General features: G+C 41.3%; 453 protein-coding genes, 1 tRNA gene, 11 pseudogenes, 4 riboswitches and 2 other annotated features (2 of these 471 only partly in view). Of the genes and pseudogenes, 133 read left to right on the forward strand and 332 right to left on the reverse strand.

All coding sequences use genetic code 11. The features are described from left to right. The 11 genes from preA to RCG24_RS05340 all read left to right on the forward strand — a co-directional run. Nucleotides 1-936, forward strand: partial view of an NAD-dependent dihydropyrimidine dehydrogenase subunit PreA gene (preA, locus tag RCG24_RS05290; protein ID WP_202651687.1) — the 3' portion only. Its footprint begins 351 nt before the window's first position; the window shows 936 of its 1,287 coding nt (coding positions 352-1,287); the start codon falls outside the window, past its left edge; it ends in the stop codon at nucleotides 934-936. 23 nt (nucleotides 937-959) lie between these two features. Next, complete coding sequence (gene hydA, locus RCG24_RS05295; RefSeq protein WP_202651365.1) at nucleotides 960-2,378, forward strand: dihydropyrimidinase; 1,419 nt, start codon at nucleotides 960-962, stop codon at nucleotides 2,376-2,378. Between the two features lie 126 nt (nucleotides 2,379-2,504). After that, nucleotides 2,505-3,980 carry an NCS1 family transporter gene (locus tag RCG24_RS05300; RefSeq protein ID WP_202651363.1) on the forward strand — a complete coding sequence of 492 codons (1,476 nt, stop codon included), beginning with the start codon at nucleotides 2,505-2,507 and terminating at the stop codon, nucleotides 3,978-3,980. Nucleotides 3,981-4,013: 33 nt separating this feature from the next. Then, complete coding sequence (locus RCG24_RS05305; protein WP_202651361.1) at nucleotides 4,014-4,235, forward strand: hypothetical protein; 222 nt, start codon at nucleotides 4,014-4,016, stop codon at nucleotides 4,233-4,235. A 69-nt stretch (nucleotides 4,236-4,304) separates the two neighbouring features. Continuing rightward, nucleotides 4,305-5,933: a PucR family transcriptional regulator gene (locus RCG24_RS05310; RefSeq protein ID WP_202651359.1), complete on the forward strand. Its 1,629-nt coding sequence runs from the start codon at nucleotides 4,305-4,307 to the stop codon at nucleotides 5,931-5,933. Between the two features lie 117 nt (nucleotides 5,934-6,050). After that, nucleotides 6,051-7,514 carry a CoA-acylating methylmalonate-semialdehyde dehydrogenase gene (locus RCG24_RS05315; RefSeq protein WP_202651357.1) on the forward strand — a complete coding sequence of 488 codons (1,464 nt, stop codon included), beginning with the start codon at nucleotides 6,051-6,053 and terminating at the stop codon, nucleotides 7,512-7,514. Between the two features lie 71 nt (nucleotides 7,515-7,585). Next, the gene (locus RCG24_RS05320; RefSeq protein ID WP_202651355.1) at nucleotides 7,586-8,941 is read left to right on the forward strand and encodes an aspartate aminotransferase family protein; all 1,356 of its coding nucleotides are present in this window, start codon (nucleotides 7,586-7,588) and stop codon (nucleotides 8,939-8,941) included. A gap of 419 nt (nucleotides 8,942-9,360) precedes the next feature. Then, nucleotides 9,361-10,473 (forward strand): glutamate 5-kinase, encoded by a 1,113-nt coding sequence (proB, locus tag RCG24_RS05325; RefSeq protein ID WP_202651353.1) that lies wholly within the window; start codon nucleotides 9,361-9,363, stop codon nucleotides 10,471-10,473. A 4-nt stretch (nucleotides 10,474-10,477) separates the two neighbouring features. Beyond that, a complete protein-coding gene (locus RCG24_RS05330) occupies nucleotides 10,478-11,719 on the forward strand; it encodes a glutamate-5-semialdehyde dehydrogenase (RefSeq protein WP_202651351.1) in 1,242 nt (413 codons plus the stop codon). Between the two features lie 130 nt (nucleotides 11,720-11,849). Beyond that, nucleotides 11,850-12,095, forward strand: coding sequence for a hypothetical protein (locus tag RCG24_RS05335; RefSeq protein WP_308078507.1), 246 nt, complete (start codon nucleotides 11,850-11,852; stop codon nucleotides 12,093-12,095). 167 nt (nucleotides 12,096-12,262) lie between these two features. Further along, nucleotides 12,263-13,204: an MBL fold metallo-hydrolase gene (locus RCG24_RS05340; RefSeq protein WP_308078508.1), complete on the forward strand. Its 942-nt coding sequence runs from the start codon at nucleotides 12,263-12,265 to the stop codon at nucleotides 13,202-13,204. Between the two features lie 37 nt (nucleotides 13,205-13,241). On the opposite strand, the gene RCG24_RS05345 is transcribed toward RCG24_RS05340, so the two are convergent. From RCG24_RS05345 to RCG24_RS05360, 4 genes are all read right to left on the reverse strand, one after another. After that, on the reverse strand, nucleotides 13,242-13,604 hold the full coding sequence (locus tag RCG24_RS05345) for a hypothetical protein (RefSeq protein ID WP_308078509.1): 363 nt from the start codon (nucleotides 13,602-13,604) through the stop codon (nucleotides 13,242-13,244). A 188-nt stretch (nucleotides 13,605-13,792) separates the two neighbouring features. Continuing rightward, nucleotides 13,793-13,954 carry a hypothetical protein gene (locus RCG24_RS05350; protein ID WP_308078510.1) on the reverse strand — a complete coding sequence of 54 codons (162 nt, stop codon included), beginning with the start codon at nucleotides 13,952-13,954 and terminating at the stop codon, nucleotides 13,793-13,795. 582 nt (nucleotides 13,955-14,536) lie between these two features. After that, nucleotides 14,537-15,955, reverse strand: a complete 1,419-nt coding sequence (locus tag RCG24_RS05355) for a LysM peptidoglycan-binding domain-containing protein (RefSeq protein WP_308078511.1) — start codon at nucleotides 15,953-15,955, stop codon at nucleotides 14,537-14,539. A 65-nt stretch (nucleotides 15,956-16,020) separates the two neighbouring features. Then, nucleotides 16,021-17,547: a glycosyltransferase family 2 protein gene (locus RCG24_RS05360; RefSeq protein WP_308078512.1), complete on the reverse strand. Its 1,527-nt coding sequence runs from the start codon at nucleotides 17,545-17,547 to the stop codon at nucleotides 16,021-16,023. 175 nt (nucleotides 17,548-17,722) lie between these two features. Between RCG24_RS05360 and RCG24_RS05365 the strand changes: the two genes are divergently transcribed. From RCG24_RS05365 to RCG24_RS05385, 5 genes are read left to right on the forward strand one after another with little or no spacing between them, the layout of a single operon-like run. Next, a complete protein-coding gene (locus tag RCG24_RS05365; protein ID WP_308078513.1) occupies nucleotides 17,723-18,652 on the forward strand; it encodes a hypothetical protein in 930 nt (309 codons plus the stop codon). Between the two features lie 4 nt (nucleotides 18,653-18,656). Then, on the forward strand, nucleotides 18,657-19,316 hold the full coding sequence (locus RCG24_RS05370) for a DUF4129 domain-containing protein (RefSeq protein ID WP_308078514.1): 660 nt from the start codon (nucleotides 18,657-18,659) through the stop codon (nucleotides 19,314-19,316). Continuing rightward, nucleotides 19,303-20,436 carry a DUF4350 domain-containing protein gene (locus RCG24_RS05375; protein WP_308078515.1) on the forward strand — a complete coding sequence of 378 codons (1,134 nt, stop codon included), beginning with the start codon at nucleotides 19,303-19,305 and terminating at the stop codon, nucleotides 20,434-20,436. Before RCG24_RS05370 ends, RCG24_RS05375 begins: the two co-directional genes overlap by 14 nt. Beyond that, on the forward strand, nucleotides 20,433-21,362 hold the full coding sequence (locus tag RCG24_RS05380) for an AAA family ATPase (RefSeq protein WP_202651333.1): 930 nt from the start codon (nucleotides 20,433-20,435) through the stop codon (nucleotides 21,360-21,362). Before RCG24_RS05375 ends, RCG24_RS05380 begins: the two co-directional genes overlap by 4 nt. Continuing rightward, nucleotides 21,313-22,671 carry a DUF58 domain-containing protein gene (locus RCG24_RS05385; RefSeq protein ID WP_308078516.1) on the forward strand — a complete coding sequence of 453 codons (1,359 nt, stop codon included), beginning with the start codon at nucleotides 21,313-21,315 and terminating at the stop codon, nucleotides 22,669-22,671. The genes RCG24_RS05380 and RCG24_RS05385 overlap by 50 nt, the downstream gene beginning before the upstream one ends. Here the strand turns inward: RCG24_RS05385 and RCG24_RS05390 are convergent. Beyond that, nucleotides 22,622-23,623: a stage II sporulation protein M gene (locus tag RCG24_RS05390; RefSeq protein ID WP_308078517.1), complete on the reverse strand. Its 1,002-nt coding sequence runs from the start codon at nucleotides 23,621-23,623 to the stop codon at nucleotides 22,622-22,624. The genes RCG24_RS05385 and RCG24_RS05390 overlap by 50 nt on opposite strands. Before the next feature lie 104 nt (nucleotides 23,624-23,727). Between RCG24_RS05390 and RCG24_RS05395 the strand changes: the two genes are divergently transcribed. From RCG24_RS05395 to RCG24_RS05405, 3 genes are all read left to right on the forward strand, one after another. Continuing rightward, nucleotides 23,728-24,531, forward strand: a complete 804-nt coding sequence (locus tag RCG24_RS05395) for an RDD family protein (RefSeq protein WP_308078518.1) — start codon at nucleotides 23,728-23,730, stop codon at nucleotides 24,529-24,531. 51 nt (nucleotides 24,532-24,582) lie between these two features. Continuing rightward, the gene (locus RCG24_RS05400) at nucleotides 24,583-25,008 is read left to right on the forward strand and encodes an OsmC family protein (RefSeq protein ID WP_308078519.1); all 426 of its coding nucleotides are present in this window, start codon (nucleotides 24,583-24,585) and stop codon (nucleotides 25,006-25,008) included. A 200-nt stretch (nucleotides 25,009-25,208) separates the two neighbouring features. After that, nucleotides 25,209-26,066, forward strand: coding sequence for an aminoglycoside 6-adenylyltransferase (locus RCG24_RS05405; protein WP_308078520.1), 858 nt, complete (start codon nucleotides 25,209-25,211; stop codon nucleotides 26,064-26,066). Nucleotides 26,067-26,135: 69 nt separating this feature from the next. On the opposite strand, the gene RCG24_RS05410 is transcribed toward RCG24_RS05405, so the two are convergent. The 5 genes from RCG24_RS05410 to RCG24_RS05430 form a co-directional block, all read right to left on the reverse strand. Beyond that, on the reverse strand, nucleotides 26,136-26,351 hold the full coding sequence (locus tag RCG24_RS05410; protein ID WP_308078521.1) for a hypothetical protein: 216 nt from the start codon (nucleotides 26,349-26,351) through the stop codon (nucleotides 26,136-26,138). 96 nt (nucleotides 26,352-26,447) lie between these two features. Then, a complete protein-coding gene (locus RCG24_RS05415) occupies nucleotides 26,448-27,818 on the reverse strand; it encodes an aldehyde dehydrogenase (protein WP_308078522.1) in 1,371 nt (456 codons plus the stop codon). A 47-nt stretch (nucleotides 27,819-27,865) separates the two neighbouring features. After that, a complete protein-coding gene (locus RCG24_RS05420) occupies nucleotides 27,866-29,071 on the reverse strand; it encodes an iron-containing alcohol dehydrogenase (RefSeq protein WP_308078523.1) in 1,206 nt (401 codons plus the stop codon). Between the two features lie 163 nt (nucleotides 29,072-29,234). Then, nucleotides 29,235-29,585: a spore coat protein gene (locus tag RCG24_RS05425; protein WP_308078524.1), complete on the reverse strand. Its 351-nt coding sequence runs from the start codon at nucleotides 29,583-29,585 to the stop codon at nucleotides 29,235-29,237. A gap of 16 nt (nucleotides 29,586-29,601) precedes the next feature. Further along, nucleotides 29,602-29,895, reverse strand: a complete 294-nt coding sequence (locus RCG24_RS05430; RefSeq protein WP_202651318.1) for a ferritin family protein — start codon at nucleotides 29,893-29,895, stop codon at nucleotides 29,602-29,604. A gap of 208 nt (nucleotides 29,896-30,103) precedes the next feature. Here RCG24_RS05430 and RCG24_RS05435 point away from each other — a divergent pair, with 208 nt between their 5' ends. From RCG24_RS05435 to RCG24_RS05460, 6 genes are all read left to right on the forward strand, one after another. After that, entirely contained in the window at nucleotides 30,104-30,457 is a 354-nt protein-coding gene (locus RCG24_RS05435) for a hypothetical protein (protein ID WP_308078525.1), read from the forward strand. Between the two features lie 17 nt (nucleotides 30,458-30,474). Then, nucleotides 30,475-30,972, forward strand: a complete 498-nt coding sequence (locus tag RCG24_RS05440) for an MltG/YceG/YrrL family protein (protein ID WP_202651314.1) — start codon at nucleotides 30,475-30,477, stop codon at nucleotides 30,970-30,972. 206 nt (nucleotides 30,973-31,178) lie between these two features. Beyond that, nucleotides 31,179-33,608, forward strand: coding sequence for a Lon protease family protein (locus RCG24_RS05445; RefSeq protein WP_308078526.1), 2,430 nt, complete (start codon nucleotides 31,179-31,181; stop codon nucleotides 33,606-33,608). A gap of 220 nt (nucleotides 33,609-33,828) precedes the next feature. After that, complete coding sequence (locus RCG24_RS05450) at nucleotides 33,829-34,200, forward strand: GntR family transcriptional regulator (protein WP_202651312.1); 372 nt, start codon at nucleotides 33,829-33,831, stop codon at nucleotides 34,198-34,200. A 6-nt stretch (nucleotides 34,201-34,206) separates the two neighbouring features. After that, nucleotides 34,207-35,085 (forward strand): ABC transporter ATP-binding protein, encoded by an 879-nt coding sequence (locus RCG24_RS05455; protein ID WP_308078527.1) that lies wholly within the window; start codon nucleotides 34,207-34,209, stop codon nucleotides 35,083-35,085. Then, the gene (locus RCG24_RS05460) at nucleotides 35,069-35,725 is read left to right on the forward strand and encodes an ABC-2 transporter permease (protein ID WP_308078528.1); all 657 of its coding nucleotides are present in this window, start codon (nucleotides 35,069-35,071) and stop codon (nucleotides 35,723-35,725) included. The genes RCG24_RS05455 and RCG24_RS05460 overlap by 17 nt, the downstream gene beginning before the upstream one ends. A 106-nt stretch (nucleotides 35,726-35,831) precedes the next feature. Here the strand turns inward: RCG24_RS05460 and RCG24_RS05465 are convergent, their stop codons facing one another. Next, complete coding sequence (locus RCG24_RS05465; protein WP_308078529.1) at nucleotides 35,832-36,815, reverse strand: acyltransferase family protein; 984 nt, start codon at nucleotides 36,813-36,815, stop codon at nucleotides 35,832-35,834. 289 nt (nucleotides 36,816-37,104) lie between these two features. Between RCG24_RS05465 and xerS the strand changes: the two genes are divergently transcribed. Beyond that, a complete protein-coding gene (gene xerS, locus RCG24_RS05470) occupies nucleotides 37,105-38,187 on the forward strand; it encodes a tyrosine recombinase XerS (protein ID WP_308078530.1) in 1,083 nt (360 codons plus the stop codon). Nucleotides 38,188-38,334: 147 nt separating this feature from the next. On the opposite strand, the gene RCG24_RS05475 is transcribed toward xerS, so the two are convergent. From RCG24_RS05475 to RCG24_RS05540, 14 genes are all read right to left on the reverse strand, one after another. Next, a complete protein-coding gene (locus RCG24_RS05475) occupies nucleotides 38,335-38,775 on the reverse strand; it encodes a PH domain-containing protein (RefSeq protein ID WP_308078531.1) in 441 nt (146 codons plus the stop codon). A 118-nt stretch (nucleotides 38,776-38,893) separates the two neighbouring features. After that, complete coding sequence (locus RCG24_RS05480; RefSeq protein ID WP_308078532.1) at nucleotides 38,894-40,843, reverse strand: FtsX-like permease family protein; 1,950 nt, start codon at nucleotides 40,841-40,843, stop codon at nucleotides 38,894-38,896. After that, the gene (locus RCG24_RS05485) at nucleotides 40,833-41,597 is read right to left on the reverse strand and encodes an ABC transporter ATP-binding protein (protein ID WP_308078533.1); all 765 of its coding nucleotides are present in this window, start codon (nucleotides 41,595-41,597) and stop codon (nucleotides 40,833-40,835) included. The genes RCG24_RS05480 and RCG24_RS05485 overlap by 11 nt, the downstream gene beginning before the upstream one ends. A gap of 146 nt (nucleotides 41,598-41,743) precedes the next feature. Continuing rightward, nucleotides 41,744-42,772: a sensor histidine kinase gene (locus RCG24_RS05490; protein ID WP_308078534.1), complete on the reverse strand. Its 1,029-nt coding sequence runs from the start codon at nucleotides 42,770-42,772 to the stop codon at nucleotides 41,744-41,746. Next, on the reverse strand, nucleotides 42,766-43,473 hold the full coding sequence (locus RCG24_RS05495; RefSeq protein WP_308078535.1) for a response regulator transcription factor: 708 nt from the start codon (nucleotides 43,471-43,473) through the stop codon (nucleotides 42,766-42,768). The genes RCG24_RS05490 and RCG24_RS05495 overlap by 7 nt, the downstream gene beginning before the upstream one ends. 158 nt (nucleotides 43,474-43,631) lie before the next feature. Then, the gene (locus tag RCG24_RS05500; protein WP_308078536.1) at nucleotides 43,632-45,521 is read right to left on the reverse strand and encodes an ABC transporter ATP-binding protein; all 1,890 of its coding nucleotides are present in this window, start codon (nucleotides 45,519-45,521) and stop codon (nucleotides 43,632-43,634) included. Continuing rightward, nucleotides 45,518-47,245, reverse strand: a complete 1,728-nt coding sequence (locus RCG24_RS05505) for an ABC transporter ATP-binding protein (protein ID WP_308078537.1) — start codon at nucleotides 47,243-47,245, stop codon at nucleotides 45,518-45,520. The genes RCG24_RS05500 and RCG24_RS05505 overlap by 4 nt, the downstream gene beginning before the upstream one ends. 16 nt (nucleotides 47,246-47,261) lie before the next feature. Beyond that, complete coding sequence (locus RCG24_RS05510; protein ID WP_308078538.1) at nucleotides 47,262-47,711, reverse strand: MarR family winged helix-turn-helix transcriptional regulator; 450 nt, start codon at nucleotides 47,709-47,711, stop codon at nucleotides 47,262-47,264. Nucleotides 47,712-47,850: 139 nt separating this feature from the next. Next, entirely contained in the window at nucleotides 47,851-48,600 is a 750-nt protein-coding gene (locus RCG24_RS05515; RefSeq protein WP_308078539.1) for a hypothetical protein, read from the reverse strand. Between the two features lie 118 nt (nucleotides 48,601-48,718). Continuing rightward, on the reverse strand, nucleotides 48,719-51,178 hold the full coding sequence (gene parC, locus RCG24_RS05520; protein WP_308078540.1) for a DNA topoisomerase IV subunit A: 2,460 nt from the start codon (nucleotides 51,176-51,178) through the stop codon (nucleotides 48,719-48,721). Continuing rightward, nucleotides 51,175-53,061 carry a DNA topoisomerase IV subunit B gene (parE, locus tag RCG24_RS05525; protein ID WP_308078541.1) on the reverse strand — a complete coding sequence of 629 codons (1,887 nt, stop codon included), beginning with the start codon at nucleotides 53,059-53,061 and terminating at the stop codon, nucleotides 51,175-51,177. The genes parC and parE overlap by 4 nt, the downstream gene beginning before the upstream one ends. Beyond that, nucleotides 53,018-53,155 (reverse strand): hypothetical protein, encoded by a 138-nt coding sequence (locus RCG24_RS05530; protein ID WP_308078542.1) that lies wholly within the window; start codon nucleotides 53,153-53,155, stop codon nucleotides 53,018-53,020. Before RCG24_RS05530 ends, parE begins: the two co-directional genes overlap by 44 nt. 227 nt (nucleotides 53,156-53,382) lie before the next feature. Continuing rightward, nucleotides 53,383-53,799, reverse strand: a complete 417-nt coding sequence (locus RCG24_RS05535; protein ID WP_308078543.1) for a CoA-binding protein — start codon at nucleotides 53,797-53,799, stop codon at nucleotides 53,383-53,385. An 85-nt stretch (nucleotides 53,800-53,884) separates the two neighbouring features. Next, entirely contained in the window at nucleotides 53,885-54,700 is an 816-nt protein-coding gene (locus tag RCG24_RS05540; RefSeq protein WP_308078544.1) for a sensor histidine kinase, read from the reverse strand. 299 nt (nucleotides 54,701-54,999) lie between these two features. Between RCG24_RS05540 and plsY the strand changes: the two genes are divergently transcribed. Both plsY and RCG24_RS05550 read left to right on the forward strand, forming a co-directional pair. Next, complete coding sequence (gene plsY, locus RCG24_RS05545; RefSeq protein WP_308078545.1) at nucleotides 55,000-55,599, forward strand: glycerol-3-phosphate 1-O-acyltransferase PlsY; 600 nt, start codon at nucleotides 55,000-55,002, stop codon at nucleotides 55,597-55,599. 109 nt (nucleotides 55,600-55,708) lie between these two features. After that, on the forward strand, nucleotides 55,709-55,876 hold the full coding sequence (locus tag RCG24_RS05550) for a hypothetical protein (protein WP_308078546.1): 168 nt from the start codon (nucleotides 55,709-55,711) through the stop codon (nucleotides 55,874-55,876). Between the two features lie 28 nt (nucleotides 55,877-55,904). Here the strand turns inward: RCG24_RS05550 and RCG24_RS05555 are convergent, their stop codons facing one another. From RCG24_RS05555 to acnA, 6 genes are all read right to left on the reverse strand, one after another. Further along, the gene (locus RCG24_RS05555; protein ID WP_308078547.1) at nucleotides 55,905-56,360 is read right to left on the reverse strand and encodes an acyl-CoA thioesterase; all 456 of its coding nucleotides are present in this window, start codon (nucleotides 56,358-56,360) and stop codon (nucleotides 55,905-55,907) included. A 184-nt stretch (nucleotides 56,361-56,544) separates the two neighbouring features. Beyond that, nucleotides 56,545-56,781 carry a small acid-soluble spore protein Tlp gene (gene tlp / locus RCG24_RS05560; RefSeq protein WP_308078548.1) on the reverse strand — a complete coding sequence of 79 codons (237 nt, stop codon included), beginning with the start codon at nucleotides 56,779-56,781 and terminating at the stop codon, nucleotides 56,545-56,547. Between the two features lie 68 nt (nucleotides 56,782-56,849). After that, nucleotides 56,850-56,990, reverse strand: coding sequence for an acid-soluble spore protein N (locus tag RCG24_RS05565; RefSeq protein WP_202651278.1), 141 nt, complete (start codon nucleotides 56,988-56,990; stop codon nucleotides 56,850-56,852). A 66-nt stretch (nucleotides 56,991-57,056) separates the two neighbouring features. Further along, a complete protein-coding gene (locus tag RCG24_RS05570; protein WP_202651277.1) occupies nucleotides 57,057-57,188 on the reverse strand; it encodes an FbpB family small basic protein in 132 nt (43 codons plus the stop codon). A gap of 202 nt (nucleotides 57,189-57,390) precedes the next feature. After that, on the reverse strand, nucleotides 57,391-57,930 hold the full coding sequence (locus RCG24_RS05575; RefSeq protein ID WP_308078549.1) for a redoxin domain-containing protein: 540 nt from the start codon (nucleotides 57,928-57,930) through the stop codon (nucleotides 57,391-57,393). A 157-nt stretch (nucleotides 57,931-58,087) separates the two neighbouring features. Then, complete coding sequence (acnA, locus tag RCG24_RS05580; RefSeq protein ID WP_308078550.1) at nucleotides 58,088-60,793, reverse strand: aconitate hydratase AcnA; 2,706 nt, start codon at nucleotides 60,791-60,793, stop codon at nucleotides 58,088-58,090. Between the two features lie 318 nt (nucleotides 60,794-61,111). Between acnA and sspO the strand changes: the two genes are divergently transcribed. Continuing rightward, a complete protein-coding gene (gene sspO, locus RCG24_RS05585) occupies nucleotides 61,112-61,261 on the forward strand; it encodes a small acid-soluble spore protein SspO (RefSeq protein ID WP_202651273.1) in 150 nt (49 codons plus the stop codon). A gap of 55 nt (nucleotides 61,262-61,316) precedes the next feature. Here sspO and RCG24_RS05590 read toward each other — a convergent pair whose 3' ends face one another. Continuing rightward, nucleotides 61,317-61,589 carry a hypothetical protein gene (locus RCG24_RS05590; RefSeq protein ID WP_202651271.1) on the reverse strand — a complete coding sequence of 91 codons (273 nt, stop codon included), beginning with the start codon at nucleotides 61,587-61,589 and terminating at the stop codon, nucleotides 61,317-61,319. Between the two features lie 112 nt (nucleotides 61,590-61,701). Here RCG24_RS05590 and RCG24_RS05595 point away from each other — a divergent pair, with 112 nt between their 5' ends. After that, nucleotides 61,702-61,842 (forward strand): small acid-soluble spore protein P, encoded by a 141-nt coding sequence (locus RCG24_RS05595; protein WP_308078551.1) that lies wholly within the window; start codon nucleotides 61,702-61,704, stop codon nucleotides 61,840-61,842. A gap of 24 nt (nucleotides 61,843-61,866) precedes the next feature. Here the strand turns inward: RCG24_RS05595 and selA are convergent, their stop codons facing one another. Beyond that, complete coding sequence (gene selA / locus RCG24_RS05600; RefSeq protein ID WP_308078552.1) at nucleotides 61,867-63,282, reverse strand: L-seryl-tRNA(Sec) selenium transferase; 1,416 nt, start codon at nucleotides 63,280-63,282, stop codon at nucleotides 61,867-61,869. A gap of 100 nt (nucleotides 63,283-63,382) precedes the next feature. Here selA and RCG24_RS05605 point away from each other — a divergent pair, with 100 nt between their 5' ends. Further along, nucleotides 63,383-63,634 carry an Hsp20/alpha crystallin family protein gene (locus RCG24_RS05605; protein ID WP_308078553.1) on the forward strand — a complete coding sequence of 84 codons (252 nt, stop codon included), beginning with the start codon at nucleotides 63,383-63,385 and terminating at the stop codon, nucleotides 63,632-63,634. A gap of 268 nt (nucleotides 63,635-63,902) precedes the next feature. Here RCG24_RS05605 and copZ read toward each other — a convergent pair whose 3' ends face one another. From copZ to RCG24_RS05625, 4 genes are all read right to left on the reverse strand, one after another. Beyond that, entirely contained in the window at nucleotides 63,903-64,112 is a 210-nt protein-coding gene (gene copZ, locus RCG24_RS05610) for a copper chaperone CopZ (protein ID WP_202651263.1), read from the reverse strand. Nucleotides 64,113-64,210: 98 nt separating this feature from the next. Then, nucleotides 64,211-66,601 carry a heavy metal translocating P-type ATPase gene (locus tag RCG24_RS05615; RefSeq protein WP_308078554.1) on the reverse strand — a complete coding sequence of 797 codons (2,391 nt, stop codon included), beginning with the start codon at nucleotides 66,599-66,601 and terminating at the stop codon, nucleotides 64,211-64,213. A 9-nt stretch (nucleotides 66,602-66,610) separates the two neighbouring features. Then, nucleotides 66,611-66,913, reverse strand: coding sequence for a metal-sensing transcriptional repressor (locus tag RCG24_RS05620; protein ID WP_202651259.1), 303 nt, complete (start codon nucleotides 66,911-66,913; stop codon nucleotides 66,611-66,613). Nucleotides 66,914-67,127: 214 nt separating this feature from the next. Continuing rightward, complete coding sequence (locus RCG24_RS05625; RefSeq protein ID WP_374049126.1) at nucleotides 67,128-67,382, reverse strand: Rdx family protein; 255 nt, start codon at nucleotides 67,380-67,382, stop codon at nucleotides 67,128-67,130. A 126-nt stretch (nucleotides 67,383-67,508) separates the two neighbouring features. Between RCG24_RS05625 and selD the strand changes: the two genes are divergently transcribed. Further along, entirely contained in the window at nucleotides 67,509-68,561 is a 1,053-nt protein-coding gene (selD, locus tag RCG24_RS05630) for a selenide, water dikinase SelD (protein WP_374049127.1), read from the forward strand. A 30-nt stretch (nucleotides 68,562-68,591) separates the two neighbouring features. Here selD and RCG24_RS05635 read toward each other — a convergent pair whose 3' ends face one another. The 3 genes from RCG24_RS05635 to RCG24_RS05645 form a co-directional block, all read right to left on the reverse strand. Continuing rightward, on the reverse strand, nucleotides 68,592-69,554 hold the full coding sequence (locus RCG24_RS05635) for an L-threonine 3-dehydrogenase (RefSeq protein ID WP_308078555.1): 963 nt from the start codon (nucleotides 69,552-69,554) through the stop codon (nucleotides 68,592-68,594). A gap of 31 nt (nucleotides 69,555-69,585) precedes the next feature. After that, nucleotides 69,586-70,776 carry a glycine C-acetyltransferase gene (locus RCG24_RS05640; protein ID WP_308078556.1) on the reverse strand — a complete coding sequence of 397 codons (1,191 nt, stop codon included), beginning with the start codon at nucleotides 70,774-70,776 and terminating at the stop codon, nucleotides 69,586-69,588. Nucleotides 70,777-71,139: 363 nt separating this feature from the next. Then, on the reverse strand, nucleotides 71,140-72,147 hold the full coding sequence (locus RCG24_RS05645) for an NAD(P)H-dependent flavin oxidoreductase (protein ID WP_308078557.1): 1,008 nt from the start codon (nucleotides 72,145-72,147) through the stop codon (nucleotides 71,140-71,142). A gap of 214 nt (nucleotides 72,148-72,361) precedes the next feature. Next, a riboswitch (purine riboswitch) is annotated at nucleotides 72,362-72,463 on the forward strand. 185 nt (nucleotides 72,464-72,648) lie between these two features. Here RCG24_RS05645 and RCG24_RS05650 point away from each other — a divergent pair. Together RCG24_RS05650 and RCG24_RS05655 are read left to right on the forward strand one after the other, a co-directional pair. Continuing rightward, a complete protein-coding gene (locus RCG24_RS05650) occupies nucleotides 72,649-73,245 on the forward strand; it encodes a xanthine phosphoribosyltransferase (RefSeq protein ID WP_308079119.1) in 597 nt (198 codons plus the stop codon). Next, on the forward strand, nucleotides 73,242-74,543 hold the full coding sequence (locus tag RCG24_RS05655; RefSeq protein WP_308078558.1) for a nucleobase:cation symporter-2 family protein: 1,302 nt from the start codon (nucleotides 73,242-73,244) through the stop codon (nucleotides 74,541-74,543). Before RCG24_RS05650 ends, RCG24_RS05655 begins: the two co-directional genes overlap by 4 nt. A 50-nt stretch (nucleotides 74,544-74,593) precedes the next feature. Here the strand turns inward: RCG24_RS05655 and RCG24_RS05660 are convergent, their stop codons facing one another. Next, complete coding sequence (locus tag RCG24_RS05660; protein WP_308078559.1) at nucleotides 74,594-74,779, reverse strand: spore germination protein; 186 nt, start codon at nucleotides 74,777-74,779, stop codon at nucleotides 74,594-74,596. Between the two features lie 313 nt (nucleotides 74,780-75,092). On the opposite strand from RCG24_RS05660, the gene RCG24_RS05665 reads away from it, so the two are divergent. The 4 genes from RCG24_RS05665 to RCG24_RS05680 all read left to right on the forward strand — a co-directional run bounded on the left by RCG24_RS05665 (nucleotide 75,093) and on the right by RCG24_RS05680 (nucleotide 78,439). Beyond that, nucleotides 75,093-76,646: an ABC-F family ATP-binding cassette domain-containing protein gene (locus RCG24_RS05665; RefSeq protein ID WP_308078560.1), complete on the forward strand. Its 1,554-nt coding sequence runs from the start codon at nucleotides 75,093-75,095 to the stop codon at nucleotides 76,644-76,646. 229 nt (nucleotides 76,647-76,875) lie between these two features. Beyond that, nucleotides 76,876-78,024 carry an MFS transporter gene (locus RCG24_RS05670; RefSeq protein WP_308078561.1) on the forward strand — a complete coding sequence of 383 codons (1,149 nt, stop codon included), beginning with the start codon at nucleotides 76,876-76,878 and terminating at the stop codon, nucleotides 78,022-78,024. 70 nt (nucleotides 78,025-78,094) lie between these two features. Then, nucleotides 78,095-78,256 (forward strand): hypothetical protein, encoded by a 162-nt coding sequence (locus tag RCG24_RS05675; RefSeq protein WP_308078562.1) that lies wholly within the window; start codon nucleotides 78,095-78,097, stop codon nucleotides 78,254-78,256. 51 nt (nucleotides 78,257-78,307) lie between these two features. Beyond that, the gene (locus RCG24_RS05680) at nucleotides 78,308-78,439 is read left to right on the forward strand and encodes a hypothetical protein (RefSeq protein ID WP_308078563.1); all 132 of its coding nucleotides are present in this window, start codon (nucleotides 78,308-78,310) and stop codon (nucleotides 78,437-78,439) included. Between the two features lie 24 nt (nucleotides 78,440-78,463). Here the strand turns inward: RCG24_RS05680 and RCG24_RS05685 are convergent, their stop codons facing one another. From RCG24_RS05685 to RCG24_RS05730, 10 genes and pseudogenes are all read right to left on the reverse strand, one after another. Then, complete coding sequence (locus tag RCG24_RS05685; RefSeq protein ID WP_308078564.1) at nucleotides 78,464-80,530, reverse strand: thioredoxin domain-containing protein; 2,067 nt, start codon at nucleotides 80,528-80,530, stop codon at nucleotides 78,464-78,466. A gap of 101 nt (nucleotides 80,531-80,631) precedes the next feature. After that, a complete protein-coding gene (locus RCG24_RS05690) occupies nucleotides 80,632-81,198 on the reverse strand; it encodes a peroxiredoxin family protein (protein WP_308078565.1) in 567 nt (188 codons plus the stop codon). Between the two features lie 35 nt (nucleotides 81,199-81,233). Further along, nucleotides 81,234-81,902, reverse strand: coding sequence for a hypothetical protein (locus RCG24_RS05695; protein ID WP_308078566.1), 669 nt, complete (start codon nucleotides 81,900-81,902; stop codon nucleotides 81,234-81,236). 134 nt (nucleotides 81,903-82,036) lie between these two features. Next, complete coding sequence (locus tag RCG24_RS05700; protein WP_308078567.1) at nucleotides 82,037-82,399, reverse strand: rhodanese-like domain-containing protein; 363 nt, start codon at nucleotides 82,397-82,399, stop codon at nucleotides 82,037-82,039. A 486-nt stretch (nucleotides 82,400-82,885) separates the two neighbouring features. Next, a pseudogene (locus RCG24_RS05705) lies at nucleotides 82,886-83,181 on the reverse strand (rhodanese-like domain-containing protein). A gap of 91 nt (nucleotides 83,182-83,272) precedes the next feature. Further along, nucleotides 83,273-83,536 (reverse strand): metal-sensitive transcriptional regulator, encoded by a 264-nt coding sequence (locus RCG24_RS05710; protein WP_202651220.1) that lies wholly within the window; start codon nucleotides 83,534-83,536, stop codon nucleotides 83,273-83,275. 89 nt (nucleotides 83,537-83,625) lie between these two features. After that, on the reverse strand, nucleotides 83,626-85,296 hold the full coding sequence (locus tag RCG24_RS05715) for a CoA-disulfide reductase (protein ID WP_308078568.1): 1,671 nt from the start codon (nucleotides 85,294-85,296) through the stop codon (nucleotides 83,626-83,628). 180 nt (nucleotides 85,297-85,476) lie between these two features. Continuing rightward, complete coding sequence (gene splB / locus RCG24_RS05720; protein ID WP_308078569.1) at nucleotides 85,477-86,505, reverse strand: spore photoproduct lyase; 1,029 nt, start codon at nucleotides 86,503-86,505, stop codon at nucleotides 85,477-85,479. Nucleotides 86,506-86,520: 15 nt separating this feature from the next. Beyond that, entirely contained in the window at nucleotides 86,521-86,754 is a 234-nt protein-coding gene (locus RCG24_RS05725; protein ID WP_374049149.1) for a transcriptional regulator SplA domain-containing protein, read from the reverse strand. Nucleotides 86,755-86,840: 86 nt separating this feature from the next. Beyond that, nucleotides 86,841-87,008, reverse strand: coding sequence for a hypothetical protein (locus RCG24_RS05730; protein ID WP_308078571.1), 168 nt, complete (start codon nucleotides 87,006-87,008; stop codon nucleotides 86,841-86,843). A 313-nt stretch (nucleotides 87,009-87,321) separates the two neighbouring features. On the opposite strand from RCG24_RS05730, the gene RCG24_RS05735 reads away from it, so the two are divergent. The 3 genes from RCG24_RS05735 to dsdA all read left to right on the forward strand — a co-directional run bounded on the left by RCG24_RS05735 (nucleotide 87,322) and on the right by dsdA (nucleotide 89,275). Further along, the gene (locus RCG24_RS05735) at nucleotides 87,322-87,618 is read left to right on the forward strand and encodes a DUF2642 domain-containing protein (protein WP_308078572.1); all 297 of its coding nucleotides are present in this window, start codon (nucleotides 87,322-87,324) and stop codon (nucleotides 87,616-87,618) included. 93 nt (nucleotides 87,619-87,711) lie between these two features. Further along, nucleotides 87,712-87,825, forward strand: coding sequence for a YjcZ family sporulation protein (locus RCG24_RS05740; RefSeq protein ID WP_202651209.1), 114 nt, complete (start codon nucleotides 87,712-87,714; stop codon nucleotides 87,823-87,825). Nucleotides 87,826-87,943: 118 nt separating this feature from the next. Then, the gene (gene dsdA / locus RCG24_RS05745; protein ID WP_308078573.1) at nucleotides 87,944-89,275 is read left to right on the forward strand and encodes a D-serine ammonia-lyase; all 1,332 of its coding nucleotides are present in this window, start codon (nucleotides 87,944-87,946) and stop codon (nucleotides 89,273-89,275) included. A 40-nt stretch (nucleotides 89,276-89,315) separates the two neighbouring features. Here the strand turns inward: dsdA and RCG24_RS05750 are convergent, their stop codons facing one another. The 8 genes from RCG24_RS05750 to RCG24_RS05785 form a co-directional block, all read right to left on the reverse strand. Beyond that, nucleotides 89,316-89,975, reverse strand: a complete 660-nt coding sequence (locus RCG24_RS05750) for an amino acid ABC transporter permease (RefSeq protein ID WP_308079120.1) — start codon at nucleotides 89,973-89,975, stop codon at nucleotides 89,316-89,318. Nucleotides 89,976-90,032: 57 nt separating this feature from the next. After that, nucleotides 90,033-90,785 (reverse strand): ABC transporter substrate-binding protein, encoded by a 753-nt coding sequence (locus RCG24_RS05755; RefSeq protein WP_308079121.1) that lies wholly within the window; start codon nucleotides 90,783-90,785, stop codon nucleotides 90,033-90,035. A gap of 219 nt (nucleotides 90,786-91,004) precedes the next feature. Next, nucleotides 91,005-91,613, reverse strand: coding sequence for a phosphatase PAP2 family protein (locus RCG24_RS05760; RefSeq protein ID WP_374049150.1), 609 nt, complete (start codon nucleotides 91,611-91,613; stop codon nucleotides 91,005-91,007). 105 nt (nucleotides 91,614-91,718) lie between these two features. Continuing rightward, entirely contained in the window at nucleotides 91,719-92,795 is a 1,077-nt protein-coding gene (locus tag RCG24_RS05765; protein WP_308078575.1) for an NAD(P)H-dependent flavin oxidoreductase, read from the reverse strand. Between the two features lie 262 nt (nucleotides 92,796-93,057). Further along, entirely contained in the window at nucleotides 93,058-93,429 is a 372-nt protein-coding gene (locus RCG24_RS05770; protein ID WP_308078576.1) for a DUF2500 domain-containing protein, read from the reverse strand. A gap of 165 nt (nucleotides 93,430-93,594) precedes the next feature. Beyond that, entirely contained in the window at nucleotides 93,595-94,005 is a 411-nt protein-coding gene (locus tag RCG24_RS05775; protein ID WP_308078577.1) for a VOC family protein, read from the reverse strand. 246 nt (nucleotides 94,006-94,251) lie between these two features. Beyond that, the gene (locus tag RCG24_RS05780; protein ID WP_308078578.1) at nucleotides 94,252-94,956 is read right to left on the reverse strand and encodes a B3/B4 domain-containing protein; all 705 of its coding nucleotides are present in this window, start codon (nucleotides 94,954-94,956) and stop codon (nucleotides 94,252-94,254) included. Nucleotides 94,957-95,072: 116 nt separating this feature from the next. Then, a complete protein-coding gene (locus tag RCG24_RS05785; protein ID WP_202651182.1) occupies nucleotides 95,073-95,702 on the reverse strand; it encodes an FMN-binding negative transcriptional regulator in 630 nt (209 codons plus the stop codon). 114 nt (nucleotides 95,703-95,816) lie between these two features. Here RCG24_RS05785 and RCG24_RS05790 point away from each other — a divergent pair, with 114 nt between their 5' ends. Next, nucleotides 95,817-97,202 carry a MocR-like pyridoxine biosynthesis transcription factor PdxR gene (locus RCG24_RS05790; protein ID WP_308078579.1) on the forward strand — a complete coding sequence of 462 codons (1,386 nt, stop codon included), beginning with the start codon at nucleotides 95,817-95,819 and terminating at the stop codon, nucleotides 97,200-97,202. A gap of 124 nt (nucleotides 97,203-97,326) precedes the next feature. Here the strand turns inward: RCG24_RS05790 and RCG24_RS05795 are convergent, their stop codons facing one another. Beyond that, on the reverse strand, nucleotides 97,327-98,043 hold the full coding sequence (locus RCG24_RS05795; RefSeq protein ID WP_374049151.1) for a TerC family protein: 717 nt from the start codon (nucleotides 98,041-98,043) through the stop codon (nucleotides 97,327-97,329). Nucleotides 98,044-98,317: 274 nt separating this feature from the next. On the opposite strand from RCG24_RS05795, the gene RCG24_RS05800 reads away from it, so the two are divergent. From RCG24_RS05800 to RCG24_RS05820, 5 genes are all read left to right on the forward strand, one after another. Continuing rightward, nucleotides 98,318-99,007, forward strand: coding sequence for an SOS response-associated peptidase (locus tag RCG24_RS05800; protein ID WP_202651177.1), 690 nt, complete (start codon nucleotides 98,318-98,320; stop codon nucleotides 99,005-99,007). A gap of 307 nt (nucleotides 99,008-99,314) precedes the next feature. Further along, nucleotides 99,315-99,575, forward strand: coding sequence for a hypothetical protein (locus RCG24_RS05805; RefSeq protein ID WP_202651175.1), 261 nt, complete (start codon nucleotides 99,315-99,317; stop codon nucleotides 99,573-99,575). 11 nt (nucleotides 99,576-99,586) lie between these two features. After that, on the forward strand, nucleotides 99,587-99,805 hold the full coding sequence (locus RCG24_RS05810) for a hypothetical protein (protein ID WP_202651676.1): 219 nt from the start codon (nucleotides 99,587-99,589) through the stop codon (nucleotides 99,803-99,805). 21 nt (nucleotides 99,806-99,826) lie between these two features. Next, nucleotides 99,827-100,063: a hypothetical protein gene (locus RCG24_RS05815; RefSeq protein WP_202651173.1), complete on the forward strand. Its 237-nt coding sequence runs from the start codon at nucleotides 99,827-99,829 to the stop codon at nucleotides 100,061-100,063. A 108-nt stretch (nucleotides 100,064-100,171) separates the two neighbouring features. Further along, a complete protein-coding gene (locus RCG24_RS05820; RefSeq protein WP_202651171.1) occupies nucleotides 100,172-100,789 on the forward strand; it encodes an RraA family protein in 618 nt (205 codons plus the stop codon). Nucleotides 100,790-100,808: 19 nt separating this feature from the next. Here the strand turns inward: RCG24_RS05820 and RCG24_RS05825 are convergent, their stop codons facing one another. Next, nucleotides 100,809-101,048 carry a hypothetical protein gene (locus RCG24_RS05825; protein ID WP_308078580.1) on the reverse strand — a complete coding sequence of 80 codons (240 nt, stop codon included), beginning with the start codon at nucleotides 101,046-101,048 and terminating at the stop codon, nucleotides 100,809-100,811. A gap of 40 nt (nucleotides 101,049-101,088) precedes the next feature. Here RCG24_RS05825 and RCG24_RS05830 point away from each other — a divergent pair, with 40 nt between their 5' ends. The 3 genes from RCG24_RS05830 to RCG24_RS05840 all read left to right on the forward strand — a co-directional run bounded on the left by RCG24_RS05830 (nucleotide 101,089) and on the right by RCG24_RS05840 (nucleotide 103,143). Next, a complete protein-coding gene (locus RCG24_RS05830; protein WP_308078581.1) occupies nucleotides 101,089-102,174 on the forward strand; it encodes a potassium channel family protein in 1,086 nt (361 codons plus the stop codon). A gap of 372 nt (nucleotides 102,175-102,546) precedes the next feature. After that, a tRNA-Pro gene (locus RCG24_RS05835) sits at nucleotides 102,547-102,620 on the forward strand. Between the two features lie 118 nt (nucleotides 102,621-102,738). Continuing rightward, nucleotides 102,739-103,143, forward strand: a complete 405-nt coding sequence (locus tag RCG24_RS05840) for a hypothetical protein (protein ID WP_308078582.1) — start codon at nucleotides 102,739-102,741, stop codon at nucleotides 103,141-103,143. Nucleotides 103,144-103,286: 143 nt separating this feature from the next. Here the strand turns inward: RCG24_RS05840 and RCG24_RS05845 are convergent, their stop codons facing one another. Together RCG24_RS05845 and RCG24_RS05850 are read right to left on the reverse strand one after the other, a co-directional pair. After that, on the reverse strand, nucleotides 103,287-103,742 hold the full coding sequence (locus RCG24_RS05845) for a hypothetical protein (RefSeq protein ID WP_202654302.1): 456 nt from the start codon (nucleotides 103,740-103,742) through the stop codon (nucleotides 103,287-103,289). A gap of 249 nt (nucleotides 103,743-103,991) precedes the next feature. Beyond that, nucleotides 103,992-104,507: a YbaK/EbsC family protein gene (locus tag RCG24_RS05850; protein WP_202654301.1), complete on the reverse strand. Its 516-nt coding sequence runs from the start codon at nucleotides 104,505-104,507 to the stop codon at nucleotides 103,992-103,994. Between the two features lie 259 nt (nucleotides 104,508-104,766). On the opposite strand from RCG24_RS05850, the gene RCG24_RS05855 reads away from it, so the two are divergent. Next, entirely contained in the window at nucleotides 104,767-105,678 is a 912-nt protein-coding gene (locus RCG24_RS05855; protein WP_235888041.1) for a DMT family transporter, read from the forward strand. Nucleotides 105,679-105,705: 27 nt separating this feature from the next. On the opposite strand, the gene RCG24_RS05860 is transcribed toward RCG24_RS05855, so the two are convergent. The 5 genes from RCG24_RS05860 to RCG24_RS05880 all read right to left on the reverse strand — a co-directional run bounded on the left by RCG24_RS05860 (nucleotide 105,706) and on the right by RCG24_RS05880 (nucleotide 109,664). Then, nucleotides 105,706-106,425 (reverse strand): YebC/PmpR family DNA-binding transcriptional regulator, encoded by a 720-nt coding sequence (locus RCG24_RS05860; RefSeq protein ID WP_202654300.1) that lies wholly within the window; start codon nucleotides 106,423-106,425, stop codon nucleotides 105,706-105,708. A 336-nt stretch (nucleotides 106,426-106,761) separates the two neighbouring features. After that, the gene (ilvA, locus tag RCG24_RS05865; RefSeq protein ID WP_202654299.1) at nucleotides 106,762-108,027 is read right to left on the reverse strand and encodes a threonine ammonia-lyase IlvA; all 1,266 of its coding nucleotides are present in this window, start codon (nucleotides 108,025-108,027) and stop codon (nucleotides 106,762-106,764) included. 62 nt (nucleotides 108,028-108,089) lie between these two features. Further along, nucleotides 108,090-108,339: a binding site (T-box leader), on the reverse strand. Nucleotides 108,340-108,771: 432 nt separating this feature from the next. Continuing rightward, a complete protein-coding gene (locus tag RCG24_RS05870) occupies nucleotides 108,772-108,963 on the reverse strand; it encodes a hypothetical protein (RefSeq protein ID WP_308078584.1) in 192 nt (63 codons plus the stop codon). A gap of 19 nt (nucleotides 108,964-108,982) precedes the next feature. Further along, complete coding sequence (locus tag RCG24_RS05875) at nucleotides 108,983-109,459, reverse strand: GNAT family N-acetyltransferase (RefSeq protein WP_202654298.1); 477 nt, start codon at nucleotides 109,457-109,459, stop codon at nucleotides 108,983-108,985. A gap of 67 nt (nucleotides 109,460-109,526) precedes the next feature. Further along, on the reverse strand, nucleotides 109,527-109,664 hold the full coding sequence (locus tag RCG24_RS05880) for a hypothetical protein (RefSeq protein WP_308078585.1): 138 nt from the start codon (nucleotides 109,662-109,664) through the stop codon (nucleotides 109,527-109,529). A 367-nt stretch (nucleotides 109,665-110,031) separates the two neighbouring features. On the opposite strand from RCG24_RS05880, the gene RCG24_RS05885 reads away from it, so the two are divergent. The 3 genes from RCG24_RS05885 to RCG24_RS05895 all read left to right on the forward strand — a co-directional run bounded on the left by RCG24_RS05885 (nucleotide 110,032) and on the right by RCG24_RS05895 (nucleotide 111,578). Further along, nucleotides 110,032-110,529: a hypothetical protein gene (locus tag RCG24_RS05885; protein ID WP_308078586.1), complete on the forward strand. Its 498-nt coding sequence runs from the start codon at nucleotides 110,032-110,034 to the stop codon at nucleotides 110,527-110,529. Continuing rightward, the gene (locus RCG24_RS05890) at nucleotides 110,513-111,046 is read left to right on the forward strand and encodes a hypothetical protein (protein WP_308078587.1); all 534 of its coding nucleotides are present in this window, start codon (nucleotides 110,513-110,515) and stop codon (nucleotides 111,044-111,046) included. Before RCG24_RS05885 ends, RCG24_RS05890 begins: the two co-directional genes overlap by 17 nt. A 169-nt stretch (nucleotides 111,047-111,215) precedes the next feature. Further along, nucleotides 111,216-111,578 carry a hypothetical protein gene (locus tag RCG24_RS05895; protein ID WP_308078588.1) on the forward strand — a complete coding sequence of 121 codons (363 nt, stop codon included), beginning with the start codon at nucleotides 111,216-111,218 and terminating at the stop codon, nucleotides 111,576-111,578. A 124-nt stretch (nucleotides 111,579-111,702) separates the two neighbouring features. Here RCG24_RS05895 and RCG24_RS05900 read toward each other — a convergent pair whose 3' ends face one another. After that, complete coding sequence (locus RCG24_RS05900; RefSeq protein WP_202654297.1) at nucleotides 111,703-113,022, reverse strand: MDR family MFS transporter; 1,320 nt, start codon at nucleotides 113,020-113,022, stop codon at nucleotides 111,703-111,705. Between the two features lie 170 nt (nucleotides 113,023-113,192). Here RCG24_RS05900 and RCG24_RS05905 point away from each other — a divergent pair, with 170 nt between their 5' ends. Further along, nucleotides 113,193-113,336 (forward strand): hypothetical protein, encoded by a 144-nt coding sequence (locus tag RCG24_RS05905; protein WP_202654296.1) that lies wholly within the window; start codon nucleotides 113,193-113,195, stop codon nucleotides 113,334-113,336. Between the two features lie 94 nt (nucleotides 113,337-113,430). Here RCG24_RS05905 and RCG24_RS05910 read toward each other — a convergent pair whose 3' ends face one another. Continuing rightward, the gene (locus tag RCG24_RS05910; RefSeq protein ID WP_202654295.1) at nucleotides 113,431-114,306 is read right to left on the reverse strand and encodes a proline iminopeptidase-family hydrolase; all 876 of its coding nucleotides are present in this window, start codon (nucleotides 114,304-114,306) and stop codon (nucleotides 113,431-113,433) included. A gap of 146 nt (nucleotides 114,307-114,452) precedes the next feature. Between RCG24_RS05910 and RCG24_RS05915 the strand changes: the two genes are divergently transcribed. Beyond that, on the forward strand, nucleotides 114,453-114,845 hold the full coding sequence (locus RCG24_RS05915) for a C40 family peptidase (protein ID WP_202654294.1): 393 nt from the start codon (nucleotides 114,453-114,455) through the stop codon (nucleotides 114,843-114,845). 114 nt (nucleotides 114,846-114,959) lie between these two features. On the opposite strand, the gene RCG24_RS05920 is transcribed toward RCG24_RS05915, so the two are convergent. After that, nucleotides 114,960-115,256, reverse strand: coding sequence for a HesB/YadR/YfhF family protein (locus RCG24_RS05920; RefSeq protein ID WP_308078589.1), 297 nt, complete (start codon nucleotides 115,254-115,256; stop codon nucleotides 114,960-114,962). Nucleotides 115,257-115,499: 243 nt separating this feature from the next. Here RCG24_RS05920 and RCG24_RS05925 point away from each other — a divergent pair, with 243 nt between their 5' ends. Further along, nucleotides 115,500-116,078, forward strand: coding sequence for a diguanylate cyclase domain-containing protein (locus tag RCG24_RS05925; protein ID WP_308078590.1), 579 nt, complete (start codon nucleotides 115,500-115,502; stop codon nucleotides 116,076-116,078). A 69-nt stretch (nucleotides 116,079-116,147) separates the two neighbouring features. Here the strand turns inward: RCG24_RS05925 and ltrA are convergent, their stop codons facing one another. Together ltrA and RCG24_RS05935 are read right to left on the reverse strand one after the other, a co-directional pair. Beyond that, nucleotides 116,148-117,476: a group II intron reverse transcriptase/maturase gene (ltrA, locus tag RCG24_RS05930; RefSeq protein WP_308077871.1), complete on the reverse strand. Its 1,329-nt coding sequence runs from the start codon at nucleotides 117,474-117,476 to the stop codon at nucleotides 116,148-116,150. A 925-nt stretch (nucleotides 117,477-118,401) separates the two neighbouring features. Further along, a complete protein-coding gene (locus RCG24_RS05935) occupies nucleotides 118,402-118,707 on the reverse strand; it encodes a hypothetical protein (RefSeq protein WP_308078591.1) in 306 nt (101 codons plus the stop codon). 441 nt (nucleotides 118,708-119,148) lie between these two features. Here RCG24_RS05935 and RCG24_RS05940 point away from each other — a divergent pair, with 441 nt between their 5' ends. Then, nucleotides 119,149-119,325 (forward strand): hypothetical protein, encoded by a 177-nt coding sequence (locus tag RCG24_RS05940; protein WP_202654290.1) that lies wholly within the window; start codon nucleotides 119,149-119,151, stop codon nucleotides 119,323-119,325. A 52-nt stretch (nucleotides 119,326-119,377) separates the two neighbouring features. On the opposite strand, the gene sstT is transcribed toward RCG24_RS05940, so the two are convergent. The 5 genes from sstT to RCG24_RS05965 all read right to left on the reverse strand — a co-directional run bounded on the left by sstT (nucleotide 119,378) and on the right by RCG24_RS05965 (nucleotide 123,956). Next, nucleotides 119,378-120,616 carry a serine/threonine transporter SstT gene (gene sstT, locus RCG24_RS05945; protein ID WP_202654289.1) on the reverse strand — a complete coding sequence of 413 codons (1,239 nt, stop codon included), beginning with the start codon at nucleotides 120,614-120,616 and terminating at the stop codon, nucleotides 119,378-119,380. A gap of 241 nt (nucleotides 120,617-120,857) precedes the next feature. Then, nucleotides 120,858-121,586 carry a TerC family protein gene (locus tag RCG24_RS05950; protein WP_202654288.1) on the reverse strand — a complete coding sequence of 243 codons (729 nt, stop codon included), beginning with the start codon at nucleotides 121,584-121,586 and terminating at the stop codon, nucleotides 120,858-120,860. A 246-nt stretch (nucleotides 121,587-121,832) separates the two neighbouring features. Then, nucleotides 121,833-122,291, reverse strand: a complete 459-nt coding sequence (locus RCG24_RS05955) for a hypothetical protein (protein WP_308078592.1) — start codon at nucleotides 122,289-122,291, stop codon at nucleotides 121,833-121,835. Nucleotides 122,292-122,296: 5 nt separating this feature from the next. After that, nucleotides 122,297-123,085 (reverse strand): hypothetical protein, encoded by a 789-nt coding sequence (locus RCG24_RS05960; RefSeq protein WP_308078593.1) that lies wholly within the window; start codon nucleotides 123,083-123,085, stop codon nucleotides 122,297-122,299. Between the two features lie 406 nt (nucleotides 123,086-123,491). Next, nucleotides 123,492-123,956 (reverse strand): hypothetical protein, encoded by a 465-nt coding sequence (locus tag RCG24_RS05965; RefSeq protein WP_308078594.1) that lies wholly within the window; start codon nucleotides 123,954-123,956, stop codon nucleotides 123,492-123,494. Between the two features lie 303 nt (nucleotides 123,957-124,259). Between RCG24_RS05965 and RCG24_RS05970 the strand changes: the two genes are divergently transcribed. Beyond that, nucleotides 124,260-124,745 carry a C40 family peptidase gene (locus RCG24_RS05970; protein WP_308078595.1) on the forward strand — a complete coding sequence of 162 codons (486 nt, stop codon included), beginning with the start codon at nucleotides 124,260-124,262 and terminating at the stop codon, nucleotides 124,743-124,745. Between the two features lie 510 nt (nucleotides 124,746-125,255). Here RCG24_RS05970 and RCG24_RS05975 read toward each other — a convergent pair. Further along, nucleotides 125,256-125,414, reverse strand: coding sequence for a YjcZ family sporulation protein (locus RCG24_RS05975; RefSeq protein ID WP_202654285.1), 159 nt, complete (start codon nucleotides 125,412-125,414; stop codon nucleotides 125,256-125,258). 216 nt (nucleotides 125,415-125,630) lie between these two features. Here RCG24_RS05975 and RCG24_RS05980 point away from each other — a divergent pair, with 216 nt between their 5' ends. Then, on the forward strand, nucleotides 125,631-126,626 hold the full coding sequence (locus RCG24_RS05980; RefSeq protein WP_308078596.1) for an NADPH:quinone oxidoreductase family protein: 996 nt from the start codon (nucleotides 125,631-125,633) through the stop codon (nucleotides 126,624-126,626). A 74-nt stretch (nucleotides 126,627-126,700) separates the two neighbouring features. Then, complete coding sequence (locus RCG24_RS05985; RefSeq protein WP_308078597.1) at nucleotides 126,701-127,528, forward strand: GNAT family N-acetyltransferase; 828 nt, start codon at nucleotides 126,701-126,703, stop codon at nucleotides 127,526-127,528. 90 nt (nucleotides 127,529-127,618) lie between these two features. Here the strand turns inward: RCG24_RS05985 and RCG24_RS05990 are convergent, their stop codons facing one another. The 5 genes from RCG24_RS05990 to RCG24_RS06010 all read right to left on the reverse strand — a co-directional run bounded on the left by RCG24_RS05990 (nucleotide 127,619) and on the right by RCG24_RS06010 (nucleotide 130,330). Next, nucleotides 127,619-128,113: a DUF4871 domain-containing protein gene (locus tag RCG24_RS05990; protein WP_308078598.1), complete on the reverse strand. Its 495-nt coding sequence runs from the start codon at nucleotides 128,111-128,113 to the stop codon at nucleotides 127,619-127,621. Nucleotides 128,114-128,312: 199 nt separating this feature from the next. Further along, a complete protein-coding gene (locus RCG24_RS05995) occupies nucleotides 128,313-129,020 on the reverse strand; it encodes a DNA alkylation repair protein (RefSeq protein ID WP_308078599.1) in 708 nt (235 codons plus the stop codon). Between the two features lie 220 nt (nucleotides 129,021-129,240). Beyond that, nucleotides 129,241-129,465, reverse strand: coding sequence for a hypothetical protein (locus RCG24_RS06000; RefSeq protein ID WP_308078600.1), 225 nt, complete (start codon nucleotides 129,463-129,465; stop codon nucleotides 129,241-129,243). Nucleotides 129,466-129,531: 66 nt separating this feature from the next. Further along, a complete protein-coding gene (locus tag RCG24_RS06005) occupies nucleotides 129,532-129,951 on the reverse strand; it encodes an SHOCT-like domain-containing protein (RefSeq protein WP_308078601.1) in 420 nt (139 codons plus the stop codon). Nucleotide 129,952: 1 nt separating this feature from the next. Next, nucleotides 129,953-130,330, reverse strand: a complete 378-nt coding sequence (locus RCG24_RS06010) for a DUF2089 domain-containing protein (protein ID WP_308079122.1) — start codon at nucleotides 130,328-130,330, stop codon at nucleotides 129,953-129,955. 362 nt (nucleotides 130,331-130,692) lie between these two features. On the opposite strand from RCG24_RS06010, the gene RCG24_RS06015 reads away from it, so the two are divergent. From RCG24_RS06015 to RCG24_RS06025, 3 genes are read left to right on the forward strand one after another with little or no spacing between them, the layout of a single operon-like run. After that, nucleotides 130,693-131,781 carry a GerAB/ArcD/ProY family transporter gene (locus RCG24_RS06015; protein WP_308078602.1) on the forward strand — a complete coding sequence of 363 codons (1,089 nt, stop codon included), beginning with the start codon at nucleotides 130,693-130,695 and terminating at the stop codon, nucleotides 131,779-131,781. Then, nucleotides 131,778-133,334 carry a spore germination protein gene (locus RCG24_RS06020; protein WP_308078603.1) on the forward strand — a complete coding sequence of 519 codons (1,557 nt, stop codon included), beginning with the start codon at nucleotides 131,778-131,780 and terminating at the stop codon, nucleotides 133,332-133,334. The genes RCG24_RS06015 and RCG24_RS06020 overlap by 4 nt, the downstream gene beginning before the upstream one ends. Continuing rightward, nucleotides 133,335-134,504: a Ger(x)C family spore germination protein gene (locus tag RCG24_RS06025; protein WP_308078604.1), complete on the forward strand. Its 1,170-nt coding sequence runs from the start codon at nucleotides 133,335-133,337 to the stop codon at nucleotides 134,502-134,504. A gap of 367 nt (nucleotides 134,505-134,871) precedes the next feature. On the opposite strand, the gene RCG24_RS06030 is transcribed toward RCG24_RS06025, so the two are convergent. Next, entirely contained in the window at nucleotides 134,872-136,698 is a 1,827-nt protein-coding gene (locus RCG24_RS06030; RefSeq protein ID WP_308078605.1) for an APC family permease, read from the reverse strand. A gap of 150 nt (nucleotides 136,699-136,848) precedes the next feature. Further along, a riboswitch (cyclic di-AMP (ydaO/yuaA leader) is annotated at nucleotides 136,849-136,991 on the reverse strand. 131 nt (nucleotides 136,992-137,122) lie between these two features. Here RCG24_RS06030 and RCG24_RS06035 point away from each other — a divergent pair. Continuing rightward, nucleotides 137,123-137,251, forward strand: coding sequence for a hypothetical protein (locus tag RCG24_RS06035; RefSeq protein ID WP_202654275.1), 129 nt, complete (start codon nucleotides 137,123-137,125; stop codon nucleotides 137,249-137,251). 124 nt (nucleotides 137,252-137,375) lie between these two features. On the opposite strand, the gene RCG24_RS06040 is transcribed toward RCG24_RS06035, so the two are convergent. The 5 genes from RCG24_RS06040 to RCG24_RS06060 form a co-directional block, all read right to left on the reverse strand. Next, nucleotides 137,376-137,576 (reverse strand): cold-shock protein, encoded by a 201-nt coding sequence (locus RCG24_RS06040; RefSeq protein WP_202654274.1) that lies wholly within the window; start codon nucleotides 137,574-137,576, stop codon nucleotides 137,376-137,378. A gap of 219 nt (nucleotides 137,577-137,795) precedes the next feature. Beyond that, the gene (locus RCG24_RS06045) at nucleotides 137,796-139,271 is read right to left on the reverse strand and encodes a degradosome RNA helicase CshA (protein WP_308078606.1); all 1,476 of its coding nucleotides are present in this window, start codon (nucleotides 139,269-139,271) and stop codon (nucleotides 137,796-137,798) included. Between the two features lie 275 nt (nucleotides 139,272-139,546). Continuing rightward, nucleotides 139,547-140,023 carry a CarD family transcriptional regulator gene (locus RCG24_RS06050; protein ID WP_202654272.1) on the reverse strand — a complete coding sequence of 159 codons (477 nt, stop codon included), beginning with the start codon at nucleotides 140,021-140,023 and terminating at the stop codon, nucleotides 139,547-139,549. Between the two features lie 297 nt (nucleotides 140,024-140,320). Next, a complete protein-coding gene (locus RCG24_RS06055; RefSeq protein ID WP_308078607.1) occupies nucleotides 140,321-141,076 on the reverse strand; it encodes an IclR family transcriptional regulator in 756 nt (251 codons plus the stop codon). A gap of 92 nt (nucleotides 141,077-141,168) precedes the next feature. Further along, nucleotides 141,169-142,602: an aspartate ammonia-lyase gene (locus RCG24_RS06060; protein ID WP_308078608.1), complete on the reverse strand. Its 1,434-nt coding sequence runs from the start codon at nucleotides 142,600-142,602 to the stop codon at nucleotides 141,169-141,171. A 490-nt stretch (nucleotides 142,603-143,092) separates the two neighbouring features. On the opposite strand from RCG24_RS06060, the pseudogene RCG24_RS06065 reads away from it, so the two are divergent. Both RCG24_RS06065 and RCG24_RS06070 read left to right on the forward strand, forming a co-directional pair. After that, nucleotides 143,093-143,643: pseudogene (locus RCG24_RS06065) on the forward strand (recombinase family protein); the annotation flags it as partial. A gap of 43 nt (nucleotides 143,644-143,686) precedes the next feature. Next, nucleotides 143,687-144,058 carry a DUF4158 domain-containing protein gene (locus RCG24_RS06070; protein WP_202654268.1) on the forward strand — a complete coding sequence of 124 codons (372 nt, stop codon included), beginning with the start codon at nucleotides 143,687-143,689 and terminating at the stop codon, nucleotides 144,056-144,058. A gap of 416 nt (nucleotides 144,059-144,474) precedes the next feature. On the opposite strand, the gene RCG24_RS06080 is transcribed toward RCG24_RS06070, so the two are convergent. The 14 genes and pseudogenes from RCG24_RS06080 to RCG24_RS06145 all read right to left on the reverse strand — a co-directional run bounded on the left by RCG24_RS06080 (nucleotide 144,475) and on the right by RCG24_RS06145 (nucleotide 154,286). Further along, nucleotides 144,475-144,819 carry a YolD-like family protein gene (locus RCG24_RS06080; protein WP_202654267.1) on the reverse strand — a complete coding sequence of 115 codons (345 nt, stop codon included), beginning with the start codon at nucleotides 144,817-144,819 and terminating at the stop codon, nucleotides 144,475-144,477. Nucleotides 144,820-144,831: 12 nt separating this feature from the next. Then, nucleotides 144,832-146,061: a DNA polymerase IV gene (locus tag RCG24_RS06085; RefSeq protein ID WP_308078609.1), complete on the reverse strand. Its 1,230-nt coding sequence runs from the start codon at nucleotides 146,059-146,061 to the stop codon at nucleotides 144,832-144,834. 414 nt (nucleotides 146,062-146,475) lie between these two features. Beyond that, nucleotides 146,476-146,745, reverse strand: a pseudogene (locus RCG24_RS06090) (GNAT family N-acetyltransferase); the annotation flags it as partial. A gap of 35 nt (nucleotides 146,746-146,780) precedes the next feature. Continuing rightward, nucleotides 146,781-147,995 carry a translocation protein TolB gene (locus RCG24_RS06095; protein WP_308078610.1) on the reverse strand — a complete coding sequence of 405 codons (1,215 nt, stop codon included), beginning with the start codon at nucleotides 147,993-147,995 and terminating at the stop codon, nucleotides 146,781-146,783. A 259-nt stretch (nucleotides 147,996-148,254) separates the two neighbouring features. Next, nucleotides 148,255-148,482, reverse strand: a pseudogene (locus RCG24_RS06100) (LLM class flavin-dependent oxidoreductase); the annotation flags it as partial. 72 nt (nucleotides 148,483-148,554) lie between these two features. Next, nucleotides 148,555-148,887 (reverse strand): hypothetical protein, encoded by a 333-nt coding sequence (locus RCG24_RS06105; protein ID WP_308078611.1) that lies wholly within the window; start codon nucleotides 148,885-148,887, stop codon nucleotides 148,555-148,557. A 103-nt stretch (nucleotides 148,888-148,990) separates the two neighbouring features. Then, nucleotides 148,991-149,515, reverse strand: a complete 525-nt coding sequence (locus RCG24_RS06110; RefSeq protein WP_308078612.1) for a tRNA lysidine(34) synthetase — start codon at nucleotides 149,513-149,515, stop codon at nucleotides 148,991-148,993. Next, nucleotides 149,490-149,780: a tRNA 2-thiocytidine biosynthesis protein TtcA gene (locus tag RCG24_RS06115; protein ID WP_308078613.1), complete on the reverse strand. Its 291-nt coding sequence runs from the start codon at nucleotides 149,778-149,780 to the stop codon at nucleotides 149,490-149,492. The genes RCG24_RS06110 and RCG24_RS06115 overlap by 26 nt, the downstream gene beginning before the upstream one ends. A 35-nt stretch (nucleotides 149,781-149,815) precedes the next feature. Continuing rightward, nucleotides 149,816-150,844: a uroporphyrinogen decarboxylase family protein gene (locus RCG24_RS06120; RefSeq protein WP_308078614.1), complete on the reverse strand. Its 1,029-nt coding sequence runs from the start codon at nucleotides 150,842-150,844 to the stop codon at nucleotides 149,816-149,818. Further along, complete coding sequence (locus RCG24_RS06125) at nucleotides 150,844-152,232, reverse strand: cobalamin-dependent protein (protein WP_308078615.1); 1,389 nt, start codon at nucleotides 152,230-152,232, stop codon at nucleotides 150,844-150,846. The genes RCG24_RS06120 and RCG24_RS06125 overlap by 1 nt, the downstream gene beginning before the upstream one ends. Further along, entirely contained in the window at nucleotides 152,229-152,363 is a 135-nt protein-coding gene (locus RCG24_RS06130) for a hypothetical protein (RefSeq protein ID WP_308078616.1), read from the reverse strand. Before RCG24_RS06130 ends, RCG24_RS06125 begins: the two co-directional genes overlap by 4 nt. Nucleotides 152,364-152,503: 140 nt before the next feature. After that, a complete protein-coding gene (locus RCG24_RS06135) occupies nucleotides 152,504-152,956 on the reverse strand; it encodes a hypothetical protein (RefSeq protein ID WP_308078617.1) in 453 nt (150 codons plus the stop codon). 100 nt (nucleotides 152,957-153,056) lie between these two features. After that, nucleotides 153,057-153,734: a hypothetical protein gene (locus RCG24_RS06140; protein ID WP_308078618.1), complete on the reverse strand. Its 678-nt coding sequence runs from the start codon at nucleotides 153,732-153,734 to the stop codon at nucleotides 153,057-153,059. A gap of 21 nt (nucleotides 153,735-153,755) precedes the next feature. Further along, nucleotides 153,756-154,286, reverse strand: a complete 531-nt coding sequence (locus tag RCG24_RS06145) for a P-loop NTPase family protein (RefSeq protein ID WP_308078619.1) — start codon at nucleotides 154,284-154,286, stop codon at nucleotides 153,756-153,758. A gap of 266 nt (nucleotides 154,287-154,552) precedes the next feature. On the opposite strand from RCG24_RS06145, the gene RCG24_RS06150 reads away from it, so the two are divergent. Next, nucleotides 154,553-155,062 (forward strand): DUF456 domain-containing protein, encoded by a 510-nt coding sequence (locus tag RCG24_RS06150; RefSeq protein ID WP_308078620.1) that lies wholly within the window; start codon nucleotides 154,553-154,555, stop codon nucleotides 155,060-155,062. Between the two features lie 334 nt (nucleotides 155,063-155,396). Here RCG24_RS06150 and RCG24_RS06155 read toward each other — a convergent pair whose 3' ends face one another. The 4 genes and pseudogenes from RCG24_RS06155 to RCG24_RS06170 form a co-directional block, all read right to left on the reverse strand. Beyond that, a complete protein-coding gene (locus RCG24_RS06155) occupies nucleotides 155,397-155,873 on the reverse strand; it encodes a hypothetical protein (RefSeq protein ID WP_308078621.1) in 477 nt (158 codons plus the stop codon). Nucleotides 155,874-156,163: 290 nt separating this feature from the next. Then, nucleotides 156,164-156,619 (reverse strand): annotated as a pseudogene (locus tag RCG24_RS06160) (DUF1572 family protein); the annotation flags it as partial. An 83-nt stretch (nucleotides 156,620-156,702) separates the two neighbouring features. Then, entirely contained in the window at nucleotides 156,703-157,962 is a 1,260-nt protein-coding gene (locus RCG24_RS06165) for an RNA-guided endonuclease InsQ/TnpB family protein (protein WP_308078622.1), read from the reverse strand. Nucleotides 157,963-158,429: 467 nt separating this feature from the next. Next, nucleotides 158,430-158,573: a hypothetical protein gene (locus RCG24_RS06170; protein ID WP_308078623.1), complete on the reverse strand. Its 144-nt coding sequence runs from the start codon at nucleotides 158,571-158,573 to the stop codon at nucleotides 158,430-158,432. 443 nt (nucleotides 158,574-159,016) lie between these two features. Here RCG24_RS06170 and RCG24_RS06175 point away from each other — a divergent pair, with 443 nt between their 5' ends. Further along, complete coding sequence (locus RCG24_RS06175) at nucleotides 159,017-159,358, forward strand: hypothetical protein (protein WP_308078624.1); 342 nt, start codon at nucleotides 159,017-159,019, stop codon at nucleotides 159,356-159,358. Nucleotides 159,359-159,632: 274 nt separating this feature from the next. Next, nucleotides 159,633-160,178 (forward strand): hypothetical protein, encoded by a 546-nt coding sequence (locus RCG24_RS06180; protein ID WP_308078625.1) that lies wholly within the window; start codon nucleotides 159,633-159,635, stop codon nucleotides 160,176-160,178. 105 nt (nucleotides 160,179-160,283) lie between these two features. Here RCG24_RS06180 and RCG24_RS06185 read toward each other — a convergent pair whose 3' ends face one another. Next, nucleotides 160,284-160,451 (reverse strand): hypothetical protein, encoded by a 168-nt coding sequence (locus RCG24_RS06185; RefSeq protein WP_308078626.1) that lies wholly within the window; start codon nucleotides 160,449-160,451, stop codon nucleotides 160,284-160,286. Nucleotides 160,452-160,586: 135 nt separating this feature from the next. On the opposite strand from RCG24_RS06185, the gene RCG24_RS06190 reads away from it, so the two are divergent. Beyond that, nucleotides 160,587-161,132: an undecaprenyl-diphosphatase gene (locus RCG24_RS06190; RefSeq protein WP_308078627.1), complete on the forward strand. Its 546-nt coding sequence runs from the start codon at nucleotides 160,587-160,589 to the stop codon at nucleotides 161,130-161,132. Between the two features lie 77 nt (nucleotides 161,133-161,209). On the opposite strand, the gene RCG24_RS06195 is transcribed toward RCG24_RS06190, so the two are convergent. Next, entirely contained in the window at nucleotides 161,210-161,980 is a 771-nt protein-coding gene (locus RCG24_RS06195; protein WP_308078628.1) for an alpha/beta fold hydrolase, read from the reverse strand. A gap of 372 nt (nucleotides 161,981-162,352) precedes the next feature. Here RCG24_RS06195 and RCG24_RS06200 point away from each other — a divergent pair, with 372 nt between their 5' ends. Next, nucleotides 162,353-162,805: an ASCH domain-containing protein gene (locus RCG24_RS06200; RefSeq protein WP_308078629.1), complete on the forward strand. Its 453-nt coding sequence runs from the start codon at nucleotides 162,353-162,355 to the stop codon at nucleotides 162,803-162,805. A gap of 912 nt (nucleotides 162,806-163,717) precedes the next feature. Here the strand turns inward: RCG24_RS06200 and RCG24_RS06205 are convergent. From RCG24_RS06205 to RCG24_RS06265, 13 genes are all read right to left on the reverse strand, one after another. Then, nucleotides 163,718-164,173 carry a hypothetical protein gene (locus RCG24_RS06205; protein ID WP_308078630.1) on the reverse strand — a complete coding sequence of 152 codons (456 nt, stop codon included), beginning with the start codon at nucleotides 164,171-164,173 and terminating at the stop codon, nucleotides 163,718-163,720. A gap of 3 nt (nucleotides 164,174-164,176) precedes the next feature. Continuing rightward, entirely contained in the window at nucleotides 164,177-166,204 is a 2,028-nt protein-coding gene (locus tag RCG24_RS06210) for an AAA family ATPase (protein WP_308078631.1), read from the reverse strand. After that, the gene (locus RCG24_RS06215) at nucleotides 166,201-166,374 is read right to left on the reverse strand and encodes a hypothetical protein (protein ID WP_202654246.1); all 174 of its coding nucleotides are present in this window, start codon (nucleotides 166,372-166,374) and stop codon (nucleotides 166,201-166,203) included. The genes RCG24_RS06210 and RCG24_RS06215 overlap by 4 nt, the downstream gene beginning before the upstream one ends. After that, nucleotides 166,374-167,735, reverse strand: coding sequence for a DEAD/DEAH box helicase family protein (locus RCG24_RS06220; RefSeq protein ID WP_308078632.1), 1,362 nt, complete (start codon nucleotides 167,733-167,735; stop codon nucleotides 166,374-166,376). The genes RCG24_RS06215 and RCG24_RS06220 overlap by 1 nt, the downstream gene beginning before the upstream one ends. Next, nucleotides 167,713-171,423, reverse strand: coding sequence for a sigma factor-like helix-turn-helix DNA-binding protein (locus RCG24_RS06225; RefSeq protein WP_308078633.1), 3,711 nt, complete (start codon nucleotides 171,421-171,423; stop codon nucleotides 167,713-167,715). Before RCG24_RS06225 ends, RCG24_RS06220 begins: the two co-directional genes overlap by 23 nt. A gap of 139 nt (nucleotides 171,424-171,562) precedes the next feature. After that, nucleotides 171,563-171,805, reverse strand: a complete 243-nt coding sequence (locus RCG24_RS06230) for a hypothetical protein (RefSeq protein WP_308078634.1) — start codon at nucleotides 171,803-171,805, stop codon at nucleotides 171,563-171,565. Nucleotides 171,806-171,841: 36 nt separating this feature from the next. Beyond that, nucleotides 171,842-173,470, reverse strand: coding sequence for a ribosomal protection-like ABC-F family protein (gene abc-f / locus RCG24_RS06235; RefSeq protein ID WP_308079123.1), 1,629 nt, complete (start codon nucleotides 173,468-173,470; stop codon nucleotides 171,842-171,844). A gap of 334 nt (nucleotides 173,471-173,804) precedes the next feature. Continuing rightward, nucleotides 173,805-175,427, reverse strand: a complete 1,623-nt coding sequence (locus RCG24_RS06240; protein WP_308078635.1) for an ABC1 kinase family protein — start codon at nucleotides 175,425-175,427, stop codon at nucleotides 173,805-173,807. A gap of 277 nt (nucleotides 175,428-175,704) precedes the next feature. After that, nucleotides 175,705-176,406: an ABC transporter ATP-binding protein gene (locus tag RCG24_RS06245; protein ID WP_308078636.1), complete on the reverse strand. Its 702-nt coding sequence runs from the start codon at nucleotides 176,404-176,406 to the stop codon at nucleotides 175,705-175,707. Nucleotides 176,407-176,516: 110 nt separating this feature from the next. Beyond that, the gene (locus RCG24_RS06250) at nucleotides 176,517-177,293 is read right to left on the reverse strand and encodes an ABC transporter ATP-binding protein (RefSeq protein ID WP_308078637.1); all 777 of its coding nucleotides are present in this window, start codon (nucleotides 177,291-177,293) and stop codon (nucleotides 176,517-176,519) included. A gap of 2 nt (nucleotides 177,294-177,295) precedes the next feature. Further along, on the reverse strand, nucleotides 177,296-178,591 hold the full coding sequence (locus RCG24_RS06255; protein ID WP_308078638.1) for a branched-chain amino acid ABC transporter permease: 1,296 nt from the start codon (nucleotides 178,589-178,591) through the stop codon (nucleotides 177,296-177,298). Between the two features lie 9 nt (nucleotides 178,592-178,600). Then, a complete protein-coding gene (locus RCG24_RS06260; protein WP_202654237.1) occupies nucleotides 178,601-179,587 on the reverse strand; it encodes a branched-chain amino acid ABC transporter permease in 987 nt (328 codons plus the stop codon). A 77-nt stretch (nucleotides 179,588-179,664) separates the two neighbouring features. Beyond that, complete coding sequence (locus RCG24_RS06265; RefSeq protein ID WP_308078639.1) at nucleotides 179,665-180,861, reverse strand: branched-chain amino acid ABC transporter substrate-binding protein; 1,197 nt, start codon at nucleotides 180,859-180,861, stop codon at nucleotides 179,665-179,667. A gap of 241 nt (nucleotides 180,862-181,102) precedes the next feature. On the opposite strand from RCG24_RS06265, the gene RCG24_RS06270 reads away from it, so the two are divergent. Then, nucleotides 181,103-181,918, forward strand: a complete 816-nt coding sequence (locus RCG24_RS06270) for an EcsC family protein (RefSeq protein ID WP_308078640.1) — start codon at nucleotides 181,103-181,105, stop codon at nucleotides 181,916-181,918. A 106-nt stretch (nucleotides 181,919-182,024) separates the two neighbouring features. Here the strand turns inward: RCG24_RS06270 and cysI are convergent, their stop codons facing one another. The 10 genes from cysI to RCG24_RS06320 form a co-directional block, all read right to left on the reverse strand. Then, on the reverse strand, nucleotides 182,025-183,746 hold the full coding sequence (gene cysI / locus RCG24_RS06275; protein ID WP_308078641.1) for an assimilatory sulfite reductase (NADPH) hemoprotein subunit: 1,722 nt from the start codon (nucleotides 183,744-183,746) through the stop codon (nucleotides 182,025-182,027). A 50-nt stretch (nucleotides 183,747-183,796) separates the two neighbouring features. Further along, on the reverse strand, nucleotides 183,797-185,617 hold the full coding sequence (locus RCG24_RS06280; RefSeq protein ID WP_374049128.1) for an assimilatory sulfite reductase (NADPH) flavoprotein subunit: 1,821 nt from the start codon (nucleotides 185,615-185,617) through the stop codon (nucleotides 183,797-183,799). A gap of 22 nt (nucleotides 185,618-185,639) precedes the next feature. Next, nucleotides 185,640-186,401 (reverse strand): sirohydrochlorin chelatase, encoded by a 762-nt coding sequence (locus RCG24_RS06285; protein WP_308078642.1) that lies wholly within the window; start codon nucleotides 186,399-186,401, stop codon nucleotides 185,640-185,642. A 128-nt stretch (nucleotides 186,402-186,529) separates the two neighbouring features. Next, nucleotides 186,530-187,300, reverse strand: coding sequence for a uroporphyrinogen-III C-methyltransferase (gene cobA / locus RCG24_RS06290; RefSeq protein WP_308078643.1), 771 nt, complete (start codon nucleotides 187,298-187,300; stop codon nucleotides 186,530-186,532). A 30-nt stretch (nucleotides 187,301-187,330) separates the two neighbouring features. Continuing rightward, nucleotides 187,331-187,930 carry an adenylyl-sulfate kinase gene (gene cysC / locus RCG24_RS06295; protein WP_308078644.1) on the reverse strand — a complete coding sequence of 200 codons (600 nt, stop codon included), beginning with the start codon at nucleotides 187,928-187,930 and terminating at the stop codon, nucleotides 187,331-187,333. A gap of 12 nt (nucleotides 187,931-187,942) precedes the next feature. Beyond that, the gene (gene sat, locus RCG24_RS06300) at nucleotides 187,943-189,091 is read right to left on the reverse strand and encodes a sulfate adenylyltransferase (RefSeq protein ID WP_308079125.1); all 1,149 of its coding nucleotides are present in this window, start codon (nucleotides 189,089-189,091) and stop codon (nucleotides 187,943-187,945) included. Between the two features lie 145 nt (nucleotides 189,092-189,236). Next, nucleotides 189,237-190,289 carry a sulfate permease gene (locus RCG24_RS06305; RefSeq protein ID WP_308078645.1) on the reverse strand — a complete coding sequence of 351 codons (1,053 nt, stop codon included), beginning with the start codon at nucleotides 190,287-190,289 and terminating at the stop codon, nucleotides 189,237-189,239. Nucleotides 190,290-190,303: 14 nt separating this feature from the next. Beyond that, nucleotides 190,304-191,020, reverse strand: coding sequence for a phosphoadenylyl-sulfate reductase (locus tag RCG24_RS06310; protein ID WP_308078646.1), 717 nt, complete (start codon nucleotides 191,018-191,020; stop codon nucleotides 190,304-190,306). Nucleotides 191,021-191,120: 100 nt separating this feature from the next. Further along, the gene (locus RCG24_RS06315; protein WP_202654356.1) at nucleotides 191,121-191,303 is read right to left on the reverse strand and encodes a YezD family protein; all 183 of its coding nucleotides are present in this window, start codon (nucleotides 191,301-191,303) and stop codon (nucleotides 191,121-191,123) included. 191 nt (nucleotides 191,304-191,494) lie between these two features. After that, nucleotides 191,495-192,112 (reverse strand): precorrin-2 dehydrogenase/sirohydrochlorin ferrochelatase family protein, encoded by a 618-nt coding sequence (locus RCG24_RS06320; RefSeq protein WP_308078647.1) that lies wholly within the window; start codon nucleotides 192,110-192,112, stop codon nucleotides 191,495-191,497. Nucleotides 192,113-192,285: 173 nt separating this feature from the next. On the opposite strand from RCG24_RS06320, the gene RCG24_RS06325 reads away from it, so the two are divergent. The 5 genes from RCG24_RS06325 (at nucleotide 192,286) to RCG24_RS06345 (ending at nucleotide 197,895) form a co-directional block, all read left to right on the forward strand. Continuing rightward, nucleotides 192,286-193,209 carry an MBL fold metallo-hydrolase gene (locus RCG24_RS06325; protein ID WP_308078648.1) on the forward strand — a complete coding sequence of 308 codons (924 nt, stop codon included), beginning with the start codon at nucleotides 192,286-192,288 and terminating at the stop codon, nucleotides 193,207-193,209. 188 nt (nucleotides 193,210-193,397) lie between these two features. Next, nucleotides 193,398-194,090, forward strand: coding sequence for a response regulator transcription factor (locus RCG24_RS06330; RefSeq protein ID WP_308078649.1), 693 nt, complete (start codon nucleotides 193,398-193,400; stop codon nucleotides 194,088-194,090). After that, entirely contained in the window at nucleotides 194,087-195,091 is a 1,005-nt protein-coding gene (locus RCG24_RS06335; RefSeq protein WP_308078650.1) for a sensor histidine kinase, read from the forward strand. Before RCG24_RS06330 ends, RCG24_RS06335 begins: the two co-directional genes overlap by 4 nt. Before the next feature lie 106 nt (nucleotides 195,092-195,197). Continuing rightward, entirely contained in the window at nucleotides 195,198-195,962 is a 765-nt protein-coding gene (locus RCG24_RS06340; protein ID WP_308078651.1) for an ABC transporter ATP-binding protein, read from the forward strand. After that, the gene (locus RCG24_RS06345; protein WP_308078652.1) at nucleotides 195,949-197,895 is read left to right on the forward strand and encodes an ABC transporter permease; all 1,947 of its coding nucleotides are present in this window, start codon (nucleotides 195,949-195,951) and stop codon (nucleotides 197,893-197,895) included. The genes RCG24_RS06340 and RCG24_RS06345 overlap by 14 nt, the downstream gene beginning before the upstream one ends. A gap of 353 nt (nucleotides 197,896-198,248) precedes the next feature. On the opposite strand, the gene RCG24_RS06350 is transcribed toward RCG24_RS06345, so the two are convergent. Beyond that, nucleotides 198,249-200,228 carry an acetoacetate--CoA ligase gene (locus RCG24_RS06350; RefSeq protein WP_308078653.1) on the reverse strand — a complete coding sequence of 660 codons (1,980 nt, stop codon included), beginning with the start codon at nucleotides 200,226-200,228 and terminating at the stop codon, nucleotides 198,249-198,251. 501 nt (nucleotides 200,229-200,729) lie between these two features. Between RCG24_RS06350 and RCG24_RS06355 the strand changes: the two genes are divergently transcribed. The 3 genes from RCG24_RS06355 (at nucleotide 200,730) to RCG24_RS06365 (ending at nucleotide 201,950) form a co-directional block, all read left to right on the forward strand. Continuing rightward, nucleotides 200,730-201,080, forward strand: coding sequence for an alpha-helical endospore appendage domain-containing protein (locus RCG24_RS06355; protein ID WP_308078654.1), 351 nt, complete (start codon nucleotides 200,730-200,732; stop codon nucleotides 201,078-201,080). A 24-nt stretch (nucleotides 201,081-201,104) separates the two neighbouring features. Further along, a complete protein-coding gene (locus tag RCG24_RS06360) occupies nucleotides 201,105-201,569 on the forward strand; it encodes a hypothetical protein (protein ID WP_308078655.1) in 465 nt (154 codons plus the stop codon). A gap of 183 nt (nucleotides 201,570-201,752) precedes the next feature. Then, complete coding sequence (locus tag RCG24_RS06365; protein WP_202654218.1) at nucleotides 201,753-201,950, forward strand: hypothetical protein; 198 nt, start codon at nucleotides 201,753-201,755, stop codon at nucleotides 201,948-201,950. Nucleotides 201,951-202,036: 86 nt separating this feature from the next. Here the strand turns inward: RCG24_RS06365 and RCG24_RS06370 are convergent, their stop codons facing one another. From RCG24_RS06370 to RCG24_RS06380, 3 genes are all read right to left on the reverse strand, one after another. Continuing rightward, nucleotides 202,037-203,398: an MATE family efflux transporter gene (locus RCG24_RS06370; RefSeq protein ID WP_308078656.1), complete on the reverse strand. Its 1,362-nt coding sequence runs from the start codon at nucleotides 203,396-203,398 to the stop codon at nucleotides 202,037-202,039. 149 nt (nucleotides 203,399-203,547) lie between these two features. After that, entirely contained in the window at nucleotides 203,548-203,865 is a 318-nt protein-coding gene (locus tag RCG24_RS06375; RefSeq protein ID WP_308078657.1) for a hypothetical protein, read from the reverse strand. 130 nt (nucleotides 203,866-203,995) lie between these two features. Next, nucleotides 203,996-204,790, reverse strand: coding sequence for a hypothetical protein (locus tag RCG24_RS06380; RefSeq protein ID WP_308078658.1), 795 nt, complete (start codon nucleotides 204,788-204,790; stop codon nucleotides 203,996-203,998). Between the two features lie 225 nt (nucleotides 204,791-205,015). Between RCG24_RS06380 and RCG24_RS06385 the strand changes: the two genes are divergently transcribed. After that, on the forward strand, nucleotides 205,016-205,744 hold the full coding sequence (locus RCG24_RS06385; protein WP_308078659.1) for a protein-glutamine gamma-glutamyltransferase: 729 nt from the start codon (nucleotides 205,016-205,018) through the stop codon (nucleotides 205,742-205,744). Between the two features lie 24 nt (nucleotides 205,745-205,768). Here the strand turns inward: RCG24_RS06385 and dcuS are convergent, their stop codons facing one another. Both dcuS and RCG24_RS06395 read right to left on the reverse strand, forming a co-directional pair. Continuing rightward, complete coding sequence (dcuS, locus tag RCG24_RS06390) at nucleotides 205,769-207,367, reverse strand: DcuS/MalK family sensor histidine kinase (protein WP_308079126.1); 1,599 nt, start codon at nucleotides 207,365-207,367, stop codon at nucleotides 205,769-205,771. 51 nt (nucleotides 207,368-207,418) lie between these two features. After that, on the reverse strand, nucleotides 207,419-208,114 hold the full coding sequence (locus RCG24_RS06395; protein ID WP_308078660.1) for a response regulator: 696 nt from the start codon (nucleotides 208,112-208,114) through the stop codon (nucleotides 207,419-207,421). A gap of 216 nt (nucleotides 208,115-208,330) precedes the next feature. Here RCG24_RS06395 and RCG24_RS06400 point away from each other — a divergent pair, with 216 nt between their 5' ends. Then, nucleotides 208,331-209,596, forward strand: coding sequence for a dicarboxylate/amino acid:cation symporter (locus RCG24_RS06400; protein ID WP_308078661.1), 1,266 nt, complete (start codon nucleotides 208,331-208,333; stop codon nucleotides 209,594-209,596). Between the two features lie 71 nt (nucleotides 209,597-209,667). Here the strand turns inward: RCG24_RS06400 and tenA are convergent, their stop codons facing one another. From tenA to RCG24_RS06455, 11 genes are all read right to left on the reverse strand, one after another. Beyond that, nucleotides 209,668-210,339, reverse strand: a complete 672-nt coding sequence (gene tenA, locus RCG24_RS06405) for a thiaminase II (protein WP_308078662.1) — start codon at nucleotides 210,337-210,339, stop codon at nucleotides 209,668-209,670. Then, a complete protein-coding gene (thiE, locus tag RCG24_RS06410; protein ID WP_308078663.1) occupies nucleotides 210,336-210,977 on the reverse strand; it encodes a thiamine phosphate synthase in 642 nt (213 codons plus the stop codon). Before thiE ends, tenA begins: the two co-directional genes overlap by 4 nt. Then, nucleotides 210,974-211,771 (reverse strand): bifunctional hydroxymethylpyrimidine kinase/phosphomethylpyrimidine kinase, encoded by a 798-nt coding sequence (thiD, locus tag RCG24_RS06415; protein ID WP_308079127.1) that lies wholly within the window; start codon nucleotides 211,769-211,771, stop codon nucleotides 210,974-210,976. Before thiD ends, thiE begins: the two co-directional genes overlap by 4 nt. A gap of 30 nt (nucleotides 211,772-211,801) precedes the next feature. Further along, a complete protein-coding gene (gene thiM, locus RCG24_RS06420; RefSeq protein WP_308078664.1) occupies nucleotides 211,802-212,617 on the reverse strand; it encodes a hydroxyethylthiazole kinase in 816 nt (271 codons plus the stop codon). A 75-nt stretch (nucleotides 212,618-212,692) separates the two neighbouring features. Next, nucleotides 212,693-212,802, reverse strand: a riboswitch (TPP riboswitch). A 298-nt stretch (nucleotides 212,803-213,100) separates the two neighbouring features. Beyond that, on the reverse strand, nucleotides 213,101-213,892 hold the full coding sequence (locus tag RCG24_RS06425; protein ID WP_308078665.1) for a HipA family kinase: 792 nt from the start codon (nucleotides 213,890-213,892) through the stop codon (nucleotides 213,101-213,103). Beyond that, on the reverse strand, nucleotides 213,889-215,022 hold the full coding sequence (locus RCG24_RS06430) for a glycosyltransferase family 4 protein (protein ID WP_374049129.1): 1,134 nt from the start codon (nucleotides 215,020-215,022) through the stop codon (nucleotides 213,889-213,891). The genes RCG24_RS06425 and RCG24_RS06430 overlap by 4 nt, the downstream gene beginning before the upstream one ends. Before the next feature lie 35 nt (nucleotides 215,023-215,057). After that, entirely contained in the window at nucleotides 215,058-216,185 is a 1,128-nt protein-coding gene (locus tag RCG24_RS06435; protein WP_308078666.1) for a serine/threonine-protein kinase, read from the reverse strand. A 292-nt stretch (nucleotides 216,186-216,477) separates the two neighbouring features. Further along, nucleotides 216,478-217,470, reverse strand: a complete 993-nt coding sequence (locus RCG24_RS06440; RefSeq protein ID WP_374049152.1) for an agmatinase family protein — start codon at nucleotides 217,468-217,470, stop codon at nucleotides 216,478-216,480. Beyond that, nucleotides 217,451-218,743 carry an imidazolonepropionase gene (hutI, locus tag RCG24_RS06445; protein ID WP_308078668.1) on the reverse strand — a complete coding sequence of 431 codons (1,293 nt, stop codon included), beginning with the start codon at nucleotides 218,741-218,743 and terminating at the stop codon, nucleotides 217,451-217,453. The genes RCG24_RS06440 and hutI overlap by 20 nt, the downstream gene beginning before the upstream one ends. 248 nt (nucleotides 218,744-218,991) lie before the next feature. After that, entirely contained in the window at nucleotides 218,992-220,665 is a 1,674-nt protein-coding gene (gene hutU / locus RCG24_RS06450) for a urocanate hydratase (protein WP_308078669.1), read from the reverse strand. 188 nt (nucleotides 220,666-220,853) lie between these two features. Further along, on the reverse strand, nucleotides 220,854-222,365 hold the full coding sequence (locus tag RCG24_RS06455; protein WP_308078670.1) for a helix-turn-helix domain-containing protein: 1,512 nt from the start codon (nucleotides 222,363-222,365) through the stop codon (nucleotides 220,854-220,856). 213 nt (nucleotides 222,366-222,578) lie between these two features. Between RCG24_RS06455 and RCG24_RS06460 the strand changes: the two genes are divergently transcribed. After that, nucleotides 222,579-223,649: a putative glycoside hydrolase gene (locus tag RCG24_RS06460; RefSeq protein WP_308078671.1), complete on the forward strand. Its 1,071-nt coding sequence runs from the start codon at nucleotides 222,579-222,581 to the stop codon at nucleotides 223,647-223,649. A 234-nt stretch (nucleotides 223,650-223,883) separates the two neighbouring features. Here RCG24_RS06460 and RCG24_RS06465 read toward each other — a convergent pair whose 3' ends face one another. Together RCG24_RS06465 and RCG24_RS06470 are read right to left on the reverse strand one after the other, a co-directional pair. After that, complete coding sequence (locus RCG24_RS06465) at nucleotides 223,884-224,930, reverse strand: ATP-grasp domain-containing protein (protein WP_308078672.1); 1,047 nt, start codon at nucleotides 224,928-224,930, stop codon at nucleotides 223,884-223,886. A 187-nt stretch (nucleotides 224,931-225,117) separates the two neighbouring features. Next, on the reverse strand, nucleotides 225,118-225,615 hold the full coding sequence (locus tag RCG24_RS06470) for a flavodoxin domain-containing protein (protein WP_308078673.1): 498 nt from the start codon (nucleotides 225,613-225,615) through the stop codon (nucleotides 225,118-225,120). A gap of 265 nt (nucleotides 225,616-225,880) precedes the next feature. Here RCG24_RS06470 and RCG24_RS06475 point away from each other — a divergent pair, with 265 nt between their 5' ends. The 3 genes from RCG24_RS06475 to RCG24_RS06485 all read left to right on the forward strand — a co-directional run bounded on the left by RCG24_RS06475 (nucleotide 225,881) and on the right by RCG24_RS06485 (nucleotide 229,399). Beyond that, nucleotides 225,881-227,188, forward strand: coding sequence for an alkaline phosphatase family protein (locus tag RCG24_RS06475; protein WP_308078674.1), 1,308 nt, complete (start codon nucleotides 225,881-225,883; stop codon nucleotides 227,186-227,188). A gap of 150 nt (nucleotides 227,189-227,338) precedes the next feature. Beyond that, nucleotides 227,339-228,604: an MFS transporter gene (locus RCG24_RS06480; RefSeq protein ID WP_374049153.1), complete on the forward strand. Its 1,266-nt coding sequence runs from the start codon at nucleotides 227,339-227,341 to the stop codon at nucleotides 228,602-228,604. Between the two features lie 630 nt (nucleotides 228,605-229,234). Beyond that, nucleotides 229,235-229,399 (forward strand): hypothetical protein, encoded by a 165-nt coding sequence (locus RCG24_RS06485; protein ID WP_202654199.1) that lies wholly within the window; start codon nucleotides 229,235-229,237, stop codon nucleotides 229,397-229,399. 57 nt (nucleotides 229,400-229,456) lie between these two features. On the opposite strand, the gene RCG24_RS06490 is transcribed toward RCG24_RS06485, so the two are convergent. Beyond that, nucleotides 229,457-230,200 (reverse strand): GTP pyrophosphokinase, encoded by a 744-nt coding sequence (locus RCG24_RS06490; protein ID WP_374049130.1) that lies wholly within the window; start codon nucleotides 230,198-230,200, stop codon nucleotides 229,457-229,459. Between the two features lie 24 nt (nucleotides 230,201-230,224). Then, nucleotides 230,225-230,869, reverse strand: coding sequence for a TetR/AcrR family transcriptional regulator (locus tag RCG24_RS06495; protein ID WP_202654198.1), 645 nt, complete (start codon nucleotides 230,867-230,869; stop codon nucleotides 230,225-230,227). Between the two features lie 279 nt (nucleotides 230,870-231,148). On the opposite strand from RCG24_RS06495, the gene RCG24_RS06500 reads away from it, so the two are divergent. Continuing rightward, nucleotides 231,149-231,304, forward strand: coding sequence for a hypothetical protein (locus tag RCG24_RS06500; protein ID WP_202654197.1), 156 nt, complete (start codon nucleotides 231,149-231,151; stop codon nucleotides 231,302-231,304). A 135-nt stretch (nucleotides 231,305-231,439) separates the two neighbouring features. On the opposite strand, the gene RCG24_RS06505 is transcribed toward RCG24_RS06500, so the two are convergent. The 42 genes from RCG24_RS06505 to flaG form a co-directional block, all read right to left on the reverse strand. Then, nucleotides 231,440-232,261: a carbohydrate ABC transporter permease gene (locus RCG24_RS06505; RefSeq protein ID WP_202654196.1), complete on the reverse strand. Its 822-nt coding sequence runs from the start codon at nucleotides 232,259-232,261 to the stop codon at nucleotides 231,440-231,442. Next, the gene (locus tag RCG24_RS06510; RefSeq protein WP_202654195.1) at nucleotides 232,261-233,235 is read right to left on the reverse strand and encodes a carbohydrate ABC transporter permease; all 975 of its coding nucleotides are present in this window, start codon (nucleotides 233,233-233,235) and stop codon (nucleotides 232,261-232,263) included. The genes RCG24_RS06505 and RCG24_RS06510 overlap by 1 nt, the downstream gene beginning before the upstream one ends. A 76-nt stretch (nucleotides 233,236-233,311) precedes the next feature. After that, entirely contained in the window at nucleotides 233,312-234,610 is a 1,299-nt protein-coding gene (locus RCG24_RS06515; RefSeq protein WP_308078676.1) for an ABC transporter substrate-binding protein, read from the reverse strand. A 137-nt stretch (nucleotides 234,611-234,747) separates the two neighbouring features. Further along, nucleotides 234,748-235,575 carry a response regulator transcription factor gene (locus tag RCG24_RS06520; RefSeq protein ID WP_308078677.1) on the reverse strand — a complete coding sequence of 276 codons (828 nt, stop codon included), beginning with the start codon at nucleotides 235,573-235,575 and terminating at the stop codon, nucleotides 234,748-234,750. An 11-nt stretch (nucleotides 235,576-235,586) separates the two neighbouring features. Beyond that, nucleotides 235,587-237,032, reverse strand: a complete 1,446-nt coding sequence (locus RCG24_RS06525) for a sensor histidine kinase (RefSeq protein WP_202654192.1) — start codon at nucleotides 237,030-237,032, stop codon at nucleotides 235,587-235,589. Then, nucleotides 237,029-238,024: a sugar-binding protein gene (locus tag RCG24_RS06530; protein WP_308078678.1), complete on the reverse strand. Its 996-nt coding sequence runs from the start codon at nucleotides 238,022-238,024 to the stop codon at nucleotides 237,029-237,031. Before RCG24_RS06530 ends, RCG24_RS06525 begins: the two co-directional genes overlap by 4 nt. Nucleotides 238,025-238,266: 242 nt before the next feature. Further along, a complete protein-coding gene (locus RCG24_RS06535; protein WP_308078679.1) occupies nucleotides 238,267-238,962 on the reverse strand; it encodes a pirin family protein in 696 nt (231 codons plus the stop codon). A 197-nt stretch (nucleotides 238,963-239,159) separates the two neighbouring features. Further along, nucleotides 239,160-240,098: a manganese-dependent inorganic pyrophosphatase gene (locus RCG24_RS06540; RefSeq protein WP_308078680.1), complete on the reverse strand. Its 939-nt coding sequence runs from the start codon at nucleotides 240,096-240,098 to the stop codon at nucleotides 239,160-239,162. A gap of 246 nt (nucleotides 240,099-240,344) precedes the next feature. Next, nucleotides 240,345-241,148, reverse strand: coding sequence for a sigma-70 family RNA polymerase sigma factor (locus RCG24_RS06545; RefSeq protein WP_308078681.1), 804 nt, complete (start codon nucleotides 241,146-241,148; stop codon nucleotides 240,345-240,347). 46 nt (nucleotides 241,149-241,194) lie between these two features. Continuing rightward, entirely contained in the window at nucleotides 241,195-241,584 is a 390-nt protein-coding gene (locus RCG24_RS06550) for a hypothetical protein (RefSeq protein WP_308078682.1), read from the reverse strand. A 20-nt stretch (nucleotides 241,585-241,604) separates the two neighbouring features. Continuing rightward, a complete protein-coding gene (locus RCG24_RS06555) occupies nucleotides 241,605-242,486 on the reverse strand; it encodes a MinD/ParA family protein (RefSeq protein ID WP_202654185.1) in 882 nt (293 codons plus the stop codon). 1 nt (nucleotide 242,487) lies between these two features. Beyond that, complete coding sequence (gene flhF, locus RCG24_RS06560; protein WP_202654184.1) at nucleotides 242,488-243,915, reverse strand: flagellar biosynthesis GTPase FlhF; 1,428 nt, start codon at nucleotides 243,913-243,915, stop codon at nucleotides 242,488-242,490. Beyond that, a complete protein-coding gene (gene flhA, locus RCG24_RS06565; protein WP_308078683.1) occupies nucleotides 243,912-245,945 on the reverse strand; it encodes a flagellar biosynthesis protein FlhA in 2,034 nt (677 codons plus the stop codon). Before flhA ends, flhF begins: the two co-directional genes overlap by 4 nt. Next, a complete protein-coding gene (gene flhB / locus RCG24_RS06570; protein ID WP_202654182.1) occupies nucleotides 245,942-247,036 on the reverse strand; it encodes a flagellar biosynthesis protein FlhB in 1,095 nt (364 codons plus the stop codon). The genes flhA and flhB overlap by 4 nt, the downstream gene beginning before the upstream one ends. Nucleotides 247,037-247,038: 2 nt before the next feature. Next, nucleotides 247,039-247,809: a flagellar biosynthetic protein FliR gene (gene fliR, locus RCG24_RS06575; RefSeq protein ID WP_308078684.1), complete on the reverse strand. Its 771-nt coding sequence runs from the start codon at nucleotides 247,807-247,809 to the stop codon at nucleotides 247,039-247,041. 9 nt (nucleotides 247,810-247,818) lie between these two features. After that, nucleotides 247,819-248,088 (reverse strand): flagellar biosynthesis protein FliQ, encoded by a 270-nt coding sequence (fliQ, locus tag RCG24_RS06580; RefSeq protein ID WP_308078685.1) that lies wholly within the window; start codon nucleotides 248,086-248,088, stop codon nucleotides 247,819-247,821. Nucleotides 248,089-248,103: 15 nt separating this feature from the next. Next, the gene (gene fliP, locus RCG24_RS06585; protein ID WP_374049131.1) at nucleotides 248,104-248,850 is read right to left on the reverse strand and encodes a flagellar type III secretion system pore protein FliP; all 747 of its coding nucleotides are present in this window, start codon (nucleotides 248,848-248,850) and stop codon (nucleotides 248,104-248,106) included. Nucleotides 248,851-248,854: 4 nt separating this feature from the next. Beyond that, a complete protein-coding gene (locus tag RCG24_RS06590) occupies nucleotides 248,855-249,415 on the reverse strand; it encodes a flagellar biosynthetic protein FliO (RefSeq protein WP_308078686.1) in 561 nt (186 codons plus the stop codon). A gap of 26 nt (nucleotides 249,416-249,441) precedes the next feature. Continuing rightward, nucleotides 249,442-250,305 carry a MotE family protein gene (locus RCG24_RS06595; protein WP_308078687.1) on the reverse strand — a complete coding sequence of 288 codons (864 nt, stop codon included), beginning with the start codon at nucleotides 250,303-250,305 and terminating at the stop codon, nucleotides 249,442-249,444. 14 nt (nucleotides 250,306-250,319) lie between these two features. Next, nucleotides 250,320-250,754 carry a flagellar export protein FliJ gene (locus RCG24_RS06600; protein WP_308078688.1) on the reverse strand — a complete coding sequence of 145 codons (435 nt, stop codon included), beginning with the start codon at nucleotides 250,752-250,754 and terminating at the stop codon, nucleotides 250,320-250,322. Further along, nucleotides 250,754-252,073: a flagellar protein export ATPase FliI gene (gene fliI, locus RCG24_RS06605; RefSeq protein ID WP_308078689.1), complete on the reverse strand. Its 1,320-nt coding sequence runs from the start codon at nucleotides 252,071-252,073 to the stop codon at nucleotides 250,754-250,756. The genes RCG24_RS06600 and fliI overlap by 1 nt, the downstream gene beginning before the upstream one ends. Further along, nucleotides 252,057-252,884 carry a flagellar assembly protein FliH gene (fliH, locus tag RCG24_RS06610; RefSeq protein ID WP_308078690.1) on the reverse strand — a complete coding sequence of 276 codons (828 nt, stop codon included), beginning with the start codon at nucleotides 252,882-252,884 and terminating at the stop codon, nucleotides 252,057-252,059. The genes fliI and fliH overlap by 17 nt, the downstream gene beginning before the upstream one ends. Further along, nucleotides 252,865-253,875, reverse strand: a complete 1,011-nt coding sequence (fliG, locus tag RCG24_RS06615) for a flagellar motor switch protein FliG (protein WP_202654173.1) — start codon at nucleotides 253,873-253,875, stop codon at nucleotides 252,865-252,867. The genes fliH and fliG overlap by 20 nt, the downstream gene beginning before the upstream one ends. A 6-nt stretch (nucleotides 253,876-253,881) precedes the next feature. Further along, on the reverse strand, nucleotides 253,882-255,465 hold the full coding sequence (gene fliF, locus RCG24_RS06620; RefSeq protein ID WP_202654172.1) for a flagellar basal-body MS-ring/collar protein FliF: 1,584 nt from the start codon (nucleotides 255,463-255,465) through the stop codon (nucleotides 253,882-253,884). Nucleotides 255,466-255,655: 190 nt separating this feature from the next. Beyond that, nucleotides 255,656-255,955 (reverse strand): flagellar hook-basal body complex protein FliE, encoded by a 300-nt coding sequence (fliE, locus tag RCG24_RS06625; RefSeq protein ID WP_202654171.1) that lies wholly within the window; start codon nucleotides 255,953-255,955, stop codon nucleotides 255,656-255,658. 11 nt (nucleotides 255,956-255,966) lie between these two features. Further along, a complete protein-coding gene (flgC, locus tag RCG24_RS06630) occupies nucleotides 255,967-256,422 on the reverse strand; it encodes a flagellar basal body rod protein FlgC (RefSeq protein WP_202654170.1) in 456 nt (151 codons plus the stop codon). A gap of 5 nt (nucleotides 256,423-256,427) precedes the next feature. Continuing rightward, nucleotides 256,428-256,829 (reverse strand): flagellar basal body rod protein FlgB, encoded by a 402-nt coding sequence (gene flgB, locus RCG24_RS06635; protein WP_202654169.1) that lies wholly within the window; start codon nucleotides 256,827-256,829, stop codon nucleotides 256,428-256,430. A 158-nt stretch (nucleotides 256,830-256,987) separates the two neighbouring features. Beyond that, nucleotides 256,988-257,671 (reverse strand): glucosaminidase domain-containing protein, encoded by a 684-nt coding sequence (locus RCG24_RS06640; RefSeq protein WP_202654168.1) that lies wholly within the window; start codon nucleotides 257,669-257,671, stop codon nucleotides 256,988-256,990. A gap of 26 nt (nucleotides 257,672-257,697) precedes the next feature. Next, nucleotides 257,698-258,033 (reverse strand): hypothetical protein, encoded by a 336-nt coding sequence (locus RCG24_RS06645; protein ID WP_235888033.1) that lies wholly within the window; start codon nucleotides 258,031-258,033, stop codon nucleotides 257,698-257,700. A 202-nt stretch (nucleotides 258,034-258,235) separates the two neighbouring features. Beyond that, the gene (locus RCG24_RS06650; protein ID WP_308078691.1) at nucleotides 258,236-258,541 is read right to left on the reverse strand and encodes a flagellar protein FliT; all 306 of its coding nucleotides are present in this window, start codon (nucleotides 258,539-258,541) and stop codon (nucleotides 258,236-258,238) included. A gap of 60 nt (nucleotides 258,542-258,601) precedes the next feature. Then, the gene (gene fliS / locus RCG24_RS06655; protein ID WP_202654165.1) at nucleotides 258,602-258,970 is read right to left on the reverse strand and encodes a flagellar export chaperone FliS; all 369 of its coding nucleotides are present in this window, start codon (nucleotides 258,968-258,970) and stop codon (nucleotides 258,602-258,604) included. 285 nt (nucleotides 258,971-259,255) lie between these two features. Then, nucleotides 259,256-260,155: a hypothetical protein gene (locus tag RCG24_RS06660; protein ID WP_202654164.1), complete on the reverse strand. Its 900-nt coding sequence runs from the start codon at nucleotides 260,153-260,155 to the stop codon at nucleotides 259,256-259,258. Nucleotides 260,156-260,436: 281 nt separating this feature from the next. Then, complete coding sequence (locus tag RCG24_RS06665) at nucleotides 260,437-261,042, reverse strand: flagellar brake protein (protein ID WP_202654163.1); 606 nt, start codon at nucleotides 261,040-261,042, stop codon at nucleotides 260,437-260,439. A 253-nt stretch (nucleotides 261,043-261,295) separates the two neighbouring features. Beyond that, entirely contained in the window at nucleotides 261,296-262,186 is an 891-nt protein-coding gene (gene flgL, locus RCG24_RS06670) for a flagellar hook-associated protein FlgL (protein WP_202654162.1), read from the reverse strand. Nucleotides 262,187-262,196: 10 nt separating this feature from the next. Beyond that, entirely contained in the window at nucleotides 262,197-263,708 is a 1,512-nt protein-coding gene (gene flgK, locus RCG24_RS06675; protein WP_202654161.1) for a flagellar hook-associated protein FlgK, read from the reverse strand. A gap of 18 nt (nucleotides 263,709-263,726) precedes the next feature. Then, on the reverse strand, nucleotides 263,727-264,212 hold the full coding sequence (locus tag RCG24_RS06680; protein WP_202654160.1) for a flagellar protein FlgN: 486 nt from the start codon (nucleotides 264,210-264,212) through the stop codon (nucleotides 263,727-263,729). An 11-nt stretch (nucleotides 264,213-264,223) separates the two neighbouring features. Beyond that, on the reverse strand, nucleotides 264,224-264,505 hold the full coding sequence (gene flgM, locus RCG24_RS06685; protein ID WP_202654159.1) for a flagellar biosynthesis anti-sigma factor FlgM: 282 nt from the start codon (nucleotides 264,503-264,505) through the stop codon (nucleotides 264,224-264,226). Nucleotides 264,506-264,627: 122 nt separating this feature from the next. Beyond that, nucleotides 264,628-264,768 (reverse strand): hypothetical protein, encoded by a 141-nt coding sequence (locus RCG24_RS06690; protein WP_308078692.1) that lies wholly within the window; start codon nucleotides 264,766-264,768, stop codon nucleotides 264,628-264,630. Between the two features lies 1 nt (nucleotide 264,769). After that, a complete protein-coding gene (locus RCG24_RS06695; RefSeq protein WP_308078693.1) occupies nucleotides 264,770-266,785 on the reverse strand; it encodes a methyl-accepting chemotaxis protein in 2,016 nt (671 codons plus the stop codon). 246 nt (nucleotides 266,786-267,031) lie between these two features. Further along, entirely contained in the window at nucleotides 267,032-269,056 is a 2,025-nt protein-coding gene (locus tag RCG24_RS06700; protein ID WP_308078694.1) for a methyl-accepting chemotaxis protein, read from the reverse strand. 182 nt (nucleotides 269,057-269,238) lie between these two features. Further along, nucleotides 269,239-269,814, reverse strand: a complete 576-nt coding sequence (locus RCG24_RS06705; RefSeq protein WP_308078695.1) for a DUF6470 family protein — start codon at nucleotides 269,812-269,814, stop codon at nucleotides 269,239-269,241. Between the two features lie 29 nt (nucleotides 269,815-269,843). Then, the gene (flaG, locus tag RCG24_RS06710; protein ID WP_202654155.1) at nucleotides 269,844-270,191 is read right to left on the reverse strand and encodes a flagellar protein FlaG; all 348 of its coding nucleotides are present in this window, start codon (nucleotides 270,189-270,191) and stop codon (nucleotides 269,844-269,846) included. Nucleotides 270,192-270,442: 251 nt separating this feature from the next. Here flaG and RCG24_RS06715 point away from each other — a divergent pair, with 251 nt between their 5' ends. Continuing rightward, nucleotides 270,443-270,892, forward strand: a complete 450-nt coding sequence (locus RCG24_RS06715) for a V4R domain-containing protein (protein ID WP_235888032.1) — start codon at nucleotides 270,443-270,445, stop codon at nucleotides 270,890-270,892. A 316-nt stretch (nucleotides 270,893-271,208) separates the two neighbouring features. On the opposite strand, the pseudogene RCG24_RS21260 reads toward RCG24_RS06715, so the two are convergent. The 22 genes and pseudogenes from RCG24_RS21260 to RCG24_RS06825 form a co-directional block, all read right to left on the reverse strand. Further along, nucleotides 271,209-271,382: pseudogene (locus RCG24_RS21260) on the reverse strand (DapH/DapD/GlmU-related protein); the annotation flags it as partial. A gap of 164 nt (nucleotides 271,383-271,546) precedes the next feature. Beyond that, nucleotides 271,547-274,801, reverse strand: a complete 3,255-nt coding sequence (locus RCG24_RS06725; RefSeq protein ID WP_308078697.1) for a polysaccharide pyruvyl transferase family protein — start codon at nucleotides 274,799-274,801, stop codon at nucleotides 271,547-271,549. Nucleotides 274,802-274,909: 108 nt separating this feature from the next. Then, the gene (gene hag / locus RCG24_RS06730) at nucleotides 274,910-275,737 is read right to left on the reverse strand and encodes a flagellin Hag (RefSeq protein WP_308078698.1); all 828 of its coding nucleotides are present in this window, start codon (nucleotides 275,735-275,737) and stop codon (nucleotides 274,910-274,912) included. Nucleotides 275,738-275,831: 94 nt separating this feature from the next. Further along, nucleotides 275,832-276,164: a carbon storage regulator gene (locus tag RCG24_RS06735; RefSeq protein ID WP_202654152.1), complete on the reverse strand. Its 333-nt coding sequence runs from the start codon at nucleotides 276,162-276,164 to the stop codon at nucleotides 275,832-275,834. Nucleotides 276,165-276,438: 274 nt separating this feature from the next. Then, the gene (gene fliD / locus RCG24_RS06740; protein ID WP_202654151.1) at nucleotides 276,439-278,007 is read right to left on the reverse strand and encodes a flagellar filament capping protein FliD; all 1,569 of its coding nucleotides are present in this window, start codon (nucleotides 278,005-278,007) and stop codon (nucleotides 276,439-276,441) included. Nucleotides 278,008-278,177: 170 nt separating this feature from the next. After that, nucleotides 278,178-279,011: a flagellar hook-basal body protein gene (locus RCG24_RS06745; protein WP_308078699.1), complete on the reverse strand. Its 834-nt coding sequence runs from the start codon at nucleotides 279,009-279,011 to the stop codon at nucleotides 278,178-278,180. A 23-nt stretch (nucleotides 279,012-279,034) separates the two neighbouring features. Next, nucleotides 279,035-279,919, reverse strand: coding sequence for a flagellar hook-basal body protein (locus RCG24_RS06750; protein ID WP_308078700.1), 885 nt, complete (start codon nucleotides 279,917-279,919; stop codon nucleotides 279,035-279,037). A 185-nt stretch (nucleotides 279,920-280,104) separates the two neighbouring features. After that, nucleotides 280,105-280,548, reverse strand: coding sequence for a YaaR family protein (locus RCG24_RS06755; RefSeq protein WP_235888031.1), 444 nt, complete (start codon nucleotides 280,546-280,548; stop codon nucleotides 280,105-280,107). A gap of 281 nt (nucleotides 280,549-280,829) precedes the next feature. Continuing rightward, nucleotides 280,830-282,113 carry a diguanylate cyclase domain-containing protein gene (locus RCG24_RS06760; RefSeq protein WP_202654148.1) on the reverse strand — a complete coding sequence of 428 codons (1,284 nt, stop codon included), beginning with the start codon at nucleotides 282,111-282,113 and terminating at the stop codon, nucleotides 280,830-280,832. 62 nt (nucleotides 282,114-282,175) lie between these two features. Then, nucleotides 282,176-283,216 (reverse strand): putative bifunctional diguanylate cyclase/phosphodiesterase, encoded by a 1,041-nt coding sequence (locus tag RCG24_RS06765; RefSeq protein WP_202654147.1) that lies wholly within the window; start codon nucleotides 283,214-283,216, stop codon nucleotides 282,176-282,178. A 134-nt stretch (nucleotides 283,217-283,350) separates the two neighbouring features. Continuing rightward, entirely contained in the window at nucleotides 283,351-285,516 is a 2,166-nt protein-coding gene (locus tag RCG24_RS06770) for a methyl-accepting chemotaxis protein (protein WP_202654146.1), read from the reverse strand. A gap of 23 nt (nucleotides 285,517-285,539) precedes the next feature. Next, the gene (locus tag RCG24_RS06775) at nucleotides 285,540-286,004 is read right to left on the reverse strand and encodes a chemotaxis protein CheW (protein ID WP_202654145.1); all 465 of its coding nucleotides are present in this window, start codon (nucleotides 286,002-286,004) and stop codon (nucleotides 285,540-285,542) included. A 56-nt stretch (nucleotides 286,005-286,060) separates the two neighbouring features. After that, on the reverse strand, nucleotides 286,061-286,483 hold the full coding sequence (locus tag RCG24_RS06780) for a chemotaxis protein CheW (RefSeq protein WP_202654144.1): 423 nt from the start codon (nucleotides 286,481-286,483) through the stop codon (nucleotides 286,061-286,063). A gap of 21 nt (nucleotides 286,484-286,504) precedes the next feature. Beyond that, entirely contained in the window at nucleotides 286,505-288,514 is a 2,010-nt protein-coding gene (locus tag RCG24_RS06785) for a chemotaxis protein CheA (RefSeq protein WP_308078701.1), read from the reverse strand. A 350-nt stretch (nucleotides 288,515-288,864) separates the two neighbouring features. Then, nucleotides 288,865-289,224, reverse strand: a complete 360-nt coding sequence (locus RCG24_RS06790; protein ID WP_202654142.1) for a response regulator — start codon at nucleotides 289,222-289,224, stop codon at nucleotides 288,865-288,867. A gap of 24 nt (nucleotides 289,225-289,248) precedes the next feature. Further along, the gene (fliY, locus tag RCG24_RS06795; RefSeq protein WP_308078702.1) at nucleotides 289,249-290,415 is read right to left on the reverse strand and encodes a flagellar motor switch phosphatase FliY; all 1,167 of its coding nucleotides are present in this window, start codon (nucleotides 290,413-290,415) and stop codon (nucleotides 289,249-289,251) included. 1 nt (nucleotide 290,416) lies between these two features. After that, on the reverse strand, nucleotides 290,417-291,397 hold the full coding sequence (fliM, locus tag RCG24_RS06800) for a flagellar motor switch protein FliM (protein WP_202654140.1): 981 nt from the start codon (nucleotides 291,395-291,397) through the stop codon (nucleotides 290,417-290,419). A 151-nt stretch (nucleotides 291,398-291,548) separates the two neighbouring features. Beyond that, a complete protein-coding gene (locus RCG24_RS06805; RefSeq protein WP_308078703.1) occupies nucleotides 291,549-292,442 on the reverse strand; it encodes a flagellar hook-basal body complex protein in 894 nt (297 codons plus the stop codon). A 38-nt stretch (nucleotides 292,443-292,480) separates the two neighbouring features. Beyond that, on the reverse strand, nucleotides 292,481-292,918 hold the full coding sequence (flgD, locus tag RCG24_RS06810) for a flagellar hook assembly protein FlgD (protein WP_202654138.1): 438 nt from the start codon (nucleotides 292,916-292,918) through the stop codon (nucleotides 292,481-292,483). A gap of 16 nt (nucleotides 292,919-292,934) precedes the next feature. Next, the gene (locus RCG24_RS06815) at nucleotides 292,935-294,491 is read right to left on the reverse strand and encodes a flagellar hook-length control protein FliK (RefSeq protein WP_308078704.1); all 1,557 of its coding nucleotides are present in this window, start codon (nucleotides 294,489-294,491) and stop codon (nucleotides 292,935-292,937) included. A 177-nt stretch (nucleotides 294,492-294,668) separates the two neighbouring features. Further along, nucleotides 294,669-295,709 carry a protein-glutamate methylesterase/protein-glutamine glutaminase gene (locus RCG24_RS06820; RefSeq protein WP_202654136.1) on the reverse strand — a complete coding sequence of 347 codons (1,041 nt, stop codon included), beginning with the start codon at nucleotides 295,707-295,709 and terminating at the stop codon, nucleotides 294,669-294,671. Next, nucleotides 295,681-296,520: a CheR family methyltransferase gene (locus RCG24_RS06825; RefSeq protein WP_308078705.1), complete on the reverse strand. Its 840-nt coding sequence runs from the start codon at nucleotides 296,518-296,520 to the stop codon at nucleotides 295,681-295,683. The genes RCG24_RS06820 and RCG24_RS06825 overlap by 29 nt, the downstream gene beginning before the upstream one ends. A 277-nt stretch (nucleotides 296,521-296,797) precedes the next feature. Here RCG24_RS06825 and motA point away from each other — a divergent pair, with 277 nt between their 5' ends. The 3 genes from motA (at nucleotide 296,798) to RCG24_RS06840 (ending at nucleotide 298,647) form a co-directional block, all read left to right on the forward strand. Beyond that, nucleotides 296,798-297,595: a flagellar motor stator protein MotA gene (gene motA, locus RCG24_RS06830; RefSeq protein ID WP_308078706.1), complete on the forward strand. Its 798-nt coding sequence runs from the start codon at nucleotides 296,798-296,800 to the stop codon at nucleotides 297,593-297,595. Further along, the gene (locus RCG24_RS06835) at nucleotides 297,579-298,331 is read left to right on the forward strand and encodes an OmpA family protein (protein WP_308078707.1); all 753 of its coding nucleotides are present in this window, start codon (nucleotides 297,579-297,581) and stop codon (nucleotides 298,329-298,331) included. Before motA ends, RCG24_RS06835 begins: the two co-directional genes overlap by 17 nt. A 163-nt stretch (nucleotides 298,332-298,494) precedes the next feature. Then, nucleotides 298,495-298,647, forward strand: coding sequence for a YpzG family protein (locus tag RCG24_RS06840; RefSeq protein WP_308078708.1), 153 nt, complete (start codon nucleotides 298,495-298,497; stop codon nucleotides 298,645-298,647). On the opposite strand, the gene RCG24_RS06845 is transcribed toward RCG24_RS06840, so the two are convergent. Continuing rightward, nucleotides 298,615-298,770, reverse strand: coding sequence for a hypothetical protein (locus tag RCG24_RS06845; RefSeq protein WP_308079240.1), 156 nt, complete (start codon nucleotides 298,768-298,770; stop codon nucleotides 298,615-298,617). The genes RCG24_RS06840 and RCG24_RS06845 overlap by 33 nt on opposite strands. A 55-nt stretch (nucleotides 298,771-298,825) precedes the next feature. Between RCG24_RS06845 and RCG24_RS06850 the strand changes: the two are divergent. Then, nucleotides 298,826-299,324, forward strand: a pseudogene (locus RCG24_RS06850) (N-acetyltransferase family protein). Here the strand turns inward: RCG24_RS06850 and RCG24_RS06855 are convergent. From RCG24_RS06855 to RCG24_RS06865, 3 genes are read right to left on the reverse strand one after another with little or no spacing between them, the layout of a single operon-like run. Then, nucleotides 299,321-300,490, reverse strand: a complete 1,170-nt coding sequence (locus RCG24_RS06855; protein WP_308079131.1) for a GerAB/ArcD/ProY family transporter — start codon at nucleotides 300,488-300,490, stop codon at nucleotides 299,321-299,323. The pseudogene RCG24_RS06850 and the gene RCG24_RS06855 sit on opposite strands and share 4 nt — an antisense overlap. Beyond that, nucleotides 300,462-301,676, reverse strand: coding sequence for a Ger(x)C family spore germination protein (locus RCG24_RS06860; RefSeq protein ID WP_308078709.1), 1,215 nt, complete (start codon nucleotides 301,674-301,676; stop codon nucleotides 300,462-300,464). The genes RCG24_RS06855 and RCG24_RS06860 overlap by 29 nt, the downstream gene beginning before the upstream one ends. Next, a complete protein-coding gene (locus RCG24_RS06865; protein WP_308078710.1) occupies nucleotides 301,673-303,289 on the reverse strand; it encodes a spore germination protein in 1,617 nt (538 codons plus the stop codon). Before RCG24_RS06865 ends, RCG24_RS06860 begins: the two co-directional genes overlap by 4 nt. Before the next feature lie 149 nt (nucleotides 303,290-303,438). On the opposite strand from RCG24_RS06865, the gene RCG24_RS06870 reads away from it, so the two are divergent. After that, on the forward strand, nucleotides 303,439-303,660 hold the full coding sequence (locus RCG24_RS06870) for a YczF family membrane protein (protein WP_202654129.1): 222 nt from the start codon (nucleotides 303,439-303,441) through the stop codon (nucleotides 303,658-303,660). Nucleotides 303,661-303,670: 10 nt separating this feature from the next. On the opposite strand, the gene RCG24_RS06875 is transcribed toward RCG24_RS06870, so the two are convergent. From RCG24_RS06875 to RCG24_RS06885, 3 genes are all read right to left on the reverse strand, one after another. After that, nucleotides 303,671-303,886 (reverse strand): hypothetical protein, encoded by a 216-nt coding sequence (locus RCG24_RS06875; RefSeq protein ID WP_202654128.1) that lies wholly within the window; start codon nucleotides 303,884-303,886, stop codon nucleotides 303,671-303,673. A gap of 139 nt (nucleotides 303,887-304,025) precedes the next feature. After that, nucleotides 304,026-305,372: an ABC transporter permease gene (locus RCG24_RS06880; protein WP_202654127.1), complete on the reverse strand. Its 1,347-nt coding sequence runs from the start codon at nucleotides 305,370-305,372 to the stop codon at nucleotides 304,026-304,028. After that, a complete protein-coding gene (locus tag RCG24_RS06885) occupies nucleotides 305,369-306,061 on the reverse strand; it encodes an ABC transporter ATP-binding protein (protein ID WP_202654126.1) in 693 nt (230 codons plus the stop codon). Before RCG24_RS06885 ends, RCG24_RS06880 begins: the two co-directional genes overlap by 4 nt. A 184-nt stretch (nucleotides 306,062-306,245) precedes the next feature. Between RCG24_RS06885 and RCG24_RS06890 the strand changes: the two genes are divergently transcribed. Then, nucleotides 306,246-308,348: a transglycosylase domain-containing protein gene (locus RCG24_RS06890; RefSeq protein ID WP_308078711.1), complete on the forward strand. Its 2,103-nt coding sequence runs from the start codon at nucleotides 306,246-306,248 to the stop codon at nucleotides 308,346-308,348. A 55-nt stretch (nucleotides 308,349-308,403) separates the two neighbouring features. On the opposite strand, the gene RCG24_RS06895 is transcribed toward RCG24_RS06890, so the two are convergent. The 20 genes and pseudogenes from RCG24_RS06895 to RCG24_RS06990 form a co-directional block, all read right to left on the reverse strand. Continuing rightward, nucleotides 308,404-309,120 (reverse strand): serpin family protein, encoded by a 717-nt coding sequence (locus tag RCG24_RS06895; protein WP_202654124.1) that lies wholly within the window; start codon nucleotides 309,118-309,120, stop codon nucleotides 308,404-308,406. Further along, the gene (locus RCG24_RS06900) at nucleotides 309,117-309,623 is read right to left on the reverse strand and encodes an ECF transporter S component (RefSeq protein WP_202654123.1); all 507 of its coding nucleotides are present in this window, start codon (nucleotides 309,621-309,623) and stop codon (nucleotides 309,117-309,119) included. Before RCG24_RS06900 ends, RCG24_RS06895 begins: the two co-directional genes overlap by 4 nt. 33 nt (nucleotides 309,624-309,656) lie before the next feature. After that, nucleotides 309,657-310,082: a bifunctional adenosylcobinamide kinase/adenosylcobinamide-phosphate guanylyltransferase gene (locus tag RCG24_RS06905; protein WP_308078712.1), complete on the reverse strand. Its 426-nt coding sequence runs from the start codon at nucleotides 310,080-310,082 to the stop codon at nucleotides 309,657-309,659. Further along, nucleotides 310,034-310,645 (reverse strand): histidine phosphatase family protein, encoded by a 612-nt coding sequence (locus tag RCG24_RS06910; RefSeq protein ID WP_308078713.1) that lies wholly within the window; start codon nucleotides 310,643-310,645, stop codon nucleotides 310,034-310,036. The genes RCG24_RS06905 and RCG24_RS06910 overlap by 49 nt, the downstream gene beginning before the upstream one ends. Beyond that, a complete protein-coding gene (gene cobS, locus RCG24_RS06915; protein WP_202654346.1) occupies nucleotides 310,603-311,370 on the reverse strand; it encodes an adenosylcobinamide-GDP ribazoletransferase in 768 nt (255 codons plus the stop codon). Before cobS ends, RCG24_RS06910 begins: the two co-directional genes overlap by 43 nt. Nucleotides 311,371-311,481: 111 nt before the next feature. Beyond that, on the reverse strand, nucleotides 311,482-312,069 hold the full coding sequence (locus tag RCG24_RS06920) for a bifunctional adenosylcobinamide kinase/adenosylcobinamide-phosphate guanylyltransferase (protein ID WP_202654120.1): 588 nt from the start codon (nucleotides 312,067-312,069) through the stop codon (nucleotides 311,482-311,484). Then, entirely contained in the window at nucleotides 312,050-313,009 is a 960-nt protein-coding gene (cbiB, locus tag RCG24_RS06925; protein WP_308078714.1) for an adenosylcobinamide-phosphate synthase CbiB, read from the reverse strand. Before cbiB ends, RCG24_RS06920 begins: the two co-directional genes overlap by 20 nt. Beyond that, a complete protein-coding gene (locus RCG24_RS06930) occupies nucleotides 312,991-314,472 on the reverse strand; it encodes an adenosylcobinamide amidohydrolase (RefSeq protein WP_202654345.1) in 1,482 nt (493 codons plus the stop codon). The genes cbiB and RCG24_RS06930 overlap by 19 nt, the downstream gene beginning before the upstream one ends. Further along, nucleotides 314,465-315,538: a FecCD family ABC transporter permease gene (locus RCG24_RS06935; protein WP_308078715.1), complete on the reverse strand. Its 1,074-nt coding sequence runs from the start codon at nucleotides 315,536-315,538 to the stop codon at nucleotides 314,465-314,467. Before RCG24_RS06935 ends, RCG24_RS06930 begins: the two co-directional genes overlap by 8 nt. Then, entirely contained in the window at nucleotides 315,504-316,469 is a 966-nt protein-coding gene (locus RCG24_RS06940) for an ABC transporter substrate-binding protein (RefSeq protein ID WP_202654117.1), read from the reverse strand. The genes RCG24_RS06935 and RCG24_RS06940 overlap by 35 nt, the downstream gene beginning before the upstream one ends. Before the next feature lie 186 nt (nucleotides 316,470-316,655). Then, a riboswitch (cobalamin riboswitch) is annotated at nucleotides 316,656-316,850 on the reverse strand. 141 nt (nucleotides 316,851-316,991) lie between these two features. After that, a complete protein-coding gene (locus RCG24_RS06945; RefSeq protein ID WP_202654116.1) occupies nucleotides 316,992-317,456 on the reverse strand; it encodes a GyrI-like domain-containing protein in 465 nt (154 codons plus the stop codon). Between the two features lie 241 nt (nucleotides 317,457-317,697). Next, nucleotides 317,698-318,912, reverse strand: a complete 1,215-nt coding sequence (locus tag RCG24_RS06950) for a CapA family protein (RefSeq protein WP_308078716.1) — start codon at nucleotides 318,910-318,912, stop codon at nucleotides 317,698-317,700. 71 nt (nucleotides 318,913-318,983) lie between these two features. After that, on the reverse strand, nucleotides 318,984-319,829 hold the full coding sequence (locus RCG24_RS06955; RefSeq protein WP_308078717.1) for an oxidoreductase: 846 nt from the start codon (nucleotides 319,827-319,829) through the stop codon (nucleotides 318,984-318,986). A gap of 318 nt (nucleotides 319,830-320,147) precedes the next feature. Further along, entirely contained in the window at nucleotides 320,148-320,894 is a 747-nt protein-coding gene (locus RCG24_RS06960; protein ID WP_308078718.1) for a Cof-type HAD-IIB family hydrolase, read from the reverse strand. Nucleotides 320,895-321,028: 134 nt separating this feature from the next. Beyond that, a pseudogene (locus RCG24_RS06965) lies at nucleotides 321,029-321,343 on the reverse strand (ATP-binding cassette domain-containing protein); the annotation flags it as partial. 95 nt (nucleotides 321,344-321,438) lie between these two features. Next, nucleotides 321,439-321,741, reverse strand: a complete 303-nt coding sequence (locus tag RCG24_RS06970) for an iron-sulfur cluster assembly accessory protein (protein ID WP_202654113.1) — start codon at nucleotides 321,739-321,741, stop codon at nucleotides 321,439-321,441. A 46-nt stretch (nucleotides 321,742-321,787) separates the two neighbouring features. After that, a complete protein-coding gene (gene pssA, locus RCG24_RS06975) occupies nucleotides 321,788-322,489 on the reverse strand; it encodes a CDP-diacylglycerol--serine O-phosphatidyltransferase (RefSeq protein ID WP_308078719.1) in 702 nt (233 codons plus the stop codon). A 7-nt stretch (nucleotides 322,490-322,496) separates the two neighbouring features. After that, entirely contained in the window at nucleotides 322,497-323,177 is a 681-nt protein-coding gene (locus RCG24_RS06980; RefSeq protein ID WP_308078720.1) for a phosphatase PAP2 family protein, read from the reverse strand. Nucleotides 323,178-323,451: 274 nt separating this feature from the next. Further along, the gene (locus RCG24_RS06985) at nucleotides 323,452-324,237 is read right to left on the reverse strand and encodes a TerC family protein (protein ID WP_308078721.1); all 786 of its coding nucleotides are present in this window, start codon (nucleotides 324,235-324,237) and stop codon (nucleotides 323,452-323,454) included. 269 nt (nucleotides 324,238-324,506) lie between these two features. After that, on the reverse strand, nucleotides 324,507-326,039 hold the full coding sequence (locus RCG24_RS06990) for a carboxypeptidase M32 (protein ID WP_308078722.1): 1,533 nt from the start codon (nucleotides 326,037-326,039) through the stop codon (nucleotides 324,507-324,509). Between the two features lie 196 nt (nucleotides 326,040-326,235). Between RCG24_RS06990 and RCG24_RS06995 the strand changes: the two genes are divergently transcribed. The 3 genes from RCG24_RS06995 to RCG24_RS07005 are packed head-to-tail and all read left to right on the forward strand — an operon-like array spanning nucleotide 326,236 to nucleotide 329,893. Continuing rightward, a complete protein-coding gene (locus tag RCG24_RS06995; RefSeq protein WP_308078723.1) occupies nucleotides 326,236-328,581 on the forward strand; it encodes a xanthine dehydrogenase family protein molybdopterin-binding subunit in 2,346 nt (781 codons plus the stop codon). Then, nucleotides 328,578-329,417, forward strand: a complete 840-nt coding sequence (locus tag RCG24_RS07000; RefSeq protein WP_308078724.1) for an FAD binding domain-containing protein — start codon at nucleotides 328,578-328,580, stop codon at nucleotides 329,415-329,417. Before RCG24_RS06995 ends, RCG24_RS07000 begins: the two co-directional genes overlap by 4 nt. Then, complete coding sequence (locus tag RCG24_RS07005) at nucleotides 329,414-329,893, forward strand: (2Fe-2S)-binding protein (RefSeq protein WP_308078725.1); 480 nt, start codon at nucleotides 329,414-329,416, stop codon at nucleotides 329,891-329,893. The genes RCG24_RS07000 and RCG24_RS07005 overlap by 4 nt, the downstream gene beginning before the upstream one ends. 65 nt (nucleotides 329,894-329,958) lie before the next feature. Here RCG24_RS07005 and RCG24_RS07010 read toward each other — a convergent pair whose 3' ends face one another. Further along, the gene (locus RCG24_RS07010) at nucleotides 329,959-330,363 is read right to left on the reverse strand and encodes a hypothetical protein (RefSeq protein WP_202654344.1); all 405 of its coding nucleotides are present in this window, start codon (nucleotides 330,361-330,363) and stop codon (nucleotides 329,959-329,961) included. Between the two features lie 114 nt (nucleotides 330,364-330,477). Between RCG24_RS07010 and RCG24_RS07015 the strand changes: the two genes are divergently transcribed. Beyond that, complete coding sequence (locus RCG24_RS07015) at nucleotides 330,478-332,553, forward strand: peptidoglycan D,D-transpeptidase FtsI family protein (protein WP_308079132.1); 2,076 nt, start codon at nucleotides 330,478-330,480, stop codon at nucleotides 332,551-332,553. 414 nt (nucleotides 332,554-332,967) lie between these two features. On the opposite strand, the gene RCG24_RS07020 is transcribed toward RCG24_RS07015, so the two are convergent. From RCG24_RS07020 to RCG24_RS07030, 3 genes are read right to left on the reverse strand one after another with little or no spacing between them, the layout of a single operon-like run. After that, the gene (locus RCG24_RS07020) at nucleotides 332,968-333,417 is read right to left on the reverse strand and encodes a (2Fe-2S)-binding protein (RefSeq protein WP_374049154.1); all 450 of its coding nucleotides are present in this window, start codon (nucleotides 333,415-333,417) and stop codon (nucleotides 332,968-332,970) included. Between the two features lie 37 nt (nucleotides 333,418-333,454). Continuing rightward, on the reverse strand, nucleotides 333,455-334,294 hold the full coding sequence (locus RCG24_RS07025; RefSeq protein ID WP_308078726.1) for an FAD binding domain-containing protein: 840 nt from the start codon (nucleotides 334,292-334,294) through the stop codon (nucleotides 333,455-333,457). Then, nucleotides 334,281-336,611 (reverse strand): xanthine dehydrogenase family protein molybdopterin-binding subunit, encoded by a 2,331-nt coding sequence (locus RCG24_RS07030; protein ID WP_308078727.1) that lies wholly within the window; start codon nucleotides 336,609-336,611, stop codon nucleotides 334,281-334,283. The genes RCG24_RS07025 and RCG24_RS07030 overlap by 14 nt, the downstream gene beginning before the upstream one ends. Nucleotides 336,612-336,974: 363 nt before the next feature. Between RCG24_RS07030 and RCG24_RS07035 the strand changes: the two genes are divergently transcribed. After that, nucleotides 336,975-337,325: a hypothetical protein gene (locus tag RCG24_RS07035; protein WP_202654102.1), complete on the forward strand. Its 351-nt coding sequence runs from the start codon at nucleotides 336,975-336,977 to the stop codon at nucleotides 337,323-337,325. On the opposite strand, the gene RCG24_RS07040 is transcribed toward RCG24_RS07035, so the two are convergent. Then, nucleotides 337,318-337,941, reverse strand: a complete 624-nt coding sequence (locus RCG24_RS07040) for a TVP38/TMEM64 family protein (protein ID WP_202654101.1) — start codon at nucleotides 337,939-337,941, stop codon at nucleotides 337,318-337,320. The genes RCG24_RS07035 and RCG24_RS07040 overlap by 8 nt on opposite strands. Before the next feature lie 145 nt (nucleotides 337,942-338,086). Here RCG24_RS07040 and RCG24_RS07045 point away from each other — a divergent pair, with 145 nt between their 5' ends. Continuing rightward, nucleotides 338,087-339,250 (forward strand): TIGR04053 family radical SAM/SPASM domain-containing protein, encoded by a 1,164-nt coding sequence (locus RCG24_RS07045; protein WP_374049155.1) that lies wholly within the window; start codon nucleotides 338,087-338,089, stop codon nucleotides 339,248-339,250. Between the two features lie 39 nt (nucleotides 339,251-339,289). Here RCG24_RS07045 and RCG24_RS07050 read toward each other — a convergent pair whose 3' ends face one another. Genes RCG24_RS07050 through RCG24_RS07060 form a run of 3 tightly spaced genes read right to left on the reverse strand, consistent with a single transcriptional unit; the run spans nucleotide 339,290 to nucleotide 342,815 of the window. Continuing rightward, nucleotides 339,290-340,390, reverse strand: a complete 1,101-nt coding sequence (locus tag RCG24_RS07050; RefSeq protein ID WP_308078728.1) for a Ger(x)C family spore germination protein — start codon at nucleotides 340,388-340,390, stop codon at nucleotides 339,290-339,292. Further along, the gene (locus RCG24_RS07055) at nucleotides 340,387-341,460 is read right to left on the reverse strand and encodes a GerAB/ArcD/ProY family transporter (RefSeq protein ID WP_308078729.1); all 1,074 of its coding nucleotides are present in this window, start codon (nucleotides 341,458-341,460) and stop codon (nucleotides 340,387-340,389) included. Before RCG24_RS07055 ends, RCG24_RS07050 begins: the two co-directional genes overlap by 4 nt. Before the next feature lie 20 nt (nucleotides 341,461-341,480). Next, nucleotides 341,481-342,815 (reverse strand): spore germination protein, encoded by a 1,335-nt coding sequence (locus RCG24_RS07060; RefSeq protein WP_308078730.1) that lies wholly within the window; start codon nucleotides 342,813-342,815, stop codon nucleotides 341,481-341,483. A gap of 111 nt (nucleotides 342,816-342,926) precedes the next feature. On the opposite strand from RCG24_RS07060, the gene corA reads away from it, so the two are divergent. Beyond that, nucleotides 342,927-343,877, forward strand: a complete 951-nt coding sequence (gene corA / locus RCG24_RS07065) for a magnesium/cobalt transporter CorA (protein ID WP_308078731.1) — start codon at nucleotides 342,927-342,929, stop codon at nucleotides 343,875-343,877. A gap of 44 nt (nucleotides 343,878-343,921) precedes the next feature. Here the strand turns inward: corA and RCG24_RS07070 are convergent, their stop codons facing one another. Next, entirely contained in the window at nucleotides 343,922-344,242 is a 321-nt protein-coding gene (locus RCG24_RS07070) for a hypothetical protein (protein ID WP_202654096.1), read from the reverse strand. A gap of 229 nt (nucleotides 344,243-344,471) precedes the next feature. Here RCG24_RS07070 and RCG24_RS07075 point away from each other — a divergent pair, with 229 nt between their 5' ends. The 7 genes from RCG24_RS07075 to tatA all read left to right on the forward strand — a co-directional run bounded on the left by RCG24_RS07075 (nucleotide 344,472) and on the right by tatA (nucleotide 350,358). Then, nucleotides 344,472-345,521: a M42 family metallopeptidase gene (locus RCG24_RS07075; protein ID WP_308078732.1), complete on the forward strand. Its 1,050-nt coding sequence runs from the start codon at nucleotides 344,472-344,474 to the stop codon at nucleotides 345,519-345,521. A gap of 227 nt (nucleotides 345,522-345,748) precedes the next feature. Further along, a complete protein-coding gene (gene dltX / locus RCG24_RS07080) occupies nucleotides 345,749-345,898 on the forward strand; it encodes a teichoic acid D-Ala incorporation-associated protein DltX (protein WP_202654094.1) in 150 nt (49 codons plus the stop codon). Nucleotides 345,899-345,913: 15 nt separating this feature from the next. Then, entirely contained in the window at nucleotides 345,914-347,431 is a 1,518-nt protein-coding gene (gene dltA, locus RCG24_RS07085) for a D-alanine--poly(phosphoribitol) ligase subunit DltA (RefSeq protein ID WP_308078733.1), read from the forward strand. Continuing rightward, on the forward strand, nucleotides 347,428-348,594 hold the full coding sequence (gene dltB / locus RCG24_RS07090) for a D-alanyl-lipoteichoic acid biosynthesis protein DltB (protein WP_308078734.1): 1,167 nt from the start codon (nucleotides 347,428-347,430) through the stop codon (nucleotides 348,592-348,594). Before dltA ends, dltB begins: the two co-directional genes overlap by 4 nt. A 5-nt stretch (nucleotides 348,595-348,599) precedes the next feature. Then, a complete protein-coding gene (gene dltC / locus RCG24_RS07095) occupies nucleotides 348,600-348,836 on the forward strand; it encodes a D-alanine--poly(phosphoribitol) ligase subunit 2 (protein WP_308078735.1) in 237 nt (78 codons plus the stop codon). Further along, a complete protein-coding gene (gene dltD / locus RCG24_RS07100) occupies nucleotides 348,833-350,059 on the forward strand; it encodes a D-alanyl-lipoteichoic acid biosynthesis protein DltD (protein ID WP_308078736.1) in 1,227 nt (408 codons plus the stop codon). The genes dltC and dltD overlap by 4 nt, the downstream gene beginning before the upstream one ends. An 83-nt stretch (nucleotides 350,060-350,142) precedes the next feature. Next, a complete protein-coding gene (gene tatA, locus RCG24_RS07105) occupies nucleotides 350,143-350,358 on the forward strand; it encodes a twin-arginine translocase TatA/TatE family subunit (protein ID WP_308078737.1) in 216 nt (71 codons plus the stop codon). A gap of 49 nt (nucleotides 350,359-350,407) precedes the next feature. On the opposite strand, the gene RCG24_RS07110 is transcribed toward tatA, so the two are convergent. The 5 genes from RCG24_RS07110 to RCG24_RS07130 form a co-directional block, all read right to left on the reverse strand. Then, a complete protein-coding gene (locus RCG24_RS07110) occupies nucleotides 350,408-350,533 on the reverse strand; it encodes a hypothetical protein (RefSeq protein WP_308078738.1) in 126 nt (41 codons plus the stop codon). A 107-nt stretch (nucleotides 350,534-350,640) separates the two neighbouring features. Continuing rightward, on the reverse strand, nucleotides 350,641-351,162 hold the full coding sequence (locus tag RCG24_RS07115; RefSeq protein WP_308078739.1) for a hypothetical protein: 522 nt from the start codon (nucleotides 351,160-351,162) through the stop codon (nucleotides 350,641-350,643). Nucleotides 351,163-351,294: 132 nt separating this feature from the next. Next, nucleotides 351,295-352,275, reverse strand: a complete 981-nt coding sequence (locus RCG24_RS07120) for an ABC transporter permease (RefSeq protein ID WP_308078740.1) — start codon at nucleotides 352,273-352,275, stop codon at nucleotides 351,295-351,297. Beyond that, nucleotides 352,268-353,182 carry an ABC transporter ATP-binding protein gene (locus RCG24_RS07125; RefSeq protein ID WP_308078741.1) on the reverse strand — a complete coding sequence of 305 codons (915 nt, stop codon included), beginning with the start codon at nucleotides 353,180-353,182 and terminating at the stop codon, nucleotides 352,268-352,270. The genes RCG24_RS07120 and RCG24_RS07125 overlap by 8 nt, the downstream gene beginning before the upstream one ends. Before the next feature lie 13 nt (nucleotides 353,183-353,195). Continuing rightward, a complete protein-coding gene (locus RCG24_RS07130) occupies nucleotides 353,196-353,972 on the reverse strand; it encodes an SGNH/GDSL hydrolase family protein (RefSeq protein ID WP_308078742.1) in 777 nt (258 codons plus the stop codon). A 171-nt stretch (nucleotides 353,973-354,143) separates the two neighbouring features. On the opposite strand from RCG24_RS07130, the pseudogene RCG24_RS07135 reads away from it, so the two are divergent. Then, a pseudogene (locus RCG24_RS07135) lies at nucleotides 354,144-354,727 on the forward strand (YdcF family protein). Between the two features lie 175 nt (nucleotides 354,728-354,902). Here RCG24_RS07135 and proS read toward each other — a convergent pair. Then, a complete protein-coding gene (gene proS, locus RCG24_RS07140) occupies nucleotides 354,903-356,333 on the reverse strand; it encodes a proline--tRNA ligase (protein ID WP_202654083.1) in 1,431 nt (476 codons plus the stop codon). Between the two features lie 91 nt (nucleotides 356,334-356,424). After that, nucleotides 356,425-356,641: a binding site (T-box leader), on the reverse strand. A gap of 204 nt (nucleotides 356,642-356,845) precedes the next feature. On the opposite strand from proS, the gene RCG24_RS07145 reads away from it, so the two are divergent. After that, nucleotides 356,846-357,325 (forward strand): MarR family winged helix-turn-helix transcriptional regulator, encoded by a 480-nt coding sequence (locus RCG24_RS07145; RefSeq protein WP_202654082.1) that lies wholly within the window; start codon nucleotides 356,846-356,848, stop codon nucleotides 357,323-357,325. A gap of 3 nt (nucleotides 357,326-357,328) precedes the next feature. After that, nucleotides 357,329-360,517: an MMPL family transporter gene (locus RCG24_RS07150; RefSeq protein ID WP_308078743.1), complete on the forward strand. Its 3,189-nt coding sequence runs from the start codon at nucleotides 357,329-357,331 to the stop codon at nucleotides 360,515-360,517. 56 nt (nucleotides 360,518-360,573) lie between these two features. Here the strand turns inward: RCG24_RS07150 and RCG24_RS07155 are convergent, their stop codons facing one another. Continuing rightward, nucleotides 360,574-361,494 (reverse strand): S66 peptidase family protein, encoded by a 921-nt coding sequence (locus RCG24_RS07155; RefSeq protein ID WP_308078744.1) that lies wholly within the window; start codon nucleotides 361,492-361,494, stop codon nucleotides 360,574-360,576. Nucleotides 361,495-361,687: 193 nt separating this feature from the next. On the opposite strand from RCG24_RS07155, the gene RCG24_RS07160 reads away from it, so the two are divergent. After that, the gene (locus RCG24_RS07160) at nucleotides 361,688-363,172 is read left to right on the forward strand and encodes a TerD family protein (protein ID WP_308078745.1); all 1,485 of its coding nucleotides are present in this window, start codon (nucleotides 361,688-361,690) and stop codon (nucleotides 363,170-363,172) included. A gap of 48 nt (nucleotides 363,173-363,220) precedes the next feature. On the opposite strand, the gene selB is transcribed toward RCG24_RS07160, so the two are convergent. Continuing rightward, the gene (gene selB, locus RCG24_RS07165; RefSeq protein WP_202654078.1) at nucleotides 363,221-365,101 is read right to left on the reverse strand and encodes a selenocysteine-specific translation elongation factor; all 1,881 of its coding nucleotides are present in this window, start codon (nucleotides 365,099-365,101) and stop codon (nucleotides 363,221-363,223) included. A 220-nt stretch (nucleotides 365,102-365,321) separates the two neighbouring features. Between selB and RCG24_RS07170 the strand changes: the two genes are divergently transcribed. After that, entirely contained in the window at nucleotides 365,322-366,626 is a 1,305-nt protein-coding gene (locus RCG24_RS07170; RefSeq protein ID WP_202654077.1) for an Nramp family divalent metal transporter, read from the forward strand. Between the two features lie 192 nt (nucleotides 366,627-366,818). Here RCG24_RS07170 and RCG24_RS07175 read toward each other — a convergent pair whose 3' ends face one another. The 6 genes from RCG24_RS07175 to RCG24_RS07200 form a co-directional block, all read right to left on the reverse strand. Next, nucleotides 366,819-367,394, reverse strand: a complete 576-nt coding sequence (locus RCG24_RS07175; protein WP_308078746.1) for an SbcC/MukB-like Walker B domain-containing protein — start codon at nucleotides 367,392-367,394, stop codon at nucleotides 366,819-366,821. Next, a complete protein-coding gene (locus tag RCG24_RS07180) occupies nucleotides 367,360-369,957 on the reverse strand; it encodes an AAA family ATPase (RefSeq protein WP_308078747.1) in 2,598 nt (865 codons plus the stop codon). Before RCG24_RS07180 ends, RCG24_RS07175 begins: the two co-directional genes overlap by 35 nt. After that, entirely contained in the window at nucleotides 369,954-371,102 is a 1,149-nt protein-coding gene (locus RCG24_RS07185) for an exonuclease SbcCD subunit D (protein WP_308078748.1), read from the reverse strand. The genes RCG24_RS07180 and RCG24_RS07185 overlap by 4 nt, the downstream gene beginning before the upstream one ends. Nucleotides 371,103-371,256: 154 nt before the next feature. Further along, a complete protein-coding gene (locus tag RCG24_RS07190; protein WP_202654074.1) occupies nucleotides 371,257-371,457 on the reverse strand; it encodes a cold-shock protein in 201 nt (66 codons plus the stop codon). 400 nt (nucleotides 371,458-371,857) lie between these two features. Next, the gene (locus RCG24_RS07195) at nucleotides 371,858-372,211 is read right to left on the reverse strand and encodes an ArsR/SmtB family transcription factor (protein WP_308078749.1); all 354 of its coding nucleotides are present in this window, start codon (nucleotides 372,209-372,211) and stop codon (nucleotides 371,858-371,860) included. A gap of 21 nt (nucleotides 372,212-372,232) precedes the next feature. Further along, nucleotides 372,233-373,981: a SulP family inorganic anion transporter gene (locus RCG24_RS07200; protein WP_202654072.1), complete on the reverse strand. Its 1,749-nt coding sequence runs from the start codon at nucleotides 373,979-373,981 to the stop codon at nucleotides 372,233-372,235. Between the two features lie 364 nt (nucleotides 373,982-374,345). On the opposite strand from RCG24_RS07200, the gene RCG24_RS07205 reads away from it, so the two are divergent. Further along, entirely contained in the window at nucleotides 374,346-375,137 is a 792-nt protein-coding gene (locus RCG24_RS07205; protein WP_202654071.1) for a TIGR00266 family protein, read from the forward strand. 210 nt (nucleotides 375,138-375,347) lie between these two features. Here the strand turns inward: RCG24_RS07205 and RCG24_RS07210 are convergent, their stop codons facing one another. After that, nucleotides 375,348-375,593, reverse strand: coding sequence for a hypothetical protein (locus RCG24_RS07210; RefSeq protein WP_202654362.1), 246 nt, complete (start codon nucleotides 375,591-375,593; stop codon nucleotides 375,348-375,350). A 194-nt stretch (nucleotides 375,594-375,787) separates the two neighbouring features. On the opposite strand from RCG24_RS07210, the gene RCG24_RS07215 reads away from it, so the two are divergent. Both RCG24_RS07215 and RCG24_RS07220 read left to right on the forward strand, forming a co-directional pair. Beyond that, entirely contained in the window at nucleotides 375,788-376,006 is a 219-nt protein-coding gene (locus RCG24_RS07215; protein WP_202654070.1) for a DnaJ-like cysteine-rich domain-containing protein, read from the forward strand. A 121-nt stretch (nucleotides 376,007-376,127) separates the two neighbouring features. Then, nucleotides 376,128-376,460: a hypothetical protein gene (locus RCG24_RS07220; protein ID WP_202654069.1), complete on the forward strand. Its 333-nt coding sequence runs from the start codon at nucleotides 376,128-376,130 to the stop codon at nucleotides 376,458-376,460. Between the two features lie 47 nt (nucleotides 376,461-376,507). On the opposite strand, the gene aspA is transcribed toward RCG24_RS07220, so the two are convergent. Next, on the reverse strand, nucleotides 376,508-377,932 hold the full coding sequence (gene aspA, locus RCG24_RS07225; protein WP_202654068.1) for an aspartate ammonia-lyase: 1,425 nt from the start codon (nucleotides 377,930-377,932) through the stop codon (nucleotides 376,508-376,510). A 264-nt stretch (nucleotides 377,933-378,196) separates the two neighbouring features. Between aspA and RCG24_RS07230 the strand changes: the two genes are divergently transcribed. Beyond that, nucleotides 378,197-378,652 (forward strand): CBS domain-containing protein, encoded by a 456-nt coding sequence (locus RCG24_RS07230; protein ID WP_202654067.1) that lies wholly within the window; start codon nucleotides 378,197-378,199, stop codon nucleotides 378,650-378,652. A 47-nt stretch (nucleotides 378,653-378,699) separates the two neighbouring features. On the opposite strand, the gene RCG24_RS07235 is transcribed toward RCG24_RS07230, so the two are convergent. The 5 genes from RCG24_RS07235 to RCG24_RS07255 form a co-directional block, all read right to left on the reverse strand. Next, nucleotides 378,700-379,584 (reverse strand): YitT family protein, encoded by an 885-nt coding sequence (locus RCG24_RS07235; RefSeq protein ID WP_308078750.1) that lies wholly within the window; start codon nucleotides 379,582-379,584, stop codon nucleotides 378,700-378,702. Nucleotides 379,585-379,704: 120 nt separating this feature from the next. Beyond that, nucleotides 379,705-380,547, reverse strand: a complete 843-nt coding sequence (locus tag RCG24_RS07240) for an aldo/keto reductase (RefSeq protein WP_202654065.1) — start codon at nucleotides 380,545-380,547, stop codon at nucleotides 379,705-379,707. A 312-nt stretch (nucleotides 380,548-380,859) separates the two neighbouring features. After that, the gene (locus RCG24_RS07245) at nucleotides 380,860-382,200 is read right to left on the reverse strand and encodes an aspartate aminotransferase family protein (protein WP_235888069.1); all 1,341 of its coding nucleotides are present in this window, start codon (nucleotides 382,198-382,200) and stop codon (nucleotides 380,860-380,862) included. A gap of 111 nt (nucleotides 382,201-382,311) precedes the next feature. After that, the gene (locus tag RCG24_RS07250) at nucleotides 382,312-383,772 is read right to left on the reverse strand and encodes a CoA-acylating methylmalonate-semialdehyde dehydrogenase (RefSeq protein ID WP_308078751.1); all 1,461 of its coding nucleotides are present in this window, start codon (nucleotides 383,770-383,772) and stop codon (nucleotides 382,312-382,314) included. A gap of 288 nt (nucleotides 383,773-384,060) precedes the next feature. Then, entirely contained in the window at nucleotides 384,061-385,623 is a 1,563-nt protein-coding gene (locus RCG24_RS07255) for a PucR family transcriptional regulator (protein ID WP_308078752.1), read from the reverse strand. Nucleotides 385,624-385,856: 233 nt separating this feature from the next. Between RCG24_RS07255 and RCG24_RS07260 the strand changes: the two genes are divergently transcribed. Continuing rightward, entirely contained in the window at nucleotides 385,857-386,726 is an 870-nt protein-coding gene (locus tag RCG24_RS07260) for a cation diffusion facilitator family transporter (RefSeq protein ID WP_308079134.1), read from the forward strand. Between the two features lie 137 nt (nucleotides 386,727-386,863). Beyond that, nucleotides 386,864-387,721 (forward strand): MBL fold metallo-hydrolase, encoded by an 858-nt coding sequence (locus RCG24_RS07265; RefSeq protein ID WP_308078753.1) that lies wholly within the window; start codon nucleotides 386,864-386,866, stop codon nucleotides 387,719-387,721. A gap of 136 nt (nucleotides 387,722-387,857) precedes the next feature. On the opposite strand, the gene htpG is transcribed toward RCG24_RS07265, so the two are convergent. The 3 genes from htpG to RCG24_RS07280 all read right to left on the reverse strand — a co-directional run bounded on the left by htpG (nucleotide 387,858) and on the right by RCG24_RS07280 (nucleotide 392,389). Then, complete coding sequence (gene htpG, locus RCG24_RS07270; RefSeq protein ID WP_308078754.1) at nucleotides 387,858-389,738, reverse strand: molecular chaperone HtpG; 1,881 nt, start codon at nucleotides 389,736-389,738, stop codon at nucleotides 387,858-387,860. A 138-nt stretch (nucleotides 389,739-389,876) separates the two neighbouring features. Beyond that, entirely contained in the window at nucleotides 389,877-390,728 is an 852-nt protein-coding gene (locus tag RCG24_RS07275) for a 2OG-Fe(II) oxygenase (RefSeq protein WP_308078755.1), read from the reverse strand. Nucleotides 390,729-390,811: 83 nt separating this feature from the next. Beyond that, the gene (locus RCG24_RS07280; protein ID WP_308078756.1) at nucleotides 390,812-392,389 is read right to left on the reverse strand and encodes a PAS domain-containing sensor histidine kinase; all 1,578 of its coding nucleotides are present in this window, start codon (nucleotides 392,387-392,389) and stop codon (nucleotides 390,812-390,814) included. 419 nt (nucleotides 392,390-392,808) lie between these two features. Here RCG24_RS07280 and RCG24_RS07285 point away from each other — a divergent pair, with 419 nt between their 5' ends. Continuing rightward, nucleotides 392,809-393,426: a YitT family protein gene (locus tag RCG24_RS07285; protein ID WP_308078757.1), complete on the forward strand. Its 618-nt coding sequence runs from the start codon at nucleotides 392,809-392,811 to the stop codon at nucleotides 393,424-393,426. Between the two features lie 13 nt (nucleotides 393,427-393,439). On the opposite strand, the gene cysC (RCG24_RS07290) is transcribed toward RCG24_RS07285, so the two are convergent. The 5 genes from cysC (RCG24_RS07290) to RCG24_RS07310 are packed head-to-tail and all read right to left on the reverse strand — an operon-like array spanning nucleotide 393,440 to nucleotide 397,238. After that, entirely contained in the window at nucleotides 393,440-394,033 is a 594-nt protein-coding gene (gene cysC / locus RCG24_RS07290) for an adenylyl-sulfate kinase (protein ID WP_308078758.1), read from the reverse strand. Between the two features lie 13 nt (nucleotides 394,034-394,046). Further along, the gene (gene sat / locus RCG24_RS07295; RefSeq protein WP_308078759.1) at nucleotides 394,047-395,195 is read right to left on the reverse strand and encodes a sulfate adenylyltransferase; all 1,149 of its coding nucleotides are present in this window, start codon (nucleotides 395,193-395,195) and stop codon (nucleotides 394,047-394,049) included. Between the two features lie 30 nt (nucleotides 395,196-395,225). Next, nucleotides 395,226-395,936, reverse strand: coding sequence for a phosphoadenylyl-sulfate reductase (locus RCG24_RS07300; RefSeq protein WP_308078760.1), 711 nt, complete (start codon nucleotides 395,934-395,936; stop codon nucleotides 395,226-395,228). Between the two features lie 13 nt (nucleotides 395,937-395,949). Continuing rightward, on the reverse strand, nucleotides 395,950-396,486 hold the full coding sequence (locus tag RCG24_RS07305) for a histidine phosphatase family protein (protein ID WP_308078761.1): 537 nt from the start codon (nucleotides 396,484-396,486) through the stop codon (nucleotides 395,950-395,952). Beyond that, nucleotides 396,471-397,238, reverse strand: coding sequence for a phosphosulfolactate synthase (locus RCG24_RS07310; RefSeq protein ID WP_308078762.1), 768 nt, complete (start codon nucleotides 397,236-397,238; stop codon nucleotides 396,471-396,473). The genes RCG24_RS07305 and RCG24_RS07310 overlap by 16 nt, the downstream gene beginning before the upstream one ends. Before the next feature lie 168 nt (nucleotides 397,239-397,406). Between RCG24_RS07310 and RCG24_RS07315 the strand changes: the two genes are divergently transcribed. The 4 genes from RCG24_RS07315 to RCG24_RS07330 all read left to right on the forward strand — a co-directional run bounded on the left by RCG24_RS07315 (nucleotide 397,407) and on the right by RCG24_RS07330 (nucleotide 400,416). Continuing rightward, nucleotides 397,407-398,651, forward strand: a complete 1,245-nt coding sequence (locus RCG24_RS07315) for an MFS transporter (protein ID WP_308078763.1) — start codon at nucleotides 397,407-397,409, stop codon at nucleotides 398,649-398,651. 56 nt (nucleotides 398,652-398,707) lie between these two features. Further along, complete coding sequence (locus RCG24_RS07320; RefSeq protein ID WP_308078764.1) at nucleotides 398,708-398,992, forward strand: hypothetical protein; 285 nt, start codon at nucleotides 398,708-398,710, stop codon at nucleotides 398,990-398,992. Between the two features lie 136 nt (nucleotides 398,993-399,128). Then, nucleotides 399,129-399,893 (forward strand): sulfite exporter TauE/SafE family protein, encoded by a 765-nt coding sequence (locus RCG24_RS07325; protein ID WP_308078765.1) that lies wholly within the window; start codon nucleotides 399,129-399,131, stop codon nucleotides 399,891-399,893. Nucleotides 399,894-400,140: 247 nt separating this feature from the next. Then, nucleotides 400,141-400,416, forward strand: a complete 276-nt coding sequence (locus tag RCG24_RS07330) for a YqhV family protein (protein ID WP_308078766.1) — start codon at nucleotides 400,141-400,143, stop codon at nucleotides 400,414-400,416. A 138-nt stretch (nucleotides 400,417-400,554) separates the two neighbouring features. Here RCG24_RS07330 and RCG24_RS07335 read toward each other — a convergent pair whose 3' ends face one another. Next, nucleotides 400,555-401,028, reverse strand: a complete 474-nt coding sequence (locus RCG24_RS07335) for a DUF2680 domain-containing protein (protein ID WP_308078767.1) — start codon at nucleotides 401,026-401,028, stop codon at nucleotides 400,555-400,557. A gap of 66 nt (nucleotides 401,029-401,094) precedes the next feature. Continuing rightward, nucleotides 401,095-401,460 carry a PepSY domain-containing protein gene (locus RCG24_RS07340; protein ID WP_308078768.1) on the reverse strand — a complete coding sequence of 122 codons (366 nt, stop codon included), beginning with the start codon at nucleotides 401,458-401,460 and terminating at the stop codon, nucleotides 401,095-401,097. A gap of 171 nt (nucleotides 401,461-401,631) precedes the next feature. Here RCG24_RS07340 and RCG24_RS07345 point away from each other — a divergent pair, with 171 nt between their 5' ends. Continuing rightward, on the forward strand, nucleotides 401,632-402,120 hold the full coding sequence (locus RCG24_RS07345; protein ID WP_308078769.1) for a hypothetical protein: 489 nt from the start codon (nucleotides 401,632-401,634) through the stop codon (nucleotides 402,118-402,120). A 28-nt stretch (nucleotides 402,121-402,148) separates the two neighbouring features. Then, nucleotides 402,149-403,477: a cation:proton antiporter gene (locus tag RCG24_RS07350; RefSeq protein ID WP_308078770.1), complete on the forward strand. Its 1,329-nt coding sequence runs from the start codon at nucleotides 402,149-402,151 to the stop codon at nucleotides 403,475-403,477. A gap of 117 nt (nucleotides 403,478-403,594) precedes the next feature. On the opposite strand, the gene RCG24_RS07355 is transcribed toward RCG24_RS07350, so the two are convergent. Together RCG24_RS07355 and RCG24_RS07360 are read right to left on the reverse strand one after the other, a co-directional pair. Further along, a complete protein-coding gene (locus tag RCG24_RS07355) occupies nucleotides 403,595-403,813 on the reverse strand; it encodes a spore germination protein (RefSeq protein ID WP_308078771.1) in 219 nt (72 codons plus the stop codon). 154 nt (nucleotides 403,814-403,967) lie between these two features. After that, nucleotides 403,968-404,090, reverse strand: coding sequence for a hypothetical protein (locus RCG24_RS07360; protein ID WP_308078772.1), 123 nt, complete (start codon nucleotides 404,088-404,090; stop codon nucleotides 403,968-403,970). 139 nt (nucleotides 404,091-404,229) lie between these two features. Between RCG24_RS07360 and RCG24_RS07365 the strand changes: the two genes are divergently transcribed. Both RCG24_RS07365 and RCG24_RS07370 read left to right on the forward strand, forming a co-directional pair. Beyond that, nucleotides 404,230-404,448, forward strand: coding sequence for a hypothetical protein (locus RCG24_RS07365; RefSeq protein ID WP_202654043.1), 219 nt, complete (start codon nucleotides 404,230-404,232; stop codon nucleotides 404,446-404,448). A gap of 606 nt (nucleotides 404,449-405,054) precedes the next feature. After that, a complete protein-coding gene (locus RCG24_RS07370; protein WP_202654042.1) occupies nucleotides 405,055-405,249 on the forward strand; it encodes a hypothetical protein in 195 nt (64 codons plus the stop codon). Between the two features lie 199 nt (nucleotides 405,250-405,448). Here the strand turns inward: RCG24_RS07370 and RCG24_RS07375 are convergent, their stop codons facing one another. The 23 genes and pseudogenes from RCG24_RS07375 to RCG24_RS07485 all read right to left on the reverse strand — a co-directional run bounded on the left by RCG24_RS07375 (nucleotide 405,449) and on the right by RCG24_RS07485 (nucleotide 425,657). After that, the gene (locus RCG24_RS07375) at nucleotides 405,449-406,735 is read right to left on the reverse strand and encodes a sensor histidine kinase (protein ID WP_308078773.1); all 1,287 of its coding nucleotides are present in this window, start codon (nucleotides 406,733-406,735) and stop codon (nucleotides 405,449-405,451) included. 68 nt (nucleotides 406,736-406,803) lie between these two features. Continuing rightward, nucleotides 406,804-407,517 (reverse strand): response regulator transcription factor, encoded by a 714-nt coding sequence (locus RCG24_RS07380; protein ID WP_308078774.1) that lies wholly within the window; start codon nucleotides 407,515-407,517, stop codon nucleotides 406,804-406,806. Further along, entirely contained in the window at nucleotides 407,514-409,214 is a 1,701-nt protein-coding gene (locus tag RCG24_RS07385) for a DUF6044 family protein (protein ID WP_202654039.1), read from the reverse strand. Before RCG24_RS07385 ends, RCG24_RS07380 begins: the two co-directional genes overlap by 4 nt. A 39-nt stretch (nucleotides 409,215-409,253) precedes the next feature. Further along, on the reverse strand, nucleotides 409,254-409,673 hold the full coding sequence (locus tag RCG24_RS07390) for a GtrA family protein (RefSeq protein ID WP_202654038.1): 420 nt from the start codon (nucleotides 409,671-409,673) through the stop codon (nucleotides 409,254-409,256). Next, nucleotides 409,670-410,674: a glycosyltransferase family 2 protein gene (locus RCG24_RS07395; RefSeq protein WP_308078775.1), complete on the reverse strand. Its 1,005-nt coding sequence runs from the start codon at nucleotides 410,672-410,674 to the stop codon at nucleotides 409,670-409,672. Before RCG24_RS07395 ends, RCG24_RS07390 begins: the two co-directional genes overlap by 4 nt. Before the next feature lie 48 nt (nucleotides 410,675-410,722). Continuing rightward, a complete protein-coding gene (locus RCG24_RS07400) occupies nucleotides 410,723-411,421 on the reverse strand; it encodes a polysaccharide deacetylase family protein (RefSeq protein ID WP_202654036.1) in 699 nt (232 codons plus the stop codon). A 1-nt stretch (nucleotide 411,422) separates the two neighbouring features. Beyond that, the gene (locus RCG24_RS07405) at nucleotides 411,423-412,625 is read right to left on the reverse strand and encodes an MGDG synthase family glycosyltransferase (protein WP_202654035.1); all 1,203 of its coding nucleotides are present in this window, start codon (nucleotides 412,623-412,625) and stop codon (nucleotides 411,423-411,425) included. 273 nt (nucleotides 412,626-412,898) lie between these two features. Next, nucleotides 412,899-413,972 carry an NAD(P)/FAD-dependent oxidoreductase gene (locus tag RCG24_RS07410; protein ID WP_308078776.1) on the reverse strand — a complete coding sequence of 358 codons (1,074 nt, stop codon included), beginning with the start codon at nucleotides 413,970-413,972 and terminating at the stop codon, nucleotides 412,899-412,901. Then, complete coding sequence (locus RCG24_RS07415; protein ID WP_308078777.1) at nucleotides 413,973-414,311, reverse strand: (2Fe-2S)-binding protein; 339 nt, start codon at nucleotides 414,309-414,311, stop codon at nucleotides 413,973-413,975. It lies immediately after the preceding gene. Between the two features lie 23 nt (nucleotides 414,312-414,334). Further along, a complete protein-coding gene (locus RCG24_RS07420; protein ID WP_308078778.1) occupies nucleotides 414,335-415,423 on the reverse strand; it encodes an NAD(P)/FAD-dependent oxidoreductase in 1,089 nt (362 codons plus the stop codon). Further along, nucleotides 415,413-415,736: a (2Fe-2S)-binding protein gene (locus tag RCG24_RS07425; protein ID WP_308078779.1), complete on the reverse strand. Its 324-nt coding sequence runs from the start codon at nucleotides 415,734-415,736 to the stop codon at nucleotides 415,413-415,415. The genes RCG24_RS07420 and RCG24_RS07425 overlap by 11 nt, the downstream gene beginning before the upstream one ends. Before the next feature lie 15 nt (nucleotides 415,737-415,751). Next, a complete protein-coding gene (locus tag RCG24_RS07430; protein ID WP_202654031.1) occupies nucleotides 415,752-416,552 on the reverse strand; it encodes an ABC transporter permease in 801 nt (266 codons plus the stop codon). After that, nucleotides 416,549-417,472 carry an ABC transporter permease gene (locus tag RCG24_RS07435; RefSeq protein ID WP_308078780.1) on the reverse strand — a complete coding sequence of 308 codons (924 nt, stop codon included), beginning with the start codon at nucleotides 417,470-417,472 and terminating at the stop codon, nucleotides 416,549-416,551. The genes RCG24_RS07430 and RCG24_RS07435 overlap by 4 nt, the downstream gene beginning before the upstream one ends. An 11-nt stretch (nucleotides 417,473-417,483) precedes the next feature. Next, nucleotides 417,484-418,543, reverse strand: a pseudogene (locus tag RCG24_RS07440) (ABC transporter ATP-binding protein). A gap of 15 nt (nucleotides 418,544-418,558) precedes the next feature. Beyond that, nucleotides 418,559-419,647, reverse strand: coding sequence for an ABC transporter substrate-binding protein (locus RCG24_RS07445; protein WP_202654028.1), 1,089 nt, complete (start codon nucleotides 419,645-419,647; stop codon nucleotides 418,559-418,561). A 215-nt stretch (nucleotides 419,648-419,862) separates the two neighbouring features. After that, nucleotides 419,863-420,576, reverse strand: coding sequence for a GntR family transcriptional regulator (locus RCG24_RS07450; protein WP_202654027.1), 714 nt, complete (start codon nucleotides 420,574-420,576; stop codon nucleotides 419,863-419,865). A 426-nt stretch (nucleotides 420,577-421,002) separates the two neighbouring features. Then, on the reverse strand, nucleotides 421,003-422,193 hold the full coding sequence (locus RCG24_RS07455; protein WP_308078781.1) for a macrolide family glycosyltransferase: 1,191 nt from the start codon (nucleotides 422,191-422,193) through the stop codon (nucleotides 421,003-421,005). Between the two features lie 399 nt (nucleotides 422,194-422,592). After that, a complete protein-coding gene (locus tag RCG24_RS07460) occupies nucleotides 422,593-422,988 on the reverse strand; it encodes a VOC family protein (RefSeq protein ID WP_202654025.1) in 396 nt (131 codons plus the stop codon). Between the two features lie 196 nt (nucleotides 422,989-423,184). Further along, entirely contained in the window at nucleotides 423,185-424,099 is a 915-nt protein-coding gene (locus RCG24_RS07465; protein ID WP_308078782.1) for a VOC family protein, read from the reverse strand. A 39-nt stretch (nucleotides 424,100-424,138) separates the two neighbouring features. Continuing rightward, on the reverse strand, nucleotides 424,139-424,315 hold the full coding sequence (locus RCG24_RS07470) for a HepT-like ribonuclease domain-containing protein (protein WP_308078783.1): 177 nt from the start codon (nucleotides 424,313-424,315) through the stop codon (nucleotides 424,139-424,141). Continuing rightward, the gene (locus RCG24_RS07475; RefSeq protein WP_202654022.1) at nucleotides 424,299-424,604 is read right to left on the reverse strand and encodes a nucleotidyltransferase family protein; all 306 of its coding nucleotides are present in this window, start codon (nucleotides 424,602-424,604) and stop codon (nucleotides 424,299-424,301) included. The genes RCG24_RS07470 and RCG24_RS07475 overlap by 17 nt, the downstream gene beginning before the upstream one ends. A gap of 236 nt (nucleotides 424,605-424,840) precedes the next feature. Continuing rightward, complete coding sequence (locus RCG24_RS07480; protein WP_308078784.1) at nucleotides 424,841-425,467, reverse strand: hypothetical protein; 627 nt, start codon at nucleotides 425,465-425,467, stop codon at nucleotides 424,841-424,843. 16 nt (nucleotides 425,468-425,483) lie between these two features. Beyond that, complete coding sequence (locus RCG24_RS07485) at nucleotides 425,484-425,657, reverse strand: SAP domain-containing protein (RefSeq protein WP_308078785.1); 174 nt, start codon at nucleotides 425,655-425,657, stop codon at nucleotides 425,484-425,486. Between the two features lie 156 nt (nucleotides 425,658-425,813). On the opposite strand from RCG24_RS07485, the gene RCG24_RS07490 reads away from it, so the two are divergent. After that, nucleotides 425,814-425,978 carry a hypothetical protein gene (locus tag RCG24_RS07490; RefSeq protein WP_202654020.1) on the forward strand — a complete coding sequence of 55 codons (165 nt, stop codon included), beginning with the start codon at nucleotides 425,814-425,816 and terminating at the stop codon, nucleotides 425,976-425,978. A 490-nt stretch (nucleotides 425,979-426,468) separates the two neighbouring features. Here RCG24_RS07490 and RCG24_RS07495 read toward each other — a convergent pair whose 3' ends face one another. Beyond that, a complete protein-coding gene (locus tag RCG24_RS07495) occupies nucleotides 426,469-428,451 on the reverse strand; it encodes an oxidoreductase (protein WP_308078786.1) in 1,983 nt (660 codons plus the stop codon). Nucleotides 428,452-428,654: 203 nt separating this feature from the next. On the opposite strand from RCG24_RS07495, the gene trmL reads away from it, so the two are divergent. Together trmL and RCG24_RS07505 are read left to right on the forward strand one after the other, a co-directional pair. Then, nucleotides 428,655-429,125, forward strand: coding sequence for a tRNA (uridine(34)/cytosine(34)/5-carboxymethylaminomethyluridine(34)-2'-O)-methyltransferase TrmL (gene trmL / locus RCG24_RS07500; RefSeq protein ID WP_308078787.1), 471 nt, complete (start codon nucleotides 428,655-428,657; stop codon nucleotides 429,123-429,125). A gap of 188 nt (nucleotides 429,126-429,313) precedes the next feature. After that, the gene (locus RCG24_RS07505; RefSeq protein ID WP_308078788.1) at nucleotides 429,314-430,243 is read left to right on the forward strand and encodes an alpha/beta hydrolase; all 930 of its coding nucleotides are present in this window, start codon (nucleotides 429,314-429,316) and stop codon (nucleotides 430,241-430,243) included. A gap of 247 nt (nucleotides 430,244-430,490) precedes the next feature. Here RCG24_RS07505 and RCG24_RS07510 read toward each other — a convergent pair whose 3' ends face one another. The 10 genes from RCG24_RS07510 to RCG24_RS07555 all read right to left on the reverse strand — a co-directional run bounded on the left by RCG24_RS07510 (nucleotide 430,491) and on the right by RCG24_RS07555 (nucleotide 440,520). Then, a complete protein-coding gene (locus RCG24_RS07510) occupies nucleotides 430,491-432,008 on the reverse strand; it encodes an amidase (RefSeq protein ID WP_308078789.1) in 1,518 nt (505 codons plus the stop codon). A gap of 178 nt (nucleotides 432,009-432,186) precedes the next feature. Then, on the reverse strand, nucleotides 432,187-433,155 hold the full coding sequence (locus RCG24_RS07515) for a P1 family peptidase (protein WP_308078790.1): 969 nt from the start codon (nucleotides 433,153-433,155) through the stop codon (nucleotides 432,187-432,189). Nucleotides 433,156-433,158: 3 nt separating this feature from the next. Continuing rightward, nucleotides 433,159-433,710: an ECF transporter S component gene (locus RCG24_RS07520; protein WP_202654014.1), complete on the reverse strand. Its 552-nt coding sequence runs from the start codon at nucleotides 433,708-433,710 to the stop codon at nucleotides 433,159-433,161. A gap of 28 nt (nucleotides 433,711-433,738) precedes the next feature. Next, nucleotides 433,739-434,581: an energy-coupling factor transporter transmembrane component T family protein gene (locus RCG24_RS07525; RefSeq protein ID WP_202654013.1), complete on the reverse strand. Its 843-nt coding sequence runs from the start codon at nucleotides 434,579-434,581 to the stop codon at nucleotides 433,739-433,741. After that, nucleotides 434,565-435,461 (reverse strand): energy-coupling factor transporter ATPase, encoded by an 897-nt coding sequence (locus tag RCG24_RS07530; RefSeq protein ID WP_202654012.1) that lies wholly within the window; start codon nucleotides 435,459-435,461, stop codon nucleotides 434,565-434,567. Before RCG24_RS07530 ends, RCG24_RS07525 begins: the two co-directional genes overlap by 17 nt. Continuing rightward, complete coding sequence (locus tag RCG24_RS07535) at nucleotides 435,458-436,312, reverse strand: energy-coupling factor transporter ATPase (RefSeq protein ID WP_202654011.1); 855 nt, start codon at nucleotides 436,310-436,312, stop codon at nucleotides 435,458-435,460. Before RCG24_RS07535 ends, RCG24_RS07530 begins: the two co-directional genes overlap by 4 nt. A 125-nt stretch (nucleotides 436,313-436,437) precedes the next feature. Continuing rightward, nucleotides 436,438-437,895 (reverse strand): aldehyde dehydrogenase family protein, encoded by a 1,458-nt coding sequence (locus tag RCG24_RS07540; protein WP_202654010.1) that lies wholly within the window; start codon nucleotides 437,893-437,895, stop codon nucleotides 436,438-436,440. 3 nt (nucleotides 437,896-437,898) lie between these two features. Then, nucleotides 437,899-438,639 (reverse strand): SDR family NAD(P)-dependent oxidoreductase, encoded by a 741-nt coding sequence (locus RCG24_RS07545; protein ID WP_308078792.1) that lies wholly within the window; start codon nucleotides 438,637-438,639, stop codon nucleotides 437,899-437,901. Next, a complete protein-coding gene (locus tag RCG24_RS07550; protein WP_202654008.1) occupies nucleotides 438,636-439,724 on the reverse strand; it encodes a tartrate dehydrogenase in 1,089 nt (362 codons plus the stop codon). Before RCG24_RS07550 ends, RCG24_RS07545 begins: the two co-directional genes overlap by 4 nt. Nucleotides 439,725-439,866: 142 nt before the next feature. Continuing rightward, nucleotides 439,867-440,520 carry a FadR/GntR family transcriptional regulator gene (locus RCG24_RS07555; RefSeq protein WP_308078793.1) on the reverse strand — a complete coding sequence of 218 codons (654 nt, stop codon included), beginning with the start codon at nucleotides 440,518-440,520 and terminating at the stop codon, nucleotides 439,867-439,869. Nucleotides 440,521-440,852: 332 nt separating this feature from the next. Between RCG24_RS07555 and RCG24_RS07560 the strand changes: the two genes are divergently transcribed. Then, nucleotides 440,853-442,265 (forward strand): PQQ-dependent sugar dehydrogenase, encoded by a 1,413-nt coding sequence (locus RCG24_RS07560; protein WP_308078794.1) that lies wholly within the window; start codon nucleotides 440,853-440,855, stop codon nucleotides 442,263-442,265. 294 nt (nucleotides 442,266-442,559) lie between these two features. On the opposite strand, the gene RCG24_RS07565 is transcribed toward RCG24_RS07560, so the two are convergent. The 11 genes and pseudogenes from RCG24_RS07565 to RCG24_RS07615 all read right to left on the reverse strand — a co-directional run. Next, complete coding sequence (locus RCG24_RS07565; protein WP_308078795.1) at nucleotides 442,560-445,772, reverse strand: AAA family ATPase; 3,213 nt, start codon at nucleotides 445,770-445,772, stop codon at nucleotides 442,560-442,562. Next, a complete protein-coding gene (locus RCG24_RS07570) occupies nucleotides 445,769-446,437 on the reverse strand; it encodes a hypothetical protein (protein WP_308079135.1) in 669 nt (222 codons plus the stop codon). The genes RCG24_RS07565 and RCG24_RS07570 overlap by 4 nt, the downstream gene beginning before the upstream one ends. After that, complete coding sequence (locus RCG24_RS07575) at nucleotides 446,427-447,860, reverse strand: hypothetical protein (protein ID WP_308078796.1); 1,434 nt, start codon at nucleotides 447,858-447,860, stop codon at nucleotides 446,427-446,429. Before RCG24_RS07575 ends, RCG24_RS07570 begins: the two co-directional genes overlap by 11 nt. Beyond that, nucleotides 447,836-449,203: a DUF7281 domain-containing protein gene (locus RCG24_RS07580; RefSeq protein ID WP_308079136.1), complete on the reverse strand. Its 1,368-nt coding sequence runs from the start codon at nucleotides 449,201-449,203 to the stop codon at nucleotides 447,836-447,838. The genes RCG24_RS07575 and RCG24_RS07580 overlap by 25 nt, the downstream gene beginning before the upstream one ends. Beyond that, nucleotides 449,186-449,374 (reverse strand): annotated as a pseudogene (tnpA, locus tag RCG24_RS07585) (IS200/IS605 family transposase); the annotation flags it as partial. The gene RCG24_RS07580 and the pseudogene tnpA, both read right to left, overlap by 18 nt. A gap of 230 nt (nucleotides 449,375-449,604) precedes the next feature. Then, entirely contained in the window at nucleotides 449,605-452,811 is a 3,207-nt protein-coding gene (locus tag RCG24_RS07590; RefSeq protein WP_308078797.1) for a DEAD/DEAH box helicase, read from the reverse strand. 47 nt (nucleotides 452,812-452,858) lie between these two features. Then, nucleotides 452,859-453,569, reverse strand: a complete 711-nt coding sequence (locus RCG24_RS07595) for a hypothetical protein (protein ID WP_308078798.1) — start codon at nucleotides 453,567-453,569, stop codon at nucleotides 452,859-452,861. 14 nt (nucleotides 453,570-453,583) lie between these two features. Then, a complete protein-coding gene (pglZ, locus tag RCG24_RS07600) occupies nucleotides 453,584-455,521 on the reverse strand; it encodes a BREX-3 system phosphatase PglZ (RefSeq protein WP_308078799.1) in 1,938 nt (645 codons plus the stop codon). A gap of 23 nt (nucleotides 455,522-455,544) precedes the next feature. Then, complete coding sequence (locus RCG24_RS07605) at nucleotides 455,545-458,304, reverse strand: DNA methyltransferase (protein ID WP_308078800.1); 2,760 nt, start codon at nucleotides 458,302-458,304, stop codon at nucleotides 455,545-455,547. Between the two features lie 14 nt (nucleotides 458,305-458,318). Then, nucleotides 458,319-459,059: a DUF6079 domain-containing protein gene (locus RCG24_RS07610; RefSeq protein ID WP_308078801.1), complete on the reverse strand. Its 741-nt coding sequence runs from the start codon at nucleotides 459,057-459,059 to the stop codon at nucleotides 458,319-458,321. A 25-nt stretch (nucleotides 459,060-459,084) separates the two neighbouring features. Next, nucleotides 459,085-461,373: the 3' portion of a DUF6079 family protein gene (locus RCG24_RS07615; protein WP_308078802.1), read on the reverse strand. The gene runs 648 nt beyond the window's last position; the window shows 2,289 of its 2,937 coding nt (coding positions 649-2,937); its start codon lies beyond the right edge, outside the window — the gene reads right to left on this strand; the stop codon is at nucleotides 459,085-459,087.

A 461,373-nucleotide genomic window follows, 5' to 3' on the forward strand; every position in this document is an offset into this window, starting at 1 on the left:
GTAAAAAGAGTGGAGGATGTCGGGGTAGACGGGTTGGAACTAAACTTCGGCTGTCCGCATGGTATGGCCGAACGGGGCATGGGTTCAGCCTCCGGGCAGGTGCCGGCACTCGTAGAAAAGCAAACCTATTGGGTGAAGGAAGTGGCGAAAACACCGGTCATAGTCAAATTAACGCCCAATATTACCGATATCACGGCGACAGCAGAGGCAGCAGCAAACGGTGGTGCTGATGCCATTAGTATGATTAACACGATTAATAGTTTAATGGGCGTCGATCTTGACACGTGGAATACAATTCCCCATGTAGCTGGGAAGGGTGCACATGGCGGTTACTGTGGTCCAGCGGTGAAGCCCATTGCCCTCAATATGGTTGCGGAATGTGCCAGACATCCCAATATCAATGTGCCCATTTCCGGGATCGGCGGAATCTCCAATTGGCAGGATGCCGTTGAGTTCATGCTGATGGGGGCAACAGGGGTACAGGTCTGTACGGCTGCGATGCACCATGGCTTCCGCATTGTCGAGGATATGATTGAGGGGCTGGATCACTACCTTGATAGCAAAGGCATTGCTGCTGTTTCCGACATTATCGGAAAGTCGGTACCGAAATATTCTGACTGGGGCGATTTGGATCTGAATTATAATATCGTTGCCAGAATCAATACCGAAGTCTGCATTAATTGCAATAAATGCCATATTGCCTGTGAGGATACCTCCCATCAATGTATCGAGAGGCTGACAGATGGATCCGGAAAGAGCTATTTGAAGGTAAGGGAAGAGGATTGTGTCGGCTGTAATTTATGTTCGATTGTCTGCCCGGTAGAAGGCGCGATTGACATGATTGAAGTACCGCGAGAACTTGCGCCAATGACTTGGAATGAACGTCAAGCGGCATTAAATGCCGCTGTGGAATGCCAAGCAGATGTGACGAAGTAACTTTTTCAAGGAGGAATGGATCGATGAAAAAAATCGTTAAAAACGGTACGATCGTAACCGCAGCAGATACCTTTCAAGGTGAAATTTTAATTGAGGGTGGAAAAATCACCCAGGTTGGCACAAACCTTAATGCCATCGGGGCAGAGATTATCGATGCCAAGGGGTGCCTTGTTTTTCCGGGCGGGATTGATCCGCATACTCACCTTGATATGCCATTTGGCGGAACTGTCACGAAAGATGACTTTGAAACAGGAACCGTTGCTGCCGCCTTTGGCGGGACGACAACCATCATTGATTTTTGCTTAACGAATAAGGGGGAACCGCTGAAAAACGCGATCCAAACCTGGCATGAAAAATCACGGGATAAAGCAGTCATCGATTACGGCTTCCATTTGATGATTTCGGAAATTAATCAGGATGTCTTAAACGAGCTACCTCAAGTCATTGCTGAGGAAGGGATTACCTCCTTTAAAGTATTTATGGCCTACAAACATGTTTTTCAGGCTGATGATGAAACGTTATTCCGCACACTGGTAACAGCAAAGGATCTCGGTGCTTTAGTTATGGTCCATGCGGAAAATGGTGATGTGATTGATTATTTAACGAAAAAAGCATTGGCGGAAGGGAATACCGCCCCGATTTATCATGCATTGACAAGACCCGCGGAACTGGAAGGAGAAGCGACCGGACGCGCGGCTAGGTTTGCCGGGCTTGCCGGGTCACAGCTTTATGTTGTCCATGTATCCTGTGCCGAAGCAGTTAAACAAATTGCCGAGGCTCGCAGTAAAGGCTTTGACGTCTGGGGCGAAACTTGTCCGCAATATTTGGTGCTTGACCAAAGCTATTTGGAAAAGCCAAATTTCGAGGGTGCTAAATATGTATGGTCGCCGCCGCTCCGTGAAAAATGGAACCAGGATGTCCTATGGAATGCTTTGAAAAGCGGCCAGCTGCAAACGCTTGGCTCTGATCAATGCTCGTTTGATTTTAATGGACAAAAGGACTTAGGCCGAGATGATTTCACGAAAATCCCGAACGGCGGTCCAATCATTGAAGATCGTTTATCCATCTTGTTCTCTGAGGGGGTGAAGAAGGGGCGGATTAGTTTAAACCAATTTGTCGATTTAACCTCTACCCGTGCTGCTAAACTATTCGGATTGTTCCCGAAAAAAGGCACAATTGCTGTTGGTACAGATGCCGACTTGGTTATTTTTGACCCAAATGTGGAACGAGTCCTATCGGCGGAAACCCATCATATGGCCGTTGATTACAATGCTTTTGAAGGGTTGAAAGTGACTGGTGAACCAGTCTCTGTATTAGTTCGCGGCGAATATGTTGTCCGCGATAAACAATTTGTCGGAAAGCCTGGTTCGGGTCAATATTTGAAGAGAGCGAAATACAGCCGAAATACGCAAATCAGCCAAAACGAAACATTATCAATCTAGTGAATCAGTTGCTCTTCATTATTGAACCACTCCGGCAATTGCTTGAACCACAAGCAATTGCTTCTTTTAAACTTTAGTACCATCGGTTATCAAGAATGTTAAATTAAACCGAAATGGAGTGTTCATATGAAAAAAAGCCACTTAAAATCCCCTGACCTGCTGCCGATCACGCAAGAGAACCGGAATATTACAAAACTGGGCTTCTCGTTTATGTGGGTTGGGATGGCCGTTGTTCTTGCAGCGTTTGCGATTGGCGGTTCTGGAGTGATGAGTTTATCCCTGCCTATGGTTATTTTGGCAACCGTGATTGGATGTCTGGCGATTGGTTTCTTCATTTCGCTGATCGCCGATATTGGGATTGAGCATGGGTTATCGTTTCCCGTCTACATGAGGGCTCCGTTTGGAACGATTGGCACCCATATTCCATCAGTAACTCGAGGTGTTACGGCCTCGATGTGGTTTGGGATTAACACGTATTTTGGTGCAACGGCAATGAACGGCATTTTGGATATTTTATTTGACTATAACAATTGGTTTGTTTGCTTTATTCTATTTGCCATTGTCCAATTGGTCAATACTGCATTAGGAATTAAATCAATCGAACGGTTCGCTGACCTGGCTGCACCTATTATTATCATTATCTCGTTATGGATGTTTTCCTCATTATCAGATAAGGCTGAAGCGGCTGGAAGGAATCTTTGGACCTGGGCAGAACACCCGGTGACAGGCGGCGCCGCGTTTACCGCGTTTATGGTTGTTGTGTTCGCCAACATGGGCTTTTGGGCAACTTTGAGTGCGGATATTCCGACGATTTCCCGGTTTATTCAAGCACCCGCCTATGAAAAGAACTGGTTTAAACGAAATAAAAATTCGCTATTGGGAAATATGGTGGCGATGCCGATTACCGAAACATTTATGATTATTATCGGCGCAGCTTCTTATATTGCGGTTTTAAACTATGACCCCGTTGTAGCATTGACAGAGTCAGCAGGCGGTTTTATTCTGGTCGTCCTGTTAGTGATGATTATTCTTGCCCAATGGTCCACGAATACTGCCGCGAATGTCGTACCAGCGGCAACTATTTTCTCTAATGTTGGCGGACCCAAGTTTCCGTTTTGGGCTGGAGTGATTACCGCAGGGATTGTCGGAACCGTTGTCCAGCCATGGAAGTTATTTGGCATCATTATTCCGGTTTTGCTTTTTGTCGGTGGTATTTTATCCGCGATTGTCGGGATCCTGTTTGCCGATTATTATTTACTGAGAAAAAGACGGGTAAATGTGCCCGATTTGTATGAGGATCATGGACAGTTTAGATACCTTGGTGGCGTAAATATGGCTGGTATCATTGCCTGGATTATCGGCGGGGCCGCTTCTTATTTTGTACCAGAATATGGCTTTGTTGTTGGGTTTATAGTCGGAGTAGTTATTTACTACTTTCTTGCAAAATATTGGTGGTTTAAAAAATATCCACAGGCAGAAATAGAAGACCCAAGTGATGAAAAATATTTAGGAATATCTGTTGGCCGAGATTGGATTATTGAGGAAGAAACAGCTATTCAACCAGCTGCCAACAAACTAGCAGATAACTTGGATTTAAATTGATGGAGATTTAGCAAAGAGCGGGGGATGGTCTAAATGTCTGAGTATCAGCAATTTTTAGCGGAACGGGATCAAATTGATTTTCTCATTCAAAAAGGTTTTCAAATCAGTCAGGTGAAAGAACATTTAGACGGGGCGACCGTTGAGTTTGTTCATCCAAAGGAAAATATTACGGAAACCCTCTTGATTGGAAACGCCAATGCCAGAAAATACTTTTCCAGTCTCTTAATCAAGCAAAAGCAAAGGAGAAATGGATGAAGCTAGGGAAAGGATTGGTCGTGGAGCCAATCCTTTTTTAGCAATCGATTTTTTCAAGGAGTGCAATGGATGAAAGATCAATTTCAGTTCAAAGTTTCAGATATTGTTAAACGAAAGCATTTTGAAAAAGCGATGATCCTTGCTGGTCATGAAGGCATCAACCGCATGGTCAAGTGGGTGCATATTGTCGAAGCAACGAGCATTCGCAATCTTCTCAAGGGACATGAGCTCATTTTATCAACCGGGATTGCCTGGAAGGAAGATAAGGAACTGTTTATTTCGTTAGTGGAGGAATTGATCCAACAAAATGCAGCAGGGTTATGCATTGAAATTGACACCTATATATCCGAAATTCCTCAAGAGGTCATCGCACTTGCAAATGAACATCAATTTCCAATTATCCTTTTCCCGGAGGAAGTCCCATTTGTTGAGATTACCCAGGATATTCATACTGACATCATCAATCAGCAGTACCAAAAGATTTCTAATTTGGAAAATTACTCACAGCGGTTGAACAAGCGGCTCTTATCCGTTGAAACGTATGAAGATATTTTACAATTTATCTTCTCGGCATTAGATATGCAAATTGTCTTTTTCCCGAAAAATCAACAGCCTGTGTTTGTACCGGAAAATTCTCCTGAGGAAAATCAAATCATTCTACAAGAAATCGAGGCTGCAAAACAAGAGCCTAACAGCTATATTGCCTCTGCGCCGATTTTCCTGTTTGGACAGGAATTTGCTGAGTTATCTGTTTATTCCAAAGAAATTCCCATCAGCGAATATAATTTATTAATCTTGGACCGGACAGCGACTGCGCTGGCACAGCATTTATTAAGAGATTTGTATGTCGAAGAAAAAAAGCGTGTTGAGGAATTTGAGTGGCTGCAAGGCTGGCTGGAGGGTGATTATTCAGCAGCCGAAATTCAAAATTATTTATGGGACAACAGAAATAAGCTGCGAACCAATGATGGAGTGGTACTGATTACAAAGTTGGTGCACACAGCAGAAAAACCGTTGAGTGACATCACCTATTTTAAACTATTAATCCGCTCTGTTTTCGAACAAAACGGCTTTTCTGTTTTTTCCGTCGAAAAACGAAATGAAATAATCCTCATTTTATTAAACCATCGCGGCAGTAAAAATCTCAAAAATCGGATTAAAAAAGCAATTGAATCGATTCTTGGCTCAGAATTCATCAAGAAACAGACCTCAGCGCAATTTCTCATCGCTGCCGGAAAAGTGGTTGAGCCCCTTACGGAGATTCATCGGAGTTATCAGACGGCAAAGGAGACACTCCGGATTCAACAAAAAATGACAAACAGGCAGACCTTTCAATTTTATGAAGATCTGCATCTCTATCGGCTGATTTCGCAAATGAGCAGCCAAACGGATTTGCAGGAACTGCTTTCCGAATACCTACAGCCAGTCATCCAATATGATTTACAATACAATGCCAAGCTGTTTGAAACCTTAAAGGTGTACTTGGAATGTAACGGCTCCAAGCAAGAAACGGCAAACAGGCTGTTTATTGTCAGACAAACGTTGTATCACCGCTTACAAAAACTAGAAAACCTGTTAGGAGCGGATTTCATGGAGCATGAAAAACGGGTGGCGATTGAATTTATGCTGCTTGTCCATGAATATTTGTATGCCTCTCAGCCGGGCACAGGACTTGACGCCCATTCTTCCATTCGTTAAGCTGTTCAATTCGTGGAAAAAATGAATCGAGCGATTTGACAGAATGTCTAATGAAAGCGGTATAAGGTTTAGTGATAATGAAGATATAAGCGAAATTTAACAAAGGGGGATGAGAAAATGAGCGTAACAAAGAACGATACAGCGATTTTAAAAAACTTTATTAATGGTGAGTGGGTCGATTCCACCAGTGAAAAAACTTTGGATGTCCCAAATCCGGCAACGAATCAACTGTTAACCAAGGTGCCAGTATCGTCGAAAGAAGACGTGGATCTCGCGGTAGCGGCCGCCAAGGAAGCGTTCCAAAAGTGGAAAAACGTACCTGTTCCGAAAAGAGCACGAATCCTCTTCAAATACCATACATTGATTAGCGAAAACCACGAAGAATTGGCCCGCATGATTGTTCAGGAAAATGGCAAGGCCTACAAAGAAGCATATGGCGAGGTCCAGCGCGGGATTGAATGCATTGAATTCGCCTGTGGTGCCCCAACGTTAATGATGGGCGAAACCCTCTCGGGGATCGCCGAGGATATCGATTCGGAAATGTTCCGCTACCCGGTGGGAGTTGTTGGCGGCATTACTCCGTTCAACTTTCCGATGATGGTGCCGTTATGGATGTTCCCGCTCGCGGTTGCCTGCGGAAATACGTTTGTGCTGAAGCCTTCGGAGCGGACGCCGATTTTGGCCAATCGTTTAGCGGAACTGTTCACGGAGGCAGGGGCGCCAAAAGGGGTCTTAAATGTCGTCCATGGCGCCTATGATGTTGTGAATGGATTGCTGGAGCATAAGGATATTGCCGCGATTTCGTTTGTCGGTTCGCAGCCAGTGGCGAAATATGTATATGAACGTGCTGCTGCTGCCGGCAAACGGGTGCAGGCACTATCCGGGGCCAAAAATCATCATATTGTCATGCCGGATGCCAATTTGGAAAAGGCGGTTCAGCATATCATCAGTTCTACCTTCGGAAGTGCCGGTCAGCGCTGTATGGCCTGCAGTGCCGTTGTCATTGTCGGCGACAATCAACGGTTTGTTGCCGAGCTAAAGAAACAAGCTGATGAATTAGTAATCGGCAACGGCATGGATGATGAGGTGTTGTTAACGCCGGTCATTCGCAAAGAACATCGCGAAAAAGTGCTGGGCTATATCGAAAAAGGAATTGCCGAGGGAGCTGACTTAATCCGTGACGGCCGGCGCGAGATGAGTGATCACCCGGAAGGAAATTTCCTTGGCGCCACGATTTTTGACCACGTAACACCGGAAATGACCATTGCCAAGGAGGAAATTTTTGCTCCGGTATTAAGTTTATTGCGCGCCGACAGCTTGGATGAGGGGCTGGATTATATCCGCAAGTCAAGGTATGGGAATGGCGCGACGATTTACACCAATGATGCCAAAGCCATCCGCAAGTTCCGTGAAGAAGCGGACGCCGGGATGCTGGGGATCAATGTTGGGGTTCCGGCAACCATGGCCTTCTTCCCGTTCTCCGGCTGGAAGGATTCCTTCTATGGTGACATGCATGTCAACGGCAAGGATGGCTTGAATTTTTATACCCGGAAGAAAATGATTACTTCCAGGTTTGAATAAGAAATGTAAAAGCTTACGGATTGTGACAGCTATAAGCAGGAGCTGTCAGTAAAAAATAGGAGGGAATGTTGATGGTACAGACAGACCGCTTTCAAGAGACGTTGCTGGAAAAGGATGACCAATATGTTTGGCATGCGATGCGGCCTCATAGCCCAAAGGCTTCCATTGTTGCGGAAAAGGCAGAGGGTTCGTGGGTTACAGACGTTGATGGCAGGCGCTATTTGGATGCCATGGCAGGGCTCTGGTGCGTCAATATCGGCTATGGCAGGACGGAATTGGCGGATGCCGCATATGAACAATTAAAACAAATGGCCTATTTTCCTTTATCCCAAAGCCATGTACCAGCAATAAAACTGGCTGAAAAATTGAACCAGATGCTTGAAGACGAATATGTTATTTTTTATTCCAACAGCGGTTCCGAAGCCAATGAAACCGCCTTTAAAATCGCCCGGCAATATCATCAGCAACGGGGTGAACATAATCGCTACAAAATTGTTTCCCGCTACCGTGCTTACCATGGCAACTCCATGGGAGCTTTAGCAGCAACCGGCCAGGCTCAGAGAAAATTCAAATATGAGCCGCTTGCCCCTGGGTTTATCCATGTTTCACCGCCAGATTCCTATCGGGATGATACAAATGTTGCCGACCCGAGGGAATTGGCCTCTGTCAAAGAAATTGACCAGACGATGACGTGGGAACTGAGTGAAACCATTGCGACGATGATCATGGAGCCGATTATTACCGGCGGCGGGGTGATTGTCCCGCCGGAAGGGTATATGAAAGCAGCGAAGGAAGTGTGTGAGAAGCATGGCGCTCTGCTGATTGTGGATGAAGTGATCTGTGGTTTTGGCCGGACAGGCAAACCATTTGGATTCATGAACTACGGGGTTAAGCCAGATATTATCACGATGGCAAAAGGGATCACCAGTGCCTATCTGCCGCTGTCGGCTACGGCAGTCCGCAAAGAAATTTATGAGGCATTTAAAGGTTCCGAGGAATATGATTATTTCCGGCATGTCAATACATTTGGCGGCAATCCTGCGGCTTGTGCAGTGGCGCTGAAAAATCTTGAGTTAATGGAAAAAGAAAACTTATTTGAGCGTTCGCGGGAATTGGGAGAAAAACTAATCAACGATTTGCAAAACAAGCTTCAAGATCACCCATATGTGGGCAATGTTCGTGGCAAAGGTTTGTTGGTCGGCATTGAATTAGTGAAGGATAAGGCGTCAAAAGAGCCGTTAGCGGTTGGTCTGGTTAACCAGGTAATCGCCAGCTGCAAGGAAAACGGGGTGATTATAGGCAAAAACGGAGCAACAGTGGCCGGTTATAATAACGTCCTTACGTTAGCACCGCCATTAAGTATCGAAGAAAAGGATTTGAACTTTTTGGTTAATACGCTGACGGAGGCATTGAATAAAATTAAATAGGCTGAAGAGACTCGAGCGTGTTCTTGGCGCTCGGGTTTTTGAATCGGTTAAAAAGCAAATATTTACAGCTAAACGATTGCTTTTTTAATTTTCGAAAAATTATATTGACAATTTAGCCATTTCTAAGGATAATCAAAGAAAATAAAAATCTGGAAATGGTTAGGGACTAGTAAATCAAGGGAACGTGCCAGAGAGTGAAACCCGGTGGCTGAAAGGTTTCTCACGGAAAGCTGATTGAACCTGCCCTAAGAAATCTGCTTATGCCAACATAAGCCGGTTAAAGACCCACGTTACGGGATTAAAGCGGGTGCCTGACACCAGGCATCAAAAAAGGTGGTACCGCGGAAACGATTTTTCCGTCCTTTGTTATAGGACAGAAGAGTCGTTTTTTTTATTTTTTCAAAAAGAGGGTTTGAGGAATGAGGAAACAACTGGTGGTCGTGAAAATTGGCAGCAGTTCACTGACAAATAGCTGTGGAACGATATCTGAAGAAAGAATCAAGGATCATGTAGCAGCAATTTCTTATCTTAAGCAGCAGGGGCATGATGTTATCCTGATTTCATCAGGTGCCGTTGCCGCCGGCTTTCATGCCCTTGGATATCCAGCCAGACCGAAGACAGTTGCCGGTAAGCAGGCTGCGGCGGCTGTCGGCCAAGGGTTATTAATGCAGCATTATAACCAGCTTTTTCAACAATATCACATCGTGCCAGCGCAAATATTGTTGACTCGGGAGGATTTTTACAGCCAGACCAGGTTTCAAAATTTATATTCAGCGATGACTGAATTGCTCCACCGAGGGATGGTGCCGATTATCAATGAAAATGATTCTGTTTCTTTAGAGGAATTAACCTTTGGCGACAACGATATGTTGTCAGCGCTTGTCAGCGGGTTTTTACATGCCAATGCCTTAATTATTTTGACAGATGTCAATGGACTGTACGATGGAAACCCAAAAGAGTCGAAGGAGGCCAAGAAATATCATTTCATTCCTGAGGTTTCAGAGCAGCTTCTTGGATTGGCCGATGAAAATGGCTCAGCAGTTGGCACCGGCGGAATGAAATCGAAACTATTGGCCGCAAAGAAGGCTTTATCACTTGGGGTCAGTGTTTTTGTTGGGACCGGAGCAGGCAAGGAAAAACTGGTCGACATTTTAGCTGGCAAAGGGGATGGAACTTATATCGGCGGTCCTTTCCAGTCACAGATGCAAATGCGAAAACAGTGGATTGCCTTCCATTCTCAAGTTGGCGGGATCATTGAAATTGATGAAGGTGCCGAGCAAGCAATAATTCAAAAAGGGAAAAGCCTGCTTCCGGTTGGGGTGACAAATGTGATAGGTGACTTTAATGCTTTAGACGTGGTGGAGGTTCGCAATCAAAAAGGGAAAATCATTGGCAAGGGACAGATTTATTTTTCTGCAAAGGATTTGGTCAGGGTCAAGGGGCTGTCAAGTACTGAAACAAAGCGTTTTTCGATCAATAAAAAAGCAGAGGTCATCCATCGCGATAACTGGGTGAGCTTATGGGAGGGGTAATGTGATGAGTGAATTATTAGAAAAAGCAGGAAAGCTAAAAGCAGCTTCAAAAAAACTGGCCATGCTTTCGACATGGGAAAAAAATGCCGCTTTGGCTTATATGGCTGACAAAATAGCCAATGAAAAAGAATGGATCTTACGTGAAAATGAAAAAGATATGAAAGAAGGCAAAGAAAAAGGGCTGTCAGCCTCTCTTTTGGATCGGCTGCTGTTGACAAGTGACCGGATTAATCAAATGGTTGAAGGTATCCATCAGGTTGTGGCATTGGAAGATCCAATTGGAGAAGTGCTGGAAGCATGGGAGCGTCCAAATGGCTTGTATATTCAAACTGTCCGCGTTCCATTAGGTGTGATTGGCATGGTTTATGAAGCCCGGCCGAATGTAACCGTTGATGCCGCCAGCCTCTGCTTAAAGGCAGGAAATGCAGTGCTGCTCAGAGGCAGTACTTCAGCACTTCATTCTAATAAAGCGCTCGTTGCGATTATGCATGCCGCTTTAGCAGAAACGGCAATTCCCGAAGATGCGGTACAGTTGCTTGAGGATACGAGCAGGGAAACGGCTTCGCAAATGTTTCGGCTGAACCAATTTTTAGATGTATTGATTCCGCGCGGCGGTGCAGGGTTGATTCAAACAGTGGTTCAAAATGCGACAGTTCCCGTGTTGGAAACCGGGGTGGGAAACTGCCATATTTTCATTGATCAATCGGCTGTTGAAAATATGGCCATGGAGATCGCAGTTAATGCCAAGCTGCAGCGTCCATCTGTATGTAACGCGATGGAAACACTGCTGATTCATAAGGAGTGGCCGTATGTTCGCGAGCTTCTTGAAACCCTGCAGGAAAAAGGGGTTGAACTTCGCGGCGATAAGCAATTGGCAGCAGCTTATGAGTTCGTAAATGAGGCCGGGGAAGAGGATTGGTCGCGAGAATATTTAGCGCCGATTTTGGCGGTAAGGCTTGTCGATGACTTAGCGGAGGCAATTGACCATATTGACCGCTATGGAACGAGACATTCGGAAGCAATTATTAGTGAAACAGCTGAAAATGTCCGGTTATTTTTCCAGGCCGTGGATGCCGCGGTGTTGTATCATAATGCCTCCACCCGCTTTACTGATGGTGAACAGTTTGGCTATGGGGCAGAAATCGGCATCAGTACACAAAAGCTGCATGCCCGCGGACCGATGGGACTGAAAGCGATCACTACAACAAAAGCGATTGTCCAAGGAAATGGCCAGATCCGCGGATAAAACTCCTTCAATTTGAAGGGGTTTTTTAATTTTCAGACAGTATGGTGAATGGGCTGGATTTGAAAATTGAAGTATGTTTTTAAATAAACGGGGAATACTGTTTGGAAAAACGAACGAAAGGAGAGACGGAATGTCTATTGAAGCAGGGACAAAGTTTCAAATTTCGCAAAACATTCAAGGCTATTTTAACGCGGCCGAATCGATGACGGTCATTACCAATAACGGGACCACGGTACAATTCACTCTTGGAGATGGTAAAGGGCACGGAGCAATGCCGCTCGACCATTTTCATTATTTACTAAAAAAATCAAACCTAACTATTATTCCAAATAAACGAACCATAATAAATGGCGAAAGCGAAGAGCAAATCAGCTAAATGAACAACGGGGCTTCCGGAACAAATTCGAGGGAAGTCCTATTGTTATGGTGTTCCTGGTGTCGTCGCGAGGTTATTTTTATTTATTTTTTGAAAGCATTATGGCATGATAGTAATAGATTGATAATTTAGAAAAATTGATTGAGTCACGGAAGGAGCTCGGTAGTTTGTTAGAGGATATTGGAGTCACTCAAGTTACAATCCCCTTACCTTTTCGCTTAAATCACGTGAATTGTTTTTTTGCAGAAGGTTCCAAGGGCTGGATCATTATTGATACGGGTTTAAATAATCAGGTTTCAAGGGAAATCTGGAAACCTTATATCGACAAATATGACATTTCGACCATCATTCTTACTCATCTACATCCCGACCATTATGGCTATGGTGGGACATTACAGCAGCTAACGAATGCAGATGTATGGATGACGAAGATAGATGATGAAGCCGCCAGAATATTTTGGGAGCCGGAATCGCTTAAGAAGGTCAAGGATCATTATCATACATGCGGACTGCCGGAAAATGTCGCAGTTGAACTGACCAACGATGAGGGGAGCTTTAATCCCCGGGTAAAACCATACCCAAAGGTGGGACGCCATCTTGAAGAGGGCTCAAAACTGGTATTTGGAAAAAATGAATATGAGGTGATTTTTACACCCGGTCATTCTGATGGATTAATATGTTTGTATAACAAAGCGAACAGCATCCTGTTTTCAACCGACCATATTTTGCCGAAAATCACTCCGAATATTTCCTATTGGTTTCGCGGGAATCCCAATCCATTAGAGGCGTTCTTCGAATCTTTAGGAAAAATTGAATCATTAGAGGCGGAATATGTGATTCCCTCTCACGGAAAACCGTTTCAAAATGCCAATAAGAGAATTACCGAATTAATCTCCCACCATCATGATCGTCTGAATGAAGTGTATGATTACATCCAATCTCCAGCGACGATCTATCAAGTCTGCAAGCAACTGTTTACAAGGCCGTTAACAACCCATGAAACCCGCTTTGCAATAGGAGAAACGATCGCCCATCTGGAGTATTTGTATTACAACAACCAGTGTAAGAAAAGCTTTGAAAATGGCATTTGGTATTATGAGGCAATTTAACAAATTCCCAACCGGAAAAGGTTGGGAATTTGTTTTACTATTCAGGGCTCGTACCTGCAAATACTCCATTAATGAAAACATAAACTAAAACGTTTCCTTGGTTGTTTGTAAATTTTGCCCCAACCATTGTCACTCCTTCAGCAGGAATAACAACTTCCACTTCGTTTGCCCCATTCCAGGTATAGCCATTCTGTTTTGCTTCCTTCTTCACTGCTTTAAAGGCATCACTGCTGATCAATTTTGCGACAATTTTGTTTCGTTCAACCCCTTGAAGTGGAATGAGATCGTGACAGCCACAATCATCACTTGACTCTTCGGCTGCTTTTACCGGGTTGCCGGACCAAGCAAATAATGAGAAGGCAATAATACCCCCACATAATAAAGTTAAAAATTTCCGCATCCTTTTCCCTCCCGAATTAAAAAACTCTATTATTTGATTCTATTTTCTTCGACAATTTCCTGCAATAAAACTTGAAAAACATGTGGCAAATTCCAAAATTGGCGCAGGCAGACAAAATTGCCAGCTTTCCTAATGACCAGATTCATAGTGAAATTTTTACAAAAAAATAACCCGACATATTTGCCAGGCTATCGTTGCAGTGCAGTATAATAGTTGATAGTGTCGTTTTTTAGCTCATTAAAAATCACGGCGGTCAAACCAGCATTCCCTGGGGCATCAAGGCCGGTTTCCCATAACATCATTCCGCCGCCAAAGCCATGCTCAAGCGCAAGCCTTGTCTTTTCCTTCAATATAAACCTTTCTAAAGGGTGACGAACAATATTAAGAGATAACTAGGGGAGACTGTCCCTCATAAGGGAGATGAAGGACAAAACACCAAGTAAACAAGAGCGAACTGTCCTTCATAAGCACGATGAAGGACAAAACACCAGGTAAACAAGAGCGAACTGTCCTTCATAAGCACGATGAAGGACAAAACACTAGGTAAACAAGAGCGAACTGTCCTTCATAAGCACGATGAAGGACAAAACACCAGGTAAACAAGAGCGAACTGTCCTTCATAAGCACGATGAAGGACAAAACACCAGGTAAACAAGAGCGAACTGTCCTTCATAAGCACGATGAAGGACAAAACACTAGGTAAACAAGAGCGAACTGTCTTTCATAAGCACGATGAAGGACAAAACACCAAGTAAACAAGAGCGAACTGTCCTTCATAAGCACGATGAAGGACAAAACACTAGGTAAACAAGAGCGAACTGTCTTTCATAAGCACGATGAAGGACAAAACATCAGAAAAATGCAGGAGAACTGTCCTTCATACCGGTGATGAAGGACAAAACTGCAAACAAACGAAGGAGAACTGTCTTTCATCAAGTCAATTTCTTTATTGTAAAATTATCCTCCAGCAGCGTCCAGTTTTGCGGGTATGGATAACCGAGAACCCAGTAGCTGACACCGCGCAATTTATATTCCTTAATTAGATCAAATTTGGCTTGGGCACTTCGAGCATCTTCAAACCAGACTTCGTGACTGCGTCCCTGTTCATCGGTATATCGGAAATAAGGTGCTGCCGCGACCGGATCATATTGGATTGTGGCGCCATACTTTAGCGCCCGGTTTACCGCTTCTTGTGGACTATAGGTTTCCGCCTCCTGTCCTTGTACATGAGGAACAAGCCAATCTCTGGCGTACAATTGGAAACCCATCAGAATTTTTTCGCGGGGAATCACGGAAACGGCATAATCGAGAACACGACGGATTTCATTGATCGGTGAAACTGCCCGCGGCGGTCCTAAGCGGTAGCCCCATTCGTAAGTCATCAGAACCACGAAATCAGCAATCCTGCCGTGAGCGGGATAATCATGGGCTTCGTACAATAACCCTTTTTGCTCGCCACTAATTTTTGGGGCTAAGGAGGTTGAGACAAAAAATCCTTCCTGATGAAGCCTGTTTACGGTCCACTGCAGAAATTGATTGTACAATTCGCGGTCCGCTGGCAGAACATTTTCAAAATCGATATTAAGACCGCGATAACCTTTTGTCCGCATGATCGTCAAAATATTTTCCAATAGTTTTTCACGGTTCTGTTCACTCGAAAGCACGCTATGGGCAATGTTTTCACCGGCTTTAGTCGCTGTAAAGTTGGTAATCGACATCATTGGCGCGGCCCCTTTACTTCGGCCGGCTTGAATGGCGTCTGAATCATTTTCCATGTATAGAACAAGCGAGCCATCTGGTTGTATCACATAAGCAAATGGGGCAATATACGTCAAGTGTTCCGCGACTTCCCCAACAATCTGAAGAGCCTGCTGGCCGGAATGGTAGGTAAAAGCGTTGCTTTCAATCACCGGCTTACTCCGTGGAATCACCAGCACTGTGCCCGGATATAACTGATTGGGATTCTGGATTTTGTTGGTTTTGATGATCGCATTGATGGTCGTTCCATAATGCTGGGCAATCATCCACAATGTTTCTCCTTGAGCAATCGTATGCGAAATTGCCGGAATTCGTAAAACCGTCCCAGGATAAATTAGCGCCGGATTGGTAAGTTGATTGGCCCGAATAATCGCCTCAACCGTCGTACCATATCGCTGGGCAACGGACCATAAAGCTTCTCCTGATTTAACGGTATGAAAGACGTCCAATGTTGGGACCACCAATGCCTGGCCCACTGCCAACTGACTTGGATTTGTTAGACCGTTCACTTCAATAATATTTCCGAACATTACCTGGTAACGATTGGCGATTTGCCATAATGTTTCACCGCGCTGGACAACATGGATAACCATTATGAAACCTCCCCCCAAAATATCACGATACGTTAAAATATGTAGGGGGAGGCTGTTTTGTGTATTTACTCCTGTTGCTTTTCAATTTTTAAACCAATATTCCCATAAACAGTTTGGAAAAAAGTAAATTGATGCTGGTTCATCAGGTGCCGTACTCGATCACTGGCGGGTTTTCGAATATTAATTTTCAGATAATCCCGGTATCTTAAAAAAATCGAATAAGTGGAGGGGGGAAGGCTGGTTAATAGCACCAAATCAATCTCAACTGTCACATTTCCATTACCATCTGCCACCACCGGGAAGGAAATTTCGTTCAAGGCGTTTTTGGTATCACGAATTAGAACATCTGACAATGAATTTAGATAATCCCCGAATACCGAGAATGTGAGCCGATATGTATCTTGGAAAAAACCGTCATCGAGAAAGATGGCATGCATCGGTACTCGAATATGAGTATCATCGTTAAAAATCATATAGGGCAGACCGTCTTTTATCGTGACTTCCTTTACCTTTTCCTTCTGGTTCCAAGCAATCAGGTTTTCTAAATCGCGATATTTTTTGTTACGAAAAAGCTGATAAACGGTCTTATTCAGCGGCTGCAGAAATTCCTCAGAAAACTCATAATCTAATTGTTTTGTGGTTTTTAATACCTGCTTTAGCTTATAGTAATAGACAGGCTTCAGCTTCGTTTTTTGAAAATGCGGGGTGGAGAAAAACCGGGAAATCGAGTCAAATTCATATAACCGGTTTAGCATCATTTTTTGTTTATTTTTCTCCCAATTATTATTCATTACATGATGGATGACTTTTAAATTGCAATTTGCTTTTTGGATAATGTTGGTTTGATTTGTCAGCCTTGTTTCTTGATTATCGCTTCGATTCAAAAAATAGATCGGTTTCGTCGTCGTTGAAATCTTGGTACTGTGGGCCAAGACTTCCATAAAAAATTGTTTGTCCTCAGCAAATTTCATTTCCGGAAACAGAATTTGATTGTCCCTAACGATGTCAGCTCTCATCATTTTTGCTCTTGGACCTAAATGATGAAAAACATGAGGAATGGAGGAAGGACAAACACTGCGTCGCTCTTTGCAGGATTCATGTTCCCCGATAATCGTATTTCCATTCGCTTTCACTTGGATTGTCTTCCCAACCGCATAGTCATCACCGGTGTCTTCCAGGATGGCTGCCAAAGTTTCAAGACCTTTTGGTTCCAGCCAGTCATCGGCATCCAAAAAGGTGATATACTTTCCGATTGCTAGCTCCATTCCGATATTTCGAGGTCTGCCGGGTGTGCCGCTGTTTTTTTCTAAAAAGACAACAATGATGTTTGGAAATCTAGAGGAATAGTCTAATAAAATATCTCGGGATGAATCGTTTGAACCGTCATCGATCAGTAGGTATTCGATATTGTCTAGTCCGAGTGATTGAACGGTTACCGAATCAATTGTTTTTCTTAAATATTTTTCCGCATTAAATACCGGAGTAATGACGGAAACCAGTTTTGGCTGGCGATTATTAATTGGTTGACCAGCTGCGATGGTATATCCTGTATGGCTGCTTTTTGGTAATTTTAAGATTCGCTTTCTCATCATTTTTTCGATCCACTCTCCGTACCCATTTTCATTCTATTCTTCGACTAATTTTTCAATTTTTATGCGAAATCATTTAAGGTAGTTAATTTTATGTTTTTTCCAAAATTCCCACAATCGGTAATCTAAAAATGATAAAATAATAATTGTGACTATTTTTTCTTAAGGGGGAGAAGCGTTGGATTCTAAATTTACAAAACCAAAAGGATTTGGGGAAATACTCGATCACACCTTTAGTTTGAGTAAAGAAAAGTTTAAGGATTTTTTCACCATTCTTCTTATATTTTATGGACCGATTTATTTGGTGGATGCGATCATTCAATTAGCTTCAGGGACCAACTTCTTTCGGGAAGTCGGCAGTGGCAATACCTGGTATGAGCAAATTTTAACGGGCTTTACGGAATCAGGAACGATTGATTCCAGCAGTCTGGGCGCTGATTTGGGTCTCATTTTAATTGGGCTGGTTACGTTGATTTTCGGACCTGTGGCAGAAGCAGCCATTCTTTTTGGGATTGATCATATTCGTAAAAATGAAGAATTTACCATCAAAGCAGTCATAAAGCAAGCATTTTCACGCTTTTGGCCGATGCTTGGCAGCAGTATTTTATATGGACTGATTATTTTGGGGATCATTCTCGTGCCGATTCTAGCTGTGGCATTCACCGGTGTCTTCGGCTCTATGGCCGCTAATCCGGTTGTCGGTGTGCTGCTGGCAATCGTGTTGTTTTTCGGTTTTGGCGTGTTGATTGTTTATTTATTAACGCGCTGGAGTTTTTATTTTGGTTCGGTGGTACTTGACCGTCAGTCTCCCGGGTTTGGCAGAAGCTGGTTGCTAACCAAAGGACGGACCTGGGTGTTAATCGGACTCTACATTGTTTTTTATTTGATCATTTCGATTATTAGTTTTGCCGTTGAAGCAACCCTTGGGCTGGCTTTGGGAAATAGTGTTCTGCTGTCAATGATCTCAAATCTGGTAACATTGTTTACGACGATGATTTTTTCAATCGGTTATGGTGTGATGTATTTAGATTTAAAAACACGTCATGATGGCGATGACTTAAAGGAATTAATCGATGAATATAATAATCCGCCAATATTAAATAACTAAGGTGATGACCATGCTTGATGCCCATAAGGCACGGGATGAGCTGAAAGAGATATTAAATCAAAAAGAGTATCGTGTATATCACGAATCAAAAGGAATCATTGAGACCTGGTGGGAAAAAGCAAAACAGTGGATTCTTGAGAAATTGGCAAGTATATTTCCGTCAGTCCAGGTTTCCGACAGTGCGGCCGGATCGGTATTAATCATCGTTATGGTCATAGTTCTCCTTCTTTTAGCCTTGTCTGCCTTTCTTCTAATTCGGAACCATAAACGGAATCGCATGCTCCGAAAGCAAAAACCGCTGCAATCGCAGCAAGAGATCAATTGGACCTATAGGCAGCATATTCTGGAAGCCGAAAGACTGGAAGCTTTGGGCAACTTCACACAATCCACGCGTCACTTGTTCTTGGCGCTTCTGCTGTTCTTCCATGACAAGGGCTGGCTCGAGGCAAGAATTTGGAAAACAAACTGGGAGTACTATGAGGAACTTAGAAAAGTAGAGCAAAGAAAGGCACAGCAGTTTTTCAAGCTTGCCCGGTTTTTTGATGAAGTTACCTATGGTGAGCGGAAAGTGAACAGTGAGGAATACCGGCAGTTCCATCAGGATGTCATGAAGGAACTGACAGAAGAGGAGCTTGGAGGAGGGGTAAACGTTGAAAAAGGCTAGAAAAGGGTGGCTAGGGCTGGCTTTTTTACTGGTTGCCTTTAGTGTGATTAGTTATTACGCCTTTTCACCTCAGCCGCGATTCTATCCAAGCTATGTCTCGAATTCTCCTTCTCCGACCGGGGTAAAGGGATTGTATACATACTTGAGTAAAGAAATGAACGTAAATCGCTGGAACCATGCTCCTAAATTTTTACCAAAGGCCTCTGAAAAGCAATTGCTTGTGATCGTCGAGCCGATGAACAATCCTGATTCAGAAGAAATGAAGCAGTATATCGATTTTATCAAAGCGGGTAACACCGTGCTGCTATTGGAAGATAATCCAAAAGGAATGTTTGATGTTCAAACGGTACCAGCTGCTGACGAAGACAATAAGGGTGACCAAGTTTTTAAGGTCTACGATTCCAGTAACCAAGTCTATAAGGCGAAAATCGATTCCTATGTTCGCCTTGAAGCAAACCATGATGATAACATACTGCTTCATGATGATTTAGGAACGGTCGCTTTAAGGCAAACATTGGGCAAGGGACAATTGATTGTGGCCGTCACGCCTGAATGGATGACGAACGGAAATATTTTAACCAATGACAATTTGCCGCTTGTCATCAGTCTACTGAATACCAGCGGTGCCAAATCGATTCTGTTTGATGAGTATCTACATGGAGACGTGACCGCTTCATCAGCGTTATCCGTTTATCCACAGTGGTTTTTGTTGCTGCTGTTTCAAGGAATTGTGCTGTTAATCCTCTGGCTATGGCACCAAGGAAAACGGTTTGGACCCGTGTTCACGCCACGGGAGGATTCTGTTCGTTTTAGTGATGAAGGATTACGGGCGATGGCTGCGTGGCTCCTTCGCGGTCAACGGTATCATGATTCCATCGTGATTCAGGCCGATTATTTGAAACTATTGCTGCAAGAACGCTGGCAAATTCCCTATAGTCGCGAATGGCAGGATCTCTCAAGCAGTTTGGAGCGCAAGTGGCATGGGATAAAACCGGCAGAAATTCGGTCATTCCTGCAGGGATTAACAGCCATACTTGAAAAAGGGACGCTTAATAAACAGGAATATTTACTTTGGTCAGGACGCCTTGACCAATTGCGGAAAGAGGTGGAACAAGGATGAGACAAGAGCTTACATCCTTATTAGAATCGTATGAAAACAGAATTCTCGGACAAAATTTGAACTTGCGGCTGCTTTTATCAGCGGTGCTGGCAGGGGGGCACGTTCTGCTTGAAGGCGTTCCCGGCACCGGCAAAACACAAATGGTACGAACGCTCGCTGGACTCCTTGGCGGCAGTTTCAACCGGATTCAATTCACCCCGGATCTGCTGCCAAGCGATATTACCGGGAGTATGATTTACAATATGAAAGAGGGTAGCTTTGAGACTTTAAAGGGCCCTATTTTTACCAATATATTACTGGCTGATGAAATCAACCGTACACCGGCAAAAACACAGGCTGCGCTGTTGGAGGCAATGGAAGAAAAGCAGGTAACGATTCAGGGGGAAACGTACCCACTTCCTGAAGTGTTTTTTGTTGTGGCTACGCAAAACCCAATCGAATTTGAGGGCACCTATCCACTGCCAGAGGCACAGCAGGACCGCTTCCTATTTAAATTGTACATTGATTTCCCAACTTTTGAGGAAGAAAAACGGGTACTCAAACAAGTGATTGAAAATCAATTTGTTGTCCATTCGATTCAAGAAGTATTGGATTTACCCACTTTTATCGAGATTGCTAAAGAAGTGAATGAAGTCACTGTCGGGGAAAATGTCCTTGACTATACGATGAAAATCGTCCGCAAAACGCGGGAAACGGAGGCAATCAGATTTGGCGCCAGTACCAGGGCCGGGATTTCCATTGGAAAAGCCGCACAGGCGTGGGCCTATCTTGCCGGAAGAGATTATGTGACCCCGGATGATATTAAAATGGTTGCCAAACCGGCATTACGGCACCGGATCCAATTATCTCCGCATATAGAATTGGAGGGAGCAACCGTTGACCAAATTATTGAAGAGCTTGTGGGCTCGGTTCCTGTTCCAAGATAAAGGGATCCTTCCGACGAAACGATTATTATTCGTTTATGTTATCCTTACTGCCGCCCTGGCGATAGCGACGGTAGGAGGGTTGTCATGGTGGTATGTGCTGACAATTAATATTGTTGTTTTTCTCGTAAGCCTGGCCGATTTATTTTTCTCACCGAAAAAATCACAGCTCAAGTTTAACAGGATAGTGCCGGAGGAAATGGAACGAGGGTTAAGCTATGCCGTCACGATTAAGGTAGATAACTCCTCTGCTTACACTGTTTCTTACCGGTTCATCGATAGTCTGCCCCAGTCCTTCGTTCGCCCGTTTCCTGTCCGGGGAACGATTGCCAAGGATTCGTTGGTGAAAATTGACTATGACACCACCGCTGCTGACCGCGGAAAATATGAAGTAAATAAGCTGTATTTCCGCTATCGCAGCCTATTTGGACTATGGGAGAAACAAACAACGGTGGAATTACCACAGACGGTCAAGGTGATTCCTGACTTAACCGAAACGAGGCAGTATTTAGAAAACGCCCAGAAATTTTTATTGTATGAAGGCTTGAAGATTCGTAAACAACTAAGCGGCGTTGGTGAATTCGCCAAAATCCGCAGCTATGTCGTCGGCGACGACCCGCGCAAAATTAACTGGCGGCAAACAGCGAAGCTAAGGGAAGTTATGACGAATGAATATGAGCCAGAGCACGGGAAGTTCATTACGATTTTAATTGATTGCGGCCGGATGATGGGGGCCGAGCTAAAAAAGGGAAATCGCTTGGAAAAAGCAATGGAAGCAGCGATGACAGTTGCTGCTGCAGCACTGCAAAAAGGGGATTACGTTTCTGTTATTGCCTTTTCGAAAGAAATCAAAGTATTTGTTCCAGCGGCCAAAGGGATGGCCCATTTGCAGACAATTTTGCAAGCGATTTACCATGTCCAGGTGGATGCGGCCGAATCCAATTATGCTGCCGTGTTTCAATACCTGGAAATGGTCCAGAAGAAGCGCAGCCTGTTGTTATTATTCAGCGATGTTCGAACATTTTTATACGAGGAATCCGCCCTTGTTTATTTAAAACGGCTTAGGTCACGCCATTTATTTTTCTTGATTGGGGTAGAGGATCAGACGCTGGTGAAACATTCAAAGGCTCCCCCAACGGATATTCAAGCGGCGATGGTAAAGAGTATTGCCCAGCAGCAGCTGTTGTTTAAAAAGCGGGAAAAGAATAAATGGGAGCGTCAGGGCCTGCAAATGATTGAGGCCCCGGAGGAAAAATTGGCGGTCACCGCTGTTTCTCACTATATTGAGATGATGAATCAGAATTTGTTGTAGCTTTGGCGAACTTGAGCTTTCCAATAATCATATATAAAATTAAACCTATGACTGTTAGCAAAGCGACGATGTACTTTGCTTCAAGCGAAATGTCCGCCGGTGTAATGAAGCCTTCAATAATCCCAGCAATAATGAAGAGTGGAATGGTCCCGAGCAGCAGCTGAACCGAGCGTTTGGCCTGCTGCTTTAATTGATAGCCTCTTGAATACAGACCCGGAACAAACAGCCTATAGCCCATTAACAAACCGGCCCCTCCGGCAATAAAGATGGCCGTCAGTTCAATCATCCCATGGGGAACGATATAGGCCCAAAAATCATAGGACTTATCATGATGCCAGAACAAAGCGGCCAGTGCTCCAATGATGATGCCGTTATACACTAGTAAATAGACCGTCAAAATTCCAAATGTAATTCCTCCGGCAAAAGCCAGCATTGCAACCTGAATATTATTTGTCATAATACTTGCTGACATCAGAGAAGAATCAACAGCTCCGGCATTGCTGCCGAGTCTTTCCGGGTCAACTCCCTGAGCGATATTTGCCGGCAGGATCGAATAAATATGGAGCGGATCATTCATGACGGCAAGGAAGCTGCCAAGCGCGCCAATGAGAAATAAAAGCATCGCAGCGACGACAAATTTCCATTGCTCCAGTAATAGGCCAATAAATTTTGTACTGAAAAAATAACGAATTTGTTTAAAGCTTGAGACCTGATCTTTATATAACAAATTATGCGCTTTTGAAACCAGTCCATTTAAATATTGGGTCACTTCTTCGTGTTGAAAATAGGTTTGACTGTATGAAAGATTCTGGGCAGCTTTTTGGTAAAGCCGATAGTATTTCGTCATATTGTCACCGCTAATCACCTTTTTGCCTTTATTTAAAGAGGTCACTAACTGTTCCAGCTGTTTCCAGTCTTCCCGATGCTGCTTGATAAATTGTTTAACGTCCATGATTACACCTTCCCGGAGTTTACATTCTATTCCTTATTATAGTAACATTGTAGAAAAATAGGAACATCTATTGAAAAAAACATCGTTGTGATGGGGGAATCTAAATGAATTCTGAACAAATGGAGGTTAAAACTCCCGAATATGTCTCGCTTCAGTTTCGCGTTGCAGGATTAGGCAGCAGGGCGGCGGCGTTTATCATTGACCAAATTCTTTTAGGGATTATTAATGTAGCCATTGTCATTTTATTAATTGTGGTGATGCAAGGAATTTCATCACTTCCCGCTTTTTTGGAGAATAGTACGGTACCGATAGCAATTGCCATCATTGCTCTGTTTATTATAAATTATGGTTATTTTTTTGTCTGTGAATATTTTTCAGGCGGCAGAACGTTGGGGAAGAAACTTGTTGGAATTCGCGTCATCCAGGATAACGGTCACAGCATTACTCTGCTTTCCAGCTTTATTCGAAATTTGCTGCGCTTAATCGACTCATTGCCAACTGGCTATTTTCTTGGAATCATCATGGTTTTCTTTCATTCGAAACATAAGCGGTTGGGAGATTTGGTCGCAGGAACAATCGTCGTTCACGAGCGTAAAGCAAAGCGGAAGAAGAAACTGTCCGGAATTGAAAAAGAAATACAAGAACGCGGGCTGGCAAAAGAGAATTTGATTATCGATGAATGGACGTTGAAATCGTTCAAGGCAAAGGATTGGAAATTAATTAATACATATGCAGCCCGGTTTATGCAGCTTCCTGAGGCGGAAAGGGATCAAATGACCAGAAAGATTGCTGACCTCCTGCTGCCAAAAATCGGCGTGGAGGTTGTAGGAGAATCGGAAGAGAATTTAGAAAACACATTGCTGGTGCTTTACTTACACCTCAAAGATGAGTGGGAGTTTGAACTCTGAAATGATGGAACAACATAGTTAAAAAAGAAGAACAAAGGAGTTGGAAGGAATATGGAAACAGTAATTAAATGGTTAGGAAAGATGGCATTTTCTGGCGTCACCCCTTCCGGACATGAAATTAAAATGGATGCAGCACCTGATATTGGCGGCGAAAATACCGGTGCCCGGCCAACGGAATTGATTTTAAATGCTGTTGCTGGATGTACCGGAATCGACATTATCTCGATTTTGCATAAAATGAGGCTCAATCCAATTGCCTTTCACATCGATGTGAAGGGTGATCGGGCTGATGACCATCCAAAGCGTTTCACCAACATTCATATTCATTACGCGCTAGAGGGAGAGCTGCCTGAAGATAAGGTAGTCAGAGCGATTCAATTATCAAAGGATAAGTATTGTTCCGTCGCCCATTCGTTAAATGCTGAGATAACCGCGAGCTATTCAATTAATGGGGTTAATGGGGAAAAGAAATTGTAATTAAATAATAAATATTTGGGCTTGGAGAACACCACTAAGCCTAATTGTTTATATGTTGGACTATGAGACAAATCGATAAATAATCTTGAAAAATATCCCATAGCAGCGGTCTATGGGACAAAACAATGCAGACCAGAATAAGTTACCGTTTGTCCTTTAGAAAACTCCAGTCATATTAATACAATAGCGGAGGTCAGACAATGAGATCTGAACAAGAAATGGTCGACCTAATTTTAAGTTTGGCTAAGAGAGACGATCGAATTCGTGCTGTTGCGATGAATGGATCACGAACGAATCCCAACGCACCAAAGGATCTGTTTCAGGATTTCGATATTGTTTACCTTGTAAACGAAATGGATTCTTTTATACAAGACGAGAAATGGATAGATATTTTTGGAGAGCGAATCATTATGCAGACCCCTGAAAAGCGATCGTTATCATGTAATCGATATCCTTACCTTATGCTTTTTTCTGATGGAAACCGCATTGATTTAACATTAATACCATTAAATAAAAAAGACGAGTATCTCCAGGAAGATAAGCTTACCGTCATTTTGCTGGACAAAGATCAGACTCTCCCGGACATTGCCCCGCCAACGGATAAAGATTATTGGGTGAAACGCCCCTCCGAAGAAGATTTCTTAACATGCTGCAATGAGTTTTGGTGGGTTGCTACATATGTGGCGAAAGGTTTGTGGAGAAAAGAAATTCTTTATGCTCAGGAACATTTAAATAATTATGTACAACCCATGCTATTGAAAATGCTGGAATGGCAGGTTGGAATTCAAAACGATTTTGCAGTTAGTATCGGAAAATGTGGGAAATATTTAGAAAAATTTTTACCAGAAGATACCTGGAGAGAGTTGATGACAACCTTTTCCGATGGAAAATATGAAAGTGTTTGGAAGGCATTATTCTCTATGACCAACCTATTTCGAGCCACCGCTAAATCAGTAGCGGAAAGTCTTAATTTTGAATATCATGATGATGATGACAAGCGTGTGACAAATTATTTAAAACAGGTAAAAGAACTGCCATCGAATGCAGTTGAAATATAAAACTTACAAGAATTTGCTGCTTTTGTTATTGTAAAATTTCTTAAAAAAAATTTTACTAATGATGATTTCTTACCATCTATTCTTGTAAGATTTCCGATAAACATACTCTGCATTTTTTGTCTGAGTCCATTGGCTCAGGAATGACGCTAAAGCCATAAAAACTCCAGCTAGTCCAAGTGCGATTTTGTAATGTCCCAGGAAAAATAAAGTAAATGCACCAACAAGACTTATGATCATGATTACCAATAGCCATGTTTTTACTTTTTCTTTCTTATGATCACTCATGAATGAACCTCCAATTTTTAATTATCTACATTTTACCATTACTTCCAGTGAAAATCCTATAAAAAATGGCTCAGGAGGCATACTCCCGGCCATTTTTTATTTCAAAAACATCTTGATTTTTTTCAACCCGTTCTTCACATTCGGATAGCGGAACGGGATATCGAAGCGGGTGGTTTGCTTGAGGATGCTTTTTTTATGAGAAAAGGTATCGAAGCTGCCTTTTCCGTGATAAGACCCAATCCCGCTTGGACCGACGCCTCCAAATGGGAGGTGGAGGGAGGCAAAATGATAAACGGTATCGTTCACACAGCCGCCGCCAAACGACACACTGTTAATAACTTCTTCCTGGATCCGTTCATTTTCGGAAAAAATATAAAGTGAAAGCGGCTTCGGGTGTTGCTGAATCCCGTCGAGAACCTCTGACAATTTCTCATACTTGAGGACTGGAAGAATCGGACCAAAAATCTCATCCTTCATAATCGGATCATCCCACGTAATCTTCGTCAATACCGTCGGCTCAATCATTAATTTTTCTCGATTTGTCTTCCCGCCGTGATAAACCTGACCATTTTTCAAAAAAGAAGAAAGCCGTTCAAAATGCCGCTCGCTGACAATCTGCGTGAAGTTCGGATTATGAAGCGGCTCACTCCCATACAACTCCGCAATTGCCGTTATTAACTGCTGTAAAAATTCGTCATGAACATTTTTATGAAGATAAAGATAATCAGGGGCGATGCAGGTTTGCCCGGCATTGGTACATTTTCCCCAGGCAATCCGTTTGGCTGCCAGTTTTAAATTGGCATCATCATGAACAATACAAGGACTTTTCCCGCCTAGCTCTAATGTAAGTGGAGTCAGATTTTTTGCGGCTGCTTCCATAATGATTTTTCCAACGGCTACACTGCCAGTAAAAAAGATATAATCAAATGGTTCGCTCAGCAGTGCCTGACTTGTTTCCACTCCGCCTTGGATGACAGAAATAAAATCGGCAGAGAAACATTCTTGAATCATGTTCGCGATAATTTCTGAAGTTTTCGGCGTTAATTCCGACGGTTTCATTATCGCGCAGTTTCCAGCAGCAATCGCCCCGATTAATGGCGCCAGCGCCAATTGAAACGGGTAATTCCACGGTGCAATAATCAGCGATACACCGTATGGTTCCGAATAAATATAGCTGTTGGAGCCAATATGGGTGAGCGGTGTCTTGACCTTTTTCGGTTTGACCCATACTGGTAAATGACTGATGATAAAGCGCAATTCTTCAAGGACGAAGCCAATCTCGGTTGAGTAGGCCTCGAATGCTGATTTATTTAAATCGTCCCGTAATGCCTGCATCAGATCTATTTCATAATTTTTAATGGCGCTTCTTAACGTATTTAATGCATTTAAGCGGAAGGAGAGATCCTTAGTTTTGCCCGAGCGGAAAAATGATTTTTGTGAATTGACTAACGAATGATAGTTTTCCAAATGATAATCCCCCAAAATATTTTGTTTCTTTCCATTATACTACTATACTACGTTTCAGCTTTGACCAAATGATAGAGGTATTCCATATCCTTTTTATTGAAAATTTTGGGAACAGGGTAGAGGGGATTGGCTTCGTTTAACGCCCGTTCAACCATTAAGGGAATATCCGCCTCGACAATTCCATTTATCTTTTTCGGAATACCCATGTTATCGTTTAACTGCTTGATGGCTTCAATGAACTTTTTTGCCTTCTCACTGTCTGGATCTGAAGTTTCAGCGATCCCAATCAAATCCGCCAGTTCCGCCAGCGGCCTATGAACAGATTCACCATAATATTCAAGAACATAGGGCAAGATCACGGCATTCGCAAGTCCATGAGGAACTGAGTAAAATCCTCCTAGAGTATGGGCAATAGCGTGGACATTGCCAACATATGCCCGGGTAAAGGCGATTCCTGCTAGGTATGCTGCTCGTTGCATATTTGCCCTGGCAGTGATGTTTTCACCATTGATATAAGCTTCAGATAAATTTTCAAAGATCAGCTTAACAGCCTCTCTGCTGCACCGAATTGTTTCCTGAGTATTACTTTTGCCAATATAAGCCTCCACAGCATGGGTTAAGGCATCGATTCCGGTGGCAGCGGTAATGTGCGGCGGCAGTTTAACCGTCAACAATGGATCCAGAACAGCATAGTGGGGGATGAGGGACGGATCCATGATCGCATACTTTTCATGTGTGTCACTGTTTGAGACGACGGCGGCGAGAGTGGCTTCACTTCCAGTACCTGCTGTTGTCGGAACTGCGAACAATGGCGGAAGCTTTTTGATTACTTTCAAGACACCCTTCATCTCTGGGATTGTTTTCGCTGGTCTTGCCACCCGGGCCCCGACCCCTTTGGCACAATCCATCGGTGATCCGCCGCCAAAGGCGACAATTCCCTGGCACTTGTTTTCTTTGTAGATTGCATAGGCTTCTTCAATATTTACAATCGTTGGGTTGGGAACGGTTTTATCATAGACAATAAAACTTACACCTTCTCTTTGCAGCTCCTTAAGGAAAAGATCCATTAAACCGATCTCAGTGATCCCTTTATCCGTTACAATTAAAACGCTTTTAATATTTTGGCTTTTAATCAACTTCGGCAGTTTGCTTAAACTATTTTCTCCCTCCAATAATTCAGGTTTCCGCCAGGGCAGGAAGATGGATGCCATTCTCATCATCATTTGGTAGGATCTGCAATACAATTCGTACATCTTCTTACCTCCCTTAGAAAGAATTGGTCTTTTACGAAAAGATAAAAGTATTTATTATCTATATAGCTGTAATCATGAATATATGTCAAGGCAATATTTTTAATATTTTATTTATTCAGAAATAAACTTACTGCAAAAAAAGCCAGCCATATTGGCTGACCGTTTAGTGGGTGTAAGGAAATTGAGAAGAATAGTTGCTGAACTGCTGGTAGGCCTGGTCAATTTTTTGCTGGTCTTCTGCTTCCAGCTTGTACCAGCCTTTCTGGAACATTAATAGAAATAAATCCCGGCAGCTCTGCTGCGTTTCCGTTAATATTTGCATGAGATCTGCATGGAGCCGCTGATAGCTTGCTTCCCGTACAGCCGTATTTAAGCTGTCAGTTATATATTTACATGTGCTCAATCCGTCATTTACAAAATCGCGGTCGTTCATTCCAGGACCCTTAACCTTTGGCAATTGACCTGTTTGCGGATTGGCGATTTGATTGGAATTTTGTCCCTGCTGATTTTGCATTATTTTCCCTCCATTCTTATTGTAAATTCTGCTGCTGATTTTGCTGCATATTTTGCATCCCGGCCAGAACCTGATTGTTATTAACCTGAAGATGTGTCAAGAGCCGTTGATAATGGTTTTGATGCATCTTGCCTGCGTTATCCAGTGCCTGTTTAATATCCTCATCTGTGGCTTGCTGAGCGAGAAAATGAAATTTTTTAAACGCAAGCAGCTCCCAAGATAGCGCATCCTTCAGGTATTGTAAGTCTTTTGTCGTGACCGCCGGGGGTGGACTTTGCATCTGCATTTGATTCATTTGCTGATTTTGCATAAGATCGCTCCTTTCCAATATGGCATTTCAAGAATAGAGTGAACAATTATGCTTCCAAATATGTAATATTCTATTGTTTTGAAGGGTAATTTGTTAAATTTCTAAGACTTTTGTTGTATTTCGTAAATTGTGATCGAAAAATTTAAGTTTGCCATGTATAATAATTACTTGTGGTAATCTTTTTCTTAAGAAGGAGTGAATGATAATTATGGAGTGGACATTAGCGCTTTTATTTGTAATATCGATTTTACTGCTGTTTATTTCGCTTGGATCAACTCGAAGAAATGCGAAAAAGGAGCAAAATGAAATTGATATGATCCACATGGCGCTTATGAAAGAAATAAACGACATGCAAGGAGCCATTCGCAATATAGAATTGGATCTTGAAGTGATTGCAAAGGAAGCAGGGGTTCAACTGTCTGACGATGAAAAACTTCTAATGCGTGAAATACTAGATTTATATAAAAGGAAATACTCGATTGAGAGCATCGCTGAGAAAAAACAAGTTTCCGTAAGCAAAATTGAACAGTTGCTAACTCCACATCTGACATCAAAAGAATGAAAGGAGAAAGGCAGCAAATGAAAATTAATGGATTGAGCAGTTTTGCTGCAGGAATTTTGCTTGCTACCAGTATAAGTGGAGCGGTTTACTTGTTTGGCGATCATGGGACTTCCTCGAAAGCGACAGTAAAAACACCCGAAAAGCAAACGACTGTAAAAGCGGAGCTTTCCGAAACGGAGATGAAAGATAAGCTGGCAGCCGCTGGCTTTGTTGTACAGACAAAAGACGAATATGATAAGAATATTGCAACTGCCAAGGCAGATGGACAAAAAGCTGCTGCCGCCGGGCAAAATGGAAAAAAAGTCGTATATCGGGCAGTCATTAGAGTATCAAAAGGCATGACGAGTATCGATGTAGGCAAAATGCTGGTAAAAGCAAAAATCATTAAAGGCAGCGCCTTTCAATTTTCCCAAGTCGTCGAAAAGAAAAAGGTAGAAAACAAACTGCGTCCTGGTACATACACTGTTGACAGTGATATGACAAGGGACCAAGTGATTGCCGCGATTTTTAAATAAGTCTAATATTTTGCTTAAAGGACACTTCCTTTTAAACTAGGAAGTGTCTTTTTATGTAATTTAGTAGATTTTTTGAACAATTTTTAAAATTAAAGGAAGTGACGGTGATAATATCGAAAGAAGAAATAATAGCTGAAATCAGTTCATCAAAGATTTAGCAGTCGAAGAGCTATTGCTAAAATCCAATGATCGAGAGGTATGAGAAAATGATGAAGTTGGAAGAATACGAAAAAGTTGTCTCCACTCATATGGTTCCTGTATCAAGGCTTCAATCGAGATTTGATCCACAGCAGTTCTGTTTTGAAACAACCGAGGAACTCGAGCACCTTCCGAACGGGATGATTGGTCAGCAGCGTGCCGTCAAGGCCATGGAGTTTGGCTTATCAGTGGAACAATCAGGATATAATCTGTTTGTCGTTGGACCAAGTGGTACTGGCAGAATGACACACACCCTCGATAGTGTTACCAAAATCGCAGAAACCCGCACTGTTCCTAATGATTATTGTTATGTTTTTAATTTTGAAAATCCCAATCAGCCATTGGTCATTTCGTTACCTGCCGGAATGGGCATCGAATTTCAACGAAAAATGGAAGCACTATTAATTAATATCGAACGCGATATCCGTTCAACATTTTCCGGAGAATTGTTTGAAAAGAAAAAACAGGCTATTCTAGATACCTACCGGGAAAAGGTTGAAAATTTATGGGAGAATGTGAAAACTTATGCTTTGGAAAAAGGTTACTATCTGGAAAGGACACCGGCAGGAGTTAACACCTTCCCATTGCTCGATGGAAAACCAATTGACAGAGAGGAATTTGGGCTTTTACCTGAAGATGTAAGAGAAGCGTTCAATCAAAAGGAAAAACAAGTGGGCGAAAAAGTTCGGGACACCTTTTATCAAATGCGAAAAATAGACGAACAATTAACGAAGAGCATTGACCAGTTTATGAGACAATCGGCCGCAGATGCCATTGGGGACCTGTTTAAACCATTTCGGGAATACTACCAAGATTTTCCGAAAGTCATTTCCTATCTTGAAGCACTATTTCATGATGTGGTTGTCCATTTTTCGTTATTTTTGGCTGAAAATGAGGGACAAAGTAATAATATCATCAGCGCCCTTGCTGGTTCGAAAGAGCAGCAGCTTTATCGCTATACAGTCAATTTGTTCGTAAATCATAAAAACCTTCGTGGTGCACCGGTTATTTATGAAACGAATCCCACTTACCATAATCTCTTCGGAAAGGTGGAATACCGCGGCTCGCTTGGCAGTTGGGTTACTGATTTTACTCATATCAAGCCCGGAGTTTTGCATTTGGCAAATGGTGGATATCTTATTTTGCAGGCCACTGAATTATTGCAGGAGCCTTACGTCTGGACTCAGCTGAAAAGGTCGTTGCAAACACGAAAAATACAGATTGAGAATTTATCTGAAGAAAGAGGAGTCTTCCCGACAAGCGGAATAAAACCCGAACCAATTCCGTTAAATATTAAAGTTATTATTATCGGTTCCTACTACTTATATGACCTGCTGGCAAACTTCGATGAAGATTTTCATAAATTATTTAAAGTAAAAGTTGAATATGACACCGTCATGGAAAAGAATATCGAAAACAGTCTCAAAATGGCCCGTTATATTAAGAAATACGCTGAAATGGAAGGACTTTTACCGTTTCATCGCCGGGCAGTTGCTAAGGTAATTGATTATAGTTCCCGTCTGGTTGAAGATCAATCCAAGCTGTCTACCCGCTTTCAGGAAATTACCAAAGTGTTGGTTGAATCGAGTTATTGGGCCCAAAAAGACGAGGCTTTGATTGTTGATGACGATCATATAGACAAGGCCATTTCCGAAAAAGTGCAACGGTCGAACCTGATCCCGGAAAGATATCGGGAAATGATTGCAAAAGGGGTCATCATGGTCGATACAGACGGCTATCACATTGGCCAAATCAATGGCCTTGCGGTGATGGGGACTCGCGATTCCAGCTTTGGAATTCCAACCAAAATAACCGCTCAAACTTTCGTTGGCAAAAGCGGAATCATGAATATCGAGAGGGAAAGTTCGTTAAGCGGCCAGATTCATAATAAAGGAATGATGATTTTAACTGGTTTTCTTTCCGGACAATTTGCGAAAAACCGCCCGATCCCGTTGTCAGCTAGTATTACCTTTGAACAAACGTACTCACCGATCGATGGTGACAGTGCCTCGAGCACCGAGTTGTATGTTCTTTTGTCATCCTTGGCTGAAGTCCCCATTTATCAAGGGATAGCGGTTACAGGCTCGGTCAATCAATGGGGCGAGATTCAGCCGATAGGCGGGGTGAATGATAAGATTGAAGGGTTTTATCATGTGTGCAAAACGCAAGAATTGACTGGAAAACAAGGAGTGATCATACCGAAGCAGAATGTCGACAATTTAATGCTTGCTGACGAAGTCGTTGAGGCCGTGAACAATGGCCAGTTTCATATTTGGGAAATCAGTCATATTGCCGAAGGGATTGAAATCTTAACAGGGGTGCCGGCCGGGTATATTCGCGATGAAAATGGCCAATATCCTAAAGAGACGATCTTTGCAAAAGTAGAAGAGCGCTTTACCAAAATGTTTGAGATGATGAAAGAGACAAACAGGAAATGATTGAGGTTTCCTATCCAGCTTTCAGATCACACTCCTTGAGTACCTTCGCAAAATACCAATAAAGACTTAAAGACCTTCAATATCTAGAGGGTCTTTATTTTTTTCAGAAAATCATGAGGTTCACTATATGAAAAATGAATGTTATGGTGATTGACACTAGTGTTATATCTGTATATACTGAACATATACAGATATAACAAGAATAGAGGGATGTCATGCTGTGAATATTATGATCTCAAACACCTCAGATGAACCAATTTATTTACAAATTGTAAATCAAATAAAGGAACAGATCGTACAGGGAGAACTTGAAGAATCACAATTACTCCCGTCGATCAGGAATCTGGCTAAGGAATTAAAAATTAGTGTGATCACAACCAAAAGAGCCTACGATGAACTAGAAAATGAAGGCTTTATTGTGACTGTAGCCGGAAAGGGTTCATATGTGGCCGCTATGAACAAAGAAATGTTCCGCGAAACGAAAGTGAAAATGATCGAAGAAAAAATGACAGAAGCGATCGCTACGGCAAAACTTGTGGGCGTAACGTTAGAAGAACTGCAGGATATGCTCAAAATTATATATGAGGGGTGAAAAAGGGTGGAGAACATTTTAGAAATTAGCAATTTATCAAAAAACTATAAAGATTTTTCTTTAAAAGGGATTGATATCGCCCTTGAAAAAGGCTACATCATGGGCTTTATTGGTCCGAACGGCTCCGGAAAAAGTACGACCATCAAGCTTATGATGAATTTGATTAAAAAGGACAGTGGGACCATCAAAATTTTCGGACTGGATAACGACCAAAATAATCTTGCCATTAAAGAGAGAATTGGCTTTGTTTACGATGAAAATCACTTTTATGAGGAATTAACGGTGAAAGAAATGAAGGATGTCATCAGCCCGTTTTACCGCAGATGGGATGAAAGTGTGTTTAAACAATACGCCAAAGACTTTGAACTTCCTTTAAATAAAGAGATAAAAAATTTGTCAAAAGGGATGAAGATGAAGTTTTCTCTGGCTATTGCACTTTCACATCATGCCGAGCTGTTCATTATGGATGAACCAACTTCCGGGCTCGATCCACTTGTCAGATCAGAGTTATTAGAAGTTTTACAATCATTGCTACAAGACGAAAACAAATCGATTTTCTTTTCAACCCATATTACTTCTGATTTGGACAAAATTGCCGATTTTATCACACTCATTCATAACGGGGAAATCATCTTGAGCAAAACAAAGGATGAACTTTTAGAGGAATATTGCCTTGTAAAAGGCAGCAAAAAGCTATTAAGCGGCCATAGACCGGAAAACTTAATTGGCCTAAAACAAAATGATTATGGATTTGAAGCGTTGTCCAGCAGCAAAAAAGAGATCATAAAGCAATTTGGCGATTCCGTCATGATTGAAAAACCGACATTGGAAGATATTATGGTGTTTTACACAAGAAGGGGAGAACGTCATGTTTCATTTTATTAAAAAGGATATATTGATGCAAAAAAGAGCGTTAAAATTATCTGTTCTTTTAATCATCTTTTTTACGATTACACTTTCAAATATTGGGCCAGCCGGACTGACAGTTGGTATCCTGGCAATAACCTATCAATTAATTTTAGGAGCAAGTGCATTAGAGGATAAGAATAATAGTGATATCATTCTAATTAGCCTGCCGATTAAGAGGACGACGATTGTATTAGCTAAATATGTGTCGATCTATATTTATGCGGCGTATGCAGCCCTTGGATTTTATCTAATCTACTTGATTAGTAACTTAGTAAACCTTCCAATTGATGTCCCATTTCATTCTACAGTGCTAATCGGTGCCTTTTTCGCTGTCACTATGTTTTGTTCGCTCTCTTTACCGCTAATTTTTAAGTACGGCTATTTAAAATCGAAAATGGCCAACTTAGTCATTTTTTTCGTTTTTGTATTCGGTGGAACTGCTGTGGTAGGTTATTTAAATGAACATGATAAAATGAAGCTAAGTCAGAGTATCATTGGATTCTTCAACAATACATCAGATATTGCAGCATTATTGATACTCTTCGTTTTACTGGGAGTAATTCTTGTCTTATCATTTTTTATTTCTTTAACCTTTTATCGCGGGAGAGAATTCTAATGCCATCCATGAAAATTTAACGATTATATAAATGAAGACCCTCATATAATTTTGAAGGTCTTCGTTTCATTGTCACAATTATTTTTTAGCTGTCCTTTGAGTAAACTTAGATTCGTAACTCGATTAACGGGCGGGTATATTTTTGGATGACATAATTACCCAATAATAAACATAACCCAAAAGAAAAGGCCATAAGCATGAAATAGTGATCAGATAAGTCCTTTAATACATCGTCAGAGAAGAATACCTGGATCGTTTTAATAATAAATCCGTGCAAAAGATAAATATATAACGTCCTTTGACCAATGGTTGTCATTTTAAAACGGGTTTTCGGAACGATTGCCAAAAATCCTGCAATCACAATTAATGTTATCACGTATTGGAAAGCACGGATTAATCCATCACTAAGTTCTTCAACCCCCATACCAGCATAGGAAGTATCTCCAAGTAACCAGGGGATTGCATCCTCAGGAAAGTTAGTGCTTATGAAAAGCATTGTCCCCAAAAGAATCACAAAACCAAAAGCAGGAGAGTATTTAATTTGCTTTATTCGCTTTAGATGTCTTGGTTCCAATAAAAACCCTAAAAGAAAATAAGGGAAAAAGACGAAGGTTCTGGATAGCGACAGATAACTGCCAACATCATCCAAATACCCGATTCCTATCCCAATTACAACTGCTATAACAAATCCGGCCCATCTTAGTCTTGCAAAAAAATAAAGTAGAAGATTCCAACAAAACAGGCTTAATAAGAACCATAACGTCCAATGAGGCTGCAAGAGGTCAAATTTAAGAGTAGGCTCATCGCCATTCCAATAATAATAAACGGAATAAAGCACTTGGAAAATAAAATAGGGTAATAGTATCTTCTTAACTGTTTTTAGTAAATAGCCTTTTTTCTTAAAACCTTTAGAAAAATATCCCGAAATAAGGATGAAGGCAGGCATATGAAAGAGAAATATTGCAGAGTAAAAAGCGAATAAAACATTATTGTTATCTTTGATCGGGCTAATCACATGCCCGAAAACCACTAAAAAAATCAAAATGAATTTCGCATTGTCGAAGTAAAAAACCCTTCTTGAGGAAGCCAAGGTAACACCTCCAAATCTAAGAAAAAAACAATATTATTATATTATTTTTGACTTCAAATTCAAGGCAATAGTAAGATTGGTTTTTGGAATTTAAAGTAATTCAAACTATCATTACTATACTAAAAAGATGTTACAAAACGATGAAAATAAGTTAAAAGGATTTTTACTATTTGGATACAGAGCAACATGGAGATTAGGGGAGTTTTTAAGCAGCTTTTATATTATTACGTAAAATATAAATTTGACGAAGTAAAGTAGTTGAGGTAAAATATAGCAGTGAGGTGTTATTATGGTAAATCCGGCAAAGCAGCAAAATTTTAAAAAACTGCAAGCGTTATTAAATGAGCTTCCTTGGTATGTCGAAGAATACATCAATCACAAATTAAGAAAATTATCGACTGCATCATTGTTCAATTACTGTCATGATTACAAAATCTTCTTCAATTGGATGATTACCGAACAGCTTTGGATTGGTAGCATTAAGGATATTCCATTAGAACGCTTGGAGCAATTGACGGTGCTGGAAGTTGAAGGCTTCTTAAACTTTCTTCATTATGAGCTAAATAACAAAGAATTAACGGTTAACCGCAAACTCTCGGCGTTAAAATCACTATTTAATTATCTGCAAAATATTGCGGAAACACCTGATCTCAAGCCCTATATCAACCGTAATGTCATGGCCAAGATTGAACTTAATGAAATCAAGGAAACAATCGAAACGCGGGCGAATAAAATGGAAGGAAAAATCCTCCTTGGCGATGAATATGAGCAGTTCCGCCAATTTGTCGCCCGTGATTACGGTGAATTAAACAAAGATAATAAGAAAATTGCCAACTTCTATCAATTGAATAAGGAACGTGATACAGCAATAATTTCGCTGATTTTGGGCTCAGGGCTGCGGTTATCAGAGTTGGTTGGCCTCGATCTCGATGATATTGATTTCAGTAAGTATTGCGCTAGAGTGATCCGGAAAGGCAATAAAGAACAGTTCGTTTTTTTTAGTCAGATTGCGATGGATGATTTACAGGAATATCTTGCGGTTAGGACAACTAAATACCAGGTTGATAAAAATAATAAAGCCTTGTTTGTAGCGGCACCAATGGGTCCAAAAGGAAAATCTAGACGGTTAACGGCAAGATCCGTTGAAAAATTGGTTGAAAAATATGCGGTGGCATTTGGTAAACCGGCATTATCTGTACATAAATTACGACATTCATTTGCTACCAGATATCATGCGGAAATCAATGATGTCCCAAAATTACGCCGGCAATTAGGTCATTCATCAATTCAAACAACGATGATTTACACACATATTCGAAATGATGATTTGAAGGTTGCTGTTGATAAGATGGATATGCCAAAGGAACAATAGAGAAGCTGCTGGTTAAGAATGGCAGCTTTCCCCCCTCTGTTTTTCCATTTTAATAGTTTACATAATATTATTATATTAAATATTTTTATTTTATCTCAATTGTTAAGTATACTTAAGATAGTGAGACAGAAAACAAAATCTAGTTTATTAGTATGGTTTTAATTTGCCTTGCTTTATTTCAATCTTTGGGTTTATTTTCTGTAACTTTTCGCAAAATTGTTTTTGGTTTTTCGGAGATATCAAGACTATCCCCCATTTGCCATATAGTACTTCCAGCCGATTTATAGATAATGCCGGGCTCGATACGATATTCCGACTTGGTCGTATACTCTTGATCTCCATAATATCTATTTTTGACCTGAATGGTCCGGCAACGATCCTTAAATGATTTCCAATTATTTCATAATATGTGGCGAACCATAGCCAAAGGATAAAAGCAATGGTTAAGCTACAAATAATAACAGCCGTGACGGTCTCCCCCTTCCCTTCTGGTCCGCCCGGTAAAACAAAAAAGGCTCCTATCAAAAAAGCGATCGTTCCCCATAATATTGCGCCAATAAAAAGTCCCTTTTTGGAGTAAAAGCGCATGCTCCTCCCCTCCCCTGTTTCATTTCTTAGTTTCTTTACGAAACATTTTATAAAAAGTTTCAAAAAAGCGTTTAGAGGATCTAACGACCAGCTAAACGCTCATTTTCGGAATATTACATTATATTATATTTGTGCACATCTTCCTCCTTGCATAAAAGAAATATCCCGCTTGAATGCATAGATAACCGCTGGCAATGATAACGAAATGCAACAAAATTTCCGGATTTTTCATAATCCCGCCAACATCCGTAGCCAAAATAGCAACATATAGATAGGCTAACGTCGTTCCGAGAACCAAGGGGATGAAGAACAGAGTTGCCAACTCATTGGAAATGAATCTTTTTACTTCCCTGGCGGTGATGCCAATTTTATAAAGTTTTTGATATTTGGCTTGTTCCAAATCCAGTTCAGAAAAAAGATTTAAGTAAAGCAGAATGAACGTCCCAAAGAAAAAAATGACACTTAAAAAAGAAATGACGTAGAACAATATGCCACTGGAATTTTTATGATATTGATATGAATCGATTTTAGAAGCCATCTGAAAAAATTCCTGTTGAGAAGGGATACCAGCCCGATCAGCAATTTGCGGGGCTGTTTTGCTGTAGTGTTTAACCTTTTTATCCAATATCTCCACAACGTCTGCTGTGTTTTTCCAGTTGGCCACATTAAATAATTGAATTTCAGCCGCAAATCCATCCGCATTCTTTTTCAGCAGCTCAAATTCAGCTTGATTTACGATGATGAATTCATGTAGATAACTTAAATTGTTGATGCTTTTTACAGCAATCATGCCCTTTTGTTGATAGGTGCGTTCCTTACTTCCAATGTTAAAAGCCAGTTCCTGATGATCATCATTACTGTTGCCAACATATTCGGGAGCTTCATTTATATAATTGATATACTCCCTCTCTTGCAGCTGCTTCTGTTGAGACGTTAACTTATTAAAATCATCCACCGATATGACGACATTCGTGAAATACCCTTCTACCCCAGGAAGTGTTTGAATGGAATAAAAGATTGGCATCTTAAGATGTTGTTTGATGGGGTTGTCTTGTTTATTGATGATCGAAGAAATCTCTTCGGACGACAAATTGTTTTTCGTTTTTGCCTGAACAATAGCAATATCGTAAGGATTCCCTTCGATTGCGTCTTTTTCCGATGATTGATAGATTGTCAGTAACAAGGTAGTATAAATAATCGTAACCATAATCATCACAGTCACGAGCATCAGGATGGAGGTCAGTTGTTTAAATTTATAATCTAGACTCGTTAGTAATAAGAGCCTGCGATAATAAAAGGGTTTATTTTTTTTCGCCAGTTCGATTAAGAAACTTACGGACTGATTAAGGCTGATATACAAGCCTATTAACACTCCGATCGTCCAAAGCAGCAGTTCTCCTCCATTTGATTTAGAAAAGGAAAAATACAGCATCAGGATTGACCCAAACATCATTACCAGTCCAAAGCCTCCAAATAAGGGACTTTTCAGCTTTATCGTTTCGGCAGTCCTGTTGCTCCTTAAACTTTGAATGACATCCTTTTTCAGTGTAAAAAAGAGAGATTTCCCTACCGCTGCTAAGAATACAAGGGCAAAGGTAGCAATAGAGTATAAAAACATGCTGCCATTAAAATGGAAAGGAATTTCTTCTAAACCGACACTCTTCATTAACAGCAAAAAGAATAATCTCGAAAAAATGGCACCCCCGATAATACCAGTAACAATCGAACATAGGCCGATGACTCCATTTTCCAGCAATAACAATTTGCTTATGTCACGATGCGACATTCCTAGTGTCATGAACAGTCCAAACTCACTTTTCCTTCTTTTCATAAAAACATTATGAGCATAACTGATAAAAAATACAGTAAAGACAACAAGGGCAACCGCCGGCACAGCTAATGCATCCTGAATCCCGTCTAATTTCTTCGCTTCGATTATTCGTTCATTAAAATAAACGGTTGAAAACATAAAGAAAAACATGACGGCAAAACTGTTGCATAGAAAGTAAATTAGATATTTTTTATATTGAACCTTTGCCATTTTCCAGACGATTTGCTTAAATGTCATAGGTTCTTCCCCCCAGGACAGCAAGATTATCTATAATTTGATTTAAAAATTCCTTCCTGCTTCCTTTTTTAACAATGTAGGAATGGATGTGACCATCTTTAATAAAGATCACCTTTTGACAATAGCTGGCAGCAAATACATCATGAGTGACGAGGAGAACGGTAGTTTTTAGTTCCTGAACAATTTTTTCAAAACATTCCATAATCGCGGTCGACGATTTAGAGTCTAAGTTTCCTGTCGGTTCATCAGCAAAAATAATGCCTGGATTGTTTACCAGGGCACGGCTGACGGCAGTTCGCTGCTGCTGGCCCCCGGAAATATTGTAGGGATATTTTTGTAAGATCGATTCGATCTCAAACAGGCTGGCAAGGGTTTGCACCTTTTCTTCCATTTCAGCTGCACTTTTCTTTTCGAGAACCATTGGCAAAATAATATTTTCTTTTACGGTTAAGCTATCAAGAAGATTAAATTCCTGAAACACGAAGCCTATTTGTTTGCGCCGAAACAGCGCCAATTCATCCCTTTTCATTTTACTTATTGCATGACCAGCGATTGTCATCACACCGGATGTAGGTTTGTCAATTCCGCTTAATATGTTAAGCAGGGTTGTTTTTCCGCTCCCAGACGGACCCATAATCGCAACAAATTCTCCTTGTCTCACGGATAGACTAATTCCAGAAAGAGCTTTCGTGGCACTCTCGCCGCTTGTTTCCCCATAAATTTTTACGATTTTATCAGCTTCTAATATGACCATCGTTTTTCCTCCATTTCATTAAACCGTCGTGGTGGGCCTTTACTCACATTCTAAAGTACACGTGTAGGCACAGCCATCGTGTAAGCTAAAGAAACCTTACATTTTTGTAAGGCAATGGACCGTTAGCCCGGTACTACGGTTTTCTATTAAATGACAGATGGTCCTTTTCCCGTTACATAGTGAATGATGACGGTTGTCCCTGCAGAAACATTCGATTCAATGGAAATAGTTTGACCAAGTTTATCGGCAATTTTTTTGCAAAGATAGAGTCCGATGCCGCTGGAATTGGCAAATTTCCGGCCGTTTTCTCCTGTAAAAAATGGCTGAAATACTCGTTCAAGATCATACGGTGGGATACCCGCACCTTCATCTGTAATCGATAACGTCGTATAGTTTGCATTTTCCTCAATACGGCAAATTATTTTTTTGTTTCCGTTTTTTAAACTGGAGTATTTAATGGCGTTGGAGAGGATTTGATCTAATAAAATCTCGTTCCATTTTGAATCGGTGACAACATAGGCGGCTGTTCCTTCACATTCAAGGGATGGAAAGATAGATTGATAGATACATTCCCTTTTTCGTCCGTTAATAATTTTTCTTAATGAAGCGAGTAAATCAACAGACTTTACTTCCAAGTCAGTTTCAAAGCTCTCCATTCGAATCATCGTCAGTCCTTGTTCGATCGATGTCAGCAGCCGTTTGTTTTCCTGCTGCAGTTTTTCTAAAAATACACCTGTTTCCTTTGTTTCCTCCTCCTTACTAATCATCAGTTCGATAACGGAAACCGGTGTTTTTAAATAGTGCATCCAATGCGATAAAAAATAGAATCTTTCTTTATTCTGTTCTTTCATTTCATTGTATTTACTAGTGTGTTCAGTGATGATTTTATGTAATAATTGCTGAAACCCTTTTTCCTCCTCAGTATGCGGCTGTAATTCGGCATATTGATCCCGCAACAAAAGCTGAATAGCTCGGTTTGTTTGATAGTAGCGAACCCCATCAATCACCAGGTAGACGAGTAATAAAAAGACCCCAATCGACAGCGGATAAAAAAACTCTGTGTTAGCCGGTTCACTCAGGTGAAAAAACGTAATGATGCATGTCATGCTGATTAAATAAAATAGAATGAGAAGGGCTCGGTCTTTTAAAAATTGGATTAAAATAGCTTTTAGCATGGTTCATCTCCGTCAGCTCCCGGAATGTGAAGTAGATATCCCGCTCCTCTTCGGCTTTTTATAGCATCTTTTATCCCTAGTTCAGCAAGCTTTGATTTCATTCTCGTGATATTAACCGTTAACGTATTATCATCGACGAATGTAACCGCATCCCACACCTCTTCAATCAGCTCTTCCCGTGAGACAAAGGCATCGTGATGATCGATTAATTTTTTCATCAATTTATATTCGTTTTTGCTGAGTTCAACTTTTTTCTCAAGGTACGTTAACGTAAGGGTATTCGCATCAAGGCAAAATGCCCCAACACAGGTGTTGTTGGCATCCTTTGCGGCATATTCTCCGTACACTCTCCTGACTGCTGCTTTGACCTTGGATTGCAGCATTTCAAACGTGAACGGCTTTGTTATGTAATCATCCGCCCCCAGCTCGATTGCCATTATTTGATCCAGCTCCTGGCTGCGTGCAGAAATAATCAGAATGGGGACAGTGGATTGGCTGCGAATACTTCGGCATAGATAATAGCCGTCATAATATGGCAGGTTAATATCGAGTAAAACGAGATCCGGTTGTAATCTGGTAAACTCCTCAACTATATTCGTAAAATTCACAGGTTGGTACACCAAATAACCGTAGCGCTCTAAATGATCCTGAATCAGATTGCTTAGCTGTACATCGTCTTCAATCAACAAAATTTTGTACATCGTTGATACCCCTATTAAAATTAGATCTATTGGTCTGTATATCCAGCGTAGAAATACAAGGTTTGGTTTCCTTTCCTTATAGTAACATTTTGGGCAGAACAATGGGTGTAAAAAAAGCTTAGAAAGCAAAATGCCTCCTAAGCTATATGTGCAGTTAACTACCCAGCATTTTTCATCCTGCCGGAAAATTGGCTATTATATAAATCTGCATAGAAACCGCCTTGATCCAGCAGTTCTTCGTGATTTCCTTTCTCAATGACCTTCCCATGGTTCATCACTAAAATGAGATCGGCATCGCGGATGGTCGATAGACGATGGGCAATGATAAAGCTTGTACGGCCTTGCATCAAACGGTCCATCGCCTTTTGAATTTGTACTTCCGTTCGGGTGTCAACGCTGCTTGTTGCCTCATCCAAGATTAACATCGGTGGATTGGCTAATATCGCCCTGGCAATCGTTAACAGCTGTTTTTGGCCCTGTGAAATATTAGACGCTTCCTCGTTCAGAATGGTGTCATAACCATCCGGAAGTGTCCGAATAAAGTGATCAGCATTCGCCGCCCGCGCTGCAGCAACGATTTCCTCCTCCGTCGCCCCTTCACGGCCATAGGCGATATTATCACGAATCGTACTGTTAAATAACCATGTATCCTGCAGCACCATTCCAAACAAACTGCGCAAATCTGCTCTCTTCATATCCCTTGTATCAATGCCGTCAATCAATATTTTACCTGAGTTTACTTCATAGAAACGCATTAATAGATTGATAAGCGTCGTTTTTCCGGCGCCAGTCGGTCCAACAATGGCAATCTTTTGACCGGGTTTCACGGAAATATTCATGTCTTCGATTAACAATTCATCCGCTTTATAGCCGAAGGACACGTGCGCAAATTCAACTTTACCTTTTGGTTCAGCAATGACCTTTGGTGAAGCCGTTTCCGGCACCTCTTCTGTTTCATCAAGGATTTCAAACACCCGCTCCGCACTGGCAATGGTCGATTGGATGATGTTCGTGATTTGCGCTGTTTGCGTGATCGGCTGTGAAAATTGTCGCGCATATTGGATAAATGCTTGAATATCGCCGATTTCTATCGCCTTTTTCGTCACCAAAATACCACCGGCCACCGATACGAGCACATACCCAATATTGTTGATGAATGACATGATGGGCATGATCATCCCAGAAACAAACTGTGCCTTCCAACCAGCGTTGTACAATTGATCATTGATTGCTTCAAATTTTTCGATTGATCTCTTCTCATGACCAAACACTTTGATAATTTTATGACCCGTATACATTTCCTCCACATGACCGTTGAGCTGGCCAAGGGAAACCTGCTGCCCCTTAAAATAACGCTGCGACCTTTTCGCAATGCTGGCCGTGGCCACAAAGCTGAGCGGTAAGGTCACGACAACAATCAGTGTCATCAGCGGGCTGATGGAAAGCATCATCACGATTACCCCAATTAATGTAACAACGGATGTAATCAGCTGGGTTAAGCTTTGCTGCAGGGTCGTACTGATATTATCGACATCGTTGACCGCACGGCTTAAGATTTCCCCGTGTGTCCGAGCATCAAAATACTTTAATGGCAGCTTGTTTAGCTTATCTTCCACTTCTTTACGCAGATTGTACACCGTCTTTTGCGCCACACCGGCCATGATGTATTGCTGGACATAGGCAAAGGCAGCACTTAGAAGATAGAGACCAATCAGTAAGAGGATGATATTGCCGATATAGTCGAAATCAATTTTCGCACCGGGTACCCCTCGAAATTTCATCATCAAGCCTTCAAAAAGTTTGGTCGTAGCCTTCCCCATAATTTTCGGGCTGACGATGGAAAAAATGGTACTGATAATCGCTGCGATAAAAACGGCTAACAGCTGTCCTTTATATGGGTTTAAATAGGTGATTAATCGCTTTAGCGTTCCTTTGAAATCCTTGGCTTTTTGGATAGGCATTCCCATGCCGTGCGGCCCAAAGCCGCCGCCTCTTCCCTGCGGGCCCCCGCGATGCTCAGCTTGTTGTTCTTTTCCATTCTTACTCATGCAATCTCCTCCTCTGACAGCTGTGACATCACAATTTCCCGGTAAACCTCGCTTGTTTCCATCAACTGTTGATGCGTTCCTATCCCTGCAATTTGGCCATTATCCAGGACAATAATTTGGTTTGCATCCATAATCGTGCTGACGCGCTGAGCAACGATTAACACGGCGGCATTCCCGGTTTCCGCTTTTAAGGCAGCACGCAGCTTGGCATCGGTTTTAAAGTCAAGGGCGGAAAAGCTATCGTCAAAAACATAGATTTCCGGTTTTCTTACAAGGGCACGAGCAATTGCAAGCCGCTGTTTTTGTCCGCCGGAAACATTTGTTCCACCCTGGGCAATCATCGTACTGTAGCCCTCCGGCATTTTGGCAATAAAGTCTGCTGCTTGCGCAATTGCAGCCGCATGCCGGACTTCTTCATCGGTCGCCTCCTCTTTGCCGTAACGAATGTTCTCTGCAATGGTCCCGGTAAACAGCACGGCCTGCTGCGGGACAAAGCCTATCTTTTGCCGCAGGCTTTCCTGGGTCATTTCGCGGACATCGGTGCCATCAATAAGAACCTTGCCGGAATCGACATCATAAAAGCGGGGGATCAAATTAATCAGCGTCGATTTGCCTGATCCGGTTCCGCCAATAACCGCGGTCACCTCGCCTGGATTCATTTTAAAAGAAATATTAGAAATCGCCGGCATTTCCGCGCCTGGATAGCTGAAGCTGACATTTTGAAATTCTACTACACCTCGCTCTTGCTTAGGTGCAATTGGATTGATCGGGTCTTTGATATCAGCCGCAGTATCAAGCACCTCGACTATCCTCCCGGCGGATACGGATGCCCGTGGAATCATCACAAACATCATCGCCAGCATTAAGAAAGAAAACATGATTTGCATCGCATATTGGATAAAAGCCATCATATCGCCAACTTCCATATGCCCGTGGTCGATGCGGATGCCGCCGAACCAAATGATAGCGACGGTGGTGAGGTTCAATATAATCATCATCGTCGGCATCATCGCCGCCATGATTTTATTTACCTTGATGGCCGTTGCCGTTAAATCCCAGTTTGCCTGATCAAACCGCTTTTTCTCATGGTCAATTCGGTTGAAAGAGCGAATGACCCGGATTCCCGTTAAATTTTCCCTAAGGACGCGGTTTAGTTTATCCAGTTTGACCTGCATCGCTTTAAACAGCGGAATGGCTTTTTTCTGGACGATTAAAATAATCAACAACAGTATCGGAATCGCCACGGCAAGGACTAGCGTTAATTTTGTATCTTTGGACAAAGCCATGATAATACCGCCAATACACATCATTGGGGCCATTGCCATCATCCGCATCATCATGATTAGCACCTGCTGGATTTGGGTGATATCATTCGTTGTTCTGGTAATGAGCGAAGCCGTACCGAATTGATCAAACTCTTGTAACGAAAAATCACCAACGTGGGAAAAAAGCTTGCTTCGCAATGATTTTCCGAATCCCGAGGCGGCTTTTGCCGAAAAAAAGCTGGCCATGACTGAGCAAATCATCCCACCGGCTGCAACAAGCAGCATGAGTCCGCCAATTTTCCAAATATATTTGGTATCACCGGTTACGACTCCTTTATCAACAATATCAGACATTAACGTCGGCAGATATAATTCGGCTAATGACTGCAGAAGGACAAGGCCGAGGACTAGATAAATCGGCAGTTGAAAGGGTTTCAAATACTTAATCAATTTATTCACTGATCATACCACTCCATTAACGGTTTAATTCTTGAAAATAATGATGTACTTTGGAAAGCAATTCGGCTAATTGTTCGCTTTCTTCCTCACCAAGATAATCGATTAAGTTGAGGAGAATCTCCGTATAGGCCTCCCTAATTCTTTTAGTTGTTTCCACTCCGGCAGTGGTTAATTTGATTTTTACCGCCCGCCGATCTTCCGGGTCTACCGTTCGCTCAACTAAACCGGCTTTTTCCAGGGTATTCATGATTTGAGTAACGGTCGGCGGAGTGACCTGTAATTGCTGGCTAATCTCTGATACTTTCATTTCTGTCTGTTGGTTGTTAGCGCCACGTTCAATCGTTGCCAAAACCTTAAATTCACTGGGCTTATAGCCGGCTATATGACTCATATAACGAGCGGTTTTCCGAAATTGCATAAACGACTGCAGTAATTTCTGAGCGGTTTGACTCTCCATCGTTGCCATGATTGTCACCTCACTGTAAATAGTTAAGTTTACTAATAGTTAAGTTACTTATTAATTAGCACGCTTAATTATATGGCGAAAAAAATGGGCTGTCAATTTTATAGAAAAAAACAACACAGGGTCTCCCTGTGTTGTTCACCTACCGGTCTTTTTCCAATACCTTAACGTTATCCAATTTCCACTTCCCATTCAGATAGGCCCAGGTTGACTCGACATAAGCAATCGTATCAGCATTGGCGATTCCTGCTACTCTCTGCACCCCTTTAAGTCCCAGTTTGCCATCTTTCAAGGTAATAGGTTTGAGGCTGTGATAAGAATTTACCATCAACTCGGTTGGTTCGTTTAATTTCCCTTTATAATATAGGCCCAGCTTTTTATAGTATGATTTCCGATCCTTTAAATGGAAGCGGTAGGTTTTTCCCGTCTGTTTGATTTTAATTTCAGCCTGATAACCATTCAAAAAGTGACTATCGATCTCAACTGGATCAGGCACAGGTAAATCGACAAGAACGTTATCCTTTAAGGAATGTAAATAGCTTAAGACTATTCCGCCGCTTCCGCCTGTTTGTACACTTGAAAACAGATCTTTTACACCATCATCGTTCATATCAACCAATTGGAATGACGCTTTTGCGCCACTTTCCAAAGGAATGGTGTACGTTGTTCCATTAGACGCTGAAACTTCAAGAAAAATTTGCTTTAAATAATCAGTTTCATCCTGGTATGGAACACCCTTTAACAGAATCGTATCCAATTCCCGATCCCCTGTTATATCTGCTTTCTGCTCCGCAATGGTTACCGTTTTTGTCGTTTCTTCCAAGGCATAGACAACACTGGTCAGTGTCAGTAGAAAAAGCGCGACAAAAGCTAAAAATGTTTCTTTTTTCATCTTTTTGCCTCCCGTTCCATCGATACATGCTATTATGCCCAACTTTGGGAAAAAAATGAAAAAAAGACTCTCTAATTTCTAGAGAATCTTTTTTAAGCTGTTGCGAAAAGCAAAAATATCAATCTGTGCGATCCGCTTCACTTGGAGTCAGCGCCGCTTCCACCTTCCAAAGGTCGATAACCTTCCCGTTCTCTGTTTCATCAAGGATAAACGAACCATTGGAATAGCGGTCATTAAAACGAATTTCTCCGGTTTTCACCATTTCCCGATACCCTTTTTCCGTTTGGAGGAAAATCTCATCCTGTTCACGGGCGACAGTAAAGCCGGCAACCCGATGCGGATGCGCTTTTAATTCTCGGAGGATGACAAGGCCGCGCTTAGCCCGGGTGGCTTTTTCAAACTCGGATAATTTCATTCGTTTTACCGCTCCGCGCTGCGTCGCAATGACGATTGATTCAGCTTCAGTGCCGTTAGGAGAAATGAGCTGGCCATCGACGATATAGTCACCATCCTTTAAATTCATTCCCTTAACCCCGGCTGCCCGGACACCGATATTGCTGACTTCTTCCTCGTCGAACCACAAGGCATAGCCGAGATGAGAGACTAAGAACAGCTGTTTCGCACCATTGGTTTGATGGACATTGATCACCTGGTCATCCTCCTTGAGATGAATGGCAACAAGCGGCTTGGAGTAACGCTGCGCTTTATACTGCTTTAATTCCGTTTTCTTGACCATGCCATTTTTCGTGACAAACAGCAGGAAGTCCTCCGTGTCAAAATCCTTAACCGGAATCGCTTTGATAATGACCTCATCACGGTCAATCGGAATGATATTGGCAATGTGCTGTCCAAGGTCTTTCCAACGAATATCCGGAAGTTCATGAACCGGACAATGCAGATAATTGCCCTTATTGGTGAATAGCAGCAAGACGTCCTGTGTATTCATATCAAGCTGAGCTAACAGTCTGTCCGTTTCCTTCATGGCGAAATCCTGGCCGTTCGAAGCAGCAAAAGAACGCTGGCTTGTTCGTTTTACATAGCCTTCTTTTGTAACCGTCACAATCACGTCCTCACTAGGAACCAAGACTTCCAGGTTAATTTTGATCTCTTCAATTTCCGCCTCGATTTTCGAACGGCGCGGATCAGCAAAGCGTTTTTTGACATCCTTTAATTCCTTTTTGATGACGGATAGGAGCTTTTTCTCGCTTTCTAAAATGCTTGTCAATTCGGCAATTTTCTTCTCCAGTTCGGCCGCTTCGTTTCTAAGTGCGGTAATGTCTGTATTGGTCAAACGATACAATTGTAAGGAAACGATAGCTTCGGCCTGGGCCTCAGAAAAAGCAAATTTGGCGATTAAATTGTCCTTGGCATCGCGCTTATCCTTAGATGCCCGAATCGTCGCAATCACTTCATCAAGAATCGATAAGGCCTTCATCAAGCCTTCAACAATATGCTGCCGTTCCTGTGCTTTTTGCAGATCAAATTTCGTTCTTCTGGTGACGACATCCTTTTGATGTTCAATATACGCTTGAAGCAGCTCGCGCAAGCCCATTAGCTTAGGACGTTTGTTGTAAATGGCCACCATATTGAAATTATAGGTAACCTGAAGATCGCTGTTTTTATATAGATAATTTAAAACCCCGGCGGCATCGGCATCTTTTTTCAACTCAACGACGATGCGGAGGCCGGTACGGTCTGTTTCATCGCGGACCTCAGAGATTCCCTCGACTTTACGATCAAGGCGGAATTCATCCATTTTTTTGACGAGATTTGCTTTATTCACTTCGTATGGGATTTCACTGATCACAATTTGCTGCTTGCCGCCGCGCATATCTTCAATTTCAGCCTTACTGCGGACAATGATTTTTCCTTTACCGGTTTCATAAGCCTTTTTAATCCCTTCGATTCCTTGAATGATACCCGCTGTCGGAAAATCTGGACCCTTAATAACCGTCATTAGTTCATCAACGGAAACATCCGGCTTATCCATTTTCATCATCACACCGTCAATAATCTCACCAAGGTTATGCGGCGGGATATCGGTGGCATAACCGGCAGAAATACCGGTTGAACCATTTACCAGCAAGTTTGGAAACGATGCCGGCAGTACCGTCGGTTCCTTTGCTGTATCGTCAAAGTTTGGAATGAAATCGACGGTTTGTTTTTCAATGTCACGCATTAACTCAGCGGCAATCGCTGACAGTCTAGCCTCGGTATACCGCATCGCTGCCGGCGGGTCGCCATCGACGCTGCCGTTATTGCCATGCATTTCAATTAATACATTTCGAACCTTCCAGTCCTGGCTCATCCGCACCATCGCTTCATACACGGATGTATCGCCATGAGGATGATAGTTACCAATCACGTTACCAACCGTTTTGGCTGCTTTTCGGAATCCTTTCTCATGGGTGTTTCCTTCCACATGCATCGCATACAAAATTCTGCGCTGCACCGGTTTCAACCCGTCACGGGCATCCGGCAAGGCCCGTTCTTGAATAATATATTTACTGTACCGTCCGAAGCGGTCGCCGAGAACCTCTTCTAAAGGGAGGACACGGAATTTTTCTGGTGTGCTCATCCTTCGTAACCCCCTTCGGAAACCATAATATTTTCATTTTCTAAAATTGTATCGTCATCTTCTAAGCCAAAAGAAACGTTATTTTCAATCCACTTGCGGCGCGGTTCTACTTTATCACCCATCAGCGTTGTGATTCGCCGCTCCGCCCGGGCGGCATCATCGATTTTCACGCGGATCAGTGTCCGTGTTTCCGGATTCATTGTTGTTTCCCAGAGCTGGTCAGCATTCATTTCGCCAAGCCCTTTGTAGCGCTGGATGATATAGCCTCTGCCGATCTTTTTGATGGCAGCCTGCAATTCTTCTTCATTCCAGGCGTACTCAATTATTTCTTTTTTGCCAGCCCCGCGGCTAACCTTGTAAAGTGGCGGAAGGGCAATATAGACCCTGCCTGCTTCCACGAGCGGCTTCATATAGCGGTAGAAGAAGGTCAACAGCAATACTTGAATATGGGCACCATCCGTATCGGCATCGGTCATGATAATAATTTTGTCATAATTGATATCTTCAATCGTAAAGTCGGAGCCGACCCCGGCACCGATCGTATAGATAATCGTGTTGATTTCTTCATTCTTAAAGATATCGGACAGCTTGGCCTTTTCCGTGTTAATGACTTTACCGCGAAGCGGCAGGACCGCTTGGAAGCGCCGGTCGCGACCTTGTTTCGCCGATCCGCCCGCAGAGTCACCCTCAACCAGGTAAAGTTCATTTTTTTGCGGGTTGCGCGATTGCGCTGGCGTTAGCTTGCCTGAAAGAGAGGTTTCCGAGCGTTTGCGTTTCTTGCCGCTCCGGGCATCTTCCCGGGCCTTTCTTGCCGCCTCCCGCGCCTGCGATGCTTTAATGGACTTTTTAATTAAGAGGGAACTGATATCGGGATTTTCCTCTAAGAAGTAGGATAAATGCTCGGAACAAACTGCGTCGACTGCTGATCGTGCTTCGCTTGTGCCTAATTTCCCCTTCGTTTGTCCTTCGAACTGCAGCAGTTCCTCAGGAATGCGAACGGAAATAATCGCCGATAACCCTTCACGGATATCAGATCCTTCCAGGTTTTTATCCTTTTCTTTTAACAGGCCAACCTTACGGGCATAATCGTTAAACGACCTAGTCAATGCGGTTTTCGCCCCGACCTCATGTGTCCCTCCGTCCTTTGTCCGGACATTGTTTACAAACGAGAGGATGTTTTCTGAATAACCATCATTAAATTGAAAAGCAAACTCCACCTCGATATGATTTTGAATGCCTTCAAAGCTGACAACAGGATGAAGGACATCTTTTTCCTCATTCAAATATTTGACAAACGCCTCGATGCCATTTTCATAATGGAAAACCTCATGCAAATCATTGCGTTCATCAAAAATTTCAATCTTTAAGCCTTTTAACAGGAAAGCGGATTCGCGGAGACGCTCACATAGGATTTCAAAATTAAACGTGATAGTTGAAAAAATCGTCGGGTCCGGTTTAAAGTGAATCGTCGTTCCCGTTTGGTTTGTTTTCCCGATTTTTTCGAGCGTCGTGACCGGCTTTCCACCATGCTCAAAGCGCTGTTGATAAATAAACCCGTCTCGTTTAATCGTAACAGTCAGCCATTCAGATAACGCATTGACGACGGAAGCACCGACACCATGCAAACCACCGCTTGTCTTATAGCCGCCTTGACCAAATTTTCCGCCGGCATGAAGAATGGTGAGGATGACCTCCGTCGTTGGTTTTCCCATTTTATGCATTCCCACCGGCATGCCGCGCCCTTTATCGACGACGCTGATTGAGTTATCTTTGTGTATTTTAACGATAATATGATCGCCATATCCCGCAAGCACTTCATCGACGGAGTTATCGACAATCTCATAAACAAGAATGATGAAGCCCGCGCGAATCGGTGCTGCCAATGTACATCCCGGGACGCTTGCGAACGGCGTCCAGCCCTTCAAGTACTTGGATGGCATCATCATTATAATCAAAAGCTTGTTGAATTCTTGCCACTAAAATTCCCCTTTCATACTTACAAAACCACTATTCCAATTTACATTAAGAACTAATGTTTGCGCTAAGTTCATTTTATCATAACAACTCCAAGAGTCTATGCCTTATTTTAGCGATTTATTTTGATTTAGCAAATAGGTATATGTATCATCGTCTATTTTAAATGGTATTTTTAGTTGTTTTTTAGGGAAAAAAATAGCTGCCAGATGTCTGGCAGCGAAAATTCCTTACGCCTTCGTTAGGGCATGTTCCACTTTTATACAGCGATCCATAATAACAGTATATCCCTTTTCCTTCAGGAACTGATAGGCTTGTTCATTTACGAGGCCTTGCTGTGCCCAAAAAACATCAGCATCAATGTTGACAAATTCCTTGGCCACATCCAATAGCTGCTCCGAGCGGCGAAATACATTCACAATGTCTACATGACCTTCGATATCCTTTAACGAGGCGACAGCTTTGACACCAAGCGCCTCATCAATGGTAGGATTTACCGGAATAATTTCATAACCGGCCTTTTGCATGGCGGTTGAAACTTGATAAGAAGTTCTTTCTGGGTTATTGCTTAATCCCACTACAGCAATCCGTTTTGCTTTTTTTAAAATCTCCTTGATTTCCTCGCGGCTAGGATTTTCAATCGTCATCTATTCCACCTCAATATCAATGAATTAACTATATTTTATCTGATTCTGTAAATATTACACAACTAAATGGCTCATGAGGCTTAGCCTAAAACTGGGGTTTGGGAATGGAAAGTCTAAACTGCGCTCCGTTTCCGACGTTTTCAACGGATACACTGCCATCCATTCGCTCAATTACGGTCTTGGCCATGTACAATCCGAGCCCAGAACCATGTGGTTTAGTCGTGAAATTTGGTTCAAATACCTTTTCAAGAAAAGCCGCATCGATCCCTCCGGCATTATCGGTGAATTCTGCCGTGATAAAATCGGTCGTTTCGTTAATTTTAATCATGATTTTTCGATTCGCGATTTCTTTTTGGATAAAGGCATCACGAGCATTTGCTAAAATGTTCAGCACGATTTGACTGAATTCATTTGGATACCCATAGGCTACCTGTTGCCCTCTATTTTCAAATTCTACTTTAATACCATGATTTTGTAGGTTTAGCGAATAAATTGACAGCGCGTCCTCAATCGCATCTCCGACGGAAAAAGTGGTTTTTTCACTATTTGGTTTATAAAAATTGCGAAAATCTCTAATCGTTTGGGACATATGCTTAATCTGGATCGTGCTTTCCCGGGTAAAACGGTCGATATAAGATTCATTTATTTCTCCATATTCCAACGCATCTCTGACATCTTGAACCAAGAGCAATAGGCTGTTTAACGGCTGCCGCCATTGATGACCGATACTAGCCATCATTTCACCCATGGCCGCCAGCCGGGAATGTTGGATGATAATTTGGTCTTTCTCGTGGTTTTTCCGAATTTCCTCCTCTAGCCGTTTTTCTAGGATACGATTAATAGCCTCATATTTTTCCGCTAATTCACGGTAGTTGATCTCTGTTTCATTACTATTACTCATAAGCTCACCTCATTTTAAAAAAACTTGATATGATCAATCGGTCCATATTATAAACATATAGTTACCAGTTATATATCGACTTCATTAAAATTATTTTAACCTATTTCAACAGCCTAAGATATATGACACGGGGCGAATTAACAAATGGTTTGAAAATTGTCCATATAATTGTAAAAAAAATGACTCTAATCATACAAAATTAGATAAATTATCATGAAAAATAGAAACATATGGTGATTTTCATTATTTCATGGTGTAAAATTAAATAGCTTGATCTTTTTCTAAAGGAGTAATTTTATATGGTTCAGATTATTTCCATATTAGTTCTTGCCTATTTACTCGGATCGATTCCTTCAGGCTTGATTATTGGAAGGGTTTTCTACAATACTGATATTCGTGAACATGGGAGTGGCAATTTGGGGGGCACGAATACATTTCGGACTCTTGGAGTTAAAGCAGGATTGGTCGTGACCAGCGCGGATATTCTAAAAGGTACCCTTGCAACAGCACTACCGTTGATTTTATCGGTTCACTTACATCCATTAATACCAGGAGTTTTAGCTGTTCTTGGTCATACTTACCCGATCTTTGCCAGCTTTCGTGGCGGAAAAGCCGTGGCGACTTCAGGCGGGGTCATCCTATGCTATGCGCCGTTTTTATTTGCTACGCTGATTCTCGCTTTTTTCATTTCTTTATATATCACAAAATATGTATCACTATCGTCGATGGTTGCCGCACTTGTTGCGGTTATTTACGTCATCATTTCCGGAATCATCAGCAAATGGGATTTCCCACTTCTCATTGTTATCATCCTGTTAGCGTCGTTTGTCGTTTACCGACACCGCGCGAATATAAAACGAATAATAAGCAAAACGGAACCAAAAATTAAATGGCTGTAGCTTTACGCTGCAGCCTTTTTTCATAAAATTTTCATTTTTCAACCATTCCATTCATTTGAACTAATGTAAAATAATGATATGAGGATGTTACCAATTGGAGGGTGGAGAGATGCAAAATCGGCAGAAAGAGTATCAGTTTTCAACATTTGTGAATGAAAGTGTGGATCGAAATGAATTTGTTATTGAATTTTTCCCATCTGACCCAAGCAATGACTCTCCCAAAGTGACGCGGAATTTTGATGAATTAATTGATTTTTTTGAACAGTTGCCAGTATAACAAGAAGCGGAGCATCTTAAGGATGCTCCTATGTATTTTTATTATCAATTGTTAATTCTATTTTTTTAATTTCTTCATATTTTAAGAACCATTCGGGAAATGCTTTTTTAAAGGAAGTGGGTCTAAAATTATCTTTCTTTACAATGATGTGAGTAGTTTTTCCCGTGGCGCACAACTCTTCATTCCCATTGATAATGTTGTAGCCATAAATCGTTTTAATACCATCATTATGGTCGACCCATGTTTTAACGAAGGCTTGGTCCCCATAGCGCAGCGGTTTCTTATAAGTTACCTGGACATCGTATACAGGAGCATAAAAACCTGCCTCTTCCATGGCTACATACTGATAACCAAGATCCTCTATTAACCCTGTACGGCCTAACTCAAAAAATTTTAAATAATTGGCGTGATAAATAACACCCATCATGTCAGTGTCGGCATAATAAAGCTGTATTTCTCTAGTCGAAACAAAAAAATCTTCCATCGTTACCATTTCTCCTCTTTCAATAAACTTTTATCAATACTTTCCCTTTTCTTTTCACTTCTCTATCTTATCATAAGAAAATGAGAGATTGTAAATGCGAGGAATGAACGGCAGGATTGGAAAGTGATGTTGCTCATTTTTGCTTAGAAAAAGGACCTGTTCATAGTGAAAGGTCCCGGTAACATTAGCCTTGAGTATTGTTGTGATTGGCTTCATCTTTTACTTCGGAGCGGAATGAATCAATTGCTTGGCGTCTGCGCTCATTTTTTTCCGCAATCTGCTGACGCTGTGCTTCGCTGTCAGTAAACTCTAAAGATTCTTCTGCCGCTTCCATATTCTCAATTGTATGGTGAATCATCGACTGCAGCTTTTCAACATTATCACTTCGATCATCAGGTTTTGGTTTGTTGTTATAAGTCATTGGTTGAATATTCCTCCTAATGAATGTTCTTGTTACTGTGTGTGCCCGAAGGCAATTGCGCTTCTTATTTATTCACCTTTTGTTTGCATAACCTGGGCGTGTTCTCCAGAGTTATCCTGCATTTGTTTTCCTTTATTTCCGCCAAAACTCCGAGGCTGTGTTCCAATATGCGTTGGGCGAAAACGTTTTGTTTGATACCCTTTACCCATTTTTGATCCCCTCCTTAACACTATTTTGTCCAAAAGAAGAGGGACCATGATTGGAAAAAATTATCGTTATTCTGCCTTGCCTAAACGCTTTTGTTCAAGGCGTTTTTCAATTTTCTCCAACGCAGCACTGTCTTTCAAAAGCTGTGATTTATTTTCAGAAACTAGTTCCTCAAAAGAACGTTTTCTTGGTCTTCTCATGTTTTTCACCTTCCTTATGACTCATTATAGCAGTTATTATGTCCTAAAACGCTTGCAATTATTACAACTTTTTGAAAATTAAATCGTTTATTTAATAAATATGAAAATGTTGCAAAGTTGTCATAAATGCATTTCACTTTAATCCCAATGGTTCATACAAAAATAAAAGACGTTGATGAAAATCGATCAACGCCCCAATTGGTTATTTTAATTTACCTGTAAAATTGACCATATCATCCAGTTTCATCGAACCAACCAATTTATTTTGAATGAGGCCATCACTGTCAATAAAATAAGTGGTTGGAATCGAAATCACTTGATAGGTCTTATTTACCTGATCATCCTTGTCGAGCAGGATTGGGAAAGTAATTTTGTACTCATTCGCAAATCCTTTGACATCTAATTGCGGGTCAATATTGACTGCAAGAATCGTGATATCCTTATCCGCTTGTTTAAAAAATTTCTCCATTTCCGGCATTTCCTTCTTACATGGCCCACACCAGGTTGCCCAAAAATTTAAGATAACTTTTTTTCCTTTTAGGTCTGACAGTTTTACCGTTTCCCCGGTCAGTGTCTTCAGCTCAAAATCAGGTGCTTTTGCCCCAATTGTTAATCCAGTCGTTTGTACTGAAGCTTCTTTTGCGGTACCGGACTGCTTTTCTGGCTTTTTATCGACTGCTTGGACAATTGCTACGGTAAGTAAGGTAATTAGGATTACTGCCGCAATGATTTTCTTGACCACCCCAAATCCCCCTTCTTGAAATCATCATCACTATATTTGATTTTACACTATTAACTTAGGTTAAACAAAATTTCAATTTGGCAATAATGTGACAGTTTTATGAACATAACAAACACCATGCGCAAACAACGCATGGTGTTTTAAAAGGGTGTACAAATTAAGCTTGTAATTTTTCACGAAGGACCATTTGTAAGATACCACCGTGACGATAGTAGTCAATTTCTACTTCGGAATCGAAGCGGACCACTACTTCGAATTCTTTCTTATTGCCGTTTTCGTCAGTAGCAGTTACTTTCACAAGATCATGTGGTTTTACGTTTTCGTCTACTTGGACTTCAAACGTTTCTTTACCCGTTAATCCTAATGTTTCGGCATTTTCACCTGCTTTAAATTGAAGCGGTAGAACACCCATTAACACAAGGTTTGAACGGTGGATCCGCTCAAAGCTTTCAGCCAGAACAGTCTTAATGCCTAATAGGTTTGTCCCTTTAGCAGCCCAGTCACGGGATGAACCCATACCATAATCTTTGCCGGCAACAACCATTAAGCCAGTGCCGTCTTCCTTGTACTTCATGCAAGCATCGTAAATCGACATAACCTCGCCTGTAGGCCAGTAAGTCGTGAAGCCGCCTTCTGTACCAGGTGCAATTTGGTTGCGGATGCGGATGTTCGCGAATGTTCCGCGCATCATGACTTCATGGTTACCGCGGCGGGAACCGTAAGAGTTGAAATCACGCGGTTGAACGCCTTTTTCTAATAAATATTTACCTGCTGGAGTAGTCTTGCCGATGGCTCCTGCTGGTGAAATATGGTCAGTTGTGACTGAATCCCCGAACTTACCAACAACACGAAGTCCTGTTAATGGAGCAACAGTACCTGGTTCTTTGGATAAGCCTTCGAAGAATGGTGGATTTTGGATATAAGTTGAATCCGCATCCCAGTTGTATAATGGTTCATTGCTCGTTTTGATTTCGTTCCAGCGCTCGTTGTCACCGAAGACATTTTCGTATTCTTTGCGGAATAGTTCAGGTGTAACGGTGCGTTTTACCACATCATTTACTTCCGCAGTTGATGGCCAAATGTCTTTAAAGAAGACATCATTGCCGTCTTTATCTTTACCGATTGGTTCAGTTGCAAAGTCAACGTTTACTGAACCGGCAAGGGCATAAGCAACAACTAACGGTGGTGAGGCCAGATAGTTTGCTTTGACAAGCGGATGAATCCGACCTTCAAAGTTACGGTTACCGGAAAGCACAGATGTAACTAAAAGATCGTTTTCGGCAATTGTTTTTTCAATTTCTTCTTTTAATGGACCAGAGTTTCCAATACAGGTGGTACAGCCGTAACCTACTAGATTGAAACCGATCTTTTCAAGGTATGGGAGCAGGCCGGAATCACGAAGATAGCCGGTAACAACCTTGGAACCTGGTGCTAAAGATGTTTTCACAAATTTTGGTACTTCCATACCAAGCTCCACGGCTTTTTTGGCAACTAAGCCGGCAGCCACAAGAACATAAGGGTTAGAAGTATTCGTACAGCTTGTGATCGACGCGATCGCAACGGCACCAGTTTTGATTTCGGCTTCGTCACCATTATTAAATTTAACCATTGCTGATTTCTCCAGTTCATCAGCGGTTAGGCCGAACCCTTGGTTTCCTTGTGGAGCAGATACTGCCTTCACAAATTCTTGTTTCATTTTTGAAAGCGGAATTAAATCTTGTGGACGCTTAGGGCCGGAAAGATTTGCTTCGATTTCAGCAAGGTTAATTTCAATCACATCTGTATATACAGGCTCTTCTGCAGGGTTGAAGAATAAGCCATTGGCTTTGCAATATTGTTCAACCACTTGGATGTGCTCTTCATCGCGGCCTGTTAAACGCAAGTAAGCAAGCGATTCTTCATCAATTGGGAAGAAGCCGCAAGTTGCCCCGTATTCAGGAGCCATGTTGGCAATGGTTGCCCGGTCTGCAAGCGGCAGTGTAGATACTCCAGGTCCGAAATATTCCACAAATTTGCCCACTACCCCATGTTTACGAAGAACTTGGGTTACCTTCAATGCCAGGTCGGTAGCAGTTGCCCCGTTTGGCAGCTCACCGATTAATTTAACCCCGACAACTTCAGGAACCGGAAAGTATGAAGGCTGGCCAAGCATGCCTGCTTCTGCTTCAATACCGCCAACGCCCCAGCCAAGAACGCCAAGGCCATTGATCATCGTGGTATGAGAGTCAGTACCTACTAATGTATCAGGATATGTTTCTAAAGTACCGTCAACTTCGGCAACATGAACAACATCTGCTAAATACTCAAGGTTAACTTGGTGTACAATACCAGTTGCAGGCGGTACAGCACGATAGTTATTAAATGCTTTTTGAGCCCAGCTTAAGAACTGATAACGCTCAGCATTACGTTCGAATTCAAAATCCATATTAATTTTTAACGAATCCTGAGAACCGTAAGCATCGACTTGCACTGAGTGGTCAATGACAAGATCGACTTGTTTCTCCGGATTAATTTTATCAGGATCGCCGCCAAGATCAGCCATTGCTTTTCTTAAAGATGCAAGGTCAACAACTGCCGGAACCCCTGTAAAGTCTTGTAGAATAACACGGGATGGCTTAAAGGGAACATCTACTTCCTTCAGCTCATCCGTACCCCATTTTGCTAAATTTTCAACATGCTCTTTCGTAATTACCCGGCCATCGTACTGACGCAGCACTGATTCAAGTAATACTTTCACGGAATATGGCAGCTTTGATACATTGCCAATTCCAGCCTCTTCTAATGCGCTTAAACGGTAAAAATGATAGCTTTTGCCGTTTACATCAAAAGAAGAACGCGCGTTAAATACATCGTTTTTCACCATTTCAAAAAAACCCCCTTTTTCGACATAAAAAAACATCCAATAACAAATACTAAAAAGTTATAATTTTTCCATCCAGCTTCAACCCTATCTTAATACAAGCGATTACATAAGTAAATAACAAGAAAGTTATTGAGTTTGATAAGTTTTTCTTATCAATTTTTATGTAAATTGTTCAGAAAATTTAAAAATTCTTGCCTCTACTTGGGTAATTTTTTAAAAAAACTGAACGGAAAACCACTATCATTATGGCAAAAAAACTTTTATTTGTCATTTATTTTGATTCTCTGGAAATAGTAACGGTAATAGGAGGTGATTGGGATGGCAAAAAATAAGGCGAATCATGTAATTCCGGGAATGAATGCGGCAAAAGCACAAGGAAATGGTGCAGGATTTCATGAGGAAATGGCCAATGAGCCGTTAACGGAAATGGAGAAACGAAATAATAAGAAGCGAAAGAAAAATCAGTGAGGAAAAAATAGCGAAGATTCGTACCTGACAAGGTCCGTTCTTCGCTTTTCTACTATTAATCTGCTTGATTGACTTCTGTCACCATTTGTTGTAAATCACGCTGGAATCGCTCTAATTGTTCGCGTTGTTTTTCAGAAGCTACTTCCAAGGCATTTTCAATTTGCTGGTACGCTTCATTAACTTCATTTTTTAAGTGCTTTAATTGATGACCGTAGCTGGCGGAATCATTGACAATCGTTTCAAACAGGCCTTGGGCATTTTCAAATCCCTGCTGGGCCGCCTGGAACGCCTCTTGTTTATTCTTATTATAAGGATTTCTTTGGGTCACGCTTTTCCCTCCTTCATTTTCGTTTACCCTTTAAACTGCACAAACAATTGAAAAATATTCAGCATAAAAAGGATGATTCCTTGCATCCTAATTTAATGAGGAGGGATTAAAAATGACCAATAAAAAAGATGGCAAAGACATGCGGCGAAACGCTCCAAAAATATCCGGACAGCCGGAACCGTTAAGCGGTTCAAAAAAAGTAAAAAATCGCAACCACACTCGAGCTAAACATAATTCCAGTCATGATATGTAAGAAATCGGCAATCAGCCGATTTCTTTAATGTGTCTCAATATTCGCTAAGGCTTCAAGAATCAGCTCCTCTTCTTCTTTGGAAACCGTTCGTAGATCAAGGAGAAATTCATCCTTTTGGATCCGGCCGATAATCGCTGGTTGGGCCTCGATGCGTAATTTTCTGCTCAGCTGTTCGGCAGTCAAGGACTGATGTCTTAAAGCAATCACCATGGTTGGCAGCTGAACTTCAGGCATCGTTCCACCGCCTACTTGACTGACATCAGGAAAAATATTCGCGTCAAAAATGGCAGTTCTTTGTAATAGTTTTGTAACAAAAGCGTGTGATCGTTCGTCTATTTCATTAACTGACCGCAATAAATCACGAATGGTTGGGATATTGCGAATCGCTTTTTCACCGCGGGCATAATCTAATAATGTACCTTCAAGCGCCGCAAGGGTCATCTTATCGACCCGGACTACTCTTGCCAATTGATGTTTTTTCAACCGATCAATGAATGTCTTTTTCCCGGCAATAATTCCTGCCTGAGGCCCTCCCAGCAATTTATCGCCGCTAAAGGTTACAATATCCGTCCCCATAGCAATAACCTCTTTAACCACCGGCTCCTCACCAATACCATGCTGTCTAAAGTCAAATAAGGCCCCACTGCCCAAATCTTCGTAATAGATCACATCATCAAGCGTTTTGGTAAACTGAACAAGTTCCGCTGTGGGTACCGTTTCGGTAAAACCAATCACCTTAAAATTGCTGGTGTGGACCTTCATGATCATCGCTGTGTCTGGTGTGATCGCGTTTTCGTAATCATATAGATGCGTTTTATTGGTTGTCCCAATTTCCACTAGTCTGGCGCCGCTTTCCTTCATAATAGAAGAAATGCGGAATGAACCGCCAATCTCGACAAGCTGGCCCCTTGAAACGACCACTTCTTTATTTTCAGCCAGCGCCCGCAAGACCAGATACACGGCAGCGGCATTATTGTTCACGACCATCGCAGCTTCTGCACCGGTAATTTTTGTCAATAGGGCTTCAATGTGACTGTGACGGGAACCTCTCTCCCCTTGATCCAGCCGATACTCAAGATTGGAATAATTTTCTGCGGTCTCAACCACATGGCGAATTGCAGTGTTGCTTAAACGGGCTCTGCCCAAATTAGTATGTAAAATCGTCCCGGTTGCATTGATCACTCTTTGTAAAGTAAAAGAAAATTCCTTTGTGGCTGACTTTAGCAGCAATTGGAAAAGTTCCTCGATGAAGCCGGCCGTTCCTGGAAGCGGCCCATTCCAATTACCTTGAAGAATCGCTTTTCGTATCTCTTCTATGACTATTTTTAATTGCTTCGTCAGCTGGACTGTGTCGAGTCTCGTCTGTTTAACAATAACTGCAAATTGTGGATGGTGCTGCAGTTCATGGACAGGCGGGATCATCCGTAAAGTTTCTTTCACAACTAAAACTCCTTTACAAATCCTTCTTTTGACCTATTATACCATCTTTCACGTTTTCCACCTGTTTGAATAGAATGAAACGAGCAAGGGGGAGCTGGCTTTGAATAAGAAAAAATCAACCGAACATCAATCTCCTGATCCCGACTGGATGGAACAGTGGTTAAGGGATTTTTTTCTTGACCCTCATACTGAATATGAAGATAATGCGATTTTTAAAATAGATATATATGAAACCGATGATCATTGGATTGTCGAGGCGGTCCTGCAAGATTATGCAAGCTCAGAAATAAAAGTGAAAGTCGAAAATAGCAAATTAATGATTCTGCACAAAAACAGAACCATTCCCCGCTAACATCATTTCCCAAAAAAGAACGGATCATTGATTTTCCCTTTGTGATTATCCGACATGGTGTAACGGCTGTTTTCCAAAATGGACTGTTAGAGATTTTCATCACCAAAGCAGAAAATGGCTCAGGAAAAAATCGTTATATTCCCTTGCCATGAAGATGTTATCCCGCCTTAACGGGCAGTAAGACCCCCACTGATGGAAGTTTCACTTTATCGAAAAAGGATGAAAAAAGCTGATTTTCCCTTAGAAAACCAGCTTTTTAGTGTTTCATTTAGGCAATAACATCATAGCCTTGTTCTTCAATTGCTTCTTTCATCGCCGCAACTGTAACTTTTCCTTCGTCAAAGGTAACATCAACTTTACCTGTTTCTAAATGAGCTTCAGCTGCTGATACGCCAGCTAATTTTTTCAAAGCGCCTTCTACGGCAGCTTTGCAGTGGCCGCATGACATGCCTTGAACATCTAATGTTTTCTTTTCCATTCCTTTTCACCTCCTTTAAAGGGATCTTTGATCCGGCCTTAACGGGCAGTTTGATCCCCCCAATTGGTTGTGGAATCCCCGCTGATGGAAGTTCCCCTTTAGAGTTTCACCCGTTTTAAGCGGAGTGAGTTAGAGACAACACTTACCGAACTTAAGGCCATGGCAGCACCGGCGATCCATGGTGCCAGCAGGCCAAGCGCGGCAATTGGAATGCCCGCTGTATTGTATCCGAAAGCCCAGAAAAGATTTTGGCGGATATTGCGAATGGTTGCTTTGCTGATTTTAATCGCTTTTGGAATCAGCAATAGCTCACCGCCGAGAATCGTCACGTCAGCGGCTTCAATGGCTACTTCTGTTCCAGTTCCAATCGCAATCCCAATATCAGCGGTTACTAATGCTGGTGCATCATTCACGCCATCACCCACCATGGCCACTTTTTTACCCTGTTGCTGTATTTCTTTTACTTTATCTGCTTTTTCCTCAGGCAGCACTTGAGCAATTACTTGATCGATGCCGGCTTGTTTGGCAATGGCTTGGGCTGTCCGCTCGTTATCACCCGTTAACATGATCACTTCAATGCCCATTTCTTTTAATTGCTTGATCGCTTCTGGGGCGGTGTCTTTAATCGTATCGGCCACCGCAATGATGCCGCGATACTCTCCCTCAATGGCAATCAGCATCGCTGTTTTACCACCGGTTTCAAATTCAATTAATTTCTCTTCAGTCGCACTTTCGATGTCAATTTGGTGATCGTTCATTAATTTTCGATTTCCGACAAGAATCTGCTGACCAGAAATCTCTGCTTCGATCCCGTGACCGGGTATCGCTGCAAAATGATCCACTTCCAAGAAATGAATATTTTTCTCTGCTGCATAGGCCACGATCGCTTCCGCAAGCGGGTGTTCAGAACCTTTTTCGGCACTAGCTAATAATTGCAATGTTTCTGCATCACCTGAAAAATCAGTTACCTCTGGTTTTCCCTTTGTAATGGTTCCCGTCTTATCCAAAACAATCGCATTAATTTCATGGGTTCGTTCTAAGTGTTCGCCGCCTTTAAATAAAATTCCGCTTTCAGCAGCTCTTCCGGTACCAACCATTATCGAAGTAGGAGTTGCCAGCCCCAGTGCACATGGACAAGCAATAACAAGTACGGCAATGGCCGCGACTAATGACGGTTCAAATTGTCCAGGTTGAACAAAAGAAATCCAAATGATAAAGGTTAGGACAGCTATCCCAATGACAATTGGAACGAAATAACCGGAAATTACATCGGCCAACCGTTGGATCGGTGCTTTCGATCCTTGAGCTTCTTCGACTACTTTGATAATCGAGGCAAGTGCGGTATCTTTCCCAACTTTCTTGGCCTCCATTTCAATTAAACCATTTTTATTGATGGTCGACCCGATTAAGTTCGCCCCGGGTTCTTTTTCAATTGGAATCGATTCGCCGGTCAACATCGATTCATCGACGGATGTTCTTCCTTTAATAACCATACCGTCTACGGGTATTTTTTCTCCTGGTTTGACGATTAAATGATCGCCAACGACGACATCTTCGACAGGAATCATCACTTCGTTCTCATCTCTAATCACCCGGGCTTCCTTAGCTTGTAAATTAAGCAATTCGGATATCGCATTGGTTGTTTGGCTCTTCGCTCTTGCCTCTAAATATTTGCCAAATAAAATCAAGGTGATTAAAACCGCACTTGTTTCATAGTATAAATGCGGCATATAAGCAGGATCGCCAATCGTCTTTAATGCTTCATATAAACTATAGAAATAGGCAGCGCTTGTTCCTAATGCGACCAGCACATCCATATTTGCGCCGCCATTCTTTAGGTTCTTATAAGCACCTTCATAGAATTGCCAGCCAATGATAAATTGAACCGGGGTCGCCAAAGCAAATTGGAACCATGGATTCATGAAAATTTCTGGCAGCGTCATGCCGAATAAATGAACGAGCATGGTGATTAATAATGGTGCAGATAGAACTGCGGAAATCATTAACTTTGTTTTCTTATGCTGCAGCTCTTTCTCTTTATACGTTTGTTTTTCTTCTGCCTCTGCCTTTGGTTTGGCGTCATAGCCGATATGTTGGATTTTTTCAATTAAGGTTTTTTCATTTATTAATCCAGGTGTATATTCAATGGTTGCACTTTCCGTTGTTAGGTTTACTGTTGCCTGCTTAACGCCAGCTTGTTTGTTGAGTACTTTTTCAATCCGGCTGGAACAAGCGGCACACGTCATCCCGAAGACATCGAATTCCGCTTTTTCCGTCAGAACACCATAACCGATATTTTCAATTTTATTGGTAATCTCGGCGATCGAGGTTTTTTCCGGATCGTAATGAACGGATGCCTTTTCTGTTGTTAAATTCACTTGTGCTTCCACACCGGCCATTTTATTTAATGTTTTTTCTATCCGGTTAGAGCAGGCGGCACAGGTCATTCCTGTAACTCCAAGTGTTGCATGCTTTAATTCACTCACCATAACCACCCCTTACTTAGAAAATTGCTTCATGACAGTCATTAATTCTTCAATCGTTTCATTCCCCTCACCAGCTTTGATTGCATCGCTGACACAATGTTTGATGTGCCGTTCGGTAATTGAGAAACCTACTTGTTTTAATGCTGATTGGATCGAGCTGATTTGGACTAAAATATCGATACAATATCGATCGTCCTCTACCATTTTTTGTATGCCGCGAACTTGACCCTCTATTCGTTTTAAACGGTTGATGATCGCTTGCTTTTCGTCTTTGCTCCTAGGGGTACTCGGGTGATCGTGTAAGAATTTCTCCATTAAAATCACTTCCCTTTTGTTTGTACTATTACTATACCCCCCTATCCTATATTTAGTCAACAAAAAAATATCCTCAAAATTCATTTTTTAATTAGCACCGGGAAAAAATCTAAAATTGTAACTTTTAAATTATATTTAGTCAAAAAAAGCAGATCAAGAAGTTTTGTTCTCAATCTGCTAGGTTTCGGAGCCTGCTGAACATTGGACCCCTCCGTTATTCTGCTTCCATTATTTTAATTATTTCCTCGGTGTCTGGGAAAAGACCTGTTTCATCCTTTGAATAGATCTTTTCTCCGTTGACCGTTACTTCGAAAACCCCGCCGGAACTAGGAATTAATTCCACTTTTTCAATGTCTCTTCTAAAATGGGTAATTAACTCTTCCGCGAAACTCGCGGCTTTAGGCGCGTAATTTCACATCATGCAAAATTCAACGATGACCTGATACTTTTTCAAGATAAAGACCTCCATTTTAAAACAATATCTATTTGGTTTAAAATATTCTATCTCAGCCAATTTTGGTTTGCAAATCCTTTGCTTGACTCGTGCGGTTTTAAACTGAAAAAGGTATACTACTAAGTATTGGAGGTGTACAAAATGAGTGAACAAGAGAAAATCCGCCTAACCTCGTTATCAACAAAAGCCGGTTGAGGCTGCAAAATTGGTCCTGAGGACTTGACGCAAGTTTTGCGTCAGTTACCAAAACAAGATCCAGTTCCGGAATTGCTTGTTGGCAACGAGACAAGTGATGACGCCGGGGTATACCAATTAACTGATGACATTGCTCTCATCCAAACGGTTGATTATTTTACACCAGTGGTGGATGATCCCTATATGTTTGGACAAATTGCGGCTGCCAATGCCTTGAGTGATGTATATGCCATGGGCGGTGAGCCAAAAACTGTTCTCAACATTGTCGGATATCCGATTCAAAAGCTCGGTCCAGACATGCTGGTGGAAATATTACGCGGGGCTGCTGATAAAGTCAAAGAAGCAGGAGCCGTGACGGTCGGCGGACATTCAGTCGACGACCAGGAACCAAAGTTTGGCCTCTCCGTCACAGGTATTGTTCATCCGGAAAAAGTATGGAAAAATGTTGGTGCCAAACCAGGTGATGCTCTTGTGTTAACAAAGCCGATTGGAGTCGGCATCTTGACTACCGGAATAAAGCGAGGTGCGGTTACAGCCGAGCAGGAGCAACTCGTTACCGAAACGATGGCGATGCTCAATAAAATAGCTGCCGAAACCTTATCAGCCTTCCAGCCGCATGCTGTTACCGATGTAACCGGATTTGGCCTGCTCGGTCATGGCAGCGAAATGGCCCGCGGGAGTGATGTTAGTTTCGAAATTTCATTCTCTCAGGTACCGCTCCTTAACGGTACGGTGGAATTAGCGAAAAATGGTGTTGTTCCCGGCGGTTCGAAATCCAACCACAAATGGCTCCAAAATGATATCGTTTATGAGGACATCTTGCCTGAGGAGCAATTAGTCTTATGTGACGCCGTTACATCAGGCGGGCTGCTGGTTGCGCTTCCGGAAGCAGAAGCTGAACAATATGTGCAGCAACTTCGGTCAAAGGGAATTGCCCAAGCGGCTATTGTCGGGCGCGTTTTGGAAAAACAAGATAAATGGATCTATGTTAAAAGATAACAGCGAAGCGTCAGTGGCTTCGCTGTTTTTTTAGCCCGATATTCGATAGTGGAATTTCTGGCGCAGTTTATCAATCATATCCTCAGTCATTTTATCTAAATCATACTCGTAATGAAATCCCCATTCCTCTTTAGCAGCAGTGGTATCAAGGGAATTAGGCCAGCTATCGGCAATTTTCTGCCGTGCCGGGTCGACATCATAGGAAATCTTAAATCCAGGAATATACTTGGCGATACTAGCGGCAATTTCCTCAGGATCAAAACTCATCGCGCTGACATTGAAGGAATTACGATGAACCAACTTGGCTGGGTCAGCTTCCATTAGGTCAACTATGGCATTTAAGGCATCAGGCATGTACATCATGTCCATGTAGGTACCTTTGTCAATATAACAAGTATAGCGGCGATGTTTTACTGCTTCATAATATATTTCGACTGCATAATCGGTTGTTCCGCCCCCCGGCAGGGCAACATAAGAAATTAACCCGGGAAAACGGACGCCTCTCGTGTCGACAGCAAATTTATGATAGTAATAATCAGCCAACAGCTCACCGGCTACTTTGTTTACCCCGTACATCGTTGTCGGGCGCATGATCGTATCCTGCGGTGTCCCGTCCTTTGGTGTCGATGGGCCAAATGCCCCAATCGAGCTTGGCGTGAAAAATTGGGCCTTTACCTCTCGGGCGGTTTCAAGAGCATTTAATAACCCGCCCATGTTTAAATTCCAGGCAAACACCGGCTTGGCTTCAGCCGTAGCCGATAAAAGCGCCGCCAGATGCATAATCGTATCAACCCGATATTTTTTGGCGATCTCCACCATTTTTTTGCCATCGGTTACGTCTAAAGTTTCAAACGGACCGCCTAAGGCTGCTTCGCTGTCATTTTTTTTAATATCGCTGGCAATGACATTGTCAGTGCCGTATAGCTCTCTAAGCTTTAAGGTCAGCTCCGAGCCAATTTGGCCCAAAGCCCCGGTGATTAATATACGCTTCATCGCTGTTCCCCGTCCTTATCTGAATTTCTGTTTAAATAATGTTCATTTCCTTGCCGACCTTTTCGTAAATAGAAATCGCTTTGTCGAGCATTGCTTTTGTATGGGCAGCAGTCGGCATGTTGCGAACACGGCCTGTTCCTTTAGGAACTGTTGGGAAAACGATGGCTTTTGCATATACCCCTTCTTCTATTAAGCGTTGACTGAATTGCTGGGCCATCTTTTCTTCGCCAATAATGCATGGTGTAATTGGGGTTTCACTATTGCCAATGTTAAATCCTAGCTGCTTAAGTCCCTTCTTCAAATAATCACCGTTTTCCCATAGTTTTTGATTGAGCTCTGTACTTTCCATCAGGATTTCAATCGCCCGTTTGCTTGCAGCGACATCAGCCGGTGTTAAAGAGGTAGAAAATAGGAAGGGACGACTGCGTACTTTTAACCAATCAATCAAATTCTTCTTACCGGCTACATAACCGCCGACGACACCAATAGCTTTTGAGAGTGTTCCAATTTGAAAATCAATTTTGTCGGAAAGGCCGAAATGTTTGACCGTCCCCGCTCCATCGCCAAGAACACCAGAGCCATGGGCATCGTCGACATATGTAATCAGGTCAAATTCCTCGGCAATTTTAACAATTTCCGGCAAATGGGCAATGTCTCCGTCCATCGAAAAAACACCATCAGTAATGACCATCAGTTTGTTGTACTGCCCTGACTCTTTGGCTGCCTTTGCCTTGGCACGAAGATCTTCCATATCGGAGTGGTTAAAGCGGATGATTTTCGCTTTGGAAAGCCGGCAACCGTCGATAATGGAGGCATGGTTTAATTCATCGGATAAAATCGCATCGTTTTGGTCCATGACGGCTGAAATCGCTGCCATATTACAGTTAAATCCAGATTGATAGGCGATGGCTGCCTCGGTATGTTTAAACTCGGCCAATTTTTCTTCAAGTTCGAGGTGGATTTTTAGCGTGCCGTTAATGGTGCGTACGGCGCCAGCACCAACCCCAAATTTTTGCAGCGCTTCAGCTGCTGCTTTTTTCAAGCGTTCATCGGTAGCTAAACCGAGATAGTTATTCGATGAAAGGTTGATCAGTTCTTTGCCGTTAATGGTGATCACGGGACCATTCGGGCTTTCAAGTGGATCAATCACGTTATACAGGCCTTTTCTTTTTAAATCCTCGAGGTTTTCATTTAAAAATTTCTCCAAAATATGGCTTGACATCGTCAAACCCTCCTTTTTATCAAAATAGATGCCATTGTCGTTATAGAAAATACATTTGTCCATCTGGAGTGGACAGTGAAAATTAGTCTATACCGCATTATAAAAGGATTTTCTACTTATACTTTATCATATTATTCGAAAAATGTTCGTGTCAAGAGGACAAATTTGCCTATTTTCTTTTCGATTTAGAGTACCCAATTTGAATCTGATCTATTTTGAGGATTTACCCGCCTAAATTTTGAGTTTACCCGTCTGAAGGGAAGATTTACCCGTCAAAAATTTAACTTTACCCGTCTCCACCATCCGGTCATTTTAGAACGCATTAAAAAAGCAGCCTAATCTCTTAGACTGCTTTCACAATACTTATTTCGCAGGAATGCCAGTGAAACTCGCGGCACTTGCATTTATTCTTTTAAGAGCCTCATTATACTCAATCTCCAGCCGCTGAATAATCTCCGCGACCGATTCGATCCGGTCAATCGCGCCTACCCCGTGTCCTGCCGACCAAATATCGCGCCACGCCTTAACATTCTTCACCGCCGATTCTTTTTGCATATCATCAAAATCGACCTTCTCTTTTCGTACCAGCTTCTCAGGGTCAAGTCCTGCCTTTTCGATACTTGGCTTAAGCATATTTGCATGGACCCCGGAAAAAGCATCTGTCAAAATAATATCTTCCTGTGTCGATTCAACCAGCATTTGCCGGTATTCGTCATTAGCCATACTCTCTGTTGCAACAATAAACCGCGTCCCCATATAAGCCAAGTCGGCCCCAGCCGCTTGTGCCGCCAAAATCCCTTTCCCGGTTGAAATTGAACCTGCGAGCACAATAATACCATCCCAGAAGGAACGAACCATATCAACAAAAGCGAAGCTATTAATTTGCCCGGCATGACCGCCAGCACCGCTGGCAACGAGGATCAAGCCGTCGACTCCTGCTTCTGCTGCTTTCCGGGCAAACTTCACATCACTGACATCAGAAAATACCAGCCCGCCATATTCATGGACAATCTCGACCACTTGCTTTGGTCTGCCTAATGAGGTAATGACCAATTGCGGTTTATGCTTCTTGACTAGGGCCAGCTCGTCCTGTAAGCGGCTGTAGGAGCTATGTACGACCATATTCATCGCCCAAGGTGCAATTTTACGTTCCGGGTCTTTTTCTTGCTCCAGCTTCAATTCTGCATTCAACGTTCCCATCCATTGATCAAGCACCTCAATCGGGCGCGCATTCGGAGCCGGAAAAGAACCGATTACTCCATTAAGACAGCAGTTTTTTACCAATTCGGTGCCTGACACCAAAAACATTGGCGCCGAAATTACCGGCAACCTTAATCTGTTCCACCATGTTTCAGGAATTGCTTTTGCCACATTAATTCACCTCTAAGTTTGGAATTTTCAGAACATATATACAGATTAATCTTACCCTAAAATGAATGGTGATTCAATCTTTCGTTGAACTGTTGAATTAAATGAATGAAAAGGCTTCCAAATTCCGAACGAAAACGATAATTTTTAAGTCAGTATTCGGTTTTTACGAAAAAATGATTGATTTAACGATTTCTTCTGTTTATAATGTCATTATTCAATTTAATATTGTTTCACTCATATAATCGCGGGGATAGGGCCCGCAAGTTTCTACCGGATTGCCGTAAACGATCCGACTATGAGTGGGTAATGAGATTATTTTCCGCATGATTTTTTTGCGGACTTCCTTCCTAACCTTTATGATAAAACTCAAAGGCCATTGCCTCACTCATTTTTTGATGTGAAGCATTGGCCTTTGAGTTTTTTATTTTACAAATGAGAGAATGGCAAGAAGCTTACGATCAATTAAACAGAACGAATAGAATGACACTTTGGGAGGTTCATATGAAACTGCTGGAAGAAAGAATTAAACAAGATGGACAGGTATTATCAGACCATGTATTAAAGGTTGATTCATTTTTAAATCACCAAATCGACCCGGGCTTAATGCAGGAGATTGGCAAGGAATTTGCTCAACGATTTGCGGCTGATGGCATAACCAAAATCGTAACGATTGAATCATCGGGGATTGCTCCGGCGGTAATGGCCGGACTCTCTTTACATGTTCCCGTTGTGTTTGCCAGGAAGCGGAAATCTCTTACACTGTCAGAAGATTTACTGACGGCTTCCGTTTATTCTTTTACCAAAAAAGAAACAAATGAAATATCCATTTCCAAAAAATACGTGAATGAGCATGATCGGGTATTAATCATCGATGATTTTCTTGCCAATGGGGAAGCGGCCCTTGGTTTGCTACATATTGTCCAACAAAGCGGCGCTGAAGTCGCGGGAATTGGGATTGTGATCGAAAAATCCTTCCAGGATGGGGCCGCAAAACTGAAACAGCTTGGGATACGGGTGGAATCGCTGGCCCAAATTGCTGCTCTTGCCAATGGGGAAGTAACATTTTTGAATCAAGAAACGGAGGAACTTGTAAAATGAAACAACATCCCTTTCAAACCGTCTCGCTTGGAATTCAACACGTTTTGGCGATGTATGCCGGGGCTGTTATTGTCCCCTTGATTATCGGGAATGCCCTTCATTTTTCAACGGAGCAATTGGCCTATTTAGTTTCACTTGATATATTAACAAGCGGCATTGCAACGATTTTGCAGGTGTGGCAAAATCGTTTCTTCGGTATCGGACTCCCGATCGTACTTGGATGCACGTTTACGGCGGTCACCCCGATTATTTCAATTGGCAGCAAGTATGGGCTCTCGTCTATCTACGGAGCTATTTTAGCTTCCGGTCTCATTGTCATCGTCATCGCCAAGTATTTCGGTAAGTTAATTCGCTTTTTTCCTCCTGTCGTTACGGGTTCGGTTGTAACGATCATCGGAACGACACTGATACCTGTCGCGATGAATAATGTTGCCGGTGGTCAAGGAAGTCCGGACTTTGGTTCCGCATCTAACATAGCTCTGGCTTTTGGGACGCTGTTATTTATTATTTTCCTATATCGCTTCTTTCATGGGTTTGTTCGCGCGATTTCCATCCTGTTAGGGTTAATCGCCGGTACCATTGCTGCAGCACTGATGGGAAAAGTCAATTTCTCAGCCGTTAGTGACGCTTCATGGTTTCATATGATTACACCACTGCATTTTGCTGCTCCGACTTTTGAAGTGGCACCAATCATTACGATGACGCTTGTTGCAATCGTCAGTCTCGTGGAATCATCCGGCGTTTACTTCGCTCTGGCTGATATTACCGGCCGGAAATTAACAGAAGCCGATTTAGTAAAAGGATATCGGGCCGAGGGATTGGCAAGCGTGATCGGGGCCTTTTTCAATTCCTTTCCCTACACAACCTACTCGCAAAATGTCGGCCTTGTCCAATTTTCCGGGGTAAAAAGTAAAAACGTCATTTATCTTATGGGCGGCATTCTCGTGTTTTTAGGCTTTTTGCCTAAAGTGGCCGCCTTAACGACAGTGGTGCCAACCTCTGTTTTAGGAGGAGCAATGGTAGCAATGTTTGGCATGGTCATTGCCTCAGGGATTAAGATGCTTAGTAAAGTGGATTTTTCATCGCAAGAAAACCTGTTAATCATTGCTTGCTCAGTTGGCGTTGGCCTAGGAGTTACAACGGTACCGAATTTATTTGATGCCCTTCCGGAAGGCATAAAAATTTTAACCAACAGTGGGATCGTCGCCGGCAGTTTAACAGCGATTGGATTGAATATGATCTTTAATGCGGCGAAACCATTGAAACAAAAACAAATGAAAAGGTTAAAGGCATCTTAACCAACCCAAGTAAATTAGACGGAGTCTCATTTTGCTCCGTCTATTTAAATCTATGGCCTTGTCCCAGTAGAAAGACTAAAACCGGTATTCGTAGTAATAATCGAACCAGTATTACCTCCACCGGCACCTGAGATTGTTCTGGTAACCGAAATCGGTGCAATCGTGACGGCACCGCCAAAATTGACAATTCCGCCGGAAACCGTACCAATGTTAGCCCCAAATGGGTTTTTCGTCACCTCGATTTTCCTCCCCCTCTTTTCTTTATTATCCTATGTACAAGCTTTCCAGTCCGCTAATGATAACAACACAGGTGGTTTTACGTTTTCGTGAAACGGGCTGTTTTCTCTAAGCGGAAAATCCAGCGATAGTAAGATTAGGAACAAAATAGGCTTAATAATCGCCGCATTGGATAAGAACTATACACCTATTTTGGATAAAAAACAGCATAAAAATGAGAAATTTCCGCTGAAAAATCTGGTCGTATGTTGGAAATTTTAGTATGATGAAAGAATGATTGATTTTATGAACAAAGCGAGGATAAAAGCAAAAATGAGTTTATTAAATGTAGAAAATTTATCACATACATTTGGGGATCGGACCTTATTTAAAAATGTTTCTTTTCGCTTGTTAGCCGAGGATCATATCGGTCTTGTCGGGGTAAACGGCGTCGGCAAATCGACATTAATGAACATTATAACCGGCCAATTAATTCATGACAGCGGGCGGGTCGAATGGACACCAGGAATTCAATACGGCTACCTGGACCAGCACACGGTATTGACACCGGGAAAAACGATGCGCAATGTGCTCCGCGATGCCTTCCTACCCCTGTTTGAAAAAGAAAAAGAATTAACCGAAGTAACGATGAAAATGGCCGAGGCCTCACCGGAGGAACTCGAGGCTTTGTTGGAAAAAATGGGAGAAATTCAAGACGTACTTGATGCCGGTGGTTTTTATTCATTGGATATTAAAATCGAAGAGGCAGCAAGAGGATTAGGACTGGATGCTATTGGGCTGGAACGTGATGTCGCCACCCTAAGCGGCGGACAGCGCACCAAGGTGCTGTTAGCCAAGCTGCTGTTGGAGCAGCCAAAAGTTCTGCTGCTCGACGAGCCGACCAACTATCTTGATGTGGAGCATATCCAGTGGCTTGCTTCTTATTTAAAGGATTACCCGTATGCCTTTATTTTAATTTCCCATGATACCGAGTTTATGAATCAGGTCTCCAATGTTATTTTTCACTTGGAGTTTTCCAAGCTGACCCGTTATACAGCAAGCTATGAAAAATTCCTCGAACTTGCGGAAATCACAAAAAATCAACATATAAATGCGTACGAAAAGCAACAGGAATTTATTAAAAAGCAAGAGGATTTCATCGCCAGGAATAAAGCTCGTTATTCAACCACCGGACGGGCCAAGAGCCGGCAAAAACAATTGGAGCGTTTGGAGCGGATTGACCGTCCGGAGACCGCGGTGAAACCGACGTTTGAATTCAAGGAATCCCGCAGCAGCGGCCGGTTTGTTTTTGAGGCGGAAAGCCTAGAAATTGGCTATTCTTACCCACTGCTGCCAAAAATGGATCTATCCTTGGAGCGTGGCGAAAAGGTGGCCATCATCGGCTGCAACGGTGTCGGTAAATCGACGTTGTTAAAGACCATGCTTGGAAAAATTAATCCTCTTGGCGGCAAAATAGAACGCGGTGACTTCCTCTTCCCTTCTTATTTTGAACAGGAAGTCAAAGCCGGCCATGTAACTCCGATTGAAGATGTCTGGAACGCGTTCCCGCATATGGACCAGCATCAGGTCCGCGCTGCCCTTGCCCGCTGCGGCTTGAAAAATGAACACATCTCCCGTCCGTTAAATCAGTTAAGCGGCGGTGAGCAGGCAAAGGTCCGTCTCTGTAAATTGATGATGACGGAAAGCAACTGGATTTTATTCGACGAGCCAACCAACCATCTCGATGTCGATGCTAAAGCGGAATTGAAACGGGCACTAAAGGCCTACAAGGGAACGGTGGTTTTGGTCTGCCACGAACCGGACTTTTATACAGATTGGGTTACAAAAGTATGGAATGTCGAAGAATGGGCACAGCAATCAAGTTAATCAAGGCTCCCCCTACCGGGAGTCTTTTCTCATTTCGATAAATACACCGAATGTAAGATTATTATTGAAGCGGTTTAGTTTACCCTCAGGCAAAAATCTATCTTTAAACTACCCGCATCGTTTAAAATTTTCATATCAGGTTGCATTGTCATCCCCTGCTGAGTGATAATTGTAAGTGTTCTCATATAATATCAACATTAATTTGGAGTTTTAAAGGAGTGAGTATCCTTTGCAAATAAAGTCTGCTTTACCGATTCTGTTTATTGTGATGTTTTTGGTCATGGTGGGATTTGGCATCATTATCCCAGTCCTGCCGTTTTATGCTCAAGAAATTGGCGCAAACCCTACGGAACTGGGACTGCTGATGTCCGTCTATTCGCTGATGCAGTTTATATTCGCCCCGTTGTGGGGACATGTTTCCGACCGCATTGGCCGCAAACCGGTGATGATGATCGGAATTGCCGGACTGGCCCTGTCTTTCTTTATCCAAGCGATCTCCACTGCACTGTGGATGCTATTTGTGGCCCGAATTTTGGGCGGGATCCTCTCAGCAGCGAACATGCCAACAGCGATGGCCTATGTTGCTGACATCACCACGGAAGAAAACCGCGGCAAAGGCATGGGAATTGTCGGGGCGGCAACCGGATTAGGCTTCGTTTTCGGGCCGGCGATTGGCGGAATTTTTTCAAAAATCAGCTTAAGTATGCCGTTTTATATTGCCTGTGGTTCATCGTTGATTACCTTATTTCTTGTTCTCATCCTATTAAAGGAATCAAAACAGAAGAACCATGAATCGGAACCTGAAAAACCGTCATTCTTGAGTGCCTTTAATAGTCATGTTACGGTCTTATTCATTGTGCAATTATTTATTTCCTTATCTCTTTCCGGACTGGAAGCTACGTTTGCTTACTTTGCAGCAAAAAAAGCAGGGTTGGGCACGGTGCAACTGGGCTATATTTTCATGATTATGGGCTTTGGCAGTGCCATGGTCCAAGGCGGATTAGTCGGAAGATGGACGCGAAAATACGGAGAAAACGCCGTCATTCAAGGCGGGATGATTGTCTCGGCAATCGGCTTTGGGTTGATTTTGCTGGTGAACAATTTTGCCACTGCGGCCATTTATTTAACCATCTTCGGGCTCGGAAATGGTGTGATCCGCCCCAGTGTCTCGGCACTGCTGACGAAAACCTCCGCTGCCGGGCACGGGAGTTCGACAGGGCTTTTGTCTTCATTTGATTCATTAGGGCGGATTATTGGACCGACTCTTGGCGGCTGGCTGTATTCTATTGCAATGGGACTACCGTATATTTCCGGCGTGATCATTACCATCTTAGCTTTTGGGCTATTTCTCGTTTTCCGGCCAAAAGTAAGTGCCTAAAACGTGTAATCTTTGGGCGCGGACGAGCATAGAATGAGTACGAAGATTCAATGGAAAAGGAGCCGGAACCATGAAATTAACCACTTTCATAAGTGCATTAGGCCTGTTACTGACGTTAGGGGCCGCTGCCTATTTGGATTCACCGTACTCATTCTTAAATATTAACTATACCTATACAGCCGATCAGCCGGTAGTCGCTAAACCGGCAGCCATCCAGCCTTCCGAAGATTAACCGGAGCTGGTAGAAAAACTGGAAAAATCCGAAAAAGATGGCGGCTATATTGTGGAAACGTATCAGGAATATGAAATTTATAAGGATAAAGAGGGCAATATTAAAGAAGAAATCCCTACCTCCAGAACAGATACATTAAAATACTGGGATTACAGTGGAGCCTCTCATGCAATTGAGCAATAACCTTGAAAAAATGACGTGTATCTTTTACACGTCATTTTTTGCTGTGGCAATCATTTTTATTGCTTCATTGATATCGGTTGTAGGTTTGTTGCAAACGAAATTTTCGCAAACATAGATGGTCGTCTGCTCATTGATCGTTTGATATTCCTTCGTGAACGGAGCGATTTCTGCTAATTTACCACGGTCGGAACTGATCAAATAGGTAATTTCAGGATGGAATCCCTGCTGCAGTTCTTTGACTAGTGTCGACGATCGTTCATCACGCTCCAGTACAATGACCTCTTTCATTCCCATCTGTGTCAACAAATAGCTTTGCAACAGGAATGTTTGCCCTGCTGGATATTGCGTTAATTCAACGCTAAAGGTGTTAAACAACTGCTGCACTTTTTCCTCTAATTGAAAATTGCCTGTAAGCCGCGCCAAACGGATCATTTGCATCGCCGCGACACTATTTCCCGAAGGAATAGCTCCATCATAGACCTCCTTTTGCCGGACTAACAATTCCTCGTTATCGTTGCCGTAAAAGAAAAATCCACCCGCCTCATCATCCCAAAACAGTTCTAGCATTTGCTCGGTTACTTGAACGGCCCTTTGTAAATAGCGCAGTTCTAATGTACTTTCATACATTTCTATATAGGCCCATACCATGAAAGCATAATCATCAATAAAGCCCTTCTGTTTTACTTCTCCGTCACGATAACGGACCATTAAGCGATTTTTCAAAACAAGGTTTGTTTCAATAAAGCGGATTGCTTTTTCCCCGGCCAAAATAAACTCCTTCTGGTTAAAAACCCGGCCGGCCTTTGCGAGCGCCGCAATCATCAGTCCATTCCATGACGTGAGGATTTTGTCATCTTTGTGAGGATGAACCCTTTGATTACGAACTTTAAATAGCTTTTCCCGCGCCGCTTCCAATTGGCCAAGCAGCTTTTCATCTTCAAGCCCATTTTGCGACGCAAATTGCTGTACATCCTGGTGAATTAAATTCGGAATGTTTTTTCCCTCGAAATTCCCCTGGGTTGTAATATCATAAACATGGCAAAATAATGCTCCCGTTTCCTCGCCAAGGACCTTAATGATTTCTTTAGGAGTCCATACGTAAAATTTGCCTTCTTCCCCTTCGGAATCAGCATCTTCAGCAGAATAAAATCCCCCTTGCGTGTGCTGCATGTCACGGAGGACATAGGTGAGAATCTGCTCGGCTATTGTTTTAAAAAGTCCCTCCTGCGTAACTTGGTAGGTTTCAGTATAGGCGATGGCAAGCAAGGCATTATCATAGAGCATTTTTTCAAAATGGGGAACCAAAAATTGATCGTCTACCGAATAGCGGGAAAAACCGTAGCCAATGTGATCATAAATACCGCCCTTGGCCAGGCCCTTTAAAGTCTTGACAACCATGTCCAGGGCATAGCGCTCACCGCTGTATTGATAATAGCGCAGCAGAAATGTCAACGAGTGTGGCATCGGGAATTTGGGGGCCTGTCCAAAACCTCCATACTTCCCGTCAAATGTTCTGACAAACTGCTTGTATCCCGCTTCAATCAGCTGTTTCGTTATTGGGGCGGTGGCTTTGCTTTTACCGGGCTGTAAGGCCTCTAACACGCTGCCGGCAACTTCGTTTATATGGTCGGGATCGTTTTGGTATTTCGAGGATAAGCCCGCGATGATCTCTTTAAACCCAGGATAACCGTAACGGGCTTCTTTTGGAAAATAAGTGCCCGCATAAAACGGAACTTTATCCGGCGTCATAAATATACTCATCGGCCAGCCGCCATGTCCGGTCATCATTTGACAGACGTTCATATAAATGGAATCGATATCGGGACGTTCCTCGCGGTCGACTTTAATGGAAACAAATCGTTCATTTAAAAGCCTTGCGACCTCTTCGTCCTCAAAGCTTTCACGCTCCATCACATGACACCAGTGGCAAGTCGAATAACCAATACTGACGAAAACGGGCTTGTTCTCCTGCTTGGCTTTTTCAAAAGCTTCAGGTCCCCAAGGAAACCAATCGACCGGATTGTAAGCATGCTGCAGCAAATAGGGAGATTTCTCGGTAATTAAGCGATTGGGCTTTTTATTTATTGCCATGAATTCACCTACTTTTTTAAAAATCACTACGCTTTCCTAAGTTTACCCTAAAAATAGAAATACTTCCAAATTGCTAACAGCCTAAAGTCTTGTTGTAAAAATTAGTCAATGCTCTTGATAAGCTCGGTCATCATTTCCTTATCCATTGGGCCGATTATTTTCTTTTTGATGATTCCATGAGAATCAATAATATAGCTGGTCGGAATCGTGAAGGCTTGATAAGCCTCACCTATTTCTCCTGAGCTGTCGAGTAGGATTGGAAAGGTCAAACCGTAATCCTTGACAAATTTCGCAACATCTTTTGGATTTTTCTCTCCTGTTGTTAAATTAACGGCCAGGATTTCGATATTGTTGCCCTTCTGTTCCTGATAAAATTTCTGCATATGCGGCATTTCCGCTTTACATGGCGGGCACCAGGTCGCCCAGAAATTGAGAATCAGCCTCTTCCCTTTCATATCAGAGAGGCTTATTTGTTTTCCGTCTAGAGTCTGCAATTCAAAATTAGGTGCTCTGTTTCCTTCTTGAAAGCCAATTTTTGTTGATCTTTGCTGAGATGGCCGAGCTTCCTGCACCGTTTTTTCAGCTTCTGTTGGTTTTGAGGTATGATCATAAATGGCCCAGCCAACCAGTCCAAGCAAAAGGATGATGGCAATGATTTTTTTAAACATGAGGTCACTCCTTCTGACGGAAAAATAGTTATAAATTAAGATTTCGACTTTTTATCCCAAAAAATTAATGAAACAATTATCAGGGCAACGAAAAACCACTGTTGTGCTGAAAAAAACCATATTTTCCGTTCAACGCTCAGCTGTAAGAACGATAGGCTAAGGCTAAGAAACGAAAATAGGATGAGACTGGAAAAAATTCGCTGTTGGGTAACCATCTGATGTTTCCAAAATGCGAAAATGACGATTGCAAATGTGTATAAACCTAAAATAATATGATTCAACTTCTGCTCCTCAAGCAAAAGCGTGGCCAAGAGGTGATAAACGCCTATCACGGTGAAACTGTATAAGAATCCGGATTGTAAAGTAAGCCTATCTGTTATGTTGGATTTATTTGCTTTAAAAAAATAGAAAATGATCGAGCCGACAACGGCGAGAACGAGCCCTGTCGTTCCCCCGGTAAAATATAATAATGACAAGGGGCTTTTAATTACTAGTACTGGATCAATAATAAATAAACTCCCTTTCCAGCAAATAAAACCGAAAAATAAGCTATTAAAAAATAAATCGATAACTTGTTTATGTAGTATTTTTTCTTGTGTTCGCCTCAACCACAGCTTCAAAATCGCCAGCCCAATAAATAGTGCCGCCCCAAGCAGCAGCCATTTAAGCAAAATAGCGATAGAACCCATTTGGATAACCTGCATCTGGTTCCCCCTAATGAAGATGGCATAGCTCTTTACCTGTTATACCTTAAGGGAGTATAACAGGCAAAGAATATTCAATACGTAATTTTAACATTATAATAGATGATATGATAAAAATTAGATTCTCATTTTGTTTAGTACCAGGCACTCATGCCGCCTTTTACATTAATTACATTTGAGTATCCTAGTTTTTTCAACAATTTACTGGCCTGTTTGCTTCTCATTCCGCTTTGACAAATGACGACTACTTCTTTTTCCTTGGACAGTTCCTTTGCAGCCTTTTGTCCAAGCTGCTGGAGCGGGATATTTTTGAACCCTCTTATATGATTTCCTTTATATTCCCCAGGTGTACGGACATCGACAAATTGTTTGTTCTTGTCATTTAGAATGGTTTTTAATTCAGCAGTAGAAATATTGGTGATCCCTTTTACAGGCAAGAACCGCTTAACGATCAGAAAAATAAGTAAGGCAATAATAAGATAATTTAGATATTGCATTTTGCAACCTCCTATACCGGTATGGGTATTGAAAAATATAAAATTAGATTCATCAAAGTTTAGAATTCATTCTTATTTTCAGAAAAGAAGGCAGCTTAAACCGCTGCCTATTCCTTATACCCGGAGCAGCTTAAATTCTCCGCCTCCAAATAAAGATTTAACATAATCCAGTTTTGTTTGATTAAAATATACTTGGTCTCGTTCATTGACCAAAAATTGAATGCCGTCCTGTTCCGTGATTTCATCACTATCTAAAGCTGACTCTTCCAGAGTCAGACGAAGCTGCGGACCCCCTCAGCCAATTCCCATAGATAAGCGGATTAGCGGTTTTTTCCCTTCATCAATCACATCTTGAACCTCTTTGGTAATCGCTGTGATGGCAGCAGGCGTAACTTTTAGCATGATGTTTTTCCTCCATTTTCATTTAAGATAGAATCAGTTTTCCCGGTTCTGAAAAACGTATTTGATCTAGATTTTACCTATGGTTTATTCTACTCGGCCAGTCCAGGCAAGCATTCCACCATTCATGTTAGTGACATTATATCCATAGCTTTCAAGGAATTGGGCCGCTCGGAAGCTCCTCCCCCCGAATGGCAAACAATGATATATTCCTTTGATTTGTCCAATTCTTGCATGCGAAATTCTAACAGTCCTAGTGGGATGTTCACTGCACCTGGAATTTTGCCTGTCGCTACTTCACTTACTTCACGAACATCGATAATATTTAATCGTTTATTTTGGTTCAGTAAGGCCTCAACTTCTTTTGCCGTGATTTGTTTCATTTAACATTTTCCCCTTTCCTTTTGATACCTCTTTAGCGTTTTACCCATATGGGTATACTGGATTGCTAAATAAAAAGGGTATTCACCCTTTTTATCGACTTCTAACCAATAAATTCACCGCTTCTTTTACTAAATCTTCCATATTCTGCTCTCCTTGATCGTTGGCTTTTTTTACACAATCAACCAAATTGGAGCTGACTATCACCCCAATGGCGCGATCAATCGCCGTTCTGGAGGCGGATAGCTGTGTAATGACTTCTTTACAATCTTTATTTTCTTCCATCATTTTTAAGATTCCTCTTAATTGTCCTTCAATCCGCTTGACGCGATTTTTTATTTGATCATTATATTCCATGATGCTCCTCCCTTCGATGGGACTTACTAATAAGCAAAATATTATACGTATGAGGGTATATTGTCAACATTTCTGAAATGTTAATATTATTAATTCGCATTTTTGTTTACATTGCTTCCATAAACTGCTGAATAGGTTTTCCAGCCACCGTCAACATTTTTCACCCGAAAGCCGTGGTTTTTTAGAATTCGGCTGGCCAAATAACCTCTTAGGCCAACTTGGCAGCTGACATAAATGGTCTCGTCTTTTGGCAGTTCTGATAACCGCTTCCGCAAATCATTTAATGAAATATTGATGGAACCCTTAATATAACCAGCTTCCCGTTCCATAGGTTCGCGCACGTCAATTAACAGTCCGCCATTCGCAACAATTTGGTCGACTTCATGCCATTGAATATGCTCCAATTCGCCATCCATGATATTTGTTGCCACATAGCCGGCCATATTTACCGGATCTTTTGCAGAAGAAAATGGAGGTGCGTACGATAATTCCAGGTTGGTTAAATCCTCCACTGTCAACCCGCCTTTAATCGCCGTGGCAATAACGTCCATCCGTTTATCGACCCCATCCGCTCCAACTGCCTGGGCCCCATAGATTTTGCCCGTTTCCTTATCAAAAATCAGCTTTAAGGCAATTGGCGCCGCTCCAGGATAATAACCGGCATGGGAGCTTGGATGAATATGGACCACTTCATAAGAAACACCTAAACGTTTTAATGTTTTTTCGTTATTCCCCGTAGTCGCAACGGCCAGATCAAACACTTTCGCAATCGAAGTACCCATCGTGCCTTGATACTTCTCGGCTTTTCCCATGATATTATTGGCGGCAATCCGACCTTGACGGTTTGCCGGTCCGGCAAGCGGAATCATCACCTTTGTTTCGTTTATATAATCGACGACCTCGATGGCATCGCCTACAGCATAAATGTCAGCGTTTGAGGTTTGCAGGTATTCGTTAACAATGATTCCTCCCCGCTCGCCTAATTCAAGACCGGCATTTTTCGCTAATTCATTTTCCGGTCTGACGCCGATCGCAAGAATCGTTAACTCTGTTTCAATTTCTGTGCCATCTGTCAAAATCACTTTCTTTCCAGCATCGGAAAAGGCTTCAACGCCGTTTTCAAGAATTAACTTGACCCCTTTTTCTGTTAAATGAGTGTGCAAAATACTGGCCATTTCTAAATCAAGTGGAGCCATAATCTGATTGCCACGTTCGATTATGGTTACCTCAATTCCTCTAGCGGCAAGGTTTTCAGCCATTTCGATGCCAATGAATCCCCCGCCGATAATAACCGCCTGTTTCGGCTGGGCAGTATCGACATAATGTTTAATGTTATCAGTGTTTGGAATATTTCTCAAGGTGAATAAAGATTGATTCTCTTGTAACCCGGGAATAGGTGGAACAATCGGTCTGGCTCCGGGAGATAATAGTAATTTGTCGTATGTTTCTTCGTATATTTCACCTGTTTGTAAATTCTTAATTGAGACCGTTTTATTTTCCGGATGGATGCTTACCGCTTCACTTAATGTACGAATGTCCAAGTTGAAGCGGTCTGACATTCCTTTGACCGTTTGTACCAGCAATTTGTTGCGTTCTTTAATGGTTTCGCCAATGTAATAAGGCAGCCCGCAATTTGCGAAGGAAATATGCTCCCCGCGTTCAATTAAAATAATTTCAGCATCTTCACTTAATCTTCTTAACCGTGCAGCAGCGGTAGCACCGCCGGCCACCCCGCCAATAATAATAATTTTTTTGGTCATTTCAAAACCCTCCGTTTATTAAAAATACCCCATGGGGTTTATACCTATATGGGTATTATAACTCACAAAAAAATTTTGTAAAGAGTTTTTACTCACTATTCAATATTTCTTCAAAATCTGCAATTATAAAAAACACACAATGTTTCGCATCGAAAAATCGTGTGCTTCCTGCAAATCATTTTAAGTAAAGTATTCCAATTTCGCCTTGGGGAAAAATTTCTCCATGTAGGAATAAAGATGACTTTTAATATCTTCTTCTTGTTCCTTTTGATAGACATACTTGCCAATCCCGTATTTGCCCCATTTATATCTTCGTGCCGCTTCATCCAATTCTAATTTAGTCATTGGGTAGTTCTTTTCAATAATCCGCTTGGCGGGTTTGGTAAATCGGTGTTGAATAAATTCAAAGGTGATATCATCCCTTGCATCCATTGGCAGCTCGGCATCGAGCCGCTCGAACAAATGATGGTAGCCTTCCTCCCAGCCTTCATGCAGGTAAATCGGTGCGACGATAAATCCAAGCGGATAACCGGCTCTCGCAACTTTTCCGGCTGCTTCAATTCGTTTGGCCAATGGTGAGGTCCCCGGCTCGAAATTTTTAATCACATAATCGGCATTCACACTAAAGCGAAACCGTGTTTTTCCATTATGTTTTGCATCAAGCAAATGATCGACATGATGAAATTTCGTCACAAACCGCAGTTTGCCCAGATCTCGTTGGCCAAAATGTTCAATCGCCCGTTTTAATGTATGAGTTAAATGATCGATTCCAACAATATCCGATGTACAGGAAGCTTCAAATCTGGTAATTTCGGGAGCCCGTTCCTCCATGTACTGATCAGCCGCATCTAAAATCTCATCAACATTCACATAAGTGCGGATGTACGGCTTCGTTCCCATTGTCGTTTGTAAATAACAGTAATGACAATGCCCCATACAGCCGGTGGCAAACGGAATCGCGTATTCTGCTGAAGGCTTTGATGTATCAAACTTAAGAGTCTTGCGAATCCCCACTACAAGCGTTGATTTTGCGATTCGGTACTTTTGAAAATCGTTGTCACCCGGAAGGTTTCTGACTTGGTTATGGGAGGTTGTATAGCGAATCTCGATATTCATCTTTTCAAATTTTTCTTTTAGCTGTGCCCCAAGCGGGTATTCTAATGCTTTCGGTTCAAAGTAGACGAGATGAGGCGTAAATGGTTTGATCATGCCAGGCCCTCCAGTTTAAAAATCTCCGAAATACTGCTCATAGGCTTGAATTGCTTCCGCTTCACTTCGATAAACCGCTATTTCATTCGTTAACGGATAATAGGTTTCATAAAGAAATAATGCCAATTGGTCGGGATTGTCGGGATGATTTACAACTGCCGCTGCTTGGACGTTGGCGACATCCTGTGTATGAGGATTTCGATAAAATACATAGACGAGATCTCCTGGATTATAGGCTTGATTATCCATAGTTACTTCCACATTGTTCACCTTCCTAGCGGATATTTAGAAAAATCAAATGCTGCAAAGAAAAAACGCCGCGGTAAGGCGTTCATTTAAGACGTTGAATTAGGCTGGTCCGACATATTGCTTCCTCCCTCAGCAACTGGGTCCATTTCCCCATAGCCAGTTACATTGCCGGCGTGCTCTTCGTGATATTGCGAGCCTGAATTTTGTTGCGTAGCTGTCATTCCCTTATGGTTGCTGCGATTATTTTGCTTCATGAAACATCACCCCCTGTTACCATTAGAGTTTGTAATCGGTATGCAGTTATTCAGCTGTTCAAGCATGAAATTATTCCAGTCCTGGCTATTTTTTCTGAGTTCTAGCACCATTTCAAAAAATGAATTTTGTCCAATATAGGTATTATCTTCAATTATTTGTCATTTCATAATGAAATCGTTGAATCCTGTTAGCAAGAGCAAAAGAAAAAACGCTCTTGCTTTTTATTAGGAAATTTTTTATAAAAATCCGATTAAGACAATCCCATTTTTATTGGTTTTGCATTAACTATTTCTGAGAGGAGGAGTTGGTTAAATGATGAGCGAGAAAACATTCCATCAAGTTGCCGGTGAGCTTCTACATCATGAAGTCATTGTCATTACCAGACAAGGTAATTTTGAAGGAAAGCTTCTTAGTGTTGGCAACGATGTAATCGTCCTGGAATCACGCCAAATGGGGGGACGCCCTGTCAAACTATTCATTCGGATTGAAGAAGTAGTAGCAATTTATCGGGCAGAACGCAGACCTCCAATGGGTCCATTCGGGTTTATGCCGATGGGTGAGGAGTTTGAGGAATCCAGCGAAAAACACGAAATACACGAAAGTAATTAGAGCCGAAAAAAATAGCCGAAAAAACTGCATGTTTGTCTATACGCCCTTTCAAATCCAACATACGCTGTAGTAAACGTGTTGGAGGTGAAGGATATGAGTGGCGGCGGATATTCAGGCGGAGCAGGATTTGCTCTTATTGTTGTACTCTTTATTCTGCTGATCATCGTGGGCGCAAGCTTCATGGGCGGCTATGGTTTCTATTATTAAGAAATAACCATAAGGTGTTTATTGAAAACAGTCATGGATAAAAACATGACTGTTTTCTCTTTTCTCTCTTTTTTGATGTGGTACACTTGTTTTATCATTTGATGTAAGGAGGGCTAAAATGGAGAGATTCAATAGCCAAGCATGGCTGCAAAACCACACAAATCCTTTCATTCAGAAACTCATTTCCTTAGAAGAAGTCATTTGGTTTAATCCCAAGCTTGAAGCGTTCCAAGCCGGTATCGAAAAATGTCCGCTTTCCTTCAGCGATGTGCTGGAAGCCGAGAAAAGATTAAATCGCTTTGTCCCTTATCTCACTAAGGTGTTTCCGGAAACACAGGCGACAAATGGGATCATCGAATCTCCCTTGGTAAAAATACCGCAGATACAGGCAAAACTGGAAGATGATTACGAGCAGCAGATTTTTGGCGATTTATATTTGAAATGTGATAGTCACTTGCCTATCTCAGGATCGATTAAAGCTAGAGGCGGGATTTATGAAGTGCTCAAGATTGCCGAGGATTTGGCCCTAAGTAAGGGGATGTTATCCATAGAGGATGATTACTCCATCTTGGCTAGCGATAAGTTCCGCTCCTTCTTCTCGAAATATTCCATCGCCGTCGGTTCCACCGGTAATTTAGGCTTAAGCATTGGCATCATGAGTGCCAAATTAGGTTTTTCCGTTACTGTCCATATGTCGGCAGATGCCAAGCAATGGAAGAAAGGCCTTTTACGTAGTAAAAACGTTAAGGTGATCGAATATACCGCAGATTATAGTAAAGCTGTCGAGGAAGGAAGACGGTTGGCCGAAGCTGATCCAACATGCCATTTTATTGATGATGAAAATTCCCGTGACTTATTTTTAGGCTATGCGGTAGCCGCCCTCCGCTTACAAAAACAACTGGAGCTTGCGGGAATCACTGTTGATGAGAATCATCCCTTATTTGTCTATTTACCATGCGGAGTGGGCGGCGGTCCCGGTGGCGTCGCCTTTGGACTAAAGCTTATATTTCAGGACCATGTTCACTGTTTCTTTGCCGAACCCACCCACTCCCCATGCATGCTGCTTGGACTTATCAGTGGACTTCATGACAAAATTGCCGTTCAGGATATCGGGATTGATAACCAAACAGCCGCAGATGGCCTTGCGGTTGGAAGACCTTCGGGATTTGTCGGCAGGGTAATTGAACCCTTCTTAAGCGGCAGCTATACGATCAGTGACCAACAGATGTTTAAGCTGCTAAAAGATCTCGCCGATACTGAGGGAATTTATTTGGAACCGTCCGCCCTTGCCGGAATGATTGGACCGGTGAAACTAGCCGCAGAAGGGCAGCATTATCTTGAAAACCACGATTTATCGACTAAAATCAATCAGGCCGCCCATATTGTCTGGGCCACCGGCGGCAGCATGGTCCCGAAGGAAGAGATGGAACAATATTACCGCAAAGGCTGATGCCAAAAAGGACAGAGTGAATGAAACGGCTCCGTCCTTTTTAGGCTGTTTTGGAATCTAAGCTCATCCTTTTCTCCAACTGCTTTAACAAAAAGGAAAACAGCATCACGAGTGCTAAGTAATAAATACCTACAACGATATAGGATTCCAGCTGGCGGAAATTAGAGGCGGCTTCGCTTAAACCGGATCCCCAAAGCTCCGCCATCCCGACATAAGCTACTAAGGATGAATCCTTTAGTCCGATGATAAATTGATTGCCAAGAGGTGGGATCGAGAATTTAAAAGCCTGTGGCAAAATGATCTTGTGCATGGCCAGCGGATAACTCATCCCCAGCGAACGAGCTGCTTCCATTTGTCCTTTGTCAATCGATTGAATCGCTCCACGGAAGATTTCAGCAATATAGGCACCATTATGCACAGCCAGTGCCAAAGCTCCAGCCCAAAACTGTGAAAATGTCACAATCGAGGCCATCCCGAAATATAGGATGGCAATTTGCACGATTAACGGTGTACCGCGGATCAGACCAATGTAGATTGTTGCAAGATAGTTTAACAGCTTACTGCTGGAAATTCTAAAAAACGCGAAAATAAGTCCAATTATGCAGCCTAGGATTAACGATGTGACCGTTAATTGCAAGGTCAACAAAGCAGCGCGGGGGAACACATCTAACGTGTTAAGAAAAATATCAAAGATTATCATCACCTTCTTTTGAATCAAAGGGTGCCTGTCCGCTGGAAGCAACACCCTTTGAAACTCTTACTCTCCTAAAATATTACGGCCGAACCACTTTTTACTGATGTCTTCATAGGTTCCGTCTTTTATAATTTCCGCAAGTGCTTTATTCAACTTATCCAACAACTCTTGATCTTCTTTACGGACGGCAATCCCTTGGTCATCCTGGGTCATGGTTTCACCGACATCTTTAATCTTGATGGCACCTTCCTTTATAATCGGCAGTCCAACCATTTGGTCGGTGATCACCGCATCGAGTCTTCCTGTCGGCAAATCCATTAATGCGGTAATATCGCTGTCATATTCAACAATCTTCTTTTTATCGGTATATTTTAAGGCCAGTTCCTTATATGTGCTTGCCTTTACCGCACCGATTTTCTTACCTTTTAAATCTGCTGGTCCGGAAATGTCTTGGTTGTTTTCAGCAACAAACACCTGTGCACCGGAGCGGTAATATGGATCGGTGAAATTAACCGACTTGAGCCGCTCCTCGGTAATCGTCATACTGCCTATAATCGCATCATATTTTTTCGCCTGTAAGCCCTGGATTAAAGTTTCCCAAGGATTGGTAACGGCAACCGGCTTCATTCCCATTTTTTTCGCCAGCGCTTCGCCAATTTCGACATCGAATCCCTGTAATTTTCCATCCTCTTTGAAATTAAACGGTTTGTATAAGCCGCTCATCGCATAATGAAATTCCTTTTGCTCCCTCCCTTTTCCTGAATCTTTTTCCTTCGCCTTATCCTGTCCGCAGGCACTAACCACCAGGATTACCATCAGCACGATTAGGAATAATCCTGACTTCCCTAATTTTTTCAAACTACCACTCCCTTGTCATCGTCACCTACTAAATCGTATTAAACAAAATTCTGTTTTATTCGCATCTTTGATTAGGTTCCCGATTAAAGCCCGGTATTTTACCGTTTCCTGGACAGCAAAAAGGCACATGCTGTAGAGCTTGTGCCTTAATGCCCGGACAAAAATTGTTTGCCCATTTTATTTGTTTTTCACATATACGGCTTTCGATTTACTGGGAACACGAAGTGAGAATAATTCAAACGTAAATCCATAGATAAAGGCTACCAGAAACATCGAGCCAACCATGTCAAAAATCACATGCTGCTTGACAAACAGCGTCGAAACAATAATCAGACCGCCGCCGATATGAAGCAGAATATTGTTGATCACATGCTTATTTTTAATATGCAGCGAGGCCAGCATGATTGAAAAAGTCGTTTGAACATGAATGCTCGGGAAGCAGTTGTACGGCTGGTCAATGGTGTAAATCCATTTCACCAAAATCGTTAGGATATCGTTTCCTTCAACAGGCGGTCTCGGCACCGTCGTTTGAAAGAAGAAATAAATGACAAAGCAAGCCAGTTCCCCAAGACTCAGCAATAATAAAGTTTTCAAATAGACCTTGGTATCCTTAAAGCAAAAATAGACTAAAAAACCAGCAAAATAGGCATACCAAAGGATATATGGAATGATAAAAATTGGCATATACGGGATCATTTTATCAATTGGTGTGATTAAATCCGTTGCATTTTGCGCATTGGCATTTAATAATCGATATACTAATCCAAGTAATGGTATGACTGACATCAACAACAAATAGGGGGCCTTTTTTAAAAAAAACTTCAAACTCTCCCCTCCCCAATATAAAATCAATATAATATTACTAGCTTACCCGAATTTTGTCGAACATTATTATATTCCAATTTTCGCTTTCTCTATCTCGCTTATAAAGTTTTTAATCAGCTCGTTAACGGTTTGTCCCTTTGCTAATCTTGGACTCTGCCCCGACCAAAGCGAGATATATTCGCGATTTTCGTTAGCTGCCGCGGCTTTTCTAATCGCTTTTGTTAAGTCATTTTGCAGCGGATAATCGGGAAGCTCCGCTTCGACATGCTGAAGTTTTTCAATAAAACGATTATTTATCCCCTGCGCCATTTTTCCAGAGAATGCCTTAGTGAGAACCACTTGGTCCTCTGTCGCTTCGAGGATCGCACTCTTATGGAGCGGATTGGCCCCGCTTTCCTTACAAACTAGAAATGCTGTTCCCATTTGGACGCCTTGGGCCCCTAAGCATTGCGCCGCCAGCAAACCTCTGGCATCCATGATTCCACCTGCGGCAATAATCGGAATCGAAATTTGGTCGGCCGTTTGCGGTATCAAAGACATCAGTCCTATTAAACTATGACGCGCGTCCCCGGCAAAAGTTCCCCGATGCCCGCCAGCTTCCGAACCTTGAACAACGACAGCATCCATGCCGGCTTCTTGATTTAAAATGGCTTCCTGAACAGTTGTCGCCGTTCCCATTATAATAGACGCATTTTCCTTTAATTTGGTTCTAATTTTTTTCGAAGGAATTCCAAAAGTAAAGGAACAAACCGGAATATGTTCCTCGAGCATGATCTCAACCATTTCTTGAAATGTTTCGACATCCTGCATGTAATTTGAAAGAGCCGGGGCATGATCCTCAATCCCTAATTCCTGTTCCATCGGCCGAAGGTAGGCTTTTGACTGATTGATCTTTTGTTCGTCGACCGAATACTCACTCGGGACAAATAGATTCACGCCAAATTTTCGCTTCGTTAACCCTCTCACATGATGAATTTCTGCCTTTAATTGTTCCGGACTTAAATAACCCGCCCCAATCATTCCAAGCCCGCCGGCATTGGAAACTGCCGCCACTAATTCAGCAGAGGTTACACCCCCTGCCATTGGCGCCTGAATAATCGGATAATCTATTTTCAATAGCTTCGTTAATTCGTTGCTTAACATATTTTCAACCTCCCTACCTGTATTAAATTCTATGTTTGATTGAATTCCCCTTTATTTTGACAACAATTTTCCATAAATATGGTACAGGGGGCAGATAGACAAGCTCTACCAGCCTCATGATTGGGAAAAATAACATCAGAGGGTAGAATAGATCTACTATCCCTCTGAAAACGAAAATATGATGTAGAAGTCAGATAGCTTTGGTCGATTAGCCCTTTGACTGGAAAAAATGACATCAAAGGGTGGATCAAGCAGATGGCTGTTAGATTTGTGCTTGTTGGCGAACAAATCCAAGATACCTTGTGCCTTGAAATTGAAGTTCACCCGCATCCCCTTCTGCCAGCTGCCCATATTCACGGCCATTGACGGTGAACTCCATTCGGTCACCGCTTTCGACCTGAAAGGTGACATAATACCAGGTGCTGGAATGGTGGTCGGGGCCGCCGCCGCTAACGTTTGTCCGTTTCGAAACAACCACCGCCTCCACATTCAATCTTGGCTGTTGATTATTATAACTCCATTCTTTTATCCCGCGAAAAATAACAAAAAGTATAATTCCCGCTACAAGAATAAAAAATATTGGAAAAATTATTTCCATTATGGAAAACAGGTCAAACCCTTGATCGAAATCCATTAACTGCCCCCCTAATCTTAATCTATTAAACTCTCTCAAATAATCATACGATATATTTTACATTTTGTATCAATCTATTTCCTTTGAAAATGAAAAAGACGAGATAAAAAGCGATTTAAAGCCTAAAAAAAACAGCAGCCATTCACAATAGGCTGCCGCTTATTATTAGGCCTTTTGGTAATTCAAATCCCAAATCACGCCAAACGGATCCTTCACTTTGGCATATTTGGCACCCCAAAAGGTGTCCTGTAATTCCATATGAACAGTACCTTTTTCAGATAATGCGTTGTAAATAGCTTGAATTTCCTCCTCGCTTTCAAAATCCAGCACTAATGAAATATTACTGCCGATCACCACGGATGAGCCGGGGAAGCAATCCGAAACCATGAAAAATAAATCATCCTTTTTCAACCGGCCATGAATCAATCGGTCTTTTGCTTCCGGCGGTGTTTGATAGCCCGCTTCCGCAAACGTCTTTAAATCCGATTGTTCCCCGCCAAATACTTGTTGATAAAAATCCAGCGCTTCTTTGGCATTTCCATCAAACATCAAATAGGGTGTCGCTTGTCCTTTCATATAAAAAGCTCCTTTCATTTTCAAAATATATTATTTACCAATCTATCCTTAATAAACCAATCATTAAGCAAAAAGAACCTTTGAACAAGTTCAAAGGTTAATTGGGATCCTGCCTATACGCCAAAATCCCACTTTAGGAGGTCTAAATTCAGAAGAATTTAAACAATCTTTATTTTATCAGTTTTAGAAAAACATTTCAATAGATTAAAGCGGTAAAGAAAAAGGTTCCTTCAAATCATCCTCTTCTTAGATTGTCATTTCCTTATTATGAAGATCTAACACTTCTATTTTAACGGTACCACCAAGATGCTCCGACACTAAATCCGCCAATGTTTTAAGCGCCATATGAAATTCATCGCTTCTGGTTTCATTTACTAATTCGATACAGAGGAAGGCATTTTTCGTATTTTCTGTCAGCATCGTCCTCTGAGCTTCCCGCCAATTCCAGCATCTGCAGATCGCACCGGCATCGTCTTTATAAACAATTTCACCTTCATATGGCGAAGCATTTTCATCACTTCCCAATGGGAGAAATGGTTCACTGCCATTTGCCTGTGTTAGCCGAATATCGCCAACAAAAGTGTCGATATCCTCTCCACCACAGGGAAGCCCGTAGCGTAAGGAAATGGAATTATAGATATCAACAAGCGGGTTGATTGTTCCGATATGATTGCCATTTTTTACTCTTTTTAATAAGGCTTCAATCGAGCACCTTGCCCCTTTCTTTGTCTTGAATTTCTTAAAAGCCTCTCTCCAGACGGAAATGACCGGATTACTACTGAATTCCTCAAGACCGAGAAACTTATGCGATTCCTTTTCTGCTTCCTGTAGCAGCTTCTCGTAGGTTTCAACGTCCCTAATGGAATTATCAATCCCTTGGCAAACAACGATCCCTATTTTTGCTTGAGGGAACAACGTCCAAAAATCTTCTTCAATAATAAATTTAGGCATAAAATATCTCTCCATTTCTATCTTGGTAGCATTTTTTAAATATATCCGCAGTTTTTTAATTTATCTGCAGTTTTCCTGATATATCTGCAATTTTTCAATTATATCTGCAGTTTTTCCTATTTTTCAAACAACTCTTTCCGTTTCTCGCGCATCCACTTGGCAACCTGAATTTCATCTTGATCCTTTGATTTTTCAAGCTCTGTCACAATCGATTTGTAATCAATATCATGACGATTTTGGCTCATTTTAGCTGCTGCTTGAATAGATGTCATTTCAATTTCAAAGCCAACTATTCCTTTCAGTTCACGCTTAAGCAGCTCAGGATCAAATGTATCCCAGAGCCGGCCATTTTCGCGGTCGGACTCATAATGTGCAAGCATTGTAGCCAAAGCCGATTTCAGTTCATCTTCCGTAATGATACGTGCTGTTCCATAGGCATGTACAGCTAGATAGTCCCAAGTAGGAACCTCTTCGACCTGATACCAACTTGATGAAATATAAGCGTGCGGCCCTTGAAAAATTAGTAACACATCGCTATGATTGTCTAAAGTTCTTTTCTGCTTGTTACCATAGGCAATGTGCCCAGTCCCATAGATTTTCCCTTCTGCTTCGCGAATTTCCACAGGAATATGCGTTGCCAGGGGACGTTGTTGTTCGTCGACCGTCACTAATAAGGCAAACGGGTTAGACTTCATAAATTGAACGGCCTCATCATGATCCATTCGATATTGCTTAGGAATGTACACAAAAATCCTCCTTTCGACCAGTTATTGAATATTCTAATAAAAAAATAATATTATACAAACTGACATAAAAAAAGGTACAATAATAAACAAATATACATGTCAGAAGGAATGCAAATGAATAATACCATTTTTACTTTTACAAATGACTCTCCAAAATACAAACAAATCTACGAGAAATTTAAAACATATATTGAACAGGGAACTATTTTAGCGAATGAACAATTACCCTCCATTCGGCAGCTTGCCGATTCCTTACATGTAAGCCGCAATACAACGTTATTGGCCTATGAACAACTGGTTGCTGAAGGGTATATTCGTGGTGAGGGCCGAAAAGGCTACTTTGCAAATGAGTTGGAACCGCTAATAGTTCAGAAGGACAGCATCTCCGAAAACAAAAAACAAACAGGGTCCAAGAAATCTCCGGTCGTTACTTTCAGGGCTGATGCCGTTGATCAAACGCATTTCCCGCTGAAAATTTGGCGGAGAGTGGCCAATCAAGTACTAACCTTACAGGATAGCTTTCGGTACGGAGAACCATTTGGGGAGGAAGCCTTGCGCGAGCAAATTTCCACATACTTACTTCAATCACGCGGCGTGAAAACAAATCCTGATGCCATCATAATCGGGAGTAGCACCCAGCAAATGCTTGTATACCTAGGGCATATACTTAAGGAGGAATTCCAGAGCATTATCGTGGAAGACCCTGGTTACGACGGTGCCAGGGAAGCTTTTCTGTTCCACCAATTTAGGTTAGAAGCGTTGCCGGTTTATGAAACAGGTGCTGATCTTTCACATTTAGACGTAATGAAATCTCGGTTGATCTATGTTACCCCTTCCCACCAAAGTCCACTTGGCGTAAGCATGTCGATACAACAGCGGCAAATGCTGATTCATTGGGTAAACAAGGTACAGGGATATATTATCGAAGACGATTATGATAGTGAATTCCGCTATACTCAAAAACCATTCCCTGCCCTGGCCTCGATTGATTCAGCGAGAGTCATTTATTTAGGGAATTTTTCAAAATCATTCCTTCCAGGAATCCGTTTAGCTTATATGGTCCTGCCAGAGCCAGTTTTGAATCAATATAAAAACTATTTTTCTCAGTTTGAGAGTCCCGCATCGCTTTTCAGCCAACTCACAATGGCAAAATTTATGGAATTGGGAGAATGGAACCGCCATGTGAAACGAATGCGGCTTGTTTATAAACGAAAAATGCAACACCTGGTATCTGAACTAAGAAAACAATTCGGCGATAATATTTCTATTATTGGCGAGCAGTCAGGTTTATACTTATTAATCAAATTACAGCTGAACCATTCCGAAGAATGGTTCATCGAACGCGCTGCTTCATTTGGTGTAAAAGTGTGTCCCACCTCGCTGTATTTTGTTAACAATAAAGCCGATGACCCAATCATTAAACTTGGATTTAGTCATCTTTCTTGTGATGAGATTGGACGTGGGGTCGAGCTCTTAAAAAGGGCTTGGATTGAGCAGTGAAACAGGGATCAGAAACAGCTCCGGTTCCATCTTTTCGTGGTGGAACCGGTTTTTTCATGGTTGTAACTCTCCAAAAAAAATCCGCCAATTAGAAAGAATTAGCGGATTGAGCTATTTTCAATTGTTATTTTTCCTTGGTTGCAGCTATTTCAGCAGCTGACTTTTTCTTATTTATATTATGAACAATAAAGGTTGCCACAAAAGCAAGAACCAGAATACCAAAAAAGACGAAGTGGTGCAATTCAAATCCGAGAACACTGGCAAACATCTTTGCTGCAATAATAGCGATTAAAATGAATGCCGTATTTTCCAGTTCCGGAATTCGATCAATTAACACCAAGAAAAACTTGGCCACCGTCCGCATCATCAAGATTCCCAGCATTCCGCCAATCAAAAGCACCCAAACTTTTTCGGAAACGGCGAAGGCAGCTAAAATACTGTCCGCTGAGAAAGCAATGTCCATCAGTTCAACAGAAATAACCGTTCCCCAGAAGACGCCAAAAGTACGGACAAGCCAGCCTTCCTTTTTCATTCCCTCCACTTCTTCTTCTTGTTCGCCCAACCAGAAATGCTTGATCACAAGCCAGGCCAGGTAAGCAGCGCCGAGAACCTTCACCCACCAGAACTTGATCAACAGCATTCCCAGCCCAATAAACACAAATCGGAAAAAATAGGCCCCAAATAACCCATATGTCAACGCTTTTTTTCGCTGTTTCGGCGGTAAATGCTTCACCATTACGGCCAGCACTAAAGCGTTATCTGCCGAAAGCAGCCCCTCAAGAATCACCAGTGTGCCTATGTAACCCCAGGAAACAGGATCGGTCAGAACTTCAACCCACATATCCCATTCAAAAAAAGAGGCGTAGGTTGCTAAGATTTCATTTATAATTTCCAATCAAATACTCCTTTCTTTACCAAACCGGCAAATGAAAATAAGCTAATGTAATATTTTTAAAATTCAATTATAGAGAACCATTCTCATTTTACCAAATGTTTATATAAAAGGTAAAATTATATCCAGTAGGAAAATGATATAATTTTCGACATATCCACTTTCAGGTAATTCGATGAGTTTTTTCAACAGGTCTGTTACAATAGGATGGAGGTGAATATGTATGTGTGGCCGGTTTACATTAACTGCTTCCATTGAGCAAATAATAGATCGCTTCGAAATCCAAGCGTTCCTGGATGCTAAAAATTTTTCTCCCAGTTATAACATTGCACCTTCTCAGATGGTTTTAGCTGTCATCAATGACGGAAAGTCAAACCGTATGGGATTTCTAAAATGGGGACTCATTCCCCCATGGGCAAAGGATCCTTCCATCGGCAACAAGTTGATTAACGCCCGGGCGGAAACGCTTGCTGAAAAACCAAGTTTTCGCAAGGCTTTCCAAAAGAAGCGATGTTTAATCATCGCTGATAGTTTTTACGAATGGAAGCGACATGGAGGTCAAACAAAAACACCAATGAGGATAAAGCTAAAGTCAAATGAGCTATTTGCAATGGCCGGTATTTGGGAACAATGGAAATCACCGGAGGGAAAATCTGTCTTCAGCTGCTCCGTCATAACGACTGCAGCTAATCCGCTGATGAAGGAAATACATGACCGGATGCCTGTTATTTTAAAACAAGAGGATGAAAAAACATGGTTGTCCCCTGACATTTCCGATATCAATTTTTTGCAGCAATTCCTGGTGCCATATGACGACGAACTGATGGAAGCTTATGAGGTATCTCCATTAGTCAATTCACCGAAAAACAATTCGATCGAGCTGATTCAAAAAATAGGTTGGAGCACATTTTAAAAAATTGGACAAGAGCACTACATTCACGTACAAGCTCTCACATAGATTAAAGTAACCCATTTAATTTTTCCTTCTTTTAAAGTGGCTTTTTGGCCACTTTTTTTTGGTCGATAGGAAAAACTTTCCCATCAGGCATAAGTGTAACTACGCCTCTGTCTTCACTTTAAAGGCTCGTCAATCTATAAATATACGACCTGTTTCAGGCGAAGAGTTTCCTCGTTTCCCTGGTCTGTTGGAAGACTGCTCCGAATATACATAATAAAACATCGAGTTTCGAGGTCTTTTTTAAAAGAAAGGAGCCTTCTAGATGTTTTTTATTCCAACTAAACTGAACATTGGCGATGTTAAAGTGAATACTCCCGACAATCGCAGCACGATTAATTTTGGTTCAACAATGCAAGTAAACATCCATGTAGCGGGCAAGAAAAATCAGGCCTATGGCCAACAATTTGCTGATATTTCTTCTACTCTTATCCCGCTTGGCATAGTATTGGATGATGACATCATTGATTTGCCCTCGTTTAACAGTAAAAGGGTGTCAACAACGCATAGGAGTGGTGAATATTGAATATCGCACCAATGGCCTTTAATTTTTTAGGTTTTAAGGTAAATTCCTTGGATAATGGCGCGTTCCTGAATTTGGGGCCCAATCAATTTATCGATCAATTTGTTTCCTATAAGCGTAATCAAGGCGTTGGCGAACAGAACGGTGACATCTCTCCAGTGAACATTCCCATTTCATGGATCGGTGACACTGATGTAACTGATAGCAACACGGCGAAAAATAGCATAGTATAACGTGATAAAGGAGTGTATAGGTTGATCTTCGCACCAATGGTGGTAAACTTTGGTAACCTCAAAGTCAATGTTTTTGATCATGCCTCTCTATTAGTTATGGGACCAAATCAGTTAATGGACCAGTATGTTTCTTATAAACGAAATCAGGCCTATGGCGAACAAAATGGCGACTTCGTTCCCTACTTGATTCCGATCGGCTATATTTTTGATTCAGATGTTAGTGACAGCTGGACAGGAAAAAATAATTCTATCTTCTAAAATAGCTGGAAAAATTCCTCCAGCTATTTTTCGTCTCTGAAATCTCCTAATTTTATAAAAATTCGTTATAATAAAAAAGTAGTTTTCATATAGAGAGGAGATTTTTTAATGGATCAGCTTGTACTAGACTTTGTGAACATTCCGACCACATGCGTTTCGGATGCGACGGATGGATTAAATAACCTCCACCCTTCGATCAAACCGTTAAAGGAGGAATATAAGGTTGTGGGCAGGGCCTTCACGGTTAAAATTCCTGTCGGTGATAATCTTGCTGTTTTAAAAGCGATCCGTGAGGCAAAACCAGGAGATGTTTTAGTTGTCGATGCCAAGGGCGACGAATACCGCGCGATTGCTGGCGATTTCGTTGTCGGGATGATGCAGACAATGGGAATTGCTGGTCTTGTCGTGGATGGAGTGATTCGCGATATTGCCGGAATAAAGGCACTGAACTTCCCTGTTTTCAGCAAGGGAACAACAGTCGCTGCCAGCGGAAAGGCTGGTGTGGGCGAGGTGAACGTGCCAATATCCTGCGGCGGTATGGCTGTGAAGCCGGGTGACATCATCATTGGTGATGCCGATGGTGTCGTTGTTGTTCCACAGGAAATCGAACAGGCCGTCTTAGAAAAAGCCTTAGCCAAACTAAAAAAAGATCAAATCCGTGAAGAACAAATTTCCGGAAATCGTGAAGCGATCATTACACATTTGGACAAGCTTCTCTCCAAATAATGCCCAATCCCCCTTCTGCTCAGGGGGATTTTTTTTGTTGCATAAATTCCAACTGCGCCTCATGAATCGTCCATAAGGATGCACCAGTCGGCGAGTTTTCATTTATAGGATAAGAAAGCATAAATTTTCGACTTTGAGAATTGTCTAGCTCCACAAGGAAGGCTTCGACAGCATTTGCATCGCACGAAGGAAAAGCGATAGCTTTTTCAAGGAGGCCATACGCCGCTGGCCAAGGCGCTTGCGCTTTTCTAATTCGCAAACATACTTTCAGGAGGAATTTGGAAAGATAAGGCTTAACAATGAATCATAAGGGTAGGATGACGGTTGTGGGGATGTTTTTTAAAAAATGGCTCTATTATTTAATCAAACTTCGGAATATTATCTTTTTCCCGTTTGTCATCATCTACATATTGCTAGCTGGTTTGGGCATCTATCTTATCGAGCCGCAAACATTTCCTTCCTTTCTGACCGCGATTTACTGGGTATTCACAACGCTGGCAACCGTAGGCTTTGGCGATTACGCTCCTGTCACGGAAGCGGGGAAAGCCTACACGATTGTCCTGTACATCACCGGGATCGGCCTGCTTAGTGTATTTTTAGGGAGAGTTTTCAAATATGTTTATCTGATTGATAAATTAAAGGTTGGAGGAAAAATGAAATATACCGGGAAAGATCATATTATCCTAATCGGCTGGAGCACGAAATCGCAGTTAGCGATTCAGGAAATATTTAAATCAGATATAAAAACCGATATCGTGATAATCGACGATTTGGAAAAAGCACCCATGCTGGAGGAGCGGTTGTTCTATATTCGCGGCAATGCGACGGATGAAAAAACACTGCTGGATGCCAATTTACCAAAAGCAAAAGGGGTGATCATTTTTGCCGACCAAGCTACTCAGGATCAGTTTGCCGGAAAAGATCCGCTGCTTGTAGACGGAAAAACACTATTGATAGCCACGGCGATTACTTTAATTGAAAAAAAATTTAATAGAGATATCCATATTACCGCGGAGGTTATCAATCAGCAGCATATCCCCCTATTTGAACAAGTGAAGGTCGACGAGTTCATTCCAACACAGGAAATGATCTCTCATGCGGCCGTGCGCTCGTTATTTTCCCACGGTGTGACTCACATGTATACAGAATTAATGAGCACCCAGTACGGGGATTCGATGTATGAGATCGAGAAACAGGCAGAATGGCGGACATACCGCGATGCCTTTATCGATTTGCTTGACAAAGGTGCCACCTTAGTTGCCGATGGCGGCGATATGCACATCAATCAAAAATTGGATTATCTCATACCGGAAGATGCCCAATTATTTGTCATTTGTGATAAACAAACCTTTGAACAACTAAATCCTAAGGCAAAACAGTCATAATTATGGAAGTTTTTTGGACTTCGGACGGTTACAGCCAGCCTGCTTGACCGAATGCCGCGCTGTTCACCCATTTGGGGCAGCAAGAGCCCGGATAGTTGACCGAATGCCTGGCTGCTCACCCATTTCGGGTAGCTAGAACCCTGATAGTTGACCGAATGCCGCGCTGCCGATCCATTTCGGGCAGCTAAAGCCTGGATAGTTGACCGAATGCCTCGCTGTTCACCCATTTCGGGCAGCAAGAACCCGGATAGTTGACCGAATGCCTCGCTGCCCATCCATTTGGGGCAGTAACCGACTCATCCTTTTTTTACTGTAAAATATCTTGAAACTGACAGATAATTTTTCTATAATAAAGAGGAATAAAGCTTCATTCGGGAAGTAGCTCAGCTTGGTAGAGCACCAGTATGGGGTACTGGGGGTCGCAGGTTCAAGTCCTGTCTTTCCGATTACTCAAAAAGCCAATCCAAAGCGGATTGGCTTTTTTTGTCCTTTGCTTCCAATAACAGTACTAAAATCCAAAAAGTTTCATAGAATGGAATATACGTTCGTAAGGAGGCGAGGACTGTGCTCAAAAGTAGTGATTCCCAGATCACTGGAGAAATGTTAGTCAAATATTATGAGTTGAATAAACAAAAAAAGGAAATTGAACTGGAAATGAGCGAATTAAAAGAAGTGTTTCAGCAATATTTTAACCAATTATTCGGTGCCGACCAAAAAGCTGAAATCACCATGAATGGCTACAAACTGCAACGGCAAGTAAGAAAAACGGAAAAATATAATGAGGAAGAAACCATCAGAAAACTGGAAGGCTTACAACTGCATGATCTGATTCAGGTCGTTAAAAAGCCGGATGACAAAAAAATTAAGGCAGCGATCAATTTAGGTTTATTAAACCCGGAACAATTAGAAGGCTGCCTGACAACGACCTGTTCTGCAGCGATCACAGTCAAACCGATAACACCAAGGTAAGTTTTAAATTTGCAATTCACCACTTTAATAACCACAAAGATTTTGCGAGGAAGCCACTGTTTCCTTCGAGCAGCCGAATATTAAATTCCTAATGATTCATTTCTTGAAAACACAAACGACTGCCGTTCTTCAAGCAGTCGTTTTTATCTGGCAATTCTTTTTTGCAGGACTTTCTGTATCAATAAACCGACTGCAACGCCAGGAATCACAAACAGTATCGGTAGCCAAACCGGACCTAACAAGATGCCAAAGATCTTTAGTTCCGTCGAATAAATCAAACCAACTGTCACAAAATAGGCTGCAAAGACAAACGGAAGAAAAGCATAAGGTTGTTTTTCCCCACCTACATCCTTAAACGCATCCCACATCGCAAAAAAATATAAACATGGATAAAACATTAGCCATTGAAAATCAGTCAGCTGAATTGCCAAATCAATGTTACCACGGAAACTGGCGATAATCGCCTCATTAAACTTGGCTTGAATATTGATTAAGTATTCCAATACAACAAACAAAATTCCTTTAACCCATTTTCCATTTAGTAATTGACCAAAGCCTGGAAGGGCAATACTCCAAAACAAGGCCTCTTTTTCATTCATAGATTTATCCATTGTTTGAGACAAAATGTTGATGATGGTTTTTCAACGGATACAAACGTTTCACTGCTTCCACCTTTAACACCAGAACCAAAAAATGACAATCACCCATGATTGTTCCTCCTGAGAATATTCCTTTATCGTTAATATCTCCGCTTTCTAAAAATTCTATCGTGCTTATATTCAGAAGCGGCAAAAAATATAAAAAAGCAATCGTCGTTGTGACAATTGCTTCATATGTATAAATGGAGGTTACTTACTGATATTTGTCAGTCCCTCTTCCTCACCAACATCTGCGTGTTCCCAGCCTTTGCAGACATCAACCCAGCCTTCAGCCCCCGAGTATTCCAAAATTTCCTCACAGGATAGCTCAATTGCCGAGTTCGTACTGCCGCATGCAGGAAAAAGGGTTGCAAATCTTTTCATCGATATATCAAGATAAATATCCAGCGTGTTTCTCAAGCCAAACGGACAAACACCGCCAATTGCATGCCCCGTTTGCTCTAGTACCTCTTCCGAAGAAAGCATCCGAGCCTTAAAGCCAAATGTGTGGCGGAATTTCTTGTTATCAATCTTGGCATCACCTGCTGCTACCACTAAGATGGCATTTTCTTCACCCCGAAAGGACAGTGTCTTAGCAATCCGAGCCGGCTCCACTCCAATCGCTTCAGCTGCAAGTTCTACCGTCGCGCTCGAGGTATTGAATTCCATAATATCATTTTCCCGATTCCATTGCTTAAAATGCGCTTTGACGCTTTCTAATGACATATTTTTCATCCTTTCCATACCGTATATGTTGTATAATAATACACAATTTCCCACAATTATACAACAATAATGCTTTAATACTTTTTAGAATTAAAGTATATTAGGTTGATATTACGTTTGTGCAGTGCCGATATTTCCCGATTTCTGGTAAAGGGCAATCATTATAATTTAGAAAATTATATATTTTACTACAATTACGATGAAAAAAATATTATAATCTTTGTTATATGTAATCATTGCTTCTTAGGGGGGATACAGATTGCAATCACAAGGGGCTGTTTTACCTTATCCACGAACAAAAGGGATTGTGTTAGTGTTAATTGCCGCAATCCTATGGGGCGTTTCCGGTACGGTTGCCCAATTTTTATTTCACCAGCAAGGCTTTAGCACAAGCTGGCTGGTGGTTATTCGCTTGCTTTTTTCCGGTTTAGGCTTACTGTTTTTCGCCCAAACCGTTGGAAAACAAAACATTTGGGCGGTTTGGAAAAATAAACAGGACGCCCTGCATTTGGTACTCTTCGGCATCATCGGGATGTTAGGGGTTCAATATACGTATTTTGCGGCAATTGAGGAAGGAAATGCGGCAACGGCAACCGTTCTCCAATACTTGGCACCGGTGATTATCGCTTGTTATCTATGTATGAGAGCGAACTCACTGCCGGTCAAGCACGAAACAATGGCGATCTTTTTAGCGTTAACCGGGACGTTTTTGCTGGTGACCAAAGGGAATATTCAGGCCCTTTCAATTTCGCTTCCGGCCTTTGTCTGGGGAATTTTATCAGCGTTTGCCCTTGCCTTCTATACCTTATACCCAAGCGGACTGCTGGCTAAATGGGGTTCACTAGTAACCGTTGGCTGGGGGATGTTGATTGGGGGAATCGGTTTTAGTTTTATTCAACCGCCGTGGAAGTTTCAAGGAACTTGGTCCTTCTCCGCTTTTATTGCTGTCGTTTTCGTCGTTATATTTGGGACCTTAATCGCCTTTTTCTGTTATATGGAGAGTATGAAATATATTCGGGCATCGGAAGCAAGCCTGCTTGCCTGTGCCGAGCCATTATCGGCCACGTTGTTAGCCGTTTCCTGGCTTCATGTTTCATTTGGTCTAGCTGAATGGATCGGAACGTTGGCGATTATTGCAACCATTTTCATCCTATCAGCGGTAAAAAAATAGGGTGTCCAAATGGGCACCCTTAAATCTTTATTCACCTAAATCCACGTTATGGTAGACATGTTGCACATCTTCCAAGTCTTCCAAAACATCAATCAGTTTTTCAAATTTAGGAACAACATCCTCTGGGAGCGTGACTTCATTTTGTGGAATCATCGACAGTTCAGCGACGGTAAATTCTGTGATTCCGGCATTTTTGAATGCTTCTTGAACGGCATGAAATTGATCAGGCTCAGCATAAACGATGACCTGATCATCTTCGGCGATGATATCGCGCACGTCAACATCCGCTTCCATCAAGAGCTCAAGTACTTCTTCCTCGTTCTTCCCTTCGACACCGATAACCGCTGTTTCGTCAAACATATAAGAAACAGAACCGCTGACTCCCATATTGCCACCATTCTTACCAAAGGCAGCGCGTACTTCTGAAGCCGTCCGATTAACGTTATTGGTTAAAGCATCGACAATAATCATCGAACCATTGGGACCAAAACCTTCATAACGAAGCTCATCATAGCTTTCATCGGAACCGCCTTTAGCTTTGTCAATGGCCCGGTCAATAATATGACGCGGAACATTATAGGTCTTTGCCCGCTCAAGAACAAATTTCAACCCTTGATTGGCGTCCGGATCCGGCACACCGCGTCTCGCGGCCACATAAATTTCGCGGCCAAATTTGGCATAAATTCGACTCGTGTTTGCGTCCTTTGCCGCCTTTTTATCCTTAATATTATTCCATTTACGTCCCATATTAACACTCGCTTTCTAAATTGAATCGCTACAAAAAACCCACCCTCGATTCGGTGGGATGAGACCATTTAATATTATACATGAAAACAACCATTTGTTAAGTCCCTATCGAAAAAATGAACATTCGTTCGACTTAACACACCTTATGACAAGCTAATTCCTACAGGGAATTTTTCAAACCAAAACCTCACCTGCCACCGCAAAAAAGTCAAAAGCGGACTTTTTGGAGAGAAGAACATTTGCTTGTTGGGGCTGATCACTAAAGAAAGCTACTGAGAGAATAAGCTTCGCAGGAACAAGCTGTGCTTGTTTCGAAGGCGCTTCCGCCTTTCAAGGTTATACAAGCATTTGAAACAAGGTGCTGTCCTTATTGACTTCCCGATATAAAAACCCTTTTGCTTTGATCCGGTCTACTAACGGGCCGTAATCAGCTTTATCTTTCAATTCAACCCCAACCAAGGCCGGGCCGGTTTCCCGATTATTCTTTTTCGTGTATTCAAAATGGCTGATATCATCATTTGGACCAAGAACGTCCATTAAAAATTCCCGCAATGCCCCGGGCCGCTGTGGAAATTGGACGATAAAATAATGCTGCAGCCCTTCATAAATCATCGAGCGCTCTTTAATTTCTTGCATCCGGCCGATGTCATTATTTCCGCCGCTGACGATACAAACGACCGTTTTGCCCTTTATTTCCTCGGCGTATGTATCGAGAGCGGCAATCGACAGGGCCCCGGTCGGCTCAACGACAATCGCATTTTCATTGTAAAGGGATAACAGTGTGGTGCAAACTTTTCCTTCCGGGACCACAATAATATCGTCAACAATCTGTTTACAAATTTCAAATGTCTTGGTTCCCACCGTTTTGACTGCGGCACCATCGACAAATGGGTCAATTTTTTCGAGACAAGTGACCTCGCCTTTTAACATCGATGTCTTCATCCCGGGAGCCCCTTCTGGCTCAACGCCGATTAACTTCGTTTCCGGTGAGAAATGCCGTAAATACGTTCCGGTTCCCGCCATCAGGCCGCCGCCGCCAATCGCCGCAAACAAATAATCGATTTTTTCCGGACAATCATTGAGCAATTCCACCCCGACCGTTCCTTGACCGGCAATCACCTCATAATCATCGAAGGGATGGATAAACGTTCGCTTTTCAGCCATACTGCATTCCATGGCTTTTTCGTACGCATCATCAAACGTGTCGCCGACCAGGACAATTTCGACATCCTCCCTGCCCCAAAATTTCACTTGGTTGACCTTTTGTTTTGGGGTTGTGTTCGGCATAAAGATTTTTCCATGAATCTTTAATAAATGGCAGGAATAGGCCACCCCTTGGGCATGATTTCCGGCGCTGGCACAAATAATCCCGTGCTTCATTTCTTCCACACTTAATTTTTTTATCCGGTTATAGGCACCGCGAATTTTAAAGGAGCGGACACTTTGCAGATCCTCTCGTTTTAAATAAACATGACAGTTGTAACGTTCTGATAATAAGTGATTGTATTGCAGCGGTGTTGGCGTAATCACATCCTTTATCGTGTGGCTGGCAATGATGATATCCTCCACATTAAACGTTTTGTTATCCACCTTTTGACTCATCGTCAGGGTACCTCCTTTATTTTACACTGTCTTTTAGAACAACAAAAAACCCGTCCCCTTTGTATAGGGACGAGTTAGCTCGCGTTACCACCCTACTTCCGCAATAAGTCTTTTGACCCGTGCGGCTCTCGATCGTCGTACATTTATTCAGTACGAGTTCCATTAACGGCGGACTCACCCGGCGCAGCTTACTGATTATGTTCAGCTGGGCATCTCAGAGATGATCTTCAGATAGTCCCGCCATCGACTCGCACCAACCGTCGACTCTCTTTTGACCAAAACCTATCCTACTCTTCTCATCATCGATTGATGATTAATTTTTAATTAGGGTACCACTGAAAAAAATCTCTGTCAATATTTTTTGAACATTTACTATATTTAAAAAATATGTGAAGCGCTTTCATTTTCACTTTAAAAAAGGCCGGGACACATAAGAATTTAGGAAAATGAGCAGTCTGACAGGATAGCTGTTTTTTTATGTTTCAATATTTGTTTTTAAAGTCTTTTATCTAGGGGAACGTCTATACACAAATCCCCATGGACACATACACTATCTTGTATTTGAATCATGAGGAGAGATGAACATGGAAAATAATCTGTACCCAAGTGCCAATGCCCTGTTAAATCAGCCGTATATGGGAGCCAATGTGATGCCAAACCAACCAATGATGCCAGCAAATTTGATACCGGACAACGTGATGCCGTCTAATGTGATGCCTTCAAACGTGATGCCCATGCCTATGCCTACTGCAGCCCCGCAGCCTTGTTATCCAATGTATGACCCTTGTTGTTACCCAATGTATGATCCATGTTGTTGCCCGCCAATGCACAATCCCTGCTGTTATCCAATGCAGAACCCCTGTTGTTTCCCAATGATGCACCCATGTTGTTAAAGCTCATTAAATGATCCATGTATCTATCTGGTAACGAATCCAAGCAGCCAAAAAAACCACCGTCATGGTGGTTTTCGCCTTATATTTTTCTCATATTCAATTAAAGTCAAACGATTATTAACTTTAAACTCTCCAGTTTGTTGATAGCCAAACTTTTCGTAGAAGCGGCGGTTGCGTGCATGATCCTTCGGTGTATCCAAGCTCCATTTAGTCACTTCTGGATACTGTTTTTCCAGCATTTTCAGGATTCTTGTGCCCAGGCCCTTGTTTTGAAACTCAGGGCTGAGAAAGACACGAAACAGACGAAAATGGTCATCCGATATCTTCACCAGACATATTCCTCCAGCCATTTTCCCATCTAGGTAAACAGTGTAATGAAGGGAATGGCCCATTCGATAAATGAAAAAATCTAAAGATTCTGCGGCAGGGCTTGAATCATAATCCCTATACTTTTTCAAATCCGCTTGAAATGCCTGCTTTTGGATTTTTAACAACGGTGCGGCTTCCTTCATTTTCGTTCTGGCAATCTTAATATCCATCCACTCACCTCGGAGAATGTTTGAAATAGTATATGAATGGAAATTGATGAATGCCCGCCCTTTTTAATCACTCTACGTCAATCACAATCGAACCATAAAAATGCTCCTGGACATAGCAATCCAATTTCCAAACTCCCTTTTTCGGCAAAATTAAATAACCTACCGACTCGGCATATTCAAAAGGTGGTTTCTCCTGTCCTGCCACTCATGCCCAGTTTCTAAATATAAATTTACCCAAAAAAACCATTCTGTGCCATTACCCGATTATTTACATAACTATAAGCAAGTTTTGTCGGCCTTTTACCGTATTCATCCAAAGCACATTCTAACCCAGCAGTTTATTAAAATATAAACGAAAAAAATTTAATCAGGTTGTTCCAAAACAATTATGAAGTTTGAGATGATTTATGCGAAATAATAGGTGATTTTTTGTATCGAATTTTATTATTATACTCTGGAAAATATACCCATATTATGTTAGAATTAATATTGAAAAAGAAAATGAAAAAGTACCTCAGAGAAAAGCAATAAAATCTTATAAGGAAATTAATGATTATGAAGTGCTGTATGATATGGCGAAAAAAGGAGTCGGAAATGATATTACCGAAAAAGTTAATTTACAAATAGATTCTCAACTAACAAAAGCACCAACTGATTCTCTCTCGGAAACTAGCAATCAATCCACCCTGCTATCTCCTTTCCAGACAGACTCCATTTATACCACACAAAAAATTGAAACCTTTATAAATGAAACAGGCAAAGAAGTAACCTTATATAAAACAACAGTGTTCTCAGATTTATATCTAAATGAAAATAAAGACCCAAATGAAGTGGGGATACTTAAAGATGAAGCAGACCCCACAGGTAGTGCGAAGCATACACTAAATATTTATTACTATACAACTTTAAATTATGGATATACTTTTGCGCAACTATATAAAGTTGAAGGGAAATGGACAAAATTAGATTCTAGAACTCAAATATATAATGCCTCCATGAGTGGTTATGCAGTTGGGACTCAATATGATAGTAAGCTTATTGGAGCTCCTAGATTTGATAAATGGAAGTAATAAAATATCCAAAATGACACCAAATGAAAGTAAAAACACAAAAGAAAGAATCATTGAAAGAAAAAGTACTTATAAACAATTGCACAGAAAGTTAATAGATAAAGAAAGTGGGGAACAAGCTCAAGAGTATATTACTTATGATATTACGCAACTAGGCACGATTAATGTAGATGAACCAACAGATAATATTAAAATACAAGATAACAATGACCAGTATTCCCCCACATGGGATTTAACAGTTTATCTAAGGACCGATGCAGTAACAAAGGCAGGAACAGGGTCAAATCCAACCAGCGTTTCAGTCACAAAATATGATCATATGTATAAAATTGGGAGCAGTCAGTTTTCGGTTACTGGAACAATGTTTGTGACATCTGCAAGTGACACAAAACATGCCCCTAAGACATACACTGGCAAAGTATATAACTCCTGGTATACACAGCAAGCACCTTATCCTGGCGAATATATGCTATTAAATACGGGATGGAGATGTGGAAAAGCAGATGTAAATGTTTAAAAGAACTGTATCTGGTGCAACAGGTACTGTAACTGCAATCAATCAATATGGGAGTTGTGGTTTCTAAAAAAATACTTTTAAAATTATCGATGTTTCATTTACTTTAAGGGGGAAATAGTTAAAAATGAGGAAATATACCACTATTGTTGTTTTAATACTCTTTTTATATATGACCTTTGCGATGTATATTCAAACAGAATTATTAAATTATCAAAAGAATACGTATGGATTATCCCCCTTTATTTTCTTATTAGGATTCATTTATGTGCCTGGAGGGATAATATTAGGTTTTCTTCGACTTTTTGGTGAATTGCAGAAAAAGGGGAAATGGTCATTTAATCTATATTATTGCTTACTTCTTGGTTTACCTTCTCTTTATTTTTTGTTTTACGAGATCATTCATTATAAAACATTTGCGGGACTTCCAACATTTTTTGCTACATTAATATTAATGACCAAGCCTTACCCCATTTTTGGGGTAATTTTAGGATATGGAGTAGTCACGAGCTTTTATAAATCTAAAGAATATTAAATGCAAAAAATCCCGGCTCCTAACAAAAAATGTCAGGCACTATGTGAAGTTTCACATGTTGCCTGACATTTTTTTGTTCACATAATAATGTTATGATCAATTGTAAATATAACAGCTGTGATGATTAGCTCACGGCTGTTGTTTTGGCTGGAATGAGAAAGCTTAAGAAGATCGCTACAAAACTAAAAATTAAAGCAAACAGGAATACGTTTTGCATCCCGACCACGATGTTGGCTGCATGGTTGATCAACACACCCATGATCGTAACCCCAATGGAAGCGCCAATATTTCTTAAAAACATTTGCAACGAAGTCGAGATTCCCTTAATTTCAGCCTCGGCAAACTCTTGCGAGGCGATCGTCGCAACCGCAAACAATAAACCAAAGGCAAAGCCTTGCACGGTCAGAACGAGAAACAAGGCAGCATAAGAAATATTCTCTACAAAAAGATAGAGAAGCAGACCCGAAAGTGCGGTAACGAAGCTGCCTAAAATAAATAAATTCTTGTAGCCAAAACGGATGATCCAGTTCCCCGCAGGTGTACTGCCAAACATCCAGCCAACCGCAATACTTAACAAAATCAATCCGCTCTTATAGATACTCATATGGTTGCCTTCTTGCAGGAATAAGGGAATAAAGTTCGATGTACCATAAAAAGAAAGGCAATACACTAACATAAAAAGATTCGTCCGAAAAATCCCCTTATTTTTAAACAGAGCAACAGGCAGAAATGGGTATGTTTCCTTCCTTTCAACCATGACAAAAATAAGGAACACAACGATTCCGGCGATCACATACCAAAGCGGATGACTTACATTGGTTGCCAACAGCAGCAGCGTAATGGCGATACCAAATAAGAAAAATCCTTTATAATCAATGTAACTCTTTTTAAAATCAACCTGTTCCTTATAAGGAATTAAACAAAGTACAGTAAGAATCCCGATAGGAATATTGATAAAAAAGATCCATCTCCAGGTTAATGTTTTAACAAAAAAAGAACCTAAAACCGGTCCAACAATCGATGATAAGGCCCAAATGGAGCTGAAGACTGCCTGAATTCGGCCGCGTTTTTCAATTGTAAATAAATCCCCAACAATAATCATCGACAGAGGGATCATCCCGCCAGCACCAAGCCCCTGGATTCCACGATAAATCACCAATGTAACCATCGAATTAGCAATCCCGCAAAGAATCGAACCAATCGTAAAAATACCGACAGCAATCATTAGCAGCTTTTTTCGGCCATATCGATCGGCCAATTTTCCGTACAACGGAACCGTCACCGTGCTAGCTAACATATAAACGACAAAGATCCAAGCAAACAGTTCCATTCCCCCAAGCTGCTTGACAATCGTCGGGCTTGCCGTTTGCATGATATTGGCGTCAAGTGCAGAAATCAGTGTGGTAATCACTAACCCCCAAAATACATATCTATTCTTCCCCATAAATTCCTCCTACGTATAGATCTTGATGTGAGGTTCCTTTTTTTAGAAGCCATCAAACTATCTTTCCTATTATAGCAAAGAATTTCCTAACAGCTAAAACATTTTATCCGCTTTTGGGTAATAAAAGATTCAAACTAAACAAACGCTAAGGACAAGCGGAGGTGAAATATATGGAAAGGGAACCAAACCAACAAAGCGGTGTCAATAACGAAGACATCATGAATCGAGTCAATCAAACCTTTGATAAAATTTCTCAAGATGTGAAAGAAATGATTCAACAAAATGATCAGCAAGACGATAACCAATTCTCCTAACGCCTTTATGGCGTTATTTTTTCATAAAAAGGATAAAGGCTGTCCATAAAGAAAGACCAGGTCAAAGCCAACAGGACAGCCTCTGTGCAAAAAATTATTGAATGGATGTTAAGAAGTCGCCAACTACTTGTAAGTATTCTTTTTCCTCTTCAATATAGGCCATATGGGCGCTGTTTTCATACACATGGAATTTTGCATTTGGGGTCAAGCTGCTGTAGTACTCGGTTGTTTCCGGAGTCGCCTCATCATAGCGTCCGCAAGTAAACAGTGTTGGACAGGATATTTCCTTTAACTGTGCGGTACAATCGAAGCTTTTCAAGTTCCCCTTTACAGTAAATTCCGAAGGTCCCCACATGATGTTGTATACCTCCGGATTACGGTAGTGTTTCGGTCTTTGTTCGATCCATTCCGGATTACACTCCAATCGGTTCACAAAATGTTTATCAAACACCTCGATTGCTGCGGCAAATTCAGGCGAATCCGTGGTCCCTTTTTTTTCACAGCGTTCGATCGTTTCCTGGACGTCTAACGGCAGCTTTTTCAAATTTCGTCTTTGATCCTGTTCCCACATCGGTGCGCTTAAGCACGGGCTGGAAAAAATCACGCTCTTCACGCCGTGCGGCTTTGGTTCCGTTAAGCAATAGGCTGCGGCCAGAGTGGTCCCCCAGGAATGACCAAGAATATGTACTTCATCAAGGTGTAGTGCTTCTCGAATCTGACCAAGTTCCTCCACAAATCGTTCAACTCGCCAAAGTGATGGATCCGTTGGCCGGTCTGAGCGCCCGCAGCCAAGTTGATCATATAAAATGACCGGCCGATCCTTTGCCAACGCCTTTAACACCTGCAACGAATAGCACGAGGATCCCGGGCCACCGTGTAAAACAATCAACGGGGTTCCGCCCGCTCCTTCATCAAACCGCTGGTACCAAACTCTTCCACCGGTTACCTCTACAAAACCCTCATCATACATTAAAATTTCTCCTTTCACCTTTGGTGCCAGGCACCAGTGTCTGTGATTCTCTCTAAAAATTGTACGCTCTCCGGTAAAGTTTGTACAAGCATTTCACACATAGAGTTCATATGCTAGAATATTATGAATGTATGGTGAGGAGAAAAATGTTAGCACATCATGTGATCCAAACCGGGTTACAACAGCTGGGAAAGCCCTATGTTTTTAATGCCTCTCCATTTCAAACCGATTCCTTTGATTGCAGCTCGTTTATCCAATATATCTTCAGAGTCAATGGCCGAATCCTTCCAAGGAATTCCCGGCAGCAATTTCTTATAGGCAAACCAATTCCGTTTCAAAAAATTAAAAAGGGGGATTTGTTGTTTTTTACGACAAAAAGCCGAAAACATAAGCGTGGAATAGCCCGAATTGGACATGTTGCCCTATACCTCGGGAACGGGAAAATGCTTCACACCTATCCTAAAGGAAGGAAAGTAACAATCTCGCCATTATCACCCTATTGGAGAAAAGTTTGGATGGGTGCTAAAAGAATTCATTAACAAATCCCCCCTTTAGCTATTTCCATATCGGGTTCGCCCAAGCTCCTTCCTTAAACTGTAACAAGGCCCAAATGCCTTCATAAAGATGACAAAAATAATTGACGGCAATACTTTTTAGGATTTTGTATAGCTATACTCCAATTCCTCTTTTTTTTCATTATAATCGACATGTAAATCATGACCATTGAAGAACCATAAATCAGAACTTTCTATGTAAAAGGTAACTCCATCGATTTCTGTTTTGACTGCCATATCGATCGGCTCATTATCAACCGTAAAAGCAAGTGCATAGTTTTTCTGCACCGGGCTTGTCCCATAAATTTGGGAGTAAAACTTAATTTTTCCCCCATCGTCTAAGCCAACTTCCTCCTTGAACCATTTTACTGCTGCCTCAATAATGCTTATTTTCATCACTTTTCTCACCTTTTTGGTAAAATAATAGTAGAGTTATACACTATATTATTTCCCATCAATCGGCAACAAATGAATGATTTTGGTTTCCATTTTTCTAAAAAATGGAATATTAAATAATAAGGCAATTTTGTCAACTTTTTGACGTTTTTATTGGAATTCGTCAGTTCACAAATCCTATAGTAGAATAATGATAATCAGTATTTTTAGATTGATTATTAGCTTCCAGTCGGAGGAATGAATATGAAGAGAACAGGCAGGTTTGTCACCTTCACTCTTGTTTTATGTATTAATTCAATTTATATGTATTTTTACTATTTGCGGGATGGTTTTTTGAGCAAGATGGAGATTTTTGGTTTACCCATTATGCTCCTGACTGCCTGGTATTTTGGCAAACAATATGATAAAGCCAAATACTATTCGGAAAAGGATCCTTTGACCGGAGTGTACAATCGAAGAATTATTGAGCCGTTTTTCTTAAGAATAACCTCGCTTGCGGAACGGAATAGGCAGACAGTGGGGTTTTTTCTCATCGATGTCGATAATTTTAAACAAATTAACGATAATTTTGGCCATCAAAAGGGAGATGAATTGTTAAAGCTCCTTGCCAATCTTTTAGTAAATTGCTTGCGAAAATCCGATATTGTGGCCCGCTGGGGCGGGGATGAGTTTATCCTGATTTGCCCTAATTTGAAAAACTACGAAGGGATTGATGAAATCATCAACAGAATTTACGCCAATCTTAAAACGATTTCTTTATCCGAGGTAGAAGTCAGCATTTCCATCGGTGCTGCGATTTATCCGACTGAAGGAATAGAGTAGGCGCATGAATTACTCATGCGCCTCTCACAGATCCGTACGTGCGGGTCATCGCATACGGCTCCTCCATGATTATCCCCGTTGGGGATGATGTTCATTGTAAATATCCACAAGAGAAACAAGACCTTTCTCTTTATAAAACCATTCATTTGGAAGGGCTACGTTTACGGGTTTGCACTTTGAACTTCTCCATGCATACATCCGAAGCTGTGGAAGTTCCCCTTTCCATTTTCTTCTGCGTAACTCCCTATGTAGTTTCCTTATTTTCCTCCAACTTCTTAATTGAACAGACCGTAATCTTCTTCTAATCCATTTATCAAACTTAACCATTAGTGTCTTTGAGTGCCAATATCCAAAATAATTTCCCCATCCTCTTAAATATGGGTTGAGTCTTTCTTTAATCAGTTTTTCAATGTTCACCGTTTGGTTTCGCTTTGTTATCTCCTTGACTTTACTTTTAAACTTCTTTATAGATTTCTTAGAAGGTTTAACCCAGAAAGCTTGTTTAAATTCATACCCCAGAAAAACAAATGATTCATTCATATTATTAACAATCTTAGTCTTTTCGGGATGGATGATTAATCCGAGTTTTTGTTCAAGGAATCGAGTGACTGATTTAAGTACCCTTTCGGCACCCTTTTGTGATTTACAACAAATAACGAAGTCATTTGCATATCGTGTAATGCGATGCCCTCTTTCTGTCATAAGTTCATCCAATGGATGCAAATATATGTTCGCAAGTAACGGACTGATGACACCGCCCTGTGGAGTACCTTTTTCATTTAGATGGAAACTGCCACCCTCCATAATTCCTGCTTGGAGAAAACTTTCAAGCAATCTAATGACACTTCCGTCCACTATTTCTTCCCTAACTAAAGTCATAAGTTTGTCATGCGGAATTGTATCAAAATATGATTTCAGGTCTGCATCAATTACGTACACATACCCATCCAGTAAATCCTTTCGGATTTTCTCTAATGCCATATGTGCACTTCGATTCGGTCGAAAACCAAAACTACAATCAAGAAATTTAGCTTCAAATATTGGTTCTATTATTCTACGTACAGAAGCTTGTACTACTCGGTCTCTCACGGTTGGGATACCTAAAGGTCTTTTTGAACCGTCAGCCTTTGGAATATATACACGCTTCACAGGTCTCGGCTTGTATGTCTTTTCTCGTAACTCACGTTGAAGGATTTGTACATTATCCTCCACACCAAATTCAAATGCTTTAATGGTTACTCCGTCTACCCCTGCGGCTCCACGATTCCTTTTTACCTCTTTAAAGGCTTCCTCCATGTTAGGCATTGCCCATATTTTATCTATGAGACTATACCATTTCTTCTTTTGTGGAGTCTTTACTCCCTCACGAAAACCTTGTTTGTCTTCTTTTCCGTTCATGTTCCGTTTCTTTCCTTTCAGTCTGATGATTAACTAGCCCAACCTCGGCAATATCAACAGATCCATAAAGTACTACGCCCCATACGGTCTACCCTTCTGTTCGACCCCGATTCTATGGATTTGTCCTCTCGGTTTCTGTATGGACATGACGTATTCTAAGCTAACTCAGTTTCTCTTCCATGGACAGACGGGCTTCGCATAGAGTCCATACCTTTTGGGTTATGGCTCCTCTCAATAACTAGGTATTGAGTCACTTACCTTTGCGACCTTTCCGGTAAGTTTGTTCACTACTATCCCCTGCTCTGACTTCTCACCACCCATAGCCTTAACTTGCCAATCACTGACTTGTTTAAGGTTTACCATAGTATGTATGGAGACGATGAGACCTCCTTGGGTCACGTCATCGGGCTTTCCCCTGAATCCAGTCCTCCTAACTAACAGAGCCTTCTTGTGGTTTTGGACACTCCCTTATTTTGCAGGGTTATCCGACTCAGCCAGCCAACATGGTTAAATAGTCGCCTGTTCCAGGTTTTGCCTTCAAGTCCTCTGCACATTTCCTCACGGCAATGCACTACCTGTCAGCTATACACTTCCGCCACTTCGGTGTGTTCGGGACTTTCACCCTCTAGTCCGATGCGCTGCCAAGCGCACAAAACCATTGATAAATTATTATCAATGGCTGATAAAAAAATGTATAACATGAAAATTCAACACTTGGCTGAATAAAAAAGATGGGACTGGCTTTTATTGAATAGCTTAAATTATCATGGAAGCAATGCAGAGGGTGCATTGCTTCATTTGTTAATATTCTATTTTTCCCTAATTACAAATTCTTCCTTTTTTTCCTCCCCATTGAATTTGAATTGGAATACTGTCAGGAAGGTCATCGCATGCCCCGCTACAAGTTTCATCAATTTCAAATTTATTATCGTTTTTTTAATTCACCATCTCCAGAATTAGGGTTAGATGAAAATGCCTTTATATTATATTTAAAATTTAATGGTTGATTTCCTTTTCCGATATAAGAGATAGTGTAATGCCTGTAACTATCCGTTTTGCTTTCAATTTTCACAGACCAATTATCACTTTTTCCTTCAAAATATTGTTTTTTAAATTCTGGCCCACTTGAGCTTTTTGCACCTGTACAAGCACCTAGTATCATCAATACTATTAGAAATCCATTCAGTAATAAAATATTCTTAATGTTATTTTTAAGAGGATAATGATTCATAATCGGCCTCCATTTATAAAATAAAAGATTTGAGTAAACATAAAGTTATCTGAATAATGTATTTTCATTCATAACAATATATTACCATAAAAATTACAAATGTTGGTTGATTTTTTCAAATATAGGTAAATTAGACCAATTTTATTAATGTAAATTACCAAAATACTAACTAGTAAGCATGTAATTATTGTTTTCCATCCTCTTGTACAAGTAATGAGTAAAAATACAAAATATAGTCTCGTTAATATAGTCTCATTGATGACCCATTAGTCCACCTTTTCGGGAGGATGGGCAAAACACCCGATTAGCGCCTGACTTTGTCTACTGCCGCCTCTTTCTTCTCATCAAGAAAAATTGGCCATGTTCGTTACTCAAATTGTAATTTTTATCACAGCAAAAACAATGCCAATTTTCTATAGTTAACAGTGGAGGTGTATTTCAATGAAAGTATTTTATCCGGTAAAAGAAAATGTTGATGTAAAAGAAATCAAAGAAGCTTTAAAACCATTTGGTGGGCGCTGTGCTAAAATTGTTGAGGGACAGCTGGAATATCAAATTAAAGAGGAAAAAGAAAGCGAAGCCCATGCTTGTTTAAAGGAAAAAGGTTACATTGATTAATGTTAAAAAGGCACAACCAGCGCCGTGTGAGCGATGGTTGTGCCTTTTTGCATTAAGCCGATTTTTTCACTGCGAAAGCTTTTCTTTCCTTTCGTCTTTGGCGGTATTCAGCTGTAGCAGTGAAAAGCACATCTGTTGATGAATTCAATGCGGTTTCACAGGAGTCCTGCAGCACTCCGACAATAAAGCCGACACCGACCACCTGCATTGCCACATCACTGGAAATTCCAAACAGACTGCATGCCAGCGGAATTAATAATAACGAACCGCCGGCGACCCCGGAAGCCCCACAGGCACAAACTGCAGACAAGACGCTAAGGATAATGGCTGTCGGGATATCCACGTGAATCCCGAGTGTATGAACCGCTGCCAGGGTCAAGACAGAAATCGTCACCGCGGCACCCGCCATATTGATCGTAGCACCTAACGGAATCGAGACAGAATAGGTATCCCGATTCAGGCCCAGTTTTTCACATAATTTCATATTCACCGGAATGTTGGCGGCTGAGCTGCGCGTAAAAAAGGCCGTAATCCCGCTTTCTCTTAAGCACTGGAAGACCAATGGGAATGGGTTTTTCCGGATTCCCGCATAGACAATGATTGGATTGATAACCAGTGCGACGAAAACCATGCAGCCAATCAACACAGTCAGTAATCTTCCATAGCCTAATAGTGCTTCAAGTCCGTTAGTCGTGATCGATTCAAAAACCAACCCCATGATGCCGAGCGGCGCAAATTTGATCACCCAGGTTACCACTTTGGAAATGGCATCGGAGAAATTGACAAGTACCGTTTTTGTCGTATCCGGCACATTTCTTAACGCGAAGCCAAGAACGACAGCCCATGCTAAAATACCGATATAGTTGGCATTATAAATTGCTTTTACCGGGTTATCGACAAGGTTCATCAGCAATGTTTTGAGAACCTCGGCAACTCCGCCCGGAGCGGTTACATCTCCAGCACCTGCCCCCAGTTTTAAGCTTACTGGGAAAATAAAGCTGGCAATAACGGCAAACAGTCCAGCTAAAAAAGTGCCTAATAAATAAAGAACAATGATCGATTTCATATTCGTTTGGTGACCGCTTTTATGCTGGGCGATCGCCGACATCACTAAAAACAGGACCAAAATTGGCGCCACAGCTTTCAATGCACCGACAAATAAAGAACCAAATATGACAATCGGTTGTGCTGTTTTCGGAATCGTTAAAGCCAAGGTAATTCCAATTATCAAACCGACGATAATCTGTTTCACAAGACTGATTTGATTCCATTTTTTCAAAAGATTTTTCACGAAGTTTCTCCCCCACTAGTAAAATATCACTGCCAATCATGATCTGATTCAAAACTAATAAATAGTATTATAATGAATATTTAGATATCTTACAATAATATTTTTTGAATTTCAAACGTTTGAATAGTTTCAAGATTCAGAATACAAGTGGGTATGATGATTATCTTTTTATCGTGAGTTTCCAAATAATTATTATTCTAAAATAAAAATGACGGAAATACCTTTCCGCCACATTGATATTTTATGTCGGTTCATTCCCTGATTTTCCTCCAAGTGCATGAACAATGAATGTCCCCAAGAAAATCGCGATTAAAATACTAAAGAACAGCACTTGACTCATGTGGAACCCAAATGCCGCGACAATCATTTTTACGCCAATAATCGCAATCAAGATAAAGCCGGTGATTTCAAATTCTGGGACTTTTTCAATCAATTTCAAGAAAATCTGGGCGACGCCGCGCATCATTAAAATGCCCAGCACACCGCCAAGGAACAACACCCAAACCTGATTGGAAACTCCAAAAGCGGCAATCACGCTGTCAATACTAAAGGCAATATCCATCAGCTCGACCGTTAGAACCGTTCGCCAGAAGCCAATTTTCTTTTTGGCAATGACATCATCCTCATCACTTTTCAGGAACAGGTTTTGGAGGACAATCAGCAGCAAATAGTGGCCGCAGACAATTTTGATCCACGGGATATTGATCAGAGTAACCCCCAGCCCAATCGCGACGATGCGAAAGAAATAGGCACCGAAAATTCCATAGAAAAGGGCCTTCTTGCGCTGCTCGCGCGGCAGATGCTTGACCATCACAGCTAAAACGAGAGCATTATCTGCGGACAATAACCCTTCGAGGATAATCAGCGTCCCAATAACTCCCCAGCTGGCTGGATTGGTGACGACTTGTTCGAATGTTTCTAATGAAAAAAAAGTACTATACGTTCTGATCATTTCAGATAAGATTTCCATCCGCTCATTCTAAATCCCTTCATTTAGTTTTATCGTGACAGGAACAATTGGCGCAGCTTGTCCGCTTTCGTTTCGTTTTCATTTTCCATACTTATTCTAAATGTATGTAAAGCTTGTAAATATATGAATGGAAACAAGTACAAATACCACCAACCTATCAAACAAATACAATTAAACCTATATTTTTATAATTTTGTCATATTCAATACAATCTTTGTTATATACGCTTCAACTAATGTGGGTTCATCATTTTACTTTTGCTACTCCTAAGGCCAAATGACTCCAAAGTATATCCTCAATTAATCCAGCCTGTGATTCTTCGCACTCAACTATTAGAATGATTTCAGAGATTTTACCTTTAAACACTCTCTTGTTTTTCTTTACAACCAATTCGATAAAAAGGCGAATCGCAAAGCCAATCACAAATCCAACAAATGCCCCTATCAATCCCCAATAAATGGGACCCCAGGATAGTTTAAATCCGATACTTGCTCCAATAACCGATAAAGCCGTAGCAAGACCCATACCTATATCGATAAGGGATGTACCATCTGAGCGATGCAGAGTATCAAAAATTTTTCGGTCATCTTTTCTGTTATCCAAAGGAACAGCAAATATACTTTCCTTTGGAATTCCTCGCTTTTCTATGGTTGAAATGGCCATTTCTAAAAGCTCGGTTGTTTCAAATGTTGAAAAAAGCTGCAAATGTATCACTTCACTTTTTGTCCTTTTAGGATTTGGAACCCTTTTGATTGATAATTTTCCATCAAATAGCTTCGTAATTCTTCCTCGAAAAGCTTGTTATTTTCGACCGTATTCATGTAAGAGTCATAAGTAGCAAAACCGTAATGTGAAGGGATAAAAAGAAGCCATTCCGGCTTTAAAACGGAGGTAGCTTCTTTGATTTTACCCAAAAACAAGAGTCCGATTGCCTCTTGAACATGTGAATAATAATAAAATACAACTAACCAAATGATCACAAATATAGCTGTTAGAATCCTATGAATATACAGCTGCCCTAGACCCGGAATAAACAATGACCACATAACTGAAAGGACGGGATTTCGCTTATCCAGGTAGTTAATCTCTAACGCTCCTAATGAAAATACATTAAAACGGTGTGCCTCTCGATCGGCTAAAAGATAGACCTTATTCATATCAACAGTTGTCCGATAACTGTCCCAAATACCAAAAAGATAAACAGGAATATACATTAGCAGCCAATTTGTATCTAACACTTCCTTTGCCATGTCTATATTCCCTTGAAAGGAATAAATCATGGCAGCATTAACATGAGCGTTCACATTAACGACCACTTCCCAAATAAACAACGCATACCCCCTAAGGTATTTAGATAGCAACATATGCCCAAATCCCGGAAACGCTGCTGACCACCAAGCAATAATATAGGGATTTCTCAAATGCAGTTGTGTTGTTCCAAAAATACTAACATGGGCCTTATATCTTCTGGAGGTGTTATCATTTGTGTAATTGTTCATTTCATCCACCTTCAGGAATTATTTATAGTATTTTTCCAAAGTTGGATATATTTATTCTTGGATACCGTCAGGAAAATGCAGATTTACAACGTTAAGGAAATCTAAATACAAAAAACCTAATTTCTCGATGCTTTAAGTGAAAAATTAGGCTTGAGTTAGTTCATTAAAGCGCCCGATTGTGAAGAGCAATGACTAAATTCAATTCGAGATACGCTTGTTATAGGCAATAACAGATTGATGCCCCATTTGGTGAATTTGTTCGTAAATCGGTTCTACGCTCACGTTTCTTAGGTTCCAGTTTTTGGTTTTCCTTCTTTTGGAGGTGCTTGATCTTTTGCCAGCGAAGATTGGTTTAGTTACGTTTAATACCATGATTACAAACAATAGTAAAATGGATTAAAAAGCTTTAAATATATAGCGTACTTGTTTTCAGCTTCCTCTTAATAAATTCAAATGCATATAAAAGGAGTGTTCTTGAAAAGTGATAACCCAGATATTGAATTTTAGATAATTTAACATTTAGTATTTTATACCGCTTCATATATTTTAATCCTAAGAAAATGTACACTATATGAAGAAGAGCATTATAAATTAAAAAACGAGAAAACTTTCCATAAGACCATTTTAACATCCATAAACTGGTGATAAAATAAGGACCAAACATAAAAAAATCCATACTATTTAAAGGCGGTATTCCTTCATAAAGCCCCCACCATTTTTTTCTTTCACCGATTACAGACACAACTTTTGAAAAAATATACATAAATAATGAGGCTGGAAAAAATGTCCTGAAAGACCTTCGACCTAATAATGGTAGGGTTAACCAAGGAATAACCGCTATAGCTATTAACAATAATTTTGAGTTTTTCATTCAAACACCTCCAATACTTATAGAGTGTGTAATTTTTTGCAAATTATCCAAAATATTCGACTATGCCCTTTCGCTCCACAGGCGTTACTCTATTTTCCATCAAGTTTCATGCTTAAACTAACCTACATCCATGATTTGAATAAATCGTGAATAAGTCAATACTCTCATTTTAGGTATTTTTATAGCATTTTTTTCAAGGTAAATAAATTGCACAAAAATCTTCCATGTTTTTGAAACTAAATGAATCCTCTAACGTCTATCTATTTGTGCGCATAATAAAATTACTAAAATGGAGGAATTTTCATGTCAATGTCAGTCCGTTTGCCAAAGAATCTTTTGCTGCTTTTAACGTCGGTGCTTGTTGGAATTACACTGATATTTACGCCGCTTTTTAAAGCGGAAGCATCAGTTTCTTGGGGGCAGGAAGTAGTGGAAGTTGGGAAACGTTCACTTGGCGCAAAATTTAAATGGGGCGGCAACAACCCTAGAACCGGGTTCGATGCCTCAGGCTACACGCAGTATGTGTTCAAAACATCGGCTGCCAAGATCAAATTGCCGCGTTCTTCAAAGGGACAATTCAAATTAGGAAAAAAAGTACAAAAGGCGAAATTAAAACAAGGCGATTTAGTCTTTTTCAAAACAAATGGGAAAGATTTAACCTGTGTTGGGATTTATGACGGAAACGGTCAATTCTTGGTTGCAACTGCATCAGGTGTGAAATATCAGTCCATTAACACAAAGTACTGGAACGATCGCTATGCCGGAGCAAAGCGAGTATTAAAAGAATAGACTTTATAACCAAAAGGGCCCACAGGGGGCCCTTTTGACTTGTATGCACAAAAATATTACTCATATGCCCATACTTCAAAACAGAATATGTACGGGCTATTCCTTCATCATTTTACTAAACATGACCGAAGACGCGACCATGGCGGCTAAAAACAAACCTAAAAGAACGAAAAGTCCGTAATCCATTTCCTTCACTCCCTAAAGAATTCTACAACTTTGATTATATCATTATTTTATTATAATGTTCCATTAACATATTGGTAAACTTATTTTTATAGTCTTGTGAAAAAAATAAGTTTAGTACTAAAAACAAGCAAATCTGCAAAAAGCGGCTCCCTATATCCAATTTGAAATCGTTTTCTGTATTTAGGCGCGAAGTTACTATAAGGCCATTTTTCGCTAAAAATTTTATAGCTGGTTAACGTATGTATTGCTGGCGAACCCGAACAATGTCGGGCCACCACCAGAAACGAGTTTTTAAGAGATTGACATTTTTGTCTACCGATACGACTACCAAAAGAAGAACGGGAAGAATGGAAAGAAACCAATGAATACTGGATCTCCTCCTCCACCGCCTTGGTTTACATAGGCTGCCCCAACAATAATTAATAAGATGAACAGAACGACAATTAAAGCAAAGCTATTTCCTGTACCTTCTGTCTTGCTCATTCTGTTACCCCCCTTCAACCTGCCGTATATATAGACAAAATATGTCCATTTAATAATTTTGCTTGGACATGCACCTGTTAATGGTGGAAAAATTTCAAGTCATTAAATTGTCGCAGGTTTGACTATTTTTTCGTACCACCAACACGATATAATGAACAAAGGAAATTTTTTATCTAGAGGAGAGAACTTTCTTCTAGGATTCAAGGAGGAATAACCATGGCGCAGCCTTTTAAAGCATTGATCGTCAATAAACAGGACGATCTATTTTCAGTAGAGATCCAAAACCACCTTACATTGAATGACTTACCGGAAGGAGACGTTGTCATCCGTGTCCACTATTCCGGGGTGAATTATAAAGACAGTCTTACAGCGATCCCTGATGGTAACATTGTCAGAACCTATCCGATGATTCCGGGAATTGACTTGGCCGGTGCTGTTGTTTCGTCAACCGACCCCCGTTTTAAGGAAGGCGACGAAGTCATTGCAACGAGCTATGAAATCGGGGTTTCCCATTTCGGCGGTTACAGTGAATATGCACGAATCCCGGCAGAATGGGTTGTCCCCCTTCCTAAGGAGCTATCCCTGAAAGAAGCGATGACGATCGGAACTGCCGGATTTACGGCCGCCTTATCCGTGCAGCGATTGATCGAAAATCATGTTTCGCCAGAAAAAGGACCGGTCCTCGTTACCGGAGCAACTGGCGGCGTCGGCAGTTTTGCCGTTTCGATACTTGCAAAACTCGGATACAAGGTCGTCGCCAGTACTGGCAAAAGCTCGCAGCATGACTTTTTGAAAAAACTAGGAGCCAACACGATCGTTCCTCGCGAAGATGTTTTTGATGGAAAAATAAGATCATTAGGGAAACAAAAATGGGCAGCTGCTGTCGACCCTGTTGGCGGTGAGCAGTTAGCAGCCATGTTAAGCCAAATCCAATATGGCGGGTCGGTAGCGGTAAGCGGCTTGACCGGGGGAACAAAGGTTCCGACGACTGTCTTTCCATTCATCCTAAGAGGCGTCAATTTACTTGGGATTGACTCCGTCTATTGTCCAATGGAGACGCGGCTAAAAATCTGGGAGCGCCTGGCAACTGATTTTAAACCAATCCATTTAGAAGCGCTGATCCAGCAGGAAATCAGATTGGAACAACTCCCAGAGGTCCTCCCTACTCTTCTAAAAGGCGAAGCAATTGGCAGAACCATCGTACAAGTTTAATTTTCGAAAAGACTGTCTTAGATTTTCCTGATTTAAGACAGTCCCGTGCTCTAATTGACAAAGGGGTGAAGTGATTGCTGACAAAGAAAGAGTTAGCAGATATTAAAGCACTGCAACAGGTTTGTGAACAGGACGGTGGATTTCAGTTAAAGCTGAATTTCGACATGCTCGAAAACCGAACCGGGAACCGCCAAGAGGATTTCTTCCATTTTGAAAACGGCCAGCTTGTCGGCTTTCTAGGAAGCTATGGTTTTGGTAAAAAAATTGAGCTTTGCGGCATGGTCCATCCGAACTACCGCCGAAGGGGCATCTTTTCACGTCTGCTGAAAATGGGAATTGACGAGGCGAAGAAACATCAGGCTGAAACCATTTTATTAAATGCTCCAAAAAGTTCATTTTCTGCCCAAGAGTTTTTAAAGACCATTCCCTGCTCTTTTTCGTTTGCCGAATATCAAATGAAATGGCATCCGACAAAGTTAGTCGAGGATGAGGGCATTACCGTAAGACCAGCGGTAACAAAGGAAGATGAGGAAGCCGAAATCCAACTCGATATCCACAGCTTTGGCTTTAGCGAGCAACAAGCTCGGGATTTTGCCGACATGATCAGGGAATACAGCAGTGACCAAAGGCTGATCATTGAAGCAAATGGAAAAACAGCCGGTAAAATGCGCGTCTCCGAATTGAATGGGGAAGCATGGATCTATGGATTTGCTGTTTATCCCGAACTCCAAGGAAAAGGTATCGGCAGAAAGGCCCTATCTAAAGTGGTAAAAATGGAACAGCAAAAAGGACTGTCAATTTTCCTCGAAGTCGAAGCCAAGAACGCCCACGCCCTAAGACTCTATGAATCTTGCGGGTTTAAGAGCTACCAGGCCCAGGATTATTATCTATACACGAAATAGTTAACCTGGACCTTACTAAAGGCCAACCGTATTATCTTAATTAAAAAATTGTCCCCTAAACTATATAAGTCTAGGGGGTATTTTAGTCATTTATTCATTGATTTCGTAAACTAATATATCAAAAAGTTTTTCATCCGTATAAAGCAGGATCGCCCATTCTCCTGGCTTTGGAATCTTGACATTGGATGGTGCGTGGGCATCTGCTCCATTATTTGGACCGCCAAGTTCAATTGTCCAACCTGTTTTTAATATTTGATGGACGGTTTTTGTTTCTTTATGATATCCTACAACCGTTAAATTTTTAGGACTTTCAATGCCCCACAAATGCCACATCCATTTTTGTGGGCTTAAACTTGGCATATCCGCACCAATGACACCTGATTTATTTTTATTCCCGATTATATTGTTTTTTAAAGCAATTGCCTTTTTATCCCAATTAATCCCCTTAAAATCACTTTCTTGAACAAAATCAGGAATCCCTTCTGGTAACTTCATATCCTTTTCTGTTTCTTTTGATGTGCAGCCCATTAACAGTGAAATCCCAATCAGAAATAAAAATACTGAAAACCTTTTTATAACAATCAATTTGTAAATAACCTCCTCTTCATTTTTAGACGAAAAATAAGAGGTTGGGTTTCAAAATATTCTGACTTGCCTGTTTACTTTTGTCATTTTATAGATGATAATTTGCGTCATTTGCGGACTAGTGAGCAGATATAGAAGGGGTCCAAACCAAATCGATCGTCAGATTATGTTTATCGAACTCGCTGATGCCCAGCTGATTTTAGCATCTAACATACTTTCGCTTAAAACCAAGCCTCCCTCTATCCTTTTCTTTTTGAATACTTGTGTAAGCATTTAGAAGGCTGGGTTTTTTCTTGTCCCGTTTGACTTCTACTGTACCTACTTCCTTCGCGGTCTTAACTGCCTTTTCATGTAGCGGCAAATAGGAAATTCCCACGGTGTATAGAAAGTTATTCATCGAGGACTTTGTTCGTTCTGGCGAATCATGAATCGTATTTTTCACCCTATCAAGCATAGTAGAAATCTTGCTTTCGGAAAATTCATGATCTGGGCGATTCCCTAATAGCCAGCAGTAGCAGCTCCAGCCCGCTGACATTCTCAGTTCATCATGGCTTGCAATCCATTTATCAGCGACGTCTTGTGCAATATCTGACTCCGATAACGTGACGGCCACTACATAATCAGACAGCATATAAAAATACGCTCCATCCATCCAACGATCAAAATCCGACTCAGACATGGCTTTAGGGTCTGCAATAATGCCTGCAAAGTACATGGCATCATAGTTACCTGTGGCATAAAGCTCTTCCGCTAAAGGTTGATTTATTTTTATTTTCTTTGCGATTGGTTTCATAGCACCTGTAGCCACACCAAAAAGCGGCTCATGTGCACCATTGGATATGTACATTCTTTTCGTTCGTTCCTTGCCGAGGGCTTTGAGCTCCTGCATCACTGTTTCGAAATCCATCGTTGTGTACTTCCTTCCGTCATATTAATAATTATTCACTTCCTTGGCTTTAAAGAATCTTTTTACCTTTTTACAGAAGTTTCCGGGATTGCTCATACTTCTTCCTCTCACTATAAATATTGATTTACCAGCGTTTTGATCCGTTGGTTAGATACCAAAGTATTTTTCGACATGTTTGCTAACAAATTTTAAATAATAGGACAAGTTTTGAAAATTGGAACTAAAGCCTGATCTTGACTTCAGTTCCATCCTTTGCTTTAATATCGACCAACACAATCCCTTTATGATTTTTAAGTTCATCGACGATCCTTTTTAAAGCCGATTTATCAAGTGGGGGGATGACAAAAGGGATTTTACTTTTTTCGATATATGCCTTTGACCATTCGTTCACATGCTGCTGCAGCATTTTTGAACAAAGAATGGAAATGCCTAAATTCAAAATCATAGATGGAATAGGAACTGAGAAACTTACATCTTTTGATTTTACTCTAACATGCAGCATCTGCGTCCTCTATTCGATGATGACTGAAACAGTATCGCCATTTGCCGCTTTAATGTCAACAATTTGACCATCCAGTTCGTTTTCAATCGCTTCAAGAATCATGTTAATATCAATATCCTTCAAATATTTCTCTGACTCGGGTATACTTGAGGCAATGCTGTGTCCGGCCATGAGAACAACCTTGACAAGTTTGATTGGCAAATTGATCTTAACATTGTCATTTTCTGATGACTCAACACGGATCTTTAGCATTTTGTCCAAATATTTCGATGTCCGCGGCCCGTCATCCTTTGAGAAATTCGTTTTTTTTGTAAGTATATTGCCGCTTTCTTCCTTTTCCTTCAAGACTTCAATTAGCTCTGAGCCCTTTTCTGCATCAATTTTACCTTCCTGTACCATGGCCAAAACCTTTGCAATTTCTTCTTTCATGTCATTCTCCTCCTCCTTCGTCTTTTAGAAGCTTAATTGCTTCTTCCGGAGTGATCTCTTCATTTTCCAGCATAGCAACAATCTTTTTCTCATCCACTTCATTTTTCTTTTTTGGCTCATAGCCTAATGATGTGATAATATCTGTTAGCTTGCCACGAACCGTTGGATATGAAATCCCAAGTTCTTTTTCAACTTCTTTGATGTTTCCTCTGCATACTAAAAATACTTCGACAAAGTCCAGCTGATCCTTGGACAGCGATGCTAATTTCGACATTTCAAACTCATTTTCAATTGTTGTGCTACAGTGTTCGCAGCGCAGCTTCGTAACCTTCAACTTATGACTGCATACCGGACAATTTGTAATCACTGGATAGGTCATAATCAAATCCTTTCTGTAGTTTAATTTAATTTGATTATAATTCAATAAAATTAATATGTAAATAAATAATTTTAATTTTATTTATTTTTATATTAATATTTTTAACGTATTTATTTATTTTTTTAATTTTAAGCAGGTGATATTGGTCTGTTCTCCGGTGGCATGATGGAATCATGTTCTCCGGCCCTGATTTAACGGATTGCATTCATTATTCAAACTAAACCGTCTTAAGTTAAGGTGTTCTTAAAAAGTAGAAAATGCCCATTTCCTCCCAGGTTAAACTTAACCGAAGGGTATTTTTGTTCATAATCAAGCGTTATCGGTAGTTAAAAAATTTCCTGTTTTTTAAGGGAGTTCGTGGTATGAAAAAGACTGAAACGATTAGTATCCTTCAAGCCTCTATGATCATAATTACCGCCATAGGAATACTAGATCACGTAATCGTCATTCCAATATTGCTTCAAACAGCAGGACGGGATTCGTGGATTTCTGTGTTGTTCTCGGGGATTTTGTTGCTAGCTTGGATTCCACTCATTTTTTTCATCATGAAGGGAAGCGGACAGCAGCACCTTTTCCTTTGGCTAAAGCAACTTTTAGGGCCTATATTTGCCTATTTAATTATCCTGATTATCCTTATAGAAATGTTTCTCATGTGTGCCACGACTATTCGGGATGTTACCTACTGGACTAATATTACATACCTGCCTAACACACCAAATTTGGTCCTTGTTTTCTGTTTTTCGTTGGTCTCCTTTTATATTGTTCATTCTGGATTGCGTTCCATTGCGATTGTGAATGGGATACTGCTTCCCCTTGTAATCGTGTTTGGCTTCATTGTTATGGCTTCAAATTTTCCCCATAAAGATTATTCCATGCTGTTTCCTCTTTTTGAGCACGGATCTGAATCTGTCCTAAAAGGAATGATGTACGCAGGGTCAGGGTTTGTTGGAATATTCTATTTTGTTTTTATGCAGCATCGAATTCAATCAAAAATAAGGTTTTTTCCCCTTCTAATAACAGGAATGATGTTGGTGGAATTGACACTTGGTCCTCTAACAGGGGCGATTGCGATTTTTGGGCCGTATGAAGCTGCAAGAATGCGTTTTCCAGCATTTGAACAATGGAGGTTGGTCACGTTCAAACATTTTATTGAACATGTTGACTTTTTATCTATTTATCAATGGATCGTCGGATCTTTTATAAGGGTATCGTTCGGAATGTTTTTAATCCCGGAACTTTTGAACATACCGAAGAGTAAAAAACGAACCGGTTACTTGATTGTGTTGTTTGTTCTTCTGATTGCGATATCCCAAGTCCCCATTAGCGATAAAACGTTCATGATATTGTTATCGAAGGTATACCTGCCTTATATACTGCTATTAATTTTACTCTTATCTGCTTTACTTGCCTCAACAGCATGGATACAAACAAAAAAGAAGGTGGAGTCATGAAAACTTGGCAGTTTATCACTAACCTTTTTCAAAAGGAACAACAAGCAAAAAGTAATCAGGAATCGTCTGCCGGAGCGAAACCCCAATATGTGGATTCCTCTTTGGTGAAAAATGAGACATGGGCTAAGGAAACTTTCAAAGATTGCCAAGATGTTAAAGTTGAGAAAATAAGCTTTCACGAGGGACCGGTGGTTTGCGTCCTGATGATCTATTGTGAAGGGTTATCCGATACGAAACGGGTTAATGAAACCATCATTCCAAGCTTAAGCAAATGTCTTGATGAGATTGGGTCCCAGTTTTTAAATGAAGATGCGCTGCTCTCTCAGTGGTCCATATCCTCGTTACAAAAGGAAGTGCTGCTGAATAACCTTGAACAGAAAGTCTTTAACGGGGAAATGATCTTGTTTTTTGATGGGCTGGCATCCGCTTTTACCCTCAACATTTCAAACCCCCCCAACAGAAAACCTGAGGAGACTAATACGGAGGTTTCCATACGCGGGCCAAGAGACGGGTTTATTGAAGATCTTTCCGCAAACGTTGCGTTGGTTCGGAAAAGATTACGGACCCATTCTATGTCTTATGAACAATATACATTAGGGAAGCGCAGCCAAACGAAGGCAGGGCTCCTATATATAAAGGATGTCATTCGTCCAGAAGTAGTGGAAGAAGTTAAATATCGGCTTTCTGAAATTGACATGGATGCTATATATAGCTGCAATGAACTGGAGGAATGGCTGGCCGAATCAAAATGGAGTTTGTTTCCGCTTTTCGATTACACAGGCCGGCCGGATTATTTGGTCTCCGCCTTACTGCGAGGTCGCTTTGCCATTCTTCTTGACGGTGTTCCAACAGCAATCATTGCTCCGGTCAATTTAACGTTCCTATTTAAGTCTGCTGAGGATCTTCATAATCCATATTCAGGTGTTGCATTCAGTAGATTTTTAAGAGCACTAGGCTTGTGCATCGCCTTATTCCTGCCGGGTTTTTTTATCGGTATCGCTACATATCATCAGGATCAACTTCCCTTGACACTGCTGGCCACCATTGTAATGTCAAGAAAAGGGGTGCCACTTCCCACTCCTATAGAAGGCATTTTCATGTTACTTGCCTTCGAACTGTTTAAGGAAGCGGGGGTTCGCCTTCCAAGTGTTATCGGGCAAACGCTTGCCGTAGTGGGCGGTTTGATCATTGGAGACGCCGCCATTCGCGCAGGGCTCACGAGCCCAACGTTATTGGTAGTAATTGCGACAACTGCAGTGGCCACGGATACTCTTGTGAATCAGTCTTTGATCGGAGCCGTAAGTATTCTTAGGATTTTAATCCTAATCGTCACTTCTTTTTTAGGGATATTCGGACTTCTCCTTTCCGTTATCGTAATTCTGATTAGCCTTGCCAATCTGCGTTCTTTCGGGGTTCCTTACCTTTCCCCCATTTCCCCCATTTCCTTTCGTGATATTGTTCATGCAGTATTTCGTGCTCCGGCTGTCTATATGAAAAAGCGTCCGAAAATGCTGAACACCGTCGATACAACAAGAAGAAGGGATCAGAAATAAATGAAAAGAAATGATTGGAGAAAAGCAATATTTGCTATTTTGTTTCTTCCCCTTCTATCGGGTTGTTGGAATGCCAAGGAAGTGGAACATATGTTTTATGCACATGCAGTGGGAATCGACTATTTGGATGGAAAATATAATGTTTATGTGCAAATTTTGGATTTTTCTACATTGGGTAAACAGGAAAGCAGCGGAGGGAAAAGTGAGACTACAGAAGGAGCTTGGGTAGGAAAAGGGCAAGGAAATACTATCGAGGCAGCTCTTCATAATTTGTATAAAACTTCACAACGAAGAATTTATTGGGGCCATCTTAATACCGTGATCCTAAGTGAATCAGTATTGAAGCTTGGCATCCATGAAGGCATAGACCTATTAACTCGTTTTAACGAATTCCGGTATACGCTGTGGATATTCGGAACCCGGGCACCGGTCAAAGATATACTTCTTGCCTCGCCCATTTTGGAAGCTTCGCCTGTCTATTCACAACTTGGTGATCCAGGTGATGCATATAAACAAAGTTCTTTTATACTTCCCAAACAGTTATACCGGCTCATTGCCGAGATGAAGGAACATGCTAAAACCCCGTTGCTTCCCATGATCAACACAGTTAAGGGATATTGGGTTGACAAAAAGCAGGAGTATAGTGCTCTTGAAGTAGAAGGTTATGGACTCATTAAAAATGGAAAGTGGAACGGTTGGCTACCTAGGACAAAAGCGAAGGGGCTCCGCTGGATCGAACGGAGAACGGCCCGTGCCCCGCTTGTAATAGGTTCGGAAAAACAGCCTGTTGCCAGTATAATATTCGAGCATCCAAAACATGAGATTGTTCCGGTAGTTCGTAACGGTAAGATTTATTTCAACCTTACTATTAGAGTAAAAGGCAACATTATTGAAATAGGAAAGGGAGCCTCCGAGTCATTATTAAAAAGCAAATCTGAAAAGTTGATCCGTGAAGAGATTAGGCAGACATATATGGAAGGGCTCAAGCAGAACACGGATGTTCTTAATCTGCTGGATTCCCTTTATCGAAAACAACTGCCGGAATGGCAAAGACTTGGACAATCTGGCAAGGTTCCTTTAGATGGTTCATCGCTTCAGAAAATCAATGTAAAGGTGAATATTACGAACAGTGGAAGGACGGTAGATAGGTTTTTCGATAACAGTAACTAATAAGGGTCCTCAACAAAGTTATTTTCGCACGTTAAAATCCACGAGGGATGCTGCGTATGTAAGTTCAAAGAATTGAGGGAAGCCACTAATGTATCTTAAATTCTTTACACCCTAATTCTCTTATCGAATAAAATTAAGCCGATGAATCCTTAGCGTAGGAAAAATCGGCTTTCTGTATGTCGAAATTTGCTTAGCGTATGTTTTCCGCTTTTTGTTGGTGGAGCCCCAAATATGAATCATTACAACCGGTTATTTCTCCCATAGTTCAACCAGTCTACCTTCTGGATCTGTAATCCATATAAAAACAAATTCCTTCTTCAATCAGCCTGCTCTTTTGTTAACATAATGCATAAACATATGTTGTTTCTTATTTTTTCAAGTGGTACGGAACCGTTGTAACGACTACATTTCTCCGATACAGCAGGAATGTCCGAATCAGTAAGCTTGATTGGTTGTGAAGAATATTTTGCCAGCCTTTCTTAGGAATAAATTGGGGAATGACCACCGTTACCCGGTAATTTCCTTCCCTTGCTTTATGCTCCACGGTATCAACAAATTTCGTCAGCGGGTTGATAATACTGCGGTAATAAGAGTACAGTGTCACCAGTCTTACGTCAGGCTGCCATTTCTTCCATCTCTCTTCAAACTGTTTCTCATCGTCTCTGTCAAATGATACATAGACCGCAATAATTTGGTCAGGAGAAAGGGATTTAACATAATTTAAGGTATTCTCGACAACATGCGTCATCCCAGCAACAGGTACGATCATCACATTACCCTCAATAGGGAAAGATGGTTCGCACGTTTTAAGGCTAAGCTGGTCTCCAACCGCTTCATAATGCTTTCTAATTCGATGAAAGTGGTAAACAATGGCAGGTAAGAAAATTAAGATGGGCCATACCTGCGTGAATTTTGTTACCAAGAAAATAATCGTGACGGTAAAGCTAATCAAGGCACCAGTTGTGTTGATGAAAAATTTTGGAACCCACCCTTGCGGCTTTTCTCTCAACCATTTCACCATCATGCCGGACTGGGACAAAGTGAAAGGCAAAAAGACACCAATGGCATAAAGCGGGATCAGATGCTCTGTTTTTGCATGAAAAGCTATGATTAAAAGGATAGAGGAAATTCCTAGTATGATAATGCCGTTTGAATATCCTAATCGATCCCCTCTAATCAGAAACATTCTTGGGATAAACTTATCCTTCGCCAGATTAACGGCCAACAGCGGGAAAGCAGAAAATCCAGTGTTCGCAGCAAGAATTAAGATCAACGCGGTCGTTCCTTGAATAAAGAAATAGACAAAATTCCGCCCAAAGGTATCTTCCGCAATTTGCGAAACAACGGTCACCTTTTCACTTGGGGCAATTCCATAGTAATAGGCTAAAAACACAATTCCAGAAAACAGGATAGCTAGCAGCGCTCCCATTGCCATTAATGTTTTCGCAGCATTTTTTGGAGCAGGGGCTTTAAAGTTCGGGATGGCATTCGATATCGCTTCCACCCCTGTTAAGGCAGAACTTCCTGATGCAAACGCCCTTAAAAGGATAAACAAACTGATCCCTGCCACTGGTGTGCCAATGGGCGTGTGTAAATGCGGAGGAACCCCTCCCGATGCAATCTTATAAATCCCTACACCAATTAAGATAAACAAGGCAAAAACAAATAAGTAAACAGGATAGGCTAATACGGAAGCCGACTCCGTTACTCCTCTTAAGTTTAAAATGGTGATAAACAGGACAAATACAATGGCAATTTCCACATTATAGCCATGTAAAGCAGGAAAAGCAGATGTGATTGCATCCGTCCCGGAAGACACACTTACCGCAACAGTTAAGATATAGTCCACCAATAAGGAACCTCCAGCAACCAAACCTGCATTGATACCTAAATTGCTCTTTGAAACGACGTAAGCCCCACCGCCATGAGGATAAGCAAAGATAATTTGCCGATAAGACAATATCAGGGCTGTTAAAAGAATGAGTACACCCACTGCGATCGGAATGGAGTACCAAAATGCTGCTGAACTGATCGTAAATAAGACGATCAAAATTTGCTCAGGGCCATAGGCCACAGATGATAGGGCATCTGATGAAAGAATGGCTAAAGCCTTCGTTTTGTTTAGTTTCTGTTCCCCTAATTCATAGGATTTTAATGGCCGTCCAATTAAAAGCCTTTTTATAGATGTAAACATTCAATCCTCACCACCATAAAATGTGTATCAATAAGATATTTGCCCTTGTTAAGGATAGACTCTTAACAGGAGAGAAATAAAAAAGTGCCTACAAGTCAAATGAAATAGACCTGTAGACACATCAATTTACGATTGTCACAAGCTCCACCTTCCTTCTCAATATAACGCTTACGAGGTTAGCTGTCGGATTCGGACCTTTGAGTAGCCCTACCATGAAAGGATTCACCCCTAGGGTCAGTCACAACCCACAAAAATGGTTCCCCCGTACCTAATGGTTTCAGCGATTTAAGAAAATTGAAACTGTGATTATCTTACTCCCATGTTCAGAAAATGTAAATATTTTTTTAAAATGATTAAAACCGAGAATGAACGGAAAGGTTAGATACGTGGATAGATCATTTCACTCGTGCCAAAGGAGGATAGCATGTTCAAAGAAAAGAATCCCATTTTATCTGATGAATTTTTAGATCACTTAGTGAAAGAAATCAACCAGCTATATGGTGAGCCAACCAAAGAACAAATGACGGAACCCATAGACCATGATGAAGAGTAAGTTGACAAAAAGGTTTTCGCATTACTGACTTCAAACCGCATAATGCGGTTTTTTGTATTCCTCTTCATTTTTTAGCTCAATAAAAAAAGACTCTAAAAGAGTCTTTTAATATTTGTTCTTATCATTAAGCTTTGTGAACGTTTGAAGCTTGGGGACCACGTTGGCCTTGCTCTACGTCAAAAGTCACTGCTTGACCTTCTTCAAGAGTTTTATACCCTTCGCCTTGGATCGCTGAGAAATGAACAAATACATCGTCTCCACCTTCACGTTCGATGAATCCGAAGCCTTTTTCGCTGTTGAACCATTTTACTTTACCTTTTTCCATTTGTGTTGCCTCCTAATGTGTAAATAAACACAATTTAATACTATCCTTGCTCTCAGTGATGATCAAGACGAAAAGCTTAACTGATACTATCCCTTACACCGAACAAAAATAATTCTTCTAAAGAATAGCATTTTTTGAATGTTTTTGCAAGGATGTTTACTATTAACTGTTGAATTTGGGGTACGAGTACAAAAAAAGAGCGATGAGATACAGAATATCCTACTTATTTTTTCCAGATAAAGGTATTCTTTCTTTTTTTCGTGAGGACTTGGAAGTTTTTTTACGTTTACCATTGCCTCCTTTTACGCCAAATTCCCTATTCCCCTTATAGTTTCTCCTTTGTTTTTCTTGTCCTTTTCCTTTAGACTTATTGGCATATCTCGGTGCCTCGGAAGTTAGCTCCACAGGAATATCCTTCTGTTCCTTCGACAACAATTTCAAGGCAATGGAAACTAACGCGATCGAGTCGTATTGTTCGAGCAATTCACTTGCTGCTTGTTTAAACTGTTTGTAATCCGCCTCTTCAACCAATTGAATCATTCTTTCGATTGCGGCTCTCTGTATTGACTCCCTTGCCTCTGCTATAGTCGGTATGGATTTGCGCTGGATATGCCCTTTTGACGCTTTTTCAATACTGTGAATCTGTCCGATTTCCCTCGGTGTAGCAAATGTAATGGCTAACCCTGTCTTACCTGCCCGCCCCGTTCTGCCAATTCGGTGAACATAACTTTCCGGGTCTTGGGGGATGTCAAAATTGTAAACGTGGGTAACCCCCGATACATCAATTCCTCTTGCAGCCACATCGGTTGCCACTAAAATATCAATGTTTCCCTCACGAAATTTATTCATCACCACATCTCGCTGTCGTTGATTTAAATCTCCGTGCAACCCATCGGCAAGATACCCTCTTTTATTCAAGGCATCACTTAATTCATCCACGCGTCTTTTTGTTCTTCCAAAAATTACGGCTAATTCTGGATTATCCACGTCTAGTAGACGGCAAAGGACTTCAAATTTATCCCGTTCTTTAACCTCATAATAAATTTGCTTAACTGTTGGAGAGGTAACTTCCTTCGCTTTAATCTTTATTAACTCCGGATTGTTCATAAACCTTTCAGCAAGATTTTGAATCAGTTTGGGCATGGTTGCAGAGAATAGCAAAGTTTGTTTTTCATCAGGGGTCTCTTTGAGGATTCGTTCGATATCCTCCAGAAAACCCATATCTAACATTTCATCAGCTTCATCCAATACCACCGCTGAGATGCGATCTAACTTCAATGTTTTACGTTGAATGTGATCCAAAAGTCTCCCAGGTGTTCCCGTAATAATGTGTGGGACCTTTTTTAATGCTTTAATTTGGCGATCTATAGACTGTCCTCCATAAATAGGAAGTGAGGATATGCCCATGTATTTCGCAAGCCGATTGATCTCTTCTGAAACCTGAATCGCTAATTCTCTTGTCGGGGCGATGGCAATCGCCTGAACAAATTTTTTACTCGTATCCACTTTCTCCAAGATAGGTATGGCGAAGGCAGCTGTCTTACCTGTACCTGTTTGTGCCTGACCAATAATGTCCTTCCCTGCCAAAGCAATGGGGATGGCTTTTTCTTGAATAGGAGATGCTTCTTCAAACCCCATATCCGTAATCGCTCGTTGAATGGGTTCACTAATGCCCATTTCCTGAAATGTAGTCATACCTCAATCCCCTTTTATTTGTTTACTCTTTTTTATATTGGACTTAACCTCTTGTTAGAATGCACATATTTATTAATTTTTACAAGCTAATTAGGAAAGACCCTGTTTACACGATTATCATAAACAAAGTTCATAATATGATGATTTATTTTTAAATATGTTTCTCTCCTAATAAAAAAGCACCCATTTATTCGGATGCATACTGACATATTGATTGTTGATGTTACCAAAAATTTTTTAACAATAAAGCATTTTAGGATATTTTAAAAAGGCACTCATCCAACCTTTTTATTTAATAAATCTATTGCCTGATTTTCAGTGATCCCTCTAATGATGCTTAGTTCACTAATGAAAATCTTCCGTGCACTCTCAAGCATTTGCTTTTCGCTTGAATTGAGAGTTTTCTTTTTGTTTAAGCGCATTAAATCACGGACAACTTCCGCACCCTCCTGAATATTGCCTGTTCTCAACTTTTCTGTATTAATCTTGTATCTTTCTTTCATTGAGAGTGTTGTATCTGTTTGCCCGTATTGAAAAATGTCCAATACGTGTTCAAGTGTAGGTATATCGGCAACTAAGCGAATTCGTGATTTTTTTACTTTGTCAGTAGGAATCATTACTTGCATGTCCCTGATTGGCATTTTTATCAAATAATACCGATGTTTCTCACCTAGAATTTCTTTTTCTTCTATTGCTTCAATCACACCGGCACCCTGCATTGGATAAACAATGGAATCACCAACATGAAACATTTGAACACCTCCAAATTTGAAACCTTATTAAGCATAACACATAGGACATTTTTAAGCAAATAAATTATTATACCACCATTTATCATTATATATCAACACTTTTATTTTAGAATTTCTTTTTCGGCTAATGAAAAGTCAAAAAAAAATACAAAAGAATGAAGCAACCTTTGTATTTTTTAGTTCTTGAAATTCTTCATTTGACATTGCCATACCATCATCCCTAAGGAAAATATAATTACTGAATAACATTTCATTAATTTTAATTATATCAATAATTCAAAAGATATTTAAAGGGTATCAACTCCCGCCGATTAAAGCTCCAATCGATTTCGCCTTACATTTTAGCAATTCTGCGTACTCGGCAATTTTTTCATCGTTAAGCCGAACTTCCGGAGTGGCTATTCCGAGGGAGCCTTCTACACCCCGTGGCCCCAAAATAGGGACTGCCACGCCTGCTGTACCTAAGGTTGTTTCCCCAAAGCTAACGGCATAACCTCGCTCACGGATCAGACTTAACTCTTCAACCAAAGCCTCTTTGCTGTGTATCGTTTTGGGGGTTCTTAATTCAATTTTGAAGTGACTAAGATACGCTTCCTGCTCACCCGGCTCCATAAAAGCAAGAATCGCTCTCCTGGTGGCAGCGATATGAAGCGGAAGCCGCAGGCCAATGGGTTCATATACTCTCAACTGATGGTCGCTGTCAACAGAATCAATCAGCATAGCTTCGTATGAATGAACCAAAATATTCAAATAGACCGATTCCCCTGTCTTATTCTGTATCTCCTCCATGAAGGGGCGCGCCACATCTTTGATGGAATAAAGCGATTGGGCTTGAAAACCCAATTCAATCAAAGCCGGTCCGAGGAAAAACTTTTTGCTTTCCTGATTTTGACTGACAAAACCATACTGCTGCAAGTCCTGCAAAATACGGTGGGTGGTTGCCGGATTAAAGCCTGCCAGACGGGCTAATTCCGCTGCTCCCCATTCTTTTTTTCCCTCACGCGGCTTTAATAGGGATAATAACGTAAAGGCCTTATTTAACAGTTCTGACATTACATTGGTCCTTTCCTTAAACACTATTTGAATTCAATTCATTGTATCATTTACTGAGACTATCCCCCCTCTTTCAAGGGGCAGGTGGAAGACTATTTTTCCATCCTATGCCCGGCTAAATAATCGGTAAATAACTGGCTGCTTTTTTCCGGCTCCGTTAAGACGAACGGGTCAAGCAGCAAATGGGCCTCCTGCTCTGACAGAATTCCTTTTTCTACCACGATTTCTTTAATGGTGCTTCCTTTTATATAGGCTTCTTTTGCCAAACCAGATGCTTTTTCATAGCCGAATAGAGCGGCAATGACGGTTGATAGAGCTAATGATGAACGGGCATTTTCTTCACAAATTTTTTCATTGGCTTTAATATCCTTGATACATTTTTCAATAAAGATGCGAATTCCGTTGGTTAACCATTCAAACGACTCGGAAAGATTCTTTATGATTAACGGTTCCCACACATTTAAATCTAATTCGCCGCGGTCCGCAGCCAGCATGATAGCCGTATCATTTCCGTATACTTGGAAACAGATCTGCATCACCATCTCCGGGATGACGGGATTGATTTTTCCCGGCATGATCGATGAACCCGGCTGGACGGCCGGAAGAGAAATTTCGGAAAGACCCGCGCGCGGTCCCGATGATAGCAGACGAAGATCAGAGGCCATTTTTGATAATCCCGAGGCTAACCCTCTCAAGACAGCTGACACTTTTAAGTAAAAATCACCATTTTGCATCCCGTCAAAAAGATTTCTGTCTTGATGAAAAGGAACGCCCGTGATTGATGATAAATGCTCATAAACTGCTTCTACATAACCCGGATAAACGCCAATTCCCGTTCCAATGGCTGTTCCTCCCAGTGGCAGGGACAAGCAATGTTTTTGAACCTCTCTTAACTCAAGGATATTCCTTTCAACAAATCCTTTATACCCGCTGAATTCCTGTCCTAATGTGATCGGTACAGCATCCTGCATGCAGGTTCTGCCAATTTTGACCACATGCTCAAACTCTTTGATTTTCCTTTCCAATATTCGTTCTAACTGCTCCAAGATTGGAATTAGATCCTCTATATAATCATAACAAGCTATATGTATCGCACTGGGTATGACGTCGTTTGTTGATTGTGCCATGTTCACATGGGTATTCGGATGGACGCTGGTATAGCCTTTTTCTCCGGTTAGCCATTCATTGGCCCTGTTGGCAATGACTTCATTTACATTCATATTTAACGAAGTCCCGCCCCCTCCTTGAAAAATATCAACCGGAAATTGGTCATCCATTTTTCCTTCCAAAATTTCGTCTGCCGCTCTCCCAATTGCCTTGGCTGTTTCAGCGTCTAGCCGGCCAATTTGATGATTCGCCATCGCAGCCGCCTTTTTAATGCAAGTAACGGCATGAATGACTTTTGGATAAGTACTTTCCTTAATGCCCGAAACAGGAAAGTTGGTACGAGCTCTCTCCGTCTGGATTCCATAATACCTTTCATCTTCCAGATCCATTTCGCCAAGAGAATCTTTTTCTTTTCTCATTTTCTGGCCCTCCATTTTTAACCGTCCAACACTGAGGTAGGAAAAATTAATTTTAGTATATCTCATATTATGATATTAAATCATAAATAATGAGATCACTATCATTATATTCCTTGTCTAAATTGTTCTCAAGTTAATTTGGAAGGTTTTTTCAAGAAAATTTGGGAAAACCGAACCGTTTAATTGAAGTTTTTGTGGAATTTTATGTTAAACTAAACATAATGGATTTGCGAAATTTTACATATAAAACTTACGGTTAAATGTTAGTGGATTAAATGTTTTAAGATAGCAGGGCCTATTAATTAATGGAAATTTAAATTTTAGATGTGACAATAATAAAATCTCAAAAACGATTGTTTTTGAGATTTTTTATTTTGAACAAATTTTGTTCGATTTAATAACCTTTCGATGTTTCAAAACATTACTTAAAATCTATATATCTATTACCACCGTTTATGATACTATTTTACATAGAGGTGAATGATTTTAAATGAGTTCATATGTTTATGGTTACGCTCGGGTAAGTACCCGGCAACAAGAATTAGCTCGACAACTTGATTTATTGGAAAAACATAATTGCAATGAAATATTGACTGAAAAAATGACAGGAACAAAGGCTGATCGCCCTGAACTAGGCCGGCTGAAGGATAAATTAAGACCGGGTGATATTGTAGTAGTTGAGAGTTTTTCACGTTTAGGTAGAAGTACGAAAGATTTAATTGATTTAGTCAATTATTTTGAGAACACGATGTAAAATTAATCAGTTTAAAAGAAAACTTCGACACATCAACACCACAAGGAAGATTAATGATGACAGTGTTCCAAGCATTTAGTCAATTTGAACGTGACTTAATTGTTGAACGGACCAAAGAGGGATTAAAAAGTGCCAGAGCGCGTGGTAGGCAAGGAGGACGACCAAAAGTTAATTCAAGAGAGATTACAAAAGCAATCAAACTTTATAATACCGAGCAATATAGTGTGAAGGAAATTGTTGAAATGACTGGAATTAGTAGGGCCACTCTTTACCGATATTTACAAAAATAAACGTTCAAAATATCTTAGAAAAAATCAAGGGAGTTATGTTATGGCATCGATTGAGAGAACAGCGTATCCTCGATTTAAACGAAACCTAACGAAAAAAGAACTACATCAAATCTATACTCCAACAATAGAGGAAATCCAATTTGTTTATTCCTTTGCGCGGGGATCAGAATTTTTGCTGAAGGCTATGGTGCTGCTGAAAGCGTTTCAGAAATTGGGGTACTTCCCAAAGGGGAGCTCCATCCCGAAAGGGATCATTGAACATATTCGAGATTGCTTAAGCTTATCACAGGATACTCCACTTGATATCCAACCATCTCGAGTTACCCGTAAATATCAACAAAAGATCCGAAATCGGCGAAAATGCTGTTATTGGTATGGGAGCTGTTGTGTTAAAAAGTGTTGGGGATGGTGAGACAGTTGTGGGGAATCCAGCCAGACTTCTTACCTAAGAAATTCCCCTTTGATTCAATTAGAAAAAAGCAGCGGAGCAATACTTATTGTTTCAAGAAGAAACCTTAATGCTCTGTCTATTTAATATCTATCATTAAGTTCCACAAATTTGTTTTCTACCTTTTAATTTTTAATATGCTATATTGGGGTAATTCACTTTGGAGTAATGTGAGGTCAGACCCCTTAATAGACAGCCCCTTCCTCCGACAAATAACCGTATTTTACTCATGCATTAAATAAATCATAGGGTGAAGGAGCGCTATCAACAATTGTTCCTTCATAACCTTCGTATACTTCGAAAACTTCACCTTCATGGTATAGATATAGTTGATCTCAGCTTAGAAGGCACCGATTAGAAATTGGTGTCTTCTTACACTATTAGCAGATTTCAGCTTGTAAAATGCGCTCAAAGGAAAGCCTTAGAATATCTTTATCGTTGATAATTTTTAACCATCCTTCAATTATATTTACTTTTTGAATCCATCCCCAAAATTTTGCGGTTCCATATTTTTCTGCATAGGTTATCGTAACTGCTCGCTCTTGTTCAATTGATTTAGCAATCACACGGTTAATTTCTTGAAGCTGGTCATCGTCTAATATAGGCGGGTTAAATTTTTGTTCTTTACGCTTCTCCTCTAATAGTTGCTCTCTATGTTCAGGTAGCATCATCCGACTCGATTCCCACCGTAAATTATAACCTTTGCTTAACTTATTCACTACCATTTAGAATCACCTCTATTTATAATGTCCACCTATTTTTCTTGCACGTTCAGAAGCTTGACCTGCTTTAGTTAATGAAGAAGCCCTATATATTGCTGTACGTCCATATTTATCCCAAATAGCATCAAATACTGAATTTAGCTTTTCTTTTCGTAAATAATTTTCAAATAAATCAATTTGATAATTATCAGATGGTTGCAAATTAGATAATGAAACACCTAGACTCCTGATCGGCTGTTTATCCCAAAATTGTTTTAGTAATTGATAAGCAGCATTAAAAATATCTAAATCGTAATTAGAAGCCACTGGTAAAGTTGTTTGACGATGAAATCCTGTTGGGAAATCAAAACTAGCACCACGTACTCCACATGACACTGTAACACCCATGTATCCTTTTTTTCTACATCTCCTTGCTACTTCAGTACATAATTCAAGAAGAACTATTTTTATCTCATCCAAATTAGTGTAATCTCTGGGCAACGTCATATGGTGCCCTATTGCCTTTTGTTGATTATGTGTTTTAACTGTGACAGGTGAGTAATCAATACCGTTAGCAGTCTGCCATAGTACTTCTCCATTAATTCCCCAACGCTTTTTAAGTAAACCAACTGGAAATTTAGCTAACTGTCCAATCGTAAAGATGCCCATACCTTGCAAATGCTTCTCCATTTTTTGTCCAACACCAAACATCTTTCCAATAGGTAGTTTCCAAAGTTGCTCCATATTTGTCTCATTCAGCTTAAATATTCCCGTCTCATTTTTTTTTGCAAAATTATCACATGCCATTTTTGCAAGAATCTTATTTTTACCAATACCTACCCTTGCATATACCCCTGTATCATTCATTATCTTCTGTTGAACCTTTTTAGCGATTTCAAACTCATTCCCAAATAACTTTTGACTACCCGTGACATCCATAAACTGTTCATCAATTGAAAATGGTTCGACCAAATCAGTAAATTGCTCCATGATCTTGCTAATTGCTAACGAGACATCTATATAAGTTTGCATATGTGGTCTAACTACAACTAGATCTGGACATTTATTTTGAGCTTCCCATAATGTCTCTGCGGTTTTAATACCATACTTTTTCGCAAGTGGACATGCAGCAAGTATAATACCTGATCTGCGTTCAGGATCACCGGCTACAACTAGAGGTTTATCTTTGTATTCACTATTTCTAATTTTTTCAACTGATGCATAAAATGATTGGATATCTGCAAGGAAAATCACTTTATCCCCCATCACATTATCTCCTCCCATAAAAAAAGAACATACTTTCGCATTTATTATATGCGAAAGTATGTTCGTTTAATACTGGTAAATAGTTCAAACTTATAAAATATAAGAAATTACTAATTTATGTAATAAAAACCTGATTTTAACAACTTCATCCAAAATGCTTTTTTGAACATGGTCAAATTTCTTCTTAACAATTTGTTTTGAAAGAGTATAAAGTAAAATTCATTCAGTTTAAACCATATCTGAATGGTCATGTTTGAATTGGAAAGAAAGCACATGCTAAAATTACTCTTTATCACAAAGCTCTCTTTGAATTGCTGTTTTTTTACCATGTGCTACATACAAATTCACAAATCAGTTTAATAAGAAAATGGCTTTACCCTATGTTGAAGAAATGCACTTTTTGAGGAGAACACACTAACTTTTATCTAAAACCAAATCGCTGATTTTGATCCTCCAAATCATATGATCGTGCCCTTTGCCCCAATAATCCTTTAACAAATAATTAGGGTCTCCGAATTTCTTTTTCCAGATTTTTTGAGCACTTGTATATCCACTATCTAAACAAAATTCTTCGATGCCTTTACTCTTTAAAGTAAAAATCATCGTATTCAACAGCAAATTCCCTACCCCCATCTTCTGGTAATCCGGCAGAACAAATACTGTACCTACCTCCATCAGCTCTTTGAAAATGTTGTTTTCTAGTTTTTTCTTATGATTGGTCACTTTTTAAATAAAACAGGTGTGGAATCTACCTCTTTTATCCATATCCTCGCTTGTTTCTGCTTATCATTCTTTATCCATACATCACCTTTGTCCGTTTTATCCTGCCTGCGTACCCATGTAAGAGTAGAGCCAACAGCCTGGGGATCCGCATCTAACTCATTTTCTTTTGGATGTGTAATTTGTTTCTGAGTGCCTGATCCTATATCGATCTCATATAAAGAAGTGAACATAGTGGGAACTGGCCCCTGTTTCCACGCTTTGTTTTCCTGTGACCGCGCAACAATCACTTTAGAAGGTGTCATCCACTCCAAATCTAGGTCTACATATCCTTTCGGGGTATATGCTGCCTGCTTGACGGATACCTCTAAATCGGCCATTTTCATTATTTTATTTTCAACCAAAAACCGTCCTTCTCCTGAAATATAAGCTAACTGGTTGGCTTTGGGTGCCCATTTATACCAGTCACTAAATCCTAACATCCTGCCGATGTCTTTGAACACTTTTCCATCTGAAGATACAACACATAAAGGATTACTATCCATTGCCCAAGAAGGTGTTGGGGTGCCGAGAAAGCTGGCCCATTTGCCGTCATAGCTCCATTTAAAATCACCAACAGTAACGGCAAATAGATCATTTTCATCGATGGGAATGGAGTACAATCGCTTCGCTTTGGTCTCATTTAGATTCATGTCCTTTGGAATACGATACAATTTAATCGGCTCCCAGCCTGTGGGAAGACGGTTGGACGCAGCAGACACAATAAACTCTTTCCCATTTGGATACCATTCAAACCCACTAACACCTAACGACACATTTTCAAATCCATAAGGCCTGCCATCCTTCGTCTTTGTAACATTTAGGACCCACCCGGATACATAAGCCAGCTCATTTGCCATAGGGGACCAGGTAAAAGAAGAAGTCGCAATGCTATGGTATGGTTCATAGTTTTCTTTCTTCTTCGTATCATAAATCCACAGGTTAGACTTCTCCCCCTGCTGATCCCCATCGATGTAAGCAATAAATCTACCATCATAGGACCACTGGGGTGAATGGACATATTTATTTTTGGTAAGCTGAATTTCACAGTCTCCGTCTTTCATCCATAACTGGTGGTCACGAACAAACGCAGCCTTCAATGGCACTTCTGCCTTCGTCACCGAAATGGGCTGAAAGAAGAAAGGTATCAACAGGAACAAAATTTTTATATGCACGGCATTCCCTCCTGCTCATTAGACTTACCAAATAAATTCAAGTTGATGCCTTTTTTAACTAAGCAGCACTTCAAAGTGAACGGTAGAAAAGCTTAATAACCCTTACACAATAGGAAAAAAAGGAGAGAAATGAAAAATAACCCAATAAGGCTTTTGAGTCAAAATTTATAAGTATTTACCACAGAACAGACAGATCGACCAGTAAACGAAACTAAGGTATCAGTCTTAACATGACTATATTTAGTGCAATAGAGCGTTCTATTTTTATCCTTTTGGTGTTTGGTGAAATGGCTGCTAAGATGACCTGAGGTAAAGAAACGGCATAATCTAAACGATGATGCTCCCCTACCCCAAACACATCGAGTCCAGCCTCATCCGCCATTTTGGCGGCTTTGACCACTTCTTCGATCCGCTGCTTTGCCCCGATCGTTTTCCCTGTTTCTGGTTCTGGGTATAAATCTGCTAATGAATAAATTCCAATTTCCATACCGTTTTGACCTTCCCCCCCTCAAAATGCTCTTCCCCAGCAATGATGTAAAAGGCTCTTGTTAAAGATTATTCAATTCATTCGAAAAGAGGAGTCAACTACCCCCACTGAGGTGAATCTTTTCAGTGGGGGCTCGAGTTTGAACTCCTGATGCTCTTGAATTAGCCCTTCTTCTTCTGAGATTAAAGAAACTAGGTTCGCCACGTCGATATCCTCTCGCGCTTTTCCGATCTCCTCCATGCAGCTATGGATGACGGTTCCAAAAACAGGGCCCTTGCCTTTCTTTGATCTGGTTACGACCGTTTCAGCTTCCCCTTTTACAATCGATGTTACATTGCTCTTTTTGAAGGACAGATTCTTTGCATTTTCCAGCCAATGGTTCCAGTCTGACAACAAAGCCGGCAAATCAGGGGCCTCCTTCCCCTCTTTTTAGAAGCTAAAAACCTATCACCGTTCGTCATTTCCATTGATCCATTTCTCAAATAAGTCCCAATGTCGGATCGTTCCGTCATTGTTTAATATCTGTAGAGTCACACCATCCCCGTTCCCTTCTTGAAACACGACTTACCTTCCAAAAATCCTCTTCTTGAACAGTAATTGCTCCATTCATAAAATTTTGCCGCAAATGAGGGTATTTTGCACTTAATATCTTGACAAGCTCTTTCATTTCTTGACGTTTGGTATGTTTATCAGCCGGACAAGGATTATCGATAACGGGTATACCTTTTGCTTTGACAAAATTTATGATCGTCTTTTCTTCGATAGCAAGCATCGGACGGATTAAGCTAATGTTAGCGCGATCCAAATAGGTTATCGGCTTAAAAACAGCTAATTTGCCTCCATAAAAAAGGTTCATAAAAAAGGTCTCAATCCCATCATCCAAATGGTGACCGTAAGCCAATTTATTACAATTTAAGGAGGCGGCATAGTCAAAAAGAATCCCTCGCCTTAAGTTAGCACATAAGGAACAAGGGTTTTTTTCTTTTTTAACATCAGAGACAATTTGACTAATGTTTGTTTCCTTTGAGTTCATGCCCAAGATCTTGAACGAATTCTTTTAAAGGCAGAATGTCTAAATCCTTAAACCCAAGTGAAAGTGTAATTGGAATAAGATCGAAATGAAACGGCAGCTGTTCTCTTAAAATCGTTAATACATACAATAAAGTGGAACTATCTTTTCCACCGGATAAGCCTATCGCTACCCGATCCCCCTCTTCGATCATTTGGTATTGCAAAATAGTTTTCTTAATGGGGGTTAATAGTCGTTTTCTATCAGAATTAGATAATCTTAACATCATTTCTACTACCCCTAAGTATTTTAAATGTTTAAAAGCTATTTATATTTTCCAAACTCTTTCGTAGCGTTAACCATTGTTTCAATCACTTCAAATGGCACATTGTAAGGGATTTCGGGACCTTGAGATGAAACAACATATCCATATCCATTGGCAGCTTTATTGATTGCTTTTTTTACCTCTAATTGCGTTTTGATTGCATTCCAATTGAGCATCTCGATATTATTAAAATTCCCCATAATAGCAATTTTACCATTTGCTATCTTTTTGCATTCCTTTAAATCATCGTTATAATCAAGAATCGTCACAACCGCGCCTGTTGTAGCAATTAAATCTATGATTCCTTGAGCACTTCCAACCGCTTCATAAACCACTGGCACCGGGATTTCTTTAATGGTTTCTTTGACTAATAAGAGTACATGATTCTCGAATAATCTCCTGCTAATAACCGTCTGAGACGCAATACCATCTGCCATGACAATGATGTCTGCCCCAGCCTCCACCATTTTTTTTGCCCATGAAATGACAAATTGTTTACATTTATGCAATAACAGCTTTAAATATTGATCTCCGTTTCTATCTTCCTCTAAGAGCAACCTCATAAACGCACCGGTTCCCATCAGCATACTCGGTAAACTAAAAGGAGCAATTAGTCCACCAATGACAGCTGTATGTTGACCCACTTTTTTGGCTAAGATGCTAATCGCTTTTAGTGTTTCTTTCGTTTCCATCGAATTAGTAGGATCCGGTACCTTTAAGTCCAGAATATCTTCAACATTTCTGATAATCATTTTTCCAACGGTAGGCGAGCCGTTTTGATGATAGGTTAACGGAACCCCCCAAGGAGTCAAATCCTCAACCACATGCGGCATACCAAAAACCGCATCAGGTTCTAGCAGTTCCAGTAATTTTAATTGTCCATTCGCTATGTATTCCCCATTTTTTTGATAGGTCGGTAAATCAAGGTTCAAAAGTTTCGCCCCTTGTGTTAAAGCAACAGGTACAACAGGAACCCTGTCTACTGCCTGAAACGTTACCGCTTTTACTAAACGCTCTTTTGAATTCATTATTTAACCACCCTCTTATGTAGTAAACCTAACAATTCTTTTGCTGTTTTAATCGCTTCAATCCCGTTTTGAGCCATGGCATCTGCCTTTACACGTTGAACGAGACGAGGATCAAAGTTAAAAGGTGCACCCCCGACCAGTATTTTGACATGTCTTAATCCTTTTTTATCGAGAAGTTCTCTTAAATGTATGACTTCCTCTGCGGTATGCAGGATTAATGCCGAAACACAGATTAAGTTTGCTTTTTCTTTTCTTACAACTTCAACGAATGTTTCATTCGATACCGACAGTCCCAAATCGACTACATCGAATCCAGCCATCCTTAAAAACGTTGAGATAATTTGTCTTCCTAGTGCATGATAATCTCCGAAAGCATTCCCGATAATAATTTTTCCTAATTTTTTCCCCTTCTGGTCTTTCTCTAATAAAGGAAGTAACACATCTAAACAAGCTTCGATAATTCTCCCGTTCACATAAATCTCACTTAAAGGAACAAGTCGATCAATTTGTTCCCTTCCTATTGATTCAACGGTTCGTTCCAATATTTGCGTTGTAATAAATTCAGCATCCTCACCATTATCAAGGGCATGGTGAATAACAGCAAGGCAATGTTCCAAGTTTTCATTTTTAAAATTTTTATAGAATTCCTGGTACAAATCGATTGCACCTTTATAACTCGTAAAGTTTGCTGAAACCCCTAATTCTTGATTGATATCGTCTATCATTTCCTTCGTTAACTCTACTTGTTGCAGAAGGATTCTTTTCACATTGCCATAACTCATTTTGTTATACTCCACCATGGTATAAACCTTTTGAATTAGATCATAAATAGTTTTTAGCGTGTCATCCAAAACCATAGACTCCGTGACAATGTTTTCACTATCTGTATACATAGAAATAAAGCTTTCTTTGCCTTTTTCTAATTCCTGTACCACTTGAAATAAAGTTTGATTGTTCTCATTTAAGATTTGTGTCATTTCAGAGGTTTGCTTTGTTAATTTGCTTGTGGTGTTGGTCATATTCACGGAAGCATTACTAGTGATATCTGATAGTTTTCTTACTTCCGTTGCAATAATTTTAAAAACATCTCCTTTTGGGCCCAGGCGGTACGCCTCAATATTAGCATTTATGGCTAGAATATTCGTTTGTGCAGACACTTCTCGCAGTAATTTAAGGGTTTGTTCCATATTTTTGTCTACTTCTTCATTTTCTTTATTCAATTCAAGAACAGTAGAATTTATTTCACCATATTTTTCGCTCAGTTGAATCATTTTATTTAAGCCATCCAAAAACAAGTTCAACTGTTCATCAATATGTTGTTTTGTTTTTTCTGCCATCAGCGTTATGTAATGATCATTTCCTGTATATTCCGTATAAACCGCTTTCATTTTATCAAATAATCTTCCAACGCTTCTGAGGAAGATTCTATATCTTCACAGTAATTGATTTGTGACCACAGGATCGTAAGCTGTTTTTCCAACTTCACTTTTTGCTTTTCTAAAAACGTTTGACTAGACAAATATACTCCTCCCTTATGAGTAGGATTAATCTATTGTTAAAACAATTATATATCATTTTCAAACCTATTTTTATAACAATCCATGAAAAAAAAGACCGAACATGCACGTACTATGTTCGGTCCTGCAATAGACGGCCCCTTTAAGGGATCCAGCCTTTCTTATATTCGACCAATTCCACTGTGATTCCCTTAATTTTATCACTGGCAAATTGACTGTCCTCTCCCACAATGTATGGAGCATCAATTTTTAAGACGGCTCTGTCGATTTTGGGTTGTTTCTTTACATCACCAACAAGGATCAACACGTCTATTTGAAACCAAATGCCCCCTTCTCCATTGCTTTGGTCTGCCAACGGATGATAAACCATTCCTGCTTCCATTACCTTCAATGGCTTCACTTTGGAAAATTTCCTCTTATATTGGTCCTGAACAATTTTTTCTATCTTTGGCTCGATTAATGCCAAAAGAATATCTTCGGAAGTCATATACTTCGCATCTGATCCGGATATCGGTACATATGGTACAGATTCCGCCTGAGCAAAAGAGCTTGTTATGAGTAAAGAAAAAGACAGAAAAATTATAAGTTTTTTCAATTTATCACCCAATTTATTATTCGCTAATGATGTTATTATTTTCCAAGTTAGTAAAAAATATAAATAATGCCTTACCTTACTTCGGTTTTATGGCGGAATTTTATAATCTTTTCTTCTCGATCGCCAATTGCTGAACAAGCGAAGATAGTAATGTATTTAAAGGGTTCACGATTGTTTTAGATGTTTCCAACTCAACAAGTTGAGCTGCATGGACCATGGATAATTGGGCAACGGAAACATCCCTTTGTTCTTCTGTTATCATTCGCTTTAAACATCTGGAAATTTCTTGATTGTATTCTTCTATTCGTCCTTGCATTAATAATTCAAACATATTGTCCATCACCATAACCTTTAATTGGTGTAAAGATTTATGTTGTTTTTTTGCGTAATCTTGAAGTCGTTCCATTGTTCCTTTAACGGTTGCCGGATTGGTAAATAAAATAGATTGCGGCTGAGTGATATTACAAATGCATTCAAAGAACGGTTCATTTATTTTTAGAATTGGTATCGATATCGAAAGAGGTTCTTCCGCTAAAATCGCAATGTAGTTCGTACAAGTGATAAGGATGGCGTCGACATTGCATTGCGCAATCCATTCCATTTGTTCCGTTACTTTATTCTGTGCCGCTGATTCTTGAAAACGTTCATCAGCTGTAACCCGGTACATTAGTCCAGGGTCGACGAAATGGATTAATTCAACGTCATATGTAGCAAGAGTACTCTCTAGATATTCTATATTCGAATAATGCGCGTGTAAGCAGCCCAGTCTTTTTCCCATTTTCTTCCGCCTTTATTGTGATTACTCTATATCATTTTTCTTCATTTTAATATTCTCTAAATAATTGCGAATCTCTTGTTTACTCTTTAAAGTAACAATCTCTTTTTTTGATTCTAAAGATTGCAATCGTTCATTCATTATTCTTTTCCGCGGATAGTATGTCGTGCAAATAAATTTAATGAAGTCCCAGTCTAATTTTTCCTTGCATCCATCAGCCATGTCGGTTCTTGTTCTCCCTATGTTCAATAACCACCTCTTAACCACACGATACAAACAAACACGGAGTGGCAGTTCTAAATAAATAATGGTATCAGCACGTTCAGCGCGTATTTCAAAAGTACTGCTGTAATTTCCTTCGATAATCCATTGGCATTGGTTTACAAGATTTTGTTGGGTATTTGAAAATTCCTCTAGTGATGCTTCTATCCAATTTGGTTTCCAATAGAAAACGTCTAAATGATAGACATTAATATGAAGGTATTGCCCCAATTTTCGAGCAAATGTGGACTTCCCTGTACCTGGCGAAATCCCGATCACCATAATACGATCCATCAATGTCACACCTTTACAAATTTTTGGTATGGATACAGGAGCGATGAAAGCCAGTCGAAACTCTCAACCAAAACAGCTTGTCTACAAATTAACTCTTTTAATCGTCTTACTAGAATATCTGGTAATACTTCGCTAAATCATTGTAAAATCCTTTTTTTATCCATAAGCTCTTTTTGTAGGATTTTCCAAATTCCTTATTTGAATAAACTGACGCTTAACAGAATTTCTTGCTTTAACAAACGGAAAGCTTTATGATTTTCATAAAGTTGGAAATTTTTGAGGTGGTTGACATACTGGACATCATTTTATGGATGGCTATTATTGCTTGCTTTATCTTAAGTTTCGTTGGACTCGTATATCCGGTTATTCCCTCGGTTTTGCTGATTTGGCTTGGGGTAGGAATCTATCATTTTGCGATAAACCCAAATGAACTTTCCTGGATTTCATTCGTGATGCTTCTGTTATTGACAGTATTACTTTTCTTAGCTGATTATTTGGCAAACCTTCATTTCGTGGAAAAAGCTGGAGGTTCCGTTTTGGGAAAAAGAGTGGCAACACTTGGATTGATTATTGGCAGCTTCGTCATACCGCCGTTTGGTGTGGTCATTGTCCCGTTTGCCCTCGTGTTCATTGTGGAACTACTTCAGAAGAAACCACTGGCGGCATCGATAAAAGTGGCGGCAGCTGTGTTAATCGCCTTTCTAAGCGGGACGCTGGCAAAGGCGGTTGTTCAATTAATAATGATTATTGTTTTTTTATTGGATGTTATTTTTTAATAATAAATGTAGGGAAACCCGAAAATTATCCTATTTTCTCCCCTGATTAAGAGTCTTTAATATAGTTTTTATTGCGTTTAGGAAATTGGATTCACAATAAAGGATGGTTAAGACTATTAAATTACCTTATCATAAAACGTATGGGGTGAAAAAAATTGGGTATGAATTTTTTTATTTTGACATTTCCTTTATCGATTTCCCAACTGAAAAACCCCTGAATTTGGCTGAATTCAAGGGTTTTGTGTTGAAGTTGCTTCCTGGATTGGATGTAATGTAAACTTTTTAAAAAGAATCGTTAGAAATCGAGGAAAGTTGAGAAAACAAGAGAGTGATCTCAACTCTTATTTTCAAGACGAATCTCCTTAATCGTTTTATCTAGAGTTGATTGCTTTAGATGGAATCGAAAAAATAATGGTTCATGTTTTTGAAGTTCTGACAGATAAACGTTAGCATATGCGTCTATTATCGCAAATTCAGGTTCCTTTTGCAGGTCTTTGGTTTCACTTATTTTAGCTAGAAAATGGATATACTTTTTCGAACCAACTTTATAATTTAGGTCATGTTTTTTTAAATATTGATCCAGTAGTAGTTTTCCTTGACCAATAGTAAAAGTGTCAACCTCCGCGTCAGATAAATCCCCGCCTGACATTTTCGCCTTTTTAATAGCTATTTTTTGTTGAGTAGTTAACGCAAAATGGCTTGCATTTCTTTCTTCCTTGTTTTTATCAATCACTACGAAAATAACACCAATGATAACTACCGAACATAAAGCAATAACAAAATACTTTCTCGTAAGTTTTCTCCTTAACATCTTTAACTCCTTCAACACCTATCAAGATTACACGCCCCTTCTTCAAAGTAAAGGGACCGCTAACGCCCATATATTATACATAGTCGAGATAATTTATTTAGTCCGTTTAATGTGTAAAAGATGTTAAATTTTCACCAAAAAGGGACTGTCCAGAAAGTCTGTTTTTGAGTAAATAACACCGGAAATAAAAGCCCAAGAATGTCCGTAAAATCAACATCCGTGGGTTTTTCAATTTTAAATTTCGGGCTGAAAAACCATTTTTCGGACAGCCCCTTGTTTTTTTCCTGTTTCTAAGCTTTTGAGTTTTGATGTCTTTCCAGCATTTGGTTTAAAAATTTTTCGGACTGTCCTCTCGGAATGCTGAGGCTCTCCCATTGATCATTTTTTAGCATTTTGCCAATATACACAATCTGGCCAACATGAGAGGCATAATGGGCGACCTGGCGTTCAATGGCATCAAGTACTGTATGTCGTTCGCCGCGGATGTGTATTTCCTTTAATAAATCCTCTTCCGTTAAACTGGTTAAGGTTTGGAGGAAGGTTTCCCAGCCCTTTTCCCAAATGGCCATCAGCTCTGACATGGAAGTAATATTATCTACGAATTCATCATCACGATTGCGGGAATCCTTTTCCCCATCCGTTGTTAAAAAGTTGGTCCATCTTGAGATCATGTTACCGCTAAGGTGCTTAACAATGATCGCAACACTGTTCGATTCCGGATTATATTGCCAATGGATGTCCTCCTCTGTTGACTTCTCCCACGGCTAAAGCCGCAAACCCTACACCTTACGGTGTGACGGGGGGGATTCTTTGAAAGAAGGTTGGTATTCTAAGATACCCTTATTCTTAGTGGGCGAGCCAAACGCCCTCTAGCTTGTAGGATTGTACAATCCAGCAAGTTACTTTTTCGAAGGATATTTAAAGCACCGTTTATGTCGGCATTTAACTCATATCCAGTCGATGTACGATACAAACCACGCTTGATTCGTTTGCCACTGAAAGAGTATTCTGTTTCATTGGCCGGATTCCATTTTGGCAGTTCGTCATTATCAAAAAACGAAGCCTTGCTTGTATAGGATTCTTCCTGCTCTTTGTAGAAGATGCCATATCGTTCACAAAGATTGGAAAGCTGTTCTCGCAGACTTCCAAATGGAATCTGAGTAAATTGTTGATTATTCTTTTTACCGATGTTTATATTTCTTTTAAAATCTTCATTGTACCCAATCACGAGGTTTCCAATTTTGTTCTTTATGCAGTGGTTAATGATGATGCGAGCAGTTTTCTTGATATAGTCATTCACTTGGTTATTTCGTTTCACTGTTAGTAAGTCTATTTGTTTGGTGTATTTAGAGCCTTGCTTCATGGCAATAGACTGTAACCGTGCTTTTTCTTTGTTGTACAAACGGTTAATTGATTTAAGTTTTTTACCATCCACCAAAAAGGATGCCCCGTCTGTATCGACACAAGAAGCTAAGTTATTCAGTCCAATATCAATACTTAACGCTTTATGAAAGTCTAATTCCGCTTGTTCACAAGGTTGTTCATACACATACTGGATATGGAAAAATTGTCCGTTGTTCCGGGGAACAATCCGAACTTCCTTGATTTTCTTTCCTTCTAATCTTGAAGGAAAAGGAATGAGGATGTCTTCATACTCTGGATGTGATTTTTTGTAGGCATTGGAAACAGCCACACGAAAGAAACCATCTTTAACAGTAATGGCATTGGTTGAAAAAATGAGATTAAACAATCCATCTTTCTTCAAATATCCAGGCATTTTAATATCTTGAAAACGGTATTCGCCTTTCCTGGCTTTCTTGATTAGATTGAAAAAGCTTTTAAAGGAGCGATCCACAACTTTCAAAATCTGTTGAGATACGCCTGCTTGGAGCAGCTTATAGTTTTCATTTGTTTTGGCTACATGGTAATTGGCTTCATATTTTAGGAAGTTTTTCTCCACAAAGTAATGTTGGCGAATATTATATAGACCTACATTGTATAGGTTTTTTGCATACCAGCACATCTCTTTTAATTGTTGATATTGCTGTTTTGAAAGACCTCGAATTTGATTGCTTTGCGTTAAGAACATGTTTTCACCTCCTTGTCATATATTCATTATATAGCAAGGCTTGGTAAATGTGGATTAAATTTGTGTCTGTTTTCGGTCAATTGAGATAGCAGAAGCCATCCCTTGACTGACCTCGCTGTCATCCTACCCCTAAAGGGGGTGCTAACGCACCGTAGTGGGTTTTCTCGCTCGGAAAATTTTATAATTGGCTGATCGTTTTATCTCCCAGGCTTTTTACGCTTTTTAATCTTGCAATAACAATTTTTAAGTATTCACTTCCAATATTCATCCACCCGCCCCCCTCGAAAATTTTCTATAACGCTACTTTTTTTTGTTGTCATATGTATGGGCAATTTTACCACAAATTTAAAAGAAAGAAAATTCTTATTTCAAACAGAGGCCCTACCAAAACTGCTTTAAGCTGGATTAACAAAAAAAAGGATAGGTGATGGAAGCAGGGCTGCTTCGCGTTCAACTATCCTCTTCTTTCAATGGTTCCGTTGAGATTTATTTCTCACCTGATCATTCGGGGAATCGCCAGTTCCATTCTTACTTTTACTATTGGGCGTGCCATAAATTTGATTGTCATTGGTCACTTTGGTTCCCGTTAAAAAATCATCCTTTGTACTCATTTTTTACCTTTTATTAATTATACATTAATAAATCATGCATGTTGCAGAATACTCAAAAAACTGAAGTCATATTTTTTGCAATTTAGCTAAATCTCAGACCACCTATTCCTTTTCAATCCTAATAAGATTTGATGAAGTATCGGTAAGTATTCAAACTGACCTAAATTCAAAGATATATTGTAAAGGTCAAAATGCTTTTTTACTTATAAATAAGTAAAATCGACTATCATTTTTTATACCTATATATTCTGAGAATATTGAGACTTCATTTAAAACATGGGTTATATTTTTATCAGTATTATTCCCGGTTTTTTTAAATGTGGAAAAATTGTGAAAATATTTATAATTATTGTAAAATAAATTAAATAATATATTTACTATTTTGGAATTTTATAGTAAACTCAAATTAAAAATTTGTAAAGAAACATTTAAGAGTTTTACTAATGGCAGTTAGTGTTTTTTTTATTTCGTATTCCTTTGCAGCTGCAGGGTATGTAAATGACATTCTACCTTTTCATGTCTTTACAAGGGGTTCTACTGTAAATGCAACAAATGTATATGATTATAGTGCAACTGATGGAAATAAAGATGATCCAAACTTTAGTTTCCAAACGATTGAAATTTATGATGGTATTAAAGCGACTTATATTGCCGGACCAACAAGTGAAAAACTATTTTGGAATGACAATGGTTTCCAATATATGATTGGTGATAATTCTAAGAATGGTAAATCTGACTTTTATGGACCAACAAAACTAGCTGAAACTGCATTATCATTCCAATAAAATTTGAAATTATTTAGATTCAGGCAAACTACGAAAAGTCCTTTTAAAAATTTTTGAAGTTAACCTATTTTTTTCAGTAATCATAAGACTAACATTATTGTCAGGTAGAAAAAGTAAATGTTTTTCTACCTGACAATTCTGATATTACTGAACTTTTTTTACTAAGTTTCTTTTCTGAAAGATTAAGAATTTAAAGCGAATTATATATAAATGTTAGTGGAATGAAAATTAAAAATTAACTGAGTAAATTTAAAAATCTAAAGGGGGGAATTAGATGAAGAAAATAATTACTATATCAATTCTTATTTTATTGCTATTTACAGGCTGTACTTCTATTAAAACTGGAACTTTAGATACTTCAAAATTACAAAAAATTGAAATGAAAGATGTTTCGACTGATCAAAAGAAAAAAATGCCTATCACTTACCAAGCGCCATCAGTGAAAGTAGGATTGGATGCAATTCCTTTTAACATAAAATTGCCTATAAAACTACCTTTTGATGCGGCTCAATTTCAGCCGCCAATAATCAACGACATGGCCCATGATGGTAAAAAAATAATGGTTGAATTTAAAAATTTTTCCAGAAAGAGGAGCGAAAAAATTATATTAATAATTAATGTTATTAATGAGGATCTAAAAAATAATGACACTAATGCGGAAAAAATCGAACTAAAGAATCATATTACTTCAGATTATTTTAATAACTCTATATCCTTTAATGAAAACGGAATTTCTTATACGATCACTTATATAAATAAATATATTTCTAAAGAACAACATAAAAAGGAAATTACCGTAATTGCCAATCAAATGATTTGATTCCTTTCATAATCTTTTTTCCTTAAAATAAACCTCTCATTTCATTGGGAATATTCTCAATCATAAGACACACTCCTATTTTGTTGGTGTCAAGCGGGATGTTCACTATTTCAATTGTCCCGAAGATTCGTCATCACCGATGATTGTGGCGCCAATTTTCGGCTTAGCCGCTGGCTGGGACTTTTTTATATTCCTGTCAAACCCGGGCATCGTCGTACCTGTAGACATGAACGGCTGCTGCACGAGCTCATCAGCTTTTTCATTGTTATCCATTCGATCTCCCCTTTCTGCCTTTCCTATTATCTGTTAAGAAAACGAGAAACATACTATAAGGACCCCTCTATGCATATTCCCAAATCTTGCGCTTATACTAGAAATGGCGGTTAAAAAGAACAAGGAGACTTTTACATGAACGAGAGAATATTCAAAGCTATTAACCAATGTGCAGGAACATCCAGCTTGTTAGATTCCCTAATGATATTGATCTCAAAAAAAGCCCGATTTGTTTATCTTTTTGTCATTATCATCCTTTGGTTCCGGCGTACTGATGATAAAAGGATGACTGTAAATACGGGCTTTACCTTAGGGGTTACCTATATAATTTGCTTATTCATTAAGTCGTTCTTTTTTCGACCACGCCCTTTTTTAACCCGTGAAGTGAATTTATTACCGCCAGTTCCATCGGAAAAGGATTCAACCTTTCCTAGCAAACATACTTCGCTTGCTTTTGCTATGGCAGCTTCGGTATTTTGTTTTCACAAGGTGGCAGGGGTCTTTTTATGGCTGCTCTCGGTCATGGTGGGAGTTTCGCGAATCTGGATGGGTCAGCATTATCCGTCTGATATCGCCGGAAGTGCTATCATTGGAAAAATTGTGGCGTATATGGTTAAACGAACAGAATTGAGTTGGAAACCGTTGGTTAAACGCGCCCTTCAACCACTTAAGAACTTTTGATTTCTTGTCCTCTAAATAAACTTTAGGGATTATTCCTTGTTTTGGAATAATCCCTTTATTTTACAGACAATTTCTGTCTAATCTTGTATTTTCGTTGCAAATTCATCGATCACTTGATTTAATTCTTTTGCTGATTTAGTGGGAATTTGATGTTTTTCATCAATGATCCTTAATTGATTATTTGGCAGTTTTTCATGCAGAATCTTGGCATATCGGTGAAAGGCCTTATCTTTGTGCCCATAGACCAATAAAACCGGTAAATCAATGGTAGATAATTGCTGGGTACAATTATAATGCAAACTATATTGACAGTATTGGGCAATATTTCGTGCATTGCCCTTTAATGATTCTCGGTACATTTTTTTAAATATCTCTTTCGAATTCGAGTTTCCCCACGAAATCGCCAAGGCCAGCAGCCTTTTTGCCCTTACTTTTGAAAGAAAAGTTGCTATAGAAATCCTTTTTTCGTTATAAAAATCCCTTACCTCGGACATTCCGCTAATAATAACTCCACCCAAAGCCCGTTCTCTCTGTGTCAGCAAACAATCCAACACGATAGACCCTCCCGTCGAATAGCCGCAAAAAATAGCTTTTTCTAGTTGAAGATGGTCTAAAAGCTGGATGATATCATTCACGATCATCCGATAAGTGATGGGTTCCTCAGAAAAGCCGCTCCGCCCATGACCTCGGACATCAAACGTAATGACCTTATATTTTTGCGACAAGCCTTCCGCTTGGTATGTAAAATTGGAACTTGTGAGTAGCGGTGGATGAATAAACACAAGTGGCGTACCCTCGCCATTAACCCTGTAGTATATTCCGCCCCCGACTCTATCTAATAGTGGCATCAAAATCCCCCATTCATATGGCAACTATCATTCCCTGTCAGACATCATTATTTTCACACAACTTATCAGTATTATTCGATTGATCTTGACCTTTTATATATAAAAGGAGCCGGCCTAACAGAGTCCAACCTCTTACTTAGTTCTTTCGGTAACCATACATATTTTTTCAAAAAAATTAATCCACTTGAAGGGAATTTACACCTTTTAATCTAATTAAATAAATAGGAAAATTGGAGGGATAAAAATGTCGCTTTCTGTTGAACTAACAAGGTTTAGAGTGAAACAAGGGAAAACTGAAGTCATCATGATTCAAGAAAATATTCGTAAGCTTATGAAATAGTTTTATTTTAATATCGGAAAAAGGAGACGAATATGAATCAGGCAGCGCAATTGTATTGGAATAAATATTGGGAAAGCCGTGGGCGGGAAAAACCAAAATCGGTAAGTTCATGGCAATTTGGTGATGACCCCGATTACTTAGCAAAATTAGTTATTGATGGGGTGAAAACTGCTACTTGCTCCGGACTTATTTTTTACGAAAAGGAAAATGAACCACTACCTTCCGTTGGTGATTATAGCGTCATCTTAAACAGTAAGGATGAGCCGCTGGCAATTATTAAAACCGTTGAGGTGAAAAAAATGCCAATGAACGAGGTTTCCGAGGATTTTGCTATTGCGGAGGGTGAAGGAGACCGAACCTACCGTTATTGGAAAGAGACACATATACAATTTTTTACCAAGGAGTTACATGAGTTGGGGCTTGAGTTTTCGGAAGACATGATCTTGGTGTGCGAGCGATTTATATTAATTGATGTGAGAAAATGATCAAAATGTTTGACGTGATCTATACGTTTTAATTAGTTTTTGTTCCCCACCCTGAATTTGATTCAACATTGAACGATTGGAGTACCGCAATTTGACAGTTGCCAACGTTGTTGGGGTTTGCTATGCGAATTGGCTTGTAATCTGGACTTGGAAAATAGGGCGGTTTGTTCCCTCATGGAGGTGATGAAGGACAAAACAGCATGAGAAAATTGCCAAACTGTCCTTCATAGTGTTTATGAAGGACAAATCAACATGCAAAATCAGCCTAACTGTCCTTCATAAGTGTGATGAAGGACAAATCAGCATGCGATATCTGCCTAACTGTCCTTCATAAGTGTGATGAAGGACAAATCAACATGCAAAATCAGCCTAACTGTCCTTCATAAGTGTGATGAAGGACAAATCAACATGCAAAATCAGCCTAACTGTCCTTCATAAGTGTGATGAAGGACAAATCAGCATGCGATATCTGCCTAACTGTCCTTCATAAGTGTGATGAAGGACAAATCAACATGCGATATCTGCCTAACTGTCCTTCATAAGTGTGATGAAGGACAAAACAGCATGAGAAAATTGCCAAACTGTCCTTCATAAGTGTGATGAAGGACAAATCAACATGCAAAATCAGCCTAACTGTCCTTCATAAGTGTGATGAAGGACAAATCAACATGCAAAATCAGCCTAACTGTCCTTCATAGTGTTTATGAAGGACAAATCAACATGCAAAATCAGCCAAACTGTCCTTCATAGTGTTTATGAAGGACAAATCAACATGGAAAAAGGATCATTCTGTCCTTCATCAGAGGGATGAAGGGAAAAACAGCAGGCAAAGGATGAACCGCCCTAAAAGTAGGTATTTTTTATTGTAAGATCAAATCATAACCACCCATTGAAAGATGGTTATGATTGTTTTTAAAATGGTACCTCACAAGAATCCGCATATACATAGCTTAATAAATCCACTTCATATTCCGTATAGGTTTCATCGAGCTTGTGGCCGTCCCAGCGGTGGCCGAATACTTCCTCGACGAGAATCTCCATACCGCCCTCAGCGTACTCTTCAAGACGCTTTCTTGCTTTCTTCGGAAACTCATCATCTTCATCAAATGCCTCAATATTTCTGCCCAGTTCTTCATCACTTAAAATGATCGAATAGACCGTGGCCTTTTGCCGAGTGTTCAGGTAGTTCGTCCTGAGCTCCCGGCCGCGCTCGCCGAGACTCCGTTTGCGGTTCTTTTTAAAGCCCAGAGTGGCACATAATAAAAATAAGTCCTGGTATTTGATTTCGTATTTTTGATTTAAGTGAAAATAGATTTCTTCGTATTTTTTGCTCGTGTAGAGCAAGGCTTGTCCAGCTAGAAAGTCCATGGTTTACCCCCTCGTTGCCATTGTTTCAGTGATTGCCAGCGGTACAATTTCCGAATGTCCTGGTTTGATTTGTTCCAGCTTGTACCATTTGCCGAGTTTACCGGTGCTCTTGAAGCGGATTTCTTCCGTTCTGGAGAGCTCGGTATCGGTTAACAGTAGGACCCACTGTGAAGTTAGATTTGGAATGTTGTCGATCAAATGATCGCGGTTGTTTCCGCTGATGCGGCCAAACGGAGTGTCCATGAATAATGGGAAATCAATATCGCTTGAGCCGCCCGCAGCCACTTTTGCCAGCGACGCAATAAACGATAAGGCGACCACTTGGCGCTGTCCTTGGGAAACATCCTGGGTGATGTGAATATTGTCCCAGTTTAAAATATCAATCTCATATTTTTCATTGATATTAACGTTTTTCACCAGTTCCTTGTCTTTGCGGTCAATCAGCACCTTAAAGATCTCGGTCGTTTCCTTTGTTAATTTCTGGCGCATTTCATCGCTGTATTCTTTAAAGACCCGTTCGAAATGGTCCTTAAGGGTTTCAATATATTGGAGGATTTTCGAATCGATTCGCAGGCTTTCATTCTCCCGCAGCATCCGGCTGAAATCTTTCTCCAATGCTTCCTTCTTCTTCTCGTTTTCGCCAATCCGGAATTGGAGGTCGCGAAGTTCATCCTCTAGCGCCTTCAGATAGGCCTTTTTCTCATTCAAAGTGACTTCAAGCTGGCGTAAGTTCTCCTGTTCCTGGGCCTTCTGTTGAATTTCGCCGCTGTATTTATCAATCTCGCGGTTAATGCCTTCCATTTCATCTTTGATTTCTCTAAAATCACGCAACTTGCAGTCGATCGACTTCATGATTGTTTCTTCTTCGAGTGAAAAATCATGAATGCTCGAGGCAATTTGCGAAATTAATGGTGTTAATTCCGATCGTTTGAAATTGTTTTTCAATAATTCCAGCTGATGCAGGTTTTCCTTGTGCACATGCAAATCATTTCCACAGCAGGCACAGACCATGTCGTTCAATGATTTTTCAATCACCTCAATCGGCACCAGGTCCTTTTGGTCGACGAGGATTTGATCAAGATAATTTTTCGTCGAGACATACGTATCCTTCATCAGTAAATGAAAGGCGTTGTTAACAAGTTCGCCTTTTATTTCGTTCTTTTTATCCTTGGCCAGACGGACATGCAGGGCCTTCTTTTCTTTTTCGACACGCAGTTTTTCTTGGATCCGTTTGACCCCTTCGTTTTCAGCCAGCTGGTTTTCGATCCGTTCAATCTCAATCGCGCAGGAAGTTTTGTTATCCTCTTTTAGCTGAACGCGCTCCTGCATGCCGACGATTTCATCGGTAAGCGCGTCGATCTCATTTTGTTTGTTCGTTAAATCAAGGTTTTTTGAAGAGGAGAGAACGCGCCTTTTTTCAGCCATGTACAGCTTTTTCAATAGATTAATCGCTGCTTCGAGTTTGTCAATTTGCAGCAGCTTGACAATTCCGTTTTTCACTTCCTCTTTCACCTTGGCGTCTGTTTTCGCGAGCGTTTCAATTTTTTCGGCATCGAACAGGAAGAAGTCCTTGATGCTTTCATCCAAAATGTTGTTGATGATCGTTTTGATCTCTGTCTCATCGGTAATCGGTTCAGCCGAATAGTTTCCGTTATCATCAATAACCGTTAATTCGGCACCAATGATTTTTTCGGTGATGACGTCACCAGTTTTGTAGCCCCGGGCCAATCGTTTAATCACGTATTTTTGGCCGCGGTGTTCGAACATCAGCTGTACCGAGGTATCAACCGGCATATTCGGGTTTTCTTCCAGCGCTAGGAAGTTGACGAGGTGAATCTTCTCCTTCGGGTTATCCTGCTGGATATGGGTGCTCCCATACAAGCCAAACATTAAGGCTCGAAAAATCCCGGTTTTCCCTTTGCCGTTTTCCCCAAAAATGATCGTGATATTTTCATTGCCGCTGGCAAACTCGATTTTCTGTACTCCATAAAATTGGCGGAAGTTTTGTAAGGTGATTTCGATCAGCTTCATTTATCTTCCTCCTCCAACACTAGCTCGCGGATTTCCTCTCGGATCATTTCTTCAATGGCCGCATTGGAACGCTTGCCAGCCTCCAGCTCTTTTAAAAGCAATCTAGCAATATAGGATAGATCTCCTGGAAACTCGTTGATTTTTTTCTCTAAATCCTTATGAATGTTCATTAAATAGCCCCCAAATTTTCTTTAAATTCGTAGTAGACTTCCCATGGAAGCTTATCCATTAGATACTCCAAGGAATAGGATCGCAGGTATTTGCCGACAATTTCCCTAGCGTTAAAGTTATTGATCGCAAACCGGGAAAACTCGGCAAATCGGGGAAGCTCCTTTGAAGCAATCGATTTATATAACTGATCTCCCGCCTCAGATGGCAGGACGATAAAATCATAGATTTCGGCGATATTTTTTCCTGGATAGGTTCGTAAAATCCGCCCGCGCCGCTGGACAAATTCCCTTGGGTTAGAGGTGCTGGCGAGAAAATAGGCGGTTTTCGTGCTCGGTACATCAACGCCTTCATCCAAACATTTAATCGCCACGAGAATTTGAATCGCGCCGTCAGCGAACGATTTTAAAAGCTGCATTCTGTCCGCCAGGTTAACCTTGGAATCAAAGCGATGAACCCGGTAGCCGAGGCTTGCGAGATTTTTCGTGATTTCGTCGACTTCCCCCGGCGCACAGTAGACAAGTGTATGGGACACGTCCTCACGTACCTGTTCGCGAAAAATCGAATAAAGCAGTGCTTTCTTATTTTCTGCTTTGCTTAAAATCAGGGCCCGTTTGCGGTTCAACTCCCTGATTTCCTCCGGGTCTGGGTGATCGGAACCGTAAAGATGGATCAGCCTTTTGGTCAATCGTTCATAGCGCTCCAGCTCATCATCGGTTAAGTTAATAATAAACGGATGATAGGTGTATTCTGTGAGCGCCCCCGTTTGAATCGCCGTTTTCATGTCATATTCATATACGGTCTCACCAAAGAATTCCGTGATGAACTTGGTCCCTTCTTCATCCCACCAGCGGTCCGGGGTCGCTGATAAGCCTAGTTTCGCTTCCATTCCACCAAGCCGGTGGCCGCGCAGGCTGGAAATTCCAAAATAATGGCATTCATCGGCAATCAGGAAGCTTTTTCCTTTGATTTTTTCGATTAACAGGTTGAATTCTTCCGCAGCAGCCGAGCGATAGGTTGTAATCACCACATGCTTATAGATAATCCCAAGGTTAAAATCGCGTACATCGGTCTGTAGCTTTCCCGTCCATGACTGTTTGTTTCCGAAACAAAGCGTAAAGCTGGTAAAGCCTAATTTGCGGCAGCTCTCTTCCCATTGCTCGACGAGATGGGTAAACGGCACGATGATCGTCAGAAAGATCCGCCCCTTTTCCCGGTAAAACTCATTAGCGATCATTAGGCTTGTAATTGTTTTTCCGGTGCCGGTTGCCATTTCCAGGATGCCCGACCAATTGTTCTGTTTCACCGCAGCTATCGCCGCTTCCTGGTAGGGCCGCGGTTTAATTTCTTGCTGTTGCGCCATTTGCCATCTCCTGCCTTAAAGAAACATAGCCGATTTCATCAAACTGCAGTTTCTCACTTTGCTTAATTTCATACGGTAACACTTTTTTGTACATATGGTCCTGCTTCCGGACAATCCCTTTTTCCATCAGATAATCATAGATGGAAATTTCATGCATATTGCCTTGATATTCGTTTTCCAAAACATAGACAATTAAATCTTCCAACGTTTCAATTGGACTGTCATCCCTGACAATAATGATCATGTCATAGCGATAATCAGTAAAGAGCTTTTTCACCTGGCGGTAGCCGCAGCGCTGCAGCACACTCTTTAGCAGATAAGGGTTCCAATGATGCCCGATATATGGCAACTTGCGCCGGTATCCTTTTAGAGTGCTGAGTGATAGGTAGGCTTGCGTACCGATTTCTTTGTCGACATACGCCTTAATTTCCGCAAGTGTTGCTTCATCGATTTCCAGCATCGCCGCCGGATACAGCTGGTCAAAATCGATTTCAAGGAACACTCCCTGATCCAGGAGCCGTTTCAGAAAAGTAGAAACCATCATTTCTTTGTAGCCATATTCAAAGGCAAAATCGCGGATTTCCTGTCTGGATGTCTCGCCGGTAAAATGGGCGGCAATGACTTTTTCAAAGCTATCAAACTCGTAACCGTCAAGATACAAGAAATTGGAATGGCCTTTGACATTCGGTTTAAAGAATTTGATAATTGACGCGAGTTTATTCACTTCATCAATGCCTTTATCACGCAAAATCGCCGATAGTTTCTGGTCAAACATCATTTCCTTAAACATAAACCCTGCCGTCGAAAAGCCGTTCTTAAACGCTTGATCGAAATAATTGACCAATAATCGTTTTTCGTCGTTACGGAACTTTAATTTTTCAAATAAAATCGCTTGATTGTTGCCCCAAGCAAGAATTTGAAAAGAAGCGGAAATCGCCAGATCGACTTTATACTGTGGTTTGATGACCTCTAATAGCTCCTCTCTGGTACAAATGCCGTTATGGCTTTTCATATAGGCAACGAGCCGGTCTTCAATGCTCTGTTTCGATGCTTCATTCTTGAAAATGTTTAGCGTATTGCCTTGGCCAATCGTATACTTATCATCCAGATAGTAGCGGATTAAGGAATACAGATGTAATTTTGTTCCAATTCCTAATCTTTCGAGCTTAGGCTGGAATGTCTCGTATACTTCCTGGACATTAATGACATCCTTAAGGCTGAATCCTTCATTTAAATATTCCTCGATCTCCGAAATCAAGGACGTGTCAAAATTTTTACTATCAAAATACTGGAAGGTAGAGCGGTCAACAAGCAGCACGTTCTCGGCATCGCGAATTCTCGCATCGATTGCCCGGACTGAGCTGCCAAACTCAAAATCAAGATGGCGCTTCGCCAGATTTTCGAGGATCTCGACCCCTTCTTCATCAATCCTTAGTGCTCCATGAATATAATGCTTGAATAGGTACGTAAACACTTCGTTCATCGATAACTTATGACGGGAATAGACTTCGCCGAATCTAACATATCCGCCAGCCTCTATCATCGCTTGAATGAGTTCAGAAGTTGGTTCTTCAATGCCAATCGACTCCAGCAATTCCTCGAAAGATGGCTGATGCTCGTAGAAATGGAATATTTCCGGTAATTCATTCATGAAATCATCCACAGCTTTAAAGTCAATTTTTCCATTACCCTCAAAGAAAAAGACGTCGAGATTATTGTAAATCTGAAATTGCAGCTGTTCCTGTTTGATTAAATTGACCAAGAAACCATTTTCCGCGCCAATGATATCTAATAGTTCCTGCTTTGTTACAAATGATTTCGACTTGGAAACTAAGCCGATCACCGTTGAAAACTGGTTTCTGCCCAAATAGCCCGAGATTTTTCTCACTTGTTTTTTCAGGATCTGCCTTATTCTCTCGCGGGTGACACCAACATGAGTCCCGATTTCCTCAAGCGTTTCCAAGTTTTGATAACGGTGCAGGACTATATCAAAATCTCTTTCTGTCAGCATCGCTTTGATATTAGCGGCAACATCTTTCGGATGAACAATATTTTTCAGTCTGAGTGACATATCAAATAAAAGATGCGGCTCGACTTCATCCTTCAATTGGGCAATATCTTTTCCTTCGATTTCCTTCATGTTCAACTGGGGATTGGTATTGGATTGGTAACCAAAAAAGCTCAGTACTTCACTGACTGGCAGATCCATGATCAGTTCATATATAGCACCTGATTCGAAATATTTAGGCTGCGAGTCAGCTGAGTCGATATAATGACTGAGGGCGGTTTTTACCTCTTCATATCGTTTCTTTCCAACCCCTTCAAGAGATTTGAAAACTTCAAGATGGTGGGTCTGGATTTCGCCAACGGTTTGGATCCCCTGCTCCGCGCAGAAATTGCGAAATGATTTATATTTATTCTCGATAAAAAAGGTGCTGATATCAATGGAGGCCGCAGCCGAATTAATTTTTAACGGCGCTGTGGGCAGGCCAATCACTTTATTTAAGCGTTGTTTGACCGCTTCTACCTTGGCAACGCCTACTCCTCGCATTTCACCATACTGCTCTAAGTCTTTTTCCGTCAGCGCGAAAACAGTTTCGATTTTTTTCATTTTGCAATATTTAAGAAACGAACGAAAAAGGTTTTCTGAAAAAACTTCCTCTACTAAAAGCAGCTTTTCGTTGTCATTGGCAGCGGCGTTCTGTGTTTTCAATTCAGGCAGATATTCTGCAACCCGCTTTTTCACCGCTTCGACTTTGCCGATGCCAACACCATTGGTTCTGCTATAGTTTAAATAATGTAAACTTGTCAACTCGTGAATCGAATTAATTTTATTTTTTTTGCAGAAGTCACGAAAAGTACGGAAGATCCCTTCTGGAAAAACCTCATGAATCGCGACTTTTCCTGATTCCGCAGTGTTTGGACTGACTTGAACGCCGATATCAGAGCTTTTTTTGTTTTGGAAATACTTCACCCTGCTTTTCACCGCTTCAAGTTTAGTACCTCCAACTCCCGGATAATACCAATATTCTTCGAAATGCTTATCGGTAATTTCGTCAATTGTCTGAATGCCGTTCTTTTGGCAAAACTCCCGAAACGTCCGGTATTTGTGGTCAGCAAAAACGATTTCAATCAAATGGTCTTCCTCGTTTTTGGAATGGGCTTCTGTTAATTCATTCATGCTGCCGGTGGGTTTGTTATTTTCTTCTGCCTTCTCCTCGGCCCAGTGAGCGATCGTAAATCCAGCCTGCTCAAGTTCCTCCCGAAGCAGTGAAATCTCAACACTATTGTTGATTCGTCTAAACCCAGCTAACGGGATTAGATGAAAAAAGGTATCTCCTTGAACATGAAAACGATGGAGGAATCCTGTCATTCCTAGTTTTTGTAAGTTCAAATTCCGATAACGGCCAAGATCTTCCGGTGCAATGATATAGTTTTCAAACGAAACAGCACCGGAGGGAATGATATTATTCGTTTTTTCAGTCGAAAAATAAAAGCCCCTTAATGCTAATTCGTCAATGATGGTAAAAAAGGTGGGTTTATCCTTTACATATATAGCTCTTAAGCTATCGAGGGAGAACTGAGAATCATTTAATTTTTCCAATCTCATTAAATAGTTCTTCAAGTCCCCTTTTCCCATTTGATTCAATGACTTGATAACGGGAGGAAGTTGGAAATAGTCTGTCATAGTTGCCCTCCATAAACCTATTTACAAATTTACTATATTAATATAATACAATAATATATTTCGATGGTCGAGGTATAGAGGTAAAGGCTAAAATTTCATTTCGATATGCCTTACGAAAAAACGGCATGAAAGCTGTTTTTCATGCCGTTTCTCCTCGATAATTAGTTGAAGAAAAGCTCAGACTTTGGATGTACCTCCAATTCGTTTTGGGGTCTGTTTCTTTGTTCATTAGTTTGATGACATGCTCCTTCGGACTCCAGCAGTTAAATTGATAGTTCGTTTTGGTTTCATAACCGAGCCGGCCGCAAACATATTTCATTCCTTTTGGAGTTTTTTCGGGCTTAAAGTGACGGCAGGTTGCACAACAATGGAAATCTTTCATTAAATGATTCTCCTTTGGTTCAACATCAGACAAATTTTAAGAATTCAATTCCCGGAGTTCTTGGATAATTTCATTAAACCGTTGATCCAGCTTGGCATAGGTTTCGTCTTTTGCTGTTAACAGGCTTAGTTTGCCCAGGATCTCCTGTTGTTCGTTTTCCAGCTGCATTCGACGAATGGCAGCATCGTCAGCAGCGGCATTTTCGATAATAGGTGTCCTCACTTGTTTATTTTCAATGATCCATTTTTTGTCTGTTATTTTTTCTAAAAAATAGCGGTCATGGGATACGACCAGGACTGTACCGTCATACTCAGAAAGTGTTTGCTCCAGCTGCTCCCGTGATGGTAAGTCTAAATGGTTGGTTGGCTCATCCAGGATTAATAGATCCTTGGCCTCGAGAATATATTGCATCAGCTTGCATTTGACCCGTTCGCCCATGCTCATATTTTTGATCGGCTGCGTCCATTGGGTTGCGGTGAAACCCAGATGTTTCATGATATTTTGCACTTTTCCCCGCCCGGCAAACGTTTCCTGATAGAAAAATTGTTCCGGTGTTTGCTCCAGCGGCAGGTCAAATACTTCTTGAGTTAAATAGCCAATTTTGGCAGTCGGGGACACCCAAATGGATCCTTCAGCATGCTCTTTACCCATTAAAATATTCAGCAGCGTGGTTTTACCGCTGCCATTCGGTCCTGTTAAGGCAATCTTCTCCCCTGATTGAATCGTTAAATTTACCCGTTCAAACAGCAGCTCCGTACCGAAACCTTTTCGCAAATCCTTGACTTCGAGCAGGCGCTTTCCCTTTTTGGGATTGGGAGGCAATGAAAATTGAACCGTATATTCAGGGGTTAACTGCTCCACCTTGGCTTTCTCAAGTTCCTTTTCCAACCGTTTTCGTTTTGATTTCACTTGGGCATCCAGCTTTTTTGCCTTTACGCGGAAGTATTCTTTAAACCCTTCTTGCTTCGTTGATTGCTGATGGGCCTTTTCGGACCAGGAGGAAAGGTTGTGGATCTGGTGCTCCACTTGTTTTATCCGCTTTTGCTGAAGGTCATAGGCATGCTGCTGTGCCTGACGCTGTTCATGACGGAACGCCTTATAGGCAGAATAATTCCCCGCAAACTCGATGATCTTTTGATCTTCAATGGACCAAATCTTTGTAGCTGCTTGGTCTAAAAAGTAACGATCATGGGAAGCCATGATGACGGTTCCGTTATATTTCTCGATGAGATTAATTAATTGAGACATCGCTGCCTCGTCTAAGTGGTTAGTTGGCTCATCCAGGAGCAAAATATCCGTATCTACAGAAAAACCTTTGGCCAGTCGGGCCTTTAGCTTTTCACCACCGCTTAAAAATTTATATTCCGTATTTGGTACAGAAAGCTTAGTCAATAATTCTTTTTCATACTGGGTAATGTTTGTATTTATAAAATCAGTCTGCTCCTGCAAGACATACTCTACCTGCAAGTCTTGTTTCCACTCCAGAGAACCAGATTCAGGGATCAGCCCCCCTGCAATGATTTGTAAAAGGGTTGATTTCCCGGCGCCATTTTTCCCGATCACCCCAATTACTTCATTACTTTTGATGTGTAAAGCCGCAGCCTCAAAAAGGGCTGTGCTTTCAATGGTAAATTTCAAATTTTGTATATTGAGCCACTCTCTCATGCAAATCCCCGCTTTCCGGGAGGACATAAATATAAACACAAAAAATCCTCCCAAATATTTGGAAGGATTAGTCTGTAAAAAATCGTGCATCAAAAAGCCTGCTGTAAACAGACCTTTGCCAAATATATAAAAATTGGGCAGACTAATCCTATTTTTTAATCATCGTCCTATACGCAGTGACGGAAAAAATAAGATTAGTTTCTCACTGTCCACCCACATTCCCTTCTGTTTAAGTTGAGATTATTATAACATTTTACCATAAAAATAAACAGTCCATTTTGCCAGGTTCATCGTTTATCCAACTTGAAATAAACCGAGGTGCCCAACACCACTTTTATTTCCGCCGCTTCTCATGCATAAACTTCAACCATTTTTTTAATTGGTGATTACAGATTAAGTAACTGGTAATGGCGATGACAGTAATACCGGCTGATATTTGCCAAATGAAAGGATTTGCGGAATGGAGACCGACTCCTATTCCTGCCAATCCAAAAAGAGTTAAGAGAAATAATTGCTTTTTATAATTTTCATATATAGTAAACTGAAAGAGTCTTCTTTGTTCAATCTCCTTGATTCGTTCGAATTTTTGAGGAGCATGTAAGAATTCACTGACAGTATGGAAAAGCCGAAAGACTGGCTGTGATTGAAGCCAATTCCAAATAAACGACCAGCCGCTATTTCCTTGTTTCTTTATCCATTCCATGAATACTGGTTTACCAATTTCTAACAGGTTTTCGTCTGGGGCCAGATGGCTAATGATTCCTTCAATTGCTACGAAAGAACGGCCTAAAAAAATAAATCTTGTTGGAACCTGGATCGGCAATGCTTTAATCATATCATTCATTTCCATCTTTAAGGCGATGAGATCCATTTCTTTTAATTGAGCCGGCTGGAAGGTGATCAATTCGGCCAGCAGCGGCTCGATTGTTCCAGGATCCGCTTCGGGAAGCAAAAACCCTAAATGAATCAAACAATCAACCGCTTTAGAATAATTTTTAGATAGGAAACTTTCAATTAATGCCTGAAAATGAGTCGAATCTTTTTTAGTAATTTCTCCAATCATCCCAAAATCAAGCAGGATAATTTTCCCTTCCTTGGATACCAATAAATTTCCCGAATGGGGATCGGCATGAAACATACCGGGTTCAAGCCATTGTGGAATAAAAGTTTTTAGCAGACGTTGAGCCAGCTCCTGCCGATTGACGCCTAATCGGTCAATCGCTTCAAGCTCGGTAACTCGTACCCCTTCCACCCATTCCATTACCAGCACATTCGCTGTACTATGTTCAGAAATAACTGAAGGAATCTTCACAAAATCAATCGTTTTAAACCGATCCTTGAAATAAAGGATCGTATCATGTTCCTTTTTATAGTCAAGTTCCCGTTCTATGACTTGTTTTAGCTCATTATATAAAACTCTGAAATTAATAAATCCCTTTGGCATCGGTACCAAATGATCAGCAAACCAAACTATTATCTTTAATATTCGGAAATCCGTTTGGACAATCGAATTAATCTGGGGTCGTTTTACCTTAATCGCAACTTCTGATCCATCTTTCAGTACCCCTTTATATACTTCTCCAATGGAGGCGGAGGCAACGGCCTTTTTTTCTATCGAAAGGAAGTTTTGCTGATAAGAATCTCCCCACTCCCTTTGAAAAATTTCATGAATTTGGCTCCAGTCGGAAGGAGGTACCTTATCAGTCAAATCTTCAATTTGGCGAATAAAGGCCGCTGGCAGCAAATCGGCACGGGTACTAAGGATTTGGCCAATTTTGATTAACAAACCTTCTAATTCAAACAACGTTTTACGAAACCGTTCGCCTATTTGTCCCCAAAGCTTTTCCCAGTCAGCTTCGGATTTTCTTCTCACTTTATACCAATAGATTTGCAGGAAGATCATGAAAGCCATAGAAAGCACTTTATACATTCGTAAAAGCTTATTTTTTCTGTTCATTTGAAATGTCCTCACCTTATACTAATTGCAACGCTTATCCGCAGTTATCTATTAATTCCATAACGATATCAGCAAATCCTTCTAACAAATAGAAAACTCGCCGTTTGGCGAGCCTTTAGGGCGAAGACAATGTTTAATTACTCTGTTGCGTATTGATTTTTAGTGTACAGCACCCGCTTTTCTGCGTATGTGAGACTGATCGGAGTTGTCTTTTCTGAGTCAAAAATGCCGGCAGCCCATCGCACATTCGGGATATCAGGCACCGTAAGAAACTTCATTATGCAAGGTAGGCTTCGCGTACTTCTTCATTCGTCAAGAGATCATGGCCGTTTCCTTTGAGTTTGATTTCTCCTGTTTGAATGACATAGCCGCGGTTAGCGATTTGCAGAGCTTGGTAAGCGTTTTGTTCCACGAGCAGGATGGTAATCCCCCTCTGATTTAATTCCTTGATGATGTCAAAAATTTGCTCGACGACCATCGGTGCCAGACCCATGGAAGGCTCGTCTAACATCAATAAATCCGGTTTCATCATCAGCGCTCTGGCGATGGCGAGCATTTGCTGCTCCCCGCCGCTCATCGTGCCGCCCTTTTGGTCCAGCCGGTCCTTTAGCTTCGGAAAATATTGGAATGCCTGCTCCATTCTTTCCTCGATAACTTGTTTACTTTTGACCGAGAACGCTCCCATTAATAGATTTTCCTTGACGGTTAACCGAGGAAAAATCCTTCTCCCTTCCGGAACATGGGCGATTCCCAACAAGGTTGTTTCGTGTGCTGGTTTATTGGTAATTTCCGTTCCATTATACATGATGTTTCCTGTTTTAACTTTCGCTAATCCGCTGATCGATTTTAAGGTCGTCGATTTTCCCGCGCCATTGCTGCCAATCAGGGTGACAATTTCGCCTTTTTCAACTGAAACATCAATTCCTTTTAATGCTTGAATCCCGCCATAAAAGGTTTCAACCTTATTTAATTGGAGCATCGAATCCCCCCTGTCTATATAGAGTAGTCTCTAGTATTCAAAAAGCTGGTTGGTTACTGAAGCTTCTTTCCTTTAAAAAAAGGGATCCATCTAACCTTTTCATTTCAAACTTATCCGGCATGAACAGCCCCGGAGCCGAGGTACGCCTCAATCACTTTTGGATTATTTCGGATCTCTTCAGGCTTTCCTTCAGCAATTTTCACCCCATGATCGAGGACAAAAATCTGTTCGGAAATTTCCATGACGAGCCGCATATCATGCTCAATCAAAATGATCGTTAAATTGAACTCCTCCCGCATGTTTCGTATCAGCTGGGTAAGCTCGGTCGTTTCCTTCGGATTCATGCCTGCTGCTGGTTCATCCAATAATAAAACCTTTGGTTCGGCCGCCAGCGCCCTGGCGATCTCCAGTCTTCTTTGCGCCCCGTAGCTTAAATTGCAAGCCTTTTCATTTAGAAAATCCTCTAGGCCAACATATTCCAGCAATTGATACGCCTTGATTTCTGAATCCAGTTCTTCCTTGCGGGTCGTCGGGAGATTGAACAAAATTCCAAAAAGGCCGGCTTTTAAATGGGTATGCATCCCAACCATCACGTTTTCCAGCACGGTCATTTCATTAAACAAACGGATATTTTGAAACGTCCTAGCAATCCCTTTTCGACAAACGATATGCGGCTTTAAGCCGTTTAATTTTTCACTTTCCAACAAAATTTCCCCTGACGTCGGCTGGTAGACGCCGGTAATCATATTAAAAAAAGTAGTTTTTCCGGCACCATTTGGTCCGATGACCGCAGTAATCGAGTTTTTTTCCACGGTCATGGATATATCTTGAGTGGCTACCAGACCACCAAATTTCTTCGTTAAATTTTTCACTTCCAAAATCGACATCCCTACACCTCCTGAGCGTTCTCGATTGGAGATTGTTCGCGCAGCGAATCACCGTTGGCCTCCTTGCTGCCTTTTTGTAATAATTTTTGGTCATATTTACGGTTTTTGGCGGGCAACAGACCTTGCGGGCGGTAAAGTGCGAATAAGATTAGCAGCAGCCCAAAAATCATCCGTTGCATCTTCGATGGAGACAACGCATCCGGAATCGAAATCGCCCCTGACGTGCTAAGCTGATTTAACCAATTGGTAATCTCCGTTAATACTTGCAGGTTGAGAATCGTCATTACAGCAGCTCCAAGAATAACTCCGGGAACACTGCCCATCCCGCCTAGGATGACCATGACCAGAATCGTAATCGACTCCAGTAAGGTAAAGCTTGTCGGATCGACAAATGCTTGCTTGGCCGCAAAAACGACACCCATCATCCCCGAGAAGGAGGCACCAATCGCAAACGCCATTAATTTCGTCTTCACCAGGGGGACGCCCATTGCTTGAGCGGCTATTTCGTTTTCCCTTACCGCTTTCCACGATCGGCCTATTTTTGAATGTTCAAAGCGGCGAACCGTGAAAATAGTAAATACTAAGATAATCAGGACAATGTAATAGAATTGACTTGGATAAAGAAAGTCGATTCCAAACAGGCTTGGCGGGGTAACCGAAGGAAGACCCATCGCTCCGTTTGTGATATTAACCGGACGGTCCAGGTTATTAAAAATGATCCGAATGATTTCCCCGAATCCCAAGGTAACGATGGCCAAATAATCGCCTTTTACCCTTAAAACGGGGATTCCCAGAAGGATGCCGAACAGGGCGGCAACAAAACAGCCGATTAAAATAAAGATCCAAAAGCTTTCTCCTGAAAGCGGATAATGCCCAAAAGGCATGAAATGATTCGCTTGGGCGGTCGCAAAAATCCCATAGGAGTAGGCCCCAACAGCAAAAAAGGCAATAAAGCCCAAATCAAGCAGGCCGGCCATTCCCACGACAACATTCAGTCCCAGCGCCATCGAAATGTAGATACCCACTAAAGTTGCCACTTCCATATAGGATTGATAACCATCCCCATTACTTGCAGTAAATGGCAGTAAAACTACCAGCACCACTCCGGCAATAAGCCATTTGGTAACGTTTTTAAAGCTAGTAAAATATAATAGTAAAAGTGAGGCTAATAGCAGCAGGAACGCTGTCACTGATTTTTGCGCCAAATATAAGCTGAGCGACGTGATTCCAATGTAAAGGAGAAGGAAGATTCCCTGCGCGAGTTTATTTTTTCGATAGTTTTGCCAAAGAGCTTTCATTCTCCTCACCTACACTTTCTCGGTTACCGGTTTGCCAAATAGGCCTTCCGGTTTAAATAACAGCACCAGAATTAAGATAATAAACGCAAATACATCCTTATATTCAGCTCCGAACACACCATGCGATAACAGGGTTAAATTGGCCGAGGCGAACATTTCTAGCAGTCCTAGCAAGAGTCCGCCGAACATCGCACCGCGAATATTGCCAATCCCCCCTAAAACCGCTGCGGTAAATGCTTTTAAGCCCAGAATAAAACCAATATAGGGGTCGATAGTTCCGTATTGTACGGCGAACAGCACTCCTGTAGCACCGCCAAGCGCTGAACCAACAAAGAAAGTGATTGAAATGACCTTATTGACATTGATCGTCATCAATGCAGCGGTATCACGATCCTGAGCAACTGCGCGCATCGCCATTCCCCACTTCGTACGATTAACGAAGAAGTCAAGACCGATCATCATCAAAACGGCAGCGATCAGAACAATGACAAATGATTGCTTAATCGTCGCATCGGTAAAAATGGAACTAATCGATGAAGCTTTAATCGAAAGCTGACTATTAAAAAGACTTGGACCAGTTACAATGTAATTTCCTTTTTTCAATTCAGCAATAAAGCGGACAATATCCTGTAATAAAAACGAAACCCCAATCGCTGTAATCAATGGAATTAACCGCGGCATGTTGCGCAAGGGCCGGTATGCTACCCTTTCAATCCCCATTCCTAACAGGCCTGTTAAAATAGCGGTAAATAATAGAACAACAATTAGCATGATAATTGTCGGTACCGAGGAGACCCAGCCAATTCCTGTCAAAACGATTAACATCGCTGTGCCAATAAAGGCACCCGTCATAAAAATTTCCCCATGGGCAAAATTAATTAATTCCAAAATCCCATATACCATCGTGTATCCGATTGCGATAACGGCATAGACCGCTCCCAGAGTAAGACCGTCGATCAATACCTGCGGGATATTTTGGATCATTTCAGTAAGCATGGCTAACCCCCTTGTCCTCATTTTTCATAGAAGAAAAGGGTACCTCACACACAAGTGTGCGTCATACCCTTTCCACCTTATTTACTCACTTCGCCAACTAATTCCGCTGGATATTTGGCCTCTTTAAAGCTGTAAATAAATACCTTTGCATAATTATTGTCGCCATTTTCATCAAAGCTTACCTTTGTTAAGACACCTTGATAATCTTTCACACCACGAACGGCATCCCTTACTTGGGCCCGCGACGGCATTTTATTGTTATTGGCTTTAATAGCGTCCTCAATCCCCTTTAAGACGACGCCCATCGTATCATAGCCATAAACCGAATAGGATTCTGTATTTTTGTTGAATTTTGCCTTATAGCTTTCGATAAACTTCTTACCTTCCTCTGATTTCGATGAATCCCCTGCCAGTGAAGTAATATACGTATCCTTTACGGCCTCGCCGGCAATTTCAACCAGTGTCGAAGCATCCATTCCATCACCGCCGAGGATTGGAACCTTGATCCCTTTTTCTCGAGCCTGCTTAATAATCAGCCCACCCTCGGCATAAATACCGCCAAAATAGACTAAATCCGGCTTTTTCGAAGCAACCTGGTTCAGCACACCGTTGAAATCTTTTTCACCGACGGTAATTCCTTCAAAACCGAGAATCTCCGCACCTTTTGATTCAGCCGCTTTCTTGAAGGCTTCCGCCAGACCGGTTCCATAGGCCGTTTTATCTTGGATAATAAAGATTTTCTTTGCCTTTAAGGTATTAACGGCGAATTCAGCACCTGCTGGGCCTTGGAAGTCATCGCGGGCCACAATCCGATTGACGGTTTTTAATCCTCTTGTCGTGACTTCGACCGCGGAGTTGGCCGGTGACACCATCGGAATCGCATATTTTTCATAAACTTCGGAGGATGGGATGGCAACTCCCGAGTTAAAGTGGCCCACTACCGCCAAAATCGCTTTATCGGCGCCGATTAACTGAGCATTGGCAACGCCTTTCTTCGGGTCGCTTTGGTCATCATACGGGACCAGCTGTAAATCAAATCCCAAATCCTTAAACTTTTGTTTTTCTTCGTCTAATTTCATTTGTGCACCAAGCTTAATGGCCTCCCCAATGGTGGCACTTCCACCAGATAGCGGGGTTTGTGTGGCAATCTTAATCACCTTTCCGCCTGATTTTCCCTCATTTCCATCAGACTTGGAACTACTGCATCCGGCTAGAAAAATACTCGCCGCCAAGCCCCCTGATAACAATATCGCTAAAGACTTTTTCCACTTCAACTTGACATCTCCCCTTTTCTCGTAAAATCCTTGTCCCAATACATGTATATTGAATAGGCAATAAAATTAGGACAAAATATTCATTTCACGATTTTTTTGTATAAAAAAATCGTGCCTGACAGCAACCATTACAAATCTCTGATTGAATTGTTATGATCTTACCAACACTAGTGCTAAATATGAAACCAGATGAAGGATTGTCCGTATAATAATGAAATAATGTTGAAGGAGTCGAATCGTTTTGCCAACAACAGAATCGGTGGAATTTTTAAATCAGGAATTAGAGAAAATTGAAAAATGGGAAAAGGATCAAAAAGGCCTGTGGTTCTGGGAAAAAATTGGGCGACTTCCCTTTGCCTTGCTCGATAAGCTGACACCAAAGTTTATTCAAGCCAAAATTGGAATGGCCATCGATGAACTTGGGAGTTATATCCAAACAGGCGGTCAATATTTAATCAGCGAAAAAGCAGTCTTTCAGAAATTCAACCTTGAAAACGAAATAATAAGCCTCGAACAGGTCGGTCAGCTGCCACTCAGCCAAATGGATGAAGTCGCAGAAGAACTAAAAAATTCACGAACAAAATTTGCCGCTGTTCAAGGGGCTACTACCGGATTCGGCGGGATTTTCACATTAGCCATTGATATTCCTGTTCTACTCAGCCTGTCCCTTAAAGTTTTACAGGAAATCGCTTTATCCTACGGTTATGATCCGAAGGAAAAAGCGGAACGCATCTTCATTGTCAAATGCCTGCAATTTGCTTCTTCGGATGTTGTCGGGAAAAAAGCCATACTAGAGGATTTAACTGATTTTGCTTCAGAGAAAAAGAATCAACGAATGATTTCACAGCTGCAGGGATGGCGCGAGGTTGTCATAACCTATCGCGATAATTTCGGCTGGAAAAAGTTATTTCAGCTTGTTCCGATTGCTGGGATGATTTTTGGCTCTATTATCAATAAATCGTCGATTGCCGATGTTGCTGAGACCGGGATGATGTTGTATCGAAAACGGAGGATATTGGAGCGGCTTCAGCAAATGAAAAAACCGGGTGAGGTGTAGGTTGTAGGTTAGCCGATACCTGACAGTTAAACTTCAGTATCCGCCAATGAGCTATGGTACAGGCACCCCAACATCAATGATCTGGTGGTGCCCGCACCTACCTCCATTAATTGTGGAAATTCGTTCCATCCGTTACATTTTTAACAATTCCTGCACGGATGACAAAATCACTAAAGTGTTCCCCATTGAGACGTTCTTTTGCGTAGCGGGACAACAATACCCGCAATTCCTTTAAAATTTCCGCTTCCCCGATATTTTCACGATACATTTTATTCAAGCGGCTGCCATCAAACGCACCACCGAGATACATATTATATTTTCCGACAGCCTTCCCCATAAAAGCAATCTCCGCAAGAGCTGGACGGGCACAGCCGTTTGGACAGCCGGTCATGCGAATCGTGATTTCTTCTTCGCGCAGACCATTTTCATCAAGAATTTCTTCAATCTTATCGATTAAACTCGGTAAATAGCGCTGGCTTTCCGCCATGGCCAAGCCACAGGTTGGCAATGCCACACAAGCCAGCGAATTGCGGCGCAATGCAGAATGATACCGGCCATCGGTTAACCTGTATTCGTCCAGTAGCGCGCTAATCTGTTCTTTATTTTCACTTGGGACATTGGCAATGATCAAGTTTTGATTTGCCGTTAAGCGGAAGTCACCTGTATGAACCTTGGCAATTTCCCGCAGGCCGGTCTTTAGTTTGTAATGGGCAAAATCCTTCACGCGGCCATTTTCCACAAATAAAGTAAAATGCCAATTTCCATTAACCCCTTCCACCCAGCCATACCGGTCGCCATTGTGTTCAAAATGATATGGTTTCGCTTCGTCCAGCTTCCATCCGAGGCGGTTTTCCAATTCGGCTTTTACCACATCAAGCCCTAGACGGTCAATCGTATATTTAAACCGTGCGTTTTTCCGAACCGAACGGTTGCCGTAATCACGCTGAATCGTAATCGTCTTTTCCGCCACCTCGACCATTTTTTCCGGCGGGCAAAAACCAATCACCTTCGCCACTTGAGGATAGGTCGTCTTGTCACCATATGTGAAGCCCATGCCGCCGCCAATGGCAATGTTGAAACCAGTCAACTTGCCATTTTCCACGATGGCAATGAAGCCAAGATCCTGGGAAAAAACATCAATATCATTTGATGGCGGCACGGCAATGCCAATCTTGAACTTGCGAGGTAAATAAAGCGGACCGTAAATCGGTTCAACCTCCTCCACATCAGGCGTGCCGGCGACTTTTTCCTCATCCAGCCAGATTTCATGATAGGCTCTGGTCTGCGGCAATAAATATTCACTTAATGTTTTGGCGTATTCATATACCGCGGAGTGGATTTCCGACTGGTATGGATTAGGATTGCACATGACGTTTCGATTGACATCGCCGCAGGCTGCCAGCGTGTTAAGCAGCGTTTTATTTATTTCCTGGATCGTTGTCTTCATATTCCATTTTAGAATTCCATGCATTTGGAAGGATTGCCGGGTGGTCAGTTTTAATGCCCCGTGGGCATATCTTTCGGCCAGATCCTCCAAAACCAGCCATTGTTCGGATGTAACGACACCGCCCGGAGCCCGGACACGCAGCATGAAGCCATAGGCAGGCTCAAGTTTTTGCTTTTGCCGCTCGTTTCGAAGATCGCGGTTATCTTGGAGATAACTGCCGTGGAACTTCATCAGGCGGTTATCATCTTCATTGATGCCGGCACTGAGGCGATCCTGCATCGACTCTTTCAGTGTGCCGCGCAAATAAACGCTTTCTTCCTTGATGCGTTCCACATCGCTCGGCGGACCGTCCGGTGCTGCTAAAATTGGCTTTAAAACCATGTTGAAAAGACCCCTTTCAAAATTTTTGCGACTGTAAATCTTTTTTTCTATTAATATACATCCCGCTGATAGCGTTTCTGCTGCTGCAGATTGGCTACGTATTCCTCCGCCTGCTCACGTGTCAGGCCTGCTTCTTGTTCAATAATCTCCAGCAATGTTAGATGAACGTCGTGAGCCATGTTTTTCTCAGCGCCGCAAACGTAAAAATAAGCGCCTTCTTCCAGCCATTGGAACAATTCTTTCCCATGTTCGAGCATGCGATGTTGTACGTACACCTTTTCTTCCTGATCTCTTGAAAAAGCAACATCCATCCTCGTCAGGACACCCTGTTTCAGCCATTTTTGCCACTCCGTCTGGTAAAGAAAGTCCGTCGTGAAATGCTGATCGCCAAAGAACAGCCAGGATTTTCCGTATGCACCGAGTTCTTCCCGCTCCTGCATAAAGGACCGGAATGGTGCGACGCCAGTTCCTGGACCAACCATGATAATCGGACTATCCGGATTTTGTGGCAGCTTAAAGTTTTCATTATGCTGAATGAAAACTGGAATCGTATCCCCTGCCTGCAGACGCTCGGCCGCAAAGATGGAACATACCCCGTTTCGCTTGCGCCCATTTGCTTTAAAGCGCACGGCACCAATCGTGACATGCACTTCATCGGGGTTCGCTGTTAAACTGCTGGCAATGGAATAGAGCCGGGCCGGAATTTTTCGGAGCACGGAAATAAACTCTTGTGCTGAGGTACCCCATGGACCAAAATCGCGGATCAGGTCTAGTAAATCCCGGCCCTTTATATATTCTCTAACTTTTTCCGCTTGACCCGGTGCCAAAAGCCTTTGTAGTTTCTCATTGCTTGAAAGCTTGTTGATCTTTTCCAGCAGCGGTTTGGTTAAAATGGTAATTTCATAGAATGAAAGCAAGGCATTCTCCAATGGGCGGACATCCCCCGGCTTCACTGTCACGGGTTCTTCCGGTTTCCACGGCAGCTCATGGAGAAGCAGATCCACAAGTGCAGGATCATTTTCCGGATAAATGCCCAAACTGTCGCCTGGTTCAAAGGTTAATCCAGAGCCCTCCAGCGATATTTCCAAATGGCGGGTTTCCTTGTTGGAGCCTCTTCCATTCAGATTGATATTTTCTAAAATTTCCGCTTTAAAAGGATTGGATCTTGAATAGACGGATTCCGCCTGCTGCTGTGAGGCAGCCGGCGATACGCTGGAAGATTGAGTTTGGGACGATTCAATTAAACTTCCTATTACCCCCTGTAGCCATTCAGCTGCTGGTTCTTCATAATCAACATCACAATCAAAGCGCGGATACAGCCGGGTTCCCCCCAGTTCTTCTAACCGTTTGTCAAAATCCTTTCCCGTTTGACAGAAAAATTCATAAGAACTGTCGCCAAGCGCCAAAACAGAAAAGTGGAGTTCGGCAAGTTTGGGTGCTCGTTTACTATGGATCAATTCATGGAATGTCAGCGCATTATCCGGCGGATCTCCTTCCCCATGCGTGCTGACAATGATGAGCAGGTTTCGCACTTTTTTTAGTTGATTGGGTTTAAAATCACTCATCGCTGATACAGCTGCTTGAAATCCGTTTGCCTCGAGTGCCTTTTCCACATTTTTTGCCAGGCCGCGCGCATTTCCCGACTGTGAACCGTACAAAATCGTGACTTCCTTTGACGCTGCTTGTTTGGCAAGCTGCGGTTGGACTGCTTCCTGCATCGAATTTCCCGGAATGAACGCCGGCTGAATGCCCGCCGCCAAATAACCGCTTAACCACATTCTTTGTGAATCGGTTAATGTTGGCAGCAAACGATTAAGGAGCTCTGCCTGCTCCGAAGAAAACGGACTGTTTAATACTTGCAGTTGCTGCAAAGAAATCCACCTCACATTTGATCTAATTTTTTCCTTCCCTTAAGACGGCTTGGGACACTCTAAAACCAGCAGCCCGTTCCACAACCACATCTTCAATTACTCGATGATGGCACAACGGTTCTGTGACAAGGATTTGTCTGCCTTGTTTTACCCGTTTTTGCACCTCAAGGTTTACCTCTGCACTTAGGAGACCGGGAAATAATAAATAAGGAACAACCATAACAGTGCCGGCGGCTTTTTCCAAAATGGTATCGAGGCCTTTCTGCAGACATGGCTGGGCGGCAGCTAAATAACAAACAGAAACAGCTTTTATCCCAAGCCGCTCTCTAAGGCCTTCACGTATTTTGGAAAAATCAGCCTGAATTCCCGGGTCGCTACTGCCCCTACCGACCAGCAACAAGCGGTCTGTCGGCCTTAAGTTTCCTGCGCTCGTCCGAACTAGCTCGGCCACAGCATCCAAAATTCTCCCCTGGATGCCAAAAGGATTCATTACTTCGACGTGAACAAAAGGGTACCTTTCACATAATGATGCCAAGGCGAGCGGAATATCTTGTTTAATATGACCTGCTGCCAATAAAAACAACGGCACAACGGTCATTTCACTCGCACCCTTTTCCACACATCGTCTAAATCCCTCTTCTATCGACGGTTCGGTCAATTCCAGGAAACTGATTTCCTGAATTGGCGCATCCAACCGTTTGATGACTCTTTCCAAAAAGGCTGTTATTTCCTGAACCCCTGTTTTCGAGCGAGTTCCATGGCCAATATAAAGAATCGCTTTCATTTAAAAAGTCCCTTTCCGTTCTTGACTGCGAAGATTCACTCACTGGAATCATTTTATCTGCTGTTTTTCATACTATATCTGCAATTTTGCGAGGAATATCTGCAGAATTAGTCTTCATATCTGCAAATTTAGCCATATATCTGCAAAGCCTTATTTTCTTCCTCAAACCAGTTTAATTTTTCGTTTAAAGTGACGACTTCGCCGATGACAATCATGCTCGGGTTTGTAATCTTTGCCTCCCGCACCAGCACCTCAATCGTTTCCAACGTTCCAACTACGGTGCGCTGGCCGCGTAATGTTCCCCAGTGAATCAAGGCAATCGGTGTTTGCGGTGCCTTTCCATATTGGATCAATTTATTTACAACTGTGGAAAGATGGGTAACCCCCATATACACACAAATCGTATCAACTGCGTTGGCGAGGTGTGACCACTGGTGTTCCGCTGCTTCATCACCGGCCTGGTGTCCGGTAATAAAGGCAAAGCTCTTGCTCAATGTCCGGTGTGTGACCGGTATCCCGGCATAGGCGGAAGCGGCAATTCCTGCGGTAATGCCTGGAACGATTTCAAACGGAACATCGTGCCGAAAGCATTCCTCCGCCTCCTCGCCGCCGCGCCCGAAGACAAAAGGATCTCCCCCTTTGAGCCGGACGACCTGATAACCCTTTTTCGCATACTTCACCAAAAAGCGGCTGATCGTCTCCTGCTTCATCGTATGGTAATGCGGCAGCTTGCCACAGTACACAAGCTGCACCCCTTCCCTGGCATGCTTCAATAACTCCGGATTGACCAACCTGTCATAAAGGATGACATCGGCCTGCTGGATACAGCGCAAGCCTTTTACGGTGATCAAGTCCGGATCCCCCGGACCCGCCCCTACTAAATAAACCTTTCCAGCCATCGCCAGCTCTCCTCCTTTTCTATGAAAAAACTAAATAATGTTTTTCCGATAAAGATAGGCAAAAATTTGTTCCACCGCTTTTTCCACGGACAAAAGGTCGGTATGAATAGTAATTTCCGGCTGTACCGGTGGTTCGTAAGGAGAGTCGATTCCGGTAAAATCCTTAATTTCACCGCGCCGCGCCTTGGCATACAATTGCTTTGGATCACGGCGCTCACATTCTGCCAGTGGACAATCAACGAAAACCTCGATAAAATCCCCTTCTTCGAACAATGCCCGCACCTGGTCACGGTCAGAGCGGAACGGGGATATGAAGGCAGTTGCTACAATCATACCGCTGTCAACAAACAGCTTTGCAACTTCGCCAACTCTCCTTATATTTTCCGTACGGTCGGCCTCAGAAAAGCCGAGGTCACGATTCAACCCATGGCGGATATTATCGCCATCGAGGACATATTCATTCATTCCCCTGCGGTATAACTCAGCTGAAACAGCGTTGGCCAATGTTGATTTCCCTGAACCGGAAAGGCCGGTAAACCAAAGCACGCAGCTCCCGTGGCCATTTTGCAGCTGCCGATCCTGTTTAGTAACGGCCGCTTTGTGCCAGACAATATTTGTTGCTTTGCCCATTGTTCTTCCCCCTTACACCGTTTGAGTCTGTTTCAAGCCTTCAATCAGCACTTCCACGACCTCTTTGCGGCTAAACGTCGGCGGCGGCAGCTCACCTGCACGCAGCATTTCCCTCACCTTGGTTCCGGAAAGGATCACCCGGTTTTCCTTGCCGTGCGGACACGTCTTGTCCGAGGCCATTCCCTCGCATTTGGTGCAATAAAAACTGTGTTCAAAGAACAATGGCTTGATGCCCAGTTCCTCTATGGAAAATTCATGGAAAATCAATTGGGCGTCATACGATCCATAATAATTGCCAACGCCGGCATGATCGCGGCCGACAATAAAATGGGTGCAGCCATAATTTTTCCGAGCGATGGCGTGAAAAATCGCTTCCCGCGGCCCGGCATAACGCATCGCGGCCGGATGCACCCCAAGCTGGACGCGATCGGCAGGATAATAGTTTTCCAGTAACACTTCATAGCTTTTCAGCCGGACATCGGCCGGAATGTCATCGGACTTTGTTTCCCCGACAAGCGGATTGACGAACAAGCCGTCAACCGTTTCCAGCGCCGCCTTTTGAATGTATTCATGGGCCCGGTGGATCGGGTTGCGGGTTTGAAAACCGACGACGGTCCTCCAGCCTTTTTCTGCAAACAATGCCCGCGTTTCCTTCGGTTCGAACCAGACATCGCTAAATACTCCCTTTTCTGGTTTCTTGACGAGCGTGACATCCCCCGCGACGTAAACCGGGCCTCGTTCAAACAGGCGTTTGACTCCCGGGTGGGCCAGTTCCTTCGTTTTATAAACTTGCAGCGCTTCTTTTTCCAAATCCGGTTCATACCATTGTGATACTTTAATGACGCCATATACTTCGTTTTGAAAAAGTAATTTGATTTCTTCGCCGATGTTCAAGGCGGCAGCCGTTTCATGGGAAACCGGCAAGGTGACCGGGATCGACCAGATGGTATCATCGGCAAGCCTCATCCGATCCACCACCGATTCATAATCGATTTTTCCGAGAAATCCGGTAAGCGGACTGAACACGCCTACAGCAATCAACTCCAAATCACTTAAAGCAATTGCATCAATTTCCAGTTCTTTTTCGATTTTGCTGTAATCAAAGTTCGAATTATACGCGTTAATAAGTGTCCCTCCATGTGGTTTTGGCAAAAAAGACATGATGATCAAACCTTTCTAAAAAAATATTAAAGTTATCGGCGAATTGGAGGCAGTTATCGGCGATTCGATGCCTTTTATCAGCGAGTCCAGCGGATTTATCGGCGATTCGAACTCTTTTATCGGCGAACCGTGGCTTCGCTAGTTTTCAAAAAAGCTCTTCTTTCACATGTTTTGTCCGTTTTATCAAGGACAGCACACCGAAAACGGAAATCAGTACCCCGGTCATCGCCACAACCGGGTAAGCATTGTGTTCTATCACCAGTTGAATGAAAAGGTATGACAGCACCATTGATAAAACTGGCGACACGAGCCAGACTGTCAGCAGCTGGATGACGATGTCTTTTTTCAACACGCTTTTACCGTGCTTGGCAAAGCCGATTCCGATAATCGATGATGTGGTGATTTGCGTCAGCGGGACGGGGATGCCAAAAATCGAGGCGATGGTCACGATGCTTGCGCCTGTTCCCGAGATCACACACCCTTCCTCAAGCTTAAGGGCGGTAATTTTTTTACCATTTGTCTCCAGGACGCGCCGTCCCAGCAGCATCACGCCGATGGCCACGAACAGCCCGCCCCAGAAAATGCCATTATCTTTGGAGAGAATTCCTGCTCCAACTAGGGGTCCGACGGCATTAGCGACATTGTTCATGCCCGCGGAAAATGCTTCAAACAGCCCCATCAGGACAACTAGTAACGTTAGGACTGGTACCGCTTTGGGAATGGAAACCAACCGGCGAACCAATCTGCTTTTTATCAGATAAGAAGCGACAATCGCAATTAAAAACGCGGTCAATGGTGTCAGCAGCCAGAACAACATAATCCACAGCAGGTTCTCCACATAAACAGACTGGTAAACGATGCCGGCACCAACGACCGCACCGACGGCCACCTCACTCGTTGAGAGCGGAATGCCGAAAATATTCGCCAAAAATAACGCCAATGCCGCAGCGGTCAGTACAATCAAGGCGATTGAAACCGTAAATGTGCTTGTTGGGACGATGCCGCTGCCGATGGTCTTGACCACCTCCCCGCCGCCAAACCAGGCGCCAAGGAAAACAGCAATACTGCAAAGCAATAAAGCGAGGCCTTTTTTGATGGCACCGGAGCCATAGGCAATTCCCATTGAAGCCGCTGCACCGCTTCCACCAATATTTGACGCGAAAAATAATCCAATTATAACAGCGATAATCGAAAGCATTATCATCTCCCCCCTTAGCGGCTGTGCAGGCCACACTCCGTTTTACTCATGCCAGCCCAGCGTCCTGCCCGTGAATTTCCATCCTCGAGAACCGGCCGGGTACAAGGAAAACAGCCAATGCTTGGATATTTTTCGTCATGCAGTTGGTTATAAGGGAGATCCCTGTTCCGGATATAGGACCAGACATCATCCCATGTCCAATGAATTAACGGACAAATCTTGATATTTTTAAATTTTTCATCCTTATTGATAAATTCTGTATTTGCTCTAGTCGCTGATTGTTCACGGCGCAGCCCGGAAATCCATGCTTGTTTCGTTGTCAGCGTTTCTCTTAACGGAATCACCTTGCGAAGTTCACAGCATTTATTCGGGTCCCTTTTCCACAATGCCGACCCGAATTGCGCCATCTGTTCCTCAAGCGTTAAGGCGGGCTGTTTTCGCTCGATTCTTAACAGCGGAAAGCGGGCTTCGATTTTGTCGATGACTTCATATGTTTCAAGGAAATGCAGGCTGGTATCCAGAAACACGATCCGGGCATCAGGTCTTATTTGTTGGATCAAATCAATTAAGACCATTGCCTCTGCCCCGAAACTGGAGGCGTAAACAATTTCATTTTCCGAATAGGTGCTGTAAGCCCATTGCAAAACGAAAAGCGCTCCTTTTGTTTCATTATCATAAGGAAAAGTACTCGAAATTTGCTGCCAATTGTCATACGTTACGGTCATTGTCATCGCGGTAAACCTCCTTCATTTTGGGAATGACTGCCTTCTTCAATAAAAAAAGGCAGTCTCCCACGTTTATTCACATGGAGACCGCCTCTAGTCTGTCTAGTCAGCGATTTTTATTCGATTGAAGACGAACCTTTTCATTTTTTTCAATTTGTACAATCTTTCCATCCTGAACAACCAAAGTGATAGACCCAAATTTTAAAGATTCCAGCAATTTCTCTAAATGCGCCAAAAGTTCTTCTTTATTTTCTAATGTCAGTGGATTCGCCCCCTTTTCATGAAACATTTTAATAGGATTGGTTTTTGATAACATTATCCCATTTTGTGGATTCTCAAATAAGAAGGTATGGGATGAAATTAATCCTACCATACCTATAGGTTTTCTTCAATTATAAAATGAACAATTTTTCAAAAAAATGCAAATTAACTAAAGAAAATAGCCAGAAAAAGACAGGGCTCTACGCTGTCTTTTTCTGGCTACCCTTCCGATAATAGGACGTCCATTTGCTGCAACATCTCCTTTTGAGCTTGCAGATTGGAGCGAAATTGGTCATCCAATATTTCGTTTAACCATTTATTTTTTTGTTCTGCCGAAACATTTGCCTTTTTAATCTTACTTCTGCAACATGATAGGAATGCCAAATAGGTTTCCCATGACTCGTCAAACTGCAATTCTAACTCATGTTTCAATTTGCGGGCCAGCTTTGGGCTCGCACCGTTTGTGGTGATGGCAATTTGCAGCTGCCCCCGCTGAACGGCTGCTGGAAAGGTTACATTTCCTTCCTCCGCATTATCGACGACACAAACGAGCTGCTTTCGTGAAAGCACTGATGCAAATTTTCGATTGGTTTCCCTGTCGCTTGTGGCCAAGATCACAAGAAAGGCTGTTTCAAAGTCGGCAAGATTTGCCTTGCGCTCAATGAGCTGATACCCTTTTTCCGCGGCCAGATCAAGCGCTTCATCGCAAAAGCTAGGGGCGATAAACGTGATCTTCGGCATATCGGCCTTCAAAGCCTTTGCCTTGCGGACGGCCATTTTTCCCCCGCCGGCGATGACCACGTTTTTCCCGGTTAAACTAATAAACAATGGCTGCACACCAACACCACCATTTAATCGGCAAACTCTTATAGGTCATTGTCATGTAAATCCTCCTCACCCTTATGTTGAATCCATTTTATCATTTTTCCCAAAAATAGCGTTCTATTTTTGCGAACGGCAAGAAAAAGTTGCTATAATCAACCTAAATCATAAGGTTGCAAGGTGGGTATATGGGAAAAAGATATGAAAATTTAGATGCAGTTAGGAGCAATAAGTCATTTAAGGATATGCTGCGCTGGAATAAAGAAAGACGCAGGAAAATGAAGGATTTGACCACGCAGATTGAACAATCCCCGGTAAAAAAAGTGGCAGAGCTGCAGCAAAACAGAACCCGGACATCCTATACGTGGATTGGTCATTCCACGTTCCTTATTCAAATGAACGGACTGAATATTTTAACCGACCCGGTATGGGCCAAACGGATGGGTTTTGATAAGCGCTCAACGGAACCGGGAATTGCTCTCGAGGATTTGCCGGAAATGGATGTGGTGGTAATTTCACACGGTCACTACGACCATTTGGATTTTCCGACGCTAAAACGGCTAAAAGGAAATCCGCACTATTTTGTTCCCGCTGGGTTAAAACGGCTATTTACGAGAAAGGGCTATCGACAGGTTACGGAAATGAACTGGTGGGACAGCGTTGACCATAAAGGCGTAACGATTCATTTTGTGCCGGCGCAGCATTGGACGCGGAGAAGTCTTACTGATATGAATACCTCTCATTGGGGCGGGTTTGTTTTCCAAACAGCTGAGAAAACCTATTATTTTGTCGGTGATACCGGTTATTTCTCGGGATTCAATCAAATTGCTGAGCGGTTCGCGATTGATACCGTGTTTATGCCGATTGGAGCGTACGAACCGGAGTGGTTTATGGCGCCTGCGCACATCTCGCCGGAGGATAGCGTAAAAGCATTTCTGGAGTTGGGTGCAAAACAATTCGTACCCATGCATTACGGCGCCTACCGGCTGGCGGATGACACTGGACCCGAAGCCTTAGAACGGCTGCTCCATGCGTGGGAGCAGCAGCATCTGCCGCAGGAGCAGTTAAAGGTCCTGCTTATCGGAGAAACCATTTTTGAAGGCGGTGCCTGACACCGCCCTAATTTTCCCTGATTACTGGCCATTGGCGCGCCATTTTGGGTCACTCTGCGAATATGGTTGTTATGAAAATGATCCCCCCGTGCTGCTTTCCTATTACCTACACTAACACTTTTTGTGTAGATGACGGTAATTATTTCCGTTACAATAAGGTCAGGCAAGCGAAAAAAGTGGTGAAACCAATGTTTAAACTATTTTTAATTGAAGACGATACAACCCTATTTCATGAGATTAAAGAGCGGTTAACCAGCTGGTCCTATGATGTTTACGGGGTCAATGATTTTAGTCAGGTTTTTCAAGAATTTACTGCCATCAAACCTGATTTGGTTATCATTGATATCCAGCTGCCGAAATTTGACGGGTTTCATTGGTGCCGGATGATTCGGACCCATTCCAATGTGCCGATTCTTTTCCTGTCATCGCGGGATCATCCGTCTGATATGGTGATGTCGATGCAGCTTGGCGCCGATGATTTCATTCAAAAGCCCTTTCACTTTGACGTCCTGATTGCGAAAATTCAAGCAATCCTCCGCCGTGTTTATAATTACAATACCGAACAAATTGAGCTTAAAACGTGGTGCGGCGCGGCGGTTGATTATCAAAAAAATACCATCAGCAATGAGGCTGGCACCATTGAATTGACCAAGAATGAAATGGTTATTTTAAGACAGCTGATTGAACAAAAAAATAAAATTGTCAGCCGTGATGCATTAATCAAAAGCTTATGGGATGATGAGCGGTTTGTCAGCGATAATACGCTTACCGTTAATGTAAACCGCTTGCGAAAGAAACTCGAGGAGCTGCAGCTAGGACGATTCATCGAAACTAAAGTTGGCCAAGGTTATATCGCTGTTGAAGAGGAACAGTCGTTATGATCAAAAAATTTTTGCTTGAGCGAAGAAGCTGGATCGTTTTGTTTATCCTGCTTCAGCTATTAACGATATTTATCAGTTATTTAGATGCCGCGATCCCGTTCACTCCCCTTCTCTATATCGTGTTTTTGGAGTCGATTATTTTTAGCCTATTTTTAGTCTATCGTTACCAGAAGGAAACGAAATTTTTTAAAAGTTTGACAGAGTGGGAGCATGATCTCGATCTCTCGATGATTGCCGAGGCCGGATCTCCGTTTGAAAAAATCATTGAGAACAGTGTCATCCGTCAAACCGAGCGGCTGCGCCAAGAGCTGGCGCAAAATCAACTGGCAGTAGAACAGGAAAAAGATGAGCTGATGTCCTGGATCCATGAAGTGAAAACACCGCTTTCCGCCCTTTCCTTGATGATTAACGATATTGACGATGAACAGCTGAAGGCAAAATTAAACTTTGAGTGGCTGCGAATTCATCATTTGCTCGATCAGCAGCTGCATCAAAAACGTATTCCCTTTATGGAGAATGATTTATTCATTGAGCCAGTCGACTTAAAGGCGCTGATTTTTCGAGAAATTAAAGCGTTACAATCCTGGTGCATGCAAAAAAGCATCGGCTTTGAGATCGATTTAGCGGTGACGAAAGTACTTTCGGACGGCAAATGGCTGGCGTTTATTATCAGGCAGTTATTAACGAACGCTGTGAAATATAGTGAAAAAGCAGACATTCACATCAAAAGCAGCGAGCATAATGGCCAAGCAGTTCTGATCATTCAAGATTTTGGCCGCGGCATTGACCCGAAGGATCTGCCGCGAATATTTGCTAAAGGGTTCACTTCCACAACCGTACATCAGGACAATGCCGCCACCGGAATGGGCTTATACTTGGCGAAAAATGCCGCCAAACCGTTATTAATTGATATCCATGTCGATTCCAAACTAGGGGAAGGTTCAACATTCAGCCTGACATTTCCCAAACAAAATGATTTTATACATATTACTGGCATGTGACAAAAATGTCACATGCCTTTATGATTTGTTCGTCCAATCGAAGGCATTCAGGTTGCACCAGCTTTTATAATGAAGCTAGTAAAACAAAATAAGGAGTGTGTCGAAAATGACGATACTAGAAGCGGCAAAAATATATAAATATTATGGCAGTAAATTGAATAAGCAAGAGGTCATAAAAGGACTTGACCTCAGTATTGAAAAAGGAGAATTTGTCAGTATCATGGGAGCATCCGGTTCAGGCAAAACCACCTTACTCAATGTCCTCTCCTCCATTGATAAGGCCAGCCAGGGATCGATCAAGATTGAAGGAAACGAAATTACCCGGATGAAAGAAAAACAGCTGGCCGAATTTCGCAAACGTCACTTGGGGTTTATTTTTCAAGAATATAATCTTCTGGATACGTTAACGGTTAAAGAAAATATTCTTTTGCCCTTGACGGTCTCGAAAACGCCCAAAAGAGAGGCCGAGGAGAAATTCGCCGAAGTGGCTCAAGAATTAGGAATTTATGATGTCAAGGATAAATATCCCAATGAAATTTCTGGCGGACAAAAACAACGGACATCAGCAGCACGGGCCTTTGTGCATGCACCAAGTATTATTTTTGCCGATGAGCCTACGGGCGCGCTCGATTCCAAATCGGCCTCCGATTTACTGAACAAATTAAGTCAATTAAATCGAAAGCTGCAAGCGACAATTGTGATGGTCACTCATGATCCTGTTGCTGCCAGTTACAGCAGCCGAGTCATTTTTATTAAAGATGGGCAGATCTATACCCAGTTAAATAAAGGGGAAGAGTCTCGCCAAGCATTCTTCAAAGATGTGATGAGAACCCAAGCAGTTTTAGGCGGTGTGCAATATGAGCATGAATAAACTGATTCTACGCAATTTAAAAAAGAATATAAAAAACTATTATCTCTATGTGTTTGCGCTCATCTTTAGTGTGTCGCTATATTTCGCCTTTGTCACCCTGCAATATGACCCTTCGTTTGACGATGTGGAAGGGTCGATCAAAGGAGCGGCGGCAATTCGAACGGCTTCGATTTTGCTTGTGGCGATTGTTTCCATCTTCCTACTCTATGCCAACACAATTTTTATTAAACGGCGCGGCAAGGAAATTGGCTTGTTTCAATTAGTGGGGATGACCAAAAATAAGATTTTCCGGATCCTAAGTGTGGAAAATTTTATTCTCTACTTTAGCTCCTTACTGATCGGAGTCTTCATCGGCTTTTCCGTTTCCAAGTTAATCATCATGGTTCTGTTTAAAGTCACCCATATTGAGGCCATTGCCAAACTGCATTTTTCCGCACAGGCGCTGATTCAAACACTGATTGTCTTTGCGGCGATTTATTTAATGATCATGCTGATGAACTATCTATTTATCAAAAAGCAAAGTATTTTAGCGTTATTCCGGGTTATTTCTTCGACTGAATCCCGGGTAAAGAAAATGTCCATTTGGGAAATCATCATCGGGGCTCTCGGTTTGATTATGATTGCTTCCGGATACTATGTATCATCTAAATTGTTCAGTGGCGATTTTACCACGATTAATGAGCTGTTTATGGCAATGACCTTTATTCTTGCCTCGGTGATCATCGGCACCTATTTGTTTTATAAAGGCTCGGTCAGCTTTATTTTTAATCTCATTCGCAAAAAGAAAAACGGATATTTGAATATTAACGAAGTTTTATCGCTTTCCGCTATTATGTTCCGGATGAAATCAAATGCCCTGCTTTTAACGATTATTACAACTGTTTCGGCATTGGCCATCGGCTTATTATCACTCAGCTATATCTCCTACTATTCGGCGGACAAAGCTGCTGAAAATAACGTCGCCGGTGATTTTTCCTTCACCAGTGCCAAAGATGCCGCCAAATTCACAAAAGCATTAACGGCCGCTGACATATCGTTCCAGGAAAGAAAAATCGATGTGATTCAGATCGAGGCCAATCTCAAGAACATTTTAGGAAAAAATTTGCAGGAATTAAACTTTGATCCAGCGAAAACGGCGATCCCGGTGATAAGCGAACAGGCGGTTAAAAATATCAATGTGGCACCAGAAGAAACCGTCTTTACCGGTTATAGTGACTTGCTACAAAAATTTATGAAATTTGAAGATAGCGGAAGGATGGAATTAAAAGGAAAAACAACGGTATTCCCGCTTTCCTATCTGGGATTAAGAAAGGAATTTGTCATTGACAGTTTCTTCACCAACGGTGGCATGCCAACTGCCATCGTCGACAAGTCCGTTTTCGAGCAGCTGCGGAAAGATATAGATCCGAAGATTCAAAAAGAATTCTCTTTGTTTATTGGAATTGACTTAAAAAATGAGGACCAAATGGAAAAAGCCAATACTATTTTCAAAAAAATAAACTTTAATCGCAACGATTTGGCAGAATCCCGGCTGGAAATCAGCAACAACCAGAAGCAAACGTTTGGACTGGTTATGTTTATTGTCGGCTTCTTGGGATTGACGTTCTTAGTTACTTCAGGTTGTATTCTCTATTTTAAACAAATGGGTGAAAGTGAAGAGGAAAAGCCGCATTACACGATCCTCCGCAAACTCGGCTTTACCAGGGGAGATTTGGCAAAAGGGATTCGTGGCAAGCAGCTGTTTAGTTTCGGTATTCCGTTGGTCGTTGGGTTATCCCACAGCTATTTTGCTGTTCAATCCGGCTGGTTCCTGTTTGGAACCGAGGTTTGGACCCCGATGTTTATCGTGATGGCCATTTATGCAGCACTATATTCGATCTTCGGCTTCCTTTCTGTGCTGTATTATAAAAAAGTAATCAAAGAAGCACTATGACTTCGTTTATAATAAGGCCCTATTAGCAGAGCTTGAGCCGCTGATGGGGCCTTTTTTAAGTAGCGGATCCAGTTAATTCCAGTGTTTGTAAAATCAGAGCCCGTTTTTGAAAAATTAAGCACCAAATTTGTAAAAAAGCAGCTCAACTTTGTAAAATTAATTTTTGGCACAAAGCTGTGATCCAGTTTATTCCAACCTTTGTAAAATCAGAATCCGTTTTTGAAAAATTAAGCACCAAATTTGTAAAAATGCGGCTTAATTTTGCAAAAAAACCTCATTTAAGGCCGAGTGATTTCCTTTTCACCTGCCTAAAATGAGGTTTTTTCAATATTTATCGTAACAACCACTCACGGTTATCCTTGTATGTTAAAGTCAAGGAAATATTGAAGTGATTCGGGATTCTGTAATGATCCGATGTTGACGGCCTTTTCCACCGGAACCCCCATGAGGATTTTCTTAATCGGCACCTCCAGCTTTTTACCATTTAATGTTTTCGGTAGTTCAGCAACTGGAAAAATTCCATTGGGAACATGTCTTGGTGAACAGTTAAGCCGAATGGCTTCATGAATCCGTGCTTTCACCTCATCAGAAAGCTCTGCTCCTTCTTTGACAACGACAAATAACGACATAAAGGATTGTTCACTTGAAATAGGAAGATCGACGACTAAGCCATCTAACACTTCCGGAATCCTTTCAAGGGCACTGTAAATTTCACTCGTTCCCATGCGGATGCCGCCGCGGTTAATCGTGGCATCGGATCTGCCGTAAATCACCGCACTGCCCCTGGAGGTAATCTTGATAAAATCGCCATGACGCCATATATCCGGAAAAACATCAAAATAACTCTCCCGGTAGCGTTCGCCATTTTCATCATTCCAGAAATAGATCGGCATTGATGGCATCGGCTCAGTAATGACCAGCTCCCCAATTTCATCGATTATTTCTTCGCCTTGGTCACTAAAGGCTTTCACGGCGGCGCCGAGCGCACGTGCCTGCAATTCCCCGGCATACACCGGGAGCAATGGCGAGCCGCCGACAAAGGCTGTACAAAGATCGGTCCCGCCGCTGGTAGAAAACAGCCAGACATCTTCCTTCACCTGATCATAGACCCACTCAAAACCACTTACTGGGAGCGGCGACCCGGTGGAACCGATGCTTTTCAAATGAGTCAGATTGTATTGCTCCTTTGGCTTCAGCCCTGCTTTCATGCAAGCCGTCAGGAAGCTGGCACTCGTTCCAAACACTGTCATTTTCGTCTCTTCAGCAAACTTCCACAACGTTCCATCATTCGGATAGCCCGGATTTCCATCATATAATAAAATCGTCGAACCCGCCAAGAGACCACTTACAACCACATTCCACATCATCCAGCCTGTCGTTGTATACCAGAAAAAGCGATCTTCCGCCTTTAAATCATTTTGCAGGCTGCCTAATTTTAAATGTTCAAGTAAAATTCCGCCATGACTTTGGACAATCGCTTTTGGCTTACCGGTTGTACCTGATGAATACAAAATCCACAACGGATGATCAAACGGCACTGCGGTAAAGGTAAGCTCTGCCCCGGTGTATTCTCTCAGCAGCTCGTTCCACAATACAACATTGGCTAAACCGCTTACATTCGGCTCTGCCTTCAAATAAGGAATGATTATCGTTTTTTCGAGCATCGGCAATTCTGCTTGAATCTTCTCTAGTAGATCCGTCCGGTCATAATCCTTGCCGCCATAACGGTAGCCATCGACGGCAACCAACACTTTCGGCTCGATTTGTTTAAACCGGTCAATCACGCTCATCATCCCAAATTCCGGGGCACAACTTGACCAGACTGCGCCAATGCTGGCACAGGCCAAGAAAACGGTAATGGTTTCATGAATGTTGGAAACGTAAGCGGCAACGCGGTCTCCGGGCCCAACACCGATGGATTTTAAATACGCGGCAACCGCTGCCGTGTTTTGTTTTAGCTCTGCCCAAGACAATTCTCCCTGTGGCCGGAATTCGGTTTGGTAGATAATCGCTGCTCTTTCTGGAGTATCATGGCGAAAAATATGTTCTGCATAATTTAATTTGGCCCCTGGAAACCAACGGGCTCCCGGCATTTTTTTATCGGCCAGCACCCTATCATAAGGAGTTTGGGCCTGAACATCAAAGAAATGCCAAATCGCTGACCAGAAACCTTCAATATCGGTCACCGACCAGTTCCAAAGTTCATCATACGTCTTAAATGAAACTCCCCTTGTTTCTGCAAGCCAATTTAAAAATCTGTTCATATTCGATTCCTCTTGAAATTGTTGGGAAGGTTTCCACAACAGTTTTCCTGTGATTTTTTCAACCGTCATCCTGTTTTCCCCCATCGTAAATTGTTGATTACATGGTATCAATTACCCTTACTACCATATACGAGTTTAAAATGATATTTTCCTGCCTCGTTTACCAAATTTTTAGTATTTTCATACAATCATTCCCCTTGTTTCAAACAATGAAACCATCTGTAAGGCAGTCAACCTAGATGGTGGATCTTTCGCGTCTTAATGAAAAAGTATTTTACCTAAGTGACATTTATTCAGCAAAAGAGTTTGTCAAAAAACAAATAGGAGACTCTCACCGCTGATTGAAAAAGAAACCCTTTGTTTCGTCACAAAATAATGAACTTGTCATAAAATAATTACGGAATTTTATCACGCTGTAACGGACCATTTGACTTCCGCTCAAGGCTTTGTGTTGGAAGAAAGTTTACGGTTGGTCTGCTCCCTGTAAAAGCCGATTGCTTCAGAAATGCAGCGGAGAAGAAAATACACTGAATAAAGTGGCACTCTAGTTCAAAGGAGGTATATTCCCCGATGATTCCCGAGGAACCCCTGCGCCCTGATACCGATGATGCTATGGTTGATTTATTGGGCTCGATCGCCATGGAGGAAATCGCTATTTCCCACCTTTTAAGCGCAGAAGCGAAAAAAATGCTGGCTTTTATCGGAAAAGATTTGGATTTCCCGACCAATCCCAGCAATGCGGAAATTTTTCAGTTTAACAAAGAAGCGGCAAGATTGATTGAATCACTCGTTATTAAGGAGTGGCTTTTGTTACGGAAGCTCCAAAATGTGGCTGACTTTTTTTCTGACAAAAAGGAAAATTATCAGCCTCATCATGACTTTATCCCTCCATGTCCGGAACCACTAGAAGAAATGGAATAGTTGTTTAAAAAGGGGGAACGGAGGATGAATGTTGGTGACAAAATGATCCCCCCGCTCTGTTGTTTGACTGCTACTTTAGATCAATATATTTGTGCTGTCAGAGAAATGGTTTATGCCATCATAAATCGTCAGCGCGCTGGCAAGGACCCACAGCTGATCGATGCGATTCAAAACGGTATTGTCCCACTGCTTCAGGCAATGACCGATATCGAGCGTTTTCTCTTGCGGAAATGGCTTTACCTTCTCGAACATCTGCCGTTAGATGAATGTGAACCTGTTATTCAGGAAAATACCGCTAATCGAAAAAGAAAAATCATCGAACTCAACCGGATGCTGAATCAGCTTTGTCCTAATGACGAAGTGATTGACGAACTCGTTGAGGCGATGCTGCAAATGGAGCAGCAGAAAAAGATGATCATCCAGTCATTGTTACAAACCAAACGTAATAATGACCCAACTACAGTATGGCTTCCGGAAAGAAATGAATGATGGGGAAACGATTTTTTGCCTGAAAAGCTCAGCCCGAGAGTTTAAGGCTTGAGAATCCCGCAGAAATGTTCCTGTCCCACTTAAAAATTTTGACGGATTTTGCATAAAAATAACGATGGACTATTTTAAAAACCCTGTTATAATCCAATATATGAGTATATTACAGGTATAAAGGTGGGCACTATGGGGAACACATGTAGATATGTTGTCAATGCTCTTGGTAAGGGCGGGGAAACATATTATACACAATGTAAAGACAAACAGGAATTAAGAAAATGGATCACAGATAATCAAGAAAAGCTAGTAATGAATGAATTAAACATTACCGATAAATATCAGCATCCATTCTTAAAATTTTTCAAAGCTAAAAAAATATTTTAGCAAAAAGAGGCTGTTCCAAAAGTTGTCAGGCACCACAAGTATGTTAGTTATCTTATGGTGGTGCCTGATAAAACTAATGGGACAGCCTAATTTGTCTCCACAGCGATAAATTTTCGCTTTTGAATGAAGCGAAGTCGGATCGATAAGGCGATTCCAGCCGCCAGAAGACCGAATGTCAGGCCAATCCAGTAGCCGATGGCGCCGAGTTGGCTGTGATGAGCTAAACCGTAGCCGACCGGAAGGCAAATCGCCCAATAAGCGATTAACGTCATCATGAATGCAAGATTGACATCTTTATATCCTCTTAAGGCAGCCTGTGCCGTGACTTGAATCGCATCGGAAATTTGGAAAAACAACGCATAGATTAGGAAATAAGCGGTTAATTTGATAACTGCCGCTTCATTGGAATAAAGCCCGGCCACTTGATAACGGAAAGTGACCACAAACAAGCCAGTCACGACGGCAATGATGATCGCCAGGACAATCCCCAGCCAACTGTAATCGCGCGCATCTTTATACCGCCGAGCCCCGACTTCATAGCCGACCAATACCGTCAGTGCCATGGAAATACTTGTCGGGATCATATACAAAAATGAAACGATATTAAGGGCTGATTGGTATGCGGCGACCGTTGTGACGCTGAACCTGCTGATCAAAATCGTCACGACCGCAAACATACTGGTTTCAAAAAAAGTGGAAAGTCCCATTGGAATCCCAATTTTTAAGATCTCTGTACATCTCTTGAGCGAGAATTCCTTCATATCGGAAAGGACTCTGTAGGCTGCAAACGGTTCCTCCGCTTTGACAATATAGACGGTAAACGCCAAAATCGCCCAATAGGTAATCGACGTGGCGTATCCTGCTCCGGCTCCGCCCATTTCCGGAAATCCCCATTTGCCAAAAATGAAGACATAGTTTAATAAAAAATTGACTGGCAACGAGGAAATCATGATCACCATGACGACACGGGTTCTTCCTAAAGCATAAATAAACGACCGCAAAACATTAAATACGAATAATGGCAGGATTCCAAAACTAAGTCCGATTAAATATCGCTTAGCAACATCTTGTACCCGGGAAGGCAGATCCATTTTGTTTACAAGCGGATCTAACAGAAGAAAGCCAAAACCGAAAATAATGATGGTAAGGATAATTGACAGAAAAATACCATGTTTTACAACAGATGCTACTTCATTTATTCTTTTTTCCCCAAAGTATTGGGCTGCTATCGGCGAGACGGCGAGAAGAATCCCGGAAAGTCCGGTAAATATCGGATTCCATATTGATGAGCCGATCGCCACTCCGGCCAGCTCGGATGAATGATATTTACCCGACATGATCGTATTAAAAAACACCATTGAGAACATACCCAGCTGGGTAATGAGAATAGGAACTAGCAAAACAAAAATTTGCTTTGCTTTTTCCGTAAATGAAAAAGTTTGCTTCATAATAAAATGCTCCTCAAAAAATATGTACCAAAATACCATTATAAAGCAATTGCCGTGATTTTTCTCTGAAATAATAATATTTTCAATATTAAAAAGACAGGATCTGATCCCTGCCTTTTTTCATATCTGTTATTTTCGCAAATTTCATCTTACATTCCTTGACCATAGGTTCCATGTCCATGATAGTAGCCGTGCCCCGGATAATACCCGCCATGACCATGATGATAACCATAACCCGGATAGTATCCGCCGTGACCATGATGGTAGCCATATCCCGGATAGTATCCGCCATGACCGTGATGATAACCGTATCCCGGATAATATCCGCCGTGACCATGGTGGTAACCATATCCCGGATAATATCCGCCGGCTGTTCCCGGCATCCCGGCACCCATCCCGGCACCTCCGCCAACATTCATACCCATTCCAGGGGCTCCGCCTGGTGTTCCCATAAATTGTCTATCCACTTTGCATCTCCTCCTCATGTGGTTGCACCATAGTGTATGTTTCCAGGAGAAAAAAGGGATAGGTTTTTGCCTAAATCACCGCAGATTGTCGCTATATATGGTGAGTGGGAAGTTTAGGATGCTCCGGTTATTACTTGACAATTTTTGATGGATTATTAATTTTGTACAATACCGGTTCCTTCACTAAAAATTGTTCTTCGACGTCTTTTCCTTTCGCCAATTTTTTGGCCACTACTTTTCCGTCAAACTCGAGTTGATCGCCTGGAGCAAGAGCAAACTTCTTCAACGTTTTACTATGGCTGCACCAGGCTAAACCGAGTTCAAGCGGCTGTTCCCCAACAACTTGAACCTGTTCAAGGACGACAACCTCGTCATTTTCTTCATTAAATGGGTTGTAGGTTAAGGCAAACTGTTTTACCATTGCTGTAAAATGGACTTTATCAACCGGAAGCTGGAGCTTCGCTGGTTTAGGTTTTTTTACCTTCGTCTCCATTGTTGGCGCCGGTTGTTTTTCTGCTTTAGTTGAAACTGATTTTTCTTTCCCTTCAGATTCCTGTGATTTAGGATTCATTTCATTGCTGTCTGCCCGTTTTCTTTCCCCAGCCTCCATGGAGATCAGACTTTCTTTGCCAAAGCCCGATTGCTGCATTTCTTTTAAAAAAGCCGGGTGGATACTGCTTAAGTTTCCATCTGGAAATTCGATGATAATCGTATGAAACTCTGCGGCATTCCCGTACGTTTCATATCCTTTAATGGAAACCAACTGCTGAACACTTCGTTCCTTATACCAAAATTCTTTTTTAGCCGTGGGTAACCCCCACTCTTTAAGCTTCTCTTTGAAATGCTCTTCGTCCCGAAAGGTTTCATATTCACCCTTTGGCGGCAGATACTGAATTTGTTGCGTTTGCGATTGCCCGACAGTCATAATTTTGTCCGCCCTTTCTTATTGTCCAGTTCCGGCGCCTATCCCCTCGAGGCGCTTCCGCTTTCCGCTTTTACTTGATTACATTATATCATGTTCATGAACAATTAGTGAATTGTGCCTCCTTTCAGGACCCACTCCAAAAGAATTTGCCCCCAGACAAATAAAACTTCCCGGTGAATCATATTTTGTAACAAGGACTATTAAAAAGTGAACCGGAGGATTGCGATGATTAGAATCAATCAACAGGTTGTGAAGCCGGAGAACCTTTCTGAACACATCCCTAATAGCGAGCATAAAACAATTGTCAAGCAAATGGCTAGCTACCATCAAGTCTACCAGTATTACAATCTCCAGCATTTAAACTTTGAGCTCAGTTTTCGCTCCAACACGATGAAAGCGGCGCAGCAGTTAAATGATAGCGGGGCGAAGTTTACCACCTTCCGCTATGCGTTCCCCAATAAAGCTTATTGGAACCGGCTGAGTAATGGCGGCTTCCTTCTCAAACATGATGCCCGTCCTTCAACAGCCATCCTTGATATTCTCAAAAACGGCAAGCTGTATGCCTTTGAATGTTCAACCGCGATTGCCATTGTCCTCTATATCGCTACTCTCTATTCGATTGGACATAGTAGATTTGATGATCTATTTACAAGACTATACCTGATGGACTGGCAATTTGATGACGATCTCCCGATTCATCAGAAATATGGTGATGATTATTTACCGGGTGATGTTCTCCATTTTAATAATCCCGACTTTGATCCCAAGCAGCCGCATTGGCGCGCCGAAAATGTCGTTTACTTTGGCGATGACAAATACTATGGCCATGGAGTTGGGATCCGCAATGCCAGTACGATTATTAACTTCCTCAATAAAAAAAGAAAGCCGAATCCCAAGACTTCAGCTTATCTCATGAATATGATTACCAGACCGGAATATAGTGCGTTTTTATAGGGCTCAAATTTGTACGACGATGACCTAGGCGCTTCCACTTTTCTTATATGGGATGGTCACGATAAAGGTCGTCCCGCTTCCTTGTTTTGAATGTACTTCAATATGACCATTTATTTTGTCCAAGCTTTGGCGAACTAAATATAGTCCGTGACCGCGATTCGAACCCTTGGTTGAAGTCCCTTTTAAAAATAATTGTGCTTCAATATCCTTGGAAATTCCGCCGCCTGTATCGTGAACTTCGATAACGAGAATCTCCTCGTAATAATCAAACCTTAAGATCACTTTTTTGACCGGCCGTCCCTGCACTGCATCCAAAGCATTATCGATTAAATTTCCCAGAATCGTAATCACCTCATGAGTGACTTCGGACTGCCCTGGTTTGGGAACGCTGCCTTCCCCTTCAATGATAAATTCACAGTCATTTTCTCTTGCGTAGCTGAACTTGCCTAAAATGAAGCCCGCGAGAACAGGATCTTTAAAGCGGCTGACAACAAATTCCACTTCGTTCTGCTGCTGATCGGCAACTTTTGAAATATAACTGGCTACTGCTTCGTAATCCTTCATCTGGATTAATCCGGAAATCGCATGTAATTTATTCATAAACTCATGTGCCTGTGTCCGTAACGCCTCGGCGTATAATTTTACCCCGGTTAGCTGCTCTGCCAGCTCCTTGATTTCTGTCTTTTCGCGAAATGTTGTAACCGCCCCGACGATCCTATCTTTTACTTTAACGGGGACTTTATTGGCAATAATGGTGATTCCTTTCAGTTCATGCACCTGGTCTAATAAGGACTCACCTTGTTTCAAAACAGCATCCAGTTGGATATTAGGCATGTAGTCTTCGAGTTTTTTCCCTAATGGTGACGCCTGGAACCCAGCCTTTTGTAAAAGTCTGCTGCCTTCCGTATTGACGAGCGTGATGATTCCGTTCTGATCAACCGCCAAAATTCCTTCGCGTGTCGATTGCAGCATGGCGCTTCGTTCTTCTAATAGTTTCGCAATTTGACTCGGCTCTAAACCAAATAAGATTTGTTTAATTTTGCGGGCAAGAAACAGCGCCCCGAGAATCCCGACCACGAGGCCAACTGTGACGCCGATGTATATGTATTTTCGTCCCTGAGCGATGGCCTTATTGACTTGTTCCAGAGAAATCCCGACAGCAACAGCGCCAATTTGCTTATGATTGCTGTCATACACAGGAGTAAACGATCGCAAAGACATCCCCAAAGTTCCTTTCGCGATGGAAATATGCTCCTTGCCTTGCAAAACCGGTCCTTCATCCCCACCAACAAAGTGTTTCCCGATTTCATGGCTGTTTGGATGGGATTTCCGAATTCCGTTCATATCCATTACAACAATAAATCTAACATGGGTTGCCTGTTTTATTTCGGTTGCAAAGGGTTGAATATCTTTTTCAGCCTGCGGATTTCGAAGTCCATTAATGACAATCGGAGACCGCGCAACCATCCGGGAAATATCGGTTGCTTTCTCAGCCTGTGTTTTTTCAATTCTATCCGAAATCCAGTTGCTGATTAACAAATCAGTAACGAGTAATGACAGGATCACCACCAAACATACGAGCAATGTGATCGTCGTTTGTAAGGTGATTCTATACCTTCTCATTCTATTAAAAGTTAATGGTCCCACATTTCTTCCCCCTGAAGGAAGGAATTCTTAATTGATCGCATACCGATTGACAGGCCTTCCTACCCCGCCATATTGAACATAGAGCTTTACCTTTCCCTCCTTTTCCAAAAAGTCCAGATAGCGGCGGGCGGTGATTCTCGCAATTCCGATACTCTCTGCTACTTCTTCTGCCGATACCGGCCGCTCCACTTGCGACATAAACAGCGTCACTTTTGTCAGCGTATTCATATTTAACCCTTTTGGTAAACTTTCTCCACCATTATTTTCTCTACCACTCTTAAAAATTATTTCATCTAACTCAGCCTGTCTTATTGTCTCCTTTTCGGTGAAGACCGTTTGATATAATTTATAGTTTTCCAGGGATTTTTTGATTCGATCAAAAGTAAACGGTTTAATTATGTAATCAATTGCCCCTTGTTGCAGGACCTGGTGAATCGTGTCGATATCATTAGCCGCTGTGATCGCAATCACATCAACAGATAATGAGTTCGAACGAATTTTTTTTAGCATTTCGACCCCGCCTAAATGCGGCATGTACAAATCGATGATAGCAAGATCTGGGTGTAATTCACGAACTAATTTTTCTCCTTCCACTCCGTTAGCTGCTGTTCCGATGATAGTGAATCCATCTATTTTTTCAATAAATTGGCGGTGGACTTCTCTGACCATTGGATCATCCTCTACTAAAATCACTTTTACCGGACACACAATGCCTTCCCCCATCCTTCTAGCAATCAAGTTAATTTTATAAAATGCGGTTCATTCTCACAACTATTTTATCCGCTGTGTACCAGTACTGTTTCACTAATATATTTATTGTACTATAACAAAAAGAACAATAAGAACAATATGACCAAAATATAATCTTTTCTGAATTTTCCTATACCATGGTGCTAAGGGATTACTACCAATATTTATATTAAACAAAGGGGAAAAGGTATGAAGATTCATTTTAAAAATCTAACTGTGCAAGTCATTTGTGGGATTATTCTGGGGATTATCATCGGATTTTTATTTCCAACGTTCGGGGCACAATTGAAATTCTTAGCCGATATCTTTATTAAGCTTATTAAAATGGTCATTGCTCCGATTATATTCTTAACCGTTGTCATCGGAATTGGCAGCATGGGCGATTTAAAAAAGGTTGGCCGGATTGGCGGTAAAGCCCTGATCTATTTTGAAATCATTACAACCTTTGCCTTGGCCATCGGGCTAATCGTGGTCAATGTGATTAAACCGGGCTCTGGCTTCAATACTTCGGCCGCAAAAGGCGGCGACATTTCCCAATACACTACTGCTGCTAAAGAATCAAGTCATGGCGTGATCGACTTTATTCTTGGGATCATCCCGGATAATTTTTTCGCAGCCATGGCAAATGGTGACCTGCTCCCGATTCTCTTCTTCTCCGTTCTGTTTGGAATGGCGCTTGCATCCTTCGGGGAAAAAGGAAAACCACTTGTTCGTTTATTTGAACAAATAGCCGATGTCTTTTTCAAGATTGTTAATATGATTATGAAATTTTCGCCCATTGCCGCATCCGGTGCGATGGCCTTTACAATTGGAAACTTCGGTTTAGGGTCGCTCGTCTCGCTTGGAAAATTAATGGGCGGCGTCTATTTGACGATGTTCCTATTTATCGTATTTGTCCTTGGAGCTGTAGCAAAATTTTACGGCTTTAATATCTTAAAATTTATTGCTTATATCAAGGAAGAAATTCTGTTAGTTCTCGGTACTTCTTCGTCCGAATCTGCTTTACCAAAAATGATGGAGCGGCTCGAAAAATACGGCTGTTCCAAATCGGTTGTCGGGCTTGTCGTACCAACAGGTTATTCGTTTAATTTGGATGGTACATCGATTTACCTTTCAATGGCGGCAATGTTCATCGCTCAAGCTTACAATGTCGATATCACGATTTGGCATCAGATCACCTTGATGGGGATTTTAATGCTGACATCAAAAGGTGCAGCCGGGGTAACAGGCTCTGGCTTCGTTACCCTTGCCGCTACCCTTTCAGCATTCCCGGTTATCCCGGTTGAAGGGATTGCCTTATTGCTTGGTGTCGACCGCTTCATGTCCGAGGCCCGGGCAATCACGAACTTAATTGGAAACGGCGTCGCAACAGTGGTTGTTTCAAAAATGGAAAATGAATTCCATCCTGTTGCTGAAGGTTCAGCCGACAAACAAGACGTGTCAATTAGTGCTTAAAGATACCGGAACAGAGGTGCGAAAGAAAATTGCACCTCTGTTTTTTTATATTAATGAATTTCACCGACAATTCAGACAGGCCATTCGCCGCCCGCATAAGCCATCTCCCAAAACATATATTCAAACCGTGATGTTGTCAGAAAATGTTCTTCTAAAATCGCTAATTCACGCTCCGGTTTTCCATCCGCTAATCGATCTAAAATGTCAATCATCCAGAGCGATAATCCGCCAAATTCATCGGAAGAGTACATGGTTACCCAATCGCCATATAATGGATGTTCGCTCGAACCCGGGTACGTTTTCGCCAGCATTTTTCCAATTTCCCAATAGCTCCACATACATGGAAGTAGCGCCGATATTAATTCTTCCAGCGACCCGTTTTGGGCAACCTTGAGCATATAGCTTGTGTAGGCCAAATTGTTCGGCAGCGGCTTAGTCTCTTCTAACTCTTCGCTGGTTATCCCAAATCTCTCTGCATATTTGCGATGAAGATCCATTTCTCCATGTAAAATATTTGCCAAAAGCTTGGCAAATGTCGCCATCGTTTTTTCATCTTCCGCCTTCACCACTCCTAGTGCATATAGCTTTGAATAATCAATTAAATAAACATAATCCTGTTTCATGTAACGGATAAATGACTCAACAGGAAGCTCCCCCGTCCCTAACCCGGCTACAAATGGATGCTGGTGTATTTTCCCCCAAATCCCCTGTACTCTTTCAAAAAGTCGTTGTGAAAATTTCATTGCAATACCTCCATTCCTAATCCCCTTGCTGCTTCCAGTGGTGAAGTTGCTTGAGCAATTGCACTAATAACTGAAACACCGTCCGCTCCCGCATTGATCACTGATGCGGCATTCTCGGCGGTAATTCCGCCAATCCCGACAATCGGAATCATGAACCCTTCCCTACGTAATTTTTCAATTAATTTTGTTCCTTGCGAAGGCTTGGCGTCCTTTTTCGTTGCCGTAGGAAAAATAGGCCCAATTCCGAAGTAATCCGCTCCTTCCCGTTGGGCCGCCTCGGCTTCTGCCAAAGTGTGCACGGAAACTCCCAATATTTTTCCCGGGCCGATTTTTTTCCTTACAATATGGACCGGTTCATCCTCCTGTCCAATATGTACTCCGTCTGCACCCAGCCCAAGGGCAAGCTCAATATCATCGTTCACGATAAAAGGAATGTGGTGCTCCCGGCAAATATGCTGCAGTTCTTTGGCGAGACTGATTTTTGCCGTCCCGGTTAAGGCCCCGTCACCCTTTTCACGAAATTGAAAAAGAGTAATACCACCGGCGATAGCTTCCGTTAATACTTCAACAGGAGCCTTTTTACAGTTCGAACTGCCCATAATAAAATAAACTTTCAATAACTCCTGCAAGTTTTTCATACGTACTCTTTTTCCTTTCTTTTTCGATAGGCCCAATGGTTGGTCGGGCCATGTCCGTGACCAATTTCGAATTGATCTTCAATCGCGGCTTGAATAAAATCTTTCGCAGTCACTACGGCATCATAAACATTCGCTCCTTTCGCCAGTTCAGCCGTTATCGCGGCGGAAAAGGTGCATCCGGTACCATGGGTATTTTTTGTTGTGATGCGCTTCCTTGTGAACGTATAAAATTCTTTCCCATTGTAAAATAAATCAGTAGATTCAGTTGGAACTTCATCGTGACCGCCTTTGATGATGATATGACTGGCCCCAAGTTCATATAAGCTTTTGGCCGCATTCTGTTTCTGTTCGCGGGTTCGAATCATCATCCCGGTCAGCACCTCGGCTTCTGGAATGTTTGGTGTTAACACTTTGGCAAGCGGCAATAAATATTTCTTTAGCGCAACAGTCGCCTCTGTTTGCAGTAATGAGGCACCACCTTTAGCAATCATAACCGGGTCGATGACAATGTTTTCCCATTGATATTTTTTAATCATTTCGGACACCGCCACAATAATTTCGGCGTTAAATAGCATTCCTGTTTTCAGTGCATCAGCACCGATATCATCACCGATGGCTTGAATTTGGCTGACGACAGCCTCAACGGTCATGGGATAGACGCCATGGACCCCAAGAGTATTTTGTGCTGTTACTGCGGTTAGCGCAGACGTTCCAAAAACCCCCAATTCTTGAAATGTCTTTAGATCGGCTTGAATACCCGCCCCGCCACCGGAATCAGAGCCGGCAATCGTCATTGCTTTTTTCAAACTAATCGTCTCCTTCGTTTATTTCGCCAATATTTTTTTGAATGAACTCATTTGATGGATTTCCTCGTCTGAAACGAGCGATAATTGATTTAAAAATTCAATTTGAAAACTGCCTGGGCCTTGTTTGGCTGTTTTTTCAGCAGCTTTTTCGGCAGCCACACCGTAAAACGTTAACGCTGAAACAGATGCTTTCAATGGAGCTATTTCCACACCGGCAAATGCACCGATGACCGAGGTCAATAAACAGCCGGCACCAGTAACCTTTGTCAACAATGGATGCCCATTCGCAATGACATATGTAGTTGTTCCATCTGTCACGATATCCTCCCTGCCGGTAATCGCCACGATGCAATTTAAACGTTCCGCAGCCGTGATGGCAAGATTCACCACGTCTCCCTTCACACTCCCGGCATCAACGCCTTTTATTTCCCATTTCTCTCCGACAACATTGGCAATTTCGGAAGCATTCCCTCTAATCACCGAGATCTTCACTTCGTTGATGATTTTTTGGGCACTCTCCGTGCGAAAGCAGGTTGCACCAGCACCAACCGGATCGAAAATGACGGGAACATGATGTTTCTCAGCACTTTTTCCAGCTAGTATCATTGAGTCTACGGTCGGCCCGTCTAACGTCCCGATATTTAAAACTAGTGAACTAGCAATCTTCGCCATATCCGCAACCTCCTCAGGGGCATACGCCATAACCGGTGAGGCCCCCATCGCAAGCAGCCCATTGGCGGTAAAATTGGTTACCACAACATTAGTAATGTTATGAACAAGCGGATTTACCTCCCTTACCTTGCGCAACAATTCTGATACCGTGTGTTGGTCCAAGACAATCACTCCTTTTGGAAAAAATAAAAATAGCCAGACCCATAGTGGACCTAGCTTTTTTAGCATGAAAAAATATTTCACATAAAGCTACTTTCCTACGCTGGTATTACCCAGATCAGGTCCAAAGGGTTAAAAACGCAATCGTTTTCTCTCAGCCCACATGCCGGGCACCCCTAGTAGATAACTAGTATTTGATTGTATCCATCATAACCGGTGTAAATCGGGATGTAAAGGAAAATGCTTCTAAAAATGCTAACCTTCCTTTTCCTGTTCAGCTAAAAAAATTTTTAACTCCTCCATTTATACTATACCACCCAAACACATTTCGCTCGATTCCGACAGCAGCACTCGAGAAATGTCTTATCCTGCGCTTTCCCGAGGAATAATTTCCCCATGCTCCGGTTTACGACAGCGGCCTATCTAACCGTCTATACTTGTCGCGAAAAAAGCCCGTCCCACCTGTCATCAAAAAAACTCCACACCCTAGTGGTTTCGGGAGTTTTTTAAGCTGTCATGGAGTGGACGATAGACCTTCTTAATAAACTTTTGAGTTATTTCCGGAAGCGCTTTATTGCGCCGGTTCACTAATGCAGTTACAATTGCCTTTTTTTCATCCTTTGACACTGCCCATTCATCAGGAATTAAAGCGACGATCTCCTCCATTAATAAAATCGGAATCGTTTGAATGAGCTCCAATTGCTGATAAAATTCCTGCTCCTCCTCTACAAAAAGAGCCATCAATTGATGTGTCGCACTTTTGATTAAGTCTGTCGGCAGAGCTTCAAGATCTTGCTCGACCCAGTCATACCCGCCAAAAACTTCAGCCTGATCAATGATCCAAAGCCTAAAGGAATGCGGCATTTCCTCGCGGAGAAGTATATTCTTCCGTGTCCGGTCCCGATTGGACAACCAATAATCAAATAAAATGATGCCGGCTAATGACTGATCATTATGAATACGGCAAATATTAGCTGCCTGGTGACCGTCCAAACAGTCAGGGATATATAAAGAAGCAAATTGGAAGCGGACATCGCACATTTCAGCCAGTTCGGGTACTTGACTGGTGAATGGTTGCGGCATTTCGATGATTTTTCCAAACGGTACGGGCAAACCTAGGTATCTTCCAAGACAATATCCCACCCATTCATTCGGTAACGATCTTTCAAATCCGGGTTGGAAATACTTCACCACATAATCTTTGCCATCACTAAATGTGATTAAGTGGGCATTGGATTTCCCCTCCAATTTCCGTTTGTAAACAAGAGGTTTCATCATTGTGTTTCCCCCTCGGCAACACCGTTTTCCTTGATTGGGACTTTGCATTTTAAAAGCTTAATATATTGCTCGGCAACCACCTGAATAGCAAACTGCTCTTCGACCCGCTTGATGGCTGCACGCGACATTTGCTGATGCAGCTCCGGTTGATCGATAATATTGTAGAGTTGCTTTACCGCATCGTCAACATTTTGCCCACGATATAACAAGCCTGTTTTACCATGATCAACGATTTCATTAATCGGCCTGATATTAGAGGCAACCACCGGTACCCCGCAAATCATCGATTCAATAAACGTATTACCAAACGACTCCGCCTTCGTTGTCGCTAAAGTACAGCCACCGGACTGACGGATTTTGGCATAAATATGCGGCATTTGTTGATAGGGAATGACTGGAAACCATTTGATGATATCGTCTAGCTGCTCTTCCTTCCAAACCACGGCAAATTCGTCCCGTTGTACGCTTTGAGCACCTCCGATTAACCAAAGTTCAATATCCGTCCGTTCGCTTTTAATCTTTTTCGCCACCTCGATCAGCATCGGCCAATTTTTACGTTTGTCAACCCGGCCAATCCAACCGACAATTTTCTTATCCCTTGGGAGAATCGGCATATTAGCATAATCAATTTCCTCCGGTAACAAGGCACGGAAAAAAGAGGTATCAACACCATTATAAATAACATGGATGGGGATATCCTCAACCAGGATCGAAACTAGCCTTTTTTGATAGTTCGAAGGGACAATGATTAGCTGTGGTTCAATCCCTTTAAATGATGCTAAATGGGGAGATAGCTTGATCAATTCTGGTGTGCGGGCCTCGATGAAAACAGGACCTTTATATTTGGCTCTTCGAATCCACTTGTAAGCAGCTTTCGTATCGACTACAATGATCGCATCATAGGCATTATTCTTGATAATTTTGACAATTTCTTCGTCATCTTTCGTTAAATATACTTTGGCAACATCCCGCATCATGTGCAGGCCTCCATGGTCTGTTGTGTAGAGGAATTCTGTTTCAATGCCGTGTTTTTTAAAATAAATCGAACGATTTCGCCAGCCGGCATTTACCCCTCCAACAGTGAGTAAGCGCCAGATGACAAGCACCTTCATTCCATTATCACCTCTCATGATTGGACTCCTCCTCAGTCAGTCAACTGTCTTTGCTAAGCTGGCTTTTTGGCACCGATATATTGTTTGCGGCCGCTGCCAGCCTTTTTCCCTATATTCTGTCCGCTCTTAGAACTTTTTGTGGACTTCGACTTTGAATTAGATTTCGAATCGGCCATAATTTTCGTTTTTGTTTTTGTTCCTGAACGGCTCTTTCTTTCAGGGAACCCTTCAAATTTTGCTTTTTTATGCTTCTTGGTTTCCGTTTTGGACGATTTTTCTATCACACGCATACTTGCTAATTCTCGTTCATCCCAATACTTGTCAATTTTCTCGATCACTTTTTCAGGATCTTCTCCACGTGCCAGCATGGTTTTTACCCATTCTTCCTTAAACACTTTATGCATTAATCCTTCCAATAAAACAACATAGTTTTTTTCATTACCGAGCGTTAACAGCTTATTACTTTCCTCTTTCAATGCTTGCATTTTTTCTTCCTTCGCCTGCTCATCCAGCGCTTCATTAAGGATTACTTGATAGATTTCGCGAGATAGTTCTTCCATGTGGATGTAATGCAGCCACTCCTCATATAACTCTGGCGATAATGCTTGTACATGCGACAGAAAAATACCCTTATTGTCATTTCCCAAAGAATTTAATAGTTTCCTTGGGTAAGGGTATACCCGGTCACGCCAAACAGTCCTAGCGACATCAATGACTTTTAAACTCCCATCTTCCTGCAAATATATTTGCCGCTTATGGTGGTCTATTCGCTCATAACCAATTTCTTTAAACACGATTAACATCTGGATTAGTTTTGCGGATAGCTCCTCTGTTAAAGGTTGGGATTGCAAGTATTCCCTTAGGTCCACTCCCTTGACAAAATCCATGGCAATATAGAGTTTTCCTTTTGCATGAACTTTCGGAAATAGGTTCGTATGTTGGCCGAGTGAAAGAGCATAATATTCCCGATCACAATCCTCCTGGTTGCCAAAGACCTTTACACAAATATCATCGGTATATTGAAAGACAGCTCCCTGGCGGCCTTTCCCAATCATCTGTAAAGGTGAATTATTTGTCACTTCAACATCGGCATTGAATACATTTTTAACTTTTATTTTTTTTACCAATTTATCCATCATTTTTGGATCGATAATATTTTTCTCCAAATTTATGGTACCCATTTTTTTCCTCCTTTCTGCATTATATGTTGGAATACGGATTATGGTTTTTGCTTCAACATTTGCAGTCATACAGCTACACTATGATTCTGCGTATTTATCAACAATGCTGTTGCCTACTATAGTTAATTCAATTGCTCGGAAAATGGTTAAGGCAGATATCCAGATTTTACTTTGAAAAAATAATCGTTGCTGCCAATGATGTATTCAAAATGAGTAAATTGTTAAAAAATCGTAATAAGCAATAAAAAAAGGAACTCTCCGAAGTGTGGAAAGCTCCTAAAAAAATCAATCATTATCGCAGCATGACCCCAGTTGCAAACGTTAAAAATACGTGGGTACCCAGTTTAACGGTTGGCTGAACAAGGGTGTCTTTTAGTGGGTCAAGGCAGACAATGTCCATCGCGCCGACTTTTGGGTGCTTTGCCGCGGCCATGACCCCTTCGAGCAGCTCGGCTGTTGTCATGCCTCCCGGTGTTGAGGCTGGAACCCCTGGGGCGTAGGCGATGTCGAGGACATCCATGTCGACCGTTAAATAAATGGTATCCACCCTTGTAGCCAAATGCCCAAGGCAATCTTCAACGGTTTCCTTAATGCCTTTTTTTCTCGCTTTTCCCAGCGTAATATAATGAACACCCTGTTCTTCAGCGTACTGCTTTAAATCCTTCGTATTAAAAAAACCGTGTAAGCCGATGTTGTACATGTCCGACCCTTTCACCACCCCACTTTCAATTAAATTACGCATCGGTGTTCCGTTGGAGGGACCGTTATCCGAAAGATCGCGCAGGTCAAAATGGGTATCAAACTGGATGATCCCAATCCTTTCCTGAGCTCTCGCCTGCTGCAAGCCTTTTACCATCATCGCTGTAATCGAGTGGTCGCCGCCAATCGCGCAGATTTTAGAATTAGGGAAATGATCAAAAAGTACGGCGGCTGCGGTGACAATATTCTCATGGCAGCGGCGAATGTCGGTGACATGCATCGGAACATCCCCGGCATCAAGGGCTATCCTTTCTGCCAAATCGATATCCTCATCAAGATTATAAGTAGTAAAGCTTTTCCAAGCACGGCGGAAGGCATCAGGAAATTCGGATGCCCCCGAGGCGCTGATCGAGGAACGGGACAGCGGAACGCCAACGATCACAAAGTCGGCAGCCTTGCTCTTTTCCGGAGCTGATTCACTAGACAGCGGCTCAATCCATTCATGCACCTTTGTAACCGGGGCACCGTTCTCCGGCCGTGTCCAAGTGAAGCTTGCTGGAACCAATTTAGGATAAAGAAAATTCAGCAACCAAATGCCCCCCTCTGACAACCACTTGGCCATTTTTTACAACCGTATCGGTATGATTTACCCCATATAGATATTGCAATTTCATATAATTTTCAACGTTAAAAATCGTCACGTCACCCTTTTTGCCGACCTCCAGGCTGCCAATTTCGTGACCGCGATTGATCGCATGAGCGGCATTGATGGTGGCTGCAGTGATGACCTCTGCGGGCGTCATCCCCATTTTTAAACAGCCGAGGTTCATGATAAACGGTAATGAAACAGTTGGAGAAGAGCCTGGGTTACAGTCAGTTGATAAGGCTACCGGTACGCCTAAATCGATCATCTTGCGGCCATTGGCCGACTCTGCCATTAAAAAGTAAGCCGTCCCCGGTAGCAGCACTCCGACCACCCCTTTTTCCGCCATCGCCTTCATCCCTTGTTCAGAAGCCTTCAGTAGATGGTCCGCGGAAATCGCCCTTACTTCCGCAGCCAGTTCTGCCCCTTCATAAGGTTCAATTTCATCGGCATGGATTTTAGGGATCAATCCATGGCGCTTACCAGCTTCTAAAATGACGCGCGATTGCTCCGGAGTAAACACCCCTTTTTCGCAAAAAACATCATTAAACTCGGCAAGGCCAAGCTCTGCCACCTTAGGAATCATCTCCTCGACGAGCAGCTTGACAAATTCATCCGGCCGCCCTTTATAGTCTTCCGGAATCGCATGCGCCCCCATAAACGTCGGGACGACATCGATGACATGCCGTTCATTCAGCTGTTTCGCCACCTCCAGCTGCTTAAGCTCCGTTTCCCAATCCATACCATAACCGCTTTTGGCCTCCACCGTTGTGACCCCATGACGCAAAAATTGATTCAGGCGCTGATAGCTTTGGTGAAAAAGTTCCTCGCGAGCAGCCGCCTTTGTTGCTCTTGTCGTGGCATGAATCCCGCCGCCAGCATTCATAATTTCCATGTAGGTTGCCCCCTGGAGCCGCATATTAAATTCATTTTCGCGGCTGCCGGCAAAAACAAGATGAGTATGCGGATCAACAAGTCCCGGAGTCACCAGTTTACCGCTCGCGTCAATGACTTCAGCTTCAGCAAGACGCGGCTTATACTTTGCGGCCAGCTTTGCATCTGTACCAGCGGCCTGGATCGTTCCGTCCTCAATCCAAATACTGCCATTTTCTATCATTCCAAGCTCAGACATTTCAGCCCTTACGCGGGGAGTATCGGAGCTCCCCTTTAAGGTGACAAGCTGCGCGGCATTTCTAATAAATACAGCTTTACTCACTTCCAACATCCTCTCAGTAGAATTGCAAATCGGTTGAAAAATTGTATAGGTTGTCACTCTATTACGCGAAACTGCAGTCATTTTAAAAAATGCAGATATATTCGAAAAAATGCAAATATACTGCCCAAATCTGCGGATATATTTGAAAAATTGCAGATACATTGCCCGCGAACCTACATTAATTTTTAAAATGCAGAAATATCATGCGAAACTGCAGATATATTGCCTAAATCTGCAGATATATTCTATTAATCCTGCTTCAACATTGGCATGTGAATTCCTTTTTCCTTGGCTGTTTTAATCGCAAGCTCATAACCGGCATCGGCATGGCGGACCACTCCCATTCCAGGGTCTGTTGTAAGCACGCGCTCAAGCCGCACTTCCGCATCCTTCGTTCCGTCCGCCACAATGACCATACCGGCGTGCTGCGAATACCCCATACCGACACCGCCGCCATGGTGTACCGAAACCCAGCTGGCGCCGCCGACGGCATTGATCAAGGCATTTAAAATCGGCCAGTCAGAAACCGCATCACTGCCATCTTTCATAGCCTCTGTTTCCCTGTTTGGGGAAGACACGGAGCCGGCATCCAAGTGATCGCGGCCGATCACGATCGGAGCAGATACTTCTCCAGAAGCCACCATATCATTGATTAATTTACCGAAACGGGCCCGGTCCCCATAGCCTAACCAGCAAATCCGGGCCGGAAGTCCTTGAAAAGCAATTTTTTCCTGAGCCATTCTAATCCATTTGCACAGGTGCTCATCGTCTTTAAATTCACGCAGTAAAGCTTCGTCAATTTTACGGATATCCTCCGGATCACCGGATAATGCCGCCCAGCGGAACGGGCCTTTTCCTTCACAAAACAGCGGTCGAATATAGGCCGGGACAAAGCCGGGGAAATCAAAGGCATTTTCAACGCCTTCATCCTTCGCTACTTGGCGGATGTTGTTGCCATAATCGAAGGTAACCGCGCCTTTTTGCTGCATTTCAAGCATGGCCTTCACATGCGTGGCCATGCTTTGTTTGGCAAGCCTAATATATTTTTCCGGGTCAGCCTTGCGCAGTTCCGCTGCTTGGTCAAGGCTGAATCCAACCGGTATATAGCCATTTAACGGATCGTGAGCCGATGTTTGGTCCGTAAGTACATCCGGAATAAAGCCCTGTTCGATCATCTGCGGCAATATTTCTGCTGCGTTTCCTAGTAAACCGATCGATAATGCCTTGCCAGCAGTCTTTGCCTCCTGTGCCATTTTCAATGCTTCATCCAAATTCTTCGTTTTCACATCGAGATATCTCGTTTCGATTCGGCGGTCGATTCTCCATTCATCAACCTCAACAGCAATACAAACTCCGTCGTTCATCGTGACTGCAAGCGGCTGCGCCCCACCCATACCGCCAAGGCCGGCAGTTACTGTAATGGTATGTTTTAACGAACCGCCGTATTCCTGGCGGGCAAGCTCGGCAAAGGTCTCATAGGTTCCTTGCACAATCCCTTGGCTGCCGATATAGATCCAGCTACCTGCAGTCATTTGGCCATACATTATCAGCCCTTTTCGGTCAAGCTCATGAAAATGCTCCCAATTTGCCCAGGCCGGTACCAAGTTGGAATTGGCCAGCAATACCCTTGGTGCATCTTTATGGGATTTCCAAACAGCTACCGGCTTACCGGATTGAATTAGCAGTGTCTCATCATCTTCCAAATGTAAAAGCGTTTTCACAATCGCATCAAAAGCTGCCCAGTTGCGGGCTGCCTTCCCGATTCCGCCGTAGACAACGAGATCCTCCGGTCTTTCAGCAACCTCCGGGTCCAGGTTGTTCAAAAGCATCCTTAAAGCTGCTTCTTGAAGCCAGCCTTTTGCGTGTAATTCAGTCCCTTTAAAATTTTTAATCGTCCTTGGTTGTGAAGTTTTGGTCTCCATTTTTTCCACTCCTTTTCAGATTTAACTTACCTTTATTATAGAGTTCTAATTTTCTGAAAAATATGGATAAAAAAACAGAAAACAAATACTTTTTTTATATTAAGAAAGATATTTTTACCAGCTGCTTTTCATAAAATAGCAGTTTCTTTAGAAAACTTTGATTTTTTTAGAAAAAAATAAAACTCCGTTTACACGGAGTGAATTTCTTTCCTCATCCTATCCACTTTTTTATTGCGAAACTCTCGTGGCGACATCCCGACAGTTTCCTTAAATATTCTGCTAAAATAATTCGCGTTTTGATAACCAGTCAGCAAGGAGATTTCTTTAATTGGCTTACTTGACTCCAGTAACTGCCGTTTGGCTTCCTTCATGCGGATTCCGGTCAGCAGATCTGAAAAGCTCGAACCAGTTTTTGTCAGCAAAAGATGACTAAAGTAAGAAGGATTACGGTCGACGTAATGGGCCACATCCTCCAGTCTGAGCTGGCTATTGGAAAAATTAGCCTCGATATAAGCGATCCCCCGTTCCACTGGATCTTGTTGATAATGGCGAATATTGGATTCAGCCCCATGGAAGATTTTTTGGATAAATAAAATCAGATTCTGCACCGTACGATACAGCACAGCATCATATAAAATCGAACTGAAAATATAACGGTACTCCCGCTCATAATCAGGGGCTTCGTCGAGGCGATAGGTCTTCATAAATCTTCTCACCTGCGCGAGAATACTTGTTAATCTGATTCTGACCAGTCCGGGATCCGGATAAGGTTCTTTTAAATAAAGGAATTCATCATAAAGCCAATTTTTCACCTTTTTTAAGGCAAAGTTTGTCAGCATGTCTACCCATTCCCGCTGTTCCGGCGGGGTTAAAAAAGGATCGATATGAACCCACCCGTTTATCGAGTCCGACCCCATCACTTGGCGGTAGCCCTTATAATAGGTCAGTTCAAGCATTTTTCTCGTTTGCAAATATTTTTGATGCAATGAAAGGGTTGCGGACCGTTCCGTGTAAAGGACGATGGCAAGTGGTTCCGAAAATTCTTCCTCCCAACGTCTCATTACCTTTTGGCACTGCTCCTTCGCAGTTGCACAATGTTCCGTAAATAGGAGTATAACCATATCACTCAAAGGAAAGACACCGTGGAGGTCTTTAAAGGGAAATTCAGATAAAAATACTTGTAAAGTGGGCAAAGTTTCGCTGCCCTCCGTTTGAAAAGCGGCAATTTGGTAATCCTCCGCAGCTGCAGATTGCTCCATAAATAAAGCTTCATAGGAAACGTCTTTATAAGAAATGACACTGTTTATACCTGATGGGCTGATTCTTTTCTGCAGCTCCCGTGCGGCTTTCTGGTAAGCGGATTTCAGCTTCGCAGTGGAAAATGGTTTTATCATCAGGTCCAATGCCTGCAGATCAATGGCCAGACGCGCTTTTTCAAAGGTCGCTTCGGCGCTCGTCAACAACAAAACCGGAGTGAAAATTTGCATCAAATCACGGAAGGAAGACCATTCATCTTTACTCACCATATCAAGCTCCAACAGCACCACATCCGGAGATTCCCGTTCAAACAACACAACAAACTCCTGATAATCCCCCGCCAAAAAAATATTCGCCACCGAAATCGAAGACGACTTCAACAGCCACTTCAACCCCTCCCGCTCATTCAAATCCCGATCCGCAATCAACCACTTACCATCCATCCCAACTTCCCTCTTCCTCTTCTTATCTAAATTTCTAAATTTACTTTACCATAGATTTTGGTGCCTGACACCATCCGTGGACATTTGTCTTTCTGGAGTGGACATTTTCCCTTTTAATGCCATTTTAATATAGCTTGTTCCATCTCAATGGCAGATAGAATGTTTTTTCGTCAGTTGTATACGCTAAGGAAAATGGTAAAGGAGGGAGTTAACATGCGGAAGGTAATCTTTCTGTTGATGTTTCTATTTGTTTTTTCAGTGAATCAGCCAATTTTTGCGGGCAGTTATGAATCTAAGCTCCAGATTAGAGGGATTTATGTTCAAGCAGCCAATACGCAAGGGCAAAAGTTCAATCAGCTACTTCATTTGGTAAAGCAATCGGATTTAAATGCAATGGTTATTGACATTAAAGACGATCATGGCACACTCACCTTTCAACCGGACAAAAGTTCGCCCTACTATCGAATTAGCCGGCCCTACATAAAAAATCCGACAAAGCTAATCGAGACCCTGAACCAGCACAATATCTATCCAATAGCGAGAATTGTTGTCTTTAAAGATAATGTCTTGGCAAAGTCCCATCCGGAGTGGTCTTTTAAAACAGCTAATGGAACGATCTGGAGAAATGGACGAGGCGATGCTTTTACCAATCCCTTTGTGAAGCAGGTTTGGGATTATAATATCGGTATTGCCAAAGAAGCCGCCAAAATAGGCTTTAAGGAAATCCAGTTCGATTATGTCCGATTTCCGGAAAAATTTGAAACATTTGAAGCATCCCTAACCTATTCGAGGCAATCCAAAGATCAAAGCCGTGTATCAGCAGTTAGCGAATTTGTGAAAACAGCCCATGAAAAGCTAAAGCCTTACGGTGTCAAAATGTCGGTTGATGTATTTGGTAATGCCGCCGTCATTCCAGAAGCCCCGGGAATTGGGCAAAATTTTTCGCAAATAGCACAGCATGTGGACGTCATTTCAGCGATGATTTATCCTAGTCACTGGGTCAGCATTTTTGGGATAAAAAAGCCCGACTTGGAGCCTTACCGCCTTGTGTCAGAATATGCCAAGGTTGAAAAAGCGAGGCTAACAAAATTAGCTGACCCTCCGATATCCAGGCCGTGGCTCCAGGATTTTACCGCAACCTGGCTTGGCAAGGGGAATTACAAGGTATATGGAAAAAACGAAATTGAAGAACAAATCCGCGGCTTACATTCACAGGGAATTCATGAATTTTTATTATGGAACGCTAAAAACAACTATACCCCGAATGTCCAGTACGTAAAATAAAGTGGACCAACAGGCAATGGTGTCAGGCACCAATATCTAAGCAGCAAAAGTGTAAGCTGTCCATCTCATGTGGACACTTTCCGATAATGTCCGGCATCAGCACCTGGGAGGAACTCCTGGTCACTAATCAATCCATGCCAAAAGGTTATTGGCAGGATTGACACTGGTCTTGACCACTAAGGAAAGAACCAACAATCCATCGCCACCGGAACAGTTTCCGCTTGTTCCGGTGGTTCATCCATGTTTCGTGGTGCCTGACTCCAATATGATTTCCTTTTCGATGTGGCTGGCACGAATGCCAAATTTAGGTTTTAGCTGGGCAGTGTCGATTGGTTCACCCAGCAGGATTTTGATGGCCAGGTATGGCAAATTAATACCGGAAAGGCAGCTAATGTGCATGCCACCGCTCATCCGCGGGTTGATTTCCAGTAGTTTCGGTACACCGTTACTGTATTTCACCTGAATATTGAACACGTAGGGGATTCGATAGATACGATGAAAGTCGTAAGCAAGCTGGATCAGCTCCCGATGGTCGACTAACTCTCGCACCCTGCCCTCCCCTTTCATTCTTGGAATGGCTGCAATTAAGTTGTTGCGGGAGGCAACACAATCAATACTATATTCCCGGCCATCCAAATACTCCAACACCATTAAATCTGGAAAACTCTCCTGTTGCCCTAATATTTCGCACGCATACTTGAAAGGAATTCGGAAACTTGTACCATGACGAAACAGCTGCTCGATGGAATCTACATCATCCTGAATGACGCGAAAGCCGTTTGCCCCTTCACCAATCACCGGTTTAAAACAAACCTTATGCCCTCGTTCGCTTAACATCTGATAGGCTTTTTGAAAATCAGCGACGTTATTGACCACTTCGAAATCAGGGATTGAGAAAACAGGACCCTGCTCATTCTGCAATAGTTCCTGATAGGTGAGCGCTTTATTATCCATCATTTGCATCAGCTCAGCATCAGGGCAAACCAGTACCTTCACCCCGATAGCTGCAAAATCAGCTAATCGTTTAGAAATCAGGACATTTTCCTTGCGCGGAATCATGATCTCAATTCCATGAGTTTTACATACCTCCAGACAAAAGTCCACATATGCCTCGCCGCTAAGCTCAGGCTCTACAAAGGCAACATCACAATATTGTAAATACAACGCATTCTGATTTGGATGACTGCCATAAATCCTAAATTTTCGCTGATCCTCATTGTTCCGAATCATTTCAATATAGTGCAAAACAGTCGTAAACCATTGATTAAACCATATCTTCATAAAAAAGCCTCTTTCATGTAGTAATCGCCGATTATTTGCTAGTATATTCCAACTGACAAAATATTATATAGCAAAAATAAGTAAAATCAATTCAACATAATATTTATTATGTTAACTACTTTTAAAAAACAAAAAAAATCGCCCCTGCTTCTGCAGAAACGGTTTAAAACGGAAATTAGACTCGTCTCTATACCAAAACCCTTCTGGAATTCAGTTTTATGATAAATTCCATAATTGCGGAAACATCCAGATTTGACCGATCGGCGACGACACCATCCACTTTTTTAACAACCTGTCTTTCGAAGAAATTCATTTTAGAAACAAGGAATTCTCCGCCAAATAAACCAAGTGCCACGGCATTCTTCCGTAATTCCTGCGGATAGGCGTTATTAAATTGTTCAATTGCCAATTCACCCTCACGCATACAACACAAAAATAAAGCTATCTCTTTTTCTAAAAGATCATCATGATACTTATGAATAAACTGTTTAATTTTCCGCTGGATTTCACCGGCGTGGATGGAGCCTCCGATAATTACGGTATCAAAATCTTTCAAGTCAAAAAAGATTTTATCCCGTTTTAAATCAACCGATAATACCTCTCCTTCCAAGTTCTCGCTTATTAAACTAACAGCTTTTTCAGTTGTTCCATGTGATGAACAATATACAATTAAGGTTTTCATCATCCTGCCCTCCTAATGATTGAATAGGTATAGCAAAGAATGTCTTCCTTCGATATCATTATATCGCGAAATCAATCCGATTCTTCAAGCAAGGATTGGCAAGATTATGACAATTCATCCACACATTGTTTGTTATCAGATTTAAAATTCGCATAGCAGTTTATTGTGTTTTTTTCAAAACAATCGGAAAATTATTTATTACCTTATTCCAATTTTTTCTTCATATAGTACAATAAAATAAACTGGACATCATTTTTCGGAGGTTTACATGAAGCGCCTTACCGAGCATCTGATTATCATTTCATTTGATTGTCTTTCAGCTTTAGATCTTCCTATTTTAAAAGCCTTACCGCACTTCCAAGAGTTTCTCTCCAACGGGGCCCTTGTTGAACAAGTTGAAACAGTTTACCCATCGGTAACGTATGCATGCCACTCCACAATTGTCACCGGTAATTATCCGAAACGGCACGGAGTGGTGAGCAATACATTATTACAGCCGGGCTGGAGCTCACCGGACTGGAATTGGTACCGGGATTGTATCCGCGGAACAACGCTTTACGATGAAGCTAAAAAAGCCGGGATGACCACTGCCGCGCTTTTGTGGCCAGTTACTGCCAAAGCAAATATTGATTTCAACATGCCGGAAATTTTCGCCAACCGGCCGTGGCAAAATCAAATCATCGTCTCTCTCATGAATGGTACTCCCCGTTTTCAATGGGAATTGAATCAGCTTTATGGATCGATTCGCAAAGGTTTGCAGCAGCCGCACTTGGATGACTTCGTTCTGGCTTCAACAGTTCATACAATCAAAACAAGAAAACCGAATTTATTAATGGTTCATTTTACCGACCTTGATACACAGCGCCATGATCATGGATTTTCCTCCAATGAAGCGCTTGCCGCACTTCAACGCCATGATACCCGGCTTGGCCGAATGATTGAGGCGTTAAAGGAGAGCGGAATTTACGAAGACTCGACGGTGATTCTATTAGGTGACCATAGTGCGCTTGATGAACATACAGCTATTCGGCCGAATGTTCTCCTTCGCCAGCAAAACTTGATCACCACAGGCACAAACGGAAAAGTGAAAAATTGGAAGGCCTTCTGTAAAAGCTGTGACGGCAGCGCATATATTTATCTTAAAGACCAGGCTGACACGGAAACTCTATCTAAAGTCAAACAGCTGCTTGATTCCTTGCTTGATAACCCGGACTCTGGAATTGAAAGCATTTTAACCGGCGCCCAGGCAGCTGCAAAAGGTGCAGATGGCACCTGTGCTTTTATGTTAGAAGCACGAAGCGGCTATTACTTTTTGGAGGACCTGGAGGGTGAATACAGCAACACGATAACGGCAAAGGACGTGAAAGCAGATCATAAATATACGTTGGCTACTCACGGCTATTCACCGGAAAAAGAAAACTATCGAACTATTTTTATGGCGGCAGGTAAAGGAATTAATCCCATTACCATCCCCTTTTGCCGGCTCGTGGATGAAGGACCGACATTTGCGAGACTTCTGGGAGTCAGCTTGGGTGAAACCGATGGACGTGTGGTAGAGGAATTATTAACTTATTAAGCTACTAGTTTGAACAATGATGGATTTTTACAAACAGCAGCCGGATGCGATCCGACAGGTATACCAACCTATCCAACAGTTACGCCAGCTTATCCGACAGTAACCAATCAAAAGCCAAAAAGATAAAAAGGGGGAATTAAGTTGAGCCGGATGACAAAGCAAGAAAATAGCTGGGTTTTTTATGATTGGGCCAACTCTGCCTACTCAATCCTGATTACCACAGCCGTATTTCCATTGTATTTCAAAGCGGCCGCAACCGAAGCCGGGCTTGCAGCTACAACCTCAACCGCCTATTGGGGCTATGCCAATTCATTTGCCACCTTGCTCATCTCCATTTGTGCACCGGTTTTAGGAAGCATTGCTGATTTTAAAGGCTTTAAGAAGCGGTTTTTCACGTTTTTCTTTGCCTTGGGGGTTATTTTTACGCTTATGCTGGCTGTCGTCCCCAGCAATCAGTGGCTGATTCTGTTAATATGCTATATGCTTACCGTCATCGGCTTTGGCGGAACGAATATTTTTTATGATGCTTTTCTTGTCGACGTGACGACGGAGGAACGAATGAATCGGATCTCCTCAAACGGTTTCGCCATGGGGTACATCGGCAGCACCATCCCCTTTATTTTAGGAATTGCGCTGATCATTTTAGCGCAGCAGCAAATCCTGCCAATTTCCGTTTCCATTGCCAGCCAGCTGGCATTTGCGATTACAGCCTTATGGTGGGGCTTATTCACGATTCCAATGTTAAAAAATGTAAACCAAATCTATTACAAAGAACGAGTGCCCCATCCGATTACCAATGGCTTTAAACAGCTGTTTGAAACGGTGAAAAAAATCAAGCTGTACCGCTCATTATTTCTTTTCTTACTGGCCTATTTCTTTTACATCGACGGTGTCAATACGATCATCACGATGTCAACGGCATATGGATCCGATCTAGGGATTGACTCCACCAGCCTATTAATCATCCTGTTTGTCACCCAGGTAGTTGCGGCTCCATTTGCTTTTCTGTACGGCAGGCTGGCCGATAAATTTCAAGCCAAAAGAATGCTCTTGGTCGGTATTTTTATCTATATCGCCATTTGTATGTATGCCTATTTCTTGAAGACGGTGCTGGATTTCTGGATTCTGGCAATGCTTGTCGCCTCCTCCCAAGGGGGTATCCAGGCTTTGAGCCGCTCCTATTTTGCCAAACTGGTACCGAAAGAAAATGCTAACGAATTTTTCGGCTTTTATAGTATTTTTTATAAATTTGCCGCGATATTGGGGCCCTTCTTAGTCGGTTTTATGGCACAAATGACCGGTAATACAAACAACGGCGTCTTCAGCCTAATCGTCTTATTCCTCATTGGCGCAGTGATATTAATACGAGTGCCGAAAGCGACAGATATCCCCCAATCAAGTTCAATTTCTCGATAAAAAACTCACCCAACCGGTGAGTTTTTTTCATTAATTTTTGGATAATAACATGATCTTCCGCTCCCCACCTCGCACACCAATAAGGCGAAATCTTAAATTATTTTAAGCAATAGGGAGATATTTTTCCGTTTTTCCTAATTTTCCTCCTTTATCCCTTAAAAATCCTGTTTTTTCGACTTTGTTCGTATAAACACAAAGTGTTAAGATTCCTCTATATGTTAATGGAAACTGTTAAATGACAAAAGCGGAGGGATTCCTATCAATCAGTTAAAGCTGCATTACACGAACGATATGGAAAAAGCGATGTTAAGCTCCCACGGAGTCACTTTTGCTGATTATAGCAGAAAGCTAGACGTCAGAATGAAAGTAGAAAGACGTCGGGAACAGGAATATTTAGACAGCCAACGCATCGTTACCACTATCGAGAAAAAGCTTCACTATTAATGTCTGTAAAAAAAGCTGGTCCATTTTGTGGATGAGCTTTTTTCATCCTGCTTTGTATAAAATCAGTTCCTTTTGGGAATAGCTGATTAGCAAAAAATCACTTTTTTTCGGAACATTTTATTCGCAATCCCTGCGCTAAATCCGCTATAATATCTTCATATATTATTTGAAAGGTGTTGGTTTAATATGGCGAACCAAGCTGAGTCTAAGAAAAATCTCACTGTTAATTCCACCATTTCGTTAAAGGGAATCGTAAAAGCCATTTTTAACGATACCGTTCATGTCCAAATTGGTGGAAAGATTATTACGATTCCAACATCTGAATTCTTAGTGGAAAAACCAGTTCAATAAAAAGCTTTATAGCATATGGATGGCCCATCACAACATATATGATGGGCCTTAATTTTTTTAGCTCTCTTTTTTGGGCATGATACTCTCCAACAAAGGAATATTCCAGTTCCCATTTTGGATATCAATGAGCAACTGCGAAGTTTCCGTTTCGTCGGCCTGTCTAATTTCGGTAATTTCATTGTGGAGACGTTCCATTTTTTTGTCCAGCTGCGATGCGATGACGGCTGCCTCTTTTAACTCTTCAATCATATGACCAGGCACTGCTTTATTATATTTATAATAGATTTTATGCTCCAAACTGGCCCAAAAGTCCATCGCAATTGTGCGGATTTGCACCTCCACGTATGTTAACTCTTCCCGGTCGGACATAAAAATGGGGATTTGCAAAATAAGGTGCAGGCTTTGATAACCGTTCGGCTTCGGATGTTTAATATAATCTTTAAATTCAACCACCTTGATATCCTTTTGCTTCGAAATCATTTCCGCTATTTTGTAAGTATCGGAAAGAAACGAACAAGTGATCCGGATGCCGGCAATATCCCTTATATTTTCTTTAATCGAGGCCAAGGTAAATTCATAACCTTTCCGGGATATCTTTTTCAAGATGCTTTCAGGTGATTTTAAGCGTGATTTCACATGTTCAATCGGATTGTAATCATGAATATAATTAAATTCTTCGGAAAGAATATTGATCTTCGTATCCATTTCATCGATGGCAAATTGATAGGCCATCATAAACCGGGTCAGTTCAACCCTTAATTCTTTCAATTCTTTTAAATCTAAAACCTGTTCAATATTCACAGATAGACGTCCTTTCGTAATGTACTATTTCAATTCGTCTGGAAAATTGTCTAGAATGTGAGGTGGAAAAATCATACGGCAAATTACCTTGGCCATCTCCCGGTAGTTTACCTTTTCTCCCGTTTGTTCCGCTTTTTTATGACTGTTCTCAAACAGCATCATAATCGACCAAGCAACAGTATCCAAATCCAAATCCCTCCAAGTTAAGTTTTTTTCATGGATTTGTTTTAAACTGGAAAGAATTTTAGCATGTATTCTCTTTCTTGCTGCTTGAATCACTTCCGCCAGGTCCAGGTCTTTTGAGAGGATTTCTGGTAATACACGGTGAAGCCCGGAATGATTCAACCGAAGCACATGAGCCTCCAAAAGCGAAGCCAATAGTGACACAGGGTCATGGCAAAACCAATGGGGTTCGGGTGCAAGAAATTGATCAATTTTATCTTCCAAAAGCGCCATTAAAAGCTGCCGCTTATCTGAAAAATATCGATAAAAGGTCCCTGTAGCCACTCCTGCATGGGCGGCAATTTCCTTGGCGGTTGTGTGCTCATACCCTTTTGTCGTGAATAGGATCCTGCCGCTTTCAAGCAAGGCCTTTCTCTTTTGCTGGGCCCGTTCCTGCCTAGGAATAAACGGAAACTCACCGACTAATTGATCTTCTCGATCTGACATATTACCACCTCAAAGATATCATAGCATAAAACGATAACCTGAACTATAGTTCAACTTCATTATTGACAAGATGTTCATAAAATGCAATACTTGAACTACGGTTCATGTTATGAAAATCCCTTTTGAACACCCCTTTTAAATACAAGAACCCATAACATGACCGATTTTTTATTTTTTTCGTAAAATCATAAGGCCTTTGAAGGATATCAACCAGTTTTTGCGAATACAATAGGGTAACTCCCGCTCGTATATTGACTAATTTGAAAGGTGTTGATTTTTATGGCCAACCAATCTGAAGAAAAAAAGATTTCAGTTAATTCGACGATTTCCTTAAAGGGAATTGTAAAAGCCATTTTTAACGATACCGTTCATGTTCAAATCGGGGGAAAAGTGATTCCAATCCCGGCCTCGGAATTTGCCATTGATAAAAATTAACATAAAAACGATGTCTGAGAAAGGACATCGTTTTTTACGCTATTTTTGAAAAAGGCAAGGTAAATAATTCCACAAATCAAATAGAAAGCCAGGCACCATTTTTCCCCTAGTGCCTGCCTCTCTGATAAATATTCCCTACCCTTTTACTGACCCCGCCAACAGCCCTCTGACAAAATATTTGCCTAGGAAAATATAGACTAACAGAGTGGGCAAGGCGGCAATGAGCGCGCCGGCCATTTGGACGTTCCACTGAACGATTTGGCTTCCAGACAGATTTTGCAGAGCCACCATTACTGGCTGCTGGTCCGAGGTGGTAATCGTTACCGCAAATAAAAATTCATTCCAAATATTTGTAAACTGCCAGATAGCCACCACAACAAACCCGGTAACCGATAAAGGGATCATAATATAGTAAAAGATTCTCAAGAACCCGGCCCCATCCATTTGTGCCGATTCAATCATCGACTCCGGAATGCTGGCATAGAAGTTCCGAAACATCAATGTGGTAATCGGCAAGCCATAGACAACATGGACGAGAATAAGGCCGGGGATCGAATTATAGAGACCAATTTCCCGTAAAAATTGAATCAACGGAATGAGAATGCTTTGGTACGGAATAAACATGCCAAACAGAATCGCTGTAAAAATCACTTCTGATCCTTTAAATCTCCATTTCGAGAGGACATATCCGTTCAGTGCCCCCAGTAATGCGGAAATCAAGGTTGCCGGAACAACAAGGTAAATCGAATTCAAGAAATTAGGAGCCAGCTTTGTAAATGCCTTGACATAGCTGCTAAAATCGATTTGAGTCGGCAGCTTCCACATGTCAGCCAAGGTAACCTGATCGAGCGGCTTTAAACTTGTAATAAACATGACATAGATCGGCATTAAATAAAATAAACTCAATCCTATCAGTACAAGGTAAAGTATGGGTTTCACTAGCGATTTTGCAGCCATTATTTTTCACCTCTTCTACTGATGATCAGATACGGGATGATAAAAATGGCCACCGACAGTAGCATGATAATGGCAATCGCGGCACCATTTGCATAATAATTGCCACGGAATGTCGTTTCGAACATGTAAACGCCGGGAACATCGGTAACAAAATTGGCACCAGGGCCCGTCATCGCATAAATCAAGTCAAATATTTTCAAAGAAATGTGGGCCATAATGATGACAACACTGACTGTGATAGGGGCCAGCATTGGGATGACTACTTTTCGGTATACTTGAAATTCGCTGGCACCGTCAATTCTGGCAGCTTCCTTCAATTCCTCCGGGATTCCCCGTAACCCCGCCAAATACATTGCGACGGAAAAACCGGTCATTTGCCATACGGCTGCAATGATAACCGCAAGTAACGCAACGGGAATACCAAATTCTATTTTTCCAAGATGAAATCCGCCAATTATCGTAATATCTGTGTACCACTTGGAGTCGAGGCCAAATTTTTTCAAAAACAGGTTCACTCCTGTTGAAGGATTCAACAGCCATTGCCAGGCAACTCCCGTTACGACAAATGAGATGGCCATTGGAAAAAAGAAAATATTGCGGAACAATGATTCCCCGCGAAGTTTTTGATCAAGGAGTATGGCCAGGAAAAGACCGACGATTAAAACAAAACCAATAAACAGCACCGTAAACACGATGGTATTTCGGATGTCGGCCTGAAAACGGTAATCCTGGAAAAGAAATAGATAGTTTTTTAGACCGGCGAACGAAAAATCCGGTACGAGCGAATTCCACTTACTTAGCGAAACATAACCTGTCCAGCCGATAAATCCATAAATAAAAATCGCAGCTAAAATAATGGACGGAGTCAGAAATGCTATAGCCAGTAATCGATCGCCGTTTAATTTTTTTTTCTTTTTTGGTAGATTCACGGATACTTGAGTACCACTTTGTTTGGAAACTTTTACAGGCTCCATTGTGTTAACCCCCATCACTGAAGTCCTTTGATGAGAAAAAGAGGAAGAGATTGTCTCATCCTCTTTTCCTCCAAGATTACTTCAATTCTTCAGCTGCTTGAGCTAATGAATCGGTTAATTGTTTTACATCTTTCTGGGAAACAAAGATGTTAACTGCTTGGTTTGCCTTTGTTAGGAACCCTTCTGGAGCGGCAGAACCGTGAGCCAAACTTGGTGAGAGCTCTGCAGTTTTGAAATCTTCAATTGTATCCTTTCCATATTGATCATATTTGGATACATTTGCATCAACACGGGCCGGAATCGAACCTTTTAACGGGTTGAAGGCATCCTGTCCTTCAACAGAACCAAGCACTGAAAGGAATTGCTTCGTTTCTTCGACATTCTTGATTCCTTTTGGCAGTCCAAATGTATCGGTAATAACCATAAACTTGCCAGCCGTTCCTGGTGTCGTAATATAGCCGAAGTCTTTATTGACCGCTAATTTTAAGTCGTTGACGAAGTAGCCTTTTGCCCAGTCACCCATAATGTTCATCGCTGCCTCACCTTTTGCTACCAGCTGCGAGGCGTCCTGCCAGTTGCGTGATGCATGGTCGTCATTAATATAGGACAGCATTTTTTTGAAGGTCTCCGTTGCTTTGACAACTTTTTCATCCTTGAAAGATAGATCTCCGGTCCAAAGCTTGCCATAAGCTTCTGTTCCCAGTTCAGCTAAAAGAATGTTTTCATAAATTTGCACAGCAGTCCAAGGCTCTTTGTCACCTAAAGCCAGCGGAGTAATCCCTTTGGCTTTTAATTTGTCTGCCACAGCAAAAAATTCTTCAAAAGTAGTTGGGGCTTTCAAACCATTTTCATCAAAAACGTGCTTGTTATACCATAAAACATTACCGCGATGGATGTTTACCGGAACGGAATAAATGTTCCCATCCTTACTAACCATTTCAATCAGCGATTTTGGGAATTTGTCATTCCATCCTTCTTTTTCATAAAGATCATTCAGCGGCTCCATTTTACCGGCTGCCACCCAGCCTTCATTCAGCTCTGCGCCACCGTGTACCTGGAATGTCGAAGGAGGGTCATTTCCCTGCATACGGCTTGCTAAAACGGCTTTTGCATTCGTACCAGCACCGCCGGCAACTGCAGCATTTTCGATCTGAATATCAGGGTGTTTATCCTGAAATAACGCGATTAAAGCTTTTAAGCCATCTTCCTCTCCAGCACCAGTCCACCAGCTGAAGATTTCCACCTTTTTCTCTGACTTTTTCGAGTCAGTGCCAGACTTTTCTTTTTCGCCGCCGCTTGATTCTTTGGAATTACAAGCAGAAAGTGCGAACAGAAGAACCAGGACCAACCCAAATACAAAGCCTTTTTTCCTCAACGTCAATTCCCCCTTTTTTGTAAGCGCTGCCAACTACATTTTAACTTTAGCATAGAAAATATCCGCCGAAAGGGAGAATTAGCTTCACTTTTTTGTTATTTCCTTCATTTTTTTGTTGTTGTATAAAGATTTCTATTTCAGTTAATATGTTTATGGCGATATTCTGTCGGAGTATCTCCGGTAATTTTTTTAAAAACACGACTAAAATAATTGGGGTCTTTATAACCAGCATCAAAGCAAATTTCCTTTAGACTTTTCTCCGGGGATTTCATTTCCTCCTTAGCATAGTTAATCCGTAATTCAGTTAAATAATCGATAAAGGTGACACCCATTCTTTCTTTAAAAATTTTACTGAAATAAAACGGAGTTAAATTAACGTATTCAGCTGTTTTTTCAAGCGTGATCGCTTCTTTGAAATTTTGCTCAATATAATCAACCGCTTTTTCCATCATGATTTTTATATGTGAGTAGTCACTCGAGCGGTTTCGGTCCAGCAATTCGCGATTCTTTTCCGGCCATTCCGAATTGATTAACGACAAAGCTTTCTGATATTTTTTCCTTAACCTCAACTGTTCCATTTGCTCTGCCCGCTCCTCTTGAACCTCGGCCTGGACACGCCGTAAAGCGGCTATCACGTCCTCTTTTCTGCTGGGCTTCAGAATATATTCCTTTACCCCTTGCTGCATCACTTCTTTGGCGTATTCAAAGGTATTGAACGCGGATACCATAATGAATTTTATCTTTTTATGCTTTTTGCGAATTTCCTTGACGGCCTGAACCCCGTCAATTCCAGGCATTTTGATATCCATCATCATCACATCAGGAGCTAATTGATCTGCCAGTTCCATCGCCACCCGGCCATTTCGGGCATCCCCGACAATTGAAATCTCGGGCATTTCTTCCAGGATCATTTTGGATAAACCTTTACGTTCTAATGCTTCATCATCGACAATGATGATTCGCACATCGGCACCTCCTAATCCACCTTTGGCAATTTAATCCGAAACAGAGTTCCTTTTCCTAATTTCGACTCAATTTCAACCATTTCCTTTTCTCTAAAGAAAATTTCCAAGCGCTTAATCACATTTTTTACCCCAATCCCGCTGGAATAGCTCCCTGAAGAATGGACTGATTTTTCGTTATTCTCAGGTCTACTTTCGGAAAGATGCAATAACCTTTGCCGGGTATCTTCGTCCATTCCCGCACCATTATCGATCACGTCTATATACACTTGATTCTCCTTTTTATAGATTGAAATCGCTAATCGGGCTCCCTCCTCATGGTTTTCAATTCCATGAATAAACGCATTTTCAATAATGGGCTGGAGTGTCATCCTTGGGATGGGCTGCTTGAGACAGCTCTCATCAATATTCATTTCAAACACAATCCGATCGCTGAACCTGGTTCTTTGAATCGTGAAATATTCTTTGACAAAAGAGATTTCATCCTCTAACGTAGTCGGTTGCTCTAAATGGACAAAGTTATAACGTAATAGAACAGACACTGACTCAATGAGCTTTGTAGTTTCATGGGCATTCTCCAGATAGGCCATTTTTGCAATCGTATTCAAGGTGTTAAATAGAAAATGCGGGTTAATTTGGTTCTGCAGACTTTTTAATTCTAACTCTTTTAAAAGCTTATCCAACTCCGACTTATCCTTGATTTCCTTCACAAGACGGCGGATATTTTTACGCATTTCGTTGAATGTTTCTGTTAACAGCTTCAATTCATCATTTGTGCTGACCTTGATATCAGCTCCTGAAAATTGGCCTGCGGAAATTTCTTGAGCGGCCAGAGAAAGCCGTTGAATCGGTTTGGTGATTCCCCCGGATATGATGATGGCTAGAAGCGTACACAAAATCAGTAAGGAAACAACCAGAAAAATGGTCATGAATTTGAAATTGGTATTTTGATGTAATAATTGATCATAAAAGTTTTGATAGGATGTCAGTTCGCTATTGATAAGTGATAAAGTGGTTTCTACGATGAAATTGGAAATCTTAACAGCCTGATTATAATGGCTTGGATATTGCTCCATTTCCCCATCGGAAAACGTGCTAATGGTTAAATCACATTCCGTTATAAAGCTCTCAATCATATTTTGATAATTTTGCAGTAATAGATGGTTTTTGGGATTTTCAACTTCCTTCTCAAGCCGACCGTTATTTTTTAACAGTTCAGCCCGTAATTTTGTATACTTTTGCATAAACAGCTTATCTTTCTCCACGATAAAGGCATTCACCGCTTCAGTTGTTTGATTCGTTTGCTGAGAGATTTCATTGAGTAACAGGAAGCGTTGAAAACTTTGATTATATTCATTCATAATATTCTTACTGCTATCGTAAAGATAGAAAACAACACCAGTGGACAACATCACAATGACAGCAAAAAAGAGCAATAACTTGATTCGTATTGGCATCATTTGACGGTATCCTCTTTCATGTCTGCTGTGATATCTTCTTTGTGGATCACGTCGGTATTGGTATAATTGGTCGTTGGCACTTTTTTACCCTCGATGATCTTAATCATCAGCTCGACAGAACGATGCCCCATTTCATAAGGCTCCTGAGTCACCGTGGCATCGATAATCCCTTTTTTCATGGCCGCTAGCGTTTCATCCAGTGTATCAAAGCCGATAATATACATTCCCTCGACGCGATTTAACAGAGTAACAGAGTTCGCAATACCGATCCCGTCCAAAGCACTGGTTCCAAAAATAGCGTTGACTTGGGGATATTTTTCAAGAATCTGGTACGTTTTTTCGGCAGCCCGAATTTGGGAAATTTTTGATTCCTCGATGGCGATAATCCGGACTCTTTCCTCCCCTTTTACGGCAGCTTTAAAGCCATTCATTCTCATTTTTTGGTTAATGGAGTGAAAGCTTCCGGTAATAATTGCCACATTCACGATCCCAGAAGTATCCTTTAATAAAGCCTGACCTGCTATAAAACCTGCGTAATAATTATTCGTTCCGACATAAGAATTCCTGTTGCTATTTTCAGCATCTGTATCAATTGTAATGATTGGCGTTCCATTTTTAACCAATTTATTAATAAGAGGGGTAAATTGCTTTTCCGTCAGCCCTTGCGAGATAATCCCATCTACTTTCGCAGCAGCGGCCATTTCCAAAGTTTTTAAGTGCTCATCAATATTTCCCTGCTTTGGTCCTACATATTCAAGCTCGATCCCGAATTGGTTGGCAGCATCACGGGCACCCTTTTCTATCAATCTCCAATAATTATTATCAACTTCCTCCGGCACTAACACGAAATGATATTTGTAGCTGGGAACTTTTTCTTTGGCAGCCGAAACGCGAAAATCATTCATTTTTTCCGCAAAGTAAATAGCGAAGGAAAAGGTGACAAAAAATAACAAGAAACCGATTACATAAAATAACTTTGTAAAATATTTCATTTCGACCTGCCCCCACAATTAGTATATCATAATAATAATTTAGACGCCCAATTGGTTCGATTATTGATAAATATGATATATTAATAGTAGCATAAGACTAACAATATGAGAGCAATTTCAGATAAAAAATACCACCATTTCAAGACGTGGTGTGACAGAATGATAAGCTGATCTTTTAAAAAACAGACCCCGTTGTCATGAACGAGGTCTGCCTGCGACACGTGGCCTGTCTACTTATTCGGCTATTTTTTCATTTCTAGGATGACGACATGGGTTGTTTCACTTGCTTTTATCTGGATATCTTCTTCGACAATTTCCAGGGCATCCCTTGTACCTAATTCAACTCCATTTACGGCTGATTTTCCCTCCACTTGCACCATGTAAGCCTGCCTGCCTGCTGCAACTAGAAAACTGATCTCCTTGTCTTTTTCAAGTTCCAGGGCATAAACATTCATGTCCTGGTTGATTTTTATTGGGGCATCTCCTGCTTTGCTTGAGACCATATGAAGCCATTGATTATGGCGGTCATTCCATTCAAATCGGTAATCCCCATAACTTGGTGTATAGCCTGTTTTATCAGGAATAATCCATATTTGTAAAAATCTAAGTGGTTGATCTGCCAAGTTTTGTTCGGAGTGGTAAACCCCAGTCCCGGCGCTCATATATTGAACATGGCCACGGGTGATCGTGCTCTTATTTCCCATGCTGTCACCATGGGTGAGTTCCCCATCCACTACATAAGAGATAATCTCCATATTTTGGTGCGGATGAAGATCAAATCCCGTCCCGGGTGCAACCAGATCATCATTAATTACCCGTAGCATCCCGAAATTGATATTATTCGGATTGTAGTACTCAGCGAATGAAAAGTGAAAAATGCTTCTTAACCAGCCTAAATTACTCCTACCCATGTTTTCGTGGTTTATTTTTCTGAGCATAATATGTTTAGTCTCCTTTTTATAAATATCTCAAATATTACTATCTTGATTTCGAGATAATAGTAATACATTTTTCTATGTTTGTCAAAAATGTGACACATCTATTGATACATATTTATTGAAAGGTTATTTCTATTTTCGTAAGTCATTAAAAAACTGTCCAATGCACAAGGCATGGACAGTTTTCTTTATGTTTCCTAGATTTCCACCTTATTAAAGATATCCGTTAACACCGGTACAATTTGTTTCTTACGGGAGACAACGCCTTTTAATGTGGCTGTGTTGTCAGTTAAGGTTACATGATAAGCTCTTTCAACTGCAGCAGCTTTATTGCCCAGTGCCAGGGCAACTGAATCATTTGTTAAGATATCGGTGATGACAAATAAGAACATATCCAAGTTCTTTTCAGCAATAGTTTTTTTAATGGCTGCTTCCAGTTCAGTCTTGCGGGCAAGTACATCAGCTGGGTCAACGGTGTTCACTTGGGCAATGACCACCTTGCTGGAGCCCATTTCAAAACCTTTTGCGTCAAGGGATAATAACTGCTCAACGGTTTTACTGCTGACATCGGCACCTGCCTTCAGCATCTCCAAGCCGTAAACATTCGCATCTACTCCGGCAATCTCCGCTAACTCATGGGCAGCGATCACATCTTCATGTGTGCATGTCGGTGATTTAAATAGTAAGGAATCAGAGATAATCGCAGACAGCATTAAGCCGGCAATTTCTTTGGGAATGGTCTTGCCATTTTCTTTATACATTTTATTTAAAATCGTAGCGGTGCAGCCAACAGGCTCACAGCGGTAATAGAGCGGATCACTTGTTTCAAAATTAGCAATCCGGTGGTGGTCAATGACCTCAAGGATGCGTACATCAGCAATGTCGTTGGCACTCTGCTGGCGCTCGTTATGATCAACTAAAATAACCGACTTCACTTCGTTGGCAACTGTCTCAACCAAACGCGGTGCCTCAACATTGAATGTTGTAAGGGCATACTGTGTCTCGCTGTTAATCGTGCCAAGGCGAACCGGTTCAACATTTAGTCCTAATTGTTTTTTCAAGTCTGCATAAGCAAGTGCAGAGCAAATGGAATCTGTGTCTGGATTCTTATGTCCGAAAATAAATACTTTTTCCATGCTACTACTCCCAATCGTTTAAAGTATAAAGATCAATCATTTATAAAAAATTGACCCTAATCGAAATTATATATGATAATGCTGAAGGATTCAAAAAAAATGTAAAAAAATTCTTCCCTCAACCTATTTTTTGAATATTACCAGTGTATGAGATTGGTGACTTAAGGAAACCGTGAAATATTTTTTTAAAATGAACATTTACTTGCCTAATGATAAAACACAAAACGCTCAGTCACCAAGAACTGACTAAACAAATGATTGAAAAGAATAACCCAACGTTTCAAATTTTCTGCGCAGGCGGACAATGGCCTTCGAATGGATTTGCGAAATCCGCCCTTTCGTCAAGTTTAACACTTCAGCAATTTCCACTTGGGTTAAACCTTCGTAGTACAATAGGGTTAGAACCAACCGTTCATTCTCAGGCATTTCATCAATACATTCGGCCATTATTTTTCGAAACTCAGCCATTTGCACTTGCTGTTCTTGAGGATTAGGCTGATCATCATGAAGAAAATCCAAGCGGCTCTGCTGCTTTCCTTCCTCCTCATTATCATTCATTGGCTCATCAAGCGAAATCAGAGTGGAAAAGGATAGGGCCGACATCGTTACGTCGACTTCTTCAACGGAAAGATTCAAATAGTCTGCCAGCTCCTCTTCTGTTGGTGTTCTTAACAAGGACTGTTCCAGTTCACGAATGGCATTGTTCAACGCTTTTGTTTTATCCCTTAAGCTTCGCGGAATCCAATCCATTTTACGAATGCCATCCAGCATTGCTCCTTTAATCCGCCACAAACCATAGGTTTCAAATTGGTATCCTTTTGTGTAATCAAAATTTTTGATTGCTTCGATTAACCCAATAAAGCCTAACCCGAGTAAATCCTCCTTCGGGATAATACGTTGTGGAATCGTCAGACTCAGTCGATTGGCCATTCGTTCAACTAAATGGGCATACTGCTTTACCAGTTTTTCCTGGACAGTTGAATCTTGGTTTTCCTGATATTTTCTCCATAAGAGGTTATTAGAATTGATTTCATTCATAACCGGTTTCAACGTTTATCCCTCCTTGCTGAAAGGTTCGATAGGAAGTAAAGGAAAATTAATTAGACCGATCTGAACCCTTCTTGGTATGTAAAGCGTCTAAAGAAATAGCTTGAAAAATGGCATTTTCTTTGGGAAGCCCAGTGGTATCGTTTTTTTCCTTCCCTTTTACGGCTTCTTGCCGCAGTGAATGTTCTTGTATGGGGGCGTTCACTTTGGCACCAAACTGCTGGATTTTTCTTTGTGGCGGAAGTTCTTCCCCGCTTTTCCTTGAGTTCAATTGCTGGAAAATAAACCGCAGCAAATAACCCAAGACAAAGAAAAGAACAAAACCGATCAACGCCCGAAATAAGGACGTCAGCCATGTATTATTAACAAATGATAAGACAAAACTCAAAATAAATGCGGTTAGCCCCAAAATCGCGTTAATTCTCCAACTTCCGCTCATTTTTCGCCACCCTTTTACAACTATTTTCTTAAAGACAACATTTTTTCAAAAAATCCGCGGACACCTTTTATCGGGACAGGTGAATTGACTTCCATGTCAGGTAAAAAGGTATACATAATTTGTTTCATGTTTTTCGAAGCTTCGCAGTTAGGGTATGAAAGATAAAAAGGTGATTGTGACCGGACGGCCTTCTGAACATGAGCATCTTCCATCAAAAATCCTAACGTATTCAAGCCCATTTTTAGAAAAACGGAACAGGCATTTTTTAATGCTCTTGAGGTATCAATTGCTTCACGATAGGATCGCGCCCGATTTACCACCAAGCGAAATTTCGGGGCTTGGCTGGTGTATTGGAGGACGGTTTTCATGACCGAATAGGAATCTGCAATGGAAGTCGGTTCCGGTGTCGTCACCAAAATGGTTTCATCAGAAGCGATAATAAAATCAACGAGAATCTTGGAAATTCCTGCACCGGTATCAAGTAAAATAAAATCGGCATAGGAATTTAGCTCTTGAATTTGGTTCATGAAAAACACCTGATTCTCATGATCTAACAGTAACAGGTCTTGAAGTTCCAATCCTCCGGTAATATAATCAATTCCCCCGGTACCTTTTTCAATACAATCAAATAAATATTTACGTTTGTGGAGCACGTCGGCCAGGCTGTTTCCTGACGAGGAGGCCCCCATTAGAATATCAATATTGGCAGTGGATAAATCCAAATCAAGGATAACAACCTTTTTCCCGATTGATTTTAATGCCAGGGCAAAGTTTAACGTGAAATTCGACTTACCTACCCCGCCCTTTCCGCTTGCAATCGTAATCATCCGTGAATTGTGTTTCTTTTCTTGCTGCACTTGATGGCGGTGCATATATTCTCTTAGACTTTCAGCCTGATCCATATTAACGTTCATCTCCTACCAACGAGTTCGCAAGCATTGCTGGATCGATTGTGGTAATATCTTCCGGCACACTTTGTCCATTTGTAAGATACGTAATTTCATATGGATAGTGGTAGGCAATATTCAGGATTGAACCATAACTGGAGGTCTCATCAAGTTTTGTTAAAATCAATTTATTAACGGGACTTTCCAAAAACTCATTCAATAAATATTGTAAGTCCTCATACTTTGTGGTCAGGCTCAAGGCCAAATAATTATCACTTATTAATGGATGATGTAAAAATTCATTGATGGACTCGCGATTTTTTTCATCCTTAAAATTTCGTCCGGTCGTATCCATATAAATAAGGTCGAAATGCTTTAATTTCATCAGTACCTGATCCAATTCTTCGCGTGACCGGGCCACTTCTATCGGTACATTCAAAATACCAGCATATGTTTTCAGCTGTTCGACCGCGGCGATACGGTAGACGTCTGTCGTAATCATGGCAACCTGGCGCTTTTGTTTGAGGATTTGTTCCGTCGCTAATTTGGCAATTGTCGTTGTTTTGCCAACACCGGTTGGACCAATAATGTTAATCAGCCGGACATCTTCTGGAAGGACGTTGGACTTTGGGGTTCGTCTTTCAATCATTCCCTGAACAATGGAAATCATTTCTTGTTCAATAGCCTCATCCGTTGCTGCATTCAGAGAGCCAAACTTTTCGATCATGGCATTAACCGTTTGGATCACAATAGCTTCCAGAACCGATTCAGTCACACCTTGTTGTTTCAGCCGGTTTATCCATTTGGCAAAGCGGGCCGTCGGACCATTACCCTGCTTTTCCCCCGTCATAAAGACCATCATCATATTCTTGAGACTCTTTAATTCATCAAGAAGATGGTCAGGTTCTGCTGGTTTCGCTTTGGGAGGAGCGACAGTTTTTTCTTTCTCGCTGTCTGCATTCTGGGAATAATATTGGTACAACATTTGCGGCTTCTTATGAAAGCCAGAGCCTGTTGCTTCACTGCTTTGGCTTTGATTTGCTGCCGGTAACCCGTTATTATCGGATTCATTGATCCCCTTTGAATTTACACCCTCGAGATTGGTATGGTGAATACTTCTTTTGACAAGCACATCGTTTATTATTTTGCGCTTTTGCTCATCTGAAAAATTCGTCTCTTCTATCGGCTTAACTGCTGTTTTCGAGGTACTCTCGATAAGCGGTTTTTCATTTTCCATGTCCATCGAAACATTTCGTGCCGCCTGTGGAGGGTCTTGGTCCATGGAATAAGCAGTTACCTCGAATTTTTGTTTGGCAAAAAAGCCAAATAGGCCGCCGGATTTTATCGCCCGGGTATTGACAATAATGGCATTATCGCCCAATTGTTGGCGGACCATTTTTAAAGCAAGAGGGATGGAATCTGCGACGATTTTTTTTGTTTTCATATGTTCACCACTCCAATACTTTGAATCTCAATGTCAGGCTCCAGTTCCGTATAGGAAAGAACAGGTACTGTCGGCATTATTTTATCAACAAATTGCTTTAAATACATCCGAATCGATGGTGAGGTAAGAAAAATCGGCTGACCACCGGATTTCATTACCCGTTCAATTTGGGCTTGCAGTTCTTCGGTAATTCTGCGTGATAATTGCGGGTCCATCGATAGATAGTAAACCCCGGAATCGGTTTGCTGAATACTATCAGAAATCCCCTTTTCTAAGGAGGCACCGGCCGTTAGGACATGAATGACGCCTTGATCCGCATATTGCTCTGTTATTTGCCGGGTTAATGACTGTCGGACATACTCCGTTAACACCTTGGGATCCTTCGTGTACACCGCATAATCAGCCAATGTTTCAAAAATCGCCGCTAAATCGCGAATCGATATTTGTTCCCGCAGCAGATTTTGCAGTACCTTCTGAATTTCGCCGACCGACAATAGATTCGGAACAAGTTCATTGACAAGATTTGGATGTGTTTCTTTCAGATTATCGATTAATTCCTGAGTTTCTTCCCGATGCAGCAGCTCGTGGGCATGTTGCTTCAGCACCTCTGTTAAATGGGTAGCAATTACCGATGGCGGGTCGACAATCATATAGCCCATCAATTCGGCTCGCTGTTTTTCTTCTGCGGTAACCCACACTGCCGGAAGTCCAAACGCCGGCTCAACGACGCGAATGCCTTCTATTGTCTCAGCATCCTCTCCTTGGATCATCGCGAGAAAGTGATCAAGATACACTTCCCCAGAAGCAATCTTACTCCCTCGGAATTTTAACACATATTGATTGGCCGGTAATTGCAAATTATCACGGATCCGGATCGTTGGAATGATCAATCCTAACTCAATTGCAAACTGCCGCCGAATCATCACAATCCGGTCTAGAATATCGCCGCCTTGCTTTTGATCTGCCAAGGGGATTAGCCCATAGCCAATTTCGAGTTCCAAAGGATCCAGCTGGAGCAAATTGACAACCTTCTCAGGACTGCGGATATCTTCTTCCATTTCCGCCTTTTCCAATTCTTCGCTCATCAGCTCATCCTGTTTCGCAGTCCTCTGAATCGATAACCCGCCCAAGATCAGCAGCAAACCAACGGGTATTGTCAAAAGCAGGCCAATCGGTGTCAGCAGGCCCAAGAGCATAATCGTCCCTGCAACGATATAGAGCAGTTTTGGATAACTAAACACCTGTTTAATAATATCTGATCCTAAATTTCCTTCCGAGGCAGCGCGGGTAACGGTTATACCGGTTGCCGTGGAAATCAACAAGGCTGGAACCTGACTGACGAGTCCATCACCGACAGACAACAGTGTGAAGGTACTGGCAGATTCCGCGAACCCCATCCCGTGGATGACCATTCCAATGATAAAACCGCCGATGACGTTGATTAACAGAATGACAATCCCGGCGATCGCATCCCCTTTGACAAATTTACTGGCACCATCCATCGCCCCGTAAAAATCGGCCTCCTGCTCAATCTTACGGCGGCGCATTCTCGCCTCTTGCTCACTGATTAACCCGGCATTCATATCGGCATCGATACTCATTTGTTTACCAGGCATGGCATCGAGGGTGAACCGAGCCGCTACTTCAGCAACCCTTTCCGAGCCCTTGGTAATGACGATAAACTGGATGACGACAAGAATTAGGAAGACAACGAAACCAACAACCGGGCTTCCCCCGATAACAAAGGAACCAAAGGTCTCGATGACCCGGCCCCCATCTGCCTTGGACAGGATGGAACGGGTTGTCGAAACATTCAATGCCAGCCGAAATAACGTCGTCAATAGCAAGGCGGTTGGAAAAATAGAAAACTCCAAGGCCTCTTTTGTATTCATCGCGACTAGTAAAATCATTAATGAAATCGAAATATTACAGATTAACAAAAAATCCAGCAAAATGGTCGGCAGCGGGATGATCATCATGGCGACAATCAAAATTACTACCACTAATACTGATAAATCTTTTGTCTTCATGTCATCATCCCCTTATAACGGCCATCTTGATAGTATACATAAGCCAAAATTTCACCAACTGCGTTGAACAGCTCCTCGGGGATCGTCTCGCCGATCTCCACCGCGGCAAACAACGCCCGTGCCAAAGGGCGGTTTTCGACAATCGTGACCTTATGTTCCTTGGCAACCTCTTTAATCTTTAAGGCAATATAGTCCCGGCCTTTGGCGATTACTTGCGGTGCATCCATCGTCTTGATATCGTAGCGGATGGCGACCGCAAAGTGGGTCGGGTTGGTAATGACAACATCAGCCTTTGGCACTTCGCGAATCATTTGATTCATTGCCATTTGCCGCTGAATCGCCCGCCTTTTCCCTTTGATCACCGGATCCCCTTCCATCTTTTTAAACTCATCTTTAATTTCTTGCTTGGACATCCGGATTTTCTTCTCAAAACTATATTTTTGATAGATAAAGTCGCCTACCGCCAGAACAAGTAAAGCAGCCGATGCGGCCAAGCCGATTTGCAGAATCAACGAAGCTATAAAACTGGAAACATCCCAAATATTTTTTTCTCCAAGAACGAGAAAGTCGTTCTTTTTTTGCCAAATCACCACAAAAACAACGACACCGACAATCGTAATCTTCAAAATTGATTTTATCAATTCGACCAGTGATCTTAGCGAGAACAATCGTTTCAAGCCTTGCAGCGGGTCCAGCTTTTTAAAGTCCACTTTGATCAGTGAAAAATTAAACATGAACCCTACCTGCATCAAGTTGGTGGCAATTCCGACAATCAGCACAACGAGCAGGATAGGAGCAATTATTTTTACGGCATCCAGCAGTAATTGGTTGAATAATAGCTTAGTGCTGGAAATGGAAAGATCCCAGAGCAGATATTCACGATAAGTATGCCGGTAGATATCTAAGCAGCCTTCGATGAAACTTTTTCCCCAAACCATTAAACAGGCGAAGGAAAATAACAGTGTAAAGGCCGAAGAGATTTCGATGCTTTTGGCAATCTGCCCTTTCTTGCGAACCTCGCGGCGTTTCGTGGGCGTTGCCTTTTCTGTTTTTTCACCTGAAAAAAGCTGTAAATCCAAATGAAGCAGCATGCCTACGCCCCCATTATTTTCAAGATCGAAGACATTGAGTCAAACATATTTTCAAACAGGATATTCACCAGATAAAAGAAACCAGGTAAAAGAAAAATATAAAGTAAAAAGTGCAATAAAATTTTTACCGGCGGAGCCACGGTGAAAATGTTCATCTGTGGAACCGTCTTAGCGAGAATTCCAAAAGCTACATCCGCCAAAAACATCGCCCCTAAGATCGGAGCGGCCATCATGAAGCCAATCATAAACATTTGTTTGACACAATCGAGAATAAACAACGACAAACGCCCATCCGACCAGGCAGGAATGGTACTTTTTATCGCTATCCAATCAAAGCTCGATAAAATTCCTTGAATCAGCAGGTGATGTCCATTCGTCGATAATAAGAATAAAATCGCTAAAATATATTTTAAACGGCCGGTAAGCTGAGTAGTTGTCCCGAAGCTGGGGTCAAACAGACTGGCCATTGAAAAACCAATTTGCATATCTAAAATATTTCCGGCTACATGCACAGCAGACAGCCAAATCGTTGCCGTAAACCCCAAAACAATACCGACAAAAAATTCCTTCAGAATTAACAGCATCAGCACCGCCTGCGGCAATGAAGCGAGCGGTTCCTTAAGCAATCCGACACAAAGAATTCCAAGGATCGCACTTAGGCCTATTTTATAAGTATTCGGGATCTGCCGTCCCGAAAATAACGGGGCCGTCACCATAAATGAAGCAATGCGAACAAAGATTAGCAGCAGACTCCACCAATAGGAAGCATCCATTATTTTCACCTACCCGATAAATTGAGACAGATTTCCCAACAAATGCTCGGTGAAATCAACGACATACCGCAACATCCACGCCCCACACACAAGAATCGTCAAAAAAACAGCAATAATTTTGGGGATAAAGGCTAGCGTCTGCTCCTGAATCTGGGTAGCAGCTTGAAAAATACTGACTAATAGGCCGACTGCCAAGGCTACACCTACAACGGGCGTAATCACGATGAGAATTGTGTAAATCGCTTCCTGGGCAATCCGCAGGATTAATTCAGTGGACATCAACCATCACTTCCTTTAAAAACTCTTGAGCAGGGATTCAACAATCAAATACCATCCATCAACAAGAACAAATAATAAGATCTTAAATGGCAGCGAAATCATCACCGGCGGCAGCATCATCATCCCCATCGACATCAAGACACTAGAGACGATCATATCAATCACCAAAAAGGGCACAAAAATCATAAATCCCATTTGGAAAGCCGATTTTAGTTCGCTGATAGCATACGCTGGAACAAGTGCTCTTAAGGGAATATCTTCCACTGTTTTTGGTTTCTTCATCTTGGCATAATCCAAGAACAGGGCCAGGTCCTTCTCCCGTGTACTCTTGGTCATAAATTCCTTTAATGGACCACTGGCGGCTTTAAAGGCCTGCTCTTGGCTGATTTTTCCAGCCATAAACGGCTGGAATGCTTGATCATTAATCTGCGAAAATGTCGGTCCCATAATAAAAAACGTCATAAATAGAGCCAGGCCAATTAATACTTGGTTAGGTGGTATTTGCTGCGTTCCAAGGGCGTTGCGGACAAAGCTGAGCACAACCACAATCCGGGTAAAACAAGTCATCAACACGAGCACTGCCGGGGCAATCGATAAGACCGTGATGAAGAGAATAATCCGCACCGTATTGGAGACTTTATCGGGATCATTCGAACCTAAATCAAGCCCCGGTAAAATCGTATTGGCTGGCCCCGCCGCATGGGTGACAGTGATAAAACCAATGGTTAACAGAGGAACGAGAAAAGCTAACTTACGCCACATTTTCTTACTCCTCTCCACGGTGTTTCTTGATGTTTTGCAGCTGTTTTTGAAAAACGGCATTCCAAATTTTTTTGGTATCTTCAGGCAGCCACTTCGAAGAAACCTCTTCCTCTACATTTTCGAGGTTTTCCAGCAAATGCTGATATTCATCCCCCTGGGAGATGGTTCGCAGCAGGGTAACGGTTTCCCCTACACCGACCACATAAATGGTCTGGCCGATCAGCAAAATTTGCAACGACCGATTATTACCCAAGGGATAATCGCCTAAAGGGATGATTGGACCATTTGCCGGCAATTGCTTGTTTCGTTTGGCTAAAAAACGTAATAAAACAAATAGCAAAAAAATAACAAACACGAACGATATGATAAATTTGAGAAATAAGGAGAAAATAGAAGATCGACTATCTTCGACATTACTCGATGAAGGCTTGGACGATTGATCCCCCTTCTGGATAGTGTCATAGACGGAAGGTTCGCCAGCGGCGGTATACTCCGCGGCGAGTATGGAAGGTTGATAAAATACGAAATTAAAAACAAAAGCTAAAAATAACATGATGTGTTTCATGGTTTTCTCCTTCCTTGGAGTCAATTCTATTTCTCTAAATTCACGGAGATTTGTGCAGCCAGTCCTGCGTCTTTTTTAGAAATTTCCGTAAGTACTTGTGAACGACTGTCCGTGTTCATTTTTTTCATCAATGCCATGGCCGTTTGCGAATTTGTTTTCATCATTGATTGAATCAGCACGGCAGCTTGCGCCGACGGCATCGCTGCAATCGTATCGGCCAAAGTGGCAGCTGGGTCATCTTGGCTTTTGAGTATGTCTTGTAACTGTTGCTTTAATAATGTTGAATCTGTTGTGTTTAGATTGCCAATTTCCTTCAGCAACATCGTGATTTGCGCTGCCCGTTTCGTGTCTTTCATACTGGCCAGAATGCTGCTTTGCTGGTCAGAGTCGAGTGTCGAAATAGTGATCGCCCCATCCTCCACTGACATCGATTCGATGATGGAAGCAGCCTTTGAAGCAGACATATTTTCATAGATGGCAGCAATCTTTTTTTGCTGGGCGGCATTGTTTTGTTTCGCTTGATCTTTCAGTTGAAATTCCAATTGTTTGTTCGCTTTTTTCAAATTGTCAAGCTGCTGCTGCATTGAATCAACTTGGTTATTTAAACTGTCTATTTCCTTGTTTGCCTTCTTTAAATCGGCATTACTTTGGTTATATTTTTCTTTCCATAATACCGATTGACGATCATTGTTCGCCACTTTCGTAGAAGAAGCAGGGTCAGGTATAAGATAGTTTAAAACCGGAACCTGATTTCCCCATTTTTGTGCGGTTTCCCAGACAGGAAATCCTAGCCAGTTAAATAAAAATAAACCTAAAATAAACATGATAAGTATTGGAAAAAGGCCAAAGAAAATAAATGACTTTAGTTTTCCATGCTTCTTCTCTTCCATCGGCATTTCGCTCCTCATACCTTGTGGGAATAACGTAGGACGGCCATTTCATCCAGCAAAGCCTGTTCCTTTTGATCCATCTGTTTTTGAAAAGCGGCCCGCGATTTTTTCCTCCACTGATTCCACATTTTTACTTCCTGAAGCCTTTCAATCAGCACTTGGTGTTTTTGCTCCACTTCCAAATGGATTTCCTCCGACTTTGCCTGCAGCTGTTTCATTTTGCGGTTAACATGCTCCATCTCTTGCTGGATGGTTTGGAGGTCAGACACTTTTTTGCGGTCAACATCATTGTATTGATTAAATACCTTGTCTTTTTCCATGGCCAGACCGTCAAGCTGCTCTTCCAGCTCCAACTGGCGCAGTTTCACTGAGCCATATTCCTGCTTGGCAAATTCCTTTTCTCTTTCTTTGAAATCAAGTACCTTTTGATATGAAAATTTAAAAGCCATCACTTCATCGCTCCAAATTGTGAAATTAGGAATGATCTTGCATCCTCCAGTTGCGATGCTTCATAAATTCCCTGGCGCAAAAAATGATCCATGATCGGCTTTAACCGCATTGCCTGATCAATGTCGCGATTTGAGCCCTTTTTATAGGCCCCAATATTGATTAAATCCTCGGCTTCGTTATAAGTAGCGAGGAATTTTTTGAAATGATTTGCCGCTTGCAAATGTTCATCAGAAGTGATTTCCGTCATCACCCGGCTGGCGCTGTTTAACACATCGATTGCCGGATAAATTCCTTTTGCCCCAATGGACCGATTTAACACAATATGGCCATCCAAGATGCTTCTTGCGGCATCAGCAATCGGTTCATTCATATCGTCCCCGTCAACCAAAACAGTATAGATGGCGGATATCGAGCCTCTTGGTCCCGTACCGGCACGTTCCAATAATTGCGGCAGCATCGCGAATACGGAAGGCGTGTACCCTTTTGTCGTCGGCGGCTCGCCGATTGCTAAGCCGACTTCCCGCTGGGCCATCGCGAAACGGGTAACCGAATCCATAACAAGTAAGACGTTTTTCCCTTGATCACGAAAATACTCGGCTATCGAGGTTGCCGTTAAGGCCCCTTTAATCCGGATCAGCGCCGGCTGATCAGATGTCGCCACGACAACCACTGATTTTTTCAACCCTTCCTGACCTAAGTTTTGCTCCAAAAAGTCGAGAACTTCGCGTCCCCTTTCACCGATTAAGGCAATCACATTCACATCTGCAGACGTATTGCGGGAAATCATCCCGAGAAGTGTACTTTTACCAACGCCGCTGCCGGCAAAAATCCCCATTCTTTGTCCTTTTCCCATTGTCAATAATCCATCAATGGTTCTTACGCCTACCTCTAAAGGGACGCAAATTCGCGGACGGCTGAGCGGATTAGGCGGCTTGGCATTGATAGGGACATCTTCCAAGCCCAGCGGCAACGGTTTGCCATCCATCGGTTGTCCCAAACCGTCAAGAATCCTGCCGAGCAATTGATGACCCGCTTTCACTGTCATCGGTTTGCCACTGGCAACGACATCACAGCCGGGACCAATGGCCTGTACCTCGCCAAGAGGCATAAGCAAAACTTTGTTTTCTCGGATACCCACTACTTCAGCCTGGATTGGCGGTCCGGACTGAGTCGGATAGATAGAGCACAGTTCACCAATTCTGACATCAGGTCCTTGTGATTCAATCGTCAGCCCAATGATTTGGGTGATTTTTCCATTTACCCGAACCGGATCAATTCCGCGAACGATCTTGACATAGTGTTCAGCTGTCAATGTCATGCTGCATCACCTTCCTTGCCTCAAGGAGGGCCCTTTTGATCTCTTCCATTTGTGTGTCAATCCGAGCATCAATGCTGCCATATTCCGTTCGAATGACACACCCTTTAGCAGCAACGGAATAATCGGGGATGATCTTGATTTCGGTTTCCCCGTTCACGACAGAGATAAGATGTGAGCGCTGCGATTGAATATAAGGATAGTCATCTGGGTTCACACAAATGGTAATATGCTCTTTCTCCTTAAAACGAAGAATATGCTGCTTAATGAGTTCAATAAATTTATCGGGATATTCCTCTAACTCTTGTTTAATAATTTGACTGGCAATGACAGTACTCAGCTCCAGTAGAAAAGGCTCCGCTTCAGAAATTATCGCTTTTTTTTGCTCGTAGGCCTGCTGTAAAATATCGCCTGCTTGAGTCAATTTTTCACGATAGGCTTGCTCAACTTTGGCAGTTGCTTCCTGCTGTCCGCTAATATAGCCTGCCTGAAACCCTTCCTCCTTGGCAGCCAAGGACATTTCCTCAAGCTTCTGGTTATTTTCCGTCCACCACTGGTTTATTCGTTCTTCTGCTGCTGTTTCGATCGCCTGAGCCTTATTTCTTGCCTCCTGAATGATAGCTTGGGCCTTTTCCTCAGCCTCCTGAATGAAGAGATTCGCGTCGGAATTTGAGAGGCTATTCGCCTTTTCAGCCTCATCTGCATCGGTTGAAATAGATGAGTTAGCTGGGATATAAACAGGAGTAATCACCTTAACTTCATCCGTGATCGAAACGTTCGCAGCTTTGAATATTTTAGAGTATGATGCCATCATTAGCACCCCGTGCAATAATTATTTCACCGGCATCCTCTAAGTGGCGAATGACAGAAACAATTCTGCCTTGTGCTTCTTCAACATCCTTTACCCTGACAGGTCCAAGATATTGCATTTCTTCTTCGAAACTTTCGACCATCCGTTGTGACATATTTTCGTAAATGACTTTTTTGACTTCGGGACTGGATGCTTTCAACGCTAGCATTAAATCTTGATTATCAACTTCCTGAATAACCCGCTGTATCGCACGGCGGTCTAAATTGATAATATCCTCAAAGACAAACATCCGCTTCTTGATTTCTTCAACTAAATCATTGTGTTTTCTGCCCAAGTTTTCGAGAATACTCTTCTCGGTTCCGCGATCAACCCCATTTAAAATGCCAACAATCGACTCAATACCACCGACCACACTAAAGTCTTTACGTATCGTTGCCGATAATTTCTGTTCAAGAATTTGTTCCACTTCTTTAATGACATCCGGCGATGTTTGTTCAAACTGTGCGATTCTCCTGGCCACATCTGCCTGCAGTTCTTCCGGAAGTGACGAAAGAATGGTTGATGCCTGCTGCGGCTCTAAATGCGCCAAGACAAGGGCAATCGTTTGTGGATGTTCATTTTGCAGAAAGTGATAAAGCTGCATTGGATCCACCCGGCGGGCAAAATCAAACGGTTTCACCTCAAGCTGAACCGTTAATTTCTGAATAATTTGTTTTGCCCGTTCCCTGCCCAGAGCAGTTTCAAGCACATCCTGAGCAAAGGTAATCCCGCCCATCGCCAGATAGTCATTGGCAATGCACATTTCATGAAATTCTTTTAAAACTTCCTCTTTTTCTTTGGAGTCAACCTTTTTAACATTGGCGATTGCCAGCGTAAGCTGTTCAATTTCTTCCTCTGACATATGATTAAACACTTTTGAGGAAGCTTCTTTTCCCATCGAAATCAGCAAAATAGCTGCCTTTTGTTTTCCGGTTAATTTTATTCCAGTTGCCATCGGATCTTAAGCCTCCTCTTCATGCAGCCACGTCTTGATCACTTTGGTAAAATCCTCAGGCCTTTGGTCAAGCAATTTTTTCAACTGGCTTTCAACGCTCATATCTTCCTCAAAATACGTTATTTCTTCCAATGGTTTGCTAATCATGATGTCTTCTTCTTCCGGTTCCAATGAATTTTGTTTTCGCCGCCGCAAGAAGAACCATACCAGCCCGCCAATCACCAGGACGCCTGCGATGGCTGCAATCAGATAAAGCCAGTTAAACGGCTGCTTTTGGCTGGCCAAAGTATTTTTTTGAAACGTATGCGGAAAAATTGTGATCCGCTGATCAATTTGCTGCTGCGTCAAATTGGGATGACCAAGCGCTGTTTGCACAGTATTCGAGACAATATTTCGAATACTATCCTGTGTTGCTTGTGACAGTGTCTTCGTATTGGGATTATCCGGTTCCACCCCGACATTAATCGTAATATCTTCAATTGCATATGGACTTTGGATAATCTCTTTATTGATCCGGTTAATTTCATAATTAACCTTTTCATTTGATTCCTCGTAATTGCTGTCACCGCTGGAATTAGAGGCAGCATATCCAGGAACATCCGTTTCTCCCGTGCCAACCACTCCGCCGTCACTGCCGCCTTTTCCGGTGTATGTTTTATAATCCTTCTCCGAACTGATAACAATTCCTTTGTTACTGTCTTTTGCCGGCTCGACTAATTTTTCATCCGTTTTCACCTTATCAAAATTCATTTTAACAAAGGTTTGGACATAGACTTTATCGGTACCAAGGATCGTACCCAGCAAATTTTGCAGGTCCTGTTGAATATCACCTTGAATATTTTTTTGTATTTTTCGTTGTTCATCATATTTTGTTAGTGACTGATCATCACTTTCATTATTAAGGTCATAGGTTTCGCTGTACTGGTTCATAATCGTGATGTTTTCAATAGGAAGATTGGGTACACTGCGTGACACTAATGTGTAGAGTGCCCGTATTTGTCCGGAGTTGAGTTTTACTCCAGGTTCAACCTCGACCATGACCGATGCACTTGCTTTCTGTTCAACATCCTGGCGGACAAAAACGGAATTCTTGGGCAACGTCAAAATAACTTCCGCATTTTTGATTCCATCGACATTTTCCAGTACATTTGCCACTTGATTTTGCATCGCTTCCCGCTCAAGGATTTCATATTGTTTGTCGGTCGCTCCAAAAGAAAGATTTTGACCGAAAATATCATAATTAATTTTATTATCTTTTGGATACCCCGCTGAGGCGAGACTGACAATCAAATCTGGTGCATCCTTTTTGGGAACTTGAATCATCGTCCCATTTGACGAGATTTGATACTTTGTATATCCTTCCTTGTCCAGTTCAGCTTTGATATCCCCGATTTCCCGCTGTGTCAATTGTCCCGTATATAAAGGAACATATTTCGGGCGAGAAGCCACAAAAATAAAGGTGGATAAGGCAATAAAAAGAACTAAAAAGGTTCCAATAATGAACCACTTTTGTTTGGAGCTTCTTGCCTTCCAATATTGGTTAATATTCTCTTTAGTTTTTTTGATTTGATCTATCCATGATCGATTCATTTCTCACCCTGCCCAGCTTTCCATTTTTCCGGCTTAGTTCGCTATCCCCCATAAGTTAAAAACCACTTCGGAATGAAAGCACAGAACGCCTTCGTTTCCGAAGTGTTCTATGCTTGTCAGGTTAAAAGCATGCGAACTCCGCTTTTCTTTTTATTAGCTCCGGCGCTTATCGCCAAGCTTCTATCATTCTTTAGATTTGCATCCGCATCATTTCTTGGTAAGCTTCGACAGCCTTATCTCTTACCGTCACCGTCAGTTCCAAGGCTAATTTCGCTTTTTGAGAGGCAATCATCACATCGTGTACATTATCAATCTCTCCTGCAGCTGCTTTGGCAGCTAGGTCAGACGACTGCTTCACGGCCGCATCAACATTATCTAAATAACCCTTGAGGACGTTTGCAAAAGAAGTGGAGGGTTGATTGTTATCCACCTTTTGGAATGGATTTTGATTCATTTTGATTGCACCCGTACTAATTTGTGAAACATTCATTTAAATTCCCCCTAACGCCCGATTTCCAAGGCCTTTAACATGATCGATTTCCCTGTATTAAACGAGGTGACATTGGCCTCATAGGCACGTGACGCCGCTAGCATATCGACCATTTCCTTTGACAGATCAACATTTGGCATATTAACATAACCATCTGCATTGGCATCCGGGTTAGTGGGGTCATAGACCATTTTGAAAGGTGTTTGATCTTCAACAATCCCAGTAACCTTAACCCCTTGCAGGTTTGTTTGCGGTTGTGTTTGTTTCTCCAATTGCCCCTGCAAAACTTGATTAAAAGAGTTGACTCTTGGTTCCATGACAACCATTTTTCGGCGATAGGGCTCCCATTGACCGTTCACCAATTTCCCCCGGGTTGTCGAGGCATTGGCTATATTGGAGGAGGTGACATCCATTCTTAAACGCTGTGCTGTTAACGCCGATGCACTAATATTTAAGGAATCAAACATTATTTTTATACCCTCCCTTTAATGGCAATGGATAACTGCTGAAACTCACTATTGACCTGTTCCACTAAAGTGTTATACCAGATGGCGTTTTTGCCCATATTTGTCATTTCTTCATCAACATCGACATTATTTCCGTTATTCTGCATCGTTGTGCTTGAATTTTCAACAATTTTCGCAACCGGTACCCCAGAAGGCTGACCAATCACAAAATGACGGGAATCTGTGCGATTACCGACAAAATTGGTTGAATTTGATTGATTGGATAAATGTTGTTTTAATACGTCCTCAAAAACTACTTTTTTCTCTTTATAACCAGGGGTCTCAGCATTTGCTATATTATTAGAAATGGCCTGTTGACGCATAGTTGCTGCACTTAAGGCAGACTGAAGGAGATTAATATTACTCATAAAGATTACCCCGCTTCACAATCTTACTTGTTTGATAAACTTTGATTTTCCATCAAATTAATCTATATACTCCACCATAATACTATATTAAGGTTGTAAAATCGACAACTTTTTTTATCGACGAAATCCGACAACTGGGATTGGTTTCCTTGTTTCCATTACACAGTCAGTTTATTAAAATACTTGGTTACACCGGTCACCCAATAATTGTTTAACCCGGTAGGATCATTGGCAGCACCAACCGGAGCGTACTTTGCACCCATTTTGGCAATCGTCGTTAATCCTTCGCCAATGTAATTTTTACTGATGTTCCGCGCCATGTCCATTATGCTCTCTTCTACGGAAGCGTATGATTTTAGGCCATTAATTCCCATCATGCCGGCAATATTGTTTTTTTCCATTGCTGCCCGGGATGTTCCATTTCCGGTTTCATGCTGGGCGATAGCCGCCAATAATGCCGGGTTGACATTATAGTAATTTCCAGCGCGGATAAAAACTTCTCCCATCCCTTTCAGTTTTCCATCCAGCTCTTGATTCAGCTTCTCTGCACTGATATTGCTAAACCGAAAAGAGTCATTTTGAATGGGAATATCGGTTAGCAAATTAGAAGTATTTTGATCAACAGAAGGAATGCCCAGATCTACGGTATCAGGAGATGCAGGATAGATTTGTGCTGCAATAGTTGATGGTGCCTGGGACTGCATTAATAAATTATTTAATACGGTCATGAACAGGTTGGCAAAATCCGAGCTTGGATTCTCGGTCTGAGTTGTTATATTTTGATTTCGGTATAAAGTATCAATCAACAATGATTTCGTATACCAATCATCACCAATTTTCATTGACAAGCACCCTTTCTAATTGAATATCAAATCAACTCTTCCAACAAGGAACATAAATCCTTCATAATCATTTCCGGAAGCATTGAAAGATAGAGCAGCTGGCCGTCTTCAATGATCGCCTCTACCAGAACAATCGTGCTAGGATCTTCCTCTGTTTTCAACACCAGAATTTGCTTATCCCGATAAACAAGATTTTTTATCATAAAATAGGATTTTATCACCGGGTCATCAATAAAAATCCTTATGGGCTGTTGAAAAAACGGCTGCTTCTTTTTGTAATCAATAAAATGATAAAGCTTGCCCTGTATTGGTTTGTCTTTCATCCATTGCTGCCGGGTCATGGGAATCTTCCTTTTTTTCATATTATTAATATCTTTGAGTTTTAGCAACCCAATTTCATACATCGTTTATTTTTAACTATAAACATATTATGCAATTTTATTTCGCGATTGTATATGAAAAAATTGTAACAATACTGAAAAAAATGATAGAAAATGATAAATAATGATAAAAAATGCACATTCTTGTCAAAAATTGTTCAGAATGCGCATTTTTATTTCCATATTAATTTTTCGAATCAATAAAAGCTCCATTTGTTTGTTTATAATAAGGACGGTATTTGGAGGTGATCTGCCGTTTCAATTCCATTTGTTTAATTTCTTTTTGAATAGCATTCAAATCGTTATTCATAAGGGAACTCATTTCCTGATCGAGTTTGAGTGTTTTCTCAAGGTATTGTTTAGCTTTAGAGGAATATTGAAACCCCGGTTCAGCGGCCTTCAGGGCATCCACTGTTTCCATCAGCTTGTTTCGCTCATCTAATAGCTTGGTATACTCTTCGTCATTTCCTGTACTTACCATCTTCATCATCGCTTCAGTGATGGAATAAATTTTTTCGATTACCTCATTTATCATAGTATCAGACCTTAACTATTTTTTTGCTTGCTTCATGGCTTCCTGCCATGTTTCTGTCAATTCTACCGCATATCCTTCGACTTCTTCGAGAATGGCAGGGTCTTTTTTTAAATTGGCTTCAATTAGGCGGGATTTCATATAATCATACATCGACTGCAGTGACGCGGATATGGGAAATTCCATCTTCAGTGTCACCATTAACTCACTTAATATATCCTGTGCCCTTAAATTGTATGTATGACAATCTTCCAAGTGATTATTTTGAAGTGCCATTTTTGATAGACGGATAAATTTAACCATTCCCTGATACAACATGAGCGTCAAATCTTCCGGTTTAGAGGTTGTGACCGCTTGTTTTTGATAGGTTTGATATGGATTTGCCATTGTCTTGAACACTACTCCCTTCAAAATCCATTCTTATCTTCTTATATTATAGTATATCGGATAAATCTTTTAAAAGGTTAATAGGCTAAAGAAAACTCGCCGATTGGCGAGCCCAAAAGGACGATTCATGAGGCGTAGTTCGCCCAAAAGATTAACTTTTGGGCTGCGATGCCAATACTAGCGAAGCTTTCCTTAGTGCCCTTATGCATAATAGGAAAGTTTTTATACTTTCCTATCTGCCAAAAAAGGTTATCCCGCCTGGAATAACCTTTTAATCGACTGGTCTTATCCTCCTACCTGGAGAACGACACCGAAGCCGTCAATTATATAATTAAGTCTTTGATTATAAGATTTCAAATTTTGAATTTTGGCAGCGTCACCTAGCTGGTTAAAAGCCAAGATTTCCTTTGCCAATTTGGAAACTTCCAATTGTAACGAGTCATTCCGCTGTTTCTCCTGAAATAATTGCTGCTCCAGCTTCTTCACCTTTTCGCGCGAAGTTTCTTTCTCCATTGTGATCGCTGACTTTAATTCATCCATTTTTTCAACAGCTTCCTGATTTTGAAGCGCCATATTGGTTAACAGATATAAACTTTTTAATAGTTCATTCAAATTAATCCCTGGAAGTTTTTGAACGTTCGTGATTAATCCTGATAAAATATCAAGTAAATCATCATTTGGTAAAGGACTGGTTTGCTTTTCCGGGGACTTTGGCGGAAGGTCACAAATGACTTCTGTCGAAAGGACAGGAATCCGTTCTTGGAAAATTGTCGTAATCCGATGGGCGTTTACTTCAGAGGCTTGTTCTCTATCTTTTGATTTCATTGCAGAGTAATATTTATAGTTTACAGACTGATAGCCCCGATCCAAAAGCTGTGCCACCTCATCCAACAATTCCGTAATATTTAGACCGCCTTCCTCCTGGCGTTCCTTAATATAATGAAACATAAATTCAATCTCATGCTTCGTCCATTTACGATTTATTTTCTTCTGCTCCCCAGATGAATGATTAGTAATTTCATCATTCAACTGTACCATCATCAAAAAATTAAAATAGTATGGTAGTGTGCCGCCTCTTAATTTGTGCTCCGTCTCCAGTTGTTTGATGAAATCCTCCTCTGATGGACCGACCTTTTGATGGATAATTGCTTCTTTCAGCTGAAATATGGCAGATTTCAAACTCATTCTTAAGCCCCCTTTGTTAAATATTTACTTGGATATGATAAAAACGTCTGTCTTTTGAATTCTCTCTTCGTCCTACTAGCAAACAATTCGTATCAAATCTGACGTTCTTGGGTGTAATCGAAATAAATTCTGAATCGAAAAATCCTTCCTATCACTAATTATATCTCTTCTGTAAGATTTTTCAATTCATTTAAACAAAAAAAATGTTCTTTAAAAAGAAAATTGTTTATTTATAAAAATCCCTCTTAAATTAAGGGATTTTAGGTTAATAGTACAGAAATCTATCTCTTCATTCGCATTTGTCGTTGTTTTTGAAAACAAAATTGCACAATCTTTGATTCATCTTTACGGTCTAATACTGTAAACTGCATGGCGACATGCTTCACATTATTTTCTAAGACACGGATTCGCTTAATGACACCTTTAAAGGATATCGGGCTTGAATCGGGAATGAAAATGGTTCCAGAGAGCTCTTCCCCTTCTTTTAGATCCATTTCAAAGGTGCAGGAAAATAACAAGCCACCAGCACTAATATTGATCGTATGTAATTCCATTTCATCAATTTTTAAACGGATGGTCGTTTCGACACGGAAATTTTCCCGTAATTGAATTTTTTGAATTTGATTTTCCTGTGGTTTTGTGATTCGAAATAAAGAGATTCTTTCTCTCTTTCTTCCTAAAATCTTCGTCTTAAATTGGTATTTATTATCATCCACCGTGAAAGAGACTGCAATGCTTGTTCCCTCAGGAAACAATCCAACCGGATCTTGATCCATCGGCTGGCTAATAAGAATTTCATCATCACTCACCTCAGCAACCATGGAGTGGCAAATTAAGTCTTTATCAGGTATTTCTATAACAATTTTCTGATTAACTTTAGGATACATAAAACATCACCAACTTCATAGATTTTATGCAAGTCCATTTTATGGATAACGGTTCTGAGCTAGATCCGCAAATGTTCAGAAAGCATTTTTCTTTTAGATTAACATATTTTCTCCAGATCCGTCCCTTATCCGGCAAAAAAAATGAACTGCACAATAAATGCAGTTCCCGATCAAGCGAATAGTAAACTATTAAAAATTTGCCCGTTATTTGGTGATCAAAAATTTCGGTAGCTGCGTATAGATTTTTCCCTCATTAACGCAAGAAGTCGACTAATGATGGCTGAATAATTCGGGCACCAACTGCCAAGGCGGCACGCTGTACATTTTCCTGTGATTTCAAATCAATAATGACCTTTGATAAATCGGCATCTTCCGTATTGGATAATAACGTAGTCGTTGATAACTCCAGATCATCGATTCGCGACACGCTTAATTCCATCCGGTTCATCCGTGCCCCTAATTCCGCACGCTGCTCTAAAACATTATCTATTTGCGCATCCAATTGACTTAAATAATCGTCTGAACCTGATCCATCGGCGCCACTAAGACCGTCGGCGATGTTTGTTAAAACGGAAAAGATACTTCCAATTTTTGGATTATTAAAAATATCCTGACCTGATACGTTTATTTGAACGGAATTGGTTTGTCCAAGTGAAACTTCGAGGCTTTCGGAATTCCCCTTAAAATCCCCCGTGTCCTTCTGATAAGGGGGATTTTTGACATCGGTGCCGGCGAAGATATATCTTCCGGCCATTTGGGTATTAGCGATTTCTCCTAAGTGCTCCTTCAATTGATTAATCTCAGCAGTAATCGCATCCAGGGCACTTTTATCATTTGTTCCGTTTAATCCTTCAACGGTAAGTTCGCGAACCCGCTGCAAAACCGAGTTGACTTCACCCAAGGCATCATCAGAGGCGTTCAACCATGAAAGACCGTCATCGGCATTTTTCTTATATTGCCCAATGTCATTTAAGCTTGAGCGGTAATACATGCTGCGAACGGCTAAAACAGGATCATCCGATGGTTTATTAATCAGTTTTCCCGTGGCGAACTGGTTTTGGTATTTCTCCATCGATTGATTGGTTTTATTTAAATTAAATAAAAAATTTTGATTTAGCATATTTTGTGTAACGCGGTTACTCATATCAGATCACCTACAATCCTACCCGGCCCATGCCATTGATGACTTTATCGAGGCATTGGTCCATGGTTGTAATCATTCGGGCAGCGGCATTATAAGCCTGCTGAAATTTAATCATATTGGCCATTTCCTCATCGAGAGAGACACCGGATACAGACTGACGGCGATTTTCCACCTGTTGGACAATCACATCTGAGTTATCCTTCATCCGCTGTGCTTCCTGCGAATCAATTCCGATTTGACCAATGATATTCCGATAAAAATCACTAAATGTAGCTGTTGTTCCGTCAATCGTGATCGTTCCATTATTTTTGAGTTTGGCAATGGCCTGGGCATTGTTGCCATTACCTGAAGAGGAAGTCCCGGTTCCTGAACCTTCCTCTTGCGCAGCGGCAATTTTATCGAGGGAGCTTTTAATATCAGCACTTATATCCAAGCTATTGTCGGCATTCCAGGAAAAGAAATCAATTCCTGTTGCAGGTTCCATGCTAATCGATCCATCAGCTTTTTTTTCCATGTAATAACCTTGTTGATGAAGAGTATTTACTTGGTTAACAAACTCTGTTGCAAACTGATTCAAACTTTTTTTAATATCAGGAATTACTCCTCCAGCTGTCGTTCCGTACGATTCAATCCGAGCAAGTAGTTCTCCCGATGACAGGTCTAGGGCATTTTCTAAAGCCGTTTTTATCTCATCCGGGCTTAATTGAACACCAGGCTCTTTTATAATAACACCTTGAACATATGATGGGTTCGTATCACTATCGTATACAACTTCTATTTCTTTATAGTTAGTTCCTGAGACCAACTCTTGCCCGGCTACTGTAATGTTGACCATGCCACTATCCAATTTGGTTACATTCGTAATATCGACCATTTTAGACAATTGGTCGATCAGCACATCCCGTTGATCATATAAGTCATTCGGCTCATAATTATTGGCTTCAAGGCGGGCAATTTGATCATTTAAATTGGCAATTTGTTTCGTAATTGAATTCAAGTCTGATTGTTTCGTGGAAATAACCAGCTTTAAGTCCTTCTTAATATCATCCAACGAATTAGACAAATAATTAAAGGTCTCCGCTACAGCAACTCCGCGCTGGCGGACAACCGAACGGGCCGAGGCACTGTCGGGATTTTTGGCGAGCTCTTCCCAGCTGGACCAAAACTGATCCATGACATAGGCCAGGCCATTATCTGACGGTTCGTTTAACAGTCCCTCAATTTTGCTTAAGGTATCGCTCTTGGCTTCCCAATAGCCTACGTTCTTGTTCTCGGTACGATATTGAATATCCAAATAATCTTCTCTCAGCCGTTCAATTTTGTTCACATCAACGCCAGTACCTAATTGATAAGACGACATGCCCGGAACAGAAATCGGATTTGTCGCCTGCATATTCACGCGCTGCCGAGTATAACCGACAGTTCCGGCATTGGCAATATTGTGGCCGGTGGTCGATAGAGCCGCTTGCTGCGCAAACAGCCCTCGTTTTCCAACCTCTATTCCATGAAAAGTTGACGTCATAGTATCCCCTGCTTTAAATCATATTTTGGCATCTAACAGATTAGCATATTGTTTGGTCGCTTTTGGACCATAACCGATCGCCGGTTCATTTTTCACCAGCAGTCCAACAGAATATTGAATAAAAGAAAGCGATGTTTGAATTAACTGCTGATTACTCTCATTCAATTCCGCAATGGTTTTAATTTTACATCGCAGCTCTTGGGCAATCGATTGTAACTGTATCTTCCTATCGGCATCATCCACTGCATTTATTAATTCTTCCAATGTATAAGAATCTCCTGTCAGTCCTGATTGAGTCATAAAAGCCTGAACTTCACTTTGTCTTTGCAGTTCAAGCCGCTCGATTTCATCCGCACACTTAGATTCAAGCTGAATCAAATTTTGGAGCCCCTGAATATTGCCATCCACAAGTAAATTTCGCTTTTCGTTTGCCAGTTCCAGCAGCTGTCCATGTGCAGTATTCATGGCCTCCAATGTTTGAATCACATGATTAAAAGAATCCATCCTGTTGTCACCTACCTGGAAGTTCCCTTCCAAAAATCAATCATTTTATCGGCTACTTTACCGCTGTCAATCTGATATGTTCCCGCGGCAATTTGTTGTTTTAATTCTTGAACCCGCTGCTGCCGCTGTGCTTGGTCCGACATCATCGCTTGTGATATCTCCCGTCCCTGTGATGAAATCTCAACATTTGCCGATGACGAGGTCTTTTTGGATGAATTGGTTTGTATATGATTAACACGATTTTGTTGTTTTTGGTATGAATATAAACCATAACTTGTTTCATTAATTCGCATATATAAGTCCCTCCCTCTTACTTATTTATCTTTATCGGCTATTTTTTAACAAAGTTTAGGAACCCTGAAAAAATAATTCCATTTCCGATTCAATGATGAACTTCTTCTATTTTATCAAAATGTCAATTGATTTTCACCATAATGATGATGAGATAATCAAATTTTATCGAAAACACATAAAGAGGCTGCTCCAAATAGCCAGGCACCCATATATTGTAATGCTGATGCCATTCTTTTGGAGCATCCTCCGCTGTTGCACCCACGCTATTCGATTTTGAATTTCTTGATTTCCTGATTCAGCCGCTCAGCCAAGTCTCTTAAGTCATTAGCATACTGGGCAAACGTACTCATCGTTGCCGAAATCTCTTCGGTAGAAGCGGAAACCTCTTCCGTCGCTGCAGCGGTTTGTTCAGAAACGGCAGTTATGCTATCCATTTCTTGATTGACCGTTTCCTTGTTTGCTTGACTATCTTGAACAGACAATTCCACATCTTGAACCTTCTGCGTCAACTCCTGTACGGAAGATAATATATCGTTAAAAATTGCTTTCGTTTGATTTACCGCTTCGTCCTGTTCGGTTACGGCCTGGTTCGTCCGTTCCATTGCTTCCACGGCATTTTTTACAACCGCCTTTATGCTGTTGACAATGCGCTTAATCTCGTCAGCTGAGGCTTTTGATTGTTCCGCCAATTTACGGACCTCATTCGCAACGACAGCAAACCCTTTTCCATGTTCACCAGCCCTTGCCGATTCAATTGAAGCATTTAAGGATAGAAGATTAGTTTGATCGGTAATTTTGGTAATCGCTTCAATAATGGTATTGATCGCTTCCATTTGGGTATCGACCTCTTTAATAATGGAAGTTACCTCGGTTGTTGATGATTTAGTTACCGACGTTTTATCTGTCAGGAAGCCAATATTTTCTAACCCTTGACTGCTTAATTCCATCGAACGTTTTGAAACTTGATTCATATTTTCGGATGCTCTGGCGATTTCATCCAGTTTTTTTGATAATTCCTTCATTTGATCATAACCGTTTTGAACATTTTTCGCCTGCATTCCCGCTCCTTGAGCAATTTCTCCTATTGCCTGGGTCACTTCTGATAAGGCTGCATTGGTTTCTGTTGTGATCACCGATAGATTAGCGGAAGTATCAAGAACCGTTTTCGAAGAATCTTTGATTTGTTTCAGGGAACTGGAGAATTGATCCATCGTATGATTAAAGCTTTGTTCCAATTCTTTAAACTCATCTTTTGTTTTGATCGAAACTCTTTCGGTAAAGTCCCCATTTGATGCGACTTCCAAGGCATCTTTGACAGTATGAATATTTTTCGAGATCACTCGGCTCATGATATAAGCACCAGCGGCGGATAAGGCCCCAAACAGTGCGGTTAAGTACCAGCCAATGTTTCTAATTTGAATTGCGCCCTTGATTAACTCTGTATTGTCTTCGGTTGCAACGAACTTCCAGCCTGTCTTTTCGTTGGTTGTAAAGGAGGAGAATAACTGTTTTCCTTTAAGTGTATATTCGCTGTTCCCCTGCTGCCGATCCTTCATGTCTTGCCAAAACGGGAGTGTTTTGACGGAAACAGATTTCTTCGGGTTGACATCCGGGTGATAAATATAGGTGCCGTCAGCCCCGATTATGCTGATAAAACCGTTTTTACCCACTTTAATATGTTTCAAAGCTTTCGAGAAATCGCCCATGTCCAAATCAATTGCTACTACACCGACAAGCTTCCCGGACTTATCCTTTACTGCCTGAGCCAACGTAAGCACCATTTGTCCTGTTCCTTCATCCGCATAAGGCTTGCTGAAGAATGTTTCACCATCTTTTTCCACAGTATTTTTGTACCAATCTTGCTGTGTCGGATCATAGTTCGGCGGCAACGGATCATTGGGGGCACTTAACATATCTTTTTTCTCAGAACCAAAGTACACGTAAGCATACTCTTTATTGGTATTCAAGGTTTCCTTCAATAATTGATAGGAGAGTTTTTTACGCTCCGGATGTTGAAAAAAATCGGTAAAATTACTATTGTGAGACAATTGGTTAAGCTGATGTTCCACCCCATCCAGTTTATATGTAAGGCTTGTGCTGGTTTGTTCTGTCAAATGAAGGGTAGAATCAGCAAGCTGTTCTTTCATGATATTCTTCGTAAAAGTATTGGAAATTAACGCAATCGAAATCGTTGGAATAATGGCAACAGCTGTCATTCCGGCAATCAGCTTCGGTTTCGTATTTCTCCATTTAAACTTTGCCCTTTTCTTCTCATTCATAATATTTCCTCCAAAATATGTAAAATGATAATTTTATAATTAGAAAAACTATAATTCTCCATGTTCATCTTACCTGTTTTATTAAACCAGAATTATGATGGATTTAACAGTTTTCTTTAAAACTTGTTTCAAAATTGTGGACAAAAAGCGAAAGTTTTGTGTTGACAAAAAAAGGGATAGAGAACAAAGTCCTCACCCCCGGAAAATTATCACTTAAAACTGGCCAGCCTCATTAAATATCACATTTTAATTTTTTTCAATTTTAAATTTCTTAATTTCCTGATCCAACTGCTCAGACAGGTCTTTTAAACCGTTGGCGTGCTGGGCGAAAGTACTCATAGTAGCCGATATTTCTTCCGTTGAAGCAGAGACTTCTTCCGTAGCGGCTGCGGTTTGTTCGGATACAGCTGTAATGCTGTCCATTTCCTGACTGACGGTTTCTTTGTTCGTTTGGCTGTCCTGGACAGACCCTTCAACAGCCTGTACTTTTTGTGCCAATTCCTGAACAGAAGTTAAGATATCATGAAAAATCGCTTTCGTTTCATTAACCGCCACATCCTGCTCGGTTACCGCCTGATTGGTTCGCTCCATGGCTTCAACCGCATGTTTTACAACCGCTTTTATGCTGTTGACAATCTGTTTAATTTCATCGGCTGATGCTTTCGATTGTTCTGCTAATTTGCGCACTTCATTGGCGACAACTGCAAATCCTCTGCCATGTTCTCCAGCTCTCGCTGATTCAATTGAAGCATTCAAAGATAATAGATTGGTTTGATCGGTAATTTTCGTAATCGCTTCAATAATCGTATTGATTTCTTCCATCCGCTCATCGACGTCCTTGATAATCGAAGAAACTTCGGTAGTGGATGATTTTGTTAAGGCGGTTTTATCCGTTAGGAATACGACTTTTTCCAAACCTTCACTGCTTAGTTCCATCGACCGCTTGGAAACATGATTCATTTTTTCAGTGGCAAGTGAAATTTCATCCAATTGCTTAGATAATTCCATCATTTGGTCGTACCCTGTTTGTACATTTTTAGCTTGCATCCCCGCTCCTTGGGCAATTTCACCGATCGCCTGGGTTACTTCCGAGAGAGCCGCATTTGTCTCGGTTGTAATGACGGAAAGGTGCGAGGAGGTATCAAGAACAGATTTCGAAGATACCTCGATTTGCTTTAAGGAATCGGAAATTTGCTCCATGGTATGGTTAAAGCTTTCGCCTAAATCATGAAATTCATCATGTGTTTTGATCGATACCCGTTCGGAAAAGTCTCCTTGTGAAGCAGTTTCCAAGGCATTTTTTACAACATTAATATTTTTCGCCATTCTCCTGCCAAACACGTAGGCACAGGCGGCGGATAAAACACCAAAAATCGCTGTCAATATCCAGCCAATATTACGAATTTGCCTAGCACTAGCATTTAATTCTGAGTTATCGATGGTTGATACGAATTTCCAACCCGTCTTATCATTTGTGGTAAAAGTAGAGAATTTATCTATGCCTTTTAAGGTGTATTCACTGCTTCCCTGCCGGCTGTTTTGCAGATCCTGCCAGAGGGCTAGACTATTAATTGATGTTGCGGTATTTTTGTCGCCCTTATTTTTATAAATATAAGTACCATCTGGTGCAATTATGGACATATAGCCTTTTTCACCAATTTTAATTTGATCGACAGATTTGGAAAAATTATTCATGTCGAGGTCAATCGCAACTACGCCAACTATATTTCCCTTTTTATCTTGGACTATTTTTGAAAGTGTTAAAACCATCCTATCTGTACCGGCATCTTTATATGGTTTGCTGTAGTACACATCACCATTTTTTTCAACTGCTTTTATATACCATTCTCTCTTTCTTGGGTCGTAATCATCATTTAAAGTATCGTTTTTGGGTGAAACGATCATATCTTTTTTGGCTGAACCAAAATAAACAAATGCATACTCTTGATCAGTCTGTTTTGCCCCATCTAATAATATTTGGGCATTTTTCAGGCTTTCTTTCTTTTGGGAAAATTCAGTGAAAATCATATCGTGGGCTAATTGGTCTAACTGGTGGTCCGCTCCTTCCAATTTGTAATTTAGCCCTGTACTTACCTGTTCCGTCAACTGCGTCGTTGATTTTGATACTTGATCTTTCGTGATACTTTGCGTGATGGTATTAGAGATGAGTGCGATAGAAATCGTTGGAATAATCGAAACCGCTGTCATCCCCGCAATCAATTTCGTTTTTGTACTCCGCCAGCGAAATTTTAAAAGTTTTTTATTTTCCATGATGCCCCTCCCAAGTTGTGTTTTCAAAACTTTTGACGCTATATTGATATTATCGAAAAAATCATTAGATAGTTTATAGTGATTTGCGAGTTTTGTCGAAAATTGTTGGATGTTTGTGTACAGACGAAAATGGGTCAAAAAAAACAAGGGGTCAAAAGGCCCCTGCTCTATTCTATATGGAATCACAATTTTTGGTTGACATTGATACCGACAAAGTCAATTTCCAATGACTGTCTTTGCCGGAGGTACACTGCGGTTTTACCCGGTTGATAGTGGTGGATTGGTTTGTTTTGTTTCGCCTCGATCTCCGCTCCTCCCAGTTTCCAATGGATATATACTTCGGTGGGAGTGTAATGAATCTTAACCGAGCCATAACTGGGAATGAAAGTGATATTAAAATCAGCCGGTGGCGGGTTCCCCTTTTCCGCCGAAATGGCGGCAATGGCATCCGTCTTATTTTCAATCGCTGCCAGCTGGTCCCCTTCCGCTGCGATTTCAGCAATCGCCTCTAAACCGACTTGTCTGGAATAATCGGCCATTTCCGCACTTAATTCAGGGAGGCTTTTAAACCCAAGCTGAGACCAGGCCTCGTCCTGATCAATTTCCAGTTGTGAAGGTTTCCGTTCAATAACCATCTCCGCCGGATGCTGCTGAATTGATAAGTCAGCAGGCTGTTGGTGAATCTCTTGAACTGGCTGCGTGATTTGCAGTCCAATTTGTGCATAGGTTTGATGTAAGCGAATTTGCGGAAGCTGCATGGTTCTACCACCTTATCATTGTTTATCGCTCAGGCTTTCTTATCTACCAACAAGCCAAGAAAATCGGTCATCGCCGCATACATATCAAGCATTTTTTTCGGGGGAATTTCTTTGATGACTTCGTTGGTCTCATCATCAACAATCGTTACATAGTATTCCTTCAGTTTCTCATGAAACTGAAACTTCAAATGTGAATTGGACTCTTTTAAAAAGTCATTCATGCTTTTAATAACTTTTTCGGTTTTCTCTTTTGTTAATACATCCTGCTGCGGCTGTTCCTGCTTTTCCGCGGTAACCACTTTCACCTTTGGCACTTGATCAATTTGCTTTACTTGTAAATCCGTAGATGGTGTTTGATTCGAAATCTTATCCAGCATAGCCATCACTCCTTAATTGCCCTCATATAGTGAATTATCGGAGAATTGGAGGAAATGTTTAGGAGTTGGAGTTTATATTTGGTAAAAACTTTGTGTGGCTGGGGATTACTGGTAGATGTACTCGCTTTACAGTCAGACAGATTTTTTAAAAATTTTTTCCCAACTTTCCAAAATCGTGAACTTAATCAAGGTTTTTTCGGATTTCATTTGAGAGAATTAGCAAGTACATAAATAGATGGAGGGGAAAAGTTTTGGATTTATTTACATTCGAGGATATGAAAAAAATCAATCGCAAAAAGTTGGGCAATCAAATCCCGTTGGAGCTGTTCAGGTCGATTCGTTTGATTGGAATGTATCAAGGTTTGCCATTGAACGGTAAAAACACCACCGCTACTGTAGGAAGAAAGATTGGCCAAAGTTTATCGGTGAACACCATTGAAGATGCCCTATCCCATTTTGAGGAATTAAAAATTGGCATACCAACTATTCTTGAATCAAACGAAAAAGCATACCTGGTAAGAATTGACGATTGTTTCTGTAAAGGTCTGCCAGTTCACCCTGGCAACAAAGTCTGCGATTTGGAAGGGGCCATTCTGGAAGGAGCGATTTCCCGCTTCTACAGAGGCGTCGAAACCGTCCGCGAAGAAAAATGCAATGTCAACGGCGACAGCCATTGTGAGTATCGGATTAAATTACTTTAATAGCTAAAAAGGCTGGTTTATCTTTTTTAAACACTTTATTATCAAAATATTAGAAAAGGAGACCCTACTGAAAATAGAGTCTCCATCATATAAATTAATATTAACAAAAAGTATTGGAACTCCTTGTGGTTGTGGGTTGACCTGTTTTGTGTCTTCGAAAACGATATACCCAATTTTATTTACACTTGTTATCTCGGCACTTCATTAATAAAAATAAACTTTATTCTTGCGTAAAATAAATCGGAATATCGTTATTCTCCTTCATTTTCAAATATATTTTACCCTCCTTCTTTAATTGATTATATCTTTCTTTATCTCTATATTTAATAATTTTAGCAGGGTTTCCTCCGACAACTGCAAAAGGAGGAACATCCTTGGTAACAACCGCTCCCATTGCAATAACAGCCCCCTCACCAATTTTTACCCCGGGAACTATAGATACATTTGCTCCCATCCAAACATTCTCACAGAGTGTAACTTTTTTTAAAATATTTTTACCATCGTAAGGGATGCTTTTTAAATCAGGACTATCGAAGTTATGATTATTGGTTAAAATTGTTACTCTTGGTCCAATTATAGTCCCATCTCCAATCACTAAACCACCTTGAGCAAAAATATATGCTTCGGGTCCTATATATACATTATCCCCTATTTCTATATTTGGCTCATAAAAAATGTTCCTTTATGAATTTGAACATTTTCTCCTATTCTTTTGAATGTTAACTGGGCCTTATTATTACTGTTTTTAGGGCCATCTTCACCTAACTTATTAAAAATAACTTTAATTGAATTTATTATTTTTGGATAATATTTTTCTTTTGCATTTTTATAACGGCTTACAACACTTTGGTAATTATCTTCAATACTCTCAACTATCTGCATAATTTGTTTTGACGTAACCTGATCCGTTGGCAACGTATATTCTAAACAATCAACTGTTTTTGCAAAATCAAAACATTTACCACGGTAAGCTAAGGAGATAAACGGAACATTTGCTGAAGCAGATAAAATATTAGCATGGAGCTTTAAGTTAATTGTCATATAGCTTTGACTAATTAACTTTTGCAATGTCTTGGCATCATACACCTCTGAAATAATTTGGCATTTTTTATTATTTATTTTTTGACCTAGACGTTTTACTGGTTCAATATCTTCTGTCCATATTGGATAGATTGTTATCGAGTATCCGTTTGAAATTAATAAATTTGCAACACTTGCTAGTTCTTGTTCAACTTTTTCCTCATTTTGACCAAAAATATTATTATAAAAAGTTCCCCAATTTATTAATATATTTTTATTATTCTTTACTAGATCCTGTTGTTCTCCCAAAAATTCAATTGCATATATAAGTGCTGGATCTCCTATTTCATCGATTTCACTTTTTACACCAATATTTAACAAAGCATTTTTTGTAAATGATCCTCTAACACTAATATATTTAAACTGTTCATATTCATCTTTGAATTGATTTGCCAATTGGGTAGAAATAGCAATTGAATTAAGATGCTCACTTTTATAGAATCCATCAATTCCTGTTCCCCAAGATACAACAGGAATATTTTGTTTTCTTGCCTCTGAACATATATTAATCCAATAAGGTAAATGGATTAAAGAGCCTCCACCTAAAACAACTAAATCATACGAGGAAATACTTACCTTGTTACTAGAATCAGTTGAGAAGGCATCTATATAAACATTTTCAGAATGCTGATTATATTTATAAAACATATGTTCAAATAATTCATACAAGACTTCATCGCCTATATTATTTTGACCTAACCAACCAAGGTAGAGAATTTTCTTTTTATCCCTTTTTTCTAGTTTTGAATTTTTTGACCTATCTTCTAGTTGCTCAATTTTGCTAATCACTTCTAATCGAAGTTCTTCCTCATTTGTTAAAATTAATATTTTTCTATATAAATCGAACGCCAAGTCCATTTGATCAATCTGTTCATAAATAAAAGCCAAATTATAAAGACAATCTACATGATTGGGGTCAATTTCTAATCCTTTTTCTAACTCTTCTTTAGCCTTATCAATTTGTTGCAAACTTATTAAAACAACAGCTTTAATAGAATATAAATCAACATTAGATGGTTCTATTTTTAATGCCTCATCAATAATAGTCAATGCTTCATTATAATGTTGCTTTGCTAATAAGCCTTCTATTTGTACTTTTAATTCTCCAATTCCACAGTTTATATCGTTCCCAATCTGATCTTGATTACTTTCATATTCTTGGTCATCGGTTTCACTGTTTCTAGTAAATTTGCTTTTCATTTTCTTAATCTTGACTTTTGCATCTACACTTAAATATTTAATTTTATGGTTTAACTGATTTATAACTGTTTCCCAAGCTAATACATTTGCTTGTTTTAGTATGGATATAAATAACTCTTCTTCAAATTCACCGAGCTTCTTATGTTTTTTATTAAATAATAAATTCAATAAATTACCGATGTTCTGGTCAAATTTTATTTCGTATAGAAATTTTTGATATCCTTGATTTTCTGTTTCAATGGTAAAAATAATAAAATCAATCAAACTGAAAATACCTTTTGTAAGTAAAGAATATATCTGAGATGGTGATTTTTCACCCAATTTTTTACTAACTTCATTTATATTGCCGTCTAAACATAAATTTTTTATGAACAAGGCCTCTTTCTCACCTGTTGATAGCTCCGGCTCATCTAAAATTGATCTTGTTAATTTTTGAACATTCAAATCAGGAACATCGAGTAAAATCTTTATTACTTCTTGTGGTGTGATATTATGTCTTGTTAATAATTTATTATTCATAAACTCTGTAAGTTCTTCAAGTGAAGAATGTTTTGCTAACAGGTTTATTAACTTCGACCATTCATAATCATCAGCATTATTTATAGATAAAGCACGTGAATAATGATGAACTGCCAGATGTAATTCATTTGCACTTTCATATATTTCTCCGAGAAATTTATGAGGTAAATATTCTAAAAAGTCGTTACTTGTATCGGCTTTTAATTCATTTTTCTTTCTTAAAATATCTTCAAATACTCTTTTTGAGTGAATAAAATCTCCATTATCAAAAAAGATTTTCCCTCTATAAAACTTAAAATCTACAATATAAGGATATATTTCTTCACAAGAATCAATAATTTCTATTGCTTCATTATCTCTATCAGCTCTATGAAGGGTATCAACTAATCTTAATAATAATTTTTTTATCCAAACCCTATTATGATCCTCCTTTAATTGAAACCCTTTCTTATAATTCTTAATCGCCTTATCCAAATCTCCTAATTGATCATATTCACTCCCAAGATAATAGTAATCAATAGGTTCTTTGTCCTTCTTATTTTTTAATAGGGTTAGGTTTCTTTTTGATTTTTCTTTTTCCTTTACAATATTCCCCATATAACCTGAATGAAATATTTGGAGGCCAGAGAATCCTCTACTTTCTTTAGACTCCTTGTGTTTCAATAATTCATGAATACTTCTAAAATAGCTAATGAAGCCATCATTTTTGTAAACCCTTTCATGGTAATTTAATTCCGTATTATTACCATTAACCCCAACAAAGTTCACTATTTGTACAACTAATATATTATAATTTTGGGGATTATTCTTCAATTCCTCCTTAAACGCAAAAAAACTATTACGATCCACGTATTCATCCGCATCAATAGCAAAAATCCATTCACCCTTTGCTTTAGAGGCAGCAAAATTACGTGCTTTTGAAAAGTCATCTTCCCACTTATAATCATAGACTTTATCTGTGTATGTAACAGCTATATTTTTTGTGCTATCACTTGAACCGGTATCGGCAATAATTATTTCATCTGCTATACCAACAATCGATTCTAAGCATCTTTTAATTACCTTTTCTTCATCTTTAACGATCATACAAACGGATAAAAATGGTTTCATATATTTAGCACTCCTAAGTAACAGTTATTAAAAAAAGTCGTATATTGTGTGTATACGACTTTTTTTAATAACCTATCTCTATAAAAGAGATAGGTTAGGATACTGATTTTATCGAAGCAATTGTAAAACCCCTTGTGGTTGTTGGTTAGCTTGAGCCAACATTGCTTGTGCTGCCTGTGCAAGAATAGCATTCTTGGTTTGTTCCATCATTTCTTTCGCCATGTCAACATCACGAATACGAGATTCTGCAGCAGAAAGGTTTTCAGAAGCATTATCTAAATTATTAATTGTATGTTCTAAACGGTTTTGGTTTGCACCTAAATTTGAACGTGCTGCTGACACTTTTGCAATTGCAGCATCTACCAATGCAACATCAGCATCAAAAGAAGTTCCATTCGCTGCTATACCACTTACAGTAAGTTCTGATGCTGTAAATCCTACTGAAGTTGTACCTGAATTAATAGTCAAAGTTAGCTGTTGCCCAGAATTAGCTCCAATTTGGAATTTAGCACTATAACTACCATCTAAAAGTTTTTTACCATTGAATTCAGTACGCTTGGCAATGCCATCTAATTCGTCATTTAATTGTGTAATTTCATCTTGAATGGCTTTTGCATCATCCGATTCAAGGGTACCATTATTTCCAGCTTGTACGACAAGCTCACGTTGCCGTTGAAGGATTGAATGAACCTCATTAAGTGCACCTTCAGCCGTTTGTATTAAAGAAATACCATCTTGAGCATTTTTAGATGCTTGGTCTAAACCACGAATTTGTCCACGCATTTTTTCTGAGATTGAAAGTCCGGCAGCGTCATCCCCAGCTCGGTTAATCCGTAAACCAGAAGACAATTTCTCCATTGAACTTTGTTGTGCTTTGTTAGCATTACCCAATTGACGATACGTGTTAAGAGCTGCAATGTTGTGATTAATTCTCATTAAAAAAACCTCCTATGTAAAATATAATTTTCAATTTATAATAATTCCCCAATGGGGCTTATTACCGCAAATTCAAGAACAAAATCCATTTTTTTCAGCTGATTAGTTCCTTAGTTTGTTTTTTGTAAATTTCCTCACGAAAGATACTGATTTCTTTTGGAGCGTCGATGGCAAATCTTAACAGACCAGATTGTGTCTGGAGCATTGCTATTTTGACGTTGTCCCCGATTAACATGGTTTCACCAATTTTTCGTTCCGTTTTTTTAAGGTTTATTGGTTTTATCGGATCTTGTTTAATTGGAGAAATCCGAATATTTTTTGGAGCGACGATCGTAAGCTTGAGATTGGAACCACATTGCCTGACGGTAACTTTGATATCATCATTGATAATCACGGATTGCCCAACTTCTCTGCCAACAATCAACATTCCGGCCATCCTCCATAAGAGTTCGTTTCAAGAAATTTGTTCTTCTATTGACTGCCTATTTTTATTATCGGCTGATCAAAATAAAAATTTAGCAGTTTATCAAATTTTTTATAGAAGTTTTGTAATTTCTTGATATTATTTATATCGGCAAATCAGAATGCGAGTTTAGTGATTTATATAAAAATTAATTCATTTTCATTGCAAACCTAGTATTTAGACAAAAACCGCAGCATGAATCTTAACGATCAAACTGCGGTTTAAGTTACTAATTAGTTTATTGTCCTAACTGCTGGTACAGCCATGAACTTTGTGAATTCAATTTTTGTAACGCCTGTTCCATTGCGTTAAATTTAGCCCAAAGATTTTGCTCCGTTCTACTTAAACGATCTTGTAAACTTGCAATTCTTTTATCATACTCTGCCGCTTCTTTTACCAAGCTGCTATCAGTTGAATAACCAGCAATAACCTTTAAGCTGTTCAAGGCATCACCAATTCGATCATATACCCTGACAGCAATACCACTATTTTTATATTTAGTTTGATTGTTCAAGGTGTTATCTTTATAATTCCCTGTATCATACTTACCAGCAAATAATTTTTGGATATCGGTCAAGTTAGTAGTCAGCATGGATTTAAGTTTATCTTCATCCAGGACTAACTTTCCATTTTCTTTATAGTCAGTACTCGTCGTAATGCCGATATCCTTCAGCGAGATACCGACCCCATTGACCATTTCCGTTATACTGGTGCGCATCTGTGTTAGAAATTGGCTGATGGTTGAATCGTTTGCCAACAGGCCGCTTTTTGCTTTATCTTCCCACAGCTTGATATCATTGTCTTTCATATCTTTCTTCTGATCATCCGTTAGTGGCAGATAGTCACGGTATTTCTTTTCGGATATTTTATCGTTCAAATCTTTAATCAGCTCATTATACTTATCAACAAACGTTTTGATTTTGTCAAAAACCTTGTCGGTGTCAGGAGTAACTTGTATGTTGGCATGTCCACCAGAGAAATCCTGCTTCAAATTGATTTGAATATTGTCATATGTAAACGAGTTACTCGTTACATTTATTGTTGTTCCATTAATGACAACATAGCCTGATTTGAGATCTTCTCCATCAGTAAATGATATCCCTTCACCGAATCCGGAGCTGGTCGTTCCATTACTTATTCCTAATTTAGTTAGGACATTAACATTAATAGGGTTACTGTCTGCATCAGTAGTTTGCACATTTGAATCAGCGCCAGAAATCGTAATCGAATTTCCCTTACCTGTGCCTAACGTTGTAAACACTAATGAGCCGCCTACATTAGATAACTTGATGTTTTTTTCCGCAAGCTGCGTATTTATTTCGGCAATCGCTTTATCAAAGGTAGTACTTTCTTTTGATATTTTAATCTCTTTACCATTAACGGTAAACGTCATATCAACCGGTTCTACCCCATCTGAAAAAATCGTTGCCGAGCCGCTACTAATCTGTGAATTAAAGCTAACCATAGCCGCTTTAGCTGGTACAGCCATTTTTGCTTCTGTAATCGTAAAATTCGTTTGTGATGTTTTTCCTGAAAGTGAAACATCAACACGCGTATCACTTGACGATATCTTTTGTGCCGAGCTAAATGTCCCTTCAAGCCTCAAATCTTGCATGGCATCACGGAAGCTGGCGATTTTTGTGTTGATTTCCCTGTAAGCATCGGTCTTCCAGCTGTTGATCGTTTTTGCCTGCAGTATTTTATCGAGCGGAATGCGATTAACTTTCATCATGTTATTGACAATAGTTTCAGTATCCATTCCTGATGCTAGGCCGGATACGTGTGTTGTTAAATTTACACTAGCCATATATGGCACCTCCTTTATCTTCTTAACCCAAAAAAAGTTCTTATTAACGTGTATCGGACAATATAATAAAAAGTTAAATGGAAGATTCGTATAGGAACTTTAAATTTTTCACCTATTAACCTAAATGAAAAGCCGCCAAAAAAAAGCGGCTTTTGCATTTTAACTAATAATCACTTCAAAATATTATTCGCAATCCCTGTCATTTGATCAGCATAGGAAACAGCTCTGGCGTTCATTTGGTAGCTTCGTTGCGTGGTCATTATATCAGTCATTTCTTTCGATAAATCAACGTTAGATCCCTCTAAATAGCCAGTGGAAATCACTGACTCTCCTTCAGGCATTGTTCTCACATAATTACCAACCGCTTGCCCATTCGGCAGTACCGCTGTGTCAATCATAAATTCATTCCCGCCGGCATTTTTTAAGATGCTGGGATTTTGAATATCAACAAGCGCGATCCGCTGTGGGGCGGTAATCTGCTTCCCTAGATCATCCGTATAGATGATTTGGCCATTCCCACCAAAGCTTACCTTGGAAGGGGAATCCAATTCAATCGGCGCGCCATCTTGATCCAGCAAGTAACCCCCATTGGCGTTTGCTAATAAATAGGTTCCCGATCCGTTTGGATTGGGTGATAAATGAAAGCTTCCGTCCCTTGTGTAGCGTATATCCCCATTCGGATAGCCAATTTGAAAGAAGCCTTTTCCTTGAATCATGAAATCAAGCGGGTTGCCGGTTTGCCAGGCCACACCTTGTGAGTTATCCAACTGTGTCATCCCTGGGCGTGCCCCATAGCCGACGCGAATCCCCTTTGGCGTCAGTCGGCCGACTTCGGCGCCTGTTCGTCCCTGATTGTAAATTTGATTCGCCAAAATTTCCGAAAAACTTTGGTCCCGCCGTTTATACCCGGTGGTATCGACATTGGCGACGTTATTGGCGGCAGTATCCAGTTTTTGCTGGAAGGCCTGTAACGCCCCCGAAGATATATAAAGGGAAGTATTCACTTCATGTCACCTCTTTCATGAATTTAGCCGTTCAATTTACCGACAGAATAGAGCTGCTGAAGGGATTGGTTGTAGACATCGATGACTTTTTGATTAGCTTCATAGCCGCGAACCGTTTGCATCATATCCGCCATCGTCTGCCCGGCATCTACGTTGGATTGTTCAATGAAACCCTGCTGTAAAGAAACGCCCGAACCCGCTGCACCAGGATTCTGCATCAATGGCAGCGGTGCCGCCGCTTGATAAACATTGCCGCCAAGCCGCCGTAAATCGAACGGATTTTGTGCCAGCGCGATGCCAATCCGACCGACTGTTGTCGTCTGGTTTCCTGCTTGGACGAGAATTTGCCCATCCGGCATGATTTTTAAATCTTCTTTTCGGATTCCGTTAGCCAGCTGAATTGGCTGCCCGTTCACGCCCAACACCCGATACCCATCGGCTGTTACTAAATTTCCATTGGCATCAACGTCCCATTTCCCGTTCCGGGTGTAGCCAACGGTGCCATCTGGCAGTTGTACCGTAAATAAGGCTGCCGGTTTCACTTGGCGACCATTGATCGTTTGCATCGGGATTTCCTGGTCGTTAATCGCCACATCAAGCGGCAGATCTGTTTGCAGGAGCGCTCCTTGTTGAAAGCTGGGAATCCGCTCCTGGGCATAGACACCATTATACAGTCCGCCGATTGTCATCGGTTGTCCCGGTATTTGCGGTGCGCCGGCAACAGGAACATTGGCCGCCCCGTCAAAGTCACGAATCCGCTTGATTAACATTTCCGGGAAAGCTTTCAATACCGTATCATCCTTTTTATAACCTGGTGTTTGCACATTGGCCAAGTTATCGGCCAGTGCTTCCTGGCGCCGTTCCAACGAGTACATTCCGGATGCGGCATTATATAATCCTCTTAACATGATAAAAACTCCTTTATAAGGTTAGTTTTCAGTTAAATTGCAGATATATTTGTAAAATTGCAGATATGTCATCCAAAAATACAGACATATATCATAAAATTGCACATATCCAATCAAAAACTGCAGATATCCTTTTGAAAACTTTAGATCGAGCCACTTGCAAAGATATTTAAAGACACGCAACCCTATGTATATAAATTAATCAGCATCCCTTTAATTTCGCCGATCCGCTCCAAAATCGACATGCTGTCTGATTGCTGGTTGAGGACATGGTCAGTTAGTTCCACCAGTTTGCGGTCAAGCACTTGAACTGTTTTTAGGGTTCGGCTGCCGCCATACATGTCCCAGCTTTCCGATAGCTTTAAGCTTAGGCCGTTTTTGGTGACTTCACCGATAAATTGCTTTACCAGATCCTTGTATTTGCGCAGTTCTCGAAAGGTCGGAGTTTCGCATAACTGCTGTCCTTGCTTATCAATGTTCTCTAACAGCTTGTTTAGATAGTCCTTGGTTAAATCCTGTGAATACGAACTGATGATTTTTTGAAAAGAGGTGGTTGTGCTGCTGGAACGCTCGGTTCCCGCAAGTCGGACATCACCGATATTTACCCGCATCGGGTCTTGGATTTTCAAGGTAATCACCCCTATCAAACATAATCAAAATCATGAATCTATTATACTTTATCTGAGAGAAAATTTCCTTAAAATTTATCGAAAACTCGCCGACTGGAAAGCCATAAGGGCGATGCCAGCAGCGTAGTTCGGTAAAACAAAAGCTGCTCTTGGGCTGCGATGCCGAACCACAGGAAGCTTTCCATTGGGCATCTATGTGGTTAGAGACGGATAAAGCCTTCAATTGAAAGTATCTTGTAGCCAAAGCTAACAAAAAGCTCCCGGCCTGAGGTGCGTGGAGCTTATTGGATACATAGCGACGAGTAGGTTTGAAAATTATTTCGGCCGTTCTCTTTTACCGTGTACAGGGTGGAATCCGCATGTTTTAATAAATCCTCACAGGTGGTTCCGTCCTGTGGATAAAAGGCGATGCCAATGCTGGAAGTTGTGAGAATGCTTTCATCACCAAGCTGCCAGGGTTCCTGCACGGCCGCAAGAATGCGGGTCGCAATTTGGACCGCATCGCTCTCTGAGCAGCGAATTTCCGGCAAAATAATCGTGAATTCATCACCGCCGAGGCGTGCCAATGTATCACTACCACGGAGGCAGCTTTTTATCCGGTTTGAAAATTGCTTCAGGAGAATATCACCCTTGTCATGCCCAAATTGATCATTGATTTGTTTAAAACGATCCAGATCGAGGAACATGACGGCAAACTTGCGCTGATAGCGGATTGCCTCTTTGAGCGTTTGTTCAAGCAGTTCTTTAAACAGACGGCGATTAGGCACACCTGTTAACGGGTCATGGAAGCTTAAGAATTCCAGCTCTTTTTGATATTCTTTCTGTTCGGTAATTTCCCGGCCTACCAGCATCATATGCTCAATATTGCCGTCCTCATCAAACATTGGTGTCCCTTTCAGCTCCAGCCAGACCTCTTTGCCTGATTTATGGCGGCGGCGAATTTCGCATGTGATGGACTTTTGTGTTAAAACCATATGGACAAATATCTTTTTAAAATCTTCATCAATTTGGCCATCAGGCTGATAAAGCACCCATTTCCCGACATATTCTTCGGCATCATAGCCCAGCACCGCTTTATGTGATGGAGAAGCATAGGTGACAATGGCATCAAGATTAACGAGCTGGATTAAATCCAGCGAATTATCGGCTAACAGGCGGTAACGCTTTTCGCTTTCCTGCAAGGAAAGTTTTGCCAGTGTCAGTTCTGTTAAATCCTTGACGACACAAAAAATCCCGATGATTTGCTGGTGCTGGATGAGCGGGATGCTTTTCACTTGGAGATGCATCAGCTTAGCATTTTTATCATAGGCATCAAATTCCACTTCAAACGATTTTCCTAGCAATATTTCTCTGACATGATGATGGAGTTTCCTTGCATGTTTATGGACAATAAGGCGGCGGTAATGCATCCCTTTGGCTTCTTCTAACGTGTAACCAAATATCGATGACGACGCTTCGTTTATTTGAACAATTTTTCCTTCCATGGAAAAGATAAAAACCGCATCAGGATTATGTTCAATAATCGATTGGAAGATATCACCTGATATTTCATTAAACAATGGCATGTCTGAAATTTCCTCCTGACGACTTTCTCTCTTGTCTTTCAATTATTTTTTTTACAAACCTTTCAGAGTTTCGCAGAATTGACAACATCAAGTAAAATATCTTCCAATTGTTCAATTTCGACTAATAGATTGCTAACCGAAGGGTCTCCATTTTGCCTGAGTTGTTGGGCAATTTCTTTGATCGTAAGAAGCGAGCTGTTAATATTTTTTGCACCGTTTAAGACTTTCTTAGCAAATTGTCGGTATCTAACATTTAAGAGCATTTCCTCCATGAGCTTTTTCGTCTTTACTTCTTTTGGAACGCCTACTTGACTGACGATTTCTTCAATATCGCCAAAGTAACCAACCAGCTCATCCGGCAGAAGCGGCTTGCTGAATAGATACCCTTGTCCATGGTTACAAAAGTTTTCTTGTAAAAATTTCAACTGGTCTGTTGACTCAATTCCTTCAGCAATGACTCCCATTTGTAACTGGTGGGCCATGGCAATAATCGTCTTAACTATCGTTGTATCATTTGTATTTGAGGTACAATTGCGAATAAATGATTGATCAATTTTGATTTTATTAATTGGAAATTCCTTTAAATAAAACAGTGCACTAAAACCTGTTCCAAAGTCATCCAAACTAATTTGGACACCAAGCTCTTTAAGGCCGTTTATCGTCGGCAGGGCATGATTGGTGTCTGCCATCATACTTTCCGTTATCTCAAGCTCTAAATAATCCGGTTTCAAATCGGTTTCAGTTAATATTTCCTCGACAAGCTGAACAAATCGCGGCTGGTAAAGCTGACGGACAGACAGGTTGACCGACATGACCATTGGCAGATAGCCTTCTGTTTGCCAAGCCTTATTTTGTAAACAGGCTGTCCGCAGTACCCATTCACCAATGGGAATAATTAATCCAGTCTGTTCGGCAACCGGAATAAAATCTAACGGCGGGATTAACCCTTTTTCAGGATGAAACCAACGAATTAATGCCTCCACTCCAATAATCTTTCTTGATAATAAATTCACCTTTGGCTGATAGTATAGGCGGAATTCATTCCTGTCAATTGCTTTTTTTAGATCGGTTTCAATATTCCATTCCCTAGAAGTATGTACCATGACCCCAATTCACCACCAAGTTCTAATTGTTACAATTGAAATCGTTCCACCTATACAGTACCCCCCTTTATCCAATCGACCTCCATTTAATCGAGTAGATAAAGGGAAAACAGGTGAAAGCTACTGCCTTACATTTAACTTAATCTTTGTACTTGTGTCTTCACATTCGTGACGGCTGAGACTACTTCATTCGCCTCCATCGTTTGTGTTTCGATTGCGGTATATAGCCCTGAAGCCTGCTGAAGGACATTTCGAACACCGGCAGCAATTTCTTCACCATATTTTGCCTGATCCTGTGTGGCAATCGAAATTTGATCAACCATTTCTTTAATACTATTAATATTTCTAACAATCTCTTCTGACGTCAATGCTTGTTCCTTCGTTGCATTGGTCACGGCATTGGATTGACCTGTTACATTTTCCACAGCCTTGACAATCGCCCGGGCACCATCTGCCTCTTCCTCTGTGGCAACAATAATTTGCTGCACTTGCTCTTTAATGTCAAGGATCCCTCTGACGATTTCTTCAGCTGTAATGGATTGTTCTTTGGTGGAATGGGCCATTTCGGTTGTCCGCTTTGCAGCATTTTCAATCGCCTTTGCAAAAAATTCGCTGCTCTTTGACTGCTCTTCGGTAGCCTTGGTAATTTGATTCATTTCTTCGGTTACCTCGGCTATGCCTTGAGATATTTTTTGAATCGCCAGGTTTGTTTTTTCCGCCAATTCATTTCCCAGTCTTACTTTATCAGCACCGTCCTTAATCGATGAAACGGCGACTTCAGTTTCCTGTTGAATTCCCTTAATCAGGACGGCAATTTCTTTTGTCGCTTTTGCAGAACGTTCTGCCAATTTCCGAACTTCTTCGGCAACGACGGCAAAGCCTTTTCCATGTTCTCCAGCACGGGCTGCCTCAATGGCGGCATTGAGTGCCAAAAGATTAGTTTGTTCGGCGATATCATCGATGACCTCAATGATGCTGCCAATCTCCTCGGAGCTTTTCCCTAGATCCTCAATTACCTTGCTGGCATGGTTGATAACATTAGATATTTCTTTCATGCCATTAAGCGTTTCATTCAATGAGGCCGTACCCTCTAAGGCATCGCTCTTAACCGTATTACTCAACTGGTTCACGGTTTGCACACTTTCGGCAACCTTTTTAATTGCTACCACCATATTGCTGACTGCCTGAGAGGTTTCCTCCGAAGAACTATTGATCTGCTGGGCATTTTCACTGACACCTTTAATGGACTTGCTCATTTGCTCAATCGCTGCTGAAATTTGTTCAACCCCTGCACCGGCGTTCCCGGCATTTCCGGCGACCTGTTCAATCGAGGCCATCATTTGTTGAATGGCTGAAGACGTTTCTTCAGCTGATGCCTCTAATTGATTGGCGTTTCCAGCAACGATATTAATCGATGCGCTCATTTCTTCAATTGCCGCCGAGATTTCATCAACGCTTGTGGAAGTCATATTGGTATTCCCGGCGACCTGTTGGATTGAAGCAACCAGCTCATTAACAGAATCATTAGCCTTCTTCATTGATGCATCTAATTCTTGTGCACTGCTGGCAGTCTGGTCAATCGATTTTTTTATTTCGGAAACGGAATGATTTGTCGCCTCGACATTGTCCTTGACACTTAAAACGGAGCGCCTAATGAGCCGGGTGATTAAGAAAGATACAAGGATACTGAAAAGAACGGCAATCGCTGAAACCAGCAGGATTTTTCTTTGTGAATCAACCGCCATTTGGTCGGTATTTTTCATGATTTTCACATTATCGTTTTCAAGAATTTTAATCAATTCATTCATTGAGCTGACTGCATTTTCACCGATTGGCGCTAATGTCTCCGTCGTTGCCTTTAAGACAGCTGGATTAACATTACCGTCTTGATGGTTATTCATAAAGTTTTGCAGCATGGTAACATATTGACTGTAGGTTTTATTAAATTCTTCCAGCTTGACTTTATTACTTTTATAAATAATCAGTTTATCTAATTCTTTTATGTTGTTCATTACCGCATTATTGTCTTTGTTTAATTCTGCTTCTAAAACAGTTCGATCATCGGCTGAATATAATATCTTAGATGCATCCAGCCGGACACGGGTCATCCCCTCTTTTAAATCCCCAATTAATTGTATCTTCGGCACTTGGGTTTCTGAAATATTATGTACACCCTCATTTAGTTTGCTAATATCGCTGTATGACACAAAAGTTAGCGTCAGAAAAAACAACATTATGATAATATGACTTCCCCATTGTTTGGTGTTCATCGACAACTTGTCCATTATTCTCCTATACATCTTCCCAATCCCCTTTATTCAAATTAAAGAACGTTTTTTATCTCTTTTAATTCATCCAAATTTGTAGTCGATTCTAATAACTTTTCTATGTCTAAAAGAATGATTAACCGATCATCTAATTTGGATACCCCCTTGAGATATGAAATGTCTTTTTCAGCCATCAGCTTTGGAAACTGAACAGTGTCAGCGGGAATATCTAACACATCCGTTGCAGCATCGACAACCAGACCAATTTCCTGATTATTAACTTGGACAATGATAATCCTCGATGTATCTGTTTGAATGAAAGCATCCTCTGCTAAAGCGGCCCGCATATCGACCACAGGGATGATGACATCTCTGACGGTCATTACCCCCAGCACGTGTGCCGGGCGGTTGGGATAGGTGTTAATCTCCAGCATTCTTTCAATCGAAACAACCTGACTAATTTCAATGCCATATTCTTCATTTCCAAGTTGAAAAACTAATACCTTAACGTCTTGTAACATGAACGGCGCCTCCTTAAATCTGATGTTCTTCACAAGTTACTGCCATTTTGAGAGAATTAGCTTTCCGGTGTCTTGATCAATTCCTCTATCTTTAAGAGAATAATTAATCTTCCTCCTGTTTTGGCGATTCCGGCAAAATATTCTGAGGTTAAACCACTCGAAGATGCAGCTTCAATTTCCCCGTCTTTTATATCAGTAACATCGTTAATTTGGTCCACAATGATACCAAACTCGATTTCATCGTACTTCGTTATGATTACGCGCGTATCATCGGAATGAGTGAGGTGCTCAAGTTTAAGTCTTTTTCGAAGATCGATCACCGGGGTCACATTCCCGCGCAAATTCATCACCCCTTCGACATAATCCGGGGCATTTGGAACTCTGGTAATATGTTGAATCCTTTCGATCGATTGAACATTGTTGATATCCAATCCATATTCTTCTTCCCCTATTTGAAAGGCAACAATTTTTCTATTCATGCCAAAGGTACACCCTTTCTATTAAAAGAACTCGTTAGTATCAAGAATTAAGGCAACTTCTCCATTTCCTAGTATAGTCGCTCCGGAAATGGCATATAAATTTGTTAATAAGCCGCCCAAATTCTTCAATACAACCTCTTGTTGACCTAAGACAGCGTCAACGACCAATCCCATGATTTTATCGCCTTTGCGGACAATAACAACAAACAATTCGTCCTGCTCCTTGGTTTCCGTAACAGGTATTTTGAATACTTCCTTTAAAAATATTAATTTAACAACTTGTTCGCGGAATTGAATGACCCGATGACCATAAAGTGTCGAGACTTGATCTTTGGCAATCTTGGTAATCTCGACAATGGAACTGAACGGAATCGCATATGTTTCCTCGCCCGTCTTAATCAGCATGGCAAAAATAATCAACAGCGTTAACGGCAGTTGAATGCGAAAGATCGAGCCTTTTCCCGGTTCCGATTCAATACTAATCGAACCGCCTAAAGATTCAATTTTGGTTTTAACCACATCAAGGCCAACCCCGCGCCCGGAAATATCCGAAACCTTTTCTGCCGTACTAAAACCGGAAGCAAGAATTAAGGAAAAGATTTGATTATCGGTTAGTGTTTCTGCCTCATTTTGGGTCACCAGACCGCGTTCGATCCCTTTGTTTAACACCTTTTCGCGGTTAATTCCTTTTCCGTCATCGGCAACCTCAATAAAGACCTGATTACCGCTATGGTAGGCTTTTAATAATACTTTTCCTTCCTCCGGTTTCCCCAGGGCTACCCTTTCTTCGGTCTCCTCAAGCCCATGATCCAATGCATTTCTGAGCAAGTGGACTAATGGATCGCCAATTTCATCAATTACGGTCCGATCTAGCTCGGTTTCTTCCCCTTCCACAACCAATTGGACCTTCTTTTTCAATTCCTTGGCTAAATCGCGGACCATTCGTGGAAAGCGGCTAAAGACTTGCTCCACTTGGACCATCCGCATATTTAAGATAAGTCCTTGCAAATCTGTGGAGATACGAGTCATATGTTCAACCGTTTCTGCCAGTTCTGTCATTTCAGACTTCCTTGAGATTTGTTCCAGTCTACCACGGTCGATAATTAACTCGCTAAATAAATTCATTAAATGATCCAGTTTTTCGATATCAACGCGAATCGATTTTGACCGGTGTTTCTTTTTGCCGCCGGCTGCATCTTCTTTATGTTGCTGCTGCTTTTGTACGCTGGTGCTCTTTGGCGTGACTGTCGGTTCGCTGGCTGGCACCAATTCCTCGTCCGTCCGCTCTGTCACGATAACCTCAGTGATTTCGGAAATAGGATGAAACTGCGCTTGAATTTCTCTAGGGTCCAATTCCGATAAAAGCAGAATCGTAAACGAGAAATCAAAATTTTCTTCTTCAATTTGTTCAACTGGCGGGTTGCTTTGAATAATCTCGCCGATTTCTTCAGCAGCTTGAAATACCATATAAGCTCTGACCGACTTCATTACACATTTTTCGTCAAGCTGAACGGTAATTTGAAACAGTCGATTCCCCGTTTTCTTCGCTTCATTGATGACCGATAATTGGTATTGATCGATCTCCAGTTCCTCCACCGCCGTTGCAGCGCTTTCTTGAAAAGCCGGGTTTGTTTCCGGAGCAATTGATTTTGATGGGCTATGGATCATCGTAAGCTGCCGGACGACATCCGTGACATCCTCTTTTCCATCGCCGCCTTGTTCAATACTGTCAATCATTTTCTCGATTAAATCGACACAAGAAAAAATGACATCAAGAATTTCTGATGTGATCATCAGTTTGGCATTGCGGACGAGATCCAGCACATTTTCCATTTCATGTGTCAACGAAGCCAGGTCTTCAAATCCCATTGAAGCGGCCATCCCTTTAAGCGTATGCGCCGAACGGAAGATTTCGTTTACAATCGCCGGATTTTCCGGGTCTTCTTCCAATTTTAACAATTCAGCGTTAATTGACTGTAAATGTTCCTTAGACTCTTCAATAAATAATTCTAAAAAATCATTTAAATCCATACTCTATTCTCCTCGTAAAAAGGCTGGTTGATTTTCTTCCATTTCTATTGTGAATTAACACTATTTAGCAAATATATACCTATCTTAGCATAATCATCAAAATCCATTCCGATATTTTCTTGTTAGTTTTTGACTATTTTATGTCCTTCCACTTGGTATATGGCTAGAAGTGCAAGTTGTTTTGAACGATCCTCCTTCAATAACAGCTTGTTAATACTTTTATTACGTCTACTAAACTTTTTTTGACGCTCCAGTTAACAATTCTCGAATCATTTTTTCATTTTAAGAACAGAAAGCGAGAGTGATTTGGAAATATATATGCTCCAAACATCTCCCGCTTGAAATTGCCATTACCCGACTACTTTGGAAATTGATTCAATTACCCGATCCGCTTGGAAAGGCTTTACAATAAAATCTTTTGCACCTGACTGAATGGCTTCTAGTACCATTGGCTGTTGCCCCATTGCAGAGCACATAATGATTTTTGCCTGAGGATTGATCGCCCGTATTTTTTTAACTGCCGTAATTCCATCCATTTCAGGCATGGTAATGTCCATGGTCACAATATCCGGCTGAACTTCAGTAAATTTTTCGATTGCATCGAGACCATTTACTGCCTCGCCAACCACTTCAAAACCATTCTTCGTTAGTATATCTTTTAACATCATTCGCATAAATGCGGCATCATCAACAATTAATACCCTTGCCATTGTATTACCCTCCAAAAAATTTATTTATACAGTCATTTTTGAAAGTCGATCAATTGGACTGATAATATCTGTGATACGAACCCCAAAGTTTTCTTCAATGACTACCACTTCACCTTTGGCAATCAATTTATGATTCGCCAATATATCAACAGGTTCGCCTGCTAATTTATCTAATTCAATGACAGCGCCAGGTCCTAACTCGAGGATCTGCCGAATGGGCATTTCCGTTCTTCCTAGCTCCACTGTAATGGTTAACGGAATATCATATAATAAATCAATATTGCGTGGTTCCTTATTAGCTTGTGAATTATTTGCGAAAGTGGTATATTCCACTTTTTGAACATTTGCATTAACTGGATTCTCAACAACCTTTTGTGAAGCTGTTTGTTCAGGTTGTGAGGTGGAACCTGTTTGGCGAACCTGTTCGTGAACAGGTGCAGCTTGTACCTCTTTGTAATCCGGAGCTGCCTTCACCTCAACTTGGACCGGCGGCTCCACAACCGGAGCAGCAGCGGCAGCCGTTTCAACAGGACTGAGAATCCTATGGATCATTTCCTTACCAAAGGATAATGGAATAAATTGGATCATATTGGAATCAATCAGATTTCCGACCTTTAAGCAAAAGGAAACTTGAATAATAATATCATCCTGGAGGTCTTCTAGTTTCTTGGGCGGAAATCCCAATATATCAATGGACGGAGGTGAAATATCAACCTTTTGATTGAAAATGGTCGACATCGATGTGGCAGCCGAGCCCATCATCTGATTCATCGCCTCTTGCACCGCACTTAAATGCAATTCAGTAAGTTCCTCATCGACGCCCGTACCATCACCGCCCATCATTAAATTGGCAATGATTTTAGCATCCTTTTCTTTAATCATTAACAGGTTTTTACCGCGAATACCGGTCGTATAATCAACATGGACCGCAACATGTTTTTCCTTGATCATTTCTTCCGTGCGGTCTTGTTCGATAACAGACAGTTTAGGTGCAGTAATTTCGACCCGCTGATTTAATAAGGTGGATAACGCAGTTGTTGAACTCCCTAAAGAGATATTTCCAATCTCTCCTAGTACATCCTGCTCCACGGAGCTCAAAAAGTCATCGATTGATAAACTATTGCTGTCGTTAGATTCCATTTGCTTAAATAATGCATTGATTTCTTCTTGAGAAAGTGAACCGTCGTTCATCTTATTCATCATCTCCTTCAGAGTAGGCTACTTGATCTATCTGAACCGCATAATGACCGTTTAGGAGGCCTGGATTCCCCAGGAATCTTGTCAAATGGTCCACTTTAACATGGAGCTTTCCAGTGTCAATTCCAATCACATCACCAATTTGCAAGTTCAATAAATCAGAAACCGGCAGTTTGGCTCTTCCTATTTCGGTAATAATCGGAACCTTTATGCTTTCTAAGCTTTTCTTGATTTTTTCAGGCTGTTTAGGGACGTTCGTTTTTGCCATGGAAGAAAACCATTGATGCGCAGTCAATTTAGGAAGCATCGGTTCCACAATTAAGTGTGGGATACATAACGTCATCCTTCCCTCAATTTCTCCAATTGTCGTTCGGAGAGCAATAACGATTACCGTTTCATTTGGCGAAGCAATTTGCATAAATTGGGGATTGGATTCAATTGCTTCCCAGCGCACCTTTATATCCTCAATATTTTCCCAAACATTTTGATACATATCAAACGCCTTGGAAAAGACCTTCTGAATCAATATCGTTTCAATTTCTGTCAATCCGCCGTCGCGTGCAGTCGGATCTCCTTGACCGCCACCCAGCAATCGTTCCAATACTGCATAGGCGACCTGTGGATTGATTTCAATCACCATTTTCCCATTCATCGGCTGAACATCAAAAATGTTCAAAATGGTTTTTGATGGGATTGAAGCAATAAATTCTTGATAGTTTACTTGTTCTACCAAGTCAATGTCAATTTGAATAAAAGTTCTTAATTGCGCTGAAAGATATGATGTTAAAAGCCGCGTAAAGTTCTCATGGATTCTTGTAATACTGCGCAATTGTTCCTTTGAGTACCTCATCGCATGTTTGAAATCATATACTTTTACTTTTTGATTTTTTTCGCTAACATCAGATGCCTCCAATTCGCCGCTATTTAAGGCAGATAAAAGGGCATCGATTTCTTGTTGCGATAATACATCTGCCAAAGGGCATCCCCCTAACTCTTCCCTGAGTTATGGACTGAAAATCCATATATCAGCCATTGCCTAGAAAGAGTGAAAGAGTCATATGCAAAATGACTCTTTTGCCTCCTTCTGCTTTTTTAGGAAAAATAGTTTCGTCCAGCTAACGATGATCTTATCGTTTTAAGTTCACAATTTCTTCTAAAATAGAATCTGATGTCGTAATCGTTCTGGCATTCGCTTGGAAGCCCCGCTGTGCGATGATCATTTCGGTAAATTCTTCTGTTAAATCGACGTTGGACATTTCGAGCACACCAGAATAAATTTCACCACCGGCATTATCCTTAATACGTCCAAAATCATTTGTTCCGGCGTTTCCGGTTACCTCGAACAAGGAATTACCCACCTTTTTTAAACCAGCAGGATTTTGGACGACACTGGTGGCGATTGAAAGATTTTTCGTTTCATCATAACCTGCTTGATTCGGATTATTCAAAAAATACTTACTACCATCATAAGCCAATTTACCAATTTTCCCATCCTTATCCACTACATTGATATAACCGTCAGAATCAATAGAATAGGATGTGAATTTTTTGCCAGCCACTTCGTCTGTTGCGATTTTAATTGGCATTGCGACACCGTTTGCAACTCCCAAAACAAAGTTACCATTGGAATCTACTAATCTTCCTTGTCCATCAAGGGTGAAATTTCCGGCCTTTGTAAGAAATTTATTTGTATCATCTCCATCCGGTGAAACGACGAAAAACGCATCCCCATCAATCGCTAAATCTGTACCGACATTGGTGGTCATCGGGCTTCCGGGGGTATGGATCGTGTCGATTGTAGCGATCTTTGAACCTAGTCCGACCTGCTGCGGATTGATCCCGCCACGCTGGTTATTAGCTGTCGTACCGCCAGACAAGGTTTGGTTCAGCAAGTCTTGAAACACGACGCGTCCTTTTTTGAATCCAACTGTATTAACGTTCGCGACGTTATTTCCAATAACATCAAGCTTAGTTTGAAACCCTTTCATACCAGATACACCAGAGTATAACGATTTTAACATTTTTGTTCCTCCTCATTCTTTAGGCTTTTGGTTGAGTTTTATTTGGAATCCGTTGGTATTTGCTTGATTTCAATGACCTTGTCCATGGGGATTTTTTCATTTCCCACCTTATAGTAATAGCTGCTATTTTCTGCAGAAACGCCTTCTACAACACCGTTCTTCGTCGTACCGGAAGCTTGGTCCGTCCAGCTGATTTCCTTACCGATAACCGAAGCATACTGGCTCAGCTGGCGCGAAGAAAACTGTTCAAACGCTTTATTTAGATTGGTCATTTGTTCAAGTGAACTGAAGGTAGCCATCTGGGCAATAAAATCCTTATCCTGCAACGGATTAGTCGGATCCTGGTTTGACAACTGCGTTACAAGAATTTTGAGAAAGTCATCCTTGCCTAACGAACTTTGTTGTTCATAAGGCTTCACGTTATTAAAAACTGAGTTAGTCTTTGTTTGACTTGTGATATCCACCCAATTACTCATTCACACCGTCTCCTTCCTAGGCAGTGAAATCAATGTTGGAACTGGTTCTCTGAACAGCTCCTTGATATGTCGTCAAAGGTGTGTCCATGTCGATTTCCATTTGTCCGTTTTCCTTAGGCTTTTTAGCGTCATTTTTGGCTGATTGCCCGGAACGATGCTCCGGAGACGAGTGAAAGCCGCCTTGTGAAAATGATTGGTTAAGTTGTGCTTGATTTAGTATTCCAGCCGGCTGCTGAATGACTTCCAGTTTTTGCAGCATCAATCCCTGCTGCTGTAATGCCTGTTTCAAAGTATGAAGTTGACCGCTCAAGATTTCTTTGGCCTGTATCGTGTCTGTTATGATTTGGGCTGAAACCTGACCACCCGTGGTGGTAAGTTTGACCTCCATCTGGCCCAAATGTTCAGGAGATAATAGGAATTTAACTTCTTTAGCTGTATTTTGTCCTTGAGAACTTCCAATATTTTTAGCAATCCAGCTGCTTACCTCCGGAGTAAAATCATGAATCGATAAAACAGGGCGAGGCTGCCCGCTCATCGACTTATGATTCAAGCCCATGGTCTGTGAATGCAGTGTACCTTGATTAACCGGTCCGTTCATTTCAGCAGTATTATCTGCCTGATTACTGCTTAATGTTGGTTCTAAAAACGGGGCTGACGGATGGTCAACAATTTCGATTTTTTTCACTACTAAGCCGCTTTGCTGAACGGCTTGTTCCAGACGTTGCAGCTGACTTTGCAGCATTTCCTTTGCTGAGGCTGGATCCACTGTAAGTTCCAGTGCAGCCGGTCCTGGCAGTGAACTGATTTCAATGTTGATCTTTCCGATACTTTTCAAATCAGCCAAAACAGTTAAGCTGTTCTTCTCATTTGCCCCATTGACCGATCTTAAATTTTGACTTATCAAATCACTGAGTTGTGCAACAAATTCAGGAAAAGAATCAACAGCCAGTTGAACCCGATTCTGATCAAAATCTCCCTTGCCCGCTTCCTGAATGTTTTGAGTTACATTTTTGTTCAGAAGTTCTGCAAAAATATCTTCTTTGTTGGTATTTTCGATACCTGCTTGAGGCTTATCCAGACCATCACCGGTTTTATTCTCTGCTGCTAAATCGGTGATTGAAAGCGATGTCTTTGAGAGGTCGGCAGCTTCTCCTTGAGTATGTACCACTTGCAACCAATCATTGCTGTTTTCCATCGTACCTTGGCCAAGCATTCCCTCTTCCGGTACTGCAGGTTCTGCTTTATTTGAATCACCGACGATCATTGGCGCCAAAGGTTGGCCTTGATAAAATGGGACCGCCAAGACGGTTAAATCAGAATTGGTTTGATCGTCTCCATCCGAACTAAGTTTTAGTAAATCCAGTGGGTTTTCATTGGATTTCCCTAATGACTTGTTTGCGGTTTCTCCTGCCTGCTGGACTTCTGTTTCGGATGTTTGACTAGGATTATTAAACATCGCTAGTATCTGATTAAAAGGAATTGTTGGTGCCTCAGTTAGTATGTTTGACTTTTGTTTTCCACCATCAGATTGCTTTGTTTGATTTATTTTGATTGAGATTTGAACGGCGTCCAAACAATTTACCTCCTTATTCTTGGGAAAACTAGCTTAATTCCATTACATTATAAACGAAATACCATTTACAGTCATTATATTTTTTATAATTCGACATAATTCGGTTTCCGTTTTTAGCAAAAATTCGACTTTTTGATTATACTAAAAAGAGGTAATGTATAAAACACTACCCCTTACTTATAAAAATGTAATGATTTTGTGGTACATTTTTGTAATCTCATATTGACCGTCTGCATAGCCGGCTTCAAAAACCGCTTTTGGCATGCCGTAAACAACACATGATTCTTCAGCCTCAACTAGCACCGTTCCGTGGTGCTTTTTTACTAAGCCGCATCCCTGCATCCCATCCGCGCCCATTCCCGTTAAAATCACCGCCAATAAACGATCGCCGTAAATCGGGGCAGCAGAACTCAGCGAAATGTCGATCGAAGGCTTATATAGTGCCTGCTCATCTGATTGGTTGTCTATATCCAGCTTGATCGAACCATTATCACTCTTTTTAAAGCGGGTTTGATAGCCCGATGGTGCAATATAGATGGTCCCGGGCTTTATTTCTATCCCGTTTTCGGCCTCTCTCACATTCAAATTGCATAAGGTGTTAAACCGATCAGCCAATGGTTTGGTAAAACTTGGCGGCATATGCTGAGCGACTACAATCGGAATTGGAAAATCCGCCGGAAAACATGGCAGGATTTTTTGTAATGCTCCAGGACCACCAGTAGAGCATCCGATAAAAACAAGTTCTATTTTACGAGGTTTGAGTTTTCGTTCTTTTTTCTCCCGTGGCTGTTGAGTCACTGTAACATTTGGCAGTCTGCCTTTTACGATCCCTTTTAAGCGCTGAATAAAATCATGATGGGCATGCTCATGTTCGTCCGGGTTCTTTAATAAATGATCCTTTAAAAAGAAATCAACCGCCCCCAGCTCAAGAGCCTGTAATGTTACTTCGGCCCCTTCACCAGTATGAGAACTAATCATGACAACCGGAACGGGCGATTTTTTCATTATTTCCTTTAACGCTGCTAATCCATCCATTTCCGGCATTTCAACATCCATTGTTACTAGGTCAGGCTTTAACCGTTGCACTTTCTCGATTGCTTCCATTCCATTGCGTGCAATGCCGACAACAGTAAATTGGGGATCTTCCTCCAGCAATTGGCTAACAGCCCTTCTCATAAAGGCGGAGTCATCAACTACTAATACACCGTACTGTTTCATCCTGATCTGGTTCCTTTCGATAATAAAAAGTTCTAGCTGCATCCACTTTTTGAAACCCTAAATTCAAGTCAGTTATGGATTCGGCATGGCCCAGAAACAAATAACCGCCCTTTGCTAAATTGCGATGAAGGCCGCGAATCACTTTCTTGATTGTTTCTTGATCAAAATAAATCAAAACATTTCGGCAGAAGATAATATCTACTTCGCCCAGTTGACCCATTTTATTGTCGTTTAACAGATTAAGCTCCTGAAAACGGACCATTTTTTTAATAAATGACTTTACTTGATAACCTCCGTTTTCAATATCAAAATATTTTTTTAAGAGATTTTCCGGGATTCTTCGAAATGCAAATGAGGTTAATGGATACCAACCTTGTTCGGCTTTTTGAATAACCTTTTTATTGATATCCGTTCCTATTATCTCAATTGTCCCGGGAGGAAACAAGCCTGTTTCGTAAATCAGCATGGCCAGTGTATAAGGTTCTTCGCCAGTTGAACAAGCTGCGCTCCAAATTCTCAGCGGACGGTTTCGGATTATTTTTTTCAATTCTGGCAGGATGGTCGTGCAGCATTCCACTAATTGATTTTCTTCCCGGTAAAAATAGGTTTCATTAATCGTTAAGATCTCTACAACAACATCCCATTCCGTAGGATTTCTATGGATGTACAGGCAATAGTTGTCATAGGTAAGTCCCAGTTCTGAAACCCGTTTGGAAATTTTTTCTTTCAGTGAGGGAAGCCGATCCTTGTAATTCAGTCCGCAATAGTCATAAATCATTTGGCTTAATCTCACTAGTCCATAATCTAACATATTATCACCTTTATACTTCCCCTTCGTGTTTTTCTAGACTTCTAAATTACTTGATTTTGACTAAAGATTTTCGATAATGTTTTTCTTCTGATTCTAACAGCCTATATTATACTGTATCACTTGCTTCTTTTCATTTAAATTTCGGAAAAATTTTTATATTTATTGTAAAATACAATCAAAAATTTTTGATTATCGAAAAAGGATATTGTCGAATGATGCCTAATTGACGTACAATAAATATATATCTTTTATATTTTTTGCCTAGAAGGAGAAAGAAATGTCTAGTATTTTTGGGATTATTTTGGCATTACTGGCAATTGGATTTGGGATGGTTATGAAAGGTGCTTCTATTACGGCATTGGCGAATCCGGCTGCATATTTGGTTATTTTTGGCGGTACTACCGCTGCTATTTTGATTGCATTCCCATTTAGTGAACTTAAAAAGTTTCCGGTTCTGTTAAAGATTGCTTTTTTCGAACCCAAACAGCCTTCCAAGGCCGAACAGATATCTTCCTTCATCGAATTTGCAGGAATTGCGAAAAGGGAAGGGATCCTGGCGCTTGAGGAAATGACGAATAATATTAAGGATCCATTTTTAAAAAGAGGATATGAAATGATCATCGACGGTTATGATTATGATTTTATTGAAGAAGTCCTATTGGATGAAGTAAGCGCCATTGATAAACGTCATAAAACCGGTGCGTTAATCTTTACCCAAGCAGGGACCTATGCCCCGACGCTGGGGGTTTTGGGAGCGGTTATCGGTCTTGTCGCCTCCCTGGGGAATTTAAATGATGTCGATAAATTGGGACATTCCATCTCCGCAGCCTTCGTTGCTACATTGTTAGGGATTTTTTCCGGATATGTTCTCTGGCACCCGATTGCCAACAAACTAAAACGGATTTCCAAAAAGGAACAGGAATTAAAATTATTAATGATTGAAGGATTATTGGCCATTTCTCAAGGGCTATCGCCAAGCGCGATTGAAAAGAAATTAACTGCCCACCTGTCACCGAAAGAACGAATCAAATATGAAAAGAAAATCGAGGAAAAGACCTATGGGAAAACGGCGTAGACAGTTTGAAGAAGAAGATGAGCGTATCAGTGAATCTTGGCTGATCCCTTATGCCGATATCCTTACATTATTGTTAGCTTTGTTTATTGTCTTATTTGCTTCCAGTGTTGTCGATAAGCAAAAGTTCATGTCGATTATGGAATCCTTCAAATCAGAACTGACGGGCACAAGAATTGATGATACTAACGTCGGGCTCACGGTTAACATCCCAAAGAATCCAATTTCAGAGAAAAATTTGAATCAGCAAAAAGCAAAGCCAGCACCTGCTTTGACGAAAGAAGATCGTGAGCTTTTGGATCTGAAGAATAGACTGCAAAACTTCATCGATCGGAATCATTTACAGGCAAATGTCACCATTCAAGACACAAAACGGGGTGTCGAGATCACCTTTAAAGAGGTCGTCTTGTTTGACCCTGGGAAAGCGGATTTAAAAAAGAGTTCTTATAACACATTAAATTCCTTTGTCAAACTGATTAAAACCATGTCGAATCCAATCAGTATCGAAGGACATACAGATAATGTTCCGATACAGAATCCGAAATATCCGTCTAACTGGGAGCTTTCTTCGGCAAGAGCAGTCAGTGTGCTTCATTATTTTGAATCACATAAAATCGCCAAAAGCCGGCTGCAGTTTGTCGGTTATGGAGAATACAGACCCCTCTATAAAAACGATACACCGACACATCGACAAGCGAACCGCAGGGTGAATGTGGTCATTCTAAGAAATACTCAATAATCTGAAAAAAGACCAGCTGATCGAGTTGACAAGTACGTCATTTTTCATGTCTTAAAAGGAAATTCTTATTTTATTGACTAATTATCAATGAACTGTCAAAAGCTAAAAATGATATTCGTCTTGAATATCATCGTTTCAAAAATCCTAAGCTTGAGGTGATTTGATGAGCTATAGAGAGCGTCTAGATTCCCACTCAGAGCTATTTCACCACACATGGACAAGGCCAAAACGGCAAAAGTCACAGGTGAATGGTCAAACGCAAAGATCGCAAAGCACCATCATCTTAAGGAGTAATGCCAAAGCCCATCGCTGGTAAGGGATAGGCGCGAAACGATTGATAGAAGTCAGTAATGCTGACTTCTAAGCGGAAGAAAAAACCTTTTCCCATTGACCCGGGAGAAGGTTTTTTCTGTTTTCTGATATTGATTTTATTCAGCATGAAGTTTATCATGAAATCTAGTAAAAAGACTTGTTTAGGGAATGAGGATGAACAAATGTATCCAGTTAGAGATGCCAATATCAGTGATTTACCGGACATCGTAGCGATTTACAATTCGACGATCGCTGGCAGAATGGTGACGGCCGATCTGGAACCCGTCAGTGTGGAAAGCAGAATCCCCTGGTTTCACCAGCATTCCCCTTCCTTCCGTCCTTTATGGGTCATCGAAGATGAGCAGGGAGTGATTTGCGGCTGGCTCAGTTTTCAATCGTTTTATGGACGACCGGCATACAATGGCACGGCAGAAATCAGCATATACCTGCACGAAGACTTTCGCGGCAAAGGATTGGGCCGCACCTTCATCGAAAAAGCGATTGACACCTGTCCTCAGCTGCAAATCAAGACATTACTCGGGTTTATTTTTTCCCATAACCAGCCAAGTCTAAAACTTTTTTCGAGCTTTGGTTTTGAAAAATGGGCCCATCTCCCGAAAGTGGCAGAATTAGATGAAAATCGAGCGGGATCTGCTGATTCTCGGGAAACGGATCTCCTAAGAATTAGTTTGGGCGGAAGCCGCTTTTGTTTGTTTACTATACTTACGAATCCATCCGATCAGCAAAAGCAAACTGGGAATGATCATTTGCATCGGCCAATGAAGATAAATAGGAACAATTTCCAGGCCTTCTTTTATATGTTCAGTATAGTTAGTAGCAATCATCATCGAGCATACTAGGATGATAACGCCAATCGGAAAGGTTAATTTTCGATAATCCTTAAAGTTGAATAAGTCCGCTGTTCCAATCACAGCTGCATAATAAAAAATGGTCGTTTTTATAACCCCGCCAATCATTAAATAAACCATGAACAAGACATCGAGACGCTCAATGAAATTGGCCAGCTGGATCTTACTAATCGTTGTCAGCAGCGGATAAGGGGAGCGGATAAATAAATCCACCCCCAAAGTGGCGATATTGATGACTGCCGCAATCGAGAGATTTATACCACTGAGGATGATGCCCCAAATGCAAACCTGTTTCACTTTTTTTGGCTGGTTTAAATAGGGCAAAAGCACTGTAAAGACGACCATTTCTCCAAATGGAAAGGTTATCGTTTCTTTAAGGACTGTTTTGATGATCGGACCCCAGCCATGTTCCAGCATTGGTCGCAAATATTCCAGATGAATAAGCTTGGAAATAATAATAAGCGTAAATCCAACTACAGCCAGTATGTATACGACCACAAAAAACAATTCCCCAACCCTGGCGATTACTTCAAAACCCTTTTGAATCGCATAGGCACAAATGATCATTGATAAGGTCAACAAAACAAACAGAGGCGTATTCGTATAGATGGTCGAGGTTAATAATTCTCCAAAGTCTCTTAAAACTCTTGCAGCCAGATAGGTAAAATAAAGGATATATAAATATCCAAGTATCCGGCCTATCCATTTACCGACAATTTCTTGGAGATAACTTGTTAAAGGGAGATCCGGATACATTTTATACAAATGATAGTAAATGAAGAAGAGTAATACCCCTAATGCAGTCGCCATTAATAATCCGATCCATGCATCCTGCTTCAGAGAAAGTGGAAAGCCAACCAGCATCGCGCTGCCCATTTCAAATAACACGACTAACACAAATAGTTGTTTCGCGTTAATTCTTGCCCTTTCGATTGCACCTTCCTCCTTTTTATTTTTCAGTGTCGTTCCAAAATGGATTTCCCTTTAAACCTGATTCACGATAATAAGCGTTTACGTTGACGTGAAAATCCATCACGGCAAACATACTGTTCCAATCCGTTTTGAAATTCTTCCACTGTTGCGGATTACTGCGGTACATTTGTTCGCCAAACCCAAATATATCGGATTTATATTTTTGGGCAGTGCGAATCGATGATACTACTTCTTTCTTGATTTGTGCCGCTGCTTTTTTCTCCAGTTTCTCGATTTGACCTGGATCATTGATATTGTATTTAGTATTTATTTCACTAAGTCTGAAAATAGACATTATGTTAATGTTGGCAACCGGCTGTCCATTTTTTACGGTTATCGCGGTTTTGACCTTTGATTTAAAGGGGATGATACTGACTGCGTTATTTTCCCCTTTAATTCCAAAGTTTATATATGTTTCCTTCATTTTGTTAAAAAGCCAAACCGCGCCTCGGGCGCTTTCCCCTTCAAGATACCCCACTAATTTTCCTTCTTTAAAAACGGCAATTCCATCCGCTTTCAGCACCGCGGGAGGGCGCGTATATTTAATGTTGTCCTGCGAGATTCCTTTTTTGGGATTACCTTTCATCGTATACACACTAGCCACAGCCTCTTTTCCTGGATTGGTTATATTTAACATGATATCATCAACCGTCACTTGAATACTTTCGCCTAATACTGATTCCGCCACTTCTAGAGTCTTGATTATTTTATTCATTGGGATCTTATCAAGATTGGCAAGTGTAGAAATGAGATCAATCGCTTTATAATCCTTGGCAACGGTGACAAGTGTCGTGGTACGAAATTGTACATCCCTGTCTAATGGGTCCAATAACCTCATGATTCCCTTCCGTGCTACATCCTCATCGATAACTATTATCCCGGTATGAGCAAAATAAAGCCTTCTGGGTACCTGCTTTTTCATTTCTCTGGTAGCCTCGGTTAACGTATTTCCCTTACTATTGTAAACCTCAATGGTTGGCCCCTGACCGCCGCTGCCGCCCATTGTCCCAGAGGCGACATTTGCCGGAATGACCACTTGATAGGAAATATTATAAGCAGCCCCCCCTGTTCCTTTATCTATACCCATTGCTGTGACAAAGGCTAAATCCGTTAATTCTTTCTGATCCCAGCACCCTCCAAGCAATGGGATCGTGGTAATAAACAGCAATAAAACAGCACACCTCTTAATCATTCCTGATTCCCTTCCCCACTATGCGGCTTACTGGCTTTACTTTGTTTTGGCGGTTTCGGTTTTTGATTCTCTCCGGTTCTGATCCTATTACCTTCGCTTATATATTTCGGTCGATTTTTGAATGCCCAGAGTGGATAACGAATGAATACATCCTGCTGATCTTCTCGATTATACGGTGCCAGCGGGGACATATACGGAACTCCAAATGACCGCAATGAACATAAATGAATCGCCATTAACATTAAGCCGATCATGATCCCAAAAAGGCCAATAAATGCTGCCAATAACATCAAGGCAAACCGAAGCAGCCGAGCAGAAATCGCCATGGCAAATACTGGTGTCGAGAAATTAGCGATTGCCGTAATCGATACAACGATGACCATCAGCGGTGAGACGATGCTCGCCTGAACGGCTGCTTGGCCAATAACAAGGGCACCAACGATCGAAACTGCTTGGCCAACGGCCCTAGGCAGACGTAAACCAGCCTCCCGCAAAATCTCAAATGTTATCTCCATAATCAACGCCTCGAAAAAAGCGGGAAACGGCACATTTTCCCTTTGCGCCGCAATTGCTATCACCAGCGTTGTCGGGATAATCTCTTGATGATAGGTTGTGGCAGCGATATATAATGATGGCCCAATCAAAGATATAAAAAAAGCTATAATCCTTAAAAACCGTATACTCGTTGACAAATCGAACCGAGAATAGTAATCATCAGGGGCTTGAAAAAATTGCACAAAAATAGCCGGCACTGTCAGCACATATGGACTTCCGTCTGATACGATGGCGATTCTGCCTTCTAGCAGCTGGGAAGACACGACATCAGGTCTTTCGGTATGGTAGGTAGTTGGAAAGGAAGTAAAGGTTTCATCCTCAATCAACTGTTCGATATAACCGGAGTCAATGACAGCATCAATGTCAATTCGATTTAATCTTGTTTTCACTTCCTGAACAATCTTGTCATCGGCAATTCCCTTAATATACATAATCGCAACATCCGTTTGCGCAACCCTGCCAATTTTCATCGAGTCTATCCAAAGATTGGGGCTTTTGATTCGCCTCCTGATTAAAGCGGTATTCACCCTCAGTGTTTCTGTAAAAGAATCCTTCGGACCACGGATCGATAATTGTTGAGAAGGTTCATCAATCGAACGCTTTTCAAAGCCTTTTGTTTCTCCGCAAATGGCTTTATTGTAGCCGTTGAGGAAAATAATCGTACAACCCGATAATAATAAATCATACAGCTCGTTCCAGTTGGTAATCGTTTTAACTGATCCCAAGGCGATCGTTTTGTTGAGAGCATATTGAAATATGTCAAAATTTTCGTTAGGAATGTTTTTGTCCATCATGGTTTCAACGACAAATTCACTGATCGTCTTCGCATCAACAAGTCCATCAATAAAAACAAGCGCACCTTGATTTTGGCCGATTTTAATTTCCCTTACCACCAGATCTGTACTATTGCCCAGCTCCCGTTTCATCCGTGCGAGATTATCCTGATATTCTCTCTGAATCAACAGTTCAGCAGGAGAGGCAGGATCCTGTTTTTGCCGGTAATTATCATTTTTTTTCCTTGAATGTTTCTTTTTCAACAGTTTGGATAAAATGGACATACAAACCGCCCCACTTTTTAAACAAGCCTTGTTTTGGTTATGTTATCCAAAAGGGCTTCTTTTATCCAAACATCATTTAAATAAGAGGGAATCATGAACAACAGCCTTATTGATTGAAACGATATAGTAAATTTTTCAAAGGAGAGAAGATGGTGAAAAATTTTTTAGTGCTATCTCTTTTAGCTTCCTCCATGTTCGTCCTGATCATCTTATTGGATTTAGCATTAGGGTACAGTCCAAGGGTGATAGTACAGAAACAATTACAGCCCTTTAAAGTAAATGAAATAACAGCAATCGTGATATTGAGCATTTTTGCGGTTGTTTATCTTGTGAAAACCGTTGTTCAGTTTGTAAAAAAGAAACAAAAATGAAAACTCGCCGTTATGGCGAGTCTGTTTCATTGGTTATCGTTTCCTTTGTTTCCTCTAGGCGACTCTTTTCTAATTTTGAGAGCCGAGTTAAGCTTCTTAGAATCCAACCTATCTTTCCTGTTTGCTTTTTTCCGTAAAGGTATCGATTCCAAAAATAGTAGACTAGTTCTTCCAATACTGCTAATAGGATCATTGCCAAAGCGATCATTGAGATCCAATACCACATTTGAGGAACTCTCCTTTTTACAAGGTTATTTCATCCTATTCCAAAGTCCTCAAATGCATGACCATTATTCCCTGCTAAGTTGGTTTTAATCGTTCATCACCCGGACACTGTCTCTGTCCTTGGAACCTGATTTTGCTCTTTACACTTCTCTACGCATTGCTTTTAACACATCGACTCTTGTTGCCCGCTGTGCCGGCCGGTATCCAGAAAGAAGAGTCACCGCAAAGCAAATGACAATACAAATAATTGGCAGGATCAACGGAATGTCACTAAAGGTCAGCCCTGCCGGCAGTTCCTTGCCAAAAGCCTGTTTAATAATCAATGGGATGATAAAATTAACCGCATAACTAATCCCATAGGAGACGGCGGTACCGATACAAGCACCAATTAAACCAATATAGCTGCTCTCAAGCAGGAAGATCTGCTTGATCGTTTTTGGATTTGCCCCAATCGCTTTCATGATGCCGATATCAGGAGATCTCTCGGTCACGGCCATCGTCATCGTATTATAGATTCCAATGGAAGCAATTAATATCGCAATCGTACCGATAAAAATGAGTCCAGCTTTGGCGATCGTAAACATCATATTGACTTCCTTTAATTCATTGACAACAGAATAGGTTGGATAATTTTTATCTTTTAATTGGTCGACAATCTTTTGAACAGCTTCCATATTTTTTGCATAAATTTTTACCTCATCATAATTGTCCTCTTTGACGTTAAGCTTTTCCGGCGGCGAATCATTGGGTCCCAAGAGCATTCCCCGCGGTGTCTTGGTAAAACTCTCAATCTCATTTAGGACTTTTTTGGAAATGAAAACACTTCGGTCCTGCATCCAATCCTTTGTTGGCTTCTTGCCAATTCCGACAACGGTAAGCTTCAGCTTTTTCTCTTCTTCCTTGCCCTTTTTCAATTGTTTCACAGTGAGGGATAATTCTTTACCAAGCAAATTTTCCGGATAACGATACTTTTTCTTTACATGACCCTTGTTATCATACAAATCTTCGACTTCTTCCTTTGTCCCCAGAACGAAAGGAAAATCATAACCTACGACTATTTCATTATCAGCTTTTGGTAAATGTCCGGCTGACAGTTCAAAGCCGGCTTTCACTTCGGAAGGGAAATCGGTCACGTACGTTTCTGTCCCTGCTTGATAACGTCCAATTGAATAAATCCCGTCCTGTTGCAGCATATTCCTTCTGGTTACCGCTTTGACATCTTTTATCTTTTCAAACGTGGCAATATCTTTATCAGTAATTGGGCGAAAGCCGCCATCTTTTAGTTCCTTACCGTGGACGTCAATTTGTGTGACAATCCGCTGTTCAGTTATCTCTTTCACGACCGATTTCTGCAAGCCAAATCCTACTGAGGCAAGAACAATCAGGAAAGCACAGCCCATCGCTGTAGCCAAGATCGTCATGAAGACCCGAGTTTTATTTTTCTTCATATTTTGCCGGACAAAGCGAAATTGATCTCCTAATTTCACGCTAACACTATCCCTTCCACAACCTGGCCATCTCTTAATTCAATTGTCCGATTGCCAATTTCGGCCACCTTCTCATCATGGGTGATAATTAGAAACGTAATCCCCAGATCCCGGTTTAAATCCTTAATAAATTCCAATAATTCCGCTTCCGTTTCACTATCGAGGCTGCCTGTCGGCTCGTCGGCAAGGATGATGGGCGGATTAACAATTAAAGCCCGGGCGATACTGACCCGCTGCTGCTGTCCACCCGAAAGTTCCCCCGGATAGTGATCCTGATAATCCAACAACCCAACTCTTTCCAGCATTTCCTCAGTTTGCTGCCTACGGTTTCGTTCGCTGACTCCTTTTAATAGTAACGGCAGCTCCACATTTTGAAAGGCCGTCATACTAGGTATTAATTGAAAGCTTTGAAAAATAAAGCCGAGATGATGAATCCGGAAATCAGCAAATTTAGCCTCATTTAAATCGGAAACCTTCACGCCGTTCATCCAGATTTCCCCTTCTTTAGGACGAATAAACCCACTAATGAGGTTGAGCAGCGTCGATTTTCCCGAACCGCTGCGGCCGACAATCGTAACGATTTCCCCTTCATTTACGGTAAATGAAATATTTTTTAAAACTGGAATAATCGTTTGTCTTCCTTTCTTCCCAATAACAAATTCATGACTTAAATTTTTGATTGTAATCATGTCTACCTCCTGATTTTTCCTGATACACCCTTTTAGACGATCATAACCGCCATTTCACCTCCAGCTTTTTTGAAAATTTTCCTCAATGCCGTTTTGGTTTTGAAAGATGGTTTTGATTGGTCTTTTTCGTAAAGAAAATTTATAATATAGAAAGCAAAAATCCGTCTTAAGGTAAGGAGATACAATGGAAAAATTACGTCCGATATGGGAATTCATTGTTCGTTTTTGGAAAAAACGACATTTAACACAGATTCTATTATTAATTGTTCTGGTTGTTGTCTTAGTGACCATTCTTTATTTTGCCTGGCTGGCAACACGCGCCAATGTGCAATCATTAAAACAAGGCTTAAGCCAGCCCACGGTCATTTATGATAAAGACGGCGACGTCGCCACCAATGTTGCCACCAACAGAACGAAAGGCGTTAATATCGACAAACTGCCAAAATATATTCCTAATGCCGTTGTGGCCATCGAGGATGAGCGGTTCTACCAACATAATGGGTTTGATATCAAGGGAATGGCCCGTGCCTTTTTCGGAAACTTGTTTGCCGGTAGAATAACCGGCGGCGGCAGTACGATTACCCAGCAGTTGACAAAAAATGCTCTGTTATCACCGGAACGCACGTATAAACGGAAAGCGGAAGAATTATTTTTGGCGGTAAAAATTGAGAAGGTCTATAAAAAGAATGAAATTCTGCAAATGTATTTAAATCAGGTATATTTTGGCGGCGGTGCTTGGGGGATCGCCAATGCTTCAAAGAAATATTTTGATAAAGATATTCAAGATGTGACCATTAGTGAAGCAGCAATGCTAGCCGGCCTATTACACTCGCCAAACTATCTGAACCCTTATAATAACTATGATTTGGCAATGAAGCGTAGAAATGTCGTGCTGGCCAAAATGAAAGAGCTGGGCATGATTACAAATGCGCAATATAAAGAAGCCAAAAGCGAAAAAATCCGCTTAAAAGATGGTGGCGGCAGCTATATTAAACGCAAATATCCATACTATACAGATGCCGTTTTAAATGAGGCCATTTACAAATATGGACTGACCCAGGAGGAAATTTTAACACGCGGGTATCGGATTTACACAGAAATGGACCAAAACCTGCAGGCTGGTCTCGAAAATGTCTTCGCGAATAATTATTTATTCCCACGTGGAATGGGGGGACAAATTGTTCAGGGCGGTGCTGTCCTAATGGATCCTGCTACAGGAGGCGCACGTGCCCTTGTCGGCGGACGCGGTGACCATATATTCCGCGGCTTTAATCGGGCGACACAATTGCGGGTCCAGCCAGGCTCATCGATAAAACCGCTGGTTGTCTATACGGCGGCATTAGAAAATGGCTATAAATATTCGTCGATGCTTGAGGATAAGTCGATGACATTCGGTAAGTACAAGCCGGAAAACTTCTCAAGGACCTACCAAGGAAAGGTGCCGATGTACAAGGCGCTTGAGGAATCACTTAATATTCCGGCCGTTTGGCTGCTTGACCAGGTTGGCCTTAATAAAGGTCTTGCCAAATTGGATAAGTTCGGCATCCCAGTGGAAAAAAACGATAAAAACCTGGCAATTGCCCTCGGCGGCATGAGCAAAGGGGTATCTCCGATGCAAATGGCCAATGCCTTTTCTGTCTTTCCGAATGGCGGCGAACGACAGGAAAGCCATTTGATTACCAAAATTGTTGGACCGACAGGCAATGTGATTGCCGAACGGAAGCCTGTTACCACAAAGGTTACATCAACAAAAGTAGCAAATGAAATGACCTCAATGCTCCTGAATGTCGTGGAATCCGGGACCGGAAGACGGGCCCAAATTCCCGGCATCCAGCTTGCCGGAAAAACAGGCTCAACACAGCTGCCTTTTAGCGGCGTAACAGGAACAAAGGATCAATGGATGGTTGGCTACACCCCTAATCTTGTCGGAGCCATTTGGATTGGCTTCGATCAGACGGACCGCCAGCACTATTTGCCCAGTTCAAGTTCGGCAAACGTGGTGCCGATTTTTCGAGAAATCATGCGGACTTCCTCCGCCTATTTACCCAAGAAAGATTTTGATGTTGTCTCTGTTAATGCCCAGCTTGCCGGAAAAACAAATCAGGCCAACAGTTTTCAGAATCAGGCCAAAAAAATCAGCCAAGAATTAAATAAGAATGCCCAAGAGCTCGGAAACACGATTAAAGAACAAGCGCCAAAATGGAAGAAAGGGTTAGATAAAATAGTCTATACCATTGGCGAAGCTGTCGATTCCGTCGTGGAAAAAGTGAAGCAATTAAGCAAATAGCACGCCCAAAGGCGTGCTATTTCGTTTATTTTACCAAACTTTTTAAAAGATGGAATCAAGCCTCGTTAATGGTTATCGGATGGAGATAGTTTCCCGCAAGCTTTGCAAGTTCTTCAGCCTGTCCATCCCGATATGCAGCGAGAAAACATGTAGCCGGACCGGATGATTTATGCACATCAATAGCGGTTTTGACCCTTTCCGCTGTCAAACCAAGGTCGGGTAACATTTGCTGCAGCTCATAAAGGATCCCTTTGGAGCCGACCGGCCAGGTGATAACTCTATTTAGCTTACTTACCTTTTGAAAAATGGATAAAGGAACGACCTGATCTTCCTGTTCGATCACTTCATGACCAACTAAAGGAATCCCCACAACCGCCAAATTTACCCCCTCAGAATCGATTTCGTTACCTTTTTGAGTCATCCTTTTTCCTACCACCATTAGTCCGATTGCTGATTGGAGTAAGGAAAAGTTACTTTCCGTGCTGCCGGTAATCGAAACATCCTGTAGTCCCAGTTCTTCAAGGCCTTTGTTAATTCCTTTCACCAGTTGCTCCCAAGCTTCATTGCCGCAAAAATTTTGGAGCACAACCGAAATGACCTCGCCGCCGGCACTGATACATTCCATTGCGGCGACACGAAAAGAATAATAGGATACCGTTTCATATGGCACACGAACATGGTCATTTGCTTTCATCCCAATGGCACCGCTATTATCGCTGGCAATAATCAAGGTCGTCTGTTTATCCACGGGAATGGCGAGCGCATTTCTCATCGTCTTGCTTCTCCTTTAGTAAATCCGTGAGCCACAAACGGTACGAGACGCGGGATCAAAATCAGGGCAATCGCAGCATTCAAAATAGAACCAACCGCAAGCGATGGCAACATCGAAATATAAAATGCCTTACTAATAAGAAAAATAAATGGAAACGGCGCTGCAAACGTATTCAAAAGCACAAAAACAACACCCGCCAGAAGCTTATGGTTTTTGCCATACATACCCCCAAACAGCCAGCATAAAATCGCCATTTCTATGGCAATCACAAAGTGCAGCGGTCCTAATGGAAATCCGCCTAATAACGCAGATAATAAATGCCCCAATGCCCCAACGATTGCTCCAGGGACACCGCCCAACAATGCCGCGGCTAATAACGCCGGAAAAGCATCAAGAGCGACACTGCCAATAATTGCTGGAATCTTAATCGAAGCCCCAACCGCAGATAAAGCAATAAACATAGCGATCCAGCTGAGAAATTTCACAGTAAGCTTCTCTTTCATTTTTTGTTCCTCCAAACGAAACGTTGACCGTTTCTATTTAATAGTTTGATTGATACCGTACCAGATGACATCTACCGTTTTTGCCATGATAGCCAAATCTTGATAGGCCCAGCCTGTTACGTCACGCCAGCGCCTGTTTTCCTCTTCCATGGGAACGATCCCTTTTGTGATATCGGTACCAATGATGATTAATTGACGTTGGGAATTTGCTCTTTCCCAGGATTCCCATTGGGCCAATGTGTGCCGCCAAATATCGCGGCAAATGGCAGGATCAGATTGTGATGATAATTCCTTAAGCCACATCTCGATCCCCTCCAAAACGAGCAATTCGCTGTTAATATCAGTTAAATTAGTTGGCAATTGGGCATTTTCATAGGCGGACAGCCAGCAGGCATTCGCAAATCTCTCCTTTACCCATGACCTTTTACCGTTAAAGGCACCTCCTGTAACAAAGTGCATCGTTCACCCCTCCTTAACGCCTGTTTTGAAAAAATGAATTTAAACGCGACATCATGCGGTGTCTTCCAATTCCAAAATTCCTGTTGCTGCGGGGCATAATGAGCTAATAGATATTTAATAACGCCACCATGGGTCATGACCGCACAACTGTGAATACGATTGTTCAGGAGAAACTCAACAATCTTCTTCCAACCGGCTTCAATTCTATCGGCAAACTGCTGAAAAGACTCACCCTTTGGCGGGCTGGAATGATAGGGATTTGACAGCCATTGTTGATACAATCGATTATCATGCAACTGTTCATACGTCCTACCTTGCCATTCACCGAAGTTCATTTCTCTTAGTTCTTGAAGGAGGATGGGTGTCTTATCTGGAAATAATTGTTTTGCCATGGCGATACATCTGCCCAAATCACTGGAAAAATAAGCATCATATTCTTCATGTACCACGCTCTCTTTCGCCTCCGCCGCTAATGGCGAATCATTCCATCCCAAGTAAGCCCTTCGTTTATTTTCTTCGGTTATACCGTGACGAAATAATGCAATAACCACACGGTCAGCCATAGAATCAACTCCGTCCCTTCCACCGTTGCGCCTAATACATCACCAGTAATCCCGCCAAACCATTTGCCGACCTTTAACCGTGCAAACAAATAACAGGCTGTCGCAGGCACAATTAGGATGGCAGCACGTGGAAACAAAATAGCTGCAGCCAATAAATAAACAGGATAAAGCCACAACGCTTTGGCAGTAGCAGCCTTTTGAAAAAGATACCCGAGACCTTCTGCTCTTGCCGGCCTGACGGTCAGCAGCAGAACACCCATTATGGTTTTACTTAAAAAAGGAATGATAGCAATCAATACATAAGTTAACAAGTGAGGGTTCAAGGTGATCTCATAAATAAACAAAAACCTGCAGCTTAATAGAATCATGACGGAAATAACACCAAAAGCTCCGATTCGCGGGTCCTTCATTATTTCAAGTCTTCTGGCTTGATCCTGATAGGAAAAATAGGCATCGCTGACATCCATCCAGGCATCGAGATGGATGCCACCTGTCAAAATAATCGTTACCAACCATAACAGGAAAGCAGCAGCCAAATGGGAAAAAGGTGTATTTTCAATCAGTATATATAATAGGAAGGAATAGATCATTCCCTGCCCTAATCCAAGCAGTGGAAAAGCTTGAATCGTTCGTTTCAGGTGGTCTTCATCCATCGGAAATTGTTTGCTGATTGGAATCGCTGTAAAAAATTGAACGCCTATCAAAAAGCCTCTGATAAATTTCATCATATCTTGCCTCACTAATCGGTGTTTGGTTCATTCACTAAGGTTACTTGATGTTGTTGCAACGACCACTCCAAGCGAATCTTTTAAGCTGCTCGTAAAGCATTGATCGATTCATTGTCGTACCGCTGATTTCATAATCAGCGGTACCCCTGCCTCAATTAAATAGGCCTGATCAGCAAGCTGAACTAATTGTTGGTGAATTTGCCCCAGCAAGTGCCCATATGTAAAAACAAGTTCGTTCGCAGAATACGGTTCGTATAATACTTCATTGCTGACGACAATCATCGCTTTTGCCCGGTTTTTTATCGCGCAGATCCCGCTGACAATCCTATCTTTTACCGTTGCTAAAAAAGCAGCATCCCAGGCTTGGTTTTTATAAAATAATTCATTATTCAAGAGGGTCGTTACACAATCCAACAGGATAATATCATGATCGTTTACTGACGAAGCAACGTCCCCAATATGGATAGCTTGCTCCAGCGTTTTCCATGGAAGTTCCGCTGTTTCGCGATCTCGTTGATGCTTGGTAATCCTGGCTGCCATTTCGGGATCGGTAGCGATGCCAGTGGCAAGATAGGTAAGCTGCCCGCCTGTTTCTACTGCCACTTTTTCGGCAAGTCTTTCGGCAAAGCTGCTTTTGCCGCTCCTTACTCCGCCAGTGATGAATATTAGAGAAGTATCAGGAAATAAAAAATTCAATGCTGCCACCTCCAAGCCATAATACTAGGATGAATAACAGAGCGGTTTTAGCCAGTATCGCATTTACCTTTAAAATATGATCGGCCTTAATCGGGGATAGTGGTTCCCCCATTTTTGCCCGATCTGACGCGTAACCCTTATAATAATTCTTTCCGCCGAGCTGAATACCTAAGATGACGGCAACAGCCGCCTCCAGCCAGCCGCTGTTGGGACTTGGGTGTCTTTTGGCATCACGAAATAAAATCGACCACGCTTTCTTGTAACTCATGCTCTCGGGACGGTTGCCCAGCAGCATGATCATTCCAGTTAACCGGCTGGGAATCCAATTGAGAAGATCATCCCATTTCGCTGACGCCCAACCGAACTCTTTATAGCGCTCATTCATATATCCCACCATGGAATCACATGTATTAGCCGCCCGGTAAACCATCGCCAGCGGGGCACCGCCAATCAACGCCCAAAATAACGGGGCTGTGACACCATCACTTGTATTTTCCGCAACCGTTTCGATCGCTCCCCTGGCAATTTCCGCTTCGTTCAGGTTGTCTGTATCCCGGCCGACAATATAGGAGAGCTTTTTCCGAGCTTCCGTGAGGTCGCCTGCTGTTAACGGCTGATACACCTCAATTGAGGCCTCCTTTAAGCTTTTTTCGGCAATAGTGGTGGCAATGATGACGGCTTCGACGATCATCCCGACAAGCGGATGGATTGTATAAGCGGCCAAAACCACAGATAAAGTAATGGTAAAACTTATCAATAAAACGCTACCAAGCATGGCTACACCTTTGCTTTTTTTCGCACGGCCCCGATTCCATCGTTTCTCCAAAAATGCAATCAATGTCCCCATCCAGCGGACCGGATGCGGCCAATTTGGAGGGTCACCAATCAGCTTGTCAATAACATAAGCAATCGTAATCGAAATTAAATGATAGCCGAACATGCTTTTTTCCTCTTTTGCGATTTTTGAATGGCTTTTATTGTACACTGATAAACTGCTTTACTAATCATTTTCCCTAAAGGGGTGATCGTTCCGGCAAAATCTAGTGCCATGCCGGTTTGCGTTGCTGCCACAAGAATGCTGTCGGTGGATGTGCCGGTTGCAATCGTTCCCGTCACTTCATCGACTACCTGTAAATCATGCAGTGCCTTCACTTTCGCTTCGGTTGCCGTCATAATACTTTGAATAAACGCTTCCTCGCTCAGGTCACCATTGACAAAAACCCATGTATTAATCGTCCCGGGCACGATTTCAAATGTGTGCAGCTCGCTTTTGGAGGCATCAACGGCATTTCCAACACCGGCGGTCACGACGGCAAAGAGAGAAAAGCCATCAGTTTCGAAAACTTGATATTCGACATCTTCAAGCGTTACGGCAGTCATCATTCCAACTGTTTCAGATGGTTCAAATCCGTTTTTCCGTAGGAAATCGGCCATATCTTGGCGAAAATCACTGCAGTTATAATCTTTATCAACATGACGGTTAACAAAAGCCTGATACCAGCCAGTTCCCGAACCAATCACACCTGAGGACATCGTTCTTAACGGCACAGGGGACTTCAAGAAGATTAATTCATCAGCTTGCTGTAACATACCTTCTTGAATGACAACCAGTTGTGCTGATTTTTGCCGTTCTGGCAGCAGCGCCATTTGTGGGGCGGCCACCTTTGGATGAGGGAATTTATGAATATTTGTTCGATAGACAGCGCGAATGGTTTCTTCTCTTAATACCTCATTAGGTTCGCGATTGACTTTGATAACGCCTTTTTCGAGCAAAAGCAAGCGGTCACAATAAAGACCAGCAAGGTTTAAATCATGGAAAATCGATATTACCGTTAAATGATTCTCGGTTGTCCATTGTTTGAGCAGGTCGAATAATTCCTTTTGGTAGGATAAATCCAGGTGGTTCGTGGGTTCATCTAACAATAAGATTTCCGGTTCCTGGGCCAATGCCTGGGCGAGAAACACCCTTTGTTTTTCACCGCCGGATAGTTCTTGGATGTTTTTGTTTTGTAACGTGGAGACGCCGATATGCTGCATCACTCTTTGAACAACCGCTTCATCCTCGTCCGACCATGTCTGAAACAAGCCTCGTTGGTGAGCATATCGTCCAAGCGAGACGGTTTCCTTTACCGTATAGGAGAAGGATTGCGAAGAATGCTGTGAAAGAACAGCGACCTTTTGCGCCAACTGTTTTGGACTGTATTCTTTGAGCCGTTTGTCATCAATCAAAATCTCTCCTGCTTGAAACGGCAGAATTCCGCTAAGCATTTTCAGCAGGGTTGTTTTACCGCTGCCATTTGGACCGAGGATTCCGAACAGTTCCCCTTTTTCTACTCCGAATGTAATATCTTTTAATACTGCTTTCCCTGAATAACCGCCTGATACATGTTGTACGCTAAGCATCATTTTTACCACTTCTTTCGATTCTTTTTCTCTGCAGTAAAATAACAGCAAACACCGGTGCACCAATTAATGAAGTAATGACGCCAATCGGCAATTCAGTTGGGGAGATAATTATCCGCGAAACCAGATCAGCCAAGATTAAAAAGCCGCTGCCGATAAAAATCGATAATGGCAGCAAATGTTTATGGTCCGGTCCCCAAATAAGCCTCGTCAAATGTGGAATCACCAAGCCGACAAAACCGATGGTGCCTGACACCGCAACTGCCGCCCCAGTTAAAATCGAACCGGCCGAAAGGACAATTAGCTTTCGTTTTTGAACGTTCACTCCAAGATGGTGGGCCCGTTCTTCGCCAAAAGACATGGCGTTAAGTTCCTTGGCATTGAAGATAAGGATGATCGAGCCAATGATAAAAAATGGCAGGATAATTTTAATATATACCCAGCCGCGCATCGAGACGCTGCCAAGTAGCCAGCCGATAATTTGCCTCAGTTCATCGCCCGTTAAAGCAATCATCAACGATATCATGGCACCTAAAAACGAGCTAAAAATGATGCCGGTCAGAATGATCGTTTCTACCCGCATCGAGCGTTCAATTTTACGAGCAAACATCAGAACACAAAAAATCGTAATAAAGGAAAATACAATACTGAATAACGGCAAAGTAAAAGCACCAACAAAAGGAATGGTAAGGTTGAAAAATAAGGTGATGACGGCCCCTACCGATGCCCCGGACGAAACGCCTAGTGTATACGGGTCTGCCAACGGGTTTCGGAGCAGCCCTTGAAAGGCCGCCCCTGCAATCGCAAGGGAGGCGCCAACAAGACCCGATAAGATGACTCTCGGCAAACGGATATTCATGACAATGCTTGAATACATCGGATCGATATGTTCCGCTCTGAGCGTGCCAAATAAATTACCGGTGATGATTTTTATAATAATCGGGATTGGAACAGAGACAGTTCCAATGGCAATTCCTAATAAAATGGCAAGCAATAAGAAGATGCCGGCGAGTAAATAGGCTGTTATTTTATTATTTAAAAACTTCCGGATAGACAGCCTTGGCAAGATCCTCTACTCCTTCAATAATTCTTGGTCCTGTACGGGTTACTCGGTCTGAATCAACATCGTATACTTGTTTAGTTTTCACAGCTGTGACATTTTCCCAACCCTTACTCGCTAACACTTGCTGAACCGGATTTTTTACATAGTAACCATATGTTGTCAGAATGACATCCGGATTACGTTTAATCATGGCTTCCTGATCAATCTTCACCCAGCCGTCTTGATCACTTATAATGTTTTCCGCGTTAATCGCTTTTAACATTTCATTCATGAACGTTTTGTTGCCTGGTGAATAAATTTCTGGAGCGGGCGCAACTTCAACTAATACTTTTTTCTTCTCTTTGATTCCCGCTGCCTTTTCTTTGATCTTTGCCAGCTTATCTTTCATACTAGTCACCAGTTTGTCTGCTTTCGTGACTTCACCGGTTGCTTTACCAATCATGGTGATGGAATCAAAAACTTGTTCGAAGTTCTGCGCATCATTGACAACTAAAACGGCAATCCCGGCATCTTTCAATTGTTGAATACCATCTTTAAAATTGAGGGCTGTTGATGCATGTGCCAGCACCAAATCAGGCTTTAGAGAAATAATTTTCTCGACGTTAATTTCTTGACCGCCGATTTTCTCTTTTTTCGTCACTTCTTTTGGATAATTATCAAAATCAGAAACTCCGACAATCTTATCTCCTAGCCCTAAAGCATAGGAGATTTCCGTGTTGCTTGGGATTAAAGAGACAATTTTTTTCGGCTTTTTCTTGATAATAACATCATTTTTTAAACCATCTTTTACGGTCACCGGAAAGGAGACCTGCTCTGTTTTTTGATCATTATTCGCTTTATTGTCTTCTTTGCTTTGTTCTTTGTTTCCGGAACACCCCACAAGAACTCCTATAATCAATATGAATGCAAGTATTAATGAATATAGTTTTTTCATGTCTGTACCCACCTTCTAGTAATTGTGACAAGCGCTATTCGTACCTTACACCCTAATCAAGACTGCGTTTGCATCTCCACAAAAAAACATCCTCCTATCTGTGGAGGATGTTGGTATGATTAGATTCATTTACCAAAAATCAGTAAAAGCATTCCAGTCTTCCACACCTCCCTATCCTCGTAGGTTTATTGGCGTAAGAAAATAGGCAGGTCTCCTGGCTTATGGTCATCGCTTCCTATGTCTTCCCATCAAATTGACAGTGACATGATATAGGCAGCTCCCATTTACAGTGGCGGGACCGCGTTGGTTTTTCACCAAACTTCCCTTTTAAGCAAAATCTTTTTGAAAGATTTTTTTAACACCTATTTTTCGAATATTTCCTTGTCAACGTCATTATAGAAAAAGTCTGCTTGTTTGTATATGTTTTTTCGACTTTTTTTTCTTATTCACGTTAAGTTTCTAAATTTCGACACAATCTTTTCGATTCATTTATTCACTGTCTATTTTATATCAAACTCCATGTCAGTTATTTTTATACATCTTAATCGGTAGATAGATTTCAAACTGGAGGTTTCCTGCGGCATTTTGCTGTTTTGGGAAGATTTCAAGACTTAATGCCTGGTGATCCTGTTCATAACCATATTCCTCCATCCAATTGAACAGACGCAGGTATGTATTTTCAACCTCTTCCGGCCCTCCCAGATGGGTGGTGCGAACATAATATTTTCGTGGAATTGAAAATCCAACCATACCTTCTGGGACTTCTTTAACCTCTTCCACAGGTGTGGTTACATAATAGGTAAATTCCGATTCCCTGCTATGAAATGGGGCTATCAGTACCGGATCTTTTGTCTGAAAAGGCACTTCCTCAAGACGCTTCTCCATTATATCGAAAAGGCGTGGGATGATTTTGGCTTGCGAATAAGTGCCATTCCATGAAATACCGACTACTTTTAACTCTTCTTTTTCTACTATTCTAAATTCCATTTTAACCTCCTCCTTTATAAAAATCTTATTCCTATTATTCTCTGAATATCCCATAAATTCCTGCAAACATTTTAAAATTTCCCTATTTTAAAAAAACTTTTTCCATACTCCGTTTAATTAAAATAGTTTTGGAAATAAATGTTTAACTTTGTTTCAACGCCCTCTTACATTATTTTCCTATATCTTTTTTCGACAAAAAACAGAGGATGAAGTGATCCTCTGTAAGCGGTACATATTACTGTCAATAGCCGATAATTGAGCCATTTTGAATTTGCAGCCTACCAAACGACAGACCTTGCAGCTCCCGCCAAACATAGTTTTTTTCAGCAGCTGTTTGCGGCACGATTCGATCCTGGTAAATTCGAAACGGGACAAAAGACATGCCAATTTTCTCATTTTCGATATTTAAGTGCAAAATACCCGTTTGCGCTGCGTTTCCTCTAACATAGTTTGGAAAAAGGAAGTTGCCTAACGAATAGGCTATCGGCTTTCCTTTATAATATTCAAACCCCTGGAGCACATGGGGGTGGCTGCCAATGACTCCGTCAGCTCCAGCGTCAATCATGTTCCTTGCCCAGTCTCGTTGGAACGGTTCCGGCGAACGATTCCGTTCAATTCCCCAATGAATAAAGACAAATAGTAGGTCAGCGGCCGCTTTTTCGTTTTGAATCGTTTCTTCCATCAGGTGAATGTCATAGCCACTTGCTAACCCTGGTTTTATAGCTGTTGCGACCCATGAACCTTCGGGAAGAACCCGGGAAAACGCCAGAATTTTGACCGTTTTTCCTTTAATCATGTAGGTTCTTGCGGAGTATGCTTCCTGCTTGTTTAATCCACCGCCGACATAATCAAGTCTGTATTTTTTTAAATTGGCGATGGTATCGGCAAATCCGGATTGCCCAAAGTCCAACGAATGATTGTTGGCCAAGCTGACCAGCTGGAATCCGGCATTTTTTAAACCGGACAAAGCTTGCGGATCAGACCGAAACGTATATTGTTTGTCTTGCTTATTGCCTCCGGTGGTGATCGACGTTTCCAGATTCACGACATTTACATCACTGGAAGCTAGCTCTGGCTTAATGTTGACAAACGGATAGTCAGGCCCTTTTTGGCGCACAGTTTGTTTCACCGACCAATCAAACATAACATCACCAGCAAACGACAGCTTAATCGGTTCATTACTCACTGCGATAGTTTTCGGGTCAACCTCCGGTACAATTTGATGACTCTCTCTGGCAGCATTTTCCAAGGCAAGACAAATCTGATAGCTACTGTCTGGATTGATCGATACTGGTTTGAAATACTTCCCAAATAACTTAGTTTCAATAAAATAATGAAAAAAAGAACTAGGTCTGATTTGAACATTTTCCTCTGCTCTAACTGTTTGGGTGAAAATGGCTTGATAAATCCAAGCAAAAAAAATGATGAAACTAATAACTTTATGTTTATTAATCATAACTTCCTACCTTGTTTCTATGATTCAGTTTAGTCGGGAATGCGGCGAGCTTGCGCAAAGTCTTGAAGCTGCTAGTTTTTTGTTTTGTTAACATTTTTCATCACTTGGGATTCCCATTTTTTCCAAGGGATTAAATTTTTTAAGCGAATCGTCAGTTTAACTCCTTTCCCGATTGGAAACCGAAAGTTCGGCTCCTTCATTGTAGAAATCTCCGCAACTTTTTGTGCTACTTCCCTTGGATCGCCAAATCCCTCTTCCCCTGCTAAAATATAGTCTTCCAGTTTTTTCATTAGTATGAAATACGGGGATTCTTCCTGAGAAGGCGTCACCTGCCTGCCGGTTGACCAAATACTTGTTTTGTATGACCCTGGCTCTATCAAAATAACATCAACACCAAAAGGTTTCATTTCCAAACGTAGGCTTTCGCTCCAGCCCTCAAGCGCATGCTTTGAGGCACAATAGGGAGACAACCCCGGAAATGCCACGATGCCGCTAATACTGCTCATATTAATAATCTTCCCACTGCCTTGCCTTCTCATGTAGGGAAGAACGGTTTTTGTCACAGCAATAACGCCAAATACATTTGTCTCAAATTGCCTGCGGTATTCCTCTAAGGGAAGCTCCTCGACAAAACCGCCAGCTGCATATCCCGCATTATTAACAAGGACATCCACCCTGCCTAACGTTTTGAGAAAAGTGCTTAATTTTTCAATCGAAGTCTCGGATGTCACATCTAGCTCGTGAATGGAAATGTTCGCCTCGAGATTTTGGTTTTTAGCCTGTTTTAATAAATCGCTGCCTTTTTCGAGATTTCGCATTGTCGCAATCACCTGAAAACCCGACCGGGCCAGCTCCAGAACAGTTAAAAGCCCGAACCCGCTTGAAGAACCGGTCACGATCGCAATTGGTTGATTCATTTATAGATCCCTCCTATATTTATCAATATATCAGACAAAAGGCAGATATATTGATAAAATTGCAGATATCCCTTCGATATCTGCAAATATATTTACGAAAAAATTCAGCAGAGACAATATGCATATTTCTTTACAAAAATTTTAAGTCCGCTTTCATAAAATAAGCGGACTTTTCTAGTTTCCAAGGTTATTTCACTCCCAGTGGCAGCTGTAAATCAATCTTTTTTCGCAGTTATCTGACTTAAAGCCATTATTACATACATCTTAAAAAGGACAATATTCCAAATATAAAGGAATATCGCCCAATAAAGATATTATTTACTTTAATACCCATTTACGAATGGCCTTTGCCACGCCATCCTCTTCATTGTCAGCAGTAACCCAATCTGCATGCTGCTTGACTGCTTCCTGGGCGTTACCCATCGCCACGCCAATGCCGGCTTCTTTAATCATCGCTAAATCATTCAAACTATCACCAACGGCCATGACATGATTCATGGTAATTCCCAAGCGGTCACAGACCATTTCCAGCCCCTTTGCCTTATTAACCCCCTTGTCATTTACTTCGATATTATTTGGTGCAGAGTTACTTACTTCCAATTCTCCGTTGGATTGAAGTTCGTGAAAGATCTTCTCCCTAATTACCTGGTCATTGATAATAAAGCCAAACTTCATCCATTCAAATGAATATAAGTCTTCCGGCATTTCATTATGCCAAGTGCGCTCCGTGTTAATCGCCCAAAAGGTGGTTTGGTATTGCTGGCTAAGCCGCCACATCCATTCAATTAGTTCTGTTTTTACCACTAACCTTTTTATCAGCTTGCGTTGTTCATCCCAAATTTCACTTCCATTTACGGTGACCAAATAGGAATTGAGTCCGAGTGAATCGGCATATTCATGACAAGTCTGGTAAGACCGCCCGGTGCTAAGAACTACTTTTACACCATTTTCTTGGGCTACTTTGATTGCAAGGCGGTTTGCCGCCGAGATTTGGTGAATGTTATTTAAAAGTGTTCCGTCCATATCTAATGCAATGAGTTTTATTTCTCCATTATTTACATTCATAGTACTCTCTCCTTTCTCTACTTTTATTAGGGTAACATTTTTAGCTCCTTCCAATCAAAGGTTTCAATCCATAAGTTTACATAACATTTTTATAGTAAAAAAACTCTATGAAGATTCATAGAGTTTTAAAACGATTAATTTTGAAACTGAACGGCATGCAGTTTGGCGAATACGCCATCCCGCTCGATTAATTCATCGTGTCGCCCCTCTTCAACAATTCCATCCTCTGTTACGACAATGATCCGATCGGCGTTGCGAATTGTTGCTAACCGGTGGGCAATAATCAAGGTTGTTCGATTTTGCGCCAGTTCATTTAAGGCCTCCTGAATGACCATTTCCGTTTCCGTATCGAGAGCAGATGTCGCTTCATTTAGGATTAAAATCGGCGGATTTTTTAGAAACATCCGGGCTATGGCAATTCGTTGTTTTTGCCCGCCTTTAAGGCGAAGACAGAGGCGTAGTTACACTTATGCCTGATAGGGAGTTTTTATACTTTCCTGGCCAAAAAAACACCTAGGCCAGTTGCGCCTAAGTGCTTCGCTCTTTAATGATGATGGTGGCTGCCTTTTGACGGATTCGTTATCACCCACTCCTCCTCTGGCACTTGAAAATACTGAATCCATATTCCATCCAGGTACTCATTTCCTTTTTCAAGAATAAACGAGATATCCTTATCGGTTTCAACGACCTCATCCTTATCTGTCGGGGTGTCCAGCCTCATATCATAATGGGCATGGTCTCCATGTACATTTGTCACATAAACGCGAAACATCTTGCCCTGGGCATCGTCTTGTTCTAACATTTTCTTTAATGCTTTAGCCGCATTCCGGTTAATCTTAACTTTCATTTTACATCATCCTTTTCGTCAACTTGTATGTGTCAGACCCCATTTTTCATTTTACACTGCTTTTGCGTTTGGATCTGACCAACTGGTAGCCAATAAATAGTATGTACAGCGGAATGGCAACATATATAAAATAGGGAAACCGATGTTGTTCTCTTTTGAAAACAATGTAGATTGCATAGCCTAAAAATAGGGTAATAATGATTCCATATTTCGGCAGCGGTACTTCTTTTAAGCTTGGTATTTTAATGGTACTTACCATTAAAAAACAAATCACAAAGAAAGCGATCGGAAGAATAATGCTTGGCATCTTCCCGTGAAATAACGTTAAAAAGGTTAAGATCCCGCCGCCAGCAGTAATGGGCACTCCGGAAAAATACTTTAGCGATGATTTAACCGCGTTTATATTGAACCTTGCTAAACGATAGGCACCAAATAACGGAAAAAGACCGGCAATCGCCATCCCGAAAACACCGAACGCTGAAAAATAGGCATAATACGCCATCATTGCCGGGGCAACCCCAAAGGTAACGATATCTGCCAGGGAATCCAATTCCTTCCCGAGATCGCTTTGCACCTGCAGCATCCTGGCAACTCGCCCATCCATACTATCAAGCATCATCCCAATTAAAATGAGAATCGCCGCATTTTTATAGTCCCCCACCGCCGAATACATGACGGACAAAAAACCAAAAAACAAATTAAAAAGGGTAAATAAATTCGGAATACTGTTCTTAATAATATGTATCACTCCTGTTTTAACGGTTGTCCCTGCTAGTTTCCACCAGCTTGTTCTTTCTATTATACCGCTTTTCTTTGTAAAATTGGAAAAAGAATATCGCCATTGATACCCATACTCCACTTGCCAAATAACCGCCGATCACGTCACTGGGGTAATGGACCCCCAAATAGATACGGCTTATTCCGATCGCCAGGATCATCATAATACTGAAGAAAATTAAAACACCCCTCCCTAGTCTGCTAGAAATGTGACGCCAAAGCAAGAATGAAATCATCACATAAACGGTAAATGCATTCATCCCATGACCGCTCGGAAAGCTGTAGCCGCTAATTTCAATCAGACGATGAAAATCGGGCCGGACCCGGTGGAAAAATTGTTTCAGCAGCTGATTAATAATCCCAGACCCCATTAAAACCACAATAAACAGAACCACTTCTAGGCGATGCTGCAGGACCTTATATAAGAAAAAGACGAGAAGTAAACTGAGAATGATAACAAATTCCGTGGAGCCGATAAAGGTAAATAATTTCATCACCTTCGTTAATCCTGGTGACTCCAGTCCCTGAACTGCCGAAATAATTGTTCGGTCAAAACCGATAATTTGATGGTCCTTAACGAATAGCGACACCATGGCAAAGCCAATTATGCAAAGCACGCTGAGGACAAAGGCAATGGTAAGATATAGTCTCAACTTCATATAATATACACCTCAAATAGTAAATCGAAATGATTTTACTCTGTCATTTCATGCCCTAAACAAATGAAAAGGCTGCTCCAAGTTACACAGCCCTTTCACTATTATTTCCACTTTTCCAATCATAACACATGTTTTATTTAATTAAGAAGTTCTGCGCCTTTTAAATAAGTATTTTTTCCTGAGGCCTTTTTCTTCATAATAAAAATCATTAAAACGGGAGTGATCCAGGAATCAGGGATCCTTTTTCTAAAAGATTGAATCCTGCCTGACCTTGTTAAGACGAGGAAGCTTTGGATGTTTTTTTATCTGTTCCGTCTTTAGAAAACAGCCAGCCAGCCGCAGCAATCCCCAGTAACACAAGATAAAAGCTTATTTTCCACTCCGTCGAGTGAGCAAACTCCTCACTAAGAACCGCCAGTTGAGGATGTGATAGTGTATAAACCGCCAGTTTTACCCCAACCCAGCCAACAATTGTAAAGGCAGCAATTTCCAGACCAGGCTTTTTTTCTAGCAGCTTCACAAATATGTTCGCGGCAAATCGCATCAGCACCAAGCCAATGATGCCGCCGGCAAAAATAACCAGAAATTTGCCGCCATCAAGGCCGCCAATGTTAGGCAGTGCTGTGTTTGGCAGCACAACTGCCAGCGCAACCGCGGCCAAAATCGAATCGACGGCAAACGCAATATCAGCAACCTCCACCTTTAAAACCGTCAGCCAAAATCCGCTTTTTCCAGCGGCTTTTTCGTTTGGAGTGTCTTCCTCAGCCTTCCCTTTTACTAACTTTCGAAAAATATGATTTCCCGCCATGAAAAGTAAATAAACGGCACCGATTGCCTGTACCTGCCAGACATCAACGAGAAATGAAATGACAAACAACGATACAAAGCGAAACACAAAAGCCCCTGCCAAACCGTAGAATAACGCCTTTTTCCGCTGTGTCTGCGGGAGCGGTTTTACCATGATCGCCAGCACCAGCGCATTATCGGCAGCCAATAGACCTTCCAAGGCGATCAAAATCAATAAAACAGTGCCGTACTCCAAAACAAGCGATAATTCCATCAAAACATCCTCCTCCATTTCGATTTTTTCTAAAATACTCCATGTAAAAAGGCCTTTACCATTACAGTAAAGGCCCCAATTAAACATAGAAAAGACCTTTACCATCAACAGTAAAGGTCTTGCTAACAACGTAATGTTGCCAATAAAGCCGGAGAAATGGACTTCTCGAGAATGACGACTTTATTGTAGCAGCTACTCCCCTTTTAAGGAAATATTTTATTACTACCAATATATTATTTATCCATTATTTTGTCAATAGTTTAATTTCTTTATAGTTCATATATCTCAGCATATTTTTCCTCAAGATATTCTACCAGATAGTCTGCGTTTAACTCTTCACCGGTTACCTTGACAATTAAATCATTCGGCGTATAGAGCTTCCCATACTGATGGACATTTTCCTTTAACCAGCCTTGGATCACATCAAACCGGCCGCTTTCTATCAGTTTTGGAAAATCAGGCAGCTGTTTTTGAATCGTTCTTAGAATTTGGGCGGCATAAAGATTTCCTAACGAATAAGATGGAAAATAACCAATATCGCCATAGGACCAATGGACATCCTGGAGCACTCCCTCAAGATCCGTTGCCGGAGTAACACCTAAATAATCATGCATTTTCTGATTCCAAATACCCGGAAGATCTTTTACCTCAATTTCTCCAGCAATTAAGGCCTTTTCAATTTCATAACGAAGCATGATATGTAAATTATAGGTTAATTCATCCGCTTCGACCCGAATTAACGACGGCTCCACCGTATTGACGGCCCGATAGAATTCATCCAACGAAACATTTTCTAATTGTTCCGGGAAAAATTTCTGCAATGTTGGATAAAAATAGCTCCAGAATTCTTTGCTGCGGCCAACCATATTTTCTAGAAATCGAGATTGTGACTCATGAATTCCAAAGGAGGCACCGCTTTGTAAAACAGATTCCTCAAAATCCGGATTGATATGCTGTTCATACATCCCATGACCCGCTTCGTGAATCGTACTAAAAATCGCCGAGCAGACATTATCTTCGATATACTTGGTGGTTAAGCGAACATCCCCAATATTAATCGTTTGCTCAAATGGATGAATGGTTTCATCAAGCCTTCCAGCCATCATATCAAAACCAATAATCGGCAGAATATAGCGGTTAAATTCCTTCTGCTTAGCAACAGAAAACGGCTGCGATAAAAAGTGATCATTAGGCCGCTTACCATTTTTCTGGATTCGGTTTAATAAATCAACACTGGTTTTTCTTAACTTTGCAAACAGCGGGTCGAGAATTTTCACCGTTAATCCCGGCTCAAATTCATCCAATAAAGCATCATACGGATGATCCTCATAACCATAAATTTCCGCAAATTTCCGCTTGTAGTCAACAATCTTTTCTAAATATGGCTGGAATTTAGCAAACTCATTGGCCTCTCTTGCATCTTCCCAAGCATCATTTGCCTGCCCGGTTAGCATCGAATATTCCTGATACAAATCAGCAGGGATGCTCTTCGCTTTCTCGTAGTAACTTTTATACTCGCGGACCTTTGCTATCGTTATTTGATCTAATTCCTCGACATACTCCGGAGAAGAAAGAACCGCTAAAAGCTCGCCCATTTCAGGAGACACCGAGAGCTTAAATACTTCGGTTCGTAAAGTTCCGGCAGCTCTGGCAAACACACGCCGGCCTTTTTTCGGTGCCATCACCTTTTGGTCCCAATCAGCCAAACCAATGACACTGTAATAATGAGTGATTTTTTCGTCGAGCGCTTTGAATTGCTCCAATGTTTTCTCTAAGGGTTGTTTCACCTTTTTCTGTTCCATTCTTAGACCCCCTAATGATGGTAGGATGCAATTGATCATCCGTATTCATTATAAAATAAATACTCAAAAAAGGGGAAAGATTTTGAAAGCAATTGAACCGCGGACTTTTGCATAAAATCCTTCTTGGTTTGGAAAAATTAAGCAGGAATATTCATTTCATGCGAATCAACATCACCCCTTTAGGAGGGATTTTAATATGTTGGAGAACCCCTGGCTGTCGATTGGAAAGCCGGAACAGCGGATTGATGCGGTGGAAAAAGCAGCAGGTACTGTTCGATATACAGCGGATTATTCTGTTCCCGGTCTACTGCATGCCAAATTGGCTACGAGTACACAAGCACATGCCAAAATCATAGCGATTGATGTGAGCGAAGCCTGGAAAGTACCTGGTGTACGGGCCATTGTAACTGGAAAAATGTTCCCGTATCATATCGGCCCAATACTTGCTGACCGGCCGCCGCTTGCATTCGAAAAGGTCCGCTATTATGGTGAGCCATTGGCGATTGTTGTTGCCGATCAGGAACATGTGGCCAAGCAGGCCGCCCAGCTCATTCATGTTAAATATGAATCGCTGCCGGTCGTCAATTCTGCCCGGGAAGCGTTTCAAACAGATGCCCCGTTAATCCATGAAAATTCCGGTAAGTATATGAAAATTATTAGTAATGTTTACCCTGTACAAGGCACAAACATCGGCAGTCATATTAAAATACGGAAAGGCGATTTTATTACAACATGGGAAAATTGCGATATTAAAATTAAACAAACTTTTTCGTTCAATCTTTCCGACCATGCCGCTTTAGAACCAAGATGTACGAGGGTCGAAATTAACCCTGCCGGCAAAGTTGTCGTCCATTCGACCACGCAATCACCTTTTACCATTAAGAAAGTTTTGAATCAATTTTTTAATATCGATGTTGGCAACATCATTGTCCATGTACCGCTGATTGGCGGGGCATTTGGCGGCAAAGGCACCGTCCAGTTAGAACCGCTTGCTTACCTGGCTTCAAAAGCCGTTGGCGGAAGAATGGTAAAGTTGGAGTTTACCCGTGAAGAAGACCTTATTACCGCTCCTGGACATATTGGCCTGGAAGCGACAATTGCTCTGGGAGCCAATAAGGCCGGAAAGCTGATGGCCGGACAATACACATACCTGATCGATTCAGGCGCCTACACCGATCAAGCAGCTGGAATTACCAGGGCAATGGCGCTTGATTGTACGGGCCCGTATGATATTCCGAATGTATGGTGCGATTCATACTGTATGTATACAAATCATCCCTATGCCACCTCCTTCCGTGGATACGCTCATCCGGAGCTAACATTCGCGGTCGAACGAACGATGGACAAACTGGCCCATAAATTAAAGCTTGATCCCGTTGAACTTAGAAAAATCAATGCGATTAAGCCGGGAAACAGCAGCCCGACAAGTGCAGTGCTGAATGCCAATAACCTTGGAGACGTGGAGAAATGCATTGACCAGGCGAAAAAACTTATTGACTGGGATCAGGGAGAGCGGCTGGAAACGGCAGATGGTAAAGTAAAAGCTAAAGGAATCAGTACCTTTTGGAAAACATCAACAACTGCTACAAATGCCCAATCAGGTGCTGTGCTGAAGTTCGAAGCAGACGGCAGTGTGAATCTAAACTGCGCAGCGATTGAATTAGGACAAGGTTCGAAAACAATTCTTGCCCAAATGGTAGCGGAAAGATTGAAAATGGATATTAAAAAGGTACACGTGACGATGGAGGTCAATACCCAATCCGATCCGCATCAATGGCGGACAGTTGCCAGCAGCACGACCTTTTTAGCAGGCAGAGCGGTAATGAATGCCTGTGATGACGCAATTTCGCAGTTGAAAAGGACCGCCTCGATCGCGCTGCAATGTTCGATGGAGGATTTGGAGGTCGGCGGTGGACGTGTTTATTTGAAACCCAGCCCTGAATATGGGGTGAAAATTCAAGACATAGCCCTCGGGTATAAATATCCAAATGGTCACGCTGTAGAAGGCCAGGTAGTCGGACACGGAAGATACATTCAGCGCCATCTTACCCCAATGGACAAAGATACCGGTTTTGGCAAACCTGGTCCTTGGTGGTCTGTAGGGACACAGGCTGTAGAAGTCGAATGGGATCCAGCCGATTGCAGCTATAAAATTTTAAAAGCTGTTACGGTGCTCGACGGTGGAAAAATCATCAATCCAATGACCGCTACTCAGCAGATGCGCGGCGGAATGTATCTGGGCTTAAGTTTTGCCAGCCAAGAAGGATTTATTTTTGATCAAAATGGTACGGTGTTAAACCCGCAATTGCGAACCTATCAAATGGTCCGGTTTGGTGAACAACCGGCAGAGTATATTGTCGATTTTATTGAAACTCCGGCAGCGGATGGGCCATTTGGTGCCCGAGGAATCGGTGAATATGGGGTGATTGGGATGGCTGGGGCGCTGGCAAATGCACTTTCAACAGCGGCACAGGTCGAGTTAAACCATTTGCCGCTTTTACCGGAGCTCATTTGGAAGACCCGGAAGGAGCGTCAAGCATGATTCCCTTCGACTTTGAATATTATCGTCCCGAAAGCGTAACCGAAGCAGTTAAAACCTATGAAATCCTAGCAACACAAGATAAAAAAGTTTTGTTCTACAGCGGCGGTACTGAATTTATTACGTTTTCCCGGTTGAATCAGCTTGATGCCGAGGCGATTATTGACCTTAAAGGAATTCCTGATTGTCATCAGCTGGAACTTCAAGGAGAGCATTTGGTAATCGGCGCAGCTGTGTCCTTAAATAAAATCACCGAATCCCAATTGTTCCCGTTATTAGGGCAAACCGTCAGGAAAGTAGCCGACCATACTTCGAGAAATAAAATTACCATTGGCGGCAACATACTAAGCCGGTTCATTTATCGGGAGGGCGTTTTACCGCTGCTCCTCACTGAAGCCAAGGTAAAACTTGCCGGAAGTTCAGGAGAAAGGGTTGTCCCACTGAAGGTTGTATTTGATAAACAAATGAACATCAGCCCTGAGCAATTTCTCATTCATATACAGGTTCCTAAAGCCTTCCTGGATCTTCCATTTGTCAGTATTAAAAAAACGAGAATGTCAAAAGTTGGCTATCCGATTGTATCGATTGCTGCTTTAGTAAAAGATAAAAAAATCCGAGCTGCCCTTAGCGGTGTCTGTGAATATCCTTTTAGATCACCGGATATCGAAGCAGCGCTTAATGACACTTCCCTTTCCAAAGAAGAAAAGATTGATAAAGCGTTAGGGCAATTACCAGAAGCAATTATCGATGATCTGCAGGCATCACGTGACTATCGTGAATTTCTGTTAAAAAATACATTGCTCGAGACAATCGAGGCACTGGAGGCGACACAGACATGATAACAAATGGCACGGGAAAAACAGTGGTCAGGCTGCATGTAAACGGTGAAGCATCCGACGTGATGATCCGTTCTGCTGATACCCTGTTGCAAACATTGCGTGAGCAGCTTGGTTTAACGGGGGCAAAACGGGCTTGTGAAAACGGCGACTGTGGGGCATGTACGGTCCTAATAAACGGCGAACCCATGCATTCATGCCTTTGCCTGACAATTGAAACCATCAACCAGCCAATTACCACGATTGAAAGTCTTAGGGATTCTGCAATTCAACAGAAATTTATCGAAAAATGGGCTATCCAATGCGGTTTTTGTACGCCGGGGTTTATTTTAAACTGCCAGGCATTGTTGAATAAGCACCCAGACGCTGATGACGAAACCATTGAGGAATGGCTCCAATCCAACCTTTGCCGCTGTACCGGCTACCAGGAAATTAAAGAAGCAGTTAAGTCTCTGTTGCCCAAAGGGTCTGCCTCCTAAAAACGAGTGTCAGGCACCACATCATAGTGGCACCTGACAACAGGTTTAGCAGATCTAGTTTGCCATTATCCTTTTTTAAAGCTATTATTGCCGGCATTCAGGGATTCAATCAGGCTCAGTGTTTGGGCCGCCTGCTCAATTTGCTGCTGAACTTGCTCAAGCTGTTGCTGCTGTACCGTTGATGCTTGAGTAACGGCAATCCCCTGCATCTGATTTAACTGTTCGGTCACCTGCTGCAATTGTTGCTGTGCCTGCTGCAGCACTTGAGGAGACGCCAACGTGACATTTTGCTGAAGCGTTTGGGAAGCTTGATGCATCGTTTGCAGTGCCTGCTTCTTTTGTGCTTCAAAATCTTGTTCCATCATCGTCTGGTTCTCTTGCAGCTGCTGTTGTTGCTGCAGCATTTTTTGCTGGCCATAGCTTTGCGATTGCTGCTGGCTAGTGCTTTGAGCTCGCTGTTTCGTATTCATCATTTTCCTCCTTTCGGTTGTCCGATAACATTCATCACTGCACTAATAGTTTTTTAAAACTGGATAAGATTTATCCCTGTGACTGAGGCATATCCATATAAGGAAGTGAACGATTTGGACAAACAGAAGAAGAAAACATCGCATTTTCCTTTTCGCTTAAATATTATGTTTTTTTGCGTATTTATCTTGTTTTCCATCTTAATACTTAGGCTCGGTTTTATCCAAATTGTCCATGGGGAAAATTTCAGAAAGGATTTGGAGAGGAAAGAAAATATTAGTGTCAGTAATCCAGTGCCCAGGGGGAGATTGTTTGACCGTCACTTTCGAGTCATCGTGGATAATGTCCCCAAAAACGCAATCACCTTTACGAATCAAGGGTTTAGTCAGAAAGAGATGTTAAAAACAGCCGAACGGCTGGCCACTTTGATTGAGAAACGCACGGACAAGGTCACGGAATTAGATAAGCGACATTTTTGGATCCTGAAAAATCCTGCCCTTGCCGATAAAAAAATTACCAAACAAGAAAGACAATTGTATGCTGCTAAAAAGCTTACCGATCGAGACCTGTATCGTTTAAAGCTAGAACGTATCAGCAATGCCGAACTAAAAAATTTTTCCCAAAAGGACTTGGAAGTGCTGGCGATTTATAAAGAATTTACCAATAGTTATAAATTTATCCCGCAAATTGTAAAAAACGAGAATGTGACCGACCAAGAATTGGCCATAATTAGTGAAAATCTCCATTCACTGCCGGGAGTAGATACAACCACTGACTGGGATCGTTCCTATCCATTCAATTCCACGCTGCGATCTGTTTTAGGGAATGTAACAAAGGCGGAAGAAGGCTTACCTGCAGAACAGCTGCAATATTATTTGGCGAGGGATTACCACCGCAACGATCGAGTTGGCAAAAGTCAATTAGAATGGCAATATGAAGAAATCCTTCGCGGACATAAAGCGAAAATAAAAAATTTCACCGATAAAACTGGGAATGTCATTGAGACTCAACCTATTTTTGATGGAAAAAATGGCAAGGACCTGGTGCTGACCATTGATATGGATTTGCAAAAAGCTGTTGACCAGATTCTCGAAGAAGAACTGTGGGCAATGAAGCGTCGGCCGGGAACTTATCTTAGCGACAGAGCCTATGTTGTTTTAATGGATCCTTATAGCGGCGATATTTTGGCCATGTCGGGAAAAAAACTAGTAAGAAATCAAAAAACCGGCCGACTTGAAATACAGGATGATGCATTAGGTACTTTTACGACCACCTATAGCGTCGGTTCGACCGTAAAAGGAGCAACCATTTTAACCGGATATCAAACAGGGGCCATTTCACCAGGAACCATTTTTAATGATGCTGGAATAAAAATTAAAGACACACCGATTAAAAAATCATATATGTATTTAGGAAATTTAAATGATGTGACGGCATTAAAGAAGTCCTCCAACGTCTATATGTTTCATACAGCAATTCGAATTGGAAAGGGGCATTATGAATACGATAAGCCGCTTAATTTTACGAATAAAATGGCTTTTGAAACGGTTAGAAATTCATTTGCTTCCTTCGGTCTTGGCACGAGAACAGGCATTGATCTGCCAAATGAACAGACCGGCTTTAAGGGGTATAGCCGGCTTCCGGGCTATTTGCTTGACCTTGTGATTGGTCAGTATGATACTTATTCGGCGATGCAGCTGGCCCAATATGTATCAACGATTGCCAACGGCGGCTATCGGATGCAGCCACATGTTGTCAAAGAAATTCGCAGTCCGGCAAAAGACAAGGAAAAACTCGGGACGGTATTGCAAGAGGTCTCCCCGACTGTCCTCAATACCATTGATGTAAAAAAAGAATGGCTCGATCGGGTAAAGGTAGGATTTCGTAAGGTAATGCAGGAGCCTGGCGGGACAGCCTATAAATATTTTAAAGGGGCTAGATATGCTCCAGCCGGCAAGACAGGAACGGCAGAAGCGTTTTATGACGGTCCTTTAAGGTATCAATATGGTAAAGAGCCGCCGCCCGTGATGAATTTAAGCTTGGTTAGCTATGCTCCAAGCGCAAACCCGGAAGTTGCCATGGCTGTTCTGGTTCCCTGGGCCTATCAAGGAAAGAAAGATCATAAAGCAAATTTGAAAATTGGCCGCAGAGTGTTGGATACGTATTTTCAAATGAAACAGGGCCCGCTGTGATGAGCCCTGTTTTTGATGTTCAATATAATATAGTGCTTTCTGAGTCATCATATAGAAAGAAATTATTTTACAAAAATAAGGCTCTTTTTTACAAATTCCGGGCACAATTTTACATAATCAGTCTCCTATTTTACAATATTTGGGATAATTTGGATCATAGCCTAGCTTGAACAATTTTTTTTACAAAATCAAGGTCTATTTTTACAAATTCAAGGCATAATTTTACATAATCCCGCTTCTATTTTACAATAGTTGGAATAATTTGAATCATAGCCTAGCTTGAACAATTTTTTTTACAAAATCAAGGTCTATTTTTACAAATTCAAGGCACAATTTTACATAATCCCGCTCCTATTTTACAATAGTAGGAATAAACTGGATGACTTCTTGACTCACCCGACATTTTTCAGAGTATTAATCTTTTCTCAACACTGATTTTACCGCCTTTTCAATTTCGATATAGCTGGTGCAGCGGCAAATATTTGATTCGAGCCATTCTTTAATTGTCTGATCATCGGCATCTGGATGCTGCTCGATTAAAGAATGGCAGTTCATGATAAACCCCGGAGTACAATAACCGCATTGAAAGGCAAACTCCTCCACAAAAGCCTGTTGAATCGGAGTATTATGTAACCCTTCAATGGTGGTCACTTGTTTCCCTACCGCCTCAATTGCCAGCATTAAGCACGACTTCATCGGCCAACCATCGACGTTGACGGTACAGGCCCCGCAGTCCCCATTTAAGCACCCCGGTTTTGACCCTGTCAGACCGAGCTTCCCCCTCAGCACAAATAGAAGTGTATCCGCGGATCGAACTGTCAAATTGTGATCTTCCCCGTTAACATGTAAAGTTATCTGCTGCAAGGCCAAGTCAATTCACCTTCCTCTCCACCGCTAGCAATCAAACTCTTGCCCCTTCTAATACAGAAAGCACGTCGTACAACAAATTCCGTAATACGAAAATACGGTATTCAGCCGAACCCTCAACATCGTCTAAAATGGGTTTGGGCAGCACCGAAAGTGCACCGTCAATTCGGGATTCTGCCGCCTGTCCCCACCTATTGAGATGCGCCTCAAGCTCCGCTGAACGAAATGGAAATGGACATAGACCACTGATGGCCACCCTTATCTCTTGACCGATTTTTAAAGCAGCTAGCGTTATTAGCGGATAGCCGGTATCCCATTGTTGGCGTCGTTTGACAGCATAAAACGGCGCTTCGATAAAGCGGCGGTCTGTAGCGGTCTGAACCAGCATTTCTCCACGTTTCAATTGCAATTGTCGTTGAAAAATTTCATGGATTTGCACCGTCTTGATCCCTTCAGGACCGACAATCATCAGCTGACTGTCGGCAAGCAAAAACGGCAAAACGGCCTCTCGGTAAAAAATCTCGGCGCAAATATTGCCGCCTAAAGTAATTTTACCGCGGGCGGTATGGTCAGCTACTTCACTAGCGACTTTCGTTAATAACGGAAATGGATTCGCTTCTTCAATTTGCGTTAACGAAAGCGCGCTGCCCAGCAGCAGTTGACTGCCTTCGGACTTGATGATCTTACATTCAGCAATCCCTTTAATATCAATAACGGCATCAGCATAAGCCAAATCAATTCTTCCGAGGGTGATTAATTCGGTTCCTCCAGAAAAAAAGATGACCTGCTTTCCTTGGCCTGCCTGCTTTTGATATAGCTCAACAGCCTCTTGCAACGTTTCCGGACGGTAATAGTCAAAGTCAAAGGGAAGCACGATGTTCGGCCTCCTTTGCCCGCCAAATTAACTCCGGAATGAGCGGCAAATGGTGAAGCTGTACCCCGGCAGCCAATGATAAGGCATTTCCAAGGGCCCCCGGCATCCCCATTAACCCATGTTCTCCTGCCCCGCGTGCTCCATAAGGCGAATCAAGCTGTGGGGTTTCAACAAAGCCGACTACATATTCCGGATTTTCGCCATACCTCAGCGGTCGATAAGTCCGCAGTTGCGGGTTTAGTACCCGGCCGAGGTCATCAAAATAAAAGGTTTCTCGACCGGCGAAAGCCAATCCCATACTCATCGCTCCCATTACTTGACCCTCAGCAGCTTTTTGATTCATTACCCGGCCAATATCCAAAACCGTACACGCCTTCACCAGCCGGTACGTATAATCTCTCCGGTCCAATTCAATTTCCACTCCATAGGCGGCCGGTGTCCATTCCGGACCCGGTTTTCCCTCACCTGTTTCCGGATCTAAACTGGTAAGATGCCGTAAGACAAAATTGCCGCGGCCGATGATTTGACCGCCAATCGTATTCCCATTTGGATACTTGTAGCCATAGCAAATATCTTTAAAATGCAGCCCGATAACCGGATCGTCGCGAAGAAAGACACGGCTTCCGCCAACCTCCAAATCTTCCTCGGGTGCTCTTAAAACACATGCTGCCACTTCTTTCAACTGCCGAATGACATCTTCCGCTGCTTCTAAAACAGCTCTTCCTGCCATATAGGTTCCCCTGCTGGCAACGGTCTTCCAATGCTCCGGTGTTGTCTGGGTATCCACCTCCATGCGGACATGAACTTTGTCCACATCCATTTTCAGTTTTTCAGCCAAGATTTGAGCCAAAATCGTTTTCGTTCCCGTTCCGATCTCCACTACCCCGGACATTAAATTAATACTGCCATCCCGATTAAACGTCAAAATAGCCCCGGAAGGAGCATTCGGGTCAATTGTCGATGTTTTCCAGCTGCAGCTCACCCCTTTTACTCGAATAAATCGATCATTGATAACCTTAATCGGTCCCTCGTCCCATTGGATTAATTCCCGCAATTTTTCAATGCATTTTCGTAAATCGCCAACATTGCTTTTCGTCAGCCTCACCCTCGTCGGTGTTGTATCACCGGGCATGATCGCATTCAGATATCGCAGCTGGAGCGGGTCGATATTTAATTTCTGAGCCAACAGGTCCATTGTCCGTTCAATCGCAAACGACAGTTCGGAATGACTAAACCCCCGGAATGGCGCGGCATAAGGATGATTCGTATACATGCAGTATGAATCGCACCAGACATTGGCGATATTGTAAGGGCCGGTACAATCAACAGTACCTGATCTGGTGACATCGATGGCTTTATCGGAATAAGCTCCGCCGTCCCACAAATAGCGTATTTCCGCCGCCTTTATCTTTCCATTCCGATCGGCACCCAATTTTACTGTCGCGTCAAGGCCGATATGGCACGGCGATGTTAAAATATCTTCTTCCCTTGTATTAAAAAGCTTTACTGGTTTCCCGCCCAGTTCTTTTGAAGCCAAGTAAGCAAGCACCTCCAGTTGAACGGCAGCTTTTCCGCCATACGCTCCGCCAACAAGAGGAGTATGAACGATGATTTTCCCCATGTCCTCATCAAAGTAATCGGCAAGCAGCCGCTTCACCATGAATGGTGCCTGCGATGAAGTCATGATAATGATCGTGCCGTCGGGCTGGATCTCGGCCGTGGCACATCTCGTTTCCATTGCCGCGTGATCCGAAGGGGCAAAGGAAAAACTCGCCTCCACCACCGTTTCACTTTCCGCCCAGCCCTGTTCCATATCTCCTTTCCGAATTTTTATATGGGTGGCAATATTGGTACCTGGCACCGGAAGGGAGTCCTCTTCTTTTTTGTACTCTCCAAGGTGTTCATGAACAAGGGGTGCTCCTTTTTGAAAAGCTTGTGTCGGTGAATTTACCACCGGAAGCAATTCATATTTTACGTTTATGAGATCGGCGGCTGTCTTTGCTTGTGAAGGCGTATCAGCGACCACAACCGCCACTGGCTCGCCGTGATAGCGAACTTTGTCTACCGCTATCGGCGGCCGGTCCCGAATGGCCTCACCTGTAAGCGGATAACGCTTACCGGAGAGGATCGCTCTAACACCCGGAACCTGCCATGCTTTTGATGTATCGATGCCAGCAATTTTCGCATGTCCGTATGGGCTGATCACCATCTGTGCCGACAACATCCCTACGGATTGAAAGTCATTCGTGTATCTAGCCCGCCCGGATACTTTATCCCAAGCCTCTTTCCGAATAACACTTTTGCCAATTACCTCCATTTTCGATCCCTCCTGCCACATAGAATCGGTGGCGTAAGACAGCAGCTTAACAACCCTAAATACTAGACATTTGATTCCTAACACATTTATATTAAAGTGACTGCTATTCCTAGAATAATGATTTGCCAGCGGGATTGATTTTCTTAAACTATTAATGCTTCGTTAATAATTTGTTAATAATTACTTGTTATGATATAAACGTGGTTCAGAAAAGAACCTTTCAACCTCCACCCCCTTTATATAGATTTTTTTTTTGAGAGCCCGGTAAATAACCGGGTATTTTTTTGTCAATGACCGCATGTATACTTCCTGCCATCCCTGTCAATAACAATAGCAACAATGATTTAAAAGAGGTGTTATTAATTGAAGGGGATCTATTATATCAATGATCGCATCCTGTTTAGTGGCCTCACAAAGGATGAAACCATCTCGCTGCAGCAGGAATCTATCGTGAAATATATCACGAACCAAAATATCAACATCGTCAAGCTTAATCCCTCCCAACTGACGGATTATTACACAAATCCGCACGCCCTTTTATATGACCTGAAAAAAGAAGATCAGCAATTGGATTGCTTCATTTCCTATTCTCAGCAAGTGATGGAGGATTATATTTACTCTTACCCAGCCAAATGGCTCATTTTAAAAAGCTTTTTTAAAAAGATGATCGTTATCGAAAACCAAAATGACTGGAACATGCAAAGAGTCATTTAATAGTTTTCCTACGGCGAAAAATAATCACAATATATATGAGGAATATGACCAGCAAATAGGTACCGTATAAGCCAAATGAAAACAGCTTGTTTTGCTGAAATGAAGCACCGGCAAATGACAAAATCAAGATATTGGGGATTTTGCCAATTACCGACGCAGTGAAAAAGATCACCCAGTTCACATGACTAATGCCGCAAATTATATTAATCACCGGAGATGGCATTATCGGAAAAATCCTGCAAGTTAAGATGGCAACAAAAGAATGACGGATGAGCCATTCTTCGTATTTTTGGACATTCGGGTATTGCTGCAGTTTTTTCTCGGCATAGTCCCTGAACCCATACCTGCTTAAATAATAAAACCCCATGGTCCCAACCATTGCGCCAGATAATGTTATTATCGCTCCCTGAGCGGCGCCGAAGACTGCTCCAATAACCCCTGCCAAAACGGGAAAAGGAACGAGCGGGAAAAAGACGCATATCGCCACAAACAGCATGCTAACCAAAATCGATCCCGTGCCACCCGCTTTTATTAACAGAAGTAATTCATCTTTTTGAAAAAAACCAATTATGATAATCAGCAAAAATACGCCGATACTGATCATTCTCTTCGACATTACGACTTCACCTAATTCTAATTTTTAATAATGAAAACTTAATAGAATGTAGATATATTGTAACATTCCTTGCATCCACGTGACGAAGACAAATTTATAATAAATATATAGTCACAATTTAGTTTAAAATGAGAAAAGCTTGGTGATGAATATGCAAGGAATTGGAAAAGGACATCCACATGGAATCGGCAAGGCCATCAATTATGACCAAAACCCTTTTATTGTCATATGGGAGGTCACGCGGGCTTGTCAACTGAAATGCGTGCACTGCCGTGCAGATGCGCAAACTACTCCGGATCCGCGGGAACTTACGCATGAGGAAGGCATTGAATTGATTGATCAAATTTATGAAATGGATAATCCGATGCTCGTGTTTACCGGCGGGGATTGCATGATGCGGGAAGACTTATTTGAATTAGCTGACTATGCGATTAAAAAAGGAATGCGTGTCTCGATGACCCCTAGTGCCACCCCGAACGTAACGATTGAGAAAATGAAACAAGCTAAAGAAGTTGGACTTTCCCGCTGGGGCTTCAGTCTCGATGGCCCTACACCGGAAATTCACGATTATTTCCGCGGTACCCCTGGTTCCTTCGAACTGACACTTGAGAAAATCAAATACTTAAATGAACTGGAAATGCCGCTGCAAATCAATACCGTGATTTCCCGTTACAATTATGATTCACTCGAAAAAATGTCCGAGCTTGTGGCTGAGCTTGGGGCAGTTATGTGGTACATCTTCCTGCTCGTTCCAACCGGGCGCGGACAATTGGATGCCTGTATCTCTCCGGTTGAACACGAAAAGGTGTTTCGCTGGCTGTATGAGCTAAGCAAAACAGCGCCATACGATATTAAAACAACTGCGGCGCAACACTACCGCCGGGTGGTACTGCAGCAAAAAATGCGCGATCATTTAATTGAAAAAGGTGAAATCCACTATGAGGATACGATTACAACTGATTTTGCTTCAATGCATGACGGGTTAAAGCGCGCTCCTAAAGGTGTGAATGATGGCAATGGCTTTATTTTTGTCTCACATATCGGCGAAATCATGCCCAGTGGTCTATTACCAATTGTTTGTGGAAATGTCCGAGAAACACCGCTTGCCAAAGTTTACCGGGAGTCAGAGGTATTAAAGCAGCTGCGGCGGCCAGACAACTATAAAGGAAAATGCGGCATTTGCGAATACAACAAAATTTGCGGTGGTTCCCGCTCGCGAACATATGCCGTTACCGGCGACTATTTGGAAAGCGAACCATTTTGCATCTATATTCCGCAGGCAATGCGCCAAAGCACGGGATCAATTTGAACCATTAAAAGGCATGTCCTACTAAGGCATGCCTTTGTGTTACTCTATTAACCCGGTATCGGAAATTTGCACTTTTGTATGAACCTTAAAGTCAATGGTAGGATAAATCCTTTGCCACTCTTTCCAATCATTATCATGAAAATGCCTTGACCGATAACGAAGGCCGAATCCTACAGGGTCCAAACCTGCTTTTTGGATTTTACGCAAGACCCTCAAAGCTTCTTTGGAAAATTGCTTACCGATCACCTTTTCATATTTCGATAATTGTTTATTGGCAATTCTTTTTGTTGTTTCTTCAAGAACTGCATCTACCGAGACATCGAATTGAATGTAGGGCTTTTTTCCTTTCGGTGTATAGATTTTATATTTCGATTTTACCTTTTCTGTATTCACAATCATGTTCGTTTGTCCCTTTTTCCCCCACAGTGAAGATTTTTCCTCACGATTCAGAAAGAAATTAAGCATCTTGGTCTCTTCCGGTTGAAGTTCCAGCAGCATTCTACTTTTGTTAAAAAGTCCAACGGTATTGATTTCCAGGATATCCTTTTTGGCTTCGATGATCGGCAAAACAGGGTCAATCCCCCGTTCAATTGCCCTAAATTTAAAATCATACAAAAATTCCGATATCACATACGGTGTCTCGGAACCGTCCTTTCCTAAAGCGAGAAACAAAGCGTTTGATGGAAAGTACTCTGATGTTGGTTTGACCTTTAAAACAGCCAATGCACTTGGTTTCCCTACAGCTATCCAGGCAATGGATTGGACATCCCGCCTTCGAATGAACCAATAATTGACTCCGGCATTTCCTCTTCGTTTTACCAGCTCATCCCCTAGCAAAATAACGTTCGCATGACTGAAGTCAATCTCTTTATCAACCTTTGTTTTGATAATTCGTACCGCTTCCGATATCGAGTTTGCCTCTTCGGACACAATTTGGTATTCTGCCGGACTTTCCCTGGTCGTTTTGGGAACAGCAAATTTCAGACTGACGAGATATTTTTTTGAACTGTTTTTAGCAAGATCAACTCCAATACTGACAACAAAAAAACGCTTGTCAATATCTTTAAATCCACAGCCATTTAGCAACATGAAGGTCAAAAATATAATGAACGATAATTTCCATTTAGAAGTTAACCTCAAGTTGTCCGCCTCCTTGCCCATAAGACAAATCCTGCAACAATCACTATTTCAAAACCAAGACGGAAAATCATCCAATAAACAGTTAATCTATTTAATAGAAGCGAATTAAAATAAATCACGCCAAGAACCGCCAAAACGGTAAAGTAGCCAAGAATCACCCCATTCTTTTTTTTACTGATTTTTTCCTTAAACATTCCCTTTATTAATTCATAGGCAACATGCCAGTGAACGGATACACTAACAAGCGTGATACTCATATAAAACATTAAGAATAAAAAGATTGCTCTTTCGATTGGACTATAAACCAATCGAAGCGAGTCCGAGGTTGAGATCCACGGATAAAGATATTCCTGAGCCCCATCCGAACCGTGAAAACCAATTGGAATCAGAAAGGTGGTGAATAGATTAAACAGGCCCAAAAAAAGAGTCGCTGCAAAGTTCCAAATTTTTAACTTTCCCCTGATTAAACGATTAAAAATGATCAGATTCATATAACCGGAAAAACAATAAGTTGCCGCGGCAACGGCTTTTAAACTTGGTCTCGTCAAAATATGTGTACCGACCTCAAGAATTGAGTCCCAGCTCAAGTATTCATTTATAAATGCGTTAAAAATGATTAAGCTAATTAACGGAATATTTATCAGTAAAACAATTTCGAGGAAATACATCACTCTTTGCGTCGGCAGCTGAATAATCAGAAAAATGCCTGCTAAATAAATCCCGAGTAAGCCCAGCTTAGGCATTTCCGGATTGATAAACCTTGATAAAATATCAATAAATCCAATCAAAGTGATCAGGCCTGCTGTGAACCACATGAATTGAATCGTGCCCAAAAAAAGAATGATTAACTTCCGATGCTTTCCCTGTTCTACTATTTCCGGCAGTCCCTGTTCCGGGAACTGATTCATCGCAGTGCTATAAAGATAGGTAAGAGCCATCCCAATCGGAATTGCAATGACAACCCCCATAACCGCACCTTCGTAGCGGTATTCAATTAAGATCTTGGGGACAAATATGATGACATTGACGAACATATTTAATAACACTAAATAGAGAAAATACCGATTCAACAGCCTCCCCCCTCTATCATTTATTGTTTTCCTGGTTTACTTTGAAGCGCTGACAAAAATGCCTCACCAAAGCTATCGAGTTTAACCATGTAGGCAATAATCATAAAGAAACCAAGGACGACGCCAACAAGTCCGAAGAGCGTTGATAATAATAAAATAAAATACTTCAACACTCTAATTGTGAAGCTGAAGGCATTAATGGGGATAACAAAGTTAGAGATCGCCACAAACGATACAATGACAATCATAATATTGCTGGCTAGTCCTGCTTCAGCGGCGGCTTGTCCCAATATCAAACCGCCAACGGTTGTTGCTGTTGGTCCAATCGCTTTAGGCAGCCTGATGCTTGCCTCAATTAAGAGTTCCATCATAAATAACATTAATAGAACCTCAACAAAGGATGGGTACGGGATACCGGTCCTGCTTCCAGCAATTGACAATGCCAATTGCACACGAAAAACCTCTGGATTGTAGCTGCTAATAGCCACATAAAGACCGGGAAGAATCATACTCACATTAAAGGCCGTATAACGGAGTAGCTGTAAAAACTTTGCAATCCAATAGGATTGATAAATATCCTCCATTGAGGACATTAAATCCTTCATCACGGTTGGCAAGATAACAGCATATGGGGAACCCTGAACGAGAATAATGACCTTTCCATTGGATAAGTTTACGGCCACCCTGTCAGGTCTTTCGGTAACCAGCATCAACGGGAATAGTGCTCTGTTGGATTTCTTCAACGAATCAAACAGTTGTTCTCCCGTTTCCAACATATCAATATTTACTTCACCCAAGAATTTTTTGACTCTCTTCACTGTTACAGGATCTGCAAACTTGGAATCATGAAGAATCATCACTTTCGTTTTCGAGAGTTTGCCCACCTCCGTCGATTCCACCATTAAAGACGTGTGTGGATAACGGTGGCGAATCAAGCCCAAATTTACTGGCAGGCTTTCACTAAAACCTGATTGCGGTCCCTGGATGGTGGTCTCGACGGTGGTATCCAAAACGGCATTATTTCGGTCCACTTTGCAATCAAACAAAAAAACATGATCCTGATAGAAAAGAACCGCTTCACCTCGCAATACATCATCAATCGCTTTCTGCTCATTTTCATACGCTTTTATCTGGGCATGCGATTGCAGATAGTTGAGGAAATCTTCAGGACTATCGGTTTCAAAAAAAGGTTTCACCACATTTTCGTGCAAAACCACTTCATCCGAAATCGTTTTTATGTACAGTACTTCCAAATATTTTTCTTTCGTAAATTTCTCTTTAAAAACCAAATCCTCAGACGGCTGCAGCTTGCTTTTTAAACTTTCCCGAATCGCAATAACCTTGTTGGATGGCATATTTCTACCTCGCAGCTTACTACTTTAGTTTTAATTTTTCGCAATGAATGGTATTTTATTCTAAGAGAAGAGGAGAATATGAAAGCAAACAGAGTTTGGTGAGGGGTTTTTATGTTTAGAACATTAGCAGTCAGTAAAAATCATATTGTTGTGAAAGATGTTGAAATTTCCAAGCTGGTTGACGGGGATTTTTTATGGTATTGGATTGATTTTTATGAAGCAACGGAAGAAGAGATAGAACTTCTAAGTAATCCGCTTCATTTTCATCCGTTAGCTATCGAAGATTGTCGATATCATCTTCAAAGACCTAAGCTTGATTATTATGACGGCTATACCTTCTTTGTCACGCAAGCTCTTAACCAAGGAACCCTAGAAAGAGAAGAGGTTGATTTTTTTCTAAGTGATCATTATGTGGTAACCTATCATCATCGGCCCTCACAGGAAATTAATCAGGTGTGGACCCGCTTAAGCCAGTCAACTAATATTAAGAAATGGGATCCTTCCCATGTCCTATATGATGCGATCGATAAAATGGTTGACAATTATTTTCCTCCTGTGTATCAAATTGAAGACAAGTTAAATGAGATTGATGAAAATTCTAAAGGGAGGTCCATGGAGGCCTTACTGGAAGATTTATTTGATACACGGCACGATCTCCTTTCATTGCGGCATACGATCACCCCGATGCGCGATCTGATATATCGCATCCTCAACTCGCAGCGGATGACGTATATTCATGGAAAAAAAGAGTATTTCTCTGATATTCACGACCATTTACTGAAATTAACGGAAATGATCGAAGCGAATCGAGAGCTGACGACTGACATTCGCGATAGCTACATCTCGATCAATTCAAATCAAACGAACCATGTGATGAAAGTTTTAACGGTGATCACGACGATCTTTATGCCGCTAACTTTTATCGTTGGTCTTTACGGAATGAATTTTCACAATATGCCGGAGTTAAGCTGGAAGTACGGCTATTTCGCGACACTGATCATCATGTTTATAATTGCCATGGGAATGACCTGGTGGTTCTACAAAAAAGGCTGGTTTAAATAAGAAAAGCGCAAGGGGCTGGCATCATTGTGACAGCCCCTTTCTGCTTACTTCGGTTCTTGCCAATTTTCATAGACAACGGTACCACCGGTTAAATCGATGGTGTTGCGCTCCCCTTTGTAATACATTTTGCCGTCTTTTTCAAAGATTAAATGGTCATACGTATATACCTTCTGTCCATTCGGAAGGTCGATCACCACTTTCTCCCCTTGTTCCTCAACAGGTGCCTCTAGATCAGCGGGCCGCCGATCATACTGCCAGTAAGTGATTAAACACGCTGCTAATACAATTCCTATGACGATGAAAAAAAATCGACCCTTCCACGACTTTTGCTTCGGCTTCTGATGATATAACTCAAGCCTGGTCATTTTTTCTCCTCTCCTTGCCAACATTTTAAGTACTTCAAGCTATTTTTTAAAATAGTTCGAACACTCCCATTTATCTCCAAGTTATCAAAATTTTATAACCCTACAAAATCAAATCACTACCTATCCTATGCAGCAGCTAAAAAAAGTTGCTGCTTAATGCTTTCACAACATGAAATTTTTTGATTAGTTGTATAATTAAGAAGGAATATATTCAGAGAGGAGTAGATATATGACTTACCCTAATACTAAGGAAACCATGAAATTATTAAAAGATTTAGTCTCCATCCCAAGTCCCTCCGGTAACACGAATGAAGTGATCAGCTTTGTGGAGAAATATCTCAGGGAACAACATATTAAAACGACAAGGAATCGCAAAGGCGGCTTAATTGCCACTATCGAAGGGAAAGACACCAGCAGGCATCGGATGTTAACGGCACATGTTGATACACTTGGGGCAATGGTAAAGGAGATTAAGAAGAGCGGACGATTAAAAATGGATTTAATTGGCGGTTTTAAGTATAACTCGATTGAAGGAGAATATTGCCAAATTGAAACAAGCAGCGGTAAAAAATATTCCGGTACGATTTTAATGCATCAAACATCCGTACACGTCTATAAAGATGCCGGTAAAAAAGAACGGAATCAAGAAAACATGGAAATCCGAATTGACGAGAAGGTACATAGTGAAGAAGAAGTGCGTGCCCTTGGAATCGAAGTAGGAGATTTTGTCTCTTTTGATCCCCGTGTCGAGCTAACACCAAGCGGCTACATAAAATCCCGTCATTTAAATGATAAAGCGAGCGTTGCGATTTTACTGCAATTAATGAAACAAATTAAAAGCGAAAATCTTACCTTGCCTTATACGACCCATTTCTTAATTTCCAACAATGAGGAGATTGGCTATGGCGGCAACTCCAATATTACCCCCGAAACAGTGGAATACCTGGCTGTTGATATGGGGGCAATGGGTGACGGACAGTCAACGGATGAATACACCGTCTCCATTTGTGTTAAAGATGCCAGCGGCCCCTATCATTATGGATTACGAAAACATTTAGTCCGTCTTGCGGAGGAAAATAATATCGGTTATAAATTGGATATATACCCTTATTATGGCTCTGATGCCTCCGCTGCAATCCGCTCGGGAGCAGATATTATTCATGGCTTAATCGGACCGGGTATTGATTCTTCCCATGCATTTGAGCGGACTCACCAATCTTCGATTGAAAATACTGCCAAACTTTTATATCACTACATTCAGTCCGAATTAATTCAATAAAGCCTTCTAATGCTCGATTTTTAAAAGACCGTTTGCAGACACAGACGGTCTTTTTCATGCTTTCTCAATCGTATTTTAAGGATTTTTTAATGTTTTTTTCGTTGCATTAGACACAAAATACCAGTATGATAGAAAAGTCAGTTTCAGGAAATTGATTGCCAAAAATATTCCATTGTACATTTATTCCGGTAATTCCATTAATCGGGAGGAATTAGGAGGCAGAATTCATGTTTAAAAGATTGAAAGTTTTCTTTTCCAACCAAAAGGTAAAGTGGCTGGGACAGTTTACCTATTATTTACTGATTCTCCTTTTATTATTTTTTATGTATGGGTTCAATAGCGCTAGCTCAGGCAACTATATTTACAACGATTTTTAAAGGGAGAGAATCACTATGAAACTATTACATTCGATAAAACGCTTCTCACTTTCAAATCCAGATCAACTTGCTTATATTTCGCCAACAGAAGAAATCACCTATGGAGAACTTTGGAGTCAATCTGAACAAATAGCAGCATTTTTAATACATTCGAACTTCGACAACCGCTTGCCGGTCATCGTTTATGGTCATATGAATGCCTCGATGGTCGTAACATTTCTTGGCTGTGTCAAAGCAGGATTTTCATATATTCCGATCGATCTTTCAATACCAATTGAAAGAATTTCTAGTATTCTTTCCAGCTCACAGGCTGAATTGGTGATCAATACGACCGATCAAGTTGCAGCATTTGATCCTTCCACTGTTCCTGTTTTTGAGTATAAAGCAATCATCACTGCTGAAGGTACTTGTGTGGAAATAAATGATACCCATTGGGTATCCGGAGATGACAATTTCTATATTATTTATACTTCGGGCAGTACGGGAAATCCTAAGGGTGTACAGATTTCTGCTAAAAATCTGGAAAGCTTTGTCGACTGGATGTTAGAAGACTTCCCAATCAAAGGCAGGCAGCGGTTTTTAAATCAAGCACCCTATTCCTTTGATTTATCCGTCATGGATCTATACCCTGCCCTGGTAAGCGGCGGGACTATTTTTGCCATAACAAAGGAGATGATCGCCAGACCTAAACTGTTATTCGAAGCTCTGGCTGTTTCAAATACAGAGGTTTGGACTTCAACCCCATCATTTGCACAAATGTGTTTGATGGATCCAACGTTTACCGAAGAATTATTGCCTAAACTGAGAGTGTTTTTATTTTGCGGTGAAATATTGCCGGTATCGATATGCCGCGGGCTGAAGGAACGGTTCCCGAAGGCGCAAATTTTCAATACGTATGGGCCGACGGAAGCAACCGTTGCCGTGACTTCGATTGAGGTAACCGAAGATATAATGGATTCCTATGAAAATCTCCCGATCGGTAAGCCAAAAGGCGATACCCGGATCGTCCTTGTCAACGAAAATGGTCGTCCAGTCCCGCCTGGGGAAAAAGGGGAAATCGTTATTGCCGGTCCCAGTGTCAGTAAAGGCTATTTGGGACAGCAAGAGCTTACCGATCGTTCATTTTTCCGTTATGATGGAATTCAAGCCTATCGGACCGGTGATGCGGCTTATGTCGATGAGCACGGTTTGCTTTTTTACAAAGGCAGGATTGATTTTCAAATCAAACTGCATGGATACCGGATGGAGTTGGAGGAGATCGAATACCATATTGCCAATTGCCGATATGTTAAATCAGCCGCGGTTATTCCCATTTACCAGAATGAAAAGGTGGAATATTTACTGGCGGCTATCATCCCGGAAAGCCATGAATTTGAAAAAGAATATCAATTAACCAGTGCCATTAAAAAGGAACTTAGTCAGGTCCTCCCTGCTTATATGATCCCAAGAAAGTTCTCTTATTACGAAGAACTTCCAATGACGGCTAACGGAAAAATGGACCGCAAAAAATTTAGGGAAATGGTAGAACAATGACACCTTATGGTTCTTTTACATTCTTTTTCATCTTAGTGATTCTTCTGGCGCCAACGGTGATTCTTGGATTAAGAGGAAGAATATTCCACGCTTACAATATGTTTGTAACCGTTATTGCCCTTGGCATTATCTTCGCCTCATCACTGCAGCAGGCAGTTGCGTTAATCGGGTTTACGATATGGCAGGTAAGCTTAATAAAAAGCTATATTCATTATCGGAAAAAGAGGAACAGCGATCTTGTCTTTTATTTGGCGGTGGTTCTGTCGATTCTCCCATTGGCCATGTCGAAATTGCTGCCTTATTTTTCGACGATTACATTCATCGGTTTCCTTGGAATCTCTTATTTAACCTTCAAGGGAACACAATTGGTTATGGAAACTAGGGACGGCTTGATTAAAGAAGACCTGCCTATTACCCGCTTACTTTATTTTATTCTGTTTTTCCCAACGATCTCATCGGGGCCAATTGACCGTTACCGCCGTTTTGTAAAGGATTTGGACGCTCAGATTTCGGGAGAACAATATAAATTATACTTGTATGAGGGTATCAACAAGATTTTTCGCGGCTTTTTATACAAATACATTATCGGTTATTCGATCAATTACTATGTAATCAGCAAGTTAAAATTCATCGCCCATAGCCCGCTTGAGCACCATCTTTATTATATGTATGCCTACAGTCTCTATCTCTTTTTTGATTTTGCCGGCTATAGTGCATTTGCAATTGGTGTCAGTTATGTAATGGGAATCAAATCACCGGAAAACTTTAATAAGCCGTTTATCAGCCGGAATATTAAAGATTTCTGGAACCGTTGGCATATGAGTCTTTCCTTTTGGTTTAGGGATTATGTATATATGAGATTTATCTTTTGGATGACGAAGAAGAAATGGATTAAAAACCGCAACACCCTTTCTAATCTTGGCTATATCTTATTGTTTTTACTAATGGGCATTTGGCACGGTCTGGAAGCCCAATATATCATTTACGGCTTGTACCATGCCTTGTTAATGGTCGCATACAATGCATTCGAACGGTTTAATAAAAAACATAAATGGTGGCCGCAAAACAAATTCACACATGCGCTATCCGTTTTTATGACGTTCCATTTTATTTGCTTTGGGTTTTATATTTTTTCAGGACAATTATTTCATAAGGGAGTTTGATCGTAATGGATTTTAAAAATGAAGTGATTTCACTATTAGCGGAAATTTGTCAGGATGATGTGATAAAGGAAAATCCGGATATCGATTTATTTGAAGCCGGTTTACTGGACTCATTTGGAACTGTCGAATTTCTTGTCCAAGTGGAAGATCGTTTTGGTCTCCTTGTTCCGATTACTGAATTCGATCGTGACAAGTGGAACACGCCAAATAATATCGCGATGCAGCTGGCTGATTTAAGATGAAAAAGGCAGTATTCTCACCCTTGATTGCAGCTTTTCTGATTTTGGTTATTTTGGTTGCCATTCCAAGTCAATGGGTTGAGCGTATGATTCCAAACAACAGGGTTTCGGATGCTGCAACCGAATTAAACCCTTTTATGTTTCAAGGCAAATATGTTCAAGATAAAATGCTTGGGGCCAAGCACTATTTGCCGGTTTATGGCTCCTCGGAACTTGCAAGGATGGACCCCTTCCACCCATCTAATTATTTTCAGGAAACAGGGGCACCGTTTACCCCGTTTCTTATTGGCCGGGGAGGAACGACTTCCATTACGCACTTTTTGAATTTTGCTGAACATACTAAACAGCTGAATGGGAAAAAGATTGTTTTTATTATATCGCCGCAATGGTTCCAGCCAAAAGGGACAAATGAATCCCATTTTGTCCCTAATTACTCATCGTTGCAAGCCTATGATTTAGCGTTTAACAAAACAATTGACCCGAAACTAAAAAAAGAGGCGATCAAGCGGCTGTTAACGTACTCGCCAATTAAAAAAGACCCGATCTTATCAACAATGTATAAAGCGGAGATTTCAAAAAATCCTTGGACAAAAAGAAAAGCGGCCTTTGTTCGCCCGATCGCCCTCCTCTATCGGGAAATTTTCCACAAGAAAGACCTTTATTATACGATGAAGGGGGGCCACCCACATAAAAGGATTATCAGTCCAAAGGTTAAAAATAAAACGTGGGAACAATTAGTTGCACAGGCCAACCATTATGGTAAAAAAAGAGCGACGAATAATCATTTTTACGTAACGAATAGTCAATATAAAAAAATACAAAAAATGGTGCCTTTATTAAAGAATAAAAAAGTAGGCGCTTCGTACGGAAGGTCGATTGAATACCAAGATTTTCAAATGTTGCTGGATCTTCTGAAGGAATCCGGAGCAAAACCATTGTTTATCTCTATTCCAGTAAACGGAAAATGGTATGACTATACTGGATTCCCTAAAAAAGGCCGCACAGTATATTACAAACGGATCAAAAAACAAGTTGAGGCCGCCGGCTTTCCCATTGCAGACTTTTCAAATCATGAGTATGATCCTTACTTCATGAAAGACACGATTCATATTGGCTGGAAAGGCTGGGTCTACACCGATAAGGCAATCCAAGACTTCTATGAAGGAAAAAAATTGGAGCTTGATATCGGAACGGAAAAAGAGGTAAAAAAAGCCATTCATTTATAACCATTCGATTTTCTAAACATAGTAGAATAATATTGGCAGAAGGATTATAATATACTCGAATGATATAAAGAGGAGATGGAATCATGCTTTCCAATATCGGCGTTCCAGGTTTAATATTAATTCTAGTCCTTGCATTAATCATCTTTGGCCCAAACAAATTGCCGGAAATCGGTAAAGCATTTGGCAAGTCACTGCGCGAATTTAAACGTGCAACCGATGGAATTACCGATGACATTAAAGCGGAACTAAAGAATGATATCCAAGTGGCAAAAAAGGAATCCATTAATGAAAAAAAATAAACATGTAAAAACATCCCAGAATTCGTTTTCGGGGATGTTTTATTTATTATTATTTTCTTGTTTTCGCTGCCATTGATTGAAATTGGTTCATTAATTTTTTCCGTGATTTATCATTGCGGAGTAAATAGGCAGCGCCTAAGGCGACTGTCGTCATCATCAAATGTCTTCGATTCATTTATCAAACCTCCTCATCCTTACTCTTCCCCGAAGATCAGCTTTTTACAAATAGTTAAGATTAAAAAAGGCCAATCTTTCAAGTAATTGACCTTTCTCATTGGGTTCTTACTCTGCCAGCTTCTCTTTCATCTTGGCGTTATGAGCTTTGTAATGAGCCAATAGCTGATTCAGGATCGCTTTTGCCTGCTTGCTATCCTTATTTTCGACCGCTACTTGGAGACTCTGGAAAGATTTCCAATGGGCCATGCCCTTAGTCCCATGCATTTCTTTGATAAACTCTTCCTTGGTAATCTTCCCTTGCTCCAATTGCTTCTTCAATTCCTGCATTTTTGCCATTCTTCCCTTTTTCCACCGCTCGCGTTTTTCGGCATTTTTTGGACTCATCCACTGACCGCGAAGCTGTTTCTTTTCTTCCAGCACTTTCTCCCACTCCGCCTTTTTTTCCGGAGTGTACTGATCAACCCAAGACATCAGCAGTTGTTCCCGTTCAAGCATTTTTGCATGCCAATCATCATGCATTTTTTGATGATGATTGCCATTGGTGTCAGGCACCGTCCCATGTGCTTCGGCAAATCCTTGGGCTGCAAAGATCAATCCAACCGTTAGAAATAATGCTTTTAATTTCATTCTTTCACCTTCCATTGTTTTGGATATTTTTGTTTCTTCACAAGAAATTATCATGCCCAGTTCATTAAAAAAATTTCCTATTTTGGGAAAAAATTTTTTCCATCAAAAAAAGACCCTCTAACAGGATCTTTTCTAATACACATCTTTTTTAGTAAACACAATGAAAGAAACACTTAGCGCTGCCAGCCACCAAACGAGCAGCACGAGCAGCGAAAAGGAGAGGGTCATTCCTTCAATCGGCGGGGCTGTTCCTTTCAGATAATCCGTTAATCTTAAGTTGACCATAAAAAAATATTTCGCTGATTCCCAAGAGGAAATCATATTATTGAGAATTGCCCCTGAAATCAGAGCAGCTAACATAACCCCCATGCCTGCCGCCGTACTGCGAATCAGCACCGACAGCATGAATGATAAAGTCCCGACGACAATGGCCACAAACCAGACAAGTCCAAAATCCATTAGCAAAAACTTCCACAAACTCAATAATTTGACCTGGGACGTATTTAACCCTTGATCCGTCACATTAAACCCCGTTAAGATCGGCGCCCCCCAGCCTTTGTATCCAAAAACGACCCCGGAGATCGCATAGGATAAAAAGCCGGCAATGGCAATGATGAGGGATACCGCCAGACAGAGAGTTATGTATTTACTCAATAGCACCTTCCACCTTTTAACCGGTCTTGTCAACAGAAGTTTAACCGTACCAAGGCTATGCTCTGAGGAGACCAGATCGCTGGCAATCACCATAACCATTAACGGAATAAACAAATCAATTGAGTTTTCAAGAAAAATGCGCATGAAAGTCGGCGCTCCCGGCTCCGCAGGATTGATGTCATGGTCCAAATAATATTGTTGCTGCTGGAGCGAAATTTGCAGCTGTTTTTTCCATTCGTCGGAAATTCTGCTACTGGAGAGCCGATTGGTTGTATCAACGATTTGTTGTTGCAGGATCGTGCGCCAATCGCTTGTCCCCAATTTTTCCCTTTGCGTTTGCACTTGTTTGTATTGTGCATAAGTAAATAAGATAACCAGAACGCCAATTATGAGAGCGATCACCAGCAACCGTTTCTTGGCAACCAGCTTCATCATTTCATTTTGAATCAATTTATTCAATGGTTTCACCCCCGGTCAGTTCGAGGAACAGATCTTCCAGCACCGGCATTTTTCGATTCATCTCCAACACGGAAACACCTGAGTCAACCAGCTGCTTGTTCCATTCCGGTATCTTTTCCTCGTTATACTCCGTCCAGATGGTTCCATCGTCTTTTTCCTCTATTTTTGTAAGAGCCTGTAAAATTTGTTTTCCTGTTTCATACGGCTCGAGTCGCCAAACCATTTTTTCCCGATTTGACAATAACCTTAGAACTGTATCGGTGCGAATAATTATCCCCTTTGCAATAATTGCTACCCGATCGCATAAAAGCTGAATTTCACTCAACAAATGGCTGGATACAAGAACGCTTAAACCCTCATGTTCCGCAAGAAAGCGGATAAATTCCCGCATTTCGCGAATTCCGGCCGGATCCAATCCATTTGTCGGTTCATCCAGGATGAGCACTTTCGGGTTTCCTAACAGGGCCTGGGCAATGCCAAGCCGCTGCCTCATTCCCAGTGAATAGGTTTTTACTTTATCATGAATTCTTTCTGTTAATCCGACCAGTTCGGTGACTTCTTTAATCCGTTCATCACCAACGCCATCTAACATGCGGGCAAAATGGAGCAGATTATGATAGCCTGAAAGAAAGGGATACAATTCCGGATTTTCCACGATACAGCCAAGGTTCTTTAAAGCAGCTTGAAAGTTTTCTTCTAAATTATAGCCGCATATATGAATACTGCCCGATGTCGGTTTGATTAAGCCAACTAGCATCCGGATTGTTGTTGTTTTCCCGGCACCATTAGGACCAAGAAAGCCAAACACCTCACCTTCCCGCAAATCAAAGGTTAACCCTTTAATAATTTCTTTTCTCCCGATTACTTTTCTTAAATTTTTCACGGATAATGTAATATTTTTTTCCATCAATCCTATCTCCTTACCAGGTAAGCAATGAAGCAACACGTTCTGCGATCAGCCAGTACCCTTTTGTATTGGGATGAAATTTATCGGAATACAAATAGTCATTTACCTTCAATTCAAATAAATCGAAGGTTGGAACAAAGACAATTTTCGGAAACGCCGCACTTACCTCGGCACTGTCATAATTCCAGTGGCGGATCACCTTCGACATTTCTTTCCCTTGGTCCATTTCGCTAAACGGATTGTATAAGCCAATAAAAAACACGTTGGCATGGTCGTTGTTCTTGCGAATTTGTTGAAAAATAAATTTTAAATTATTGAGGTATTTTTTTTCAATCGCAGCAATATCGCCGCTTTGAAAATCAATTAACCCTTGTCCGCCCCGGAACAAATCGTTCCCGCCAATGGTCAGCAAAATAACGTCTGCTTTTTCGAGCTGCCGCTGGACCTCCATTTGCTGGACTTGTTTTTTCAACTGGTCTGACCTTTGACCATTAATCCCGAGGTTTGTCAGCTGGACCGGGCGCTTTGTTTTTTGCTTGATTTCATCCACTAAATCCCCAACATATCCCTTACCCGTCTCATCGCCGGTTCCTCTTGTCAATGAATCACCCAAGGCCACAATCGTTAAACCCTTCTGGTTTTCCGTCTTTGTGACTACTTTCGTTCGCTGTGGTGCCTGATCCGGTTTTCCGGCATAATATTCCTTTACGGCCCAGCCGAGCCCCACAGCCCAAAGCAGACAGAAGAAAACCGCGATAATCGTAATGAAACGGATCACATTCTTACTCAAAAAGCTCAATCCCTTCTTGCTTTTTCTAACTTTTATTTAATCACAAATAGGTTCGGATTCAAACTTTTGACGATTACAAAAATAAATAAACTCCTGAAATGTTTAACATTTTCTAGTAAATTATGGTATTATCAAGCTGAGAAAAACAATGGACAGGAAATGAGAAAATAAATGAAAAAAAGGAAAAGAATCATGATTATGGTTGCAGTCCTGGTGGTATTAGGAGGAGTGTATGTAGGCTTCCTCCAATATAAAATTAGTCAATTCAGCAGAATGGATGCTCCCAAAAACGCCGATTATTTAATTGTCTTGGGGGCAAGGGTGAAAGGAACGGATCCTTCACTGGCCTTAGCTGCGAGAATCGACGCCGCTGCCAGCTATTTACGGAAAAATACGGGGACGATTGTCATTGCTTCGGGGGGAAAGGTCCCGGGGAAGATATTTCAGAAGCTGAATCAATTAAGCGCGAATTAGTTGCTAAGGGAATCAATGAGTCGAGAATTATTTTGGAGGACCGCTCCACTGATACCTATGAAAATATTCGCTTTTCGAAGAAACTAATTCCTTCAAGCGCGAAGCTCGGCCTGATTGTTTCAAATAATTTTCACATGTACCGTGCCCTTTCCATTGCACATGATCAAGGGCTTGCAGTCCAAGGTCTCCCTGCTGAAACACCTTCGATGGCAGTGGTGAAATCCTATAGCCGGGAGTATTTGGCGATTACGAAATACTATTTAATAAAGTATATTTTTTAACAGCACGACTAATTTATTCCCCGGAAAGTTGAGATATATTTAAAAAACTGCAGATGTCCCGCTGAAAGTTGCAGATATATTGTATAAAGTGCTAAACCTTACAGATTATTCTCGCAAAAAGAGAATCGAGTTTTAAATTGAAAAGGCTCTTCCCTTCTTGGAAGAGCCTTGCCAATTAATATGCTTTCGCCCAATAAACCATCTGTTTTGCTTCTTTGCCGCAGCAGACACATTTGTCGGACAGGTGTTCTTGTTCAAATGGGATACAGCGGGAGGTCGCACCGGTTTCTTCTTTGATTTTTTCCTCGCAGGCGAGATCACCGCACCACATTGCTTTTATAAAACCTGGTTTGGTTTCTAGGATTTCATTTAATTCAGCCAAAGTTGTCGCAACCGAAGTTCGTTCTTCGCGATGTTTTAAGGCTTTATTATAAAGGTTGGACTGGATGTCTTCCAATAACTCCGCCAGCTTCGTTTCTAATTGATCAATTGGCACCACTACTTTTTCCAATGTATCTCTTCTTACTAACACCACTTGGTTATTTTCAATGTCCTTTGGCCCCACTTCCAGACGCACCGGGATACCCTTCATTTCATATTCATTGAATTTCCAGCCTGGTTTTTTGTCGCTGGCATCAATACCTACGCGGGCAATTTTGGCTAAGGAATCCTTCAACTCGTAGGCAAAATCCAACACGCCTTCTTTATGCTGCGCGATTGGCACGATCATTACCTGAGTTGGTGCTGCTTTTGGTGGAATCACAAGACCGCGGTCATCGCCGTGAACCATGATCAAGGCCCCGATTACCCTAGTGGTAAAGCCCCATGAGGTTTGATGGACATACTGCTGTTTACCGTCCTTATCAAGGTACTGAATTCCAAATGCTTTGGCAAAGCCTGTGCCAAAATGGTGTGAGGTCCCGGATTGCAATGCTTTGCCGTCATGCATTAAGCTTTCAACGGTAAAGGTTGCTTTTGCCCCAGCAAATTTTTCTTTTTCGGTCTTTTGCCCTTTTACAACCGGGATAGCCAGAACGTTTTCCAAAACATCAGCATACACATTCAGCATTCTAATTGTTTCTTCCATCGCATCTTCGTCAGTGGCGTGGGCAGTATGCCCTTCCTGCCATAAGAATTCTAATGTCCGTAAGAATGGACGGGTTGTTTTTTCCCAGCGAACCACGTTAGCCCATTGATTATAAAGCTTTGGCAAGTCACGATAAGAATGAATGATATGTTTATAATGCTCACAGAAAAGCACCTCTGAGGTTGGCCGAACGACCAGTCTCTCTGTAAGTTCTTCAGAACCGCCATGTGTCACCCAGGCAACTTCAGGAGCGAAGCCTTCAACGTGATCTTTCTCTTTTTGCAACAGGCTCTCGGGAATAAACAAAGGCATATACACATTCTCATGCCCTGTTTCCTTAATCCGGCGGTCCAGTTCGTTTTTAATATTGTCCCATAAGGCAAAACCGTACGGGCGGAGAATCATTGAACCGCGCACACTAGAGTAATCGATTAGATCTGCTTTGGTGACCACGTCTGTATACCACTGGGCGAAATCTTCATCCATGCTGGTTACGTCTTTTACAAATTCCTTTGCCATTATTACACCTCATTTTATTTATTTTTCAGCTTCAACACCGTTAAACGTGCGTTTCCGCATTTTTTTAAAGATAAAAAGACCTTGATCCTCAAAAAGGGACCAAGGCCTGGCGGTACCACCCTACATTTACAAAGCAGCTGCTTTGTACTCTTTCCATGATAACGGAATTGATCCGCTTGTATCTTCAGGTCGATCCGATACAGAACTCGTGAGGCAGGTTCAAATGTCCGTCTTAAGAAACCTCGCACCACCGGTCTCCTCTCTTGGTAAGACTGCCACATTTTACTAGTCCCCGTCATTGTTTCGACTATGTATTTCGAAAAAATTATATATTTCCCAATCGAAAAAGTCAATTCCATCGTGGAATAATTTTCATTTCCTGCTAAAATGCAATGGATTGAGTTATGTTGCGCTCGCCTTTTTTCGACAGCTTTTCTATTTGACACCTTTCCTTAAACCGTTATATAGTTAAACACGTGAATAGTTCAACAACTTAACTATTTTTTTAAAAAATGGTGGTGAATAAAAATTTGCAGGATAGCTTAATACAGGAATTAATTAACCGTTATGTAACCATATCCTTTCAGGTGCATAAGAAAGCTGAGTCTTTAATTAAGGAACAGATTGGCAATGATTTAACCAATGACCAGCATTACATATTAAGGTATATTGATCAATCAGAAAGCTGCACCCCAACGGAATTGGCTGATGTTTTTGAGGTAAATAAAAGTGCCATCACGGCCATTGTCAACCGGATGGCAGACAAGGGGTTAATTGAACGAACCCGCGATCTAAACGACCGCCGAGTGGTCTATTTAACCTTGACTCCAGAAGGTAAGGAACTCTACCAAAAGGCGCAGGAAAAAATTCACCTCTTGGTTGAATCGATTATTACCCAATTTGAAGAACCGGAAATTAAGGCCTTTATCAACACATATGAAAAACTGGCGAAAGTCTTAAACAACAAGAAAAAGGAAGAACTGGGGGAATAAAAATTGCGTGCGATCATTAAAGGAAAATGGGTCATTTTAATCGCCTGGATAGCCATCATTGTCGGCCTTTTCATGGTGGCGCCAAATATGGAAAACCTTGTTCGTGAAAAGGGACAAATTACGGTACCGAAGGGATATTCTTCCACCCAAGCAGCACAAATTCTTAAAGATGTTCAATCAAATGAAAATCGAGGCACAGATTTACAAACGGCACTCGTCTTCCATAGCGATAAAAGATTAACAAAGGAAGATTTTGATGCTGCCGAACAGGCGATCAACAAGCTTGAGCAGCACAAAGAGAAGCTTGGCATTACCGACTTGGTTACTCACTTTAAGCAAAAAAAACTGAAGAATCAACTGGTTTCAAAAGACGGCAAAACCATTCTCGTGTCCTTAAAAGTGACCCCAAATGGACGGGATGGAAAAGAGATTTCGACAGATCTTTATAAAGCCATTGATAACGTCAAATTGGACCACTATTATACGGGCAACTGGGTGATTGGCGAGGATCTTGTCACCAATTCCCAAGAAGGCTTGAAAAAAACAGAAGGAATAACGGTCGTTTTCATCCTTGCAGTGCTTTTACTTGTATTTAGATCAGCGATAGCGCCGCTGATTCCGTTAATTACTGTCGGCTTTAGCTATCTCACTGCCCAATCAATTGTCGCGATATTAGTAGACAAAATTGATTTTCCATTGTCAACCTTTACCCAGATTTTCTTGGTGGCCGTCCTCTTCGGTATTGGCACGGACTACTGCATATTATTGCTGAGCCGTTTTAAAGAGGAATTGGCGCAAAAAGATGATGTAACCGAGGCGATTGTCGCTACTTATCGCACTGCCGGTAAAACGGTAATCTTCAGCGGTATTGCCGTATTAATTGGCTTTGCCTCGATTGGACTCTCAACCTTCCAGCTTTACAAATCTGCCGCAGCCGTTGCTGTAGGGGTGGCCATTCTTTTGCTCGCTCTTGGCACGATTGTTCCCTTTTTCATGGCCGTGCTTGGTAAAAAGCTGTTTTGGCCGTCAAAAGGAAAAATCGAGCATAGCGACAGCAAGCTTTGGGGCAACATGGGAAGTTTTTCGCTGAAACGTCCATTAATCGCCTTTATCATCGTCGCGATTATTGCCGTACCGTCCTTATTTACTTACAGAGACCAGCTATCTTTTAACTCGCTTGAAGAAATCAGCGATAAATATGGATCCATTAAAGGCTTTGATATCATCGCGGATTCATTTGGTCCAGGGGAATCGATGCCGACCCAGGTTGTCATTAAGAACGACGATCAACTGAATACATCCGAGTATATTGCTTTGACTGAGAAAATCAGCCAAGAATTAAAAAAAGTCGAGGATGTTAAAGCCGTCCGCTCTGTGACGATGCCAACCGGAAAGCCGATTGATGATTTCTATCTGTCTAAACAAATTGGTACGGTTGGCGATGGCATAGGCAAAGGCAATGACGGGATTAAAAAAATCAGTGACGGACTTACAAAGGCCGGAGACCAAATGACAGCCAATCAGCCAAAAATGGAAGAGGCCACCAATGGTATCAATAAATTAATCAAAGGTACCTCCGACCTGAAAACGGGAATGGATTCAATCCAAACGGGCTTAAGCCAGATTGCCAAAGGTCTGAAAGACGGCTCACTCGGAGCACGTGATGCCCGCAAAGGTTTAGAAGAAATTACCGCCCAATCCGAGAAACTGTTGGCTGGATATCAACAACTGTTATCAGGCTACGAAAAAGCAGGAAAAGGCCTAAGCAGTTTAAAAGGCCATTACGATGATGTGGCCAAAAACCTGACTCTGTTACATCAAAGCTTAGCAGCGTTAGATCCACATTTCGCCAGATTTGAAGAAACGCTTAAAAAGACTAATCCGCAACTTTTAGCTAATCCAGACTATCAAGCTATTAAAATGACCCTCCAAGGGGTAAAAGGTGTGCCTGGAATTCCCGATTCCCCTGGTGCGGTTGCTGGGACCAAAGCGTTAGCCGATGGACTGCTACAATTAAACGCCGGATTGCAGGGGGCACAGGACGGACTCGGTGTTGCCAATACTAATTTTGCAAAGGCCATTGCCGGACAGAAACAATTGATCAACGGGATGAAACAGCTGATAAGCGGTATGAAGCAGCTCGAGCAGGGTATGAATAAAATGGAAAACGGCCAGGGACAAATCGTTTCTAAGCTACCGCAGTTCTCCAATGGCTTGGATGGTCTGAAAAATGGCCAACAGCAGGTACTGACCGGTTTTCAAACGATGGGCGGGCAAATTACCCAGCTTTCTGATGGTTTGACGCAAAGTGCCGATGGTTTAAACAAGGTGTCCAAAGGACTCAATTCTGCCCAAGACTATCTTTCTACGGTTTCAAAGCAAAAACAGAATGGTTTTTACATTCCGCAGGATGTCTTGGACAGCAAAGATTTTGCCAAGGTTCTTGATACCTACCTGTCGAAAGACCGGAAAGTGATGACCATAGATATTGTCTTTAATAAAAATCCTTATTCCAATGAAACAATTGACCGAATACCGGAAATTAAGGATACGGTAAAACGAGTGGTAAAAAATACGAAACTGGAGAATGCGAAAGTCGCCGTTGGCGGCGTCTCCAGTATGAACAATGACCTGGGAACAATTTCTGAGGGAGATTACTCACGAACTGTGGTATTAATGCTTACAGGAATTGCCTTGATCCTGGCTATCCTGCTCCGTTCGTTTATCATGCCGCTTTATTTAATCGGTTCGTTGATCCTAACCTACTATACTTCAATGTCTATTGCGGAAATGATCTTTATCAACTGGTTGGGCTACACAGGAATAAGCTGGGCCGTTCCATTTTTTGCCTTCGTTATTTTAATTGCACTCGGCATTGACTACAGTATTTTCTTGATGGACCGATTTAACGAGTATCAGCATCTGCCGGTTCGAGAAGCAATTTTGGAATCGATGAAGAAGATGGGAACCGTTATTATTTCGGCAGCGGTGATCTTAGGCGGTACATTTGCCGCCATGATGCCATCGGGCGTTCTATCATTGCTTGAAATTGCTACGATTCTATTAATTGGTCTGGCCCTATACGCCCTCGTCGTCCTTCCCTTATTCGTACCCGTCATGGTGCGGATCTTCGGCGAAGCGAACTGGTGGCCTTTTAAGAAAAATCCATATACTACAGACCATGCTGAATAATATACGAGCACACTGGATTCTCAATTCAGTGTGCTTTCTTTATGATATAAAGACCTTTATTTGATTCCAGGCTCGATGATTATGCTTTTTTCAACTGTGTCAAGCGTCGCCTGAGCACCCAATGGAATAGCAATATGTGGATTGCAATGGCCAATTTGCAAGCCCTTGATTGCCGGTTTCTTGGCCAGCTTGAGATAATGGTCGATCACCTCATCCAATGTTAACGATAAATTTCTCGGAAGACATTCATGAAAATCACCGATTAGTATTCCTGCGGCTGCCGAAAGCTTTCCAGCCATGTACAATTGATTCAACATCCTATCAATCACCCGCGGTTCTTCATTTACCTCTTCGATAAATAACAGTTTATCTTTCGTATCAATTTCAAATCGGGTTCCAAGCGTGCTCACTAGCAGGGATAAATTCCCACCAACAAGCGGACCACTAGCCGTCCCATTCACCAATACTTCTAACGGCGATAGTTCCTCGGTATAAGACAACGGCAGCGGCTGAAATAATTGAAAAAAACTAACCTTTGATAATGGATGGGTATCTTCTCTTCCAATATCCGACCCCAGCATCGGCCCATGGAAGGTGACAAGTCCCGCCTCCTGCCTGAGGGCAGTATGTAAAAAGGTAATATCACTGTACCCCCAAAAGATTTTCGGGTTATTTTGAATCATTTTATAATCAATCTTTGCGGCAATTCTTGCGGTACCATAACCTCCACAAGCACAAATAATCGCTTTGACTTCTTTATCCAAAAACATCTGGTGCAGATCCTCCAGCCGCTCTTGATCGCTCCCGGCCAAATAGCCATTTCTTTGGGCAACATTCTTCCCCACTTTAACCGTTAACCCCAGCTTGGTTAAAAACTGAATTCCTCGTCTCAGGTTTTCTAAATTTGGCGGACTTGCCGGTGCGACCACACCGACTGTATCACCTTGTTTTAACTGAAATGGTTTCATGTATGCCATGTTCCTCCCCCCTTCTTCTACATTATGATTAGACTCAGCATTGCCATGCATTTTTTTAAACAATTGAATTATCCGAAATATTTAAATTACCATCGAATTAAGTGAAACTTTTTCCCTTTACTACCGTACATATATAAAGAACAATTTCTCATTGTTAAGACTGTAAATGATATCTCGAAAGGAGAGGAAATTATTGGGCGTAACACTCAGTAAGGGGCAAAAGGTTGACCTGACAAAAGCTCATCCAGGTCTGCAAAATGTAGTAGTCGGGCTTGGCTGGAACAGCAATCTTGGATCAAATTACGATTTGGATGCCTCTGCTTTTTTATTGGCTTCAAACAGCAAGGTTCACAGCGATCAGGACTTTGTTTTTTACAATAATCCATCAGGGGGTAATGGGTCGATCCTATATAGTGGAGATAATCGCACGGGCTCTGGAGTACAAGATGCGGAACAAATCCGAATTGATTTAGTTCGGGTACCGGCCCATATCCAGCGGATCGCCTTTACGATTACGATTCATGATGCCCAGGCAAAGCGGCAAAATTTTGGACAAGTAGCCGATTCCTATGTGCGAATTTTTAACGAACAAACCAATGAGGAGCTCTTACGCTACAATTTGGGGATGGATTTTACGGTGGAAACGGCCATCGTCGCTGCGGAAATATACCGCTATAACGGCGATTGGAAATTTAATGCGATTGGCAGTGGATTTCAGGGTGGATTAGCAGCACTATGCCGAAACTTTGGAGTTACCGTGGATGATTCACCGGTTGTCTCTTCATCAACACCATCCACTCAGCAGCCCGGTAACCAACAAAACCATACGAGTCATTCTTCCTGGCCGCAACATGGCAATTCCTTTCATTCTTATCAGCCATCCCAGACTCGTTATGATCCTTACCGGCAAAGCCAAGTTAACCAGCCTGCCTATCAGCAGCCCATACACCCTCAACCGGAGCCTTTATATCAGCAGCCGTCCTATGGGTACCCGACATCTTCAACGGTTCCCACTCCTGCCGCAAACGCCTATCGTACATATGGTGGAGACGATATTATTTGCCCCCGCTGCCATTCTTCCAATGTTCGAACCGGAAAGAAGGGCTTTGGACTGGGCAAAGCAGCGATCGGCGGCTTGATTCTCGGTCCGGTTGGCCTACTTGGTGGTTTCATCGGACACAATCAACTAAAGTTTACCTGTAATAACTGCGGTAGCACCTGGTCTCCCTCGCAGACAGATTATGCCGAATGGGCCAATAATCAAAAAAGGAAAGCACAAGAATTATTTAACCGCTATAAAAGCCAGGATGTACTGGATGCTGTTGTAGCCGCTTGTGCCTTGGTGGCGATGGCTGATGGCTATTTGGACACTTCCGAACGGCAAAAGATGGTTGAATTTGTCCACCAAAGCGAAGAATTACGCGTTTTTGAAACAACGAAGGTCATTCAACGCTTCAATCTTTTTGTTTCGCGTCTCGAAAATGACCGCGTGATCGGCCGCGCTGAGGCTTTTCGTGCCCTTGGAAAAATGAGAACAAAACCGGAAGTGGCCCGCTTGGTTGCCCGTTACTGCATCGCCATCGGTTACGCGGATGGGAACTTTGACCACAATGAAAAGCAAACGGTCGTAGAGATTTGTCACGAACTCGGTTTAAACCCGGCGGAGTTCTTATCCTAAAAATGAGAAAGCCCTCGATCCCCATGTTTTTAGGAATCGGGGCTTTGATTACTTCCACACCCGTTGATTTTCGACTCTTTTCGTTAAGCCCAAGGCATCCAATTTTTCCAGAAAAGGAATCATATATTTGCGGGACAGGCCAAGCACTTCCTTTGCCTCGCCAACTTCAAACTCAGAACCGGTACCACTTCTTAATTTTTCCACTGCTTCATGAAAGACGGTTCCATAATAGGCTACCTGCTCATCCAGCATGACAATAAGCCCTTGTTCCTCAAGAAATCGCTTTAAGTCCATAGCCACAGAGTCAGGAATACCGGCGGAGGAAAAATAATCCTTCAGAGAACGCGTCTTCAACTGATCCCTTTGCAATTCCGCAAGTAGATTCTCGGTCCGCTTTGCCCAGTTTTTCGGCACATGAGGTACAAAATCAGCTAACGAAACAAATTGCTCTTTTCGGTTAAAAACATGGTTAGCAATCCTATTTTCAATGACAAAGTCCAGTAATCCCTTTGGGTATCTCTTTTGCATGGCTTGTAAAAGCTCTGCCTTATTCTCTCCGGCCTTCATCGGGTGCTGCAAATGATACTCTTGCAGACGATCGATCAAATCCTCTTCAATTTCTCGAATAAATAATGTTAGGGTATATTCTTTTCCATTGTACAAAACAAACTCTTCATCCCTCAGCTGCTCCTTCAATACCGCTTCATCCAGCGACGTCTGCTTTAGCAGCTCTGACAGCGTCAGGCTTTTTGCTTCCATTAATGCTGCGGTAATCCGCTCCTTAGGTGACCCTGCCTGTTTCTTTTTCAAATCTTCAATGGTTTGACTGCCAAAGCGATATTTATTTCCCCGTGGATCAATCACCCAGCCGCCGCCAATCGTTTCCTGCGGACTTGGTCTGCGTAAAATAAATCGGTCTCCGCGTTTCGCCAGGATCTCTTCATCAAGCCGTAGCTGGCACAAGATTTCACCATTTTCCTGTTTCACTTCATTGCGGTCAAAAAAGACAATTCGGCCCATGACTTCTGTTGTTCCAATATGCAGCTTGATCGGCATCCTTTGTTTAATCAAATGCTCCAGCTTATCCACGACATGGATGGCCACATCGACGACCTTTGTGACAATAAAATGTTCCGTGGAAACAAGCACATCGCCGCGTTCAAGCTCCTCTTTGGAAACCCCCGAAAGGTTAATCGCCGCCCGTTGGCCCGCATAGGCTTTTGCGGCCGGTTTATGATGCACTTGAATCTGCCGCGCCCGGACTTCAAGCCCCTTTGGCATAATTTTTAACAGTTGCCCTTCCTCAACCGTTCCCTCATAGACCGTTCCCCGGACAACCGTCCCTTGGCCTTTCACGGTAAACACCTGGTCGATTGGCAGCCGGAATGCCCCTTTGGCATCACGCATATCCTGCTGTTTCAAGGTATCAATAATTAATTCTTTTAGCTCGGTGATGCCTTTCTTTGATAGGCTGTCAACGAGAACAAATGGGGCATCCTCAAAGACCGTGCCAGTAAGTTCCGTTAAAATATCGTCTCTTACAAGTTCGATAAAGTCTTCATCAACACGGTCAATTTTGGTAATCGCCACAATTCCATTTTTGATTCCTAAAAATTTTAAAATCTCTAAATGCTCTCTTGTCTGCGGCATCACTCCCTCATCAGCTGCAACGACTAAAACGACTAAATCAATGCCGGCAACACCAGCAATCATTTGCCGGATAAAACGCTCATGACCCGGGACATCGATTACCGAAATTTGAATTTCCTGATCCTCATATAATGGGGCAAATCCGAGTTCAATCGAAATTTGCCGTTCCTTTTCCTCTTTTAACCGGTCTGTATCAATATTTGTTAAAGCTTTTGTCAGCGAAGTTTTGCCATGGTCAATATGTCCTGCCATTCCGATCGTAAAATATCGTTTTTCCAAGCCCGCCACCTTCTTTACAGTCTTCTCCTTTACTGTAGCTCGAATAAGCTAATTGTTCAAGCGAACGAATTGATGACGAAAATTAGGTTCTGCACCAAGCTAAATATGTTCACAATTTGTTAAAAATAAACTATAATAATAATATAAATTTGCCTTAGGGAAACTTTTGTTGATGGACGAAACAAACATCCGCATAGGAAAAAAGAAAGGATGATTTCTTATGGGTCATACAAATTCACTGGCTGTTAAAAAGGCTCAAGCTTCGGAGCGACGAACCGTTTTAGCTGCAAGAGATGCCATTGAGGGAAAAGTAACAGGCATCCGTGCCTTGCTGCCATTTATCGGGCCGGCATTTATTGCCTCGATTGCTTACGTAGATCCAGGGAATTTTGCCACAAACATCCAAAGTGGTGCTCGTTTTGGTTATAAAATGCTCTGGGTAATTGTGTTAGCCAACCTAATGGCCATGTTGTTACAAAATATGTCGGCAAAATTAGGAATCGCTACGGGACAAAACCTGCCTGAGGTTTGCCGCCAGTATTTGCCGAAATGGCTGACGATGATTATGTGGATCGTCTCAGAACTTGCAGCCATGGCCACTGACCTGGCCGAATTTTTAGGAGCGACATTGGCTTTAAATTTATTGGCCGGGATCCCGATGTTTTATGCGGTGATTATCACTGGAATAGTTACTTACTTCATTTTGCTTATGGAAAAATACGGCTTCCGGCCCATAGAAAAATTTATCGCTGCATTTGCGATGATTATTGGCCTATGTTATTTAGTAGAAACCGTACTGTCAAAACCGAATTTTGCGCAAATTGCCTATCACAGCGTTGTACCATGGCTTGGTAATAAAGAAAGCATCATGCTTGCCGTCGGCGTCATTGGGGCAACCGTCATGCCTCATGCGATTTACTTGCATTCAAGTCTTACGCAAAACCGGATTGTTCCTCGCAATGATATGGAAAAAATAAAGATTCAAAAATTCAGTTCGCTGGAAATTCTGATTGCCATGTTTCTTGCCGGATTTGTAAACTTGGCGATGATGTATATGGCGGCTTCCGTATTTCATACATCAGGAAAAAGTGATATCGCCGACCTGACAACTGCTTATCACACGCTTACACCGCTGCTCGGTTCGGCCGCAGCCAGTGTGTTCTTGATTTCTTTACTTGCCTCCGGTATTTCCAGTTCTGTTGTCGGTACCATGGCGGGGCAAGTGATCATGCAGGGATTTGTCGGCTTTGCGATTCCCGTTTGGGTTCGCCGACTCGTGACCATGCTGCCGAGTATTATTATCGTTGCTATCGGTGCCGACCCGACGCAAACCCTGGTCATCAGTCAGGTAATCCTTAGCATCGTCCTGCCATTCCCTGTCATCGCCTTGATTTACTTTACCCAAAAAAGGGAACTGATGGGAGTATTAACGAATAAACGGATCACAACCATCGTTTCAAGCCTGTTTGCGATCATTATCCTAGGGCTAAATATCTGGCTGGTAATCCAGGCATTTATCGGATAAAAAAACCGAAATTTTGCACTCAACCGCAAAATTTCGGTTTTTTCTTTGGCCGATAGGAAAGTATAAAAACTTTCCTATCAGGCATAAGTGTAACTACGCCTCATGAACCGCCTTAAAGGCTCGCCAATCGGCGAGTTTTCTTTAAATTTTCCAAGGGATTTTCGCTAATTTATGCAGTTTCCCGCCATTTATCTAATTGGTAAACACAAATTCCGTCCTGCTGCCGGTTTGTCCGGCAATAACCTCGAGTCTGGCATCAATCCGCTCCTTCAATTCCGGAACGTGCGAGATTATACCAACCAAACGGCCACCGTTTTGAATATCCAACAAGGCCTCAATCGCCTGATCAAGCGACTCAGGATCCAAAGTGCCAAATCCTTCATCGATGAACATGGTCTCCAATGATACGCCGCCAGCATAATTTTGGACGACATCTGCTAGTCCAAGTGCCAATGAAAGCGACGCTTTAAAGCTCTCACCGCCGGATAATGTCTTGACATGGCGTTCCTGGCCGGTGTATTGGTCAAATACCAGCAAATCCAAACCGCTTTGGGCGTTTCCTTTAGCCCGGTCTGTTTTCCTGAGCAGCTGGAACCGTCCGGATGTCATTTTTCGCAGCCGCACATTGGCTTCGCGTAAAATATCATCCAAAAAGGCAGCCAAGACGTAACGCTCAAAGGTGATTCGGAAGATATTCTGCCCCTTTGTAATCTCATACAAATGTCCAATCAGTTTATAACGCTCCTCGAGCAGCTTCATCGAACTCATTTAACTGTTCAATCCGCTGATAGATTTCTTCATTGTCGCGCTTTTTCACAAAAATATCAGTTCGTTTACTATTTAATTCAGCAATTTCTGCTGCTAATTTTTCCAATTCGGCTTTTAACCCGGCTACATCAGGCACCTTTACATCTTTTAACTTGATCGTTAATTCAGCAAAGCGATCGGAGACGGATCGTAATTCTTCGCGGTAGCTGCGAATTTCTGCTTCCAATGTTTCGATGCTGGCAGCTGAAAGCTTCGAGTCATGATAAACCGTATAATTTTCAAATCCCTGTTCGGAAAGTTGATTTTTAAAGGTTTCCCGTTCAACCCTAAGCTCCTGTTGTTTCGTCTGAAATAACTTTTCGGCTTCCAGCAATCTTGCTGCCTCAGCGGCCTGCTTTTGTTTTACCGCTTGTACCCGCTTTTCGGCCTCCTCCAGCTGCTTCATCAGTAACTGCTGGCGTTCCTTTAATCCGGCAAGCGTTTTTTCATACTCTGTGACCGAGCGAAGATTTTCCGGGATAAGTGACATCATTCGCGAAAGATTGGTTTTCTTTTCAGTAAATTGCACGGTCAACAGCGTTACGTTTTCCGCTAATTGCTGAATGAGCTTCTGTAACTTCTGCTTGTCCGTTTCCTTTTTTTTGAGCTCCAGCGTAATTGGCTCAAGCTGTTGCAGCTGTTCTGCCAATTTCTTTTGCTCAAGGGCAAGATTATTTTTAGCCAGAGTGACTTCTGTTTTGACCGAAAGCACATCTGTTTCCGTAAAATCAATCCTTTTTGCCCGAATCTCTGCCAGTATTTCATCCAGCCCTTCCCTTTGGGTTTTCTCGTCTGACTGGCATTGATACAGCCTTGCTTCATCGGCCGATTTTTCTTCCTCCCATTTGGCAGCCTGGGCCTTGGCCGCTTTTAAGTCCTCCTCATTAGGAATGTTGTCACCAAGATGCCCCGCCGGTGAGGAATGGTGGACCGATCCGCAAACCGGACAAGCCTCCCCCTCTTGAAGTCTTGAGGCTAATAGGGCTGCTTGTCCATTCAGCCATTTTTGCTCCAAGTCGGCAACCAACGCCTTTGCGTCCGTTAATCTGGCAAGTGTATTCACAAATTGTTTAGAACTGGCTTCAAGATTTTGTTGTGCTTTTAAATAACGTTGTTGCAGAAGTTGGAATTTATCTAGGATGTCCAGTTCAGCCTGCAGCCTTTCCAGCTTTCGCTCATTTTCAAGATAGACAAGCTGCCCTTTTTCAATCTCCGTCTTCTGCTGCTGCAGGCGGCTGAGTCTTTCTTCTACTTGCGCCAAATTCTTTTCCGCCACTGACTGGTCCTTTTTGGCAGCTTCTAATTCCGCTGCGACAGCCGACGTTTGTTTCATCAATGAAGCGAATGAATAGATGTCATCCTTCAAATTGCTTAAGCGATTGATTTCATCAAGGAGCGACTGTCGTTCACCCTCACGCGCAAGCTCCTGTTGCAGCTGTTCTTCATGTTGTTGAGCAAGACCCTGCAATTTTTCGATCGCCGCTTTGATTTGCTGAACATTTTCAGCTACTAGGTCGGCTTCGCGTTTTAAACGGTGGCATAGTTCTTCCTGTTTAGCTAAAACGGCTGCCCTTTGCCCCCTCCGGATCTGGTTTTCTTTTTCAGCAAAAAGAGCAGCTTGTGAAGTCAGCAGTGCTTTTTGATTCTTTAATTTTTCGAGGGTTTGCAGCTGCTCCAAGATCGTTTCGGCTTCAGAAAGCTTGGCTTTCACCTGATCCTGCCGCAGGACTTGGGCTTTTAACTGTCCGTCTAATTGTTCAAGCAGTTCAGCCAACCCGCTGATTTCCTCCTGCAAAAGCGGCAAAATCAGCGTATCATTCTCACTGCCAGCCCCCACATACTCCCGCAATTCATCATTCGTAACAGCTTGGATCCTTCGTATCGCTTCATTTCGTGATTGAACTTGGGCATCAACCGATTTCTTCAGTTCGCTCGCTTCTTCCTTCAGTTTTTCCTCGACCAGTTTATATACTTGAGTGTGAAACAGCCGTTGCAGAATGACCTCCTTATCCTTGCTGTCGGATGTTAGCAGTTTGCGGAATTCTCCTTGGGGTATCATTAAAATCTGCCGGAATTGATTGGCATCTATTAACATGATCTCTTTTATCTTCTCTTCAACATCAGTAATTTTCGAAGCTAATAGTTTTCTCTCACCATCCGAACCCCAAATATATAACTCCGCCTTGGCCCCAATGGTAGTACACCCATCGCCTTTTTCTTTCTTTTTTAACTGCTGTGGCGACCGGGTAATGGAGTAAACCTGATTTCGTAAGGAAAAATCTAACGAAACCTCTGTCAGCAAATCATCGCTGGCAAAATGGCTCCGGAGTTCAGGACCATTGCGATCCTCGCCGCTTGCTTTCCCATAAATGGCATAGCTGATGGCGTCAAAAATAGTCGTCTTGCCGGAACCGGTTTTTCCAGAAATAACAAACATTGTTCGATTACCAAGTTCTGTGAAATCAATACATTCCCGTTCCGCATAGGGGCCAAATGCCTGCATCGTCAATCTTATTGGTCTCATTTGACAGCAGCCTCCCCTTTTAATACTTTTTCGATCATTTCCGCCATCACCGCTTTTTTCTCGCTCGTAAATGCGGATGTCGTCATTTCTGTGTAAAATTGTTCAAATAGCTCTATCTCCGATTTCTTCTCAGCGCGGATGGCATTAAAGGATTGTTTCTTTTTCAAATTCAAGACATCAATTTTTCGTTCAAGATGCAGGACGTTGGGGTATACCTGCCTTAGTTTATTGATCGGGTCAATTAACGCGCCTTCATCAAGCAGAGTTATTTTTAAATAATCATTTGTCCGTTCCTTTTCGTAAAATTGCGGATCAAGCAGTTGATCGATAAATCCGACAAGCTCCCGCATATCATGCTTCGGGGTTAGAGAGCGATAACGATGGGTGAAATTTCCACTCTGATCTATTTCAATAATCGAAATGGATTTATTTTGGGTTGCTTCGGAAAAAGAATATTTTAATAGTGAGCCGGAATATTTCACTGTTTCATGACGGATGGCATCGGGGCTGTGAAGGTGGCCAAGGGCCGTATAAGAAAAAGGAGCAAACAATTCCGCACCGACGCAACCGGAACCGCCGACCGATAGGACCCGTTCGGAATCCGATGTTTGCCCGCCCAACACAAAGGCATGTCCTACGAGGACATTTGGTTCATTAGGGTTAATCGTTTCTTCGATTCTTCCAATCAGCGCCTTCATAGCATCATGATGGGAATGGATTGAATCGTCCCCTAAAAGTTCCCGGACGACACCTGGTTCAGCGTAAGGAAGGAGATAAAAGTTCACTCCATTTATGCGAACCGGTTCAAAACAGTTTGCCAGTTTGCCGGATAAATAGAATTGACTATGCTTATACCATGAGCTGCCAAAAGAAAGCCGTTCGGCACTATCGTGGTTTCCGGCAATTGCCACAATTGGTGTCTTCGCTTCAACATTAATTTTAAATAAAATTTCATCTAACAATTCTACTGCATCGGTGGGCGGAACGGAACGGTCATACAGATCGCCGGCAATGACGACCGCATCCGGCTCTTCCTCTCGAACGACGTCGACAAATTGATTCAACACTTCCCGCTGGTCCGCCGTCATATAGACACCGTGCACCAGTTTTCCTAAATGCCAATCGGCGGTATGGATAAATTTCATCAGATCACCCTGTTTTTTGATAAACTAGATTTTTCAATATCTCTATTATAGCAAATTACCGATTCACCAGCTCTGGTAATTGATGATATGAATACTCAAAACAACAAAAAACAGCCCGGCAATTGTACCGGACTGTTATAGTCAGTATGAGAAATTACTTCTTAGTTACGTTAGCAGCTTGAGGTCCACGAGCTCCTTCAACTACTTCGAAAGAAACTTCTTGACCTTCTTCTAAGGTTTTGAAACCTTCTGATTGGATTGCTGAGTAATGAACGAATACGTCGTTACCGTCTTCTCCTTCGATGAATCCGAAACCTTTTTCTGAGTTAAACCATTTTACCTTACCGTTTTTCATTAAAAAAATCCTCCTATTGGCCATTCAGCCATGTTTAAAATTCACCAAATTACAACGTACCTAGCTTTACTTCATTACCTTATCCATTCTTGGTTTAAACCTTGAACAAGCTTGTAACATAAATCTAATAACGTGTAACGGCTGATTAAAATTTAACATTTCTAAGAAGTAATGTCAAGTTTAGGGCGCATGACACAAATTGACACCATTCTGCCCAGATAATTTAGAAATCTCGTCCCCACCCCTAAAATGACAGACATATGGGCGGTTTTTAACCAAAAATCGGTCAGTTTTATGATCTTCCCGAACGAAGACATAGCCTTCTTTGTCAATATTTGCTGAAAACTTTTTCACTCTTCCTGTTTTTTCTCGATGACGTTATGGAAAAACAGCGAAGAAATTAATTCTTCAGTGTCAGCGAAACCTCATCGTCTTCCTTAAACTTATCCAATATCGTAATCGTATCAACGAGGTGATTATTAAAAATTTGTTTTGCCACTGCCAAAAGCTCGATGAGCATCGGATCTTTCAGGGTATAAATGACTTTATTCCCATCTTTCGTACCAGAAACGATATTTTTGGCTCTTAACACTTGCAGCTGCTGTGAAACGGCTGATCCCTCACTGCCCGCAAGTGTCTGAATTTCGTTTACGCTTTTGTCTCCTTCAGCAAGAATTTCCAAAATGCGAATTCTTAACGGATGAGCAAGAGCTTTAAAAAATTCGGCTTTAAACCGCTGCACTTCTAATTTCAATTGATCAACTCCTTTACATCGCTAGAAAGTAGCAGTTAACTTTTTCCTGCCGCTTTCTACGCTCTCAGACTTGGAAAGTTCTTTACACTCATGAAAGGCAAAGTGCTTGCAGCCGAGGCACTTATTTTTGTTAATCTGTTCCAAAGCAAATTGAATCGCATCTCCCGTGTGCTCGAAGAAATGCTCTTTTCCAATCATATCGTATAAGCCCGTCTTCTTTAAAACCATTTCCGGCTGCGGATTAAGACCCGATAATATTACTATACCATTTTTCGAAAAATGATGGACAATCCTCGATAAATTTGCTTCTCCAGTAGTGTCCATAAAAGGAACCCGGCCCATCCGCAGCAGCAGGATTTTCGGACGATAATTAATCGTCTTCATAATCGTTTCCTCAAACGTTAAAGCCGCCCCAAAGAATAGTGGACCTTCGATATTAAAAATACTGATTTGTGGGCAGTCATGTGTATCGGAAACCATGCCTGTTTCCACCTTTTTACGTTTTGTCTCATAATTTGGCAGTGCTTTGGCGGTAATCATGATATCGCTCATCCGTTTTACAAACAGAATTGCCGACATGACCAGGCCAACCTCTACGGCCAACGTTAAATTGACAAACACCGTTAATAAAAAAGTCACCACCAACACTAGGGCATCAGTAGATTTTGTTTTTAAAATATGGCCAAATACTTTTCTTTCACTCATATTCCACGCCACCACCATGAGAATCGGGGCCATACTTGCAAGCGGAATATAAGACGCATATTGGGCAAAAAAGATTAGCACAAGCAGAACGACAATTCCATGAATGATTCCTGATAAAGGTGACACTGCACCATTCTTAATATTCGTGGCTGTCCGGGCAATGGCCCCGGTCGCTGGAATCCCGCCGAATAATGGCGTGACCATGTTGGCAATCCCCTGACCGATCAACTCCTTGTTGCTGTTATGGCGGCTATTCGTCATTCCGTCGGCAACCACAGCCGAAAGCAGCGACTCAATCCCGCCAAGCATCGCAATAATAAAAGCTGGTTTGATCAGATTCATCATGACGTCCAAGTTGATATCAGGTATATGAAACTTCGGCAGCGAACTTGGAATTTGGCCATAGGCTGTTCCAATGGTGGCGACCTGATCCGGAAAAAGCATGGTCGCGAATAAGGTAGAAACCATCAATCCAATCAAAGGACCAGGAACTTTAGGGGCAATCTTTGGAGTCAGGATTATGGTAACCAGACAAATGCCAGCCGTTAAAATACTATAGACATTGGTTGTATGCAAATGGACAAAAATTTCTTGAATGTTTTTTACAAACTCCTCATGTCTTTTCATGCCCTCTAAGCCCAGAAAACTGGCAATTTGTCCGGTGAAAATGGTCACTGCAATCCCGGTCGTAAATCCAATTGTTACTGGTCTTGGGATGTATTTAATCAGCGATCCTAGTTTAAAAATCCCTAATAAAAGAAGGATGATTCCGGCCATAAATCCGGCGATGAGCAGATTTTCATATCCGTACGTCATGACAATTCCAAATAAAATCGGAATGAATGCACCTGTTGGGCCGCCAATTTGATACTTCGATCCGCCAAATAAGGAGATGAGAATTCCGGCAACAATGGTCGTGTAGATTCCATACTCTGGCTTCACTCCTGAAGCAATAGCAAAAGCCATGCCAAGCGGGATCGCGATAACCCCTACAATCAATCCGGAAACCAGATCCTTTGGCAGGCTCTTTAAAGAATATTGATGGAACCTTTGGTTAATAAACATATTCACCCTTCTTATCTTATTATTTTTGTATATCTGATTATTTGAATATATAATAATAGTTGAGGATAATCAAGCTATTTTGGCAAAAAATGTTCACTTTACAATATTTTTAGGAAGTGATATAATGATCGGGCGATGAGCTGAATTGTGTAAGTCGAAAAACATTCCTTTAGGGAACACACAATGTGGAGTGTGGTTTTTCGCCTCAATCTGAGAAAAGTTTTAGCGCCTTGTCGCTGGAGCTGGACAATATACAAAAGACGTCTGAAGAATCAGGCGTCTTTTGTTGTTTTTATGGCTCTTTTTTCCTACTTATTTTAAAATAGAAATTGGAAGTTCATTTTAAGTGAGTGGAGGAGTAAGTGTGTACAATCACGAAATCGATTATAAGATTTACGGCGATGATATGCAGTTCGTTGAAGTTGAACTTGATCCGCAAGAAACGGTTGTGGCTGAGGCAGGCAGCTTTATGATGATGGAAAATGATATTCACATGGAGACGATTTTTGGTGATGGATCCGGTACTGGCGGCAGCGGCTTAATGGGAAAACTCTTCAGTGCTGGTAAAAGGGTCCTTACTGGAGAAAGCTTGTTCATGACCACTTTCACCAATACCGGTTCAGGCAAAAGACATGTTTCCTTTGCCTCACCGTATCCGGGGAAAATTATTCCGATGAATTTAAGTGAATTTGGCGGAAAAATTGTCTGCCAAAAAGATGCGTTTTTAGCAGCGGCAAAGGGTGTATCTGTCGGAATTGAATTTCAACGAAAAATCGGTGTTGGCTTCTTCGGAGGCGAAGGTTTCATCATGCAGAAACTCGAAGGTGACGGGATGGCATTCGTTCATGCAGGTGGAACAATCATCAAAAAAGACCTTCTTCCCGGACAAGCACTGCAGGTTGATACCGGCTGTCTGGTGGCGATGACGAGAGATGTTCAATACGATATCGAATTTGTCAAAGGCATCAAAACGGCCCTGTTTGGCGGCGAAGGTTTATTTTTTGCCACCTTAAGAGGACCAGGCTCTGTCTGGATTCAATCTCTTCCATTCAGCAGGCTCGCCAGCAGAGTATTTGCTGCAGCACCTTCGCGCGGTGGTTCTAAAGATGAGGGCAGCATTGCCAAAGGAATTTTTGATATGTTTAATGGAGATTAATTATTAAAAAAGGCAAAGTCGGTGTGACTTTGCCTTTTTTAAAGCAGTCTTACTTCAATTCTGAAAATTTTTTGCCTTTCGGGTAAATATAGCGGTTCTTCTTTATCCAGCCATCTGATCCTTCCGCCTTTCGGGCAATTAGAGCGGTTCTTCTTTACCCAACCATTCGATCCTTCCGCCTTTCGAGCAATTAGATCTGCAGATGTTCTTTTATTTCATTTTTAGGTCGTTTTTTTGTCGTTCAATGTATTGGTCGCGCTCACCGCCGTCGGCTAGTTCTTCGGAAAATTCATGATTGGTTTGCTTCCCGACGAATTTACCAGTCCGGAGTGTTTTCGGCAATAAATTATTATTGGGCGCAGACTGTTCATTCCAATCTCCCATTGTAATCACCTCAATTTTAGTTTCCTTCATTCCGGGAAAATTATCCTCAAAAGGATTCAACATCTTCATCATTATTTCCCATCTTTTGATACACAAATTACCGTTTCCAATAGTAAAATCACTCACCAAAACCGCTATTTCCGCATAAAAATATTATTATATAATAGCAATGCCCTTTAAACTCGTACCATAATAAGACCTTGTCAAGCATAAATATTCCATTTTTCCCCCATACTATTATAAAAGGATCCATTGAGGTGAAAAATATGGGACTGCTCAGCTCGTTTTATCAGTGGCGAGAAACAAGATATCAAAACCATCTCTCCAACATGAAAGACCAGGGTAAATGTCCTGATTGTCAAGGCCGAGGATATACGGTTTATCCCTATAATGAATTTGCCTACTTTAATTCGTTTGATTGTCCAAGCTGTCAAGGCAGCGGCAGTTATTCCGACTGGGAAGCCATGAATAATGAACCTTTTTAAAGTCAATCCCATTATAGCTCCAACCCTTTGGTATCTATAATGGGATTGGCCAGCAATGATTTAAATCTTTTTTAGATCAAGGAATTCTGACGAAGAGGATAAATTTTTGGGGGTGCTCTGCTTGTCTATCATCGTCTATCAGACATTTGTGATTAAACAGGATCAGTTTAAAGAAGGAATTGAAAATTTAAGAGAGATTAAAAAGTTCAGAATGGAGAATTACAATCATAAAGTCGACATTCTGACACCTGTTTCCGGAAAAGATCATACATATGCTTTGCTATCAACATATGAAGGTTTAGCGGAAATGGAATTGCAGAATAAGAAAATGTTTGAGGATGAAGAGTATTTAGAGCTTATTGGTCCTTTTTTCCTAGAAAACATTGTTGAAAATAGCCTTTATACCCAAATATATCGCTCGCTGCGCGATCAGCCGAAAGAAAAAAGCAAATAAATAATTGATCAAAAAGCGTGCAGAAAATCTGCACGCTTTTTTAACCGTTAATCGCGATCCAAAAGTTCGGCGCCGGCAATTCCCGGTTTTGTCATTTCGTAAATATTTAAAATGAGGTCCAATTCCTCTTCCGTTAAGACATCATGCTGCAGGCATAATTCGCGGACAGACTTGCCAGTGGTAATCGCCTCTCTGGCAATTCTTGCTGCTGTCTCATAGCCTAGATGCGGATTTACAGCGGTAATGATCCCAACACTTTTTTCGACATAATCTTTTAAACGTCCCTCATTTGCCTCAATACCTTTAAGACAATTATCGGTAAACGTGCGGAAACCGTTGTTCATAATACTAATAGATTGTAGTAAATTAAACACCAAAACCGGTTCCATAACGTTTAATTCAAGCTGCCCCGCCTCGGAAGCTAGGCAAATAGTATGGTCGTTACCGATGACTTGGAAGGCGATTTGATTGATCACTTCCGGCATGACCGGATTTACTTTTCCCGGCATAATCGAAGAGCCCGGCTGACGAGCAGGAAGACTGATTTCTGCCAGACCAGCTCGTGGACCTGATGCCATTAAACGTAGATCATTGGCAATCTTGGACATATTCATCATACAAACTTTTAAGGCTGCGGACACTTCAGTATAAGCATCGGTATTTTGGGTTGCATCGACAAGATGATCGGCATTGACTAACGGCAGCCCGGTAATGTCAGCCAACTGTTTCACCACATCTTTAATGTATTTCGGGTCGGCATTTAATCCAGTACCTACTGCTGTAGCGCCCATATTGACCGGATATAAATGTTTATACGACTGCCTGATCCGCTTCATGTCTCGTTCAATCACTCTTGAATAGGCTTCAAATTCCTGCCCAAGACGAATCGGCACGGCATCCTGAAGGTGAGTCCGCCCCATTTTGATGACATCCTCAAATTGCTTTGCTTTTTCCTTGAACACCTGATGCATATCCGCCATCGTTTCCAGCAATTTTTCCAGTAGCTTTAGTGCTGCAATATGGATCGCTGTCGGAAAGACATCATTGGTTGATTGTGACATATTCACGTGACTGTTAGGACTTAAATGAAAATAATCCCCTTTTTCATAACCAAGAATTTCTAGTGCCCGATTGGCAATGACCTCGTTGGCATTCATATTCATGGAAGTCCCCGCACCCCCCTGAATTGGGTCGACAATAAACTGTTCATGCCACTTCCCTTGCAATATCTCATCGGCTGCTTGCACAATCGCTTCGGCCAGACCGCTGTATAAACGCTTTGTATTCATATTGGCAATAGCCGCCGCTTTCTTTACCGCTGCCAGTGCTTTAATTAGTTCTTCGTGGATGCGGTAACCGGTAATCGGGAAATTTTCAACTGCCCGGAGTGTTTGAATTCCATAATAAGCATTGGCCGGAATCTCTTTTTTCCCTAAAAAATCCTGTTCGATTCTTTTAGTCTCTTCTAACATTCTGTTTGCCCCCAAGCTTAATCGTATATTATATTAAAATATCACATCGGTGGATTAGCCACCAAATCCTATTATACTTCTTCTATCCTTTAGCTGTAAACGTTTGCACCTTTATTACCTTTTTTAATTAGTAAACTGCTTTATATATAACAAAATCGTTAGCAAATATTAATTTTTAGTAAAGATTAATTATTGGAATTAGATGTATAATAAAACTAAAGGAATGAGTTTCTATTTATTTTTCAAATATTCGAGGAGAGAGATATGAAAGCACATGAAATTATGTTGACCGATGTCCATAAAGTAAAACAAAGCGATACGGTAAGAACGGTAATTGAAAAGTTTATCGAATATCGAATCAGCGGACTTCCTGTCGTCAATGAACGCAATGAAATTGTTGGCTTTATTAGTGACGGTGATATTATGAGTTACATTGGCAAACATGAGGACCGGGTTCTGGATAATTTCTATTATTCTTTTGTGATCAAAGGAGATCTGGAAGAATTCGAGGACAGAGAAAAGCGGCTGTTAAATTTAAACGTGATGGAAATTGCCAAGAAAAAAGTTATTAAAGTATCATGGAACGAAGATGTTGAAAACATTGCTGCGATTTTAGGAAAAAAACATATTAAAAAGGTACCGGTCGAGCGCAATGGGGTATTGGTCGGCATTATCAGCCGGGGAGACGTCATCAGGAGTTCATTTAAAGCCTTGCTATAATCCTTAAAAAAGATCTGACAACAACACGTCAGATCTTTTTATCGTTCCTAATGAATTCCCTTCTTCTTAAAACGTCCGCCGCGAACCTCGGAGATGTCGGCAATAGCGAGGAAGGCTGAAGGGTCTATTTCCTCGACAATGGTTGTCAATTTCGATTCCTCCAGTCTCGTAATGACACTAAAAATAACCTTTTTATTATCTCCCGTATAAGCCCCTTCTCCTTGTAAGTAGGTTACTCCCCGTCCTAAACGCGCATTTACCGCCTCGCCAATTTCCTCCGCTACGTCGCTGATAATCCAAACTGATTTCGTCCCTTCCAATCCGGCGACTACCCCATCGATCGCTTTTGAAGCGATGACATAGGCGAGCAATGAGTACATTGCTCTGTCCCAGCTGAAGACAAAACCGGCGGTTCCTAAAATAAAGATATTCATGATCATAATGATTTGCCCGACGGAAAAAGGGACCTTATTATTGATCACAATTGCCAGTATTTCCGTTCCATCTAACGCTCCGCCGTTACGGATTACCAATCCTACTCCGATCCCTAAAATCATCCCGCCGAAAACCGTTGCCAGCAGGATATCTTCTGTAAAAGGGGGAATTGGATGGAAAAAGGTTGTAAAAATGGATAACACAATAATTCCATAGACAGTGGATAAGGCAAAGGTTTTACCCATCTGTTTATAGCCTAAATAAACAAATGGCAGGTTTAAGATAAATAGAAAGATCCCCAGTTTCCAGCCTGAAAGATAGGAAAGCATAATCGAAATGCCTGTAATTCCACCATCAATGACCTTGTTAGGTACTAAGAAGATTTCTAGCCCAGTCGCCATGAGAATGGCACCAATCGTAATGCCAATGGCACGAAGAATAATTTTTGAAAGAGGAAGCTTGCGATGTTGAATCGCCAGAGGTAACTGATCTGTCATAAAATCACACCTTTATTATTCAATTTCAGGATCCTAATGAAACCGATCTCTGTTTACAATGATACCATTTTTCAGAAAACCGGCAAACAGTTCCGACTGTTCGCCAGCTTTTTACATATATTAGTCAGTAAATCCAACCATCATAACATCCGGGTCAGAACCAACTCGTTCATCTTTGTTTAATCCATCGATGGTTTCCATGTCTTCGGCCGTTAATTCAAAATCAAAAATATTGGCATTGTCAATAATTCGTTGCTCTTTGATTGATTTTGGAATCGTCACAACTTTGTTTTGTAAGTCCCAGCGCAGGATGACTTGTACCGCTGATTTTCCATACTTCTTACCAATTTCAGTTAAAACTGGATCGTTAACCAGCTGCCCCTGCTTCAGCGGTGACCATGCCTCTAGCTGGATCCCCTCTTTTTGACAATAGGCCAGCAAATCCTTTTGCGTTAAGTGTGGATGAAATTCTACTTGGTTAACCATTGGTTTAATTTCGCAATCCTTCAATAATTCCTCCAGATGGTGAATTTTGAAATTGCTGACACCAATAGCACGCACTCTTCCGTCTTTATATAGCTTTTCCAGTGCCTTCCAGGTCTCTTTAAATTTATTTTTACCAGGCCAATGGATTAAGTATAGATCCAAATAGTCTAACCCCAGCTTCTTTAGACTTGTTTCATACGCCTGAAGGGTAGATTCATAACCTTGATCAGAATTCCAAACCTTCGAGGTAATAAATATTTCTTCCCTTGGCACGCCTGATTCTTTAATCGCTTTGCCGACGCCTTCTTCATTTTGATAGACGGCAGCTGTGTCGATTGCGCGATAACCATGCTTTAGCGCCGCTCTTACGGATTCAATGACCTCTGAACCCTCTTTCACTTTAAAAACACCAAGTCCAAACCAAGGCATTTTCACGCCGTTATGTAATGTCGTAGTATCTGTCAAACTGGTTGCCATTATCATTACTCCTTTCTCTACATAACCTACATCTTTATAGTACATCAAATTAGAAAAACTATCCAACAAGAAAACCTCGCTAAAAAAGCACCCATCTTGAGATGAGTGCTTGATTAAAGAATATTTTTCTATACTGCCTCGGAATCGTGGGTCTCACTTTTTGATACTTCCCCTTGCTTGTTTCTTTTTAGGAAAAATGACCCGACAACTAAGACGGCAATTAACAGGGTAAGGGTTACTTGCGAACGCATTGAATCAAGTTTCCAAGAGCTTTGGCAGCCCTAATATAGCGGCCGCCAAAGCCTTGATATATTAAAGTTCCCCAATGCTTTCTTTAAGCGTCCTTACGATAAATGCAAGATCTTCTTCGGTGATACTTAATGGCGGTGAAAGCTGCAAAATATTATTGAAACCGGCAACTGTATCACCATTCTTACCGACAATTAAGCCCTTTGCCCTGCAGCTGTTCATGACTTTATTCAGTTTTTCGACAGCAGCTGGCTGTTTCGTTTGTTTGTCTTCGACTAATTCAATCCCTATAAGCAAGCCTTTGCCGCGAACATCGCCCACATTCGGATGTTCCTTTAACTCTGCTAATTCTTGTAACAACCGTTCTCCCAATTCTTTTGACCGCTCTACTAAATTTTCCTTTTCCATGATCTCGAGATTTTTCAATGCCAGAGCACAGGCCGCCGGATTGCCGCCAAATGTGTTGACATGGCGGAAACGATCATAGTCATCACTGCCGATATAGGTCTCATAAATTTCTCTTTTAACGGCTGTAGCGGATAATGGCAGATAGGCACTGGTAATGCCTTTGGCCATGGTAACAATATCAGGCTTTACCCCGTAATTCATGAAGCCGAAAGGTTTTCCGGTGCGGCCAAAGCCACAAATCACTTCATCACTGATTAACAGGGCACCATGTTTTTCACAAATTTCTTTCACCCTGGCCATATAGCCGTCAGGCGGCATTAAAATACCTCCGCCGGTGATAATCGGTTCCATAATGACTCCGGCAATCGTCTCACTTAATTCCCATGTCATGACGCGGTCGATTTCTTCCGCGCTTGCTAACGTCTCCACGTCCTCAGGGTGGCGATACGTGTCGGGAGGAGCGACATGAAGAAATCCTTGACCGAGCGGCTCATATTTATACTTTCTTTGCGCCTGTCCAGTTGCTGCCAGCGCTCCCATAGAATTGCCGTGATAGGCACGATAACGCGAGATAAATTTATAACGCCCGGGATTCCCTTTTTGATGGTGATATTGGCGAGCAATTTTAAAGGCAGTTTCATTTGCTTCCGATCCACTGTTAGAAAAGAAAATAACGTAATCATCACTCAGCCATTCGTTCAGTTTTTCGGCCAGTTTAATAGCAGGCAGGTGGCTTTGGGATAATGGGAAGTACGGCATTTCCTCCAGTTGTTCGTAAGCCGCCTTCGCCAGTTCCTTCCGACCGTAGCCGACATTTACGCACCAAAGTCCAGACATTCCGTCCAAATAGCGGTTTCCGTTAATATCCGTGACCCAGGCCCCTTCTGCCTTGGTAATAATTAAATTGGACGGGCTTGGCCCTGCACCACGCATTGCATGCCACAAATATTTTTCATCGATTTCTTGAAAATTTTTCGTTTGCGTTTCCATTATCATCATTCCCATCTACATTTTATCTCGCTTTAACGGGCAGTAAGACCTCCTCCAAAGCTATAGTAAAAAACGCAGAAGTTCAAGTTGGGAGATAGCTGCCCTTGTAGTTTCAGTTTATAAATAACGGGCTGTAAGCATTTTCTTGCGAGTATAGAATTCTACCCCATCTTTACCATTGGCATGGAGATCGCCATAAAAAGATTTTTTGTAACCAGAGAATGGGAAAAAGGCCATCGGTGCCGGGACTCCAAGATTAATCCCAAGCATGCCGGCGTCAATTTCATCACGGAATTGGCGAATCGCCTTGGCACTGTCGGTATACAAACATGCCCCGTTAGCAAACTCGGATTTATTGGTTAATTCAATTGCCTCTTCTAAACTATCAACACGGACAATGGAGAGAACAGGGGCAAAAATTTCATCCTGCCAAATTTTCATATTCGTTTGGACATGGTCAAAAATGGTTGGCCCCACAAAATATCCTTGATCCTCCACCTGATCTTTCCTGCCGTCACGGATTAATGTTGCCCCCTCTTTTTCGCCCAGTTCGATATAGTCAAGCGTCCGTTTTTTATGGGATTCACGAATAACCGGCCCAAGGAATACATCCTCATCCATGCCATTTCCAATCTTGATTTCATCTGCAGCCTGCTTTAAGCGGCTGATTAATTCGTCGGCAATGTTGCCGACCGCGACTACGACGGATGCGGCCATACAACGTTCCCCGGCAGATCCAAAGGCTGCGCCAATAATATTTTTCACGGCATTGTCCAAGTCAGCATCCGGCATGACAATGGAGTGGTTTTTTGCCCCGGCAAGCGCTTGGACACGTTTACCATTGGCGGCAGCTGTTTTGTAAACATATTCGGCGACCGGCTGGGAACCGACAAAGGAAACAGCCTTTACATCCTCATGTTCGAGAATGCCGTTTACGACATCATGTGCACCATGAACGATGTTTAAAACACCATCCGGCAGTCCGGCTTCTTTAAAAAGTTCTGCCAGGCGGTTCGCCAACAGCGGTGTTCTCTCAGATGGTTTCAGGACAAATGTATTTCCGCAGGCAATCGCTAGTGGAAACATCCAGCAAGGAACCATCATTGGAAAGTTAAATGGGGTAATGCCGCCAATGACCCCGATTGGATAACGGTACATCCCTGATTCAATCTCTGTAGCAATATCTGGGAGTTGATTTCCCATCATTAACGTCGGTGCTCCAGCGGCAAATTCGACACATTCAATCCCTCGTTGCACTTCCCCATATGCTTCCTCATAGCTTTTTCCATTTTCTAACGTAATCAGCTTGGCTAATTCCTGCCAATGATCTACTAACAGCTGTTGATAGCGGAACAGAATTCGAGCACGCCTAGGAACGGCAACCTTCCGCCATGATTGATAGGCCTTTTTAGCTGCTGTAACAGCCAAATCCAAATCTTCTCTCGTAGAAAGTGGAACCCGGGCAAGAATTTCCCCGGTTGCCGGGTTTGGTACCTCTTCGATTTGCGTGCTTGATGAATCGACCCACTGTCCGCCGATATAGTTTTTCAAAATCTGCAAGTCTTGTGTCACAGTCATGTTTAAACCTCCTGATATGATTTTTTGCCTGTGAAACTATTATATCCGTAAGCGAAAGCGCATTCATTAGACATAATGTCAGTTTATTTTTATAAATTTCTAAACATTTAGGCAATTATTAACCAAAATGTCCGATATTTAGACAAATGTAAACTCACCGACTGGCGAGTCCGTAACGACGGTTCATGAGGCGTAGTTGAATTTATGCGACATAGAAAATATAAAATTAGGATAAATTTTATACTTCCTATTAGCCAAAAAAAGGCAAAACCAACTGGTTTCACCTGATTATGTTATGCTGGCCGGGGATAGGTAACCATAAGCTGTTAGCGCAAATTCGATAGCTTGCCGTTTCGGGCTTCTCATAAAATCTTCACCCAGTAATTCGACTATCTTTTGCAGTCGTTGGTACAGTGTTTGGCGGACAATAAATAGTTGGGATGCGGTTTCTTTTTTCGAACCATTACACATTAGATACACTTTTAATGTTTCTAATAATTTCCCATTATTCTCGCGATCATAGTTGATAACAGGACCTAGATGATCATGGACGAAATCAATCAGTTCTGGCTCACCGATCAATGAAAAAAGCCGGTAGATGTACAAATCATCGTAAAAGCGCTTGAAAGCTTCATGTTGGCTGCCTTCCAGAATATTCATGGTATCTTCCGCTGTTTGATAACTCTTTTTAACTTCCGTTACCTTATCAACAAACTTGCCGACCGCAATTTGAGGTACCATCTCCAATGTGTTTTCAATTTGCTGGAGACCTGCTTCCATTCGTTGTTTCCAATCGTTTCTATTGCGCACATTAACCAGAATAAAAACAAGAAAGTTTTTTCTCATTGTTGAAAACAGGGCAAACCCTTGCGTTTGAAAAACGGAGCGGAAGAGAATTTTCAAATGAGTTTCCTCCAGATGATTGGCCCCAATATGGGCAATTTTCCATAAACAGGCGATGCAACCAGTTGGTTTCCGATTTGGCTCTAACTCGGTAATACGGCGATGGATTTGGTCTTCGTTTAATACTCCATCAAGCCATTTTTGAATCCATTCGGCTTCGATCGTTTTTCGCCGTTCTTCAAAATATAATTCACGTAGTGCGTTTTGTGCTAAAGCTGTAGCCGTCCGGTCTAAAATGATCTTTTCATACTCTGAAACCGGATTTGATTCTGAAATGATCGTTAAATCTGCCAATTTTTGCTGTAAGGCTTGGATTTCCCGGCGGACAATATGACTATTGTCTTCTTTGATCAAGGGGAGAATAAATTTCAGATCCTGTCCAGACTGCTTCGATAAATATTGTACTTTCCCTTGAACGGGGGTAAATAATACATCCATTTTCAAATGTTCATGCAGAAACCTGAGAATCTTTTGTTCCGAATGGGATGTTAGCAGTAATTGATTTAACTGATTAGAGTATTCTTCTAAATCTGAAATCATTTGATAGTGTTTCTTAATTAGAAGCGAGTTTACATCTTGAGTGATGTCGACGAAGCGTACTTTATGATGAAAAACAATTAACGGAAAATGACGGCGATTAGCTAGTTGAATAATTTCGTTAGGAATCGATGGAATGTACGTTCCTAATTCAATGCAAATTCCAGATGCCCCGGAATCTATCAATTTTTCGAAAACAGTCAGAAAAAGCTGCTTGCTTTCCTTCCAACCCACCCCTGTGGAGAGAATTAATTCATTGCCGTTTAAAAGTTCTTCAATTCCCGCCACTTCCATGATGTGAATCCATTTGACAGTCCGCTCGAGCCCCTCTTTTCCCGCTATCACTTCAGCATCGCGAAAATTTCGATTTTCTAATATTTCCTTTACTGTCAGTCTGCCATCATGTCGCAAAGCTGATCACCACCTTCTTGAAGAAAACTATCACAATTATTCTTACAATTTACTACATTCTATTTGTAGAAAAAAGAGGAAATATTACACTTTCAATCCATATAACTTTGACCGAGGAAACTTTTTTAACCCGCATTACAAATGTAATCGCTGGCTAAAAAGGTTTCTCTAGACCCACCCACATCCGATTGATATGATTAAATTGGGACAAGACAAGTGTGGGGGCATTTATGATGAATGAAGAAAAATACTTATCTTTAAAAAAAGGAGAACAAGGGGCAATCCTTAGTATTTTTGCTTACTTGTGTTTATCCATAATCAAATTAGCTGTTGGTTATGTGGCGAATTCTAATGCACTTAAGGCTGATGGACTAAATAATACAACTGATATTATCTCCTCAATTGTTGTCTTAATTGGTCTAAAATTATCACAAAAACCGGCAGATATGGACCATCCTTACGGTCATTGGAAAGCTGAAACTGTCGCCTCTATGGTTGCTTCTTTTATCATGATGGTTGTAGGGATTGAAGTTTTAATCGAAGCATTTACCACAGTACTTAACGGCAAAGAAGAATCTCCGGATCCAATTGCAGCAGTGACTGGATTAGTCTCAGCTGCTGCAATGTTTCTTGTCTACCGTTACAATCTGAATTTAGCAAAAAAAATCGACAGCCAGGCGGTTATGGCCGCTGCTAAAGATAATTTATCAGATGCCATGGTCAGTGTTGGCGCAGCACTCGGAATCATCGGTGCCCAATTCCACCTTCCGTGGCTCGACCCGGTTACAGCGGTAATTGTTGGGATCTTAATCTGTTATACGGCTTGGAAAATTTTTCGTGACACCTCTCATAATTTAACAGATGGCTTTGATGTCAAGCAAATCTCTGCCTTTAAAGAGACGGTTCAAGGAATTATTGGAGTGAAAGGGATTAAAGATATCAAGGCCAGAAGCTATGGCAATAACGCTGTTGTCGATGTTGTCATCTTGGTTAATTCCAATTTGAATATCCGCGAAGCCCATGATGTCGCGACCAAGGTCGAAACAGCACTGATGAACAAACATAATGTTTATGATGTCAATGTCCATGTAGAACCAAATTGAAAATAGATGTTGATCTTTTCTTAGCGGCAGACTATTAAATTATCTGCTTTTTCATTTGCCTTAGACTTCTGGATTGTGCATAAACAAACGTTGTCTGTTTCAAACTATGTATATTATGTTGATAAGGAGTTAAGCTGATGGAACAAGAGTTGTCTTACGGTAGTGATTACAAATTTATTCCGGCGACTTCAATTGGCAGCGGGGTGGGCGTTTCGGTGGCAGCGGATGTGTACTGCCATACTATTCAGATTGTCAATATTTGCTTAGTGGGAGCTCCAGGAGCAAAAGAGTTCGTTTTGGTCGATGCCGGGATGCCCGGTTCCGCCGATGATATCATTGCCTTAACCGAAGAGCGCTATGGCGCCGGTAGCAAGCCGCAGGCAATTGTTTTAACCCATGGACATTTTGACCATGTAGGCGCCATTATTGAATTAGTAAAGCATTGGCAGGTTCCTGTCTATGCTCATGAACTGGAGCTGCCCTTCCTAACCGGGAAAACAAAATATCCCGAACCTGATCCATCTGTGGAGGGGGGAATGGTAGCCAAAATGTCGTTTATGTTTCCTAATGAGCCGATAAATATCGGACACCAGGTGAACCCTCTCCCCGCGGATGGAACGGTTCCGCATCTGTCCGGTTTCCGCTGGATTCATACACCAGGACACTCACCGGGACATGTATCTTTCTTTCGTGAGCAAGATCGGATGTTAATTGCCGGTGACGCCTTTATCACCGTCCGGCAGGATTCATTATATAAGGTCATAATCCAGGAAGAAGAAATAAATGGACCTCCCAGATACCTGACAACGGATTGGCAGGCAGCTTGGGATTCCGTTAAAAAATTGCGGGACTTGCATCCAAGTACTGCCATCACCGGACACGGTGTCCCCATGTCCGGTGAGCCGCTGACAATGGGACTGGAAAGACTCGTCAATGAATTCGCGCAAATCGCCATTCCTGACTACGGAAAATACACTGACAGAAATCCCCATTAAATAAAAACTCGCTGACTGGCGAATCCTTAAGGACGGTTCATGAGGCGTAGTTGAATTTATCCTTTCTTTTTAGCTAAAAAAGGTGTCAGGCACTTTGTGCAATTTCCACATCGTGCCTGACACCCTAATTTCTTTTTTAAACCATGACTTTGCAGATGTTGTTAGTAAATTCTACTGGATCTTCGATTGGAAGACCTTCGATTAAGAGCGCCTGGTTGTACAACAGGCTGGTGTACAACGCCAGCTTCTCTTTGTCGTTGGCAAAAGCATCTTTCAATGATTGGAATACACTGTGATTGACATTGATTTCCAGTACTTTGTCAGCTTTAATGTTTTGATTATTTGGCATCGCATTCAGGACTTTCTCCATTTCAATCGAGACGTCTCCATCCGCCGTTAAGCAAACCGGATGTGATTTCAATCGTTTGGAAACACGAACAGCCTTTACTTTGTCACCAAGGGCAGCCTTCATTGCTTCAAACAATTCTTTGTTTTCAGCTTCTTCAGCTGCAGTTTCCTTAACCGTGTCATCCCCCTCAATCCCTAAATCACCGCTGGATACGGACTTAAATTCCTTGTCCTTGTAGTTCATAATGACTTTAATCGCAAATTCGTCAATATCTTCGGTGAAGTAGAGAATCTCATAGCCTTTATCCGCCACTAATTCCGTTTGTGGCAGTTTTTCAATTCGTTCATTGGTTTCACCGACAGCATAATAAATATATTTTTGCTCTTCCGGCATTCTTGAGACATATTCCTCTAAGGTTACCAACTTCTTCTCTTTCGAAGAATAGAACATCAAAAGATCCTGCAATTCCTCTTTATGCATGCCAAAATCGCTGTAAACCCCAAATTTCAATTGTCTCCCGAAGGATTTGTAGAATTCTACATATTTATCGCGTTCATTTTTTAATAAACTTTGCAATTCACTTTTAATTTTTTTATTGATGTTTTTTGCGATCAGCTTTAATTGACGGTCATGCTGGAGCATTTCTCTGGAGATATTCAGCGATAAATCTTCAGAATCAACCATCCCTTTGACAAAGCTGAAGTAATCAGGAAGCAGGTCGGCGCATTTATTCATAATCAGCACGCCGCTGGAATACAGCTCCAGCCCCTTCTCATATTCCGGGGAATAATAGTCAAACGGAATTTTTTCCGGAATATAGAGAATCGCATTATATCTAACGGCTCCATCTACTTTGATATGGATAGATTTCAGCGGCTTATCAAAGCCGTAACGTTTTTCGGCATAGAAGTTATCGTAATCTTCCTGTGTTAACTCATTTTTATTTTTGCGCCAAATCGGTACCATACTGTTGATAACTTGTTCCTCAACAACTTCCTCGTATTCCTTTTCGCTGCCTTCTTTTAACTTGCTTGTGGTTACATCCATTTTAATAGGGTAGCGGATGAAATCGGAAAACTTTTTAATAATCTCTTTTAAGCGGTACTCTTCAAGATATTCGTCATACTTCTCGTCTTCGGTATTTTCCTTTATTTTTAAAATGACTTCCGTCCCGACGGAATCCTTTTCGCATGGCGTAATCGTGTAGCCTTCCGCACCCTTCGATTCCCACTTATATGCTTCTTCACTGCCTAAAGCCTTGCTGATAACCGTCACCACATCGGCAACCATAAAGGCCGAATAAAAACCAACCCCAAATTGCCCGATAATATCATAGCCATCTTTTAATTCGTTCTCGTTTTTAAATGCCAAAGAGCCGCTCTTGGCAATGGTACCAAGATTATTTTCGAGTTCTTCCCGAGTCATCCCAATCCCGGTATCAATAATTTTCAAGGTTCTGTTGTCTTTATCTGCGACCACTTTTATGTAGTATTGATCTTTATCAAACGTTAAGGAATCATTTGTCAACGCCTTATAGTAAATTTTATCAATTGCGTCGCTGGCATTAGAAATAAGCTCACGTAAAAAGATTTCATGATGAGTATAAATGGAATGAATCATCATGTCTAATATCCGTTTCGACTCTGCTTTAAATTGCTTTGTTTCCATACTGATCTCTCCTTCAATTTTTGACATTGTCATTATAATCGTTAGAAAGGCGTCAAGGCAAACAATTAGCACTCTCCCATCAAGAGTGCTAACCACTATTTTTCATACCACAAATTCAACTCTTAGTCAATTATCAAGTTACGATCGTTTGAGGATTTCGCTTTGACGAAGCCATTTCGTTGCCACCCATTTTTCCCCCTTGAGGACGGGAATACTGCTGTGCACCGACATTCTGTCTACTTGCCCTTTACTGTTTCCATAATGAAAAAAGGCGGCCGCTCCTTTTTTCGGTGTGATCGAGACCCCGGCCTTTGGGAAAATCGTTTCACCGCCTTGAGGGACGTCATTTAAATAGATTAAAACCGTTGCAATCCGCTGACCACCTGTATTCTGATTAATCTTGCTGGCAGGAAAATAATCAAAATGCGGTTTATATTCTTCCCCCACTTTATAATGCAGAACCTGAAGCCCCTCGCCATTTTCGATCGGAAAATTGGTTAATTCTTCGATTCTCTTTTCTATCGTTGCAATGAGCGGCGTCTCACTCAGGCGATAATAAGTACCTGAACTTGTCCGGCCGGGAACCGTTTTTATTTCTCCAGTTGCAGTATCCACCACTCGTGATGGCTTTAAACGATTTTTCGAGAGGGCAATCAATTCATCACACTCTTCTTCACTTAACATATTTTCCAAATAAAGGATAAATGGTTTTTCCACTCGCATTAGGACTTTTATGTCACGGTCGGATGTCGCAATGATGTTTCCTTTTTGACCTATTTCCGGGATTTCATAGATATAAGGCTGCTGTTCACCTGCGAGTGCCTCAACAGGCGTATTATTAACAAGCTTTAACAAGGTTCTATAAACAAAAATCGGGTCAAAACCTTTTTTTATCATGGCATTGGCAATTGCCTCCGGGCTGGCACCAGTTTTCAGCGTATTGGCAATCCAGTCTCGTAACTCCACCGAAATATGGGTTATTTTTTCCATTTATTATCCCCTCTTTTTCAACGTTAGCTTTGAGAATTATTTTATCATAATCTAGAAAAACGTTTTGAAAAAAGCGAACAGAATTATCGCTGCTCGCCTTCGCCGCCATTTTCATCGATTGGCAGGGTCACTTCAATGATTGTTCCCTTCTGATTACTGTGAATTTGGAAAGAACCATTATGATTTTCAATAATTTGCTTGCTGATCATTAGACCTAACCCGGTCCCTCCATCTTTTGTTGAAAAAAAGGGTTGACCAATTCGATCAAGATGCTCCTGGGGAATCCCGCATCCTTCATCAATGAACGTAACTTTCAGTTGTTTTCCTCCATCTGTTTCAACATGGATATTGATTTCCCCGCCATCGGGCATGGCCTCAATCGAATTTTTCAATAAATTGATAAATACTTGCTTCAAATGATTTTCATCACAGCGAACCGGTGGAATATCGGACAAATAATGGATATTGATCTTAATATTAGTCATGATCGCTTGTGTATCAATCAGTGCCTTCACATGTTCCAAGATTTTGCTGAAATCCGTCTGTTTAAATTTTAATTCCTGTGGTCTTGCCAATATGAGTAATTCACTTAGAATCAACTCGATTCGACTCATTTCAGATTTGATGATTTCAAGATAGGAAAGATTGCTATCAGAGTTTGCCTCCAGCAGCTGGAGAAAACCTTTGATCGCCGTCAGCGGATTTCTGATTTCGTGCGCAATCCCAGCCGCAAGCTGACCAGCGACGGATAACTTTTCAGATTGGAGTAGTAATTGTTGTGTTTTTTTCCTCTCCGTAATATCCCGAACAATAATGTGTCGTGCAGGTTCATGTTGAAAAATGGTCGGAATCGCTTTCACTTCGGCGTCAAAACTAGAACCATCATTGCGGATTAGGATTTGTTCAAAAAAACCAACTGGCTTTCCATTTTCAACCTCTTTAATCCGGTTTTTTACCACTTCCATATAAGATGGATGGATAAAATCAAGCATCGTTTTCCCAATCAAATCTGCCTTATTCGATACGCCAAATAATTTTACAGCTGTATCATTGGCAAACAATATATTATCTTTTCCGGAAATGATAACCGCATCCGGGGAGTGTTCCACAATTTCCCGATAAATTTCCTCCCGTTGGCGAATTTCATCAGATATAACTTTTCGTTTTCGTTTTATTTGAGTAATATCTTTAGCAACGCCATAAACGCCGACAATTTCATCATTAATGACGATCGGATAATTGGTAATATTGACATCGAGAATTTTCCCACTTTTATGGTTGATTTGACAATCAAAATTTTGTAATTTTCCTTCCAACGATTTATAAAAGTAAGAAAGTGCCCGGTCTAAATGATCTAATGAAACAATTTTCATATACGTCATTTGCGAGAACTGTTCCTCATTATAGCCAAACAACAGCGAGCATGCAGGATTTAAAGGGATAAAATAGCCGTCTAAATCCATAATATATATGGCATCGGAATCACTGGCAAAGAGCGGGTTGTAGCGGCTCAGTTTTTCTTTGATATAATTTTCTAGTATTTTCCTTTTTTCTTTTTTAATACTTGATATCGAACTGTCCATCTCTCTCTTTAAATTCCTTTCCTGAATACTATGATTAAATATAAACTCGCCGACTGTCGAGTCCGTAATGCGGTTCATGAGGCGTAGTTGAATTTATGCGACATAGGAAGTATAGAATTAAGAATAATTTTATCCTTCCTATTAGCCAAAAAAGCCAAATTAAAAATAGACAAATTTTCTATTTCTAATTTGACTCATGACTAGTGCAAAGTTTGCCTAGCTCATTCTCACCATTTATTACCTTATAGTTTAAATACATTGTTTCTCTTATCCTAATATAATTTTAATCTTAATTGATTTCATTTTCAATATAAGAATTACTTTTATTTTCCATATTATTCATTTATTGATTAGAAATCTGGCTTTCGCATCTACAACCTTTTCAACATATTCGGATTGCTCCAATCATAAAATGGACAAGAAGGCATGTCCTTGGGAGGAATGGATGTGAAAGTAAAGCAACTTAATCAACCAATTTGGGTGGATTTCACGTAACAATGAAAAAACAAATCTTAACTTATTTCTGTTTACTATTTGGTGCCACTTTGCAAGGCATGTCAATGTCCTTGTTTTTGTTTCCTCATTCCATCCCTTCCGGAGGAGCAGCAGGCCTGGCCATTTTAATGAATCATTGGTTTAATTTGTCGCTAGGTTTTTCCTTATGGCTTGCAAATATCGTTTTTCTTTTGTTTGCATTAAAATATTTTGGCTATTCTTGGACGTTTCGAACCATTCTTTCAGTGGCAACCACCTCCACAGTCGTTTCCATTATCACCTCTCACGTTCCCCACATACATGTGCATATTTTGTTCGATTTAGCAGCAGGAGCCGTTCTCTTTGGGGTGGGGGTCGGTTTATTGATTCGGGCAGGAGCATCAAGCGGCGGAATGGTCATCCCGGCGTTGATGATTGCTTCCTATAAACGCTGGAGTCCCGGGAAAGTGATGATGGGAATTAATCTGCTTATTTTTGTTTGTACTGCTATGGTGATCAATTATCAAATCGTCATTTATGCGATCATTTGCCAATTTTTTTCTACCAATATTATCGACTTTATCTATCAGTTAAATTTTCATCAATTATTATTCTTATCTGCAAATTGGCGAAAAAGATAAGGGAGATCCCGATTTAAAGGATCTTCCTTTCTATTAAATATAACATGATCTGCTTTACCGATTGTTCAATTGTCAATTTATTTGTTTCAATCACAATTTCCGCCTGGCGAGGCGCTTCATATGGCGAGGATATGCCGGTAAATTCGGAGATTTCCCCTATTCGCGCCTTTTTATATAAGCCTTTCGGATCCCTTGTTTCGCATACTTCGATGGGGCAATGTAAATAGATCTCGATGAACTCATCCTTAGGAAACATTTTACGGACTAATTCCCGATCCTCAAGGAAAGGAGAAATAAAGGCGGTCAGAACAATTTGTCCGCTGTCAACAAACAGCCTTGCCACTTCGCCAATCCTGCGGATATTTTCTCTGCGGTCTTCTTTGGTAAAACCTAAATCACTGTTTAACCCATGGCGGATATTATCACCATCGAGAACATAACTATTAAATCCTTGAGAAAACAAAGCGTGGTCGACCGCATTGGCTAAAGTGGACTTTCCTGAACCCGATAATCCTGTAAACCATAATACACAGCTTCTATGACCATTCATTTCCTGTCGATTTGTTTTTGTTACTGTAGATTGATGCCAAGTAATATTCTTTCCCATCCATTACACCCTTTTAGTTTTTTGTGTAAATTTCCTTCATCCCTTGAATGAGAATTTCGATAACCTCCGGACGGCTGAACTCCTTTGGGGGCTGTTCTCCATTTGCCAGCATCCCTCTTACCTTCGTTCCGGATAGAATCAGATGAAATTCTCTGCCGTGCGGACATGTTTTTTCCGAAGCCATGTTTTCGCATTTTTTACAGTAAAAGCTGTGTTCAAAAAATAGCGGTTTGATCCCTAGCTCTTCTTCTGTAAAATGACTGAATATTTGTTGGGCGTCATATGTTCCATAATAATTGCCGACTCCGGCATGATCCCTGCCGACAATAAAGTGGGTACAGCCATAATTTTTCCGCACTAAGGCATGAAAGATCGCCTCTCGCGGACCGGCATAGCGCATTGCAGCCGGAAATACCGAGAGAAAAACCCGGTTCTTTGGATAATAGTGATCCAATAATACTTGATAACTTTTCATGCGAATTTCACCCGGAATATCATCAGCCTTTGTTTCTCCCACCAAGGGATTTAAGAATAATCCGTCAACAATCTCTAGTGCTGATTTTTGAATATACTCGTGGGCCCGGTGAACCGGATTGCGGGTTTGAAATCCTACCACGGTATTCCAGCCAAACTCAGCAAACTTTTGCCTTGTGTCAACAGGATCTAAATAGAAGTCGGAAAATTGTCCCTTTTCCGGCCTTTGAATGAGTGTTACCGGTCCGCCCAGATAGACAGCAGGACGTTCGAACAGTTTTTTTACCCCGGGATGGGCCATATCTGTAGTTTGATAGACCATTGCCGCTTCTGTTACTTTATTAGGTGAATATTTTTCGGTTACTTCCATCACACCATAAATTTGATCATGGTCAACCAAATGGACGATTTCACCGATTTCAATTTCCGCTGCCTTTTGTTCAGTTACAGCCAGGGTGATTGGTAATGACCAGGGAAGGCCATTTGCTAATCGCATTTCGTTGACCACCGATTCATAATCCGCTTTTCCCATAAATCCCTCAAGCGGACTATAGGCTCCATTGGCAATCAATTCTAAATCACTAAGTTCAAGGCTATCCATCTCGATATCATGGCGCAAAAAATCGATTGGATACTCGGGGTTGATTCGATTGATCAACTTTCCACCATGTGGAATACTTTTACTCATCCTTTCTCCCTCCCAAGTCAAATGCTGTAATTATAATTGATGTAGACCACATTCTGTTTTTGGATGCCCCGCCCATCTGCCGGCACGAAAATCTGAAGAATTGGTTACCGGCAGGGTGCATGGTGCACAGCCAATACTGGGATACCCTTGGTCATGCAAGGGGTTATAGTCCAGTTCATTTAGTTCGATATAAGACCTAATGTTCTCCCACGTCCAATGAATCAGCGGGCAAATTTTGATGTTATGAAATTTTTCATCTTTATTAATATATTGCGTTTTTTGTCTTGCAGGAGATTGTTCTCTTCTTAGGCCGGATATCCAGGCTTTTTTCTCCTGGAGTATTTCTTTTAACGGCTCAACCTTTCTCAATTGGCAACAAAGATTTGGATTTACTTTCCAAAGTTCCTCCCCATACTCGTGAGCTTGTTCAGCCAGCGAGAATTTGGGCTTAACAATTAGAAACTCAAGAGATGGATAACGTTGTTTCACTTTTTCGATTAAATCGTACGTTTCCGGAAAATGTAATCCGGTATCAAGAAAAAAAATTTTTGCATCTTTTTGAACTTTATGGATTAAATCTAGCAACACAATTCCTTCGGCCCCAAAGCTGCAGGAATACACAATTTCATCTTGATACTCATGAAATGCCCATTTTAATATATCCAAGTAATCCGGATATTGTTTTAAGATTTCTGTTAACCTTTTTTCGTCCCAGTTTTCAAACGTTAATGGTACCGGCATGTTTGTTTCCCTCCTATCCATCTTGGAACGGTACTGTGATGCAATCATTGTTTTCGACTAATACTTTATTCATCCTGTTGATATCGCCGTAACGGGATAGTGAAATAAGCGCTCTGATCCAAGAACCGTGACCAAACACTAATATATTGGAATAGGCCTGATATTTTTTTAAAAATAAGCTAATCCGTTCTTCGAAGTGGTCCATCCGCTCACCTAAAACAAGCACTTTCGGGTTTTCCAGCCATTCATTCCCGAAATCCTCGAAAAGTTTTTCCTTTGATTGGCCTTCAAATCGACCGAAATTCAATTCATCCAATAAATGTTCCGTCTCCGGATGATACCCATAAAGCCGGGCCGTTTGCTGTGTCCTTCTGAGTGTACTGGCCAACACGATATCAAATGGTGAAAGAGATTGGAGAATTTGTTGATTGAAGGCAATCCTCCGCTGATCGGTATCGGAAACATCTGAAATTGGGATATCCCGGCTTCCTTGAAGCCTTTGTTTCCTGTTCCATTCTGTAGGAAGGTGGCGGATTAAAGTAATTCGCATTCAAGGTCCTCCAGATAAAATGTTTCACTTCTTAAACCGCAGCGCTGGGCCTCCAGGACTAACACATCATGAAGCTTTACATTGCCCAGATTGACATTCGGACCGATTTCCTTGATAAAATACATCTGCTGTTTGGCTGTAGGGGCTTCAAAAATGATTTTACTTGAATCGATTTCGTTACAAAGTTCCGCAATTAATTCGGATTTTACATGACCATCGTTTTCATAAATTCCGGAGGTGCCGGAATCCCTTCCTTCGGTAATGACATATTCACAGCCCGCTGCCAATAAACGCTTAATTTCTTCCTTCCATTTGGAAGCAGGCATAATATGATTAGCATCTTTTGAGCCAACCTCGGCGATGACATGAAATTCGTCTATTAAATTAGAAATAATTTCTATTCGTTCCATCAAGGGAATATCAAGCGTTCCATTCGAAATCTCGATCCATTCGATCCCTAATTGATGCAAAAAAGCTTTATATTCCGCCAATTTATTTTGGTGGTAACATTTTTCAAATAAAGTTCCTCCACAATAAGGTTTAACGTCAAACTCTTGATAAAGTTCAACTTTCTTCTTAATATTCGGTGTCACATAGGCTGATCCAACTCCAATTTTCGCCAGGTCAATTAAATGACTATAGTCAGATAAATAATTAAATAGTTCTCCTATCGGCGTGCCTAAATCAATAATCGAGGTTAATCCATGGGCCCTTTTTCCGGAAGTTCTATTTGGCAATGTCAGAAAATCCATAGGAAACCGTTCGCCTCCTTCTTTTTTCTAGGATAGATTATTCAAAAATTGGGTGAAGGTGTAAGGATTAGGCATTTTCCTTATAGATTAGGCATTTGCCTTGTATAAACTTTCTTCCCATTTCAAAAGCTAAAAAAGCTTACTTTTACAGTTAGGGGTGTACATTCATTGCCAAAGCAAAAAAAGAAAGGCTTGACCATTTTCGCCATCAGCTCCATTCCGCTTATTCTTGTTTTGGGAAACTCAATGTTGATCCCAATTCTGCCTAAAATGAAATCTGAGCTGGATATTTCCCAATTTAAAGTCAGTCTCGTCATTTCCGCTTTCTCGATTGCAGCGGCTATTGCCATCCCAGTTTTAGGTTATTTATCGGACCGTTTTTCAAGGAAAGCCGTTATCATACCGGCACTCATTTTATATGGCAGTGGCGGGCTTCTGGCTGGTGCGGCCGCGGCATGGTTCGGCAATTCCTACTTATGGATTCTGGCCGGAAGGATTATGCAAGGGATTGGTGCAGCGGGAACGGCACCAATTGCCATGGCCTTGACGGGCGATTTATTTAAAGGTGGAGAGCAAAGCAAGGTCTTGGGGTTGGTCGAGGCCTCCAATGGAATCGGGAAAGTCATCAGCCCGATTATTGGATCACTGTTAGCACTTTTATTTTGGTACGCGGCCTTTTTTGCTTTCCCAATTTTTTGCTTAATTTCTGTCTTATTAACAATCTTTTTTATTAAAGAAAAGAAGGCGGAAAAAGAACCTCCGCCTGTCGGAAAATATGTGAAAGGGCTTGTCTCTGTTTTTAAAACGGAGGGCCGCTGGTTGTTTGCCGCCTATTTGACGGGAGCCACCTGTTTATTTACACTATTTGGGATTTTATTTTACATTTCTGATATTCTCGAGAAAGATTATAAAATCGATGGATTGTTAAAAGGGGCGATTCTGGCGATACCGTTATTATTTATGACCACCACTTCCTACATAACCGGAAGCAAAATTGGGAAAAAAATGATGCTGATGAAATCATTAATCATCTTTGGTCTGCTTTTAATGACGACCTCATTTGCCTGTTTGATCTTTTTTAAAAAATTGATCCCGTTTTTTGCGGTTCTCGTCGTCAGCAGTATTGGAACAGGCCTTGTCCTGCCATGTATTAATAGTTTTATTACCGGTTCAGTTCCTACCGACCGCCGCGGTTTTGTGACTTCCTTGTACGGATCTGTTCGATTTTTGGGTGTGGCCATCGGCCCGCCAATTTTTAGTAAGTTAATGGACTGGTCGCGACCAGGAATGTTTTTGACAACAGCCGGATTAACCTTATTATGTGGGTTACTCTGCATGGTACTAATCAAGGTGGCAAAAAAGAAGCCCACTAAAGAAAATGATTCACTATTTGAAAAACTGCAATTTACCTAGAAAAGCGCAGGCGCCTCGGAGCGGCCCGCTTGAACATGATAAAGGAGTAGATTGACATGCAGATTTATTTTTCTCCTGAAATAATTACACCGGAATATCAAGTATTAAATGTTGTGGATACAAAGAATAAAGGTGTCGGCAATGTGGCGTTTCTGTTTGCCGAAAAAAAATTATACGTGTATGGCATTTTGGAGGATGAAGAAGTAGGCGCTGATTTCCGGGATTTGGTCACTCCCTATATTAAAGGATTGGCCAAGGCCAAACCCGATCTTGATATTTTTGCCTGCTTATATGTTGGCTGTAAAAAAATCAAATTAAATGAGGAAGAGGAAAATTCCTAGGTTTGAAAAAGCTGCCTTCAAGGCGGGTTACCTCTTGGATTGAGGGCTTTTTTTAAAAAATTGGGCTAACAAGGCGTTTGACCACTTCATATTTTATTGATGTAATATAGATTAGAAAAAATGGAGTGTGTGCCCAATGACGATTGGCATTATTTTGATGGGGCTTTTAATCGGCTTTATGGTGGGACTTACAGGGGTAGGCGGCGCGGCATTATTAACGCCGGTACTCATCTTACTAGGGATCAATCCAGCGATTGCCGTCGGGACGGATCTTGCGTATAATTCCATCACAAAGCTTGTTGGTTCAATCCAGCATTGGCGGCAAAAGACAATCAACCTGAAATTAATGAAATACTTGGCAATCGGCAGTATTCCTAGTGCGATTGCAGCAGTTGGACTGCTCCATTTATTCGATTCCTATTTCCATAACCAGGAACAAATTATTAAACATGCTTTAGGATATGTCCTTATTTTGGTAGCCTTGGCAACATTAATCAAAACCTTTATGAAAAAGAAATTGGAATGGAACCGGATGCAGTTAAAGTCGATACATGAAAAAAAGGCTTTAACGATTGCCATCGGAGCCGTACTTGGCTTTATCGTCGGTTTAACCTCAATTGGTTCAGGATCCTTATTTGCTCTGGCAATGCTGTACCTGTATAAAATGAAACCTTCCGAGTTGGTTGGAACAGATATCGCTCATGCCTTTTTATTGGTAACAGCTGCCGGTATCATGCATGCGGGAATTGGCAATGTCGATTACTTATTAATGATTAACTTGTTATTAGGCTCCGTACCAGGAGTCGTAATGGGAAGTACCCTATCAGCGAAAATTCCGGCAAAACCACTAAGAGCCGTCATGGCACTAATGATTTTATTCAGCGGATTGAAATTAATTTAAAGTCCCCAATATTGAAAAAACACGGTTGTATTACCGTGTTTTCTTTAATTTATTATCACTCTAGTTCCTTCTTATGAAAACATCCTTCGTAAACAGTATTTGTTTTTTAGACCATTGTTTAATATATCCTCGAATTGTAAACTTTTCCTCTTTGTTTCGCTTCCCGAAGATTTTTAAAAAAACTTGTCCTGCTATGGTAGAAGGAATCATATACTGTATTGGAACAGACATTGTTTAGGAGGAAACCATGTTTATATTTATTGAATTAGCCGTGCTGGGAATGGCTTTATTAAGAATTCTCTCAGGCAGTATTGAAATTTTTGCTGCTATTTTAATGATGAAATTTAATTCCGTTGAAAAAGCTCTGATGATCAATAGTTCTCTTGCACTAGTCGGACCCATTATTTTAGTCTTAACGACGACCATTGGGGTTCTGGGGATGGTTGGAAACCTATCCATTGCGAAAATCGTCTGGATTTTTCTCGGAGTTAGCTGCATTTTAATTGGAATAAATTTAAAATAAACAAACTTCGGATACAATCATGATCGAGAACGGTCAAGAGGAATTCTCCTCATTGCGAAGAGAATGATAAAGCCCGAAAAAGACACTCCAACACCGGGAGTGCCTGCATTTTCGGCGATATCATTTGGGTGGATGCCATTAGTCTTGATCACTATTAAACCATTCCTCTTCCCATTCATCCTCTTCATACTCACTACACCATTTATAATTTCTTTTTGGGAAAGTTAATACATAGTTTTTTAACATTTTATAGCGAATTAGTTTTTGATCCTGCGTTAACGCCCCAGCCCAGGCATATGTTTCGATTAGGTCAATATAGTCCATGTAAATTCGATGATAAATTTGATCGAGGCGTTTTTTTTGCGCCAAGGTAAAAGGAATATCCTTGGTACAATCTAAATCGGAATCCATTGTTTCTTCAAACTCCTGAATCGGACCAAGTTTATCGATGGCATTCTTGGTATTCAAGTTTTTCCTTACCGATTCTTTATAATTTGATTCCAAATTCTCCTGCGTATTCGTGACCGCATTGGCAGCCTCAACAACTGGCTGGAAAGACAACAGCAAATACGAAACGAAAAAAAATCCGAAAAACAGATATTTTTTTCTCATCCATTTTCTCCTTCAAACATTCTGGAAATTGCATGTCAATAAGAACATGTAACTTACCATTTCCCATTAATCATCCATGTGATCATCATCGTCATGCCCATCATCGTCGTCATGATCATCATGATGACCATCATGCGAACCTTCTTTTTCTACTTCCACAACTTGGCCGGTTTTGGCATCCACTTCGACTTCATAAACGGTACCGGAGCTTTGAATGATGACCTCGTAATACTCCCTGCCATCGTCTGTTTCCAATTTCACTCTTACCACTTCACCTTTTACCTTTTTTAAAGCAATTTCTTCCGCTTGTTTTTCTGTAATACGCTTATTTTCTGCTTTTTCCAAATGGCCAGTATGGGCATATGTAGCGTGGAAGATACCGCCAAAACTAACTGGAAGCAATAACACTGCTAACAAGATGATTCTTTTCAAAAATCTCACACTCCTTTATTTTTTATTATTTTTCGTAGTAAAAATGTTTCCTATTCATTAGCTTTTATTTATTTGTCCAAAAAATAAAAACAAGCTGGGTAAATACCGTTACGATTTTAGCGCACTTCGCAAATAATACAGTATCGGTATATATACACCTAAGGGGAGAGGATGATGACGTCAAGTGGTTTTTTCTGTTTTCTAAAACCATTTATCAAGAAAATAAACAAATTCAAAGAACGGCTGCATTTTTGGAACAAAAATACAGGAAAGCAAATGGGGGATAAGTATATAAATTGGGAGCTTGGGATCGAGCGTCCCTTCTACCTAAGTAAAAAATTCTCGATCCATCAGTCCATCACAATTACTGGGTTTCAATCAGCCCATGGTAATTCTTGGCCGATTAAATACTCCATTGTAAAGATCAGCTATTTGGGAACTTCGATTAAATATTTTGACAGCGTTATTTTTTTCGGGGATTATTTGGAAAACGAATTCAAGCATACTTTTCACATCCCAAATGGATCAGATTATCAATTGGAAATCTTTAATTATTATCACTATCATACGTGCGGGAAACTGCAGATTTTACAAAATGATAACGAATTGACGGATACAGAAAAAAATCCCAATAAACTCCAGCATTCTGCCAATTTTTGAAGGAAAAATAAAAAGGGAGTGTTTTGCAGTGTTTAGTTTAACAGGTGCGGAAATAAGTCATTTTTTACTAGCAATGGGGTGTTTGCTGGCAACAGCACATCTATTAGGATTTCTCGCTGAACGGATCTTCATACCGAGGGTAATTGGAGAAGTGGCTGCTGGTTTAGTTCTTGGGCCTACCCTATTAGGACACTTCTTTCCTGAAACCTTTAAATGGTTATTTCTTGGTTTTCCAACAGAAGATAAGTTATTCGGACTACTTTATCAATTTGGTTTGCTGATGCTAATGTTTTGCTCCGGATTGAAATTTCAGACCCGATTTAATAAAGCTGATATAAAATTAACCTCTGGGTTAGTTATCGGAGCAACGATTCCCGCTTTCATTGTCGGATGGGTTGCCGCTGATCTTTTTAATATTACACCTTATCTTGGGACAGCCAACAATCCATTAGCAATGAAAATCGTCATTGCCATCTCCATAGCAATTACTTCCATTCCGGTGATCTCCAAGATTTTCAATGACTTGGGGATTATGCATACGCGTTTTGCCAAAATAGTTGTCGCTTGCGCCGGTATCCACGACATCTTGCTCTGGGTGGCCTTAGGATTTGCCACTGCTATTGCCAGCCAAGGCGGTGTATTTACCATCAGCACGGCTTTCAAGAGTGTTGGAACATCCTTTGGTTTTATCATAGGTACATTTGTCCTCGGATATTTCCTGTTTAAACGTTTAACCATTATTAAACAAAATATCTTGTTTCGCTCTTCCAATTTGGGTTATTTCCTATTTATTATGTTCATACTCGCTTCAATTGCCGGCAACCTGCACGTTGAAACGATATTTGGTGCACTTTTAGCCGGTATTGTGGCGAAAGTTGCTCTCCCCCAAGCAATGGCAGAAAGGCTGGAACAAGGGGTATCCAATATTTCATTCTCCTGGTTTATTCCCATCTATTTCGCTACAGTAGGACTGCAATTGGATCTCGTCAGACATTTTAACCCGCTGTTTTTCCTAGCCTATTTCTTATTCGCGACATTGACACAAACCTTGGCCGTTTATCTAACATCACGCAGCTTGAAGCAAGATCGTTTTACCAGTTTTAATTTGGGAGTTGCTATTAATGACCGCGGCGGCCCCGGAATTGTTCTTTCATCAGTGGCCTATACAACCGGAATTATCAACCAGGAATTTTTCGCCATCCTGGTAATGCTGGCACTAGTTACTTCCTGGATTCCCGGTACTTGGCTGCGGATTGTCGTGAACAAAGGCTGGAGGCTGATGCCAGGTGACGAAAATTTAATTCCACGTAAAAGGGACGACGATGAAAAAATCAAAGTCCTAAATCAAACTGTTTAGGAGTCTTTTGACTCCTTTTTTTACATATCTTTTAACTGTGTTCGCTACAAAATAATGCTTTTTTAGATCATTAGGCAGGAACACTTTTACAGTGTATTTCTTCCGCCATTGAATATCTTAAAGGTTAGCTACTTCAGGCTGATCTACTACATCCGGGTTCAGTTCATTTGTACTGCTTAAAATACTACTTGAAGTAATCACTCCCCCTGTATTAAATACTCCTGAACCTCCTCGGGTTTTCATGGTTAATTTTGGTGTCGTGAAAGCAGAATCCCCCATATGGAGGACACCTCCGGTAACATTGATAATTTCAATAGCAGTAATGAGTGCAGGCATTAAATCCCTTCCTTTATACTTATTTTCATTCCATCCTATGCAGACAGTTATCCCGATGTTTATGAAATGTCTTTACATATTTTTACACGGCGTACTTCTTTAGCTCACATTAAAATAAACAAACGGGACAGTTAAATCTACCCCGTTTGTTTGTTTATTTCTTTTTTCTTTCTTGGGCTTTTAATGCCATCTTTTCAAGTCCACTGTTGGCAAATTCAACATCTGTCGGAGGCAATGCCGGATTATTAGGAGAATGTCGATTCTTCTTTTTCGTCATTTTTTCAACTCCTTTTTCGTTTAGGTTTCAGTGTTCCCTGAGAATCCCAACATTATTTCTGTCTAAAAAATGATTAAAAAATCTTTTTGGATGCATTCTAGGAAATGTGTGTTTGAAAAAATTAAAGGAGGAAATACACATGACAAATCAAATCGACACCAATAAGTTAAAACAAGCGGAGGCAGCATCTTCAATTGCTAAAGACATGATCACCTCGGCAATTGAACAATCAGCCGCCAACACCACTCTTGCGTTAGAATCATTAAAACAAGCATCTGCTGAAGTTGCCCAAGCTCAAACTTTAATTAGCCAAGTCCAATCACAGCTTCAAACCCAAGCATCTGCAACAAAGGAATAAAGTGAAACTTCCATCAGTGGGGGTTTTCTTCATCCCCACTGATGGTTAGTTGAACCAATCGGACCTTTACGGGCAGTTGATCCCCCACCTAGATTCCTTGTAGACTTAGACTCTCGAGGTGGGGGTCTTACTGCCCGTTAAGGCGGGATAAAATCCAACCGGAAAATTTTTCAACAGAAAAACGCATACAACAAGGGCTTCTTTAGATTCCAAGAAGCCCTTCCCAATTCTCTACATTAAGCGGATCATTCCCTCTTTCCTTTTGGAGGTTCTATAATAAATTCCTCATGAGCAACTCTTTCCCAAAATGTCCAGTGAATTAATCCATAAATTTGTGTGAAGCTGGTTTCTTCCAAGTACCACCCTACCTTGATATATAGGATTTTTTTTATTTTTGCTGGCAACCATGTGTTGAATATTGTCAAATGAGGGAGTATAATTGGAAATGTTTCGGGCAATTTGTTATATCATACCAACAATCTATGAATATATTCATTAAGCTACTATAGTTAAATGACATGATACATACAATTTTTATGATAGAAAAAGAAAATTACTTTGGTTTTAATTATTTCAATATTTTTATAATAAGGGGAGAAGGGGAATATGGGTATAGTTCTAATGCTAATACTTGCTGCTGCGTTGGTCGTTCTGTTTTTCTGTGGTTATTTTGTTGGAGTGTTAAAAGAAAAGTATGGCAAGAAAAATGTCGTAATTTTTGTACCTATCTTAATCTCAATGTTTATGTTTCACCTCATAATCGCGATTACAGAGTTGGCAAAAACTGCGAGATGGCAATAATTTTGGATTAAATAGTAATATAACGAAGAAAAACTAAACTTGGTTTAAAAAAATCATATTTGAAAAGCTTGAAAGCAGGAGGATCCACGTCCCCTGCTTTCTTTCATTTATTTTTGCTGCCCCTGCCAAGGAATTTTATTTTACCACATTTTTTCTAACTTATCACCGCACTCGTCATTGTAAGATGTCCTTTTTTTAGCTACTCCATTTCCAAGCTTGCTGGTAAAAGCAGTTCTGCTTCGGTTCCTTCTCCTTCTTTACTTTGTATTTTTATTTCACCCTTGTGCAACTTCATGATTCTTTTCGCAATATGAAGGCCCAAACCAAAACCTCCAGTCTCTCTGCTCCGGGCTTTATCCACACGGTAAAAACGTTCAAATATGTTATTAATCTCTTCTTCTGGAATGCCGATCCCATAATCTTTCACACGAACAATGGCATGCAAATCATTTTTTTCTAAAAAGACATCAATTTTTTCATTGCTATATTTAATCGCATTATCGAGCAAAATAATAATCGCCTGTTTCACCTTTAATTCATCCGCCATAATAAGGATCGGTGCTTGCTCGAAATGAAGAGTGATTTCTCTTTTATAAACCTCTTTCAGCTGCTTTAAAATGGTTTGACATAACGATACAAGATTAACTACATCGATGTCCAAGTCAACCTCTTTTTCCAGTGAAGCCACATTCAAAAAGGTTTCTGTCATTTTTTGAATTCTGGTTGCTTCAGAGTGAATAGCTTGGATCGCTTCACTTGCCATTTCTTTGTCTTCCAGCCCATGCCGCCTTAACAAATTGGCATAACTCTTAATAACAGTCAACGGTGTTTTCAGCTCATGGGAGGCATCAGAAACAAACTGGGATTGCTTTTCAAAATTTTCCTCCAGCCTGTCTATCATTCGATTGAATGTATTGGCCAATGTTTGAAGTTCATCCTTCGTATCATTTTGAATAATAATCTTCTTCGGCACCCCGCTTCGCTCAATATCTTTCATTGTATTGATCATATTGAAAATCGGCCTCATAATGATATTCGATAACCATCTGCCGCTCAACAATGATAAAATAGCAGCAAACACTGTGCTTACCCCAAGAATCCATAAAAGGGTATCTTTCCGCGATTCCAGGCCTTCCAGTTCTTCACCAATCTCAATAATACTCCCCTTTAAAAGATGTCCGCCTTTTATCGGAACACGGACGATTAATACCTGCTTTTCCTTATCTTCTATTATAAATAATTTCCTCTCAGATTCCCGGGATTTTACCAATTTCCCTTTCACTTTTTTGGCTAATTCCTGTTCATTTGTGACTTCATACAGGATTTTTCCGTCTGACTGTATGATTCGAATATAGGAATCTTCCGTTAAATTATCCTTTAATTCACGGATGATTTGGTCAGAAGTTTCATTGGTATGGATATTTTTAATTATGTCCTCTGCCTTTTGAAACGCCATATCCTCTTCCATACTGATGGTTGTTTGCATAAATAAAACAAAAACGACAATGTTAATCAATATTAAGAATGAACAGCATCCATGCGGTCGTTAACAGATTAATTTTTAATGTGATCCTCATTTGCGTGCTCCTTTATCGTATAGCCGATGCCTCTAACAGTAGTAATAAGTGAAGTTGAAAAACCGTCTTCTATTTTTTTACGCAAATGTCGGATGAATACGTCAATCACATTTGTTTCACCCTCAAAGTCATAGCCCCAGACATTTAGAAGGATGTTTTCTCGGGTAACCACTTTATTTTTATTTAAAATCAAATACACTAGCAGGTCATATTCTGTTGGAGTTAAGGTGATGGAGGTACCTGCCCTTGTCACTTCTCTTGTATCAGTGTCGATTTCCAAATCTCCTACAGACAGAAGGGAGTCATCATCCTTAAATCCATTCTTCGAATAATGACGAAGACAGGAACGGATTCTTGCTAATAATTCCTCAATTTCAAACGGCTTTGTCACGTAATCATTAGCACCTTGGTCAAGCCCCGCTACCTTATCAAATGTGGTATTTCGGGCGGTTAGGAGAATAACAGGAATGTCCTCATTCTCCTTACGTAATCTCCTTAACACCTCAATCCCGCTTAATTGGGGGAGCATCACATCCAATAAGATTAAATCAATATCACTATGTAGAGCTTTTTCCAGTCCGTCTTTGCCGTTATGTTCAACCGTTACATTATATCCTTCATATTCCAATTCCATCTTTAAAACACGGGCAATTTGAATTTCGTCTTCTACGACTAAAATGTTGGTTTTCACGAGTATCCCCCCTGCAACATCATAACCTTGTACAAGTAAATTTTCCAATAACTATCCTTTGCTTGAAAAACCTTTTGTAAATCGAGACGATTTTCTCTTGCATTTTCAATCGGAACCGCGGACAGGATATAATCTCCGCCCAGCTGTTTAAAAGCGTGGATATTTAAATTCAAATGACGGATAACCTTCGAAGAATGTTTTGAAAACATATAGTTTTTTCCCAATTCATCGACAAAGAGATAACACCGGCCGCCCCATTGATCAAAGTAGCTTTTTAGCGCTTTATTTTTTGCCAATTCCGGAGCAATGATTTTCCGAAATTGATGTTTATAAGACAACGGGTAAAAGTTATTGTACGTATCCAATGTATACAACCCATTATACTGGGCAATTGCCGGATGCAGGCCAATACTTGCGACTCGGTAATCCTGCACAGGCTTGCCGATAAACTTCTTAATCTCAGCAAATTCCTTCACAGCGTAAAACTCTCCAAATGACGGTGAAGTGTGATACCGAATTTGTTCGTTTGAAGGAATCAATACACCCATCTGCAGCACGGCAAAAACCACAGCTGCGATGCGCCATTTTTTCTGATACCGCCAGAGGATTTGCAATGATACGGCAAATAAAACATATATAATCATTGGCCGCAAATAATGATAACGCGAAAAATTAAACGTGTTTAAAATGCTGATTTTTTGCTTCAAAGGAACCCAGCCTTCATACCACCAAAAGGCATACCAGACCGATAACAAAAAATTAGCAAGGTGCAGGCCGATAAATAGTTTTTCTCTCTTCCAGCTTTTTTGGACAATCACGATTACCAGAGCGATCAAGGACACTGGCAGAATCACAAACTCAAAGAGGGTTTGATCCTGATTATGCCCGATAATATAATTCTTAAAGATAAGCATAATTGTTTGCATCAAGTTATTTTTCGATTCAAAAAACTCTGAGCGGTTCGTTTTTTCATGCGAAAAAATAAGGGAAGCGATCTCCCGGTATTCAATTGCTAAATAAATCACCGTCATATAGGCAATCGAGAATAACAGCCGTAACCTCGGTTTTTTAGTCCTGATGGCATCCACCAGCCAAACTACCCCCATCGCACTTAGAAAAAAGAAAAAGCCTAACATAAAGGTGGAATAAAACGGTAATAGTGTAATGGTCACAATGCTAATGATCATTTGTTCACGATTGCGGATATTCATGAAGGCCCATAAGGCTAATGGCATTCCTACTATACTTAACATTCCATTTGGCCAGAAGGGTATCAAAGCAAAAGTTAACGCCGAAACGATGATGATGAATCCTTGATTTTCCCCTTGAATCACGTATTTCTTTAATAATAGATACATTCCTAAAAAGGCGAAAAAGCGTGAGATGGCTTGATTAAGCCCATAGGCAATTACAGGAGGAAAAAAGCGAAACAGCTCGACAATCCCATAGTATTCTGAGTAAAAGGCATTTCTTGATAGTTCTCCATTAATAATCTGTGGAATATTTGCCTGAATGGGACCAAATAATTGACCGCTATCGACTAATACCTTGTACCAGGCGATATTCGAATCCAAATTGTCATGAATCCGCATATGGGCATGTTCACCAAGAATAAAGTACGGTGCAACCCAAAGGGCAATAATCAAAATAGCCAATAAGAAATAGATCCTCTCGCGTGTAAAAACAGTTCTTTTCATTTTCTCCAATCCTCCCCACATTTATAAACACCGGTTCTTTCAAGCCGGTGTTTTTGCGCTCTTTTGCGGGAAAACAATCCATTTTTGCAAAGTGTAATTTAATAATGTATAGAAACAAGTACTAACGAAAATGGCGAGATCCGTTGACATGGCAGCAGAAAAAATATGGGTATGATTCAATACCAAATGGACGGCCTGCTTTCCGATGGAGAAGGATACGAAATAGCAGAACAAAATAACGCATGCAAATCGAACCACACTCTTTGAAACCGAAGCTCTGCTATTAAAGGTAAAACTTCGGTTCAAGCAATAGCTGACACACGCCCCTATTGTATTTCCTAAAAAGGTGGCTATCCAATAGGATAGTCCGAACAAATGATAGAAGAGAAACATGACGGACAAGCCAATAATGGTGTTGGCAACACCTACCAAAATAAAGCGTATAAAAGTAAATTTCATTTTCCCACCTTATTCATAAGGACTTTTAGCTTCTGTTTTCCTTCGTTATGATTTGAAAAGGCATCCACCTCAATCGTATATCTTGGACGCCGCTTCACTTCTCGATAAATTTTTCCAATATATTCTCCAATAATTCCCGTGGCTAAAAGCTCTAAACCGCCGACGAACCAAATCGATATAATAATGGAAGTCCAGCCTGATTCCGTATGTCCGGTTAGTTCTTGGACAATCGCATACCCGCCGGCAAGCGCGCTAATGATCACAGCCAGAAATCCTAAAAAAGTCACAAAGCGAATCGGGGTAATACTAAAGGAAGTAATCCCATCAAACGCAAAGGCAAACATTTTTTTCAATGGATACTTGGACTCTCCTGCAACTCTTTCTTTTCGGTCATAGAAAACTTTCGTTGATGGAAAACCGATAAGAGGGATGAGTCCCCGTAGAAAAAGGTTCGTTTCCTTATATTTAAATAATTCATCCAATGCTCGCTTGCTCATCAAGCGAAAATCGGCATGATTTGGAATTAAATTGATCCCAATTTTATTCATAAATCGATAAAACCCTAAAGCCGTTGTCCGTTTGAAAAATGTATCGGTTTCCCGTTTATCTCTTACCCCATACACAACGTCAAAGCCATCCCGATATTTTTCCACGAACGTACGGATGACCCGAATATCATCCTGAAGGTCGGCATCAATGGAAACCACACAATCCGATTGTGCGGCGGCTGCTTCGAGCCCTGCTAAAAGGGCATTCTGATGACCAGCATTTCTGGCTAATTTTAACCCTTTCACCAATGGATTTTTTGCCATTTCTTTTTCAATTAAGGCCCATGTCCGGTCCCTACTGCCATCATCGACAAAGAGGATTTTACTTTCGCTTGATATCAGGAAGTCATCGATTAAATTGGATAATACTGCTGATAATTGTTTCGAAGTTTCCGGAAAAACTTCTTCTTCGTTGTAACATGGAACAACGATAGTTAAGATAGGTCCTTTCATGATAATCACTCTCCCTTTTGATCAGATTTAGGATTTCCTCTGCAATGCCTACAAATTCTTTACTAATTCATCCACGCGGACACATGTGAAACCCTTTGTTTTCACTTGTTTTAATACATCCTTTAACGCATTAATGGTATTCCTGGGAGCTTCCAACTCTGCACCCAGTGTATCGCCGCAGTCATGCAGCAGGATGACATCCCCGCCTTTTATGCTTGAAAGGCGTTGTTTAATCTTTTCACTGCCGCCCGAGGTCCGCCAATCTTGCGCCATGATCGACCAGAGAATAATCTTGTATTTACTTCTATTGACAAAATCAAAAAGATTGAGCATTCCCCATGGTGGCCGATAATAAACAGGTCTAACCCCAATGACATTTTTGATAATTTCCGCTGTATCCTCGAGACCCTTGCGAACCTTCCAAGGGGACATGAACCAGTTCGAATGGTGTACATAATTGTGGATCCCAATTAAATGGCCTTCCTGATGCATTCGCTGGATGAGCTCGGGATGTTTTTCCGCTCTAGAACCGACCACAAAGAAGGTAGCTTTCACCTCGTTTTTCTTCAATAAATCAAGCAGAATTGGGGTATAAATCGGATCCGGCCCGTCATCAAAGGTAAAAGCAATCTTTGAGGACTCGTTGCCTCTTCTAAACACCTTTAGGCCTAAACCGTGTGTTAAAAAATAAGGGACTACGGTGTATAATAAAAAGAAAAAGATGATAACTGAAATCATGTAGCCCATCCTAAATACTCACCTCAATTTCCTCTCGCTTTTGCATGGTTCTTATATTTGTTGATTTGGGTGATTGACCGCGTTTCGCCGCTCTGACAATCACACGAAGGGCATCTCTGGACGAGGTTTTGGTTTGATATTTTTTGATTCGCTGTTGCATCCATTTTAACGGTGCGGAATCACGAACAAGATTCTCAATTTGCCCAATCAATTCTTTCTCTGACTTCGCAACGAAGGCGATTCCTGAACGGTATAAGTATTCCGCATTGTCTTCTTCCTGGCCAGGGAGCGAGTGATAGATTAGTAATGGCAAGTCCATCACCATTGCCTCAGAGGTTGTCACTCCCCCGGGTTTGCTGATCATTAAGTCTGATATGGCCATTAATTCATGAACATTTTCACAGTATCCTAAAATTCTCACATCATGCTTGGAGTCGTTAAATTCCCACTCTAATTGTTTTTTCAACTTCTTGTTTTTTCCACAAACAATGAAAATCTGTATTGGGATAGAAATTGATTCTAATGCCCGGAAGGCTGAAAGTCCTTTTCCAAAAAAGCCGTCTCCTCCTCCCATGATGAGAATAGTGAATATATTGGGATTAATCCTATATTTCTCCAGGAGAAGCCCCTTTGGAAGAACCTCCAAAAATCTTTTTCGCACAGGTATTCCAGTATGCTTGATTTTATCCTCCTCTACCCCTAATGCAATCAAACGGTCGCGCACCTGAGGGGAACCGACCACGTATTGGTCTGTATAGGGATAAATCCAATAAGAATGGTCCGTATAATCGGTGATGATGGTTACCGCTGGAATATCAATCAATCCCTGCTCTTTTAATTTCGAAATAATTCCGGCTGCAAATGGATAGGTACTGACCACCACTTTTGGTTTTATTTCCCGAATGATTTTAAGCATGGTCTGCATCCCCGATAAAAAGACCGAATTTAACGTGACGGAAAAGGAATTTTTCACACGGGTTTTCTTATACAAAAAGCTGTACACTTGAGGAAACTTCTTAATTCCTCTTTTATAAATGTAATGACTGATTGGATAAAGATAGGGATGAATCCACTCCATGATATCAATCGTAATAGGCTCCGCATCAGCAAGCAGATATTCTACGGCTTCGCTTATGGCATTTGCCACTTGTTTATGCCCCTCGCCAAAGGTGGCGGATAGAATCAGGTATTTATCCTTTTCACATTTAATCATGTCCTTTCCCTCCTCTTCTATGCCCTTAGGGTAAAAACAAAACCTTTTTCATATTTATTCTATCTCCTGTTCAACAGGAATCTTTGATGTGATTACTACCCTCTTAATCTAACACCGATTTTTTTTAGACCATTCATTTTCATCAATTTTTAATGAAAATGACAGGTGATTTTTAAATTGGATCCCGGGAAAAAGAAAAGAGTCGCACCAGTCTTTTTGTGGTGCGGCTCCTTCTTTAAGCCTTTCTTCTATAAAAAAATTCACAAAATCGATTTAAGCAAACCTGCTAATGGAATAGCGGTCAATCGGTATCGAAGTTTCTCCATCTAAAATCAGTTCGGTCATCAATGTGCCGACGAGTGGAGAAAGTGTAACACCGCTGTGCATTGCGGCGACATACAAATTTTCCACACCTGGGATTTTTCCTAAAATCGGAAAACCATCCTCTGGCATGGCGCGAATTCCCGAGAACGCGCGGACCACTTTCGCTTTTCTTAAGGAAGGCACATAGTGGATAGCCATATTCGCAGTCTCTTGAATCACATCCAATGTAGTTGCCCGGTTGAACCCTTCCTCCTCCATCGAATAGCCAATAAGCACCTCTCCATTAAATGCCTGTCTTAAGCTGCTAATGGTATAATTTAAAAAAGGTTTTAGCGGTTCGGTGACAAGAATTTGGCCTCTTAATTGGTTGATTGGAATCGTCACTTCTACAAGTTTCCCTAATTCTCTTGACCAAGTACCGCCGGCAAGCACAAGATTCTTACACTCAAACCTACCTTTTTCTGCCCTAACAATAAATTTTCCAGGCAGCTTTTGAATTTCGGTTACCTTGTTATATGTAGAGTATTGGACGCCATTTTTCTTGGCTGCCCGCATATAACGATCGACCAAGCGGAAAGGATTCACGTTGCCATCGATGGAACTATATGTCGCACCGACAATATCCGGGTTCAAGGACGGCTCTTTTTCAAGCGCTTCTTCACGGGACAATACCTTAATTTTGATCCCAATCGGTTCGTAGGCCTCTGCAAGACGCTCCGCTTTTTCCCTGTCGAGTTCGCTGAAAAATGGTGACAAACCGCCTGTTCGTTTGTATTCCACATCGCCAATCTTTTTTGAAAGGTATGGATAAAGCTCCGCACTATACATACTAAATTCGGCATACCAGGAAGGTGTTTTATTATGAACCCAAACCCAAGCTTGGGTCGAGCCGGATGTACCTGACAATGGAAATTTTTTATCCAGGACAACGATGCCTTCTTTGTTTCGTTCCGACAAATGATAAGCGATACTGCTTCCTACAACACCGCCACCGATTATAATCGTTTCATAGCTTGTTTCCATTTATTTCACCTTCCCATCCTCTAATTCCACCTCATCCAAAACAGATTTAACAGAAGAAAAAGTTGTACTATTGGTTGCCAATGTCTCCAGTTTAATTGGACTAATGGGCATTCTCATCCGCGGCAGCGGAATCTGGTGAAACTCCATTCCTGTTTGTTCGTGGATCACGCCCGCCACGAGGCAATTGCATATTTTCGATTGGCAAGGTCCCATGCCGCAGCGTGTCAATCGTTTAATATCATCGAATGTTCTCGCACCATTTGCAATAACTTCTACAATTTCCTCCAAACTAATTTCTTCACAGCGACAAATAATCGTGCTTTTATCCAATTCATTCACCTTCTGTCTCTTTTACTTTTGAATCAAGAGATAAACTGGTCCTTTAATACAGGATGTGCGAATTTTTCGATATGCTGATTTCTGGCCTGCCAAACTTTAAGATTAGATCTTGTTTCGATAGACTCCAGTTCTTTCCATAACGACTGTTTCTCTTCTTCCACCGCTTCCTTACTGATTGCACCTAAAGCTGCACAGACATTAATACCGGCAAGCATTCCTGTAACAAGTAAGGCACCTTGAGTACTGATGCCGGCCGCATTTCCCGCTAAAAAGACATTTTCACAATCTGTTTGGAAATCATTATTGTATTGCGGAACCCATCCGCCCAACTCTTCTTGGTGGCCAAATGAACACCCCAATTGATAAAAAATATCTAAAATCGGTGACCTGCCGCCATCGACACAAACCAAATCCACTTTTTCTGTCCAAATATCTTCCCCTTGTTGAATATCAACCTCCGACACCGCCCCAATTCCCCTTGCCTCCTTAATGGAGGAGTTCAACAAGATAGGGACACCGATTTTTCTAACCTGCTCTACTTTTTCCGTGCCGTTTGCTTTCACACCAGTATTTTTTTCAACAATCCCCCTAATCCGGACGCCTACTTTGGAAAGCTGCAGTGCAACATCCATGGCAAAATCACTCGATCCGACGATGACCGCATTCTTCCCAGGTTGAACAAAATTCCGATTCATTAACGTTTGCGCGGCGCCAATCGTCATCACTCCGGGGAGTGTCCATTTTGGAAAGGCGATGGCATTTTCAGACGCACCTGTAGCGACAATTGTTTTCTTCGCCCTAAGAGGAAAAACATTCTTTTCATCGGTAATGCCAACACTACCATCTTTATAAAAACCAATAACGCGGTGCCCCAATAAATAACGAATCTCAAAATCTTCTAATTGTCGGGACAAATGGGCAGCCAATTCAAATCCGCACATCGGTTGATAAATGGAAGGCAAGGAAGAAAGGATCTGCGTCTGTTGGACCAATTGCCCACCCATTGATTTAGACTCATCAACAAGCGTGACTTGCAAGCCCCTGGAAGCCGTCTCAAAGGCAGCAGCCAAACCGGCCGGGCCTGCACCGATAATTAATACATCAGTCTCCACAGCATTCACCCCTTACTTCCGGGTCTTCATCATTCGGGTAAATTTTCATCCCATCTTCCACCATTGTCAGGCATGTACGCACATGGTCTTCGCCATTTATGGTCGCGTAACAGCTGCAACATCTGCCTTTTGTGCAAAAAAGCCCTCGTGGCTGAACCAAATTTCTGCTTGAACCCAAGCGTTTAATCCCATTAGCCATTAATGCAGCGGCAACGGTTTGTTGTTCATAGGCAGTGTATGGAAGATCATTAAAATAGATGGTTATAGTTTTTTGTAGCTGTTCCCCTAACACTGGATGATGTTTAATATGCATAAAAACACCTTCTTCTCAGTTTTTCGAAGCAAACACTTTACCAACGCCCAGTACCCTTTCAATCACAACCATTAAAACAAAGGTTAATAGAATCATGATACTGGAGACGGAAGTGATGATTGGATCATATTGATATTGCATATACGTATATATTCGAACTGGCAATGTAACCACGTCTGTGCTGACAATGAATAATGCTACCGTCAAATCATCAAAAGAAGTGATAAAGGCAAAAATGGCCCCTGCGATGACACCGGATTTTATCATGGGCAAAGTAATTTGAAAGAATACTTTAAAACTGCCTGCCCCTAAATTCATCGCAGCCTGTTCGATTGAACGGTCAAACCCGACTAAACTTGCGACTACCAAACGCATGACAAAAGGAATGGTTAAAATAATATGACCAATGACCAAAGCAATTGGGCTGGCAGCAATTCCAATCCAGGAATAAAACTGCAACAGGGCCACCCCAAATACTACTGATGGAATCAAAAGTGGCGAACCCACCAACTGAACAATCGCCGTTTTCAATTTAAACTCATATCTGACAACAGCTATGGATGCCATCGTTCCGATAAAAGTCGCAATTATCGCCGTTCCGAAAGCAACGATAATGCTTAATGTGAATGATTGCATAAACTCAGGATGGTCTAGTAACTCCGTATACCACCTCAATGTAATTCCTTTCGGCGGAAACACTATATACTCGGTAGTTGTCAGCGATGACAATAACACTACTACTATTGGAGCTGCTAGAAAAATGTAGACCAATAGACAAAAGAGATTCAAGCCAGCTTTGGGCAATACCTTCCTCATTGTATGGCCACCCCTTTTTCTGATCGAGTAAGTAGTTTACTGTATACAACAATGGTAATCGTAGCAATAAAGATTAATAAGAAACCAATCGCCGAACCATATGGCCAATTCAACATGGTTGTTACCTGTTCATATGTCAGGAAGGACATGACCTTTACCTGTGGCCCGCCAAGAATCGCTGGGGTAACAAATGAACTCACTGCCAAACTGAACACCATAACCGAACCCGCAAAAATCCCAGGAAGTGTTAACGGCAAAACGACAGAAAAGAATGTTCTAATTGGACTTGCTCCTAGATTTTGGGAGGCTCTAATTACACTCGGGTCAATTCTTTCAAGTGAACCCATGATACTTAACACCATATATGGGAATAAAACATGCACCATTCCAATTACAACACTAAATTCCGTATATAACAGGGTAAGTGGTTTATCAATCCATCCCATCTTCATTAGGGTATTATTAACAACGCCATTATTGGACAACAAAATAACCCAGCCGTAACAGCGGATGACCATGCTGATCAATAACGGTGATAATACCAATAAGGTTAAATAATTTTTCAACCTGCCATTGGCTTTCGTAATCTGATAAGCAACCGGATAGGAAATGACAATCGCCACCAATGTCGTTAACAGACCGATTTTTACCGTTCTCCATAATACACCCAAGTAAAATTTGTCGAAAAGAAACTTTACATAATTTTGCAGCGTCCATTCACTGCCAATTCCACTTCCTGCGTCAAATGTCTTAAAACTTGTGATAAAAAGAAAAAACAATGGCAGCAGAAAGAAAAAGATAAAAATTGCCAAGGTTGGAAGCAGTAATAACCACGAATCAAGCTTTTTTCGTGTTAATCTTTTTTTCTTCTGCTTATATAAGATTTCTTGTTCTTGTTGCACTTCCACTTCCGCTTGCATTCGAATTCACCTCACTTTTTCACCAGCAATAATTCTTCAGGATTCCATACAGCATATACATCCTGTCCCTCTTTTATTAAATCGGGATTTAAAACAGTATTGGAAATGTCGGCAATCAACTGTTTTTCTTTGAATTGCAAAATATAACGGGTTTTTGCCCCTAAAAACATTTTTCTTTCCAGCTTAACGTGAAGACCCTCACGATTTGTTTGGGCGAGCTGGATTTTTTCAGGCCGTAGATAGAAATTCATTACAGAATCCTTCACCCCGAGTTTTGAAATGACCTGTTCATACCCATCAAAGGTTATCTTGCATTGCTGACCATTGTACGTCTCCACAACCTGGCCTTGAATCTGGTTTACTTCCCCTATAAACCGTGAAACAAAGTCTGTTTTCGGATGGTTATAAATCTCCACCGGAGTGTCCATTTGTTCAATTCTACCTTCATACATGACTGCTATCCGGTCGGAAATGGCGAGCGCTTCTTCCTGATCGTGGGTGACAAATATAGTGGTAATCCCGACTTTTTTCTGAATTTCCACTATTTCTTCACGCATTTCTTGCCGCAACTTGGCATCCAAATTGCTGAGCGGTTCATCCAACAGTAGTACTTTGGGTTTAATGACAAGAGCTCTGGCTAATGAGACACGCTGCTGCTGGCCGCCAGACAGTTCCTTTGGATAGCGTTTTTCATAGCCTGCCAAGCGCACCATTTCCAGCGCTTCCAAAACGCGTTCCCTTATTTCACCTTTTGGGACTTTCCGTAACTTCAAACCATAAGCGACGTTATCAAAGACCGTCATGTGCGGAAAGAGAGCATAGTTTTGAAAAACCATGCCCATTTCCCTTTTGTTCGGCGGAAGCAGGTGAACAGGCTTGCCGTCTACCACAATTCTTCCGCCATCAACTTCCAAAAACCCGGCAATCATATTGAGAGTCGTAGTCTTGCCGCATCCTGAAGGTCCAAGAAAGGAGACGAGCTCCCCTTTCTTGATCTCAAGATTCATTCTTTTTTACAACTTCTGTTTTGTCAAAAGTTTTTACTACATTTTCAAGGCATAGATAACTCATGGTTTCACCTCATTATTAGTGGGCCACTTCGATTTCTTTATTTGCTCTCTCTGTCCACTCATCACGTTTTTGATTGATATACTCCCAATCCACTTTTACAAGCTTGGAAATTTGCTCTTCTCCATAAATGATCTTATCGAGAATCTCTCCGCTCAATTTCACCTTCTTATTAACTGGTCCGTCAAACAAGGATTTGGCAAATTCAGCCTGTACTTCTTCGCTTAAGACATAATTGACAAATTTCTGGGCAAGTTCTTCATTCGGTGCCCCCTTAACGACGCTGACAGTTGACATTAAAGCGGGGGCCCCCTCTTTCGGGATGACAAACTCAATCGGGAATCCCGTCTCTTTTAACGTAAATACACGACTGCTGCCCCAAGCACTAGCAACAGTTTGTCCTTGTAAAAAGTAATTGGAAACATCCGCTGTTTTATCAAATGTCACCGCATTCTTGGCAATTTGCTTCATTTTATTAAAGCCAGGTTCAATATTTTGTTCACTACCGCCATTTGCTTTTGCCGCCATGATGAGCATTTGCAGCCCGTAAGTATTAGAGATGGATGGCAATACCAGTTTTCCTTTGAACTTAGGATCCGCTAAATCATTCCAAGAAGAGATCGGTTCCCATTTGTTCTGTTCAAACATCTCTTTGTTATAAGCCAATCCAGTAGAAATAATCCCGAACCCAACGCCGATATTATCCTTGTCTTTTGCGATATCATAAACATTTGCTAGATTCGTTACGATTTTTTCATCCAAAGGCGCTAACAAGCCAAAGGATTTTGCTTGTGCTTGAGGACCATCATCGATAAAGGCCACATCAATTTGGGGGTTATCCTTTTGTGCCTGTAGTTTGGAAACGGTGTCTACCGAACTACCGGTAATGTATTTCACTTTTACGCCAAATTCCTTTTCAAATTTTGGGATTACGGTTTCCTTCATTTTTTTCTCATAACTTCCCCCGTAAGCTGCCAATACAAGGGTTTTGCTATCTTTTTTTCCTGTCTCTTTAGAATCGCCGCCTGTTTGACTGCTGCTGCATGCCGATACAATTAGCAACATTAAACTAATCAACCCAATCAGTATCGATTTCCGTTTCACCATTTTTTCCTCCTCATTATCGGTCATTCACACTTTCCTTATTTCAATCATTAAATAGTCGTTTACAGTCGGTTTTCACCCCTCTTTTTCTCACTGGAGTTTGCAATTTTATATAAATATAATATTGCCAATTTTCAGATATATATTGCCAAAAAAATATAAAGTTATATATTTTAAAATATAATATTATAACTTTATCAGTTAGACCACTTTATCAGTTAGAATTTGATTTCTGTATAATAGGTAAGTTCTTGCCGGTCATAAAACTGTGAATATTCAACAATCTCCCCTTGTTTGGAGTAGGTAAACCGTTCCCATTTAAAAACCGGTGCACCTGGTTCAACTTGCATTCTTTCTGCTTTTTTACCTGTTACAATATATGGTCTAACAAACAACTTGGCCTTATCTAAGGCGATATGATATTTTTTAAGCAAAACATTGTAAATCAGTTCATTTTCTATGTCCTCTGGGGTAAGTCCTGGGCATAATTTATAAGGAAGATAAGTATATTCCAGTGCTTCAGGGATGTCTTTATTAATTTTTAATCGCTTAATCTTATATATCTTGGCTTTAGCTTCTAATTTTAGTTTTTCGGCGATTTCCTTATTCGAGTCTTCAATCGAAAAGCTAATTAATTCATGAGGATGTTCCTCATTATCCGTAATCAAAGAAAACATGGTGCCAATATCCTGCTCATTTTGGCCCCCTGCAACAAACGTTCCTTTCCCTCTCTGCCTGTACAGATACCCCTTATTAACAAGCTCAATAATAGCCCGCTTAACGGTTATTGTACTCACATCAAACAAGTCTGCAAGTTCTTGTTCCGTCGGCAGCTGATAGCCTACGTCCCATTGCTTGGATATAATTTTCTCCTCCAGTACCTCTTCCACCTGCCGATAAAAAGGAACGTGGCTATTTTTATCTATCTTCATTTTTCATTCACCTTTTAGTAATGTTATAACTTTATAATCTTATATTGTTTGAGTTGTTAATAAATATTTTATTAACATATATCTGAATTGTCAATATTTTTCTAATGTTTGCTACATTAATAGCTTTAGCGTATAAAGAAAACTACCAGTTGAAACAAACAGACTGTTTCCAGAAAATTAGTTTCACAAGTTGGTGTTGAATCATTCTTGATGCTTTAACCCATTCCACTGTGTTTATGACGGATATTCCTGTTTTATTCCAGAACAAAGGAAGCCTCTCTATCACATACCAGTCAATGCGATTCAGCCATTTCTTGGCTATTGGGAAGATAATTGATTTGAAAAGTTAGCGAAGGTATTTGGACTAACTATTAATGGTCAGCCCCCTGTTGCGTTAAAGTTATGGGGGCTGACCACAATACTCGTTTATATGTTATATTGTCTTTTAAATTCAAAAATTTCATTAACAGCCTGCTGATACCCGCCCGATTTTCGTAAGGATTCTTTCATTTTGGCCGCAGCTTGATGGAATGATGGCTGGCTCAACACCTGGTCTGCGGATTCGCGCAGCTGTTTTGCCGTCAAGCCTTGCATTTGTAATGGCATGCCGGCTCCGATTTTGGCAACTTGGTCGGCAATGACCGGCTGATCTGCACTCTGCGGAATGACAATGAGCGGAACCCCAAAATAGAGACCTTCGTGGACACTGTTCATGCCGCCATGTGTGATAAATAATTTCGTGTACTTCAGCACCTCTGTTTGTGGAAGATAATTTTTTACAATAAAGTTTTCAGGTATCTCTCCCAAATCAGCCTGCGGAACTTTTTCCCCAATCGACATGACCACAGTATGTTCCGTATTGCCAAATGCCTCGAAACACAGCTTGTAAAAATCAATTGCTTGATTAAAGACAGTTCCCAGGGATATGTAAATCGGGCTTTTTTCCATAATTCCTGGTAAATCGAAGTTCTCATCCGTCTTTCTTGAAGTGATGGAAGGACCTACAAATTTATATGTTTCGTCGAATTCCTCCTCAAAAGGTTGAAACTTCCTAGTTGTATAAACGATTGTTAACGGTTCAGGATTACAAAATACTTCATAGGGCGAATGGATTTCCACACCATACATTTCCTTTACCTTTGCTGTCAGCCTGTGATATTCACTGAATGTTTCTTGAGGAATATTTTTTGCAAGCTGTTTGAACATGTTATCGAATGAGCTTTTAGACTGTGCAAAAGAAGTACACGAATTGACGGCCGGAAGCTTAAGGATTTGCCCAAGTAAGCGTCCGCAGCCAAACATCGAATCATGAATGATGTAATCAAAGTGCTCGCCTTTGATTTTCTTAAGAACCTCAGGGATTATAATATCTGCCGTTCGCAAAAGTCCAATGATTCTTTCGAGTACATTATTTCTCCCACCTGAGATAAAAGCCTTTATAAATTCTTGAACATTAAAGGTCCTCACTGTCGCCCCCGTTTGCTCCATGCGCTTGCGATAATCCTCAATTGTAAAATACACGACCTCTTCGCCGCGCCTGATCAGCTCTTGCACCACTCCGATGGTTGGATTGACATGACCAACTGATCCGCCATTTATAAATAAAACTCGTGCCATGATACCTTCTCCTTTTGTAAAAAGTCCTTTGGGAAGATCTAAGTACTTTTATAACCCCTTTTTAACATTACTTTGAACCTCATTCAATCCCTTATAAGCTTTCTGTAATATAAAACTCGGCCGCTTCTTTTGCTTCCTTATCATACCATAAATGTGGAACGTTCTTTTGATTTTTATCATATTCCTGTAACCTTAAAATTTTCTTAACAAAATATATATGATTGGCGAGGAGATATCTTGATCAAACCGAATCAAATAAATAGAGGGAAATAACTCAGACAGTTATTTCCCTACTATATAGCCAAAAAATATTATCGAAGCATGCTCTGTGGCTAACTTTTTCACTTGTTGGGTCACGTAGAACCCCTCCCCATCTTTTTTCACGTGAACGGTTCGGGCCTATTTTGCATTCTCATCGGGTTGATGAATTCCGAATATATTGCCTTCGGTGTCAATGTAGTATCCTTGCCAGGCCATGCCAGGTAAGGCATATTTGGGGATTGCAACCTTGCCGCCATTCTCAATAATTTTTGCTTCCGTTGCATCGTAATTTTCCACTTCCATTGTACAAGCAAAGGCATTTAAAGCTTGGTTTGCTTCCGGTGGAGCACTTTGACGCTGCATCAAAGCACCATTGATTCCCGGTTCATTTTCATCACCTGTTACAGCTCCAAAGTAAGGCATGCCTGCATAGTCACTCCAATCTTGAAATGACCACCCAAATACATCTCCATAAAACTTCTTTGCACGTTCCATGTCATTCACATGTATTTCGAAATGAACTAATCTTCCCATGACGCCTCCTATTTTATAAAAATTTTTTCCATAAATTATTTCGCTAACTAGCCCCAATTTTCCTCTATTATAATAAATATTATGGAAAAATATTCATTGTACAAATCTGCTTAGGCAATCATTACTTACTCACGCAATTGCTTGTTTTCTTCATCCTGCTTGTTGATACGTCGTTTCAAGGAATCAATGATGCGATCTATCCTTCGTAAGCTTTCTGTAATTCCGCAAGGTCAAATTTCTTCATTTTTAGAAATGCTTTTGTTAGGCGGGCAAGTTGCTCGGGTGTGCCCTTGCTCATCATCTCGTCCATCTCACTTGGCACGATCTGCCAGGATATACCAAACTTATCTTTCAGCCAGCCGCATTGCTCCGCTTTCGGTACCGCAGAGAGTTGATTCCAGTAATAATCGATTTCTTCTTGTGTGTCACAGTACACCATAAAGGAGATGGCCTCGTTAAAACTGAATTTATGCTCATAAGCGCTATCCATTGACGCAAACCATTGATTCTCTAGCATGAAATCCGAAAACATGATCGTTCCCTCTTTGTCAGGCTCCATTCCTTTAGGGTAACGGGCGACAAGTCCCTGTCTTGCGTTCTTAAATACTGATAAATAAAAACGCATTGCCTCTTCCGAGTTACCGCATTGATCCCCGACAAACAAAAGTGACGGCAATATTGGAGGCCTTTCTTCACCTTCTGGATTGGTTAGGATTAACTGCCAGGACAAACCATACTTGTCCTGGATCCAGCCATATCTTTCACTGAAAGGATATTGGCCAAGCGACATTAACACAGTTCCGCCTTCGGACAATTTGTTCCAAACCTCATCTAATTTGCCTCTTGCGTCTTTTTCTCGCGATGGGTCAAAATTAACGAAAAAAGATATCGATGGATTCATTTGGAAAAAAGGGCCTGCACTGATTGCCATGAACTTCTGCCCCCATAGCTCAAAAGTGACAGTCTCAGAGTCGCCTGAGGGTGTTCCAGGGATGGTGGTTACATCGATAATTTTCGAGTCTGGAAAAATAGCAGCATAAAACTCGGCTGCTTCTTTTGCTTCCTTATCATACCATAAATGCGGAACGATCTTTTGATTTGAATTTGACATCGTTATCCCTCCAATATATTCTGAAAATAGATTTCTGTCTTATTTCATCAGGAATTTTTTTGTAGCCTCGCCTATTACTAAAATATTCTTTATAACAGCATCAGAAATTAAATCATTATCCATAAAATCATCAAAAGAAAGTCCCTGTGTGTATTTTTCAACTTTTACTGCAGCAGTTAAAATATCTTCTAAAAATACTCTAGGCTCCCTCTGCATACTTTACACTCCTTAAAATACTGTCTTTCAATGCTGGCTTTATATCATCGATGATGACCAAATCAATGGGCTTTTGAAATCGATCTTCAAGATCAAATTTTAAATCCATGTAATGATCAAAAGATAATTTAGTACGGTCAAATTCCACCAGCACATCTATATCACTGGTACCTTTCTGTTCTTCTCGACTATAGGAGCCAAACAAACCAATTCGTTTTACACCATATTTTTCTTTCCATGTATTTAAATTTTTTGAAAGTTCCTCAAGGATTTCTTGTTGCGATAACATCAATATCACCGCCTATTTTCTCCATAATTCTTTATGCTCATTATATCTCTCTTTAATAATTCTCCAAAGAAAGGAAAAAGCCTTGTTTGAACGTAGGGATCTTCTAAGCATTTTAAAATTCAAATAAATCTCTTTAGGTTTTACTCCATTAAATGACCCGATATGTACCTAGTTAAAGGAAACGCGGCACCTCCTTTTGAAAATTCGTACCCGTTAATGATACGGATGAATTTAATTTAATCGCTATTTACTACAAGTGAAAGTTCATCCAATGCGTTTTGGATCTCATCTTTGGTGTTATAAAAGTGGGGGGCATTCCGGATCACATCTTTTCTGGCGGATACAATAATCTTTTTTTCCTTTAGGATTTTTTCTGTTTTTGATGCATTTTTTGTGTAAAAAGACACAAGACTTGTTAATAGGGTCTTTTCTGTTACTTTATTTTCATATTCTTCCAAAGGTATTCCATTAGAGGAAGAACGTATAATAGAAAAATGATTTTTATACTTTTCCTGTGCATATAAGATATGGCCGATAGTAGGAAAATCGGAATCTGTAAAAACAATCTCTTTCCTATTTTGATGATCTGAAAAGGAAGAGACAATTGAAGAAAAAACATCGGAGACAGAACATAGTATAGCTATCTCTTCTTTTTCAGCTCCAATTAGTTCGGCAAATATGGCTCTTGCCTGGCCTGCTCTCTCCAAAGCAGCAACCCAATTACTTCCATTAAGAACCAAACTTTTATGATATTCGTCTATTGCTGTTGATACAAGTTTCGCTATTGCCCCTTGTGAGCAACTTGCAAGATGTATGTGACTCGACAATATCGGAAATAAAGACCTTGTCCCGGATAGATTCAATTTTTATTCACTCCCTTCAGATTTTTATCTCTCCTGTTCGAATATATGTTTCGATTCGATCGGAAATCTCTATTTTTGAGCCAGAAGCACTTAGCCAGTCGTTCTTACAAAATGCTTGTAATTCTTCTTTTAACCAATAGAAATCTTTTAAGCTGTGAACATTAATATCTTTAGTTAAATTAAGTCGCAAAAAATCATCTCCTAATATGCTTAATAAAAATATAGGACATTTATTCTTTTAATTCAAAATAGTCATTTGAAATAGCAAAAAATTTTTAAAAATGGTTCATTCTCCAACTTGTTGCTAATAATAAGGACGTTAAACAATGAATGGAGGAGGATTTGTATGCAACAGGATCAACAAGCTAAAGAGAATTTAGGTTCTGGCTCTAGTGGGAAAGCAGGATTTTCCGGGACTGATCCCCAAAAAGTAAAACAAGAAATTCAAAAAGATGTAAGCGCAGGACAAGGTGCCATGACTTCCCGGGAGGCAGGAGCAATGCGCGATTAAATTTTTTCAAAGAAAGGAAAAAGCCTTGTTCAAGGACGACAAGACTTTTTTCCTTTTAGTCGGATAGAGTGATATTGAAAAGTCATCACAATACCAATAAATATTGAATCTGATTTGGGGTGATTGGAGTTATTGCATGAATGTGATAGCCGATACTGAACAGCTGTGCTAAGGTTTCTGCACAATTATATCGGGGAGGTTCAATCGGTGCATGGAAGCTTTTATAAAGTGCAATAAATTCATTATGAGTAGTACAATGGAGCAAAACGACATGTCTCCCCGTCCATGCCTGACCAATTATTGACTCTGTTTGATTTTCATTATGATCCCACAATTTCTATACACCCTCATTTTTGATACGATAGTTTATGTATAGAAATTAGTTCATTGTTCACTTTTTTACTTAGAACATTACGACAAAAAAACCGTACGATCTATTTCACCGTACGGTCCGTTTTTAAGTCTATACTAATCATAGATTTTTATCCGTTTACAACTTCCCTTTTTCCCTGTCCTGTGTCACAATGGATTCAAGCAAATATGCCTTTTCAAAGCCGTCTCGGGTGGCTTCACCAAGGGATCCATAGCCTACTGCATCTCCTAATACAAACATATTTTCCATCTTATCCCTTAATGGTTCCTCTAATGGGTTATAGGCTTCGATTCCCATCGCAACAATCACATACTCCGTTTCAATTCCCCAATATTTTCCAGATACCAAGTCCTGTACAATAGTACTGTTCGGAAGAATTCTTTCCAATTTATGATCAGTCACAATGTCCACATTTATATTTTTCAGCTTATCAAGAAGTCTTTGTCTTGTATCAGACCCAATTCTTTTGCTAGCTTTTGTTGGAATTTCTACAAATGTGACAGCATTGCCAGCTTCCGCCAGGCGCCGGACTGTTCCATGACAGGTCATGCCGCTTCCTACCACTGTTACTTTATTCTTAGTGAAAACTTTTCCCTGTAAGACTACGTCTTCATAAGTATAAACATGCTCTAAATCATTGCCCTCTACCTGTGGGAGCCTCGGTCTGCCGCCTGTTGCCAATAAGACAGCATAAGGATTGTAAGCTGTGATATCTTCAACAGTAGCCTCTGTATTTAAACGGATATCAATATTTAAACGTTTCATTTCATTGCTAAGATAACTAATGTGCCATGTCATTTTCTTGCGATAAATGGGGTCAGATACAAGGTGCAATTGACCACCGAGCTTATTTTCTTTTTCAAACAGAGTGACATCATATCCTTTTAGTGACAGTGTTCGTGCCGCTTCCATTCCGCCCGGTCCGCCGCCAACGATCACAACATGGCGGTTCTTATTAGAAGGAAGGCGTTGCAGTTCCTTAAACTCCAGTTCTCGGCCTGTTCTGGCATTAATGGAACACCGAACATGCAAGTTTCCTGTTACTGAATGCAGACAATGAAGACAGTTGATGCATTTTCTAATTTCAGCTTCGCGTCCTTCCTTTGTTTTTTTGACCCACTCAGGATCAGCAATTAAACCCCTCCCGATGGCGACAAAGTCCGCTTTTTCCTCAGCTAAAATATTTTCTACAAATTGTGGTTCACGAATGGACCCGACAGTGATAACCGGAATATTTACTTCTTTTTTTACCTCCTCTGCCAAATAGACTCTCCAGCCTTGTTCCAATAACGGAGATTCAATCATTTTGTCCATAGAGTCATAGGTTCCGCAGCTAATGTGCAGTCCATCTACTCCTAGTTTTTCTAAGTATCGACAAATGGCCTTGCCTAACTCTAAATCGATTCCGCCATCAATAAATTCATCCACACTGAGACGAACGGTAATAGGGTAATCCTCACCGCATTTTTCTCTAATGCCAACGATGATTTCCTTGAGAAATCTCATTCGATTCTCGAAGCTTCCGCCGTACTCATCTGTACGTACATTGGCCTCAGGGCTTAAGAACTGGTTTATTAAATAACCATGGGCACCGTGAACTTCGACGCCGTCAATCCCTGCCTGTTTACACCTTACAGCAGCCTGAACAAATTTATTTACCAGTTCTTTTATTTCTTTTGTTGTTAATTCCCGGGGTTCTTCCCCCACTGCAGCACAAGCAACATTACTGGGAGCAACAATTTGTTTACCATTTATTAATGAAGAGTTTGACTGTCTGCCTGCGTGATGGATTTGAACAAAAGCCTTCGCTCCATATTTATGTATCGCATTGGCTAAACGATGGATCCCTGGGATGAAGCGATCTTCGTCCAGCCTTAATTGCCTGACAAATCCTTTTCCGTATTCATACTCAATACAAGTAAATTCAACGATAATTAACCCGGTTCCTCCCTTAGCTCTTTCTTCATAGTAGGCAATAAGATGATCCGTGACTTCGCCTTCAATACCAGCTAGATTCGTTCCCATTGGAGGCATGACAATTCTGTTTTTCAGTGTTAGATTGCCTATTTTGCCTTGTTTAAATGTGTTTTTGTAATGCATTTTACAGCCTCTTTTCTATACTTGTGAAAAAACTCACATAAACTATTAAAAAATTTAACCTACGTTTAATTATAAAGAAATTGACAGAAATTTTCACAACTACATTTGATAATAAAGTGACAATCGTATTTCAACCACTACATGAATCTCCATAACAATATGCTATAATTTTGAGGGGAAAATAAAGATAGAGGTGACCATTCTTGGCTATACATGTTGTACTATATCAACCAGAAATTCCGTCTAATACGGCAAATATTGCACGTACTTGTGCTGCAACGGATACCGCTCTGCATTTAATTCGGCCGCTTGGCTTTTCTACTGACGAAAAAATGATAAAACAAACTGGTTTAGATTTCTGGCATCTTGTCAACATCACGTACTATGACTCACTAGATGACTTTTTTTCAAAAAATCATGGGGAGTTTTACTATATTGAGACGTTTGGTGAAAAACCACATTCAGCCTTTGATTTCAGTGATGGATCAAAGGAGCATTATTTTATGTTTGGGAAAGAAACCACGGGTTTACCAAAAGATTTATTAGAAAAAAATAAAGATCACTTTTTGAGAATACCCATGAGTGATCATGTTCGTTCACTGAACCTTTCGAATACGGCTGCGATTTTAGTGTATGAAGCTTTGCGCCAGCAAGGATATCCCAATTTAACATAAAAAAATCTTCCGGATTGGAAGATTTTTTCGTTTTTGTCACTAAATCGTCTCACCAAGTGGGATCACGGCTCCCTGCCTTTTGCCTTTTTTTAGCTAATGATGAAAAATGGGACTTTAGTTTTTTTTCGTTTGGATGGTCATCGACATATGATAAAGTACCGATGATTCAAAACAGAAAGGAGGAGTTGATGTTGGGTGAGGGAAAAAAAGGGAAATCAAGCAAATCATTGTGGCAGCCGCTTTTGGCTGCACCTGCGTTATTTTTTCTTGCCCCTGTCGGCATTGGACTTTACCTCACTCATCCCCTACCGGCAAAAACTAGGAAAAACCCGAAGGATTACGGTCTCGAATTCGAGGAGATTGAATTTTTCAGTCGAAAAGATCAGGTAAAGCTGTCTGGGTGGTGGATCCCCGCTGCTTCCAAGCATAGTAAGAAAACTGTTATTACAGCACATGGTTATATGAATGAACGAGCCATGGAAGGGATTGAGGGCCTGCGGCTTGCCAAAGTTCTTTCGAGACAAGGATACAATTTGCTAATGTTTGATTTCCGCAATGCAGGAAAATCAAAAGGAAGAACCGTGGGGTTGGGGTACTATGAAAAACACGATTTATATTCAGCGATTGAATATGCTGCAGAGAAAAAAAATCAGAAAAAGATTGCTCTTCTTGGCTGGAGTATGGGTGCTGCTACTGCGCTTATTGCCGGATGTGAACATCCTGCGGTGTCAGTCATTATTGCCGATAGTCCCTTTAGTGATTTAGAACCTTTTTTAAAAGAAAACCTTTCTTATTGGACCAAATTACCAAAACGACCTTTTACACCGATAATTTATCATTCTATGCGAAAGCTCCTCAACATTGACCCTAAAGAAGTTTCCCCTATTAACAAGGTAGCCAGCACGAAAGGAAGAGCCATATTATTGATACACAGCAAAACAGATGAAGCAATTCCTTTTACCGAAAGCGAAAGACTATATCAATCCATACCATTTAACAACCATAAAGAATTGTGGCTGACGGAAAAAGCAAAACATATTCATTCGTATTTTTTATATAGGAGAGACTATGAGCTCCGTATTCTGCGGTTTCTTAATAAGCACTTAAGGTTTGGATGAACTCATCGTCATTAAATGAAGAGCTTTCAATTTTACGCAATGAACGATTGTCTATTAACAACATTGGATGCATGTCGAAAACGCAAGAGGGCAACGCCCACATTTTTCACTTCAAGTCAGTTGCCTTTCCTGTCCAAAAATTTCTGAATTTTTTGATTCCAATACAATTAATAAACTCCTTCACCGATCACCCCCGAACAAAAAGCCTTGCTCCCTAATCGAAGCAAAGCCCCCATAAGCATAAATATTAAACACTGTCCTTAACACACTTAGCTGGAAATTGCACTGCATCAATCGATGTTACATGTACAGCAGGTCGTCGTCCGTGGTTCCATTTCCCATTTAGGGCACGCTCGATTTGAGCCCCTAGTTGCAGAAGCAATCCATCTTCTCCTTGCCGTGTAAGCGCGTGAATTCCAAGTGGCAGCCCGTTCTCAAGCTCAGCCATCGGCAGCGAGATACCCGGAAGGCCGCAGAGGTTGGCAATCGGAGTATAAGAGAATATGCGCCAGAGGTTCTCGAACCAGTCGTAGACGGATGGATTTTCACTGATCGTCAAATACTCCTTCGTTCCAACCAAGGGTGTCGGTAAGGCCATCGTTGGGGTAAGGATGATATCCCAGTCTTCAAAGAAGGCGGCTAGCCTGCGGGAAGTATCGTTGAACACCGCCTGCATCTTCGCGCGCTGCCTATAAGAGTAGAAACGGCCTTCTTCCCAGACCCGAATACACATCGGTTCAATCAGGTTGGCTGGCGGCTGTTCCAAGCCTTTTTGCTCCAATAGACCCGAAATGGTTTGGGTAAAATTCATAATATAGCACTCGGTTTGTGCCCTATAGGCGGCATGAAAGTCAATGTCCGGGATCACCCACTCCACGTGATGACCAAGCGCCTCGAGAAAGCGGGCGGCCCCCTCCAATTCAGCAACAATATGCGGTGTGGCCTGATAATCACCCCACTCATGTGAAACGGCAATACGAAGTTTTTTCGGATCGCGCCGTATAAGCTCGGAGTAAGGCTCGGGTGGCAGCCAATAGGGCATGAATTCGCCCGGTGCTCCTCCTCTGCAGCTGTCCACAAAGGCAGCAGTATCACGAATAGTGCGGGAGTGGCAGCCCTGAACGGAGACTACTCCCATCAAATCGGAACTGTAGGGAGCAACCGAAAAGACGCCACGGGACGGCTTCAAACCGATGTTGCCGTTTACACCAGCAGGAATGCGAATCGAGCCGCCGCCATCAGTCGCATGTGAAAGCGGAATGATTCCGGCCGCAACCGAAGCTGCTGTTCCAGCAGAAGAGCCGCAGGTTGTATAGTCAAGATTCCAGGGATTTCGTGTAACATAAACGGCTGGATTCTCAGCTGAACTGCAGAGCCCAAACTCTGGTGTTGTCGTCCGCCCGATGATGTTGAGACCAGCTTGGCGGATGCGGCTGGTTAGAAAGCTATCGGCTGAAGAACGATTTCCTTGCATCAGAAGAGACCCCATCTCCTGTAAGCGCCCCTTAACAGTGGGCCCCAGATCCTTCATCAGGAATGGTATTCCCGCAAACGCCCCATCTGGGTTCGTTCCGTCTTTCATAGGGTCATGAACGGCATCATCGAAGACTTCAATGACAGCGCTAATCGCGGGATTTAAGGCGTCGATGGCAAAGGCAGCCTGTTGAGCCACCTCCTGCGGAGTAATCTGACCTTTCCGTACCAAATCGGCAAGACCGATGGCATCAAGGTTAGCCCATTCATTCCAGCTCATTGCTAAATTCACAAAGTTTCACCCCTTTATATTGGTTCATATCGGATCTTTATAAAAGGGCAGTCTCATCAGTGTATGCACCTTAATTTATAAAGACTCTACCTAGTCCAATGTCGGCAAATTTTGATTCAATAAGCCTTCTTATTACTTCCTGATCGTCCACACAGTTATATACAGGCCATTTTAACCGCTACGCTTTAGGATGACTGAATAAATCTTTATGAGCGATAATTCCTCCAACACTTTCGGCAGATTTAACCGCATCAATGATGGCACTCTCCATGACCTTTGCTGCCAGCCCGCCAATAACATCAATTGAGACCCTTTCCCCTCCGGTAGCAACAGCAAAAATAGTATCGCCATCAAACATCGTATGAGCTGGAAAAATAGTCCTGGCATACCCATCATGAGCCATTTGTGCCACCTTCGTAGCCTCTGCCTTTGTGAGATCGGCATTCACGGCAATCACTCCAATGGTCGTATTTGAACCGGGCGAGATGGCAGGCTGATAGTTTTTGGCAAGAATTTCAAGACTGTCAATAATCCTTTCGTCCTTATACACCCCTGCTAAAATTTCTCCAGTCGCTGGTTCACGGACATCGCCAACAGGATTAACGGCGACAATCGCACCAATGACAACCCCATTTTCCAAGCAAATTGATGCACTACCTAGACCGCCCTTCATACAAAACTCGAGTCCGGCTAACTTACCGACGGTTGCACCGCAGCCTGCCCCATAGTTTCCGGTACTAAACTTTCCGGTTGTTGCCACTTTTGCTGCTTCATAGCCCATTCGCCGATCCGGCCGGATCTTTGGGTCGCCAACAGGGAGATCAAACAGGACCGCCGCTGGAACAATCGGAACCCTGGCTACCCCTACATCCAAGCCGATCCCTTTTTCCTCCAGAAATTGCATTACCCCTGAAGCCGAATCCAAACCAAACGCACTGCCCCCGCTTAAAGTGATGGCATGCACTTTATCGACGAGATTAATTGGGTTTAACAGGTCGGTTTCCCGGGTTCCGGGAGCAGAACCCCTCACATCTACTCCCGCAACCGCTCCATTTTCAAAAATGACAGCCGTACAACCGGTCAATGCCTGATGGTTTTCTTTATTGCCTACCTTGACTCCCGGCACATCTGTGATTTGATTATACATGGCTTATAAATCCTGAGAAATCTTTGATTTTTTATTTTTGCCAATCTGTTTCCAAGCCAAAACAACCGCCAAGGTAACGATGGTCCCAACAATCGCTTCAGGAATCCCGTTTGTTACACCGACTGTCCAGGCGACTCCTGGAGTCATGTAATGACGGATGACGGCCATCGTTAAAACAAGAACGGTATTCGTTAATGTTCCAAGAAAGGCGGCAACTGCAACTGCCAGATATTCACTCTTGCGGCGAATTCCAGCATACACCAGCCAGGCGACAACTCCGATAAAAAGGCGTGGCAAAATGGCAACCATTGGATCCTTAAACAGGGGAACTGTAGCGTTTAAGAACGATGAGATTCCAAAAATGGCGCCAACAATTAAGCCGACAACCGGCCCCTGCATAATTCCACCAATAATCGCCGGAATATGCATAATGGTCGCATTCCCTGCCGCTGTCGGAACAGGAATATAGCCTAACCGCGTCACACCCAAAAGAATCGCTACTGCACCTAGCACGCCTGCAATTACGATATCACGAACCGTTAATGATTTTTTCATTCCATTTTCTCCCCTTTATTTTTGGTATTTAAATAGGAAACGGATAAAACAACAGCAGTAATGTCAATAGAAGGCCGACCAATAATATTAGATAATCCTTCGTCACAGCCTTATAAACAGAATAGGTGCTTCTTTCGCCCCCCGGCGTATAGCAGCGGGCTTCCATGGCAAGGATTAAATCCTCCGCCCTGGCTAATGCAATATTAAATAAAGGAATAATGATGGGAAACATTTCTTTTGTTCTTTGAATGATTCGCCACCAGCTGCCGCTGCCAAAGTCGGCCCCCCTTGAAGCTTGTGCTTTCATCATTTTTTCCATCTCAATCGCGAAGGTGGGTACGAACCGGATGGAAATCGTGGTAATCAATGAGATTTCATGGACCGGAAAGTTCATTTTCTTTAACGGACTTAATAGGCTTTGAATGGAATGGGTTAATTCTGTGGTGGAAGTTGATAATGTAAGAACACTGCTTAAGAAAATAATTTCAATAAAACGAACGGCGGAAACAATCACTAATCGAATACTCTCACTGGTTATTAAGATAAAGCCATAATCAACAAAAACCTTGCCGCCGGAAAAGAGCTGTCCTTGGAAAAGCAGCTGTAAAACGGCCAGGATGATAATAAACGGAATCGCTGGTTTCACCCCGGACAGCCCATAGCTGATCGGTATTTTCGAGGCCCAGAACAAGTAAAGTGACAGAATGAGTCCTACCGCGTTGCCGATATAACTGGTATTTAACGCTATTGCCACCACGAGGAAAACAAAGATCAGCAGCTTTATTCTTGGATCTAATCGATGAATAAACGAGCCCGTTGGCACGTACTGGCCAATGGTAATATTCCGGGAAATATCAAATTCGCTGGACATGCTCCGTCCCCTCCTTCCTGCCAGCAAAAAGCTTCATAATTTCGTCTGCTGCTTCCGTAATCGAAAAGGCATCCGTCCTTACCTGATAGCCAAGGTCAGTTAAGCGATACAGAACCTGTACCGTTTCCGGGGTTCCAATTTGATGCCTGACAAGCTTTTCTTTATCAGTAAAAATTTCCTTTGGGGTGCCACTCAACACGTCCTTTCCGTCCGCCATCACATAGACTCGGTCAGCCAGCATCGCAACTTCCTCCATATTGTGGGACACAAAAATGACGGTTAACTTTTCTTCCTTGTTGAGCCGTTTAATTTTATCCAGCAGCTCATTCCTTGACCTTGGGTCGAGACCCGCCGTCGGCTCATCGAGAACCAGAATCTTTGGTTTCAAGGCGAGAATTCCTGCCAAAGCTACCTTCCGTTTTTGCCCGCCGCTTAGAGCAAAGGTCTGCCTGTCTTTCATTTCCTCAAAATCCAAGCCGACAACAGACATCGCCCACTTGACACGCTCCCTCACCTCCTTTAACGGCAGACCCATTTTAAATGGCCCATAGGCGATATCATCGCCAATGATTTTTTCAAAAATTTGATCCTCCGGATTTTGAAACACAATGCCTACTTTTCGCCTCAATGTTTTCAAATCGATTTTTTTCTTTGCTAAATCTTCACCATCAATCACCACCCTACCGGATTCTGGACGAATCAGCCCATTCAGGTGCTGGATTAACGTCGATTTTCCCGAACCGGTATGTCCAATGATAGCAATGCATTCCCCCGCCTCTACATACAGATTGGTTCCTTTTAAGGCAACATGCTCCATCGGAGTTCCTTTCATATAGGTATGCGTAAGGTTTTCGATTTCGATGATGGGTTTGACCGTCATGATCCCACCCCCCCGCTTAAGAATTCCTCGACTTCACCGATAAACTCATGTTCATGAATGATATCCCTGGAGAAATCGGCAAATTGGCGATGAATCACTTCGGCCATTTGGCTAACGGAAGGCACCTCCAATTTAAGAGCCTCCAATTCTTGCTTATGTTTAAAAATTTCCCGCGGAGTACCATCCATGACAATTTCGCCGTCCTCGACAACGATAATCCTACCAGCCTCCGCTGCTTCTGACATATGGTGGGTCACCGTAATAATGGTCATCCCCATATTGTTCATTTGTCGCATAACCTGAATAACTTCTTTTCTCCCAAAACTGTCGAGCATGCTGGTTGCTTCATCAAAAACAATACACTCCGGCTGCATTGCCAACACCCCGGCAATGGCGACCCTCTGCTTTTGCCCCCCAGACAAATGATGCGGCGGCCGGTGACGAAACGGAGACATTTTCACAACATTTAAAGCCTCATCTACTCTTTTTTTCATTTCTTCCCTTGGAACGCCAATATTCTCCAATCCAAATGCCACATCCTCCTCCACGATGGTCGCGACAATTTGGTTATCAGGATGTTGAAAAACCATGCCCACCGCTTGACGAATGGCCCGTTTCTTGTTGGTATCCTTGGTGTTATGACCATGAACCCAGACTTCCCCATGATCGGGGGTCAAGATCCCGTTAAGGAGTTTGGATAAGGTAGATTTTCCTGATCCATTGTGGCCGATTATGGCTACATATTCACCAGGGAATATGGAAAGGGAGATATTCTTTAGAACGGATACTTTCGTTTTTTCATTGATTTTGTAGGAAAACGAAACATTTTCCAAGCGAATAATCGGATCCATTTTACTCTCCTTTCGATTTGCTTTTAAAAAATCAGAAATCTATTAATGTATTATTACAGGAAATCTCTGAAGCTTTAAAACCTCTATTAACATTCACCAACGTAAAACAAACCCTTTGTATACCGCTAATATTTCAGGGCCACGTTCTTCACTTGTGTATAATTTTGCAATGCCTCTAACCCTTTTTCTCGGCCGAAACCACTTTTTTTGTATCCTCCAAATGGCTGCGCAATGCCTCCGCCGGCCCCATAGTGATTGATAAATACTTGGCCGCATTGAAGCCCGCTGGCAACGCGGTGAGCAACTCCGACGTTTTCAGTCCAAATGCCGGCAACAAGTCCGTACGGTGTGCCGTTTGCCATTTCAATTGCTTCTTCTTCTGTCTCGAAGGTGGTCACGGTCAAAACAGGGCCGAAGATTTCCTCTTGGGCTAGATCATGGCTCACAGGAACGTCATCCAAGATGGTTGGCTGCAGATAGTAGCCTTGTTCGCACCCTTCAACCAACTGACGCTCTCCTCCAGTTACGATCCTAATCCCGTCCTGCTTGGCAAGGTCAATAAAACCTTGGATACGATCAAATTGCTTTTTGGAGAGCACTGGTCCTAAATCGTGATCATCCATTCCGGGACCAATCGAAAGCTTCTCCATTGCAGCAGCCAGCTTCCGTACGAACTTTTCTTTTATTGATTTTTCAATCACCAAACGAGAGCCTGCAGAACAAGTCTGGCCTGCATTTTGGATAATCGACTTGAGCACCCACTTAAGAGCCTGCTCTTCATTGCAATCAGCAAAGACAATATTTGGGGATTTCCCGCCAAGTTCAAGGGTAACGGGGACGATATTTTGGGCAGCTGACTCCATGACTTTTTTCCCAGTCTCAACCGAACCTGTAAACGTAATATGGTTTATCTCGGGGTGAGCTGAAAGCGCAGCACCGGCCTCATGACCATAACCGGTTACAACATTCAAAATACCTTTGGGCAGCCCTAATGGCTCGATTACTTCAACCAGCTTAAGCGTTGTTAACGGTGTATCCTCTGCTGGCTTCAGGACAGCGGCATTCCCGGTTGCGATGGAAACAGATATGCTTCTTGCGGCAATTTGCAAAGGATAATTCCAAGGAATAATATGTCCGACAATCCCAATCGGTTCGCGAACAGTATAATCAATGATTCCTGGTTCAACTGGAATGGTTTCTCCAAGAATTTTATCGGCGATCCCAGCGTAGTATTCAAAATAGCGTGCCGCAATCTCGACATCTACAGCGGATTGGGACAGTGGCTTTCCGACATCTAGCGTCTCTAATTTTGTTAATTCTTGTTTATTCTCGCGAATGATTTCCGCTGCCTGGTAAAGAAGCTTCCCCCGATGATAAGAACTAAAGGTCTGCCATTCTTTTGAATGAAATGCTTTTTTTGCTGCTTTTACGGCAAGGTCAATTTCTTCCCTGTCCCCTCTTGGAACATACGCTAAAATGGAACCATCCCCTGGATTTTTCACTTCTATTAATCTAGCTTTTTTAGGGACTACCCATTCACCATCTATATAACAGCCTCGAACTTGGGCATCGACTGGCTTCACCCGTTAAATCCCCCTTCCTCCATCTACATTTAACACAGCACCTGTCACAATCGACGCTTCCTTTGAACATAAATATACAAGGGAATTAGCAATATCGATTGGCTCGATCAGCCTTCCCATCGGGACACTTTTCTTAAAAACAGATTCTTTTATAATTTCAAAATCCTGTTCCTTTGCCGTAAAACCACCAAGCATATCCGTATCTGCCGGACCCGGGTTGACAACATTTACCCTAATCCCGTGCTCGGCTAATTCAATGGCCAATGCTTGTGTAAAGGAGACCAAGGCACCCTTTGAAGCGATATAGGCATTTAAGCCGGGCCTTGGTCTCACCATGGAAATGGAAGCGATATTGACGATCACTCCGCCCCCATTCTTTTTCATGTATGGGACAGCCGCACGGCAAGTTAAAAATGGAGCCGTTGCGTTGACACGAATAATTTTCTCCCAATCTGCTAAGCTCACTTCTTCAATCGGCGTTGCTGGCTGGGCAATGCCTGCAAGATTCACAAGCCCGTCAATGCGGTTAAAGTTTGCAACTGCAGTTGAAAAAACATTCGTTACTTCCTCTTCCTTTGTCAAATCCGCTGCAATCGGCAATAATTGGTCACTTTCCTCCACTCCGTCCACATTGAGATCAACAGCCACAACTATAGCTCCTTCTTCTAAAAACCGTTTAACCGTTTCTTTCCCCATTCCTCCCTGTGCACCTGTGACAACAAACACTTCATTTTCCAATCTCATCGTGATCGACCTTCTTTAACAAATTGTAATTGTTGTATTGCAGCTCGAATGCTTGAGCCCATTTCACTTGTCGTTGAACTGCCGCCTAAATCAGGTGTTCGTACTTCTTTTTGGACAAGGACCTGTTCAATTGCGTCCAAAATGACTGCTGCTAAATCCTCTCTCCCCAAATGCTCAAGCATAAGTGCTGCCGACCAAATTTGGGCGATTGGATTGGCGATGCCTTTGCCGGCAATATCAGGAGCAGAACCATGGACCGGCTCAAACATGGATGGGAAATCTCCCTCCGGATTTAAGTTTGCCGAAGGGGAAAGCCCAAGCCCTCCTACAACCGCGGAGCCTAAATCACTTAATATATCCCCGAACAAATTGGAAGCAACCACTACTTCAAAATCTCCCGGCCTCAAAACAAAATAAGCTGCTAGAGCATCAATGTAATAGCTTTGCAGATGAATAGCCGGAAAATCTTTTCCTACCTCGTTTACAGCCTCATCCCATAGTTTCATGGAGTGGATGATTGCATTTGATTTTGTCGCGCTTGTGACCGTCCTTTTCCCCTGCCTTTTAGCATATTCAAAAGCAAATCTGGCAACCTTTTTCGTACCGGTCCTTGTGATGATGGTGTTTTGGACGGCAATCTCCTGTTCCATGCCCGGATACAATCGGCCACCGCTATTGGAGTATTCACCTTCAGCGTTTTCCCTGACAATGACAAAATCGATATTTTCATCCATATACCGGCAAGGCACTCCCTTCAATAATTTAACCGGACGTAAATTAATATACTGCTTGAAATTTTTCCGGATTGGCATGATCAACTCCCATATCGTCACATCATCAGGCACTCGTTTATCGCCGATCGCCCCGAATAAAATCGCATCATATTTTTTTAAAGTATCAAGAGCATCTTCCGGCATCATTTTTCCATGTCTTAGATAATACTCACTACTCCAATCAAATGTCTCAAATTCGATTTCAAATGAAGGATCCAGCTTTTTGAGTAGTTCCAGTACTTTTACTGCTTCATTCACTACCTCCGGGCCGATACCATCCCCAGGAATGACAGCAATCTTATGGGTTGTCATATTTTCCACCTCTTATTCTCCAAATTTTAGGAGGGTACTATCAGACCAAATAAAGCGTTTACAAAAAGGAATAGAGTAAGAACAGTTCCAGCTTTACTTTCCTGATTCAGCTATTTTTGCCGAAAAGACCTTTTCAGGTAATTCAGAGATGATTTCGCATAATCACTGAAGCCTTCCTGCAGTTTCCATGTAAAATTTGATAATAGATGCTTTCATGCTCCATTAATATCGTTTCAATAACACCTGGAACTTGAAAAAATTTGGCTATCTCTGAACGGTAACTATCAATCAGAAGCGTTGTAATTTTTTGCAACACTTGATTATTGGAAGCTTTTGCGACAGCGATGTGAAATTCAACATCCCACATTGCAAAATTTTCATAATCGTTTAAGCTTTTCTTCATTCCGTCGATCGTTCTTTCTATTTCTAAAAGATTGTTATTGGTTCTTCGTTTGGCCGCTAATGAGCTTGTTTCACTCTCAACTATTTGTCTCGCTTCGACAATTTCAAGAAGGTTATTGATATTATGGAAAATTAATGATGAAAATTCGGGCGAAGCAAACGTTCCTTCTTCTGATTTATTCAGGTACGTACCTTTCCCTTGATGAAAACTTATAATCCCTACTGCAGATAATTTAGTAAGAGCTTCTCTGATAACGATTAAGCTGACCTGATAGCGGTTTGCCAATTCCTTCTGGGAAGGCAATTTATCACCATATGTATAAACTCCATTTTCCACATCTTTCAAAAAGACATCCACTACATCATCGACGAGGGATTTACGTTTTATTGCCATGTTTTCCACCTCCGTTTCACTGTTCATATGATATGATAACTTAAGAATACTGTACAAACACAATTCAGAATTGTCAATATATTTTTATAATTTCAGCAGTCTAACAATTAGCATAATGAGAGCTAGCATTGATATTTGAGATAGTAGGACGGAACTAACATTCAGATTAAGGTTTCACTTTATTCATGAAATAGCAAAATTCATATAATTGAAAAATTCACCGTGTAGTTATAAACGCTGATATCTTATTAGGTTCCTAGTCGTATTTAGTACTAACCGAACCGTTCGAATCATATTTTTATTAAAAACAATGGGAAGGAGTGTCATGTTAGGTGAGAAAAGTAAAGGTTCGGTTACGGCCCATTGTTAGCAGGGTCAATTTACCCACCGTTTTGAAAACAGCGATCCTTCCGGGTGAATCAACTGAAAGATTATTCATTGCCACCCAGCCAGGAGAAATCTTTTACATAGGAAATGGAGATGTTAGGACCTTTTTAGATATTCGCCCGCAAATTATCAAACTTGGTACTTCTGGTGGTTATGATGAACGGGGGCTGCTTGGACTGGCGTTTCACCCCGGATTTTCTTATAACGGTTTGTTTTACCTTCATTATTCGGTAGCCGGAACACAAGGTCCAGGTGCTCTTTCTGAACGTTTTCAACCTGACCCGTGTGATCCCAAAACCTTAAACCTAAGGTGGACAAATAGAGAAGCTCATTATGATCATATCGATACAGTGGAAGAATGGGTCCTACAAGCGAATGGTCAACCTCAAAAACGACGGACATTACTTAACGTTAGAAGACCATTCTATAATCATAATGGTGTCAATAGTTTAAACTTTTCACCTGAAACAGGAAAACTTGTGTTAACAACCGGAGATGGCGGTGCAGGCTATGATCACTTTAATTTAAGCCAGGATAATATGGAAATAGCCGGTAAAATAATTGAAATCGACGTAGTAAAGAATACCAATATCTCTAATCCCCCCGCGGTCACACGTTTTAACGAACTCCCCGCCCCGATTCAGGAAACTCTGACGGTAATCGCCAAAGGGGTTCGCAATATACCAGGCATTTCCTTTCAAAGACTTTTTAATCAGTATGTCAAATATATAGGAAATGTCGGTCAGGATCTGGCAGAATCAATTTTTTCATTCGTACATTATAAACCAATACCGGTTACGCAGCTTATTCAAGCTTCTTTGAGGAACATCGAACCTGACCAAGAAGGATTTATTAATTTTGGCTGGCGAGGATGGGAAGGGGCATTTCCCACTTCAATTATAAAGGGCTGTTCGGCAAATCCGACTTTGGATGAGAAGATAATTGCTTATTACGATGAAGCGGTCATAACTTCAGTGAAGCGTCTTCCGCCTCTTACTAGTTATTTTCATCAAGATCCCCGCCCCGATAAGTTTGAAGGAACTGCACTTACAGGAGTGCAACTCTATATGGGGGATGAAATCCCCGCTTTAACGGGAAGCGTTGTGTTTACTGATCTTGCGAGACATGAAGAATCTCGGCCTCCGGTCAGAGGGGTTTTAGCTTATACAAGGGTAAGAACAGATGGTAAATTAAATGATTATCGTATCATTGAAACCGATGATCACTTTGGGTCTCAATCAGCCTATTACGTTAGTTTGGGAACAAATCTGGATCAAACAAGACTATATTTAGGGGTGTATGGCTCTACAAAAGTGACTGATTTTAACCAAGGTACTATTTTTGAAATTGTTCCATAAAAAAGCAGCTCCAGCCATGCCTCAAAAATCTATTTTCAGCACGATCCTCTATCGCATGAAATATATCATTCATTCGAATTTCAACTCGCTTTTTTGAGATTTTGCCAAGAAATAAAAAATCCGAATACCAAAAGTCTATAAGTAAAGTTATTTATTTTTGAGTTCTACAAAAAAACTACATCTAATGCCTTGCAGTAATACCATTGTAATATGAAAGGCACTAAAGATAGATATTTGCCTACTTGTAGTGCCTTTCAAAGTATTAAATTTATGGAATGAAATTGACCTTTTTAATCAATTAATCCCAACACTTTTCACAAGCCCAATAACTTTGCTTCGCGGGATGGTTGGGTCATGCTGGACAACAAATGCTTTTGCGAACTTGTCCAAATATTGCGGCTCATGGGACTTCGGTGTCAGGATAACCAGTTTTCTCTTTAATTCCTGCACATACAAATCAAATACCTTCACTTTGCGGATCTCATTTAGCGCACTGTCAAATTCATCCATAACAATAAAGCCTGGGGTTGTTTGGAGATTTTGTAAAAGAGCTAAAGCAAATAGTAAAGAGCTTAAAGATTCCTCTCCCCCTGATACTCCTTTGCCCACTTTTCCCCCTCTGGCTTTAACACTTACATCCTCTAAAGCACCGCGATGACCTTCTTTACGAGCTTTAATATACAAATAAAAATGAGTGCGACTTCTTCTGTCTTCAATTGATTCCCAGCTGATTTCACCTTCAAATTGAAACTGGCTCATATAATATTTAAAACGCTTCTGAAGCTCGAGCACACGCATATTAATTGTTGTTTCCAGCTGCTCCTTCAGGTTTTCCATTCGCTCGATATCCTGTTCAAGCAAAATTTTTGTCCGTTTGTATTCATTGTCAAGCCGCTCATATTCAAGTTTGACTGTTTGATAATTTTCTTCGGCTGCAGGGTCAATACCCGATTCTGTCCGTGCATTCTGAAACTCAATTTTCCCATTTTCTCGGTTTTGTTTTATTTTTGCAACAGAAGGCAGTTGTTCAATGGAAGTTTCAGCAGCCGTAGTGGTATAAATATCAGGGACTAAATACTTCAAATCCTCTAATTCTTTAATCGTTTTAACAAGCTCTAATTGCGCCGCTTCCTTATCATCGAAATAGTTTTTCTGTTGTTTTTCGAGAGTAGAAATTTTTCGTTTGGCATCCTCCAGATGATCATTCCAGTTTCGAATATCCCGCTCCAGCTTCGTCATTTTTCGGTCCAACTCATCAAAATCATCTTCAAGGCTTTCAATTATATCCTTTTGTTTTTTCAAAAACTCTTTTTCTTCGTCGGCCTTCTTTTGCAGACTGTTCCGTTCCTCATATTTTTCCTTCATTTTTCCTAGTTCAATATATACAGCCATTTCATCGTCTAAAACGCCTTTAAAAAAGGATTGCCTTGCCTGCATCTTTAATAGTTCACTTTCCGCTTCCTTTAATTTCGCAATTTCTTCTTCAATCGTTTTTTGCGCGGCTATTTCATCCTCATATTTCTGTTTCCGAAATACCCGCTCGTGTTCGGCAACCATAAATGCTTCAGATTCCTTCACCTGATGAATGACACTATTCAGCTCTTGGATGGATTTCGTATCCTCGGCTATTTCTGTTTCAATAACTTCCAGCTTCGAATTCAAATCGATTAACAGCTTCTCTACTTCCTGCTTCCTGTGCTTTAAGGCTTTTACACTTAAAATATATTGATTTTTCTCCTGGGAACCACGGATTCCCATCGGGTCGATTAATACCCCATTGTTAATCGCGAACAGATTGTCTTTAAAAAATTGTTCCACCCACCATAATGCTTTCATGGCCTGTGGAAGGTCTTGTTCCAAAAGGGTTTCTTTCACCTTCAAATGAAGTGCCGGCAGATTGGTGATTACACGCTCTGGTCTAACTGTCATTAATGGCACATGATATAAATCATTTGGCGGTGTACACTCCTTACCGTCAAAAAAGATGGTATATTTGATTGCTTCAAACAAATGCTCATCCTTCACCTGTGCCGCCTCGTCCAACTCGATTAATTCACGGAGAGGATAGGCTTTGATTTGCCGCTCACGGAAATAGCGTATTGATTCCTGCTGCCTGGACGATAAATTGCGCTCATCCACAAGCAAATTGTACTCCTCTTGAAGCTCGTCCCTTTTTCTTAATAGGCTGTACTTGTGATCCTTATTACCTTCCACTCTTTTATCCAGCCTATCTATTTTCTCTTGAACCTTATAGCTGCTTCCATATTGCTGCAGTCTCTCAAGATGGATCACTTTTAATCTTTCATCCGACTCAATTTCTTGTTTAAGGCGGGTTGTCAGTTCCACCTTCTTTTTCCACAAGGTATTTTTCATTTGTAATGCCGATTTGTTCTGCTCCAAGCTTTGGCTGATTTGCTCAAGCTCTGCTAAAACAGCTGCTAGCGCTGCTTTTACTTCTTCTTCTGTTCTCATAATCTGTTTTTTTCGCACCGTAATCTCTTCTAGCTCCACATTAAGGGCTTCAATTCTTGCTTGGATCTGTTTAAGGACAACGCCTGTGTCCTTTACTTTTTGCTGTTCCTTTTGAATCTTTAAATCCAGCTGTTCTTGGTCAGTTCTATAAGCTTCCAACTGTTGCTCATCTTTTTCTTTTAAGCTCTTTTTTACAATCAGATCATCTTTAGACTCACTGATATCATCATCAAATTGGGCAATTAACTCCTCTAACCGGGAAATTTCCTGCTTGTAATGGGCTTCCAAAAGCAGCAATGATTCAATATAAAGCCTCCCGCCTTCATGAAGCCGTTTTTGATTATCCAAAAAGCGGTCTAATGCGCTCTTTTTCATTGATAGCTCTTGTTTCAAAAGCTTTACGTTCGTTTCGGCAATGCGGACCGTTTCCTCTGTATCTTTCACCTTTTCCATGCTTTCTTCCCAATCGCGCTGCACCCGATCGATCCCATGCATTTCGCTAAAAATACGGAAGCGCTCCTCGGGATGCATGACGGCAAATTGATTTACTTCCTGCTGATACCATATTAAATAAAAGAGATCGGGATCGACCTTATATTTATATTGCAGGTCCCGTTTGTAGGCAGAAAAATTAAACACACGATCCCCTGAAGTGTAGCGTATTACTTCTTCCCATTCATCAATCCGATCTCCGGTAGAAATACTGTATTCTTTTTTCACGGGCTGTCCCGGATCCTGGACAATTTTTAAGGTGAATTCAATATACTCAGGAGCATCTATCTTCATTAAGCCATCATTTTTGAAAAGGAAGGATATTCTCGCCTTCCACGTTTGGTCTATGGGTAAATTTCGTGATTTTAAACCCTCGACGTCAACTTTTGCGGAATATAAAACGGCCCCCATACAAAAGGTAATCGTTGACTTTCCTGCTCCATTTGGTCCGGTAATCATAATATGGTCATTGGCACCAGATAAATCGATTAATGTTGGGGAATAGTCTCTAATCCCTGTAAATTGAAAACGCCATGGAATCATTCGTTTTCCCCTTTCTGATATAAGTTATATCGTTTAAAAAATTTCAACACTTCTTCTTTATTTAATTGATTGGACTGGCTGAACTCCGTCATTCTTCTTAAGAAAGAGTCTGAAAACATATGAACACCGATTGCCGTCAGCTGATAGGCTTTTTCCTGAGAATTGGTATCGTACTCTTCAATCGCACCAATTTTCTTAAGGGGATCAAGGTTGATCAAGATTCGCTGATTGGCTTTTGTGGTTTCATGGCCAAATGCATCGAGTAGAGTATCAAAAAGTGTGAATTCCTGCTGCAAAACCTCCTGCTGATAAAACATATACAGAAGAATGGCCAGGCTTTCTTTTGTCAGTGTATTGCGGGCTGCTCTTGCCGGCACTCTCATCATTACAATCACCTGGTCGCGCCGTTCATCATAAATGACCCTCATGTAACGGCTGAGCGCCTGATTGACTCTTGTTAAAAAAGAATGAAATTTTTCTTCATTCCCTTGGATTTTTAGCTGCTTCTCTACTTCTTTTCTAGAAAGCCCAAAGTTCCCTGAACGGATTGAAGCGGAGGATGAAAATAAAATGTTCATAAAGGTCAATTCCTCTTCCTCCGTTAGGACTCCTTTTAAAGACTGCATCACATTGAGGGGACTCACATTCAGTTCATCATTCTTCATTTTTATCTGAGTCGATTCGTTTATTTCGTTTCCTGATAATGCTGGATTCATCGTCACGGTTCAACCACTCCCATTTCCGTTCATATTTTGGCAGATTGATATTTTCGTGCGCTTTCGTTATCGTAACCTTTTTATTCCCTACTAAAGCTGAGATCGCCGTAATGGCATTTATGGCATCGCCCCATTCGGATGAAGTCGCTTCAATGATGACCTGCTCCATCGGCGCTTCTTCATGATCTTCAAAAAAAGCTTCAATGGCTTCTGTATTAATCATTGATTTCGTCAGCAGCCAATTGGAGTTTCCCATTAATTCGTCCAATTCCTCCTCAGAAATCTCCTCCGCAATAAAATCAATCTCTTCGTCCGTTACATCCAACGGTGACACATATGGCTCATACGTTTCTAAATAATGAACAGCTTCATCAATCGCTTCTGGCGGCAGGGAAGGAGCAAATTTAACCGGAAACCACATGCCGTCTACCGCCTCATCCTCGTACTGATTTTGTTCCATAAAGCTGAATAATTGAAAAACATTCGGGATGTCTGATTCAAGTGGAGGATTGTACATCTGAATGATAAATTCACGTACTTTTTCCGGCCGAATGGTGGAAGACAGCGGTGTCTTTTGCATATGCGTAAACTTTAAATACTTGTTAATCATTCCTAAGCTTAAGTTCGTTCCCTCAGCAAGAATGGCTGTTCCTTTTTGCATTAAATCAGAGAGAACTAAGCTTTCTTCGAGTGTTTGAAACTGGCGGAAGCGTTCCTGCAGCTTTCCTTCAAGCTCTTGCATTAATTGATGAATCACCTCAAGCTGCGGAAGCGCATTGCGGTCGGCCAGTAATTCCAGCTCACGTTCTTTGATGATCTGCAGGGCATTCTCCACATTCCGGACCATGCTGGCAATTTTGTTGCCTCCGGAAATGCCGTGATCATCATAGGCTTCGCTCAATTCTGCATCACGTCTCGCTTGAAAAAGCGCTCGGCCAATGTCGTCGTGAAGATAGTATGCTAACGAGTCATTCGCCAAACGAATAAGGGCATCCATCATTCTTTTTCCGGTATCACGCATTTTCAATAGCCGTGATTGCTTTGAAATCCAATTATATTTAAGCAGGACATTAATAACCTGATCGACCTTCTTTTTACTAGGCGGTTCCGGGTCGGAATAGCGGTTCCGGTAGCGATAATAAACGGTCTCCGAATTTTCAATCGGGTCATCCAATCCAAGGGCTTCCTCATTGATTAATTGGATAATACGCAGAAAACGCAATATTTCCACCGGCGATTGAAATGTATTTTGTGACGTTAAATCTCCCAACACTCCCGATAAGGAGGCAATATCCCACATCGACTGCATCACTTCCGGAGCTGATTCATCAGCTTTGAAAATGGAAATCAATGATTGATCCACTTTTTCCATTGTGCTGCACCTCCTAATACTACTTCTTGTTCCATCCTTTTATTTTTTAGGAATACCTGCATATAGTTTTCGTATTTCTTCCAGTTTGTCAACGTCTCCCCATCTGCTGTAATCCATTTTATCAGCAGTTGATGAGAGACAATGGAGTACAATTCCTTTGCAATCTGCAACCCGTCCGGATCATAATCACTCCAAATGAGCACCTGCTCCACACTGCTGTTTTTTAACAGCTGTTCTACACAAAGCCTATGTGAAGAACGGACATGCCCGTCCACACAGATGACGAGCGAATGATTTTCTTTTAAGAAATCCTTCTCAGCAGCCATCCGTGTTAATACCGCCCGATTTTCAACAAGCCAGATGTTCGTTGCATTGGTTGAATAGTTTTCTTCAGAGATTGATAGATCTGTCAACGCATGAACCGGACCATATTGATAGGTAGAGTACTGCCCGATTATTTGTCCTGAAAAATAGAGCGGAGTGATTTTGCCGAGGCTGATCATCCCCAATAAGGCTGCTGGGCATTGTGTAATGATTTCCAGTTGTTCAAGAAATTCTTCCTTATACGCGTCGAATTGCTTGGAACCGCCTATTTCTTTATAATAGCCAGCACCAATCTCTTTCCAATCGAACTCTTCCTTTTGCAGGCATAGCTGTAAAAAAGCGGATAAAAAATGAAGAAATTTTAGTTTCTTAGAAACTGGCCAAGTTACAGAAAAGTAGTCATTAAGATCGTTAATTTGGAGCCGGCACAGTTCATGAATGAACGCTTGGCATGCTTGGATAGCACTGCTTCTTCTTTCCTCCGAGAACTTGGAAGGAACCTCAACCAGCATAACCGAGTTATTTTTCCAGCTGGTAAATTCCTCTTCCAGTCTCGCTTCTTTTACACGAAGTTGTTCTTGATGATAGCAATACAATCGAAAGCCCATCCTATAGCTTTGAGAATCAGGTGTTTTACCATCTTTTTTAAAACGGATTTCTTTCATGATCCAGCCTTGTTCAAACCACTTTATCGTGTTTGGATGATGGTCTTCCAGCTGAAGTTTCTTCTTCGGTGTCAGGCTGAGCCTTAATAATTCTTCATCAACTTCTTCAAGTTCTTCACTATTCATTTGAGCGAAAGTTAATAATCCCGTCAATCGAAAGGTTCTTTCCGTCCGTTTGATTATTTTCACATCAATAAAAGTATCACCATTCATCGAAAAATCGAGCTGTTCCCCACTTTTCAAGATATATTTTTGAATAAAATTCATTTCATTTTGTTTTAACATGTTTCTTTCCTCATTTTCTTCCTTTACGTATAATTTTAACAAATTCCTATAATGGATATGATCTGGCATTGCGTATGCTTCGATTATTTCTACATCTTTCATATCACATAGTTTTCTTAAAATCGCTCCAATATCTTTTCTTAATTTTCCGTACACAATTTTCCTTCTATATTTTGGAATGAAAACGATATGGTACTTACAATTCCACCTTGTATGTGATAAACTATTGTCGCTCGACATGAGCAGGACTCCTCTCGTTATTTGAAGTTGGTTTGACGGCCATCTTCTATTATAACGATTGGAGTTTTTTTCTGGTACAACTCTACAAGTTTTGTTTGCACACAGGCAGAGCCTGTGGTTTAAAAAGACTAATTATTAAAGCCTCCTGAAATGGAGGCTTTATTAAGTCCATTTATTAAATCTTTTAAAACAGGAATCGATTAATCTAATTCATTCATTTGAACCAAATCTTAAAATAAAAACATCTCTTCCCTGACCGAGCGTTCCTCTACTACTTGCCCATTCTGTACTACATAAATGTAGAACTTCTCCAAAATTTCACCCAAGTCTTCCAAGTGCTCTTCTGTAAATGTAAAGCCGCTATCATTAGTGATAATAATATATCTTTCCTCGCCAGTGAATCTTTCACTATAAAAATCAACTAACGCCAAATTATCAAACATTTTAACATTTTGGCGGCCATTTTGTTTTTCGTATTTCTCCACGATCTGTTGATAATCCGCTGCCAAAACTCGGTTTGATCTTCCAGTTGGTATTAATTCCAGTTGAATAATCCTCTTAGGAGGCTTCATGGTAATGTTTCTTTGACGGTTTATTAATGCTGTTCGCTCTTCCTTCTTAGCATCGATATCAATGAGTTGCGCATTCATTTGGTTGATTAGCGCTGAATTTTTGTTATCAACATTCTCCATTTGATATTTTTCCAATTTGGACAATGTATCGTTATATTGGCTGTTAAAAGCTTTTGTTAAGTAGTTCGATAATTTATTTAACTGAACTTCCCTCTTTTCCCGAACATTATCCCTAACCTTAATCGCGGCAGCCAATGCTTTCTTCATCATTTCGGAGTTCTGCAGAACATTAAGTTCAGTTAATGGGTCTTCAAACTGGCCTAGCGATAACCAGTATGGGTCTAATTGAATAATCGAGCCGTCCTGTCTTTTTGCCAAATAAATGATTGTCTTTTGAAGTTCCTTCCCAGTTCCATCGTTTACGGAAAGACTGTATATTTCAACATTAAGCGGCTCGGATACATCATATGAAACCATATAACGACTAAGCGCATGTTTTCCACTTTCTATATTGGTCATTTCTAAAGCCAATTGGAAAATCGGATGATCCTCTTGTATCAATGCAATATCCGGTTCAACATATTCCTTATATCCCGTGTATTTGTAAGTTTCTGAATTACTCAAGTTTAACTGTGGAAATGATTCACGAAGGAATTTTGGAATTCGCTCGATTCGCTTCACTTTGCCCTCATTTGATTCTAAAATACGTACATTTCGCTTTTTTAAAATATAATCCACAAACGAGTCGTGCATACGATATGGAATCTTCTTAATGGTTATATCACTTTGTTCACGCTTGAGTGATGGTACGTCAATTGTTTCCTCATCCAGTCGCTCTTCTTTCAACACTTTTAACAGTTTTAAGTTTTCTTCTGAAATGGCTTTGTCCATTCTTGAAACAACGTCATCCAACTTCTCCCGATGTAATATTGCTTCCTGCATTAAAGAAGACAAGCTCTCAAAATGGTCTTCCAAAACTTCACCAATAAAATTGTAAACAAGATCCGAACCTAAATCTTCTTTCATTTTTTCCATCTTTTCAAGCAGTCTCTTCATTACATGACCTTCACGAGTATTTTGAGCCACTAAATTAAAGATGAAAACTTCATTCTTTTGACCAATACGGTGGATACGCCCCATCCGCTGCTCCAACTTATTTGGGTTCCATGGTATATCATAGTTGATCATTTGATTACAAAACTGCAGGTTAATGGATTCACCGCCGGCATCTGTAGCAATCATAATTTGGCATTCATTCCGAAACATCTCAACCTGCCGTCTTCGCTCATCCATTGAGAAACTTCCGACAATTTTGGCCACTTCGGGAACCCGCTCTAATAACTTACGCTCCAAATAATATAATGTATCGGCAGCTTCAGTAAAAATTAATATCTTTTCTCCCTTGTGGAGCAGCCCATCAATCCCAAATAGCATTTCTTCAAGTTCCTGATATTTCCTCTCAATTGTATAATTTTTTAGACGGGTGGTTTTTGCTAACAACCGTTTAAGTTCTTTTAATTCTAGCTCCAGTTCTACCGTGTCAATCATATCGATTGCCTGCTCGAGCCTTTTATCCAACTGCTCCTGTTGCTCGTTAGACTCCTCGTTATACTCGGTTAAATCTAATTTCTCGAGCATTTTTAAATATTTATTCCGTTCCTGCACGGTTTGTTGATGAAGCTTTTTTAAACGTTTATAACGACGTTCCAATGACAAATGAATTGCTTCAATTGAGGAACTAAGCCGACGCTGCAATAACATCATGGCAAATGCTGTACTATTATTGCCATTATTCATTGCTCGATTGAAATGGTCTCTTACATAGTTGGTAACAGTATCATATAAGTCAAGTTCCTCATCTGTTAAGTGGTATTGGATCGTTTTTGTCGTCCGCTTCGAGAAAATCGGAGTGCCATCAAAATTCACCAAGTTCTCTTTTAATCTTCTTATTATGAACGGATTGCTTTTCTCCCTCAGGGTTTCATTAACGCCAGTACATGAAAAAATATCTTCATCAATGAGCCTCATTAGGTGGCGGAAATTTTCCATATCACCTTTGTGAGGAGTCGCAGTAAGTAACAAACAATTCGGTACTTTTCTTAAAATCATTTCACCCAACTGATAAAGCTTTGTCCGTGTCGTCTTTTTCTTGATGGTTCCATGTGTATAAGCCGCCATCTTATGGGCCTCATCAACAATAATTAAATCGAATTGGGCCTCATTAATTAGCTGTTTAACATCATCCTTAGCGGCCCAATAGACAGAAGCTAGGCAATGATTGTTTGAAATAAATGGATTTTTACCCCCATATTCATTCATAACGGCCCGATTAATGATATGGAATGACTCTTGGAATTTTTCCTGTAATTCTTCCTGCCATTGCTTAAGAACAAGAGGTGGAACCAATATCAATATTCTCTCGACACTATGCCTTGCTTTTAGTTCCTTAATAAGCATCCCAGACATGATTGTCTTTCCTGCCCCTGGATCATCCGCCAATAAAAATCGGACCTGCGGTACTTGCAGCATTCGTCCATAAACTGCTTCAATTTGGTGTGGCAATGGTAAGACATTTGCATTCCCTAATGCCCTTGTCTTCGCATACATCGCTTCATTTTGCATTGCATTATAAAGCAAGTAATGGTGGATATCCCGCGAATTTAATTGTTGGTTTTCGGTTTCAGGCGTATTTAATCGCTTCATTGAATTAAATGCATCTTTTTCTACTAACAGTTCAAAGAATTGATTCGAATCTCTCCCTATCGCTTCAATCACATAAAAAGTATCATCGATTGCTTCACATTTCTTAATTTCCACTGTCTCGGGAAATTGCGGCCCCTTGACTATATCACCAATTTTCAACATAGGAATCCCCTCCTACAAAAGAACCCCTATTCACAGGAATAAGGGAATTAGCTTTTCAATTCTACCATCGTCATATCAATGCTTTTTATAAGCTCAAACTTATTTTTCATTAAAACGCTTGCTGAAATGTTGTAATGAAACGGAAAGAAAAGGACATTGTTGTTCATTAGTTCAATCGGGAGTATATGCGAATCATTAATAGTAAGCAATACCTCCGCTATCAACTGCAACAATTCCTGTGAATGGATTTCCACTTTTTTTAACAATGAATAAGCACGATTCTTTTGAAGTTCAGTTATACCCCATGACTTTATACTCATTAAGACTGCACTAGTGGCTACTTCGACGCGGCGACGCTCACCATAAAGACTTTTCATTTTTTTCCCTAAAACCTGACTAGGAACAGTATCCTGCATTCGGAGTTGACGTCCCATTTCCTTAATTAAATCTCTAAAGAAAGGATAAGCCAACATCGTCATACACCAATGGAGCAAAACCTTCTCTTCTGGTTTTAAAAAAGGCAGCATCTCAAGAGCACGATCACGAATAACAATATGAGAATCTTCTACCAAATACCATATTTTCATTAACATGGTAATCGCATTTTTACGAGATTTGGCACCTTTAATATCCGCCCGAAGGAAATTATCCAAAACCTCATACATTTCCTTTCGTTCCAATCTACGTGCTTCATTTGCAGTAAAATCAAGGTGATGCAGTAACACCTTTTGATCAAATCCAATTGGTTTTGCCATCATAATCTACCTCAAGTTTAAGAAATTACTTTAATAAAAGGAACAATAACTTCCTCCATACTAATACCGCCATGACTTATAATGGTCTCCCCTTTATTCACAAAGGCTAAACTATCCTTAGCTAATAGTACATGAAATTTCTCCGGCAAGCCAATATCGTGCCATTTAATTGATTGATCAAATTTTTCTGCAGCCGCATCTCGTAATTCTACTGAATCATAAATACGGACCCGTTCACCTTTTGTCTCAGCAATAACTCCTTCATTTATTCTTCCAATTCCGACACTTTCCCTATTTCCATGGTCGGCAGTTATATAAACCGTAAAACCTTCATTTTGCAAATCTTGAATAAGTTTTAGTAGGTAATTCGTTTCCAACCAAATCTTTAATTCGGAAAAAACACTTTTTGATCCTTGAACCGCACCATGTAAAACTTTATCGATAATGTCTATGACCGCTCCGTAAATCCTTATATTAGATTGTTTTAATGGTAAGATATTGTCCCTTTGATAGAAAGCCTGACCTAAACCTCTTTGGTAAGAGACATTTATTCGTGGGACTCCTTTATCCTCCCAAAAAGTAGACCAAGCAGAAGATTCTTTGTTTGTTGTTGATATAGAATTAGCAAAATAAGATGGACTAAGTCCAGAAAATATCGCTTGTCTGGACACTGCTGTAAGCGTAGGCACCCAGGCAAATACCCCATTTTCTTTAAAAGATAATCCGTTCTTTGCTAGATGATCCTGTATCTGAAACCATTGGACAAAACTCATTCCATCCATTACCAATAAAGCAACCTTATCCTCATTATGGCTTGCAATATAATGAGGTATCTGGTGGACCATTTTTGGAACCGGCAAATGAGGTAACGATATCAGCGAACCATATTGATGAAGCATCCATTTTTCAAAATGTTCATCTATTATATTGCTTATTCCATTTACCTCTTGAGAATACAAACCTGTTGATAACGAAAGAGCCTTTAACTGCCCATAAGCTTGAGCAATCTTAGTCCAATCCTTATACCTATTTTCAGAGAGTTTAGCATCCTTTAACTGTAAGTAGAGATATTTTAATTTTTCATCATTATCTTTCCCATTATCTATTTCAATCCCGACATGCATCCAGGCTGGGAATTTAGCAGGCTGATACCCTTTTACACGTTTAATTAACCCTTCCAAAAATAAATTATCTAAAATACTCCGAATAAGTGGATTAGAAAAAGAATGGGCAGAATATTCCGCGAATTCTTCAATTGCTACACCATTTTTTTGCAGTGGAAATTGATTAATTTGGTCTACAAAATGATTCCACTCATCTTCTAAATATTTATAAAAAAAATGATCGGACATTACCAAATCTTGAATAGGAAGTTTCCTTAAATCAGTCTTTAGATTTAAGTTATCAATAACGAATCTTTTTATAACCTTAGGGACAGAGTCTAATTCATAATGAATCGTCAATAACAATTTCCACAATTCAGCCCGGCTATGGATCATATCATATGGCAACTTATAAATATTTTTTGCAATAAAATCCAAAGTTTCTTTATCAGAAGAAGAGCCTTGATACCGCTCCTGGGCGGCATACAAGGCATCATATACTTCTTTATCAAGCTCCCTGATAACAGGTGTTGAGAATTTGGGAAAGATAATCGAAACATCTAAGCGCGTTCGCTGCCCCGACTGAATTAAATCATAGGGAAAAACATTATAGTCTTGCCCTTCAGCTCTAACAAGGAGACAGATTTTTTTATTTTCAATTTTGGTTCGATAATCACGTTCAAATTCATACCGAAATAAAATACTTTCGTTAAAATTAACTACATGAATATTTTCCTCTTTCAATTTTCCAAGTATCCATTCATTTAAAAGTAGCTGATCATTGTCAAGGACAAGATACAATGCGTTATTCGCATTGAATTGTTTCAAAATTTGGTCACGCCAATTGGCCATTCTCATCTTCTCCTTGCCCTACATTATAATCCTAAGCGAATTTGTGCATTATCATAGTACATTAGCAGCTTATCGTCTTCTTGAATCACACTTCCAGGCAGGCGATCACCTACGGTAACAATCTTTTGGTAATCCTTATCCCCCCAAGCTTTTTTAAAGCCGGCACGAATGGCTTCCGTACGGAACTGCTTGAGCTTTTTCTTGCTCTTTGAAAGTTCCTCAATGTATCCTTCAAATTCACGAAGCAAGGATTTTTCACGCAATTTTTCCAAATCTGCTTGTTTATTCGGATCTGGAACATACCAACGATTTAGCGCCTTTTCTTTTAATTTTGCATCATCGTTTTCTAACCCGCGTAAATCCTTATAATTCTTTCGAAGATAGCTAGCAACTTGGTCAGGTACCGGTCCAGCTCCTTCGTATCTTAAGAAATTTTGATATAATAAATCATTTAATTCTGGTAGTAACTCATGCTTTGCGATGTGCTGAATTTCTTTCATAAAGTTCGGATGTAAATCTTGACGCGTTTGGGGTTTCTTAAAAAGTTGCTGTCTTATCCATTCAATTGCGCTTGTTTCATCAGCTACAAATAAACTTTGTTGTACAAATTCTTTTACCAAGATTCTCTTTTTATCATATTCAGCAACTTGACTATCCAAGAATATCATTCCGTCTCTAAGTACAAATCTATTAGATACTTCATTTTGGAATTCAGCAGATGATATTGGCACTGGTAAGCCATTTTGTACATGGTAAGCAACCATTCTATCAAATAAAATTCTAGGCGTTCGCTCAGCTATTAAAACTGCTTCTCTTTTTTGACCAATAAATATTGGTAGCTGCTCTAGGTGCTGGCTTACAAAAGTCCAAGCAGATTCTTTCGTATTTGCTTCATTCTTCATTTTTATTACATTTTCATGCTTAGGTTTATAAGCAGAAATAACTAAGTCCTGCTTAACTGCTGTTGTAGTTGTAACAGCTTTAAAACTTCCTTGTTTTTTATCTAATGCTGAAACATTTGCAATTACAAAACCAGCCTTCTGAATAGCCTCCTGTATTGCATTCCAAACACTTGCTTGAGAATTACTAAACTCAACAGTCATCCACCTTCCAGGTTTTAAAACATTAAAATAACATTTAAAACTTTTCTCCATTAAGTCCTGGTATTCGGAAATGCTTTTTTGTTGAGTGTTATTCATAATGGCTTCTTCTGTCACATTTGTTTTTATTCTTAGCCATGCTTCCCACCAAAAATTTAATTCCGAATACATTAAATTTTTTCCAAATGGTGGATCTGTAAAGATATAATCAATTGAATTTTCATTTAAATGACAAATAGACGTTGCAGATTGTGTTGTTATAACGGAATAATTACTAGTGCTTGCTTTCTCCTCCAGCAACATTTTCTCAAAATCCTTCAGTTTTTTCTCAAGTAGTGATAAAACATTTCTTTCAAAAACTAAGGAAGGAACATATAATGTACCACTAAGTCCTCCGGTACCTCCAAAACGAAAACGGTTTGTTTTTGTAGCCCTATTCAATGAAGCTTGGAAGAAAAACATAAACTGTGGATAATATTTTGACTTTTTAGCATAATGGTAAAAAGTTGCTAATGTTATTAAATTTCTTCTTGTAAAGAAATGATGAACGTGCGTTAACCCAATTCTATCGTTTCGTCGCGATTCATCTCCCTCGGGCATTCGATCAGTTGGATACCAATAAGGGTTTGAATAGCTATTGATCCTGTTCAGTAATTGAAAATCTTCTGTGCTTAATTCCTTCTCGAATCTTTGTGTCCCAATAGAATAGTTAATTAACACTGGTATCTGTTTAGCAATGGTTAACGTTTCTCCCAAATCAGTATCAAAGATGGTTTCCCATGCTCGTTCTAACTGAGATTTTTTTAATCTCGAATGACAATTTTTACATTCAAATTCATCCTTAACCTTCTTTTTTTCGAAATCAACAGCATTTTCCCAGTAAACAATTTCTTCAGTACAAGTTGGACAAATAAATACGTCACTCCATACTACATAATTAATTTTACCCTTTTTATGTATTTTAGGATGTTGTGCATCGTAAAGCCAAGTACATTCTTTTTTAACGTTATTTAGTAGTTCTTTTGCCTCCTTTAAATATTTGTGTTTTTCAAATATAACATTATAATTATAAGTAATTAAAGAAGCTGAAGGAGATAAATCCGCAAGCACTGTATTCCTTTCACCAATTTTAGATAAGTTCTCGCCCTCATCACTAATAATATTCAAACCATTAACCCTAAAACCTAAGTTTTCAACTTCTCTTTTGTTTCCGCAACGTCTAGCTGCTACTCCAGTCATTCCAGTCCCTGAAAATCCATCAAGTATGAAATCACCAGGATTCGTATAGTGTAAAATATATCTCATTATTGCTTTATAAGGGACTTTTGTATGATAGCTATGTGCATTGTATACAGCGTCGTTTTTTCCTTCAGTAACATCAACTGCAAATGGTTCTCTAAAATAACCATCTGAAATTTTTGATTCGCTAATAAATTCGTTTAACCATGGGTTAGGACAAGCAGTGTAATAAGGAGGGTCTGATAATGCGATAATATCCTCATCATTTCCTAAAGGAAATCCCTCAATTTTTTTTAGTTCAGGCAATTTTTTTCTTAATTCTTCTCTAAAATACTCTCTTCTCTCTTCATCATTTTTAAAAGTCATACCCAAACAGAAAACTGGTTGATTGTCTGTTTGGGAATCTGTATTTTCAAACGATAACTGCTCTGTTTCATATGACATTTTAGTACACCTCGTCATTTCTTAAGCATAACCCGAATTCGATTTGTTGGTTGGTTTCCAACTGTCTGTTGAATAAGCATCTCAAATCTTCTGCGAAGTTCTTCCACCGTTAATGGACTTCCATTCGCCATCATGTCTGTAATTTGATCTAAAGTGATTTCAACTTTATTAATCCCTTTTAACAAATCATTAATAGCTTGAATTAAACGTAAATCAATAGGTAAGCTAAATGATTTTTGTGAAATGAACTGTTGAACCAGTTCTTGCTGTTCCGGTCTTAGTAATGCAATATTTTCTTTAATGGTTGGATCATTAAAGTTATTCAACAGTGTATTTGTCCAGTTATTCAGTAATTCGCCAAGTTCATCTTCTAATGTCTCCAACTTAAATTGATTTAAAGATGCTTCTTCTTTCGGTCTGAATTTACAGTGCGGACATGTTGCGGAATGCTGTAAATCCTCTCTTTTCAATTGATAGCAGGTAATAAATGAATCCAGTCTTCTTTGCCATTCAGAAAGGACCTGGTTTGGCAATATATCAATTTTTTGAGCTAATTCCCTTAAAGCTTTCAGACGTTGATCATTTAGCAAACCGCTCTTTTTCATATCTTGGGTTGCATTTAGCCTTGATTTGTCATGCAATTCCATATATAAACGAATATATTCATCTTTTAGTTGTTCAATGGTACGGCTTTCTGAAGAATAGTCCTCTCCTTCTTTTAAAGCGATGGAAAGGTCGTATAACGCCGCATCCACCTTTTTACTCCATTCATGATTTCGATCAGAGATGAAGTTTTGCCTGAGTAAGATAATTGGCCACATTTGTGAATTCCCTTACTTTCGTCTCAAGCTTCTCCAATTTTTCTAATTCTTTTACATAAATATCTTGTGCCAAGATCTCCTCGGCGGAATACCTTAAATTATGCATTTTAGCCGGCGAATCATAGCGCCCAATTCCTTCTAAAAATTCCTTTAAATCATCCATTTTTTGAACATACTGTCCAACCTCTGCTGTTGAAAAAAGTGTTCCGTCCCAAATTGGCAAACCTGTTCGAATGGTAGGAATCATCCTAACAACTCTTTGTAATTTATTGTTAGCAAATTCCATGACTCGACGAATGCCAAAAGCTAAGTTTTCACCCTCAAGGTTCGGTATCCGAACATCGGAAATTTGAAAAAGTGCATTAATTGCAGCAACCGGAAGGCCACTTGGTTTTTTTACATAATTAAAATAGATAAGCTGTCCTAATGGTAATCGAGAAAACTCTGCATAATTCATTGCATCATAAGACTTACCATCAACGTTTACAACCAATTCTCCCGCATGGACAAGTGCGGCAAGTACAACTGCGAAAAGTTCCGGTTCTAGCTTAAATTCATAAGTAAGACGGATGTCTTCCGTTCCTTTAATTGTAATGGTTTCAATTAATTCAGAAGCATTTAAAACTTGTCCGTGTCCTTTTTCATTTAATTTATTCATTACCCATTTGGCGTAACCCGATTTATGAACATTTAACTTACCATTTTGGTCAATTAAAACTAATCCATCTAATATTGCCGTACCTTGTCTTGTCTCCCTACCTGAGATTTGAATTAGGGAATCTGATACATAGGAAGGCAAGTTCTCTTTATTCAAATAAACATTTTGCAGCTTTCTGAATGACGGGTAATCAGGATATTTTTGTTCAAACCAATCTGTCAATAGACCTTCAGAAACAGAATTTATAATTTCAATCACTCCTGCATTTTGAGGAAGCAACATGCCGAACTCTAAAATATTTGCTGTTTTGCCGCGATAAGTAATTTCATAAACATGAACGAAGTTATCACTTAACCATTTGACAAGTTCCTTAAAATAAGTTTCCGACTTCCTTACATACAATTGCTTTGTTGCAGAAGTAGCATTTATTCCCAGTTCCCTGGAGCCAGCATACATCTTTAACAATCTTATAAATTTCTCTTCTTTTATTGTCAGTTTAAAAAAGACTTCATCTGCCTTTTGTTCATCCTTAAATTTCACTTCACTGAACGGTTTTAACATATAAATATAAAAATCTCGTTCAGGTTGGGCGGTCGACCGTTCATTCGGTGCACCAAAGAATAGGTACCCCTGCCGAGTCACTTTATGGGCTTCCCAAGGCAGATTATGTTTCCAGATTTTATATCCCGTAACATAGGTATTATCCGCTACCCCTGTGGCTTGTTTAAGCACTTCAAAATAATAGCTATCCAATTTATCGTCTTCAATTGTTTCAGCTTTCTGCTCAATTAAATCATCAACAGCAATATCTTTTTTCAAATCCAAATAATATTGTCCATTGCTTTCGTTCGTTGAAATATATTGAAAACTAACTGTTTTTTGGATTTCTCGTAAAGCTGCCTCGACAGTGGTTTTTAGAAAATCAGACGGATTATCATCTTCTAAAAGCATTTCTAAGCTCATTGTGGAATGCAAAAACAAATCATCACGAAGTTCCTCTGGTGTTAGGCCAACCTTATCAAATATATCACTTGTAGCAAGACGGTATACTGCCAAGGCATTTACAATTCTAATGGCCATCGGCTGATAGATTTTTTTGGTAAACGCATTTTGAATTCGATCCTTTAATATGCGCGACTTGTCCAGTACTTCACGGATATCAGGATTACTTTTGTAGGAAGGGTCTTCTTCAATGTATTTCCAGTAGCTATCATAGGAAATAAGACCTGGGGCTCCCTCTGGTACATCATCCTCAAGGATCCGCTTAATTTCATTACTTATTGTTTTCAATGCCACCCTTTTTTCAGCAACATTTACTTTCTCAAATGTTGTTAAATAAGCTGGATGGATTGGGAAAAGGTTAACATACATTTCTAGATCTTCACTTAAACGGGTATATAATGAAGTAAACCGACTCAAATGCTCACGAATAAGCGCTTTTTGTTTTTCATCCTTTTTAAGTAATCTTTGTGAAACAACAAATGCAATATCTTCACGGACAATACGAACTTGTTCAAAACGTTCTTTAACTCTTCGTAAAGAATCCGCTACGAATCCAAATTTAGGATTATCAAAAAGCATTTCTTGAAT

The organism is Neobacillus sp. OS1-32 (genome assembly GCF_030915425.1).
In the GTDB taxonomy this organism is placed as follows: Bacteria; Bacillota; Bacilli; order Bacillales; family Cytobacillaceae; genus Neobacillus; species Neobacillus paridis.

Bases quoted from the DNA above. Each gene is read 5' to 3' on its own strand.
- RCG24_RS06045 (WP_308078606.1), bottom strand. From the start codon at position 139,271: ATGACTACATTTCAGGAAATGGGCATTAGTGAACCCATTCAACGAGCG.
- RCG24_RS05330 (WP_202651351.1), top strand. From the start codon at position 10,478: ATGAGTGAATTATTAGAAAAAGCAGGAAAGCTAAAAGCAGCTTCAAAA.
- sat (WP_308078759.1), bottom strand. From the start codon at position 395,195: ATGAGTAAAAGTATTCCACATGGTGGAAAGTTGATCAATCGAATCAAC.
- RCG24_RS07370 (WP_202654042.1), top strand. From the start codon at position 405,055: ATGGGTATAGTTCTAATGCTAATACTTGCTGCTGCGTTGGTCGTTCTG.
- RCG24_RS06770 (WP_202654146.1), bottom strand. From the start codon at position 285,516: ATGTATAGGAGAATAATGGACAAGTTGTCGATGAACACCAAACAATGG.
- flgD (WP_202654138.1), bottom strand. From the start codon at position 292,918: ATGAGTAATTGGGTGGATATCACAAGTCAAACAAAGACTAACTCAGTT.
- RCG24_RS05440 (WP_202651314.1), top strand. From the start codon at position 30,475: ATGAAAATTAATGGATTGAGCAGTTTTGCTGCAGGAATTTTGCTTGCT.
- RCG24_RS06485 (WP_202654199.1), top strand. From the start codon at position 229,235: ATGGCGAACCAAGCTGAGTCTAAGAAAAATCTCACTGTTAATTCCACC.
- RCG24_RS06890 (WP_308078711.1), top strand. From the start codon at position 306,246: ATGGAAAAATTACGTCCGATATGGGAATTCATTGTTCGTTTTTGGAAA.
- RCG24_RS05380 (WP_202651333.1), top strand. From the start codon at position 20,433: ATGAGACAAGAGCTTACATCCTTATTAGAATCGTATGAAAACAGAATT.
- dcuS (WP_308079126.1), bottom strand. From the start codon at position 207,367: ATGAGAAGGTATAGAATCACCTTACAAACGACGATCACATTGCTCGTA.
- RCG24_RS05640 (WP_308078556.1), bottom strand. From the start codon at position 70,776: ATGTCAAGCCATATTTTGGAGAAATTTTTAAATGAAAACCTCGAGGAT.
- RCG24_RS05595 (WP_308078551.1), top strand. From the start codon at position 61,702: ATGACCAATAAAAAAGATGGCAAAGACATGCGGCGAAACGCTCCAAAA.
- RCG24_RS05535 (WP_308078543.1), bottom strand. From the start codon at position 53,799: ATGACGATTGAAAATCCTAGCCGCGAGGAAATCAAGGAGATTTTAAAA.
- RCG24_RS06030 (WP_308078605.1), bottom strand. From the start codon at position 136,698: ATGTTTACATCTATAAAAAGGCTTTTAATTGGACGGCCATTAAAATCC.
- RCG24_RS06245 (WP_308078636.1), bottom strand. From the start codon at position 176,406: ATGCTCCAATTAAATAAGGTTGAAACCTTTTATGGCGGGATTCAAGCA.
- RCG24_RS06240 (WP_308078635.1), bottom strand. From the start codon at position 175,427: ATGAACAGAAAAAATAAGCTTTTACGAATGTATAAAGTGCTTTCTATG.
- RCG24_RS07375 (WP_308078773.1), bottom strand. From the start codon at position 406,735: ATGCAAACAACCATCAGTATGGAAGAGGATATGGCGTTTCAAAAGGCA.
- flhF (WP_202654184.1), bottom strand. From the start codon at position 243,915: ATGAAAACAAAAAAAATCGTCGCAGATTCCATCCCTCTTGCTTTAAAA.
- RCG24_RS06335 (WP_308078650.1), top strand. From the start codon at position 194,087: ATGATCAAAAAATTTTTGCTTGAGCGAAGAAGCTGGATCGTTTTGTTT.
- RCG24_RS06225 (WP_308078633.1), bottom strand. From the start codon at position 171,423: ATGACAGACTATTTCCAACTTCCTCCCGTTATCAAGTCATTGAATCAA.
- RCG24_RS05765 (WP_308078575.1), bottom strand. From the start codon at position 92,795: ATGTTAAGCAACGAATTAACGAAGCTATTGAAAATAGATTATCCGATT.
- RCG24_RS06470 (WP_308078673.1), bottom strand. From the start codon at position 225,615: ATGATGAAAACCTTAATTGTATATTGTTCATCACATGGAACAACTGAA.
- RCG24_RS05790 (WP_308078579.1), top strand. From the start codon at position 95,817: ATGAATAATACCATTTTTACTTTTACAAATGACTCTCCAAAATACAAA.
- RCG24_RS05810 (WP_202651676.1), top strand. From the start codon at position 99,587: ATGGCCTTTAATTTTTTAGGTTTTAAGGTAAATTCCTTGGATAATGGC.
- ltrA (WP_308077871.1), bottom strand. From the start codon at position 117,476: ATGAACGGAAAAGAAGACAAACAAGGTTTTCGTGAGGGAGTAAAGACT.
- motA (WP_308078706.1), top strand. From the start codon at position 296,798: ATGTCTAGTATTTTTGGGATTATTTTGGCATTACTGGCAATTGGATTT.
- RCG24_RS07335 (WP_308078767.1), bottom strand. From the start codon at position 401,028: ATGAGAAAAAAATATCTGTTTTTCGGATTTTTTTTCGTTTCGTATTTG.
- RCG24_RS05960 (WP_308078593.1), bottom strand. From the start codon at position 123,085: ATGAACAATTACACAAATGATAACACCTCCAGAAGATATAAGGCCCAT.
- RCG24_RS06930 (WP_202654345.1), bottom strand. From the start codon at position 314,472: ATGCTTAGCGTACAACATGTATCAGGCGGTTATTCAGGGAAAGCAGTA.
- RCG24_RS06110 (WP_308078612.1), bottom strand. From the start codon at position 149,515: ATGAACTCAAAGGAAACAAACATTAGTCAAATTGTCTCTGATGTTAAA.
- RCG24_RS05915 (WP_202654294.1), top strand. From the start codon at position 114,453: ATGTTAGCACATCATGTGATCCAAACCGGGTTACAACAGCTGGGAAAG.
- RCG24_RS05715 (WP_308078568.1), bottom strand. From the start codon at position 85,296: ATGACCAAAAAAATTATTATTATTGGCGGGGTGGCCGGCGGTGCTACC.
- RCG24_RS06435 (WP_308078666.1), bottom strand. From the start codon at position 216,185: ATGGGTACCATAAATTTGGAGAAAAATATTATCGATCCAAAAATGATG.
- RCG24_RS06000 (WP_308078600.1), bottom strand. From the start codon at position 129,465: ATGATTTTGAATTTAGGCATTTCCATTCTTTGTTCAAAAATGCTGCAG.
- RCG24_RS06080 (WP_202654267.1), bottom strand. From the start codon at position 144,819: ATGGTAGTGAATAAGTTAAGCAAAGGTTATAATTTACGGTGGGAATCG.
- RCG24_RS06955 (WP_308078717.1), bottom strand. From the start codon at position 319,829: ATGAATCAACCAATTGCGATCGTGACCGGTTCTTCAAGCGGGTTCGGG.
- RCG24_RS05515 (WP_308078539.1), bottom strand. From the start codon at position 48,600: ATGAAAAAAGAAACATTTTTAGCTTTTGTCGCGCTTTTTCTACTGACA.
- RCG24_RS06035 (WP_202654275.1), top strand. From the start codon at position 137,123: ATGTTCAAAGAAAAGAATCCCATTTTATCTGATGAATTTTTAGATCAC.
- RCG24_RS07445 (WP_202654028.1), bottom strand. From the start codon at position 419,647: ATGGTGAAACGGAAATCGATACTGATTGGGTTGATTAGTTTAATGTTG.
- RCG24_RS06950 (WP_308078716.1), bottom strand. From the start codon at position 318,912: ATGATTAATAAACATAAAGTTATTAGTTTCATCATTTTTTTTGCTTGG.
- RCG24_RS07230 (WP_202654067.1), top strand. From the start codon at position 378,197: ATGAAAGCACATGAAATTATGTTGACCGATGTCCATAAAGTAAAACAA.
- RCG24_RS05490 (WP_308078534.1), bottom strand. From the start codon at position 42,772: ATGCTAAAAGCTATTTTAATCCAATTTTTAAAAGACCGAGCCCTTCTC.
- RCG24_RS07405 (WP_202654035.1), bottom strand. From the start codon at position 412,625: ATGATTAAATGTGAAAAGGATAAATACCTGATTCTATCCGCCACCTTT.
- fliR (WP_308078684.1), bottom strand. From the start codon at position 247,809: ATGGATGCTTCCTATTGGTGGAGTCTGCTGCTAATCTTTGTTCGCATT.
- RCG24_RS05355 (WP_308078511.1), bottom strand. From the start codon at position 15,955: ATGGTTATCCATGTTGTCCAGCGCGGTGAAACATTATGGCAAATCGCC.
- RCG24_RS05830 (WP_308078581.1), top strand. From the start codon at position 101,089: ATGAATCATAAGGGTAGGATGACGGTTGTGGGGATGTTTTTTAAAAAA.
- RCG24_RS06600 (WP_308078688.1), bottom strand. From the start codon at position 250,754: ATGGCTTTTAAATTTTCATATCAAAAGGTACTTGATTTCAAAGAAAGA.
- RCG24_RS06790 (WP_202654142.1), bottom strand. From the start codon at position 289,224: ATGGCAAGGGTATTAATTGTTGATGATGCCGCATTTATGCGAATGATG.
- RCG24_RS07570 (WP_308079135.1), bottom strand. From the start codon at position 446,437: ATGAAGAATGATGAACTGAATGTGAGTCCCCTCAATGTGATGCAGTCT.
- splB (WP_308078569.1), bottom strand. From the start codon at position 86,505: ATGATCAAACCATTTACGCCTCATCTCGTCTACTTTGAACCGAAAGCA.
- RCG24_RS05775 (WP_308078577.1), bottom strand. From the start codon at position 94,005: ATGAAAGGACAAGCGACACCCTATTTGATGTTTGATGGAAATGCCAAA.
- RCG24_RS06465 (WP_308078672.1), bottom strand. From the start codon at position 224,930: ATGAAGATATGGTTTAATCAATGGTTTACGACTGTTTTGCACTATATT.
- RCG24_RS06590 (WP_308078686.1), bottom strand. From the start codon at position 249,415: ATGAAACACATCATGTTATTTTTAGCTTTTGTTTTTAATTTCGTATTT.
- proS (WP_202654083.1), bottom strand. From the start codon at position 356,333: ATGGCAAAGGAATTTGTAAAAGACGTAACCAGCATGGATGAAGATTTC.
- dltD (WP_308078736.1), top strand. From the start codon at position 348,833: ATGAAAAAGGCAGTATTCTCACCCTTGATTGCAGCTTTTCTGATTTTG.
- RCG24_RS05695 (WP_308078566.1), bottom strand. From the start codon at position 81,902: ATGCAGGTTATCCAAATGGGTTCTATCGCTATTTTGCTTAAATGGCTG.
- RCG24_RS07005 (WP_308078725.1), top strand. From the start codon at position 329,414: ATGATAACAAATGGCACGGGAAAAACAGTGGTCAGGCTGCATGTAAAC.
- RCG24_RS05850 (WP_202654301.1), bottom strand. From the start codon at position 104,507: ATGTCATTAGAAAGCGTCAAAGCGCATTTTAAGCAATGGAATCGGGAA.
- RCG24_RS07260 (WP_308079134.1), top strand. From the start codon at position 385,857: ATGAATGAAGAAAAATACTTATCTTTAAAAAAAGGAGAACAAGGGGCA.
- RCG24_RS07115 (WP_308078739.1), bottom strand. From the start codon at position 351,162: ATGAAATTAAAAGCATTATTTCTAACGGTTGGATTGATCTTTGCAGCC.
- cysC (WP_308078758.1), bottom strand. From the start codon at position 394,033: ATGGGAAAGAATATTACTTGGCATCAATCTACAGTAACAAAAACAAAT.
- RCG24_RS07185 (WP_308078748.1), bottom strand. From the start codon at position 371,102: ATGAAATTTATCCATACCGCCGATTGGCATTTAGGAAAACTGGTGCAC.
- RCG24_RS06060 (WP_308078608.1), bottom strand. From the start codon at position 142,602: ATGAGAAAAGAAAAAGATTCTCTTGGCGAAATGGATCTGGAAGATGAA.
- RCG24_RS06070 (WP_202654268.1), top strand. From the start codon at position 143,687: ATGGCATCGATTGAGAGAACAGCGTATCCTCGATTTAAACGAAACCTA.
- dltX (WP_202654094.1), top strand. From the start codon at position 345,749: ATGTTTAAAAGATTGAAAGTTTTCTTTTCCAACCAAAAGGTAAAGTGG.
- RCG24_RS06780 (WP_202654144.1), bottom strand. From the start codon at position 286,483: ATGAATAGAAAAATTGTTGCCTTTCAAATAGGGGAAGAAGAATATGGA.
- RCG24_RS05360 (WP_308078512.1), bottom strand. From the start codon at position 17,547: ATGATGAGAAAGCGAATCTTAAAATTACCAAAAAGCAGCCATACAGGA.
- RCG24_RS07045 (WP_374049155.1), top strand. From the start codon at position 338,087: ATGAATATGCAAGGAATTGGAAAAGGACATCCACATGGAATCGGCAAG.
- RCG24_RS06885 (WP_202654126.1), bottom strand. From the start codon at position 306,061: ATGATTACAATCAAAAATTTAAGTCATGAATTTGTTATTGGGAAGAAA.
- RCG24_RS07215 (WP_202654070.1), top strand. From the start codon at position 375,788: ATGGGACTGCTCAGCTCGTTTTATCAGTGGCGAGAAACAAGATATCAA.
- RCG24_RS05885 (WP_308078586.1), top strand. From the start codon at position 110,032: ATGGCGAAAAAAGGAGTCGGAAATGATATTACCGAAAAAGTTAATTTA.
- RCG24_RS05570 (WP_202651277.1), bottom strand. From the start codon at position 57,188: ATGAGAAGACCAAGAAAACGTTCTTTTGAGGAACTAGTTTCTGAAAAT.
- RCG24_RS06175 (WP_308078624.1), top strand. From the start codon at position 159,017: ATGGCAGTTAGTGTTTTTTTTATTTCGTATTCCTTTGCAGCTGCAGGG.
- RCG24_RS06510 (WP_202654195.1), bottom strand. From the start codon at position 233,235: ATGGAGCCTGTAAAAGTTTCCAAACAAAGTGGTACTCAAGTATCCGTG.
- RCG24_RS07250 (WP_308078751.1), bottom strand. From the start codon at position 383,772: ATGACTGTGACACAAGACTTGCAGATTTTGAAAAACTATATCGGCGGA.
- RCG24_RS06980 (WP_308078720.1), bottom strand. From the start codon at position 323,177: ATGAAGTTGAGACTATATCTTACCATTGCCTTTGTCCTCAGCGTGCTT.
- RCG24_RS06010 (WP_308079122.1), bottom strand. From the start codon at position 130,330: ATGACCTATCCAGTGATTACAAATTGTCCGGTATGCAGTCATAAGTTG.
- RCG24_RS07575 (WP_308078796.1), bottom strand. From the start codon at position 447,860: ATGGAAAAAGTGGATCAATCATTGATTTCCATTTTCAAAGCTGATGAA.
- RCG24_RS05425 (WP_308078524.1), bottom strand. From the start codon at position 29,585: ATGCAAAATCAGCAGGGACAAAATTCCAATCAAATCGCCAATCCGCAA.
- RCG24_RS06305 (WP_308078645.1), bottom strand. From the start codon at position 190,289: ATGCTTTCGATTATCGCTGTTATAATTGGATTATTTTTCGCGTCAAAT.
- RCG24_RS06945 (WP_202654116.1), bottom strand. From the start codon at position 317,456: ATGGAATTTAGAATAGTAGAAAAAGAAGAGTTAAAAGTAGTCGGTATT.
- RCG24_RS07365 (WP_202654043.1), top strand. From the start codon at position 404,230: ATGACAAATCAAATCGACACCAATAAGTTAAAACAAGCGGAGGCAGCA.
- RCG24_RS06165 (WP_308078622.1), bottom strand. From the start codon at position 157,962: ATGTTCTTAACGCAAAGCAATCAAATTCGAGGTCTTTCAAAACAGCAA.
- RCG24_RS07175 (WP_308078746.1), bottom strand. From the start codon at position 367,394: ATGAGTTCGATGAAGCTGCTCGAGGAGCGTTATAAACTGATTGGACAT.
- sspO (WP_202651273.1), top strand. From the start codon at position 61,112: ATGGCAAAAAATAAGGCGAATCATGTAATTCCGGGAATGAATGCGGCA.
- RCG24_RS06805 (WP_308078703.1), bottom strand. From the start codon at position 292,442: ATGTTAAAATCGTTATACTCTGGTGTATCTGGTATGAAAGGGTTTCAA.
- xerS (WP_308078530.1), top strand. From the start codon at position 37,105: ATGGTAAATCCGGCAAAGCAGCAAAATTTTAAAAAACTGCAAGCGTTA.
- RCG24_RS06640 (WP_202654168.1), bottom strand. From the start codon at position 257,671: ATGAAAATTGGTGATGATTGGTATACGAAATCATTGTTGATTGATACT.
- RCG24_RS07110 (WP_308078738.1), bottom strand. From the start codon at position 350,533: ATGAATCGAAGACATTTGATGATGACGACAGTCGCCTTAGGCGCTGCC.
- RCG24_RS06900 (WP_202654123.1), bottom strand. From the start codon at position 309,623: ATGAAAGAGAAGCTTACTGTGAAATTTCTCAGCTGGATCGCTATGTTT.
- flaG (WP_202654155.1), bottom strand. From the start codon at position 270,191: ATGCTGGATAAGATTTCGAATCAAACACCATCTACGGATTTACAAGTA.
- RCG24_RS07265 (WP_308078753.1), top strand. From the start codon at position 386,864: ATGGAACAAGAGTTGTCTTACGGTAGTGATTACAAATTTATTCCGGCG.
- dltC (WP_308078735.1), top strand. From the start codon at position 348,600: ATGGATTTTAAAAATGAAGTGATTTCACTATTAGCGGAAATTTGTCAG.
- RCG24_RS07395 (WP_308078775.1), bottom strand. From the start codon at position 410,674: ATGAAAGGACCTATCTTAACTATCGTTGTTCCATGTTACAACGAAGAA.
- RCG24_RS06350 (WP_308078653.1), bottom strand. From the start codon at position 200,228: ATGACGGTTGAAAAAATCACAGGAAAACTGTTGTGGAAACCTTCCCAA.
- pglZ (WP_308078799.1), bottom strand. From the start codon at position 455,521: ATGGCCAATTGGCGTGACCAAATTTTGAAACAATTCAATGCGAATAAC.
- RCG24_RS07410 (WP_308078776.1), bottom strand. From the start codon at position 413,972: ATGGAAACAAGCTATGAAACGATTATAATCGGTGGCGGTGTTGTAGGA.
- RCG24_RS05795 (WP_374049151.1), bottom strand. From the start codon at position 98,043: ATGTGGGTTGAAGTTCTGACCGATCCTGTTTCCTGGGGTTACATAGGC.
- RCG24_RS05460 (WP_308078528.1), top strand. From the start codon at position 35,069: ATGTTTCATTTTATTAAAAAGGATATATTGATGCAAAAAAGAGCGTTA.
- RCG24_RS05950 (WP_202654288.1), bottom strand. From the start codon at position 121,586: ATGGAAATCTTATCTGAAATGATCAGAACGTATAGTACTTTTTTTTCA.
- RCG24_RS06370 (WP_308078656.1), bottom strand. From the start codon at position 203,398: ATGAAGCAAACTTTTTCATTTACGGAAAAAGCAAAGCAAATTTTTGTT.
- acnA (WP_308078550.1), bottom strand. From the start codon at position 60,793: ATGGTGAAAAACGATGTATTTAACGCGCGTTCTTCTTTTGATGTAAAC.
- RCG24_RS06115 (WP_308078613.1), bottom strand. From the start codon at position 149,780: ATGATGTTAAGATTATCTAATTCTGATAGAAAACGACTATTAACCCCC.
- RCG24_RS06480 (WP_374049153.1), top strand. From the start codon at position 227,339: ATGACAAAGCAAGAAAATAGCTGGGTTTTTTATGATTGGGCCAACTCT.
- flhB (WP_202654182.1), bottom strand. From the start codon at position 247,036: ATGCTGCTTCATTTGGATTTACAGCTTTTTTCAGGTGAAAAAACAGAA.
- RCG24_RS05435 (WP_308078525.1), top strand. From the start codon at position 30,104: ATGGAGTGGACATTAGCGCTTTTATTTGTAATATCGATTTTACTGCTG.
- RCG24_RS07320 (WP_308078764.1), top strand. From the start codon at position 398,708: ATGCAGATTTATTTTTCTCCTGAAATAATTACACCGGAATATCAAGTA.
- RCG24_RS07010 (WP_202654344.1), bottom strand. From the start codon at position 330,363: ATGAATACGAAACAGCGAGCTCAAAGCACTAGCCAGCAGCAATCGCAA.
- RCG24_RS06020 (WP_308078603.1), top strand. From the start codon at position 131,778: ATGAAAACTTGGCAGTTTATCACTAACCTTTTTCAAAAGGAACAACAA.
- sat (WP_308079125.1), bottom strand. From the start codon at position 189,091: ATGTCTTTTTTGCCAAAACCACATGGAGGGACACTTATTAACGCGTAT.
- RCG24_RS07545 (WP_308078792.1), bottom strand. From the start codon at position 438,639: ATGAGATTGGAAAATGAAGTGTTTGTTGTCACAGGTGCACAGGGAGGA.
- fliE (WP_202654171.1), bottom strand. From the start codon at position 255,955: ATGAATGTTTCACAAATTAGTACGGGTGCAATCAAAATGAATCAAAAT.
- RCG24_RS06775 (WP_202654145.1), bottom strand. From the start codon at position 286,004: ATGTTACAAGACGTTAAGGTATTAGTTTTTCAACTTGGAAATGAAGAA.
- RCG24_RS05550 (WP_308078546.1), top strand. From the start codon at position 55,709: ATGCAAAATCGGCAGAAAGAGTATCAGTTTTCAACATTTGTGAATGAA.
- RCG24_RS07030 (WP_308078727.1), bottom strand. From the start codon at position 336,611: ATGGAGGTAATTGGCAAAAGTGTTATTCGGAAAGAGGCTTGGGATAAA.
- RCG24_RS06865 (WP_308078710.1), bottom strand. From the start codon at position 303,289: ATGTCCATTTTATCCAAACTGTTGAAAAAGAAACATTCAAGGAAAAAA.
- RCG24_RS06325 (WP_308078648.1), top strand. From the start codon at position 192,286: ATGGGAAAAAGATATGAAAATTTAGATGCAGTTAGGAGCAATAAGTCA.
- RCG24_RS05345 (WP_308078509.1), bottom strand. From the start codon at position 13,604: ATGCGGAAATTTTTAACTTTATTATGTGGGGGTATTATTGCCTTCTCA.
- RCG24_RS07145 (WP_202654082.1), top strand. From the start codon at position 356,846: ATGGTGGTGAATAAAAATTTGCAGGATAGCTTAATACAGGAATTAATT.
- RCG24_RS07580 (WP_308079136.1), bottom strand. From the start codon at position 449,203: ATGCCAGATCATATCCATTATAGGAATTTGTTAAAATTATACGTAAAG.
- RCG24_RS06735 (WP_202654152.1), bottom strand. From the start codon at position 276,164: ATGTTGATTGTTGGCAGAGAAGTTGGGCAATCCGTGATTATCAATGAT.
- RCG24_RS06525 (WP_202654192.1), bottom strand. From the start codon at position 237,032: ATGATGCCAATACGAATCAAGTTATTGCTCTTTTTTGCTGTCATTGTG.
- dltB (WP_308078734.1), top strand. From the start codon at position 347,428: ATGACACCTTATGGTTCTTTTACATTCTTTTTCATCTTAGTGATTCTT.
- RCG24_RS07590 (WP_308078797.1), bottom strand. From the start codon at position 452,811: ATGTTGAAAATTGGTGATATAGTCAAGGGGCCGCAATTTCCCGAGACA.
- RCG24_RS06495 (WP_202654198.1), bottom strand. From the start codon at position 230,869: ATGTCAGATCGAGAAGATCAATTAGTCGGTGAGTTTCCGTTTATTCCT.
- RCG24_RS05540 (WP_308078544.1), bottom strand. From the start codon at position 54,700: ATGAGTAATAGTAATGAAACAGAGATCAACTACCGTGAATTAGCGGAA.
- RCG24_RS06145 (WP_308078619.1), bottom strand. From the start codon at position 154,286: ATGGATCGTATTATGGTGATCGGGATTTCGCCAGGTACAGGGAAGTCC.
- RCG24_RS05665 (WP_308078560.1), top strand. From the start codon at position 75,093: ATGAGTTTATTAAATGTAGAAAATTTATCACATACATTTGGGGATCGG.
- RCG24_RS06820 (WP_202654136.1), bottom strand. From the start codon at position 295,709: ATGAAACAGTACGGTGTATTAGTAGTTGATGACTCCGCCTTTATGAGA.
- RCG24_RS07565 (WP_308078795.1), bottom strand. From the start codon at position 445,772: ATGATTCCATGGCGTTTTCAATTTACAGGGATTAGAGACTATTCCCCA.
- RCG24_RS07555 (WP_308078793.1), bottom strand. From the start codon at position 440,520: ATGGCAATAAAACGTAAATCCCTCGTCGATGATGTAGTGGATGTCTTT.
- RCG24_RS07450 (WP_202654027.1), bottom strand. From the start codon at position 420,576: ATGAAGATAGATAAAAATAGCCACGTTCCTTTTTATCGGCAGGTGGAA.
- tenA (WP_308078662.1), bottom strand. From the start codon at position 210,339: ATGAAATTTTCACAACGACTTTTTGAAAGAGTACAGGGGATTTGGGGG.
- RCG24_RS06015 (WP_308078602.1), top strand. From the start codon at position 130,693: ATGAAAAAGACTGAAACGATTAGTATCCTTCAAGCCTCTATGATCATA.
- RCG24_RS06005 (WP_308078601.1), bottom strand. From the start codon at position 129,951: ATGAAAGAAGAAATTGCAAAGGTTTTGGCCATGGTACAGGAAGGTAAA.
- RCG24_RS07285 (WP_308078757.1), top strand. From the start codon at position 392,809: ATGAAAAAACAAATCTTAACTTATTTCTGTTTACTATTTGGTGCCACT.
- RCG24_RS05395 (WP_308078518.1), top strand. From the start codon at position 23,728: ATGAATTCTGAACAAATGGAGGTTAAAACTCCCGAATATGTCTCGCTT.
- RCG24_RS06205 (WP_308078630.1), bottom strand. From the start codon at position 164,173: ATGGACTTTCTAGCTGGACAAGCCTTGCTCTACACGAGCAAAAAATAC.
- flgL (WP_202654162.1), bottom strand. From the start codon at position 262,186: ATGAGTAACCGCGTTACACAAAATATGCTAAATCAAAATTTTTTATTT.
- RCG24_RS05620 (WP_202651259.1), bottom strand. From the start codon at position 66,913: ATGGAGAAATTCTTACACGATCACCCGAGTACCCCTAGGAGCAAAGAC.
- RCG24_RS05690 (WP_308078565.1), bottom strand. From the start codon at position 81,198: ATGTTTAAAAAAATCATTGCCATCATCCTTTTGCTTGGACTGGTTGGC.
- RCG24_RS05970 (WP_308078595.1), top strand. From the start codon at position 124,260: ATGTCAATGTCAGTCCGTTTGCCAAAGAATCTTTTGCTGCTTTTAACG.
- flgM (WP_202654159.1), bottom strand. From the start codon at position 264,505: ATGCGAATTAATGAAACAAGTTATGGTTTATATTCATACCAAAAACAA.
- flhA (WP_308078683.1), bottom strand. From the start codon at position 245,945: ATGAAGACAAAAGATTTATCAGTATTAGTGGTAGTAATTTTGATTGTC.
- RCG24_RS07385 (WP_202654039.1), bottom strand. From the start codon at position 409,214: ATGAAAAGAACTGTTTTTACACGCGAGAGGATCTATTTCTTATTGGCT.
- RCG24_RS05655 (WP_308078558.1), top strand. From the start codon at position 73,242: ATGAAACAACATCCCTTTCAAACCGTCTCGCTTGGAATTCAACACGTT.
- RCG24_RS06400 (WP_308078661.1), top strand. From the start codon at position 208,331: ATGAAGATTCATTTTAAAAATCTAACTGTGCAAGTCATTTGTGGGATT.
- RCG24_RS05755 (WP_308079121.1), bottom strand. From the start codon at position 90,785: ATGGTAATCCTGGTGGTTAGTGCCTGCGGACAGGATAAGGCGAAGGAA.
- RCG24_RS05390 (WP_308078517.1), bottom strand. From the start codon at position 23,623: ATGGACGTTAAACAATTTATCAAGCAGCATCGGGAAGACTGGAAACAG.
- RCG24_RS06455 (WP_308078670.1), bottom strand. From the start codon at position 222,365: ATGGATGGTAAGTGGTTGATTGCGGATCGGGATTTGAATGAGCGGGAG.
- RCG24_RS07280 (WP_308078756.1), bottom strand. From the start codon at position 392,389: ATGAACCGCATTACGGACTCGACAGTCGGCGAGTTTATATTTAATCAT.
- RCG24_RS07325 (WP_308078765.1), top strand. From the start codon at position 399,129: ATGACGATTGGCATTATTTTGATGGGGCTTTTAATCGGCTTTATGGTG.
- RCG24_RS05935 (WP_308078591.1), bottom strand. From the start codon at position 118,707: ATGAATCATTATCCTCTTAAAAATAACATTAAGAATATTTTATTACTG.
- RCG24_RS06875 (WP_202654128.1), bottom strand. From the start codon at position 303,886: ATGTGGTATTGGATCTCAATGATCGCTTTGGCAATGATCCTATTAGCA.
- RCG24_RS06315 (WP_202654356.1), bottom strand. From the start codon at position 191,303: ATGTTTCATGAAAAGGGGGCGAATCCACTGACATTAGAAAATAAAGAA.
- RCG24_RS05920 (WP_308078589.1), bottom strand. From the start codon at position 115,256: ATGAAAATAAGCATTATTGAGGCAGCAGTAAAATGGTTCAAGGAGGAA.
- RCG24_RS06170 (WP_308078623.1), bottom strand. From the start codon at position 158,573: ATGAGTACAAAGGATGATTTTTTAACGGGAACCAAAGTGACCAATGAC.
- RCG24_RS07070 (WP_202654096.1), bottom strand. From the start codon at position 344,242: ATGACCAGGCTTGAGTTATATCATCAGAAGCCGAAGCAAAAGTCGTGG.
- RCG24_RS05780 (WP_308078578.1), bottom strand. From the start codon at position 94,956: ATGCCTAAATTTATTATTGAAGAAGATTTTTGGACGTTGTTCCCTCAA.
- RCG24_RS05420 (WP_308078523.1), bottom strand. From the start codon at position 29,071: ATGTACGAATTGTATTGCAGATCCTACCAAATGATGATGAGAATGGCA.
- cobA (WP_308078643.1), bottom strand. From the start codon at position 187,300: ATGGCTGGAAAGGTTTATTTAGTAGGGGCGGGTCCGGGGGATCCGGAC.
- RCG24_RS06025 (WP_308078604.1), top strand. From the start codon at position 133,335: ATGAAAAGAAATGATTGGAGAAAAGCAATATTTGCTATTTTGTTTCTT.
- RCG24_RS06785 (WP_308078701.1), bottom strand. From the start codon at position 288,514: ATGGATTTAAATGATTTTTTAGAATTATTTATTGAAGAGTCTAAGGAA.
- RCG24_RS07520 (WP_202654014.1), bottom strand. From the start codon at position 433,710: ATGAAAAAATCATTAACGGTTCGTGATATCGTAATTGCAGGCGTGCTA.
- RCG24_RS06960 (WP_308078718.1), bottom strand. From the start codon at position 320,894: ATGAATGTAAATAATGGAGAAATAAAACTCATTGCATTAGATATGGAC.
- RCG24_RS07240 (WP_202654065.1), bottom strand. From the start codon at position 380,547: ATGGCAACCAGTTTGACAGATACTACGACATTACATAACGGCGTGAAA.
- RCG24_RS07430 (WP_202654031.1), bottom strand. From the start codon at position 416,552: ATGAGGAAGGTATTGCCCAAAGCTGGCTTGAATCTCTTTTGTCTATTG.
- RCG24_RS07180 (WP_308078747.1), bottom strand. From the start codon at position 369,957: ATGAGACCAATAAGATTGACGATGCAGGCATTTGGCCCCTATGCGGAA.
- RCG24_RS05685 (WP_308078564.1), bottom strand. From the start codon at position 80,530: ATGGCAATAAATAAAAAGCCCAATCGCTTAATTACCGAGAAATCTCCC.
- copZ (WP_202651263.1), bottom strand. From the start codon at position 64,112: ATGGAAAAGAAAACATTAGATGTTCAAGGCATGTCATGCGGCCACTGC.
- RCG24_RS05900 (WP_202654297.1), bottom strand. From the start codon at position 113,022: ATGGGGAAGAATAGATATGTATTTTGGGGGTTAGTGATTACCACACTG.
- RCG24_RS06940 (WP_202654117.1), bottom strand. From the start codon at position 316,469: ATGAAAAAACTATATTCATTAATACTTGCATTCATATTGATTATAGGA.
- ilvA (WP_202654299.1), bottom strand. From the start codon at position 108,027: ATGAGTCAAAAGGTGGATAACAAAACGTTTAATGTGGAGGATATCATC.
- RCG24_RS05320 (WP_202651355.1), top strand. From the start codon at position 7,586: ATGGTACAGACAGACCGCTTTCAAGAGACGTTGCTGGAAAAGGATGAC.
- RCG24_RS06050 (WP_202654272.1), bottom strand. From the start codon at position 140,023: ATGTTTCATGTTGGTGATTCCATTGTTTATCCAATGCAGGGTGCCGGT.
- RCG24_RS05510 (WP_308078538.1), bottom strand. From the start codon at position 47,711: ATGGCAACGATGGAGAGTCAAACCGCTCAGAAATTACTGCAGTCGTTT.
- RCG24_RS05980 (WP_308078596.1), top strand. From the start codon at position 125,631: ATGGCGCAGCCTTTTAAAGCATTGATCGTCAATAAACAGGACGATCTA.
- RCG24_RS07465 (WP_308078782.1), bottom strand. From the start codon at position 424,099: ATGTCAAATTCAAATCAAAAGATCGTTCCGCATTTATGGTATGATAAG.
- RCG24_RS05820 (WP_202651171.1), top strand. From the start codon at position 100,172: ATGGATCAGCTTGTACTAGACTTTGTGAACATTCCGACCACATGCGTT.
- RCG24_RS07495 (WP_308078786.1), bottom strand. From the start codon at position 428,451: ATGCATTACAAAAACACATTTAAACAAGGCAAAATAGGCAATCTAACA.
- RCG24_RS07425 (WP_308078779.1), bottom strand. From the start codon at position 415,736: ATGCATATTAAACATCATCCAGTGTTAGGGGAACAGCTACAAAAAACT.
- cbiB (WP_308078714.1), bottom strand. From the start codon at position 313,009: ATGTTCGGCTATCATTTAATTTCGATTACGATTGCTTATGTTATTGAC.
- RCG24_RS05910 (WP_202654295.1), bottom strand. From the start codon at position 114,306: ATGTATGATGAGGGTTTTGTAGAGGTAACCGGTGGAAGAGTTTGGTAC.
- RCG24_RS06895 (WP_202654124.1), bottom strand. From the start codon at position 309,120: ATGAGAAATGCGCTCGCCATTCCCGTGGATAAACAGACGACCTTGATT.
- RCG24_RS05410 (WP_308078521.1), bottom strand. From the start codon at position 26,351: ATGAGTGATCATAAGAAAGAAAAAGTAAAAACATGGCTATTGGTAATC.
- RCG24_RS07435 (WP_308078780.1), bottom strand. From the start codon at position 417,472: ATGCAAGCGGAAGTGGAAGTGCAACAAGAACAAGAAATCTTATATAAG.
- RCG24_RS07355 (WP_308078771.1), bottom strand. From the start codon at position 403,813: ATGCCTGCACTCATTACTGCTATTGAAATTATCAATGTTACCGGAGGT.
- fliF (WP_202654172.1), bottom strand. From the start codon at position 255,465: ATGAATCGATCATGGATAGATCAAATCAAAAAAACTAAAGAGAATATT.
- RCG24_RS06680 (WP_202654160.1), bottom strand. From the start codon at position 264,212: ATGGATTCTTTTAATCATGTGATTCAAACATTGGAGGCCATGAATACT.
- RCG24_RS06330 (WP_308078649.1), top strand. From the start codon at position 193,398: ATGTTTAAACTATTTTTAATTGAAGACGATACAACCCTATTTCATGAG.
- RCG24_RS06505 (WP_202654196.1), bottom strand. From the start codon at position 232,261: ATGGCTGCAAAATCGCTAGTGAAACCCATACTTTACCTTGTACTGATA.
- parC (WP_308078540.1), bottom strand. From the start codon at position 51,178: ATGAGCACACCAGAAAAATTCCGTGTCCTCCCTTTAGAAGAGGTTCTC.
- RCG24_RS06460 (WP_308078671.1), top strand. From the start codon at position 222,579: ATGCGGAAGGTAATCTTTCTGTTGATGTTTCTATTTGTTTTTTCAGTG.
- RCG24_RS06765 (WP_202654147.1), bottom strand. From the start codon at position 283,216: ATGGTACATACTTCTAGGGAATGGAATATTGAAACCGATCTAAAAAAA.
- RCG24_RS07200 (WP_202654072.1), bottom strand. From the start codon at position 373,981: ATGTTTATTAACCAAAGGTTCCATCAATATTCTTTAAAGAGCCTGCCA.
- RCG24_RS06660 (WP_202654164.1), bottom strand. From the start codon at position 260,155: ATGAGTTTGAAATCTGCCATATTTCAGCTGAAAGAAGCAATTATCCAT.
- RCG24_RS06840 (WP_308078708.1), top strand. From the start codon at position 298,495: ATGAGCTATAGAGAGCGTCTAGATTCCCACTCAGAGCTATTTCACCAC.
- RCG24_RS07530 (WP_202654012.1), bottom strand. From the start codon at position 435,461: ATGACGGTCAAACCCATCATCGAAATCGAAAACCTTACGCATACCTAT.
- flgC (WP_202654170.1), bottom strand. From the start codon at position 256,422: ATGTTTGATTCCTTAAATATTAGTGCATCGGCGTTAACAGCACAGCGT.
- RCG24_RS05300 (WP_202651363.1), top strand. From the start codon at position 2,505: ATGAAAAAAAGCCACTTAAAATCCCCTGACCTGCTGCCGATCACGCAA.
- RCG24_RS06200 (WP_308078629.1), top strand. From the start codon at position 162,353: ATGAATCAGGCAGCGCAATTGTATTGGAATAAATATTGGGAAAGCCGT.
- fliI (WP_308078689.1), bottom strand. From the start codon at position 252,073: ATGACATTGACAGCTGAACACTATGTCAAGATCGTTCGCGGAATTGAT.
- RCG24_RS05400 (WP_308078519.1), top strand. From the start codon at position 24,583: ATGGAAACAGTAATTAAATGGTTAGGAAAGATGGCATTTTCTGGCGTC.
- RCG24_RS06845 (WP_308079240.1), bottom strand. From the start codon at position 298,770: ATGCTGAATAAAATCAATATCAGAAAACAGAAAAAACCTTCTCCCGGG.
- RCG24_RS07470 (WP_308078783.1), bottom strand. From the start codon at position 424,315: ATGCAGAGGGAGCCTAGAGTATTTTTAGAAGATATTTTAACTGCTGCA.
- RCG24_RS06230 (WP_308078634.1), bottom strand. From the start codon at position 171,805: ATGAAAGATTTCCATTGTTGTGCAACCTGCCGTCACTTTAAGCCCGAA.
- RCG24_RS06990 (WP_308078722.1), bottom strand. From the start codon at position 326,039: ATGGAACAGAAAAAGGTGAAACAACCCTTAGAGAAAACATTGGAGCAA.
- RCG24_RS05975 (WP_202654285.1), bottom strand. From the start codon at position 125,414: ATGAGCAAGACAGAAGGTACAGGAAATAGCTTTGCTTTAATTGTCGTT.
- RCG24_RS05675 (WP_308078562.1), top strand. From the start codon at position 78,095: ATGAAATTAACCACTTTCATAAGTGCATTAGGCCTGTTACTGACGTTA.
- RCG24_RS06475 (WP_308078674.1), top strand. From the start codon at position 225,881: ATGAAGCGCCTTACCGAGCATCTGATTATCATTTCATTTGATTGTCTT.
- RCG24_RS06310 (WP_308078646.1), bottom strand. From the start codon at position 191,020: ATGACAATGACCGTAACGTATGACAATTGGCAGCAAATTTCGAGTACT.
- RCG24_RS06210 (WP_308078631.1), bottom strand. From the start codon at position 166,204: ATGAAGCTGATCGAAATCACCTTACAAAACTTCCGCCAATTTTATGGA.
- RCG24_RS06555 (WP_202654185.1), bottom strand. From the start codon at position 242,486: ATGGATCAGGCTGAAAGTCTAAGAGAATATATGCACCGCCATCAAGTG.
- flgK (WP_202654161.1), bottom strand. From the start codon at position 263,708: ATGACGTCAACTTTTCATGGAATAGAGGTTGGAAAACGAGGGCTGTTT.
- RCG24_RS07155 (WP_308078744.1), bottom strand. From the start codon at position 361,494: ATGGCATACATGAAACCATTTCAGTTAAAACAAGGTGATACAGTCGGT.
- RCG24_RS05635 (WP_308078555.1), bottom strand. From the start codon at position 69,554: ATGAAGCGTATATTAATCACCGGGGCTTTGGGCCAAATTGGCTCGGAG.
- RCG24_RS05710 (WP_202651220.1), bottom strand. From the start codon at position 83,536: ATGGAATATAATGATCAAATAAAAAATCGCGTCAAGCGGATTGAAGGA.
- RCG24_RS05805 (WP_202651175.1), top strand. From the start codon at position 99,315: ATGTTTTTTATTCCAACTAAACTGAACATTGGCGATGTTAAAGTGAAT.
- RCG24_RS06705 (WP_308078695.1), bottom strand. From the start codon at position 269,814: ATGCAGCTTCCGCAAATTCGCTTACATCAAACCTATGCACAAATTGGA.
- RCG24_RS07060 (WP_308078730.1), bottom strand. From the start codon at position 342,815: ATGCCATCCAACAAGGTTATTGCGATTCGGGAAAGTTTAAAAAGCAAG.
- RCG24_RS06190 (WP_308078627.1), top strand. From the start codon at position 160,587: ATGAACGAGAGAATATTCAAAGCTATTAACCAATGTGCAGGAACATCC.
- RCG24_RS07210 (WP_202654362.1), bottom strand. From the start codon at position 375,593: ATGATGAAGATGTTGAATCCTTTTGAGGATAATTTTCCCGGAATGAAG.
- RCG24_RS07490 (WP_202654020.1), top strand. From the start codon at position 425,814: ATGCAACAGGATCAACAAGCTAAAGAGAATTTAGGTTCTGGCTCTAGT.
- RCG24_RS07275 (WP_308078755.1), bottom strand. From the start codon at position 390,728: ATGGAAAAAATAACCCATATTTCGGTGGAGTTACGAGACTGGATTGCC.
- proB (WP_202651353.1), top strand. From the start codon at position 9,361: ATGAGGAAACAACTGGTGGTCGTGAAAATTGGCAGCAGTTCACTGACA.
- RCG24_RS07455 (WP_308078781.1), bottom strand. From the start codon at position 422,193: ATGGCACGAGTTTTATTTATAAATGGCGGATCAGTTGGTCATGTCAAT.
- tatA (WP_308078737.1), top strand. From the start codon at position 350,143: ATGCTTTCCAATATCGGCGTTCCAGGTTTAATATTAATTCTAGTCCTT.
- RCG24_RS07390 (WP_202654038.1), bottom strand. From the start codon at position 409,673: ATGAAATTTACTTTTATACGCTTTATTTTGGTAGGTGTTGCCAACACC.
- RCG24_RS06540 (WP_308078680.1), bottom strand. From the start codon at position 240,098: ATGGAAAAAGTATTTATTTTCGGACATAAGAATCCAGACACAGATTCC.
- RCG24_RS06760 (WP_202654148.1), bottom strand. From the start codon at position 282,113: ATGCCATTGTTTAATGAAATATCAGGTGATATCTTCCAATCGATTATT.
- RCG24_RS06750 (WP_308078700.1), bottom strand. From the start codon at position 279,919: ATGTTAAGAGGATTATATAATGCCGCATCCGGAATGTACTCGTTGGAA.
- RCG24_RS06425 (WP_308078665.1), bottom strand. From the start codon at position 213,892: ATGATGAAACCTCTTGTTTACAAACGGAAATTGGAGGGGAAATCCAAT.
- aspA (WP_202654068.1), bottom strand. From the start codon at position 377,932: ATGTTAGAAGAGACTAAAAGAATCGAACAGGATTTTTTAGGGAAAAAA.
- RCG24_RS06260 (WP_202654237.1), bottom strand. From the start codon at position 179,587: ATGCTTACTGAAATGATCCAAAATATCCCGCAGGTATTGATCGACGGT.
- RCG24_RS06835 (WP_308078707.1), top strand. From the start codon at position 297,579: ATGGGAAAACGGCGTAGACAGTTTGAAGAAGAAGATGAGCGTATCAGT.
- RCG24_RS07190 (WP_202654074.1), bottom strand. From the start codon at position 371,457: ATGAAAAACGGTAAGGTAAAATGGTTTAACTCAGAAAAAGGTTTCGGA.
- RCG24_RS05650 (WP_308079119.1), top strand. From the start codon at position 72,649: ATGAAACTGCTGGAAGAAAGAATTAAACAAGATGGACAGGTATTATCA.
- RCG24_RS06500 (WP_202654197.1), top strand. From the start codon at position 231,149: ATGGCCAACCAATCTGAAGAAAAAAAGATTTCAGTTAATTCGACGATT.
- fliQ (WP_308078685.1), bottom strand. From the start codon at position 248,088: ATGTCCACTGAATTAATCCTGCGGATTGCCCAGGAAGCGATTTACACA.
- cysI (WP_308078641.1), bottom strand. From the start codon at position 183,746: ATGGTTTTAAAGCCAATTTTAGCAGCACCGGACGGTCCGCCGAGCGAT.
- RCG24_RS05315 (WP_202651357.1), top strand. From the start codon at position 6,051: ATGAGCGTAACAAAGAACGATACAGCGATTTTAAAAAACTTTATTAAT.
- RCG24_RS05370 (WP_308078514.1), top strand. From the start codon at position 18,657: ATGACCATGCTTGATGCCCATAAGGCACGGGATGAGCTGAAAGAGATA.
- hag (WP_308078698.1), bottom strand. From the start codon at position 275,737: ATGAGAATTAATCACAACATTGCAGCTCTTAACACGTATCGTCAATTG.
- RCG24_RS06535 (WP_308078679.1), bottom strand. From the start codon at position 238,962: ATGCTCAGAAAAATAAACCACGAAAACATGGGTAGGAGTAATTTAGGC.
- RCG24_RS06055 (WP_308078607.1), bottom strand. From the start codon at position 141,076: ATGTCAGAACTGTTAAATAAGGCCTTTACGTTATTATCCCTATTAAAG.
- RCG24_RS06180 (WP_308078625.1), top strand. From the start codon at position 159,633: ATGAAGAAAATAATTACTATATCAATTCTTATTTTATTGCTATTTACA.
- RCG24_RS05335 (WP_308078507.1), top strand. From the start codon at position 11,850: ATGTCTATTGAAGCAGGGACAAAGTTTCAAATTTCGCAAAACATTCAA.
- RCG24_RS05860 (WP_202654300.1), bottom strand. From the start codon at position 106,425: ATGGGACGTAAATGGAATAATATTAAGGATAAAAAGGCGGCAAAGGAC.
- RCG24_RS05940 (WP_202654290.1), top strand. From the start codon at position 119,149: ATGAAAGTATTTTATCCGGTAAAAGAAAATGTTGATGTAAAAGAAATC.
- fliG (WP_202654173.1), bottom strand. From the start codon at position 253,875: ATGGCAACTGGAATAAAATTAACCGGAAAACAAAAGGCAGCTATTTTG.
- RCG24_RS06860 (WP_308078709.1), bottom strand. From the start codon at position 301,676: ATGATTAAGAGGTGTGCTGTTTTATTGCTGTTTATTACCACGATCCCA.
- fliY (WP_308078702.1), bottom strand. From the start codon at position 290,415: ATGAACGACGGTTCACTTTCTCAAGAAGAAATCAATGCATTATTTAAG.
- RCG24_RS06910 (WP_308078713.1), bottom strand. From the start codon at position 310,645: ATGGCTGACCGTGTGGTTATTGCATTATTTCGTCACGGTATAACCGAA.
- RCG24_RS07330 (WP_308078766.1), top strand. From the start codon at position 400,141: ATGTTTATATTTATTGAATTAGCCGTGCTGGGAATGGCTTTATTAAGA.
- dsdA (WP_308078573.1), top strand. From the start codon at position 87,944: ATGGAGAGATTCAATAGCCAAGCATGGCTGCAAAACCACACAAATCCT.
- RCG24_RS07235 (WP_308078750.1), bottom strand. From the start codon at position 379,584: ATGACAGATCAGTTACCTCTGGCGATTCAACATCGCAAGCTTCCTCTT.
- RCG24_RS06215 (WP_202654246.1), bottom strand. From the start codon at position 166,374: ATGAACATTCATAAGGATTTAGAGAAAAAAATCAACGAGTTTCCAGGA.
- RCG24_RS07360 (WP_308078772.1), bottom strand. From the start codon at position 404,090: ATGACGAAAAAGAAGAATCGACATTCTCCTAATAATCCGGCATTGCCT.
- RCG24_RS07170 (WP_202654077.1), top strand. From the start codon at position 365,322: ATGGGTCATACAAATTCACTGGCTGTTAAAAAGGCTCAAGCTTCGGAG.
- RCG24_RS06645 (WP_235888033.1), bottom strand. From the start codon at position 258,033: ATGAAAAAAAGGAAGATTCCCATGACCCGGCAGCAATGGATGAAAGAC.
- fliD (WP_202654151.1), bottom strand. From the start codon at position 278,007: ATGGCTAGTGTAAATTTAACAACACACGTATCCGGCCTAGCATCAGGA.
- abc-f (WP_308079123.1), bottom strand. From the start codon at position 173,470: ATGAGAGAGTGGCTCAATATACAAAATTTGAAATTTACCATTGAAAGC.
- RCG24_RS06140 (WP_308078618.1), bottom strand. From the start codon at position 153,734: ATGGGAAAAAGACTGGGCTGCTTACACGCGCATTATTCGAATATAGAA.
- RCG24_RS05310 (WP_202651359.1), top strand. From the start codon at position 4,305: ATGAAAGATCAATTTCAGTTCAAAGTTTCAGATATTGTTAAACGAAAG.
- thiE (WP_308078663.1), bottom strand. From the start codon at position 210,977: ATGAAAAACTTGCAGGAGTTATTGAAAGTTTATTTTATTATGGGCAGT.
- RCG24_RS05800 (WP_202651177.1), top strand. From the start codon at position 98,318: ATGTGTGGCCGGTTTACATTAACTGCTTCCATTGAGCAAATAATAGAT.
- RCG24_RS05305 (WP_202651361.1), top strand. From the start codon at position 4,014: ATGTCTGAGTATCAGCAATTTTTAGCGGAACGGGATCAAATTGATTTT.
- RCG24_RS05700 (WP_308078567.1), bottom strand. From the start codon at position 82,399: ATGCAATATCTAAATTATCTTATTATTGCCTTACTTATTTTTCTGATC.
- RCG24_RS05485 (WP_308078533.1), bottom strand. From the start codon at position 41,597: ATGGTCATATTAGAAGCTGATAAAATCGTAAAAATTTATGGGGAAACA.
- RCG24_RS05770 (WP_308078576.1), bottom strand. From the start codon at position 93,429: ATGGATTTCGATCAAGGGTTTGACCTGTTTTCCATAATGGAAATAATT.
- dltA (WP_308078733.1), top strand. From the start codon at position 345,914: ATGAAACTATTACATTCGATAAAACGCTTCTCACTTTCAAATCCAGAT.
- RCG24_RS06340 (WP_308078651.1), top strand. From the start codon at position 195,198: ATGACGATACTAGAAGCGGCAAAAATATATAAATATTATGGCAGTAAA.
- RCG24_RS07550 (WP_202654008.1), bottom strand. From the start codon at position 439,724: ATGACAACCCATAAGATTGCTGTCATTCCTGGGGATGGTATCGGCCCG.
- RCG24_RS05735 (WP_308078572.1), top strand. From the start codon at position 87,322: ATGATGAGCGAGAAAACATTCCATCAAGTTGCCGGTGAGCTTCTACAT.
- RCG24_RS05430 (WP_202651318.1), bottom strand. From the start codon at position 29,895: ATGCAAAATCAGCAAATGAATCAAATGCAGATGCAAAGTCCACCCCCG.
- RCG24_RS07000 (WP_308078724.1), top strand. From the start codon at position 328,578: ATGATTCCCTTCGACTTTGAATATTATCGTCCCGAAAGCGTAACCGAA.
- thiD (WP_308079127.1), bottom strand. From the start codon at position 211,771: ATGACGATTGCCGGCTCTGATTCCGGTGGCGGGGCGGGTATTCAAGCC.
- RCG24_RS05740 (WP_202651209.1), top strand. From the start codon at position 87,712: ATGAGTGGCGGCGGATATTCAGGCGGAGCAGGATTTGCTCTTATTGTT.
- RCG24_RS05565 (WP_202651278.1), bottom strand. From the start codon at position 56,990: ATGGGTAAAGGGTATCAAACAAAACGTTTTCGCCCAACGCATATTGGA.
- RCG24_RS06360 (WP_308078655.1), top strand. From the start codon at position 201,105: ATGAATGTTGGTGACAAAATGATCCCCCCGCTCTGTTGTTTGACTGCT.
- RCG24_RS07595 (WP_308078798.1), bottom strand. From the start codon at position 453,569: ATGATGGCAAAACCAATTGGATTTGATCAAAAGGTGTTACTGCATCAC.
- RCG24_RS07505 (WP_308078788.1), top strand. From the start codon at position 429,314: ATGTTGGGTGAGGGAAAAAAAGGGAAATCAAGCAAATCATTGTGGCAG.
- RCG24_RS06725 (WP_308078697.1), bottom strand. From the start codon at position 274,801: ATGAAACCATTTTTATCCGTTTGTATGATCGTTAAAGATGAAGAAAAG.
- RCG24_RS07300 (WP_308078760.1), bottom strand. From the start codon at position 395,936: ATGCCGGTACCATTAACGTTTGAAAACTGGGACGAAAAAAGGTTAACA.
- RCG24_RS06825 (WP_308078705.1), bottom strand. From the start codon at position 296,520: ATGTTAGATTATGGACTAGTGAGATTAAGCCAAATGATTTATGACTAT.
- RCG24_RS07475 (WP_202654022.1), bottom strand. From the start codon at position 424,604: ATGTTATCGCAACAAGAAATCCTTGAGGAACTTTCAAAAAATTTAAAT.
- RCG24_RS07605 (WP_308078800.1), bottom strand. From the start codon at position 458,304: ATGTCATATGAAACAGAGCAGTTATCGTTTGAAAATACAGATTCCCAA.
- RCG24_RS06155 (WP_308078621.1), bottom strand. From the start codon at position 155,873: ATGTTAAGGAGAAAACTTACGAGAAAGTATTTTGTTATTGCTTTATGT.
- RCG24_RS06120 (WP_308078614.1), bottom strand. From the start codon at position 150,844: ATGAATTCAAAAGAGCGTTTAGTAAAAGCGGTAACGTTTCAGGCAGTA.
- RCG24_RS06385 (WP_308078659.1), top strand. From the start codon at position 205,016: ATGATTAGAATCAATCAACAGGTTGTGAAGCCGGAGAACCTTTCTGAA.
- RCG24_RS05875 (WP_202654298.1), bottom strand. From the start codon at position 109,459: ATGGATATTAAGATTGCCAGAACGAAAATGAAGGAAGCCGCACCGTTG.
- RCG24_RS06995 (WP_308078723.1), top strand. From the start codon at position 326,236: ATGTTGGAGAACCCCTGGCTGTCGATTGGAAAGCCGGAACAGCGGATT.
- hydA (WP_202651365.1), top strand. From the start codon at position 960: ATGAAAAAAATCGTTAAAAACGGTACGATCGTAACCGCAGCAGATACC.
- RCG24_RS07525 (WP_202654013.1), bottom strand. From the start codon at position 434,581: ATGTCCAGCGAATTTGATATTTCCCGGAATATTACCATTGGCCAGTAC.
- RCG24_RS06380 (WP_308078658.1), bottom strand. From the start codon at position 204,790: ATGACTGTCGGGCAATCGCAAACGCAACAAATTCAGTATCTGCCGCCA.
- cobS (WP_202654346.1), bottom strand. From the start codon at position 311,370: ATGAAATTTATCAGAGGCTTTTTGATAGGCGTTCAATTTTTTACAGCG.
- RCG24_RS07040 (WP_202654101.1), bottom strand. From the start codon at position 337,941: ATGTCGAAGAGAATGATCAGTATCGGCGTATTTTTGCTGATTATCATA.
- fliP (WP_374049131.1), bottom strand. From the start codon at position 248,850: ATGTGGCGTAAGTTAGCTTTTCTCGTTCCTCTGTTAACCATTGGTTTT.
- plsY (WP_308078545.1), top strand. From the start codon at position 55,000: ATGGTTCAGATTATTTCCATATTAGTTCTTGCCTATTTACTCGGATCG.
- RCG24_RS07245 (WP_235888069.1), bottom strand. From the start codon at position 382,200: ATGATAATGGAAACGCAAACGAAAAATTTTCAAGAAATCGATGAAAAA.
- RCG24_RS06530 (WP_308078678.1), bottom strand. From the start codon at position 238,024: ATGAAATATTTTACAAAGTTATTTTATGTAATCGGTTTCTTGTTATTT.
- RCG24_RS06185 (WP_308078626.1), bottom strand. From the start codon at position 160,451: ATGGATAACAATGAAAAAGCTGATGAGCTCGTGCAGCAGCCGTTCATG.
- RCG24_RS05725 (WP_374049149.1), bottom strand. From the start codon at position 86,754: ATGGATAATCAAGCCTATAATCCAGGAGATCTCGTCTATGTATTTTAT.
- RCG24_RS05760 (WP_374049150.1), bottom strand. From the start codon at position 91,613: ATGTCAGTCATACCATTACTTGGATTAGTATATCGATTATTAAATGCC.
- RCG24_RS05845 (WP_202654302.1), bottom strand. From the start codon at position 103,742: ATGAATGAAAAAGAGGCCTTGTTTTGGAGTATTGCCCTTCCAGGCTTT.
- RCG24_RS06970 (WP_202654113.1), bottom strand. From the start codon at position 321,741: ATGAAAGTTAAGATTAACCGGAATGCGGCTAAAGCATTAAAGAAAATG.
- RCG24_RS06695 (WP_308078693.1), bottom strand. From the start codon at position 266,785: ATGAATGAGAAGAAAAGGGCAAAGTTTAAATGGAGAAATACGAAACCG.
- RCG24_RS05965 (WP_308078594.1), bottom strand. From the start codon at position 123,956: ATGAAAAACTCAAAATTATTGTTAATAGCTATAGCGGTTATTCCTTGG.
- RCG24_RS06085 (WP_308078609.1), bottom strand. From the start codon at position 146,061: ATGGGGGATAAAGTGATTTTCCTTGCAGATATCCAATCATTTTATGCA.
- RCG24_RS07345 (WP_308078769.1), top strand. From the start codon at position 401,632: ATGATGACGTCAAGTGGTTTTTTCTGTTTTCTAAAACCATTTATCAAG.
- RCG24_RS06985 (WP_308078721.1), bottom strand. From the start codon at position 324,237: ATGGAATTATCGCTTGTTTTGGAGTACGGCACTGTTTTATTGATTTTG.
- RCG24_RS06125 (WP_308078615.1), bottom strand. From the start codon at position 152,232: ATGAAAGCGGTTTATACGGAATATACAGGAAATGATCATTACATAACG.
- RCG24_RS06285 (WP_308078642.1), bottom strand. From the start codon at position 186,401: ATGAAAGCGATTCTTTATATTGGCCATGGAACTCGCTCGAAAACAGGG.
- RCG24_RS05615 (WP_308078554.1), bottom strand. From the start codon at position 66,601: ATGGTGAGTGAATTAAAGCATGCAACACTTGGAGTTACAGGAATGACC.
- RCG24_RS06365 (WP_202654218.1), top strand. From the start codon at position 201,753: ATGGGGAACACATGTAGATATGTTGTCAATGCTCTTGGTAAGGGCGGG.
- RCG24_RS06905 (WP_308078712.1), bottom strand. From the start codon at position 310,082: ATGCACTTTGTTACAGGAGGTGCCTTTAACGGTAAAAGGTCATGGGTA.
- RCG24_RS06355 (WP_308078654.1), top strand. From the start codon at position 200,730: ATGATTCCCGAGGAACCCCTGCGCCCTGATACCGATGATGCTATGGTT.
- fliH (WP_308078690.1), bottom strand. From the start codon at position 252,884: ATGATGGCATCATACTCTAAAATATTCAAAGCTGCGAACGTTTCGATC.
- RCG24_RS06395 (WP_308078660.1), bottom strand. From the start codon at position 208,114: ATGGGGGAAGGCATTGTGTGTCCGGTAAAAGTGATTTTAGTAGAGGAT.
- RCG24_RS06595 (WP_308078687.1), bottom strand. From the start codon at position 250,305: ATGGAAGAGAAGAAGCATGGAAAACTAAAGTCATTTATTTTCTTTGGC.
- RCG24_RS06430 (WP_374049129.1), bottom strand. From the start codon at position 215,022: ATGAGAGGTGATAATGGAATGAAGGTGCTTGTCATCTGGCGCTTACTC.
- RCG24_RS06870 (WP_202654129.1), top strand. From the start codon at position 303,439: ATGGTGAAAAATTTTTTAGTGCTATCTCTTTTAGCTTCCTCCATGTTC.
- RCG24_RS06550 (WP_308078682.1), bottom strand. From the start codon at position 241,584: ATGAGCGGAAGTTGGAGAATTAACGCGATTTTGGGGCTAACCGCATTT.
- flgB (WP_202654169.1), bottom strand. From the start codon at position 256,829: ATGAGTAATATTAATCTCCTTCAGTCTGCCTTAAGTGCAGCAACTATG.
- RCG24_RS05480 (WP_308078532.1), bottom strand. From the start codon at position 40,843: ATGACATTTAAGCAAATCGTCTGGAAAATGGCAAAGGTTCAATATAAA.
- RCG24_RS07460 (WP_202654025.1), bottom strand. From the start codon at position 422,988: ATGGGAAGATTAGTTCATTTCGAAATACATGTGAATGACATGGAACGT.
- RCG24_RS06665 (WP_202654163.1), bottom strand. From the start codon at position 261,042: ATGTATCCTAAAGTTAATCAGAAAATTGTTATAGAAATACCTGATAAA.
- RCG24_RS05730 (WP_308078571.1), bottom strand. From the start codon at position 87,008: ATGAAGCAAAATAATCGCAGCAACCATAAGGGAATGACAGCTACGCAA.
- RCG24_RS06255 (WP_308078638.1), bottom strand. From the start codon at position 178,591: ATGAAAGCTCTTTGGCAAAACTATCGAAAAAATAAACTCGCGCAGGGA.
- RCG24_RS05445 (WP_308078526.1), top strand. From the start codon at position 31,179: ATGATGAAGTTGGAAGAATACGAAAAAGTTGTCTCCACTCATATGGTT.
- RCG24_RS06195 (WP_308078628.1), bottom strand. From the start codon at position 161,980: ATGCCACTATTAGATAGAGTCGGGGGCGGAATATACTACAGGGTTAAT.
- hutU (WP_308078669.1), bottom strand. From the start codon at position 220,665: ATGGAGACCAAAACTTCACAACCAAGGACGATTAAAAATTTTAAAGGG.
- RCG24_RS05995 (WP_308078599.1), bottom strand. From the start codon at position 129,020: ATGGATTTCGAAACAGTGATGCAGGAGCTCAAAGCCCTCGGCAAGGAA.
- RCG24_RS07310 (WP_308078762.1), bottom strand. From the start codon at position 397,238: ATGGATTTTCTGACATTGCCAAATAGAACTTCCGGAAAAAGGGCCCAT.
- RCG24_RS05475 (WP_308078531.1), bottom strand. From the start codon at position 38,775: ATGCGCTTTTACTCCAAAAAGGGACTTTTTATTGGCGCAATATTATGG.
- RCG24_RS07125 (WP_308078741.1), bottom strand. From the start codon at position 353,182: ATGGAAAAAAATATTACATTATCCGTGAAAAATTTAAGAAAAGTAATC.
- fliS (WP_202654165.1), bottom strand. From the start codon at position 258,970: ATGGCAAATCCATATCAAACCTATCAAAAACAAGCGGTCACAACCTCT.
- RCG24_RS05500 (WP_308078536.1), bottom strand. From the start codon at position 45,521: ATGAGTAAGAATGGAAAAGAACAACAAGCTGAGCATCGCGGGGGCCCG.
- RCG24_RS07075 (WP_308078732.1), top strand. From the start codon at position 344,472: ATGACTTACCCTAATACTAAGGAAACCATGAAATTATTAAAAGATTTA.
- RCG24_RS06650 (WP_308078691.1), bottom strand. From the start codon at position 258,541: ATGATGAAGATGGTAAGTACAGGAAATGACGAAGAGTATACCAAGCTA.
- RCG24_RS05905 (WP_202654296.1), top strand. From the start codon at position 113,193: ATGGAAAGGGAACCAAACCAACAAAGCGGTGTCAATAACGAAGACATC.
- tlp (WP_308078548.1), bottom strand. From the start codon at position 56,781: ATGACTTATAACAACAAACCAAAACCTGATGATCGAAGTGATAATGTT.
- RCG24_RS05750 (WP_308079120.1), bottom strand. From the start codon at position 89,975: ATGATAATCTTTGATATTTTTCTTAACACGTTAGATGTGTTCCCCCGC.
- RCG24_RS07515 (WP_308078790.1), bottom strand. From the start codon at position 433,155: ATGTATAATCAAATCACAGATGTGCCGGGAGTCAAGGTAGGCAATAAA.
- RCG24_RS07535 (WP_202654011.1), bottom strand. From the start codon at position 436,312: ATGGATCCGATTATTCGCTTGGAAAATGTTTCGTTTTCCTACAAAATC.
- RCG24_RS06220 (WP_308078632.1), bottom strand. From the start codon at position 167,735: ATGGCGCAACAGCAAGAAATTAAACCGCGGCCCTACCAGGAAGCGGCG.
- RCG24_RS05495 (WP_308078535.1), bottom strand. From the start codon at position 43,473: ATGTACAAAATTTTGTTGATTGAAGACGATGTACAGCTAAGCAATCTG.
- RCG24_RS06040 (WP_202654274.1), bottom strand. From the start codon at position 137,576: ATGGAAAAAGGTAAAGTAAAATGGTTCAACAGCGAAAAAGGCTTCGGA.
- htpG (WP_308078754.1), bottom strand. From the start codon at position 389,738: ATGGAAACAAAGCAATTTAAAGCAGAGTCGAAACGGATATTAGACATG.
- RCG24_RS07400 (WP_202654036.1), bottom strand. From the start codon at position 411,421: ATGGGCTACATGATTTCAGTTATCATCTTTTTCTTTTTATTATACACC.
- corA (WP_308078731.1), top strand. From the start codon at position 342,927: ATGTTTAGAACATTAGCAGTCAGTAAAAATCATATTGTTGTGAAAGAT.
- cysC (WP_308078644.1), bottom strand. From the start codon at position 187,930: ATGGGCAAAGCAACAAATATTGTCTGGCACAAAGCGGCCGTTACTAAA.
- RCG24_RS06345 (WP_308078652.1), top strand. From the start codon at position 195,949: ATGAGCATGAATAAACTGATTCTACGCAATTTAAAAAAGAATATAAAA.
- RCG24_RS05925 (WP_308078590.1), top strand. From the start codon at position 115,500: ATGAAGAGAACAGGCAGGTTTGTCACCTTCACTCTTGTTTTATGTATT.
- RCG24_RS06250 (WP_308078637.1), bottom strand. From the start codon at position 177,293: ATGTCGATTTTGGAAGTGAAAAATTTAACGAAGAAATTTGGTGGTCTG.
- RCG24_RS05405 (WP_308078520.1), top strand. From the start codon at position 25,209: ATGAGATCTGAACAAGAAATGGTCGACCTAATTTTAAGTTTGGCTAAG.
- RCG24_RS05895 (WP_308078588.1), top strand. From the start codon at position 111,216: ATGACCTTTGCGATGTATATTCAAACAGAATTATTAAATTATCAAAAG.
- RCG24_RS07305 (WP_308078761.1), bottom strand. From the start codon at position 396,486: ATGCGAATTACTTTAATCCGCCACCTTCCTACAGAATGGAACAGGAAA.
- RCG24_RS05555 (WP_308078547.1), bottom strand. From the start codon at position 56,360: ATGGAAGATTTTTTTGTTTCGACTAGAGAAATACAGCTTTATTATGCC.
- RCG24_RS06700 (WP_308078694.1), bottom strand. From the start codon at position 269,056: ATGGAAAATAAAAAACTTTTAAAATTTCGCTGGCGGAGTACAAAAACG.